The organism is Stutzerimonas sp. CXK-1 (genome assembly GCF_057738225.1).
Window position 1 is genome coordinate 2,235,172 of the sequence record NZ_CM173217.1, and the last position, 447,529, is coordinate 2,682,700.

At 65.0% G+C, this 447,529-nt stretch carries 417 protein-coding genes, 10 tRNA genes, 1 other RNA gene and 4 pseudogenes (2 of these 432 running past the window's edge); 185 read left to right on the forward strand and 247 right to left on the reverse strand.

All coding sequences use genetic code 11. The features are described 5' to 3' along the window. The 7 genes from AC0KXH_RS10440 to AC0KXH_RS10470 all read right to left on the reverse strand — a co-directional run. A protein-coding gene (locus tag AC0KXH_RS10440) for an APC family permease (protein ID WP_488223358.1) crosses the window boundary here: on the reverse strand, positions 1 to 167 show its beginning. 1,186 nt of this gene lie to the left of the window's left edge; 167 of the gene's 1,353 nt are visible here — the first part of the coding sequence; the start codon lies at positions 165 to 167; its stop codon lies beyond the left edge, outside the window. Positions 168 to 259: 92 nt separating this feature from the next. Beyond that, positions 260 to 2,212 (reverse strand): HAMP domain-containing methyl-accepting chemotaxis protein, encoded by a 1,953-nt coding sequence (locus tag AC0KXH_RS10445; RefSeq protein ID WP_488223359.1) that lies wholly within the window; start codon positions 2,210 to 2,212, stop codon positions 260 to 262. A gap of 117 nt (positions 2,213 to 2,329) precedes the next feature. Further along, a complete protein-coding gene (locus AC0KXH_RS10450) occupies positions 2,330 to 4,108 on the reverse strand; it encodes an ABC transporter ATP-binding protein (protein WP_043220476.1) in 1,779 nt (592 codons plus the stop codon). Next, a complete protein-coding gene (locus tag AC0KXH_RS10455; RefSeq protein WP_224109959.1) occupies positions 4,101 to 4,733 on the reverse strand; it encodes a DsbA family protein in 633 nt (210 codons plus the stop codon). Before AC0KXH_RS10455 ends, AC0KXH_RS10450 begins: the two co-directional genes overlap by 8 nt. 102 nt (positions 4,734 to 4,835) lie before the next feature. Continuing rightward, positions 4,836 to 5,771 (reverse strand): oxygen-dependent tRNA uridine(34) hydroxylase TrhO, encoded by a 936-nt coding sequence (trhO, locus tag AC0KXH_RS10460; RefSeq protein ID WP_043220477.1) that lies wholly within the window; start codon positions 5,769 to 5,771, stop codon positions 4,836 to 4,838. Between the two features lie 127 nt (positions 5,772 to 5,898). Next, positions 5,899 to 6,195, reverse strand: a complete 297-nt coding sequence (locus tag AC0KXH_RS10465; protein ID WP_041104699.1) for a BolA family protein — start codon at positions 6,193 to 6,195, stop codon at positions 5,899 to 5,901. Positions 6,196 to 6,205: 10 nt separating this feature from the next. Continuing rightward, entirely contained in the window at positions 6,206 to 6,712 is a 507-nt protein-coding gene (locus AC0KXH_RS10470) for a DUF2059 domain-containing protein (RefSeq protein WP_061338888.1), read from the reverse strand. A 141-nt stretch (positions 6,713 to 6,853) separates the two neighbouring features. Here AC0KXH_RS10470 and AC0KXH_RS10475 point away from each other — a divergent pair, with 141 nt between their 5' ends. Then, on the forward strand, positions 6,854 to 8,248 hold the full coding sequence (locus AC0KXH_RS10475; protein WP_488223360.1) for a class II fumarate hydratase: 1,395 nt from the start codon (positions 6,854 to 6,856) through the stop codon (positions 8,246 to 8,248). Positions 8,249 to 8,463: 215 nt separating this feature from the next. On the opposite strand, the gene AC0KXH_RS10480 is transcribed toward AC0KXH_RS10475, so the two are convergent. Continuing rightward, positions 8,464 to 9,648, reverse strand: coding sequence for a thiolase family protein (locus AC0KXH_RS10480; RefSeq protein WP_043220484.1), 1,185 nt, complete (start codon positions 9,646 to 9,648; stop codon positions 8,464 to 8,466). Positions 9,649 to 9,761: 113 nt separating this feature from the next. Continuing rightward, positions 9,762 to 11,255 (reverse strand): polyphosphate:AMP phosphotransferase, encoded by a 1,494-nt coding sequence (gene pap / locus AC0KXH_RS10485; RefSeq protein WP_041104695.1) that lies wholly within the window; start codon positions 11,253 to 11,255, stop codon positions 9,762 to 9,764. A gap of 140 nt (positions 11,256 to 11,395) precedes the next feature. On the opposite strand from pap, the gene AC0KXH_RS10490 reads away from it, so the two are divergent. Continuing rightward, positions 11,396 to 12,112, forward strand: coding sequence for a 4'-phosphopantetheinyl transferase family protein (locus AC0KXH_RS10490; RefSeq protein ID WP_488223361.1), 717 nt, complete (start codon positions 11,396 to 11,398; stop codon positions 12,110 to 12,112). Here AC0KXH_RS10490 and AC0KXH_RS10495 read toward each other — a convergent pair. Both AC0KXH_RS10495 and AC0KXH_RS10500 read right to left on the reverse strand, forming a co-directional pair. Then, a complete protein-coding gene (locus tag AC0KXH_RS10495; RefSeq protein ID WP_488223362.1) occupies positions 12,109 to 13,728 on the reverse strand; it encodes an ATP-binding protein in 1,620 nt (539 codons plus the stop codon). The two genes, AC0KXH_RS10490 and AC0KXH_RS10495, sit on opposite strands and share 4 nt — an antisense overlap. 10 nt (positions 13,729 to 13,738) lie before the next feature. After that, positions 13,739 to 14,461 (reverse strand): winged helix-turn-helix domain-containing protein, encoded by a 723-nt coding sequence (locus AC0KXH_RS10500; protein ID WP_041104690.1) that lies wholly within the window; start codon positions 14,459 to 14,461, stop codon positions 13,739 to 13,741. A gap of 705 nt (positions 14,462 to 15,166) precedes the next feature. Here AC0KXH_RS10500 and AC0KXH_RS10505 point away from each other — a divergent pair. From AC0KXH_RS10505 to AC0KXH_RS10525, 5 genes are all read left to right on the forward strand, one after another. Continuing rightward, positions 15,167 to 18,049 carry a ribonucleoside-diphosphate reductase subunit alpha gene (locus tag AC0KXH_RS10505; RefSeq protein ID WP_224109966.1) on the forward strand — a complete coding sequence of 961 codons (2,883 nt, stop codon included), beginning with the start codon at positions 15,167 to 15,169 and terminating at the stop codon, positions 18,047 to 18,049. A gap of 413 nt (positions 18,050 to 18,462) precedes the next feature. Further along, entirely contained in the window at positions 18,463 to 19,710 is a 1,248-nt protein-coding gene (locus tag AC0KXH_RS10510) for a ribonucleotide-diphosphate reductase subunit beta (protein ID WP_125850066.1), read from the forward strand. Positions 19,711 to 19,819: 109 nt separating this feature from the next. After that, a complete protein-coding gene (locus AC0KXH_RS10515; protein ID WP_488223363.1) occupies positions 19,820 to 21,136 on the forward strand; it encodes an STAS-like domain-containing protein in 1,317 nt (438 codons plus the stop codon). A gap of 293 nt (positions 21,137 to 21,429) precedes the next feature. After that, a complete protein-coding gene (locus tag AC0KXH_RS10520) occupies positions 21,430 to 21,960 on the forward strand; it encodes an REP-associated tyrosine transposase (RefSeq protein ID WP_488223364.1) in 531 nt (176 codons plus the stop codon). Positions 21,961 to 22,198: 238 nt separating this feature from the next. Next, a complete protein-coding gene (locus AC0KXH_RS10525; protein WP_213150026.1) occupies positions 22,199 to 22,765 on the forward strand; it encodes a hypothetical protein in 567 nt (188 codons plus the stop codon). A 13-nt stretch (positions 22,766 to 22,778) separates the two neighbouring features. On the opposite strand, the gene gcvA is transcribed toward AC0KXH_RS10525, so the two are convergent. Further along, positions 22,779 to 23,687 carry a transcriptional regulator GcvA gene (gene gcvA, locus AC0KXH_RS10530; RefSeq protein ID WP_488223365.1) on the reverse strand — a complete coding sequence of 303 codons (909 nt, stop codon included), beginning with the start codon at positions 23,685 to 23,687 and terminating at the stop codon, positions 22,779 to 22,781. Positions 23,688 to 23,804: 117 nt separating this feature from the next. On the opposite strand from gcvA, the gene AC0KXH_RS10535 reads away from it, so the two are divergent. From AC0KXH_RS10535 to AC0KXH_RS10545, 3 genes are all read left to right on the forward strand, one after another. Next, positions 23,805 to 24,527: an FMN-dependent NADH-azoreductase gene (locus AC0KXH_RS10535; protein WP_488223366.1), complete on the forward strand. Its 723-nt coding sequence runs from the start codon at positions 23,805 to 23,807 to the stop codon at positions 24,525 to 24,527. Positions 24,528 to 24,537: 10 nt separating this feature from the next. Next, the gene (locus tag AC0KXH_RS10540; RefSeq protein WP_488223367.1) at positions 24,538 to 24,954 is read left to right on the forward strand and encodes a TfoX/Sxy family protein; all 417 of its coding nucleotides are present in this window, start codon (positions 24,538 to 24,540) and stop codon (positions 24,952 to 24,954) included. Between the two features lie 144 nt (positions 24,955 to 25,098). Next, the gene (locus tag AC0KXH_RS10545; protein ID WP_488223368.1) at positions 25,099 to 25,794 is read left to right on the forward strand and encodes a GNAT family N-acetyltransferase; all 696 of its coding nucleotides are present in this window, start codon (positions 25,099 to 25,101) and stop codon (positions 25,792 to 25,794) included. Positions 25,795 to 25,810: 16 nt separating this feature from the next. On the opposite strand, the gene AC0KXH_RS10550 is transcribed toward AC0KXH_RS10545, so the two are convergent. Beyond that, positions 25,811 to 26,554, reverse strand: coding sequence for a class I SAM-dependent DNA methyltransferase (locus AC0KXH_RS10550; protein ID WP_043220510.1), 744 nt, complete (start codon positions 26,552 to 26,554; stop codon positions 25,811 to 25,813). A 577-nt stretch (positions 26,555 to 27,131) separates the two neighbouring features. On the opposite strand from AC0KXH_RS10550, the gene AC0KXH_RS10555 reads away from it, so the two are divergent. Then, entirely contained in the window at positions 27,132 to 29,099 is a 1,968-nt protein-coding gene (locus tag AC0KXH_RS10555; RefSeq protein ID WP_488223369.1) for a methyl-accepting chemotaxis protein, read from the forward strand. Between the two features lie 161 nt (positions 29,100 to 29,260). On the opposite strand, the gene katG is transcribed toward AC0KXH_RS10555, so the two are convergent. Together katG and AC0KXH_RS10565 are read right to left on the reverse strand one after the other, a co-directional pair. Further along, a complete protein-coding gene (gene katG / locus AC0KXH_RS10560; RefSeq protein ID WP_488223370.1) occupies positions 29,261 to 31,492 on the reverse strand; it encodes a catalase/peroxidase HPI in 2,232 nt (743 codons plus the stop codon). A gap of 223 nt (positions 31,493 to 31,715) precedes the next feature. Further along, complete coding sequence (locus AC0KXH_RS10565) at positions 31,716 to 32,162, reverse strand: SRPBCC family protein (protein WP_102847915.1); 447 nt, start codon at positions 32,160 to 32,162, stop codon at positions 31,716 to 31,718. Positions 32,163 to 32,432: 270 nt separating this feature from the next. Between AC0KXH_RS10565 and AC0KXH_RS10570 the strand changes: the two genes are divergently transcribed. Continuing rightward, positions 32,433 to 32,876 carry a DUF2846 domain-containing protein gene (locus AC0KXH_RS10570; RefSeq protein WP_488223371.1) on the forward strand — a complete coding sequence of 148 codons (444 nt, stop codon included), beginning with the start codon at positions 32,433 to 32,435 and terminating at the stop codon, positions 32,874 to 32,876. 86 nt (positions 32,877 to 32,962) lie between these two features. Here AC0KXH_RS10570 and AC0KXH_RS10575 read toward each other — a convergent pair whose 3' ends face one another. The 7 genes from AC0KXH_RS10575 to AC0KXH_RS10605 all read right to left on the reverse strand — a co-directional run bounded on the left by AC0KXH_RS10575 (position 32,963) and on the right by AC0KXH_RS10605 (position 39,037). Further along, positions 32,963 to 33,292 carry a DUF3325 domain-containing protein gene (locus AC0KXH_RS10575; RefSeq protein WP_234458526.1) on the reverse strand — a complete coding sequence of 110 codons (330 nt, stop codon included), beginning with the start codon at positions 33,290 to 33,292 and terminating at the stop codon, positions 32,963 to 32,965. Continuing rightward, positions 33,289 to 34,818, reverse strand: a complete 1,530-nt coding sequence (locus tag AC0KXH_RS10580) for a PepSY-associated TM helix domain-containing protein (RefSeq protein ID WP_488223372.1) — start codon at positions 34,816 to 34,818, stop codon at positions 33,289 to 33,291. The genes AC0KXH_RS10575 and AC0KXH_RS10580 overlap by 4 nt, the downstream gene beginning before the upstream one ends. Next, complete coding sequence (locus tag AC0KXH_RS10585; protein WP_043220525.1) at positions 34,815 to 35,111, reverse strand: iron uptake protein; 297 nt, start codon at positions 35,109 to 35,111, stop codon at positions 34,815 to 34,817. Before AC0KXH_RS10585 ends, AC0KXH_RS10580 begins: the two co-directional genes overlap by 4 nt. 29 nt (positions 35,112 to 35,140) lie before the next feature. Beyond that, positions 35,141 to 37,279 (reverse strand): TonB-dependent siderophore receptor, encoded by a 2,139-nt coding sequence (locus AC0KXH_RS10590; protein ID WP_488223373.1) that lies wholly within the window; start codon positions 37,277 to 37,279, stop codon positions 35,141 to 35,143. Between the two features lie 182 nt (positions 37,280 to 37,461). Continuing rightward, on the reverse strand, positions 37,462 to 37,710 hold the full coding sequence (locus tag AC0KXH_RS10595) for an FmdB family zinc ribbon protein (RefSeq protein ID WP_043220530.1): 249 nt from the start codon (positions 37,708 to 37,710) through the stop codon (positions 37,462 to 37,464). 253 nt (positions 37,711 to 37,963) lie between these two features. Continuing rightward, positions 37,964 to 38,278: an SCP2 sterol-binding domain-containing protein gene (locus AC0KXH_RS10600; RefSeq protein WP_041105107.1), complete on the reverse strand. Its 315-nt coding sequence runs from the start codon at positions 38,276 to 38,278 to the stop codon at positions 37,964 to 37,966. A 48-nt stretch (positions 38,279 to 38,326) separates the two neighbouring features. Continuing rightward, entirely contained in the window at positions 38,327 to 39,037 is a 711-nt protein-coding gene (locus tag AC0KXH_RS10605; protein ID WP_488223374.1) for a histidine phosphatase family protein, read from the reverse strand. A 181-nt stretch (positions 39,038 to 39,218) separates the two neighbouring features. Between AC0KXH_RS10605 and sohB the strand changes: the two genes are divergently transcribed. Together sohB and AC0KXH_RS10615 are read left to right on the forward strand one after the other, a co-directional pair. After that, positions 39,219 to 40,241, forward strand: a complete 1,023-nt coding sequence (gene sohB / locus AC0KXH_RS10610; protein WP_041105102.1) for a protease SohB — start codon at positions 39,219 to 39,221, stop codon at positions 40,239 to 40,241. A gap of 11 nt (positions 40,242 to 40,252) precedes the next feature. Then, positions 40,253 to 41,245, forward strand: coding sequence for a YhdH/YhfP family quinone oxidoreductase (locus AC0KXH_RS10615; protein ID WP_041105100.1), 993 nt, complete (start codon positions 40,253 to 40,255; stop codon positions 41,243 to 41,245). Between the two features lie 263 nt (positions 41,246 to 41,508). Here AC0KXH_RS10615 and AC0KXH_RS10620 read toward each other — a convergent pair whose 3' ends face one another. From AC0KXH_RS10620 to AC0KXH_RS10645, 6 genes are read right to left on the reverse strand one after another with little or no spacing between them, the layout of a single operon-like run. After that, a complete protein-coding gene (locus AC0KXH_RS10620) occupies positions 41,509 to 43,452 on the reverse strand; it encodes a response regulator (protein ID WP_488223375.1) in 1,944 nt (647 codons plus the stop codon). Continuing rightward, positions 43,442 to 44,296: a sensor histidine kinase gene (locus tag AC0KXH_RS10625; RefSeq protein ID WP_061338909.1), complete on the reverse strand. Its 855-nt coding sequence runs from the start codon at positions 44,294 to 44,296 to the stop codon at positions 43,442 to 43,444. The genes AC0KXH_RS10620 and AC0KXH_RS10625 overlap by 11 nt, the downstream gene beginning before the upstream one ends. Beyond that, positions 44,289 to 45,296 (reverse strand): ATP-binding protein, encoded by a 1,008-nt coding sequence (locus tag AC0KXH_RS10630; protein WP_041105155.1) that lies wholly within the window; start codon positions 45,294 to 45,296, stop codon positions 44,289 to 44,291. The genes AC0KXH_RS10625 and AC0KXH_RS10630 overlap by 8 nt, the downstream gene beginning before the upstream one ends. After that, complete coding sequence (locus tag AC0KXH_RS10635; protein WP_041105094.1) at positions 45,293 to 45,697, reverse strand: anti-sigma regulatory factor; 405 nt, start codon at positions 45,695 to 45,697, stop codon at positions 45,293 to 45,295. Before AC0KXH_RS10635 ends, AC0KXH_RS10630 begins: the two co-directional genes overlap by 4 nt. Further along, positions 45,694 to 46,056: an STAS domain-containing protein gene (locus AC0KXH_RS10640; RefSeq protein WP_041105093.1), complete on the reverse strand. Its 363-nt coding sequence runs from the start codon at positions 46,054 to 46,056 to the stop codon at positions 45,694 to 45,696. The genes AC0KXH_RS10635 and AC0KXH_RS10640 overlap by 4 nt, the downstream gene beginning before the upstream one ends. Next, a complete protein-coding gene (locus AC0KXH_RS10645; protein WP_061341446.1) occupies positions 46,056 to 46,904 on the reverse strand; it encodes an STAS domain-containing protein in 849 nt (282 codons plus the stop codon). The genes AC0KXH_RS10640 and AC0KXH_RS10645 overlap by 1 nt, the downstream gene beginning before the upstream one ends. A 280-nt stretch (positions 46,905 to 47,184) precedes the next feature. Between AC0KXH_RS10645 and AC0KXH_RS10650 the strand changes: the two genes are divergently transcribed. The 8 genes from AC0KXH_RS10650 to AC0KXH_RS10685 all read left to right on the forward strand — a co-directional run bounded on the left by AC0KXH_RS10650 (position 47,185) and on the right by AC0KXH_RS10685 (position 59,058). Next, the gene (locus AC0KXH_RS10650; RefSeq protein WP_488223376.1) at positions 47,185 to 47,535 is read left to right on the forward strand and encodes a hypothetical protein; all 351 of its coding nucleotides are present in this window, start codon (positions 47,185 to 47,187) and stop codon (positions 47,533 to 47,535) included. A 95-nt stretch (positions 47,536 to 47,630) separates the two neighbouring features. Then, the gene (locus AC0KXH_RS10655; RefSeq protein ID WP_488223377.1) at positions 47,631 to 48,884 is read left to right on the forward strand and encodes a TolC family protein; all 1,254 of its coding nucleotides are present in this window, start codon (positions 47,631 to 47,633) and stop codon (positions 48,882 to 48,884) included. Further along, entirely contained in the window at positions 48,881 to 50,314 is a 1,434-nt protein-coding gene (locus tag AC0KXH_RS10660) for an efflux RND transporter periplasmic adaptor subunit (protein WP_439931595.1), read from the forward strand. The genes AC0KXH_RS10655 and AC0KXH_RS10660 overlap by 4 nt, the downstream gene beginning before the upstream one ends. Then, a complete protein-coding gene (locus AC0KXH_RS10665) occupies positions 50,311 to 53,469 on the forward strand; it encodes an efflux RND transporter permease subunit (RefSeq protein WP_488223378.1) in 3,159 nt (1,052 codons plus the stop codon). The genes AC0KXH_RS10660 and AC0KXH_RS10665 overlap by 4 nt, the downstream gene beginning before the upstream one ends. After that, positions 53,466 to 53,789, forward strand: coding sequence for a copper-binding protein (locus AC0KXH_RS10670; protein WP_043220559.1), 324 nt, complete (start codon positions 53,466 to 53,468; stop codon positions 53,787 to 53,789). The genes AC0KXH_RS10665 and AC0KXH_RS10670 overlap by 4 nt, the downstream gene beginning before the upstream one ends. 172 nt (positions 53,790 to 53,961) lie before the next feature. After that, entirely contained in the window at positions 53,962 to 54,579 is a 618-nt protein-coding gene (gene imuA / locus AC0KXH_RS10675; RefSeq protein WP_488223379.1) for a translesion DNA synthesis-associated protein ImuA, read from the forward strand. 7 nt (positions 54,580 to 54,586) lie between these two features. Then, positions 54,587 to 55,993, forward strand: a complete 1,407-nt coding sequence (locus AC0KXH_RS10680) for a Y-family DNA polymerase (RefSeq protein ID WP_488223380.1) — start codon at positions 54,587 to 54,589, stop codon at positions 55,991 to 55,993. Then, a complete protein-coding gene (locus AC0KXH_RS10685) occupies positions 55,969 to 59,058 on the forward strand; it encodes an error-prone DNA polymerase (protein WP_488223381.1) in 3,090 nt (1,029 codons plus the stop codon). Before AC0KXH_RS10680 ends, AC0KXH_RS10685 begins: the two co-directional genes overlap by 25 nt. 22 nt (positions 59,059 to 59,080) lie before the next feature. Here the strand turns inward: AC0KXH_RS10685 and AC0KXH_RS10690 are convergent, their stop codons facing one another. Next, a complete protein-coding gene (locus tag AC0KXH_RS10690; protein ID WP_488223382.1) occupies positions 59,081 to 60,310 on the reverse strand; it encodes an MFS transporter in 1,230 nt (409 codons plus the stop codon). 231 nt (positions 60,311 to 60,541) lie between these two features. On the opposite strand from AC0KXH_RS10690, the gene AC0KXH_RS10695 reads away from it, so the two are divergent. The 15 genes and pseudogenes from AC0KXH_RS10695 to AC0KXH_RS10765 all read left to right on the forward strand — a co-directional run bounded on the left by AC0KXH_RS10695 (position 60,542) and on the right by AC0KXH_RS10765 (position 74,231). Beyond that, positions 60,542 to 61,543, forward strand: coding sequence for an alpha/beta fold hydrolase (locus tag AC0KXH_RS10695; RefSeq protein ID WP_488224603.1), 1,002 nt, complete (start codon positions 60,542 to 60,544; stop codon positions 61,541 to 61,543). Positions 61,544 to 61,622: 79 nt separating this feature from the next. Continuing rightward, entirely contained in the window at positions 61,623 to 61,949 is a 327-nt protein-coding gene (locus AC0KXH_RS10700) for an antibiotic biosynthesis monooxygenase family protein (RefSeq protein ID WP_041105074.1), read from the forward strand. 85 nt (positions 61,950 to 62,034) lie between these two features. Next, positions 62,035 to 62,648: pseudogene (locus tag AC0KXH_RS10705) on the forward strand (LysE family translocator). Between the two features lie 313 nt (positions 62,649 to 62,961). Continuing rightward, a complete protein-coding gene (locus AC0KXH_RS10710; RefSeq protein ID WP_488223383.1) occupies positions 62,962 to 63,816 on the forward strand; it encodes a DMT family transporter in 855 nt (284 codons plus the stop codon). Positions 63,817 to 63,887: 71 nt separating this feature from the next. Continuing rightward, the gene (locus tag AC0KXH_RS10715) at positions 63,888 to 64,367 is read left to right on the forward strand and encodes a 2-thiouracil desulfurase family protein (RefSeq protein WP_061341455.1); all 480 of its coding nucleotides are present in this window, start codon (positions 63,888 to 63,890) and stop codon (positions 64,365 to 64,367) included. 270 nt (positions 64,368 to 64,637) lie between these two features. After that, the gene (gene egtD / locus AC0KXH_RS10720; protein WP_488223384.1) at positions 64,638 to 65,603 is read left to right on the forward strand and encodes an L-histidine N(alpha)-methyltransferase; all 966 of its coding nucleotides are present in this window, start codon (positions 64,638 to 64,640) and stop codon (positions 65,601 to 65,603) included. A gap of 66 nt (positions 65,604 to 65,669) precedes the next feature. Continuing rightward, complete coding sequence (locus AC0KXH_RS10725; RefSeq protein WP_041105066.1) at positions 65,670 to 66,011, forward strand: NADH-quinone oxidoreductase subunit A; 342 nt, start codon at positions 65,670 to 65,672, stop codon at positions 66,009 to 66,011. Then, positions 66,002 to 67,297, forward strand: a complete 1,296-nt coding sequence (locus AC0KXH_RS10730; RefSeq protein ID WP_488223385.1) for a hypothetical protein — start codon at positions 66,002 to 66,004, stop codon at positions 67,295 to 67,297. The genes AC0KXH_RS10725 and AC0KXH_RS10730 overlap by 10 nt, the downstream gene beginning before the upstream one ends. Next, on the forward strand, positions 67,297 to 68,220 hold the full coding sequence (locus AC0KXH_RS10735; RefSeq protein WP_488223386.1) for a complex I subunit 1 family protein: 924 nt from the start codon (positions 67,297 to 67,299) through the stop codon (positions 68,218 to 68,220). The genes AC0KXH_RS10730 and AC0KXH_RS10735 overlap by 1 nt, the downstream gene beginning before the upstream one ends. Next, positions 68,220 to 68,831 (forward strand): NADH-quinone oxidoreductase subunit J, encoded by a 612-nt coding sequence (locus AC0KXH_RS10740; RefSeq protein ID WP_224109992.1) that lies wholly within the window; start codon positions 68,220 to 68,222, stop codon positions 68,829 to 68,831. The genes AC0KXH_RS10735 and AC0KXH_RS10740 overlap by 1 nt, the downstream gene beginning before the upstream one ends. Positions 68,832 to 68,849: 18 nt before the next feature. Next, positions 68,850 to 69,155, forward strand: coding sequence for an NADH-quinone oxidoreductase subunit NuoK (gene nuoK / locus AC0KXH_RS10745; protein WP_041105060.1), 306 nt, complete (start codon positions 68,850 to 68,852; stop codon positions 69,153 to 69,155). After that, a complete protein-coding gene (locus AC0KXH_RS10750) occupies positions 69,155 to 71,086 on the forward strand; it encodes an NADH-quinone oxidoreductase subunit 5 family protein (protein ID WP_488223387.1) in 1,932 nt (643 codons plus the stop codon). The genes nuoK (AC0KXH_RS10745) and AC0KXH_RS10750 overlap by 1 nt, the downstream gene beginning before the upstream one ends. Then, positions 71,083 to 72,570, forward strand: a complete 1,488-nt coding sequence (locus tag AC0KXH_RS10755) for a complex I subunit 4 family protein (protein ID WP_488223388.1) — start codon at positions 71,083 to 71,085, stop codon at positions 72,568 to 72,570. Before AC0KXH_RS10750 ends, AC0KXH_RS10755 begins: the two co-directional genes overlap by 4 nt. Continuing rightward, on the forward strand, positions 72,570 to 73,988 hold the full coding sequence (locus AC0KXH_RS10760) for an NADH-quinone oxidoreductase subunit N (RefSeq protein ID WP_488223389.1): 1,419 nt from the start codon (positions 72,570 to 72,572) through the stop codon (positions 73,986 to 73,988). Before AC0KXH_RS10755 ends, AC0KXH_RS10760 begins: the two co-directional genes overlap by 1 nt. Positions 73,989 to 74,154: 166 nt before the next feature. Next, positions 74,155 to 74,231 (forward strand) — tRNA-Pro (locus tag AC0KXH_RS10765). 93 nt (positions 74,232 to 74,324) lie between these two features. On the opposite strand, the gene AC0KXH_RS10770 is transcribed toward AC0KXH_RS10765, so the two are convergent. The 9 genes from AC0KXH_RS10770 to AC0KXH_RS10810 form a co-directional block, all read right to left on the reverse strand. Next, on the reverse strand, positions 74,325 to 74,681 hold the full coding sequence (locus AC0KXH_RS10770) for a MerR family transcriptional regulator (protein WP_041105054.1): 357 nt from the start codon (positions 74,679 to 74,681) through the stop codon (positions 74,325 to 74,327). Further along, positions 74,662 to 74,964 carry an integration host factor subunit alpha gene (gene ihfA / locus AC0KXH_RS10775; RefSeq protein ID WP_011913482.1) on the reverse strand — a complete coding sequence of 101 codons (303 nt, stop codon included), beginning with the start codon at positions 74,962 to 74,964 and terminating at the stop codon, positions 74,662 to 74,664. Before ihfA ends, AC0KXH_RS10770 begins: the two co-directional genes overlap by 20 nt. Positions 74,965 to 74,967: 3 nt before the next feature. Beyond that, complete coding sequence (pheT, locus tag AC0KXH_RS10780; RefSeq protein WP_488223390.1) at positions 74,968 to 77,346, reverse strand: phenylalanine--tRNA ligase subunit beta; 2,379 nt, start codon at positions 77,344 to 77,346, stop codon at positions 74,968 to 74,970. Positions 77,347 to 77,380: 34 nt separating this feature from the next. Beyond that, positions 77,381 to 78,397, reverse strand: coding sequence for a phenylalanine--tRNA ligase subunit alpha (gene pheS / locus AC0KXH_RS10785; RefSeq protein ID WP_488223391.1), 1,017 nt, complete (start codon positions 78,395 to 78,397; stop codon positions 77,381 to 77,383). A 162-nt stretch (positions 78,398 to 78,559) separates the two neighbouring features. After that, a complete protein-coding gene (gene rplT, locus AC0KXH_RS10790) occupies positions 78,560 to 78,916 on the reverse strand; it encodes a 50S ribosomal protein L20 (protein ID WP_041105045.1) in 357 nt (118 codons plus the stop codon). Between the two features lie 27 nt (positions 78,917 to 78,943). Next, on the reverse strand, positions 78,944 to 79,138 hold the full coding sequence (gene rpmI / locus AC0KXH_RS10795) for a 50S ribosomal protein L35 (protein ID WP_003289526.1): 195 nt from the start codon (positions 79,136 to 79,138) through the stop codon (positions 78,944 to 78,946). A gap of 59 nt (positions 79,139 to 79,197) precedes the next feature. Further along, on the reverse strand, positions 79,198 to 79,749 hold the full coding sequence (gene infC / locus AC0KXH_RS10800; protein ID WP_173425365.1) for a translation initiation factor IF-3: 552 nt from the start codon (positions 79,747 to 79,749) through the stop codon (positions 79,198 to 79,200). Further along, positions 79,749 to 81,671 carry a threonine--tRNA ligase gene (gene thrS / locus AC0KXH_RS10805; RefSeq protein WP_041105040.1) on the reverse strand — a complete coding sequence of 641 codons (1,923 nt, stop codon included), beginning with the start codon at positions 81,669 to 81,671 and terminating at the stop codon, positions 79,749 to 79,751. The genes infC and thrS overlap by 1 nt, the downstream gene beginning before the upstream one ends. Positions 81,672 to 81,890: 219 nt before the next feature. After that, positions 81,891 to 81,967, reverse strand: a tRNA-Val gene (locus tag AC0KXH_RS10810). Positions 81,968 to 82,137: 170 nt separating this feature from the next. On the opposite strand from AC0KXH_RS10810, the gene AC0KXH_RS10815 reads away from it, so the two are divergent. After that, positions 82,138 to 83,421, forward strand: a complete 1,284-nt coding sequence (locus tag AC0KXH_RS10815; protein WP_488223392.1) for an NAD(P)/FAD-dependent oxidoreductase — start codon at positions 82,138 to 82,140, stop codon at positions 83,419 to 83,421. An 8-nt stretch (positions 83,422 to 83,429) separates the two neighbouring features. Here the strand turns inward: AC0KXH_RS10815 and AC0KXH_RS10820 are convergent, their stop codons facing one another. Together AC0KXH_RS10820 and AC0KXH_RS10825 are read right to left on the reverse strand one after the other, a co-directional pair. After that, entirely contained in the window at positions 83,430 to 84,356 is a 927-nt protein-coding gene (locus tag AC0KXH_RS10820; protein ID WP_488224604.1) for a PA2778 family cysteine peptidase, read from the reverse strand. Beyond that, positions 84,356 to 84,757 (reverse strand): PA2779 family protein, encoded by a 402-nt coding sequence (locus AC0KXH_RS10825; protein WP_041105036.1) that lies wholly within the window; start codon positions 84,755 to 84,757, stop codon positions 84,356 to 84,358. The genes AC0KXH_RS10820 and AC0KXH_RS10825 overlap by 1 nt, the downstream gene beginning before the upstream one ends. Before the next feature lie 117 nt (positions 84,758 to 84,874). Between AC0KXH_RS10825 and AC0KXH_RS10830 the strand changes: the two genes are divergently transcribed. Continuing rightward, positions 84,875 to 85,174: an I78 family peptidase inhibitor gene (locus AC0KXH_RS10830; RefSeq protein ID WP_488223393.1), complete on the forward strand. Its 300-nt coding sequence runs from the start codon at positions 84,875 to 84,877 to the stop codon at positions 85,172 to 85,174. Between the two features lie 46 nt (positions 85,175 to 85,220). Here AC0KXH_RS10830 and AC0KXH_RS10835 read toward each other — a convergent pair whose 3' ends face one another. Continuing rightward, positions 85,221 to 86,252 carry an acyltransferase family protein gene (locus AC0KXH_RS10835; protein ID WP_488223394.1) on the reverse strand — a complete coding sequence of 344 codons (1,032 nt, stop codon included), beginning with the start codon at positions 86,250 to 86,252 and terminating at the stop codon, positions 85,221 to 85,223. A 171-nt stretch (positions 86,253 to 86,423) separates the two neighbouring features. On the opposite strand from AC0KXH_RS10835, the gene mobA reads away from it, so the two are divergent. From mobA to AC0KXH_RS10850, 3 genes are all read left to right on the forward strand, one after another. Then, positions 86,424 to 87,023: a molybdenum cofactor guanylyltransferase MobA gene (mobA, locus tag AC0KXH_RS10840; protein WP_488223395.1), complete on the forward strand. Its 600-nt coding sequence runs from the start codon at positions 86,424 to 86,426 to the stop codon at positions 87,021 to 87,023. Between the two features lie 55 nt (positions 87,024 to 87,078). Beyond that, a complete protein-coding gene (locus tag AC0KXH_RS10845; protein WP_041105032.1) occupies positions 87,079 to 87,297 on the forward strand; it encodes a YgdI/YgdR family lipoprotein in 219 nt (72 codons plus the stop codon). Positions 87,298 to 87,408: 111 nt separating this feature from the next. Beyond that, a tRNA-Pro gene (locus AC0KXH_RS10850) sits at positions 87,409 to 87,485 on the forward strand. Between the two features lie 87 nt (positions 87,486 to 87,572). Here AC0KXH_RS10850 and AC0KXH_RS10855 read toward each other — a convergent pair. Continuing rightward, positions 87,573 to 87,812 carry a glutaredoxin family protein gene (locus AC0KXH_RS10855; RefSeq protein WP_041105031.1) on the reverse strand — a complete coding sequence of 80 codons (240 nt, stop codon included), beginning with the start codon at positions 87,810 to 87,812 and terminating at the stop codon, positions 87,573 to 87,575. A 390-nt stretch (positions 87,813 to 88,202) separates the two neighbouring features. On the opposite strand from AC0KXH_RS10855, the gene AC0KXH_RS10860 reads away from it, so the two are divergent. The 6 genes from AC0KXH_RS10860 (at position 88,203) to AC0KXH_RS10885 (ending at position 93,351) form a co-directional block, all read left to right on the forward strand. Further along, positions 88,203 to 89,483 (forward strand): OprD family porin, encoded by a 1,281-nt coding sequence (locus tag AC0KXH_RS10860; protein WP_488223396.1) that lies wholly within the window; start codon positions 88,203 to 88,205, stop codon positions 89,481 to 89,483. A gap of 204 nt (positions 89,484 to 89,687) precedes the next feature. After that, positions 89,688 to 90,083: an ElaB/YgaM/YqjD family protein gene (locus tag AC0KXH_RS10865; protein ID WP_312570943.1), complete on the forward strand. Its 396-nt coding sequence runs from the start codon at positions 89,688 to 89,690 to the stop codon at positions 90,081 to 90,083. Between the two features lie 12 nt (positions 90,084 to 90,095). Next, on the forward strand, positions 90,096 to 90,476 hold the full coding sequence (locus tag AC0KXH_RS10870) for a phage holin family protein (RefSeq protein ID WP_061341464.1): 381 nt from the start codon (positions 90,096 to 90,098) through the stop codon (positions 90,474 to 90,476). Continuing rightward, a complete protein-coding gene (locus AC0KXH_RS10875; protein ID WP_041105025.1) occupies positions 90,473 to 90,802 on the forward strand; it encodes a hypothetical protein in 330 nt (109 codons plus the stop codon). Before AC0KXH_RS10870 ends, AC0KXH_RS10875 begins: the two co-directional genes overlap by 4 nt. Before the next feature lie 118 nt (positions 90,803 to 90,920). Beyond that, positions 90,921 to 92,252, forward strand: a complete 1,332-nt coding sequence (locus tag AC0KXH_RS10880; protein ID WP_041105024.1) for a deoxyguanosinetriphosphate triphosphohydrolase — start codon at positions 90,921 to 90,923, stop codon at positions 92,250 to 92,252. 4 nt (positions 92,253 to 92,256) lie between these two features. Continuing rightward, complete coding sequence (locus AC0KXH_RS10885; protein ID WP_061341466.1) at positions 92,257 to 93,351, forward strand: FUSC family protein; 1,095 nt, start codon at positions 92,257 to 92,259, stop codon at positions 93,349 to 93,351. Here AC0KXH_RS10885 and AC0KXH_RS10890 read toward each other — a convergent pair. After that, entirely contained in the window at positions 93,341 to 93,679 is a 339-nt protein-coding gene (locus tag AC0KXH_RS10890) for a YggL 50S ribosome-binding family protein (protein ID WP_041105020.1), read from the reverse strand. The two genes, AC0KXH_RS10885 and AC0KXH_RS10890, sit on opposite strands and share 11 nt — an antisense overlap. A 183-nt stretch (positions 93,680 to 93,862) precedes the next feature. Here AC0KXH_RS10890 and dacB point away from each other — a divergent pair, with 183 nt between their 5' ends. Then, a complete protein-coding gene (gene dacB, locus AC0KXH_RS10895) occupies positions 93,863 to 95,368 on the forward strand; it encodes a D-alanyl-D-alanine carboxypeptidase/D-alanyl-D-alanine endopeptidase (protein ID WP_052264557.1) in 1,506 nt (501 codons plus the stop codon). Between the two features lie 10 nt (positions 95,369 to 95,378). Here dacB and rlmKL read toward each other — a convergent pair whose 3' ends face one another. Continuing rightward, positions 95,379 to 97,550, reverse strand: coding sequence for a bifunctional 23S rRNA (guanine(2069)-N(7))-methyltransferase RlmK/23S rRNA (guanine(2445)-N(2))-methyltransferase RlmL (gene rlmKL / locus AC0KXH_RS10900; protein ID WP_488223397.1), 2,172 nt, complete (start codon positions 97,548 to 97,550; stop codon positions 95,379 to 95,381). A 321-nt stretch (positions 97,551 to 97,871) separates the two neighbouring features. On the opposite strand from rlmKL, the gene rmf reads away from it, so the two are divergent. Continuing rightward, positions 97,872 to 98,087 (forward strand): ribosome modulation factor, encoded by a 216-nt coding sequence (gene rmf / locus AC0KXH_RS10905; protein ID WP_488223398.1) that lies wholly within the window; start codon positions 97,872 to 97,874, stop codon positions 98,085 to 98,087. A 95-nt stretch (positions 98,088 to 98,182) separates the two neighbouring features. On the opposite strand, the gene AC0KXH_RS10910 is transcribed toward rmf, so the two are convergent. Both AC0KXH_RS10910 and AC0KXH_RS10915 read right to left on the reverse strand, forming a co-directional pair. Further along, positions 98,183 to 99,214 carry a quinone-dependent dihydroorotate dehydrogenase gene (locus tag AC0KXH_RS10910; RefSeq protein WP_200291976.1) on the reverse strand — a complete coding sequence of 344 codons (1,032 nt, stop codon included), beginning with the start codon at positions 99,212 to 99,214 and terminating at the stop codon, positions 98,183 to 98,185. Positions 99,215 to 99,305: 91 nt separating this feature from the next. Next, positions 99,306 to 99,527, reverse strand: a complete 222-nt coding sequence (locus AC0KXH_RS10915; RefSeq protein ID WP_041105010.1) for a DUF2835 domain-containing protein — start codon at positions 99,525 to 99,527, stop codon at positions 99,306 to 99,308. A gap of 167 nt (positions 99,528 to 99,694) precedes the next feature. On the opposite strand from AC0KXH_RS10915, the gene AC0KXH_RS10920 reads away from it, so the two are divergent. Next, the gene (locus AC0KXH_RS10920) at positions 99,695 to 100,618 is read left to right on the forward strand and encodes a DUF6685 family protein (protein WP_488223399.1); all 924 of its coding nucleotides are present in this window, start codon (positions 99,695 to 99,697) and stop codon (positions 100,616 to 100,618) included. Positions 100,619 to 100,660: 42 nt separating this feature from the next. Here AC0KXH_RS10920 and AC0KXH_RS10925 read toward each other — a convergent pair whose 3' ends face one another. After that, entirely contained in the window at positions 100,661 to 105,520 is a 4,860-nt protein-coding gene (locus tag AC0KXH_RS10925) for an NAD-glutamate dehydrogenase (RefSeq protein ID WP_488223400.1), read from the reverse strand. Between the two features lie 208 nt (positions 105,521 to 105,728). Between AC0KXH_RS10925 and AC0KXH_RS10930 the strand changes: the two genes are divergently transcribed. The 13 genes and pseudogenes from AC0KXH_RS10930 to cobA all read left to right on the forward strand — a co-directional run bounded on the left by AC0KXH_RS10930 (position 105,729) and on the right by cobA (position 122,541). Further along, the gene (locus tag AC0KXH_RS10930; RefSeq protein ID WP_041105004.1) at positions 105,729 to 106,688 is read left to right on the forward strand and encodes an AAA family ATPase; all 960 of its coding nucleotides are present in this window, start codon (positions 105,729 to 105,731) and stop codon (positions 106,686 to 106,688) included. Position 106,689: 1 nt separating this feature from the next. Then, complete coding sequence (locus tag AC0KXH_RS10935; protein ID WP_165563224.1) at positions 106,690 to 107,643, forward strand: DUF58 domain-containing protein; 954 nt, start codon at positions 106,690 to 106,692, stop codon at positions 107,641 to 107,643. Next, complete coding sequence (locus AC0KXH_RS10940; protein WP_041105000.1) at positions 107,640 to 108,134, forward strand: DUF4381 domain-containing protein; 495 nt, start codon at positions 107,640 to 107,642, stop codon at positions 108,132 to 108,134. The genes AC0KXH_RS10935 and AC0KXH_RS10940 overlap by 4 nt, the downstream gene beginning before the upstream one ends. Then, entirely contained in the window at positions 108,127 to 109,146 is a 1,020-nt protein-coding gene (locus AC0KXH_RS10945; protein ID WP_213149971.1) for a vWA domain-containing protein, read from the forward strand. The genes AC0KXH_RS10940 and AC0KXH_RS10945 overlap by 8 nt, the downstream gene beginning before the upstream one ends. Further along, positions 109,143 to 110,840 carry a VWA domain-containing protein gene (locus tag AC0KXH_RS10950; RefSeq protein ID WP_488223401.1) on the forward strand — a complete coding sequence of 566 codons (1,698 nt, stop codon included), beginning with the start codon at positions 109,143 to 109,145 and terminating at the stop codon, positions 110,838 to 110,840. Before AC0KXH_RS10945 ends, AC0KXH_RS10950 begins: the two co-directional genes overlap by 4 nt. Continuing rightward, the gene (locus tag AC0KXH_RS10955; RefSeq protein WP_488223402.1) at positions 110,837 to 112,468 is read left to right on the forward strand and encodes a BatD family protein; all 1,632 of its coding nucleotides are present in this window, start codon (positions 110,837 to 110,839) and stop codon (positions 112,466 to 112,468) included. The genes AC0KXH_RS10950 and AC0KXH_RS10955 overlap by 4 nt, the downstream gene beginning before the upstream one ends. A gap of 80 nt (positions 112,469 to 112,548) precedes the next feature. Continuing rightward, on the forward strand, positions 112,549 to 113,766 hold the full coding sequence (locus AC0KXH_RS10960) for a CmpA/NrtA family ABC transporter substrate-binding protein (protein WP_041105147.1): 1,218 nt from the start codon (positions 112,549 to 112,551) through the stop codon (positions 113,764 to 113,766). A gap of 10 nt (positions 113,767 to 113,776) precedes the next feature. Then, on the forward strand, positions 113,777 to 114,355 hold the full coding sequence (locus AC0KXH_RS10965; RefSeq protein WP_041104994.1) for an ANTAR domain-containing response regulator: 579 nt from the start codon (positions 113,777 to 113,779) through the stop codon (positions 114,353 to 114,355). Positions 114,356 to 114,563: 208 nt separating this feature from the next. Beyond that, on the forward strand, positions 114,564 to 115,775 hold the full coding sequence (locus AC0KXH_RS10970) for a nitrate/nitrite transporter (RefSeq protein ID WP_041104992.1): 1,212 nt from the start codon (positions 114,564 to 114,566) through the stop codon (positions 115,773 to 115,775). 67 nt (positions 115,776 to 115,842) lie between these two features. Next, a complete protein-coding gene (locus AC0KXH_RS10975) occupies positions 115,843 to 117,513 on the forward strand; it encodes a bifunctional protein-serine/threonine kinase/phosphatase (RefSeq protein WP_488223403.1) in 1,671 nt (556 codons plus the stop codon). 271 nt (positions 117,514 to 117,784) lie between these two features. Continuing rightward, positions 117,785 to 119,005: pseudogene (locus tag AC0KXH_RS10980) on the forward strand (NAD(P)/FAD-dependent oxidoreductase); the annotation flags it as partial. A gap of 32 nt (positions 119,006 to 119,037) precedes the next feature. After that, positions 119,038 to 121,749 (forward strand): nitrate reductase, encoded by a 2,712-nt coding sequence (locus tag AC0KXH_RS10985; RefSeq protein ID WP_488223404.1) that lies wholly within the window; start codon positions 119,038 to 119,040, stop codon positions 121,747 to 121,749. 39 nt (positions 121,750 to 121,788) lie between these two features. Beyond that, a complete protein-coding gene (cobA, locus tag AC0KXH_RS10990) occupies positions 121,789 to 122,541 on the forward strand; it encodes a uroporphyrinogen-III C-methyltransferase (RefSeq protein ID WP_488223405.1) in 753 nt (250 codons plus the stop codon). Between the two features lie 8 nt (positions 122,542 to 122,549). Here cobA and AC0KXH_RS10995 read toward each other — a convergent pair whose 3' ends face one another. Next, positions 122,550 to 123,476 (reverse strand): 1-phosphofructokinase family hexose kinase, encoded by a 927-nt coding sequence (locus AC0KXH_RS10995; protein ID WP_488223406.1) that lies wholly within the window; start codon positions 123,474 to 123,476, stop codon positions 122,550 to 122,552. Positions 123,477 to 123,540: 64 nt separating this feature from the next. Further along, complete coding sequence (locus AC0KXH_RS11000) at positions 123,541 to 123,849, reverse strand: hypothetical protein (RefSeq protein WP_061338949.1); 309 nt, start codon at positions 123,847 to 123,849, stop codon at positions 123,541 to 123,543. A 499-nt stretch (positions 123,850 to 124,348) separates the two neighbouring features. Here AC0KXH_RS11000 and AC0KXH_RS11005 point away from each other — a divergent pair, with 499 nt between their 5' ends. The 13 genes from AC0KXH_RS11005 to nuoN all read left to right on the forward strand — a co-directional run bounded on the left by AC0KXH_RS11005 (position 124,349) and on the right by nuoN (position 139,307). Beyond that, on the forward strand, positions 124,349 to 124,756 hold the full coding sequence (locus tag AC0KXH_RS11005) for an NADH-quinone oxidoreductase subunit A (RefSeq protein ID WP_041104981.1): 408 nt from the start codon (positions 124,349 to 124,351) through the stop codon (positions 124,754 to 124,756). A 10-nt stretch (positions 124,757 to 124,766) separates the two neighbouring features. Further along, positions 124,767 to 125,441: a NuoB/complex I 20 kDa subunit family protein gene (locus AC0KXH_RS11010; protein WP_041104979.1), complete on the forward strand. Its 675-nt coding sequence runs from the start codon at positions 124,767 to 124,769 to the stop codon at positions 125,439 to 125,441. Between the two features lie 68 nt (positions 125,442 to 125,509). Then, on the forward strand, positions 125,510 to 127,291 hold the full coding sequence (gene nuoC / locus AC0KXH_RS11015; RefSeq protein ID WP_061338950.1) for an NADH-quinone oxidoreductase subunit C/D: 1,782 nt from the start codon (positions 125,510 to 125,512) through the stop codon (positions 127,289 to 127,291). Between the two features lies 1 nt (position 127,292). Continuing rightward, complete coding sequence (nuoE, locus tag AC0KXH_RS11020) at positions 127,293 to 127,787, forward strand: NADH-quinone oxidoreductase subunit NuoE (RefSeq protein ID WP_041104975.1); 495 nt, start codon at positions 127,293 to 127,295, stop codon at positions 127,785 to 127,787. Beyond that, positions 127,784 to 129,133, forward strand: a complete 1,350-nt coding sequence (gene nuoF / locus AC0KXH_RS11025) for an NADH-quinone oxidoreductase subunit NuoF (protein WP_041104974.1) — start codon at positions 127,784 to 127,786, stop codon at positions 129,131 to 129,133. The genes nuoE and nuoF overlap by 4 nt, the downstream gene beginning before the upstream one ends. A 123-nt stretch (positions 129,134 to 129,256) precedes the next feature. Further along, positions 129,257 to 131,986: an NADH-quinone oxidoreductase subunit NuoG gene (gene nuoG / locus AC0KXH_RS11030; RefSeq protein ID WP_041104972.1), complete on the forward strand. Its 2,730-nt coding sequence runs from the start codon at positions 129,257 to 129,259 to the stop codon at positions 131,984 to 131,986. Beyond that, positions 131,983 to 132,975, forward strand: coding sequence for an NADH-quinone oxidoreductase subunit NuoH (gene nuoH / locus AC0KXH_RS11035; protein WP_043220650.1), 993 nt, complete (start codon positions 131,983 to 131,985; stop codon positions 132,973 to 132,975). Before nuoG ends, nuoH begins: the two co-directional genes overlap by 4 nt. 12 nt (positions 132,976 to 132,987) lie before the next feature. Next, positions 132,988 to 133,536 (forward strand): NADH-quinone oxidoreductase subunit NuoI, encoded by a 549-nt coding sequence (nuoI, locus tag AC0KXH_RS11040; RefSeq protein WP_041104969.1) that lies wholly within the window; start codon positions 132,988 to 132,990, stop codon positions 133,534 to 133,536. An 86-nt stretch (positions 133,537 to 133,622) separates the two neighbouring features. Next, positions 133,623 to 134,123 (forward strand): NADH-quinone oxidoreductase subunit J, encoded by a 501-nt coding sequence (gene nuoJ / locus AC0KXH_RS11045; RefSeq protein ID WP_061338953.1) that lies wholly within the window; start codon positions 133,623 to 133,625, stop codon positions 134,121 to 134,123. 3 nt (positions 134,124 to 134,126) lie between these two features. Continuing rightward, positions 134,127 to 134,435 carry an NADH-quinone oxidoreductase subunit NuoK gene (gene nuoK / locus AC0KXH_RS11050; protein WP_041104965.1) on the forward strand — a complete coding sequence of 103 codons (309 nt, stop codon included), beginning with the start codon at positions 134,127 to 134,129 and terminating at the stop codon, positions 134,433 to 134,435. After that, complete coding sequence (gene nuoL, locus AC0KXH_RS11055; protein ID WP_212543258.1) at positions 134,432 to 136,276, forward strand: NADH-quinone oxidoreductase subunit L; 1,845 nt, start codon at positions 134,432 to 134,434, stop codon at positions 136,274 to 136,276. The genes nuoK (AC0KXH_RS11050) and nuoL overlap by 4 nt, the downstream gene beginning before the upstream one ends. Before the next feature lie 21 nt (positions 136,277 to 136,297). Next, a complete protein-coding gene (nuoM, locus tag AC0KXH_RS11060; protein WP_312570930.1) occupies positions 136,298 to 137,830 on the forward strand; it encodes an NADH-quinone oxidoreductase subunit M in 1,533 nt (510 codons plus the stop codon). Between the two features lie 7 nt (positions 137,831 to 137,837). Further along, positions 137,838 to 139,307 carry an NADH-quinone oxidoreductase subunit NuoN gene (gene nuoN / locus AC0KXH_RS11065; RefSeq protein WP_165563210.1) on the forward strand — a complete coding sequence of 490 codons (1,470 nt, stop codon included), beginning with the start codon at positions 137,838 to 137,840 and terminating at the stop codon, positions 139,305 to 139,307. A 343-nt stretch (positions 139,308 to 139,650) separates the two neighbouring features. Here nuoN and AC0KXH_RS11070 read toward each other — a convergent pair whose 3' ends face one another. From AC0KXH_RS11070 to AC0KXH_RS11105, 8 genes are all read right to left on the reverse strand, one after another. Then, positions 139,651 to 142,026, reverse strand: coding sequence for an efflux RND transporter permease subunit (locus AC0KXH_RS11070; RefSeq protein ID WP_041104957.1), 2,376 nt, complete (start codon positions 142,024 to 142,026; stop codon positions 139,651 to 139,653). An 18-nt stretch (positions 142,027 to 142,044) separates the two neighbouring features. After that, entirely contained in the window at positions 142,045 to 143,139 is a 1,095-nt protein-coding gene (locus AC0KXH_RS11075) for a WD40/YVTN/BNR-like repeat-containing protein (RefSeq protein ID WP_052264558.1), read from the reverse strand. Positions 143,140 to 143,364: 225 nt separating this feature from the next. Continuing rightward, the gene (gene pepN, locus AC0KXH_RS11080; RefSeq protein WP_488223407.1) at positions 143,365 to 146,025 is read right to left on the reverse strand and encodes an aminopeptidase N; all 2,661 of its coding nucleotides are present in this window, start codon (positions 146,023 to 146,025) and stop codon (positions 143,365 to 143,367) included. A 285-nt stretch (positions 146,026 to 146,310) separates the two neighbouring features. Further along, complete coding sequence (locus tag AC0KXH_RS11085; protein ID WP_043220666.1) at positions 146,311 to 147,144, reverse strand: DUF2797 domain-containing protein; 834 nt, start codon at positions 147,142 to 147,144, stop codon at positions 146,311 to 146,313. Further along, a complete protein-coding gene (locus AC0KXH_RS11090) occupies positions 147,144 to 147,422 on the reverse strand; it encodes a YeaC family protein (protein ID WP_041104950.1) in 279 nt (92 codons plus the stop codon). The genes AC0KXH_RS11085 and AC0KXH_RS11090 overlap by 1 nt, the downstream gene beginning before the upstream one ends. A gap of 67 nt (positions 147,423 to 147,489) precedes the next feature. Beyond that, on the reverse strand, positions 147,490 to 148,356 hold the full coding sequence (locus tag AC0KXH_RS11095; protein ID WP_041104949.1) for a rhomboid family intramembrane serine protease: 867 nt from the start codon (positions 148,354 to 148,356) through the stop codon (positions 147,490 to 147,492). Between the two features lie 9 nt (positions 148,357 to 148,365). Beyond that, a complete protein-coding gene (locus tag AC0KXH_RS11100; RefSeq protein WP_041104948.1) occupies positions 148,366 to 149,325 on the reverse strand; it encodes a metallophosphoesterase in 960 nt (319 codons plus the stop codon). A gap of 18 nt (positions 149,326 to 149,343) precedes the next feature. Further along, on the reverse strand, positions 149,344 to 150,231 hold the full coding sequence (locus AC0KXH_RS11105) for an NAD(+) kinase (RefSeq protein ID WP_041104946.1): 888 nt from the start codon (positions 150,229 to 150,231) through the stop codon (positions 149,344 to 149,346). A gap of 189 nt (positions 150,232 to 150,420) precedes the next feature. Here AC0KXH_RS11105 and AC0KXH_RS11110 point away from each other — a divergent pair, with 189 nt between their 5' ends. Together AC0KXH_RS11110 and chrA are read left to right on the forward strand one after the other, a co-directional pair. Then, positions 150,421 to 151,338 carry a DUF1853 family protein gene (locus AC0KXH_RS11110; protein WP_488223408.1) on the forward strand — a complete coding sequence of 306 codons (918 nt, stop codon included), beginning with the start codon at positions 150,421 to 150,423 and terminating at the stop codon, positions 151,336 to 151,338. A gap of 70 nt (positions 151,339 to 151,408) precedes the next feature. After that, a complete protein-coding gene (gene chrA / locus AC0KXH_RS11115; RefSeq protein ID WP_488224605.1) occupies positions 151,409 to 152,614 on the forward strand; it encodes a chromate efflux transporter in 1,206 nt (401 codons plus the stop codon). 42 nt (positions 152,615 to 152,656) lie between these two features. Here the strand turns inward: chrA and AC0KXH_RS11120 are convergent, their stop codons facing one another. The 3 genes from AC0KXH_RS11120 to AC0KXH_RS11130 form a co-directional block, all read right to left on the reverse strand. After that, complete coding sequence (locus AC0KXH_RS11120) at positions 152,657 to 153,619, reverse strand: 1-aminocyclopropane-1-carboxylate deaminase/D-cysteine desulfhydrase (RefSeq protein ID WP_488223409.1); 963 nt, start codon at positions 153,617 to 153,619, stop codon at positions 152,657 to 152,659. After that, complete coding sequence (locus AC0KXH_RS11125) at positions 153,619 to 154,977, reverse strand: chromosome partitioning protein ParA (RefSeq protein ID WP_312761692.1); 1,359 nt, start codon at positions 154,975 to 154,977, stop codon at positions 153,619 to 153,621. Before AC0KXH_RS11125 ends, AC0KXH_RS11120 begins: the two co-directional genes overlap by 1 nt. A 350-nt stretch (positions 154,978 to 155,327) precedes the next feature. Continuing rightward, positions 155,328 to 157,358: an NADPH-dependent 2,4-dienoyl-CoA reductase gene (locus AC0KXH_RS11130; RefSeq protein ID WP_102860086.1), complete on the reverse strand. Its 2,031-nt coding sequence runs from the start codon at positions 157,356 to 157,358 to the stop codon at positions 155,328 to 155,330. Between the two features lie 185 nt (positions 157,359 to 157,543). On the opposite strand from AC0KXH_RS11130, the gene AC0KXH_RS11135 reads away from it, so the two are divergent. Next, positions 157,544 to 158,551: a carbon-nitrogen hydrolase family protein gene (locus AC0KXH_RS11135; RefSeq protein WP_313305791.1), complete on the forward strand. Its 1,008-nt coding sequence runs from the start codon at positions 157,544 to 157,546 to the stop codon at positions 158,549 to 158,551. Continuing rightward, complete coding sequence (locus AC0KXH_RS11140; protein ID WP_061338965.1) at positions 158,548 to 159,585, forward strand: AraC family transcriptional regulator; 1,038 nt, start codon at positions 158,548 to 158,550, stop codon at positions 159,583 to 159,585. Before AC0KXH_RS11135 ends, AC0KXH_RS11140 begins: the two co-directional genes overlap by 4 nt. Before the next feature lie 263 nt (positions 159,586 to 159,848). Here the strand turns inward: AC0KXH_RS11140 and AC0KXH_RS11145 are convergent, their stop codons facing one another. Genes AC0KXH_RS11145 through AC0KXH_RS11155 form a run of 3 tightly spaced genes read right to left on the reverse strand, consistent with a single transcriptional unit; the run spans position 159,849 to position 162,464 of the window. After that, positions 159,849 to 159,998, reverse strand: coding sequence for a DUF2474 domain-containing protein (locus AC0KXH_RS11145; protein WP_074519892.1), 150 nt, complete (start codon positions 159,996 to 159,998; stop codon positions 159,849 to 159,851). A gap of 16 nt (positions 159,999 to 160,014) precedes the next feature. After that, positions 160,015 to 161,022: a cytochrome d ubiquinol oxidase subunit II gene (cydB, locus tag AC0KXH_RS11150; protein ID WP_041104932.1), complete on the reverse strand. Its 1,008-nt coding sequence runs from the start codon at positions 161,020 to 161,022 to the stop codon at positions 160,015 to 160,017. Positions 161,023 to 161,024: 2 nt separating this feature from the next. Next, a complete protein-coding gene (locus AC0KXH_RS11155) occupies positions 161,025 to 162,464 on the reverse strand; it encodes a cytochrome ubiquinol oxidase subunit I (protein WP_488223410.1) in 1,440 nt (479 codons plus the stop codon). A 163-nt stretch (positions 162,465 to 162,627) separates the two neighbouring features. Between AC0KXH_RS11155 and AC0KXH_RS11160 the strand changes: the two genes are divergently transcribed. Then, a complete protein-coding gene (locus tag AC0KXH_RS11160; RefSeq protein WP_041104929.1) occupies positions 162,628 to 162,921 on the forward strand; it encodes a GNAT family N-acetyltransferase in 294 nt (97 codons plus the stop codon). Positions 162,922 to 162,946: 25 nt separating this feature from the next. Here AC0KXH_RS11160 and AC0KXH_RS11165 read toward each other — a convergent pair whose 3' ends face one another. The 5 genes from AC0KXH_RS11165 to AC0KXH_RS11185 form a co-directional block, all read right to left on the reverse strand. Continuing rightward, complete coding sequence (locus AC0KXH_RS11165; protein ID WP_041104927.1) at positions 162,947 to 163,591, reverse strand: hypothetical protein; 645 nt, start codon at positions 163,589 to 163,591, stop codon at positions 162,947 to 162,949. Positions 163,592 to 163,674: 83 nt separating this feature from the next. Then, on the reverse strand, positions 163,675 to 165,636 hold the full coding sequence (locus tag AC0KXH_RS11170) for a methyl-accepting chemotaxis protein (protein WP_488223411.1): 1,962 nt from the start codon (positions 165,634 to 165,636) through the stop codon (positions 163,675 to 163,677). A gap of 213 nt (positions 165,637 to 165,849) precedes the next feature. Then, the gene (locus AC0KXH_RS11175) at positions 165,850 to 166,458 is read right to left on the reverse strand and encodes a DUF1826 domain-containing protein (protein ID WP_269262267.1); all 609 of its coding nucleotides are present in this window, start codon (positions 166,456 to 166,458) and stop codon (positions 165,850 to 165,852) included. Beyond that, positions 166,458 to 167,660 (reverse strand): zinc metallochaperone GTPase ZigA, encoded by a 1,203-nt coding sequence (gene zigA / locus AC0KXH_RS11180; RefSeq protein WP_488223412.1) that lies wholly within the window; start codon positions 167,658 to 167,660, stop codon positions 166,458 to 166,460. The genes AC0KXH_RS11175 and zigA overlap by 1 nt, the downstream gene beginning before the upstream one ends. Before the next feature lie 266 nt (positions 167,661 to 167,926). After that, positions 167,927 to 170,062 (reverse strand): dihydrolipoyl dehydrogenase family protein, encoded by a 2,136-nt coding sequence (locus AC0KXH_RS11185; protein WP_488223413.1) that lies wholly within the window; start codon positions 170,060 to 170,062, stop codon positions 167,927 to 167,929. 284 nt (positions 170,063 to 170,346) lie between these two features. Between AC0KXH_RS11185 and AC0KXH_RS11190 the strand changes: the two genes are divergently transcribed. Then, a complete protein-coding gene (locus tag AC0KXH_RS11190; RefSeq protein ID WP_488223414.1) occupies positions 170,347 to 171,771 on the forward strand; it encodes an MBL fold metallo-hydrolase in 1,425 nt (474 codons plus the stop codon). A 207-nt stretch (positions 171,772 to 171,978) separates the two neighbouring features. On the opposite strand, the gene AC0KXH_RS11195 is transcribed toward AC0KXH_RS11190, so the two are convergent. From AC0KXH_RS11195 to AC0KXH_RS11205, 3 genes are all read right to left on the reverse strand, one after another. Further along, positions 171,979 to 173,034, reverse strand: a complete 1,056-nt coding sequence (locus AC0KXH_RS11195) for an asparaginase (protein WP_043220690.1) — start codon at positions 173,032 to 173,034, stop codon at positions 171,979 to 171,981. Between the two features lie 292 nt (positions 173,035 to 173,326). Beyond that, complete coding sequence (locus AC0KXH_RS11200) at positions 173,327 to 173,866, reverse strand: AAA family ATPase (protein WP_488223415.1); 540 nt, start codon at positions 173,864 to 173,866, stop codon at positions 173,327 to 173,329. A 148-nt stretch (positions 173,867 to 174,014) separates the two neighbouring features. Then, positions 174,015 to 175,883, reverse strand: coding sequence for a TonB-dependent receptor family protein (locus AC0KXH_RS11205; RefSeq protein ID WP_488223416.1), 1,869 nt, complete (start codon positions 175,881 to 175,883; stop codon positions 174,015 to 174,017). Between AC0KXH_RS11205 and AC0KXH_RS11210 the strand changes: the two genes are divergently transcribed. From AC0KXH_RS11210 to soxR, 4 genes are all read left to right on the forward strand, one after another. Next, positions 175,882 to 176,079, forward strand: coding sequence for a hypothetical protein (locus tag AC0KXH_RS11210; RefSeq protein ID WP_488223417.1), 198 nt, complete (start codon positions 175,882 to 175,884; stop codon positions 176,077 to 176,079). The two genes, AC0KXH_RS11205 and AC0KXH_RS11210, sit on opposite strands and share 2 nt — an antisense overlap. Positions 176,080 to 176,651: 572 nt before the next feature. Then, positions 176,652 to 177,260 carry a GNAT family N-acetyltransferase gene (locus AC0KXH_RS11215; RefSeq protein WP_488223418.1) on the forward strand — a complete coding sequence of 203 codons (609 nt, stop codon included), beginning with the start codon at positions 176,652 to 176,654 and terminating at the stop codon, positions 177,258 to 177,260. 67 nt (positions 177,261 to 177,327) lie between these two features. After that, entirely contained in the window at positions 177,328 to 177,924 is a 597-nt protein-coding gene (locus tag AC0KXH_RS11220) for a LysE family translocator (RefSeq protein WP_043220691.1), read from the forward strand. Between the two features lie 86 nt (positions 177,925 to 178,010). Beyond that, positions 178,011 to 178,487 carry a redox-sensitive transcriptional activator SoxR gene (gene soxR, locus AC0KXH_RS11225; protein ID WP_061338976.1) on the forward strand — a complete coding sequence of 159 codons (477 nt, stop codon included), beginning with the start codon at positions 178,011 to 178,013 and terminating at the stop codon, positions 178,485 to 178,487. Between the two features lie 506 nt (positions 178,488 to 178,993). On the opposite strand, the gene AC0KXH_RS11230 is transcribed toward soxR, so the two are convergent. Together AC0KXH_RS11230 and AC0KXH_RS11235 are read right to left on the reverse strand one after the other, a co-directional pair. Continuing rightward, positions 178,994 to 179,070: transfer RNA gene (locus tag AC0KXH_RS11230), tRNA-Asp, on the reverse strand. Positions 179,071 to 179,107: 37 nt separating this feature from the next. After that, positions 179,108 to 179,183 (reverse strand) — tRNA-Val (locus AC0KXH_RS11235). A 220-nt stretch (positions 179,184 to 179,403) separates the two neighbouring features. Between AC0KXH_RS11235 and AC0KXH_RS11240 the strand changes: the two genes are divergently transcribed. The 3 genes and pseudogenes from AC0KXH_RS11240 to AC0KXH_RS11250 all read left to right on the forward strand — a co-directional run bounded on the left by AC0KXH_RS11240 (position 179,404) and on the right by AC0KXH_RS11250 (position 182,271). Then, positions 179,404 to 180,027, forward strand: coding sequence for a type II secretion system protein N (locus AC0KXH_RS11240; protein WP_076342789.1), 624 nt, complete (start codon positions 179,404 to 179,406; stop codon positions 180,025 to 180,027). A 3-nt stretch (positions 180,028 to 180,030) separates the two neighbouring features. Next, positions 180,031 to 181,962, forward strand: a pseudogene (gspD, locus tag AC0KXH_RS11245) (type II secretion system secretin GspD); the annotation flags it as partial. 75 nt (positions 181,963 to 182,037) lie between these two features. Next, positions 182,038 to 182,271: an SPOR domain-containing protein gene (locus AC0KXH_RS11250; RefSeq protein WP_376746296.1), complete on the forward strand. Its 234-nt coding sequence runs from the start codon at positions 182,038 to 182,040 to the stop codon at positions 182,269 to 182,271. Positions 182,272 to 182,337: 66 nt separating this feature from the next. Here the strand turns inward: AC0KXH_RS11250 and AC0KXH_RS11255 are convergent, their stop codons facing one another. The 14 genes from AC0KXH_RS11255 to leuC all read right to left on the reverse strand — a co-directional run bounded on the left by AC0KXH_RS11255 (position 182,338) and on the right by leuC (position 198,745). Further along, the gene (locus AC0KXH_RS11255) at positions 182,338 to 183,549 is read right to left on the reverse strand and encodes an O-succinylhomoserine sulfhydrylase (RefSeq protein WP_488223419.1); all 1,212 of its coding nucleotides are present in this window, start codon (positions 183,547 to 183,549) and stop codon (positions 182,338 to 182,340) included. A gap of 33 nt (positions 183,550 to 183,582) precedes the next feature. Then, positions 183,583 to 185,091, reverse strand: a complete 1,509-nt coding sequence (purF, locus tag AC0KXH_RS11260) for an amidophosphoribosyltransferase (protein WP_041104905.1) — start codon at positions 185,089 to 185,091, stop codon at positions 183,583 to 183,585. Positions 185,092 to 185,158: 67 nt separating this feature from the next. Continuing rightward, positions 185,159 to 185,671 (reverse strand): CvpA family protein, encoded by a 513-nt coding sequence (locus tag AC0KXH_RS11265; RefSeq protein ID WP_165563195.1) that lies wholly within the window; start codon positions 185,669 to 185,671, stop codon positions 185,159 to 185,161. Between the two features lie 102 nt (positions 185,672 to 185,773). Further along, complete coding sequence (locus AC0KXH_RS11270) at positions 185,774 to 186,373, reverse strand: SPOR domain-containing protein (protein ID WP_212543236.1); 600 nt, start codon at positions 186,371 to 186,373, stop codon at positions 185,774 to 185,776. A 6-nt stretch (positions 186,374 to 186,379) separates the two neighbouring features. Then, the gene (gene folC, locus AC0KXH_RS11275) at positions 186,380 to 187,651 is read right to left on the reverse strand and encodes a bifunctional tetrahydrofolate synthase/dihydrofolate synthase (RefSeq protein WP_269262276.1); all 1,272 of its coding nucleotides are present in this window, start codon (positions 187,649 to 187,651) and stop codon (positions 186,380 to 186,382) included. After that, positions 187,648 to 188,541 carry an acetyl-CoA carboxylase, carboxyltransferase subunit beta gene (gene accD / locus AC0KXH_RS11280; RefSeq protein WP_041104899.1) on the reverse strand — a complete coding sequence of 298 codons (894 nt, stop codon included), beginning with the start codon at positions 188,539 to 188,541 and terminating at the stop codon, positions 187,648 to 187,650. Before accD ends, folC begins: the two co-directional genes overlap by 4 nt. 191 nt (positions 188,542 to 188,732) lie before the next feature. After that, positions 188,733 to 189,350 (reverse strand): phosphoribosylanthranilate isomerase, encoded by a 618-nt coding sequence (locus AC0KXH_RS11285; protein WP_043220702.1) that lies wholly within the window; start codon positions 189,348 to 189,350, stop codon positions 188,733 to 188,735. Between the two features lie 59 nt (positions 189,351 to 189,409). Continuing rightward, positions 189,410 to 190,246, reverse strand: a complete 837-nt coding sequence (gene truA / locus AC0KXH_RS11290; RefSeq protein WP_256431548.1) for a tRNA pseudouridine(38-40) synthase TruA — start codon at positions 190,244 to 190,246, stop codon at positions 189,410 to 189,412. A gap of 38 nt (positions 190,247 to 190,284) precedes the next feature. Continuing rightward, on the reverse strand, positions 190,285 to 192,954 hold the full coding sequence (locus AC0KXH_RS11295; RefSeq protein ID WP_488223420.1) for a motility hub landmark protein FimV: 2,670 nt from the start codon (positions 192,952 to 192,954) through the stop codon (positions 190,285 to 190,287). A 147-nt stretch (positions 192,955 to 193,101) separates the two neighbouring features. After that, positions 193,102 to 194,100, reverse strand: a complete 999-nt coding sequence (locus AC0KXH_RS11300) for an aspartate-semialdehyde dehydrogenase (RefSeq protein ID WP_061338984.1) — start codon at positions 194,098 to 194,100, stop codon at positions 193,102 to 193,104. Between the two features lie 206 nt (positions 194,101 to 194,306). Next, positions 194,307 to 195,419 carry an aspartate-semialdehyde dehydrogenase gene (gene asd, locus AC0KXH_RS11305; RefSeq protein WP_041104889.1) on the reverse strand — a complete coding sequence of 371 codons (1,113 nt, stop codon included), beginning with the start codon at positions 195,417 to 195,419 and terminating at the stop codon, positions 194,307 to 194,309. A 53-nt stretch (positions 195,420 to 195,472) separates the two neighbouring features. Next, on the reverse strand, positions 195,473 to 196,555 hold the full coding sequence (gene leuB, locus AC0KXH_RS11310; RefSeq protein WP_041104887.1) for a 3-isopropylmalate dehydrogenase: 1,083 nt from the start codon (positions 196,553 to 196,555) through the stop codon (positions 195,473 to 195,475). A 106-nt stretch (positions 196,556 to 196,661) separates the two neighbouring features. Continuing rightward, complete coding sequence (gene leuD, locus AC0KXH_RS11315) at positions 196,662 to 197,309, reverse strand: 3-isopropylmalate dehydratase small subunit (protein WP_488223421.1); 648 nt, start codon at positions 197,307 to 197,309, stop codon at positions 196,662 to 196,664. Positions 197,310 to 197,320: 11 nt separating this feature from the next. Then, positions 197,321 to 198,745 (reverse strand): 3-isopropylmalate dehydratase large subunit, encoded by a 1,425-nt coding sequence (gene leuC / locus AC0KXH_RS11320; RefSeq protein WP_313278337.1) that lies wholly within the window; start codon positions 198,743 to 198,745, stop codon positions 197,321 to 197,323. A 153-nt stretch (positions 198,746 to 198,898) separates the two neighbouring features. Here leuC and AC0KXH_RS11325 point away from each other — a divergent pair, with 153 nt between their 5' ends. Both AC0KXH_RS11325 and AC0KXH_RS11330 read left to right on the forward strand, forming a co-directional pair. Next, complete coding sequence (locus tag AC0KXH_RS11325; protein WP_041104883.1) at positions 198,899 to 199,798, forward strand: LysR family transcriptional regulator; 900 nt, start codon at positions 198,899 to 198,901, stop codon at positions 199,796 to 199,798. 32 nt (positions 199,799 to 199,830) lie between these two features. Then, entirely contained in the window at positions 199,831 to 202,776 is a 2,946-nt protein-coding gene (locus AC0KXH_RS11330) for a sensor domain-containing protein (RefSeq protein WP_488223422.1), read from the forward strand. 40 nt (positions 202,777 to 202,816) lie between these two features. Here AC0KXH_RS11330 and AC0KXH_RS11335 read toward each other — a convergent pair whose 3' ends face one another. After that, the gene (locus tag AC0KXH_RS11335) at positions 202,817 to 203,260 is read right to left on the reverse strand and encodes an Hsp20 family protein (protein ID WP_041104882.1); all 444 of its coding nucleotides are present in this window, start codon (positions 203,258 to 203,260) and stop codon (positions 202,817 to 202,819) included. Between the two features lie 126 nt (positions 203,261 to 203,386). Between AC0KXH_RS11335 and AC0KXH_RS11340 the strand changes: the two genes are divergently transcribed. Then, positions 203,387 to 204,133 carry an SDR family oxidoreductase gene (locus AC0KXH_RS11340; protein WP_488223423.1) on the forward strand — a complete coding sequence of 249 codons (747 nt, stop codon included), beginning with the start codon at positions 203,387 to 203,389 and terminating at the stop codon, positions 204,131 to 204,133. 9 nt (positions 204,134 to 204,142) lie between these two features. Here the strand turns inward: AC0KXH_RS11340 and AC0KXH_RS11345 are convergent, their stop codons facing one another. Next, a complete protein-coding gene (locus AC0KXH_RS11345) occupies positions 204,143 to 205,120 on the reverse strand; it encodes a tRNA dihydrouridine synthase (protein ID WP_488223424.1) in 978 nt (325 codons plus the stop codon). 68 nt (positions 205,121 to 205,188) lie between these two features. Continuing rightward, positions 205,189 to 205,515 carry a hypothetical protein gene (locus AC0KXH_RS11350; protein ID WP_052813398.1) on the reverse strand — a complete coding sequence of 109 codons (327 nt, stop codon included), beginning with the start codon at positions 205,513 to 205,515 and terminating at the stop codon, positions 205,189 to 205,191. Positions 205,516 to 205,906: 391 nt separating this feature from the next. Here AC0KXH_RS11350 and AC0KXH_RS11355 point away from each other — a divergent pair. From AC0KXH_RS11355 to AC0KXH_RS11440, 18 genes are all read left to right on the forward strand, one after another. Further along, positions 205,907 to 205,983, forward strand: a tRNA-Met gene (locus AC0KXH_RS11355). 127 nt (positions 205,984 to 206,110) lie between these two features. Further along, positions 206,111 to 206,187 (forward strand) — tRNA-Met (locus tag AC0KXH_RS11360). Between the two features lie 599 nt (positions 206,188 to 206,786). Then, positions 206,787 to 207,563: a hypothetical protein gene (locus tag AC0KXH_RS11365; RefSeq protein WP_043220725.1), complete on the forward strand. Its 777-nt coding sequence runs from the start codon at positions 206,787 to 206,789 to the stop codon at positions 207,561 to 207,563. A 57-nt stretch (positions 207,564 to 207,620) separates the two neighbouring features. After that, positions 207,621 to 208,790, forward strand: coding sequence for a DegT/DnrJ/EryC1/StrS family aminotransferase (locus AC0KXH_RS11370; protein WP_313305753.1), 1,170 nt, complete (start codon positions 207,621 to 207,623; stop codon positions 208,788 to 208,790). A 15-nt stretch (positions 208,791 to 208,805) separates the two neighbouring features. Further along, complete coding sequence (locus AC0KXH_RS11375) at positions 208,806 to 210,335, forward strand: lipopolysaccharide biosynthesis protein (protein WP_488223425.1); 1,530 nt, start codon at positions 208,806 to 208,808, stop codon at positions 210,333 to 210,335. A gap of 3 nt (positions 210,336 to 210,338) precedes the next feature. Next, positions 210,339 to 211,271 (forward strand): glycosyltransferase family 2 protein, encoded by a 933-nt coding sequence (locus tag AC0KXH_RS11380; protein ID WP_061338993.1) that lies wholly within the window; start codon positions 210,339 to 210,341, stop codon positions 211,269 to 211,271. Positions 211,272 to 211,319: 48 nt separating this feature from the next. Further along, entirely contained in the window at positions 211,320 to 213,521 is a 2,202-nt protein-coding gene (locus AC0KXH_RS11385) for a polysaccharide biosynthesis tyrosine autokinase (RefSeq protein ID WP_043220738.1), read from the forward strand. Between the two features lie 13 nt (positions 213,522 to 213,534). Beyond that, entirely contained in the window at positions 213,535 to 214,278 is a 744-nt protein-coding gene (locus tag AC0KXH_RS11390) for a WbqC family protein (RefSeq protein ID WP_488223426.1), read from the forward strand. A 51-nt stretch (positions 214,279 to 214,329) separates the two neighbouring features. Further along, positions 214,330 to 214,821, forward strand: a complete 492-nt coding sequence (gene rfaH / locus AC0KXH_RS11395) for a transcription/translation regulatory transformer protein RfaH (protein WP_043220748.1) — start codon at positions 214,330 to 214,332, stop codon at positions 214,819 to 214,821. Positions 214,822 to 214,870: 49 nt separating this feature from the next. After that, positions 214,871 to 216,175: a glycosyltransferase family 4 protein gene (locus AC0KXH_RS11400; RefSeq protein ID WP_488223427.1), complete on the forward strand. Its 1,305-nt coding sequence runs from the start codon at positions 214,871 to 214,873 to the stop codon at positions 216,173 to 216,175. Beyond that, positions 216,069 to 217,370 (forward strand): hypothetical protein, encoded by a 1,302-nt coding sequence (locus tag AC0KXH_RS11405; protein WP_488223428.1) that lies wholly within the window; start codon positions 216,069 to 216,071, stop codon positions 217,368 to 217,370. Before AC0KXH_RS11400 ends, AC0KXH_RS11405 begins: the two co-directional genes overlap by 107 nt. Then, positions 217,367 to 218,665 carry a hypothetical protein gene (locus AC0KXH_RS11410; RefSeq protein WP_488223429.1) on the forward strand — a complete coding sequence of 433 codons (1,299 nt, stop codon included), beginning with the start codon at positions 217,367 to 217,369 and terminating at the stop codon, positions 218,663 to 218,665. Before AC0KXH_RS11405 ends, AC0KXH_RS11410 begins: the two co-directional genes overlap by 4 nt. Positions 218,666 to 218,728: 63 nt before the next feature. After that, a complete protein-coding gene (locus AC0KXH_RS11415; RefSeq protein ID WP_488223430.1) occupies positions 218,729 to 219,832 on the forward strand; it encodes a glycosyltransferase family 4 protein in 1,104 nt (367 codons plus the stop codon). Between the two features lie 91 nt (positions 219,833 to 219,923). Next, on the forward strand, positions 219,924 to 221,114 hold the full coding sequence (locus tag AC0KXH_RS11420; protein ID WP_043220755.1) for a glycosyltransferase family 4 protein: 1,191 nt from the start codon (positions 219,924 to 219,926) through the stop codon (positions 221,112 to 221,114). Positions 221,115 to 221,145: 31 nt separating this feature from the next. Then, positions 221,146 to 221,427, forward strand: a complete 282-nt coding sequence (locus AC0KXH_RS11425; RefSeq protein ID WP_061340486.1) for a hypothetical protein — start codon at positions 221,146 to 221,148, stop codon at positions 221,425 to 221,427. Between the two features lie 16 nt (positions 221,428 to 221,443). Next, positions 221,444 to 221,641 (forward strand): hypothetical protein, encoded by a 198-nt coding sequence (locus AC0KXH_RS11430; RefSeq protein WP_200628810.1) that lies wholly within the window; start codon positions 221,444 to 221,446, stop codon positions 221,639 to 221,641. Positions 221,642 to 221,697: 56 nt separating this feature from the next. Continuing rightward, positions 221,698 to 222,696: a glycosyltransferase gene (locus AC0KXH_RS11435; RefSeq protein ID WP_278471465.1), complete on the forward strand. Its 999-nt coding sequence runs from the start codon at positions 221,698 to 221,700 to the stop codon at positions 222,694 to 222,696. A 14-nt stretch (positions 222,697 to 222,710) separates the two neighbouring features. After that, entirely contained in the window at positions 222,711 to 223,784 is a 1,074-nt protein-coding gene (locus AC0KXH_RS11440; RefSeq protein ID WP_488223431.1) for an acyltransferase family protein, read from the forward strand. Here the strand turns inward: AC0KXH_RS11440 and AC0KXH_RS11445 are convergent. Genes AC0KXH_RS11445 through AC0KXH_RS11510 form a run of 14 tightly spaced genes read right to left on the reverse strand, consistent with a single transcriptional unit; the run spans position 223,778 to position 236,367 of the window. Beyond that, positions 223,778 to 224,788, reverse strand: a complete 1,011-nt coding sequence (locus AC0KXH_RS11445; RefSeq protein ID WP_488223432.1) for a tetratricopeptide repeat protein — start codon at positions 224,786 to 224,788, stop codon at positions 223,778 to 223,780. The genes AC0KXH_RS11440 and AC0KXH_RS11445 overlap by 7 nt on opposite strands. A 1-nt stretch (position 224,789) precedes the next feature. Further along, positions 224,790 to 225,758, reverse strand: coding sequence for a type II secretion system F family protein (locus AC0KXH_RS11450; protein ID WP_488223433.1), 969 nt, complete (start codon positions 225,756 to 225,758; stop codon positions 224,790 to 224,792). Between the two features lie 19 nt (positions 225,759 to 225,777). Then, positions 225,778 to 226,764: a type II secretion system F family protein gene (locus tag AC0KXH_RS11455; RefSeq protein ID WP_224110050.1), complete on the reverse strand. Its 987-nt coding sequence runs from the start codon at positions 226,762 to 226,764 to the stop codon at positions 225,778 to 225,780. Then, positions 226,761 to 228,191: a TadA family conjugal transfer-associated ATPase gene (locus tag AC0KXH_RS11460; protein ID WP_041104842.1), complete on the reverse strand. Its 1,431-nt coding sequence runs from the start codon at positions 228,189 to 228,191 to the stop codon at positions 226,761 to 226,763. Before AC0KXH_RS11460 ends, AC0KXH_RS11455 begins: the two co-directional genes overlap by 4 nt. 3 nt (positions 228,192 to 228,194) lie before the next feature. Further along, on the reverse strand, positions 228,195 to 229,412 hold the full coding sequence (locus tag AC0KXH_RS11465; RefSeq protein ID WP_200291866.1) for an AAA family ATPase: 1,218 nt from the start codon (positions 229,410 to 229,412) through the stop codon (positions 228,195 to 228,197). Continuing rightward, a complete protein-coding gene (locus AC0KXH_RS11470; RefSeq protein WP_041104838.1) occupies positions 229,406 to 229,900 on the reverse strand; it encodes a TadE/TadG family type IV pilus assembly protein in 495 nt (164 codons plus the stop codon). The genes AC0KXH_RS11465 and AC0KXH_RS11470 overlap by 7 nt, the downstream gene beginning before the upstream one ends. Continuing rightward, positions 229,900 to 230,364 (reverse strand): TadE/TadG family type IV pilus assembly protein, encoded by a 465-nt coding sequence (locus AC0KXH_RS11475; protein ID WP_488223434.1) that lies wholly within the window; start codon positions 230,362 to 230,364, stop codon positions 229,900 to 229,902. Before AC0KXH_RS11475 ends, AC0KXH_RS11470 begins: the two co-directional genes overlap by 1 nt. Positions 230,365 to 230,373: 9 nt before the next feature. Next, positions 230,374 to 231,702, reverse strand: a complete 1,329-nt coding sequence (locus tag AC0KXH_RS11480; protein ID WP_488223435.1) for a pilus assembly protein TadG-related protein — start codon at positions 231,700 to 231,702, stop codon at positions 230,374 to 230,376. A gap of 10 nt (positions 231,703 to 231,712) precedes the next feature. Further along, positions 231,713 to 231,979 (reverse strand): hypothetical protein, encoded by a 267-nt coding sequence (locus tag AC0KXH_RS11485; RefSeq protein ID WP_313278381.1) that lies wholly within the window; start codon positions 231,977 to 231,979, stop codon positions 231,713 to 231,715. 13 nt (positions 231,980 to 231,992) lie between these two features. Continuing rightward, positions 231,993 to 233,498, reverse strand: coding sequence for a type II and III secretion system protein family protein (locus AC0KXH_RS11490; protein ID WP_200291862.1), 1,506 nt, complete (start codon positions 233,496 to 233,498; stop codon positions 231,993 to 231,995). A 49-nt stretch (positions 233,499 to 233,547) separates the two neighbouring features. Next, a complete protein-coding gene (cpaB, locus tag AC0KXH_RS11495; RefSeq protein WP_488223436.1) occupies positions 233,548 to 234,336 on the reverse strand; it encodes a Flp pilus assembly protein CpaB in 789 nt (262 codons plus the stop codon). Then, on the reverse strand, positions 234,243 to 235,667 hold the full coding sequence (locus tag AC0KXH_RS11500; protein ID WP_488223437.1) for an ATP-binding protein: 1,425 nt from the start codon (positions 235,665 to 235,667) through the stop codon (positions 234,243 to 234,245). The genes cpaB and AC0KXH_RS11500 overlap by 94 nt, the downstream gene beginning before the upstream one ends. A 10-nt stretch (positions 235,668 to 235,677) precedes the next feature. Beyond that, positions 235,678 to 236,172: an A24 family peptidase gene (locus AC0KXH_RS11505; protein ID WP_278471487.1), complete on the reverse strand. Its 495-nt coding sequence runs from the start codon at positions 236,170 to 236,172 to the stop codon at positions 235,678 to 235,680. A gap of 9 nt (positions 236,173 to 236,181) precedes the next feature. After that, entirely contained in the window at positions 236,182 to 236,367 is a 186-nt protein-coding gene (locus AC0KXH_RS11510; protein ID WP_200628819.1) for a Flp family type IVb pilin, read from the reverse strand. Positions 236,368 to 236,632: 265 nt separating this feature from the next. Here AC0KXH_RS11510 and AC0KXH_RS11515 point away from each other — a divergent pair, with 265 nt between their 5' ends. Then, a complete protein-coding gene (locus AC0KXH_RS11515; protein WP_488223438.1) occupies positions 236,633 to 237,499 on the forward strand; it encodes a helix-turn-helix domain-containing protein in 867 nt (288 codons plus the stop codon). 96 nt (positions 237,500 to 237,595) lie between these two features. Further along, positions 237,596 to 239,191, forward strand: a complete 1,596-nt coding sequence (locus AC0KXH_RS11520) for a sensor domain-containing diguanylate cyclase (RefSeq protein WP_052264563.1) — start codon at positions 237,596 to 237,598, stop codon at positions 239,189 to 239,191. On the opposite strand, the gene AC0KXH_RS11525 is transcribed toward AC0KXH_RS11520, so the two are convergent. Next, positions 239,183 to 240,466 (reverse strand): arsenic transporter, encoded by a 1,284-nt coding sequence (locus AC0KXH_RS11525; RefSeq protein ID WP_278471495.1) that lies wholly within the window; start codon positions 240,464 to 240,466, stop codon positions 239,183 to 239,185. The two genes, AC0KXH_RS11520 and AC0KXH_RS11525, sit on opposite strands and share 9 nt — an antisense overlap. A 267-nt stretch (positions 240,467 to 240,733) precedes the next feature. On the opposite strand from AC0KXH_RS11525, the gene rfbD reads away from it, so the two are divergent. Beyond that, positions 240,734 to 241,636, forward strand: coding sequence for a dTDP-4-dehydrorhamnose reductase (rfbD, locus tag AC0KXH_RS11530; protein WP_213149916.1), 903 nt, complete (start codon positions 240,734 to 240,736; stop codon positions 241,634 to 241,636). 534 nt (positions 241,637 to 242,170) lie between these two features. Further along, positions 242,171 to 242,830, forward strand: coding sequence for a hypothetical protein (locus AC0KXH_RS11535; protein WP_439931529.1), 660 nt, complete (start codon positions 242,171 to 242,173; stop codon positions 242,828 to 242,830). Between the two features lie 90 nt (positions 242,831 to 242,920). Here AC0KXH_RS11535 and AC0KXH_RS11540 read toward each other — a convergent pair whose 3' ends face one another. Beyond that, positions 242,921 to 243,118 carry a DUF4113 domain-containing protein gene (locus tag AC0KXH_RS11540; protein ID WP_439931528.1) on the reverse strand — a complete coding sequence of 66 codons (198 nt, stop codon included), beginning with the start codon at positions 243,116 to 243,118 and terminating at the stop codon, positions 242,921 to 242,923. Positions 243,119 to 243,227: 109 nt separating this feature from the next. On the opposite strand from AC0KXH_RS11540, the gene rimO reads away from it, so the two are divergent. Next, positions 243,228 to 244,553, forward strand: a complete 1,326-nt coding sequence (gene rimO / locus AC0KXH_RS11545) for a 30S ribosomal protein S12 methylthiotransferase RimO (protein WP_488223439.1) — start codon at positions 243,228 to 243,230, stop codon at positions 244,551 to 244,553. Positions 244,554 to 244,672: 119 nt separating this feature from the next. Here rimO and betA read toward each other — a convergent pair whose 3' ends face one another. From betA to AC0KXH_RS11560, 3 genes are all read right to left on the reverse strand, one after another. Beyond that, positions 244,673 to 246,346: a choline dehydrogenase gene (gene betA / locus AC0KXH_RS11550; protein ID WP_253749624.1), complete on the reverse strand. Its 1,674-nt coding sequence runs from the start codon at positions 246,344 to 246,346 to the stop codon at positions 244,673 to 244,675. Between the two features lie 14 nt (positions 246,347 to 246,360). Beyond that, complete coding sequence (betB, locus tag AC0KXH_RS11555; RefSeq protein ID WP_488223440.1) at positions 246,361 to 247,833, reverse strand: betaine-aldehyde dehydrogenase; 1,473 nt, start codon at positions 247,831 to 247,833, stop codon at positions 246,361 to 246,363. 93 nt (positions 247,834 to 247,926) lie between these two features. Continuing rightward, entirely contained in the window at positions 247,927 to 249,993 is a 2,067-nt protein-coding gene (locus AC0KXH_RS11560) for a choline transporter (RefSeq protein WP_488223441.1), read from the reverse strand. Positions 249,994 to 250,409: 416 nt separating this feature from the next. Here AC0KXH_RS11560 and trpB point away from each other — a divergent pair, with 416 nt between their 5' ends. Then, positions 250,410 to 251,618, forward strand: a complete 1,209-nt coding sequence (gene trpB / locus AC0KXH_RS11565; RefSeq protein ID WP_041104814.1) for a tryptophan synthase subunit beta — start codon at positions 250,410 to 250,412, stop codon at positions 251,616 to 251,618. 101 nt (positions 251,619 to 251,719) lie between these two features. Further along, on the forward strand, positions 251,720 to 252,412 hold the full coding sequence (gene tsaA, locus AC0KXH_RS11570; protein WP_043220799.1) for a tRNA (N6-threonylcarbamoyladenosine(37)-N6)-methyltransferase TrmO: 693 nt from the start codon (positions 251,720 to 251,722) through the stop codon (positions 252,410 to 252,412). A 6-nt stretch (positions 252,413 to 252,418) separates the two neighbouring features. On the opposite strand, the gene AC0KXH_RS11575 is transcribed toward tsaA, so the two are convergent. From AC0KXH_RS11575 to AC0KXH_RS11610, 8 genes are all read right to left on the reverse strand, one after another. Beyond that, on the reverse strand, positions 252,419 to 254,953 hold the full coding sequence (locus AC0KXH_RS11575) for a penicillin acylase family protein (RefSeq protein WP_488223442.1): 2,535 nt from the start codon (positions 254,951 to 254,953) through the stop codon (positions 252,419 to 252,421). Positions 254,954 to 255,014: 61 nt separating this feature from the next. Further along, a complete protein-coding gene (locus AC0KXH_RS11580) occupies positions 255,015 to 255,479 on the reverse strand; it encodes a DUF2489 domain-containing protein (protein ID WP_061339019.1) in 465 nt (154 codons plus the stop codon). A gap of 7 nt (positions 255,480 to 255,486) precedes the next feature. Beyond that, positions 255,487 to 255,672, reverse strand: coding sequence for an SEC-C metal-binding domain-containing protein (locus AC0KXH_RS11585; RefSeq protein WP_074519896.1), 186 nt, complete (start codon positions 255,670 to 255,672; stop codon positions 255,487 to 255,489). A gap of 9 nt (positions 255,673 to 255,681) precedes the next feature. Then, positions 255,682 to 256,179: an LEA/WHy family protein gene (locus AC0KXH_RS11590; RefSeq protein WP_041104808.1), complete on the reverse strand. Its 498-nt coding sequence runs from the start codon at positions 256,177 to 256,179 to the stop codon at positions 255,682 to 255,684. Positions 256,180 to 256,296: 117 nt separating this feature from the next. Next, a complete protein-coding gene (locus AC0KXH_RS11595; protein ID WP_061339020.1) occupies positions 256,297 to 257,031 on the reverse strand; it encodes an S-methyl-5'-thioinosine phosphorylase in 735 nt (244 codons plus the stop codon). A gap of 19 nt (positions 257,032 to 257,050) precedes the next feature. Next, positions 257,051 to 258,046 (reverse strand): beta-N-acetylhexosaminidase, encoded by a 996-nt coding sequence (gene nagZ, locus AC0KXH_RS11600; protein WP_224110064.1) that lies wholly within the window; start codon positions 258,044 to 258,046, stop codon positions 257,051 to 257,053. A gap of 14 nt (positions 258,047 to 258,060) precedes the next feature. Next, positions 258,061 to 258,585: a L,D-transpeptidase family protein gene (locus AC0KXH_RS11605; protein ID WP_312200281.1), complete on the reverse strand. Its 525-nt coding sequence runs from the start codon at positions 258,583 to 258,585 to the stop codon at positions 258,061 to 258,063. Between the two features lie 39 nt (positions 258,586 to 258,624). Continuing rightward, positions 258,625 to 259,332, reverse strand: coding sequence for a TetR/AcrR family transcriptional regulator (locus AC0KXH_RS11610; RefSeq protein ID WP_488223443.1), 708 nt, complete (start codon positions 259,330 to 259,332; stop codon positions 258,625 to 258,627). A 194-nt stretch (positions 259,333 to 259,526) separates the two neighbouring features. Here AC0KXH_RS11610 and lexA point away from each other — a divergent pair, with 194 nt between their 5' ends. Together lexA and sulA are read left to right on the forward strand one after the other, a co-directional pair. Continuing rightward, positions 259,527 to 260,135: a transcriptional repressor LexA gene (lexA, locus tag AC0KXH_RS11615; protein WP_041104799.1), complete on the forward strand. Its 609-nt coding sequence runs from the start codon at positions 259,527 to 259,529 to the stop codon at positions 260,133 to 260,135. A 14-nt stretch (positions 260,136 to 260,149) separates the two neighbouring features. Further along, a complete protein-coding gene (gene sulA / locus AC0KXH_RS11620; RefSeq protein WP_041104797.1) occupies positions 260,150 to 260,620 on the forward strand; it encodes an SOS-induced cell division inhibitor SulA in 471 nt (156 codons plus the stop codon). A 49-nt stretch (positions 260,621 to 260,669) separates the two neighbouring features. On the opposite strand, the gene AC0KXH_RS11625 is transcribed toward sulA, so the two are convergent. The 6 genes from AC0KXH_RS11625 to fadB form a co-directional block, all read right to left on the reverse strand. After that, positions 260,670 to 260,906 (reverse strand): hypothetical protein, encoded by a 237-nt coding sequence (locus AC0KXH_RS11625; protein WP_041104795.1) that lies wholly within the window; start codon positions 260,904 to 260,906, stop codon positions 260,670 to 260,672. A 223-nt stretch (positions 260,907 to 261,129) separates the two neighbouring features. Next, the gene (locus AC0KXH_RS11630; protein WP_043220815.1) at positions 261,130 to 261,651 is read right to left on the reverse strand and encodes a DUF6586 family protein; all 522 of its coding nucleotides are present in this window, start codon (positions 261,649 to 261,651) and stop codon (positions 261,130 to 261,132) included. A gap of 114 nt (positions 261,652 to 261,765) precedes the next feature. Further along, positions 261,766 to 264,363, reverse strand: coding sequence for a type I DNA topoisomerase (gene topA / locus AC0KXH_RS11635; protein WP_488223444.1), 2,598 nt, complete (start codon positions 264,361 to 264,363; stop codon positions 261,766 to 261,768). A 237-nt stretch (positions 264,364 to 264,600) separates the two neighbouring features. After that, a complete protein-coding gene (locus AC0KXH_RS11640) occupies positions 264,601 to 264,828 on the reverse strand; it encodes a DUF1653 domain-containing protein (RefSeq protein WP_041104789.1) in 228 nt (75 codons plus the stop codon). 123 nt (positions 264,829 to 264,951) lie between these two features. Then, positions 264,952 to 266,127 (reverse strand): acetyl-CoA C-acyltransferase FadA, encoded by a 1,176-nt coding sequence (gene fadA / locus AC0KXH_RS11645; RefSeq protein ID WP_041104787.1) that lies wholly within the window; start codon positions 266,125 to 266,127, stop codon positions 264,952 to 264,954. A gap of 18 nt (positions 266,128 to 266,145) precedes the next feature. Then, the gene (fadB, locus tag AC0KXH_RS11650) at positions 266,146 to 268,293 is read right to left on the reverse strand and encodes a fatty acid oxidation complex subunit alpha FadB (RefSeq protein WP_488223445.1); all 2,148 of its coding nucleotides are present in this window, start codon (positions 268,291 to 268,293) and stop codon (positions 266,146 to 266,148) included. A gap of 409 nt (positions 268,294 to 268,702) precedes the next feature. Here fadB and AC0KXH_RS11655 point away from each other — a divergent pair, with 409 nt between their 5' ends. Next, entirely contained in the window at positions 268,703 to 270,736 is a 2,034-nt protein-coding gene (locus AC0KXH_RS11655; RefSeq protein WP_488223446.1) for a S9 family peptidase, read from the forward strand. Positions 270,737 to 270,811: 75 nt separating this feature from the next. Then, on the forward strand, positions 270,812 to 271,174 hold the full coding sequence (locus AC0KXH_RS11660) for a YgaP-like transmembrane domain (RefSeq protein WP_061340533.1): 363 nt from the start codon (positions 270,812 to 270,814) through the stop codon (positions 271,172 to 271,174). Between the two features lie 10 nt (positions 271,175 to 271,184). Here AC0KXH_RS11660 and AC0KXH_RS11665 read toward each other — a convergent pair whose 3' ends face one another. The 3 genes from AC0KXH_RS11665 to AC0KXH_RS11675 all read right to left on the reverse strand — a co-directional run bounded on the left by AC0KXH_RS11665 (position 271,185) and on the right by AC0KXH_RS11675 (position 273,554). After that, entirely contained in the window at positions 271,185 to 271,466 is a 282-nt protein-coding gene (locus AC0KXH_RS11665) for a hypothetical protein (protein ID WP_041104781.1), read from the reverse strand. Positions 271,467 to 271,517: 51 nt separating this feature from the next. After that, positions 271,518 to 272,738 (reverse strand): aspartate aminotransferase family protein, encoded by a 1,221-nt coding sequence (locus AC0KXH_RS11670; protein WP_200628892.1) that lies wholly within the window; start codon positions 272,736 to 272,738, stop codon positions 271,518 to 271,520. A gap of 123 nt (positions 272,739 to 272,861) precedes the next feature. Continuing rightward, entirely contained in the window at positions 272,862 to 273,554 is a 693-nt protein-coding gene (locus AC0KXH_RS11675) for a crotonase/enoyl-CoA hydratase family protein (RefSeq protein WP_061339028.1), read from the reverse strand. Positions 273,555 to 273,840: 286 nt separating this feature from the next. Here AC0KXH_RS11675 and AC0KXH_RS11680 point away from each other — a divergent pair. Next, a tRNA-Ser gene (locus AC0KXH_RS11680) sits at positions 273,841 to 273,930 on the forward strand. Positions 273,931 to 273,988: 58 nt separating this feature from the next. Here AC0KXH_RS11680 and AC0KXH_RS11685 read toward each other — a convergent pair. The 3 genes from AC0KXH_RS11685 to AC0KXH_RS11695 all read right to left on the reverse strand — a co-directional run bounded on the left by AC0KXH_RS11685 (position 273,989) and on the right by AC0KXH_RS11695 (position 275,358). Further along, positions 273,989 to 274,204 (reverse strand): hypothetical protein, encoded by a 216-nt coding sequence (locus AC0KXH_RS11685; protein WP_488223447.1) that lies wholly within the window; start codon positions 274,202 to 274,204, stop codon positions 273,989 to 273,991. A gap of 93 nt (positions 274,205 to 274,297) precedes the next feature. Further along, positions 274,298 to 274,990 (reverse strand): LrgB family protein, encoded by a 693-nt coding sequence (locus tag AC0KXH_RS11690; protein WP_165563152.1) that lies wholly within the window; start codon positions 274,988 to 274,990, stop codon positions 274,298 to 274,300. Beyond that, the gene (locus AC0KXH_RS11695; protein ID WP_041104774.1) at positions 274,987 to 275,358 is read right to left on the reverse strand and encodes a CidA/LrgA family protein; all 372 of its coding nucleotides are present in this window, start codon (positions 275,356 to 275,358) and stop codon (positions 274,987 to 274,989) included. The genes AC0KXH_RS11690 and AC0KXH_RS11695 overlap by 4 nt, the downstream gene beginning before the upstream one ends. Before the next feature lie 225 nt (positions 275,359 to 275,583). On the opposite strand from AC0KXH_RS11695, the gene ccoG reads away from it, so the two are divergent. Both ccoG and mapR read left to right on the forward strand, forming a co-directional pair. After that, positions 275,584 to 276,993 carry a cytochrome c oxidase accessory protein CcoG gene (ccoG, locus tag AC0KXH_RS11700; protein WP_488223448.1) on the forward strand — a complete coding sequence of 470 codons (1,410 nt, stop codon included), beginning with the start codon at positions 275,584 to 275,586 and terminating at the stop codon, positions 276,991 to 276,993. Positions 276,994 to 277,054: 61 nt separating this feature from the next. Further along, on the forward strand, positions 277,055 to 278,485 hold the full coding sequence (gene mapR / locus AC0KXH_RS11705) for a GntR family transcriptional regulator MpaR (RefSeq protein WP_488223449.1): 1,431 nt from the start codon (positions 277,055 to 277,057) through the stop codon (positions 278,483 to 278,485). Here mapR and AC0KXH_RS11710 read toward each other — a convergent pair. Continuing rightward, positions 278,482 to 278,943, reverse strand: a complete 462-nt coding sequence (locus tag AC0KXH_RS11710; RefSeq protein WP_312381018.1) for a hypothetical protein — start codon at positions 278,941 to 278,943, stop codon at positions 278,482 to 278,484. The genes mapR and AC0KXH_RS11710 overlap by 4 nt on opposite strands. Positions 278,944 to 279,308: 365 nt before the next feature. On the opposite strand from AC0KXH_RS11710, the gene AC0KXH_RS11715 reads away from it, so the two are divergent. Together AC0KXH_RS11715 and AC0KXH_RS11720 are read left to right on the forward strand one after the other, a co-directional pair. Continuing rightward, positions 279,309 to 279,671, forward strand: a complete 363-nt coding sequence (locus AC0KXH_RS11715; protein WP_061339034.1) for a rhodanese-like domain-containing protein — start codon at positions 279,309 to 279,311, stop codon at positions 279,669 to 279,671. Between the two features lie 282 nt (positions 279,672 to 279,953). After that, complete coding sequence (locus AC0KXH_RS11720; RefSeq protein WP_041105724.1) at positions 279,954 to 281,048, forward strand: mechanosensitive ion channel family protein; 1,095 nt, start codon at positions 279,954 to 279,956, stop codon at positions 281,046 to 281,048. 31 nt (positions 281,049 to 281,079) lie between these two features. On the opposite strand, the gene acs is transcribed toward AC0KXH_RS11720, so the two are convergent. Then, entirely contained in the window at positions 281,080 to 283,029 is a 1,950-nt protein-coding gene (acs, locus tag AC0KXH_RS11725) for an acetate--CoA ligase (RefSeq protein ID WP_488223450.1), read from the reverse strand. 301 nt (positions 283,030 to 283,330) lie between these two features. On the opposite strand from acs, the gene AC0KXH_RS11730 reads away from it, so the two are divergent. Then, entirely contained in the window at positions 283,331 to 284,656 is a 1,326-nt protein-coding gene (locus AC0KXH_RS11730) for a DUF2254 domain-containing protein (RefSeq protein ID WP_313305698.1), read from the forward strand. A gap of 57 nt (positions 284,657 to 284,713) precedes the next feature. Here AC0KXH_RS11730 and AC0KXH_RS11735 read toward each other — a convergent pair whose 3' ends face one another. The 3 genes from AC0KXH_RS11735 to AC0KXH_RS11745 form a co-directional block, all read right to left on the reverse strand. Beyond that, a complete protein-coding gene (locus tag AC0KXH_RS11735; protein ID WP_041105730.1) occupies positions 284,714 to 286,390 on the reverse strand; it encodes a DEAD/DEAH box helicase in 1,677 nt (558 codons plus the stop codon). 338 nt (positions 286,391 to 286,728) lie between these two features. After that, entirely contained in the window at positions 286,729 to 288,891 is a 2,163-nt protein-coding gene (locus AC0KXH_RS11740; RefSeq protein WP_488224606.1) for a methyl-accepting chemotaxis protein, read from the reverse strand. Between the two features lie 205 nt (positions 288,892 to 289,096). Next, positions 289,097 to 289,846: a spermidine synthase gene (locus AC0KXH_RS11745; protein WP_043220844.1), complete on the reverse strand. Its 750-nt coding sequence runs from the start codon at positions 289,844 to 289,846 to the stop codon at positions 289,097 to 289,099. Positions 289,847 to 289,955: 109 nt separating this feature from the next. Here AC0KXH_RS11745 and AC0KXH_RS11750 point away from each other — a divergent pair, with 109 nt between their 5' ends. After that, positions 289,956 to 291,305 (forward strand): class II 3-deoxy-7-phosphoheptulonate synthase, encoded by a 1,350-nt coding sequence (locus tag AC0KXH_RS11750; RefSeq protein ID WP_041105734.1) that lies wholly within the window; start codon positions 289,956 to 289,958, stop codon positions 291,303 to 291,305. Between the two features lie 144 nt (positions 291,306 to 291,449). Beyond that, a complete protein-coding gene (locus AC0KXH_RS11755; protein WP_488223451.1) occupies positions 291,450 to 292,898 on the forward strand; it encodes an SLC13 family permease in 1,449 nt (482 codons plus the stop codon). 98 nt (positions 292,899 to 292,996) lie between these two features. Here AC0KXH_RS11755 and efp read toward each other — a convergent pair whose 3' ends face one another. The 3 genes from efp to ffs form a co-directional block, all read right to left on the reverse strand. Next, positions 292,997 to 293,563, reverse strand: a complete 567-nt coding sequence (efp, locus tag AC0KXH_RS11760) for an elongation factor P (protein ID WP_041105737.1) — start codon at positions 293,561 to 293,563, stop codon at positions 292,997 to 292,999. Between the two features lie 43 nt (positions 293,564 to 293,606). Next, the gene (gene earP / locus AC0KXH_RS11765) at positions 293,607 to 294,743 is read right to left on the reverse strand and encodes an elongation factor P maturation arginine rhamnosyltransferase EarP (protein ID WP_488223452.1); all 1,137 of its coding nucleotides are present in this window, start codon (positions 294,741 to 294,743) and stop codon (positions 293,607 to 293,609) included. Between the two features lie 132 nt (positions 294,744 to 294,875). Then, positions 294,876 to 294,972, reverse strand: an RNA gene (gene ffs / locus AC0KXH_RS11770) — signal recognition particle sRNA small type. Between the two features lie 260 nt (positions 294,973 to 295,232). Here ffs and AC0KXH_RS11775 point away from each other — a divergent pair. The 3 genes from AC0KXH_RS11775 to AC0KXH_RS11785 all read left to right on the forward strand — a co-directional run bounded on the left by AC0KXH_RS11775 (position 295,233) and on the right by AC0KXH_RS11785 (position 297,864). Beyond that, positions 295,233 to 296,219 (forward strand): NAD(P)/FAD-dependent oxidoreductase, encoded by a 987-nt coding sequence (locus AC0KXH_RS11775; RefSeq protein WP_041105741.1) that lies wholly within the window; start codon positions 295,233 to 295,235, stop codon positions 296,217 to 296,219. 114 nt (positions 296,220 to 296,333) lie between these two features. Then, on the forward strand, positions 296,334 to 297,146 hold the full coding sequence (locus AC0KXH_RS11780; protein ID WP_041105743.1) for a motility protein A: 813 nt from the start codon (positions 296,334 to 296,336) through the stop codon (positions 297,144 to 297,146). A gap of 1 nt (position 297,147) precedes the next feature. After that, complete coding sequence (locus tag AC0KXH_RS11785) at positions 297,148 to 297,864, forward strand: OmpA/MotB family protein (RefSeq protein ID WP_041105744.1); 717 nt, start codon at positions 297,148 to 297,150, stop codon at positions 297,862 to 297,864. A gap of 9 nt (positions 297,865 to 297,873) precedes the next feature. Here the strand turns inward: AC0KXH_RS11785 and AC0KXH_RS11790 are convergent, their stop codons facing one another. Then, the gene (locus AC0KXH_RS11790) at positions 297,874 to 298,803 is read right to left on the reverse strand and encodes a ZIP family metal transporter (RefSeq protein WP_041105746.1); all 930 of its coding nucleotides are present in this window, start codon (positions 298,801 to 298,803) and stop codon (positions 297,874 to 297,876) included. A gap of 226 nt (positions 298,804 to 299,029) precedes the next feature. Between AC0KXH_RS11790 and AC0KXH_RS11795 the strand changes: the two genes are divergently transcribed. From AC0KXH_RS11795 to AC0KXH_RS11825, 7 genes are all read left to right on the forward strand, one after another. Next, entirely contained in the window at positions 299,030 to 300,178 is a 1,149-nt protein-coding gene (locus AC0KXH_RS11795; RefSeq protein ID WP_376781799.1) for an efflux RND transporter periplasmic adaptor subunit, read from the forward strand. A 3-nt stretch (positions 300,179 to 300,181) separates the two neighbouring features. Continuing rightward, positions 300,182 to 301,402, forward strand: coding sequence for an ABC transporter permease (locus tag AC0KXH_RS11800; protein ID WP_165563141.1), 1,221 nt, complete (start codon positions 300,182 to 300,184; stop codon positions 301,400 to 301,402). Beyond that, entirely contained in the window at positions 301,395 to 302,129 is a 735-nt protein-coding gene (locus tag AC0KXH_RS11805) for an ABC transporter ATP-binding protein (RefSeq protein ID WP_488223453.1), read from the forward strand. Before AC0KXH_RS11800 ends, AC0KXH_RS11805 begins: the two co-directional genes overlap by 8 nt. Positions 302,130 to 302,265: 136 nt before the next feature. Beyond that, positions 302,266 to 303,129: an MBL fold metallo-hydrolase gene (locus tag AC0KXH_RS11810; RefSeq protein ID WP_313278483.1), complete on the forward strand. Its 864-nt coding sequence runs from the start codon at positions 302,266 to 302,268 to the stop codon at positions 303,127 to 303,129. A 30-nt stretch (positions 303,130 to 303,159) separates the two neighbouring features. Continuing rightward, entirely contained in the window at positions 303,160 to 304,956 is a 1,797-nt protein-coding gene (locus AC0KXH_RS11815) for a SulP family inorganic anion transporter (RefSeq protein ID WP_083679800.1), read from the forward strand. After that, on the forward strand, positions 304,940 to 305,320 hold the full coding sequence (locus tag AC0KXH_RS11820; protein WP_041105752.1) for a rhodanese-like domain-containing protein: 381 nt from the start codon (positions 304,940 to 304,942) through the stop codon (positions 305,318 to 305,320). The genes AC0KXH_RS11815 and AC0KXH_RS11820 overlap by 17 nt, the downstream gene beginning before the upstream one ends. A gap of 28 nt (positions 305,321 to 305,348) precedes the next feature. Beyond that, entirely contained in the window at positions 305,349 to 305,768 is a 420-nt protein-coding gene (locus tag AC0KXH_RS11825) for a DUF2141 domain-containing protein (protein ID WP_041105754.1), read from the forward strand. 41 nt (positions 305,769 to 305,809) lie between these two features. On the opposite strand, the gene AC0KXH_RS11830 is transcribed toward AC0KXH_RS11825, so the two are convergent. The 4 genes from AC0KXH_RS11830 to AC0KXH_RS11845 are packed head-to-tail and all read right to left on the reverse strand — an operon-like array spanning position 305,810 to position 307,199. Beyond that, positions 305,810 to 306,001 carry a YgaP family membrane protein gene (locus tag AC0KXH_RS11830; RefSeq protein WP_213149895.1) on the reverse strand — a complete coding sequence of 64 codons (192 nt, stop codon included), beginning with the start codon at positions 305,999 to 306,001 and terminating at the stop codon, positions 305,810 to 305,812. 15 nt (positions 306,002 to 306,016) lie between these two features. Further along, positions 306,017 to 306,436 carry a DUF6691 family protein gene (locus tag AC0KXH_RS11835; protein ID WP_488223454.1) on the reverse strand — a complete coding sequence of 140 codons (420 nt, stop codon included), beginning with the start codon at positions 306,434 to 306,436 and terminating at the stop codon, positions 306,017 to 306,019. Positions 306,437 to 306,438: 2 nt separating this feature from the next. Continuing rightward, positions 306,439 to 306,873 carry a YeeE/YedE family protein gene (locus tag AC0KXH_RS11840; protein WP_061339047.1) on the reverse strand — a complete coding sequence of 145 codons (435 nt, stop codon included), beginning with the start codon at positions 306,871 to 306,873 and terminating at the stop codon, positions 306,439 to 306,441. Next, on the reverse strand, positions 306,870 to 307,199 hold the full coding sequence (locus tag AC0KXH_RS11845; protein ID WP_043220862.1) for an ArsR/SmtB family transcription factor: 330 nt from the start codon (positions 307,197 to 307,199) through the stop codon (positions 306,870 to 306,872). The genes AC0KXH_RS11840 and AC0KXH_RS11845 overlap by 4 nt, the downstream gene beginning before the upstream one ends. Before the next feature lie 162 nt (positions 307,200 to 307,361). Here AC0KXH_RS11845 and AC0KXH_RS11850 point away from each other — a divergent pair, with 162 nt between their 5' ends. Continuing rightward, the gene (locus AC0KXH_RS11850; RefSeq protein WP_041105764.1) at positions 307,362 to 307,637 is read left to right on the forward strand and encodes a metal-sensing transcriptional repressor; all 276 of its coding nucleotides are present in this window, start codon (positions 307,362 to 307,364) and stop codon (positions 307,635 to 307,637) included. 105 nt (positions 307,638 to 307,742) lie between these two features. Here AC0KXH_RS11850 and AC0KXH_RS11855 read toward each other — a convergent pair. Beyond that, positions 307,743 to 307,818, reverse strand: a tRNA-Gly gene (locus AC0KXH_RS11855). A gap of 6 nt (positions 307,819 to 307,824) precedes the next feature. Beyond that, positions 307,825 to 307,900 (reverse strand) — tRNA-Glu (locus tag AC0KXH_RS11860). A gap of 222 nt (positions 307,901 to 308,122) precedes the next feature. Between AC0KXH_RS11860 and AC0KXH_RS11865 the strand changes: the two genes are divergently transcribed. Beyond that, a complete protein-coding gene (locus AC0KXH_RS11865; protein WP_061340638.1) occupies positions 308,123 to 308,890 on the forward strand; it encodes a hypothetical protein in 768 nt (255 codons plus the stop codon). Between the two features lie 36 nt (positions 308,891 to 308,926). Next, positions 308,927 to 309,601 carry a glutathione S-transferase family protein gene (locus AC0KXH_RS11870; RefSeq protein ID WP_043220867.1) on the forward strand — a complete coding sequence of 225 codons (675 nt, stop codon included), beginning with the start codon at positions 308,927 to 308,929 and terminating at the stop codon, positions 309,599 to 309,601. Positions 309,602 to 309,623: 22 nt separating this feature from the next. On the opposite strand, the gene AC0KXH_RS11875 is transcribed toward AC0KXH_RS11870, so the two are convergent. Genes AC0KXH_RS11875 through msrB form a run of 3 tightly spaced genes read right to left on the reverse strand, consistent with a single transcriptional unit; the run spans position 309,624 to position 311,458 of the window. Then, positions 309,624 to 310,514, reverse strand: a complete 891-nt coding sequence (locus AC0KXH_RS11875; RefSeq protein WP_488223455.1) for an ATP-binding protein — start codon at positions 310,512 to 310,514, stop codon at positions 309,624 to 309,626. Between the two features lie 46 nt (positions 310,515 to 310,560). Beyond that, positions 310,561 to 311,043, reverse strand: a complete 483-nt coding sequence (locus AC0KXH_RS11880; protein ID WP_043220873.1) for a glutathione peroxidase — start codon at positions 311,041 to 311,043, stop codon at positions 310,561 to 310,563. A gap of 16 nt (positions 311,044 to 311,059) precedes the next feature. Next, a complete protein-coding gene (msrB, locus tag AC0KXH_RS11885) occupies positions 311,060 to 311,458 on the reverse strand; it encodes a peptide-methionine (R)-S-oxide reductase MsrB (protein WP_043220877.1) in 399 nt (132 codons plus the stop codon). 186 nt (positions 311,459 to 311,644) lie between these two features. Between msrB and AC0KXH_RS11890 the strand changes: the two genes are divergently transcribed. The 4 genes from AC0KXH_RS11890 to AC0KXH_RS11905 all read left to right on the forward strand — a co-directional run bounded on the left by AC0KXH_RS11890 (position 311,645) and on the right by AC0KXH_RS11905 (position 315,013). After that, positions 311,645 to 312,856 (forward strand): pyridoxal phosphate-dependent aminotransferase, encoded by a 1,212-nt coding sequence (locus tag AC0KXH_RS11890; RefSeq protein ID WP_041106383.1) that lies wholly within the window; start codon positions 311,645 to 311,647, stop codon positions 312,854 to 312,856. 5 nt (positions 312,857 to 312,861) lie between these two features. Further along, positions 312,862 to 313,326 carry a hypothetical protein gene (locus AC0KXH_RS11895; protein ID WP_488223456.1) on the forward strand — a complete coding sequence of 155 codons (465 nt, stop codon included), beginning with the start codon at positions 312,862 to 312,864 and terminating at the stop codon, positions 313,324 to 313,326. An 80-nt stretch (positions 313,327 to 313,406) separates the two neighbouring features. Then, positions 313,407 to 314,279, forward strand: a complete 873-nt coding sequence (htpX, locus tag AC0KXH_RS11900; RefSeq protein WP_041106387.1) for a protease HtpX — start codon at positions 313,407 to 313,409, stop codon at positions 314,277 to 314,279. Between the two features lie 80 nt (positions 314,280 to 314,359). Then, entirely contained in the window at positions 314,360 to 315,013 is a 654-nt protein-coding gene (locus tag AC0KXH_RS11905) for a DUF2959 domain-containing protein (protein WP_269262329.1), read from the forward strand. Positions 315,014 to 315,027: 14 nt separating this feature from the next. Here AC0KXH_RS11905 and AC0KXH_RS11910 read toward each other — a convergent pair whose 3' ends face one another. The 15 genes from AC0KXH_RS11910 to ccmA form a co-directional block, all read right to left on the reverse strand. Further along, positions 315,028 to 315,684 (reverse strand): thiopurine S-methyltransferase, encoded by a 657-nt coding sequence (locus AC0KXH_RS11910; RefSeq protein WP_312940847.1) that lies wholly within the window; start codon positions 315,682 to 315,684, stop codon positions 315,028 to 315,030. A 53-nt stretch (positions 315,685 to 315,737) separates the two neighbouring features. Continuing rightward, the gene (locus tag AC0KXH_RS11915; protein WP_488223457.1) at positions 315,738 to 317,114 is read right to left on the reverse strand and encodes a sigma-54-dependent transcriptional regulator; all 1,377 of its coding nucleotides are present in this window, start codon (positions 317,112 to 317,114) and stop codon (positions 315,738 to 315,740) included. Then, on the reverse strand, positions 317,104 to 318,291 hold the full coding sequence (locus AC0KXH_RS11920; RefSeq protein ID WP_395763746.1) for a sensor histidine kinase: 1,188 nt from the start codon (positions 318,289 to 318,291) through the stop codon (positions 317,104 to 317,106). Before AC0KXH_RS11920 ends, AC0KXH_RS11915 begins: the two co-directional genes overlap by 11 nt. A gap of 110 nt (positions 318,292 to 318,401) precedes the next feature. Then, positions 318,402 to 319,868, reverse strand: a complete 1,467-nt coding sequence (locus AC0KXH_RS11925; RefSeq protein ID WP_041106391.1) for a sigma-54 dependent transcriptional regulator — start codon at positions 319,866 to 319,868, stop codon at positions 318,402 to 318,404. Positions 319,869 to 320,244: 376 nt separating this feature from the next. Then, positions 320,245 to 320,541 carry a flagellar protein FliT gene (gene fliT, locus AC0KXH_RS11930; RefSeq protein ID WP_312571171.1) on the reverse strand — a complete coding sequence of 99 codons (297 nt, stop codon included), beginning with the start codon at positions 320,539 to 320,541 and terminating at the stop codon, positions 320,245 to 320,247. 111 nt (positions 320,542 to 320,652) lie between these two features. Continuing rightward, positions 320,653 to 321,066, reverse strand: coding sequence for a hypothetical protein (locus tag AC0KXH_RS11935; RefSeq protein WP_488223458.1), 414 nt, complete (start codon positions 321,064 to 321,066; stop codon positions 320,653 to 320,655). A gap of 26 nt (positions 321,067 to 321,092) precedes the next feature. Beyond that, complete coding sequence (gene ccmI, locus AC0KXH_RS11940) at positions 321,093 to 322,298, reverse strand: c-type cytochrome biogenesis protein CcmI (protein ID WP_488223459.1); 1,206 nt, start codon at positions 322,296 to 322,298, stop codon at positions 321,093 to 321,095. Then, positions 322,295 to 322,768, reverse strand: coding sequence for a cytochrome c-type biogenesis protein (locus AC0KXH_RS11945; RefSeq protein ID WP_041106398.1), 474 nt, complete (start codon positions 322,766 to 322,768; stop codon positions 322,295 to 322,297). The genes ccmI and AC0KXH_RS11945 overlap by 4 nt, the downstream gene beginning before the upstream one ends. Continuing rightward, a complete protein-coding gene (locus AC0KXH_RS11950) occupies positions 322,765 to 323,298 on the reverse strand; it encodes a DsbE family thiol:disulfide interchange protein (protein ID WP_488223460.1) in 534 nt (177 codons plus the stop codon). Before AC0KXH_RS11950 ends, AC0KXH_RS11945 begins: the two co-directional genes overlap by 4 nt. A 1-nt stretch (position 323,299) precedes the next feature. Further along, the gene (locus AC0KXH_RS11955; protein WP_043220898.1) at positions 323,300 to 325,273 is read right to left on the reverse strand and encodes a heme lyase CcmF/NrfE family subunit; all 1,974 of its coding nucleotides are present in this window, start codon (positions 325,271 to 325,273) and stop codon (positions 323,300 to 323,302) included. Then, complete coding sequence (ccmE, locus tag AC0KXH_RS11960; protein ID WP_041106404.1) at positions 325,270 to 325,737, reverse strand: cytochrome c maturation protein CcmE; 468 nt, start codon at positions 325,735 to 325,737, stop codon at positions 325,270 to 325,272. Before ccmE ends, AC0KXH_RS11955 begins: the two co-directional genes overlap by 4 nt. Then, positions 325,734 to 325,910, reverse strand: a complete 177-nt coding sequence (gene ccmD, locus AC0KXH_RS11965; RefSeq protein WP_041106406.1) for a heme exporter protein CcmD — start codon at positions 325,908 to 325,910, stop codon at positions 325,734 to 325,736. The genes ccmE and ccmD overlap by 4 nt, the downstream gene beginning before the upstream one ends. Continuing rightward, positions 325,907 to 326,662, reverse strand: coding sequence for a heme ABC transporter permease (locus tag AC0KXH_RS11970; RefSeq protein ID WP_043220900.1), 756 nt, complete (start codon positions 326,660 to 326,662; stop codon positions 325,907 to 325,909). Before AC0KXH_RS11970 ends, ccmD begins: the two co-directional genes overlap by 4 nt. A gap of 53 nt (positions 326,663 to 326,715) precedes the next feature. Beyond that, a complete protein-coding gene (gene ccmB / locus AC0KXH_RS11975) occupies positions 326,716 to 327,387 on the reverse strand; it encodes a heme exporter protein CcmB (protein WP_041106409.1) in 672 nt (223 codons plus the stop codon). Further along, positions 327,384 to 328,019: a cytochrome c biogenesis heme-transporting ATPase CcmA gene (ccmA, locus tag AC0KXH_RS11980; RefSeq protein WP_061339058.1), complete on the reverse strand. Its 636-nt coding sequence runs from the start codon at positions 328,017 to 328,019 to the stop codon at positions 327,384 to 327,386. The genes ccmB and ccmA overlap by 4 nt, the downstream gene beginning before the upstream one ends. Positions 328,020 to 328,154: 135 nt before the next feature. On the opposite strand from ccmA, the gene fliK reads away from it, so the two are divergent. After that, the gene (fliK, locus tag AC0KXH_RS11985) at positions 328,155 to 329,684 is read left to right on the forward strand and encodes a flagellar hook-length control protein FliK (RefSeq protein WP_488223461.1); all 1,530 of its coding nucleotides are present in this window, start codon (positions 328,155 to 328,157) and stop codon (positions 329,682 to 329,684) included. Continuing rightward, entirely contained in the window at positions 329,681 to 330,013 is a 333-nt protein-coding gene (locus AC0KXH_RS11990; RefSeq protein WP_041106414.1) for an EscU/YscU/HrcU family type III secretion system export apparatus switch protein, read from the forward strand. The genes fliK and AC0KXH_RS11990 overlap by 4 nt, the downstream gene beginning before the upstream one ends. Here AC0KXH_RS11990 and AC0KXH_RS11995 read toward each other — a convergent pair. From AC0KXH_RS11995 to flhA, 15 genes are all read right to left on the reverse strand, one after another. Then, positions 329,994 to 330,431 carry a rhodanese-like domain-containing protein gene (locus AC0KXH_RS11995; protein WP_488223462.1) on the reverse strand — a complete coding sequence of 146 codons (438 nt, stop codon included), beginning with the start codon at positions 330,429 to 330,431 and terminating at the stop codon, positions 329,994 to 329,996. The two genes, AC0KXH_RS11990 and AC0KXH_RS11995, sit on opposite strands and share 20 nt — an antisense overlap. Positions 330,432 to 330,533: 102 nt before the next feature. After that, positions 330,534 to 330,947, reverse strand: a complete 414-nt coding sequence (locus AC0KXH_RS12000; protein ID WP_041106418.1) for a DUF2802 domain-containing protein — start codon at positions 330,945 to 330,947, stop codon at positions 330,534 to 330,536. A 3-nt stretch (positions 330,948 to 330,950) separates the two neighbouring features. After that, on the reverse strand, positions 330,951 to 331,430 hold the full coding sequence (locus tag AC0KXH_RS12005) for a chemotaxis protein CheW (protein WP_041106420.1): 480 nt from the start codon (positions 331,428 to 331,430) through the stop codon (positions 330,951 to 330,953). A gap of 74 nt (positions 331,431 to 331,504) precedes the next feature. After that, positions 331,505 to 332,314 (reverse strand): CheW domain-containing protein, encoded by an 810-nt coding sequence (locus AC0KXH_RS12010; protein WP_061340625.1) that lies wholly within the window; start codon positions 332,312 to 332,314, stop codon positions 331,505 to 331,507. 87 nt (positions 332,315 to 332,401) lie between these two features. Beyond that, entirely contained in the window at positions 332,402 to 333,190 is a 789-nt protein-coding gene (locus AC0KXH_RS12015; RefSeq protein WP_041106424.1) for a ParA family protein, read from the reverse strand. Between the two features lie 85 nt (positions 333,191 to 333,275). Beyond that, entirely contained in the window at positions 333,276 to 334,091 is an 816-nt protein-coding gene (gene motD / locus AC0KXH_RS12020) for a flagellar motor protein MotD (protein WP_224110088.1), read from the reverse strand. A 10-nt stretch (positions 334,092 to 334,101) separates the two neighbouring features. Continuing rightward, the gene (locus AC0KXH_RS12025) at positions 334,102 to 334,842 is read right to left on the reverse strand and encodes a flagellar motor protein (protein WP_041106428.1); all 741 of its coding nucleotides are present in this window, start codon (positions 334,840 to 334,842) and stop codon (positions 334,102 to 334,104) included. 18 nt (positions 334,843 to 334,860) lie between these two features. Further along, entirely contained in the window at positions 334,861 to 335,964 is a 1,104-nt protein-coding gene (locus tag AC0KXH_RS12030; protein ID WP_488223463.1) for a protein-glutamate methylesterase/protein-glutamine glutaminase, read from the reverse strand. 44 nt (positions 335,965 to 336,008) lie between these two features. Then, positions 336,009 to 338,240: a chemotaxis protein CheA gene (locus tag AC0KXH_RS12035; RefSeq protein ID WP_488223464.1), complete on the reverse strand. Its 2,232-nt coding sequence runs from the start codon at positions 338,238 to 338,240 to the stop codon at positions 336,009 to 336,011. Positions 338,241 to 338,252: 12 nt separating this feature from the next. Continuing rightward, a complete protein-coding gene (locus tag AC0KXH_RS12040; RefSeq protein WP_041106434.1) occupies positions 338,253 to 339,047 on the reverse strand; it encodes a protein phosphatase CheZ in 795 nt (264 codons plus the stop codon). Between the two features lie 23 nt (positions 339,048 to 339,070). Next, positions 339,071 to 339,445: a chemotaxis response regulator CheY gene (locus tag AC0KXH_RS12045; protein WP_173425371.1), complete on the reverse strand. Its 375-nt coding sequence runs from the start codon at positions 339,443 to 339,445 to the stop codon at positions 339,071 to 339,073. Between the two features lie 72 nt (positions 339,446 to 339,517). After that, positions 339,518 to 340,243 carry an RNA polymerase sigma factor FliA gene (fliA, locus tag AC0KXH_RS12050; RefSeq protein ID WP_043220912.1) on the reverse strand — a complete coding sequence of 242 codons (726 nt, stop codon included), beginning with the start codon at positions 340,241 to 340,243 and terminating at the stop codon, positions 339,518 to 339,520. A 17-nt stretch (positions 340,244 to 340,260) separates the two neighbouring features. After that, entirely contained in the window at positions 340,261 to 341,091 is an 831-nt protein-coding gene (gene fleN / locus AC0KXH_RS12055; protein ID WP_043220914.1) for a flagellar synthesis regulator FleN, read from the reverse strand. Positions 341,092 to 341,176: 85 nt separating this feature from the next. Continuing rightward, complete coding sequence (gene flhF, locus AC0KXH_RS12060) at positions 341,177 to 342,460, reverse strand: flagellar biosynthesis GTPase FlhF (RefSeq protein ID WP_237144996.1); 1,284 nt, start codon at positions 342,458 to 342,460, stop codon at positions 341,177 to 341,179. Positions 342,461 to 342,475: 15 nt separating this feature from the next. Further along, on the reverse strand, positions 342,476 to 344,596 hold the full coding sequence (gene flhA / locus AC0KXH_RS12065; RefSeq protein WP_041106444.1) for a flagellar biosynthesis protein FlhA: 2,121 nt from the start codon (positions 344,594 to 344,596) through the stop codon (positions 342,476 to 342,478). Positions 344,597 to 344,759: 163 nt separating this feature from the next. Between flhA and sodC the strand changes: the two genes are divergently transcribed. Further along, entirely contained in the window at positions 344,760 to 345,281 is a 522-nt protein-coding gene (gene sodC / locus AC0KXH_RS12070; protein WP_043220920.1) for a superoxide dismutase family protein, read from the forward strand. Positions 345,282 to 345,324: 43 nt separating this feature from the next. Here sodC and flhB read toward each other — a convergent pair whose 3' ends face one another. The 18 genes from flhB to fliE form a co-directional block, all read right to left on the reverse strand. Continuing rightward, positions 345,325 to 346,461 (reverse strand): flagellar biosynthesis protein FlhB, encoded by a 1,137-nt coding sequence (flhB, locus tag AC0KXH_RS12075; RefSeq protein ID WP_312763470.1) that lies wholly within the window; start codon positions 346,459 to 346,461, stop codon positions 345,325 to 345,327. Positions 346,462 to 346,494: 33 nt separating this feature from the next. Next, the gene (gene fliR / locus AC0KXH_RS12080; RefSeq protein WP_041106449.1) at positions 346,495 to 347,271 is read right to left on the reverse strand and encodes a flagellar biosynthetic protein FliR; all 777 of its coding nucleotides are present in this window, start codon (positions 347,269 to 347,271) and stop codon (positions 346,495 to 346,497) included. Beyond that, entirely contained in the window at positions 347,271 to 347,540 is a 270-nt protein-coding gene (gene fliQ, locus AC0KXH_RS12085) for a flagellar biosynthesis protein FliQ (RefSeq protein ID WP_043220922.1), read from the reverse strand. Before fliQ ends, fliR begins: the two co-directional genes overlap by 1 nt. Before the next feature lie 10 nt (positions 347,541 to 347,550). Then, positions 347,551 to 348,327: a flagellar type III secretion system pore protein FliP gene (fliP, locus tag AC0KXH_RS12090; protein ID WP_041106452.1), complete on the reverse strand. Its 777-nt coding sequence runs from the start codon at positions 348,325 to 348,327 to the stop codon at positions 347,551 to 347,553. Next, on the reverse strand, positions 348,327 to 348,746 hold the full coding sequence (gene fliO / locus AC0KXH_RS12095; RefSeq protein WP_043220925.1) for a flagellar biosynthetic protein FliO: 420 nt from the start codon (positions 348,744 to 348,746) through the stop codon (positions 348,327 to 348,329). Before fliO ends, fliP begins: the two co-directional genes overlap by 1 nt. 2 nt (positions 348,747 to 348,748) lie before the next feature. Further along, positions 348,749 to 349,228: a flagellar motor switch protein FliN gene (fliN, locus tag AC0KXH_RS12100; RefSeq protein WP_041106456.1), complete on the reverse strand. Its 480-nt coding sequence runs from the start codon at positions 349,226 to 349,228 to the stop codon at positions 348,749 to 348,751. Between the two features lie 33 nt (positions 349,229 to 349,261). Then, complete coding sequence (gene fliM, locus AC0KXH_RS12105) at positions 349,262 to 350,233, reverse strand: flagellar motor switch protein FliM (RefSeq protein WP_041106458.1); 972 nt, start codon at positions 350,231 to 350,233, stop codon at positions 349,262 to 349,264. 12 nt (positions 350,234 to 350,245) lie between these two features. Beyond that, on the reverse strand, positions 350,246 to 350,779 hold the full coding sequence (gene fliL, locus AC0KXH_RS12110; protein ID WP_488223465.1) for a flagellar basal body-associated protein FliL: 534 nt from the start codon (positions 350,777 to 350,779) through the stop codon (positions 350,246 to 350,248). Between the two features lie 317 nt (positions 350,780 to 351,096). Then, a complete protein-coding gene (locus tag AC0KXH_RS12115; RefSeq protein WP_488223466.1) occupies positions 351,097 to 352,356 on the reverse strand; it encodes a flagellar hook-length control protein FliK in 1,260 nt (419 codons plus the stop codon). Between the two features lie 61 nt (positions 352,357 to 352,417). Then, a complete protein-coding gene (locus AC0KXH_RS12120) occupies positions 352,418 to 352,768 on the reverse strand; it encodes an Hpt domain-containing protein (RefSeq protein WP_041106462.1) in 351 nt (116 codons plus the stop codon). A gap of 27 nt (positions 352,769 to 352,795) precedes the next feature. Beyond that, the gene (locus tag AC0KXH_RS12125) at positions 352,796 to 354,481 is read right to left on the reverse strand and encodes an ATP-binding SpoIIE family protein phosphatase (protein WP_043220929.1); all 1,686 of its coding nucleotides are present in this window, start codon (positions 354,479 to 354,481) and stop codon (positions 352,796 to 352,798) included. Positions 354,482 to 354,483: 2 nt separating this feature from the next. Next, positions 354,484 to 354,789, reverse strand: coding sequence for an STAS domain-containing protein (locus AC0KXH_RS12130; protein ID WP_041106464.1), 306 nt, complete (start codon positions 354,787 to 354,789; stop codon positions 354,484 to 354,486). Between the two features lie 218 nt (positions 354,790 to 355,007). Continuing rightward, entirely contained in the window at positions 355,008 to 355,457 is a 450-nt protein-coding gene (gene fliJ / locus AC0KXH_RS12135) for a flagellar export protein FliJ (protein WP_043220932.1), read from the reverse strand. A gap of 63 nt (positions 355,458 to 355,520) precedes the next feature. After that, on the reverse strand, positions 355,521 to 356,879 hold the full coding sequence (gene fliI / locus AC0KXH_RS12140) for a flagellar protein export ATPase FliI (RefSeq protein ID WP_041106466.1): 1,359 nt from the start codon (positions 356,877 to 356,879) through the stop codon (positions 355,521 to 355,523). Next, positions 356,869 to 357,642, reverse strand: a complete 774-nt coding sequence (gene fliH, locus AC0KXH_RS12145; RefSeq protein ID WP_313327605.1) for a flagellar assembly protein FliH — start codon at positions 357,640 to 357,642, stop codon at positions 356,869 to 356,871. Before fliH ends, fliI begins: the two co-directional genes overlap by 11 nt. A gap of 7 nt (positions 357,643 to 357,649) precedes the next feature. Continuing rightward, positions 357,650 to 358,666, reverse strand: coding sequence for a flagellar motor switch protein FliG (fliG, locus tag AC0KXH_RS12150; RefSeq protein ID WP_041106470.1), 1,017 nt, complete (start codon positions 358,664 to 358,666; stop codon positions 357,650 to 357,652). Beyond that, positions 358,659 to 360,443 (reverse strand): flagellar basal-body MS-ring/collar protein FliF, encoded by a 1,785-nt coding sequence (gene fliF / locus AC0KXH_RS12155; RefSeq protein WP_041106472.1) that lies wholly within the window; start codon positions 360,441 to 360,443, stop codon positions 358,659 to 358,661. The genes fliG and fliF overlap by 8 nt, the downstream gene beginning before the upstream one ends. 13 nt (positions 360,444 to 360,456) lie before the next feature. Next, positions 360,457 to 360,786 carry a flagellar hook-basal body complex protein FliE gene (gene fliE, locus AC0KXH_RS12160; RefSeq protein WP_041106474.1) on the reverse strand — a complete coding sequence of 110 codons (330 nt, stop codon included), beginning with the start codon at positions 360,784 to 360,786 and terminating at the stop codon, positions 360,457 to 360,459. Positions 360,787 to 361,010: 224 nt separating this feature from the next. On the opposite strand from fliE, the gene AC0KXH_RS12165 reads away from it, so the two are divergent. Continuing rightward, positions 361,011 to 362,198 (forward strand): benzoate/H(+) symporter BenE family transporter, encoded by a 1,188-nt coding sequence (locus AC0KXH_RS12165; RefSeq protein ID WP_041106476.1) that lies wholly within the window; start codon positions 361,011 to 361,013, stop codon positions 362,196 to 362,198. A gap of 477 nt (positions 362,199 to 362,675) precedes the next feature. On the opposite strand, the gene AC0KXH_RS12170 is transcribed toward AC0KXH_RS12165, so the two are convergent. Continuing rightward, positions 362,676 to 363,437 carry an SDR family oxidoreductase gene (locus tag AC0KXH_RS12170; RefSeq protein ID WP_041106601.1) on the reverse strand — a complete coding sequence of 254 codons (762 nt, stop codon included), beginning with the start codon at positions 363,435 to 363,437 and terminating at the stop codon, positions 362,676 to 362,678. A gap of 215 nt (positions 363,438 to 363,652) precedes the next feature. On the opposite strand from AC0KXH_RS12170, the gene AC0KXH_RS12175 reads away from it, so the two are divergent. Then, positions 363,653 to 364,657 carry an NADP-dependent oxidoreductase gene (locus AC0KXH_RS12175; RefSeq protein WP_165563113.1) on the forward strand — a complete coding sequence of 335 codons (1,005 nt, stop codon included), beginning with the start codon at positions 363,653 to 363,655 and terminating at the stop codon, positions 364,655 to 364,657. Between the two features lie 39 nt (positions 364,658 to 364,696). On the opposite strand, the gene pyrF is transcribed toward AC0KXH_RS12175, so the two are convergent. Next, a complete protein-coding gene (gene pyrF, locus AC0KXH_RS12180) occupies positions 364,697 to 365,392 on the reverse strand; it encodes an orotidine-5'-phosphate decarboxylase (protein WP_043220945.1) in 696 nt (231 codons plus the stop codon). A 136-nt stretch (positions 365,393 to 365,528) separates the two neighbouring features. Here pyrF and AC0KXH_RS12185 point away from each other — a divergent pair, with 136 nt between their 5' ends. Beyond that, positions 365,529 to 365,696 (forward strand): DUF2897 family protein, encoded by a 168-nt coding sequence (locus AC0KXH_RS12185; RefSeq protein WP_071222523.1) that lies wholly within the window; start codon positions 365,529 to 365,531, stop codon positions 365,694 to 365,696. Positions 365,697 to 365,817: 121 nt separating this feature from the next. Further along, on the forward strand, positions 365,818 to 368,403 hold the full coding sequence (locus tag AC0KXH_RS12190; protein WP_488223467.1) for a bifunctional diguanylate cyclase/phosphodiesterase: 2,586 nt from the start codon (positions 365,818 to 365,820) through the stop codon (positions 368,401 to 368,403). Between the two features lie 10 nt (positions 368,404 to 368,413). Here the strand turns inward: AC0KXH_RS12190 and AC0KXH_RS12195 are convergent, their stop codons facing one another. From AC0KXH_RS12195 to AC0KXH_RS12225, 7 genes are all read right to left on the reverse strand, one after another. Further along, complete coding sequence (locus tag AC0KXH_RS12195) at positions 368,414 to 368,902, reverse strand: hypothetical protein (RefSeq protein ID WP_488223468.1); 489 nt, start codon at positions 368,900 to 368,902, stop codon at positions 368,414 to 368,416. Further along, entirely contained in the window at positions 368,899 to 370,359 is a 1,461-nt protein-coding gene (locus tag AC0KXH_RS12200; RefSeq protein ID WP_043220949.1) for an aminotransferase-like domain-containing protein, read from the reverse strand. Before AC0KXH_RS12200 ends, AC0KXH_RS12195 begins: the two co-directional genes overlap by 4 nt. Positions 370,360 to 370,468: 109 nt before the next feature. Then, positions 370,469 to 371,272, reverse strand: a complete 804-nt coding sequence (locus tag AC0KXH_RS12205) for an OmpA family protein (protein ID WP_488223469.1) — start codon at positions 371,270 to 371,272, stop codon at positions 370,469 to 370,471. Further along, the gene (locus tag AC0KXH_RS12210; protein WP_041106606.1) at positions 371,269 to 371,625 is read right to left on the reverse strand and encodes a DUF4398 domain-containing protein; all 357 of its coding nucleotides are present in this window, start codon (positions 371,623 to 371,625) and stop codon (positions 371,269 to 371,271) included. The genes AC0KXH_RS12205 and AC0KXH_RS12210 overlap by 4 nt, the downstream gene beginning before the upstream one ends. Before the next feature lie 10 nt (positions 371,626 to 371,635). After that, a complete protein-coding gene (locus tag AC0KXH_RS12215; RefSeq protein WP_488223470.1) occupies positions 371,636 to 372,439 on the reverse strand; it encodes a substrate-binding periplasmic protein in 804 nt (267 codons plus the stop codon). 110 nt (positions 372,440 to 372,549) lie between these two features. Then, complete coding sequence (locus tag AC0KXH_RS12220; RefSeq protein ID WP_488223471.1) at positions 372,550 to 373,479, reverse strand: electron transfer flavoprotein subunit alpha/FixB family protein; 930 nt, start codon at positions 373,477 to 373,479, stop codon at positions 372,550 to 372,552. Then, positions 373,479 to 374,228 (reverse strand): electron transfer flavoprotein subunit beta/FixA family protein, encoded by a 750-nt coding sequence (locus tag AC0KXH_RS12225; RefSeq protein ID WP_041106491.1) that lies wholly within the window; start codon positions 374,226 to 374,228, stop codon positions 373,479 to 373,481. Before AC0KXH_RS12225 ends, AC0KXH_RS12220 begins: the two co-directional genes overlap by 1 nt. 325 nt (positions 374,229 to 374,553) lie before the next feature. Here AC0KXH_RS12225 and AC0KXH_RS12230 point away from each other — a divergent pair, with 325 nt between their 5' ends. Continuing rightward, positions 374,554 to 376,209 carry an electron transfer flavoprotein-ubiquinone oxidoreductase gene (locus AC0KXH_RS12230; RefSeq protein ID WP_488223472.1) on the forward strand — a complete coding sequence of 552 codons (1,656 nt, stop codon included), beginning with the start codon at positions 374,554 to 374,556 and terminating at the stop codon, positions 376,207 to 376,209. A 45-nt stretch (positions 376,210 to 376,254) separates the two neighbouring features. Here AC0KXH_RS12230 and AC0KXH_RS12235 read toward each other — a convergent pair whose 3' ends face one another. The 3 genes from AC0KXH_RS12235 to AC0KXH_RS12245 form a co-directional block, all read right to left on the reverse strand. Further along, positions 376,255 to 376,821, reverse strand: coding sequence for a DUF1285 domain-containing protein (locus AC0KXH_RS12235; RefSeq protein WP_043220959.1), 567 nt, complete (start codon positions 376,819 to 376,821; stop codon positions 376,255 to 376,257). A gap of 17 nt (positions 376,822 to 376,838) precedes the next feature. Continuing rightward, on the reverse strand, positions 376,839 to 377,444 hold the full coding sequence (locus tag AC0KXH_RS12240) for a DUF4823 domain-containing protein (RefSeq protein WP_041106497.1): 606 nt from the start codon (positions 377,442 to 377,444) through the stop codon (positions 376,839 to 376,841). Positions 377,445 to 377,628: 184 nt separating this feature from the next. Further along, complete coding sequence (locus AC0KXH_RS12245) at positions 377,629 to 378,249, reverse strand: TetR/AcrR family transcriptional regulator (RefSeq protein ID WP_041106499.1); 621 nt, start codon at positions 378,247 to 378,249, stop codon at positions 377,629 to 377,631. Between the two features lie 72 nt (positions 378,250 to 378,321). Here AC0KXH_RS12245 and AC0KXH_RS12250 point away from each other — a divergent pair, with 72 nt between their 5' ends. From AC0KXH_RS12250 to AC0KXH_RS12295, 10 genes are all read left to right on the forward strand, one after another. Beyond that, positions 378,322 to 379,452: an aminotransferase class V-fold PLP-dependent enzyme gene (locus tag AC0KXH_RS12250; protein ID WP_213149873.1), complete on the forward strand. Its 1,131-nt coding sequence runs from the start codon at positions 378,322 to 378,324 to the stop codon at positions 379,450 to 379,452. Positions 379,453 to 379,713: 261 nt separating this feature from the next. Then, a complete protein-coding gene (locus AC0KXH_RS12255; RefSeq protein ID WP_061338363.1) occupies positions 379,714 to 380,115 on the forward strand; it encodes a hypothetical protein in 402 nt (133 codons plus the stop codon). A gap of 72 nt (positions 380,116 to 380,187) precedes the next feature. After that, positions 380,188 to 380,889 (forward strand): response regulator transcription factor, encoded by a 702-nt coding sequence (locus AC0KXH_RS12260; protein WP_488223473.1) that lies wholly within the window; start codon positions 380,188 to 380,190, stop codon positions 380,887 to 380,889. Beyond that, on the forward strand, positions 380,889 to 382,226 hold the full coding sequence (locus AC0KXH_RS12265) for a sensor histidine kinase (protein ID WP_488223474.1): 1,338 nt from the start codon (positions 380,889 to 380,891) through the stop codon (positions 382,224 to 382,226). The genes AC0KXH_RS12260 and AC0KXH_RS12265 overlap by 1 nt, the downstream gene beginning before the upstream one ends. 125 nt (positions 382,227 to 382,351) lie before the next feature. After that, entirely contained in the window at positions 382,352 to 384,406 is a 2,055-nt protein-coding gene (locus AC0KXH_RS12270; RefSeq protein WP_488223475.1) for a TonB-dependent receptor domain-containing protein, read from the forward strand. A 112-nt stretch (positions 384,407 to 384,518) separates the two neighbouring features. Next, entirely contained in the window at positions 384,519 to 384,821 is a 303-nt protein-coding gene (locus AC0KXH_RS12275) for an iron transporter (RefSeq protein WP_488223476.1), read from the forward strand. Further along, entirely contained in the window at positions 384,818 to 386,359 is a 1,542-nt protein-coding gene (locus AC0KXH_RS12280) for a PepSY-associated TM helix domain-containing protein (protein WP_488223477.1), read from the forward strand. The genes AC0KXH_RS12275 and AC0KXH_RS12280 overlap by 4 nt, the downstream gene beginning before the upstream one ends. Then, positions 386,356 to 386,691, forward strand: a complete 336-nt coding sequence (locus AC0KXH_RS12285) for a DUF3325 domain-containing protein (protein WP_312942674.1) — start codon at positions 386,356 to 386,358, stop codon at positions 386,689 to 386,691. The genes AC0KXH_RS12280 and AC0KXH_RS12285 overlap by 4 nt, the downstream gene beginning before the upstream one ends. Positions 386,692 to 386,778: 87 nt before the next feature. After that, a complete protein-coding gene (locus AC0KXH_RS12290; RefSeq protein WP_061338345.1) occupies positions 386,779 to 388,092 on the forward strand; it encodes a methyl-accepting chemotaxis protein in 1,314 nt (437 codons plus the stop codon). Positions 388,093 to 388,191: 99 nt separating this feature from the next. Further along, a complete protein-coding gene (locus AC0KXH_RS12295) occupies positions 388,192 to 390,195 on the forward strand; it encodes a peptidase U32 family protein (RefSeq protein WP_488223478.1) in 2,004 nt (667 codons plus the stop codon). 80 nt (positions 390,196 to 390,275) lie between these two features. Here AC0KXH_RS12295 and AC0KXH_RS12300 read toward each other — a convergent pair whose 3' ends face one another. Continuing rightward, positions 390,276 to 391,703, reverse strand: coding sequence for a methyl-accepting chemotaxis protein (locus AC0KXH_RS12300; protein WP_488224607.1), 1,428 nt, complete (start codon positions 391,701 to 391,703; stop codon positions 390,276 to 390,278). Then, the gene (locus tag AC0KXH_RS12305; protein ID WP_313278584.1) at positions 391,703 to 391,900 is read right to left on the reverse strand and encodes a hypothetical protein; all 198 of its coding nucleotides are present in this window, start codon (positions 391,898 to 391,900) and stop codon (positions 391,703 to 391,705) included. Before AC0KXH_RS12305 ends, AC0KXH_RS12300 begins: the two co-directional genes overlap by 1 nt. A 378-nt stretch (positions 391,901 to 392,278) precedes the next feature. Here AC0KXH_RS12305 and AC0KXH_RS12310 point away from each other — a divergent pair, with 378 nt between their 5' ends. Then, a complete protein-coding gene (locus AC0KXH_RS12310; RefSeq protein WP_488223479.1) occupies positions 392,279 to 392,875 on the forward strand; it encodes a hypothetical protein in 597 nt (198 codons plus the stop codon). Here the strand turns inward: AC0KXH_RS12310 and AC0KXH_RS12315 are convergent. Continuing rightward, complete coding sequence (locus AC0KXH_RS12315) at positions 392,862 to 393,608, reverse strand: DUF72 domain-containing protein (RefSeq protein WP_488223480.1); 747 nt, start codon at positions 393,606 to 393,608, stop codon at positions 392,862 to 392,864. The two genes, AC0KXH_RS12310 and AC0KXH_RS12315, sit on opposite strands and share 14 nt — an antisense overlap. An 86-nt stretch (positions 393,609 to 393,694) precedes the next feature. Here AC0KXH_RS12315 and AC0KXH_RS12320 point away from each other — a divergent pair, with 86 nt between their 5' ends. The 7 genes from AC0KXH_RS12320 to glpD all read left to right on the forward strand — a co-directional run bounded on the left by AC0KXH_RS12320 (position 393,695) and on the right by glpD (position 402,957). After that, a complete protein-coding gene (locus AC0KXH_RS12320) occupies positions 393,695 to 394,492 on the forward strand; it encodes an ion transporter (RefSeq protein WP_488223481.1) in 798 nt (265 codons plus the stop codon). A 94-nt stretch (positions 394,493 to 394,586) separates the two neighbouring features. Beyond that, entirely contained in the window at positions 394,587 to 396,956 is a 2,370-nt protein-coding gene (locus AC0KXH_RS12325) for a DEAD/DEAH box helicase (protein WP_488223482.1), read from the forward strand. 50 nt (positions 396,957 to 397,006) lie between these two features. Continuing rightward, entirely contained in the window at positions 397,007 to 397,771 is a 765-nt protein-coding gene (locus AC0KXH_RS12330; RefSeq protein WP_041106522.1) for a YoaK family protein, read from the forward strand. A gap of 196 nt (positions 397,772 to 397,967) precedes the next feature. Further along, positions 397,968 to 398,849: an MIP/aquaporin family protein gene (locus tag AC0KXH_RS12335; RefSeq protein ID WP_488223483.1), complete on the forward strand. Its 882-nt coding sequence runs from the start codon at positions 397,968 to 397,970 to the stop codon at positions 398,847 to 398,849. 11 nt (positions 398,850 to 398,860) lie between these two features. Next, on the forward strand, positions 398,861 to 400,369 hold the full coding sequence (gene glpK, locus AC0KXH_RS12340) for a glycerol kinase GlpK (protein ID WP_043220993.1): 1,509 nt from the start codon (positions 398,861 to 398,863) through the stop codon (positions 400,367 to 400,369). Between the two features lie 132 nt (positions 400,370 to 400,501). After that, positions 400,502 to 401,260, forward strand: coding sequence for a DeoR family transcriptional regulator (locus tag AC0KXH_RS12345; protein ID WP_488223484.1), 759 nt, complete (start codon positions 400,502 to 400,504; stop codon positions 401,258 to 401,260). Positions 401,261 to 401,421: 161 nt separating this feature from the next. Then, positions 401,422 to 402,957 carry a glycerol-3-phosphate dehydrogenase gene (gene glpD, locus AC0KXH_RS12350; protein WP_488223485.1) on the forward strand — a complete coding sequence of 512 codons (1,536 nt, stop codon included), beginning with the start codon at positions 401,422 to 401,424 and terminating at the stop codon, positions 402,955 to 402,957. A 4-nt stretch (positions 402,958 to 402,961) separates the two neighbouring features. Here glpD and AC0KXH_RS12355 read toward each other — a convergent pair whose 3' ends face one another. Both AC0KXH_RS12355 and AC0KXH_RS12360 read right to left on the reverse strand, forming a co-directional pair. Continuing rightward, positions 402,962 to 403,252: a cell division protein ZapA gene (locus AC0KXH_RS12355; protein WP_061338352.1), complete on the reverse strand. Its 291-nt coding sequence runs from the start codon at positions 403,250 to 403,252 to the stop codon at positions 402,962 to 402,964. Next, positions 403,249 to 403,476 (reverse strand): hypothetical protein, encoded by a 228-nt coding sequence (locus AC0KXH_RS12360; protein ID WP_041106614.1) that lies wholly within the window; start codon positions 403,474 to 403,476, stop codon positions 403,249 to 403,251. Before AC0KXH_RS12360 ends, AC0KXH_RS12355 begins: the two co-directional genes overlap by 4 nt. Positions 403,477 to 403,635: 159 nt before the next feature. Between AC0KXH_RS12360 and AC0KXH_RS12365 the strand changes: the two genes are divergently transcribed. Next, complete coding sequence (locus AC0KXH_RS12365) at positions 403,636 to 403,917, forward strand: peptidylprolyl isomerase (protein WP_041106536.1); 282 nt, start codon at positions 403,636 to 403,638, stop codon at positions 403,915 to 403,917. A gap of 40 nt (positions 403,918 to 403,957) precedes the next feature. Here AC0KXH_RS12365 and AC0KXH_RS12370 read toward each other — a convergent pair whose 3' ends face one another. Together AC0KXH_RS12370 and AC0KXH_RS12375 are read right to left on the reverse strand one after the other, a co-directional pair. After that, entirely contained in the window at positions 403,958 to 404,218 is a 261-nt protein-coding gene (locus tag AC0KXH_RS12370; RefSeq protein ID WP_041106538.1) for a DUF2789 domain-containing protein, read from the reverse strand. A gap of 79 nt (positions 404,219 to 404,297) precedes the next feature. Next, complete coding sequence (locus tag AC0KXH_RS12375; protein WP_488223486.1) at positions 404,298 to 405,203, reverse strand: prenyltransferase; 906 nt, start codon at positions 405,201 to 405,203, stop codon at positions 404,298 to 404,300. A gap of 144 nt (positions 405,204 to 405,347) precedes the next feature. Here AC0KXH_RS12375 and AC0KXH_RS12380 point away from each other — a divergent pair, with 144 nt between their 5' ends. Next, the gene (locus AC0KXH_RS12380; protein WP_488223487.1) at positions 405,348 to 405,812 is read left to right on the forward strand and encodes a DUF3597 domain-containing protein; all 465 of its coding nucleotides are present in this window, start codon (positions 405,348 to 405,350) and stop codon (positions 405,810 to 405,812) included. Between the two features lie 53 nt (positions 405,813 to 405,865). Here the strand turns inward: AC0KXH_RS12380 and AC0KXH_RS12385 are convergent, their stop codons facing one another. From AC0KXH_RS12385 to dgt, 5 genes are all read right to left on the reverse strand, one after another. Then, the gene (locus tag AC0KXH_RS12385; RefSeq protein WP_041104546.1) at positions 405,866 to 406,276 is read right to left on the reverse strand and encodes an HPF/RaiA family ribosome-associated protein; all 411 of its coding nucleotides are present in this window, start codon (positions 406,274 to 406,276) and stop codon (positions 405,866 to 405,868) included. 265 nt (positions 406,277 to 406,541) lie between these two features. Further along, complete coding sequence (locus AC0KXH_RS12390; protein ID WP_488223488.1) at positions 406,542 to 406,802, reverse strand: hypothetical protein; 261 nt, start codon at positions 406,800 to 406,802, stop codon at positions 406,542 to 406,544. A gap of 131 nt (positions 406,803 to 406,933) precedes the next feature. After that, positions 406,934 to 407,749: an inositol monophosphatase family protein gene (locus tag AC0KXH_RS12395; protein WP_488223489.1), complete on the reverse strand. Its 816-nt coding sequence runs from the start codon at positions 407,747 to 407,749 to the stop codon at positions 406,934 to 406,936. Positions 407,750 to 407,983: 234 nt separating this feature from the next. Beyond that, the gene (locus AC0KXH_RS12400) at positions 407,984 to 409,192 is read right to left on the reverse strand and encodes an ammonium transporter (protein WP_061340004.1); all 1,209 of its coding nucleotides are present in this window, start codon (positions 409,190 to 409,192) and stop codon (positions 407,984 to 407,986) included. A gap of 350 nt (positions 409,193 to 409,542) precedes the next feature. Continuing rightward, the gene (gene dgt / locus AC0KXH_RS12405; protein WP_488223490.1) at positions 409,543 to 411,021 is read right to left on the reverse strand and encodes a dGTPase; all 1,479 of its coding nucleotides are present in this window, start codon (positions 411,019 to 411,021) and stop codon (positions 409,543 to 409,545) included. Positions 411,022 to 411,140: 119 nt separating this feature from the next. Here dgt and AC0KXH_RS12410 point away from each other — a divergent pair, with 119 nt between their 5' ends. The 3 genes from AC0KXH_RS12410 to AC0KXH_RS12420 all read left to right on the forward strand — a co-directional run bounded on the left by AC0KXH_RS12410 (position 411,141) and on the right by AC0KXH_RS12420 (position 412,489). Continuing rightward, positions 411,141 to 411,335 carry a hypothetical protein gene (locus tag AC0KXH_RS12410; RefSeq protein WP_313327297.1) on the forward strand — a complete coding sequence of 65 codons (195 nt, stop codon included), beginning with the start codon at positions 411,141 to 411,143 and terminating at the stop codon, positions 411,333 to 411,335. A 92-nt stretch (positions 411,336 to 411,427) separates the two neighbouring features. Beyond that, complete coding sequence (locus tag AC0KXH_RS12415) at positions 411,428 to 412,126, forward strand: YebC/PmpR family DNA-binding transcriptional regulator (RefSeq protein ID WP_041104540.1); 699 nt, start codon at positions 411,428 to 411,430, stop codon at positions 412,124 to 412,126. A gap of 21 nt (positions 412,127 to 412,147) precedes the next feature. Beyond that, entirely contained in the window at positions 412,148 to 412,489 is a 342-nt protein-coding gene (locus AC0KXH_RS12420) for a YajD family HNH nuclease (RefSeq protein ID WP_041104538.1), read from the forward strand. 33 nt (positions 412,490 to 412,522) lie between these two features. Here the strand turns inward: AC0KXH_RS12420 and AC0KXH_RS12425 are convergent, their stop codons facing one another. After that, the gene (locus AC0KXH_RS12425) at positions 412,523 to 412,954 is read right to left on the reverse strand and encodes a universal stress protein (protein ID WP_041104537.1); all 432 of its coding nucleotides are present in this window, start codon (positions 412,952 to 412,954) and stop codon (positions 412,523 to 412,525) included. 123 nt (positions 412,955 to 413,077) lie between these two features. Between AC0KXH_RS12425 and AC0KXH_RS12430 the strand changes: the two genes are divergently transcribed. Beyond that, entirely contained in the window at positions 413,078 to 413,518 is a 441-nt protein-coding gene (locus tag AC0KXH_RS12430; RefSeq protein WP_488223491.1) for a group II truncated hemoglobin, read from the forward strand. Here AC0KXH_RS12430 and AC0KXH_RS12435 read toward each other — a convergent pair whose 3' ends face one another. Further along, a complete protein-coding gene (locus tag AC0KXH_RS12435) occupies positions 413,519 to 415,441 on the reverse strand; it encodes a sodium:solute symporter family protein (RefSeq protein ID WP_312357860.1) in 1,923 nt (640 codons plus the stop codon). Positions 415,442 to 415,597: 156 nt separating this feature from the next. On the opposite strand from AC0KXH_RS12435, the gene AC0KXH_RS12440 reads away from it, so the two are divergent. Further along, positions 415,598 to 416,410, forward strand: coding sequence for a GNAT family N-acetyltransferase (locus tag AC0KXH_RS12440; protein ID WP_488223492.1), 813 nt, complete (start codon positions 415,598 to 415,600; stop codon positions 416,408 to 416,410). Positions 416,411 to 416,417: 7 nt separating this feature from the next. Here the strand turns inward: AC0KXH_RS12440 and AC0KXH_RS12445 are convergent, their stop codons facing one another. The 8 genes from AC0KXH_RS12445 to ispF form a co-directional block, all read right to left on the reverse strand. Beyond that, the gene (locus AC0KXH_RS12445; RefSeq protein ID WP_158002190.1) at positions 416,418 to 416,558 is read right to left on the reverse strand and encodes a hypothetical protein; all 141 of its coding nucleotides are present in this window, start codon (positions 416,556 to 416,558) and stop codon (positions 416,418 to 416,420) included. Positions 416,559 to 417,062: 504 nt separating this feature from the next. Beyond that, entirely contained in the window at positions 417,063 to 418,055 is a 993-nt protein-coding gene (gene rpoS, locus AC0KXH_RS12450) for an RNA polymerase sigma factor RpoS (RefSeq protein ID WP_488223493.1), read from the reverse strand. A gap of 96 nt (positions 418,056 to 418,151) precedes the next feature. Then, entirely contained in the window at positions 418,152 to 419,015 is an 864-nt protein-coding gene (locus AC0KXH_RS12455; RefSeq protein WP_488224608.1) for a peptidoglycan DD-metalloendopeptidase family protein, read from the reverse strand. A gap of 11 nt (positions 419,016 to 419,026) precedes the next feature. Beyond that, the gene (locus AC0KXH_RS12460) at positions 419,027 to 419,962 is read right to left on the reverse strand and encodes a polyprenyl-phosphate transporter (RefSeq protein WP_043221019.1); all 936 of its coding nucleotides are present in this window, start codon (positions 419,960 to 419,962) and stop codon (positions 419,027 to 419,029) included. An 18-nt stretch (positions 419,963 to 419,980) separates the two neighbouring features. Further along, entirely contained in the window at positions 419,981 to 420,616 is a 636-nt protein-coding gene (locus AC0KXH_RS12465; protein ID WP_041104615.1) for a protein-L-isoaspartate(D-aspartate) O-methyltransferase, read from the reverse strand. A 38-nt stretch (positions 420,617 to 420,654) separates the two neighbouring features. Continuing rightward, the gene (surE, locus tag AC0KXH_RS12470) at positions 420,655 to 421,404 is read right to left on the reverse strand and encodes a 5'/3'-nucleotidase SurE (protein ID WP_041104524.1); all 750 of its coding nucleotides are present in this window, start codon (positions 421,402 to 421,404) and stop codon (positions 420,655 to 420,657) included. Then, on the reverse strand, positions 421,404 to 422,444 hold the full coding sequence (gene truD, locus AC0KXH_RS12475) for a tRNA pseudouridine(13) synthase TruD (RefSeq protein ID WP_488223494.1): 1,041 nt from the start codon (positions 422,442 to 422,444) through the stop codon (positions 421,404 to 421,406). The genes surE and truD overlap by 1 nt, the downstream gene beginning before the upstream one ends. Then, positions 422,441 to 422,914 carry a 2-C-methyl-D-erythritol 2,4-cyclodiphosphate synthase gene (gene ispF / locus AC0KXH_RS12480; RefSeq protein WP_488223495.1) on the reverse strand — a complete coding sequence of 158 codons (474 nt, stop codon included), beginning with the start codon at positions 422,912 to 422,914 and terminating at the stop codon, positions 422,441 to 422,443. Before ispF ends, truD begins: the two co-directional genes overlap by 4 nt. Before the next feature lie 172 nt (positions 422,915 to 423,086). On the opposite strand from ispF, the gene AC0KXH_RS12485 reads away from it, so the two are divergent. Together AC0KXH_RS12485 and AC0KXH_RS12490 are read left to right on the forward strand one after the other, a co-directional pair. Next, positions 423,087 to 423,389 carry an ArsR/SmtB family transcription factor gene (locus AC0KXH_RS12485; RefSeq protein WP_041104518.1) on the forward strand — a complete coding sequence of 101 codons (303 nt, stop codon included), beginning with the start codon at positions 423,087 to 423,089 and terminating at the stop codon, positions 423,387 to 423,389. Between the two features lie 49 nt (positions 423,390 to 423,438). Next, positions 423,439 to 424,488: an alkene reductase gene (locus AC0KXH_RS12490; protein ID WP_041104516.1), complete on the forward strand. Its 1,050-nt coding sequence runs from the start codon at positions 423,439 to 423,441 to the stop codon at positions 424,486 to 424,488. 602 nt (positions 424,489 to 425,090) lie between these two features. Here AC0KXH_RS12490 and fghA read toward each other — a convergent pair. Then, positions 425,091 to 425,936 (reverse strand): S-formylglutathione hydrolase, encoded by an 846-nt coding sequence (gene fghA / locus AC0KXH_RS12495; RefSeq protein ID WP_488223496.1) that lies wholly within the window; start codon positions 425,934 to 425,936, stop codon positions 425,091 to 425,093. A gap of 86 nt (positions 425,937 to 426,022) precedes the next feature. Further along, on the reverse strand, positions 426,023 to 427,138 hold the full coding sequence (locus AC0KXH_RS12500) for an S-(hydroxymethyl)glutathione dehydrogenase/class III alcohol dehydrogenase (RefSeq protein ID WP_041104511.1): 1,116 nt from the start codon (positions 427,136 to 427,138) through the stop codon (positions 426,023 to 426,025). Between the two features lie 108 nt (positions 427,139 to 427,246). Between AC0KXH_RS12500 and AC0KXH_RS12505 the strand changes: the two genes are divergently transcribed. The 3 genes and pseudogenes from AC0KXH_RS12505 to AC0KXH_RS12515 all read left to right on the forward strand — a co-directional run bounded on the left by AC0KXH_RS12505 (position 427,247) and on the right by AC0KXH_RS12515 (position 429,789). Continuing rightward, entirely contained in the window at positions 427,247 to 428,140 is an 894-nt protein-coding gene (locus tag AC0KXH_RS12505; protein WP_165563081.1) for a LysR substrate-binding domain-containing protein, read from the forward strand. A gap of 136 nt (positions 428,141 to 428,276) precedes the next feature. Further along, a pseudogene (locus AC0KXH_RS12510) lies at positions 428,277 to 428,579 on the forward strand (HPF/RaiA family ribosome-associated protein); the annotation flags it as partial. A gap of 46 nt (positions 428,580 to 428,625) precedes the next feature. Continuing rightward, the gene (locus AC0KXH_RS12515) at positions 428,626 to 429,789 is read left to right on the forward strand and encodes a baeRF3 domain-containing protein (RefSeq protein WP_061337157.1); all 1,164 of its coding nucleotides are present in this window, start codon (positions 428,626 to 428,628) and stop codon (positions 429,787 to 429,789) included. 57 nt (positions 429,790 to 429,846) lie between these two features. Here the strand turns inward: AC0KXH_RS12515 and ispD are convergent, their stop codons facing one another. From ispD to bamA, 16 genes are all read right to left on the reverse strand, one after another. Further along, a complete protein-coding gene (gene ispD, locus AC0KXH_RS12520; protein ID WP_200291641.1) occupies positions 429,847 to 430,551 on the reverse strand; it encodes a 2-C-methyl-D-erythritol 4-phosphate cytidylyltransferase in 705 nt (234 codons plus the stop codon). Beyond that, on the reverse strand, positions 430,548 to 430,826 hold the full coding sequence (gene ftsB / locus AC0KXH_RS12525) for a cell division protein FtsB (RefSeq protein ID WP_041104612.1): 279 nt from the start codon (positions 430,824 to 430,826) through the stop codon (positions 430,548 to 430,550). Before ftsB ends, ispD begins: the two co-directional genes overlap by 4 nt. A 133-nt stretch (positions 430,827 to 430,959) precedes the next feature. Continuing rightward, positions 430,960 to 432,249 (reverse strand): phosphopyruvate hydratase, encoded by a 1,290-nt coding sequence (gene eno / locus AC0KXH_RS12530; RefSeq protein ID WP_041104501.1) that lies wholly within the window; start codon positions 432,247 to 432,249, stop codon positions 430,960 to 430,962. 33 nt (positions 432,250 to 432,282) lie between these two features. After that, the gene (gene kdsA / locus AC0KXH_RS12535; protein WP_200291638.1) at positions 432,283 to 433,128 is read right to left on the reverse strand and encodes a 3-deoxy-8-phosphooctulonate synthase; all 846 of its coding nucleotides are present in this window, start codon (positions 433,126 to 433,128) and stop codon (positions 432,283 to 432,285) included. Next, positions 433,125 to 434,756 carry a CTP synthase gene (gene pyrG / locus AC0KXH_RS12540; protein WP_041104499.1) on the reverse strand — a complete coding sequence of 544 codons (1,632 nt, stop codon included), beginning with the start codon at positions 434,754 to 434,756 and terminating at the stop codon, positions 433,125 to 433,127. The genes kdsA and pyrG overlap by 4 nt, the downstream gene beginning before the upstream one ends. 160 nt (positions 434,757 to 434,916) lie before the next feature. Further along, positions 434,917 to 436,230, reverse strand: coding sequence for a tRNA lysidine(34) synthetase TilS (gene tilS, locus AC0KXH_RS12545; protein ID WP_488224609.1), 1,314 nt, complete (start codon positions 436,228 to 436,230; stop codon positions 434,917 to 434,919). Between the two features lie 110 nt (positions 436,231 to 436,340). Further along, positions 436,341 to 437,288: an acetyl-CoA carboxylase carboxyltransferase subunit alpha gene (locus tag AC0KXH_RS12550; RefSeq protein ID WP_043221035.1), complete on the reverse strand. Its 948-nt coding sequence runs from the start codon at positions 437,286 to 437,288 to the stop codon at positions 436,341 to 436,343. A 185-nt stretch (positions 437,289 to 437,473) separates the two neighbouring features. Next, the gene (dnaE, locus tag AC0KXH_RS12555; RefSeq protein WP_488223497.1) at positions 437,474 to 441,004 is read right to left on the reverse strand and encodes a DNA polymerase III subunit alpha; all 3,531 of its coding nucleotides are present in this window, start codon (positions 441,002 to 441,004) and stop codon (positions 437,474 to 437,476) included. 93 nt (positions 441,005 to 441,097) lie between these two features. After that, positions 441,098 to 442,525, reverse strand: a complete 1,428-nt coding sequence (locus tag AC0KXH_RS12560) for an alanine/glycine:cation symporter family protein (protein WP_165563077.1) — start codon at positions 442,523 to 442,525, stop codon at positions 441,098 to 441,100. Between the two features lie 87 nt (positions 442,526 to 442,612). Further along, on the reverse strand, positions 442,613 to 443,251 hold the full coding sequence (rnhB, locus tag AC0KXH_RS12565; RefSeq protein ID WP_041104490.1) for a ribonuclease HII: 639 nt from the start codon (positions 443,249 to 443,251) through the stop codon (positions 442,613 to 442,615). Then, positions 443,251 to 444,384: a lipid-A-disaccharide synthase gene (gene lpxB / locus AC0KXH_RS12570; protein WP_488224610.1), complete on the reverse strand. Its 1,134-nt coding sequence runs from the start codon at positions 444,382 to 444,384 to the stop codon at positions 443,251 to 443,253. Before lpxB ends, rnhB begins: the two co-directional genes overlap by 1 nt. 1 nt (position 444,385) lies before the next feature. Beyond that, positions 444,386 to 445,162, reverse strand: coding sequence for an acyl-ACP--UDP-N-acetylglucosamine O-acyltransferase (gene lpxA / locus AC0KXH_RS12575; RefSeq protein ID WP_043221040.1), 777 nt, complete (start codon positions 445,160 to 445,162; stop codon positions 444,386 to 444,388). After that, positions 445,159 to 445,599, reverse strand: coding sequence for a 3-hydroxyacyl-ACP dehydratase FabZ (gene fabZ / locus AC0KXH_RS12580; protein WP_488223498.1), 441 nt, complete (start codon positions 445,597 to 445,599; stop codon positions 445,159 to 445,161). The genes lpxA and fabZ overlap by 4 nt, the downstream gene beginning before the upstream one ends. 93 nt (positions 445,600 to 445,692) lie before the next feature. After that, positions 445,693 to 446,751, reverse strand: a complete 1,059-nt coding sequence (lpxD, locus tag AC0KXH_RS12585) for a UDP-3-O-(3-hydroxymyristoyl)glucosamine N-acyltransferase (RefSeq protein ID WP_043221045.1) — start codon at positions 446,749 to 446,751, stop codon at positions 445,693 to 445,695. A 1-nt stretch (position 446,752) separates the two neighbouring features. After that, entirely contained in the window at positions 446,753 to 447,256 is a 504-nt protein-coding gene (locus tag AC0KXH_RS12590; protein WP_043221048.1) for an OmpH/Skp family outer membrane protein, read from the reverse strand. A gap of 50 nt (positions 447,257 to 447,306) precedes the next feature. After that, positions 447,307 to 447,529, reverse strand: partial view of an outer membrane protein assembly factor BamA gene (gene bamA / locus AC0KXH_RS12595; RefSeq protein ID WP_488223499.1) — the 3' portion only. It continues 2,129 nt past the right edge of the window; the window shows 223 of its 2,352 coding nt (coding positions 2,130-2,352); its start codon lies beyond the right edge, outside the window; its stop codon occupies positions 447,307 to 447,309.

Here is a 447,529-nt window from a genome sequence, read left to right on the forward strand (position 1 = left end):
ACCTCGCCGGCAATCTTGCCGACCAGCGCGTAAACGCCGGCACCGAGCACGTCCCCGAGGATGAAGAGAAACAGTGCCGGACCGGTGATGGCCCGGCGCAGGCGGGTCTGCTGCGCGTCGGAATCGGACGCGGCGTGGCTGTTCGCCTCGGAACCGGCCAGTGGCATGCGGTGCTCCCTGAGCAATGGCACCGGCGGTGCCCTTTGCACTAGATCGACGCCTGCCCCTGGAGTTCAGCCCCGGCTGCCGCGTACCGCGGTCAGGTACGGAACTGGCGGACCAGCTCCTGCAGCTCGATCCCCAGGCGAGCCAGTTCGGCGCTCGCACTGGCGGTCTGCTCGCTGCCGCTGGCGCTCTGCTCGCCGATGTCCCGTACGCGCGTCACGCTCTCGGAGATGTTTTCGGCCACACTGCTCTGCTGCTCGGCCGCGGCGGCGATCTGCTGGTTCATCTGCTCGATGGTCGATACCGAGTCGGTGATCCGGCCGAGCGCCGTGCCGGCCTCGTTGGCCAGCGCGACGGTACGCTGCGTCAGGTCGCGGCTGGTCTGCATCTGCTCGACCGCCTGCCCGGCGACCTGCTGCAGGCTGCCGATCAGGCCTTCGATCTCCTCGGTCGAATCATGGGTACGGCGCGCCAGGGCTCGCACCTCATCGGCAACCACGGCGAAGCCGCGGCCCTGCTCGCCGGCACGCGCGGCCTCGATCGCGGCGTTGAGCGCCAGCAGGTTGGTCTGCTCGGCGACGGCGCGGATCACTTCCAGTACGCTGCCGATCCGGCCGCTCTGCTCGTTCAGCGCCTCGATGGCCTGCGCCGAATGCTCGACCTCGGACGACAGCGTGCCGATCTGGCCGATCGCATCGCGCACCACCCGGTCGCCCTGGCGTGCCTGCTGGTCGGCCTGGCGTGCGGCGAGGGACGCCTGCTCGGCATTGCGCGCGACTTCCTGCACCGTGGCGGCCATCTCGTTCATGGCGGTGGCGACCTGGTCGGTTTCCTCGCGCTGGGTCTGTACACCGGCGCTGGTCTGCGCGGTCACCGCCGACAGCTGCTCGGCGGCCGCGGCGATCTGGCTGACGCCGCCGCCGATCCGTCCGATCAGGTTGCGCAGGCTTTCGTTCATCCGGTGCATCGCGTTCTGCAGCTGGCCGACCTCGTCACGCCGGGCACTGGCCTGGGAGTGGGACAGATCGCCCGCCGCCACGCGTTCGGCCTGGGCGACGGTATCGCGCAGCGGGCCAACGATCATGCGGGTGATGGTCAGCGCGGCAAGCGCACCGATGACAATCGCCAGGCCGCCAATCAGCGCCAGCAGCAGGTAGACGTTCGAGCGCTGCGAGCGCATCGTTTCGGTGGCCAGTTCGAGGGTCTGGCCCGCGGCGGCGATCACCTCGCCGGAGAGTTCGGCCATTCGCCGTTCGGCGGCCAGGCGATTGCTGCGGTTCTGGCGAAATTCATCGAACGCGGCGCGATACTGCTCGAGCGCTGCCAGGGCCGCGTCCATCGAGCTCTTCTGCTCGTCGTCGAGCCAGATCTTCAGGTTGCTGCCAATCGAGCTGACATCGCTGTACTTGGCCTGCCAATCGGTCACCGACTGCTGATCGCTGCTGGCGACGAAGGCATTTTCCAGGGTGCGCATGTCGAGCACCTGCTTGGTCAGGCCCGAGGTCGCCTCGGCGATGGTCAGCGGATCGCTGCCCTTCAGGCGGTCGCCTTCCAGCCGCAGGGCCCGCACCGCGTCGTACATGTCGAGCTCGATGAACTCGAACTCCTCCCGGCTGCGCTGCGCGGTTTCGCCCATCTGCGCACGCAGCTGCTGGCCACGGTTGATCAGCTCACGGTATTCATCGAATTGCGCCGCGTAGGCGTCGACTGCCTGGCGAATGCGCGTCAGGCCGGCCTGCTCCGCCTCGTGCGAGGAGGCGCCCAGCGCGTCCAGCTCGCTGTCGATCGACGCGAGCCCGCTACGCAGTTCGGCGGCAGCACGCTCCTCACGGGTCAGCGCAAAGTCGCGCTCGTCGCCGCGCGCATCGAGGATGCCGGCATTGATGCCGGCCAGCTTGTTGATGCGCTGCGAGCCGGCGACGGTGGCCTCGACGGCGTAGAAGCCGGTGGCGGTGACCGCCAGCGTCAGCGCCAGCACCGTGCCGAAACCAATGGCCAGCTTGCGGCCCACGGGCAGGTTGGTGAAAGGGTTGGTGGCAACGTGCATCGATTCAATCCCTTAAAAAGCAATCCAGCTTACAGTCGGCAGCCCTCATCAATAGTTGAGCGAAAAGGCAGGATTTTCCGGCGCCACTCATCCGGCGGCGCGCGGGGTACCGCCGTGCTAGTGCTGCAGGTGCCCGTACAGCCGGGCGTAGAGCCCGCCTTCGGCGATCAGCTGTTGGTGATCGCCCTGCTCGGCGATGCGCCCGCCATCGAATACCAGCACCCGGTCGGCCTGCTTAACCGCCGACAGGCGGTGGGCGATGATCAGCGTCGTGCGGCCCCGGAGGAAGTTCGCCAGCTGCTGGTGCAGCGCATATTCGGTCGCCGCATCGAGGGCCGAGGTGGCCTCGTCGAGGATCACCACCTTGGGTTCGGCCAGCACCATGCGCGCCACGGCCAGGCGCTGGCGCTGGCCACCGGACAAACGCACACCGGAACGCCCGACGATGCTGTCCAGGCCGTGCGGCAGCTGGCGCACGGTGTCGGCCAGCTGCGCGATCTCCAGCGCCTGCCAGCAGGCCGCGTCATCGCGCTCGCGGCCCATGCAGAGGTTGGCGCGCACCGTATCGTTGAACAGCGCCGGGTGCTGCAGCACCACCGCCACGTTGTCACGCACCAACGGCAGGCCGATGTCTTCCAGGCGCACGCCACCGAAGCGAATCTCGCCGGCCTGCGGCCGATACAGCCCGAGCAGGAGCTGCACCAGGGTACTCTTGCCACCGCCGCTGGCCCCGACGATGGCGACCTTCTCGCCGGCGGCGATGGAAAGGTCCAGCCCTTCGAGCACCGGCTCCTCCTGGTAGGAAAAGCGCAGGCCGCGGACCTCGATGTCGACGGTCTGGTGGCCGGCGAACGGATCGTGCGTCGTGCCGTACTGCGGCTCGTCGGCGCGCGCGAGCAGCTGGTTGATCCGGCTCAACGCGCCGCCGGCGGCGTAATAGGCGTATTGCAGGCTGAGCAGCTGCTCCACCGGGCCGATCATGAACCACAGGTAGCTGAACACGGCGAGCATCTGGCCAATGGTCAGGTCGGAGAACAGCACGGTGAGCATCGCCGCCGCGCGGAACACGTCGATGCCGAACTGGAACAGCAGGCCGCTGGCGCGGTTCGAGGCGTCGGTCTTCCATTGCGAGGCCACCGCGTAGTCACGCACTTCCCGAGCCTTGAGCCCGAGCCGACCGAGAAAGAAGCCCTGGCGGTTGCCCGCGCGCACTTCCTGGATGGCGTCGAGGGTTTCGGTCAGCGCCTGGGTGAAGCGCGACGTGCTGTCGTTCTCCAGCTTCTTCAGGTGCTTGACGCGCTTGCCCAGCTGCACCGTGGCGTAGATCACCAGCGGGTTGAACAGCAGGATCAGCAGCGCCAGCTGCCAGTGCATCCAGACCAGAATCGCCGCCGTGCCGACGATCGAGAGCAGCGCGACCAACAGCCGACTCAGGGTCTCGCCGAGAAACTTGTCGATGGTGTCCAGGTCGGTCACCAGATGCGCCGCCACGGTGCCGCCGCCAAGGCTCTCGTACTCGGCCAGCGATATGCGCTTGAGGCGCTCGATCAACCGCACCCGCAGGCGATAGACGACGTCCTTCGACAACCGGGCGAACAACCGCGCCTGCAGCACATTGAGCACCAGCGACGAGCCGCGCAGAAGCAGCGTGAGCGCCAGCATCAGGCCGATGTAGCCGACGGCGGTCTGCCAGCCCTGCGGCAGGAAGTTGTCCATCACCCGCAGCGCCGCATCGCCCTGCCCCAGCAGCACCTCGTCGACCAGCAGGGGCAGCAGCAAGGGGATCGGCACGCTGCACAGGGTGGCCAGCACCGCGACCAGGTTGGCCAGCAGCAGTGCCTTGCGGTGGCGCAAGGCGAGGCGGCGGATCTCCGCCCAGCTCAGCTGATCAGCCATGCGCACCACGCTCCAGCCAGCGCGCCAGCAACGGCGCCAACGCCGCCAGTGGCTGATAGCCATTGGTCAGCAAGGCCAGTTGGCCGTCACGCTCGGCCAGTACGGTAGGGAAGCCGGCGATGCCGAGGTTCCCGGCCCAGGCGAAATCGGCAGCAGTGGCTTCGCGTGTCGCGCCGGCATCGAAGCACTCGGCGAAGGCGTCGCGCGCAAGGCCCGTGCGCTCGGCCAGTTCGACCAGCCGTGCGGGCTGGGTGACGTCTTCGCTGCGGGTGTAAAACGCCTGCTGGATCAGCAGGGCCAGCGGCCAGGCGCATTCGGCCTCGAGCTGTCGCGCTGCGACCAGGGCCCGGCAGGCCGGCTCGGTGTCGTAAACCAGCCCCTCGGGCAGCCCGGCGGCGAAATCGAACGGCTGGCCGCTGGCCTCGTGCACGGCCTGCCAGTAAGCCAGCGTGCGGCGCCGCCCGGCTTCGTCCATCGGCGTGCGTTCGCGGCGCAGCCCACCGACCACCAGGTGCAGCCCCACGCCGCGGTTGGCGGCCTGTTCGGCCAGCGCCTGCATGACCGGTGCGAAGCCCCAGCACCAGGAGCACATCGGGTCCATCACATAGATCAGTCGGGCGCTCATGCTCACTCCGTGCCGATTACTGCATTGGGCACACGGCGCGCGCCCTTGGTTCGCCTGTTCTGCTCAGCCTGCCTCAATCGCCGCGGCCCTGTCGCGCTAGGCTCATGCGTCGTGGCGCCGCGGGTCGCGGCCGATCGGGTGCGGCTGGTGGCGCTCGCGCGCCAGTTCGATCTGCTTCTGTCGCTCGCGGGCGCTGGCACGGGTCTTCTCCGGCAGCTGGTCCCAGCAATGCGGGCAACTGACGCCGGCAACGAAATGCGCCGAGGCCCGGTCTTCGGCCGACACCGGCATGCGGCAAGCGTGGCAGAGCTCGAACTCACCCTCGGAGAGGTCGTGGCGCACGGTAACCCGGTTGTCGAAGACGAAGCAGTCGCCGCGCCAGCGGCTTTCGCCCTGCGGCACTTGCTCGAGGTACTTGAGGATGCCGCCCTTCAGATGAAAGACCTCCTCGAAGCCTTCGCCGAGCATGTAGCTGGAGGCCTTTTCGCAGCGAATGCCGCCGGTGCAGAACATCGCCACCTTCTTGTGCCGGGTCGGGTCGAAATGCGCCTTTATATAGTCGGGGAATTCACGGAACGAGCGGGTCTTGGGGTCGACCGCGCCCTCGAAGCTGCCGATCGCGACTTCGTAGTCGTTGCGCGTGTCGATGACCAGCACCTCGGGATCGTCGATCAGCGCGTTCCAGTCGCGCGGCTCGACATAGGTGCCGACCCGCCGGTTCGGGTCCACGCCCGGCACGCCGAGGGTGACGATCTCTTTCTTCAGCTTGACCTTCGTGCGGTAGAACGGCTGCTCGTCGCAGTACGACTCCTTGTGGTCGACGTCGGCCAGGCGCGGGTCGTTGCGCAGCCAGGCGAGCAGCCGGTCGATGCCCTGGCGCGTGCCGGAGACGGTGCCGTTGATGCCTTCCTCGGCGAGCAGCAGCGTGCCCCTGATATCGTTCGCCAGCAAGGTGTCGAGCAACGGCTGGCGCAGCTCGACGTAGTCCGGCAGGCCGACGAACTTGTACAGCGCCGCCACGACGATGGGTTCTTTCAAGAGGTCCTCCAGTGGCCGCCCGCGCAAAGGGCGTACCGGGGTGGTGAAACAGAAGCGCCGGCAACAGCCGGCGCGGGAGGCGGATTCTAGCAGAACGACCCTGGCCAGGCAGGCGCCGGGCGGCGCCTCACTTGTGCCCGCCGGCGCACACCGGCGACGCCGGCGCGCTACCCTGCTCGGCCCATTCGGCGGGCGTGTAGGTATGCAACGCCAGCGCATGGACCTGCTGCATCAGCTCGCCCATGGCGCCGTAGGCCTTCTGATGGCGCTTGACCGCATTCAGCCCGGCAAACGCCTCGCTGACGATCACGGCCTTGTAGTGGGTTTCCTGGCCACGGCTGTGCATGTGGCTCTCGTCGATGACCTGCAGGTATTCGGGTTGCAGCGTTTGCAGGGCGACCTTGATGTTGTCCAGTTTGCTCATGCGGGTTCCGTCAGTTCTTCTCGGGTTCGAGTTCGGCCGTCATGTCGGCCAGCAGCTTGTTCACTTCGGGCACTGCCGTCTGCAGGCGCGCCTGGGTCAGTTGCGCCGAACGCGCGTTGAGCTCCGGCAGCTTGCCGAGCATCTTGCGGCCCAGCGGTGAACGGTAGAAATCGATCAGCCCGGCCAGCTCCTGTTCGGTGAACTGTTCGGTGTAGAGCGCGACCAGTTCGGGCTCGAGCTTTTCCCAGCCGATGGCCTGATCCAGCGCAGCATTGGCCTTGGCCTGGTAGCGCTCGAGCATGGCGCGCTTGTCCTGCGGGGCCTTCGCTTCGGCGAAGCGCTGGGCGAACATCTGCTGCACCTGGGCGTAGACCGGTACAGCCAGACGGTCGGCCTTGGCCAGTTGCAGGAAAGCTTCGGCCTTGGCCGCATGGCTGGCCTGGTCGGCCGCGACAGAGCCGCTCGCCAGGGCGAGCAGCAGCGCGCCGCAGCAGCCGAGGGTGGAAATCTTGGGCATTGGTTTTTCCTTCGAAGGGCGATAGTCAGCCCTGAATGGACACATTCTGCGCCCGGAGTTCCAATGCCCACAAGGCACCGGCGGGGAACCGGCCCCGTCCGGGCGCGGCCTATACTGGACTCGTACGCAATGGAGCACGGCATGACTCGCATCGAAACCGACAGCCTGGGCGAAGTGCAGGTACCGGAGGCCGCCTACTGGGGCGCGCAGACACAGCGTTCACTGGGCAACTTCGCCATCGGCGATCAGCGCATGCCGCTGGCCGTGGTGCACGCGCTGGCTCTGATCAAGAAGGCCTCGGCACGGGTGAACAACCGGATCGGCGACCTGCCACCGGATGTGGCGCGCCTGATCGAACAGGCCGCCGACGAGATTCTCGACGGCCAGCATGACGACCAGTTTCCGCTGGTGGTCTGGCAGACCGGTAGCGGCACCCAATCGAACATGAACGTCAACGAGGTGATCGCCGGCCGCGCCAACGAGCTGGCCGGCGGCACACGCGGCGGCAAGAGCCCGGTGCACCCGAACGATCACGTCAACCGCGCGCAGAGTTCCAACGACTGCTTCCCGACCGCGATGCACATCGCCGCAGCCAAGGCGGTGCAACAGGACCTGCTGCCGGCGATCGCGGAACTCTCCGGCGGGCTCGCCGAACAGGCCGCCCGCCACGGCAAGCTGGTCAAGACCGGGCGCACCCACATGATGGATGCCACACCCATCACCTTCGGCCAGGAACTCTCGGCCTTCGTCGCGCAGCTAGACATCGCCGAGCAGGCGATCCGCAATGCGCTACCGGCGGTCTACGAACTGGCCCAGGGCGGCACCGCGGTCGGCACCGGGCTGAATGCGCCGCATGGTTTTGCCGAAGCGGTCGCCGCCGAGCTGGCAGCGCTGTCCGGCCTGCCGTTCGTCTCGGCACCGAACAAATTCGCGGCGCTGTCCGGTCACGAGCCGCTGGTCGCCCTGTCGGGTTCGCTGAAGACCCTGGCCGTGGCGCTGATGAAGCTCGCCAACGACCTGCGCCTGCTCGGTTCCGGCCCGCGCGGCGGCTTCGCCGAAGTCCGGCTGCCGGCCAACGAACCCGGCAGCTCGATCATGCCGGGCAAGGTCAACCCGACCCAGTGCGAAGCGTTGTCGATGCTCGCCTGCCAGGTCATGGGCAACGACATGACCATCGGCTTCGCCGCGAGCCAGGGCCATCTGCAGCTCAACGTGTTCAAGCCGGTGATCATCCACAACCTGCTGCAGTCGATCCGTCTGCTCGCCGACGGTTGTCGCAACTTCAACACCCATTGCGTGGCCGGTCTGGAGCCGGATGCCGGGCGTATGGGCGAGCATCTGGAGCGCGGGCTGATGCTGGTGACGGCGCTGAATCCGCACATCGGCTATGACAAGGCCGCGCAGATCGCCAAGAAGGCCTATGCGGAGAACAAGACCCTGCGCGAGGCCGCGCTGGAGCTGGGTTACCTCAGCGACGAAGAATTCGACCAGTGGGTACGCCCGGAAAGCATGCTCGAATCCGGCCAGCAGGGCTGAGCGGCGGCGTAGGGTGGATGGCCGCAGCCATCCACCGCCTGGCGGGGTCGCCTGCCCTTGCGCTCAGGAAAAAGGTGGGCTGAAGCCCACCCCACGAGGCTGCGATGAGCCGGACGGTGGATAACGCTTCGCGGTTATCCACCCTACGCATCCTCCGCCCGTAGGGTGGATGGCCGCAGCCATCCACCGCCTGGCAGGGCCGCCTGCCTGTCCTCTCAGCGCACCGCTTCGAACAGGCCCGACGCACCCATGCCGCCGCCCACGCACATGGTCACGACCCCGTAGCGCAGGTTGCGTCGCTGCAATTCGCGGATCAGGTGCCCGGTGGTACGCGAGCCGGTCATGCCGAACGGGTGGCCAATGGCGATCGAACCACCGTTGACGTTGTACTTTTCGTTGTCGATACCCAGCCGGTCGCGGCAGTACAGGCATTGCGAGGCGAAGGCCTCATTGAGTTCCCAGAGGTCGATATCCTCGACCGACAACCCCTTGGCCTTGAGCAGGCGCGGCACCGAAAACACCGGGCCGATGCCCATTTCGTCCGGCTCGCAGCCGGCGACGGTGAAGCCGCGGAAGAAGGCTCGTGGCTTGAGCCCCAGCGCGATGGCCTTTTCCAGGCTCATCACCAGCGTCATCGAGGCGCCGTCGGAGAGCTGCGAAGCGTTACCGGCGGTGACCGAACCGTCCTCGGCAAAGGCCGGCTTGAGCGAGGCCAGGCCTTCGAGCGTGGTATCCGGGCGGTTGCAGTCGTCGCGGTCGACCACACCCTCGTGCTCGGTCCGGGCGCCCGTCGCCTTGTCCTCGGTGAAATAGCGCACCGACATCGGCACGATCTCGTCGGCGAACAGCCCTTCGGCCTGCGCGCGCGCGGTGCGCTGCTGGCTTTGCAGGGCATAGAGATCCTGCTGCTCGCGGCTCACGTTGTAACGCCGCGCGACGGTCTCGGCGGTCTGCCCCATGCTGTGATAGATGCCCGGCACCTGCTGCTGGATGACCGGGTTGTAGAGGTGATCGGTGTTCTTGCTCTTGGCCGTCAGGGTGATCGATTCCACCCCGCCGGCGACGATCACGTCACTGCAGCCGGAGGCGATCTGGTTCGCCGCGATGGCGATCGCCTGCAGGCCGGACGAGCAGAAGCGGTTGAGCGTCATGCCGGCGCACTGCACGCCCAGGCGCGAAAGCACCGCCACGTTGCGGCCGATGTTGTAGCCCTGCGCGCCCTCGTTGGAACCGGCGCCAACGATGCAGTCGTCCACCAGTGCCGGGTCGAGGTCGTTGCGCGAGAGCAGCGCGTCGACGCAATGGGCCGCCATGTCATCGGGGCGGGTCATGTTGAACTTGCCGCGAAAGGACTTGGCCAGGCCGGTCCGGACGCTGTCGACGATTACCACTTCGCGCATGGTTCACCTCGGATCTTGTTGTTGGAGATGACCCGAGCATAGTGGCGCTCGCTTCGCACTGGCGACGACCATTCAGCGAGCGTATGCACGCCCATCGCCTGCCGCGGCGGGCGTCATTTCTCGGCGATCGCCGCCTCCAGCGCCTCGTTGAGCGTGCGCAATACCTTCACCCGGGCGAAGCGCTTGTCGTTGGCCTCGACCAGCGTCCACGGCGCGATCTCGGTACTGGTACGGTCGACCATGTCCGCCACCGCACTGGCGTAATCATCCCAGCGCTCGCGGTTGCGCCAGTCTTCCTCGGTGATCTTGAAGCGCTTGAACGGCGTGTCCTCGCGCTCCTTGAAGCGCTTGAGCTGGGTCTGCTTGTCGATCGACAGCCAGAACTTGACCAGCACGATGCCGGCGTCGGTCAGGTGCTCCTCGAAGTCGTTGATCTCGCTGTAGGCGCGCAGCCAGTCGTCCGGCGAGCAGAAGCCCTCGACCCGCTCGACCAGCACGCGGCCGTACCAGGAGCGATCGAAGATGGTGAACTTGCCGCGCTCGGGCACGTTGCGCCAGAAGCGCCACAGCCATGGCTGCGCGCGCTCCTCCTCGGTTGGCGCGGCGATCTGGATGGTGCGGTACAAGCGTGGATCGAGCGCGCCGGTGATGCGCCGGATGGCGCTGCCCTTGCCCGCCGCGTCATGGCCCTCGAACAGCGCCAGCACGCCGCGCTTGCGCAGGCGCCGGTCGCGCAGCAGACGCGACAGCCGGGCCTGCTCCTCGATCAGCTGCTGCTGGTAGCTGTCCTTGTCGAGCTTTTGCGTCAGGTCGAGGCTGTCGAGCAGGCTCAGTCGCTCGATGTCGGCGACCAGCGGCGCGGTGTGCGGCTGCGCCGGTGCCGGCGGCTGCTCGGTGGCATCCAGCGCGGCCTGCAGCCCGCGCAGCAGGATGCGCCCGACCGCCAGGCTGCGATAGCGCTCGTCGGCGCCCTCGATGATGTACCAGGGGGCGAAGTCACGGCTGCTGCGGCGCAGTATGGTTTCGGCGTAGCGCACGAAGCGGTCGTAGGTCTTGGACTGCTGCCAGTCCAGCGGGCTGATGCGCCAGCTGTGCAGCGGGTCGTTCTTCAGCGAGTCCAGGCGCGCCTTCATCTGCGCCTTGGACAGGTGGAACCAGAACTTGAAGATCAACACGCCCTCGTCGCAGAGCATGCGTTCCAGGCGCTGCGCCTTGAGCGTCTGCAAGGCCAGGTCCGCGCCCTTGATCCGTTTGTTGACCCGGTCCTGCAGCATCTTGCTGTACCAGTTGCCGAAGAAAATCCCGGTGGTGCCCTTGGGCGGCAGGCGGCGCCAGTAGCGCCACGCGGCCGGATGGGCCAGTTCCTCGTCGCTTGGGGTGTCGAAGCTCTCGACGCGGATCAGCCGCGGGTCCATCCACTCGCTGAGCAGCTTGATGGTTTCACCCTTGCCCGCGCCCTCGATGCCGTTGATGAGGATCAGCACCGGAAAGCGCGCTTCGCTGCGCAGCCGATACTGGGCCTGCAGCAACGCCTCGCGCAGTGCCGGCACTTCGGCATCGTAGGTGGCCTTGTCGACGGCATGGCCGATTTCCGCGGATTCGAACATCGGTGTCTCCAGCAATGGGCAATGAGCGCAACCCTAGCAGGCCGGCGCCGCGCGCGGCGAGAGGCCGGCCGGCAGCGGGCGAAGGCCCGTCTCGATGGCGTGCGCCTCGCGGAGGCGGCCAGGCAGGCTTTTGAGGCACAATGCCGCACATGAATTCCAGCGATCTGCCGCGCTGCTGCGCGCCTCTGCAAGACCATTGGCCATTGCCGCAACCGCTGGCCCGGGCCAGGCTGCTCAGCACCCGCTTCGATCCCAGCCGTTTCGATCCGGACGATTTCGCCCGCTGCCAGCTGCCGCCGGTGCGCGGCGTGGCCAAGCGGCAGAGCGAGTTTCTCGCCGGCCGGGCCTGTGCGCGCGAGGCGCTCAGGTGCCTGACCGGCACCGCGGGCGTGCCGCAGGTGGGCGAGGATCGCGCGCCGATCTGGCCGGCCGGCGTGGTCGGCTCGATCACCCATGGTGGTGGCTGGGCGTCGGCGGTGGTCGGGCCCGAAACGCACTGGCGCGGCCTCGGGCTCGATGTGGAAACGCTGATCCCGGCCGAGCGTGCCGACCGCCTGGCCGGTGAAATCCTCACGCCCGGCGAGTTCGACGGCTACGAAGCCCTCGACGAGGCCGCGCGCAGTGCGCGGGTCACCCAGACCTTCTCGCTCAAGGAGAGCCTGTTCAAGGCGCTCTACCCGCTGGTGCGCACGCGCTTCTATTTCCACGATGCCGAGCTGGTGCACAGCGACGAAGGGCTCGCTCGGCTGCGCCTGCTGATCGACCTGCCCGGCGGCTGGTCGCGCGGCAGCGAGCTGAACGGCCAGTTCTGCGAGTTTGACGGTTACCTGCTCAGCCTGGTCAGCGTGCCGGCCTAGCTGCGCGCCACCCGCTCGCTACCGGCAGTCCGCGGCCACACCAGGCTGAAGCGCGCACCGCCGAGTTCGCTGACGCCCAGCTGCGCCCGCCCGCCGTGCCAATAGAGAATGCGCCGCACGATCGACAAGCCCAGGCCATGCCCACCGGAAGCCCGCGTGCGGCTGTCGTCCAGCCGCAGGAAGGGCTCGAACACCCGCTCGCGGTCCGCCTCCGGCACGCCTGGCCCGTCATCCTGCACCTCGAGCCGGGCAAGCCCCTCATCAAGGGAAAACCCCACCAGCACGCGGCGCTCGGCGTAGCGCATGGCATTGCTGACCAGGTTGGTCAGCGCGCGGCGCAGGTAATGTGGCTCGGCCTCGGCCCAGACGCTGCCATCGGCTGCCGGGCGGCAGTCGACGCGGCGCATTTCGATCTCGGGACGCAGCGGCGCGAGCGCCTCGATCACCTGGTCGACCAGCAGCGCCAGGTCCACCGCCTGCATGCGCAGCATCGGCGCGCCCTGCTCGAGGCGTGAATACACGAGCATCTCGTCGACCAGCCGATCGAGGTCGTCGATGTCACGGTCCATGCCGGCCAGATACTTGCCGCGCGCGTCCGCCTCCTGGGCCTGCTCGGCCATCTCCAGGCCGAAGCGCAGGCGCGCCACCGGCGTGCGCAGCTCATGGGCCACGCCGCTGGTCATCTCGCGCTGCACCGCGAGCAGGCGCTGCAACTGGCACGCCATGCCGTTGAATGCCGCCGCCAGCCGCCCCACCGCATCGTGGCCGGCGTCCGGCACACGCGCCTGCAGGTCGCCGGCGGCGATCTGCGTCGCCGCGCCCTCCAGCGCACTGAGGCGAAATTCCAGACGCCGCACGAGCACGTACACGGTCAGCCCGATCAGCGTCAGCCCGAGCAAGCCGATGCCCAGCAGCAGGTGCGCCGGGTAGGGATTCATCGGAAACAGCGGCCCGAGATGCAGAATCCAGCGCGTGCCGGCCACCGCGGCGAAGACGTGGATGGTGTCGCCCCCCCGGCCGAGCGCCATCACCGTGTCGCCCTCGTCGAGGCGCCGGCGCTGGTCGTCGTCGAGATTGGCGCTGTCGCGAGTCACCAGCGTCAGGTCGTAGCCGAAGCCATGGCGCGACTTGAGCCGCGCCAGCTGCTGCGGCTGGAGATCCTCGGGGTAGCGGATCAGCTCGTCGATCAACAGATAAACGGTGGCGCGTGCGAGTTGCTCGCTGACCTGCTCGACCTCGCCGGTCAGCACCAGCCCGGCAGGCTCGCTGACCAGGCTGTAGACCGTGACGCGATTGGGCCGGGTCTGCTCGACCAGCACCTGGCCACGCAGCAGGCGTGTTTCCAGGCTGCGCTCGAGGCTGACGTCTTCAAGCGTGCGCACGCGCAGCGGAATGCCCAGCAGCCGCCCCCAGAGGTTGGCCGCCTGGCGGCGCTCGACCGGCGTCATGCTGCTCATGTTGTAGGCCATCAGGCGGAAGGTGCCGGCCGCCAGGCGCTCGCGATAACTGTCGGCACGCTGCTGGTTGAGCAACTGCAGGCCGCCCGCGCCCAGCACCGCCACCAGCACCAGCACGGCGAGCACGCCGCCGTAGATGCGCAGGAAGATGGCGTTCACGAAGGCGGACCTAGGCCATCGCAGCGGCGGCTTCGGCGACGAACAGATAGCCCTTGCCGCGCACGGTCTTGATCAGCCGCGGATGCTCGGGGTCGTCACCGATCTTCGGGCGGATGCGCGAAATGCGCACGTCGATGGAACGGTCCTGGCCGTCGTACTCGATACCGCGCAGCTCGGCGAAGATCTCCTCGCGCGAGAGGATGCGCCCAGCGTTGGCGGTCAGCAGCCAGAGCAGGTCGAACTCCGCCGCGGTCAGTTCGATCGGCCGCTCGCGCAGCCAGGCCTCGCGCAACGCGTTATCGATCAGCAGCGGGCCGAATGACAGGCGCTTGGCCGCGCCTACCGGCGGCTCGGTGCCTTCGCGCCGGCGCAGCAAGGCCCGGATGCGCGCCAGCAGCAGGCGTGGTCGCACGGGCTTGCAGACGTAGTCGTCGGCGCCGGTCTCCAGGCCGAGCACCTGGTCGAGCTCGTCCGAGCGCGCGGTGAGCATGAGGATCGGGCCGTCGTAGCGCTCGCGTGCGCGCCGACAGATGGCCATGCCGTCCTCACCCGGCAGCATCACGTCGAGCACGACCAGATCGGGCTGCTCGGCAACGATGCGTTCGACTGCCCGCGCGCCGTCGGTCTCGATGCCGACCTCGAAACCGCCCTGCCCCAGCAGGTATTCGCGGGTCAGTTCGGCCAACCGCTGATCGTCCTCGACGATCAGGATGCGCCACGCTTGTTGCTCCATCCTTGCCTCCTCACTGCCGGTCGGCGCCAGTCAACGCGTCGGGCATTGTACTCAACGCCACGCCGCGCAGCAGGGGGCGAAAAGCACTTGCAATAAACACAACATATAGTGTTTGCCTTTTTGCCGTTCGAGCGCTCCGGAAGGCACTGAAATGGCGCGCATTTCGTCGCCACGCACGCAACGCCAGACCCCGTCTGGCATTGCCGATGGCCTTCGCCAATCACCCACATACCACCCACACGTTATCCACAGCTTGTTCAGGCCGACCTGGCTTGCATCTGCCCGGCACCCCGATTATTGTGGCGCCCCTCGCGAGCGCCCCCCAGATGTTGGGTTCCTCGCACTCGAATAAAACGGCCACCCGTTGCACCGGAATCGCTCAGGCGAGTACTCCGGCGGCACCGTTCCGAAGCCGCGCTACGCCGCCACGCCGAGCCCGACGCGATCACGCCGCGGTCGCGGCCAGAGGAAGTAGCACTGGTGCACAGGGCCGACCAACAACACAACATATTGTGTTGACAGCCAGACAAGCCTGGCTATTCTTCCCCAGACTTTCGCCGCCGGCCGACTGCGCCGCGAGGGCCTTTTTTCGTTTCACCCGTGCCCGGCGTGCCAGGGCATGGTTAATGCAATACCGACCCGAGCCCGCGCGAGCGCGCGTGCCCAAACTCGAATACCGACGTTCAAGACAAAGCCGGAGACCCCATGCAGAACTCATCCACTCGCGAGAACCCGCTGTCGGCCGACGCTCCCGATCTGACCGCCACCGCACCGGGCCAGCTGCGCGTGATCAAGCGCAACGGCACCGTCGTCCCCTACACCGACGACAAGATCACCGTTGCCATCACCAAGGCCTTTCTCGCAGTGGAAGGCGGCAACGCTGCCGCTTCCTCGCGCATCCATGACACCGTTGCGCGCCTGACCGAGCAGGTCACCGCCACCTTCCGTCGTCGCATGCCCTCCGGTGGCACCATCCACATCGAGGAAATCCAGGACCAGGTCGAACTGGCCCTGATGCGCGCCGGCGAGCAAAAGGTCGCGCGTGACTACGTGATCTATCGCGAAGCCCAGGCCGCCAAGCGCAAGAGCGCCAGCGACAGCAGCGACATCGCCCAGCCGCACCCGAGCATCCGCGTCACCCGCGCCGATGGCAGCCAGCAGCCGCTGGACATGGGCCGCCTGCAGACCATCATCACGGAGGCCTGCGAAGGCCTGGCCGAAGTCGATGGCGCGCTGATCGAGCGCGAGACCCTGAAGAACCTCTACGACGGCGTGGCCGAGAAGGACGTCAACACTGCCCTGGTGATGACCGCCCGCACCCTGGTCGAGCGTGAGCCGAACTACAGCCAGGTCACCGCGCGCCTGCTGATGGACACCCTGCGTGCCGAAGCCCTGGGCTTCCTCGGCGTTGCCGAAAGCGCCACCCATCACGAGATGGCCGACCTCTACGCCAAGGCCCTGCCGGCGTACATCGAGAAAGGCGTCGAGTTCGAGCTGCTCGATTCCAAGCTCAAGAGCTACGACCTGGCCAAGCTGGGCGCCGCGCTGAACCACGAGCGCGACCAGCAGTTCACCTACCTCGGCCTGCAGACCCTGTACGACCGCTACTTCATCCACAAGAACGACATTCGCTTCGAACTGCCGCAGATCTTCTTCATGCGCGTGGCCATGGGCCTGGCCATCGAGGAAGAGCAGAAAGAAGCGCGCGCCATCGAGTTCTACAACCTGCTGTCCTCCTTCGACTACATGGCTTCGACGCCGACCCTGTTCAACGCCGGCACCCTGCGTCCGCAGCTGTCCTCCTGCTACCTGACCACCGTGCCGGACGACCTGGGCGGCATCTACGACGCCATCCGCGATAACGCCCTGCTATCCAAGTTCGCCGGCGGCCTGGGCAACGACTGGACCCCGGTGCGCGCGCTGGGTGCCTACATCAAGGGCACCAACGGCAAATCCCAGGGCGTCGTGCCCTTCCTGAAAGTGGTCAACGACACCGCCGTGGCGGTCAACCAGGGCGGCAAGCGCAAGGGCGCGGTCTGCGCGTATCTGGAAACCTGGCACCTGGACATCGAGGAATTCCTCGAGCTGCGCAAGAACACCGGTGACGACCGTCGCCGTACCCACGACATGAACACCGCCAACTGGATTCCGGACCTGTTCATGAAGCGCGTCTTCGACGACGGCCAGTGGACCCTGTTCTCCCCGTCCGACGTACCGGACCTGCACGACCTCACCGGCCGCGCCTTCGAGGAGCGTTACGAGTACTACGAGGAGCTGACCAAGTACGGCAAGATCAAGCTGTTCAAGACCCTGCCGGCCAAGGACCTGTGGCGCAAGATGCTCTCGATGCTGTTCGAGACCGGCCACCCGTGGCTGACCTTCAAGGACCCGTGCAACCTGCGCAGCCCGCAGCAGCACGTCGGCGTGGTGCACAGCTCGAACCTGTGCACCGAGATCACCCTGAACACCAACAAGGACGAGATCGCCGTCTGCAACCTGGGCTCGATCAACCTGGTCAACCACATCGTCGACGGCAAGCTGGATTCGGCCAAGCTGGAGCGCACCGTGCGCACCGCTGTGCGCATGCTCGATAACGTCATCGACATCAACTACTACAGCGTGCCGCAGGCGCAGAACGCCAACTTCAAGCACCGCCCGGTGGGCCTGGGCATCATGGGTTTCCAGGACGCCCTGTACCTGCAGCACATCGCCTACGGTTCCGATGCCGCCATCGACTTCGCCGACAAGTCCATGGAAGCCATCAGCTACTACGCCATCCAGGCCTCCTGTGACCTGGCCGACGAGCGTGGCGCCTATTCCAGCTTCGACGGCTCGCTGTGGTCCAAGGGCATCCTGCCGCTGGACTCCCAGCAGATCCTCATCGAGGCCCGTGGCCAGAAGTACATCGACGTCGACCTGTCCGAATCGCTGGACTGGGCCCCGATCCGCGAGCGCGTGAAGAAAGGCATCCGCAACTCGAACATCATGGCCATCGCCCCGACCGCGACCATCTCCAACATCGTTGGCGTGTCGCAGTCCATCGAGCCGACGTACCAGAACCTCTACGTCAAATCGAACCTGTCCGGCGAGTTCACCGTGATCAACCCCTACCTGGTCCACGATCTCAAGGCCCGCGGCCTGTGGGACCCGGTCATGGTCAACGACCTCAAGTACTACGACGGCTCCGTACAGCAGATCGAGCGCATCCCGCAGGACCTCAAGGACCTGTACGCCACCGCCTTCGAAGTGGAAACCCGCTGGATCGTCGATGCCGCCAGCCGCCGCCAGAAGTGGATCGACCAGGCTCAGTCGCTGAACCTCTACATCGCCGGCGCCTCGGGCAAGAAGCTCGACGTGACCTACCGCATGGCCTGGTACCGTGGCCTGAAGACCACCTACTACCTCCGTGCCCTGGCCGCGACCAGCACCGAGAAGTCCACCATCAACACCGGCAAGCTGAACGCCGTGTCCAGTGGTGGCAGCGAGGCGGCGAATTCCGCCAGCGCCGCGCCGGCTGCCGAGCCGAAGCCGGCTCCGGTGCCGCTGGCGTGCAGTATCGATAACCCCGACTGCGAAGCTTGCCAGTAACGTAAAAGTCGCGGCCCCCAGAGCGGTCCGCGCGTTGTTGCCCGCCAGCCCGGCCCCCATCACGTACATGCGTACGCTCCGGGGCTCCGGACTGTCGGGCGCCTAGCGCGACCTCGCTCTGGAACCCGCTCACACCGAGCGGTTTTTTAAGAGCGAAGCGAACGGCCTGTTCTCGCTTGCCTGGTGCCCACAGCCAACGCGGTGGCTACCGATCGAACAAGCCAGACGCCTACACCGAACCAGTCCCCTCGCCCCTCCGGGGAGAGGGTTAGGGTGAGGGGCAACCCCACCAGACGATACAAAAGGCCGGACCTACCTCGGCCAAACCAGACACCGCTTTTGCGTGCAAACCAAAAGCCACCCAAATACATCCGACCGGCCAAGCCCCGGTCCCCGATCAGGAGCAATCGCACATGCTGAGCTGGGACGAATTCGACGAAGAAGACACCACCACCGCCGCGCCGGCCACCGCTGCCGCGCAGCCGGCAAGCCAGACCGCCGCCAAGCTGGACAACGAAGCCGCCGGCTCCGTGGAAGAAGCCCGCGCCGTTGCCGCTGACGACTCCGACGCCATCGCCCGCGCCAAGCGCGCGCTGGATGAGCTGGACGTGCGCGAAGGCCTCAACGAACTGGAAGGCGAAGCCGCCCGCGTGCGCGTCGACGAGAAGCGCATGATCAACGCCCGCGCCGACCTCAACCAGCTCGTCCCCTTCAAGTACGACTGGGCCTGGCAGAAGTATCTGGATGGTTGCGCCAACCACTGGATGCCGCAGGAAGTGAACATGAACGCCGACATTGCCCTGTGGAAGAGCAAGGACGGCCTCAGCGAAGACGAGCGCCGCATCGTCAAGCGCAACCTCGGCTTCTTCTCCACCGCCGACAGCCTGGTCGCCAACAACCTCGTGCTGGCCACCTACCGCCTGATCACCAACCCCGAGTGCCGCCAGTACATCCTGCGCCAGGCCTTCGAAGAGGCGATCCACACCCACGCCTACCAGTACTGCATCGAATCGCTGGGCATGGACGAAGGCGAGATCTTCAACATGTACCACGAGATCCCGAGCGTCGCGAAAAAGGCCAGCTGGGGCCTCAAGTACACCCGTTCCATCTCCGACCCGACCTTCCAGACCGGCACCCCGGAGACCGACAAGCAGTTCCTGAAGAACCTCATCGCCTACTACTGCGTACTCGAAGGCATCTTTTTCTATTGCGGCTTCACCCAGATCCTCTCCATGGGCCGCCGCAACAAGATGACCGGCACCGCCGAGCAGTTCCAGTACATCCTGCGTGACGAGTCCATGCACCTGAACTTCGGCATCGACATGATCAACCAGATCAAGATCGAGAACCCGCACCTGTGGGACGCCGAGATGAAGGACGAAGCGACCCAGATGATCCTCCAGGGCACCCAGCTGGAAATCGAATACGCCCGCGACACCATGCCCCGTGGCGTCCTCGGCATGAACGCCGCAATGATGGAGGACTACCTCAAGTTCATCGCCAACCGCCGTCTGACGCAGATCGGGCTGAAGGAAGAGTATCCGGGCACTACCAACCCGTTCCCGTGGATGAGCGAGATCATGGACCTGAAGAAGGAGAAGAACTTCTTTGAGACGCGGGTGATTGAATATCAGACGGGGGGGGCGTTGAGCTGGGATTGAGAACGGCCGGCGACAGCCGAAACGAAAACCGCTTTACCTGAAATGGATATTTGGGCAGCGATCACAATGAAGCCCCGCCAATGCGGGGCTTTTTATTAGGGGAGGACCCATGGCAGAAAGCATTAAAGAACAACTACATAAAATAAAACGCCAAATCCAAAAAGAAAAAACGATAACCCTAAAGCTTCCAAATAGATTCACTTTTCGAGAGCACGGCGTTTTCGATTTCGATTATTTCCTTAGTTTTTTCGACTGGAATATTCACAACCGCCCGGTGAAAATTGATCTATCCGCCTGCTCTACCCCAAATTATCAAGCACTATCCTTGCTTGTTCTTTACGCATGGAAACTTAAGGCTCAGGGCTGTCGTGTTTCCTTCATAGAAAGCGACAGTGAAATCGGTGCAAGTGCCATGTGGAGGACGATCGGAGCAAGAGGATTCATGCCTGTACTCTTGAACAATTCGCAGAACTTCAGAAGCCACCACTACAAACCTCTCCTTGCCATCAGAACCACCGAGGACTTTAAAAAAGCAATTGAGTCCGCAGAAAAATTTTCAAATGGCTTTAATATTGAATACATCAATACTCTAAGATACGTCTTAAGCGAGCTGCTATACAACACACTAGAGCATGGATTTTGCTTCGAGGAAATAAACCGAAAGCAAACAAGGATTCCTTCAATAATTCAGTTTACCTACTACCAAAAGTCAAATGAGATACACTTTATCATTGCCGACAACGGAATAGGCATTAAAAAACACATTGAACAGGCTTATCCAGGCCAAGAATCCCACGAAGAAGCGATAAAACTAGCGATCAAACCTAAAGTTTCAGGAACATTTGGTAAATCCGACCCATACAAACAAAAAAATAATGCAGGCATCGGCCTTTATATTTCAACCGGCATCATCAGAAAGCTGAATGCCAACATGCACATAATTTCCGGAGATGGACTGCTTCATATCTCACCGAGAGACATAACAGGCCGAACTCTTAAGCACGCATGGCCCGGAACACTCGTACTCGTAACATTGCGACTCGATGAAAACCCGAATTTCATCCTGCATAAAATAATGCAGGAGTTTAGAGACGCCGCAGAAAATGAGCTAAAAGCCGGCGACACAAGCGAAGAAAAAACTCGGTACTACATAAGCATTCACAACTTCTTTGGATCATACGCGGAAGACAAAGAAGCCGCGATAAAATACAGGGACAGATACATATTTAAGGCCATCGAGGAAGGCAAGACAATAATATTAGATTTTGACAAAGTCACCAGTGCCCCACACAGCTTCCTTAGCGCACTTACAGCATCCCCTATAAAGACGCTCGGGATGAGTGCTTTTAAGAAAATCAAAATAACGAATGCGACAGCAGAGATCAGAGAAACTTTGGATTTCATCATGGACGAGAACACCGATTGACTCCTCCAACGAGGTAGTCTGGATACCGCTCGGTGGAAAATCGCTTTGCGAGTTTTCCACCCTACGCGGAGTTGCGGCCACGTAGATACTGTTATTTCAATCAAGCGCCATGAAGCGCCAAGCGAGGTAACCTGGAAGTGACGCGTGGAAAAGGCTTCGCCGTTTTCCACCCTATATCTGGCAACATCGATGCGTCGGCGGTGTGGGCGGTTGAGATGGCGTAGGGTGGATAACGCTTCGCTTATCCACCAATACGGACCTCCCGCCAACACAACGCTCAAGGATGAGCCGCCATGTCCCGTTACCGCCGCGCCCAAGTGCAGGGCGCCACATACTTCTTCACCGTCAATCTGCTCAACCGTCGCAGCGACCTGCTGGTCCGCCATGTCGACCTGCTCCGCGAGACGGTGCGTGCCACCCGCTCACCGCATCCTTTTCATATCGATGCCTGGGTCGTTCTGCCTGACCACATGCATTGCGTCTGGACGCTACCGGATGGCGACGCTGATTTCACCCTGCGCTGGAAAGTCATCAAATTTGCGTTTGCCCGGCGTCTGCCAAAGACCGAGGTGCTGACGGCAACTCAGCGCTCCCGCGGCGAACGCGGGGTCTGGCAACGGCGCTATTGGGAACACCTGGTCCAGGATGAACGGGATTACCGGCATCACGTCGACTATGTGCACCGAAATCCGTTAAAGCACGGCTTGGTGGAGCGCGTCGCCGACTGGCCCTATTCGAGTTTTCATCGAGCCGTTGGAGCTGGGGTCTACCCAGTTGATTGGTGCGGTGATGAGGCAGAGAGATTCGGGGGTGATGCGGACTGACGCGTGGAAAAGGCTTCGCCGTTTTCCACCCTACGGCTGCAAGCACGCCGGAAATGTCCCATCATTCATACAACCTGTCCGGCACAGCCATCGCAAACAAATGTCAATACCCAAGAATCCAAGCGAAGGACAACTCATGCTTAAAGACTGCGCATACGCCAACTCTCTATATAAGCAGATTAGAAAAGACGTTCGGAAGAGGCTATTTAGCCGCTCGTCTTATCCTGCGACTCGACCGATGATTATCATGGCATTTTTTACATTGTCGCTTATGGCAATGAGCGCCTACTCGGCATTTAATCCCCTACCCTGGTCTGCCATAACCTATATGCTTTTAATCCCTTGGGGAATTGGCCTTTACTGGAGCCGCCAATACGCCATCCGTCACTTATTCCGCCCTGTTTATCGATCAGAAAAAATCAACAAACAGCCGAGATTCAAAAGGGACGAATTATTTCAGTACGTTCTATTTCGCGACAAGTTGAATGAAGCCGGCTGGACTGCCCAGAGAGCCGCAAAAATAGCAGAATACTATTCATTAATGGAATCCGCCCCCAAACCATACAGCCTTTCGCAGAACTTCTTCTTCATCTTTCTAGTCGGGCTTATGGTTGCCTTGACCACCGAGGCCATTAAGATCAGCACATGGTTTTCAACCGGTTACGCAGGAGTTTCGCTCATCCTTTGCGTAGGCGCCCTTTATATAGCCTGGGTCTTCCTCGACGGGATACATGTTCCAGCGCAGCATCGAGCATATGTCAGGCGCGATCTCCAGCGGGCGGCAATGGAGCTACGCAGCGAGTAGGTGGGCATTGCCGCTATTGCTCCGCCAACTCACACAACCCACCCGGCACCTTCATCACCCACTCCCTCACCGCCCGAACCGTCGGGTCATCCCGGCGGCTCTCCGGGTATACGAGATGAAACGGCTTGCCCTCCATCTCCGGCCCGAATGGCTGCACCAGCCGCCCTTCCCTCAGTTCGTCCTCGATCAGCTGCCGACTCATCAACGCCACGCCCTGCGCGCCGATGGCGGCGGAGATGGCGTGGGTCTCGTCGGAGAAGACCAGACCGGCGCTCACATCCAGCCCCGGCACGTTGGCGAGCTTCTGCCACGACGCCCAATGAATCGGCGCGGACAAGGCGGCTTGCGCACGGAAGTGGATCAACGGGTGTTGGGGCAGCTCGGCTACATCACGCAAGCCGAGGTGCGGGCTGCAGACCGGGACGAAGGTATTGTCGAACAGCTTCTCCGCCACCAGTCCCGGCCAGCGGCCGTCGCCGTAGCGGATGGCGATATCCGCGGTGACGCCATCCAGCGCCACCGGTTCATGGGAAGTGTGAAAGCGCAGGTCGATATCCGGATGCGAATCGCGCAACAGGCAAACCCAGGGCACCAGCCAGCGCACCGCGATGGCCGGTGTGGTGCTGAGGGTGATCGCCTGGCGACAGGGCTTCGCGCTCAGGCGTTCGACCGTGGCGCTGATGCTGTCGAACGCGGCTTCCAGCGTCTGTTGCAGCTCCCGCCCCTGGTCGGTCAGCTCCAGCTTGCGCGGTTTGCGCAGAAACAGCGCTACGCCGAGCGACTCCTCCAGCGAACGAATCTGGTGGCTGATCGCCGTGGCCGTGACGGACAGCTCCTCCGCGGCCTGCTTGGCGCTCTCGTGCCGGGCGGCGGCTTCGAAGGCGCGTAAGGCGGAAAGCGAGGGTAACCAACGGTGCGCCATGGCTGAGTTTTCCTCATCTGTATCTGGAAGAAATCGTCGTTTGTCGCCCGTAGAGCCTAACCCTAGGCTGACTCTGCCGCGAATGACAGATGAATTCTTTTACAGAGGAGATTCGCCATGACGCACCTTCTGCACCTCAATGCCAGCGCCCGCCCCGGCCTCGCCGGCACGGACGAGCACGGCTCCCATAGTCGCAACCTCAGCCAGCGCTTCGTCAGCCAATGGCTGGCCCGTCGCCCGCAGGATGGCGTGACCTACCGGGACATCGGCCAGAACCCGCCCTCTTTCGTCAGCCATGACTGGATCGCCTCGGCCTTTACCCCGGAAGAGCGCCGGGAGACGTGGATGGAGGACGCGCTGGCCGAAAGCGATAGGCTGGTGGACGAACTGTTGGCCGCCGATGTGCTGGTCATCGGCACGCCGCTCTACAACTTCGGCATGCCGGCGGCACTCAAGGCCTGGATCGATCAGGTGGTAAGGCTGAACCGCACGGTCGGCATGGACGAGAGCAACCCGCTCGATCCCTACGTGCCCATGCTGGCGGATCGGGAACGCCACGCGGTCATCCTCACCGCCCGTGGCGGGGTAGGCTTCGGCCCCGGTGGGGCGATGGCGCACATGAACCATCTGGAGCCGAACCTGGCGACCGCGCTGGGCTTCATCGGCATCACCCGCATCCATCAGATCGCCATCGAAGGCCAGGAAATCGGTGGCGAGCTGCTGGCCAGTTCGGTGGCCGAGGCGCTGCGTCAGGTCGATGCGCTGGTCAGCAGACTCCAGGCAACGGTCGAGGCCCCCTGGCCTGACGCGCATCGGCAGGCCGAGTGCGCTGCGATGTAGCGGGCCCTGCGTGGAAAGCATTCCGTTTTCCACGCTACGCTCTACGGCCGACACGGGAGAAGACGGCGGAGCACGCATGGCAACCGATAACAGCTTCATGCAATACGTGGCCGAACAGATCGACCTTGGCGGCCGGCTGAGTTACCGGAAGATGTTCGGCGAGTACGCCGTCTACCTGGATGAAAAGGTCGTCGCGCTGGTCTGCGACAACAGCCTGTTCATCAAACCCACCCCGGCGGCCGCAGCGCTTGCGCCGCAGTTGCCGCAGCGGCCGCCCTACCCCGGCGCAAAGCTGTACCCGGTGGCAGACGAGCTATTGGACGATGCCGACGCGCTGCGCCGCCTGGTGATCGAGACGGCGCAGCACTTGCCGGTCCCCGCACCGCGCAAGCCGAGGAAGAAAAAGCCAGGCCCAGCGCCAGGCTGAGCCGCTCGCCAGCCGACACCAGCGCCCCAGCCCCGGCCGAGCCAGGCCCCTTCACGGCGGCTAGGCGCCGGTTCGCCCGCCAGCCCTCGCCTGGCCTCTGCCGGCCGGTACAATGCGCGCTCCTTGCCGCGCTCGGGAGCCGCCATGTTCACCCTCACCCATCTCGTCACATCGCCGCCAGAGGCTCTGAAAAGCCAGCTGCTGCAGATGGTGGTGGATTACTTCAGCGACATCAGCGTAGTCTCGCTGCAGCCCGACAACCCCCTGTACCCGCTCTATCAGTACGTCGTGGGCCTGGAGGTGCATCGCTATCTGGAGCGCATGGAGGGCGCGCAGCCTGGCCAGCCGGAGCTGATCCTGGCGCTGGATGCCGAAGACCCGGCCCTCCTGCTCGGCTTCGCACTCTACCTGCCCTCGGTGGATGACCCCGAGGCGTGCGCGCTGATCTATCTGGCGGTGCAGGCTACCCATCGGCGGCACGGCATCGGCCGGGCCATGGTCGGCGAAATGCTGACACGCTACGCCCATGCGGAAGTGGCCTGCGTCGCCGGCAAGGCGCCGTACTTCCAGGCGCTGGGCTTTCATCCGCTGGCGGTGCGCGGGCCGCAGGTGGTGCTCAATACGCAGAGCCAGGCGTCGCACGGCTTGTTCGCGGTGCAGGATCTGCAGCCGATCTTCCAGACCCTGGAGGTGCGGCAGATTCACAATTACCTGCTGCAGCAACACGGCACCAAGGCCATGCGCGATGCCGAAAGAAAGCGCGACCGGTTGCTCGATCAGCTGGCGCGAGAAGCCAGCCACCTGCTCGCCACGTCGGCGTCGACGGGGCGCCTGCACTGATTCGCGCCGGGCACGGCTAACGCTTCACGCAGGCGAATATCGCGTTACCGGAAGTGCCGTCCCAGGGCAGGATCTTCTGATAGTCGTGCTCGAGCACCTCTACGTCGAAGTACGGCTCCAGCAGTTCGCGCAACTCGCCGAAGCTCACCGCCACCATCGCGTGCTCATCCTGCCAGACCTGGCTGGCCCCGCCCGCCGTCCGCTCGATGCGCAACCGCAGCGATTGCCGCTCGCCATGGCCGCTGTAATACCAGCCCGAACTGAAGCCGAGCAGACCATCGGCATGGCAGGCGCTGTGCGACACGAACGAGGCGTTGTCGATCCGCTGCTTGTCCACCGCGTTGAAGCAGAACAGCCCCTGCTCGGCCAGGGCGTCATGCACGCGGGCGATGCAGGCCTCGAGCCGCTCGAGCCCGGCGCTGTAGTGGATGGAGTAAAGAAAGCAGGTGATCAGGTCGACCGGCCGCTGCACGCTGAAGCTGCACATATCCTGCAGCGAAAACTGCGCCTCGGGGCAGCGCAGGCTCGCCCGATCCAGCATTGGCTGGTTGATATCCAGGCCGGCGCTGTCGTAGCCCGCATCGATGAAGTGACGCACATGCGGCCCGGTACCACAGGCGAGATCCAGGTGCCGCCTGCCGCCGTTGCCGAACAGCTGCTGCAGGCGATGGACGCAGTGGCTTTGCGCGCCGTAATCGATATCGGCACACATGAGGTCGTAGTAACCCGACAAGTCGGTGTAGATGGCGGTGCCGGGCATGATGACCTGCTGTCTGGACGGGGCGCTGGGGGTGCGCATCATAGCCCGGCGCTCGGCGGCAAAGAATGGGCAGACCCGACGCCACGCATGGCGACGCGCACCGCATGGCTAGCGCGACGTACGGTCTGGCGGCGAACACCTGACCGGACGACGAAGACCATGGGCACCGCATAAGTTCGCCCAGATAACCGGCCGGCCCGCGGGCGGCCGCCAACTGGCCGCGAGACACCGCAGGGCTGAGCCGCGGCAGCCGCGAGATCAGGCCCCCACCTACCACTAAGGCGCGCAAGGGCAACAGAAACTGGTCGCCCCGTCCATTTCGGGCATCGTGAACGCTCCAGCGCGCCCTGCATTACAGCGTCCATACGCGGCCAACGTATCGGAAGAACGGCTTTGGTTGCACCTCAAGCCTCGGCAGGCCCATGCCGATAACCTCTTGCCGGCCGCGACTTGCCAGCGATCGATTCGGTCGGGCGCGCGCGGGCGCAAAGCATATTGGATTGCGCGAGCCCTCCCCTGAGAACGAAGCGCTAGTTGGCGTGGGTGTCTTGATGAAATGGCCAGAGGCCGTTGAACAATGAAAATCAAACACAAGTTGCTAGCAAGCTTTCTGATCGCGACGCTTTTTCCCGTCCTCGTCGTGGCGCTGTTCACCATTCGCAACGTTACCGAGGAAGCCAGGGTCCAGTTCGAGGAAAGCAGCAGCCTGGACGTCAAACTGGTCAACAACACCTTCGAGACCTTGTTCGATTCGGTTAATCACACCGTGTCGGCGATGGCCGACTATGCCGCCGTACGCGATACGGAGAGTGGCGAACTGACCACCTACTTCGGAGCGCCCCGCAAGCCCGGTGCAACCGCCACGGCCAACGGGGGCCGCGAGAAACAGATCTTCGATTACTTCTCCGGCATCGGTAACAACAACCCGAACTTCGGCTACGTCTACATGGGCGATGCTCAGGGTGGCTACGTGGAGTGGCCGGGCACCGCAGACTACGGCGACTGGGATCCGCGCGGGCGCCCCTGGTTCACGCTAGGCAAAGACGCCAATTTCCAGCTGACGCGCCTGGATGGCTATTACTGGGAGCCGGACGACGCCGTATACGTATCGGTGATCAAAGCCTTCAAGGACCAGGCGGGCCAGTTCGCCGGAGTCGTGGCGACTGATGTGTCGCTCAAGGCGCTGACCGACATGGTGCAGAAAATCCGCTTTGGCGAGACCGGCTTCTTGATGCTGGTGGAGAGCAGCGGCACCTTGCTGGTCGACGGTCACCAGCCCAAGAACAACTTCAAGAAGCTCAGCGAGCTTTCGGGCGACCATTTCTCGGCCATTGCGCAGAAGGACAATGGCGTGATCGAGGTGACCATCGATGGCGTCGACTACCTGGCCAACGTCTTCACCTCACCGACCCTGGGCTGGAAATTCATCGGCTTCATGCAAGTCGACGAAATCCTCGCCGGCGCCCACAGGCTGGCCTGGTTGACGCTGGTCGCCTGCGCCGTGCTGGTGGTGCTGTTCGGTGTCGCCGGGGTGATATTCGCCAACCGCATCGTCACCCCGATCAACCTGGTCAAGGACGGTCTGCGCACGATCGCCCAGGGCGAAGGTGACCTGACGCATCGGCTGCCCGTGCTGGCGCGCGACGAAACCGGCGAACTGGCCAAGTGGTTCAACCAGTTCATCGAGTCAACGCAGTCGATGATCACCGTCATCAAGGAAAACGCCATCAGCATCGACAGCGTTTCCAGCCAGACCAACGAGCGCACCACCGCCATGACGGACAGCTTGCAGCGGCAGTCGAGCGCGGTGGAGCAGATCGTCACCGCGGTGACCGAGATGGCCTCGGCGGCAAACGAGGTGGCGCACAACTGCGTCAGGACGGCGGAAGTCTCCGCGCAGGGGCTGGACGCAACGCGCAACGGTAAGGAAGTGATCGCCCGCAGTACCGCAGGGGTGAACGATCTGGGCGCCAGTATCCAGGGCTCGAGCGAGGTGATTCGGGAGCTCGAGCGCGAGACGGTGAGCATCAACACCATTCTGTCGACCATCCAGCAGATCGCCGAGCAGACCAATTTGCTGGCCCTCAACGCGGCCATCGAGGCGGCGCGTGCCGGAGAGCAGGGACGCGGCTTCGCCGTGGTGGCTGACGAGGTGCGCAATCTGGCCAAGCGCACCCAGGATTCCACCGGCGAAATCAACAAGATCCTCAACCTGCTGGTCAGCCGCATCAGCGAGGTGACGTCGAGCATGGATCACAGCCTTAGCGAATCCAGCAAGGCCATCGAGCTGGCCAGCGACGTCATGGGCGCGTTCGAAGAGATCGAGAATGCCGTTCAGACGATCCGCGACATGACGACACAAGTCGCCGCCGCCACCGAGGAACAACACTTGGTGACCGAGGACATCAACCGCAACGTGGTCGCCATCAGCGACGCGGTTGCCCAGGTGTCCACCCAGGCTGCGGAAGTCGAACGCTACTCGCAGGAACAGCGCAAACTCAGCAGCGCACTTCGGCAGCTGGTGGGCCGGTTCCGCACGCAGTAACCGTTAACGGCCAGCCCTTCGGGGCTGGCCCGCTCGGCTGAGCAAGGACCTTGCGCACGGGCCCAAGACAACTGCGTGCGCTTCCCCCGTGCTGATGGGCCCGGCGCCCAACCACGGCTATTCGCACAAGGCAGCGGCGCCCTGAGACGCCGCCGCCCTTCTTACGCCGAGAGCTTCTGGCTGAAGTTGTCGGCCGGCTTGCCGATGTCGAGCCGGTCGGCGTTCATCACCTTGTCCCAGGCCTTGACGAAGTCGTGGACGAACTTCTCGTTGCCATCGGCCATGCCGTACACCTCGGCCTGGGCACGCAGTTCCGACTGCGAGCCGAAGATGAGGTCGACGCGGGTGGCCGTCCAGGTGGGTTGGCGAGTCTTGCGGTCCAGGCCCTGGAAGCGGTTCTTGTGCTCGGTGGCGGTCCACTCGTTCTTCATGTCCAGCAGGTTGACGAAGAAGTCGTTGGACAGCACGCCGACGCGTTGGGTGAACACGCCTTCCTGGCTACCACCGGCGTTGGTGCCCAGCACGCGCATGCCGCCTACCAGCACGGTCATCTCCGGTGCGCTCAGGCGCAGCAGGTGCGCCTTGTCCACCAGCGCCTCCTCCGGCGCCATGAAGCTGGACTCGTGGTAGTAGTTGCGGAAGCCATCGGCCGCCGGGCGCAGCGCTTCGAAGGACTGCGCGTCGGTCCACTCCTCCTCGGCATCCATCCGACCTGGCGTGAACGGCACGCTGACGTCCACGCCGCCGTCCTTCGCCGCCTTCTCGACCGCTGCACAACCGGCTAGCACGATCAGGTCCGCCATGGAGACCTTCTTGCCACCGCTGGCCGAAGCGTCGAACGCGTTCTGGATCTCGCCGAGCTTCTCCAGCACCTTGGCCAGCAGTGGCGGGTTGTTGATTTCCCAGTCCTTCTGCGGGGCGAAGCGGATGCGTGCACCGTTGGCACCGCCGCGCTTGTCCGAACCCCGGTAGGTCGAGGCCGAAGCCCAGGCCAACGACACCAGTTCGGAGACGGAGAACCCCAGGCCGAGGATCTTCTGCTTGAGCGAGGCGATGTCGGCGTCGTCGATCAGCGGGTGGTCGCACTCGGGAATCGGGTCTTGCCAGATCAGCGGCTCCTTCGGCACCAGCGGGCCGAGGTAGCGGCCGATGGGGCCCATGTCGCGGTGGGTCAGCTTGAACCAGGCCTTGGCGAAGGCGTCGGCGAACTCCTCGGGGTTTTCCAGGAAGTGCCGGGAGATCTTCTCGTACTCAGGGTCGAAGCGCAGCGACAGGTCCGTGGTCAGCATGGTCGGCTTGCGCTTCTTGTTCGGGTCGAAGGGGTCCGGAATGATTTCCGGCGCGTCCTTGGCTTCCCACTGGTGTGCGCCGGCCGGGCTCTTGGTCAGCTCCCACTCGAAGTTGAACAGGTTCTCGAAAAAGTAGTTGGACCAGCGCGTCGGGGTCTGGCTCCAGATCACTTCCAGGCCGGAGGTGATCGCATCGGCGCCGATGCCGGTCTTGAAGCGGCTGCGCCAGCCCAGGCCCTGGTCCTCGATCACCGCGCCTTCCGGTTCCGGCCCCATCAGCGACGGGTCGCCCGCGCCGTGGGTCTTGCCGAAGGTGTGACCACCGGCGATCAGCGCCACGGTTTCGTAATCGTTCATGGCCATCCGCGCGAAGGTCTCGCGGATGTCGATGGCCGCCGCCTTGGGGTCCGGCTTGCCGTTCGGGCCTTCCGGATTCACGTAGATCAGGCCCATCTGCACGGCACCCAGGCCCGGGTGCAGTTGCCGCTCGCCGCTGTAGCGCTCATCGCCCAGCCAGGTGCCTTCCGGTCCCCAGAACAGCTCTTCCGGCTCCCAGGTGTCGGCACGGCCACCGCCGAAACCGAAGGTCTTGAAGCCCATGGACTCCAGCGCCACGTTGCCGGTGAGCACGAACAGGTCGGCCCAGGACAGCTTGCGTCCGTATTTCTGCTTGATCGGCCACAGCAGGCGCCGGGCCTTGTCCAGCGAGGCATTATCCGGCCAGCTGTTGAGCGGGGCGAAGCGTTGCTGGCCGCCGCCGGCGCCGCCGCGGCCGTCGGTGATCCGGTAGGTCCCCGCGCTGTGCCAGGCCATGCGGATGAACAGGCCGCCGTAGTGGCCGAAATCGGCTGGCCACCAGTCCTGCGAATCGGTCATCAGCGCGTGCAGGTCGGCGATCACCGCGTCGAGATCGAGCGAATTGAAGGCGGCGGCGTAGTCGAAATCGCCGCCATAGGGGTTCGAACGCGGCGAGTGCTGGTTCAGCGCCGTCAGGCTCAGCGCCTCGGGCCACCAGTCGCGGTTGGTGATGCGCTTGCGGGGCTGCCCGGCACCATGGCCGAAGGGGCAGCCGCCAGAGGTGTGTTCTCCGGATTCGGTAGTCATGTCATTTTCCTCCAGGGTGGTGATGCGCAGGCTCCGCTGAGAAAGACCCTAGCATCCACCGGCCGGCCCGCAGGGGCACCGCCCCTGGGCCGGCGCCTCCCAGCGATCCCGTAAAAACCCTGTAAACCTCTAGCTAGAGCGCCTGACAACCAGGCCCGGAGCCACGATGAAATCTCCCTATCGGCGCGATAGGCCGCCCCGTCAGCCCCCTGCGCGGCCACGCTCATTCGTCAGGGATGTCGGCCTCCACGAGCTTGCCGAGCAGGATCAGCGACTCCTGCCAGCCGAGGTAGCAGGCTTCGACCGGGATGGCATCGGGAATACCGTCCTGCACGACGTTCAGCTCGGTGCCGCAGGCCAGGGTGGCCAGGCTGACGGTGACCTGCATGTCCCCGGGCAGGTTCGGATCCTCGAAACGATCGACATAGCGAATGCGTTCGTACTCGACCAGCTCCAGATATTCGCCGCCAAAGCTGTGGGTCGTGCCGGTGGTGAAGTTGGTGAACGACATGCGGTAATGGCCGCCGACCCGGGCATCGCTCGCGTGCACCTTGGCGGTGAAGCCGTTGGGTGGCAGCCATTTGCACATGGCATCGGGATCGAGAAAGGCGCGATAGACACGCTCTGCCGGCGCTCGCAAGACGCGGTGCAGGCGAATGGTACTGGGCATGAACATTCCCTCGAGCAGGTTGCAGGGCTGGCACGGGCCAGACGCAGGTACATGCCTGAGCGTAGAAGCAGACGGCCGTGATCGCTGCGGCGCCGGTCGCCTCCCTAGACGCCCCGGCTCTCGCGTCGCCCAAGCTCGCTGTCTGCGAAAAGCGAGATGCAGCGCACAAGCCAGGCGAGCGGGCTTGCGCCTGAAGGGATTGGCGTTATCGTGCCGACGCTGGCCTTTTGATGGCACAGCACTCTGCCAAACACTCAGGAACGAGTAAGCATGTTCAAGCATTTGATGATGAGCGCCGCAGCACTGGGCTTCGCGGTCATGGCCGGCTGTGCGTCGGTACCGATGGAAGCGCCGGAAAAGGACCAGGCATTCAAGGCCTTCCCTACCCCGCCGCAGAATCAGGCCGGGGTGTATATCTTCCGCGATTCCATGCTCGGTGCAGCGCTGAAGAAGACCGTGAAGATCGATGGCCAGGTGATCGGCGAAACCGCACCGAATACCTACTTCTATCGCACCGTCAGCCCTGGCCCGCACCTGTTGGCGACCGAGTCGGAATTCAGCGACAACACGCTCGAACTGAACGCCAAGGCCGGCCACAACCACTACGTCCGCCAATCCATCAAGATGGGGCTGTTCGTCGGTGGCGCCAAGCTCACCGAAGTGTCGGACGAAGAAGGCCGCAAGGGCGTTCTGGACACCAAGCTCGCGCAGTAAGCCTGCGCCCGTCCGGCGCGCCGAGGTGCGCCGGACAACGCCCACCTACCGACCGCCCAACGCGCCCACCTCGATTCGCCCCGCTGCTAGAGCAACGCCTGCAGGCCTCCACCGGCCAACAGCACCGGCGCCAAGGGCAATGCCCAGCGCACCCGCCAGGCCATGACGATCGCCAGCAGCAGCCCGGCAAGCATGATCTGCCCGAGCCAGAGCACCGCGCCGATTTCGCTTCCCTGACGAACGACGCACGCCCACAGGGCCAAGCCCAGAAATACGGCGGCCTGCAGCTGCAGCGCGAGTCTGCCCGGTACGCGTCGCTCGGCCGACAGCAGTGCACCGCGGTGCCGAGAGAGCGTCAGCGACAGCAGCACCATTGCCACATAGGCCAGCCCGAATGCCAGAAGCCACATGCTCATGCCTCCCTTGTGCACGGGGTTCGGCGGGGCCTCGCCTCGGCCTCGTGGGCGTCACCCCGCAGACGCCAGGCGCCGGCCGCACAGGCCAGGCCGCTGGCGATGAAGAACACCTCCACCGAGGCCAACGCCCAATCACCTCGTTGCAAGCTGGCCAGCAGGTGTCCGCCGGGCGCGGCCACGGCATCGATGAGCGGCAACCCCAGCGCGAGCAAGGCGCCCAGCGCCAGTTGCTGGCGCAGCAGCCGACGGCTGTCGCGGCGCTGCAGCAGCGCCCAGACAGCGATCAGCAGCCAGGCAAGCGCAAAGGCCCAGCCCTCGGCCGCGGCTCGCTCGGCAATGCCCGAGGGAATCAGCCGATTGCTCCATAGCAGCGCCAGGCTGGCCAGGGGCAGGCCGGCGAAGACGGCGGCATTGAGCGCACGGACGGCGTCGAGACGGCCCGCGCGCGACTCGCGCTTGGCCAGCCAGACCTGGACGCCGGCCACGAGCATGGCGCAGCCGGACAGCCCCATCAGCAGATAAAGCAGGCGGACCAGGGAGCCTCCGAACTGCGCCATATGCAGTCCGGCCATCCAGATGTACGCGCGATATCCGGTCGACGCCTGCTGGCGGTGAAGGCGCTCGCCACTGGTCGCATCGAAGCTGAGCGTGTCCTGTGGCGAGCCGATGCGCGAACGATCCCGGCGGCGCACATCGACCACGGCAGAGGCGTCGCCCGGGTGATGGACGCTTACCCAGCCGACCTCTCCCGCCCCCCATTCCCGGCGCGACTCGGCGATCAATGCATCGAGCGACCAGGGCGCACCGGCGGGCTCGTCGAGTTCTTCGCGGTGATAGGTGCCCATGACCTCGCCGAAGTACTGGGTGGCGTTGCCGGCGTAACTGACCTGCGCCGCCGCGGGCATGTACGAGGCGACGAAGATGGCCACCCCCGTGTAGGCCAGCACCAGATGGAAGGGAAAACCCACCACGCCAAACAGATTGTGCGCATCGAGCCAGGCGCGTTGGCCGTTGGCATTGGGCCGCAGGGTAAAGAAGTCCTTGAAGATGCGCCGGTGGATGATCACGCCCGAGACGAGCGCGACAAGCATGAACATGCCGGCGATTCCGACGATGTACATGCCCACATCGCCGGCGTGGAGGTTGTAGTGCAGCGTGAAAAAGAAGTCGCCACCCACCGTTTCGCTCATCGGTACGGCACGGGCGCTGCGCGGATCGAAGGCCACCGCATGGCGCGCCTCGCTGCCATCGACCTCCCAGCCAAGGCGCCAGTAGGGCTGGCGCTCGGTCGGGCCGTGCATCCAGAACGCGTGCAATTTCTCGCTGACATTCTGCTCGAGCCAGCCGCGCACGGCATCGGCGCCAAGGCTCGTCACGGCGCCGCTGTGCAGTTCCGGTCGCATCCAGCGGTCGAGCTCCTTGTCGAAGCAGGCGACGGTGCCGGCAAACAGAATCACGAACAGCAGCCAGCTCGGCAGCAGCCCGCCCCAGGTATGCAGTTCGGCCATGCGTTGACGCAGCGTCATGGGCGCACGCTCCAGTCACCGGCGAGCCACGCCGCCAGGCCCAGCACCGCGCACAGCCCCACGAGCACCATCCACAGGCGCGCCTGATCGCGGGCGGCGAACACGTAGATGACCACGGCAGTCCACACGGCAAAGCTGGCCAGGCTCGAAAAGACCACGCGATCAGGGCGGGCAAGCGGCAGATAGATGGCCAGGAATGCCGTCGTCGCATAGGCCACGGCATAGCCACCGACCACCGCGGCAAGCACCCGCGAGGCAATGGACAGGGGGCTTACGGGAGCCGAACGACTCATCGGACGCTCCTTGCCGGGGGCCGAGCGCTTCAAAAGCTGTAGCTCGCGGTGGCGACCACGGTGCGTCGGTTGCCGGTAAAGCAGTCACCGCGGGACAGGCAGGTGGTGTAGTAGGTCTCGTCTTCGAGGTTGGTCGCAGTCAGGGTGAACGACCAGTCCTGGTAGGCGTAACCGAGCATGGCGTCGAACAGCGTGGTCGACGGTGTCTTCAGGCTGTCGGTGCCGTCCCAGCTGGCGCCGACGTAGCGCACGCCGGCACCGGCGCTGAAGCCGGAAATACCGGCAACGCTGAAGCGATGCTGCGACCACAGCGAGGCCATGTGTTCCGGCACGCTGGCGATGCGCTTGCCCTGCTGGGTCGGCGGCCCTTTGGCCACCTCGCTGTCGAGATAGCTGTAGGTCGCGATCAGGTCCCAGTTCGGGTCCACTTCCACCAGCCCTTCCAACTCCAGGCCTTTGACCCGCGCTTCGCCGGCCTGGATGGTACTGAGCGGATTGGCCGGGTCGGGCATCTGCCGGTTCTTCTCGCGCAGGTCGAAAACGGCTGCGGTCAACAGGGTGTTGCTGCCCACCGGCTGATATTTGACCCCCAGCTCCCACTGCTCGCCTTCGAGCGGCTTATAGGATTGCTGGGTGATGGTGTTCAAACCGATGATCGGGGTGAAGGATTCGCTGTAGCTGATGTACGGCGCCACGCCGTTGTCGAACAGGTAGGTCAGGCCCACCCGCCCGGTGACCGCGTCGTCCTTCTGGCGGTTGCCGTCCTCGACACGGGTGTCGGCCCAGTCCTTGCGCAGCCCGAGCGTCATCAGCCACTTGTCCAGGCGAACCTGGTCCTGCACATACAGGCCTTTCTGCACGGCGCGCTGCTGGGGCACATCGGACAGGGTGATGCCCGACGGATCGAAGGTGCCATATACCGGGTCATAGAGATCCAGCGGCGTAGCCACGCCACGGGCCGACCGGCTATCGGTGACCGCATGGCGGTAATCGACGCCCATCAGCAAGGTGTGCTGCAGCGCGCCGGTATCGAAGCGCGATTCGGCCTCGTGGTCAGCGGTCCAGATCGTCACTTCCGGCTTGGAGATGGACCAGACACGATTCACTGTCCTGTTGTCTGGATTAAGCACAGGCCGCCCTAAAAGACGATCCCAGCCATACATGGTCTGGTAGCTGACCTTGCTCTTCTGCCAGCGCAGGTTCTGCCGCAGTGTCCAGGTCTCGTCGAGTCGCCAGCTCATCTGCGAGGTCAGCGCCTTCTGCTCGGTGTCGTACTCGTCGAATCCGGGCTCGCTGACGAAGCGCTCGCTGCCGATCTCGCCATAGGGTGCGCTGAGCACGGTGCCGCGGTGCGGCAGGAACCCACTGGTAGTGCCACCGTCGTCCTTCTGCACGTTGGCCATCAGCGTCCACTCGAACTGCTCGTTCGGGCGCCAGGTCAATGACGGCATGAACACCAGACGATTGTCCTTGGTGTGATCGACCTGAGTCTGGCTGTCACGCCCGATCGCCACCACGCGATAGAGCAGCGTGCCGTCGTCATCGAGCGGGCCGGTGCTGTCAAAGGCGATCTGCTTGCGGTCGAAGCTGCCGTACTGCAGCTGCAGCTCGTTCCTGCGCTCGGCCTGCGGACGCTTGCTGACCAGATTGAGCAGGCCGCCCACCGAACTTTGACCGTAGAGCATCGACGACGGTCCCTTGATCACCTCGACCCGCTCGAGCGTGAAAGGATCGGTGCGCGTGTTGGTGTAGGAGCCGACGCTCTGCTGCAGGCCGTCGAGAAAGATCGTGGGCGACACCCCTCGCACCAGCGAGAAGTCGCCCCGGCTGTCGAAACCGTAGGCCTCGCCGCGCATGCCGGAAACGTAGCGCAGCGAGTCCTGGATGGTCAGCGAGCCCTGGTCGCGGATGCGGTCGGCGGTAATCACACTGATCGACTGTGGCGTCTCGATGATCGGCGTGTCGGTCTTGGTTGCGCTGACGCTGCGCTTGGCCACGTAGCCCTCGACCGGCCCATCGCCCCGCTCCACCTCACGCGGCGCGGTGATCTGCTGCGCTTCGAGCTCCAGTGCCTCCTGCGCCTGGGCGACCACAGCCGCCATCAGCAGCGGCAGGCCCAGCATCACCGGGCGCAACAGATAAGAGGGCGAAACGACAGCATGCTTCATGGCGTCCTACCTTGTAATTGGTTGAACGCGCATTGTATTGATTATGTTTCTCATTTGAAAAGCACAAAAAGATCAGTCCACCCCCCGTGACCTGCGAGCATCCATGCGCGCGGTCAGCCTTCAAGCGCGCCGGGAGGCGTGGGTACAGGGCATCTGCACTGGCCGCTTCTTACTGCTGATACCTACCGACAGTTGCCGGCGCAGCCGCCCCGCGCGCAGGCAGGGGCTTCAGGATTCCTGAGCACCCGGCTGTCGACCACGCCTGCGGCTGTCATCAGCCGGGTGACCGGTGCGTCGTCAGGGATATCGGCATCAGCGCTCAGCGAGCAGGCCGTGCGCAACTCGCCCCAGGTTTTCGGGCGCAGGGCCATGGGATGGCGAACTTCATAAACCTGGCCATTGGCTTCGCAGCGGTAATCGTAGGTCGGCATTGAGCAGTTCCTCTCTGCAAGGGATGCGGCGTCGGTGGGCCGGCCGCCTTGGCGGTGGCCAGTCCTCGCCATTCTGGCCGAGAAACCATATGAGTTGAACGGCTATAGCCGCTGGCATGTGGCCGAATCGCAACCAGCGATCGTCCTCCCGCAGCGCAGGAAGGCCGGCGGGCCCTCGCGCAGCCAATAAAAAACCCCGCCGCAGGCGGGGTTTCTTGTTAACCGATCACAACGGCGGCCGGGCCGCCTTCGATCAGTTAGGGAACAGTTCGCTGAGCTTCAGGGCCAGCATCATGTCGCCTTCGGCGCGCAGCTTGCCGGCCATGAAGGCCTGCATGCCATCGGTTTCACCGCTGGTGATGCCCTGCATCGTTTCGCTGTCCATGATCAGGGTGACGTTGGCGTCGGCCGACTCGCCCTGCTGGAAGTCACAGGTACCGTCCTTGACGACCAGGTAGTAGTTCTCGGCATCGGTGATGTTGAACTGGAAGACCAGGTCCAGACCGGCAGCGGCGCTCGGGTTGAACTTGGACTGCATGCGCTGGATGGTATCGGCGACGTTGCTCATGGTGATTTCCTTGTTAACGTTGTTGGGGTTGATACGTGCATGTCGAGCTCAGCGATGCGTGATGAGCTCGGGGTTCCTCAACAGCTGCAGGTGCGCATGGCTGTTGAACGAGGCCAGTGAGACTTCCCTGCCACGGAACTTCAGCAGGCTCAGCGAAGTGTTGACGATCTGCCAGTTCATCTCGAAGGCCTTGATCGGAGCTACGCCGATGACCAGCTGCAGCAGTGCGGTGATCGTGCCGCCGGAGGTGAACACGGCAATGCGGTCACGCGTGTCGGCCTGGGCCAGGATGCGCTCCAGGCCGCCTTCGACACGCTCGATGAAGCTCGCCCAGCTCTGGAGCCCGGGCTTCTCGTGCTCGCCCGAGACCCAGCGCCCGATCACGTAGCTGAACAGGCGCTGGAACTCGGCGCGGTGCGAGGCCGCGTTGCGCAGGATATGCAGCGCATTGGGTTCATAAGCCTGCAGATCCGGCAGATGGGCGCGCAACACGGCATCGGCCTCGAACTCGTCGAATGCCGGGTCGATCTCGAGATCCGGTTGTGGCTGACCGTGGCTGGCGAGGCGTGCCAGCGTGGCCCTGGCGGTATCCTGCTGGCGCTTGAGCTGGCCGCTCAGGCAGCGGTCGAAACGGGTGCCCAGCTGACCGAGGTGATCGCCAAGCGCTTCCGATTGCTGGTGGCCGAGCGGCGAGAGTACGTCGTAATTCTCCGCGCCAAACGAGGCCTGGCCGTGACGAATCAGGAAGATGCTGCCCATTTGCTGCTCCGGCTGGCGTGTCCGGGCGAGGTTAGGAGGATCGCCTGGAGGTGTCAACGACAATTCATACGTTTGTTTGAAACCTGGCGATTGGCCGTCTTCAAGGGCCTCGGTATGCTTGGCCGAATGATCGAACGGCCTCTGCCGCGGTCGAAACTCTTCGCCTCAAGAAGGAGCTAACGTGGAATTTCTGCTCGACTATGCCGGCTTTCTGGCCAAGACCGTGACCGTGGTGATCGCCATCGTGGCGGTGCTGATCACGATCGCCGCCCTGCGCCGCAGCCGCGGCAAGCCCAGCGTTGGTCATTTGCAGGTCGAAAAGCTCAACGACTTCTACAAGGGGCTGCGCGAGCGCCTCGAGCAAGCCGTGCTGGAAAAGGATGTCCTCAAGACCCAGCGCAAGCGCGAAGCCAAGGCCGAGAAGCAGGCGAAGAAGAGCGAGACCCGGGCGCGGGTGTTCGTGCTCGATTTCGATGGCGATATCCGTGCTTCGGCCGTCGACAATCTGCGCCACGAAGTCACCGCCCTGCTCTCGCTGGCGACGCCGCAGGATGAGGTGGTGCTGCGTCTGGAAAGCGGCGGCGGCATGGTCCACGGGTACGGCCTGGCAGCCTCGCAGCTGGTACGTATCCGCGATGCCGGCGTGCCGCTGACGGTCTGCGTCGACAAGGTCGCCGCCAGCGGCGGCTACATGATGGCCTGTATCGGCAACCGCATCCTCAGTGCACCGTTCGCCATTCTCGGCTCGATCGGCGTGGTCGCGCAGCTGCCCAACCTTCATCGGCTGCTGAAGAAACACGACGTCGATTACGAGGTACTCACCGCCGGCGAGTACAAGCGCACGCTCACGGTGTTCGGCGAAAACACCGAAAAGGGCCGGGAGAAATTCCAGGAAGACCTGGAAACCACGCACGAGCTGTTCAAGAACTTCGTGGCGCGCTACCGCCAGCAGGTCTGCATCGATGACGTCGCCACGGGCGAAATCTGGCTCGGCATCGCCGCGCTGGGCATGCATCTGGCGGACGAGCTCAAGACCAGCGACCAGTACCTGGCCGAGCGCGCCCGTGAAGCCGACCTCTTCCAGCTGCGCTACGCGCAGAAGAAAAGCCTGCCCGAGCGCTTTGGCGTTGCGGCCGCAAGCCTGCTCGACCAGGGCCTGACCAAAGGCCTCGGCCGGCTCAACGAAAACCGATTCTGGCAATAGGAGAAAGCAGCATGGGCAGCTTCAAGGCATTGCAAACCCGTGAAACGGAACAGGGCGGATTCGAGACCCGTGTGATCGAGCGCCAGCTAGACGAGCTGCCGGCCGGCGAAGTGCTGATCCGGGTGCACTACTCCTCGCTGAACTACAAGGATGCACTGTCGGCCAGCGGCAACCGCGGCGTGACGCGCACCTACCCGCACACGCCGGGCATCGATGCCGCTGGCGTGGTGGCCGAATCCAGCGTCGGCGAGTTCGCCGAAGGCGATGAGGTGATCGTCACCGGCTACGACCTGGGCATGAATACCGCCGGCGGCTACGGCCAGTACATTCGCGTGCCGGCGGCCTGGGTCATCAAGCGCCCGCACGGGCTGTCGCTACGCGACGCGATGATTCTCGGCACGGCGGGCCTGACTGCCGCCCTGTGCCTGGACAAGCTCGAACAGGCCGGGCTCGAACCTGGCGCCGGCCCAGTGCTGGTCAGCGGCGCGAGTGGCGGCGTCGGCAGCCTGGCAGTCGCCCTGCTCTCGAGCCTGGGCTATCAGGTGACCGCCGCCACCGGCAAGGCCGAGCAGGCCGACTTCCTGCGCCGACTTGGCGCGCAGGACATCGTCGACCGCACGGCACTGCAGGCCGGCACGGAAAAACCGCTGCTCAAGGAGCAGTGGGCCGGCGCCATCGATACGGTCGGCGGCGACATCCTGTTCAACATCGTCAAGTCGCTGCGTCGCGGGGCCAGCGTCGCCTGCTGCGGACTGACCGCCGGCGTTCAGTTCCAGGCCAGCGTGCTGCCGTTCATCCTGCGCGGGGTGAATCTCCTGGGCGTCGATTCGGTGGAGATTCCCCTGGTGGTCAAGGCCTCGATGTGGGACAAGCTCTCCGTGCAATGGCGCCTGCACAACCTCGACAAGCTGGCCGAGGAAGTCTCGCTGGATACGCTGCCCGGCGCGCTCGAGCGCATCCTGGCCGGCGGCCAGACCGGCCGCGTGCTGGTGCGCCTGGATTAATCGCTACGATAGCTAAACTACATTTCCCCGTGTGGATCGATTGCATGAAGCTATGCACATCGTTCGATCCACACAGGGACATCCACATGAAACGCCTTGCCCGCCTCCTTCGCCCTTTCACCGGCGCGCCTCGCCAGCCGCAGCCCGCGATGCAGGAGCCGCATCCGAACTTCTGGATGTACCAATGACGCCCGCAATGCCGCGGCAGCGGGTTGCACAGGCCTGACGGGGCTGGATAGCTGACGCAACGCGACGGCCGCCGCTCAGTCGGTCGCCTCGTCCAGCAGCTGCCTGACCCGCTCGAGCAGCGCAGCGGGCTCGAACGGCTTGGTCAACACGTCCATCCGCACTTGCAGCAGGTTGCTGCGATTGACCGTCTTCTCGGCATAACCGGTCATGAACAATACCGGCAATGCTGGCAGGAGGCGGCGCGCAGCTTCCGCCAGTTGAGTCCCGCCCATCTTGGGCAGGCCGACGTCGGTGAGCAGCAGGTCGACGGCGCCGCCCTGCTCGAGCAAGGCCAATGCCTCGCTGGCATCGGCGAGGGGCGTGCAGCGATAGCCGGCGTCGGTCAGCAGTTCGGTGACCAGCAAGCGGACGGCAGGCATGTCTTCGACGATGAGCACATGTTCGCTACCGCCTTTGTTGTGGCGCTGTGTCGCCCTGTCCACGCCGTTCACCGCCGCCTCGGCCGCGGCCGGCAGCAGAAGCGTGACTTCGGTGCCCTGCCCCAGCACGCTGCTGATGCGCACTTCACCGCCCGACTGGCGGGCAAAGCCGTAGATGGTCGACAGGCCCAGCCCGGTGCCCTGGCCGAGCGGCTTGGTCGTGAAGAACGGATCGAAGACCTTGTGCAGCAACTTGGGATCGATGCCGACGCCGTCATCTCGGACGCTCAGCGCGACGTAGTCGCCGTCGCGCAGCTCCGTGCTGCCCTGCGAGTGCGCGGCATAGGAGGTGACGTGGATGTGCCCACCTTCGGGCAGCGCATCGCGCGCATTGATCACCAGGTTGAGCAGCGCGTTGTCGAGCTGCACGGGATCGACCAGCGCAACCGCCGGATGCGAGGTCAGATGCAGCGAAAGCTGGATGCGCTCGCCGATCGTCCGACGCATGAAGTCTTCCAGCGAATGCACCCGCTCGTTGACGTCCACCGCCCGACTATCCAGCGGCTGCTGACGGGCGAAGGCCAGCAGCCGGTGGGTCAAGGCGGCAGCGTTGTTCGCCGAACCGAGAGCCATGTCGGCATAGCGCAGCACGTCCTCGATACGCCCCGAGGCGGCGCGCTGCTTGAGCAGGCCGATGCCGGTAATGATGCCGGTGAGCAAATTGTTGAAATCGTGCGCAATGCCGCCGGTGAGCTGGCCCAGGGCGTCCATCTTCTGGGCCTGCAGCAGCTGTGCCTCGGTGCGTGCGCGCTCGGCAACCTCCTGCGCGAGCTGCAGCTGCGCAGCGTCCAGCTGCTTGAGCTGCAGGCGCTCGCGGCGGCGCTGCTCGGTAACGTCCTCGACCAGCAGCAAGCCCTGGTCCGGCAGCCGGTAGGGCGACAGTAGCCATTCGGTTTCGTGCAGTTGGCCGTCGACCTGCACACGCAGCGAGCTGCGCCAGCGCTCGCGCGCCCGCAGTCTGGCGCGCATCTCTTCAATGACCGCCGCCTGTCCCGGTGCAAAGCAGCATTGCAGGTCCGCATCACCGCCCAACAGACGCTGGAAGGCCTGGTTGCTTTCATGAACCCTCAGGTTGGCGTCGATTACCGCAATGGGCGCGGTGATGTTGGCGAAGATCTCGCGAAAGCGCTTTTCACTGTCACGCAGTGCCTGCTCGGCATCGCGCACGCGCAACTGGGTGCGCAGGGTCGCCAGCAGTACACCGGGGTCGATGGGGTGGATCAGATAGGCATCGGCTCCGGCATCGAGGCCGCTGATGATGTCGCGCGTCTCCACCGAAGCTGCCGAGACCTGGATGATCGGCAATACCGCGGTCTGTGGGTCGGCGCGCAGCTGGCGGGCCACGTCGAAACCGCTCATGTCCGGCAGGTTGACATCGAGGATGACCACGCTCACCGGAGACTGCGCGATGTGCGCCAGCCCTTCGCCACCGGTCCCGGCCTCGAGCACGCGATAGCCCTGGCGCTCCAGCACGCGGCGCATCGCATAACGGGTCGCGGCGTTGTCATCGACGATCAGCAACCAGTCTTCACGCTTCATCGGCCGCTCCCGCCGCGATGGCATGGGGGATCACCACATAGAACAGCGACCCCTTGCCCGGTTCGCTCTCGACGCCGACATGGCCGCCGAGCAGTTCGGTAAAGCGCTTGCACAGAGCCAGGCCGAGCCCGGTACCACGCAAGCGCTTCTGCAGGGGGCTGTCGATCTGACTGAAGTCCTCGAACAGATTGCTCTGCAGGTCCGCAGGAATGCCGATACCGGTATCGCTGACGGCGAAACGCACTTCGCGCTCGTTCTCCATCCGCGCCGATACCCTGACTTCGCCCGATGGCGTGAATTTCAGCGCGTTGGAAATGTAGTTGCGCAGAATCTGCGCCAGCTTCTTGTCGTCGGTGTAGAGCCGCGGAATGCCCTCCGGCTCTTCGAAGATCAGATCGACCGAATCGCCTTCGACGATCGGTCGGAACATGCCACGCAAGGCGGAGAACAGGTCGAGCATGTCGAACCAGGCCGGCGAGATGCTGATGCGCCCGGCCTCGATCTTGGCCAGGTCGAGCAGGTCGCCGACCATGTCGCTCAGCTCGCCGGCCGCCGAGCGAATGAAGGCGATCTGCCTTTGCTGCTCCGCGTTCAGCGGGCCGTCCAGCTCGTCGCTGAGCAGCCGCGCGATACTCAGGATCGAGCCCAGCGGCGTGCGGAACTCATGGCTCATGTAGGAGAGAAAGCGACTCTTGAGGTCGGACGCCTCACGCAGCGCTTCGGCCTGGATGTCGAGCTCGGCGTAAAGCGCGAGGACGCCCTGGTTGGTTTCGTCCAGCTCCGCGCGCAGGGATTCGTTCTCCTGGCGCAGTCGCTCGATGAGCTGCTCGCTCGAATCAGTCACTCAGGCCCTCCAGGGCGATTGCCATCACGGTCACGTCGTCTCGGCCTCGGCGAAAGTCGCGGTGCAGGACCGCGGCGATGACGGCTGGATGCCGAAACCGCAGCCCCGGATAGTCGTCCAGACTCCAGCGCGAACGCAGACCATCGCTGAACAGCACCAGCAGCTGGCCCGCGATATCCGGGTAATCGAAGCTCTGCACCTTGCGGAACTGGGCGCCGACGATGCCCGGCAGCGATACCAGCCCACGCGCTTTGCCAGGCCCCAGCAGCGTGACGCCGATATTGCCGATACCGGCAAAGGTCAGGCGCCCCTGGCCGGCCTCGAATTGCGCGAGCGCCACGGCGCCTCCACGCGTCGAGGTCATGGCCTGGTTCATTTCGCTGAAGAGCATGGATGGAGAGTCGAAGGGCGCCTGGGCAAATGCCCGGGTACCGGCTCTGGCGGCGTGTTCGGCGTCCTCGCCATGGCCGAGCCCGTCGATCAGCACGACGCTCAGCCGTGCGCCATCGGCTACCAGATGCCAGCCATCACCACAGGCCGTCTCGCCCTCCAGTGCCTGGTGCATGACACCCAGCGGCAGATCACGCGCGCCGCCGCGCGGATACACCCGCGCCATCACCACCGAGCCACGCCCCTCGGAATAGGCGTCGAACACATCGGCCTGCCGCTGCAGCGCACCAAGCCCGGAGCCCTGGGTGCCACGGGTGGAATAGCCGTCGACCTGGCAGATGCCGAGATCGAAACCCGGCCCGCGATCGACGGCCAGTACTTCCACGCCCTGGCAGTCGCGCCCCGGCACGGCGCGCAGGTAGAGAACGCCCGCATCGGCATGCTTGAGCAGATTGGTGCCCAGTTCCATGGTGACCAGCGCCACGCGTCCGGCGGCGGTTTCATCCAGCCCGACCGACTCGGCCAGGCGCTGCGCCACGCGGCGGGCGTAGCCGAGCTGGCTGGCTTCCTCGATGGGTAGCACCTCGTTCACGGTGCCGGGCAGACTCAGTTCCATCGCACGATCGTGACGCGTGTGCCGGCACCCGGGGTGCTGGCGATATCGAACTCGTCCACCAGGCGCCGCGCGCCGGTCAGGCCGAGGCCCAGGCCACCCCCGGACGTCCAGCCATCGGTCAGCGCCAGCTTGAGGTCGGGAATGCCGGGGCCCTCGTCGCGAAAGACCAGGCGGATGCCCTTGCGCAGGCCGTCTTCGAGCACCTCCCAATCCATGTCGCCGCCACCACCGTAGACCACGGTGTTACGCGCCAGCTCGCTGACCGCAGTGACCAGCTTGGTCTGGTCGACCAGGCGCAGCCCGCACTCCTGAGCCAGCTTGCGCACCGCCTGGCGCGCCAACACCACGTCCTGCTCGATGCGAACCGGATGGGTGCCGCTGCTGAGCGTATTCATGCCTGGCCCATGCGCGAGCGCAGCAGGTTCATGCCGCGCTCGACGTCGAGCGCCGTACTCACGCCGGGCAGGGTCAGCCCCAGCTCCACCAGGGTGATCGCCACCGCCGGCTGCATGCCCACCACCACGGTCTCGGCATCCATGATCCGGGCGATGCCGGAAATCGTGCTGATCATCCGGCCGATGAAGGAATCGACCATGTCGAGGGCCGAAATGTCGATCAGCACGCCACGCGCCGAAGTCGCGCTGATCCGTTCGGACAGATCGTCCTGCAGGGTCATGGCCAGCTGATCGTGCATGTCGACCTGGATGGTCACGAGCAGGAACTCGCCCATCCGCAGGATTGGGATGCGCTCCATCAGGACACCTTGTTGACGGTCAGGCCGGTCCGGCTCAGCGCCAGCGCCAGCGCGTCGGCCAGGTTGGCCTTGGTGACGATGCCCTGCAGGTCGAGGCCCAGGTGGACGATGGTCTGCGCGATCTGCGGGCGCACGCCGCTGATGATGCAGTCGGCGCCCATCAGGCGGATCGCCGTCACGGTCTTGAGCAGGTGCTGCGCGACCAGCGTATCCACGGTCGGAACGCCCGTGATGTCAATGATGGCGATCTGCGAGCCGGTGTCGACGATGCGCTGCAGGAGCGACTCCATGACGACCTGGGTGCGCTGCGAATCGAGGGTGCCGATCATCGGCAGGGCGAGGATGCCGTCCCACAGCTTGACCACCGGCGTCGACAGTTCGAGCAACTCTTCCTGCTGCCGCTTGATCACCGCCTCGCGCGACTTCTGGAAGGTACGGATGGTGTGCATGGCCAGGGTGTCGATGAACTCGGACACGGCCCACAGCTGCTCGACGAAAAACATCGGCTCGTCGGTGAACTCGCGCTGCAGCAGCACCATCACAGGGCGCTTGAGCGAGAAGATGAAGCCGGCCGTCTGCTGCGAATCGACGCCCTTCACTGCCCACGCGTGGGAAAGCTTTTCGAGGAAATGGCGCATCTCGTCACGCTCGGACGAGGCCACGCTGCCGGGCGTGCCGGCCTCCAGGCCGCGAATGAACAGGCGCAGGAATTCGGTCATCTGCTGCTGCAGTTCGCCGGGCTTGAGTGCCGCCTGCGAGGCGGTCTCCAGGTCAGCGGCCCAGTTCTTGAGCAATTCGGCGTGATTACCCCGGAGAACGTCCACGGTGCGATGGTTGAGGCTGGTCATGAAATCCCTTCTCCCCTGGGGGCTGTGTGCCTGGATAAAAAGCTGAGAATAAGAAAGCGGCGCGTCGGAGACGTTCCGTGCAGCTGGCGGAGTATCGACGGACAAGACAGAAAGAGCGGCGCCGGAGGGCGCGCCGGGCAGAGAGTAAACAGCAGGCCATGCTTTTGCCAGCAAATCGGCCGTGATCGGCCAGGCGGTAAAATCGCCAAGCGCTTGATCGCGCGCAAGAAGCCAGCTGATCGAAATTGTCGTGAACGACCGCTGCGCCTAGACTCGCCGCATGAAGTCGCCCCTCCGCCTGTTTCTCGTACTGCTGTTCGCGCTTGCGCTGCCCATCAACGGGATGGCGCAACTGCTCATGCCGGCAGCCGCCCCGAAACAGCAGGCGATGCACCGGATGCATGCGATGCATGATCCGGGTGCGCCTCAGGCGGAGGCCCCCTGCCAGGACCACCAACAGGGCCACGCCACGCTGTGCAAGAGCGGGCAGGAATGCAAGACGGCCAGCATTCTGCAGGTCGTCGCGGTAAAAGCGCCACTGCTGTTCCCCGGCACGCCCCAGGCGACGGCCTACCCGGCACTGATCCCTTCCCATCTCAAGGATGCCGTCTGGCATCCACCCCGCGCCTGAATTCCGCTGTGTTCACCAAGGCTGCCCGCGTCTGACCGACCGGGCGGGTGACGCGTGCCCGTCGGCACGCATGGCTGATCAGGACTTCATCGCCAATGAAATACCCCCTTTATCGGGCGCGCCCCCTGCTGGCGGCCCTCGCCGTGGGCGCCCTTGCGTTCTCGGGCAGTGCGCACGCGCTGACGCTCGCGCAGACGCTGGGCATCGCCGAACAACAGGCCCCTTCGCTGCAGGCCCAGGCGGCCAGCGCACAGGCCGCGCGCAGCGCCCTCACCCCCGCCGGCGAACTGCCGGACCCCAAGTTCAAGCTCGGCATCCAGAGCCTGCCGATCGAGGGCGACAACCGCTGGCAGGTCGACCAGGACGGCATGACCATGCAGATGATCGGCCTCATGCAGGAGGTGCCCAACCGCGCCAAGCGCCAGGCGCGTGTCGAGGCGGCGCAGGCCGGCGTCGCACTGGCCGATGTCCAGCACAGCCTGGCGCGGCTGCAGGTCCGCCAGCGCGCCGCCGAAGCCTGGATCGCCGCCTTCTCGGTACAGCGCAAGCTGAAGCTGTTCGCCCAGCTCTATGACGAGAACCGCCTGTTCGCCCGCGCCATCGCCGCCCGCCTGGCCGGCGGCCGCGGGCAGACGGCCGAAGGCGTACTGGCGCGCCAGGAAGAGGCGCTGCTGGCCGAACAGGAGGACGCTCTGCGCCGCGACCAGCGCATCGCCCGCGCCGCGCTGGCCCGCTGGGTCGGTAGCGCGGCAGACGACCCGCTGGAGGGCGACTGGCCGCAGTGGCCCGCGGCGCCCGAGCACTATCGGCACGGCCTCGCGCAACACCCCGCCCTGCTCGCCTACGAGCCGATAAGCCGCCAGGCCGAGGCCCGCGTGCGCGAAGCCGTCGCCGAGAAGACGCCCGACTGGAGCTGGGGCGTGGACTACCTGCGCCGCGGCCGCGAGTACGGTGACATGGTCAACCTCACCCTGAGCTTCGACCTGCCGCTGTTCGTTGGCTCGCGCCAGGGGCCGAAGATCGCCGCCGAGCGCGCCCGCCTGGTCGCGGTGGAAGCCGAACGCGAAGCGCTGGAGCGCGAGCATCGCCAGGAACTGGCCGCCGATCTCGCCGAATACGAGCGCCTCGACAGGGCCCTGGCGCGCCTGGACGACACCCTGCTGCCGCTCGCCGAAGAAAAGGTTGCGCTGGCCATGGCCGACTACCGCGCCGGACGCGGCGAGCTGATGGCCGTGGTCGAGGCCCGCCGCCAGCGCGTCGAAACCCGCCTGCGTCGCATCGACCTCGCCCGTGACCGCGCCCTGAATAACGCCCGCCTGCACTTCGCCTTTGGGGAGACCCGACCATGACCTTCCGACTCACGCCGCTGGCGACCACGCTCGCCCTCGCGTTCGGCCTCTGCGCCAGCCCCTTCCTTGCCGCGACCGTCCAGGCGGGCGAGCAGAGCGAGCGCCAGGTGCTCTACTGGTACGACCCGATGAAGCCGCAGCAGCACTTCGACAAGCCCGGCAAGTCGCCCTTCATGGACATGGACCTGGTGCCGCGCTACGCCGACGAAGGCGGCCAGGCCGCGTCGCTGCGCATCGACGCCGGGGTCGTCCAGAATCTCGGCATGCGCCTGGCCAGCGTGCGCCGCGAGACGATCGGGCAGTCGCTGTCGGCATCCGGCGTGCTGGCTTTCGACGAGCGTGACGTCGCCATCGTGCAGACGCGCAGCGCCGGCTTCGTCGAGCGTGTCTACGGGTACGCCCCCGAGGACGTGCTGGCCGAGGGCGCGCCGCTGGCCGATCTGCTGATTCCCGAGTGGGCCGCCGCGCAGGAGGAGTACCTGGCGCTGCGCGGCATCGGCCAGCCCGACCTGCTCGCCGCCGCCCGCCAGCGGCTGCGTCTGGCCGGGATGCCGGCGGCACTGATCGCCGAACTGGAGCGCACGGGCAAGCCGCGAAGGGTATGGACGGTGGTCAGCCCCACGGCCGGCGTGTTGCGTGAACTCGAGGTGCGCGAAGGCATGAGCCTGCCGGCCGGCGCCTCGTTGGCGCGGATCAATGGGCTGGACAAGGTCTGGCTGGAGGTGGCGATCCCCGAGGCGCAGGCCGCGCAGCTCGCCCCGGAGCAATCGGTCATCGCGCGCCTGCCCGCCTTTGCCGGCGAACGCATCGAAGGCCGTATCCAGGCCGTGCTGCCCCAGGCCAACCTGGACAGCCGCACGGTGCGCGTGCGGGTCGAGCTGCCCAACCCGCAGCAGCGTCTGCGCCCGGGCATGAGCGCCGAGGTGACGCTCGAGCGCGAGGCGCAAGCGGCGCTGCTGGTGCCGACCGAGGCGGTGATCCGCACCGGCCGGCGCAGCCTGGTGATGCTCGCCGAGGGTGAGGGCCGCTACCGCCCGGTGGCGATCCGCACCGGCCGCGAATTCGACGACAGCACCGAGGTGCTCGAAGGCCTGCAGGCCGGCCAGCAGGTGGTCGCCTCCGGGCAGTTCCTGCTCGACTCCGAGGCCAACCTGCGCGGCTTGAGTGTCGGGGCCGCCCCCGCGGTGACGCCTGCCCTTGAGCTGCACGAGGCCGAAGGCACCGTAGTCGGCATCGAGGACGGCATGCTCGGGCTGGCCCACGGGCCGTTCCGTTCGCTGAACATGCCGGGCATGACCATGCCCTTTCCAGTCGCCAGCGAAGCCCTGCTCGACGGCCTGAAGAGCGGCGACCGCGTGCGTGTCGCGGCGCGGCAAAGTGACGAAGGCCTGATCATCGAACGCATCGAGAAGCTCGGAGGCCAGCCATGATCGCCGCGCTGATCCGCTGGTCGGTGGCCAACCGCTTCCTGGTGTTGCTGGCCACGCTGTTCGCCGTCGCCTGGGGCGTCTGGTCGGTCAGGCACACCCCCATCGACGCCCTGCCGGACCTCTCCGATGTGCAGGTCATCATCCGCACCTCCTACCCGGGGCAGGCGCCGCAGATCGTCGAGAACCAGGTCACCTACCCGCTGACCACCACCATGCTCTCGGTGCCCGGGGCCAAGACGGTGCGCGGCTATTCGTTCTTCGGCGACAGCTATGTCTACGTGCTGTTCGAGGACGGCACCGACCTCTACTGGGCACGCTCGCGGGTGCTCGAATACCTCAGCCAGGTGCAGAGCCGCCTGCCGGCCGCGGCCAGGCCGGCGCTGGGACCGGACGCCACCGGCGTCGGCTGGATCTACCAGTACGCGCTGGTCGACCGCAGCGGCCGCCACGACCTCTCGCAGCTGCGCTCGCTGCAGGACTGGTTCCTGCGCTACGAGCTCAAGACGCTGCCCAACGTCGCCGAGGTCGCGGCCATCGGCGGCATGGTCCGGCAGTACCAGGTGGTGCTCGACCCGGTGCGCATGGCCAGCCGCGGCATCACCCAGCAGCAGGTCGCCCAGGCCATCGACGAGGCCAACCGCGAGACCGGCGGCAGCGTGCTGGAGCTGGCCGAGACCGAGTTCATGGTGCGCGCCAGCGGCTACCTGAAGAGCCTCGCCGACTTTCGCGCGATCCCGCTGCGCCTGGACGGCAACGGCGTGCCGGTGACCCTCGGCGACGTCGCCCACGTCCAGCTCGGCCCGGAGATGCGCCGCGGCATCGCCGAACTCGATGGCGAAGGCGAGGTGGCCGGCGGCGTGGTGATCCTGCGCAGCGGCAAGAACGCCCGCGAGACCATCGCCGCGGTCGAGGCGAGGCTGGACGAGCTGAAAGCCAGCCTGCCGGCGGGCGTGGAGATCGTCACCACCTACGACCGCAGCCAGCTGATCGACCGCGCAGTGGAAAACCTCAGCCACAAGCTGATCGAGGAGTTCATCGTCGTCGCGCTGGTCTGTGCGCTGTTCCTCTGGCACCTGCGCTCGTCGCTGGTGGCGATCGTCTCGCTGCCGGTGGGCATCCTCATCGCCTTCATCGTCATGCAGCGCCAGGGCATCAACGCCAACATCATGTCCCTGGGCGGCATCGCCATCGCCATCGGTGCGATGGTCGACGCTGCCATCGTCATGATCGAGAACGCGCACAAGCACGTCGAAGCCTGGCATCGCCGGCACCCGGGCGCCACGCTCAAGGGCCAGGCGCACTGGCAGGTGATGACCGAGGCGGCCGCCGAGGTCGGCCCGGCGCTGTTCTTCAGCCTGCTGATCATCACCCTGTCGTTCATCCCGGTGTTCACCCTCGAGGCACAGGAAGGCCGGCTGTTCGGCCCGCTGGCGTTCACCAAGACCTATGCGATGGCCGCGGCAGCCGGGCTGTCGGTCACCCTGGTGCCGGTGCTGATGGGCTACTGGATCCGCGGACGCATCCCCGACGAACAGCGCAACCCGCTGAACCGCGGCCTGATCCGCCTCTACAGGCCGGCGCTGGATGTGGTGCTGCGCTGGCCGAAAATGACGCTGCTGCTGGCGCTGCTGGTATTCGCCTCCGGCTTCTGGCCGGCCAGCCGCCTGGGTGGCGAGTTTCTCCCGCCGCTGGATGAAGGTGACCTGCTCTACATGCCCACCGCCCTGCCCGGGCTCTCGGCGCAGAAGGCTTCGGCGCTGCTGCAGCAGACCGACCGGCTGATCCGCAGCGTGCCGGAAGTGGCGCGGGTGTTCGGCAAGGCCGGGCGCGCCGAGAGCGCCACCGACCCGGCGCCGCTGGAGATGTTCGAGACCACCATCCAGTTCAAGCCCAGAAGCGAGTGGCGCGCCGGCATGACGCCGGAAAAGCTGGTCGAGGAGCTCGACCGCACCGTGCAGGTGCCCGGGCTGGCCAACCTGTGGATCCCGCCGATCCGCAACCGCATCGACATGCTCGCCACCGGGATCAAGAGCCCCATCGGGGTCAAGGTCTACGGCACCGAGCTGGCGCAGATCGACCGTGCCACCCAGGCGGTGGAGCGGATCGCCCGCGAGGTGCCCGGCGTGACCTCGGCACTGGCCGAGCGGCTCACCGGCGGGCGCTACGTCGACGTCGACATCGACCGCGCCGCCGCCGCGCGCTACGGGCTGAACATCGCCGACGTGCAGGCCATCGTCGCCGGCGCCATCGGCGGGCAGAACGTCGGCGAGACCGTCGAGGGGCTGGCGCGCTACCCGATCAACCTGCGCTACGGGCGCGAATGGCGCGACTCGCTGAGCGACCTGCGCGAACTGCCGGTCCTCACACCCGGCGGCAGCCAGATCACCCTCGGCACGGTGGCGCGCATCGAGGTCAGCGACGGCCCGCCGATGCTCAAGAGCGAGAATGCGCGGCTCTCCGGCTGGGTCTATGTCGACGTGCGCGGCCGCGACATCGCCGCCGTGGTGCGCGACCTGCGCCAGGCGGTCGGCGACGGCGTGCAACTGGAGCCGGGCATGAGCATCAGCTATTCGGGCCAGTTCGAGTTCATGGAGCGCGCCAACGCCCGGCTGAAGCTGGTGGTGCCGGCCACCCTGCTGATCATCTTCGTGCTGCTCTACCTGACCTTCGGCCGCCTCGACGAGGCGCTGCTGATCATGGCCACGCTGCCCTTCGCTCTCACCGGCGGCGTCTGGTTCCTGCACCTGCTGGGCTACCACCTGTCGGTGGCCACCGGGGTCGGCTTCATCGCCCTGGCCGGGGTCTCGGCCGAGTTCGGCGTGATCATGCTGCTGTACCTGAAGAACGCCTGGCACGACCGTCTCGCTGCCGGCCGCCACGGCCAGGCGGCGCTGCTCGACGCCATCCGCGAGGGTGCGGTGCAGCGTGTGCGGCCCAAGGCGATGACCGTGGCGGTGATCATCGCCGGCCTGCTGCCGATCCTGCTGGCCAGCGGTACGGGCAGCGAGATCATGAGCCGCATCGCCGCGCCCATGGTCGGCGGCATGATCACCGCCCCGCTGCTGTCGCTCTTCGTCCTGCCGGCGGCGTACCTGCTGATGCGCCGCCGACAGGCCATCCCCTCCCTCGACAACCCCCTGGAGAAACGCCCATGAACCTCGCTCATTTCGCCCTGGCCACTGTCCTGCTGCTGCCGACTGCCCAGGCGGCGGAAACGGCAACGACCCCGGCCGTGAACCAGCAGCCCACGGTGCAGACGGCCAGCGTCACCGGCACGGTGCAAAAGCTCATGCCCGAAAAGAACAGGATCGTCATTGCCCACGGCCCGGTGCCTGCGCTGGGCTGGCCGGCAATGACGATGGGCTTCAAGGCGACGCCCGCGCAGATCGCCTCGCTCGCACCGGGTGACCGTATCGCCTTCGAGTTCCGCTCGACAGGCATGCGCTCGACGATCCTGCGCATCGAAAAGCGCTGAACAGGCCGGCCAGCGCCGGCCTTGGCATCCGGCGGTGACGACCACGGGCAAGGCTCGGCGCCTTTCCGGCGCCGCCTGCTGACACAGGTACAGCTCATCATCTGCACCTTGACCGAGCTGTGCCTGAGGCCAAATACTGTATCCATATACAGTATCAACAGGTCACTTCAGCATGTCGTCCGTGGTCGCCCTCGACCGCCTGCTCGATGCGCGCCGCGTCTGGCGCGGCCAGGCCATATCCGCTCCGGCGAGCCAGCACCCTACCGGCCATGCGGCGCTCGACGCCCTGCTGCCGGGGCGTGGCTGGCCGTCGGCGGCACTCAGCGAAATCCTGCTCGCCGCGCCCGGCATCGGCGAGCTGCGCCTGCTATGGCCGACCCTGGCGCGGCTGACCCGCGCCGGCGAACGCGTGGTGCTGGTCGGCCCACCGCACATTCCCTACCCGCGCGCCTGGCTGGCGGCTGGCGTCGACCTCACCCGGCTGGCCATCGTCCAGGCAACGGGACGCGAGGCCCTGTGGGCTGCCGAGCAGTGCCTGCGCTCGGGCAGCTGCGGCGCGGTGCTGTGCTGGCCGAAGCAGGCCGACGACCGCGCCCTGCGCCGCCTGCAGGTGGCGGCCGAAACCGGCCAGACGCTGGCATTCGCCTATCGCCCGTTGGAAGAGGCGCTCAACCCTTCGCCTGCCGCACTGCGCCTGGCCCTCGAGGCGCAGCCGCTGCAGCTGCGCGTACTCAAGTGTCGCGGTGGCCTGGCGCCGGAACGCCCGCTGGCCGCGGCGGCCTGGCAGTGAGGCCTGCATGCTCTGGGCCTGCATTCTGCTACCGCAACTGGCGATGGACGGCATCCTGCGCCAGCGCACCGATGCCGAGGCGCCGCTGGTACTGCTCGCCGGGCCGCCGCAGCGCCGCGTGTTGCAGGCAGTCAACCCAGCCGCCCGCGCGCTCGGCCTCAAACCGGGGCAATCGCTCACCGCGGCCCAGGCGCTGACCCGCGACTTCGCCGTGGCCGATTACGACCTCGCGCACGTGCAACACTGGCAGCAGTTCCTCGCGGCCTGGGCCTATGGCTACAGCGCCCAGGTCAGCCTGCACTATCCGCGTTGCCTGCTCCTGGAAGTGCAGTCGAGCCTCGGCCTGTTCGGCCCCTGGCCACGCTTCGAGGCGCGCCTGCGCGAGCAGCTGACGGCACTGGGCTTTCGCCATCGCATCACGCTCGCGCCCAACCCGGCAGCGGCACGCGTGCTGGCCAACGCCCATGACGGTCTGGCAGTGACCGACGACATCGCGCTGCAGCAGGCGCTCGGCCAGTTGCCGGTCGAGCGCCTCGGCCTGCCCCGCGAGGCGGCCACGGCCTTTGCCCGCATGGGCGTGCACCGCCTGCAGCAGCTGCTGGCATTGCCACGCGATGGCCTGGCCAAGCGCTTTGCCGCCGAGGTGCTGATCCAGCTCGATACCCTGTTCGGGCGCCGCCCGCTGGCCCTGGCGTTCTATCGCCCGCCGGACCTGTTCGAGGCGCGCATCGAGCTGAATTTCGAGGTCGAGTCCCACCAGGCGATGCTGTTCCCGCTGCGCCGCCTGACCGCCGACCTCGCCGCCTACCTGGCCGGCCGTGACAGCGGTGTGCAGCGCTTCGTGCTGTATCTGGAGCATCGTCACCACGCCGACAGCCAGGTCGTTGTCGGCCTGCTCGGTGCCGAGCGCGAAGCGGCCATGCTGTTCGAGCTGACCCGTGGCCGGCTCGAACAGCTGCAACTGCCGGCACCGGTGCTCGCGGTCCGCCTGGTTGCCCGTGACCTGCCGGCCTTCGCCCCGGAGCGCCGCCAGCTGTTCGACGAGCGCCCTCAGCAATCGCTGCCCTGGGAGCAGTTGCGCGAGCGGCTGCGAGCACGCCTGGGCGAAGACGCCGTGCAGGGCCTGGGTGCCTGCGCCGACCACCGTCCCGAGCACGCCTGGAGCCAGCAGCCGGGCCATGCGGCGCTGCCACCCTGTGGAGCACGCCCCGGCTGGCTGCTGCAGCAGCCGATTGCGCTACAGGAAGCCACGGTGCAAGTGCTCGCCGGCCCCGAGCGCATCGAAAGCGGCTGGTGGGACGGCGGCGACATACGCCGCGACTACTACCTCGTGCAGACCCGGGCTGGCCAGCGCGGCTGGGCATTCCGCCCGGTTGGCGGCGGCCCGCTGTGGCTGCAAGGCTGGTTCTCATGAGCGATTACGCCGAACTGCACTGCCTGTCCAACTTCAGCTTCCAGCGTGGTGCCAGCAGCGCCCACGAACTCTTCGAACGTGCCGCGCGCCTGGGCTACCGCGCGCTGGCCATCACCGACGAATGCACCCTCGCCGGCATCGTCCGCGCCTGGCAGGCCTCGAAGGCCGCCGGCGTGCCGCTGATCGTCGGCAGCGAGGTGCGTATCGAACAAGGTCCCAAGCTGGTCCTGCTGGCCGAGAACCTGGCCGGCTACCAGGCGCTGTGCCGGCTGATCACCAGGGCTCGCCGGCGCAGCGAAAAGGGCAGCTACCGCCTGCTGAGCAGCGACTTCAGCGAACCGCTGGACGGCCTGCTCGCCCTCTGGCTGGGCGAACACCAGCTCGCGCATGCCGACTGGCTGCAGGCGCACTTCCCGGGCCGCAGCTGGCTCGGCATCGCCTTGCACCGTGGTGCGGACGACGCCGAACGCCTGCATCAGGCACTTGCCCTGGCGGCCCGCTGCGGCCTGCCGCCGGTGGCCTGTGGTGACGTCCACATGCATGCCCGTGGTCGGCGCGCCCTGCAGGACTGCATGACCGCCATCCGTCACCATCTGCCGGTGGCCGAGGCCGGCGCGCATCTGTTCGCCAATGGCGAACGGCATCTGCGTCGTTGCCAGGAACTGGCCGAGCTCTACCCCGCCGAGCTGCTCGCTGAGACGCTGCGCATCAGCGAGCGCTGCCGCTTCGACCTCGCCCAGCTGCGCTACGAATACCCGCGCGAGCTGGTTCCCAACGGCCATGACGCCACCTCCTGGCTGCGCCGGCTGACCGAACAGGGTGCACGCTGGCGCTGGCCCGCCGGCGTCCCGGCCATCGCGCGCGAGCGGATCGAGCACGAACTCTCGTTGATCGCCGAGCTGCGTTACGAAAGCTATTTCTTGACCGTGCACGACATCGTCCGCTGGGCGCGCGAACAGGGCATCCTCTGCCAGGGACGCGGCTCGGCGGCCAACTCCACCGTGTGCTTCGCCCTCGGAATCACCGAACTCGACCCCTCGCGCAGCAAGCTGCTGTTCGAGCGTTTCCTTTCGCGCGAGCGCAACGAGCCACCGGACATCGATGTCGATTTCGAGCACGAACGCCGCGAGGCGGTCATCCAGTACGTGTTCGGCCGCTACGGCCGCGGGCGTGCCGCGCTGACCGCGGTGGTCAGCAGCTATCACGCTGCCGGCGCCGTGCGCGATGTGGCCAAGGCGCTCGGCCTGCCGCCGGATCAGGTCAATGCCCTGGCCGACTGCTGCGGCCGCTGGAGCGATGGCATCCCTTGCGCCGAGCGCCTGGCCGAAGCCGGCTTCGACGCCGACAACCCGCTGCTGCGCCGCGTGCTGGCCCTGAGCGCCGAGCTGATCGGCTTTCCGCGCCACCTGTCGCAGCACCCGGGCGGTTTCGTGATTTCCGAGCAGCCGCTGGAAACCCTGGTGCCCGTGGAAAACGCGAGCATGGCCGAACGCACCGTCATCCAGTGGGACAAGGACGACCTCGATCAGGTCGGCCTGCTCAAGGTCGATGTGCTCGCACTCGGCATGCTCAGCGCGCTGCGCCGCTGCTTTGCCCTGATCGAGGCCTATCGCGGCACGCGCTGGACGCTGGCCAGCCTGCCGCAGGAAGACCCGGCGACCTATGCCATGGTCAGCCGGGCCGACACCATCGGCGTGTTCCAGATCGAATCGCGGGCGCAGATGGCGATGCTCCCGCGCCTGCAACCCAGGACCTTCTACGACCTGGTGATCCAGGTCGCCATCGTCCGCCCCGGCCCGATCCAGGGCGACATGGTCCATCCCTACCTGCGCCGGCGAAACCGGGAGGAGCCGGTGGATTACCCTTCCGAGGAGTTGCGCCCGGTGCTCGAACGCACCCTGGGCGTGCCGCTGTTCCAGGAGCAGGTGATGGAACTGGCGATGGTAGCGGCCGACTACAGCCCCGGCGAAGCCGATGAACTGCGCCGCAGCATGGCCGCCTGGAAGCGCCACGGCGGGCTGGAGCCGCACCGCCAGCGCCTGGCCACGCGCATGCGCGACAAGCACTATTCCGAGGCCTTCATCGAACGCATCTTCAAGCAGATCCAGGGTTTTGGCAGCTACGGCTTTCCCGAGTCGCATGCCGCCAGCTTCGCCCTGCTCAGCTATGCCAGCAGCTGGCTGAAATGCCACGAGCCGGCGGCCTATGCCTGCGCGCTGGTGAACAGCTGGCCGATGGGCTTCTACAGCCCCGATCAGGTGCTGCAGGATGCACGCCGCCACGGCATCGAGGTGCGCCCGGTGGACGTGCGCTACAGCGACTGGGATTGCAGCCTGGAGCCGAGCACCGCGGCGCAGCCGGCGATTCGCCTCGGCCTGCGCCTGGTCCGGGGGTTTCGCCAGGAGGATGCCCAGCGGATCGAGGCGGCACGCCGGCAGCGCCCATTCGGCGATGTCGACGACCTCAGCCAGCGCGCCCGACTGGACGTTCGTGCCCGCGAACACCTGGCCGACGCCGGTGCCCTGCGCGGTTTGGCCGGTAATCGGCACCGGGCGCGCTGGGCGGTGGCCGGCGTCGAACCCCAGCTGCCCTTGTTCGCCGAGGTGGAACAGCCGGTCGAAGCCCCCGTGGCGCTGCCACCGCCGACGGTTGGCGAAGACCTGCTGACCGACTACGCCACGCTTGGCACCACCCTTGGCCCTCATCCGCTGACGCTGCTGCGGCCCCGGCTGCGGGCGCTGCGCTGTCGCAGTTCACGCGAGCTGGGTGCGGTCGAACATGGCCGGCCGGTGAGCGTCGCCGGGCTGGTGATCGGCCGCCAGCGCCCGCAAACCGCCAGCGGGGTGATTTTCGTCACCCTCGAAGACGAATACGGGCTGGTCAACGTGGTGGTCTGGCATGACCTGGCCGAGCGCCAGCGCCGCGTCCTGCTGCAATCGCAGCTGCTGCGCGTCGACGGACGCTTCGAAACGCAGAGCGGTGTGCGCCATGTGATTGCCGGGCGCCTGACCGACCTCTCGCCCTTGCTGACCGGGCTCGACGTACGCAGCCGCGATTTTCAGTGACCAGGCCCGCAGCGCGAGCGGCTCAGGCCTGGCGAACCGCCGCCTCGCGCGCGTGCCGCCGGGCCAGGATGACCGCTGCGAACGCCACGGCCAACGGCGCAAAGGAGACCCAGAGCACGGCATTCCAGCCATAGGCGCTCAACAGCCCGCCCGACGAAAACGAGCCGACGGCCATCATGCCGAAGACGATGAAATCGTTGAGCGACTGGACCCGCGTCTTCTCCTCCGGGCGATGGCATTCCAGCACCAGCGCCGAAGCGCCGAGAAAGCCGAAGTTCCAGCCCAGACCGAGCAGAATCAGCGCGAGCCAGAAGTGCCCGAGATCGACCCCGCCAAGGCCCACGATGGCCGACAGGCCGGTCAGCAGCAGGCCGGCGATGGCGACACGCGCCGCACCGAAGCGGCCGATCAGGGCGCCGGTAAAGAAACTCGGCCCGTACATGGCGATCACGTGCCATTGCAGGCCCAGGTTGGACGAGGCCTGCGAGTGGCCGTGCAGGTGCATCGCCAGCGGCGCTGCGGTCATCACGAAATTCATCAGCATGTAGGTGACCGCCCCGCAGGTCGCCGCCGCGATGAAGCGTGGCTGGCGCAGGATCAGCGCCAGCGGGCGGCCACCGGCCAGCTCCGCCGCCGTCGGCCGGGGCAGGCGCACGCCCAGCAGCACCAGTGCCGCCACCACCGCTACCAGCGCCTGCACCACGAAGGTGGCGGCAAAGGTGTGCGGCGGCCACAGGTGCATGGTCCAGGTCACGAGCTGCGGCCCGATCACACCGGCTGCCACCCCACCGCCCATCACCAGCGAAAGCGCACGTGCCCGGCGCGCCGGCGCCACACCATCGGCGGCGGCGAAACGAAACGACAGAACGACCGCGGCGTAACTGCCCCCGAAGAAGGTCGCCAGGCAGAACAGCCAGAAACTGCCGACGACCACGGCGAGCGCTGCCAGCAGACCGGTGAGCACCCCGGCCGACGTCCCGGCCAGGAACGCAGTTCGCCGCCCATGACGGCGCGCCACCGCACCGGCAGGAAGAATGCAGGCGGCCATGCCCACGACAAAGATCGAGACCGGCAAGGTTGCCAGGACCGGCGCCGGGGCCAGCTGGTTGCCGATGATTGCGCCGGTCGCATAGACCACCACGGCATTCGCCCCGGCCAGTGCCTGAGCCAGCGTCAGGCGCCAGACGTTGGCCCGCTGATCGCGCTCGGAAAGCTCGGCCTCGAGCACTGGCGGGGACTGGTCGGGCGACATGGCAAACTCTCGTCGTGGCGATGAAGGGACACGGATTATGCCAAGCCGCCCCCTTCTCTGCCGCGTCACGAAAGGCAGCGCCGCAACACGCGCACAAAATCTCGTGCGCGCCCCGGCGAACCCCGGCCGGCCTTGGCGGTACTACAAGGGAGCCCGCGTGAACCGCTGTTCGCGCCGGGCTTGGCTACCCCCCGCTGCCACTTGCCAGGAGAACGATGCGTGAACAAGCCCCTGCCTTCGCTGTGCTGCCTTCTCGGCCTGGCCGTCCTGTCCGCCGCCCACGCCAGCCCACGCCCGAGCTACGGGCCGCAGCTGGAGGGGTTCGATTATCCCTATCCGGTCACCCGCCACGCCCTTTCCTCCCAGGGGCAGAGCCTGTCGATGGCCTACATGGACGTGCCGCCGCAAGGCGAAGCGAACGGCCGCACGGCGCTGCTGCTGCATGGCAAGAACTTCTGCGCGGCCACCTGGGAACAGACCATCGCCGTGCTCTCAGAGCGCGGCTTTCGCGTCATTGCGCCAGATCAGATCGGCTTCTGCCGCTCCAGCAAGCCAGAGGGCTATCAGTTCAGCTTTGCCCAGCTGGCACACAACACGCGCCAGCTGCTGCAGGCGCTGAAGGTGGAACGGGCGACGGTCATCGGCCACTCGATGGGAGGCATGCTGGCCTCGCGCTTCGCGCTGAATTACCCCGAGCAGGTCGAACAGCTTGTGCTGGTCAATCCGATCGGCCTGGAAGATTGGCAGGCCGAAGGCGTGCCCTACGCGCCGATCGAACAGCTTTACCAGGCCGAGCTGAAGACCGATTTCGACTCGATCAAGGCCTACCAGCGCAAGTTCTACTACAACGGCCAATGGAAACCCGAATACGACCGCCCGGTAGAGATGCTGGCCGGCCTGTACGCCGGCGAGGGCCGGGAGATCGTCGCCTGGAATCAGGCGCAGACCTCCGACATGGTGTTCACCCAGCCGGTGATTCATGAGTTCGCCCGGCTCCAGGTGCCGACATTGCTGTTGATCGGCAATCAGGACCGCACCGCGCCGGGGGCCAACCGCGCCCCGCAGGCGGTTGCCGAACGCCTGGGCAACTATCCGGTGCTGGCGCGCGACGCCGCACAGCGGATACCGCAGGCAACCCTGGTGACCTTTGCCGAGCTGGGTCATTCGCCGCAGATCGAGGCACCCAAGCGGTTCCACAGGGCTCTGTTGCAAGGGCTCGAGGCGCGGCGCTGATCTACCACGCGCGCGTGCGCGGCGCCGGGTTGGGCTACCATCGGTCGGCCCCGAGTCCAGCCGCCATGAGGCGTCCGAAATGACCTTGCCGCCCCTTGCCGAAACGCCTGCCCCGCCCTACTACGCCGTGATTTTCACTTCGCATCGCCACGAGGTCGACGACGGCTACGCCCAGATGGCCGAGCGAATGCTCGAGCTGGCCCGTTGCCAGCCCGGCTTTCTTGGCGTGGAGTCAGCCAGGGACGGCCTGGGGATCACCGTGTCGTACTGGGCTGACCTGGACTCGATCCGGCAATGGCGGGCGCAGGTCGAGCATCGACAGGCGCAACGGCTGGGCCGCGAGCGCTGGTACTCGGCCTTCCGGGTGCGCATCGCCCGCGTCGAGCGCGAGTACGGCCTGCCCTAGCCAAGTGCCGTCGGCCCGTCTACCTTGCCAGGAGCCGGACGTTTCCCGGCTCCGCTAACCCGCCTGCGATAAGGAGTGCCTCGCCATGCTCAGCCTCGAGTACCTGCTCACCTCGCTGGTGGTGGTGCTGATCCCGGGCGCCGGGGTGATCTACACCGTCTCCACGGCACTGATCCACGGCCGCCGGGCAGGCGTGATCGCCGCGCTGGGCTGCACGGCCGGCATCGTGCCGCACTTGCTGGCGACCATCCTGGGCCTGGCTGCGGTGCTGCATGCCAGCGCCCTGGCCTTCCAGGGGCTGAAATACGCGGGCGTTGCCTACCTGTTCTATCTGGCCTATGCCACCTGGCGCGACCGCTCGGCCTTTGCGGTCGAGACGGGCGCGGTGCGGTGCAGCGCGGCAAGCCTGATCGCCAAGGCGTTCCTGCTCAATATCCTGAATCCCAAGCTGACGATCTTCTTTCTGGCCTTCCTGCCGCAGTTCATCCAGCCCGGCGCCAGCGACCCGCTGCGGCCGTTGCTGATCCTGAGCGCGACCTTCATGGGCATGACCTTTGCGGTCTTCGTGCTCTATGGCCTGCTGGCGCACCTGTTCCGCACCGCGGTGATCGAATCGACACGCGTGCAGACCTGGTTGCGTCGCGGCTTCGCGGCATCCTTCGCCGGCCTGGGCGCGAACTCGCCCTGGCGGATCGCTGAGCCACACAGACGCCACCTGCCCTCGGCATTGACGCTCCCGGCTCGCTCGGGTAGCGTCCCGATGGTCTACCCCACGGCTGCCCGCCATGCCTACGAACACGCACGACCTACCGTTCACCGGTCCCCGCTCAGGGGAAGCGTCGTTGCGTGTGCCTGGCGCCGCACCACCCCCTGTCTCGGTCGCCCTTGCGCCGCCCCCTGGGCTGGCGAACGCATCGTTCTGACGACCTTTACGCCACTTCCGCGCTGATTCGGCTCGCCTCTGCTGGCCATGCCGCGCACGGCTGTTGCGTCACGACCTGACAGGTGTTCAATGAAAACCATCAAGACTACGTGGGCCGCGTACGGCTCGACCGCGCTGTTCGTCCTGCTCTGGGGCAGCGGCGCAATCTCTTCACGCTGGGCGCTGGACCACAGTTCCGCCTTTGCCATCCTCACCCTGCGCTTCGCCCTGGCGCTGGTCGCCCTGCTGGCGATCGCCGCGCTGCGACGACAGTTCCTGCCGCAACCGGGTAGTCGCCGGCAGGTCCTGGTTTCCGGGCTGGCCCTGATCGGCGGTTATTCGATCTGTTACTTCCTTGCCCTGGAGAACGGCGTGACGCCCGGCGTGCTGGCCACGGTTCTCGGCGTGCAGCCGATCCTGACGCTGGTACTCGTCGAGCGACGCTTCAGTGCGGCGCGTCTCGCCGGCCTGTTGCTGGCGCTGGGTGGGCTGGCGCTGGTGGTGCAGCAAGGCCTGAGCAGCGCAGGCTTCTCTGCCCTGGGCATGCTGTTCGCGCTGCTCGCGCTGGGCTGCGTGACCTTTGGCGCCATCCTGCAGAAGCGCATCGGCCAGGCCCCGCAGCAGGTATTGCCGCTGCAGTACATGGCCAGCCTGCTGCTGTGCCTGCTGTTCGTCCCGTTCAGGCCGTTCGAGGTCGACTGGGTGGCAGGTTTCGTCCTGCCGTGGCTGTGGTTGGGCCTGGTGATCTCGGTTGGCGCGCAGCTGTTGCTGTACCGATTGATCCAGGCCGGCAATCTGGTCAACGTGACAGGTCTCTTCTACCTTGTGCCGGTCGTGACCGCACTGCTCGACCATCTATTGCTCGGCAACGCCTTGCCGCTGCCGGGCTGGATCGGCATGGCGATCATCTTCGCCGGGCTCGGCCTGGCCTTTCGGCAGCGCTAGGCAGCATGCGGCACGCTCTCGCGTGCCGCTCGCGGAGCACAGCAACCCCGCATACCGAACAGGAACGAAACATGAAAAAGGTGCTGGTCAGCTCATGTCTGCTGGGCTGCAAGGTTCGTTACAACGCGGGCGCCCTGAACCTGCCCGCCCCGGCGCTGGAGTGGCTCGAAACGCATGTCGAGCTGGTCGCCTTCTGCCCGGAAGTGGCTGCCGGGCTGCCGACCCCACGCCCACCCGCGGAAATTCGCTCGGCCAGTGGCCAGGACGTGCTCGCCGGACGCGACAGGGTGATGGACATCAGCGGCCAGGATGTCACCGACGCCTTTCTGGACGGTGCCCGCCAGGCCCTGGCCCGCTGCACGGCCGAAGGCATCCACCACGCCATCCTGACCGAGTCCAGCCCCTCCTGCGGCAGCTCCAGCATCTATGACGGCACCTTCAGCGGTATCCGCAAGGCCGGCATGGGGGTGACCGCGGCCCTGCTGAGCGCCAATGGCATTCGGGTATACAGCCAGCACGAGCTCGACCGATTGATCCGCGAGCTGGGGTGAAATCCCTGCGGTGGCTGGCGACGGGCCGAGCCCGACTTCGGCGGGCAAGCTTACGGCATTGTAATTTGGCGACCGGAACCCCCGAGGAAACAGGGCAGTCGTAACCCAGAGACACCGGACACGGCGAACGACGGGATATGGCCATCCGGGCGCGAAGAGGGAAGCAGGTAGCGGCGCATGGAACGGCGCGCGGATGGCTTTCGCCCACCAGTCTGTCGCCTCCAACGAGCGCTGACACCACAGTGCCTGCCCAGCCCAGGAGACACCCTGATGGCCCTCGCCATTCGCTTTCACGACCAGCTCGCCAGCTCCAGCCATTCCTGCCTGCGCGACGATGCCCTCGCCGGCTTCGCCGCCACACCCAAGTGGGCTTCGCCGAAATACTTCTACGACCGCCGCGGCTCGGAACTCTTCGAGCAGATCACCGAGCAGCCGGAGTACTACCCGACGCGCACCGAGGAACGCATTCTGCGCGAAGCGGCCGGCGAGATCGCCGCGATCGCCGGGCCCGAGGCGGACCTGATCGAATTCGGCAGCGGCGCCAGCCGCAAGGTGCGCCTGCTGCTCGAGGCCATGCGCCCGGCCAGCTACCTGGGCATCGACATCTCCGAGGACTTCCTGCGCAGCAGCACGCAGAAGCTCGCGGCCGACTATTCCTGGCTCGACGTGCATGCCCTGTGCGCTGATTTCAGCGATGAGCTGCACCTGCCGGAAGGCTTCGACAGCAGCTGCCCGCTGGCCTTCTTCCCCGGCTCGAGCATCGGCAACTTCACCCCGACCCAGGCGCAGCAGTTCCTCACCCGCCTGCACAGCCTGCTGCCGGTCGGCGGCGGCCTGCTGGTCGGCGTCGACCTGGTCAAGGACAAGGCCGTGCTGGAAGCGGCCTACAACGATGCCGCCGGCGTCACCGCGGCCTTTAACCTGAACCTGCTCGAGCGTATTCGCCGCGAGCTGGACAGCGATATCGACCCCGCGCTCTTCAGCCACAAGGCGATCTTCAACGAAGGCCAGTCGCGCATCGAGATGCACCTGGTCAGCCGCGAGGCGCAGCAGGTGACGATCGAGGGCCGGCGTTTCCGCTTCGCCAAGGGCGAAACGCTGCACACCGAGAATTCCTACAAGTACAGCCTGCAATCCTTCGCCGCCCTGGCCCGCAGCGCCGGCTACACCAGCCTCGCGCAGTGGACCGACGCCGACCGCCTGTTCAGCGTGCATTACCTGCAGCGCACCGCCTGAGCATCGCCCCGGCCGATGCGGCGCCTGTCGCCCTTCGGCCCGCCGCCCCACCGAACGGAGGCCCCCATGGAGCTGCTCGCGCTTTCGCTCATCGTGACCCTCATGTTCATCGCCGGGCTCGCCTTGCAGCGGCCGTGGCAACGGCGCCTACCGGCCTGGCCGCAGCGGGCGCCCTTCCTCGGTGGCGGCCTGCCCGACAGCCATGCGTGGAGCCGCTACCACGTGCGCTATTACCCGATGACGCTGCTGCTGATCGCCTTCGAGATGGAGATGATGTTCATGTACCCCTGGGCGGTGGTCTATGTCGCCGAGGGCATGAAGGCCCTGATGGAAATGGGCATGTTCCTCGCCATTCTCTCGGTGGGCATCGTCTACGCCTGGCGCGAGGGGGTGTTCCGGTGGCAATAGGGCTGCTCGCTCGGCTGGCGGCGGCGCGCCCGGCACCGGTGTTCGTCGCGCTCGGCATGCACGCCGGCCCGGTGCGCGAGACGTTGGCATTGGACCCGCGAGTGGAGCTGGTGGACTCGCCGCGCCACGCCAGTGTGCTGCTGGTCGCCGGCGGCGTTCCGCCCGACCAGCACGAGGCGCTACGCCGGCTGCATGACCAGCTGCCGCGGCCTTCGGCCTCGCTCTGGCTGAGCAGCGAGCCCCTCGCCGAGCTGCCCCATGCCGAGCGTATCGACCATCTGGACGCCGCGCCGGCGGCGATCGCCCATCTGCACCGCGAGTTGCTCGAGGGCTGCCGGCCGGGCGCAGCGCACCTGCTGCCCGATCAACCGCCGCACCCCTGGAAAGGCCTCGGCGCGCATGGCCAGGGTGGCGAGGGCATGATGGGCGGCTATCCCTACGGCCGACCGATGGCCATGGCGATGATGGAGGACCTGCGCGACGGCCTGACGCTCGACTCGCTGTCGTTCACCCTCGGCCCCTTCTACCCGGCGCTGCCGCCCGGCCTGCAACTGCAGCTGACACTGCAGGGCGACCTCGTGCAGATGGCAATGCTCGCCTCGCGCGCCTACCCGCTGCCTGCCGCACCCTGCTGGTTCCAGGCGCTGGAGCGGCCGGTGCCGATCGCCGAGCTGGAAATCGCACGGGCCCGCCATCACCTGCATCGCCTGGCGCACCTACTGCACCTGGCCGGGCTCGACGCGCTGGCCCTCCGCACACTGGCCGATGCCGCGCGACTGGCGCCCGGCCGATCGCTGCCCGCGCTGCGCCGACGTATCCTGCGCAGCGGCCTGCTGCAGGCGCTCGACCCGGGTATCGGCCGGCTCGATACCGGCCAGGCCTACTCGCTCGGCGGCCCGGCCTACCGCGCCGCGGGGCACGACGAGGATGCACGCAGCGAGGACCGGCACTACGCACAGCTGGGGTTTCGCCCGCTCAGCCACCCGGGCGGCGATCTTCGCGCACGGGTCCTGCAATGGCTGGGCGAAATCGAGCAGGCACTTGGCCTGGCTGCCGCGGCCGACGCCCAGGCCCTGGAAACGGCCAGCCAGGCGCAGGTGGAAACGCCTCGCGGCACGATGAGCAACGAGCAGCGACCGACCGACGGCTGCCACCTGTTGCCAGACCTGTTACCGGGGCTGGAATGGAGCCAGGCGCTGCTGCTGATCGCCAGCCTGGACCTGGCGGCCTTGTCGCCTTACCCACAGCCGTCCACGGATCAGGTACCGCAACGGGGGGCAGCCTGATGGTCGCCGATCTGCTGTCGCCGGTGCTCCTGGTACTCGTCACGCTGGTGCTCGGCCCTTACCTGCTGCAGGTGGTCGACGGCGCGATCGGCGCCGCAGTGGCCGGCCGCAGGCCGGGCCGCCTCTGGCTCGAGCCGCTGCAGCGCGGCGCCTGGCTGTGGCTGCAGCCGGCCAACCACACCGAACGCCCCGACAACCTCAACTGGCAGTTCGCCCCCGCGGCCTACCTGGCGCTGGCGGCGGCCGGCCTGGCGGTCGTGCCCTGGTCGGCGACGCTGATCGCCACCGACCTCAGCACCGGCATCGTGCTCTGGGGCTCGGTGGAGGCACTGGCCACGGTGGTGATCTTTCTGCACGGCTGGTCGGCCAACGCGCTGCTGCCGCTGATCGGCGCCTATCGCTACGTGGCGCTGGGCCTGTCCTACATCCTCATCAGCATGTTCGTGCTGATCGGCGTGGCGCTGCCGGCCGAGTCGCTGCAGGTCTCGGCCGTGGTGGAGTCGCAGCGCGAACTCTGGAACCTGATCCGCCAGCCGCTCGGCCTGCCGCTGTTTCTCATCGTCGGGCTTGGTGTGAGCTTCTGGGGCCCGCTGAATTTCGCCGCCCCGGCCGACCTGGCCGGCGGCACCCGCGCCGAGCTCAGCGGCCCCTCGCAGTTGGTCTGGGCCTGGGCGCGCGCGGCGATGCTGGTGGCGTTCAGCGCGATGGCGGCGACCGCCTTTCTCGGCGGCTGGCTCGGGCCCTGGCTGCCCGGCCCGCTGTGGTTGGCGCTCAAGACGCTGGCGGTGATGGCCGTGCTGCTCTGGCTCGGCCACTCCCTGGCGCGGGTCAGCCCCGAACGCTGCGTCACCCTCGCCTGGCTGCTGTTCCTGCCGCTGTCATTCGTCGACCTGATCTGGGCCGGGCTGGAGGCCATGCGCTGATGCTCACCGATGTCGCCTTCTTCGTTTGCGCCGCCGTCGCGCTGTTCACCGGCTGGCGGGTGTTCCGCACCGACTCGATGGTGCGGGCGTCCTTCCTGCTGCTGCTGTCGTTCATCGCCGTCGGGGTGATCATGCTGCTGCTCGCCGCCGAATACCTGGGGGTGGCGCTGTGGTTCATGATGGCCGTGGAGATGACCGTCATGGCGTTGTTCATGGTCATGTTCATGATGAACCCCGCCGGCCTCAACCCGATGAACATGGTGCACCAGCCGCGCCTGGCCCTCGGCGCCGGCCTCGCCATCTTCCTGCTGCTGGGCAGCGTTGCCCTCTTCGCCGACTTCCCCGAGCGCCCGGCGCCGGCCGACCTCGAGCCAGTGCGCTCGCTCGGCCGGGAAATGCTCGGCCCGTCGATGCTGGTGTTCGAGTCGGCCGGGCTGGTGCTGCTGGCCACGATGATCGGCGTGGTGGTGCTCTCCAGCCAGCGCGGCCGCTACGGCGATGCCAGCGAGGGCTCACTCCCGCCGGGGCTGACTCCGGGCGGCGCCCCGGCCGGCCAGCCCGAGAAAAAGGACGGCGAGTCTGGCGGCGAGCATGCGCACCATCACCACTGACGCAACGGAGGCCCGACGATGACCCTGACCACCCTGCTGCTGCTCGCCGCCGGCCTGATCGGCATCGGCGTCTACGGGGCGCTGTCCCAGCAATCGTTCGTCATGCTGATGATGGGCCTGGAGCTGATCCTCAACGGCGTGATGCTGGCGGCGGTGGCGTTTTGGGCCCTGACCGGCGCCGGCATGCCGCAGGGCCAGTTGCTGACCATCGTGGTGATGGCGGTAATGGCGATCGAAATGGCCATGGGCTTCGCCCTGGTGGTGGCGGTCTATCGCGCCAAGCAGGCCGACACCACCGAAGCGCTCGACGGGCTGAAACACTGATGCTCTGGCTGGTCCCGCTCGTGCCGCTGCTGGCGGCGCCGCTGCTCTATGGCCTGTGCCGTGACGGCAGCCGTATGCGCCTCGCCGGGCTGGCCACCGCGGTGGTCCTGACAACTTTCGCGCTCGCTGTGGCGGCACTGCTCGGCGACTGGTCGGGCAGCTACCGCTGGAGTTCGCAGATCCAGCTGACGCTGGCGCTGGCCCCGGCGAGCGCCGTGTTCGCCCTGACCGTGCCGCTGGTGGCGACGCCCATAGTGCTGTATGCCGCCCATCACGAGGCGCAGGCGCCGACACCCGCCGCGCTGGCCCGGCTGATGGCGCTGCTGCTGGCGTTCGTCGGGGCAATGGAGCTACTGGTGCTGGCCGCCGACCTGCTGACCTTGCTGATCGCCTGGGAGCTGGTCGGCGCGCTGTCCTGGTCCTTGATCGGCCATGACTGGCGCGAACGCGGCAACCTGCGCGATGCCGGCTGGGCCTTTCTGGTCACCCGCTTCGGCGACCTGGGGCTGTACATCGCGGCGGCCGCGGCCTTCACCGGCAGCGGCTCATTCGCCTTCACCGCCCTGCCCAGCTTGGAGGGCATGCCGTTGCAGGTCTTCGTCGCGGGCATCGTGCTCGCCTGTGCGGCGAAATCCGCGCAACTGCCGTTCGCGCCCTGGCTGTTTGCCGCGATGGCCGGCCCGACCTCGGTCTCGGCCCTGCTGCACGCTGCCACCATGGTGGCGGCGGGCGTGTACCTGACCATTCGCCTGCATCCGAGCCTGGACGCAGTCGCCTGGTTTGCGCCGCTGGCCATGGCGCTGGGGCTGGCGACGGCGCTGGCCGGTGGCGTGGTGGCCGGCCTGCAGGGGCACGCCAAGAAACTGCTCGCCGCCTCGACCTCCGCGCACTATGGCTTGATGTGGCTGGCGGTCGGCGCCGGCTACCCGGGGGCCGCGCTGCTGCACTTCGTGGTGCATGCGTTCTTCAAGGCCGGCCTGTTCCTGGCCAGCGGCATCGCCGAGCACCAGGTCGGCAGCTATGCGCTCGGCGCCATGCGCCTGGGCCGGCGCCTGCCGGGCATCGCCGTCGCAACGCTCATCGCCAGCCTGGCGTTGGCGGGCGTGCCGCCGCTCGGTGGCGCCTGGAGCAAGGAACAGATCGTCAGCGCAGCGGGCCATCACGGCGCCTGGCTGGCACTGGCGACGATGCTCGCCGGGGCATTCAGCGCGTACTACGCCACCCGCCTGCAGTGGCTGGGGTTCGGCCCGGGCCCCGGCATGCCGCGCACGCCGGGTAGTCGCCCCAGCGGCGCCGAACGCCTGGCCCTGTACCTGCTCAGCGCCGGTGCCCTGCTGCTCTCGCTGCTCTGGTGGCCGGGCCTCGCCGAGGCGATCGGCAGCCGGCTGGGCTTCGTCCTGCCGGCCGGCAAGCCTTGGGAAGTGCTGCTGTCGTGGTTGCTGGTCGGGCTGGGCGTGCTCGGCGGCGCGGTAGCCGTGCGCCAGCAATGGGGCAACGAGGACGAAGCCAACACGCGCCACCCGATGCTCAGCCGCTGGTTCGGCCTGCCCACTTTGGCCACGCGAGGAGCCAGCGCGCTGTTTGCCGCCAGTCATGCCCTGGCGCGTTTCGATGACCGGGTGGTCGACGGCGGCCTGCGCCTGGTGGCGCGCTACGGCTCGGCCGCTCATGCGCTGGCCCGCTTCGACGACCGTGCGGTGGACGGTGGCGTCCGCCTCACCGCACGGGTCGGCGAGGGGCTGGCGCGGCTCGGTGATCGGCGCGGCGAAGCGCTGTTCGACGGCTGGGTCAGCGGCCTGTCGGAGGCCACCGGCGCCCTCGGGCGGCACGTGCGCCGCCTGCAAAGCGGGCAGATGCACCACTACTACACCGGAATTGCCGCGGGCCTCGCCGTGGTGGTCCTGATTCTCGCGATAGGAGGCCTGCCGTGATCCTCACCGCTGCCGTCAGCCTGCCCTTGCTGGGTGCGCTGACCCTTGCACTGCTGCCGCGTTGGAGCGAGGCCGCTTCGCGCACCTTCGCCACCGCGCTGTCGCTCGTTTCGCTGGTTTGCCTGGGCATGGCCTGGCTGCGTTTCGATCCGGGCGGCGCGCTGTTCCAGCAAATAGAGGAAGTGCCCTGGGTGCCGGGCCTGGGCATGGCCTGGCGGCTCGGCGTGGACGGCATAGCCCTGGCGGTGGCGGGCATGAGCGCGCTGGTGTTGGTCGCCAGCATCGTCTATCCGGTCGATACGCGCGGGCGTGCGCCGGCCTACTACGCCTGGCTGCTGTTTCTGCTCGGCGTCTCGCTCGGGGTGTTTCTCGCCCTCGACCTGCTGCTGTTCTACGTATTCTTCGATCTGTCGCTGGTGGGCATGTTCTTTCTCATCGGCCGCTGGGGGCACGGTGAGCGCCAGGCGTCAGCGCTCAAGTTCTTTCTCTACACCTTCTGCGGCTCGCTGCTGATGCTGCTGGCGTTCATCGGCCTGTACCTGTCGGTGGCCCCGCACACCTTCGACATGCGTGTGCTGATCGCCGAACAACCGCTCGCCGGCGCGACGGTTCCGGCCGGGCTGGTGTTCCTCGGGCTGATGATCGGGCTCGGCATCAAGACGCCGCTGGTGCCGGTGCACACCTGGCTGCCGCAGGCACACGTGGACGCGCCGGCGCCGGCCTCGGCGATCCTCGCTGGCGTGCTGCTGAAGATGGGCACCTTCGGCATGCTGCGCATCCCCTTCGCGATGATGCGAGAAACCTTCGCCCACTACGCCTGGGTCATCGCGCTGGTAGCGGTGGTGTCGATTCTCTATGGCGCCTCGGTGGCGCTCGGCCAGCGCAACCTCAAGCGGCGGATCGCCTACACCTCGGTCAACCACATGGGCTATACCGTGCTCGGCCTCGCCGTGGCTGGCGCACTGCTCAGTGGCGATGAAGCGGCGCGGCAGCTGGCGCTGGTCGGCGCTACGGTGGAGATGGTCGCGCACGGCCTGATTACCGGCAGCCTGTTCCTCATCTGCGGCTCGTTCTGGCAGCGCACCGAGGACTACGAGCTCGCCCATTACGGCGGCCTGGCCCGGCGCGCACCGCTGCTGACCGGCTTTGCCGTGCTCGCCGCGTTCGCCAGCCTCGGGCTGCCCGGCCTGGCCGGCTTCGTGGCGGAATTCCATGTGTTCGCCGGGACCTTCGCGGTCTACCCCGGGCTCGCCGTGATCGGCATCTTCGGCATTCTGATCACCGCGGCGCTGTTCCTGCAGACGCTGACTCAGCTGTTCTTCGGCGAGCTGCCGCCGCGTTTGGACGGCTTCAGCAACCTTGGTCGGCGCGAAGGGTGGGTGCTCGGCGTACTGGCCGCGGCGTTCGTGCTTATCGGCGTGGCGCCGCAGTTCCTGGTGGGTGTCGTCGAGGCCAGCGCCGGCTGGCTGCTGGGCCTGCGCTGATGCCGATCGCCGACCTGCTACCGGAGCTCTGCCTGCTGTTCGGCGCGGTGGCCATCGTGCTGGCGTCGGCGTTCCTGCCGCAGCCGCGGCTCGGCGGGATGGCACTGCTGGCGCTCCTGGCGATCGCCTGCTCGGCCGGTTTCGCCGTGGCCCAGTGGGGTGAGCCGCCGCGCCTGACCTTTTCCGGCGTGTGGGCGCTGGACGGCCTGGCCGTGGCGGCGAAGCTCATCGTGCTTGGTGCCAGTGCCGTGGTGGTGCTGCTATCACCGGCCTGGTTCGCCAGCGACCGACGGCATGGCGAGTTCTATGCGCTGTTGCTGTTCGCCGTGCTCGGCGTGCTCATGCTCGCTTCGGCCAGCGACATCATGGAATTGGTAGTGGGGGTGTTGCTGTCCTCGGTGGCGAGCTACCCGTTGGCCGCCTTCCACCGCCGCTTCGCGCCGGCGCTGGAGGCAGGCATGAAGTACTTCCTGGTCGGCGCCCTGACCAACACGCTGCTGTGCATTGGCGCGGTCTGGCTGTTCGGCCTTACCGGCAGCACCGGTTATCCGGCCATCGCCATGGCACTGACGCAGGGTAACGACGGCCTGGCGTTACAGGTGGCGGTCGGTTGCGTGGTAGTCGGCCTGACCTTCAAGCTCGCGGCCTTTCCCGCCCATGCCTGGATGCCCGATGTGGCCCAGGCGTCGCCGGGTCCGGCCGCGGCCTTTCTCACGGTGGTGCCGAAGATCGGTGCCGCTGTTGCCCTGGCTCGGCTACTCGCCCTGTTGCCAGCCGAACTCGATGCGGCGCTATTGGTTGCCGTGCTGGCCGCGGTGACCATGACCCTCGGCAACCTCGTCGCCCTCTGGCAACAGGACCTGCGCCGGCTGCTTGGCTGGTCGGCGGTCGCCCAGTCCGGCTTTGCTCTGATGGCGGTCGCCGTGTTTGGTCGCAGCACCGATGCGGCGAGCACGCTGCTGGTGTTCCTGGCGGCCTACGCAGTGGCCAACCTGGCCGCCTTCGCCGTGGTGATCGCCCTGCGCGGGCGCACCGCATTCACCGACTACGCCGGGCTGGCACGGCGTACACCGGGCGCTGCGGTGGTGCTGATCCTCGCGCTGCTGTCGCTGGTTGGCATCCCGCCACTGGTGGGGTTCTTCGGCAAGTTCATGCTCTACCGCACGGTGCTCGACGGCGGCCTTGGCTGGCTGGCCCTCGTTGCTGCGCTCAATACGGCAATCTCGCTGTTCTACTACCTGAGGGTTGCCGGCACGATCGTCTTCGCCGAGCCTTGCGGCGTCCCAGTGCACTACCTGGAAGGCAATACGGCACGCTCAATGGTCTGGCTAAGCGGGACCCTGCTGGTCGTCGGCGGGATACTGATACAGTGGCTGATCGCGCCGCTGCTGGCCGGTCGGCTGTTGCTAACGCCGTAGTGAATGCATCCATACAGCGGCCAAGCCGCGGCTCATGCGCTAGAAGGCACGCAGCGTACCGGCATGGATAGTGGTGCCCATACATGTTATGGACAGCAAAAAAACTTTTCTCAATTCAGTCGGTTAGTGTATAGTTCACGCGCTTTCCAGCTAGGGAAAGCACTGTCGGGGCGTAGCGCAGCCTGGTAGCGCACTTGCATGGGGTGCAAGGGGTCGAGTGTTCGAATCACTCCGTCCCGACCAAACAAGATAACGGGATCAGTAGCCTTAGGCTCTGATCCCGTTTTCATTTCAGGCTTCATATAGTGACTGGCGATTCTTACATGTAGGGTCGCGCTACTTAAGCAGCACCTGCCTGACCTCCTCCAGCTCGACAATCATCTGCCGAATCAACTGCTTGTACTGGGTAAGGTCGTCACGCGCCTCGTCACTCGATAGGCGTTGCCGGGCACCACCGATGGTGAAGCCCTGCTCGTAGAGAAGCGCGCGAATTTGCCTGATCATGAGCACGTCCTGCCGTTGGTAATAGCGGCGATTACCTCGTCGCTTCACCGGGCTCAGCTGGGGAAATTCCTGTTCCCAGTAGCGCAACACGTGTGGCTTGACCGCACAAAGCTCGCTCACTTCACCGATGGTAAAGTAACGTTTGCCTGGAATTGGCGGTAATTCGTCGTTATGGCTTGGTTCCAGCATAGGCTTCGACTCTGGCTTTGAGTTTCTGGCCGGGGCGGAATGTGACGACTCGGCGAGCAGTGATGGGGATTTCCTCGCCGGTCTTCGGATTGCGGCCGGGACGCTGGCGCTTGTCTCGCAAGTCGAAATTGCCGAACCCCGACAATTTGACTTGCTCGTTATGCTCCAGCGCCTGGCGTATCTCTTCGAAAAAGAGTTCGACCAGCTCCTTGGCCTCGCGCTTGTTCAGGCCTAGCTCTTCATATAGACGTTCGGCCATTTCAGCTTTCGTCAGAGCCCCCATACGCTACTTCCTTAACGTGGCGTTGAACCTTTCTTCCAGAGTGATGATGATCCGCTCCATTGCAGCGGCCACCTCGTCGTCGTTTAGAGTGCGCGCGGAATGCTGCCAGGTCAAGCCGACTGCCATACTTTTGCTAAGCGGATCAATACCTTTACCTTGGTAAACGTCAAACAACCTGAGCTCGCGAAGCGTCTCGCCCGCACAATCCCGAACGCAAGAAAGGATCTCATCGGCCGCAATGTCTCTAGCTACGACAATCGCGAGATCCCGACGTACCTCAGGGAAACGCGAGAGCTCCTGAAACTTTGGCAACCTGCCTTCGCGAATCTCGGCGAGTGAAACTTCGAAAAGATACACGCGCTGCTCGATACCGAGTGCCCGAGCGACCTTTGGGTGCAGCGCCCCCAGGTATCCAACCAGACGACCATTCCGCTCGATCCGGGCAGTCTGACCTGGATGGAGCACAGCCTGCTCATCACGCACGAAGCGGAAATCACGCCCAGCGCCGGCTGCGCCGAGCAAGGCTTCGACGTCCGCCTTCACATCGAAGAAATCTACCTCGACCTGCTCGTTAGCCCATCCCTCAGGATGCCGACTGCCGCAGACGACTCCGGCGAGCATGTTTTCCTGACGCAGTTCGCCCAACTGTCCGACAAAGCGTAATCCTGCCTCAAAGAGGCGAACCCGAGCCTGCTGGCGGTTGAGGTTGTACTGCAACGCTTTGACCAGGCCCGGCCACAGCGACGCCCGCATTGCGGACATATCGGCAGATATCGGATTGGCCAGCTCGAGCGGAGCCACACCCGGTGTGAACAGCTCGAACAACTTGGGATCAATGAAGCTGTAGGTGATGGCCTCTTGATAGCCACGATCGACCAGCACCTGGCGCAAGGCCGCTAGGTCAGCCTGCGCTTCCTGGCTGGACTCTGGGGCCAGACGAGCCTGCGGATAACGAGTCGGAAGTTTGTCGTAGCCGTACAGTCGTCCCAGCTCCTCAATGAGATCGACCTCCAGCGTGACATCAAATCGATGACTGGGTACATCGACCTGCCAACTGTCCTCCGCGCATTCGGAAACGCCGAAACCCAAGGACGCCAACATCGACTCGACCTGAGCTCGATCCATCTCCAGCCCAAGCATCTGATCGATTCGCTCGCCACGCAGTGTAATCGGGGCAGGCTTGGGCAAATGGGCCTCGCTAGCCACCTCTACGACGGGGCCAGCAGCTCCGCCTACGACGTCCAGCAACAGCTCGGTTGCTCGCTCCATCGCCCGCCTGGCGAGCTCCGGATCCACGCCTCGCTCGTAACGATGCGAGGCATCAGTGTGCAACCCGTATGAGCGCGCCTTGCCGGCCAGGGCAATCGGATCGAAAAAAGCGCATTCGAGGAACAGGTCCTTCGTGTCCGCTGCGATACCGCTGTCTTCGCCGCCCATGATGCCAGCGATGGCCAACGGGCGCCGATGGTCCGCGATCACCAGCGTATCGGGCCGCAACGACACCTTCTGTCCGTCGAGCAATACCAGGGGCTCACCTTCGGTGGCCATGCGTACGCGGATTCCGCCTTCGATCTGCTTCAAATCAAAGGCGTGGAGGGGCTGCCCCAACTCGAGCATCACGTAGTTGGTAATGTCCACCACAGCATCGATGCTGCGAATACCGGACCGGCGCAGGCGCTCGACCATCCACAAAGGCGTCAGGCGGCTGACGTCGACGTCACGCAAAACTCGTCCCAGATACCGGGGGCACGCATGAGGCGCCGACACTTCAACTGGGCGGAGATCGTCTGTTGCAACAGGGTTTTGCCCGATCGCCGGCTCACAGACGGACGCGCCGTAAATGGCGCCGACCTCACGAGCAAGGCCGGCAATGGACAGGCAATCGCCGCGATTGGGCGTCAACCCGATTTCGATGCTTACATCATCGAGCCCGAGATAAGCACGCAGATCCTGCCCGGCAGGCGCGTTGTCGGCCAGCTCCATGAGCCCGCCATGAGCATCGCTGATCTTCAACTCGGCTTCCGAACAGAGCATGCCGTGCGACTCGACACCGCGCAGCTTCGCCTTCTTGATCTTGAAATCACCCGGCAACACGGCGCCGACTTGGGCGAAGGGGACTTTAAGTCCGGACCGCACGTTCGGAGCGCCACAAACCACCTGGAACGTCTCTCGACCATTGCTGACCTGACAAACACGCAGTTTGTCGGCATCAGGATGAGGTTCGGTAGAAACGACCTCACCGACCACAACCCCACTGAAGCTGCCGGCTACAGCCTCAACGGCATCGACTTCGAGACCGACCATCGATAGCCGAGCCACCAGCTCTTCACGAGAAACTTCAGGGTTGACCCAGGTACGCAACCACTGCTCACTGAACTTCATTCTGTTCTCCCAAAATTACGGACGTGACTCGGCACTAGCGAAATTGCGCAAGAAACCGCAGGTCGTTATCGAAGAACAGACGCAAGTCATTGACGCCATAGCGCAACATGGCGAGCCGTTCGGCCCCCATGCCAAAAGCAAAGCCTTGATATTTCTCCGGATCGATCCCTGACATGCGCAGCACGTTCGGATGGACCATGCCGCAGCCCATCACTTCGAGCCAACCGGTCTGTTTGCATACGCGACAGCCCTTCCCGCTGCACATCACGCACTGCATATCCACTTCGGCCGACGGCTCAGTAAAGGGAAAGAATGATGGCCGAAAGCGTACGCCCAGAGGTCTCTCGAAAAATACCCGAAGAAACTGCTCGATCGTCCCTTTCAGGTCGGCGAAGCTGATGCCCTCATCGACCAGCAAGCCCTCGACCTGATGGAACATCGGGGAATGCGTGATATCCGAATCGCAGCGATACACGCGGCCAGGACAAACGATGCGAATCGGCGGCTGCTGCGACTCCATCGTGCGCACCTGGACGGGCGAGGTATGGGTGCGCAGCAACATGCTTGCATTGAAGTAGAACGTATCGTGCATCGCCCTGGCCGGATGATGCCCCGGAATGTTCAGTGCCTCGAAGTTATGATAGTCGTCCTCGACTTCAGGCCCCTCCGCAACACAATATCCGATACGCGTGAAGAACTGCTCGATCCGCTCCAGCGTGCGGGTTACCGGGTGCAGGCCTCCTGATTGCTGCCCTCGACCCGGCAAGGTCACGTCGATACATTCGGCGGCCAGTTGCGCACTTAAGGCGGCCCGCTCAAGCTCAACCTTTCGCTCAGAAAGGGCATCTTGGACCTGGCCTTTGGCCGCATTGATCAATGCGCCAGCCTTCGGTCTCTCTTCGGCAGACAGTTTGCCAAGCGATTGCATCAGCTGAGTCAGTTCGCCTTTCTTGCCCAGGTATTGCACCCGGACTTGCTCCAGAGCATTGACGTCTACGCACTGCTGCACGGCATCGAGCGCTTGCGAGACCAGTGCCTCCAGGTTTTCCATGTACAACCTCCCGAGGTTCTTGCAGAACCGCACCGGCCCCACCGGGTTTCCCGTGCACTTTTGCAAAAGCCTCCTTAGATACGAAATAGGGGAAGAGCACAGGCTCTTCCCCTATCGAGTGACATCCGCGACGAATCCGTGGGGACTCGTGATCGTCGGAGCTTAGGCCAGAGAGGCTTTGGCTTTTTCGACAATCGCAGCGAATGCCGCTTTTTCGTTCACTGCCAGATCGGCCAGAACCTTACGGTCGATCTCGATGGCTGCTTTTTTCAGACCGGCGATGAAACGGCTGTAGGACAGACCGTTAACACGCGCACCAGCATTGATACGAGCAATCCACAGAGCACGGAACTGACGCTTGCGCTGACGGCGGTCACGGTAGGCGTACTGGCCAGCCTTGATCACCGCCTGCTTGGCAACGCGGAACACACGCGAGCGCGCACCGTAGTAGCCTTTGGCGAGTTTCAGAATTTTCTTGTGACGGCGACGAGCGATGACGCCACGCTTAACACGAGCCATGAGTTATTTCTCCAGGTCTTGACCGAATCAACGAACGCGCAGCATGCGCTCCACTTTTGCAACGTCAGACGGATGCACTTGCGAGCAACCGCGCAGCTGACGCTTACGCTTGGTGGACATTTTGGTCAGGATGTGGCTCTTGAAGGCGTGCTTGTGCTTGAAGCCGTTTGCAGTCTTCTTGAAGCGCTTTGCAGCACCACTTTTGGTTTTCATCTTTGGCATGTTCGTACTCCGCATTCAATAACAACAGTCAACCATCAGGCCTGCCAGTGCCCGGTAGGTTACTTACGCTTCTTGGGAGCGATGACCATCATCAGCTGGCGTCCTTCCAGCTTAGGATGCTGTTCGACGGTACCAAGCTCAGCGAGGTCTGCTTCGACCCGCTTGAGCAACTCCATCCCCAGCTCCTGGTGAGCCATCTCACGGCCGCGGAATCGCAAGGAAACCTTGGCCTTGTCCCCCTCTTCAAGGAAACGTACCAGGTTGCGTAGCTTTACCTGGTAATCCCCTTCTTCCGTCCCTGGACGAAACTTCACTTCTTTGATCTGAACCTGTTTCTGGTTCTTCTTTGCCGCTGCGGCCTGCTTCTTCTTTTCGAAAAGGTGCTTGCCGTAATCCATGATTCGGCAGACCGGAGGAGTCGCATCCGCGGAAATCTCCACCAGGTCAAGCTTGGCCTCTTCGGCGACACGCAACGCTTCATCAATCGAGACGATGCCAATTTGCTCCCCATCGGAGCCGATCAAACGCACTTCGCGTGCGGTAATGTTCTCGTTGATCGGGGCCTTGGGTTGAGCTCTTCTATCTTGTCTCATTTCACGCTTAATAGTGATTACTCCGATTCTTGGCGACCACGCCGGGAAACCGCCTGTGCCAGCAACTGGGCGAACTGCTCGAGAGGCATGGAGCCCATGTCGACGCCTTCGCGGGTGCGCACAGCAACGGATCGTGTTTCGACTTCCCGATCCCCAATAACCAAGAGATAGGGAGTCTTGAGCAAAGTATGCTCGCGGATTTTAAAGCCGATCTTCTCGTTTCTCAAGTCGGCCTTGACACGGAAGCCGCTCTGAGCGAGCACCCTCTCAGCCTCGAGCGCAAAATCAGCCTGCTTGTCGGTGATGTTCATGATCACCGCCTGGGTCGGCGCAAGCCAAGCCGGGAAGGCCCCAGCATAATGCTCGATCAGCATTCCGATGAAACGCTCGAAGGACCCCAGGATCGCGCGATGCAGCATCACTGGGCGCTTGCGCTGGTTATCTTCAGCAATGTAGCTGGCATCCAGTCGCTCAGGCAGGTTCGGATCGTATTGCAGCGTACCGCACTGCCAGTTCCGCCCCAGACAGTCGCGCAGGGTAAATTCGATTTTCGGCCCGTAGAAAGCGCCCTCACCCGGCTGGTAATCCCACGCCAGACCAGACTCATTCAGCGCATCGGCCAGCGCACCCTCAGCGCGATCCCAGAGCTCTTCCGAGCCAACGCGCTTGGCCGGCCGAGTGGAAAGCTTCATGGCGATGTCGCTGAAGCCGAAGTCTGCGTAGACCTTGAGAGTCAGCCTGATGAAATCGGCCGCCTCTTTCTTGACCTGCTCTTCGGTACAGAAGATGTGCGCGTCGTCTTGAGTGAACGCACGCACGCGCATAATGCCGTGCAGCGCACCGGAAGGCTCATTGCGATGGCAAGCGCCGAACTCCGCCATGCGCAAAGGCAGCTCACGGTACGACTTCAGACCCTGGTTGAAGATCTGCACATGACACGGGCAGTTCATCGGCTTCACCGCATAGTCGCGGCTTTCCGATTCCGTCGTGAACATGTTCTCGGCGTAATTGGACCAATGGCCTGACTTCTCCCACAGGATGCGATCAACGACCTGCGGGGTGCGAACCTCGACATAACCGTTCTCACGCTGCACTTGGCGCATGTACTGCTCGAGCACCTGATACAGGGTCCAGCCATTGGGATGCCAGAAAACCATACCCGGCGCTTCTTCCTGGGTATGAAACAGATCCAACTGCTTGCCGATGCGACGATGATCGCGCTTCTCAGCTTCTTCGATGCGCTGGATATACGCTGCCAGCTGCTTCTTGTCAGCCCAGGCGGTGCCATAGATGCGCTGCAACTGCTCGTTCTTGGCATCACCACGCCAGTAGGCACCGGACAGCTTGGTCAGCTTGAATGCCTTGAGGAAGCGCGTGTTGGGCACATGCGGACCACGACACATGTCGACATATTCTTCGTGGTAGTACAGCCCCATGGCCTTCTCGTCCGGCATATCCTCGACCAGCCGCAACTTGTAGTCTTCACCACGGGACTTGAATACTTCGATCACCTGAGCACGAGGCGTCATCTTTTTGATGACATCGTAATCCTTGTCGATCAGCTCTTTCATGCGCTGCTCGATAGCCGCCAGGTCTTCCGGCGTGAAGGGGCGCTCATAGGAGATATCGTAAAAGAAGCCCTCGTCGATAACCGGCCCAATGACCATCTTCGCCGACGGATAGAGCTGCTTGACAGCGTGCCCGACGAGGTGCGCGCAGGAATGACGGATGATCTCCAGCCCCTCTTCGTCCTTCGGCGTGATGATTTGCAACGTGGCGTCATGATCGATCACGTCACAGGCATCTACGAGACGGCCATCAACTTTGCCAGCGAGCGTCGCCTTGGCGAGCCCCGCCCCGATGGACTGCGCCACCTCGGCAACACTTACCGGATGATCGAATGCACGCTGACTGCCGTCAGGAAGAGTAATGATGGGCATGGCGCCTCCTTTCCTAGTGGTGACCCCTACCAAAGGCCACATGGGGTGGGATGAGCCAGGAAAGCGATCCACCGGGCCAATCCACCGCACACTGGTGGGAGCATTGAGAGCCTGGCGAACCGAAGTCACTGGAAAAAAGAGCCCGGCATGCTTTCAGAAAGCAGGCCACAGGGCAAGCAGACCAAAAAAAAGGGTCGCTTTCGCGACCCTTTTTCGATTTGGTAGGCACAATTGGACTCGAACCAACGACCCCCACCATGTCAAGGTGGTGCTCTAACCAACTGAGCTATGTGCCTTCGTTGGGTGCGCATTCTATAGATTCGAAGAATAGCGTCAAGCGTTTTTTCGCTAACCTACTGAAAATTTTTTGTTTTTCGTCTTTCGGCAAGCGGGTTCGGCCAGTGGCTGACAGCGCCCTTGGTGTCCAGCTAGTATCGCGTCAAATATTCACAACAGGTTGAGCGAAATGGCGCACATCGACTATCCAGCCTCGTATTATGCAGCCTCGGCCAACAAAGCCCCTGCCCGCCCGCGACTACAGGAGGCAGTAGAAACCGATGTTTGTATCATCGGCGCGGGTTATACGGGCCTTTCCACGGCTTTTTCCTTGCTTGAGCAGGGATACCGAGTGGTCGTATTGGAGGCTGCAGGCGTCGGATTCGGTGCGTCCGGGCGCAACGGTGGCCAGATCGTCAACAGCTATAGCCGGGACATCGACACGATCGAGCGAACCGCTGGCGCGCACGAAGCGGCGCTGATAGGAGCAATGGCATTTGAAGGGGCCCGGATCATCCGTGAACGCATCAGGCAGTACGACATCGACTGCGACCTCAAGGACGGCGGGATCTTTGCTGCCCTCAGCACGAAACAGATGCGACACCTGGAGGGCCAGAAAGCCCTCTGGGAGCGCTACGGTTACCAGCACCTCGAAATGCTGGATGGCCAGGACATTCGGAGCGAGGTTGCCAGCGACCGATACGTTGGCGGCATGCTGGATCGACAAGGCGGCCATATACATCCGCTCAACCTCGCACTGGGCGAGGCCCTGGCGGTCGAACGTCTAGGCGGCAGGATCTTCGAGCAATCCCCCGCGATCAAGATCGAGCGAGGGCAACGCCCAATGGTTCGAACCCCAGAAGGCCAGGTAAGCGCACGGTTCGTCGTGGTCGCCGGCAACGCATACCTGGGAAATCTGGTCCCGGAACTTGCCGCGAAGTCGATGCCCTGCGGCACCCAAGTCATCGCGACGGAGCCACTTGCTGCCGAAATCGCTAGCAGCCTCTTGCCGCACGATTACTGTGTCGAGGATTGCAATTACCTGCTGGACTATTACCGGCTATCTGCCGACCGCCGCCTGATCTATGGAGGAGGCGTCGTATACGGAGCTCGAGACCCGGCAGATGTAATATCCGTCATCCGACCGAAGATGCTGGCGACGTTTCCGCAGTTACGCGAGGCGAAGATCGAATTTGCCTGGACGGGCAATTTCCTCCTCACTCTCTCGCGCCTGCCGCAGGTCGGACGGCTGGGCGATAACATCTACTACTCACAGGGCTGCAGCGGGCACGGGGTGACCTATACGCATCTTGCCGGCCGGATCGTTGCCGAAGCCATCAAAGGCCAAGCCGAGCGCTTCGATGCTTTCGCCAGCCTGCGCCACTATCCGTTCCCCGGCGGGCAGCGGTTTGGCGCCCCTATCAGCGCACTGGGTGCACTCTACTACTCGCTGCGTGATCGCCTCGGCTTTTAACGTTACGACTATGGGCAGCGAGGCGGCGCGCGACAGGCATGAGCGGGCCGCGAGGAGGCCTCGACATCACCGGACTGCGCCCCCACCTGTGAGGCGCACCGACGAGCCACCGCTGCACCCGCTGTACACCCGCGCTCCGCTAACAGCTGGGCCAGGTTGTTCCAGGCGGGAGCGAAGTGACCGTCGGCGATGATCGCCTGGCGAAACGCTCGCTCCGCCTCTCCAAATTGCCTGCCCGCGTATTGACTATTGCCCAGCGCGAACCAGGACAGTGCACTGCCCCACCGTTCGACGGCCGTGCGGTAGGCCACACTGGCCTGCTGCACTCCTTGCGTTTGCTCCAAATCGCTGGCCGCCTGAAGCCAGCGCAGCTCTTGCGCCGTTGCTGGCAGGCGGCTGGGAGGCAACGTCAGGATCGCCCAGCGCTCCCCCTTGGCCCAGCTCCGCTCAAACTGCGCAAAGCTCCCAACCCATCGGCGCGTAGTACCCGAGCGCAGGATGATTTGCTGCTCTGCCAGGTCGTAACCCACGACGACCGCGAAGTGCCACTGCGGCCATCGATCAAACGCCAGATTCTGCAATACCAGCACGGGGTTTCCTGCCGCAACCTCGGCCAGAACCGTCTCCAGTCGAGGTTGCAACGGATAGACCAGCAAGCCCGCAGCCCGGGAGGCTGCCACCAGTTCGACCTGCAAGCTGCCTTTTCGGGATGGCAGATAGACCTGCCCGACCAGATCCTCCGGAGTCACAGCAATATTGCGCTGTGCAAGCATGGTCGCCAGGGCAGCAGGCCCACACTGATAGTCCTGCTGGGGAAAAAAGGGCACCTCGGTCAACTCGATCCTTGGCGGCAGCCCTTTCCCTTCGATGGCGACCCGATGCTGTGCGCAGCCGCCCAGCGCAAGCGCTACGCACAGCGCAACGAGCAGTCGGATCAACGGTTGATGCAATTGACGAAGTTGAAGATGTTGGTCGCACAGAGCATGTCAGTGATGATGAAAATCACCAGAAACAGGACGATGATGCCGACGACACCGGCGCCAGCGGGAGCGTTATCCAACTGCTGATTGAACTGCGCCAGTTCCGCTGGCGTCAGACTGTTGATGCGCTTTTCGACCTGCTGCCGCTCGACTCCCATTGACTCGAGCTTTTTCTGCACGTCCTGGTCGTCGAGCATGCCGAGCAATTGCTGGCGATCGACCTGCTGCTGATGTTCCGACAGGATTTCCGGCGTACCGATCATGGCCGCCTGAGCCTGAGGAACCTGAACAACAAGCAGCGCGTGCATCATCAACACCACTGCAGCGATACGCCGTAGAAAAGACGAAGTGAACATAGCGAAACCCCTTTTTGGTTGTTTTATCCACACCGCACAACTCACCGAACTGAGACGGCCCGGCGTCGTTTCGGTTCCTTTCCACAATCTCAAGCAAAGCATAAGGAATGAAGGTCTATGCATGTTTCAGCAAAGCACCTCTGGGCGATTCTTGCAGTGTCGTCTCTCGGCGCTTGCAGTTCGCCGCCTCCAGCCACCCACTCTCCGAGCATCCAGGGATGCAATGCCGAAGCCGTTCATTCAATGATCGGCAAGACAGCGACCCCGGCCCTGCTCGAAAAGGCCCGAGAGCTTGCGGACGCTCAGCGCGCACGCGTACTGCGTCCTAATGACGTGGTGACATTGGAATACGACTCACAGCGGCTGAACCTGCATACCGATGAAGAACTGACCATCGAGCGCATTCACTGCGGATAGAAATAACGGGCCGGCCTCGACGGAGCACCGGCCCGCCAGCTACCGACTACTGAGCCACCGCCTTGCGCATATGCAGATTGGTTGCCGAAACAGGCCTTGGAGGCGTCAACAGGAAGCTCAGATTGAAGCGCGTAATGACCCACTGCGCAGCCAGCGGCGCCAGCAAGCCAACCAACGTGCCGACGACCAGATGCAGAGGAATCGAGTCGATGCCCATGAACTTGCCGAGAATCACCCTCGCCCCGCTACCGGCCAGGATGTGCATCAGATAGATCGTCATGGACGACGCCCCGATGAACAACAGCCAGTCGACACGGAACTGCCCGAGCCACATCGATAGGGCCGTCATGAAAAAGATCGACACGGTCGCCAACGCAAGCACTGGCAGCCCGCCCACGGTGTAATTCAGGCCATAGGTCACATGGAACAGGTATTGGCCGACGACGAACAAGACACCGAAGAAAGCGCTCAACTGGGCGCAACGAGCCATGAAGAAAGCCTTCACTTCGTTGAACCAGACCCCGAGGGCAAAGAACACCGTGTTACCCAGAATGAAACGAAGCGGCCCCTCGGTGGCAATGTCCTTTTGAAAAACAAAAAGCAAACCGAACAGCACTACGAGTGGCAGAAAGTAGCGACGGTCCGCCCGGCTGTAGGTGAAAGCGCAAACCACGAACACCAGGAACAGGGCATACAGGAACCAGAACTGCGCCCGAGGCATCCATAACAGCGACAGCACCTCTGTCACGGTTACCTGGCCGTTGGTGTATCTGGACAGCACGACCTCGATGAAGCCCTGCAAAAGAGACCAGACGATAAACGGGTAGACGATCGTGTCGACCTTGTTGATGATCAGGCCACCCTTCCCGCGCTTGACCAGCGAATCGTAAAAGAACAGCCCCGACAGAAAGAAGAACAGCGGCATGTGGAAGCTGTAGATAATGCTGTCGACCAGCGCGTACCGGGCTTCATCCATCGGCAGCCCGGCATTGAAGACGCCGCGTGCTACATGCCCGTATACCACCAGAATGATCCCGATCGCTTTGGCGTAGTCGACCCAGACGTTTCTCTCCTTCATCGTTCTGTTCTCCTTGTTTTCGTGGGCGAAACGAAGACGGCCCCCGCCAGCGAGGCAGGTGGTGGAGATAGACAACCCAATGCCGGCTTTGTTTAACCTTGCACCTGCCGACCATCGGCTCAGCTCCCAACTGCGCCTCAGGCATGCCCTCCCAACCATCAAGGACCTACGATGGAAACAGATGCTCGCAGCGCAACGTCCGTACTGATTCTCGCCGGCGGTCGCGGCCAGCGTATGGGCGGCCGGGACAAGGGCCTGATCAGTTGGCGCGGCAAACCCCTGATTCAATGGCTATGTGACGCTGCGCGCCCGGTAACCGACGACTTGCTGATCTCCTGCAATCGCAATCACGACGCCTATGCCCGACACGCAGACCGGCTGGTATGCGATGACGACGACACATTTCCGGGCCCATTGGCAGGCATTCGCGCCGGATTGGCGGCTGCGCGCCACGCTCGCTTGCTCGTACTGCCATGCGATACCCCACTGATAGATAGCAGCCTGCTCTGGGCCATGCTCCACAAGGCGCTCGAAAGACCCGACCAGCCACTCATGCTGCGCCAGCGCGGCCAACTGGAGCCGCTGTTCTGCGTCATTCCAAAACGCCTGGCGGCGACATTTGAGCGATCCTGGCAACAGGGTTTGCGCAGCCCCCGCCAAGTACTCCTGGCTCAGTCCTGCGCGCTCCTGGACCTGGACGACACGGATCCACGTCTGGCCAACCTCAACGACCCCACTCTACTTCGACAAGCGCTCCCAGACGGAACTTGACCCGGCTTGGCGCCATCACAGGATGCAAAGAAGTCAATCCAAGAAGGAAATCCGTATGCGCCCAATTCTTCCGACCTGCGTGATTGCCGCCGGCTTTGCATTGTTGACCGGTTGCGCGAACCCGAGCGTCATAACGCTGAACGATGGCCGGGAAATCCAGACCATGGATACCCCCGAGTACGACGACGAGTCTGGCTTCTATGAATACGAGCAACTCGATGGCAAGCCAGGCAAAGTGAACAAGGACCGTGTCCGCACAGTACGTGAGCTGTAAGCGCTCCCTACACGCCAAGCCAGCCAATCGGCCTGGCTTGGCCCCCAAGCAAAAAATTTCGCTTAACCTCTTGTCGAGCAAAACTTTTTCTGTAGAATGCGCGCCATCTTTCGGAGCGTAGCGCAGCTTGGTAGCGCGTCTCGTTCGGGACGAGAAGGTCGCTGGTTCGAATCCAGTCGCTCCGACCATATCCCGCTCTCAGCACTGTTGAGAGGCAATAAAAAACCGGCCTTGCGCCGGTTTTTTATTGCCTAGAATTCGCCTCGCCTGCTTCGTCATCGCTGCAGAAACAGCACGACCTGCTCGAGTTCGAACGGCCAATCGAGCTCTTCGCCGCTGTCCGCCCTGCGCAGCACCGGGATCCGCAAGCCATACTCGTCCACCCAGCGCTCGTCATCGGCGATGTCCAGCAACTCGACGAGCAGGCCTCGCTCCACGAGCGGCATCAATAATCCTTCTGCCTGCTCGCACAGGTGACACCCCAGGGTTCCGAACAATTGGCATTCGGGCAGCATTCGCGCCTCCTGCAGAAGAAAATCACACGCTTTACAGCCCCCGCCAGCAAGGCGTTATCTTGCAAACACGCAAGCCTGTCGCTCGCAAAGCGTGACATTCGACTCAGTGTAATGTCAGCGCCACCGACACCTGTTCGACTCGCATGCCCCAAACCGCTACGATACGCGGCGTCCCAGGCAGCAGAGTTTGCCGGGAGAACCGATCGGGCAGACCCCACAAGGCGTACTGCCCAGTAGCCAGCGCCGCGCGAAGCATGATGCGACCGTCTAGCGCGTTGACTACAGCGCCTTGAAGACTAAAGTCTAAAGGTTGAAAGCGCTATGTAATGTTTTATTTCACGGCGCCGTACAGAGCGATTCAGAGCATCATCCAACGAGGAGAAATAAGAAATGCTCAAGACCCCCATCGCCCGGGGCGTGGCCCTGGCCACTCTGGGAGCAACACTGGTAATCCCAACCCTGGCCCAGGCTGCCTTTATCGAAGACACCAAAGCCAACCTTGAACTGCGTAACTTCTATTTCAACCGTGACTTCCGTCAGGAAGGCGCCGATCAGTCGAAACAGGAAGAGTGGGCACAGGGCTTCCTGCTGCGCGTTGAATCCGGCTATACCGAAGGTACCGTAGGCTTTGGCGTTGACGCACTTGGCTTGCTGGGTGTCAAGCTGGATTCTGGCGCTGGCCGCGCCGGTGATGGCAGCCAGCTTCTCCCGGGTGACGGCGATAGCGCTGCAGATGATTTCTCCGAAATTGGCCTGACTGCAAAAGCCAAACTTTCCAATAGCGTCCTGAAGGTAGGCACGCTTCAGCCGAAAAACATGGCGATCGCCACCAGCGACAGCCGCCTGCTGCCGGCCGTGACCCGCGGCGCCCAACTGGTTTCGAACGAAATCGATGGTTTGACGCTGGACTTCGGTTACCTCGACGAAATCAACAATCGTGCTTCGAGCGATTATGAAGACCTGAGCGTTAACACCTCTGGCAAAAGCATTACCGGCGCAGCCGAAGCTGACAGCTTCGTATTCCTTGGTGGCCAGTACAAGCTGACCAAGGATCTGACGGCTGGTTACTACTACAGCAATCTGGAAGATAACTACAAGCAGCACGCCGTGAACTTGATTCATGTGCTGCCGATCGCTGAAGGACAATCGCTGAAGACCGATCTGCGCTATCAGCGTTCGACCGATGACGGCAATACCAACGTCGACAACAAGGCGTTCGGCGCGATGGTCACCTACTCTCTGAGCGGCCACAGCTTTGGAGTCGGCTATCAGAAGATGAGCGGCGATACCGGCTTTGCCTATGTTGGCGGCAATATCGACCCGTATCTGGTTAACTTCGTACAGATCGGCGACTTCGCCCAAGCAGACGAGAAATCCTGGCAAGCTCGCTATGATTTCAATTTTGCAGCTGTTGGTATCCCAGGCCTGACTTTCATGACCCGCTATATCACCGGGGATGACTTTGATCGTAACATCGGGACCAGTGCAGCTCCGAATATCGTTTCCGGCAAAGAATGGGAACGCGATATGGATGTCGCCTATACTTTCCAAACTGGCGCTTTGAAAAACCTCAATGTCAAGTGGCGTAATGCGACGTTCCGCAGCAACGGAAACGGCAACGACCTGGACGAAAACCGCCTGATCGTCAGCTACACCATCCCGCTGATGTAATTCATCCGGCGTGAACAAGAAAACCCGCTTCGGCGGGTTTTCTTGTTTTGCGCATTTAAATTACCTGCCAAACGTAGCTGAACCATCTCCCTGCGACCTTTTGCCAGCCTTTAGCCGGCACGGCAGCGGAGCGGGAACCTTGCGCCATGACTATGCTCGAAGCTTACACACCCGCGGCACAGCCCAATCGTTCAGGAGCGGAAGATGACTATCGAATCAACCAATGGCAGCCCGATTGACCAAAGCCTGACCGACAATCCGTCCTCCCGCCCGGTAATCGATAAGGAAGCTCACCGGCGCAACCTACAGACAGCGCAGAATGCTCTGATCGAAGAGTTCCACACACTCATCGCCGACACAGAGCGCTTGCTCAAGCACACCCAGGAGTCGGCAGGAGGCCAGACCGAGGAGCTGCGCAGCAAGATCAACGCCAACCTTGCACGTGCCCGCCAGGCGCTGAAAGAGCGCGAGGGAGATCTGCGCGAGCAGGGACAGGCTGCCATGCAATGCACCGAAGAGTACGTTCAGACCCATCCCTGGCAATCAATCGGTATTGCGGCGGGTGTGGGCTTTCTCCTCGGCCTGGTGACTCGTCGGTAAACGGAGGCAGTAATGCAGCCGTCCTCTGACGCAGAAGCACCGAAGCCATCGATCAAAAAGCTCGGCGGCGCATTCGTCGACCTTTTGCATGGCCACCTCGAATTACTCGGCATCGAGTTTCAGGAAGAAAAGGCTCGGACGTTCCGCTTGTTCCTGCTCGCAGGAATCAGCCTGATATTTGGATTGCTGGTGCTGGTAGGTCTGTCCGCCGCGGTCGTCATCGCGTTCTGGGAAACGCATCGTATGGCCGCGATTCTCTCGCTATGCCTGATCTACGCAGTGCTCATGGCGCTGTGCATCGGGCGAGCGATCCGGCTGGCCAAAGAGTGCGCAACGCCATTCCAGGCAACCCTCGAAGAGATTGCCCGCGACCGGGAGCGACTTCTGCCATGAGTACACCACTGACCAGCTCTGCAGACCTCAAGATGAGAAAGGACCTTGTTCGTCTGCGCCTGGAAATGCACCGCCAGCAACTGCGCTACCATGCTCGCCCCCTGGCCTCTCCGCTGCATTACGCGCAGGGGCTGTTCGGGCGCCACAAACCAGCCGACGACGCTCAAGGTTCCGGCAAGAGTCCCGCGCTGACGATCGCTACCGTGGTGCTTTTTCTGTTCGGCCGCAGGCTTGGCCGGGTCGGCAAATGGGCTCGAATCGGCATCACGCTGTACCCCCTGTTCAAAGGCCAGCGCGCGATTCGGCGAAAGCTCGATTCACCGTGACTTCCATCGTTGCACTTCCCGCCGGAGATCGGCGCCTCGTCATATAGGCGCAGCCAGGAGGAAGAACACCTGGAGTGTGTTAGCGTTGCCGTACCGCCGGAGCGAATGGAGAGACTCCTTGGATTGGAATACCCTGCTGACCCGCGAACGGCTCGGAAAACCGACGCAAGGCACTGACGAGCTGGGCCGCAGCCCGTTTCACAAGGACCACGACCGGATCATCTTTTCAGGCGCCTTTCGCCGGCTCGGGCGCAAGACGCAGGTTCATCCGGTCTCCAGCAATGACCATATCCATACACGCCTGACGCATTCGCTAGAGGTCAGTTGTGTCGGTCGATCTCTTGGCATGCGCGTCGGTGAAGTGCTGCGCGATGCGCTCCCGGAATGGTGCAGCCCAGCCGACCTCGGCATGATCGTGCAGTCGGCGTGCCTCGCACACGACATCGGGAACCCGCCGTTCGGGCATTCGGGCGAAGATGCAATTCGCTATTGGTTCCAGCAGGCAGCGGCGCGCGGCTGGCTGGACGACATGAGCGACGCCGAGCGCTCCGACTTCCTGAACTTCGAAGGCAACGCGCAGGGCTTTCGTGTGCTGACACAGCTGGAATACCACCAGTTCGACGGCGGCATGCGCCTGACCTATGCCACGCTGGGCGCCTATCTGAAGTATCCCTGGACGTCGCGGCATGCCGAGGCGCTCGGCTACAAGAAGCATAAATTCGGCTGCTATCAGAACGAACAACAGCTTCTCGAGCAGATCACCACCAAACTCGGTCTGCCCTGCATAGACAACCAGCGCTGGGCCCGTCATCCGCTGGTCTACCTGATGGAGGCAGCGGACGACATCTGCTATGGCCTGATCGATCTCGAGGATGGCCTGGAGATGGAGCTGCTCGACTATGCGGAAGTCGAGGCGCTGCTGCTTGACCTGGTGGGCGATGATGTACCTGAGACCTACCGCCAGCTGGGCCCCCGCGATTCAAGGCGGCGCAAGCTCGCCATACTGCGTGGCAAGGCCATCGAACACCTGACCAACGCTGCTGCTGGTGCCTTCGTCGAGCAACAGCAGAGCCTGCTGGCCGGTACCTTGCCGGGCGATCTCGTCGAGCATATGCATGGCCCAGCCAAGCGTTGCGTCCTGCAGGCCAAGACGCTGGCGCGGCAGAAAATTTTCCAGGACAAGCGCAAGACGCTGCATGAGATCGGCGCGTACACGACGCTCGAGATCCTTCTCAACGCCTTCTGCGGAGCGGCTTTGGAACAGCATCGCGGTGGCAGTCTATCGTTCAAGAATCAGCGCATTCTGGACCTGTTGGGACGCGGCGCGCCGGATCCAGCGCTGTCGTTGTACCAGTCCTTCCTGCGCATGATCGATTTCATCGCCGGCATGACCGACAGCTATGCCACCGAAATGGCTGGAGAGATGACCGGCCGCTCCAGCCCGGTCTGAAACCATGAAGCGCCTGTTCAACCAGACAGTCCAGTGGACACCCGGCCGCCCCGCCTGGGGCGCGGCTGCGGTCGCCGGGTTTGGCTGCTCGTTGCCCTTGCTGCTGGGCTTGTTCAGTGGGCATCCGGGTTTTCTCTGGGCAACGGTGGGCGCCTTCCAGGCGGCCAAGGCTAATCCGCTGCATCGCTTCGGCATGCTAAGGATGCTCTTGTTGATCGCGCTGGGCGCGTGCTCGGCGGGCCTTGGCTTCTGGTCGGCTACACACCCGCTGATCAGCCTCGGCCTATTTGCCTTCTATGCCCTGCTCCTGGCCTGGCTGCAGCGATATGGCGCCGAAGCCGGCAAGCTCGGTATCGGCCTGGCGATCTGTCTCTGCCTGGGACAGGGCCAGCATGGCGTCGCCGACTTCAACAACCCGGCAGCGATCGCCATGCTGTTCGCCCTGGGTGGGCTCTGGGTCACGCTGTTGGCCTTCGGCCTGCGCGGCCTGCATGGTCTGCGCATGTGGCCGTACATGCCCCGACTCGGCCGTCTGTTCAAGGTCCTGCATCGCCACGCCAGGCGCACCCCCATTCGCCAATGGCGCGTCCACGCATTGTCGTATGTCATCGCCTGCGCGCTGGGCGGCTTGATCGTCAACCTAGCGCAACTACCGCGCGGGTACTGGCTGACGCTCGCGGTGTTCACCAGCTTGCAGATGGATGTCGAGCGCAGCGTCGTGCGCGCGGTGCAGGCGTGCCTGGCGATCCTGCTGGCCGCCGCGATCCTGATCTACATGGGCCACAGCCTGGCCGATCCGCCGATGATGGTGATGGTATTGCTGCCGCTGGTGGTGCTGGGACGGGCGTTCCAGGCTCACCATTATGGCCTGTTCGTGCTGCAGACCACGCTGGGCTTCCTGCTGCTTGCCGAGACATTGGCGCAGGATTGGAACCTGCCACAGGTGCGCCTGATCAACGCCTCCATCGGGGTAGGCCTGGCCTTGCTGGTGACCTTGACGATGCACGGTCTGCGGCGCTGGATGTTCAGTTCCCGCCGGTCCCAGGCACCGACAAACGTCGAGCCTGCGACCGACAAGGGATCGGATGTCACGCGTTGATCGGATTTTCCGGATACCAGACGTCCATCAGCGGGCTGACCTGGAACTCGGCGAGTTCGGTGCGCGCCTTGAGCCAGCTTTCCACCTGCTGACGCTGCTCTTCGGATACCGAGCCGCGCTTGGATAGACACACGAAACCGTAATCTTCCCCGCCGACATAACCCAGCCCATTGGCTTCGATGGCATCGCGCAGGAACGCTTCGAGAAAGGCGTCGACCGCCTTGGCATCGGCACCTTGCGCATAGGTGAGGTTCACTTCGAAGCCGAGCTCCTGGAACTCGTCGACACAGAGTTTCTTGCGCAGGCGGCGCGAACGATTGGTAGCCATGGTTGATCCCTTGCTTGAGTAGTGACGGCGCGCACTCTAGCAGCATCGCTCCGGCGACGCGATGACAGCTGCACGAGCCTTTGCAGATACCCCACAGGGCCAGCTACGCTTATCGGGGCGCCGCCTCTGGCAGCGCAGGCCATAGCATAATGCCCGCACCTTTCCCTTGGAGCAGTGGGAAACATGTCCCGAACAGTAGCTCATCGCGTGCGGCCGTCCGGCGCACGCCGCAAGAATCTCCTCAGCCGCACCCTTGCCGCCCTAGTGCTGGCGGTGCCGCTTGCCAGCACGTCGCTCGCCGCGCCGGTGAACCAGGCACTGCCACCGAGCGTTGCCAAGGCTCTGCAAGCGAACAAGATCGACAGCAACGCGCTCTCGGTCGTGATGCTGCCGCTCAACGGCAACGGCGTGCCGACCTATTTCAATGCCGACGTGTCGGTCAATCCGGCCTCGACCATGAAGCTGGTCACCACCTACGCGGCGCTGGAACTGCTCGGTCCGAACCATCAGTGGAAGACCGAGTTCTATTCAGATGGTCCGCTGGTAGACGGAACGCTCAAGGGCAACCTCTACCTGAAGGGCGGCGGCGACCCCAAGCTGAACATGGAGAAGCTCTGGCTGCTGATGCGTGACTTGCGCGCCAACGGCGTGCGTACGGTCACCGGCGACCTGGTGCTCGATCGCAGCCATTTCGTGCAGCCTGACCTTCCCGAGTTCGACGATGACGGCGGCGATGACAACAAGCCCTTCCTGGTCGAGCCCGACTCGCTGCTGGTCAACCTGAAGGCACTGCGCTTCGTGGTCCGCAACGATGGCGGCAAGGTCAACGTCACCGTCGAACCGCCGATTGCCAGCATCCAGATCGACAACCGGGTCAAGCCTTTGCCGGCCGCGAAGTGCCCCGGCTGGCCGGATGTGCTGTTCAATCCGGTCGAGCAGAACGGCAACATGACCGTCGTGGTCAGCGGCAAACTCGCTGCCGGCTGCAAGACGCAGACCTACCTCTCGCTGCTGGACCACCAGCGCTACGCCGCCGGTGCGGTAAGAGCCATCTGGCAGGAACTGGGAGGCAACATCCTCGGCCATGACCGCGTCGCCCAGGTACCAAAGGACGCCAAGCTGATTGCCCGCGCGTTCTCGCCCGATCTGGTGGAAGTGATTCGGGACGTGAACAAGTACAGCAACAACACCATGGCCAAACAGCTGTTCCTCAGCCTCGGCGCGGAGTTTCGCAACGAGGCCGATACGGACGACGCCAAGGCTGCGCAACGGGTGATACGCCAATGGCTGGCGAAGAAGAAGCTGATTTCGCCGCATCTGGTGATCGAGAACGGCTCCGGTCTATCGCGTGACGAGCGCGTCAGCGCGCGCGAGATGGCAGGCCTCCTGCAGGCAGCCTGGAACAGCCCCTACGCGCCCGAGTTCATTTCCTCGATGCCGCTGGCGGCCATCGACGGCACCATGCGCAAGCGCCTACGCGGCACTGCTGTAGCAGGCAAGGCCCACATCAAGACCGGCACGCTGAACACCGTACGCGCCATCGCCGGCTACAGCCGCGACAGCGACGGCCACACCTGGGCCGTCGTGGCCATTCTCAATCACCCCCGTCCATGGGGCGCGTCATCGATCCTCGACCAGGTCCTGGTCAGCCTCTACAACAATAACGGCAACCGTACCGCTCAGCGCTGAGCCGAGTCATTCACCGTGCCTGGAACTTCCAGGCACGGTGAATGCGCGGGTTGCGGCGAAAATCTTCGTCGATCGTGCTGGCGCTGATTTCCTCTACCCGATAACGCACCGCCAGCCCTTCGTCGAGAACGAACTTGCGGAAGTTGTTGGAAAAGTACAGTGTTCCGCCGCGCGCCAAGCGTGCCATTGCCAGATCGAGCAGCGCGACGTGGTCACGCTGCACATCGAACACACCCTCCATGCGCTTGGAGTTGGAGAACGTCGGCGGGTCGATGAAGATCAGGTCGTACTCGCCTCGATCCTCCGCGAGCCACGCCATCACATCGCCCTGCGCGAGACGCTGGCGCTCCGAGAAGCCGTTGAGCGCAAGATTGCGCCGCGCCCAATCGAGATAGGTCTTCGACAGATCGACGCTGGTCGTACTGCGCGCGCCGCCCTTGGCCGCATGGACGGTGGCGGTCGCCGTGTAGCAGAACAGGTTCAGGAAGCGCTTTCCGGCGGCCTCCCGCTGAATCTGCAGGCGCAACGGGCGATGGTCGAGAAACAACCCCGTATCCAGATAGTCGGTGAGGTTGACCAGCAGTTTCACGCCTCCCTCGGCCACCTCGAGAAACTGTCCTTGGCTAGCCTGACGTTCGTACTGGCGAGTGCCGCTCTGCCGCTCGCGGCGCTTGACCACGACCCGCTCGCGCGGCAGCTGCAGCGCCTGCGGAATCGCGGCCAGCGCATCGAGCAGCCTCTCCTGCGCCTTCTGCGGGTCGATCGAACGCGGCGGCGCGTATTCCTGCACGTGCACCCAATCACGATAGAGGTCGACGGCCAGCGCATATTCAGGCATGTCGGCATCATAGAGCCGGTAGCACTCTATTCCCTCGCGTCTGGCCCATTTGCCGAGCTGCTTGAGATTCTTCTGCAGGCGGTTGGCGAACATCTGCCCGCCTTCGCTCAGCCTGACCTGCTCCGTTCCCTCGCCAGACGCCGCGCTCGCCGCAGGCTGCTGCGCCACGACGAACTGGTCCGGTTGTACGTGCATCAGCAACAACTTGCACGGCAATGCGCCGTTCCACAGGGCGTACTGCTTGTAGCTACGGATGCCCATGCGCTTGCCGAGTTCGGGCGTCGCGGTGAAGATCCCCGCCTCCCAGCCCTCGCAACACTGGCGTAGGCGCTGCCCCAGGCTCTGATAGAGATACAGCAGGCTGGCCTCGTCGCCCAGCCGCTCTCCGTACGGCGGGTTGCAGATCACCAGGCCCTTCTGACTCTGGTCCGGGCGCGGGGCGAAGGTAGCGACCTCGCCCTGGTAGATCTTCACCCACTCGGCCAACCCGGCGCGCTCGATGTTGTTGCGTGCAGGCTGAATCAGCCGCGGGTCGGCCTCGTAGCCACGAATCCACAACGGCGGCCGCGCCAACCCGGCGGCGGCCCGCGCTCGGGCCTCGTCGAGCAGGCGGGTCCAGATCGCCGGCACATGGCCGAGCCAGGCGCTGAAGCCCCAGCGCTCACGGCGCAGGTTTGGCGCGATATCGGCGGCCATCAGCGCGCCTTCGACGAGAAAAGTGCCGACCCCGCACATCGGATCGGTCAGCGCCCCGCCCTCGGCAGCGATGCGCGGCCAGCCGGCGCGCATCAGAATGGCCGCGGCCAGGTTCTCCTTCAACGGCGCTGCGCCCTGCTGCAGGCGATAACCACGCTGGTGCAGGCTGTGCCCGGAGAGGTCCAGCGAAAGCACCGCCTGCCCCTTGTCCAGCCGCAAATGCACCCGTACGTCGGGGTTCAGCTTGTCGATCCCCGGGCGCGTGCCGTCCGGCCGGCGGAGCCGATCGACGATTGCATCCTTGACCTTCAAGGCGCCGAAGTGGGTGTTGTCGATCCCCGCGCCGCGGCCGGAGAACTCAACGGCCAGGGTGCCGTCAGCGGCCAGATGGTCGCTCCAGTCGACCGCCTTCACGCCGTCGTAGAGCGCCTGCGCGTCACTCACGGGGAATCTGGCCAGCACCAGCAACACGCGGTTGGCCAGGCGGGACCAGAGACAGAGGCGATAGGCGACTGCGAGGTCCCCCAGGCCACGCACGGCCGCGGTCTGTTCACGGGTCTCCTCCAACCCAAGGCCCTGCGCTTCTTCGCGCAGCAGGCTTTCGAGGCCCTTGGGGCACGTGAGGACGAGTTCGTGAGATGTAGTCATGAAGGTTCCAGTGAAATTAGCGACGGCACCCGCAGGGCAGGCAAACGCCCGTCGGGAAGCGATGGTGTTCCGGGCCTGCCAAGGAGCGCTGTATCGCTACGCTGATCAGGCTTATGGGCAGAACCATAGATTCGTTACCTACTTATGACAAAACGATCATTCCCGGCCCGTGGCCCTTGGGTTAGAACTCCCCTCAGGTCGGCTTCGCAACGGAGTCGACGAGGCTCGCCACGCCGGCAGCGGGCCTCACCGGCAGCCTGTCTGCCCGGTCTCGCCGAGAGACCACCAGGAACACCAGTCAACCACTGAGGGCAACACCCAATGAGAAGACTCAAGCGTGATCCGATGGAACGAGCTTTCTTGCGCGGTTATCAACACGGTATCCATGGTAAGTCCCGCGAGCTATGTCCCTTTACTCATCCGAATACTCGGCAAGCCTGGATCAACGGCTGGCGGGAGGGCCGTGGCGACAACTGGGATGGCATGATCGGCACGGCCGGTCTGCATCGTATGAATCAATTCCACGCGGTCGGCTGATCCGACCTGGTAAACACCTTTTTCAGGCACGCCCCACCCGGGCGGCGGGCTAGACGCCCAGGGGCTCCAGCAGGAGCCCCTTCCAGGGCCAGGCCTCACTCCTTCGACGAACGCAGCGCCGCGATGGCATCCACCGATTCGCGAATCAGCGCAGGCCCCTTGTAGATAAAGCCCGAATAGAGCTGAACCAGGCTGGCGCCGGCCTTGATCTTTTCCGCCGCATGCCGTCCTTCGGTGATGCCGCCCACCGCGATGATCGGCAAACGTCCTCCAAGCGTCTCGGCCAGGACCTTGACCGTATGGGTGCTCTTGTCACGAACCGGCGCGCCGGACAGCCCACCGGCCTCGTCGGCATGCGCCAACCCGGCGACACCTTCGCGCCCGAGTGTGGTGTTGGTGGCGATAACCGCGTCCATGCCAGCCTGGAAAACCGCCTCGCCGACCAATGCCGTTTCCTCGTCACTCATGTCCGGGGCGATCTTGATGGCCAACGGCACGCGCTTGCCATGCTCGATCTCCAGATCCTCGCGGCGCAACCGCAGCGCATCGAGCAGGTGCTTGAGCGAATCGCCGAACTGCAGGCTGCGCAGGCCCGGCGTGTTGGGCGAACTGACATTCACCGTGACATAGCTGGCATGGTGATAGACCTTATCCAGACAGAGCAGGTAGTCGTCCTCAGCTCGCTCGACCGGCGTGTCGAAATTCTTGCCGATGTTGATACCCAGGACGCCATCGAATCGGGCAGCGTCGATCCGGGCGAGCAAGGCGTCCACACCGTTGTTGTTGAAGCCCATCCGATTGATGATCGCCTCGGCCTCGGGCAGGCGAAAGATGCGTGGCTTCGGATTGCCCGGCTGAGGCCGGGGCGTGACCGTACCAACCTCGATGAAGCCGAACCCCAGCTGGGAAAGCCCGCAGATGGCCTCGCCGTTCTTGTCCAACCCGGCGGCCAGGCCGACCGGATTCGGAAAATCCAGTCCCATCACGCGAACCGGCAGGCTGGCTGGCGCCTTGCACAGCAGGCGGTTGACGCCCAACCGGCCGCCTGCTCCGATCAGATCGAGCGACAGTTCGTGGGACGTCTCGGGGGAAAGCTTGAACAGCAGCTGGCGGGCCAGGTTGTACATACGCAGCCTAATATCCTGGGAGAGGAACGATGGGCGCGAAGTATAGCAGCCGGCATCGGATTTAAGCCGATCGCCCCATCGCCAGCAGCGCTCAATCCAGCCGCCGCAGCCCCAGCAACTGGCCCTGCTCGGCGAAATGCAGCTCGAATGAACCAAACACGCCCTCGCGAGTCAGAAACGGGCGCAAATGCTGGGCCGGCAGGCTGACTCGCTTGCCCTCCCGGCTACGCACCAGGATTCGATTGGCTTGCCCCTGGTAGACGGCCAACAACCTCTCGGCGGGCAAGGCGATATCCAGCACAAGAGTCGGCATGGAGGCTCCTCAGTGTCAGTTGCGATCATATTGCCACAGCCCCGCCCGGTGGCCGGCGCCTTCAGCCGTGCGTCCGGCAGACGTAGCCCTTCCACGACGCGCAAAGCGGATGCAGATTACCGGCAGCTCTGCCACACTTCGAACGCGACCGTGCGAGCTCGCGCATCATGATCAGCCTGTCGGAAACCATGCCCTCACTGACCGCTCATATCGCTCGAATGGCCCAGCGTCTGGGATTCGGCCCCTCGTCCTCGCGTGGCGTACAAGAGCGTGCCGGTTCGCTGAGTCTGCCCTTTACCCCTCTTGCCGAACCCGAGCCGAGCATTTTCTGGGAGGACGGGCCCTGCCTGCATCGTCTGGTCGAACTTCCGCGCGGCGCGCTTTCCGGCCCGGTGCAAGAAGACAAGGCCCGCGCGCATGCAGCGCTGTGCCGCTTGATTCGCAAGGATAGCGAAGCGTTTTCAGCGTTGGATCTGCGCCAGGTCGACGGCGTATGCGCGAGATCAAGTGAGGGTGGCGAACGTTACCCCAGCTTCGAGGCTTTCGCTGCCAGCGGTGGCGCACGACGGATACGCATCATCAGCTACAAGGATTTCCTGCGGGTAATCGGCACTGCCATTCCCGGTTATCCGGCCGGCGCGCCCGTCGAGCTGCGCCAGGCGAGCTGGCTGGGCGAGCGCCTGTACTGGAGCAGTGATCATCACGCCGATGCCTTTGCCTGCGCAATCGCCTATGCCCGGCTGCGCGGTCTCGAAGTCTCCGCGCCCGTGATGCTGACCGATTATCGGCTGGAGCGTACTGGCGTCCGCGCCCTGGACGAGGAATACCACGCCCTCGCCATGCCGGCGCAGGCCTGGAGCGACAAGGCGTTCATGGCGATGTTGCTGGACAGCCAGGTGCCCTATGCGCGCCTCTCGCTGCTGCGCCAGGCCGGCAACTCCGAGCTGCTGCTGCTCGAACGTCGACAGCCGACCGCCAATGCGCTGGGTGAGGGCCTGAAGGCAGCCGGCGCACCCGACTTCATCCGCTACCTGAAAGGGCTGCCGCAGATCACCCGCTTCAAGCGCGGCGAACCGCTTCCAGAAGTCTGACCGGGCTGACCGACCGGGCGACGCCCGATCGGTCAGCGCCTCTCACAGTCGCTCGCGCATTGGTGCAGCCTGCGCCAGGTCCTGCAGTTCGCGGCTGGCCACGGCGTACATCGCGTAGTCGGTTGCCGCCCCACCGCGCAGCTCGCCGAGCATGCCGCGCCAGCGTTCGACTTGCCCCTGCCGCTGGGCCAACCAGCTGTCGAGGCGCTCATGCAGGCCGCCCTCGCCTACATCCGGCTGCAGCACCGAGACCGTCATCGCCCGCTGCTGGCTGTCGAGATCGTCGCGGAAGGCCTCGCGCGCGAGCGCCTGCCAGTTGTTCTCCACCGGCAGGGCCGACAGCTGCTGCCCATACCAGGGCAGCTCCAGCGCGTCGCCCACGGCGAAATAGGCGGCCGCGACATCGGCGGGTGCCTGCCCGGTCTCATCCGCCGCCTCGAGTACCGGCAACAAGGTGTAGAGGTGGCTGGTGCCGGCGACCAGGCGCGCGAGCAATTCCGGCACACCGGCTTCGACGTACTGCTGGTAACGCGCTTCCCAGAACTGCCGCGTCGAGCCCTGCAACAGCTCATTGAGCTTGAGCCCCAGCGCCGCCACGCGGGGTCCGAAATGCCCCACATCTCGCGCTGCGTCGAGCTCGCCGCGCCGGTTGCGCAGGAACCAGCGGGTGGCGCGCCGGCCGAGGCGGACGAGCTCTTCCATCAGTTTGAGCTGCAGCTCGGCGGGAATCCGATAGTCCAGTGCCTCGATCTGGCGGAACCAGTGCGGCAGGTGAAAGATGTCGCGCACGATCACATAGGCGCCGGCGACGTTCGCCGCGCTCATGCCGGTCGCCTCTTTCAGGCGCTGCACAAAGGCGATGCCCATGTTGTTGACCAGGTCGTTGGCGATCTGCGTGCTAACGATTTCACGCTGGAGCCGATGCTGGCGCATGGCATCGCGATAGCGCTCGCCAAGGAGGGTGGGAAACGCCGTTTCCATCTCCCGGGCCAGGTAGTCGTCGTCGGGCACGCGCGAGTGCAGCAGCGCGTCCTTGAGCTGGATCTTGCTGTAGGAAATCAGCACCGACAGCTCGGGGCGGGTCAGCCCCTTGCCGAGGTTGCTCCGCTCAGCCAGCGCTTCGTCGCTCGGCAGGTATTCCAGGCCGCGATCGAGCAGGCCATCGGCCTCCAGCGCGGCGATCAGGCGCACATACTCCCCGCCCCGCTCGCCGGCTCGGTACTGAGCCTGGGAAAGTGCCTGGGTCTGCTTGTAGTTGTTGTGCAGCACCAGCTCGGCAACCGCCTCGGTCATGTCGGCCAACAGCTGGTTGCGCTGTTTGCCAGTCATGTCGCCAGCACGCACCAGCTCGTTGAGCAGGATCTTGATATTGACCTCGTGGTCCGAACAGTCCACGCCGCCCGCGTTGTCGATGAAATCGGTATTGCTCGCCCCGCCGTGCAGGGCGTACTCGACGCGTCCGAGCTGAGTCATGCCGAGGTTGCCGCCCTCGCCCACGACGCGGGCGCGCAGCTCGTTGCCATTGACCCGCACCGCATCGTTGGCCTTGTCACCGACATCGGCATGGCTCTCGGCGCTGCTCTTGACATAGGTGCCGATGCCACCGTTCCACAACAGATCGACCGGAGCCTTGAGCAGCGCGTGAATGAGCTCGGCCGGGGTCAGCTGATCGGCGTCGATCGCGAAGCGCGCCTTCATCTGCGGGGTGATGAGGATACGTTTGGCCGAGCGCGGAAACACCCCGCCCCCGGCGGAGATCAGGCTGGCATCGTAGTCGGCCCATGACGAGCGCGGCATTTCGAACAGGCGCTGGCGCTCGGCGAAGCTCACCGCCGGATCGGGGTCCGGATCGATGAAGATATGCAGATGGTTGAACGCGGCCACCAGCTGCAGTGTGCGCGACATCAGCAGACCATTGCCGAACACGTCGCCCGCCATGTCGCCAATGCCGATGACGGTGATCGGATCGGTCTGTACGTTGATGCCACGCTCGCGGAAGTGTCGCTGCACCGATACCCAGGCGCCGCGCGCGGTGATGCCCATCTTCTTGTGGTCGTAACCGGCCGAGCCACCGGAGGCAAAGGCGTCGCCCAGCCAGAAGTCGTAGTCGGCCGCAATGCCGTTGGCGATGTCGGAGAAGGTCGCGGTGCCCTTGTCGGCGGCCACGACCAGATACGGATCGTCCTCGTCGTAGCGCACCACGCCGGCAGGCGGCACCACCTGCCCCTCTTTCAGGTTGTCGGTCAGGTCCAGCAGGCCGCTGATGAAGATGCGATAACAGGCGATGGCCTCGGCCTGAATCTCGTCGCGCGTGCCGCCAATTGGCAGCCGTCGCGGAACGAAGCCACCCTTGGCTCCGCCCGGCACGATAACGGCGTTCTTGACCTGCTGCGCCTTGACCAGCCCGAGCACCTCGGTGCGGTAGTCCTCCTCCCGGTCAGACCAGCGCAGCCCGCCGCGGGCGACCTTGCCGCCGCGCAGGTGCACGCCTTCGACGCGTGGCGAGTAGACGAAGATCTCGAACATCGGCGCCGGCCGCGGCATCTCCGGGATCGCGCGCGGGTCGAACTTGAAGCTGAAGTAGTCCTTGGCCTTGCCCCCGGCATCAGACTGATAGAAGTTGGTGCGCAGCGTCGCTTTGATCAGCGCGAGATAACGCCGCAGGATGCGGTCCTCGTTGAGCACCGCGACCTCGTCCAACGCACCAAGCACCGCCTGCTCGAGCCGCTGCTGCTTGTCGCTCAGGTCTTCCTCGCTCATCTTGCGCGCCAGGTAGAAGCGCATCTTGAACAAGCGCACCAGCTCGCGCGCGATCTCGGTGTGATTGAGCAGCGCGCTGGCGATGTAGCCCAGATCGAAGCCCATGCGAATCTGCTTGAGGTAGCGCGCGTAGGCACGCAGTAGCGCGACCTCCCGCCAGGTCAGCCCGGCAGCGAGCACCAGCCGGTTGAACCCATCATTCTCGGCATCGCCGCGGCTGATATGGATGAAGGCATCCTGCAGCGGCTCGTTGATTTCCAGCAGATCGATTTCCAGGCCTTCGGAGTAGGTAAAGGCGAAGTCGTGGATCCAGTATTCGCGGCCAGTGCGATCGAGCATGCGATAGGGAAACTCGCCGAGCACCCGCAGGCCTAGGTTTTCCATGATCGGCAGCACATCGGACAGCGGCAGCGGCGTGTCGATGTGGTAGAGCTTGCAATGCAGGGTGCGCTCGTCGGCACTGATCGGCTGATAGAAGCTCATTACCAGAGGCCGCTCGGCGCTCAGGCTCTCGATATGCTGCATGTCGACCACCGCCGACTGCGGCGTGAAGCGCTCGCGGTAGCCGGCCGGAAAGCCTTTGGGGAATTCGTCGAGCAGGGTCGTGCCCCGCGCCTCGCCGAACCGCTCCACCATCAGGCCGGCGTAGTCGGCCTGCCAGCTGCGACAGGCCTGAATCACCTCCTGCTCCAGACGCTGCGGGTCCACCGCTACCGGCCGGTTCGGGTCCAGGCGCAGGATGAACTGCACCCGGGTTAGCACCGACTCGGAAAAATAGGTGGAGAACTCGCAGCCGCTGGCATCGAGCCGGTCGACCAGTACCTGCTGGATCTTCAGGCGCGTTTCGGTCGAGTAGCTGTCGCGCGGTACATAGACCAGGCAGTAGCAGAAGCGCCGGTAGGGATCGAAACGCAGGAACAGGCGCAAGCGGTTGCGTTCCTGGATCTGCACGATGGCGACGGCGTTGTCGAACAGCTCGTCGGTCGAGGCCTGGAACAGCTCGTCGCGCGGTAGCACCTCGAGGACCTGCGCCAGCTCCTTGTTCAGATGGGTCGAACCGCCGAAATCGGCGCGGGCCAGCACCGCGTCCACCTTGCGCCGGATGAACGGAATACGTCGCACGCTTTGCGTATAGACCGACGAGGTGAACAGGCCCATGAAGCGGCATTCGCGCACGACCTGGCCGGACTCGTCGAACTCGCGCACCGACACGTAATCGGGATAGGCCGGGCGATGCACCCGGCTTTGCGTGGAGGCCTTGGCGAACGACAGCAGCAGCGGCTCGCGCAGGTAGGCGACCGATTGGGGCATCAGCCGCTGGTCGTCCTCGCTCAGGTTGGTTCGCAGCGTACGGGACAAGCCGAGCAGCGAGGCCTCGTCATACTGGATGTGGCCGACGCCATCCTGCTCGACGACGCTGAATTCCTCATAGCCGAGAAAGGTGAAATGGTCGTCGGCGAGCCAGCGCAGGAAATCGCGGATCTCCTGCAGCTCATCGGCATCCACCGGCAGATTGGCCAGTTCCAGCCGCGCCTGGGCTTCGTCCGCCCTCGCCTTCATCAAGGCGAAGTCGCCCACCACCTGGCGCACGTCGCCGAGTACCGCCTGCAGCGCCTGCTCCAGCTCGCGCAGTTCGGCGGTGCTGGCACAACGGTCGATCTCGACGAAGATCAGCGACTCCAGGCCACCGTCCGCCGGCGCGGCGTCGCGCGGCAGCAAGGCCTGCAGCACACCATCGGCATCGCGGCGCACGTTCAGCACGCTGTTCTGCAGGGTGTGGATGCTCAGCCCTCGCCGCGTCAGTTCCATGCGTACCGAATCGACCAGAAACGGCATGTCCGGGTGCAGCACCTCGACCACGGTGTGCGTCGATTGCCAGCCATGCTTCTCGAAATCCGGGTTGAACACGCGGACCTCCGGCTGGGCCGGATCGAAGCGCTCCAGCAGGCGCCAGCTGGCCAGGGTCGAGCCGACCAGGTCGGCCATGCGCCGTTCGGTCAGCTCGCTGAGAGAGACGATGCCGAAGAACTGCTCGGCGAACAGGCCCAGTTGGGCAAGGAGAGGATCATCGACATGCTGTGCCAGGGCCGCGCGCAATTGCTGCTGGAAATCGGCCTTGCTGGCGGCGGTGAAAAACGCCATGTAGGGCTCCGCTGCTGATGCAAGAAAAGGAAGGGTCGGCGTAGTGACTGACGCCACAGGGCCAAGGTTCAAGGTTAGTCTAGCCAGGCATAAATGCAGTAAAGTGACGCCCCCTGGCCCCCGACTCCTGCGTCACGACCGCCGCCTGCAATGCACGCGCGCGATCGAGCGCAGCCGTGCCGGCGCCGTTTGCGGAAGTATCGAAACGATGGATCACCGTGAAGCGATCGTCGCTCTGCGACAGTTTCTTTCCAGCCAGATTCTTGGTCAGGACCGCCTGATCGAACGCCTGCTGATCGCCCTGCTCGCCGATGGTCACATGCTCGTCGAGGGCGCGCCCGGCCTGGCCAAGACGCGTGCGATCAAGGAGCTGGCCGAAGGTCTGGAAGCCGAGTTCCACCGCATCCAGTTCACCCCCGACCTGCTGCCTGCCGACATCACCGGCACCGAAATCTATCGCCCGGAAACCGGCAGCTTCGTTTTCCAGCAGGGGCCGATCTTCCACAACCTGGTCCTGGCTGACGAAATCAACCGCGCCCCGGCGAAGGTTCAGTCGGCGCTGCTCGAGGCGATGGCCGAACGCCAGGTCAGCGTCGGCCGCAGCACCTATGACCTGCCGCCGCTGTTCCTGGTGATGGCCACGCAGAACCCGATCGAACAGGAAGGCACCTATCCGCTGCCCGAAGCGCAGCTCGACCGCTTCCTCCTGCACGTGAAGATCGGCTTTCCGGACGCCTCGGTCGAGCGGCGCATCCTTCAGCAGGCGCGCGGCGAAGCCATTCACGGCGAGGCCGCGCCCGAACAGCGGATCAGCCAGCAGGTGATCTTCGCCGCACGCAAGGAGATCCTCGGCCTGTACATGGCCGATGCGGTGGAGGAATACCTGGTCCAGCTGATCATGGCGACGCGCACCCCGGCCAAGTACGACGCCGAGCTCGCCGAGTGGATCGCCTACGGCGCCAGCCCGCGCGGCTCCATCGCGCTGGACCGCTGCGCCCGTGCGCACGCCTGGCTGGCGGGCCGCGACTTCGTCAGCCCCGAGGACATCCAGGCGATGCTCTTCGATACCCTGCGCCATCGCCTGATCCTGTCCTTCGAGGCCGAAGCCGCCGGCATCGACCAGGACCGCGTACTGCAGCGCATCCTCGACGTGGTGGCGGTTGCCTGACATGCACACCCCGGCCGCAGCAGCATCGCCGGCCGGCAGTGGCCTGCGCGTCGACCTTGCCGAACTCATCGAGTGGCGCCACCGCGTGCGCGAAGTCCCCTTGTTCTCCACGCCGCATCGCCGCAGCCCGCTGATCGGCCTGCACCACTCCAAGCTTCGCGGCCGCGGGGTCGACTTCGATCAGGTGCGCATCTACCAGGCCGGTGACGATGTGCGCACCATCGACTGGCGCGTCACGGCCCGCACCCAGGAGCCGCACACCAAGCTCTTCCACGAGGAGCGCGAGCGACCGATCTTTCTTGTCGTGGAGCAGAGCCGCCGCCTGTTCTTCGGCAGCGGCCGGGTGTTCAAGTCGGTGCTCGCCGCGCAGGCCGCCAGCCTGGTCGGTTGGGCCGCGCTGCACCACAACGACCGTGTCGGCGGCCTGGTCTTCGGTGCCAGCGAGCATCACGAAATCAAGCCGCGACGCAACAAGCAGAGCCTGCTGCAGTTGCTTGACCGCCTGGTGCGCGCGAACCGGGCGCTCGACTGCGACACGCCCGAACAGCCGGAAGCCTTCTCGCTTGCCCTGCGCCGCGCCCGCGAGGTGCTGCGCCCCGGCAGCCTGGCGGTGATCCTCTGCGACGAGCGCACCCTGGGCGACGCCGCCGAACAGCAGCTGAGCCTGCTGGCGCGCCACGTCGACCTTCTTTTACTGCCACTGTTCGACCCCCTCGACCACGCCCTGCCGGCCGCCGGCCTGTTGCGCTTCGCCCAGGGCGCGGCACGCCTGGAGCTCGATACGCTGGACGCCCCGTTGCGCCAGGCCTATCACCGCCAGGGCGAGGCGCGCCAGGCGCGTTGGCAGCGCCTGGCCGACCGCTTGCGCGTTCCGCTGATGCCGCTGGACACGCAGAGCGACCTGGTCGAACAGCTGCGCAGTCATCTGAGCCTTCGCCCGAGCGCCCTGGCATGAACCCGCTGGAGCAGCTGGCCCCGCCGATCCTGCCACCGGCCGTGAGCTGGTGGCCGCCTGCACCTGGCTGGTGGTTGCTCGCCTTGCTGCTGGTGGCTGCGCTGCTCGGCCTATGGCGTCTGCGCAGCCGGTTGCATCGACCGCGCCCGCAGACGGCCGCCCCGGCACCGCTCGAGCCGAGCCGTCAGGCGGCTCTGGACGAATTGGCCCGACTGAGCAAACCCTACGGCCAGCAACCCGCCAACGAATGGCTGCAACAGCTCAACGGCCTGCTCAAGCGCCTATGCCGGGCGCGCTATCCAGACGACCATCCGCACACGCTGAGCGGCCGTGCCTGGCTCGCCTTTCTCGACAGCCGCTGCCCGGCCGCCGGCCTGACCCGCTGGATGGTGCTGGTCGAAGGCGCCTACCGCCCGCAGTGCCGGCTCGACGATAAAGCCATCGATGGCCTCGAGCAGGCCGTCGACATCTGGATCCGCAAGCATGTTTGATCTCGCCTGGCCCTGGGCCTTTGCCCTACTGCCCTTGCCCTGGCTGCTGCGCTGGCTGCTGCCGGCGGCCGACAACGGCGAGGCCGCGCTGAAGATCAGCTTTCTGCCCGAGCTCGAGTCGCTATCCGGCCGCCGGGCGCGCATCGCCCTGCCCGGCTGGCGCCAGCAGTTGCCCTATCTCACCGTCTGGTTGCTGCTGCTGTTCGCTGCGGCTAGGCCGCAATGGCTCGGCGAACCCCTGCCGTTACCCACCAGCGGTCGCGACTTGCTGTTGGCCGTCGATGTGTCCGGCTCGATGGACTACCCCGACATGCGCTGGGAGGACGAGGACATCACCCGCCTGGAGCTGGTCAAGCGCCTGCTCGGCGACTTCATCGAAGCCCGCGAGGGCGATCGGGTCGGCCTGATCCTGTTCGGCAGCAAGGCCTACTTGCAGGCGCCGCTGACCTTTGACCGGCGAACGGTGCGCACCTGGCTCGACGAAGCGATCGTCGGCATTGCCGGCAGCAACACCGCACTCGGCGACGCCATCGGCCTGGCGGTCAAGCGCCTGCGCGAACGGCCGGCCAAGAGCCGCGTGCTGGTGCTGGTCACCGACGGCGCCAACAACGGCGGCGAGGTCGACCCGTTGGTCGCCGCTCGATTGGCCGCCGAACAGGGCGTGAAGATACACACCATCGGTATCGGTGCCGCACCGGAGGAAACCGGTGTACTGAGCCGCTTCGGTTTCAACCCGGGGCTGGAGCTCGACGAGCCGACGCTGCGTGCTATCGCCGAGGCCACCGGCGGTGCCTACTTCCGCGCCCGCAGTCGGGAAGAACTGCAGGCCATCGGTGAAACCCTGGACCACCTCGAACCCGCCGCCCAGGCGCCCACCCGCGCTCGCATAGCCGAGCCGCTGCATGCCTGGCCACTGGCTGCGGCGCTCGCCATCAGCGTGCTGCTGGCCGTGGCGCAGCTCTGGCAGGCGCCGCTGGCACGCTGGCTGGCGCGCCGGGAGCCCGGCGAATGAACGCGCTCATGCCATATCTGTTGCGCCCCTGGTGGCTGCTCGCCGTGCCCGTACTCGCCTGGCTACTCTGGCGACTGTGGCATCGGCAGCGCCAGGTCGGCCGCTGGCAACGCCTGATTCCTGCCGCGTTTCAAGCGGTCCTGCTGACTCAGGGCCGCCAACGCACCAGCCGTCTGCCCTGGGCCCTGCTGGCACTGGGCTGGGCGCTCGGCATGCTCGTGCTGCTTGGGCCGAGCTGGCAGCGGCTGGAGCAACCAAGCCTCAAACGCGCCGACCCGCTGGTGGTCCTGCTGGAAATGACGCCGGCCATGCTCGCCGGCGATGTCCCGCCGACCCGGCTGGAACAGGCGCGCCGCAAGCTGCTCGATCTGCTCCTCGCGCGCGCCGATGCGCACACTGCGGTGGTCGTCTACGCCGGCAGTGCGCACACGCTGGTGCCGCTATCCGACGACCTGGCGACCACCGCCAATCTACTGCAGGCGATCAAGCCCTCGCTGATGCCCGAGAGCGGCCAGCGGGTGGATCTGGCAGTCGAACAGGGGCTGGCCCTGCTCGAGCAGGGCGCGCAAGGGCGCGGCCGACTGCTGTTGATCGGCACCGGTATCCCCGCCGAACAGCAACAGGCGATTGGCCAGCAGTTGGGCGACGACGGCGAGCGGCTGCTGATTCTGGGTGTCGGCACGCCCGAAGGCGCCCCGATCGCGCGCGCCGAAGGCGGCTTCGTCAAGGATGCCGATGGCGCCATCCTGATTCCGCGCCTGGACGACAACGGCCTGCGCCGCTTCGCCACGCAACTGGGCAGTCGTTACCAGCAGGCGCGCCTCGACGCGGCCGACCTCGATAGCCTCGGCCTGCTCGACCGCACGGGCGCCATCGTCCGGCAGCCCGAACGTCTGCGCCTCGATGCCTGGCTCGACCAGGGCTACTGGCTGCTGTTACCGCTGCTGCTGGTTGCCGCCTGTGCAGCCCGTCGCGGCTGGCTGTTCGGTCTCGCCCTGCTGCTCGTGCAACCCGCTCCGGCCGACGCCTTCGAGCTGCGCGATCTATGGCTGCGCCCCGATCAGCAAGGCCAGCGCCTGCTCGACGAGGGGCGCCCGAGCGAGGCAGCCGAGCGCTTCGCCGACCGCCGCTGGCAAGGCATCGCCCGTTACCTGGCAGGTGACTACGCGGCGGCCATCAGTCGCTTCGCCGAAGGCGACAGCGCCGCCGATCACTACAACCGAGGCAACGCCCTGGCGCGCTCCGGCGACCTCGAGGCGGCGCGGGAAGCCTACGAACAGGCGCTGGACATGCAGCCGGGGCTCGAGCCCGCGCTGCAGAACAAGGCTCTGGTCGAAGAACTGCTGCGCCAGCGCGACGAAGCGGCCCAGGCCGCTGAAGCGCCGGAGCCGGGCGAGCAAGGCAGGCAGGCAGAGGACGGTGGCCAGCCTTCGGCTGCATCGCCGGAGCAGGGCAACACGCAAACCGCGCCGCGCCCGGCCGACCAGGCCAGCGCTTCGGACACCGAACAGATCGCCCAGGCGCCCGCCGAAACCGATAGCGCCGCGTCGGCCCGCAGCGATGCGCCGCGCCCGATCAGCGAGCAGTACCAGGCCGCCGAGCAGTGGCTTCGACAGATCCCGGACGATCCGGGCGAGCTGCTGCGCCGCAAATTTCTCTACGAACAGCGCAAGCGTCAGGAAGCGTCCCAATGATCCGCCTATTGTTTGCCCTGGTTCTCGCCTGCGCCGCGCTGAGTGCCCAAGCCGCAGGGCTCGCCGCCAGCGTCGACCGCACTCGCCTGAGCCTCGACGAAACCCTGGAACTGACGCTCGAGGCGCGCGACGCCGCGGTATTCGGGCGACCCGATCTGCAACCGCTGAACGAGCTGTTCGAGGTCTACGACACGCGTCAGCTCAACAGCCTGTCCAACGTCGGCGGCGAAGCGCAGGCGGTCACGCGCTGGCTGACCACGCTCCGCCCGCGCCGTACCGGCTACCTGATCATTCCGTCGCTGCAGCTGGGCGACTGGCACAGCGACCCCATCACCGTTTTCGTGCAGGAGGCGCGCGGCAATCATGACAGCGCCCTGCTGGCACCGGTGTTCATCGACGCCAGCGTTGACCGCGAGAGCGTCTACGTTCAGGCACAGATCATCCTGACGCTGCGTATCTATCACTCCGTGTCGCTGTACGACGACAGCACGCTCTCACCGCTGCAGATGCCCGATGCGCTGGTCAAGCGGCTGGGCGAGCCACGCACCTACGAAAAGGACATCAATGGCGTCCGCCACGGCGTGATCGAGGTGCGCTACGCGCTGTTTCCGCAGAAGAGCGGGCGGCTGCAGATTCCCAGCCAGCTGTTCAGCGCCACGACGGTGGCCAGCGGCAATGACTATTCGATCCTCGGCCCGCGCCCGGGGCGCTCGACCCAGGTCAAGTCACCGACCATCCCGGTCGAGGTAAAGCCCAAGCCGCGGGACTACCCGACCGACGCCCCCTGGCTGCCGGCCACGTCGCTGACGCTGGTCGAGGCCTGGAGCGGCGACCCGGGCAAGGCACAGGTTGGCGACTCGCTGACCCGCAGCCTGCTGATCAAGGCCGAAGGGCTTACCAGTGCGCAGTTGCCCCCGCTCGGCAGCGCGCCTGGCGACGGGCTGCGGCGCTACCCCGATCAGCCGGGGCTGGCTGACGAGACCGGGCCGAACGGCGTGGTCGGCAGCCGCGAGGATCGCGAAGCGCTGGTGCCGACTCGTGCCGGAGAGGTCGAGCTGCCGGCGCTGGAGGTCGTCTGGTGGAACGTCGAGCAGGATCGGCTCGAGCGCACCAACCTGGCCGCACGCCAGCTCAGCATCGCGGAAAACCCGCAGCTCGAAGAGGCGCCGCTGAGCGGCCCGGCCGAGCCCCGCCGCGCCGCTGCCAAGCCGCTCTGGCCCTGGCAGCTGAGCACCGCCCTGCTCGGCCTGACCACGCTGCTGGGTTTCGGGCTCTGGTGGCGGGCTCGTCGACAGCCGCCGGTGGTGCAGCGCAGCGCTGCCAGCGGGCCGACCCCGCGCAGCCTGCTCGACGATCTCCGGCGGGCCTGCCAGGCCAACGATACCCAGGCCACCCGCCAGGCGCTGGACGCCTGGGCGCGGCAGCAGCCGGAAACCCTCGCCGAGATGGCCGCTCGCTTCGTGCCGCTGTCCGAAGCACTGGACGGCCTCAATGGTGCGCTCTACAGCGAGACCGGGCAGCGCTGGCAGGGTGAAGCGCTGTGGCAGGCGATCCGCTCGCTGCCACCGCTGGAAACCCCCACTGCCGAACAGGACTCGGCCGCGCTGCCGCCGCTCTATCCGCGCTGAGTCCGGGCACCCTGGCATATCGCTTGCTACGCACCGGCAGGACCCGCCTGCCGCGCGCAGCAAACGACAAGGCCGCTTTCATGACCGATATTCCCTCTGCCCGCCCGGACGCCCTCGCCTGGGTCAACGGCAGCGACGCCCCCGAAAAGAACAGTCTCAACCTCGGGTTCATGGCGCTCACCGATGCAGCCTCGCTCATCGTCGCCGCCACCCAGGGCTTTGCCCAGCCCTACGGACTTACCCTCAACCTGCACCGCCAGCACTCCTGGTCGGCGCTGCGCGATCGCCTCATCGATGGCGAGCTCGATGCCGCCCAGGGGCTGTACGGCCTGATCTACGGCGTTCACCTCGGCATCGGCGGCAGCGCGCCGGTCGATATGGCGGTGCTGATGGGGCTGTCGCAGAACGGCCAGAGCATCAACCTGTCGTCCTCGCTGATGGAAGCCGGCGTGACCGACGCCGAGGCATTGCGCCACTGCGTGCGCCAAAGCGGTGCACGCCTGACCTTCGCGCAGACTTTTCCGACCGGCACCCACGCGTTGTGGCTGTATTACTGGCTGGCGGCCCACGGCATCCATCCGCTGGAGGATGTGCGCACGCTGGTCGTGCCGCCAGCGCAAATGGTCGGCCATCTGCGCAGCGGGCGTATCGATGGCTTCTGCGCCGGCGAGCCCTGGGGTGCGCAAGCGGTTGCCGAAGGCTCCGGTTTCACCCTGGCCACCAGCCAGTCGATCTGGCCGGATCATCCGGAAAAGGTGCTTGGCTGTACCCGTGCCTTCGTCGAGCAGTACCCGAACACCGCGCGCGCGCTGATCATGGCGGTCCTGGCCGCCAGCCGGTTCATCGACCAGAGCGACGAGAACCGCCGCAGCACCGCTCAGCTGCTCGCCGCAGCGGAATACGTCGGCGCCCCGCTCGAGGCGATCGCACCCCGATTCCTCGGCCAGTACGCCGACGGCCTCGGCCACACCTGGCAGGATGCGCACGCCCTGCGCTTCTTTGGCGAGGGCGAGGTGAACATGCCGTACCACTCCGATGGCCTCTGGTTCATGACCCAGCTGCGCCGCTGGGGGCTGCTGCGCCAGGACCCGGACTACCTCGCCGTGGCGCGCAGCGTCCAGCAGACCGCGCTCTACCGGGACGCCGCCAGCGCGCTGGGCATTGCCGTGCCCGAATCGCTGATGCGCACTAGCCGCCTGATGGACGGCAGCCACTGGGACGGCAGCGATCCGGCCGGCTATGCACGCGGCTTCGCGCTGCATGCCCTGAGCGATCTGCCGATCGCCAATCTGTCCTGAGGAGACCTGCATGTTGCGCATCCTCCTGATCGACGACACCCCGAAGAAGGTCGGCCGGCTGCGCTGCGCCCTGATCGACGCCGGCTTCGACGTCATCGACGACCACGGTTCGATCATCGACCTGCCCGAGCGCGTCGAGGCCATCCGCCCCGATGTGGTGCTGATCGATACCGATTCGCCCAGCCGCGACGTCATGGAGCAGGTGGTGATGGTCAGCCGTGATCGTCCGCGCCCGATCGTGCTGTTCACCGAGGACGACCGCCCCGATGTGATGCGCCAGGCGATCCGCGCCGGGGTCAGCGCCTATATCGTCGAGGGCATCCAGGCGCAGCGGCTCAAGCCGATCCTCGAGGTGGCGATGGCCCGCTTCGAAAGCGATCAGGCGATCCGCGCACAGCTGCAGGCGCGCGACCAGCAGCTGGCCGATCGCAAGCGCATCGAGCAGGCCAAGGGCCTGCTGATGAAGATGCGCCACTGCAACGAGGAAGAGGCCTACACCCTGATGCGTCGTCAGGCGATGAGCCGTCAGCAGAAGCTGATCCAGGTCGCCGAGCAGATCATCGCCATGCACGAGCTGCTCGGGCAGTAGGCCATCGCGAGCTGGCACGCTTTCTGCTGGAACCAAGCCATCGGCGGCCAACGGCGGCTACCGATCAAGACAAAGGCGTCGTACCACCCTGCTCCGGCAGGCGTGTTGCGGCGCCTTTTTCGTTTGCCCCGATGCCGGGGCCGCGTTGATCGATGTGCCACCCGCAGAGGCAGCGACTGGCTGCACTGCCCCAATCTGGAACTGAACGATGAACACGAGCTTCTGGAAAGCCGGCCATACGCCGACCCTGTTTTGCGCCTTTCTCTATTTCGACCTGAGCTTCATGGTCTGGTACGTCCTCGGTCCGCTAGGCGTGCAGATCGCCGCGGATCTGGGCCTGACCACCCAGGAGCGGGCCATGATGGTCGCCACGCCAATCCTCTCCGGGGCGGTCCTGCGCCTGGTGCTGGGGATGCTGGCCGACCGCACGTCGCCAAAGACCGCCGGGCTGTTCGGCCAGGCCGTGGTGATCGCCGCGCTATTCGTCGCCTGGTACGCCGGCGTGCACAGCTACGGCCAGGCGCTGCTGCTCGGTCTGTTCCTCGGCATGGCGGGGGCATCCTTCGCCGTGGCACTGCCGCTGGCCTCGCAGTGGTACCCGGCGGAACACCAGGGCAAGGCCATGGGCATCGCTGGCGCCGGCAACTCCGGCACGGTGCTGGCAGCGCTGTTCGCGCCGGTACTGGCCTCGGCCTTCGGCTGGAACAACGTCTTCGGCCTGGCGCTGATTCCGCTGACGCTGACCTTCGCGATCTTCGCCCTGGCGGCAAGAAACGCACCGAACCGGCCGGCGCCCAAGTCCGTGGCGGATTACCTGAAAGCGCTCGGCGACCGCGACAGCTGGTGGTTCATGTTCTTCTACAGCGTGACCTTCGGCGGCTTTCTCGGCCTGGCCAGCACCCTGCCCGGTTACTTCCACGATCAGTACGGGTTCGACCCGGTCAAGGCCGGCTACTACACGGCCGCATGTGTGTTCGCCGGCAGCCTGCTACGCCCGCTGGGCGGCGCGCTGGCCGATCGCATCGGCGGCATTCGTGCTCTGCTGGTGATGTACACCGTGGCGGCCATCTGCATCGCGGCGGTCGGCTTCAACCTGCCCAGCGCGACCGCTGCGCTGGCGCTGTTCGTGGTCGCCATGCTCAGCCTCGGCGCCGGTAACGGCGCGGTGTTCCAGCTCGTGCCGCAGCGCTTTTTCAAGGAGATCGGGGTGATGACCGGCCTGGTCGGCATGGCCGGCGGCATCGGCGGCTTCCTGCTTACCGCCGGGCTCGGCGCGGTCAAGCAGTCCACCGGCGATTACCAGCTCGGCCTCTGGCTGTTCGCGGCCCTCGGCGTGCTGGCCTGGTTCGGCCTGCATGGCGTCAAGCGTCGCTGGCGCACCACCTGGGGCTCGGCGGCCGTCACCGCGGCGCGGGTCTAGCCGCCTGCGCGAGCCGAGGGTGCGCACTGCGCACCCTCGATCCTTCCCGACCTGACGGAACCTTTCCATGCCCCTGCAGCTGAGCATTGGCGAAGCCACTGCCACCGGACCACGCCGCGAAAACCAGGACGCCATGCGCATCGTCACTCCGGCACCGCCCCAGGCGGTCGCCAAGGGGTGTCTGTTTGCCCTGGCCGACGGCGTCAGCCAGTGCCTTGATGGTGGTTTGGCGGCCCATGCGACGTTGCAGGCACTGGCTCAGGATTACTACGCCACGCCCGATACCTGGGCGGTGGCGCATTCGCTCGATCGTATCCTGGTCGCGCAGAACCGCTGGCTGCAAGCCAACGGTAACGGCGGGCCACTGCTCACCACACTCACGGCGCTGGTCCTGCGCGGCCGGCGCTTCACCCTCGCGCACGTCGGCGACTGCCGGGCCTATCGCTGGGATGGCCAACGGCTGGAGCGACTCAGCGAAGACCATGTCTGGGAACAACCAGACATGCAGCACGTGCTCAAACGCGCGCTGGGGCTCGACCAGCATCTGGTGGTCGACTACCGGGACGGCGACCTCGCCGCCGGCGATTGTTTCGTACTGCTCAGCGATGGCGTATGGGCCAGCCTGGCCGAGACCGACATCGCGCACCTGTTGCGTGACCAGCCGGATCTGTCGCGCGCCGCTGCGGCACTGGTCAACCTGGCGCACAGCCGGGGTAGCCAGGACAACGCCAGCGCCTTGCTGGTACGCATCGAGTCGCTGCCCGAGGCGGCACTCGCCGACGCCCTGGCGCGCCTCGTACAGTGGCCGTTACCGCCTTTACTGAAACCGGGGCAGCCGTTCGAGGGTTGGCGGGTCGAGCGGCTGCTCGCCGAGTCGCGCCAGTCGCTGCTGTACCGGGTTCGGGACGCGGCCGGGCAGCCGTGGCTGCTCAAGACGCTGCCACCCAGCCGCCACGACGAAGCGGAAGCCGGCCCGGCCCTGCTGCAGGAGGAATGGTTTCTGCGCCGCGTGGCCGGGCGTAGCGTGCCGGAGCTGCACAGCCTGCCCCAACGCCAGCACCTGTACTACGTGCAGCGCGAATATGCGGGTGCCACGCTGGAACAGCGGCTGCTCGAAGGCGCCTTGCCGCTGGCCGACTGGCTGGCTCTGGCGCCGCGTCTGATCAGCGCCGTCGGGCTGCTGCACCGGCGCAACATCCTGCATCGCGACATCAAGCCGGAGAATCTGCACCTGGGCGACGACGGCGAGCTGCGCCTGCTCGATTTCGGCCTGGCCTACAGCCCCGGATTGTCGACCGATCCGCCCAACGCTCTGCCCGGCACCCCGAGCTACCTGCCCCCGGAAGCCTTTGCCGGCGCAGCTCCGACCACCGCGCGCGATCTCTATGCCACGGGCGTCACCCTGTATCGCCTGCTGACCGGCCATTACCCCTATGGCGAGGTCGAGCCATTCCAGCGCCCGCGCTTCGGCCAACCCGTACCGGCCAGCCGCTACCGCCCCGACCTGCCCGGCTGGCTCGACGAATGGCTCGCCAGGTCGGTCGCAAGCGACCCGGGCGCACGCTTCGAAACCGCCGAGCAAGGGCTGCTGGAACTCGAGCAGGGGGAGCGCAAGGCGCTGAGCAACCGGCCACGACCGTTGCTCGAGCGGGAGCCGTTGAAGGTCTGGCGCACGCTGGCCCTGCTATCGCTGCTGGGTAACCTGGCACTGCTGATCCTTCTTGCCGGGCGCGTCTGAAGGCCACGCACCAGCTCGGCTCAACGGGCCTCAAAAGAGTGCGCGCCAGGCGTGAAAATATGCGCAGCGGTCGGCGCAAAGGCCTGATTTGCGGCGCTTTGGCCAACTGGCACAGGTTCTGCTTGGTCAGAGCAGACAGACATCGCGCCGCGCTTCAACGGTGAAGCATGGCGCCCCCTTCGACGGGGACGGACAAAGGCGTCCTACCGGGAAACCGGTGGGGCGCCTTTTTGTTTTTCGCCCTCGCAGGCACGGGCTTACGGAGAACGGCATGAACAGACCCAGACTCGTGGTGATCGGCAACGGCATGGCCGGGGTGCGCACCCTGGAAGAGCTGCTCGCCCTGGCACCGCAGCTGTACGACATCACCGTGTTCGGTGCCGAGCCGCACCCGAACTACAACCGCATCCTGCTCTCGCCGGTACTGGCCGGCGAGCAGGGCTTCAACGACATCGTGCTCAACGACCTGGACTGGTATCGCCATCACGGCATCGACCTGCGCCTGGGCCGGCGTGTCATCCGGATCGACCGCGCACGCCGCCGCGTCATCGCCGACGATGGCAGCGAAGCCGCTTACGACCGGCTGCTGATCGCCACCGGCTCGAGCCCCTTCATCCTGCCGATCCCGGGCAACACGCTGGCCGGGGTCATCGGTTACCGCGACATCGCCGACACCCAGGCGATGCTCGACGCCGCGCGCACCGGCCGCCACGCGGTCGTCATCGGCGGCGGCCTGCTGGGCTTGGAGGCGGCCAATGGCCTGGCGCTGCGCGGCATGCAGGTGACCGTGGTGCATCTGGGCGATTGGCTGCTGGAACGCCAGCTCGACCGCACCGCCGGCGAGCTGCTCCGGCAGTCGCTCGAGGCCCGCGGCCTGCGCTTTCGTCTCGCTGCACAGACCGAGGCGCTGCTGGACGATGGCAACGGCCAGGTCACCGCGGTACGCCTGGGCGATGGCGAGCAGCTGCCGGCCGATCTGGTGGTGATGGCCGCGGGCATCCGGCCGAACAGCGCGCTCGCCGAAAGCGCCGGCCTGCCCTGCTCGCGCGGAGTTCTGGTCGATGACACGCTGCAGACCTTCGATCCGCGCATCTATGCCGTCGGCGAGTGCGCCAGCCATCGCGGGGTGGCCTATGGCCTGGTGGCGCCGCTCTACGAGCAGGCGCGCGTCTGCGCCAACCACCTGGCACGCCTCGGCCATGTTCGCTACGCAGGCTCGGTGACGGCCACCCGGCTCAAGGTCACCGGCATCGAACTGTTCTCCGCAGGCGACTTCATGGGGGCGGAGGGTACCGAGACGATCAGCCTGAGCGACCCGTTCGAGGGCATCTACAAGAAGCTCGTGCTCAAGGATGACGTGCTGGTCGGCGCCTGCCTGTATGGCGACACCGCCGACAGCGCCTGGTACCTGGACCAGCTGCGCGAGGGCCGCCGCCTCGGCCAGTTGCGCGACGTGCTCGCATTCGGCGAGCAGGCGGTCGCGGCCCTCGGCGTGCCTTCCAACTGCCATGGCGAGGCCTGCGCATGAGTTCGAGCACCCAGACGACGGCCTCGACCTGCTGTTACTGCGGCGTCGGTTGCGGCGTGCTGATCGAGCACGACGGGCAGCGCATCCTCGGCGTCGCTGGCGACCCGGCGCACCCGGCCAACTTCGGTCGTTTGTGTAGCAAGGGTTCGACCCTGCACCTGACCGGCGACCGGGACGCCCGCGCGCTATACCCCGAGTTGCGCCTGGGCAAGGGCCTCGGGCGCAACCGCACCGGCTGGGACAACGCACTGGAGCACGCCGCCGCAGTCTTCGCCAGCACCCTGGCCGAGCATGGGCCGGACAGCGTGGCGTTCTACGTCTCCGGCCAGCTGCTGACCGAGGACTACTATGCGTTCAACAAGCTGGCCCGGGCATTGGTGGGCACCCACAACATCGACTCCAACTCACGGCTGTGCATGTCCTCGGCAGTGGTCGGCTACAAGCGCAGCCTCGGCGCCGACGCCCCACCCTGCTCTTACGAGGACATCGAGCAGGCCGACGTGCTGCTCATCGCCGGCAGCAACATGGCCTATGCCCACCCGGTGCTGTTCCGTCGCCTGGAGGCAGCGAAGGCTGCGCGGCCGGAGATGCGCGTCATCGTCATCGATCCACGCCGCACCGACACCGCCGAGCTGGCCGACCTGCACCTGAGCATTCGCCCGGGCTCCGACGTGGCCCTGTTTCATGGCCTGCTGTACCTGCTGCTGCGCGAAGGCTGGATCGACAGCGCCTTCATCGCGGCGCACACCGAGGGCTTCGGATCGCTTGCCGCCCTGGTGCACGACTACCCTCCGGCCCGCGTCGCCGAGCTGTGCGGTATCACGCCTGAGCAATTGTTCGATTGCGCCAGGATGATCGGCCTGGCACCGAGCTTTCTCTCGCTGTGGTGCATGGGGCTGAACCAGTCCACCGCCGGTAGCGCGAAGAACAGTGCGCTGATCAACCTGCACCTGGCCACCGGACAGATCGGTCGCCCCGGCTGCGGCCCGTTCTCGCTCACCGGCCAGCCGAACGCCATGGGCGGACGCGAGACCGGAACCCTGGCCAACCTGTTGCCCGGTCACCGCGACGCGGCCAACCCCAGTCACCGCGCCGAGGTTGCGGCGTACTGGGGAGTCGAGCGCCTGCCGGAGGTGCCCGGCCTGCCTGCCGTCGAGCTGTTCGATGCGGTCCGCAGCGGGCGGATCAAGGCCCTGTGGATCGTCTGTACCAACCCCGCGCAGTCGCTGCCGGACCAGCACGCCGTTCATCAGGCGCTGGCCACGTGCCCTTACGTCGTGGTGCAGGAAGCCTTCGCCACCACCGAAACCTGTCGCTATGCCGATCTGCTGCTGCCGGCGGCGAGCTGGGGCGAGAAGGAAGGCACCGTGACCAATTCCGAGCGCCGCATCAGCCCGGTGCGTGCGGCCGTCAGCGCACCCGGCGAAGCGCGCCCGGACTGGGCCATCGCCTGCGATTTCGCCCGTCGCCTGGAGCGCCACCTGCGCCCGGGTCGGCCGAGCCTGTTCGCCTTCGAACGTGCCGAGCAGCTCTACGACGAGTATCGCCAGCTGACCGCCGGGCGCGATCTGGACTACAGCGGCCTGTCGCGGGCCCAGCTCGAGCGCCTCGGCCCGCAGCAATGGCCGTTTCCCGCCGGTGCCGAACGCGGTACGCCACGCCTGTACGCCGACGGCCGCTTCCCCACCGAGTCGGGGCGCGCGCGCTTCGTGGCCGACCCCTTCGTATCGGCGGCCGAAGGCGCCGATTCGGCCTTTCCGCTGGTGCTCAATACCGGCCGACTGCGCGATCAATGGCACGGCATGAGCCGGACCGGCACCGCAGCGCAGCTGTTCGGCCATGTTGAACAGGCCTTGCTTGGCCTGCATCCCGACGATCTGGCCAGGGCGGGCCTGGCCGAGGGCGATCTGGTCCGCATACGCAGCCGACGCGCCAGCCTGGTGCTGCCAGTGCAGGTGGACGCCAGCCTGCAGCCAGGCCAGGCCTTTGTGCCGATGCACTGGGGCGATCGCTTTCTCGAGGGCCTGGGCGTCAATGCCTTGAGTTCGGCGGCCTGCGATCCGCTGTCGCGCCAGCCGGAACTCAAGCACGCCGCGGTCGCGGTCGAGCCGATCGCCCTGCCCTGGGCATTCTTCGCCTTGGTCGAGGGCGACGTGCAGCGGCGCCTGGAGGCGTTGCGCCCGCTGTTCAGAGGGCTGGCCTACGCCAGCTTCAGCCTGGCTGGCCGTGAACGCCCGGCGCTGGTGATCCGCGCCGCGGCCGAAGCGGCTCCAGCGGCAGCCCTGCTCGCCGCGATCGACCAGCAGTTGGGCCTGGTCGACGACCCGGTGCTCGTATACGAGGATCCGCAACGCGGCGTCGGCAAGCGTCTGCGTCTGAGCGACGGGCGTCTGGTGGCGCTGCGCCTGGCCGGCGAGACCGCTGCGCGCGACTGGCTCAAGGCGCTGTGGGCACGCGGCAGCATCGAGCCCGGTCTGCGTCCCTGGCTGCTCGCTCCGCTCAGCACTCCGCCCGGCGTACTGCCCGAGCGCGATCCGACGATCTGCAATTGCCTGAACATCGGACGACGCAGCATCTGCGACGGCATTGCCCGTGGCCTCGATCTGCCCGAGCTGCAGCGCAGCCTGGGCTGCGGCACCCGCTGCGGCTCCTGCGTACCGGAAATCAAGCGCCTGCTGGCGCAACTACCCCTGGCCGAGAGCGCCTGAACGACACAGTGCCCGGATGGCCGGGCAAGAGAGGCAGAAATGAACAGTGCAAAAGTCTGGCTGGTCGGCGCCGGCCCTGGCGATCCGGAACTGCTGACGCTCAAGGCGGTACGCGCGCTCGCCGAGGCGCAGGTGGTGCTGATCGACGATTTGGTCAACCCGGCGGTGCTGGCGCACTGCCCGCAGGCACGGGTGATTCCGGTCGGCAAGCGCGGCGGCTGTCGTTCGACGCCCCAGGCGTTCATCCACCGTCTGATGCTGCGCTACGCGCGCCAGGGTCGCTGCGTGGCACGCCTGAAGGGCGGCGACCCCTGCATTTTCGGGCGTGGCGGCGAGGAAGCCCAGTGGCTGGAAGCACGCGGCATCGAGGTCGAAGTGGTCAACGGCATTACCGCCGGACTGGCCGGCGCCACCCGTTGCGGCATTGCGCTGACCCACCGCGGCGTAGCCCGCGGCGTCACGCTGGTCACCGCGCATACCCAGGACGACAGCGAACTGCATTGGCAGGCGTTGGCGCAGAGCGGCAGCACCCTGGTCGTCTACATGGGCGTCGCGCGCCTGCAGCAGATCCGCAGCGGCCTGCTGGCCGGCGGCCTGGCGCCAGACACACCGGTGGCGATGATCGAGAATGCCTCGCTGCCGCAGCAGCGCGAGGTGCGCTCGACCCTGGTGCGGATGCACGAGGACGCCTTGGCATCGTCGCTCAAGAGCCCGGCCGTGCTGGTCATCGGCGAGGTCGCGGCCCTCAGCGACGCGACTGGCGCCTCGCTGGCGACGCGCGCGGCTTCCTGAGGTCGCGCTCAGCCACCACGGAACAGGCGCTCAACGTCTTCGCGCAAGCACAGCTGCGTGCCCGGTCGCATCACCGTGGCCGCGCCGGCCGCCACGCCGTAGCGCACTGCATCGCCCAGCTCGCGCCCCTGCGCCAGGGCGAGTACGACGGCGCCGAGCATGCTGTCGCCGGCGCCCACAGCGCTGACCATGGGCACCGAGGGAGCAGCGATCCGCTCCAGCCGGTCGCCCGAGGCATACAGCGCGCCAGCGGCGCCCAGAGAAAGCACGATGACCTCGGCGGCCCCGGCGGCGATCAGCTCGCGCAACGCCCCCTCCTGCTCGCGCTCATTCTCGGGCATTCGCCCGATGAGCGAGGCCAGTTCGTTCAGACTGGGCTTGATCAGATAGGCGCCACCCCGCCGCGCGGCATACGCCAGCGGCTCGCCGGAGAGATCGACGACCAGGCGGGCGCCGACCTGCCCGGCCAGGGCCAGTAACTCGTCGAAGAAAGAGGGCTCGATGCCCGGCGTGAAACTGCCGCTGACCACCAGATAGGCCGGCGCCGGATGCAGCCCACGCAAGGCGGCCAGACAACCGAGCCGTTCCTGCTCGCTCAGGCGCGGCCCGGGCAGCACGAAGCGGTACTGCAGCCCGCTCGCCTGCTCATCGACGGTAAAGCTCTCGCGCGTGTCGCCGCTGATCGCCACCGGAAGGTGCGCCAGGCCAATGGCGTCCAGCGCTCGGCGCAACATCTCCCCGAATGGGCCACCGGCCGGGTAAACGGCGAGCGCGTCGCCGCCCAGCGTGCTCACCACCCGCGCGACGTTGATCCCGCCACCGCCGGGATCGTGTCGGGGCGCGGAACAGCGCAGCTTCTCGGTCGCGACGACCCGCGGCGTACACACCGCCAGGTCCATGGCCGGGTTCAACGTCAAGGTTGCGATGCGCGTCATCGAGCGCTCCATTGGCTGACGGCGATAGGGCTCAAGCCTATCAGCTCGGTCAGCGCAGGGCCCCTCAGCGACGCGTGATCAGGCCTTGCCGTGCGATGCGGGTCAGGTCGCGCACGCACTGCTCCAGGCGCTCGGCCGAAGGCGCCTGGACCACCGCCAGGTCGAAACTGTCATCAGCAAAACGGGCGAGCGATTCGTCGGCACCGGCAAACTGGATGAGCAGCGCACGGGAGCGGCTGTTGCGCCGCGGCCAGCCATCCAGATAGCGCAGTAGCGAAGGCTGGTGCGAGCCGCCGAGAAGAACCTTGGGATTGCTGCGAACGAGCCCGCTGGTGATGGGGGCCAGACGAAGTTGTGCGTGTGATGCATTCATGCTGAAGGAATTCCGCCTCACCTGTTCCGCTGGACAGCGGTGGGAGGCTTCACCGGAACCAGCGCTTTAGCGGTATTTCGGAACCGGTCGGTCCCTGGCGCCCCGCAAGTAGCTGACTAAATCGGCGCAAGGCGGAACTGTAGGCAGCCGCCACGGCGGCTGTCAACGGCCAGGTGCCACCTGCCGAGCCTGGCCGACGCTCCGTTCGTCCGGAGGATAGGCGCTACTACTTTCGGGTTGCCATTGGCCGACTACGCTTGCCGCATCGGAGCGGGCAAACCCGCGCCCGGCCTGCTACCGGCGCGCTAAAGCGCCTCGAGAACCGTTTAGGCCTTATTGCTTAAATCAATCAGCCGATAAAAATAGTTCAATAAGATTCATACAGAAACATGTACTTACTTTTTGTCTGCGCATAGAATGCCCGCCCATCAAAGAGTTGCGACGCATAGCCGCAGTCGCGAACTGGACATACATAAGCCGTTCCTTTAAGGAGCCCGGCATGCCTGATGTATCCCTGGCCCATCATTGGGGCTTTGCAGTCTTTCTCCTCGGCGTCTTCGGTCTGTGCGCCTTCATGCTCGGCGTCTCCAGCCTGCTCGGCAGCAAGGCCTGGGGTCGCAGCAAGAACGAACCCTTCGAATCCGGCATCGTCCCCACGGGCGGTGCGCGCCTGCGCCTGTCGGCGAAGTTCTACCTGGTCGCCATGCTCTTCGTGATCTTCGACGTCGAAGCGCTCTACCTTTTTGCCTGGGCTGTCTCGGTACGCGAAAGCGGCTGGGCGGGCCTCATTGAAGCAACCGTATTCATAGCAATTCTGTTGGCGGGTCTTGTCTACCTGTGGCGGATCGGCGCGCTCGATTGGGCGCCGGCGAGCCGTCGTGCGCGGCAGGCGAAGCTAAAACAATGAGGCTCTTCACATGCAATACAAACTCACCCGGATCGATCCGGATGCGGTCGTCGACCGCTATCCGATCGGCCAGCAGGAGACTGTTGCCGACCCGCTAGAAGGACAAGTCCATCGCAACATCTACATGGGCAAGCTCGAGGACGTGCTGAGCGATGCGGTCAACTGGGGACGCAAGAACTCCCTGTGGCCGTACAACTTCGGCCTGTCGTGCTGCTACGTGGAGATGACGACTGCCTTCACTGCGCCCCATGACATCGCCCGCTTCGGCGCCGAAGTGATTCGTGCCTCGCCGCGTCAGGCCGACTTCATGGTCATTGCCGGTACCTGCTTCATCAAGATGGCGCCGATCATCCAGCGCCTCTACGAACAAATGCTCGAGCCCAAGTGGGTCATTTCCATGGGTTCGTGCGCCAACTCCGGTGGTATGTACGACATCTACTCGGTCGTTCAGGGGGTCGACAAGTTCCTCCCCGTGGACGTGTACATACCGGGCTGTCCGCCCCGTCCCGAGGCGTTCCTGCAAGGCTTGCAGCTCTTGCAGGAATCCATCGGCAAGGAGCGGCGACCGCTGTCCTGGGTCGTCGGCGATCAAGGCATCTATCGTGCCGAGATGCCCTCGCAGAAGGAACAGCGACGCGAACAGCGCATCCAGGTTACCAACCTGCGCAGCCCCGACGACGTGTGAACCCCACCGGCCTGCCCGCAGGGCAAGGCCGGCTCGCACCCCGACGTTGACCCATAGCGACCGAGACCATGACTGCAGACCGTGCTCTGTACATCCCGCCTTACAAGGCTGACGACCAGGATATCGTCGTCGAACTGAACGCGCGCTTCGGCGCCGAGACCTTCACTCTGCAGCCGTCGCTGACCGGCATGCCGGTGCTCTGGGTACCGCGCGAGCGCCTGCTCGAAGTGCTCGGTTTTCTGCGCCAGGTGGCCAAGCCCTATGTGATGCTCTACGACCTGCATGGCGTCGATGAGCGCCTGCGCACGCACCGCCAGGGCCTGCCCGACGCCGACTTCAGCGTGTTCTACCACCTGATGTCGCTGGAGCGTAACAGCGACGTGATGATCAAGGTGGCACTGAAGGAAAGCGACCTCAGCCTGCCGACTGCCACGTCCGTCTGGCCCAACGCCAACTGGTACGAGCGCGAAGTCTGGGACATGTACGGCATCGACTTCCGCGGCCATCCGCACCTGGCGCGCATGCTGATGCCGCCGACCTGGGAAGGCCACCCGCTGCGCAAGGATTACCCGGCGCGCGCCACCGAGTTCGACCCCTACGCGCTGAACGCCGCCAAGCAGGACCTGGAGCAGGAAGCCCTGCGCTTCAAGCCCGAGGACTGGGGCATGAAGCGCGGCAGCGAGCATGAGGACTACATGTTCCTCAACCTCGGCCCGAACCATCCCTCGGCGCACGGGGCCTTCCGCATCATCCTGCAGCTCGACGGCGAGGAAATCGTCGATTGCGTGCCGGAGATCGGCTACCACCACCGCGGCGCCGAGAAGATGGCCGAGCGGCAGAGCTGGCACAGCTTCATTCCCTATACCGACCGCATCGACTACCTCGGCGGGGTGATGAACAACCTGCCCTACGTGCTCGCGGTGGAAAAGCTCGCCGGTATCAAGGTGCCGGCGCGGGTCGATTTCATCCGCGTGATGATGGCCGAGTTCTTCCGCATCCAGAACCACCTGCTGTACCTGGGCACCTACATCCAGGACGTCGGCGCCATGACGCCGGTGTTCTTCACCTTTACCGACCGCCAGCGCGCCTACAAGGTGATCGAGGCGATTACCGGCTTTCGCATGCACCCGGCCTGGTATCGCATCGGCGGCGTCGCCCACGACCTGCCGCGTGGCTGGGACCGCCTGGTGCGCGAGTTCCTCGACTGGATGCCAAAGCGCCTGGCCGAGTACGAAAAGGCGGCGCTGAAGAACAGCATCCTGCGCGGGCGCACCATCGGCGTGGCCGCCTACAACACCAGGGAAGCGCTGGAATGGGGCGTCACCGGCGCCGGCCTGCGCGCCACCGGGCTGGATTTCGACCTGCGCAAGGCGCGGCCGTATTCGGGCTACGAGCACTTCGAGTTCGAGGTACCGCTGGCCGCCAATGGCGATGCCTACGACCGCTGCATGGTGAAGATGGGCGAGATGCGCGAAAGCCTCAGGATCATCGAGCAGTGCCTCAAGCACATGCCCGAGGGGCCGTACAAGGCGGACCATCCGCTGACCACGCCGCCGCCGAAGGAGCGCACGCTGCAGCACATCGAGACCATGATCACCCACTTCCTGCAGGTCTCCTGGGGCCCGGTAATGCCGGCCAACGAAAGCCTGCAGATGATCGAAGCGACCAAGGGCATCAACAGCTACTACCTGACCAGCGACGGCAGCACCATGAGCTACCGCACGCGCATCCGCACGCCCAGTTTCCCGCACCTGCAACAGATTCCCTCGGTGATCCGCGGCAGCATGGTCGCGGATCTGATCGCCTACCTGGGCAGCATCGATTTCGTCATGGCCGACGTGGACCGCTGATATGAGCACGCTTATCAAGACCGACCGTTTCGTTCTCAGCGACGCCGAGCGCACGGCCATCGAGCACGAGATGCACCACTACGAAGACCCGCGCGCGGCCAGCATCGAAGCGCTGAAGATCGTGCAGAAGCAGCGCGGCTGGGTGCCCGATGGCGCCGCCGATGCCATCGGCGAGCTGCTCGGCATTCCGGCGAGCGACGTCGAGGGCGTGGCCACCTTCTATAGCCAGATCTTCCGCGTGCCGGTCGGGCGCCACATCATCCGCGTCTGCGACAGCATGACCTGCTACATCGGCGGCCACGAATCGATCCTCGGCGCCATCGAGCAGCAGCTCGGCATCGCGCCGGGCCAGACCACCGCCGACAACCGCTTCACCCTCATCCCGGTGTGCTGCCTGGGCAACTGCGACAAGGCCCCGGCGCTGATGATCGACGACGACACCTACGGCGACGTCAGCGCCGCCGGCGTCGCCGCCCTGCTGGAGGCCTACCCATGACCCGAGCGCTCGCCTCCCTCGGCCCGGCCAACCGCGCCGCCCGCCACGAGGAAACCCATCCGCTGACCTGGCGTCTGCGCGACGACGGCCAGCCGGTCTGGCTCGAGGAATACCAGCAGAAGAACGGCTACGCCGCCGCACGCAAGGCGCTGGCGGAAATGGCTCAGGCCGACATCGTCCAGCAGGTCAAGGAATCCGGCCTCAAGGGTCGCGGCGGCGCGGGTTTCCCCACCGGCGTGAAGTGGGGCCTGATGCCCGCCGACGAATCGCTGAACATCCGCTACCTCTTGTGCAATGCCGACGAGATGGAGCCCAACACCTGGAAGGACCGGTTGCTCATGGAGCAGCTGCCGCACCTCCTGGTCGAGGGCATGCTGATCAGCGCCCGCGCGCTGAAGGCCTACCGCGGCTACATCTTCCTGCGTGGCGAGTACGTCGACGCGGCGCGCAACCTCAACCGCGCCATCGAGGAAGCCAAGGCCGCCGGCCTGCTCGGCAAAAACATCCTCGGCAGCGGCTTCGATTTCGAGCTGTTCGTGCACACCGGTGCCGGGCGCTACATCTGCGGTGAAGAAACCGCATTGATCAATTCGCTCGAAGGCCGCCGCGCCAACCCGCGCGCCAAGCCGCCCTTCCCCGCCGCCGTCGGCGTCTGGGGCAAGCCGACCTGCGTGAACAACGTCGAGACGCTATGCAACGTGCCGGCGATCATTGGCCACGGCGTCGACTGGTACAAATCGCTCGCCCGCCCCGGCAGCGAAGACATGGGCACCAAGCTCATGGGCTTCTCCGGCAAGGTGAAGACCCCCGGCATCTGGGAAGTACCGTTCGGCATCAGCGCCCGCGAGCTGTTCGAGGACTACGCCGGCGGCATGCGCGACGGCTATACGCTCAAGTGCTGGCAACCCGGCGGCGCCGGTACCGGCTTCCTGCTGCCCGAGCACCTCGAGGCGCAGATGTACGCCGGCGGTATCGGCAAGGTCGGCACGCGCATGGGCACCGGCCTGGCGCTGGCGGTCGACCAGACCGTGAACATGGTGTCGCTGCTGCGCAACATGGAAGAGTTCTTTGCCCGCGAGTCCTGCGGCTGGTGCACCCCTTGCCGCGACGGCCTGCCCTGGAGCGTGAAGATCCTGCGTGCGCTCGAGCGCGGCCAGGGCAGCGAACAGGACATCGCCACGCTCCTGCAGCTGGTCGACTTCCTCGGCCCGGGGCGCACCTTCTGCGCCCACGCACCGGGTGCCGTCGAGCCGCTGGGCAGCGCGGTGAAGTATTTCCGGGACGAGTTCGAGGCCGGCGTCGCCAGACAGGCGAGCGCCCGCCCCGAGCCGGCCCTCGGTAGCTGAGATCGATCCGGTGAGCGCACGCATCGGCGAGAAGTTGGCCCAGGCCATTGCCTCGCCTGCCGGCGCCACCGGCCAAGCCTTTCCCATTAGCCTGGCCCGCCTTGCGGGTAAGAAGAAGATCCAATGGCCACCATCCACGTAGACGGCAAAGCCTACGAGGTCGACGGGGCGGACAACCTGCTGCAGGCCTGTCTGTCGCTCGGTCTCGACATTCCCTATTTCTGCTGGCACCCGGCGCTCGGCAGCGTCGGCGCCTGCCGGCAGTGTGCGGTCAAGCAGTACCAGGACGAGAACGACACCCGCGGTCGCCTCGTCATGTCCTGCATGACCCCTGCGACCGACAAGACCTGGATCAGCATCGACGACGAGGAAGCCAAGGCCTTCCGCGCCAGCGTCGTCGAGTGGCTGATGATCAACCACCCGCACGACTGCCCGGTGTGCGAGGAAGGCGGCCACTGTCACCTGCAGGACATGACGGTGATGACCGGCCACAACAAGCGCCGCTACCGCTTCACCAAACGCACCCATCAGAACCAGGAGCTCGGCCCGTTCATCGCCCACGAGATGAACCGCTGCATCGCTTGCTACCGCTGCGTGCGCTACTACAAGGATTACGCCGGGGGCACCGATCTCGGCGTGTTCGGCGCGCATGACAACGTCTATTTCGGCCGCGTCGAGGACGGCGTGCTGGAAAGCGAATTCGCCGGCAACCTCACCGAGGTCTGCCCGACCGGCGTGTTTACCGACAAGACCCACTCCGAGCGCTACACCCGCAAGTGGGACATGCAGTTCGCGCCAAGCATCTGCCAGCAGTGCGCGGCCGGCTGCAACATCAGCCCCGGCGAGCGTTACGGCGAGATCCGCCGCATCGAAAACCGCTTCAACGGCGAGGTCAACCACTACTTCCTTTGCGACCGCGGCCGCTTCGGCTATGGCTACGTCAACCGCAAGGACCGTCCGCGCCAGCCGCTGCTGGTCAAGGAGAACCAGGTGCTGGGCGTAGACGCCGCCCTGGACAAGGCCGCCGACCTGCTGGCCCGCCACCGTCTGATCGGCATCGGCTCGCCACGCGCCAGCCTGGAGAGCAACCATGCCCTGCGCGAGCTGGTTGGCGCTGAGCATTTCTATTCCGGCATCGCCGCCGCCGAGCTGGAGAACCTGCTGCTGATCCGCGACATCCTGCGCGACGGCCCGCTGCCGACGCCGTCGATGCGCGAAATCGAGGAGCACGATGCCGTGTTCGTCCTCGGCGAAGACCTGACCCAGACCGCCGCGCGCCTGGCGCTGGCCCTGCGCCAGGCCGTCAAGGGCAAGGCCACCGAAATCGCCGCCCAGGCGAAGATCCCCGAGTGGCATCAGGCGGCGGTACAGAACGTCGCCCAGCACGCGCTGAGCCCGCTGTTCATCGCCAGCGTCAGCGAAACGCGGCTGGACGATGTGGCTTGCGAAACGGTCCAGGCCGCCCCCGACGATCTGGCCCGTCTGGGCTTCGCCGTTGCCCATGCCATCGACCCCAGCGCCCCGGCCGTCGCCGGGCTCGACGAGGAGGCACGGCAACTGGCCGGGCGCATCGCCGAAGCCCTGCTCGCGGCCAAGCGCCCGCTGGTGGTCTCCGGCGCTTCGCTCGGTTCGCGCGCATTGATCGAAGCCGCGGCGAACATCGCCCAGGCCCTGGCCAACCGCGCGAAGGCCGGCTCGCTCAGCCTGGTAGTGCCCGAGGCCAACAGCCTGGGCCTGGCGCTGATGCTCGAAGGCGACAGCACCGATCGCTCGCTCGACGCCGCGCTGCGCGCGCTCGTCGGCGGCCAGGCCGCCGCTGTACTGGTATTGGAAAACGACCTCTACCGCCGCGCGGATCGCGCCGCCGTCGATGCCGCGCTGGATGCGGCCCAGGTAGTCATCGTCGCCGACCACCAGCAGACCGAGACCGCCGCGCGCGCCGACCTGCTGCTGCCGGTGGCCAGCTTCGCCGAGGGCGACGGCACCCTGGTCAGCCAGGAGGGTCGCGCGCAGCGCTTCTTCCAGGTCTATGAGCCGAGCTACTACAACGCCGACATCCGCGTGCGCGAAGGCTGGCGCTGGCTGCATGCGCTGCACTCGACGCGCCAGCACCGCCCGGTGGACTGGACGCAGCTCGACCAGGTCACCGAGGCCTGCGCCGCCGCCCATCCGCAGCTGGCCGGCATCCGCAACGCCGCGCCAAAGGCGGACTTCCGCATCAAGGGCCTGAAGCTCGCCCGCGAGCCGCATCGCTACAGCGGCCGTACGGCGATGCGGGCCAACATCAGCGTGCACGAGCCGCGCCAGCCGCAGGACCCGGATTCGGCCTTCGCCTTTTCTATGGAAGGCTACGCCGGCAGCGCCGAGGACCGACAGCAGATTCCCTTCGCCTGGTCCCCGGGCTGGAATTCGCCGCAGGCCTGGAACAAGTTCCAGGACGAGGTCGGCGGCCACCTGCGCGCCGGTGATCCTGGCGTGCGCCTGATTCCCGCCGGCAGTGGCCGCCTGGGCTGGTTTGCGGTCAATGCACCCTTCGCCCCGGCTCGCGGCCAGTGGCAGGCGGTCGCCCTCCATCATCTGTTCGGCAGCGACGAAACCTCGGCCCTGGCCGCGCCGATCCAGGCGCGCATGCCCAAGCCCTATGTGGCCCTGAACGGCGCCGAGGCCGCACGCCTGGCCGTGAACGAGGGCGCGCTGCTCAGCTTCGAGTTGCGCGGCCAGCGCCTGCGTCTGCCGCTGCGCGTCCTCGACGACCTGCCGCTCGGCCTGGTCGGCCTGCCCGTCGGCCTGCCGGGCGTTCCCGCGGCCTTTGCCGGCGCGACCGTCACCGCACTCGAGGAGGCTGCCCAATGAGCTGGCTCACGCCCGAACTCATCGCCGTGATCGTCCAGGTGCTCAAGGCCATCGTCATCCTTCTGGTGGTGGTGGTCGCCGGCGCACTGCTCAGCTTCGTCGAGCGCCGCCTGCTGGGCCTCTGGCAGGACCGCTACGGCCCGAACCGGGTCGGCCCGTTCGGCCTGTTCCAGCTCGCTGCGGACATGCTGAAGATGTTCTTCAAGGAAGACTGGACGCCACCTTTCGTCGACAAGCCGATCTTCACCCTGGCGCCGGTGGTGGCGATGAGTTCGCTGCTGATCGCCTTCGCCGTGGTGCCGGTGACGCCGACCTGGGGCGTGGCGGACCTGAACATCGGCCTGCTGTTCTTCTTCGCCATGGCCGGGTTGACGGTGTATGCGGTGCTCTTCGCCGGCTGGTCGAGCAACAACAAGTTCGCCCTGCTCGGCAGCCTGCGCGCCTCGGCGCAGACGGTGTCCTACGAGGTGTTCCTCGGCCTGTCGCTGATGGGCATCGTCGCCCAGGTCGGCTCGTTCAACATGCGCGACATCGTCGAGTACCAGCAGCAGCACCTGTGGTTCATCATCCCGCAGTTCCTCGGCTTCGCGACCTTCTTCATCGCCGGTGTCGCGGTGACCCACCGCCACCCGTTCGACCAGCCCGAGGCCGAGCAGGAGCTCGCCGACGGCTACCACATCGAATACGCGGGCATGAAGTGGGGCATGTTCTTCGTCGGCGAGTACATCGGCATCGTGCTGGTCTCAGCGCTGTTGACCACGCTGTTCTTCGGCGGCTGGCACGGCCCGTTCCTTGAGGCGCTGCCCTGGCTGTCGTTCTTCTGGTTCGCGCTCAAGACCGGCTTCTTCATCATGGTCTTCATCCTCTTGCGCGCCTCGATCCCGCGGCCGCGCTACGACCAGGTGATGGCCTTCAGCTGGAAGTTCTGCCTGCCGCTGACCCTGATCAACCTGCTGGTGACCGGCGCGCTCGTGCTGGCCGCGCAGTAAGGAGAGGACGCAATGTTCAAGTACATCGGCGAGGTGCTGCACGGCACCTACACCCAATTGCGCAGCCTGGTGATGGTGTTCGGCCATGCCTTCCGCAAGCGCGACACCCTGCAATACCCCGAAGAACCGGTCTACCTGCCGCCACGCTACCGCGGTCGCATCGTGCTGACCCGCGACCCCGACGGCGAGGAGCGCTGCGTGGCCTGCAACCTCTGCGCGGTGGCCTGCCCGGTCGGCTGTATCTCGCTGCAGAAGGCCGAGACCGAGGACGGCCGCTGGTACCCGGAATTCTTCCGCATCAACTTCTCGCGCTGCATCTTCTGCGGGCTGTGCGAGGAGGCCTGCCCGACCACCGCGATCCAGCTGACCCCGGACTTCGAGATGGGCGAGTACAAGCGTCAGGACCTGGTCTACGAAAAGGAAGACCTGCTGATCTCCGGCCCCGGCAAGAACCCGGACTACAACTTCTACCGCGTCGCCGGCATGGCCATCGCCGGCAAGCCCAAGGGCGCCGCCCAGGCCGAGGCCGAGCCGATCAACGTCAAGGGGTTGCTGCCATGAGCCCGTGCCGTATCGCTTGCCTGCTCCGCTCCGTCAGGCGCTCCGCACCGGGTGCGCCTGTGGCCTTCGCGTCGAGGACCTGACCCATGGAATTCGCCTTCTACTTCGCCTCCGGCGCGGCGGTGGTGGCCACCCTTCGGGTGATCAGCGCCAGCAACCCGGTGCATGCCCTGCTCTACCTGGTCATCTCGCTGCTGGCGGTGGCCATGTGCTTCTTCTCCCTCGGCGCGCCCTTTGCCGGCGCGCTGGAGATCATCGTCTACGCCGGCGCCATCATGGTGCTGTTCGTCTTCGTCGTGATGATGCTCAACCTCGGCCCGGCGGTGGCGCAGCAGGAACGCGCCTGGCTGACGCCAAAGGTCTGGCTGGGACCTTCGTTGCTGTCCGCCGCTCTGCTCGCGCAACTGCTCTATGTGCTGTTCAGCGAGCCGAGCAACGCCACCCTGGCCGCAACCAGCGTCGGGCCCAAGCAGGTTGGCGTCGCCCTGTTCGGCCCCTACCTGCTGGCCGTCGAGCTGGCCTCGCTGCTGCTGCTCGGCGCGCTGGTCGCCGCCTATCACCTGGGCCGTCACGAGGCGAAGGAGTAACGCATGCAAGCCATACCGCTCGAACACGGCCTGGCCGTCGCCGCCGTGCTGTTCTGCCTGGGCCTGGTGGGCCTGATGGTGCGCCGCAACATCCTGTTCATGCTGATGAGCCTGGAAATCATGATGAACGCCGCGGGCCTGGCGTTCGTCGTGGCCGGTAGCCGTTGGGGCCAGCCGGATGGGCAGATCATGTTCATCCTGGTAATCACCCTGGCCGCGGCCGAGGCGGCCATCGGCCTGGCGATCCTGCTGCAGCTGTACCGCCGCTTCAACACCCTCGACGTCGACGCCGCAAGCGAGATGCACGGATGAACCTACTACCCCTGACCTTCGCGTTCCCGCTGCTGGGCTACTTTCTGCTCGCCTTCTCGCGCGGGCGGCTGTCGGAAAACCTGGCGGCGATCATCGGCGTCGGCTCGGTGGGCCTCTCGGCCCTGACCAGCGCCTGGATCATCTGGCAGTTCAATGTCGCGCCGCCCGCCGCGGGCGTGCATACCCAGCTGCTCTGGCAATGGCTCGATGTCGCGGGCTTTCGCGCCGATATCGGCCTGCACCTGGATGGCCTGTCGCTGACCATGCTCGGCGTGGTCACCGGCGTGGGCTTTCTGATCCATCTGTTCGCCAGCTGGTACATGCGCGGCGAGGAAGGCTACTCGCGCTTCTTCGCCTACACCAACCTGTTCATCTTCAGCATGTTGCTGCTGGTTCTCGGCGACAATCTGCTGCTGCTGTACTTCGGCTGGGAAGGCGTGGGCCTGTGCTCGTACCTGCTGATCGGCTTCTACTTCAAGGAACGCAAGAACGGCAACGCGGCGATGAAGGCCTTTATCGTCACCCGCGTCGGTGACGTGTTCATGGCCTTCGGCCTGTTCATCCTCTTCGTCCAGCTCGGCACGCTGAACATCCAGGAGTTGCTGACGCTGGCGCCGCAGCGCTTCGCCGAAGGCGATCTGTGGATCACCCTGGCGACCCTCGCGCTGCTCGGCGGTGCGGTGGGCAAGTCCGCCCAGCTGCCGCTGCAGACCTGGCTGGCCGACGCCATGGCCGGCCCGACGCCAGTCTCGGCGCTGATTCACGCGGCAACCATGGTGACTGCCGGCGTGTACCTGATTGCCCGCACCCACGGCCTGTTCCTGCTGGCACCCGAAGTGCTCGAACTGGTCGGCCTGGTCGGCGCGGTGACGCTGGTGCTGGCCGGCTTCGCCGCGCTGGTGCAGACCGACATCAAGCGCATCCTCGCCTACTCGACCATGAGCCAGCTGGGCTACATGTTCCTCGCCCTTGGCGTGCAGGCCTGGGACGCGGCGATCTTCCACCTGATGACCCACGCCTTCTTCAAGGCGCTGCTGTTCCTCGCCTCGGGTGCGGTGATCCACGCCTGCCACCACGAGCAGAACATCTTCAACATGGGCGGGCTGTGGAAGAAGCTGCCGCTGGCCTACGCCAGCTTTGTCGTCGGCGGCTGCGCACTGGCCGCGCTGCCGCTGGTCACCGCCGGCTTCTATTCGAAGGACGAGATTCTCTGGGAGGCCTTCGCCAGCGGCCACCAGGGCTTGCTGTATGCGGGCCTCGCCGGCGCCTTCCTGACTTCGCTGTATACCTTCCGGCTGATCTTCACCGCCTTCCACGGCGAGGCGAAGACCCAGGCGCATGCCGGCCATGGCCTGGCCCACAACCTGCCGCTGGCGGTGCTGATCGTGCTGTCGACCTTCGTCGGTGCCTGGATCGCGCCACCACTGGCCGGCGTATTGCCGGAGAGCATCGGCCACGCCGGTGGCGAGGCCAAGCACAGCCTGGAGATCGCCTCCGGCGCCATCGCCCTGGCCGGCATCGTCCTCGCGGCGCTGCTGTTCCTCGGCCGGCGCAGCCTGGTCAACGCCGTCGCGCAGAGTGCCCCCGGCCGTCTGCTGGGTGCCTGGTGGTATGCCGCCTGGGGCTTCGACTGGCTTTACGACAAGCTCTTCGTGCAGCCCTACCTGCTGCTCTGCCGGCTGCTGGCGCGCGACCCGATCGACGCCACCATCGGCCTGGTTCCGCGCACCGCGCAAGGCAGCCACACGCTGCTGAGCCGCAGCGAAACCGGCCGACTGCGCTGGTATGCGGTGTCCCTCGTCGGCGGAGCAGTGCTACTGCTCGGCATCGTTCTGCTCTGACTTGCCCAAGGACCATCAATCGTGATTCTGCCCTGGCTAATCCTGATTCCCTTCATCGGTGGCCTGCTCTGCTGGCTGGTCGAGCGCTTCGACCAGACCCTGCCGCGCTGGATCGCCCTGTTCACCATGGCCCTGCTGTTCGGCCTGGGCCTCTGGCTCTGGGGCTCGGGTGACTACAGCTTCGCCCCGCGCCCGGACGCCGCCGCTAGCTGGCCGCTGGAGTTCAAGCACGTCTGGATCGAGCGTTTCGGCATCAACCTGCACCTGGCGCTGGACGGCCTGTCGCTGTTGATGATCCTGCTCACCGGCGTGCTCGGCGTGCTCTCGGTGCTCTGCTCGTGGAACGAGATCCAGCGCCACGTCGGCTTCTTCCACCTCAACCTGATGTGGATTCTCGGCGGCGTGGTCGGCGTGTTCCTTGCGCTCGACCTGTTCCTGTTCTTCTTCTTCTGGGAAATGATGCTGGTGCCGATGTACTTCCTCATCGCGCTCTGGGGTCACAGCTCCAACGAGAACAAGCGTTCGCGGATCAACGCGGCGACCAAGTTCTTCATCTATACCCAGGCCAGCGGCCTGATCATGCTGGTCGCCATCCTCGGCCTGGTGCTGGTCAACTACAGCAACACCGGGGTACTGACCTTCGACTACGCCCTGCTGCTCAAGGCGCAGCTCGACCCGGCGATCGAGTACCTGCTGATGCTCGGCTTCTTCATCGCCTTTGCGGTGAAGTTTCCCATCGTCCCGCTGCACGCCTGGCTGCCCGACGCCCACGCCCAGGCGCCGACCGCAGGCTCCGTCGACCTGGCCGGCATCCTGCTCAAGACCGCCGCCTACGGCATGATCCGCTTCGCCCTGCCGCTGTTCCCCAATGCCTCGGTGGAGTTCGCCCCGATCGCCATGGCGCTGGGCCTGATCGGCATCTTCTATGGCGCCCTGCTGTCGTTCGCGCAAAGCGACATCAAGCGCCTGGTGGCCTACTCGAGCATTTCGCACATGGGCTTCGTGCTCATTGGCATCTACTCGGGCAGCGAGCTGGCGCTGCAGGGCGCGGTCGTACTGATGATCGCCCACGGTCTGTCGGCCGCCGCGCTGTTCATCCTCTGCGGCCAGCTCTACGAGCGCCTGCATACGCGCGACTTGCGCGAGATGGGCGGCCTCTGGTCTCGGCTGCCGTGGCTGCCGGCGCTGAGCCTGTTCTTCGCCGCCGCCTCGCTCGGCCTGCCGGGCACCGGCAACTTCGTCGGCGAGTTCGTCGTGCTGTTCGGTGCCTTCGCCCAGGCGCCCTGGGTGGTGGTAATGGCGACGTTCGGCGTGGTACTCGCCTCGATCTACTCGCTGGCGATGGTTCATCGCGCACATTTCGGCCCGGCCCGTAGCGACGCCGCACTGGCCGGCATGGACGCCCGCGAGGTCGGCATGATCCTGCTGCTCGCCGCGCTGCTGGTACTGCTCGGCGTCTATCCGCAGCCGGTCTTCGATACCTCGCTGGCGACCATGAACGGTGTGCAGCAGTGGATCGGATCCGCCCTCTCCCCTCTCGTTTCGGCCCGGTAGTCGCGCTATGGAATTCACTGCACAACACTTCATCGCCCTGCTGCCGTTGCTGGTCGTCAGCGCCACCCTGGTGGTGGTGATGCTGGCGATCGCCTGGCGGCGCAACCATGGCCTGAGCTTCGTGCTCAGTGCCGCTGGCCTGGTACTCGCGCTGCTCTCGATCCCCGTCGCTCATCAGCCGGTGGCGCTGCAGGTCACCAGCCTGTTGCAGTTCGACAGCTTCGCCTACTTCTACATGGCGCTGATCCTGCTGGCGACGCTTGCCTGCGTGACCCTGGCGCACGCCTACCTGGGCGAGAAGCCCGGTGCCGAGGGTTTTCCCGGCAACCGCGAGGAGCTCTATCTGCTGATGCTGCTGTCGGCGGCCGGCGGCCTGGTACTGGTCTGCGCACGGCACCTGGCGGGCCTGTTCATCGGCCTGGAGCTGCTTTCGGTGCCGGTCTACGGGCTCGTCGCCTATGCCTTCTTCAACAGGCGCTCGCTGGAGGCCGGCATCAAATACATGGTGCTGTCGGCCGCCGGCAGTGCGTTCCTGCTGTTCGGCATGGCGCTGCTGTATGCCGAATCCGGCAGTCTGGCGTTCGTCGAGATCGGCACCAGCCTTGCCGCGCAGGGCGCCTCGCCGCTGGTCCAGGCCGGCATTGGCCTGATGCTGATAGGCCTCGGTTTCAAGCTCTCGCTCGTGCCCTTCCACCTGTGGACGCCGGACGTCTACGAGGGCGCGCCGGCGCCGGTGTCGGCATTCCTGGCCACGGCCAGCAAGGTCGCGGTGTTCGCCGTGCTGCTGCGCCTGTATCAGCTCTCACCGGCCACCAGCGGCGGCTGGCTGAACGATGCCCTGAGCCTCATCGCCATTGCCTCGATCCTCGGCGGTAACCTGCTGGCGCTGAACCAGAGCAACCTCAAGCGTCTGCTCGGCTACTCCTCCATCGCCCACTTCGGTTATCTGCTGGTGGCACTGATCGCCAGCGATGGCCTGGCGGTGGAGGCCATCGGCGTCTACCTGGCCACCTATGTGCTCACCAGCCTCGGAGCCTTTGGTGTGATCACCCTGATGTCCAGCCCGTTCAAGGGCCGCGACGCCGATGCGCTGTACGAATACCGTGGGCTGTTCTGGCGCCGCCCTTACCTGACCGCAGTGCTCACGGTGATGATGCTGTCCTTGGCCGGTATCCCGCTGACGGCTGGCTTCATCGGCAAGTTCTACGTGGTGGCCACCGGTGTCGAGTCGCGCCAGTGGTGGCTGATCGGTGCGCTCATCGCCGGCAGCGCCATCGGCCTGTATTACTACCTGCGGGTGATGGTCACGCTGTTTCTCGTCGAGCCGGGGCTGCGCCGTCACGATGCGCCGTTCGACTGGGGCCAGCGTGCCGGTGGCGTGATGCTGCTGGCCATCGCACTGCTGGCGTTCTTCCTTGGTGTCTATCCCCAGCCGCTGCTGGAACTGGTGCAGCAGGCGGGTCTCGCGGCCCTCTGATTCACCCGCGCAGCAGCCAGAACGCCCCGCCCGTCGGGGCGTTCTGCTTTACGCATCAGCCCCGCTGCCGTTACCCCGTCATCCTGCCACCAGGTGAAGCGCAGGCGGCTCGCCCGGTGTCCCCTTGTTTCAACGAGGCAATGCCGTCACGCATTGGCCGCTTGGACCGACGCGCCACGCAGCCAGACAGCACTGTGCTGATCGGCCAGCACTCGACGCACAGCGCTTTGCCCCTCCTCCGTTCAGGTAGCAGCGTCGGACCGCGCCCTTTGACCCTCTTGTGCCTTACAAAGCAAAGAGGCCCGCATCTTCCGATGCGGGCCTCTGCGTGCAGCGGCTGCGATCAGCCCGCCAGTGCGGGGTCGCCCACCTTGCCGGCGAGCTTCTCCGGCTTGATCAGGAAGCGCGCCAGCGCCGGCAGCAGCCAGATGGCGCCGACCATGTTCCAGAGGAACATGAAGGTCAGCATCAGGCCCATGTCCGCCTGGAACTTGATCGCCGAGAACACCCAGGTGACCACGCCGATGGCCAGGCAGATGCCGGTGAACACCACCGCCTTGCCGGTCGACTTCAGCGTCTGATAGTAGGCCTCCTGCAGCGTCATGCCCTGGCGCAGGTAGCTCTCCAGGCGACTGTAGATGTAGATGCCGTAGTCGACGCCGATACCGACACCCAGGGCGATGACCGGCAGGGTCGCGACTTTCACGCCGATCCCCATGAAGGCCATCAGCGCATTACCGAGGATCGAGGTCAGCACCAGCGGCAGGATCACGCACAAGGTCGCCGCGACGGAACGGAACGTCAGCAGGCACATGAAGCTGACCGCCGCATACACCGCAATCAGCATGGTGATCTCGGACTCGGCGATCACCTCGTTGGTCGCCGCCTCGATCCCGGCATTACCGGCAGCCAGCACGAACTCCAGCCCTTCGCGGTTGTTTTCCTCGGCGAACTCCTTGGCCACCGCAACCACATGCTGCAGCGTCTCGGCCTTGTGATCATTGAGGAACACCAGCACCGGCGCCAGCGAGCAGTCGCTGTTGTACATGCCCTCGGCACGGGCAATGGAATTGTTCAGCACGAAGGGGTTGCGCGACAGGGTTTCCCACTTGAGGCTGCCCTCGTTCATGCCCTTGATGCCCTGCCGCGCGACCGTGACCATCGAGACCGCCGACTGCACGCCTTCGGTGTTCTCCATGCGCCACATCAGCTCATCCATCGCCGACAGCGTGTCGTAATGCGCGCAGCCTTCGGGCGCGGTCTTGACCATCACGACCAGGACGTCAGAGCTCGTCGAGTAGTTGCGGATGACGAAGTCGTTGTCCAGGTTGTAGCGCGAATCGGGATGCAGCTCCGGCGCGCCCTGATCGAGGTCGCCGATCTTCAGGTTCTGCCCGTACCAGAGTCCACCGGCCAGCGCGAGCACGGCGATGCAGATCGAAATCGGTGCGACCGTCGGATTGGCGAAGTTCGACAGCAGACGCCAGAACGGATGATCCTTGGCGGCTTCCTCGCGGCTCTGCTTGATCGCCTTCTGGCTGATGCCCAGGTAGGAAATGGTCACCGGCAGCAGGATCAGGTTGGTCAAGATGATCACCGCCACACCCAGCGAGGCGCCGATGGCCAGTTCGCGGATCACCCCGATATCGATCAGCAGCAGCGTCACGAAGCCCACCGCATCGGAGAGCAGCGCGACCATGCCCGGCACGAACAGCTGGCGGAACGCCATGCGAGCTGCCGCCAGCGGATCGGTGGTCTGCCCCGAGGCGATCGCGATGCCGTTGATCTTCTGCACGCCGTGGGAAATACCGATGGCAAATACCAGAAACGGCACCAGCATCGAATAGGGATCGAGCCCGAAGCCCAGGGTGTGCAGCAGGCCCAACTGCCAGACCACCGCGATCAGCGTGGTGACCAGTACGGCGACCGTGCTCTTCACGCAGCGGGTGAACCACAGCAAGAGGAAGAAGGTGACGCCGATGGCGACGATGAAGAACAGCGCCACGTCGACCAGGCCGTCGATCAGGTCACCCACCTTCTTGGCGAAACCGATGATGTGCACCTGCACATTCGGGTTCTGCGCCTGGTACTTGTCGCGGATCTTCTGCTCGAGTTCGTGGGAAAACTGCTGGTAGTCCAGCTTGATCTGCCGTGCGGGGTTCTCCGGGTCCGGGTAGGACTCCATCAGCGGCACATCGACAATGCTGGATTTGAAGTTGTTCGCCACCAGGCGACCGATCTGGCCCGAGCGCAACACGTTGTCGCGCAGATCGTCGAGGCTTTCCGGCGAACCGTCATAGGTCTGCGGTATCACCTCGCCACCGGCGAAGCCCTCTTCCGTCACCGCGGTCCAGCGGACGCTCGGGCTCCACAGTGATTTGAGGTTGGAGCGATCGACCCCGCGGATGTAAAACACCTCGTCATGGATCTGCCGCAGCGTCTCCATGTACTCCTTGGTAAAGATGTCACCATCGACCGCTTCGACGGAAATACGCACCGTGTTGCCGAGGTTGGCCAGGTCGTTGCGGTGTTCGAGCATCTTCTGGATGTACGGATGGCCCAGCGGAATCATCTTTTCGAAGCTGGTTTCCGGACGCACTTGAGCGGCCTGGTAGAACAGCACGATGCTGATCAGCAGGCAGATGAAGATGACCGCCGGTCGATTGTTGAACACCAGGCGCTCGAGAAAGGACGCCGGTCGTTGCTGATGTTGGCTCATGCGTAGATAACTCCCGGCTTACTTATTGTTTTGTGCCAGATCCGCGCCGGTTGGCGAGGCGAGATGGACGCCGCCTTGCCCGACGAGAACGAGGTTGCCGCCGTTGTCGGCCGCGACGCCGGCGAGCGACAGGCGATCGGGACGCGCGTGGTAGGAGAATGTCCGCCCCTGGTCGGCGCTGGTCAGTACGCTGCCGCCATGCCCGACGACCACGACACGCCCGTCCGGCAGCCGTGCGCCATCGGCCAGGCCGGCCTCCAGGACGTTGCCGCCGCCGTTCTGCAGGCGGATCTGCTGCCAGCTGTCACCGAAGTCGGTCGAGCGGAACAAGTGGCCGCGCAAGCCGTAAGCGAGGACGACCTCCGGGTCGTTGCCGCCGAGCACGCCAAAGAAGGAACCGTCATAGGGGGATTCGACACGTTCCCAGGACTGGCCGAGGTCACGCGAGCGGAAAATGCCGCCCATCTCGCCGACGATGAACAGGCCGCGGTCGCCGACCTGGGCAATGGCGTTCAGGTGATAGCCGTCTTCGTTGTCCAGCCGGTCGCTGACATCGTTCCAGTGCTGGCCACCGTCGGTGGTTTCCAGCAGGGCACCATAGGCACCAACCGCGATGCCGTGCTGCGCATCGCCAAACCAGACGTCCAGCAGGGGGGCCTCGCGCTCGCGCTCCTCGTACTGCACGGTCCAGGTCTGCCCCGCGTCGGCGGTAGCGAGGATCAGCGCATCGTGGCCAACCGCCCAGCCATGCTGCTCGTCGGCAAAATAGACGGCCGTGAGCATCTGCCGGGTCGGCACCTTGGCCTGGGTCCAGCTGCGACCTTCGTCATCGGAATAGAGGATGTGCCCGCGATCACCGGCGGCCACCAGGCGCTTGCCGGCACGCACGACGTCGAGCAACAGGCTGGAAACGGCCTTGGGCGATTCGATGGAATAGCGAACCTGCGGATCGGCAACCGCCTGCGCCTGGGCGATCGAGGCTGCCCCCAGCAGCGAGAACGAAATGACGCCACACAGCGATAGCACGCCTATCGCCGGGCCCCGAGGAACCGCATGGCGAGCGATAGCCAGAGCGCGGCCGGACAAAGCGCGCCGCGAAACGGGCTCACGCATACATACCCCCTTTATTCTTATTTAGGTAAGGCCCGGTTTTTACCAGGCAGCATCATCTAGCCAGCTTTCAGGAAGCCTTACAATTGGCGGGACGTTATGTTTTGTTAACTCTGACGTGGCGATTGGCGGGCCATCAGGGCCGGTTATGCAGGGCCCGCCATGCGGGGCTTTGCACGGGCCAGCGCGCCGGCCGGCCGCGTTGCACGACCGGCCGGTAACGGTGATTCAGGCCAGGCTCTTGCTGACCACTTCGTACACGTCGCTGGAGAGCTCGCCGGACGCGAGGATTCGCTCGAGCTGCCCCTTCATCAACAGCTGGCGAGCGGAATCGTACTTGCGCCAGCGGGTCAACGGCGCCAGCAGCCGGGAAGCGATCTGCGGATTCATCGCGTTGAGCGTGATCACCTGGTCGGCCAGGAAGGCGTACCCGGCGCCGTCGGCCCGGTGGAAATTGACAAGGTTCTGGTTGGCGAACGCACCGATCAGGGCGCGGACCTTGTTCGGGTTCTTCAAGGTGAAGGCCGGGTGGTTCATCAGCTGCTGAACGCGCTCCAGGCCGCCCGGCAACGGGCTGCCGGCCTGCACGCTGAACCACTGATCCATGACCAGCGGGTTGTCCTTGAAGTGCTCGGCGAATGCCTGCAGCGCCTTGTCGCGCTCGGCCTCGAACGGAGAGTTGACCAGCACGGCCAGCGCCGTGAGTCGCTCGGTCATGTTGTCGGCCTGCTCGAACTGCTCGAGGCAGGCCTCGAGTACCTCGGCTTTCTCGCTCAGCATGAGGTAGGACAACGCAATATTCTGCAGCGCGCGACGAGCGAAATGCTCGGCCGTGGCGACATAGGGCGTCTCCCGCGAAACCGCGCGATTGGCCTGATAACGCTGCCAGAGCGGCTCGAACAGGGCTTCGGCGATACGCTTGCGGGCGAACTCGCGGGCCGCATGGATGGCATCGACGTCGGCCACTTCGGCGATCTCGGTAAGGTAGGCCTCGCCGGGCAGCGAGAGCATCTCGGCAACCATCGCAGGATCGAGTCGTTCGTTGCCCAACAGGGTGCACAGCGCCTCGACCAAACGCTCGTCCATCGCCAGCGCCTCGCCACGCTGCTGCTGGCCGATCAGCTCCTGCAGCACCTGCACCGCCAGCTGTTGCCCGGCCTCCCAGCGGTTGAAACCATCGGAATCGTGCTGCATGAGGAACATCAGCTGGTCGCGGTCATAGGCGAATTCCAGCTTCACCGGTGCGGAAAACCCGCGCAGCAACGACGGCAGCGGACGCTCGGCGACATCGACGAAGGTAAAGCGCTGCTCGGCCTCGCTCACCGCGAGCACCCGGCTGGTGCCCCTGGCCGACGCCTCGCCCTCCAGGCGCAGCGGTATGTCGGCACCATCCGCGGCCAGCAGCCCCAGCTCCACCGGGATCACGAAGGGCTCCTTGGTCGCTTGGCCGGGCGTCGGCGGGCAGCTCTGGCGGAAGGTCAGGGTATAGGTCTGCGCAGCCGCGTCGTACTCCTCGCTGACGGCCAGACGCGGTGTGCCGGCCTGGCTATACCAGCGCTTGAACTGGCTGAGGTCGGCCGCGTTGGCATCCTCCATCGCCTTGACGAAGTCATCGACGGTCACCGCCTGGCCGTCGTGGCGCTCGAAGTACAGGTCGCTGCCCTTGCGAAAGCCCTCCTTGCCCAGCAGCGTCTGGATCATGCGTACCACTTCGGCACCCTTCTCGTAGACCGTCAGGGTGTAGAAGTTGGAGATTTCGATGAAGGATTCCGGGCGCACCGAATGGGCCATGGGACCGGCATCCTCGGCGAACTGATGGGTGCGCAGATAAGCCACGTCCTCGATGCGCTTGACCGTCGGCGAGTTCATGTCGGCGGAGAACTGCGAGTCGCGGAACACGGTGAAGCCTTCCTTGAGCGACAGCTGGAACCAGTCGCGGCAGGTCACGCGGTTGCCGGACCAGTTGTGGAAATACTCGTGGGCGACGATCGCCTCGACGCGCTGGTGCGCCGCGTCAGTGGCGGTTTCGGCACGTGCCAGCACCGCGCTGGAGTTGAAGATGTTGAGCCCCTTGTTCTCCATGGCGCCCATGTTGAAATCGTTCACCGCGACGATCATGAAGATGTCCAGATCGTATTCGCGGCCATAGGCCTCTTCGTCCCACTTCATCGAACGCTTGAGGCTGTCCATGGCGTGCTGGCACTTGTCGATGTTTTCCGGCTCGACATAGATGCGCAGCGCCACCTCGCGCCCGCTCATGGTGGTGAAGCTGTCCTCGACGCACCAGAGGTCGCCCGCGACAAGGGCGAACAGATAGGCCGGCTTCTTGAACGGGTCCTCCCAGGTCGCCCAGTGCCGGCCATCGTCCTCTTCGCCGCTGGCGATCGGGTTACCGTTGGAAAGCAGGATCGGATAGCGCTGCTTTTCCGCGCTGACCGTCGTGGTGAAACGGCTCATCACATCCGGCCGATCCAGGTAATAGGTGATCTTGCGGAAGCCTTCGGCCTCACACTGGGTGCAGAACATCTTGCCGGACTTGTACAGCCCCTCGAGTGCCGTGTTGCTCTCGGGATGGATCACCACCGTGCTGTCGATGACGAACTGTTCGGCCTGCGGCTGCAGCGTCAGGCTGTCGGCACTGACCTGGTAATCGCCCAGGCCGAGTTCCCGATCATCGAGCGCGAGCGACAACAGCTCCAGGTCCTGGCCGTGCAGCTCCAGCGGCGGCAGCGCGCCGGCCGCCTGCGCGGGGTTGCGCCGCATCACCAGCTGAGCGTGCACCAGGGTGCGGTCCTCATGCAGCTCGAAGGTCAGATGGGTCTCGTCGATCAGGTACTCGGGTGCCTGGTAATCCTTGAGATGAATGACTTTCGGTTGTTCGGTGCGCATGGAAACCTCGTCGGCTGAGCTTCAAGCGGCAAGCTTCAAGCAGGAAAGTGGCGATGGCGCCAGCCCTGGGGGCCGCGCCGCAATGCCTCGAGCTTAACGCCTGTCGCGGGGGACTTGTAGGGTGGAAAACGGCGAAGCCTTTTCCGCGCGGCTGCTCCGCCCCGCTCACCCTCGAGCCTGGCGCTGGCGCTGGCGACGGCTTGGCCCCGGCTGGCAGCGGCCTGGGCCTGGCGCTGGCAGCCGGCGTCAGGCCGTGGTGGAAAAGCGCTTCGCGCGTTTTCCACCCTACGCCACGCTGCTGGCAGCTACCTGGTAGGCGGTGAACTTGCGGATGTTGATCACGCCGGTATCGAGGATCAGGTATTGACCCTTGATGCCCTTGAGCGTGCCTTCCACCACCGGCGTCTTGTCCAGATCGAGGCTGACCACCTTGGTCGGATAGGCCTCGACCGGGTAGCGGATCTCTACCACCTCGGCGCTGGGCAAAAGCTGCAGGGCCTGCAGGCCGAAGCGCTGTTGCAGGTAATCGAGGCCCTCGGCACAGGCATCGAAGATGCGCTCGCGCACGGCGGGCAGGTCCAGCGGTTCCGCGTCGCCCTTGAGCAACGCGCGCCAGTTGGTGCGGTCGGCCACCTGGCTGCGCAGCAGGTCCTCGACCAGCCCGGACTGCTGCCGGGTGGCGACGCGCATGATCGGCAGGGCCTGGCTGGCCCCCTGATCGAGCCAGCGTGTGGGCAACTGGGTCGCGCGGGTGATACCGACCTTGATGCCGGACGAGTTGGCGAGATAGACCACGTGGTCGGTCATGCAGAACTGCGTGCCCCAGTCCGGATCGCGGCAGGTGCCGAGCTCGTGGTGGCATTTTTCCGGGCTGACGATGCAGGTGTCGCACTGGGGCAGCTTCTTGAAGCAGGGATAGCAGTAACCCTGGCTGAAACTCTTGTTGGTCTTGCGCCCGCAGTGCGTGCAGTGGATCGCGCCCAGATACTCGAGCTTCAGCCGCTTGCCGATCAGCGGATTCACCGGCACCCGGCTGTCGCCCAGGCGGAAGTGATACTGAGCCGTGGCGCCCAGTTCGACGGCCATCTTGTCCAGGGCGCCGCGTCCGAGCTCCTGCATCAGTGGCGGGTCCCCGATGCCGGGGCGAACAGGCTGGTGTCGACCGGGGCCTCGGCCTTCTTGCTCTTGGAGCCGCATTCCTGGCCGCCCATGAAGCCGGTGCGCTCTTCTTCGGGCAGGTTTTTCATTTCCCAGGCGATCATCGCCGCCAGGCAGGTTTCCTTCTGCTCCTGAGTGAGCTTGCGCCCATCGCCCCACTTGCCGAGTTCAACGGCCTGTTTGAGGTTCTCGTAGATTTCAGGGGTGATGTTTTCGATGGCTTCGATAAAGGACGACATGGCCGACTCCCGGAGAAACGAGCGGCCATTCTAGCGGAATTGCGTCGCAATGCTCGAAGCCGTTGCGCTACCGCTCCGACCGAACGCTTCGGCGCGCCAGCCAGCCGCCCAGCACCCCGGTCAGGCAGCCGCTGACGAGTCCGCCGACATGAGCGGCGTTGGCGATGGCCAGGGCTCCGAAGCTGAGCACTTCGACCACGCCGGTCAGGCAGATCACCAGCCAGACCAGCATCAGCACGACGACGCCCGGCGGCAAGCGGTAGGCGGCGTTCGGCGCGAGCTTCTGGAACAGCCAGCAATGCCCGAGCAGCCCGTAGAGCACGCCGGACAGCCCACCGAAGATGCCGGGACCACCAAACAGGTACTGCGCGAGATTGGAAACCAGTGCGAAGAGCAGGGTCAGCCCCAGCAGCATGAGCCCACCCTGCCGGCTTTCGATGCGCCGCCCCAGCTCCCAGTACCACATGCCGTTCATGGCCAGGTGCAGGATGCCGAAATGCACCAGCATGGGCGTCAGCAGGCGCCACCACTGACCGGCGTCGATCATCTGCGGCAAGGTGGCGAAATAGATGTAGTCGCCGTCGATTCGGAAATCGACGAAGTTCAGCCAGCGGATGACGGCAAAGTTCTCGCCGAGCTGGGTCAGCGCCGCGGCCATCAGCGTCAGCACCAGCACTGCAGCGGTCAGAGGACAGGCTCGCAGTGCCCGGAGGAAGCCGCCCTTGGCAGCCTGCCGCGGCTCGGGCGCGGCTTCGTCGCCCTGTGGATAGCGCTGGTAGAGATCGCGCACCTGCTCGACCAGATCGGCCGGCACACGCAGGACCTGCTCGCCGGCCTCTTCGCTCACCCGAAAGGGCACGCCGAGCCGGCGCAACAAGGCGACGAACCCGCTCAGATCCTGCGACAGCGGCAGGCGCAATGCTTCTACAGCCAACGGACTCTCCTAGCGCTCGACATCGACCCAGACGAACTTGCCCGGATCCAGGCGGTTTTCCGCATCCAGCCGGTAAGCCACGAGCTTGCCACTCTTAACCGCGCTGTAATCCAGGCAGGCAAGATTGTGCCGGATCGGCTTAGGCCGACCGCGCCGCCAGTAATGACCGATGAACAGCAGCGGCTCGTCGGGACCATAGAGGAACAACCGATTTTTCTGCTGCTCGGTAAGCAGGCGGCGAGCGGCCTCCTCCGGCAGCGCATCGGGCTGGAAGACCACATCGGCGTAGGTGCGCGGGTTCTCCTCCCAGAACTTGGTGCGGAAGAACGTGCGCACGAAGCCTTCCTCGCTGGTGAGCGTCAGCCCATCGGGCAGCGGCATGTTGGTACCGCGCAGCAGCCGGTCGATGGCGCGACCGGTAAAGCCCTTCTCGTTACCGGCCTCACGCAGCAGCTGCGGGTCGATGCAGCCCTCTTGCAGGCGCGGTCGCAGCTGTTCGATCACCTCCGTGTCCCAGCAGGCGTGGACGACACGGAAGCGCTCGCTCTCGAGGAACAGGGGCAACTCATAGAACCAGTCGCGGAAGGCTCGCCATTCATCCTGATGCTGCTCGAACTGGCGAAACGTCTCGCCGAGCAGCATCGCATAGCGCGGCGAGTGATCCCGCACGAACTGTCTGCCGCTCTCCGGCGGCGCCGGCATGTACCAGCCCAACGCGCTGAACTCGTGATTGCCCATGATGCACAGGGCCTGGTCGCGTTCGACCATGTCGTGCACCAGGTGCAGGGCCTCGCGGATGTGCGGGCCGCGATCGATGATGTCGCCGAGAAAGATCACCTGCCGCCATGGGTGTCGCCAAATCCCGCCCTGGCGCCGATAGCCCAACCCTTCGAGCAGACGAGCCAGCGCATGCGCACAGCCATGCACGTCGCCGATCAGGTCGTAACTTCGCCCGGGATCAATCTGCATGATGCTCGCCCATTGCGCTCAGTCCCCGCCGCCGAGGCGGCTGCCCCAGCCGAGTTTGGTGCGGCAGACCTCGTAATAGTTGTGGTCGAGCGGATGAATCAGGTGCAGCTTGTGCGGTTTCTTGCGCACCGTGACGATGTCGCCCGGCGCACAGGTGAAGTGGTTCTGACCGTCGCAGGAAACCTGCGGGTAGATCTGCATGTTCGGCGAAACCACGATCTTCAGCTCGCTGTTGCCATCGACCACGATCGGCCGACTCGACAGCGTATGTGGGTACATCGGCACGATCACGATCGCGTCCAGCCGCGGATGCATGATAGGTCCGCCGGCCGACAGCGCGTATGCGGTCGAGCCGGTGGGCGTTGCGACGATCAGGCCATCGGCCTTCTGCGAGCAGACGAACTGGCCGTCGATGTACAACTCGAACTCGATCATGCGGGTGGACTTGCCCGGGTGCAGCACCACGTCGTTCAGCGCGTCCCCTGCCCCGATCGGCTCTTCGTTGCGTCGCGCATGCGCTTCGAGGAGGAAGCGGTTCTCCAGCGTGTACTGGCCGTTGAGGACCTCGGCGACCTTTTCCTCCAGCTCGTCCGGCCGAATATCGGTCAGAAAGCCCAGGCTGCCGCGGTTGATCCCCAGCACCGGCACACGGTGCTTGGCCATGGCACGCGCCGCACCGAGCAGGCTGCCGTCGCCGCCGACCACGATGACCAGGTCGCAGGTTTCACCGAGACGCTGGCGTGACGACGTCTGCATGCCGTGGCCTGGCAACACCTCGGCAATGTTCTCTTCGAGGATGACGTGCAGGTGGCGCTCGACGAGGAACCGCTTCAGCCGGCGGATGGTGTCCAGCACCTGGGAGCTGCCCAGGCGACCGATGATGCCGATATTGCGGAATTGCTCCATTGAAATTCCCTGTTTACATGGCGGCGGCAGGGCCTGAGGTCAGTTCGGCGCGCAGCGCGCACAGGCAACGACGCTGGCAAGGGCTCTGGACGTTAGACGCGCCGATCGCGGCAGATTTCCGCAGGGTCCGGCGATTATGGGCGAAACGCCAAACCAGCGGCAAACGGCGCGGCCGGCTATGCTTCTGGCATGACTCTGAGCCTGGACGAAATCAACGCCGCGCTGACCCAGCAACCGGTCCGCGATCTGGCCTGGGTATTGCTCTCGCCGCCCTTGCTGGATGAGGGCTGGCAGCAGCGGCATCCCTTGAGCGCCAGCGCCTGGTGGGCCTCGCCAGATCTGCTGGCCGACTGGCTGCGCCAACTGGATCGTCAACCGGCACCTTTGCAGGACTGGCTGGCGCGGCACAGCATTCGCCGGCTGGGCCTGTACTACGAGCGGCTCTGGCAGTTCGCTCTGCTCAATGCACCGGGCGTCGAACTGCTGGCCGCCAATCTGCCCGTGCGCCAGGCAGGCCATACGCTTGGCGAACTCGATCTGCTGCTGCGCGATGCCGAGGGCGTGTTCCACCTGGAACTGGCGGTCAAGTTCTACCTCGGGCTGGCCGGAGATGGCCAGGCGCATGACCGTTGGCTCGGCCCCGACAGCCAGGATCGGCTCGATCTGAAGATTGCCCATCTGTGCCAGCACCAGTTGCCGCTGGGCAGTGCCGCACCGACCCGTGAACTGCTGGCCGAAATCACCCGCGAGGAGGTGCACAGCCGTTTCTGGCTCGGCGGCTACCTGTTTCGCCCCTGGCCCGACGGCGGGCCAGGCCCTCGGGGCGCACATCCCGGACACCTGGCCGGCCGCTGGCTTCACCGCAGCGCCTGGCCGCGCTTCTGCGAGCAGCAGCTGTCGTCGCTCTGGCGGCCGCTGCCGCGCGCCAATTGGCTCGCACCTGCGCGCCTGACCGCCGAGGAGCTGCTACCCGAGCGCGAAGCGGAAGCCTGGCTCCACGACCCCGAGTCGCACGCACGGATGCTCGTGCGTCTTGCGCCGGATAGCCAGGGTGCCTGGCGCGAACAGGAGCGCCTGTTCCTGGTCGCCGACGATTGGCCGGGTTGAGCTCGCGGTCTTTATCCTGTCATCGCTGCAGACTAACCTGACCCGCCACCGGCAAGACTATGGAAGAGGCATGTCGACGCAGCTCGGTGCCCGGGAAACGCCCTGGCAGGTATTCATCATCTTTCTGCGCCTCGGCCTGACCTCATTTGGCGGCCCGATCGCCCACCTGGGGTTCTTCCGGCAGGAATTCGTAGAACGACGGCGCTGGCTCGACGAACGCGCCTATGCCGACCTGGTTGCCCTCTGCCAGTTCCTGCCGGGCCCGGCAAGCAGTCAGGTGGGCCTGGCCATCGGCCTGCTACGCGCTGGCTATCGTGGTTCGCTCACGGCATGGCTGGGTTTCACCCTGCCCTCAGCGCTGCTGCTGGCTCTGCTCGCGATCGGCCTTGATGCCTGGCCGGGCGCGCTGCCACCAGGGCTGCTGCATGGCATGAAAATCGTCGCCTTGGCGGTGGTTACCCAGGCCGTCTGGGGGATGGGCCGCAGCCTTTGCGCCGACCTTCCGAAGGCGCTCATTGCGGTGGCCGCGGCCGGCCTGGTTCTGCTGTTGCCAGGCCCCGGCTATCAGGTCGCGGTCATCCTCGCCGGAGGCCTGCTGGGCCTGCTGCTGTTCCGCCCGGCCGAAGCTATCTCGCCATCTCCCCTGGCGCTCCAAACCGGGATACATACCGCACTCGCCTGCCTGGCGTTGTTCGGCGCTCTGCTGATCGTGCTTCCCTTGATCTCAGCCGGGACCGAGGCTTCCTGGCTCAAGGTGTTCAACGGCTTCTACCGAGCCGGAGCGCTGGTCTTCGGTGGGGGCCATGTCGTGCTGCCGCTGCTGGAGGCCGAGGTCGTCGGCAATGGCTGGCTCGATGCCGATCGTTTCCTTGCCGGTTACGGTGCCGCGCAGGCCGTGCCTGGCCCGCTGTTTACCTTTGCCGCCTTTCTCGGCGCCGCGCTTGACGTCGAGCCCAGTGGCTGGACGGGAGCCGCCGTCGCACTGGTGGCGATCTTTCTACCGTCGTTTCTCCTGGTCTATGCCGCGCTGCCCTTCTGGACCCGCCTGCGAGCCAGCCGCTGGGCCGCCGGCGCCCTCGCCGGCATCAACTGCGCAGTTGTCGGTCTGTTGCTCGCCGCACTCTACGATCCAGTCTTCACACGTGCAGTCGCGGGCCCCTGGGATGTGCTCGCTGCCCTGCTCGCGCTCATCGCACTGATGCGTTGGCAATTAGCCCCGTGGCTGGTGGTGGCGGTTGGCGCCGGCGTGGGCCTGTTACTGTCGGGGCTTGGCTAGCCCTGCCTGCGACTCGCCGCGGGCCGCTTCTCTTGCCCGGTTTCAGCGGCACACCGGGCCAGGCTCCGTTTGCAGAACGGCGTCCAGATTTGCGCCTCGTAGCCCCTGCAATCCTCCGGTATGAACGAATACCAGACGCGAACCAGGCGCAAAGAACCCCGCCCGGACTTGTTCGCGTAGCGCCATCAGGGCTTTTGCCGTGTAGACCGGTTCGAGCGGCATGCCGCCCTCGCGTTCCGCATCACGCATGAAGCGCACCAGCTCGGGGTCGAAGCGACCGAAGCCGCGGCGACTGGCGTCGAACAGTCGATACCCGGTGTCGTCCCGTCCCGCCTGCTGCAACAGCGTGGCGACTGTCGCCGCCACGGCATGCTCACCGGGGCCAGCTAGCGCACCATAGACCGGGTGCCGGCCAGCTTCGCCAAGCACCAGGCCAGCCAAGGTCGTGCCGGTGCCGGCGGCCAGCCAGCAGCCGTGGTAATCGCCCCAGCCAAATGCCTCGAGTGGCTGCCGAAGCTCTGCGACCAGTTCGGCACACCCGAGCGCGCCGAGCAGGCCGCCGCCACCTTCGGGAACACAGTGAAAGCCGGGGTAGCGGGCTTGCCAGGGTGCCCAGAACTCCGGCTGATAACGCTCCCGGTAGCCGCCATAGCCGAGCCAGTGCAGCGCCATGCCGCAGTCGAGCAAATCCTGCACGGTCGGTGTGTCTTGCGGGTGCCCGCGCAGCAAGCCGACCGTACGCAACCCGAAGCGGCGCCCGGCTGCGGCCAGCGCGTGCAGGTGGTTGGAATGAGGCCCGCCCAAACTGATCAGCCCCTCAGCCCCGGCCGCCGCAGCCGCCTCCAGGTGATGCAGTAGCTTGAACCACTTGTTGCCCGAGAGCTCCGGATCGACCTGGTCCAGGCGCAGCGCGGCGAGCTCGATCGCGTGCCCGTCCAGCCAGGTGAAAGACAGCGGCTGCAACTGGATGGGCGCGCCCGCCAAATACGGCGAAGGAGGCGCCATCAACTACCGGTTCGCTGAGCGGCCTGGCGATGCCGTGCACAGCAGTTGGACTGGCCGACGACGAAACGTGCCGGCGAGTCAACCTTGTCCAGCGGAATTGCGCAGCGCTCGCCACTGGGCAGCGTCGCTACGCACACTGGCGCCTGATAGTGCTGCAGCCACTGCCGGTACTGTTCCTCGGCGACGTTACAGCGCGCGGCGACAAAGGCGATCGGATTTTCGTGGTAACGCAGGATATCCGTCGGCGCGAGCGTCAGGTGCCCCACGCCCGGATGGTAGGCGGTGAAGGCGACGCCCTGCTGCGACAGCTTTTCGAGCAGCTGCAGGCCATCGATGCGGCTGGCCAGCTCATCGCGCTCGCGGGTCAGGCGAGCGATCTCCTCCTCGAGCTGGGCATCGAGCTCGTTGCGATAGGCCAGCTCCACATCACGGATGGCGACCTGCTCCTTGAGCTCGGCCACCGCCGCGGCGATTCGCGCCTCCGCCTCGCGCTCAAGACGCTCGCGCAGGGCTCCGGCCTCCTGCTGGCCGCTGGCCTCGAGTGCGCGCAGCTGCGCGCCCATCTCTTCACGGGCCTTCTGGAAGTGCTCGGCCTCGGCCGCCAGTTGGCCATGCAGGCTGGTATTGAGCGCCTCCTGTTCCTGCAGCTTGCGTTGCAGGTCGAGAACCTGCGCGCGCGCCTCGGCCTGCTGGGCCTCGGCCACCTGCCGCAGACGAGAGACCTCTTCCTCGCGCAGGCGCTCCAGATTGGCGATGCGCTGGCGCTGTTGCTTGATCAGCAACGCAGCCTTCTGCCGCTGCTCCTGATCGCTGAGCTTGGCACCTCCGGCCGGCTTCTGCCGCGACTGTTCGGCGTACCAGGCATCCTCGGCCACCACCTGCAAGCGCTCGGTCGGCACCGGCGGCACGATGTCTTCGTCGATCAACAGCCCGAGCGGATTGCCGGCAATTCGATCACGTAGCTGGATCAGTTCACTGTCTGCGCCGGTGAGCTTGGGGTCCCAGAGGTGCATCTGATGCCAGGACACCGGGCACTGGCTGCGGCAGGCCAGACGGATCGGCCCGGCGCCCAGGTCAGGCCCGCGGCCGGTACGTTCGGCCAGATGACGCAGGGGGATGTTCCAGCCGCGGTCGGCCGAGCCGTCTTCATCGAAATCGATGCAGAAGAACACGGCCGCACGGATCAACAGCCGTGGGCTGATCAGGACGTAGGCGGCACGGATCTGCTGATCGGCGAACTCCTGCAGGTTGACCACCCCATCGAGCACCGCCTCGAACTCGGGAAACAGCATTTCCTTGCAGATACCGGGGCCCCTGAAGAACACGACTGCCTCGACCATCTGCGGTTTGTTCTGCATGCTCGGCATCCTTGGCCACCCGCGGTAGGAGTGGCTTTCTCTGCGGCTGCCGTCAGGATTCGGGCAGCGACTGTTGGGAGCGCCAAGTTTAGGAGAAAAGCCGAAACGGGCAATGTGATTAGGTTGGCAGCGGTCCGCCGCATCTGCCGCGTTGGTCGGGCGGTCATCGGAAATGCGATCGGCTTGGCTAAAGCGCGCCAGCCAGCGCGGCAGACGGCGCCCCTCTGCAGCCGGAGGGAGACCAGTGAACGCAGCGCACCCGGACAAGAAGCGCAGCCAGCGGGGTCACTGCGCATTCCTGGCCGGGTTGTCAGGCCCCGTCCGCCCGCTCGTCAACGGCCGGCCGGAACTCAGAGCTGAGCGGCGAGCCGGCAGCCCTGATCGATCGCCCGCTTGGCATCGAGCTCGGCGGCGACATCGGCGCCACCGATCAGGTGCACCTGGGCACCGCCTTCGAGCAGGGCCGCCTGCAGCTCGCGCAGCGGCTCCTGCCCGGCACAGAGGATCACCGTGTCGACTGGCAGCACCTGTGGCGCGCCGTCGGCGATGCGGATGTGCAGCCCCTCGTCATCGACCTTCAGATACTCGACCGCGCTGACCATCTGCACATGCTTGTTCTTCAACCCGGTGCGGTGAATCCAGCCCGTGGTCTTGCCCAGACCGCTGCCCACCTTGGATTTCTTGCGCTGCAGCAGATAGACCTGCCGCTTGGCCGCATGCGGTGCCGGCTGAATGCCGGCGATCCCGCCACGCGCCTCGAGACCGAGGTCGATGCCCCACTCCTTCCAGAAGGCTTCGCGATCGAGGCTGGTCGACTCGCCGTCGTGGGTGATGTATTCCGAAACGTCGAAGCCGATCCCGCCAGCGCCGATAACCGCCACCCGCTGGCCGACCGGCTTGCGCTCGAGCAGCGCATCCAGGTAGCTGATGACCTTGGGATGATCGATACCCGGGATATCCGGCACGCGAGGCACGATCCCGGTGGCCAGGATGACCTCGTCGTAGCCGCCTTCGAGCAACTCGCGCGCGGTGATGCGCGTGTTCAGGCGCACCTGCACGCCGGTCTCCTCGATACGCTTGCGGAAATAGCGCAACGTTTCGTGGAACTCCTCTTTGCCGGGGATTCGCTTGGCCACGTTGAACTGGCCACCGACTTCGGCCGCCGCATCGAACAGCGTGACCTGGTGGCCCCGCTCGGCCGCCACGGTGGCGGCCGCCAGGCCGGCCGGCCCGGCACCGACCACCGCGATGCGCTTCACCTGGGTGGTCGGGATGTAATTCAACTCGGTTTCGTGGCAGGCGCGCGGGTTGACCAGGCAGCTGGTCAGCTTGCCGCTGAAGGTGTGGTCCAGGCACGCCTGGTTACAGGCGATGCAGGTATTGATCGCGTCGCTGCGACCGGCTGCGGCCTTGTTGACGAATTCCGGGTCGGCCAGGAAAGGCCGCGCCATCGAGACCATGTCCGCGTCACCCTCGGCCAGCACCTGCTCGGCCACCTCCGGCATGTTGATGCGATTGGTGGTGATCAGCGGCACCCCGACCTCGCCGCGCAGCTTGGCGGTGACCTTGGTGAAGGCCGCGCGCGGCACCTTGGTGGCGATGGTGGGGATGCGCGCCTCGTGCCAGCCGATGCCGGTATTGATCAACGTCGCCCCGGCCGCCTCGATCGCCTTGGCCAGCGTCACGACCTCCTCCCAGGTGCTGCCACCCTCGATCAGGTCGAGCATCGACAGGCGATAGATGATGATGAACTGCGCGCCGACCGCCTCGCGTACACGGCGCACGATCTCCACCGGCAGGCGCATGCGATTCTCGTAGCTGCCGCCCCAGCGATCGTTACGGTGGTTGGTGTGGGCGACGAGGAACTGGTTGATGAAATAGCCTTCGGACCCCATGATCTCGACGCCGTCATAGCCGGCACGCTGCGCCAGCGAGGCGCAATTGACGAAATCGTCGATCTGCTTCTGGATGCCCGCTTCGTCCAGCTCGCGCGGAGTGAAGGGGTTGATCGGCGCCTGAATGGCACTCGGTGCGACCAGCTTCGGACTGTAGGCATATCGCCCGGCATGCAGGATCTGCAGGCAGATCTTGCCGCCCGCTTCGTGCACCGCCTGGGTCACGACCTTGTGCTCCTCCGCTTCCTCGGGCGTGGACAGCTTGGCGGCACCCGCGCGCACCGAGCCTTCCTCGTTCGGCCCGACACCACCGGTAACGATCAGGCCGACCCCACCGCGCGCGCGCTCGGCGAAAAACGCGGCCATGCGCTCGAAGCCATTGGGCATTTCCTCCAGCCCGGTGTGCATGGACCCCATCAGCGTGCGGTTGCGTAGCGTGGTGAAACCCAGGTCCAGCGGGGCCAGCAGGTGCGGGAAGGCGGTCATGATCATTCCTCTTCGGCTAGGCGCGTCTCTGCGGACGCGATCGATAGAACGGGACGATAGCGGGGCCGCCGCACTCGCTCAATGATCCAAACACACAACTTTATGACTCTACTGCGCACAGCGCTTGGCAAGCCAGCAGCCATTGCCTAGGCTTGGGCCACCTATCGCTTCGCTGTCGGCCGCCGATGCAAACCCGTCTCAAACTGCTCCTGCTCGTACCGGTGGCGCTCGTTGCCCTAGTGATCTATCTGGACTGGACCGGCGACCGGCGCAGCGGCCCGCTGCTCTCCGACCTGCGCACCCTGCCCATCGAGAGCCTCGGTGTAGCAGGTGGCCGCGGAAACCTCATTGGTATCGAGACCCGCCTGCAGCCCGCCGATTACCAGAGCCGCGAACGACTCAAGCTCAAGTTCGCCACCTACCTGGCTCAGGCACGCGACGCCGGCCTGCTCACGGACAAGACCATTGTCGTCCTGCCCGAGCATGTCGGCACCGGCCTGTTTGCCCTGGGTGAAAAGCCCGAGGTGCAGCAGGCGCGCACGCTGCGCGATGCGATGCAGTGGATGGCACTGAGCAACCCCTGGCAGTACCTGCGCGCACTGAGCGGCGGCAATCCGCGCGACGACCGCCGAACCGAAGCCGTCCTGCTGCTCAAGGCCGGGCGCATGGCCGCCGATTACCAGGCGATCTTCGGCGAGTTGGCGCGCGAGTTCGGCGTGACGCTGGTAGCCGGCTCGATCGTACTGCCGGAGCCACGCCTCGAGGCGGGTCGCCTGCGCCTGGACGATGGTCCGCTGCGGCAGGTCAGCCTGACCTTCGACCCGCAGGGTCGCCCGCTCGCGCCACTGCAGTACAAGCAGCACCTGGGTCGCTACGAACGGCGCTACAGCGTCGCCCCGCAGAACTATCGCCCGACGCTACTGCCGACACCCGCCGGTGCACTCGCCGTCCTGCTCGGCTGCGATGCCTACCGCCAGCCAGTCCCACCGGGGGCCGACATGCTCGCCGTGCCGGGTGCGCCCGACGAACTCGCCGCCGGGTGCCCCGATGGCGTGCGCCCGGCGCTGCCACATGTCGCCGTTCGCACGCTCGGCATGCCCTGGAACCTGCTTGGTTCGCCGCGACGCCCGGCGAGCACAACGCACAGCGAGCCGGTACGCATCACCAATCACTGGCTGCCGGAGCGTCCATGAAACATCAGCCGGTGCGCCTGGGCGACCTGTCGGTCGGCTTCGTGCACAGCCTGGCGGAGGCGCTGGCCGAGCGCGCTATCGACCCACTGCCACTGCTTGCCGCCTATGGCCTGGATAGCGCGCGGTTGGCCGAGCCGCTCGGCCGGCTGTCGATCCCTCGCTACATGCGTCTCGGCCATGCGGCGATCCAATTGGCCGGCGACCCTGCGCTCGGCCTGGACATGGCGCGTCTGCGCAAGGCAGCCCATCTCGGGCTGGCCGGGCTTACCGCAATGCAGGCACCGAATGTGCGTGAAGCGGCGCGTGCGCTGATTCGCTTTGAACCGCTGTATGCGTCCAATTACCGCGGTCATTCCAGTTTCCACGAAGACACGACGGGCGCATGGCTGCGCTTCTATTCGATCAGCCCCTACAACGCCTACAACCGTTTCGTCGTCGATACCGTCCTGGCCGGCTGGGTGGCCCAGCTCCGTCGCCTGACCGGCACGGCGCTTTCACCCGGCGTCGTGCACATCGAATTCGCCGCGCCGGAATACGCCGAGCGCTACGAGCCGCTGCTGGGCCAGCACATCGGCTTCGCGGCCGAAGCCAACGAGCTGCATCTAGATCACGCGACGCTGGCGCTGCGCAACCCCGAGCACTGCCCGAGCACCTGGCGCCACCTGCTGCAACTCTGCGAGGGCGAACTCGAGCGGCTAACGCGCACCCGCAGCCTGCGCGAACGCGTCACCCAGCTGCTCGGCCCGATGCTCAAGGGGCAGGAGCCCGCCCTGGCGCAGATCGCCGCCCGCCTGCAGATGCCGGCCTGGACGCTGCGCCGCAAGCTGGACGAAGAAGGCACCAGCTATCGAGCCATTCTCAACGACACCCGCCGCGACCTGGCGATGGCCTATATCCGTGATACCGATTCGGCCTTTGGCGAAATCGCCTGGCTGCTCGGCTTCTCCTCTGCCGAGGCCTTCCAGCGCGCGTTTCGCCGCTGGAGCGGGCAGACGCCCGGGGACTACCGGCGCGCCCAGCGTCGCGCGGGCTGACCGGCCAGCCCTTCGACGGGCCTACAGTTCGAAGGCATCCTCGGCGGCATCGGTAAAGTCCTGCTCCGCGGCGTGCTGCTCGAGCAGTTCGTCCTGATAGTCTTCCATTGTTCTTTCCCCTCATGGTGGCGGCGCCGTCGCCGCTCGCTGGCTTCGTGTTCCAAGGTCCGTGCCAGCTTAAAGGGGATGTCTTACCGATAAATGACGAGGATCATGCTGCCTGCTGGTGCAGGCCGGCCTGCAGACGGGCGCGGGCGGTGCGCTCAGACCGTCAGGCCAGCCGCGGTCATGGCCTGGCGCAGCAGCCAGGCAACGACCGAGAGCGCCAGCACGCTGGCACTCCAGATCGCAACCAGCCAGGCCATGCGTTGCCAGAGCGGGCGTTGCTGCGGCCCCGGATCGCGATCATGCATAAGCGTGCTCCCTGATTCAGTGATAGCCATCCTCGGCGCTGACCTTGCCGCGGAACACCCAATAGCTCCAGGCCGAATACATCATGATCATCGGCAGGATCAGCAGCGCGCCGACCAGCGCGAAGCCCTGGCTCTGCGGGGGCGCGGCGGCGGCCCAGATATCCACCTGGTGCGGAATGATGTTCGGCCACAGGCTGATGCCCAGCCCGCTGTAGCCGAGAAAGATCAGCGCCAGCGTGAGCAGGAAGGGCTGGTAGTTGGCGTAGCGTTTGATCGCACGCAGCAGGCCCAGCGTGCAGAGCACCACCAGAATCGGCACCGGCATGAACCAGAACAGGTTCGGCAGGCTGAACCAGCGCTCGGCGATGTCCGGATGCGCCAGCGGCGTCCACAGGCTGACGATGCCGATCACCAGCAATGTCGCCCAGACCAGTGGCACGCCCAGGTCATGCATGCGTTTTTGCAACTCGCCGCCGGTACGCATCATCAGCCAGGTGCTGCCGAGCAAGGCGTAGCCGACTACCAGCGCCACGCCGCAGAACAGCGAGAACGGCGTCAGCCAGTCCAGCGGGCCGCCGGCGTAGGACCGTCCCTCGACCGGCAGGCCGTTGATGAAGGCGCCGAGTACCACGCCCTGAAAGAAGGTTGCAGCGAGCGAACCACCGATGAACGCCTTGTCCCAGATGTGCTGGCGCTGCTTGCTGGCCTTGAAGCGGAACTCGAAGGCCACGCCGCGAAAGATCAGCCCCATCAGCATGAAGATGATCGGCAGGTAGAGCGCCGACAACACCACCGAGTAGGCCAGCGGAAACGCCGCGAACAGCCCGGCGCCGCCAAGCACCAGCCAGGTCTCGTTGCCGTCCCAGACCGGCGCCACCGTGTTCATCATCACGTCGCGGTGAGAGCTGTCGTTGACGAACGGATAGAGGATGCCGATGCCGAGATCGAAGCCGTCCATGACCACGTACATCATGATCCCGAAGATGATGATGACGGCCCAGATCAGTGAAAGATCGATACCCATGCTCAGTTCCTCTCGCCCAGATGGTCGCCCTGCTCGTGTTCGAGGTTCTCGTCCGCCGCCGAGATCGGTCGCAGCGGGGTGCGCTGCTGGCCATAGCCGCCGACGCCGGTGGAACGCCCCTCGAAGGGCACCGGCCCCTTGGCCACCAGGCGCAACACGTAGAGCATGCCGACGCCGAACACCGCGAAGTACACCAGCACGAACATCGCCAGTGTCAGGCCGAGCTGCCCGGCGCCGTGATCGGAGACTGCGTCGGCGGTGCGCATGACGCCGTACACCACCCAAGGCTGACGGCCGATCTCGGTGGTGAACCAGCCGGCGAGGATGGCGAGCAGCCCGGAAGGCCCCATCAGTACGGCAAGGCGCAGGAAGGGCCGCGACTGATAGAGGCGGTCGCCACAGCGCAGCACCAGGCTCCACAACCCCGTAGCGATCATCAGCAGGCCGAGCCCGACCATGATGCGAAACGACCAGAACACGATGGTCGAGTTGGGCCGGTCCTCGGGCGGGAAGTCCTTCAGCGCCGGGATCGGCTCGCTCAGGCTGTGCTTGAGGATCAGGCTGCCCAGGTAGGGAATTTCGAGCTTGTAGCGCGTCTGCTCGGCTTCCATGTCCGGCCAGCCGAACAGCAGCAATGGCGTCGGCTCGCCCGACGAATTGTCCCAGTGCCCCTCGATGGCGGCGATCTTCGCCGGCTGGTGCTCCAGCGTGTTCAGCCCGTGGAAGTCGCCGATCACCGCCTGCACCGGCGCCACCAGCAGCGCCATCCACATCGCCATCGAGAGCATCTTGCGAATGCCGGGGTTGTCGTTGCCGCGCAGCAGGTGCCAGGCCGCCGAGGCGCCGACGAAGAAAGCCGTGGCAAGAAAGGCCGCGACCGCCATGTGCGCCAGGCGATAGGGAAACGAGGGATTGAAGATGATCGCCAGCCAGTCCACCGGCACCACCACGCCATCGATGATCTCGTGGCCCTGGGGTGTGTGCATCCAGCTGTTGGAGGCGAGGATCCAGAACGTCGAGATCAACGTGCCCAGCGCCACCATCAGCGTGGCGAAGAAGTGCAGGCCCGGCCCCACACGGTTCCAGCCGAACAGCATGACGCCGAGAAAACCCGCCTCGAGAAAGAAGGCGGTGAGCACCTCATAGGTCAGCAATGGCCCGGTGACGCTACCGGCGAACTCGGAATAGGCGCTCCAGTTGGTGCCGAACTGGTACGCCATGACAATGCCCGAGACCACCCCCATGCCGAAATTGACCGCAAAGATCTTCAGCCAGAAGTGATAGAGGTCGCGGTAGACCTCACGGCGGGTCTTGAGCCAGAGCCCTTCGAGCACCGCCAGGTAGCTGGCCAGGCCGATGGTGATGGCGGGAAAGATGATGTGAAAGGAAATCGTGAAGGCGAATTGGATTCGCGCGAGTTCCAAAGCTTCCAATCCGAACATGAAGCCAATCCTCGTCAGCTGCTCGCTCCCTGCGGTTAACCTGCGTTCCAGCACAACTGACAGCGCAGACGCGCGAGGGTGCAGTCGCCTGGCCCGCGAACCGCTGAACCCTTGCCCCAGCCCGTCACTCGTAAGAACAGGCAAATCACGCAGGAGACGCACGATGACGAGCGCCGATACCCAGGTCCGTCGCAACGACGAAGCCCAATGCTACGAACTCATCGTCAACGGGCAGCCTTGCGGCACAGCGCGCTATCAGGAGGAAGGCGACTGCACGATCTTCACGCATACCGACGTCGATCCGAGCCTGTCCGGGCAGGGGCTCGGCAGCCGCCTGGCCAGTGGCGCCCTGGAAGACGTCCGCGCCCGGAACCGGCGGGTGGTTGCCCGCTGCAGCTTCATCGCCGAGTACATCGCGCGGCACCCGCAATGGCAGGATCTGCTGCCCGACGCCTGAACCACCCGCGCCCGCACCGGGCCGGCTAATCCAGCGATGCCGTCAGCCAGCGGCGCACCTGACGGCGCTCCCTGCGCGAGGTCAGCTGGTGCGTGTAGGGGCTTTCCGGAACCAGGCGGCACTCGGGGTTGGCCATGTCCAGCAGACGAAAGCGGCGAATGACGCCCAGCGGATGGCGCTCCGGGCCATAGAACGCCACCGCGCGCACCTCCAGATGATGAAACGCGACGTCGCCGACGGGACGGTCGCCCTCGAGTTCGATGCCGTTGCATTCGGCCACCCGGCGCAACATCCCGCGGAAAGTGCCGATGTGGATGCAGTCACCGCTGCGCAGCGGGCCCTGGTGCGTGGTCTGGTGGACCGCCAGATCCGGCGTGGCGTCGTCGCCGACGCTCTGGCGAATGTCGGTGACATCGACATCCAGCGGGCCGCGCGAGCTGTCGATCGAGACCACCAGCTGATTGATGAACATGGGTTCGGCACTCATGTTCGAGATCAGGCAGAGCGCGCCGATACCCTTTCCCGCCCCGCGGTTGATGATCAGGCTCGGCTTGCGCTGGCGCTGGAAGCTGCGCAGCAGCAGCTGGGCGTAGAACACCCAGACCAGCAGGGTGCTGAGCGAAATGCCCAGAGAAATGAGCGGCTGGTGATCCTTGATCCAATCCAACATGAACGACCTCGACACACGGTTTGTCGCTGTGACAGCGCCGGTGTCGGGTCGTGCCGGGAATCGGACAGCCGCGCCTGGCAGCCTCAGGCCAGCGTGAAGCGCCCCACCAGTTGCTGTTGTTGCTCGGCCAGCCGTGCCAGTTCCAGGCTCGTTGCAGCCGTCTGCTCGGCGCCAGCGCTGACCTGGATCGCGACGTCGTTGATCTGCATGACGTTGCGATTGATGTCTTCGGCGACCAGGCTCTGCTCCTCGGTGGCCGAAGCGATCTGCATGTTGCGATCGCTGATGCCGGTCACGCCCTCGGCGATCCGTGCCAGCAGCTCGCCGGCGCGCACCACGTTGCTCGCGCCGGTCTGCACCGTCCCCAGGGTGTCCTGCATGGAGCGGGCAGCACGATCGGAGCCCGCCTGCAGGTTGGCGATCATCTGCTGGATGTCGCCGGTCGACTCCTGGGTCTTCTGCGCCAGCACCCTGACTTCCGACGCCACCACAGCGAAGCCGCGCCCGTGATCGCCGGCACGGGCCGCTTCGATCGCGGCGTTCAGCGCCAGCAGGTTGGTCTGCTCGGCAACACCGCGAATCACATCGAGCACCGAGGAGATCGAGTCGGTCTCGCTCTTCAGGTCGGCAATGATCCCGGCGGTCTGCTCCGCCTGCGTCGACAATCGACGGATGAGTTCGATGGTCCCGTCGATCTCGGCCTTGCCCTGCAAGGTGCTGGCGCTGACCTGCTGCGACAGCTCCGCCGCGTCGCTGGTGCTGCGCGCGACCTCGCGCACCGTGGCACTCATCTGGTTGATCGCGGTCACGACCTGCTCGGTGCCCTCGCGCTGTTGCTCGACGCTCTGGCTGGTCTGCGTGGTGACCGCCGAGCATTCCTCGGCAGCGGTAGCCAGCTGGCCGGTGGCGCTGCCGATCTGTTCGACGATCTGCGCGAGCTCGCCGGCCATGGCGTTGAGGTTGGCGGCGATCACACCGAACTCGTCGCTGCCCTGGTAGCGCGCCCGCGCCGTGAGGTTGCGCCCGGATAGCGCGAGCAGCGCTCGGTTCACCTCGCCCACGGCGAGGTTGATGTTGCGGATGATCAGGTAGGACAGCAGCGAGACCAGCGCCAGTGCGACGACGATAGCCGCCAGGGCCGTCCACAAGGCCAGGCGTGCACGATCGCGCGCCTGCGCGGCCAGCTCACCGACGTGCTGGCCCAACGCCTCCTCGACTTCGTTGAGCAGGTCGATCCGCTGGGTTGCCAGCTCGAACCAGGCCTCTGGCTTGACATCCAGCGCCTCGCCCAGCGGCACCTCGAAGGCCAGCCGCTGCAGCCGTGCCACTTCCTGCGCACTGGGGCGTTGCAGGCGCTCGTCGAGCTGACGGACGAAGTCATCCGATGCGGCACGCCGGAAGTTCTCCTGGTAGGCGGAAAACTCGCCAAGGTTGCGACTGAACGTCGACACCAGGCCGGCATCGAAATGGCCCTGGTTGAAAACCACTCCAAGTACGGCACGCTCGCGCCCTGCCCGCTCCTTCATCTCGATGAACTGGTTCAGCGAGTTGAGCGCCTGGAACAGGCGGACGTCGTCGACGCTGAGTTCCAGTTCATAGGTGAAACCGATGAGCGCCTGGATCAGCTCGGTGTAACGGGCGCCCGAATCGCGGCCGCTGATGGCCAGGGCGTCCACCTGACTGCGGGTGGCCTGCAAACCGCCCAGCGCCGCAATCGCCTTGCCGACCCGCGCGTCGCCAGCGGCGGCAAGCGCCTGCACGGCCCGCGTCGCCTCATCGGTGTCGGCGCGAAGACGTGGCAGACGGTCCTTCATCACGCGGCCCTGGCTGCCCAGGTAGACGCCACTGGCGCCGCGTTCGCGCTGCAGCGTGGTGATCAGCCGGCTGACCTGATGTGCAGCGGCGCTGGCCGAGACGGTCTTTTCCATCGCCCGCAGCGTCTCGTAGCTGCCCACGACGAGTTGCCCGGCCAACCAGAGAAAACCGAGCAGGGGAAGCAGGAGAATCATCGCCAGCTTCAGTCGCAGTGGCACATTCCTAAGCATTGATCTGACCTCGTTGTGCGGCTCCGGTCGGCATGTCCCGGAGCCCACTCATCCTCTGCCGCGGTCGTTCAGCGACCGGCAAAGGGCATACGCATGCCCGCCATGGCATGCGTATCGACGGTGACCGGGCTTTGTTGAAGCGACATGCGGCGCTGGCGACAAGCGGTAGAACCGGCACACGGAGCGCACCAAAAGAGGACAGGCCGAGGGCGTTCAGGCGAGCCAGTCGAGCGTCAGCAACAGCCGGCGCTCGCCGGCCGCAACGGGAGGCGAGCGATGCAGCAGCCCCCTGCCCTCGTTACCGGCCCATCGCTCGCCCTTGAGCAGCGCGACATCGCCACAGCTCAGCGCGTGTACCGACGTCCCCGTCGCCTCGGGCCGGCCATCGCACCACTGACTGCCTGGGCCGAAATAGGTGGTGACGAGCCGCAGCGGAACCTGGTCGACGTGAAAACGCGGGCACATGGCGCATTCGAGCAGGCGCAAACGCAGGCCGATACGCCTGGCACCCAGCAGGCAACCGTAGGCGCTCACCAGCCAGGCGACATCGGCGATGAAGTCGGCGTAACCCTCCCGCGCCGTATGGCCGGCGAGCAGGTGGCTCAAGTCGGGCGCGGCATCCTCTGCGCCACAGTGCAGCGCGATGCTCTCGGCCAGCGGGCCCGACTGAGCGGCCAGTTGCGCCACGAACGCCTGTACCGCGCCGGGCAGTTGCCGGCGCCAGACGGCAAGGTTCGTTTCCTCGCGCAGGGCCTCGGCGAGGACCTCGGGCGTCGAGCCCAGTACCTGCCGCGGCGAAGCCCGGTTCGGTTCTGCCGGCATCAGGCTTCGTTCTCCTGCCAGGGATCGAACGGGTCGTGCAGGTGCTGCCAGGCGTCCGCGCCGGCGGCCATCTCCCGATCATCCAGCAGGCAGGCATCGAGTTCGGCTCGCAACTGCGGAAAGTCGATGTTCTGGCCGATGAAAACCAGCTCCTGGCGGCAATCGCCGGTTGCCGGCGTCCACTGGCTGAGAATCCTCTGCAGGCTTTCGTCATCCTGCGGCCAATGCCGTCGATCCACGAAACGCCACCAGCGCCCGGCAAAGCCGTGACGCATCAGCCCGCCGGCCTGCGACCAGCTGCCGGCGTCGCGATAACGGCTGGCCAGCCAGAAATAGCCCTTCGAACGCAGCAGCCGGCCATTGCTCCACGGGCGGCTGAGAAACGCATGAAAGCGCTGCGGATGAAAGGGTCGCCGGGCCCGGTAGGCAGTCGACGCGATACCGTACTCCTCGCTCTCGGGCAGGTGTTCACCGCGCATTTCCTTCAGCCAGCCAGGTGCCTGGGCAGCACGCTCGAAGTCGAAACGGCCGGTGTCGAGTATGTCTGCAAGCGCCACCTGGCCCATGGTCATCGGCAGAATCCGCGCGTGCGTATTGAGCCCCCGCAGGATGGCCGTGAGTTCGTCGCGCTCGGCCCGGGCGATCAGGTCGATCTTGCTGATCAGAATGACGTCGGCGAATTCGACCTGCTCGATCAGCAAGTCGGTGATCGAGCGCTCGTCGTCCTCGTCTGCGCCAAGCTCTGCCAGCGTCTGCGCCTCATGGAAATCGCGCAGGAAGTTCACCCCGTCGACCACCGTGACCAGGGTGTCCAGGCGTGCGAGATCCGAAAGGCTGCGCCCGCCTTCGTCGCGAAAGGTAAAGGTCTCGGCGACCGGTAGCGGCTCGGAAATGCCGGTCGATTCGATCAGCAGGTAGTCGAAGCGGCCTTCGCGTGCCAGCTCGCTGACCACCTCGAGCAGGTCTTCGCGCAACGTGCAGCAGATACAGCCGTTGCTCATCTCCACCAGGCGCTCCTCGGCGCGGTTGAGGCTCACCTCGCGCTGCACTTCGCCGGCATCGATGTTGATCTCGCTCATGTCGTTGACGATGACGGCGACCTTGCGATGTTCACGGTTCTTCAGCACATGGTTGAGCAGCGTGCTCTTGCCAGCTCCGAGAAAGCCGGACAGCACGGTGACAGGCAGGCGTGACGCAGCCATTGGCAAATTCCTTGACGAGAAGAGGATATCGATCGGCCTGTTGCGGGGCCGGGCAACCGGGCCCATGCCTGCCGAGCCATGCAGCTCGGCCACTCGGCCCGATAACGAATGTTATGTTATAACTTGTTTGTCGTATTGGCCAGCCGCTCGAGTGGCAACGCTACGCGGCGCCACGGCAGGACGTGGCGGGACTCAGCGATGCGGTGGCATCGAACGGAAACGCCGAAAGCCGGCCCGGCCGGGCCGGCCGGCGTGGGAAAGACGTCTCAGCGCTGGCGGCCCAGCCGCCAACGATGCAGGCGCTGGGCCCACTTCAGCGTGCGGGCCGGGCGCCGCCGCTGTTGCCAGACTTCGGCCACCAGCCGACTGGCTTCACCCAGGGTGGCATCGAGTTGGACGATATCGGCCAGCTTGTTCATACCCAGCTTGTGCTTCATCGCCACCACGAAACCGGACAGGGTTTCACTGGCCTGCTCGCCAACGATGGTGACGCCGACGATGCGATCGCTGCCGTGCTCGGTCAGCACCTTGACGAACCCCGCATCGGCGCCGCCAAGCGCGCCCGGCAAGGTGGCGAGTTCGAGCCGCGATATATCCAGCTCGAAGCCCTGCGCCCTGGCCTCGGCTTCGGTCAGCCCCACCGTGGCGATCTCGGGAGCGGTGAACACCGCCCGCGGCAGCACGCGCTCACTCACCGCGAATCGCTTGAAGTCGCCGAACAAGGCATTCACCGCGGCGTACCAGGCCTGATGCTCGGCCACATGGGGCGCGCCCTGGGGGCCGGCAACGCTGCCCACCGCATAGATGTTCGGATAGCGGGTCGAGAGGTATTCGTCGACCTCCAGGCTGCCATCCTCCGCGCACTGCAGCCCAAGCGCCTCGAGGCCCAGACCGGCGACATCGGCGCTCTGCCCCAGCGCCAGCAGAATGCGCTCGAAGGGCAGCGCCTGCTCGGCCTCGTCACCGGCCCGGCAGATCAACCTGCGCTCGCCGTCAGCGACTTCGACACGTTGCGCGACCAGGCCAAGGCGCAGCTCGACACCATCTTCGCGCAGTGCCGCGGTCACCGCCTCGACGGCCTCCGGGTCTTCCTGTTCGAGCAACGCCTCCCGCTCGCTGACCAAGGTGACGCGGCAGCCCAGGCGCCGGAACGATTGCGCAAATTCGCAAGCACCCGCACCGCTGCCGTACACCAGCAGATGGGCGGGCCGTTCGCGAAGTTCGCAGAGGTTGTCGCACGTCAGCGGCTCGACCGACTCGAGACCGGGAATCGAGGGCAGTCGCGGGCGGCTTCCCACGGCGATGACGATGGCGCGCGCGGTCAGGATGCGCCCCTGCACCTCCACCGACCAGGGCGAACGCAGCCTGGCTTCGCCGCTGATCACCTCGACACCGAGCCGTTCGAGTTCCGCTACCGATACCCCCTTGCGCGCGCTGCTGGCCTGGCGCTGCACACGGCTCATCACCTCGGCAAAGTCGAGCGCGTCGGCCGCACGGTCGACGCCCGCCTGCCGCGCGGCCCTGGCGAAAGCCGCCGAGCGCGCCAACGCACGGGCCAACACACCCCCCTCATGCATCGTCGTGCCACCCAGGCGGCCACGCTCGACCAGACTGACCTGCGCCTTCAACGAGGCGGCGATACGCGCCGTCGCCAGGCCCCCGGTGCCACCGCCGATCACCACCAGGTTGCGCTCGAAGCGCTTGGGCCTGTCCCAGCCGCGGTAGGCCCGCCGCGCCTTGTAGGAAGTCAGCAGGCGCGTGGCCACCAGCGGGAATACCGCCAGCAGAACCAGCGTGCCGATCATGGCCGGGGAAAGAATACCGGACAGCGAGTCGATCCTGACCAGCTGCAGGCCGGCGTTCACGTAGATCGCATGCCCCGGCAGCATGCCCAGCTGCGTCGTCCACCAGAAGGTCCAGAAGCCGACCCGCGTCAACCCAAGCGCGGGATTCAACAGCACGAAAGGAATCAAGGGAATCAGCCGCAACGAGACGAGGTAAAGGCTGCCGTCGCGCGCCAGCCCCTTGTTGATCCCGGTGATCTGCCTCCCGAAACGGCGCTGGATCCAGCCACGCAGCATGAACCGGCTGATCAGCATCGCCACGACGGCGCCGACGTTCGAGGCGAACGACACCAGCACGGTGCCTTCGACCAGGCCGAACAGGGCACCGGCCAGCAGCGTCAGCACCACAGTACCGGGGAACGACAGCGCGGTGAGCAGCGCGTAGCCGGCAAAGAACAGGCCGCGCGCCCACCAGGGGTGCGCCTGAACCTGCGCATGCAGCGCGCCGCTGTTGGCCTTGATCGATTCCAGGGTGAGGTATTGGCCGAGGTCGAAGGCGAAGAAAGCGGCCACCGCCGCCGCCAGAATCGCCAGAAGCAGAAGCCGCGACGAGCTCATCGCGCGCACTCCCGGGCCATGGCAGCGCCGGCTCCGGCATTTGTGCGCCCGTCGTCGGGCGGGAGGTCGCGGGTACGGAACGGATGACGCGCGGCGGGAGGTCGGGACATCGGGCGCTGCTCTGTGGGCTTCTCGGCTTTGAGCCCCCCGCTTCGCCTACGTTCCCGGGCGCCTGGGATGGCGCAGGCGTGCCAGTGCGCTCGCACGAGCGGAAACTATGTCTCCCGTCACGGAGCCAAAGACCGTAGCCACATGACCTGCACTCGCCCTGACAAGGATTACCGATGAAGCAACCCAGGCTTATCCACCATGGTGCCCGCGAAGGCGTTACCGGCTCCTGCCATCAGCTGTGGATGGACGAAGACAGCAGCGTGCTCATCGACTGCGGACAGTTCCAGGGAGCGGATGCGCCGAACGACGACGAGCTGGCGCTGGACTTCGCCATCGATGGCATCAAGGCCCTGATCATCACCCACGTGCATATCGACCACGTCGGGCGCATTCCCAACCTGCTGGCCGCCGGTTTCGAAGGCCCGATTCTGTGCAGCGAGCCCTCGGCCCGGCTATTGCCGATCGTGCTCGAAGATGCGTTCCGCCTGACCATAAGCCGCGACCAGGCCTATCTCGAGCGGTACCAGAAGATCGTCGAGCAACGCATCATCGCGCTGCCCTATGACCACTGGTTCAGCCTCCACGACACCGACACGGCCGGGTGCAAGGTGCGCCTGCAGCCTGCCGGGCACGTGCTGGGCTCGGCGTACGTGGAGTTCGACTTGCAGACGCCGGCGCGGGACAGCAGACGAATCGTCTTCAGCGGCGATCTCGGCGCGCCCCATTCGCCCATCCTGCCGGACCTGGCGCCACCGGAGCGGGCCGACCTGCTGGTGCTGGAGAGCACCTATGGCGATCGCCGCCACGAAGATCGCACCCACCGGCGCGAGCGCCTGCAAGCCGCGATCGAACGTGCGCTGGCCGACCAGGGCAGCGTGCTCATTCCGTCTTTCAGCATCGGCCGAACCCAGGAACTGCTCTACGAACTGGAGGAGATCCTCTTCGAACATAGCCAGTCCGACGATGACTCCGGCTCGTCGAGCAATGACCCGGTCGACTGGCCCGAGCTGCCCATCATTCTCGACTCACCGCTGGCCAGCCGGTTCACCCGTACCTACAAGGACCTGCAGGTATTCTGGGATGACGACGCGCGACGTCGCCTGGAGGAAGGTCGCAAGCCGCTATCGTTCCGCCAGCTGGTGACCGTGGACAGTCATGACGAGCACCTGCGCGTCGTCGAACACCTGGCCGCCACGGCGCGCCCGGCGATCGTCATCGCAGGCAACGGCATGTGTTCCGGAGGGCGCATCGTCAACTATCTCAAGGCCATGCTGGGTGACCCACGTCACCATGTGCTGTTCGTGGGGTATCAGGGCAAGGGCACGCCGGGCCGGGACATTCAGACTTACGGCCCGGAAGGCGGGTACGTCGACCTCGACGGCGAGCGCATCGACATCCGCGCCAGCATCGATACGGTTGGTGGCTACTCGGCGCACGCGGACCAGGCCGACCTGGTCGGCTTCGTCACCCGGATGAAGCAGTGGCCAGGCGAGATTCGCCTGATTCACGGAGAGCCCCAGGCCAAGCAGCGCCTCGCCGAGCTGCTGCGGGCACGCTATCGCGAGGCCGGCCAGCCAGGCGAGGTAACGATTCCCTGAGCAACGGCCGGGCCGATGGATGTGCCCATAAGCAGCCAATGCGGGTCCACCCGCTCTGAGCCGACAGTTCCAGCTCGGCAGCCCGTGGATTTCGCACTTGCGTATGGAGCAGCTCGAGAGCACTGCGCTCGGTATCGGCCGCTGTCCCGCGGGGCGGCGTAGCGCTGGAGTGCCCCGTCCAGCGCTACGCCGCGATGCGCTGCCGTTTTATATCGCGTCGAATGCCGCCTGCAGCTCGTCCTGCTCCGTTTTCCCGTCTTGCAGAAGCAGCATGAGCAGAATGCGCGCCTTCTGTGGGCTGAGATCCCCTGCCATGACGGCGCCGGCATCTGCGGTGGTTTTGCCACCGCCTTCGAAGCCGTAGTTGGCCATGACCCGACCGTTATGGACGCGCGTCGAGATCACCACGGGGATCTGTTTGCCCAGCGCGTACTTGACGGCCTCGAACATCGGCTGGTTCATGTTGCCCATGCCCAGCGCCTGGACCACGATTCCTTTCGCCCCCTGGTCGACCGCGCTGCGCAGCAAGGCACCATCGGCACCGCCGTACATGGCAACGATCTCGACCTTTGGCATGGCGTCGCTTTTGATCGCGATATGCTGCCGACGCAGCGGCTCCCGCGCGAAGATCACGCGATCGGGATAGACCTCTCCGAGCAACCCGTAATCACCCGACTGAAAGGTCTCCACGTTCGCCGTATGGGTCTTGGTCACGTGACGTGCGGCGTTGATCTGGTTGTTCATGGCCAACAGGACGCCCTTGTCCTTCGCCTGCTCATCGACGGCAATACGCACCGCGTTGAGCAGGTTGCGCGGGCCATCGAAGTCCGACGAGGAGGCGTTGCGCTGTGCGCCGATGACCACGACCGGCTTTTCGGACTCGACAGTCAGGTCAAGCCAGAAAGCGGTTTCCTCCAGCGTATCGGTGCCGTGCGAGACGATGACGCCTGACACCTCCGGGCGCTGCAGCGCAGCGTTGACCGCCTTGGACAGTTCGATCCAGCGCGGCGGATCCATGTAGTCCGAAGGCACGTTCGAAAGGTTGTCGACCTCGATCTTCGCGTATTCGGCCACCTCCGGCACCGTGGCGAGCAGGTCATCACCGGAAATGGCAGGCACGGGCGCCTTCTTGATCGGGTCGATCTTCATGGCGATCGTGCCGCCCGTGGCAATGAACTGGACGGTCGGCTTCTCTTGCGCGTTGGCGCTGCCGATCAGGGCCGCACAAAGCCCGGCCAGCAAAAGTGTTTTTTTCTTCTTCATGTCAGTTCCTTGCCAATCAATTTTTATGGGGCAAGGGAACTGACAGCCGATCGGCCGTTTCGTTGAAGCTGCAGCCAGCAAGCCGAAAGTGGTCGGCGTCCGCTGGTTATGCTCACTGAGCCTCATCGAACAAGGCCATCGCAACCCCGGCTAGCGGAAGCTGCCTGCCATCGGCCTCAACGAGCAGCACGCGTGCCCGCTCGAGCGAGCCCGGTCCAATGCCGCGGAAGCAGCCGACGGCGTGCCCTTCGGGTGCGCAGCGCTAGGGCAGCTGTTGCCGGGCCGATCTGCTTCAGCCTCGGTGGAGTGCCTGCAGAACGAAGTCAGCGCGGTCGGCAACACTGGCCCTTGGGAGTATCCGAACGTCGTATCCGAGGGTTTTGTACGTGGCTTCCAGGTGAGTGTATTCGGCCACGGCCTCAGCGAAACCATGCCGTCGCTGCTCGTCGACACGATAGATGTCCGGCCAGGGCGGGGTCAGAAAGACGAGCCGCCCGTAAGGCTGGAGGTCGCCCAGGGTGTATGACATCGACAGTCCGCAGAGCCGCTGAAGGGCAGCCGCGGCATCTATGAGCCCGAGGTCGAAGAACACCGGCCCGGTGGCCGATGCCACGCGCTCGAGGTCCAGCCTGGCGACGCGCAGCGCCTCGTGGAGGAACGCGGCCATATCTACCCAAGGCAAGCCATCGCCAGCATTTCGACTCTGCTCGGCAATGACCCGCCGGCCGGGTTCCTCGACCACCGCATACCCGCGGCGGCGTAGCGCCTCGAGCAAGGTCGACTTGCCGCCGCCGGAGCACCCGGAGATGACCACCAATTGCTGCACTCGCATCAGCTCATCCTGCTGCGTAGCCCTACCCGACCGCACCGGACACCGCAATGGCCGGCCAGGTGCTCACTTACCATGGCGCGCCGGCCGCAAGCACGCGTTGCCCAGCGAGCCAGGGCGTGCGACCGGCTTCCGGCCCGCTGGCCGACCATCAATCAAACGTCAGCTTCGCCCCCGCATAGATCGTCCGCCCGGGCGCGGGCTCGTAGTAGCGGCCGAAGTTATCGTTGATGCGCAGGTTGTCGTAGTAGTCGCGGTCCAGCAGGTTGTCGATGCCGACATAGGGCTCCCACCGTTGATCACCCCACGCCATTCGCCAGCCCAGGCGGGCGTTGGTGACCGCGTAGCCGGCCACGCGGTCGAGGTTGGCGTTGTCCGCGTACTGGTGGCCGTAGGCGTTGACGTTGACCCGCGCATACCAGTCGTCCCGGTCATAGCTGACCTCGGCGAACAGACTCTGCCGCGGAATCCCCGGGATGCGGTTGCCGTCGTAGCCCTCGAACTGGTCGAAACGGTAGCGGTTGTAGCTCCAGGCCCCGGTCAGTCGCCAGAAACGCCCCACCAGCCAGTCCCCGCTGAGCTCGACGCCGTCGCGACTGGAACGGCCGGCGTTGGTGTAGAAGGTGCGTCCGTCGACTTCCGGGACCAGCTCGTCCTCGATGCGCATGCTGTAGAGCACCGCTTCGTAGCGCAATCCCGGGTGCTCGCCCTTGAAACCAATCTCGCGATTGACCGACTGCGCCGGGCCGAGCGAGGGATTGAAGCCGCCCCCGTTCGGGTTGGCCATTTCGTTGATCGTCGGCGTCTCGAACGAGGTCGCGTAACGCATGTACGCCACATGATGGGCGTCCAGTTGCCGGCTCAGGCCCAGGCTGTAGTTCCAGTCCTCAAGGTTGCGCTCGCCCGAGGCATCATTAGCGTCGCTCAGGTAACGGTCCTTCGCCTCGAGCCGCACGCTGTCATAACGCAACCCAGCGGTGAACAGCCAGGCATCGCCGAGGCTCAGCTGATCCTCGACGAACACACCCCGGCTGTCCGCCGTTTCGCGCTGGCGCTGAGTCAGGGCGCCGGTGATGCCGCCGGGCAGGTTGTCGTTGCGCGAGCGCTCGTCACGCTGGCTTTCCAGGTCCATGCCGACCGTTAACTGATGCGGCAGGCCCGCCAGTTCGCGGTGAAAGGTGCGCTGCGCGCCCAGCCCGGCGAACCAGCGGTCATAGGCGGTCTGGCCGTTGTTCTGCAACGGGAGGCGGTTGCTGAACTCGCGCTGGCCGTAATAGCTGCGCAGCTGGTAGGTATCGTCGCCTGCGGCCTGTCCATCCCAGACCAGCGAGACGCGCTGCTGCTCGACAGTCTCGTCGGAATCGTACTGCAGGCTCTGCGGCCGTGCCTGGGAACGGTCCGCCCGGACCTGATCCAGCGTCAGGCCACCGGGATCTTCGGCGCGGTTGTCGATTGCATGGAGGGTGAGCCCGAGCGTGCCGCCCTCCCCCTGCCAGCGCAGCTTGCCAGTGAGGTGGTTGGTTTCGGCGGTGCCGTGCGTGCGGTAGCCGTCGAGCTGTGTGGCGTTGACGGCGAGCAAGGCACCCAGCGAGCCGGCACTGCCACTGGTTTCCGCACGCATGCGGCGATAGCCCAGTTCGCCGCCGGTCACCTCGACCTGCGTGAACGGCGTGTCGCCCGGTTCTCGCGTCTGGATCGCCAGGACGCCCCCGGCGGCATTCCCGTAGATGGTGGACGACGGGCCGCGAATCACCTCGATGCGCTCGACCAACGCGGTATCCAGCCCATCCATCTCGGTCTGCCCGTCAGGCATGGTCAGCGGCACCCCGTCGACCAGCACCCGCACACCGCGCACGCCAAAACTGGAGCGGGAACCAAAGCCGCGAATGGACAAACGCATGCCCTGCGCCAGGTTGTAGCGACTCTGCGAAAGCGCGCCCGGCACAGGCCCGAGCAGGCTGTCGAGGGTGAGCAACTGCTCACCGGGCTGGTCCTGCGCCGACACGGCGGACACTGCCATGGGCAAGGTAAACCAGTCGGATTCCGCCCGTGGCGAGCTCACCAACAAGGGGTCGAGCGTGAGCGGTTCGCTCGTCTGCGCGAGCAAGGGTCCGGTCGCCAACGAGAGCGATCCGGCAAGAATGAGTCGATACATGGTTGAGCCTTGTTGTTATGGAGTCACGTTGCTGTCGCCGACCTCTGTGAAAAAAGCCTGACCAGAAGAACGCGATTGGGCCGCCTTGGAGCCCAGCGCTCCGGCACACCGGTTTCAAACTACCGAAACGACCTGAAGCGGGGAATCCTCCCTTAGCGTCATCAAGGCAACGCACATGCCAAGCCACTCTTGAGCCACCACCAACTGCGGTTCGCGTATTCGACATGGCCCAACGGCCACCGGTCCTGCTGACGTGGGCACGTCGTTCTTAATCGCTCGGTTCTGCAAGCAGCCTGCGGGAAGCGGGTCAGGAGTCGCCGCGTCCCCGTAGCGACGCGACAGCTGTCGCCGCCGTGAACGGTCAGGTTGCGACACGTCGCTTCAACCTCGACGCCCATGGACCGTGCAACGCCGCGCCATCGCGGGCGTAGCAACCCAATCGCAACGGCCCCACCCCGAATCGAGCCCGCCGTAGCCCTGCGATCGGTCCGCAGTTAGACCCGCGATTAGCGCTGAGCGAGCCATCGTGCCGGCCTATTGACCTCAAGTTCACTTGAAGTCCTAGAGTCGCTCGCGTCGGGCCTGGCAACCGTTGCCTGCCTTCCCTGCTTGTGGATCAGGATCAAAGCGCCGATGTGCGATTTAAATGAGATATTCCTGGATACCGGCGACCTGTCGCCCGCGCCCTCCATTGTCTCGCCGGCCTCCATGCCAGATGGCGGTATGAGGGTCCGCCGGGCGGCGTGTCGCGATCTGCTCGCCTTGTTCGCGATTCACCGGGCGCTGTTCTTGCCGCACATCGCCCGGCTCTGGGGCTGGGATGAACGTTGGCAGCGCGCCAATTTTCTAGAGCAGGTGGCCACGGCCAGCACCTGGGTCGTGGAGGGCGACTCGGGCATCGCCGGCTATCTGCAGTTCGAGGAACAGGCCCGGCGAATCTACCTGCGCAACATCGCACTGGTACCGGCGTACCAACGGCGGGGAGTCGGTACCCGGCTGGTGGAGGCCCTCAAGACGAAGGCGTCAGCACGCCGCATACCCCTGACGCTCAGCGTGTTCAGGACGAACCTGGCAGCCAGGCGGTTCTACGAGCGCCAGGGGTTCACCGCTACGCACGAGGCGCGCACCCATATCGACATGCGCTGGGTGCGCCCCGGCGCAAGCGATCAATGCCCGGGCAGCGGTACTGACCGGGTCGATTCGATGATGACTGTGCATGGATCGCAGTCAGTCGATGGCTGAGACTTCCTGGCTCATGGCTGTCAGTCGAAAGCCCGTCGTTTCCGGTCGACCGCACCCGGAGGAACCCATGCCCTCGGAAACCCTGCTTGCCTTTGTGACCTATGCCTTCGTGACCTCAATCACCCCCGGCCCGAACAACACTATGCTGCTGGCGTCCGGTTTGAACTACGGTTTCGTCCGCAGCTTGCCGCACGTCCTGGGCATCAGTATCGGCTTTGCGGTACTGGTGATGGGCGTGGGCGCGGGCCTGGGGCGCCTCTTCGAGGCCTTCCCTGCGCTGTACGCTCTGCTGCGGATCGTTGGCGCGGCCTACTTGCTATATCTGGCCTGGCAGATCGCGACGGCCGCACCGATGCAGGATGCTTCGGCGCCGGGGCGTCCTTTCGGCTTCTGGAAAGCGGCGGGCTTCCAATGGGTCAATCCCAAGGCCTGGATCATGGCTATCGGAGCCATCACGGCCTATCTGCCGGCCGGTGGCGGCGTGCAGGCGGTCGTGGTGCTCGCGCTGCTCTTTGCCCTCGTCAACGCGCCCAGCGTGGTGGTTTGGGTCACCTTTGGCACCACGCTACGCCGCTGGCTGACCGATACGCGCCATTTACGGCTCTTCAATATCGCGATGGCCTTGCTGCTCGTACTGTCGCTGCACCCACTGCTGCTCGGGTGAAGGCGTATCGGTCGGTTCATGCGGCTGCCTGCCCATGGCGGAACCACCAATCAGCGTCTTTGGATCCGACTCGGGAGGACCAAGCGATGGCCGGGAGAGCGTCCCACAAGGACCCTTTGCTACCGATTGGCGAAATCAGCAAACGCAGCGGAGTTGCCGCCTCGGCCCTGCGCTATTACGAATCGCTCGGCTTGATCAGCTCGTCCCGCCAGGGCACCAGCCGGCGCTATTTCCCGCGTTCGACGCTGCGCCGCGTGGCGTTCATCATCTTTGCCCAGAAGATCGGCTACTCGCTCGAGGCAATCGGTCAACAGCTGGCTTGCCTGCCCACCGACAAGCTGCCGACGAACAGGGATTGGCAGGCGCTATCTCGCGGCTGGAAGCAGCAGGTTGCCCAGCGCATCAGGGAATTGCAGCGACTCGATATGGATCTCGATCACTGCATCGGCTGCGGCTGTCTCTCGCTGCAGCGCTGCAAGCTGGCCAACCCCAACGACTTGGCCGGCAACTATGGGTCCGGCCCTCTGCGATGGCTCGCGGACGAGATGCCCGAGCACGAGTAAAAGCGCATCAATTTCAGTTCCCTATCCGGAGCTACTGATCGACGTCCATGCTGGGCGCGATTTGTTTTGCCCGTCAGAAAGCCACCACCCTCGCCTCGTAACCGTTTCCCTTGCCATTGCCCAGATCCGTTGGGAACTCTGGTGGTAGCCAGCCCCCGCACCCTGTCCCCACTATGGGCAGGACACAGGCTCCAGCGCGGCGTGGTTTCGAACATCCAGGCAAGGGTGGTCAGCGGAACAAGTAGGCACAAGCCGACGTCGAGGTGTAGTCCAGATCCAGCGCGCCCCCGTGACCTTGCCTCCGGCACAGCGCCAGTCCAGGTCCGGAACAGGTGGCGGCTCATGTCGCAGGCGAACCAGGGACCGGTCATCACGTTCTGAAGCGACGCAACCTCTGGCTTCAGCTGATGCGCCAAATCTTCCGCACGGGTTTTCGGCGGGCACAAAAAAAGCTGCCCTTGGCAGCTTCTCTCGTTCCACCCTTTTAAGAAAAGGAGGGACTTGTATGGCGCAGCGGACGGGACTCGAACCCGCGACCCCCGGCGTGACAGGCCGGTATTCTAACCGACTGAACTACCGCTGCGCGTCGGCCGGACTTTCGTCCGTAATTTCGCAAAGGTTGGTGGCTGATGACGGGATCGAACCGCCGACCCCCTGCGTGTGATGCAGGTGCTCTCCCAGCTGAGCTAATCAGCCGTTCGCCTTGCGAGGCGCGCAATTTACTGGCGAGCCACAGGCAAGTCAACACCAGCGTTGGATTTTTTTGCGGAACGCGTGGTCCACCGTCATCACCGTTCAGCCTGTCATCTTCGCCGGGCACTCTTGCCGCTTGCTGCTGTCACTGCTCAGACCGGCGGCGAAACCCGGCGACTCGATTCGATGGATATCAGAACCATAAAAGGCCAAGGAGCAACGCTTGTCTTTGCCTGACGTCTTGCGCAAATACCGGCCCTACTTACCGCTAGCCCTGAGCGCGCTGCTGGTCGCCCTGTTCGCCGTCTACCTGGTCGGCCGTGTGAACGAATGGCTGGCCTTGACCGATACCACCGCCGCCCCCGCTGGCACGCCGCAAGACACCCAGGCCCTGGCGCGCCCCGAGGTAGAACAGCTGCAGCGCGTGTTTGGCTCCCCTGCCCTGCCAGCGGAAGGTGCGTCGACCACCGCTGCGGCCAACCTGACACTGCACGGCAGCTTCGTCAGCGCCGACCCGGCGCGCTCGAGCGCGATCATTCAAATTGACGGGCAACCGCCGCGTCTGCTGTTCACTGGCGATGAGCTCGAGCAGGGCGTCACCCTGCAGCAGGTCAACGCAAACGGCGTGCAGATCATGCGCAACGGGCGAATCGAGCAGCTGATGTTTCCCAAGTCCCGCTCGCCCCTCTATGCGCCAGAGCCCTATTCCGAGCCGCCTGCAAACGCACCTGACCCGGCGGCTGAACAGATGCAGCAGCAGATGGAAGCGCTGCGCCAGCAGCTGGAGCAAGCGATCGACCAGCCGCAAGACACACCCACCAATGACCAGCCTATGGAAGAAGACTGAACGATGCCGCCGCTTCTCTCTCGCCCGCTAATCATGCTGGCCGCCGCCGGCCTGCTCGTCGGCGCTCCGGCGCTGGCCCAGGTTGCCGAGCCCGGCATCGAGCCAAGCCAGACCCAGATGAATGGCTGGACGATCAATCTGAAGGACGCCGACATCCGCGCCTACATCGACCAGATGAGCCAGCTCACCGGGCAGACATTCATCGTCGACCCGCGGGTCAAAGGCCAGGTCACCGTGGTGTCGAACGCGACGCTGGACACCGAAGAGGTGTACCAACTGTTCCTTTCGGTGATGGCCACCCATGGCTACAGCGTCCTGTCGCAGGGCGACGTGACACGCATCGTGCCCAACGCCGAGGCCAAGGCCGAGCCAGGGGGCGGGCCGACCGGCGGCGATCAGCTGGAGACGCAGGTCATCCAGGTGCAGCACACCTCAGCCACCGAGCTCATTCCACTGATCCGTCCTCTGGTGCCCCAGTACGGGCATCTGGCGGCGGTCGGCTCGGCCAACGCACTGATCATTAGCGATCGCAGCGCCAATATCGCACGCGTCCGCGACCTGGTGCGCCAGCTCGATCGCGCCGAGAGCGACGATTACACGGTGTTGAATTTGCGCCACGGCTGGGCAGTGGACATCGCCGAGGTGCTGCGCAACTCGCTGCTGCGCGGTGAAACGAAAACCAGCGCCGGCCTGCAGATCATCGCCGACTCGCGCACCAACCGACTGATCTTCATCGGCCCGGCGCAAGCACGCAGCAAGCTGGCGGCGCTCGCGCAATCGCTCGACTCCCCCGCCACGCGTTCGGCCAATACCCGTGTCATCCGCCTGCGCCACAACGACGCCAAGTCGCTGGCCGAGACCCTGGGCGACATTTCCGAAGGGCTGGCAGCACCCGCCGAGGGGGACAACACCACGACACGCAATCAGCAGATTCTCATTCGAGCCGACGAAAGCCTCAACGCGCTCGTTCTGCTGGCCGATCCGGAACTGGTGGGCACGCTGGAAAGCATCGTCCGGCAGCTCGATGTGCCACGCGCGCAGGTCATGGTCGAAGCCGCCATCGTCGAGGTGTCAGGCGATATCAGCGACGCGCTCGGCGTGCAGTGGGCGGTCGATGCCAGAGGCGGCACCGGTGGCGTCGGGGGGGTCAATTTCGGCAATACCGGTATTTCGATCGGGAGCGTACTCAACGCCATCAACGACAACGAGATCCCGAACAACCTGCCCGATGGCGCGATCATCGGTGTGGGCACGCGCAGCTTCGGCGCCCTCATCACCGCGTTGTCCTCCAACAGCAACAGCAACCTGCTGTCGACGCCGAGCCTGCTGACCCTGGACAACCAGGAGGCGGAGATACTGGTCGGCCAGAACGTGCCCTTCCAGACCGGCAGCTACACCACCGACTCGGCCGGGGCCAACAACCCGTTTACCACCATCGAGCGGCAGGACATCGGTGTGACGCTGAAGGTAACGCCGCACATCAACGAAGGCGCAACGCTACGCCTGCAGATCGAGCAGGAGATCTCCTCGATCGCCCCAAGCGCCACGCTTGCCGCGCAGGCCGTCGACCTGGTCACCAACAAGCGCTCGATCAAGAGCACCATCCTCGCCGAGGATGGCCAGGTCATCGTGCTTGGCGGCCTGATTCAGGACGACGTGACGCGCACGGCGTCGAAGGTTCCGTTGCTCGGCGATATACCGCTGCTTGGCGGGCTGTTCCGCTCGACCGAGGAAACGCGCATCAAGCGCAACCTCATGGTCTTTCTCCGGCCGACGGTGGTGCGCGACCGTGCCGGCCTGGCAGCGCTGTCGGGCAAGAAGTACAGCGACATCCGGGTGATCGAGACCGATGCGGGCTATCCGAGCATCCTGCCGGCCGATCCGACGCGGCTGTTCGACGGCCAGGGCGAACCGGCGCCGGCGATTGATCTGCGCGCCGCGCCGCAATCTTCCGTGCGCCCGGTGGCACCGACGAGCGCACCTGCGACCACCGAGGCGGCCAGTGCCCCGGTGCGTACTGGCTGGGTCGTCCAGGTGGCGCGCGTCAGCAACCGCAATACCGCCGAAGCCCTGCAGGAACGGCTGCGCGCCGAAGGCTATGACGCATTCATTGGGGACGCAGGTGCGATGACGCTGGTCTATGCCGGCCCGCTTGCCGACCGCGATGAGGCCAACCGGTTGCGTGATCGCCTCTCCGCCGAGCAGCGGCTGGATGGCATCGTGGTGCGTATCGGCGACGATTGACGGACCAGACGCACCTGCAACCTGCCGATTCGGCGGGCTGCAGGTGCGTAATGGCAACAGCGGGGCTCAGAGTGCAGCGAGCCCGCGCGCAAGATCCGCCTTGAGATCATCGAGCTCTTCCAGACCGACAGCGACGCGCACAAGGCTATCGCTGATGCCGGCCTTGGCGCGCTCTTCGGGCGCCAGGCGGCCATGGGTGGTCGAAGCCGGGTGGGTGATGGTGGTCTTGCTGTCGCCCAGGTTGGCAGTGATCGAAATCAGCCGGGTAGCGTCGATGAAGCGCCAGGCGCCCTCCTTGCCGCCGCTGACCTCGAAGCTGAGCACAGCGCCAAAGCCCTTCTGTTGGTGCCGCGCCAGCTCATGCTGCGGGTGGCTGGGCAGCCCAGCGTAGTAGACCCGCTGCACACCTGGCTGCTGCTCCAGCCATTCGGCCAGCGCCTGCGCGGAGGCGCAATGCGCCTGCATGCGCAGCCGCAGCGTCTCCAATCCCTTGAGGAACACCCAGGCATTGAACGGGCTGAGAGTCGGCCCGGCGGTGCGCAGAAAGCCGACGACCTCTTTCATCTGCTCGCTTCGCCCAGCGACGACACCACCCAGACAGCGCCCCTGCCCGTCGATGTACTTGGTCGCCGAGTGAATGACGATATCGGCGCCCAGCGCCAGCGGTCGCTGCAGCACCGGCGTGCAGAAGCAGTTGTCCACCGCCAGCAGCGCGCCCCGTTCGTGGCAGAGATCGGCCAGGGCGGCAATATCAACCAGCTCGGCGAGCGGATTGGACGGCGATTCGACGAATACCAGCTTGGTATTGGGCTTGAAGGCGGCTTGCCAAGCGCTGAAATCGGTCAGCGGGACGTAGTCGACCTCTACGCCGAAACGCTTGAAATATTTGTCGAACAGCGAGACGGTGGCGCCAAACACGCTGCGCGATACGAGGATGTGGTCGCCCGCCGAGCACAGACTCATCACCATGGCCAGGATCGCCGACATGCCCGACGCGGTGGCGACGGCCTGCTCGGCTCCCTCAAGCGCCGCCATACGCTCTTCGAAGGTGCGCACTGTCGGGTTGGTGTAACGGGAATAGACATTGCCGGGCAGCTCGCCGGCAAACCGCGCGGCTGCATCGGCCGCGCTGCGGAACACATAGCTGGAGGTCAGAAACAGCGGCTCGCCATGCTCGGCTTCAGGGGTACGGCGCTGACCGGCACGCACCGCCAGCGTATCCTGCCCGACATCCGCCAGGTCGCTGTCCAGGCGCCCGGCTTCCCATTCAATTGTCATGCTCGTTCCTCAGACCCATACGGCGTTCGCGGTTCAGTTGGTGTTGTACAGGTCGATGATGGCGCTGACCGCATTGGTCTTCGCCTTGCTCGCATCGTTTCGCGCCTGTTCGATCTTGTGCAGATAGGCCTCGTCCACGTCGCCCGTCACGTAGTGACCGTCGAAGACGGCGCAATCGAACTGCTCGATCTTGACCTTGCTGCCACCGACCGCATCGATCAGGTCGGGCAGGTCCTGATAGACCAGCCAATCCGCACCGATCAGCTCCGCGACCTCTTCCGTGCTGCGGTTGTGGGCAATCAGCTCATGCGCGCTCGGCATGTCGATGCCGTAAACGTTCGGGTAGCGCACTGCCGGCGCGGCGGAACAGAAGTAGACCTTCTTGGCGCCCGCTTCACGCGCCATCTGGATGATCTGCTTGCAGGTGGTGCCGCGGACGATGGAGTCATCGACCAGCATCACGTTCTTGCCACGGAACTCGAGATCGATGGCGTTGAGCTTCTGGCGCACCGACTTCTTGCGTGCCGCCTGACCCGGCATGATAAAGGTCCGGCCGATGTAGCGGTTCTTGACGAACCCTTCGCGGAATTTCACGCCGAGACGGTTGGCCAGCTCAAGCGCGGCGGTCCGACTGGTATCCGGGATCGGGATGACCACGTCGATGTCGTGCTCGGGACGCTCTCGGAGGATCTTGTCGGCCAGCTTCTCGCCCATGCGCAACCGCGCCTTGTAGACCGAAACACCGTCCATCAGCGAATCCGAACGCGCCAGGTACACGTATTCGAAGATGCACGGCGTGAGCTTCGGATTCTCGGCGCACTGACGGGTGAACAGCCGGCCGTCATTGGTGATGTACACCGCTTCGCCCGGGGCCAGGTCACGGATCAGCGTGAAGCCCAGCACATCGAGCGAAACGCTTTCCGAGGCGATCATGTACTCGACGCCCTCGTCGGTGTGCCGCTGGCCGAAGACGATCGGCCGGATGGCGTTCGGGTCACGGAAGCCGACAATTCCGTAGCCGGTGATCATGGCGACCACGGCATAGCCGCCCCGGCAGCGCTCGTGCACCTTGCTGACAGCGGCGAAAACGTCTTCTTCGGTGGGCTGCAGCTTGCCGCGCACGGCCAGCTCATGAGCGAAGACGTTGAGCAGCACCTCGGAATCGGAGTTGGTGTTCACATGGCGCAGATCCGACTCGTAGATTTCCTTGGTCAGCTGCTCGACATTGGTCAGATTGCCGTTGTGCGCCAGGGTGATCCCGTAAGGCGAGTTCACATAAAAAGGCTGGGCTTCGGCGGAGCTGGAGCTGCCAGCGGTGGGGTAGCGGATATGACCAATCCCCATGTTGCCCACCAACCGTTGCATGTGCCGTTGTTGGAACACGTCTCGAACCAGCCCGTTGTCCTTGCGCAGGAACAGGCGCCCATCGTGGCTGGTCACGATGCCGGCGGCATCCTGGCCGCGATGCTGCAGCACGGTAAGCGCGTCATAGAGCGCCTGATTGACGTTCGACTTACCGACGATGCCGACAATGCCACACATGCAAGGAACCTCTCAGTTTCTACAGGAACCGGAGACGACGTCCGCCGCCCTCTCCGTGATAACTCACTCAACCCGGCGGATTGAGCGACCCGGCCAGCCACTGGCCACTCATGCCAAGGATCAGATTCTTAGACCAGTCAGCGACCAGCAGGAAATGCGGCAGCAGAGTGGATTCGCGCCACCAGAGATCCTCATGGACAGGCGCCAGGCTCACCAGCCCCGCCACCACGACGATAAGCAGGGCTCCGCGTGCCGCACCAAAGACCATGCCGAGAAATCGGTCGGTACCGGACAGCCCGGTTACGCGAATCAGCTCACCGATGAGAAAGTTGACCAGCGCCCCGACCAGCAATGTCGCCACGAACAGAATGGCGCATGCCGCGATGACCCTTGCTGAGGGCGTTGCGATGAATTCCTCCAGATGATGCGAGAGCGCACCGCCGAACATCCAGGCAACGACACCGGCAACGATCCAGGTCAGAAGCGACAAGGCCTCCTTGACGAAGCCCCGCTTCAAGCTAATCAGGCTGGACACCGCAATGACAGCGATGATGCCCCAGTCAACCCAGGTAAGAGCCACGACGCCTTCGAACAGGAGAGATAAAGGCCGCGGAGTTTAGCAGACACCCTCGGAACGAGTAAGCGTCAGGCGACCTCCTGCAAGCCGCTGGCCTCGTTTGAATCAGCCGGCCTCAGGCTTGAAGCGCACCACGAAACCATCGAGCTTTTGCTGGCGATGCAGCTGATCACGCAGCTTGTTGGCCTCGTCGCGTTCGATGAGCGGCCCGACGAACACACGATTCATACCATCCACCGTCCGGACGTAGGCGTTGTAGCCCTGCGCACGCAGACGCGCTTGCAGTGCTTCGGCGCTCTGGCGGTTAGAGAGGCTGGCCAACTGGACAGACCAGCTGACGGGCAGGTTGGCCGCATCCAGCCGCTTCGGCTCTGGCTCAGGCTCTGGCTTCGCCTCGGGCGCAGTCGGTTCGGCGCTTGCCGTCGGTGGGGTAACGGGGCCAGGAGCAGTGATCGCCGGCGCCTCGCCGCTGGAGGATTCGAGAGCGTCGTCCTCGACGATTTCAAAGCCTTCGGGAACAGAGCCAGGCTGCGGTTCGGCGACATCGATCTGTGCAGTGGGGGCTGGCATCGGTGGTGCATCGACCTCGACGGGACGACGTTCGTCCTTGCTGCTTAGCAGCATCGGCAGGAAGATGACGGCCAGTGCAACGAGCACCAGCGCCCCGACCATACGTTGCTTCAGACCTCTGTCCAGCATGGGCATGCCACCTCAGCGTCGATTGAGCCAGTCCAGCGCTTCGGAAACGGTATAAAAGGATCCGAACAGCACGATTTCATCGCCCGGCAGGGCCCGTTCGCACTGCGCCTCAAGCGCCGCACAAACATCGGCATGTTCGCTTACCGCTGCGCCGTGCTCAAGCAGCGCGGTACGCAAATCGGCCACGCTTCTCGAGCGCCCGGTAGGCAGCGGCGCGACCGCCCAATGCGAGATCAGCGGCAGCAGTGGCTCGATGACACCCTCAAGGTCCTTGTCGGCCAGCAGCCCGAAGACGGCCAGCCGACGACCAGTCACGGGGCGTTCTGTCAGCTGCCCAGCCAGGTACTGCGCGGCGTGTGGGTTATGCCCCACATCCATCAGGAGAGCAAGTTCGCGGCCTCGCCAGCAGAGCGACCGCCGATCGATCCGGCCAAGCAGCCGGGCAGCTGAAAGCGCCTGCCTGATCGAACGCTCCTGCCATGGCAGGCCGAGTAATGCGAAGGCCTGCAGCGCCAGAGCGGCATTTTCCAGAGGCAATGAGGGTTGCGAGAGGCCGTGCAGCTCGAGAGTTCCCCCTTGCGCATCAATACCCCGCCAATCCCAGCCTTGGTCGGTGACGGCCAGGTCATAATCCCGCCCCCGCAGCGACAACGGCGCGCCAAGCTGTCGTGCGCGCTGCAGCAACGGCAACGGAGGCTGCAGGTCGCCACAAACCACGGGCCTGCCGGTGCGCATGATGCCCGCCTTTTCGGTAGCGACACTGTCCCGGGTAGTGCCGAGCCATTCCGCATGGTCGAGCCCGACATTCGTGATCACGGCGACATCGGCATCCACCAGATTCACTGCGTCGAGCCGACCACCCAGCCCCACCTCCAGGACAGCCGCATCCAGCTGCGCGCGCTCGAACAACCAGAATGCTGCAAGCGTGCCCATCTCGAAGTACGTAAGCGACACCTCGCCACGCGCTTGCTCGACAGCCTCGAACGCCTCGCATAGCTGGTCATCGCCGGCTTGCTCGCCAGCGATTCGCACACGCTCGTTATAGCGAAGCAGATGGGGCGAGCTGTAGACCCCGACCCGCAGGCCCTGCTCCGAGAGCAGAGCCGCCAGGAAGGTACAGGTCGAGCCCTTGCCGTTGGTACCGGTGACCGTGATGACCTTGGGTGCGGGACGGGTAAGCCCCAGCCGATCCGCCACCACCCTGACGCGCTCGAGCCCCATGTCGATCGCGGTCGGGTGCAACTGCTCCAGGTAGCTCAGCCAGTCGGCCAGACTTCGGCTCATGCGGTTGCGGCAACCGGGGCCGACTCCACCGGGCTAGGCAGACGCTGTAGTTGAGCGAGTAGGCGCGCCAGGCGCGAACGCAGTTCGGCACGCGGAACGATCAGATCGATCGCACCATGATCAAGCAGGAATTCGCTGCGCTGGAATCCTTCCGGTAGCTTCTCGCGCACGGTCTGCTCGATCACGCGAGGGCCAGCAAAACCGATGAGGGCCTTCGGTTCGGCGACAATCACATCGCCCAACATGGCCAGACTGGCCGACACACCACCATAAACCGGGTCGGTCAGTACCGACACGAACGGCAGGCCTTCTTCACGCATCCGAGCTAGAACTGCCGAAGTCTTGGCCATCTGCATCAGCGAGATGAGCGCTTCTTGCATGCGTGCACCGCCGGACGCGGAGAAACACACCAGTGGGCAGCGCAACTCCAAGGCCACATTGGCGGCCTGAACGAAACGCTCGCCCACGATCGCCCCCATCGAGCCCCCCATGAAGGAAAACTCGAAGGCACACGCGACAACTGGCAATTTGTGCAGCGTGCCCCGCATGGCAACCAGTGCATCCTTTTCACCGGTCTGCTTCTGAGCCGCCACCAGGCGATCCTTGTACTTCTTGCTATCGCGGAACTTCAGGCGGTCCACCGGCTCGAGATCGGCGCCGATCTCTTCGCGGCCTTCGGCGTCCAGGAAGATGTCGAGACGCGCACGCGCGCCGATACGCATGTGATGTTGGCACTTGGGGCAGACGTCGAGGGTCTTTTCCAGCTCCGGGCGATACAGAACGGCTTCGCAGGAAGGGCACTTGTGCCACAGACCTTCCGGCACCGAGCTCTTGCGGGTCTCGGAGCGCATGATGGAAGGGATCAGCTTGTCTACCAGCCAGTTGCTCATGCTTGTTGTTCTCCAGAACTTCAATTCGGCATGCTGTGATGCCAGGCAGATTCTTTCCGAGGCGGATCGAAGGCTCGATTCACCCCGCTTATGCGACGCGCTCGTGGGCATCGCCAACGGTCAGCTCGACCCGATAAATACCGTACCGATCTCCGGCAACTCGTAACTGGACGGCTGCGACCGCATCGGCGTCACACCGCGCGCACCCTGGCCACGAAATCACGAACCTTGGCCAGGTCCTTGACGCCTTTACTTTGTTCGACGCCTCCGCTCACATCGACCGCATAGGGTCGAGTCTGCTCGATTGCCTGGCGCACATTCTCCGGCGTCAAGCCACCGGCCAGGATCAGAGGCAGCGGAAGGTCTTGTGGAATACGCGTCCAGTCGAAACGCTCTCCGGTCCCACCTGGCACGCCTGGGACGTAGCTGTCGAGCAGGATCGCACAGCCATTTCCGTAGCGTTCGATCCGCCCGGCAAGATCGTCCTCCTGACCCACACGAAGCGCCTTGAACCAGGGACGGCCGTGCCCCTCGCACTGCTCAGGCGTCTCGTCACCATGAAACTGCAGCACATCGAGCGAGACGGCATCGAGCACCTCGCCAATCTCGCAGCGGCTCGCATTGACGAACAAGCCGACCTTGCTGACAAACGGCGGCAAAACCTCGACGATCTGGCGCGCCTGGGCCACGTTGACGGCCCGCGGGCTGGCGGCATAGAAGACAAGACCGATCGCATCGGCACCAGCCTCAGCCGCCGCCAGCGCATCTTCCACGCGGGTGATGCCACAGATTTTGCTGCGTACGTTCAAAGGGGGTCACCTTGAAATGATCGCCGATGGTAACAAAAGCGGCCCCTACTGCAACCGCACTAGCCGCTCAGCTGGAGGCAATCCGGCAAGCCCGAAAGAAAGTGCGGCCCGAGGTAGCGCTCGGGGACGTCGAACTGCGCTGGGTATTCGACGTGAACCAAATACAGACCGTACGGATGGGCGGTTACCCCACCCTGCTCCCGACGACGCGATTCGAGCACCTGGCGCGCCCAATCGACCGGCTGCTCTCCTGCCCCAATCGTCATCAGAACACCCGCAATATTCCGCACCATGTGATGGAGAAATGCATTGGCGCGGATATCGATGACAATCAACCGTCCGAACTCCAGCAATTCCAGATGATGAACCGTCTTAACCGGCGACTTGGCCTGGCACTGGCTCGCACGAAAGGCACTGAAATCGTGAGTACCGACGAGCATCGCCGCGGCTTCGCGCATTGCCACGATATCGAGTGGGCGGTGATTCCAAGTCACTTCCTGGGCAAGGTGCGCCGGACGTATAGGGTCGTTGTAGATGACATAACGGTAACGGCGCGATACCGCACTGAAACGTGCATCGAACCCCATCGGCATCTGCTGCGCCCAGGTGACGCTGATATCGGCGGGCAGGTTGGCGTTTGCCCCCATCACCCAGGCGTGCGGGCTGCGCTGCACCGTGGTATCGAAATGGACGACCTGGCCGCTCGCATGCACCAGCGCATCGGTCCTGCCGGCGCAAGTGAGGCTGACCGGCTGCCCGCCCGCCACGCGAGAAAGCGCGCGCTCAAGGGTTTCCTGGATAGAAGGCACGCCATCCACCTGGCGCTGGTAGCCACGGTATCGGGCGCCCTTGTACTCGACGCCCAGTGCAATCCTGGAAACGGCAACGGCAGCCATATCGGCTGCCGTTTCTGTGCTGACTGCGTGTTTCATCGTCAAGCTAGCTTGGCGAGCATTTCACGCGCCTCCTGCTGTTGGGCACTGTTACCCTCCGCCAGTACCTCATCGAGAATATCGCGAGCACCCTCGGCATCTCCCATGTCGATATAGGCGCGCGCCAGATCCAGCTTCGTTGTTGCCTCATCGGTGTCAGCGAAGAAGTCGAAGTCTTCTTCGTCCGAAGCGGCAGCTATCGGCTCTTCGGCCGCTGCTGGAGACTCATGTTTCTGTTCTTCGACAGGAGATAGCATCTCTTCGTCACCCGCTTCGGCGGTACTCGAGGCGCCAGCCACCTCGTCCCCGTCGAACGAGAGTTCATCGAGGGAAAGATCGAAGGCATCGGACAAAGGCTCTGGCGCTTTCTCTTCTTCGACCAGGCCGAAGTCGAAATCCTCTGTCTCCGATTCCGAGCTCAGCGTGAGGTCATCCAACGTCACAGGTTCGCTCACCTCTCCCAGATCACTGGCCGGTCGCTGGGTGTCATCCAGATCGAAAGAGAAGTCACCAAGCTCTTCGTCGAGGCTGGACGACGCCGCGCTTTCTTCCGGCAGCTCCAAAGAGAAGGCATCGAGCTCCTGCTCATCTGTACGACTGGAAGCGTCGGCCGAAGCACTCTCTTCAAGGAAGAGGTCGGAGCTGGTATCCAATTCTGCGGCACCAGCGCCCTGGGCACTGAGCTCAGCATCCAGATCATCAAGACTGAGATCGAAAGCGTCATCCAGGTCCTGGCCGGGTGCAGCGGGCAGATCATCCAGCTGCAGCTCATCCAGATCGAGGCTGTCCAGCTCAGTCTGCGAAGCCGCCGCGCCAGCGACCACCGCGCCGACCGCCATGGCCGGGTACTTGAACTTGAGCTGTTCCACCTGAGCGCTGCTGCCGACGGCGTCGATGTCCCGCAACTCTGCCTCTTGCCGAGCGAAACCATCACGGTCGCCAAGTTCGGCGTAGACCTCCATCAGCTTCAGCCGAAGGTCGGTTCGCTGGGGCTCGTCATTGAGTGCTGCCTGCAACAACTCAGCAGCCTGGTTGAAGCGCCCATAGGCGATGTAAATATCCGCTTCGGCAAGAGGGTCGGCAGTGGCCGGCGAAACGGGTTCGACGCTTTCCTGCGCAGCATCGGCGTCCGCAATCGGCGCGCCGAGATCGACGGGCTCGGCCGGATAATTGCCAGGCAGCCCGAGGTCATCCTCGCGCTGGCTCGCTAGCAGGCTCTCCTGCAGCTCCGCTTCCTTCATCGCGTTGCGACGCGACAAAGCCATCAGGCCGACCAGCAGGAGCAACAACGCACTCCCGCCTAACACGCCGAGCAGAATCGGGTTGTCCGTGTATTGATCCAGCAACCCCGGCTCCTCGGGCGCCTGCGCCGGAACCGCTGCGGCTGGCTTGGGCGCCTTGGCTGGCTGGGCAGGTTTGGCTGGGGCCGGCTGCTCGCCTGCAGATTGCTCGATCTTAGCTTCCGAGGGTTTGTCGGTACTTGCCGGGGTGGACTGCGAACTCTCCGGCGCACTTGTCGGCGCAACCGTGGGCTGTGACGCTTCGGCCGCCTGGCCATCGGTCGCCAGTTGAGCTTGCAGCTTGGCCAACTGGTCGTCCTTGAGCTGCATGAGCTTCTGCAGCTTGTCCAGCTGGCCTTGCAGATCGCTGAGACGATCATTGAGCTCTGCGTTCTCGCGCCGGCTGGAATCGAGGTTTTCCTGCGTCACCGCCAGCTTGTCACGGAGCGCCGCTGCATCGCTTGCCGCACCGCTATCGGAGCCGGCAGTCGCCTTGCCCGCTTCGCCAGCGACCAGACGCAGGCTGTCGCGGCTCTCGCTTCTCGCCGGCGCGTCACCTGCGCCAGTCCGCCGCGTGGCGTCGAGTTGACGAGCCGAAGCGCCCCCTGCTCTGCCTTGGCGCCAGACAGCATTTTGTCTGGCGACCTCGGCAATTGCATCGCCTTGACTGCGCTGGGCGATCTGCTCGGCGGTCGGCAAGCGCAACACCTGACCACTTTTCATCCGGTTGATGTTGCCGTCGATAAAGGCGCCCGGATTGAGTTCCTGGATCGCCAACATCGTTTGGTGAACCGTTCCGCCACGCCGAGCCCGCTCAGCTACCTGCCAAAGGGTGTCATCAGCCGTGGTGCGGTACTCCTCGCCGGTCTGCCCAACCGCGGCAGCCGAGGTGGTGCCAGCGGAAGCAGCGGGCCGTGGCGCCGGGACACGAGCAGGCTGCGGCGCCGCAATCGGCAACTGCGGGGCAACGGCCGCCACGGTTTCCGGTGAATAGAGCGGTGGATCCAGAAGCAGTGTGTATTCGCGCAGCAGTCGGCCGCTGGGCCAGACCACCTCGACGAGGAAATTCAGATAGGGTTCACGGACCGGCTTATTGGAGGAAACCTGAATCACGCTCTTGCCATCTGGGCGCATTACCGGCGTGAACTTCAAATCGGTGAGAAAGTACTGGCGATCGATTCCGGCACGATTGAACTCTTCCACCGAAGCCAGGCCCGGAATCACCTCACCAGGGCCAAGGTTCTTCGCATCCAGCAGTTCGATTTCTGCCACCAACGGTTGATTCAGCGACGACTGCAGCGTGACTTCGCCTAGCCCCACGGCGTGGGCCATTTCGGTGGTCAGCGCAGTAGCCGCTGCGATTGCCAGCACCAGATTTCGAACCCGAACCATTATCTACTTCCCTTGTTTATCCTTTTTCTCGAACTTCGAGAAGGGTCTCAAAGCCACTGCCCGCGCCGCGTTGGCGCCCCCAACCAGTGATAAGCCGCTCCAGCAATTCGAGCTAGAACAGTTCTTCGAATTTCGGGCAAGTATCTTTTACGGATAGTCTTTTATCAACAACTCGCCAGACAGCACGGCATTGAGCGCCGCGCCTTTTCGCACGTTATCAGACACAATCCACAAATTGACTTCGCTGGCGTCGCGCAGGCCTGAACGCAGCCTGCCCACGTACACCAGGTCCTGCCCAAGCGCGTCGCCAATGGCGGTCGGGTAGTCTGGCGAATCGACCATTTCAAGCCCTTCAACCATATCCAGCGCCGTATGAGCGCCGGCAATATCGAGCGGCGCGTCGAACAGCGCGCAAACGCTGAGGCTTTCACCGAAGAAAACGGGTGCCTGCACGAAGGTGGAAGAGACCTGAAGTTGTGGCAAGCCAAGCAAGTCCGTTAATTCCTCGGCAAAGGCACGCTCGGCGGCGCCGTGACCTAGCTGGTCCGGCTCGTCGGTCTGCGCCAGCAAGTTGAAGGCGACTTGCCGATCGAACAAGCGCGGCTCCAAGGGTCGCGCGTTGAGCAACTCAGCCGTCTGACGAGCCAACTCCTTGACCCCGGAGCGACCACGCACTGAAACCGGTCTGCAGACGGTGACAACCAAGCGCTTCAGTGTCTGCAGCCGCGCCAGCGGTGCCAGAACCGTGACCAGCGCAACCGACGTAGGCATCGGGCAACGCAGCCGCCGTGGCGGGCAGCGCTCGGCGAGGGTTGCGTCATTGATGCCGGGCAAGAGGCAGGACGTGGCCTGCTGCCCCAGCGCGCCGACCATATCGACTACGTCGCAGCTGGCGGCCAGTAGCGCCTCGCGAGCAGCCGGACCAAGCCCCGCACCGGCGATGAATACGAGAGCCACTCGCGAGAAGTCGAAGGACGCTGCAGCACGGATACGCAGATTTCGCGCCCCAAACGGAAGCGACTGACCTATCGAGTCGTCATCGGCCAGCAAATGCAACTCGCCGACCGGAAATGCCCGCTCCTGCATGAGCTCCAGCAGCGCTTCGCCTTCCAGCTCAGCCGCTCCCACGATGGCGACATCGATCACGCTTGCGCTCCTTCCCGAAAAAACGTTCGGCACTTTAACTGAATGACCGGATCTCGTGGCAGCCTCTCGCGCGGTAAGCGACAAAGGGCGCGCCGCTGCAGCCAAGCCTCTCTCCACGCACCGCCACCGAACAAACGAAAGGCCCGGGACGACGAACGCCGTCCCGGGCCTTGGCTGATCAAGCGCAGGCATGGCCCGCGCAGAACTCAGCGCTCGAGCAGGATGCGCAGCATGCGACGCAACGGCTCGGCGGCGCCCCACAGCAACTGATCGCCGACCGTGAAGGCCCCTAGATAATGCGAGCCCATGTTCAGTTTGCGCAGGCGCCCCACCGGCACCGTCAGCGTACCGGTCACGGCCGCCGGGCTGAGCTCACGCATGCTCGCGTCTCGATGGTTGGGCACCAGCTTCACCCAGGGGTTGTGCTGGCTGATCAGCCCTTCGATGTCCGAAATCGGTACATCCTTGTTCAGCTTGATGGTCAGCGCCTGGCTGTGACAACGCATGGCACCGACCCGAACACAGATGCCGTCAACCGGGATCGGACTCTTGAAGCGACCAAGGATCTTGTTCGTTTCAGCCTGCGCCTTCCACTCCTCACGGCTCTGACCGTTGGGCAGCTCCTTGTCGATATAAGGAATGAGGCTACCGGCCAGCGGCACGCCGAAATTATCGACCGGAAAGGCTTCGCTGCGCTGGGTTTCAGCCACCTGGCGATCGATATCCAGGATGGCGCTCGCCGGATTCGCCAGCTCCTCGGCCACCGAGGCATTGATCACTCCCATCTGGCGAATCAGCTCGCGCATGTTCTGCGCACCGGCACCGGAGGCCGCCTGGTAGGTCATGGCACTCATCCACTCGACCAGACCGGCTTCGAAAAGGCCGCCCAAGCCCATCAGCATCAGGCTGACGGTGCAGTTGCCACCGATGTAGTTCCTGGTCCCTGCGTCGAGCTGCTGGTCGATGACCTTGCGGTTGACCGGGTCGAGCACGATCACCGCATCGTCCTGCATGCGCAGCGCCGAGGCCGCATCGATCCAGTAGCCCTGCCAGCCTGCCTCGCGCAGCTTGGGGAACACTTCGTTGGTGTAGTCGCCGCCCTGGCAGGTGAGGATCACGTCGAGCGTTTTCAGCTCGTCGATGCTGTAAGCATCCTTCAGCGGAGCGGTTTCCTTGCCAATGCTGGGCCCCTGCCCGCCGACATTGGACGTGGTGAAGAACACCGGCTCGATCAGGTCGAAGTCACGCTCTTCCAGCATTCGCTGCATGAGCACGGAACCGACCATGCCGCGCCAACCGATCAGACCTACACGTTTCATCACTGACTACACCTATAAATAGAGTGGCCCGCCACGAGGACGGGCCAGAAAGATTACAACTTCGCGAGCGCCGCGACCACCGCATCACCCATGCCCTGGGTACCGACCTTGGTACAGCCTTCGGACCAGATGTCGCCGGTGCGCAGCCCCTGATCCAGCACATCGCTGACGGCCCGCTCGATGGCGTCAGCCGCAGCAACCTGGCCAAAGCTGTAGCGCAGCATCATCGACACGGAGAGGATGGTCGCCAGCGGATTGGCGATGCCCTGGCCAGCAATATCAGGCGCCGAGCCGTGGCAAGGCTCGTACATGCCCTTGTTGTTGGCGTCCAGCGAAGCGGACGGCAGCATGCCGATCGACCCGGTGAGCATGGAAGCCTCGTCCGAGAGGATGTCGCCAAACATGTTGTCGGTGACCATCACATCGAACTGCTTGGGCGCGCGGACCAGCTGCATGGCGGCATTATCCACGTACATGTGCGACAGCTCGACCTCCGGGTAGTCCTTGGCCACTTCCTCGACCACCGCGCGCCACAGCTGGCTGGAGGCCAGCACGTTGGCCTTGTCTACCGAACAGAGCTTCCTGTTACGCACCATGGCCATATCGAAACCAACCTTGGCGATGCGACGGATCTCGCTCTCGCTGTACGGCAGGGTGTCGTAGGCCATGCGCTCACCGTTGTCGAGCACCTTGCTTTCGCGCGGCTTGCCGAAATAGATGCCGCCAGTCAGCTCGCGCACGATCAGGATATCCAGCCCGGCGACGATCTCGGGCTTGAGCGAAGAGGCGTCGGCCAGCTGCGGATAGAGCAGTGCCGGGCGCAGATTACCGAACAGGCCGAGCTCGGAGCGAATCTTCAGCAGCCCGCGCTCGGGGCGGATCGCAGGATCGAGCTTGTCCCACTTAGGCCCGCCCACGGCGCCCAGCAGAATGGCGTCGGCCTCACGGGCACGCACCAGGGTCTCGTCGGCCAGCGGCACGCCGTACTTGTCGACAGCCGCACCGCCCAGCTCGTCGTAGCTCAGCTCGAAGCCGAGGTCGTACTTCTCATTGGCCAGCTCCAGAACCTTGACCGCTTCGGCCACGATTTCCGGGCCGATGCCGTCACCCGGGAGAACCAGAATCTGCTTGCTCATCACATTCCTCTATCTTTCGTAGGGTGGATAACGGCCCTCGGCCCTAACCACCGGAATCACCTGATGGAAAACACTGCGCAGCTTTCCATCCTGCCGACACGCTCGCTTACTTGATCGCGCCGAACAGCCAGGGGCTGCTCTGCTGATGCCGGCTTTCGAACGCCTTGATCGCGTCCGCGTCCTGCAGCGTCAGGCCGATGTCATCCAGGCCGTTGAGCAGGCAGTGTTTGCGGAACGCATCGATCTCGAAGCGATACTGCACGCTATCCGGGCGGGTCACGGTCTGCGCCGCGAGATCAACGGTCAGCTGGTAACCCTCGGCGGCCTCGGCCTGCTCGAACAGCGCGTCGACCTCCTCTTCCTTCAGCACGATCGGCAACAGGCCGTTCTTGAAGCTGTTGTTGAAGAAGATGTCGGCGAAGCTCGGGGCGATGATCGCGCGAAAGCCATACTCGTCCAGCGCCCAGGGCGCATGCTCGCGGGAGGAACCGCAGCCGAAGTTCTCGCGCGCCAGCAGCACGCTGGCGCCCTGGTAGCGTGGCTGGTTGAGCACGAAGTCCTTGTTCAGCGGGCGCTGCGAGCAGTCCTGGCCGGGCATGCCCTCGTCCAGGTAGCGCCATTCGTCGAACAGGTTCGGACCGAAGCCGGTGCGCTTGATGGACTTCAGAAACTGCTTGGGGATGATCTGGTCGGTGTCGACGTTGGCGCGATCGAGCGGGCAGACCAGGCCGGTGTGTTGGGTAAAGGCTTTCATGTCTCGTCTCCTCAGGCCTGGATCAGCTCGCGTACATCGATGAAGTGGCCGGTCACCGCAGCCGCCGCGGCCATCGCCGGGCTGACCAGATGGGTCCGCCCGCCAGCGCCCTGGCGGCCTTCAAAATTGCGGTTGGACGTGGACGCGCAGTGCTCGCCGTTACCCAGCTTGTCCGGGTTCATCGCCAGGCACATGGAGCAACCCGGCTCGCGCCATTCGAAGCCAGCCTCGATGAAGATGCGGTCCAGCCCTTCCTGCTCGGCCTGCTGCTTGACCAGGCCAGAGCCCGGCACCACCAGCGCCTGCTTGACGTTGGCCGCGACCTTGCGGCCCTTGGCGACTTCGGCGGCGGCACGCAGATCCTCGATACGCGAGTTGGTGCACGAGCCGATGAACACGCGGTCCAGCTTGATCTCGGTGATCGGCTGGTTGGCCTGCAGCCCCATGTACTTGAGCGCGCGCTCGATCGAGCCACGCTTGACCGGATCGACTTCGGCGGCCGGATCCGGCACGCGCTGGTCGACGGCCAGAACCATTTCCGGCGAGGTTCCCCAGGAAACCTGCGGCTTGATCTCTTCGGCCTTCAACTCGACCATCGCATCGAACTGCGCATCGGCATCGGACACCAGGTCGCGCCACTGCGCCACGGCCTGCTCCCACTGCGCACCCTTAGGCGCGTAGGGGCGCCCCTCGACGTAGGCGATGGTCTTCTCGTCGACCGCCACCATGCCGACCCGCGCACCGGCCTCGATCGACATGTTGCAGATCGTCATGCGGCCTTCCATGGACAGCTCGCGGATGGCACTGCCGGCGAATTCCATCGCGTAGCCGGTGCCGCCGGCGGTGCCGATCTTGCCGATCACCGCCAGCACGATGTCCTTGGCGGTCACGCCGAACGGCAGCTGGCCTTCGACACGCACCTGCATGTTCTTCATCTTCTTGGCGATCAGGCACTGGGTGGCCAGCACGTGCTCGACCTCCGAGGTGCCGATGCCGTGAGCCAGTGCACCAAAGGCGCCGTGGGTCGAGGTGTGCGAGTCGCCGCAGACCACCGTCATGCCCGGCAGCGTTGCGCCCTGCTCCGGGCCAATCACGTGGACGATGCCCTGACGAACATCGTTCATCTTGAATTCGAGGATGCCGAAGTCGTCGCAGTTCTCATCCAGCGTCTGCACCTGGATGCGCGAGGTTTCGTCGGCAATGGCATCGACGCCCGCCTTGCGATCCGGCGTGGTCGGCACGTTGTGGTCGACGGTGGCGATGTTGGCATCGATGCGCCAGGGCTTGCGCTCGGCCAGGCGCAGGCCTTCGAACGCCTGCGGCGAAGTCACTTCGTGCAGGATGTGGCGGTCGATGTAGATCAACGACGAACCATCATCGCGGCGCTTGACCTCATGCATTTCCCAGAGCTTGTCGTACAGCGTCTTGCCGGCCATCGGACTTTCCTCATCTAGGTGCTACGCGGGGCTGATGCCCTTGCTTTATGTGGGCAAATGCTAGGGGCTTGCATTCAATTACTCAAATTCATATTTTTCATCCAATGGATTCCATTCAGGAATCGAAACCAACCTCGACCTTTGGGCGCGCGCATGGATCTTGCCAACCTCAACGCTTTTATCGCCGTTGCCGAAACCGGTGGTTTCTCGCTGGCGGCCGACCGGCTGCACCTGACCCAACCGGCGATCAGCAAACGCATCGCCGCACTGGAACAACAGCTGGACGTGCGCCTGTTCGATCGTCTTGGTCGCGAGATCGGGCTGACCGAGGCCGGTCGCGCATTGCTGCCGCGTGCCTATCAGATCCTCAACGTACTGGACGATACCCGCCGCGCCTTGACCAACCTCAACGGCGAAGTCGGCGGTCGCCTTTGCCTGGCGACCAGCCACCACATCGGCCTGCATCGCCTGCCGCCGCTGCTGCGCGCGTTCACGCGCCAGTATCCGGACGTGACGCTGGACATACGCTTTCTCGATTCGGAGGTCGCCTACGAAGAAGTGCTGCACGGCCGCGCGGAGCTGGCCGTCATCACCCTGGCGCCGCATACCAGCGAGCCGATCCGCGCGACGCCGGTGTGGGACGACCCGCTCGAATTCGTCGTGGCCCCGGAGCACCCTCTGGCCAGCAAGATGGGCGTTTCGCTGGCGGACGTGGCCGGCTATCCGGCGGTCTTCCCGGGCGGCAACACCTTCACCCATCACATCGCCCAGCGGCTGTTCGAGCGCGAAGGCCTGGCGCCGAACATCGCCATGAGCACCAACTACATGGAAACGATCAAGATGATGGTCTCCATCGGTATCGCCTGGAGCGTGCTGCCGCGCACCATGCTCGACGCCCAGGTGGTGAGCCTGCCGCTGCCCGGCGTCAGGCTGTCACGCCAGCTCGGCTACATTCGGCACAGCGAGCGGACGCTATCCAATGCCGCGATGGCCTTCATGGCGCTGCTCGATGAAGATCGCCGCAGCTTGCACCCCAAAGCAGGCAAGCGCTAACGTCCGGGCATAACAAGAAAGCGAAGTACGCCATGAGCGAAGATTTCCCCGCCTCATCCGGTCTAGCAGGGCAAGCGAACGACACCCCTCCTCGCCCGCGCATTCACGCCTATATTCCCGCGCAGCACGAACAACCCTGGCATGACACCTCCTATCTGCTCTCGGTGCTCAGCGAGGCACATTTCGGCGTCTGGTCCTGGGAGTTGCGCAGTGGTCGTGTCCTCTGGTCGCGGCAGGCTCAGGCTTTGTTCGGCGTCGATCTCGATGCAATGGCCGACCAGCACGCGGACTACATCGACCTGGTACTGCGCGAAGACCGCAGAACGGTCGCCGCGGCGTTCGAGTCTGCGGTGCGCAACGCCGACGAGCATCTGCGCCTGGAGCACCGGGTGCAGGGCGCGGATGGCACGCCGCGCTGGCTGGAGATCACCGGCCAGCGGCATCAGACACCGCAAGGCCCCGTCTACATCGGCGTCATCCGGGACAACACCGAGCAGCACCGCCAGGCCGAGGCACTGCTGGAAAGCCAGGAGCGCCTGGAACTGGCCCTCGAATCGGTCCGGCTCGGCACCTGGGACTGGCACATCCCAAGCAACATGCTCTACGCCTCGGCGCGCGCTTCCGACCTGCAAGGGGTGGTGAGCGGTCCGTATCACGGGCCCTTTGGCGATTTTTTCGCCTGCGTTCCGGAAGAAGACCGGCACAAGATGCGCCGCGCCTACCACGACCTCGTCGCCGGGCTGCGGCAGGAGTACCAGGTGATCTACCGCGCCACCGGCGAGGACGGCCAGACGCGCCATCTGGAAAGCACCGCCAAGCTGTATCGCGACGAACAGGGCCAGCCGCTGCGCATGGCTGGCATCATCATGGACATCACCGAGCGGGTACAGCGCGAACAGCGCCTGACTGCCTCCGAGGAAAAGTTCGCCACGCTGTTCCAGGCCAGCCCCGATCCGATCTGCCTGACCCTGATCCGCGACGGCAACTTTCTCGAGATCAATCCGAGTTTCACCCGAACCTTCGGCTGGCAGGCAAGCGAGATCGTCGGTCGAAATGCGCCGGAGGTCGGTTTCTGGGTCGATGAAGGGCGGCGCGCCGAGCTCTATGACCAACTGCGCGAACAGCACGGCCTGGACAATGCCGAGGCGCAGTTCCATACCCGTGACGGCCGCATCGTGACCTGTGTCGTCTCCTCGCGCTTCATCCGGATCGATCGCCGGCTGAGCATCATCACCACCTTTCGCGACATCAGCAAACGGCAGCAAGCCGAGGCCGCGCTGCGCGCCAGCGAGGCCAAGTTCGCCAAGGCGTTTCGCTCGAGCCAGGACGCCATCACCATCAGCGAACGTGACAGCGGGCGTTTCATCGAGGTCAACGATGGCTTCTACCGCCTGACCGGCTACCGGCCGGAGGAAGTCATCGGGCGCACCGCGGCAGACTTGCGGCTCTGGCCCGGGCCGCAGCGTGAAATCCTGCTCGAACGCATACGTCAGGACGGCCGCGTGACCAACATGGAGCTGCTCGGTCTGGATCGCAGCGGGCAGAGCAAGAGCATCGCGGTGTCGGCCGAACCCATCGAACTCAACGGCCAGCAGTGCCTGCTGCTAACCGCGCGCGACGTCAGCCAGCTCAAGGCCGCGCAGGCGCAGGTGCTGCACATGGCCTACCACGATCCGCTGACGAACCTGCCCAACCGCACCCTGTTGATGGACCGCCTGAGCCAGCAGGGCGCGCTGCTCAAGCGTCACGACATGCGTGGCGCCCTGCTGTTCCTCGATCTCGACCACTTCAAGCACATCAACGATTCGCTCGGCCATCCGGTGGGTGACGCGGTGCTGAAGATGATCACGGCCCGTCTGGAGGCCAGCGTGCGCCAGGAGGACACCGTCGCGCGCCTGGGTGGCGACGAGTTCGTGGTGCTGCTCACCGGTCTCTCCGGCAAGCGTTCGGAGGTCACGCGCCAGGTCAGGATGGTCGCCGAGAAACTGCGCCAGGTTCTGGCCGAGCCGATGCTCTTCGACGGTCACCACCTGCGCGTGACGCCCAGCATCGGCATCGCCCTGATCCCGGATCATGGCGACTCGCCGGCCGACCTGTTCAAGCGCGCGGACATTGCTCTCTATCGGGCCAAGGATGCCGGCCGTAACGCGATCCAGATCTTTCGCAAGACGATGCAGGACGCCGCCAGCAACCGTTTGCGGCTCGAACAGGAGCTGCGTCAGGCGCTGCTGCGTGGCGAATTCGAGCTGCATCTGCAGCCACAGGTGGATGCGCAAAGCGGCGGCATCATCGGCGCCGAGGCACTGCTGCGCTGGCGCCACCCGCAGCTCGGCATGCAGTCGCCGCAGTCGTTCATCGCCGTGCTGGAGGAAAGCGGGCTGATCATCGAAGTGGGCGCCTGGGTCATCGAGGAGGCCTGCCGCATCGTCGCCGCCTTGCGCGACGAGCGGCTGGTCACCGCCGAGGCGTTCAGCCTGTGCATCAACATCAGCCCGCGGCAGTTCCGCCAGACCGATTTCGTCGAGCGCGTGGTGCGTGCGCTCGAGCACAGCGACCTGCCGAGGCAGATGATCACGCTGGAAATCACCGAGAGCATCGTCATCCAGAACCTGGACGACACCATCGCCAAGATGCGGCGGCTACGCCAGCTGGGGGTGGGCTTCGCCATGGACGACTTCGGCACGGGCTACTCTTCGCTCACCTACCTCAAGCGCCTGCCGGTGGACGTGCTGAAGATCGACCAGTCGTTCGTCAGAGACGCGCTAGCAGATGGCAACGATGCGGAGATCATTCGCGCAATCGTCAGCATGGCGGACAGCCTGGGGCTTTCGGTGGTGGCCGAAGGCGTGGAGCTTCCGGCCCAGCTGGAAATGCTGCAGCGCCAGGGCTGCAACCGCTACCAGGGCTACCTGTTCAGCCCGCCGGTACCGGTCGCGCAGTTCCAGCAGCTGCTCCTGGGTGACCGCCGGAACGAATAAGGGTGCCCGAGGCACCCTTATTCAGCTTCGCCTGGAGCGATCAGCCCTCCAGCGCGGGCCGGTCGGCATTGATCGGGATGCGCTTGGGCTTGGCTTCCTCCGGAACGACGCGCACCAGATCGATATTGAGCAGGCCGTTGCTCAGCGCGGCATTGCGCACTTCGATGTGGTCGGCCAGGCGGAACGACAGCTTGAAGGCACGCTGCGCGATGCCCTGATGCAGATAGGTGACGTTGTCGTCGTCCTTTTCACGCTTGCCGCCGGCAATGGTCAGCACGCTACGCTCGACCTGCAGCTCGAGGTCGGCCTCGTTGAAGCCGGCTGCCGCCACTACGATGCGATAGTGGTCGTCGCCGTGCTTTTCGACGTTGTAGGGCGGGTAGGAGCTGCCGGTCTCGTTGCGCAAGGCCGATTCGAACAGATCGTTGAAGCGGTCGAAGCCAACGGACTGACGGAACAACGGAGCCATGGAAAAGCTGGTCATGATCGTATCTCCTGAATTTCAGCGAGTGATTGGCGGGACCCGACTTCGGCATCCCACGCGACTCTAGATAGGAACCACCAGACAGATTTCAAGGGCGCAGCGAACAACCATTCATCGGAGGACGAAATGGACAAGGTCATGCTCATCACCGGTGCCAGCCGCGGGATCGGCGCCGCCACCGCCCAACTGGCAGCCCGTCGCGGCTATGCGGTGTGCCTGAACTATCGGCAACGCGCCGACGCGGCCGAACAGCTGGCGCAGCGGATTCGCCAGGCCGGTGGCCGAGCGATCACGCTCGCAGCCGATGTGGCCGACGAAAAACAGGTTGCCGCCCTGTTCGCGGCGATCGACCGCGAGTTCGGCCGCCTCGACGTGCTGGTCAACAACGCCGGCATGCTCGAGCGCCAGATGCGTCTCGAGGACATGGATGCCGCGCGCCTGCAACGCGTGTTCGCCACCAACGTCCTGGGCAGCTTTCTCTGTGCACGCGAGGCGATCAAGCGCATGTCGACCGCCCACGGCGGGCGCGGCGGCGCGATCGTCAACCTGTCATCGGTGGCGGCTCGCCTCGGTGCGCCGCACGAGTACATCGACTACGCCGCCGCCAAGGCCGCCATCGATGTCATGACCATCGGCCTGGCCAAGGAAGTGGCCGCCGAGGGCATTCGGGTCAATGCCGTGCGCCCCGGCGTCGTCTATACGGACATCCATGCCAGTGGCGGTGAGCCGGATCGGGTCGAGCGGGTGCGTGCCAGCGTGCCGATGGCACGGGGCGGCCAGCCCGAGGAAATTGCCGAAGCCGTGCTCTGGCTCGCCAGCGACCAGGCCAGCTACACCAGCGGCGCGCTGCTGGATGTCGCCGGTGGGCGCTAGCTCGCCCGGTCAGGCCAGCGCCTGCTCCGGCGCGTGCGCCATGGAGTCGGCACCGAGCAGCCGATCGATACGCTGGCAGTCGTTTTCGCGGCGGATCTCGGCGAACAGCGCCACGGCCTCCGGATAGCTGCGGGTCAACATCGCCAGCCACTGCTTGAGACGCCCCGGCGCATAGCGCGGCGCCAGCTTGCGCCGCGCCTGCTGCCAGAAATCGGCGACCAGCGGAAACAACGCCTGCCAGGTCATCTCGCTCACTGCCTCGCCGGCACGCATGGCGGCGATCTGCCGGGCCAGATCCGGGCGCGACACCAGCCCGCGGCCGAGCATGACGTCATCCACGCCACTGATCTCGCGACAACGCTGCCAGTCGGCCAGGGTCCAGATCTCGCCATTGGCCAGCACCGGCACCTGCACCACCTCGGCTACCCTGGCGACCCATTCCCAGTGCGCCGGCGGCTTGTAGCCATCGACCTTGGTTCGCGCATGCACTACCAACTGCGCAGCACCGCCGTCGACCAGCGCGCGCGCGCAATCCAGCGCACCGTCCGGGCTGTCGTAGCCCAGGCGCATCTTGGCGGTCACCGGGATCGAGGCCGGCACGGCGCGCCGCACCTCGCGGACGATCGCATGCAGCAGCTCCGGCTCACGAAGCAGGACCGCCCCGCCTCGCGACTTGTTGACGGTCTTGGCCGGGCAACCGAAGTTCAGGTCGATGACCGGCGCCCCCAGGGTGCAGGCCAGGGCAGCGTTATCGGCCAGGCATGCCGGGTCCGAGCCCAGCAACTGCAGGCGCATCGGCGTACCCGAGCGCGTCATCGAGCCGTCGGCCAGCTCCGGCGCAAGCTTGTGGAAGCTGCTCTCGGGTAGCAGACGGTCGCAGACACGGATGAATTCGGTGACGCACCAGTCCAGCCCACCGACGCGCGTCAGCACGTCGCGCATGATCTCGTCGACAAGACCTTCCATTGGCGCCAGGGCGATCTGCATGAAATCTCAAGCCAGCATCAGAAAAGGGCCGGCATTGTAAGGATTCGCCCGACGCTCGTGCACCCTGCTCAGGGGCGCCGATCGTCAACCAAGTGTGGCCGCCGGCGATGTTCCATGTCGGTCTCGTTGCCACCGTGCCCCGGATCATCGATCGAGGTCGACGCCGCTCGCCGTTTCTCGTCGTCGTCTCGCGCGTCGCGCTCATCGGGCATCGATTGGCGCTCCAGCCGCTCGATGCCTTCGCCCGTGCCCATCGAGCCGTTGCCGGCGGCCCGGTCTACTGGCGCTCCCCGCATGCTCTGCGCGAGCAAGCCATTGGCCGGAGCGGCCTGCGCATAGCCGATGGCGCCTGTTATCAGCGTGCAGACCAGCAGCCCGATTGGAGAAGTCTTCATGCGTGCCTCCTGTCGATACGCCCTGCCCTTTGGGCAATGGCGCCGCAATGAAAGTGGCACGGTGCGCGCCGCTTTGCGACCGATGGCAAGCTGAACCGTCTCGCTCGGCAGGGGTCCATTTCCCAGGGACGATGGAATGGCTCAATGGAGGCGAGAAGCATGACGCCCGCGGTGATGATTATCGTGATGGTATTCGGTTGGCTCTCAGTAGCGTCCGCCATGCTCTGGGGCATGCTGCGGATCACCCGACGGCGACACGCGCGCCTATCCGAGCCCGGCCCTCTCCTCGAGGACCGTTGCGAGCCCCTGACGCCACCCACCGCTACGCCGCGATTCGTGCCTCGTTGGATTCTTTGCGTGACAGCCAGGCTCAAAGCTGTACAATGGCCGCCGCGGGATGGAGCAGTCTGGTAGCTCGTCGGGCTCATAACCCGAAGGTCGTTGGTTCAAATCCAGCTCCCGCAACCAGTTTCACGAAGGGTCGCTCGAAACAGCGGCCCTTTTTCATTTCTGCCTAAGTGACTGAGGCAAAATGAGTTTTTCGCAAAGGATGGTTGACAGCAGCCTTCGAGGCTGTAGAATGCCGCCCCACAGACGCGGGATGGAGCAGTCTGGTAGCTCGTCGGGCTCATAACCCGAAGGTCGTTGGTTCAAATCCAGCTCCCGCAACCAAATACGAAAAAGGCCACTCGATCGAGTGGCCTTTTTTCGTTTCGGCTCGCTACGGCTCCCCCTCTCTCGCCGCTCCATCAGCCGGTTCGCCGGCAGGTGCGACATGCTGCCCTAGATCATTCGATCTATTACTTATCAATCAATACGTTACAAACGCTAAACGGCCTCTTTGCATTGCCGCGACAATTTTTTGCGCTTCATTGTTGACTTTCGTCACATTTTGCAAGATACCTATATCCGCAAAACGGAGTAACGACCTGCGCGACAGTTAAGACCAACGGGAGAGGTCAAGTTCCGCAGTAGTAACGATTCCAGCGAGGCATTCATGCTTTCGCCCCCTGCCGAATCGTGACGTTCCTGGTCAGCAGACAAGATCTCGACGAAGTAACGAGTGCGGTAGCTATGGCCTTTCGATTGGTCAGGCTCCCGAAACCCGTGGCTTGCAGGCGAGCCAGGCAGCAGTACCTGAAACTTCCTGAATCGCCCCGCTTGATGAATGGGGTGGCGGTAGCTTTGCGCCGATTAATTGGAAGTACAGATTTTTTACTTAATTAAAACTGTCCTGCCCTTCATCCATCTGCGAACCGCGGAGAGTCATCGTGCGCTCTTTAGAAAATCCAGAGTTATTCCGGAATGCAGCCAAATATGCGAGCGGAATAAACGATAACGGCTTTACGGTAATTCAGAATTTCATTAGCGAAGAACAACTTGCGCGTTTACGTGACTTCGTCGCGCGGGAAGCCGATACACATCCGGGCGGGTACTTCGCCTACCACGGCAGCAAGGCGGTCGCGATGGGCGACATCCGCGGCCTGAGCGAATCGGCGGAACTCCTCCGTCTGCTCGGCGCCCTGTATCAGCAGGGCGCCGGCCAGCCCGCCTTTACCGATGACATCCACCCGGTGCTGCGCTGCGTGCAAGGCGAATCAGGGCGCAGCGAATCCAATCGTTTCCACTTCGACGCAAGCTTCGTCACAGCGCTGCTGCCGATCGAGGTGCCGGATGCAACCACCCCCGGTGAACAGGGCAACCTCCTGGTGTTCGCCAACCGGCGCCGGATTCGCCGCACCGTCCTGGCCAACGTCATCGAGAAAACGCTTATCCAGAACGCCTTTACCAAACGCCTGATCACCCTCGGCATCCGCCTGCACCTGCTGCGGCCGCAGCGCATTCGCCTGGTGCCCGGCAACCTCTACCTGTTCTGGGGTTACCGCTCGTTGCATGCGAGCGAACCGTGCCCGCCTACCACCCGCCGCAGCACGCTGATCTTCCATTACGGCGACCCGCATGCCGGCAGCCTGGCCACGGCGCTGATTCTCGCGTTCAACCAGCATCGGGCACGCCGGGCGACGCAATCCAGCCAACAAGCCGCCTGATCTCACGCACCACACCCCATCGACCGTTCGGCACTCGCTGATGGAAAGGACTCTTCCATGATCAACGTGACCAAGGCGTACCTGGGCAACAAGAGCAAATTCCTGGCTTACGTCGACCGCATCTACCAGAGCGGCTGGCTGACCAACCACGGGCCGCTGTCGCTGGCGCTGGAGGAGCGCCTGAAGGACTACCTCGGCGTGCGCCACGTGATACTCACGAACAACGGCACCATCGCGCTGCAGATCGCCTACCGCGCGCTGGGTATCACGGGCAGCGCGATCACCACCCCCTTCAGCTTCGTGGCGACCACCAGTTCGCTGCAGTGGGAAGGCATTCGCCCGATCTTCGCAGACATCGACCCCGACACCTGGAACCTGAACCCCGGGGAGATCGAAGCGCGGATCGCCCCGGACACCAGCGCCATCGTCGCCACCCACGTCTTCGGCAACCCCTGCGACGTCGAGCGCATCGAGCAGATTGCCCGGCGCCACAATCTCAAGGTCGTCTACGACGGCGCCCATGCGTTCGGCGTGCGTTACAAGGACCGGTCGGTGTTCAACTGGGGCGACATCAGTACCCTGAGCTTTCATGCCACCAAGCTGTTTCACACCATCGAAGGCGGCGCCATCGTCACTGACGACGACGCGCTGGCGGCCAGGGTGCGGCTGCTGTGCAACTTCGGCATCGTCGACACCGACATCATCCAGGGCATCGGCATCAACGCGAAACTCAACGAGTTCGCCGCCGCCATGGGCCTGTGCATCCTCGATGACATCGAGTCGATTCTCGAGCGTCGCGCCGAGATCAGCCACCATTACGAGCGGCATCTGCAGGACCATTTTCAGCTACAGCGCATTCAGCCAGGCGTCTCACGCAACTTCAGCTACGCTCCGATCGCCCTCGGCGACGAGGCGCAGCTGCTGGCCAGCCGCAGCCAGCTGAACAAGCACGGCATCAATCCGCGACGCTACTTCTACCCCTCGCTCGATACGCTCGACTACCTGCAGCCGCAGGAGCCACAGCCGCATTCGCGCTCGCTGAGCCGGCGCGTGCTGTGCCTGCCGATCTATCCCGGCCTGCCGCGCAAGGTGCAGAACCGCGTGATGCAGGTCCTCATCGAGGAAGCCATCCAGCGCGAGCAGGCCAGCCGTGCCTACCTGCGGCCACTGGTCGACGCGGTCAGCCTGCTGGCCGCCACCCCGACAGCGGTCAAGCAGATTTCCTGAGCAGTGGGCGTGCCAATGAACGACTCGAAACACCTGTCGGTGTTGCGCAACAGCGGGCTGAACTACCTGGGGCAGGCCTATGCCGTGCTGGTGGGCATCCTGATCCTGCCGTTCTACCTGGGGCACCTGGGCGCCGAGGCCTACGGCCTGATCGGATTCTTCGCCGTTTTGCAGGCCTGGCTGCAGCTGCTCGACGCCGGAATGTCGCCCGCCCTGGTCCGGCAGGTGGCGCACTACCGGGGCCAGCAGGTACTGTCGCCGCCTGCCGACGAATCCGGCCGGCTGCTGCGCTCATTCGAGATCCTGTTCCTGCCGATCGCCCTGTCCACCTGGCTGGCCATCGGTCTGTCCAGCCGCTGGATTGCCGAACACTGGCTGCAGGCGCAGGAACTGGACACCGCGACCATCGCCCAATGCGTCGGGCTGATGGGCCTGATGGTTGCCCTGCGGCTCTACGCAACCCTGTACAAGAGCGGCCTGCAGGGCCTGGAGCAGCATGGCTGGATCAACGGTGCGAACATCCTCATCGCCACCCTGCGCTATTTCGGCGGCCTGCTGCTGGTCGCCGAGATCAGCCAGGACCCGCTGGATTTCTTCCGCTTCCAGGTTGCCGTCGCCGTTGTCGAGACGCTGCTCTTCGCCACTCGCGCCTATCGGCAACTGCTCGGCCGACGCTGGTTGACGGGCTTCGACTGGCGCGTGGTGCGCCCGGTACTGCCGTTCGCGGCCGGCATCTCGCTGACCTCGGTGCTCTGGGTCGTGCTGACCCAGCTGGACAAGGTGCTGCTGTCCAAAGAGCTGCTGCTCGAGGAGTACGGCTACTTCTCACTGGTGGCGCTGATCTGCAACGGCCTGCTGACGCTGATCAACCCGCTGGTGCAGGCGCTGCTGCCGCGCATGACCGTGATGCTGGCCGAACAGCGTGTCGACGAAATGCACGCGCTGTACCTCAACGCCACCCGCTTCGTCTGCAGCGTGCTGTTCCCGCTGGCCGCGGTGATCGCCTTCCATGCCCGCGAGCTGGTGCTGGCCTGGACCGGGGACGCCGCCGCCGCCGACTGGAGCCAGACCATTCTGGCCTGGTACGCGCTGGGCAGTGCCGTGATGGCGGTCGGCACCTTCCAGTTCTTCCTGCAGTACGCCTACGGGCAGCTGCGCATGCACGTCTGGTACAGCCTGGTCTCCACGGCGCTGAGCATTCCACTGGTGGTCTGGGCGGTGTTCGCCCATGGCGCACTGGGCGCCGCGCTCACCTGGTTCGCGCTGCGCCTGCTGGCGTTCTTCATCTGGCCGGCCGTGGTCCATCGGCGCTTCGCGCCAGGCCTGCACACCACCTGGATGAAGGATGTGCTGCGCATCAGCGCGATGACCGCACTGGGCCTGTTGCTGGGCGAGCCGCTGTTCGCACTGCTGGCCGATGACGACCGCCTGCACACGCTGCTGGCGCTGTCGGTCAGCGGCAGCCTCTGCCTGCTGCTGGTCGCGGCGAGCTTCGCTCCGCTGCGCCACCGCCTCTACCTGACATTCACCAGACCGAGCGTATGACGAATGGAATCGATCGACGAAAACACGCTGCTGGCACGCTGGAATGGCCAGACCGCCCCGCTGCTGAGCATCGTCTGCCTGACTTACAACCACGCGGCCTTCATCCGTCAGGCGCTGGATGGCTTCCTCATGCAGGAAACCCGCTTTCCGTTCGAGATCATCGTGCATGACGATGCGTCTACGGACGAAACGCCCACGATCATCGCCGAGTATGCCGCGCGCTTCCCGACGATCATCAAGCCCATCCTCCAGCAGCAGAACCAGTTTTCCCTTGGCGTGCCCTTCGCCACCGGCCTGTTCGCCCGCGCCGCGGGGCAATACATCGCCTACTGCGAAGGCGACGATTACTGGACCGACCCGCGCAAACTGCAGATCCAGGTGGACTTCCTCGAAGCCCACCGTGACTACGTGATGACCTATCACGATGCGTTCATGTTCAACAGCCAGGGCGTGCTCAAGACGCCCCAGCTCACCGGCCGCCTGCGCGGCGACGCCAGCGCCGGCGAGCTGATGCGTGCGCGACATGTATCGACCCTGACGACCTGCTTTCGCAACCTCATCCACGAACTGCCGGCCGAACTGCACGACGTGCATGTACTGGACATCTGCTGGTGGTCGCTGCTCGGCGCGCACGGCAAGGGCAAGTTCATCGCCGAGATCGCCCCGGCGGCCTATCGCGTCCACGAGGGCGGCATCTTCTCGATGCGCAGCAGCAAACAGCGCATCCGCATGTCGCTGCATGCGTACTACAGCCTGGCCCGCTACTACCAGCGCATCGGCAACCAGGAGCTCCACGAATATTTCCTCACCCAGGTCATCACCCATTCGCTCGCCCTCCTCTCGCCTGCGCGAAAGGCCCGCGCGCTGCTCGACGCGGCGCGCAACACCGCCACCAACCTGCTGCGCCGGCTCAGCCCTGGCACGGCACAAGGCTGACACCCCAAGGACTGCCGCCCCCGGCCCAACCCCTGCAAGGACGAATCCATGACAGCTCTGACTCGCTCTCCGCTGGATTACGAAACCGACAATCGGATCGATCTGGCGCAAATCGCGCGTACCGCCTTTGACCACAAGCTGCTGATCGGCAGCATCACCGGTCTGTTCACCGCACTCGGCATCGTCTACGCCATCCTGGCCACGCCGGTGTACGAAGCCAGCGGCATGATCCAGATCGAAACGAAAAAGGTCGGCATCACCGCCCAGCCGGAGATCATCCCGCGGCCCGATTCGGTCTCGCAGGCGATGACCGAGATCTCGCTGCTCAAGTCGCGGGCCGTACTCGGCAAGGCGGTGGAAAACCTCAAGTTGTACATCACCGCCGAACCCAGGCAGGTGCCGCTGATCGGCGGCTACCTGTCGCGCCATCACGACCCGCTCGAAGACGGCCCGCTGGCCAAGGCACCGCTGGGCCTGGACGCCTTCGCCTGGGGTGGCGAGAAGATCGACGTGTTCCAGCTCGACGTGCCCGACGCTTACTACGGCGAAGAGCTGACGCTCGTCGCCGGCCGCGACGGGGCCTTCAGCCTGTACGACGAGGACGACGAGTTCCTGCTGCGCGGCAATGTCGGCCAGAGCGTGCACAACGCCGGCTTCACGGTGCAGGTCGCCGCGCTCGAGGCCCGCCCGGGCACCGAGTTCGACCTCATGCGCGAACGCCCGCAAACCACCGCGTTGAAATACCAGAAGCGCCTGAAGGTCAGCGAAGCCGGCAAGGACTCGGGAATCATGCAACTCAGCCTGCGCGACCCGGACCCGGATCGCGCCAACCGCATCCTCGATGAAATCAGCCGCCTCTACGTGCGCCAGAACGTCGAGCGCAGCTCGGCCGAAGCCGCACAGCGCCTGGACTTCCTGCGCTCGCAGCTGCCGGTGGTGCGCGCCGAGCTGGAAAAGGCCGAGGCGGCGCTGAACGACTACCAGACCAGCTCCAAGTCGGTGGACATCAGCATCGAGACCAAGGCCGTGCTCGACCAGATCGTCGCGCTCGACGCGGTGCTGTCGGAGCACAACCTCAAGCGGGTCGAATACAACCGCCTGTACACGCCCGAACACCCCATCTTCCAGACCCTGATGAAGCAGATCGCCCAGCTGCAGGCGCAGAAGGCCCAGCTGCTGAAGAAGGTCGACGCCCTGCCGGAAACACAGCAGGAGCTGCTGCGCCTCAAGCGCGACGTCGAAGTGACGACCCAGACCTATACGCTGCTGATGAACCAGGCCCAGGAGCAGGACGTGCTGCGCGCCGGCACCATCGGCAACGTGCGGGTCATCGACACGGCCTACGCGCCCGTGGAAAAACCGGCGCGACCGATCCGCCCGCTGGTCGTGGCCATCGCCCTGCTGCTCGGCCTGTTCGTCTCGGCGCTGGTGGTTCTGGTACGCCAGGCGTTCTACCGCGGCGTGGAAAGCCCGGACGCCATCGAAAAGCTCGGCCTGCCGGTGTACGCCGCCACGCCCTTCTCCGTGCAGCAGCAACAGGCGCGCCGGCAGCGCAAAGGGCGGGCGCAACTGCTCGGCATCGGCAGCCCCGACGACCTGGCCATCGAATCCATGCGCAGCCTGCGCACCAGCCTCAAGTTCGCCATGCTCGAAGCGCGCAACCCTGTGCTGACCATCACCAGCCCGACCCCGGGCGTGGGCAAGTCCTTTGTCTCGGCGAACCTCGCCTGCGTCGTCGCGCAGGCCGGGCAGCGCGTCCTGTTGATCGACGCCGACATGCGCCGCGGCTTCCTGCACCGGGCGTTCGGCCTGGAGCCCACGCGCGGGCTGTCCGAGGCGCTGGCCTCCGGGCTGGCGCTGTCGCAGGTGGTCAGCCAGACCGAACAGCCCAACCTGCACCTGCTCGGCTGCGGCTTCGCCGCACCCAACCCATCGGAACTGTTGATGCACCAGAACTTCGCCCGCCTGCTGAAGGAGGCCGAAGCCTTCTATGACCTGATCATCGTCGATACGCCGCCGGTACTGGCGGTCACCGACGCGGTCCTGGTCGCGCAACTGGCCGGCACCACGCTGCTGGTGACCCGTTTCGGCCTGAGCACGGCCGCCCAGATCGAGGCGGCCAAGCGGCGGCTCAGCCAGAACGGCGTACTGGTCAAGGGGGCCATCCTCAACGGGGTCAAGCGGCGCGCGTCGAACTCGGCGTTCGATACCGGCGCTTACGGTTACTACAGCTATGCTCAGAAAGCCTGACCAAGGAGCGGACATGTTCAGAACCATCGGAATGATGCAGCCGTACCTGTTCCCTTACCTCGGCTACTTTCAGTTGATCGCCGCCTCCGACGCCTTCGTGCTCGGCGACAACCTGCAGTATTCCAAGGGCTCGTGGGTCAATCGCAACCGGGTGCTCTGCCAGGGCCAACCCAAGCTGTTCAGCTTCGGCCTGCAGAAGGCCAGCATCGAAACGCCGATCAACGAGCGTTATCTGAGCGAGCACTTCGCGCATGAAGCGGCGAGCTTTCTGCGCCTGCTGCGCAATGCCTACGCGCGCGCGCCGCACCGCGATGCGGTGGTCGAACAGGTCGAGCGGATACTGGCCTTCACCGAACCCAACCTGGCGCTGTTCGCGGAAAACTCGATCCGCGAGATCTGCCGCTACCTGGACATCCGCACGCCGATCCATCGCGCATCGGAATTCGACCTGCCGCCACCGACCGACAAGCAGGACCGCGTCGTGCAGCTCATGCATCGCCTTCGCGGCGACCTCTACCTGAACCCGATCGGCGGGATGGAGCTGTACAGCCCCGCCCATTTTCGCCGGCACGGCCTGCTGCTGCGCTTTCTGAAGATGGACGACATCACCTACCCGCAGCTGGGCCATCCGTTCGTGCCGGCGCTGTCGATCATCGATGTGCTGATGTTCAACAGCCGCCAGGAGATCCAGCGGCTGTTACCCCGCTTTACCGCGCTCGAAGGGCGCGAGACCGAACCGGAGGGCCGCGTGGCCTGAATGTTGCCAACGTCAAGGCAAGGACGCCGTATCACACGGAGAAGGACGACCATGACCGCCACCGCACAACCCCGCTGGTATCTGGTGCAGACCAGGCCGCGACAGGAGGCTCGCGCCGAGGAAAACCTCCAGCGCCAGGCATTCGAGTGCTACCGACCGCTCATCGAGCGTGGCCAGGGCAGCAGCGAGCCGCTGTTTCCCGGCTATCTGTTCATCCGTCTCGATCACCTGCAGGACAACTGGTATCCGATCCGCTCCACGCGCGGCGTTGCGCGGATCGTCGCGTTCGGCGGCCAGCCGACCCCGGTGCAGGATGCGCTGATCGGCGAGCTGCGCGAGCGCGTCGAGCGGCATGCACGGCAACGCACCCCGGCGGCGTTCAAGGCCGGCGATCGCGTACAGGTCAGCGGCGACAGCTTTCACGACCTCGAAGCGATCTTCGTCGCCCCCGACGGTGAGCAGCGTTCGGTGATCCTGCTGAATCTGCTGCAACGACAACAGAAAGTCCGCGTGCCCAACCATTTCCTGCATTCGAGCGCCTAGCCCGGCTGCCCTCGCACGCCGGCCCCTGGCGCACCATGAGTAGCGCGACATGAAAATCCTCATTCTCAATACGCTTTATGCCCCGCACATCGGCGGCGGCGCCGAAATCGTGGTGCGCCAGCTGGCCGAGGGCCTGCAGCGCCGGGGCTGCGGTGTCTGCGTGCTGGCGACCTGCCCGACACCGGGGTTGCACGCGGGCACCGAGGGCGACGTGCGCGTCTACCGCGCCGGCCTGGAGAACCTCTACTGGCACTACACGCAGAAGCGCCCCAACCGTCTTGCCCGGCTGCGCTGGCACTACCTGGACCGCTACAACTCGCGCATGCGCCAGCACCTGCGCCAGGTGCTCGAACTGGAGCGGCCGGACATCGTGCTCAGCAACAACCTCACCGGCTGGTCGGTGTCGGCCTGGGACGAGATCAGCGCCGCGGGCCTGCCGATCGTCCAGGTGCTGCACGATCACTACCTGCTCTGCCCGAAGGACACCATGTTCGCCAACGGCCACTCCTGTGCCCGCCAGTGCCTGACCTGCAGGGCGCTGCGCCTGGGCCACATGCAGGCCTCGGCCCAGGTGGCCGCGGTGATCGCGGTCAGCCAGGCGCTGCTCGAGCGGGTCTGCGCGCACGGCTATTTCGAGAACGCGCAGCGCCACGTGGTGCACAACCGCGCCCGGCCGCCGGCCGTCGTGGCCAGCGAACCGCGCGCCGACGGCCCGTTGCGTTTCGGCTACATCGGCACCCTGTCGCCGAACAAGGGTGTCGGCTGGCTGCTGCAACAGTTCAACGAGCTGGGTATCGACGCGCGCCTGGTGATCGCCGGGCGCGGCAAGCTCGACTACGAAGCCGAGCTCAAGGCGCTCGCCGATCCGGCCAAGGTGAGCTTCGTCGGCTATCGCGACAGCGCCAGCTTCCTGCAGGGCATCGACGTGCTGGTGGTGCCTTCGCTGTGGGAAGAACCCTTCGGGCTGGTCGCCGTGGAGGCCTGCGCCAGTGGCGTGCCGGTGATCGCCACGCGGCGCGGCGGCCTGCCGGAGATCGTCGTCGATCAGCTCAACGGGCTGCTCTGCGACCCGGACGAACCCAACTCGCTGGCCATCGCCATGCTCTGGCTGTACCTCGACGCCGACTTGCGGGCGCGGCTGGCCAGCCAGGCGCGCGAGAGCGTGCTGCCGCTGCTGGACACCGAACGCATGCTCGACGAGTACCAAGACATCCTGCTGCGCACACTTCAAGGAACGAGTGCCCGCCATGAATCAGAGCCCTCCACTGAGCCACAGCCCAGCCCAGCCGAACCCGCTGGCGTTCGACAAGTCGAGCCTGTACACCTTGATCGCTGCGTCGTTGCTGCTGACTGAAACCTTTTCCGGCGCGCTGCGTTACTACCTGGACATGGCCGGGGTGTCCTGGCTGTTGTACCTGCCCAAGCTCGCCTGCCTGGCGGCCATCGCCGTCGAGCTGCCGAGCTACCGGGCCAACCCGTTGCTGTGGCTGGCGCTGCTTGGCCTGCTGCTCTCGACGCAGCTGGCCATGCTGCACGGGGCGGACATCCGCAACCTGGGTTTCGCCCTGTTCATGTACCTGCCGCTGCTGTTCGGCCTGTTCTGCGGGCGCCACCTCGAGACACGCCTGAAGCTGCTGGTGCGGGTGATCGGCTTCTGCCTGCTGGCCTCGTTCGTCGGCATCGCGCTCGATCTGTTCACCAGCGTGCCCTGGAAGGGCTACAGCTACCTGCTGGGTAATGTCGAGCTGAGCGGCAACCGTTCCTGGGGCATGGAGGACATCGACCGGATCGGCGGTTTCGCCAGGATGTCCACCAGCCTGTCGGTCATGATCGCCATGTACAGCCTGTTCCTCGCCGCCTTCACCCGCTCACGGCTGGCGCGGCTGCTGCTTTATGCGGCTTCGCTGGCGGCAATCGTGCTGAGCACCAACAAATCGACCATGGCGGCCTATGTGCTGACCCTGCTGATGCTGGTGATCGCCGCCTATCGCTTCGCCAGCGCCTCGGCCTTTCTGTTCGCCGTGCTCGGCGGTATCGCCCTGCCGTTCGCCAGCCTGGTGCTGAACCTTGAACCCCATACGGCCGCCAGTCGCAGCATGCTGGCTTCCTTTGCCGATCGGCTGGTCAACAGCTGGCCGAACTTCATCGCCGAGCTGGTCGGCTCGGGCTGGGGCTGGCTGGGCGCAGGCTTCGGCGCGGTCGGCAGTGGCGCGGCGACCTTTCCCATTCCCGGCATCGAGCTGCTGGCAATCGCCGACAATACCGCGCTCTACCTCTGGGGCATGCTCGGGGTGTTCGGCATCGGCCTGTACCTGCTGCAGTTCGGCCTGCTGCTACGCCTGCAGGCGCGCGATACACGGCTGCGCAATGCGCTGCTTGGCTGCGCCTATTGCGTATGCCTGATCGGCTGGGCCACCGACATCCCTGAAGTCACGGTCGCCACCCTGTTCCTCGGGCTCGCCGCCGCGCATGCCTTGGCCCCCACCCGCACAGGGCTGCGCCTGGGGACGCTGCCGGCCGCGGCGCAGTGGCAGGGAGAGCGCTCATGAGCACCCGGTTCAACCCGCTGTTGCTGGCAGCCGCGCTGAGCCTGGCGCCGATGGCGCTGGCGCAGGACGCCTTCATCGTCGGCGTCTGTTCGCACGAGTTGCACCGTGGCCAGCCGGACAGCCCGGCCAACCGCCTGATGCAGCGCGCCGGCATCGAGTCGGTGCGCACCGATGCGCACTGGGCGTTCGTCGAGCGCCAGCGCGACCAACTGGAAATCGAGCGCCACTGGTATCGCTACCTCGAAGACACCCAGGCCAGCGGGCTGCAGAGCCTGTTCATCCTCGGCTATGGCAATTCCTTTCATGCCGAGGGCCAGAAGCCACGCAGCGAACCGGTGCGCGCCGCGTTCAATCGTTACGTGGGCTTCGTCGGCGAGGCGCTCAAGGGGCAGGTGAGCTTCTACGAGGTGTGGAACGAATGGGACGTCGAAGACCCGGTCAGCCCCGCCTTCACCGAGGACTATGCGCGGCTCGTCGCCGATGCTGCCGGCATCATCCGCGAGCGTGATCCACAGGCCAGAGTGCTGGCCGGCGCGGTCACCAGCCAGGGCATCGAAAGCGGCTTTGCCCGCCGCCTGATCGACAACGGTGTGCTCAACAGCGTGGACGGGCTGTCGCTGCATCCCTACGTGCACTGCCGCGGCCGTGGGCGCAACACGCCAGAGGCCTGGATCGACTGGCTCGACGACGTCGACCGCGAGCTGACCCTCGCCGCCGGCCGGCCGGTGCCGCTGTACCTCACCGAGATGGCCTGGCCGTCGCACCAGGGTGCCTGCGGCGTTGACGAACAGACCCAGGCAGCCTACCTGGCGCGCAGCTTCTTCCTCGCGCGCACGCTGCCGAGCATCCGCGGCATGTGGTGGTACGACCTGCGCAACGACGGCACCGACCGCCGCGAGCGCGAGCACAACTTCGGCCTGTTGCGCCACGACTACCAGCCCAAGCCGGCCTACCGCGTGCTCACCGCCATCAGCCCCATCGTGCGCGACTACGAATACCTCGGCCAGGAGCGGCGCCGCAGCCGGGACGTGTTTCTGCTGCGCTTCCGCCACGAGGGTGACGAGGTGCTGGTCGGCTGGAGCGCCGGTGAGCCTACCAGCCTGTTGCTCGAAGCGCCGGCGGCACGCCGCGGACGGTTGCAACTGATCGACACCGCGCAGCCGCTGCTCGGCCGCCACAGCGGGCAGGCGCAATGGAACTGCCCAGCGGACGGCGGCGCCTGCTCGGTCAAGGTCGAGCTCGGCGCCTTTCCGAAGGTGTTCAGCCTGAATCCGCTAGCGGAAGGCGGCGAATAGGACCGGTATGGAGGTGGCACAGGGACGTGCCGCCACCATAAAAAACGACAGGGAGTAGACGAGATGATCGTCATCAACGCGCGTTTTCTCACCCAGCAGACCCGCGGGGTGCAACGCTTCGCCGAACAGATCAGCCTGGAGCTCGCCAGCCTGCGTGACGACCTGGTATTCGTCACGCCGGCCAACATCACCCGGCACGAGACCGCCGAGCGGCTCAACGCCCGCGTCATCGGCCACAACCGCGGCCACCTCTGGGAACAGCTCGACCTGCCGTTGTGGCTGTTGCGCAACGGCCGCCCGCCCCTGGTCTCGCTGTGCAACACCGCGCCGCTGGCCTATGCCAACCAGATCGTCACGCACCACGACATCACCTACGTGCGCTACCCGGAGAGCTACTCGCGCGCCTTTCGCCTGCTCTACTGCAACATCATGCCGCTGCTGCTGCGGCGCACCCGCGCGCTGATGACCGTCAGCGAGTTCTCCCGCGAGGAGATCAGCGCCCACTACGGCTACCCGTTCGACAAGATCAGCATCGTGCCCAACGCCGTGGCCGAGGCCTTCCGGCCGTTCTGTGCCAGTGGCTGCCACGAACCCACGCCCTACCTGCTGGCCGTGTCCTCGCACAACGCGCACAAGAACTTCGCACGCATGGTCAACGCGTTTCTCAGCCTGCAGGGCTTCGACGATGTGCAATTGCACATCGTCGGCGACGCCCATGGCGTGTTTGCCGGCCTGAACGCCGACCTGACGCAGCATCCACGCATCCGCCTGCTCGGCCGGCTGACCGATGAGGAGCTGGTCGAGCAGTACCAGGGCGCGACCGCATTCGTCTTCCCTTCGCTGTACGAGGGTTTCGGCATACCGCCGCTCGAAGCACAGGCCTGCGACTGCCCGGTGATCGCCGCCAACAGCGCGTCGATCCCCGAAGTGCTTGGCCGCAGCGCGCTGTATTTCGACCCGCTGAACCTGAGCTCGATGGCCCTGGCCATGCGTCGCATCCTGGAGAACGCCGAGCTGCGCAACGACCTGCGCGTACTGGGGCGTGCCAACGTTGCCCGCTTCGCCTGGAAGAGCTCGGCGCTGAAGGTTTCCGACCTGATCGACCAGGTGCTGACCGGCAAGCGCAGCCCCCGCCAGCTGGTAGGCCTGAGCGCCACCCGCCACTGACCGTCCGCGCCCGGCAGCGTGGTGCGGCGAGCGCAAGCACGCCGCACCGCCCCTTGCCGTGCGTCCAACAGCCACCCACCAGGACCTGCCCATGAAAATAGCGATCATCCACGACTGGCTGGTGACCTTTGCCGGTGCCGAGCGGGTACTGCAAGCGCTGCTCGAAGTGTTTCCCGAGGCCGATCTGTTCGCCGTGATCGACTTTCTCTCCGACGAGGACCGCGCGCGCCTGGGCGGCAAGCGCGCCACCACCAGCTTCATCCAGCAGTTGCCGAAGGCGCGCACGCATTACCAGAAGTACCTGCCGCTGATGCCGCTGGCCATCGAACAGCTGGACATGTCGCCCTACGACCTGGTGATCTCCAGCAGCCATGCCGTGGCCAAGGGCGTGCTCACCGGGCCGAACCAGCTGCACATCAGCTACGTGCATTCGCCGATCCGCTACGCCTGGGACCTGCAGCACCAGTACCTGCACGAGGCCCACCTGGAGCGCGGCCTGAAGGCCAAGCTGGCGCGCACCCTGCTGCACTACATGCGCCTGTGGGACCAGCGCACCGCCAGTGGTGTCGACGAATTCATCGCCAACTCGCATTTCATCGCCCGGCGCATCAACAAGAGCTACCGGCGCAGCTCCACGGTGATCTACCCGCCGGTCGATACCAGCGCCTTCGCACTGCATGAAGCCAAGGAAGACTTCTACCTGACCGCCTCGCGCATGGTGCCCTACAAGAAGATTCCGCTGATCGTCGAAGCCTTCGCGGCGATGCCCGACAAACGCCTGGTGGTGATCGGTGCCGGCCCGGAGCTGGAGCGGGCCCGCGCGGCAGCCGGGCCCAACGTGACGTTGCTGGGCTACCAGCCGTTCGAGGTGTTGCTCGACCACATGCAGCGTGCGCGCGCCTTTGTCTTCGCCGCCGAAGAGGACTTCGGCATCGCCCCCATCGAGGCACAGGCCTGCGGCACCCCGGTGATCGCCTTTGCCCGCGGGGGCGTGCTGGAAACCGTGCGCGGGCTCGAGCACGAGCAGCCGACCGGGGTGTTCTACGCCGAGCAGAGCCAGGCCTCGATCATCGCCGGGGTCGAGCTGTTCGAGCGCGAGCAGGGCCGGATCACGCCGCAGGCCTGCCGACGCAGTGCCGAGCGTTTCGCCGCCGAGCGCTTCAAGGAAGAAATCCGCCTGTTCGTCGAGATGCGTCTGCGCGAGGCATCTCTGCAGGATGTTCAAACGGGGAGCGCCAGCCGCCTGGTCTCCCCGATCTATAGCGCTGCCAGACACGCCTGACGGATCGGGCACAGCATGGGAGGACTCAAGGATGAACCGCATATCGCAACGAACCCGGCCCGTCGGGCTGATCGCCATCGGACTTCTGTTCGGCCAGTTCGCCCTGGCCGATCCGCCACCGCCCACCGCACCCTGCCTGCAGGCAGCGCCGGCCACGGCGCGCTACCTGGGCGCCCCGCCGCCCAGTTGCCAGCCCGCGGCCGGGCAACCAAGAACCGTTCAGCCGCCACAGCCGACGCAGCGGGTGATCGCCGAACCGACCGCCGAGCAGGTACTGCCCAGGCCGGTGGATACGCGCCGGTATTCGTTCTGATCCGCGAGACCAAACCATGAGCAACGATCGCGCGCCCAAAGCCTCGACGATCCTGGCCGACGGCTACTCCTATGTCGAAATATTCCACGAACCGGCCGACGCCGACGGCCACCCCCCCGTCGTGCCACGCATGGTGTTCCACGCGTTGCTCAGCCCCGCCCGCCCCGACGACGACCCGTCGCCACAGGCCACGCGCGAGTCCGCGCCGTCATGAGCGGCGCGGCGGCCCTGGCACAGCGGTCAACGGCGTCACCCGCCATCGAGGATGTCATGCAAGGCACCACCACCATTGTCACGGTCACCTACGGCGACCGCCTGCGTTATCTGGAACAACTGGTCGAGCGCGCGCTGGGTTTCGCCGCCATCGACCGGGTGCTGATCGTCAGCAACGCCTCGACCGCGCCGCTGGCGCGCCTCGTCGAGCGCGCGCCCGGGCGCGTCGAACTGCTCGAACTGGGGCGCAACACCGGCTCGGCCAACGGCTACGCCGAAGGCATCGAGGCCGCGCTGGCCAGCGGCGCCGAGTACATCTGGCTGATGGATGACGACAACGCGCCAACCGCCGCCGCGGTCGACATCCTCCACCGCGAACTCGCGCGCCTGGGCCAGGCGCAGGGGCTGGACAAGGTCGCGGTGCTCGGCTTCCGGCCCACGCAGCAGGCCGACATCGCCCAGGGCGTACCGGCGCGCTTCGTCCGCCAGCCGCGCTCGAGCGCCTTCGGCTTCCATATCGCGCAGGTGCCCTACAAGTTCTGGCGCCGGCTGCCGTGGGGCCGGCCGACCGGGCACGCGCCACAGGCAATCGCCCTGCCGTTCGCCCCCTATGGCGGCATGCTCGCCCACCGCAGCCTCTACCAGCGCATCGGCGTACCGCTGCGCGAACTGGTGCTGTATGCCGACGACACCGAGTACACCCGGCGCATCAGTGCCAACGGCGGCTCGCTGTACCTGTTCAGCGAGGCGCTGATCGACGAGCTGGAGCTGTCGTGGAACATCAAGGCGCGCACCCGCAACATCTTCGAGGCCTTCCTGCTCGGCGACTCGGACTTCCGTGCCTACTACAGCGCGCGCAACCAGGCCTGGTTCGACGCCCACGTCTGGGCCGAATCGCCCTGGCTCTACCGCCTCAACCGCGCCGTCTTCCTGCTGCTGTTGCGCTGGGTCGCCCATCGCCACCACGCCGGCGAGCGGCTGCAACTGATCGAGCGGGCGATTCGTGACGGCGAAGGGCGCCAGCTGGGCGTCAGCACCACCTTTCCGCTGCGCTGAGGGAGGCCTGCGCCATGAGTGAGAAAAGCCTGCAACGCGGCGGCAACAACTTCGACTGCCTGCGCCTGCTCGCCGCCTCGATGGTGGTGATCGGGCACAGCTACTGGCTGACCGGCCAGGCCGAGCGCGAGCCGATCCGACGCTTTTCCGGCGGCTACGACATGGCCGACGTGGCGGTGCATGTGTTCTTCGTGATGAGCGGCTACCTGATTGCCGCGTCCTGGCTGCACAGCCGCAGCCTGATCGAGTTCGCCGGCAAACGCGCGCTGCGGATCTTTCCTGCCCTGCTGGTTTCCACACTGTTCGCCCTGCTGGTGGTCGGCCCGCTGGCCACCGAGCTGCCACTGCGCGACTACCTGCGGCACGAGCTCACCACCGGCTACCTGGCCAACATGCTGCTGGTGACGCGCTTTCACCTGCCTGGCGTGTTCGCCGCCAACCCCTTTCCCGATACGGTCAACGGTTCGCTCTGGACCTTGCCATTCGAGGTCGGCATGTACGCGACCCTACTGACGCTCGGCCTGTTCGGCCTGCTGCGCCGGCGCGTAGTCCTGCCGCTGCTGGGGCTGCTGTTCGTCGTGCATTTCCTCGCCATCGATCGGCTGGGCCTGACGAGCGAGGTGCTGTTCAAGTTCACCCGCCTGGGGCTGTTCTTTCTCGCCGGGGCCGCGCTCTACCTCTATCGCGCGCAAGTCCCCTGGACCTGGAAGCTGGCGCTGCCCCTGCTCGTCCTGAGCCTGGTCACCGGCGGCAGTACGCTGTGGAACCCGGTGCAGGTGCTGACCCTGCCCTACCTCACGCTCTACCTCGCCCAGCGCCCGCTGCCGGTGCTGTCGAACATCGGCCGGCACGGCGACTTCTCCTATGGCCTGTACATCTTCAGCTTTCCGACGCAGCAGCTGATCGTGCACTGGACGCAGGGGCAGATCGGCCTGGGCAGCATGATCGCCGTGAGCCTCCTGGCCAGCCTGGCGCTGGCCTGGCTGTCCTGGCACCTGGTCGAAGCGCCCGCCCTGGCGCTCAAGCGCTACCTGCCCCGCCCGCCCAGCTCACCGCTGCCGGCCGGCAGCGATCGGGCGGTTCAGTGAACCGTGGAGGCGGCCAGCCCGTCGCGCTGCAGTTCCATTTCACGCAGCAGGCGCAGCTGGCGGACCCGCTCGAGGTTTTCCGCCGCCGTGGCGTAGTGCGAAGGCGATAGCTCCAGCGCGCTGCGAAAGAACTGCTCGGCCTGGTCCAGCCGGCCCTCGACCAGGCAGATGTAGCCCACGTCATTGCTCGCCTGGGCCCGGCTGCCGCCACGCTCGAAAACTGCGATCGCTTCCTCGTAGCGCCCGCTGCGCGCCAGCAGCAGGCCGAAGTTGCGTAGCAGCGGCGAATACCCGGGCGACAGGTCGATGGCGCGGCGGTAGAGCCGCTCGGCCGCGTCCCACTGGCCGGCGAGGTAGTACGAATAGGCCTGGCTGTTGTTCACCAGCGGCGAGCGCGGGTCGATCCGCAGGGCCAGGCGGTAATAGCCCTCGGCCTCGGCGAACGACGACCCCAGGTCCGCCAGCACCCCCATCGCGTTGTACAGGCGCACCGGCGAAGCGCGGTCCACGCTCAGCTCGCCCGGCTGCAGCGCGCCTGCGCCCAGCGCTTTGCCCAGGCGCTGCTGATCCAGCGTCACCGCCCGCTCGAGCGCGGTGCGGGCCTGGCCCAGGTCGCGCTGTTCGAGGCGCAGCAAACCCAGTTCGGCCAGCGCCTCGATGTCATCCGGGGTCGCGGCGAGCACCTCGTTCAAGGCCATCTCGGCCAGCTGCAGGTTGCCCCGCTCGCGGTGGATCCGGCCGATCGCCACCAGTGCGGCGTAATGCTTGGGCTCGAGCTCGAGCGTACGCAGGTAGAGGTACAGCGCCTGGTCGAGATCACCCGCGCGGTAGGCGGCGTCGGCCATCAGCATCGCCTGGTTGGCGCTGCCGGCCTGCTTTCTCACCTGATAGAGCACCGAATTGTCACCCGAGTAGACCGAGCGCACGCCCTGCTGCGTCGGCTCGAAACTCTGACAACCGGCGAGCACGCCGGTCGCCGCCACCAGTAATGCGAGCTTGTTCATGTCACAGCCTCCCGAAGGCCTTGAGTACACCCACGATGGCCGGCCCGATGGCCACCAGGAAAAAACTCGGCCAGAGACAGAAGATCAGCGGGAAGACCAGCTTGGTGCCGATCTTCGCCGCCTGCTCTTCGGCCGCCTGGGTACGACGATCACGAAACTCCTCGGCATAGATGCGCAGCGTGTCCGCCACGCTGCTGCCGAAGCGGATGCTCTGCGCCAGCAGGCTGATCAGCCCGCCGATGTCCTCCAGCCCGGTCCGTTCGGCGAGTTTGCGCAGCGCATCGGCACTGCTGATGCCGGCGCGGATCTCGGCATTGACCAGCGCCAGCTCCTCGGCCAGTTCGCCATGGCTGACCGAGAGTTCCTCGGCCACGCGCTCGATGGCATGCGGCAAGGCCAGCCCTGACTCGACGCAGACGACCATCAGGTCCAGCGCATCGGGAAATGCCCTGCGCAGCCGGGCGATCCGCGCGGCCCGGCGCTTCTCCACCACCAGCGCCGGCAACAGCCAGCCGACGCCCGCCAGCACCGCCGCCAGCAACGCGACGTGCTTGAGGGCCAGACCGCTGAGCAGCGGCAGCAACAGCACCGCGGCGCTGCCCAGGCCGAGCGGCAGCAGCAGGCGCAAGGCCCAGTAGAGCTGCGGCGCGGACACCGAACGGTAGCCGGCCTGGATCAGCTGCAGCCGCGTCGCACTCGGCGCCGCCTGGTCACCACTGACGAAGCGCTGGCCGAGCCGCGCCAGCAGCAGTTGCACCCCGCCCGGCGGCTGGCTGGCGACGGCCGCACCGGCCTGGCCGCGGCCGATGGCGTGCAGGCGCCGGCGCACCGGGTCCTGCAAGCCGATGACCACCAGCCCCAGGGCGATCATGACCAGCACCAGGCTGACGCCCACCGCGGCGCTGAAGATCAGGCGCACCAGGCGCTCGTCCTTGACGGTTTCGCCGATCAGGCTCAGCAGATAGTCCATGATCCGTCTCCTCGAGGCGCTACACTTGGATGCGCACGATCCGGCGTATCCAGAAGATCCCCAGCAGCATGCCGACGAAGGCCGCCAGGGCCAGCTTGCGCCCCAGGGGTTCGTTGATCAGCATCGGCAGGTAGCCGGGCGTGGTCAGCATGATTCCGGCGGCGAGCACGAAGGGCACCGAGACCAGCACCCAGGCCGACATGCGCCCCTCGGCCGACAGCGTGCGCACCTTGCGCTGGAAGCGGAAGCGCTCGCGCACCAGCCGGCTCAGGCGCTCGAGCACCTCGGTGAGGTTGCCGCCGGTGTCGCGGTGAATCAGGATCGAGGTCACCAGCAGCATGACCGTCATGCTTGGCATGCGCTCGAGCAGCCCGAGCATCGCGCGGCGCACGTCATTGCCGTAGGCGATGTCGGCAAAGGCCAGATCGAACTCCTCGGCCACCGGCCCCTTCTGCTCCTCGGCGACCAGGCGCAGGGTCTCGTTGAACGGGTGGCCGGCGCGCATGGCCCGGCACATGGCGTCCAGCGCATCGGGCAGGCCCTCCTCGAACTGCGCGAAGCGACGCGCACGCGCACTGACGATGCGCAGGATCGGCAGCCCGCTCGCCAGCAGGCCGAGGCCCAGCGCCAGCCATGCCAGCTTCGTCACCACCCACACCAGCATTGCCGTGACCAGCCCCAGGAGCAGGCCGAGCAGGACCACCCGGTACGCCAGGTGACGGCGCCCGGCCTGTTCGATGGTCCGCCCGAGGCGCTCCATGCCCGGCAGCTGCTCGAGCCAGGCCTCCAGCGGCGAGAGGCGCTTGAGGTACTTCTGCCGCAACAGCACCTGCATGCTCTGCCCGTCACCGCTCTGCTCGAGCAGACGCAGGCGCTGGCGAATCCGCTTGCGCACCTGCCCCGCTTCACCGAACACCGGGATCGTCAGGCCCTGGCTGAGCAGGAATACCGCCAGAAACACCATGCCGAGAAAGATCAGCAGAAAGTCGCCGGATAGCGCGTTCATGACTGCAAGGCCTCCATCCAGTCCGGCCGGAACAGGCCCAGCGGCAGCTCGATGCCGCGCTTGCTCAGCCCGTCGCGGAACACCGGCACCATGCCGCTCGGGCGATAGTCGCCGAGCACCTCGCCGGCCTCGCCGATGCCGCGGCGCTCGAAACTGAAGATCTCGGTCATGGTGATGATGTCGCCTTCCATGCCGTTGATTTCCTGCACGCTGACCAGCCGCCGGCGGCCGTCCTCCTGCCGCTCGAGCTGCACCACCACGTCGATGGCCGAGGCGATCTGCTGGCGCAGCGCCTTCATCGGAAAGGTCGCGCCGGTCATCGACACCATGTTCTCGATGCGGCCCAGCGCATCGCGCGGGCTGTTGGCATGCACCGTGGTCAGCGAGCCATCGTGGCCGGTGTTCATCGCGGCCAGCATGTCCAGCGCCTCGCCGCCGCGCACCTCGCCGATGACGATGCGGTCCGGGCGCATGCGCAGCGCGTTGCGCACCAGCTCGCGCTGGTTGATCTCGCCACGCCCCTCGATGTTCGCCGGGCGCGTTTCCAGCCGCACCACATGCGGCTGCTGCAACTGCAGCTCGGCCGAGTCCTCGATGGTGACGATCCGCTCGTTGTGCCCGATGAAGCTCGACAACACGTTGAGCAGGGTCGTCTTGCCGGTGCCGGTGCCGCCGGAGACCAGCACGTTGAGCCGGCCGCGCACGATGGCCTTGAGTACCAGCGCGATGGCCGGCGTCAGCGTCCCCATCTGCACCAGCGCATCGGCGTTGAGCAGGTCGACGGCGAAGCGGCGGATCGACAGGCTCGGCCCGTCGATGGCCAGTGGTGGAATGATCGCGTTGACCCGCGAACCGTCCTTCAGCCGGGCGTCGACCAGCGGCGAGGACTCGTCGATGCGCCGGCCCAGCGAGGACACGATGCGGTCGATGATGTTGAGCAGATGCCGGTCGTCGCGAAAGCGCACATCGGTGCGCTGCAGTTTGCCGTGGCGCTCGACGTATACCGAGGCGTGGCCGTTGACCAGGATGTCCGACACGCTCGGGTCGGCCAGCAGCGGCTCGAGCGGGCCGAGGCCGAGCACCTCGTCGGTGATCTGGCGAATGATCGCCTGGCGCACCGCCACGCTGACCGGCGCGTTCTGCTCGTCGAGCAGCCGCTGGCAGATGTCGCGGATCTGCCGGCTCGCCTCGTCCGGCTCCAGCGAGTCGAGCAGCGACAGGTCCATGACCTTCAGCAGCAGCTGGTAGATGCGCTCGCGCCACTCGCACTCCAGCCCGCCGAGCTGGCTGCGCGTCTCGTAACGGTCCTCGGGGGCCTCGGCTTCCCAGGGCATGCCAAGCGTGGCGACAAGCGCCTCGGGCGGCGTCGCCGCGGCTTCGGTCGTGGGTCGTGCGCGCTGCAGGCGGCTGCGAAATTCGCTCAACATGGTCTATCCCCCGAACAGTCGGCCAATGGTGCGTTTGAACAGGCCCGGATCGCGCCGCTGCTCGCCGACCAGTTGCTGGCCGAGCTGGCGCAGCCCGCGCGTGATGCCGGCGCGCGGCGCCTGCAACTCCAGCGGAATGCCGGCGTTCTGGCATTCGCTGACGGTGGCGTAGTCGTTGGGCAGGGTCAGCACGCGTTCGCAGCGCAGGGCCTCGACGATGTCGCGCGTGCTGACCGGCGCGGATTTCTCGTAGCGGTTGACCACCACCTCGATGCGCCCGGCCTGCACCCCGAGGTCATCGCGCAGGATGCGCCACAGGCGCGCGGCGTCCTTCAGATGGCCGACGCTCTGCTGCAGCACCAGGTAGATGCGATCGGCCTTTTCCAGGGTGACGCCGGTCAGGTGGTCGATGTGCCGCGGCAGGTCGACCACTGTCCAGTCATAGCTGGTGCGCGCCAGGTCGAGCAGCGCTTCGAGCTGCTCCAGGCGCACGTCCTGGCTCAGGCACAGCTCGCCGGTGCGCACGCCGAGCACATCCAGCGTCGCGCTGAAATGGTTGCAGAAGCCGTGCAGCGCCACGCCGTCGAGGCTGTCGACGCGCTGCAGGACCTCCACCGGGCCGTGCGCGGGGTTGACGTCGAACGCGTGGGCGACGCTGCCGAATTGCAGGTCCATGTCCAGCAGCAGGGTTTTGCCACCCTGCACGCTGAGCTGGTGCGCCAGGTTGCAGGCGATCAGCGTCGCGCCGGCACCGCCCTTGGCGTTGATCACCGCCACCAGCCGTCCGCCTTCAGTCGCGCTGCTGCGTGCCTCGGCCACCTGCCGCAGCAGCGCCGCGCGCAGCTCGCCCGGCGCGACCGGCTCGGGGAGAAAATCCCTTGCCCCGGCCTGCATCGCCAGGCGCACCGCCTCACGGTTGTCCAGCGGCCCGCAGATCAACAGTGCGGGGCGCTGGCCACGCTCGCGTTGCAGCAGCGCGCCCAGCTCGTCGCGCCACAGCTGGCTGAGATGCAGCACCAGCACGTCCGGCAGCGGGTCGACGTTGTACAGCGGATCGGTATGACCGTTGCTGACCAGGCGGGTCGCCACACGGTAGTCGGGCAGGCCCTGCACCATGCTCCTGAAACCGGCGAGCGCATCGGCGTCGCGCCCGCAGAACAGCAGTTGCAGGGCCTGCGTCTCGGCCCGGGTCGGGGCGTCGCTGTCGACGAGTTTCAGCATGGCGTTATCTCCGGTACTTCATTGGGATCGGGTTGGCGGCCCAGGCTTTCCCGGGGCAGGATCGACTCGAACACCGGCAGGGTGAGCCCCGTCTGCATGCCTGGAATCAACAGGTCGAAGACGAAGCCCTCGATGCGCAGGCGCACATAGCGGATCTGCGCAAAGCCGCTTGCCAGCCCCGGGCCGGCGATCTCCGCACCATTGCCGTCGAGGTAGGCCAGGCTCAGCTGCGAGCCGTCCAGGCCGCCGATCAGACGGCTGGCACCGTCATCGTCGGCCTCGTTGAACATCGCCCGACGCAGTACGCGTGCATCCTGGATGTCGCACACCGCAGCCAGTCGCGCACCGCGGCGGACCGACTCGTTCAGCGCATTGACGGTAAAGGCCAGGCGCCCCAGTTCGAGCACGCCGAACAGGGTGACGAACAGCAGCAGGCCGACGATGGCGAACTCCACGACGTAGGCGCCGCGCATCCGTTTGGCGTTCATCACAGAGCCCTCATCACGGTGCTCGCCTGCAGCGTCAACTGCAGCGGAATGGCCTCGCCGATCAGTGCCGGCAGCTCGGTGCCGATAACCGGCTGGTAGAGGTAGCGCAGGGTCACGCGCACGTGCTGGCTGCCCACCGCGGCAATCTCGACCGCGCTGTCGTCGAGCCCCTCGAGCCGGGGCTGGCCGCCGGCCGCGGGCGAGCCATAGAGGGCGAGGTTGCGCGTTTGCCCGGTCAGCTCGGCGTTGAGGTCCAGCTGGCCGAGGGTGCGGTTCCAGGCGTGCGCCGAGAGGTAGCGGCTCGAGTCGCGGCTGGCCTGCACCAGGGTGTTGTACTGCAAGAGCAGGCGGCCCAGCTCACCGACGGTCAGCAGCAACAGCAGCAACAGCGGCAGGGCAATGGCGAACTCCACCATGGCCAGGCCTTGCTGGCTTTTGCGCGAGCGATAAAGAGGCGCTCTCATGCTCCCTCCTCACGAATCGTCACTGGGGGTACGGGCGTTATCGATGTAGGTCTTGTAGAGCTGGATGATCTGCGGGCCGCTGTCGTCGCTCGGGTCGATGTCCGGCTGGTTGTCGCCGGCACATTCGCGCAGGAACTGGCCGAATATCTGCGCGTCCTTGCCGCCGGCGGGCAGCGGCTGGACGAGAAAGAAGCAGCCGAACCCCAGCACCGGCACGGAGGTCTGGCCGTTCTGCTTGCCGGTGCAGTCGCCCACCACGATGCGCAACACGCGCCGCTCCGCCACACCGCCGGCGGTGCAGCCTGACGGGCAGGCCGCCGTTGCCCGACGCCAGTCGTTGTAATCGAGCAGCGCGCCCTGCCCGGTGAACAGGTTGCCATCGCGCGCTTGCACCGGCTGGCCGTCATAGGTGGCCTGCTCGGCGCCTTCGTCCCATTCGATCAGCGGCGTCGTGTGGCTGATGATCTGGTCCGGCGGGTAGCTCGCCGCCGAGCCGGCCAGCGAGCCCTTGTACTCACCGAAACGGGTGTTCAGCCCCTGCGCGACGGGGCCGACGGTATTGCCCGGCTCGGTCTCCACCGCCTCGCCGACCTGGTTGCATTGCTCGATGTCGCCGGCCAGCGCGGCGCGGACGTCCGCCGCCCCGCTGTTGCTGCCCAGGCGAATCAGCTGGAAATTGCCGGGGCCGATCGGCGAGGTGTTGCCCGCCCCGCTCTTGAGCACTTCCAGATCGCCGAAACGGTAGCCCCAGAACTGCCCGGCCGTCGGGTCGTTGCCATTGGGGTCGCCGCAGATCATCAGCGGTGCCACCTGGCACGGGGTGGTCGGGCTCGGGCCGGCGGTGGCGATGGCCGAGACGGCCTTGTCCCGCGCGTCGTCGGCGAGCAGGGAGAGGATCGGCCAGAAGAACCCCTGCAGCGGCTCGTTGGCGACCGAGACACGGACATAGCGCGCGGCCACCGGCCCCGGATAGGAGAACGGCCCGTAGACGCTCGTGGCGAGTTCGACCTGCACGAAGCCCGTGCCGCCCTCGGCCAGCGCGGTGGCCAACTCGTCGTTGCCATCGGCCTGCGCATTCAAGGTGAAGGTGCCGACGGCCGCGTCACGGGTCAGGCTGGCGGCGTTGCCGGTGCCGGACACCTGCAGCAGCGTGCGCGCGCCGCTGAGCGCGGCAGCATCGACCGCGTTCTGCAGGCGCGCCTTGTTCAGCAGCATGTGGCCGCCGTCCAGGGCCAGCGCCGCCATCGCCAGGATCGCGAGCATGGCGACCGTCACCAGCACCATGACAGCGCCCCGCTGGTGGGCCGGCCCCCGGTAAATGGCGCGTGGACTGTTCATGGCATTTGCCTCAGCGCTCGAAGCGGATCCGGATCGGTTCGGCCACGCGTTCGGCGTCACCGTGCGCCTCGCGGTAGCCCTTGAGCACCCGCTCGGTACGCGGCCCGTCAGCGCCCGGTGGCAGCGCCGTTCCGGGTTCGGCGGCCGTCGTCTTGTCGGCGATCTGCTGGTAGTGCACGGCCTGGACGGTCGAGCCCAGCGGGCCGACGCGAGCCTCTTCATAGGTGGTGCAGGCGGCGACCAGCGCCGCGCAACCCAGTACGAACACGGTTTTCATGGCGTTTCTCCGTCTAGTGCAGATCGTGGCCGAAGCGGCCTTCGCTGACGCCCAGGCTGACCGGCACGGTGCGGCCCGGCTGGCTGCCCTTGGTCTTGCCGAGCAGGTAGAACTCCAGGTCGCTCGGCGGCACGAAGTCGTCGGTCGGCAGGCGCACCGCCTTGGCATCGACCGGCGTGGCCAGATGCGGGGTAACCAGGATCACCAGTTCGGTTTCGCCATTGATGAACTGCTGGCTGCGAAACAGCATGCCGAGCACCGGCAGGTCGCCCAGCCCGGGGAAGCGGCTGACGAAGTCGCGGCTGTTCTCGCTGATCAGGCCGGCGATGGCGATGGTCTGGCCATCGCGCAGCTCCACGGTCGACTGCGCGCTGCGCTTGGTCAGCGAGGGAATGACCTGGGCGACGCCATCGCCGAGCACGCTCTCCAGGCCGGTATCGAGCACCAGCGCGTTGGTGTTCGAAAGCTCGCTGACCGAGACGTTGAGGTTGAGGTTGATGCGCCCGCTGTCGAGCACTACCGGGAGAAACTTCACGCCGACGCCGAATTCCTTGTATTCGATGGTGATGCCGTCGTCTTCGGTGATCGGCACCGGGAATTCGCCGCCAGAGATGAACTCGGCCTGCTGTCCGGTCAACGTGGTGAGCGTGGGCTCGGCGAGCACCTTTGCGGTGCCGTTGTCCTTCGAGGCCTCGAGCACCACGTTGAAGAGGAATTCGTCGGAGAGGAACTGGCCGAAGATGCCCTTGCCATCACCGAACAGGGTGGTCGGGTCGAGGTTGCCATCCTCATTGAAGCCGAGCCCGGCGCCGTTGTTGAAACCACCGCTGGACCAGCGCGAGGATGAGCCGAAGTCCAGCGCGTTGAAGCGCACGTTGAGGTTCTTGAACAGGTTGCGCTGCATTTCCGCGACCTTCACCTCGAGCATCACCTGCTGGCTGCCGCCGACCGACATCAGGTTGATGACTTCCGGGCCCTTGCTCTTGCTGCGGCCGGCCGCGCTACTGCCCTCCTCGACCTGCGGCGCACTGGCCGCCGCGTAGCTGGTCGCCAGCTTCAGCGCGGTGTCCATCACTGCCGCACTGCTGACCTGGCCACGCAGAACCAGCGCGCCCTGGGCGCTGGCCACTTCGATGGTTTCCTTCGGCAGCACCTCGTGCAGCCGTGCCTTGAGCCCGCCCAGGTCATGCACGACCTGCAACTCGAGGCTGTCGATCAGGCGGTCGCGCGCGTCCCAGAGCAGCACATTGGTGCTGCCCAGCGAGCGGCCCAGCAGATACAGCTGGGTCGGCGTGGTGATGAGAATGTCGGCAATCCCCGGGTTGCCGACCGAGATGCGCTTGACCGGCGCCCGCGTGGTCAGCACCCGCGATTGATAGATCGGCACCTTGACCGCATCGGTGTTGGCCGCTGGCAGCGCGCGGACGGCCGCTTGCGGCTCGGCGGCCACGACCAGGGACGGCAGGATCGCGCCTGCAAGCAGTACGGCGACTACGGCGGCGTTTCGCACAGGTTTCATGTGAATTCTCCTTGTCGATTCCGGCCCGCCGCGGCGGGCGCCGAGCGAGCTACAACCTGACTCTGTTCACATCGGTGCCACGGATGACCGTCACTCCGGCCGGCTGGGCCGGACGCGGACGCGCCGGCGCCTTGACCGGCACGGCGACCGGCTGGGCCACGGCGACCGGCTGGACGGCCTTGCGCGAGTTGTCCAGCGGGTTGCGCAGCGCCAGTTGCAGCTGGCCTTCGCTCATCGCCTTGACCAGCTTTTCCGCTTCCTCGGGCGCCATTTCCAGGGTGACGGCACGCACCACGACCGGCTGCGTCTTGTCGGTGCTGGCGGTCTGGTCGACGGCGAGCACCCGCAGATCCTCGAGAATGGTCCGCGCCTGCGATTCCTCGCCGTTGCCAACGCGCCTTGTCGCGAGCACGTCGACGCGATTGCCCGGCAGCAGGAAGCCACCGACCCCGACCACATCGTCGACCCGTACCGACACCGCGCGCTTGCTCTTGTCGATCAGCGAGGCCAGCGTGCTGCCGCCCAGGTGCTCGGCGACGCGCGGCTGGCGGACCATGTCGCCGCGCAGCATGCCAAAGGTGGCGATCTTGCCGGCGACCTGCTCGATCGACTCGAAGGCGTCATCGGGCACGGTGTCGCGCGGCATGCGCACCAGGGCGAGCTGACGCGCCTCGATCATCTGGCCGAAGGGGATCTCCATGGTGGCGACCACCACATTGCGTTGGGCATCGTCGGGCGCGGCGTTCAGACGGCTGTTGAGCCAATCGTTGGCGAGCCAGGCTGCGCCGAGTCCGAACAACAACGAAAGTGCGACGAGGCTGAAGCTGCGCGAGCCCATGGCCGTTCTCCTTGTTCCGTTTCGTGTTGGATGAAGTAGTTCTGCCAGGCCCAGGCGAGGTCCTCGCAACGAGGCCCGCCAGCTCCATGGAAGTAGCGCCTGCGGTCGCAGGCCATGTTCAGCAGGTCACGCGGGTGGCACGGCGACAGCGGCATGCCGCTGGGTGCGTAAAGCTCGTTCAGGACATAGGCCAGCAACGCCGGGTCGAAGTCGATGTGAAGGCGCGTCGACTCCATGCGCCAGATGCGCTCGAAGGCCTGCGCATCGGGGTGGCCGAAGTGCAGCTTGTGGCCGATCCGGCGCAAGAAGGCGCCGTCGGCCAGATCCAGCGGGTCGAAGTTGGTCGAAAACACCAGCAGCACGTCGAACGGCAGGCTGCAATGACGCCCGCCGCCCAGGTTGAGGAAGTCCTCGCGCTCCTCGAGCGGCACGATCCAGCGATTGAACAGCTGCTCGGGCGGCATGCGCTGGCGACCTAAGTCGTCGATCACGAACAGGCCGTTGGCCGCCTTGAGCTGCAGCGGCGCATGGAACAGCCGGGCCACCGGGTCGTGGCGAATGTCCAGCTGATCCATGCCCAGCTCGCCGCCCACCCGCAGCTGCGGACGCAGGCAGCAGGCCAGACGCCGGTCGATGCCTTCGCCGAGCAGCAGGTTGTTGCGCGTGGCATCGTCTTCCAGACGCCGGTGGATCTGTGCGTCGTAGATGGGCACGATCGCATCGTCGATGGCGATCGCGTGGGGCACCCAGATCGCCTCTTCGAAAAGCCTGATCAGGCGGCTGGCAATAAAGGTCTTGCCGGTACCGGGCGGCCCGTAGAGCATCAGCGCCCGGTTGGAATTGAGCGCGACTCCGAGCCGGTCGAGCATGTCGTCGCTCAGCACCACGTCACGCATCGCCTCGCGGATGGCCTGGCGGTCGACGCGCGAGGCGTGCACCGTCTGCAGCCGCAGCAGCGATCGATAGGCGTCCACGGCAAAGGGCGCCGGGCCCAGGTAGCCGCTGCGCTGCAGGGCATCGCGCGTGGCCTCGCGGCCTCGCTCGGTAAGCCCGTAGCGCAGCGTCTGACCCTGTCCCTGGCCCAGCACTTCAATGCGACCGTCCTGGCGCAGCCCGTTGAGCACCTCGTCCAGCACTATCCCTGGCAGGCGTAGACGAGACGCCATCCTTGGCAGGTCCAGCGCACCGGCGTCCAGCAGGTGTTTGCACAAGAGCTCGGCCAGCAGCGTCTCGCCGAGCCCTGTATCGGCAATGCAGCGGGGTGAGGGCGCCAGGCGTTGCACGCGTTCGCGCAACGTCGCTCCATCGGCCTGTTCGTTCGCGTCCTGCATATCGCCCTCCTCATCCCGCCCAGTGCCAGATTCCGCTCGCCGCGGTGCCCAGGCAGATCGCCAGCGCGTAGGGAAATGGCTTGGCGGCCACCTCCCCGGCTTGCGGCGCCAGATAGCTTCGGGTCCGCAACATCAGCCAGTAACGCGCCGCCAACTGCCACGCCTGCCCCTGCACCGCAATCAGCACCAACGCACAGAGCAGCCCCGCGATCAGGCTGGCGAGCGCCGCCTGCAGGGCCAGCGTCGGTGTGAGAAAGGCCCCGACCATGGCCATCAGCTTGACGTCTCCTGCCGCCATGCCACCCAGGGCGTAGAACGGCAGGAACAGCGCGAAGCCGATGAGCATGCCCAGCCCACCGCTGCCCAGCCCGGCCAGGCCGGTGGTCAGGTACTGACTGCCCAGCGCGATCGCGATGCCGACCACTACCAGCGCATTGGGAATCCGCCGCTGCCACAGGTCGGTGACCAATGCAGTCGCAAGCAGCGGTAGCAGCAGCCAGGCCATGGTCTGGGCTCAGTTGTCGCTGATCGCATCGGTCAGGCGTTCGATTTCCGCCTGCACGGCACCACCCAGCGCCGTGAACGCCAGGACCACCGCTCCCGTGATCAAGCCTCCGGCCACGGCGTACTCGACGATGGTCAGGCCATCCTCGTCCCGGGCGAACTTCCTGACTGCTTCCTTGATTGACTGAATATTCATGTCGCTCACCTTTCGTGTGATTTCCCGAGTGGAACGCATCGCTGCGTTGCCTGGTTTCGAGACTAGTGAGCGGGTACTGGTGGGGGTTAGGAGTCAGTTGCGTATCGCTAGGACTTTTCTGCGCTAAGCGTGCGAACCCGGTGCAGGCGGCGCTGGCGGCAGTGCGGCAGGCCCGGTAAAGAACTTTTGATCTTTAATCAGGCTTAATACCTGGCATGCGATGGCACTTCGCCAATACTGACCGAGTGGTCACAACGAGCGAAGCATGATGTCCAACGCCACGATGTATCCGGTGCTGCGCTGGGTCGATCTGACCCATGACGGTTCGACGACCGAACTGATGGCCCACTTCAGCGACTGCCACTGCAGCCTCACGACCTTCGAAGCGCTCGGCGATGCCGGCACCTTCGCCGACATGGTCTGCCTGCATTACGACCGCCCGGACTCGCGCGGGCTGAACCTGGCACTCGAACTCAAGCGTGCCCGGCCCGCCCTGCCGATCACCATGTTCACGGTGCAGCATTCCGAAGAGCTCGCCGTCTGGGCGATGCGCGCGCGGATCTGGGAGTACGTGGTGCTGCCGCTGGATGCCGACGAGCTGCGCCGTTATCGCAGCTGCCTGGCACAGCTCTGCCAGGTGCGGCAGCAGGGCCGGCACCAGGGCATCGACCACCTGCCGACGCTGCCTGACAGCATCCGCCTGACCGCCGACTCGCATCGTCATCAACGGCTGGCGCCGGCGCTGCGCCATATCGAGGCGCAGTACCGCTCGAACATCGAGCAGAAGGAACTGGCCGAGCTGTGCAAGATGACGCCCTCGAGCTTCAGCCGCCTGTTCAAGGAAGCCTTTGGCATGAGCTACCAGGACTACATCCAGCACAAGCGCATGACCTTCGCCCAGCAGCGCCTGGCCAACAGCCAGATGCCGATCACCAGCATCGGTTACGCCGCCGGCTTTCGCGACCCCTCCTATTTCGCCCGCGCCTTCAAGCAGTTCACCGGCTGCACACCGAGCGAGTACCGCGATGCCTGCCAGCCGGCCGCACGCGGCGCGGTGCTGGAGCTGGAAGAAGCCTCGCGGCTGGAGCTGCTGCGCCCGCCGCTGCGCAGCGGGCTGCCGCGCGCCGGCTAGCCTGGCCTGACCTGCGCCGAGTGCGGCCGGCGGGCTGGAGCCTGATCCTCGAAGCGCCTACCATGCTGGTTCGACGTGCTCAGATGTCAGGTAGTCATGCCCCTCACCCGGATGTTCCGCATCGATCTGCGGCGGTCGGTGGTGCTGCTCACGGTAGCCGCGACCCTCGTCACGCTGGTGATCGGCTTCTATGCCAGTTCGCAGGTCCAGCGGCAGATGCTGATCGACAACACGCTGGAGGCCAACCGCGTCTATGCGGCCAAGCTGGCGGACATCACCGAGCAGTCCTTTGCCGGCGCCCGGCAGCAGCTCGGCTTCGCCTCGGCGCAGTTCTCGACGCGTTTCGACGATGACGCCTACCTGCAGCAAGAGTTGCGGCACCTGCGCATGCAAACCAACCGATACGACACGGTGATGGTGGTGGATGCCGGCGGGATCGTGCGCGGCGTGTCGCCGCTTTCGCGGCATCTGAAGGGCGAGCAACTGGACAACCCCGGCAGCCAGCAGGCGCTACGGCTGCGCCGCGCGGCGGTGAGCGAGCCCTACATGTCGCCACGCGGCAATCTGGTGGTGCTGGTATCACAGCCGATCTTCGGCCCCGACGGCCAGTACCTGGGCTATGTGGCAGGCGCCATTCACCTCAAGCAGAGCGGGCCACTGGCGGCGCTGCTCGGTGAGCATTTCTATCAGGATGGCTCCTACATCTACGTGGTGGACCGTACCCGGCGGCTGCTTTATCACCCGCAGCCCGAGCGGCTCGGCACGGTGGTCGGCACCAACCCGGTGATCGATGCGGTGCTGCTCGGCGAGAGCGGTAGCCAGCGCCTGATCAACAGCCAGGGCGTGGACATGCTGGCCGGCTATGCTCAGGTGCCCAGCGTCGGCTGGGGCATCGTCGCGCAGCGCCCTACCGAGGTCACGCTCAGCGCGCTTGAGGGGCTGATGATGGAGGTGCTGCGCGAGACGGCGCCGATGGCCGTGCTTACGCTGCTGCTGGTCGGCATGCTGGCCAGCCTGATCGCCCGTCCGCTCTGGCAGCTGGCCCAGGCCGCCAGCGAGATGGACGCCCCGGAAACGCCCGAGCGGATCCATCGCATCCGTTCCTGGTATTTCGAAGCGGCGCAGCTCAAGCGCGCGCTGCTGTTGGGCATCAGCCTGCTGCACCAGAAGATCGGCAAGCTCAACCTGGATGCGCAGACCGACCCACTCACCGGGCTGCGCAATCGCCGCGGGCTGACCACCGCGGTGGAAATGCTCCGCGCCGAGCAGCGCCATTTCGCGGTGATCACCCTCGACATCGATCACTTCAAGCGCATCAACGACACTTTTGGCCATGACGTCGGCGATCAGGTGATCCGCCAGGTCGCCGACCTGATGCGCAGCTGCTCGCGTGACAGCGACGTGCTCTGCCGGTTCGGTGGCGAAGAGTTCCTGGTCCTGCTGCCGAATGCCGACTGCCATTCCGCGGCGCAGGTCGGTGAGCGGCTGCGCCACTGCGTGGAGCAGGCAAAGATCGACACCGTCGGCGCCGTCACCATTTCGCTTGGCGTAGCCGAATGGCCAACCCACGGCGAGACCGCCGAACAGGTCTTCAAGCGCGCCGACGAGGCGCTCTACCGGGCCAAGCAGGCCGGGCGCAACCGCCTGCTGGTCGCCCCCTCGGGCAACGCGGAACCGCCCGCGTCACAGTGACAGGCGCAGCACCAGGGCCGCGAGCGTGGCCAGCAGCACCGGCAAGGTCAGCACGATGCCGACGCGAAAGTAATAGCCCCAGCCGATGCGCACGCCCTTGCTCGCCAGCACGTGCAGCCAGAGCAGCGTGGCCAGGCTGCCGATGGGCGTGATCTTCGGCCCGAGATCGCAGCCGATGACGTTGGCGTAGATCATTGCCTCGCGCACCACGCCCTCGGCCTGGCTGGCATCGATGGCGAGCGCGCCGACCAGTACGCTCGGCAGGTTGTTCATCACCGACGACAGCAGCGCCGTGAGCAGGCCGGTGCCGAGCGCGGCGCCCCAGACGCCGTACTCGGCGAAGGCATCGAGCAGCGCGGTGAGATGGCGCGTCAGGCCCGCGTTGTTCAGCCCGTAGACCACCAGGTACATGCCCAGCGAGAACACCACGATCTGCCAGGGCGCACCGCGCAATACCCGGCGCGTACCGATCACCCGCCCACGCGCGGCGACCGCCAGCAGCGCGCCGGCGCATAGCGCTGCCACCAGGCTGATCGGTACACCGAGCGGCTCGAGCGCGAACAAGGCGAGCAGCAGTACCACGAGCACCACCCAACCCGCCCTGAAGGTCGCGCGGTCGCGGATCGCCAGGGCGGGCATCTTCAGCGTGTCGACATCGAAGTGCCGCGGGATGTCGCGGCCGAAGCAGACGAACAGCACCGCCAGCGAGGCCGCGACGCTCACCAGGTTCACCGGCAGCATGACCGATGCGTACTCGGCAAACCCGAGCCCGAAGAAGTCGGCCGAAACGATGTTGACCAGGTTCGAGACGACCAGCGGCACGCTGGCGGTGTCGGCGATGAAGCCCGCGGCCATGACGAAGGCCAGCGTGGCCGGCGGCGAGAAGCGCAACGCCAGCAGCATCGAGATGACGATGGGCGTGAGGATCAGCGCCGCGCCATCGTTGGCGAACAGCGCCGACACCGCGGCGCCGAGCAGCACGCAGAGTACGAACAGCCGGCGCCCGCTGCCCTGGGCCAGACGCGCCATATGCAGCGCCGCCCATTCGAAGAAGCCGGCCTCATCGAGCAACAGGCTGATGATGATGATCGCGATAAAGGCGCCCGTGGCGTTCCAGACGATCGCCCAGACCAGGGGAATGTCGTCGAACTGGACCACACCGGTGCCGAGCGCCAGCAGCGCACCGAAGCTGGCGCTCCAGCCGACGCCCAGCCCGCGCGGTTGCCAGATGACCAGCACGATAGTGACGACGAAGATGGCCAGGGCGGCGAACATGGGCCTCGAAGCCTCCGGAAATTGGCGAAACGAAAGCGGCTGGCGTACGCCGTCATCGTCGGGCTTCGACGCCTGCCGCGGGCGGGGAACCGGGGCGGAGCCCGGTGCGGCGGCACTATACGCCATCGCCCTGCAGCGGGGTACTGCTCTACCCGGCGCGTTCCAGACGCGCTGCCCGCTTCGTCTAATTGCCCGCAGCCGAGGAACATTCGAGCACGATCGCACTCATAGGGAATCGTGAGAAGTTGTAAGGTCGAGGACCCCCCATTGAAAATTCTCGTTTGTGGTGCCACGGGACAAATTGGCCGGAGTCTGGTCATGCAAGGATCAGCGTACGGCCTGGAGGTAGTCGGCCTGTCACACGCTCAGCTGGACCTCACCGACGCCTGGCGGGTCAGGCGGACGCTGGAACAGCTTCGCCCCGCGCTCGTCATCAACGCTGCCGCCTATACCCAGGTCGACGCCGCCGAAGAGCACTCCAGACTCGCCTATGCAGTCAACCGGGACGGTGCAGCCGTGCTGGCCGAGGTGGCCGAACGTCTCGGCGCGCCACTGTTCCATCTTTCCACCGACTACGTGTTCGACGGTCAGGCGCGCCGGCCGTACAAGGAGAACGACACCACCTCACCGCTGGGCATTTACGGCGCGAGCAAGCTGGCCGGCGAGCGCGCCATCGCCGAGCAGCTCGACCGTCACCTCATCCTGCGGACCAGCTGGGTCTACGGCGAGCATGGCGGCAACTTCGTCAAATCCATGTTGCGTCTGGCCGCTCGGCCGGAGCTACGTATCGTCGACGATCAGATCGGCTGCCCGACCAGCGCCGAGCGAATCGCCTCGGTCCTCCTCGAATTGGCCCGCCGTTATGCCACGACCGGCGAGCTGGCGTGGGGCCTTTACCACTACAGCGGTCGCTCGGCCTGCTCCTGGTATGCGTTCGCCTGCGAAATCTTCCGCCAGGCCAAGGAAGTTGGCCTGATTCACCGCTTGCCGAACCTGTCGCCCATTCCGACCAGCGAGTACCCGACGCCGGCCCGCCGCCCCGCATGGTCGGTGCTCGATTGCAGCCGCTTCGAGAGTGCCTTCGAACTCGACACGATCGATTGGCAGGCCGACCTCAGGGCGCTGCTGGATGTACTCGGCGAGCAGGCGCCCAGCCGCATGGCGGTCTGAGCCACCTGCCGCCAGCCCCCGCACTCCGCTGTCGCGCCTGGCGCGGCCGCGCTTGCCATCCTTGCTCCCCTCGCATCGGCTGACGGCCGGCATCCCGCCGAGCGACTGCCCGGCGTGAATCGCTGTATACTCTCGCGCCATTTTTCCCCGCCGCATCACCCGAGGTCCGGCCCGTCATGTCGAAAAACGCCCCTACCGTAATTTGTCTAGCCCGGCTGCCCTTAGGCGACGTCCTCTAACCTCGATCTGACATATTTGCTTGCTGGGGTTCTACAACTTAAGAAATATTCACTGCGGGCGATACAGTACCCGTTCGCGAAGCACAGCAGCGCTCACTTCCTCATTGGAAGAGGCTATTTTTTCTTAAGGACAATCATGACTCCCGCAAAAGCCACTCGAAATCTATTTTGCTCACTAGGCTTCGGCATGCTCGTTGCGTGGAGCCCTGTTTACGCCGCACTTCCACCGGCTCCATTGAATACAGAGTCAGCCGCTAAAGTTAGCGCCTTGTGGACCCCCGACGTTGAGCGTCGGATGATGTCTGAGCTACAGGCCACCGGATACGGCAATCCAGCCGCGGCTCGCGTGATTGGCAGGTATTTGAAAGAAGGCTTTGAAAAGGCTGGATACAGCCTCGACGAGACTATCTATCAGTTTTTTACCGACCCCAATGCCCACCCCGTAGAGAAAAACCTCCTTGCGAAGGAAACAGGCTTCCGCAACATCATCGCTCAGATATCGAGCAATGCCCCTGGCTTCACCGAGGCCTATCTGGAAACAGGTGCTGTAAGCCGTCGTACAGTGGAGGAGATACGAAGACAGAACCTTCCGCCATCCACGGACGGCCGCGTTCTGGTTGTCCCTCTATATCGGGATTGGATGCTTCCTTCAGCTCCTACAGAGCGCAGCAAGATCAGGATGGAGCTGTCCTTTAAAGACGGATACGACTCTCTCCAGGACTACGTACTGGCTTGGAACGGCTCTATCACATACGTCCTCGGCAAAAGAGATGAGTTTGACGACGCAACGCTCGCGGTCCTCGACGCAGCGAAGCGAGAGTCCGCGCGCGTGCTTGTTGAAGCGAACGTGACGAGACACTCCATCGAAGGCGGAAACAGCATCTGGTTTGCTGATCGGAGTCAAATGTTTACGGTCACTTTGCCAAAACCACTTAGCCACTACGAACCCCAATAACACTCCCAACTTCCACGTACGGCTCACAGCCAGTGAGCCGCTACATTCGCGGCTTTATCTAACCACCATCACCTCATCCCACCGCGTCGTTTACCGCTGGCTCACCATCTCTCGCTTCATCGACCACTCCGCCGCGGCAGGGATGCGTCCGAGTCGCACCGTTCCCCTGCCCAGCGCGCCCTGCTTCACGTGCCGCTGGTGATACGCCGAAAGCCCCTCGTCGCGCAGCGAAAGCCACTCATCGAGCACGAGCCCCTGCTCGACGGCCCCGCGCTGCGCATACTGCAACTGACGATCGGCACTATGTCCCGCCGCTTGCCTACCGTCAGAGCAGTGCAAATAGCTGTATACTCTCGCGCCATTTTTCCCCGCCGCATCACCCGAGGTCCGGCCCGTCATGTCGAAAAACGCCCCTACCGTAGGATTTGTCTCGCTCGGCTGCCCGAAGGCCACGGTCGACTCCGAACGCATCCTCACCCAGCTGCGCATGGAGGGTTACCAGATCGTGCCGTCCTACGAGGATGCCGATGTGGTGGTGGTCAATACCTGCGGCTTCATCGACAGCGCCAAGGCCGAATCGCTGGATGCCATTGGCGAGGCGATCGCCGAGAACGGCAAGGTGATCGTCACCGGCTGCATGGGCGTGGACGAGAACAACATCCGTGGCGTGCACCCCAGCGTGCTGGCAGTTACCGGCCCGCAGCAGTACGAGCAGGTGGTCAATGCGGTGCACGAAGTGGTGCCGCCGAGCATCGAGCACGATCCCTTCGTCGATCTGGTACCGCCACAGGGCATCAAGCTCACCCCGCGTCACTACGCCTATCTGAAGATTTCCGAAGGCTGCAACCATACCTGCAGCTTCTGCATCATCCCGTCCATGCGCGGCAAACTGGTCAGCCGCCCGGTGGGCGATGTGCTCAGCGAGGCCGAGCGCCTGGTCAAGGCCGGCGTGAAGGAAGTCCTGGTGATCAGCCAGGACACCAGCGCCTATGGCGTGGACCTCAAGTACAAGCTGGATTTCTGGAACGGCCAGCCGGTCAAGACGCGCATGCTCGAGCTGTGCGAGGAGCTGGGCAGGATGGGCGTCTGGGTGCGCCTGCACTACGTCTACCCCTACCCCAACGTCGACGACGTGATCCCGCTGATGGCCGCCGGCAAGATCCTGCCGTACCTGGACATCCCCTTCCAGCACGCCAGCCCGAAGGTGCTCAAGGCGATGAAGCGTCCGGCCTTCGAGGACAAGACCCTGGCGCGCATCAAGCAGTGGCGCGAGATCTGCCCCGAGCTGACCATTCGCTCGACCTTCATCGTCGGCTTCCCCGGCGAGACCGAGGAAGACTTCCAGTACCTGCTCGACTGGCTCACCGAAGCCCAGCTCGACCGCGTCGGCTGCTTCCAGTATTCGCCGGTCGAAGGCGCACCGGCCGAGACCATGGGCCTGGAACCGGTACCGGACGAGATCAAGCAGGACCGTTGGGACCGCTTCATGGCGCACCAGCAGGCCATCAGCGCCGCGCGCCTGCAGCTGAAGGTCGGCAAGGAACTGGATGTGCTGATCGACGAAGTGGACGAGGACGGCGCCATCGGCCGCTCCTGGGCCGACGCCCCGGAGATCGACGGCATGGTCTACATCGACAGCGAACAGCCGCTGCAGCCGGGCGACAAGGTGCGCGTGCGCGTCACCAACGCCGACGAGTACGACCTCTGGGCCGAAGTGATCTGAGCTGAACCGCTACATGAAACGCCCCGCTTCTGCGGGGCGTTTTCATTTCGGCGTGAGGAGTCCTCGACGCGTAGGGTGGAAAACGGCGAAGCCTTTTCCACCACCGGGCTGCGGGTTCGTCAACGCCGCGGCGGTTGCCGCACCGGCGCATTGCCGGCCACGTAGTACTTCGCCGTGCTGCGCGGCAGCGGCTCATGACCACGAATCCGGTCGGCGATCTTCTCGGCGATCATGATGGTGGTCGCGTTGAGGTTGCCGGTGATGATCTGCGGCATGATCGAGGCATCCACCACGCGCAACCCTTCCAGCCCATGCACCCGGCCCTGGCCGTCGACCACGGCCATGTCGTCGCTGCCCATCTTGCAGGAGCAGGACGGGTGATAGGCCGTCTCGGCGTGCTCGCGGACGAAGGCGTCCAGCTCGGCATCGCTCTGCGCATCGATACCCGGGCTCAGCTCGCGACCGCGGTAAGGGTCGAGCGCCGGCTGGGCGATGATCTCGCGGGTGATGCGGATGGCATCGCGGAATTCGCGCCAGTCCTGCTCGTGGGCCATGTAGTTGAACAGGATGCTCGGATCCTCGACCGGGTCGGTCGAGCGGATCTCGATACGCCCGCGGCTGGGCGAGCGCATCGAACCGACGTGGGCCTGGAAACTGTGACCGTCATGGGCGTTGCTGCCGTTATAACTGACTGCCACCGGCAGGAAGTGGAACTGGATGTTCGGCCATTCGAACTCGTCGCTGCTGCGGATGAAGCCGCCCGCCTCGAACTGGTTGCTGGCACCGATGCCGCTGCCGAGGAACAGCCATTCGGCGCCGATAGCCGGCTGGTTCCACCACTTCAGCGCCGGATACAGCGAAACCGGCTTCAGACACTCGAACTGCAGGTACATCTCCAGATGGTCCTGCAGGTTCTGGCCAACGCCGGGCAGCTCGTGGACAAGTTTCACGCCGACCCGGCGCAGCAGCTCGCCCGGCCCGACGCCCGAGCGCTGCAGGATCTGCGGCGAGGCGATCGCTCCACCGCACAGCAGCACCTCGCGACGCGCCCGCACGATGTACGGGTCCTTGCGATCGCGCAGGTAGCGCACGCCCACCGCGCGCTTGCCTTCGAAAAGGACGCGATCGGTCACCGCGTGCGTTTCGATGGTCAGGTTCGGCCGCTCCCTGGCCTGATCCAGATAGCCGCGCGCCGTGCTGGCGCGCCGGCCCTGGGGCGTCACGGTACGGTCCATCGGGCCGAAGCCTTCCTGCTGATAGCCGTTGAGGTCGTCGGTACGCGGATAGCCGGCCTGCACACCGGCTTCGACCATGGCGTGGAACAGCTCGTTGTTGTCGGCCTTCGGCGTGGTCACGCTGACCGGGCCGACAGCGCCGTGGTAGTCGTTGGGGCCGATGTCGCGCGATTCGGCCTTGCGGAAGTACGGCAGGCAGTCGAGGTAGGTCCAGTCTTCCAGGCCGGGTGCCTTGGCCCAGTTGTCGTAGTCCAGGGCGTTGCCGCGGATGTAGCACATGCCGTTGATCAGCGACGAGCCGCCCAGGCCCTTGCCGCGGCCGCAGTCCATGCGGCGGTTGTTCATGTGCGGCTCGGGGTCGGTCTTGTAGGCCCAGTTGTAGCGCGTGCCCTGCAGCGGATAGGCGAGCGCGGCGGGCATCTGGGTGCGGAAGTCCAGCCGGTAGTCCGGGCCGCCGGCTTCCAGCAGCAGCACGCTGACGTCGGCATCCTCGGTCAGGCGTGCGGCGAGCACGTTACCGGCCGAGCCGGCGCCGATGATGATGTAGTCATATTCCATGGTTCAAACCTCCTTCAGAACACCGAGGCGAACTCGCCCAGCTCTACCTGTACCGATTTGACCCGCGTGTAGTGCGCCAGCGAGGCGATGCCGTTTTCGCGACCGATACCGGACTGCTTGTAGCCACCGACCGGCATCTGCGCCGGCGATTCGCCCCAGGTGTTGATCCAGCAGATGCCAGCCTCGAGGCGATGGATGATGCGGTGCGCCCGCGCCAGATCGGCCGTGACCACGCCGGCGGCGAGGCCATATTCGGTGTCGTTGGCGCGACGGATGACTTCGTCCTCATCCTGATACTCGAGCAGGCTCAGCACCGGGCCGAAGATCTCTTCGCGCACGATGCTCATGTCGTCGCTGCAGTCGCTGAAGACGGTGGGTGCGACGAAGGCGCCCCTGGCGTAGTCGCCCTCGGTCACCCGCTCTCCGCCACAGAGCAGCCGCGCGCCAGCGGCCTTGCCCTGGGCGATGTAGTCGAGCACCTTGTTCATCTGCGCGAAGCTGACCAGTGGGCCGAAGTTGGTCTCATCCTGCTGCGGATCACCCAGGCGGATGCGCTGCACGCGCTCCAGCAGCTTGGCCTCGAAGGCCGCTTTCAGGCCCGTGGGGACGAACACCCGGGTGCCGTTGGTGCACACCTGGCCGGAGCTGAAGAAGTTGGCCATGACCGCGATATCGGCCGCGCGATCCAGATCGGCGTCCTCACAGACGATCAGCGGCGACTTGCCGCCCAGTTCCATGGTTACGTCCTTGAGCGACGACGACGCCGCGCTGGCCATGACCTTCTTGCCGGTCGCCACACCGCCGGTGAAGGACACCTTGGCGATGCGCGGGTGCTCGGTGATCAGCGCCCCGATGCCGGCGCCACTGCCGGTCAGCACGTTGAACACGCCATCGGGCAGCCCGGCCTCGCTGAAGATTTCCGCCAGCTTGAGCGCGCTCAGGGGCGTGACTTCGCTGGGTTTGAAGATCATCGCGTTGCCGGCCGCCAGCGCCGGGGCCGCCTTCCACAGGGCGATCTGGATCGGGTAGTTCCAGGCACCGATGCCGGCCACCACGCCCAGCGGTTCGCGCCGGGTGTAGACGAAACTGCTGTCGCGCAGTGGAATCTGCTCGCCCTCGATGGCCGGAGCCAGGCCCGCGTAGTACTCCAGCACGTCGGCACCGGTGACGATGTCAACGCTGCGGGTCTCGCTCAGCGGCTTGCCGGTGTCCAGGGTTTCCAGCAGGGCCAACTCGTCGTTGCGCTCGCGCAAGAGATCGACCGCGCGCCGCATGATGCGCGCCCGCTCGATACCGGTCAGCGCCGCCCAGATGCGCTGGCCCTGCTCGGCACTTTCAACCGCGCGTTCCAGATCGGCCGCGCCGGCCTCGGGCACTTCGGCCAGGACTTCGCCGTTCGCCGGGTTGATGCTCTCGAAGGTCTGGTTGCTGCTGGCGTCGACATAACCGCCATGGATATAGAGTTGCTGCCGTGGGAAACGGGCCATGTTCTACCTCGTTCGTACTGTCTGTGGCGGCAGCGGATCGACGCTGCCGCGACATGGATGGAACGCCTCGGGGATCGCCCGAGGCGTGCAGGGTCAGGGTGTCGGCGCCGCGCCCGGATTGGGCATGCCGCTTTCACCACCGCCGTTTTCGCGCTGCAGATGCAGGAAATGCATGTGGTGCTCGTAGTGGTCGAGGATGTCCTCGATCAGCTGGCGTCGGGAGTACCCCATCAGGTCGTAACCCAGGCTGCCCTGGCGCAGATGCACTTCGAGCCGGTAGTAGTCTGCCTTGCTGCTTTGGGTACGCACGGCGAAGGACGGCATGGTGCTGCGCACTGGCCAGATCTGATAGGTGAAATCCTGCTCGCTGCCGAGGTTGACGTTGAGGATCAGGTGCTCGTTGCCCGACTCGCCTTCGAGGATTTCCACCGGAACGCCCTTCTCGCCGAGCGCCTGCTGGATCTCCTGCATGGCCGGCTTGCCGACCTCCTTCAGGTAACGGCGGATCTGCGACAGACTGGGGAAGCTCATCGCCCGCGACAGCCGCTGGCTCCAGTTCATCTGGGTGTGCTCCAGGGTGGCGCGCCCGGACAGGTAGCCGGCGAGGCTCTTCTGGTAGCTGTCGGCCATCACGCCTTCGACATGCAGCGCCTTGAACAGCCCCACCATCATGAACAGCAGGACGATGGAGAACGGCAGCCCCATGATCACCACGGTGCCCTGTAGCGCGGTCAGGCCGCCGGCAATCAGCAGCGCCAGGGTGAGAATGCCGATGATCGCGGCCCAGAGGATGCGCATCCACACCGGCGCATCGCTGTTCACATCCTTGAGGATCGAAGTGAAGTTCGACAGCACCAGCGAACCGGAGTCGCCGGAGGTGACGAAGAAGACAATGGCCAGGATCGTCACCACGATGGTAGTGAGGCCCGGCCACGGCAAGCTCTGCAGGAACAGATAGATCGACGAGCCCGGGTTGCTTACCGCCTGCTGGCCGAACTCCAGGGCGCCGCCCATGACCATCTCGATGGCGCTGTTACCCATGATCGACATCCAGGCCATCATGAACGCCAGCGGCAGCAGCAGCGTACCGACGACGAACTCGCGGATGGTCCGCCCCCGGGAGATGCGTGCCAGGAACAGGCCGACGAAGGGGCCCCAGGCAATCCACCAGGCCCAGAAGAACACCGTCCAGGCGTTCAGCCAGTCGGTCGGCCGGCGGTAGGCGTAGGTGTCCAGCGACAGGCTGATGAAGTTGGAGAAGTAGTCGCCGACGTTCATCACCAGCGCGTTGAGCAGGAACACCGTATCGCCGACCACCAGCACGAACAGCAGCAGCAATACCGCCAACAGCATGTTGAATTCGGAAAGCCGGCGGATGCCGCGCTCGACGCCGGTGGCTGCCGACACAGCCGAGAAAGCCACGATGAGCACCACCAGCACCGCCTGGGTGAGGGTGCCATCCGGGATGCCGAAGATGTAGTTCAGGCCGAAGTTGAGCTGGATGATGCCGATGCCCAGGCTCGTGGCGATGCCGAACACGGTGCCGAGCACGGCCGCCGAGTCGACGGTGTGACCGATCGGCCCATGGATGCGCTTGCCGAAGATCGGATACAGCGCCGAGCGGATCGACAACGGCAGGCCCTGGCGAAAGCTGAAATACGCCAGCGACATCCCGACCAGCGTATAGACGCCCCAACCGGACAGCCCCCAGTGCAGGAAGGTCAGTTCCAGCGCGTGGCGTGCGGCCTGGGTCGTGCCGCCCTCGCCTACCGGCGGCTCGAGAAACTGGGTGATGGGTTCGGCAATGCAGAAGAACAACAGGTCGATGCCGATGCCGGCGGAGAACAGCATCGCCGCCCAGGTCAGGACATTGAATTCGGGCTTGGAATGATCGGGGCCGAGGCGAATCTTGCCGTAGCGACTGGATGCGACCAGCACGACGAACACCAGGTAGAGCAATACGGCGAGAAAGTAGAACCAGCCGAAGGTGTCGGAAATCCAGCCGAGTACCGTGTTGATGACCGCCAGCGAGCGGTCGGTGAAGAACATCGTCCACACGGCGAACACGACGATCGCAATGGCGGAACCGTAGAAGACCACGGGGTTGATCCGGTCGCGCGGCGCGTCGGAATCATGGGGCGAGAGCTCAGCCTCGTTCATAAGTTCTATCTCCTGAACTTGTTCTGGCTTTATGACATCGCTAGGCGACGAATTGCGGCAGGTCGAGAGCGGTTCGCAGGGGAACGCAGCGACCCGATGGCGGGACGGGCCTGCAGACGACTGTGCTGATGACAGCCAGGCCCCGGTCGGCAGATCATACCGACGTTCAAATAAGAGGTGATTTGCTCCAATAAACTCGAATTGGGCGCGTATCCTACACGATCAACGTCTATTTCGCCAATTCGCGCCCTTCCACCGCCAAACGTGACCACCTGCCGCGCCACCGTTGCTACGACGCAACGGCCCCGGTGATGCGGCCTTGGCGCACATCGCCGTGCGTTTTCAGCGGCGCCGACGCTGGCTATGATCGGCAACCCCGCCAGCCAGGCGCTGCCTTTTCATGGAGAGAAGCATTCATGTCGTCCGAACCTGTTTTTGCCTCGATGCCCGATGCCAACGGTTACTTCGGCCCCTATGGCGGGCAGCTGGTGCCGCCGCACCTGAAGCAGGCGATGGACGACATCAACCTCGCCTATGAAGAAATCCGCCAGCGCGAGGATTTCCAGGCGGAGCTGGCAAGCCTGTTCGCCGATTACGTGGGCCGGCCAAGCCCGATCTTCCACGCCAGGCGGCTATCGGAAAAACTCGGCGGTGCGCAGATCCACCTCAAGCGTGAAGACCTCAATCACACCGGTGCGCACAAGATCAACCACTGCCTGGGCGAGGCGCTGCTGGCCAAGTTCATGGGCAAGAAGAAAGTCATCGCCGAGACCGGCGCCGGGCAGCACGGCGTGGCCCTCGCCACCGCCTGTGCGCTGGTGGGCATCCCCTGCGAGATCCACATGGGCCAGGTGGATATCGAGAAAGAACACCCCAACGTCACCAAGATGAAGATCCTCGGCTGCAAGCTGGTGCCGGTTACCCGCGGCGCGGCGACGCTCAAGGAAGCGGTAGACAGCGCCTTCGAGGAATACCTCAAGGACCCACAGAGCTTCATCTATGCCATCGGTTCGGTCGTCGGGCCGCATCCGTTCCCGAAAATGGTCCGCGACTTCCAGTCGATCATCGGCCGCGAGGCCCGCGAACAGTTTCTCGCCCGGCATGGGCGGCTGCCCGACCATGTCGCTGCCTGCGTCGGCGGCGGCTCGAACGCCATGGGCATCTTCAGCGCCTTCCTCAATGACGGCGCAGTCCGGCTGGTCGGCATCGAGCCGGCCGGCGAAGGCGTTGACCGGCCCGGCCGCCACGCGGCGACCCTGTCGCAGGGCAAGCCGGGCGAACTCCACGGCATGGCGTGCTACGTACTGGAGGATGCCGAAGGCAACCCGGCCGCCGTGCACTCCATCGCCTCCGGGCTCGACTACCCCGGGGTCGGCCCGCAGCACAGTTACCTGAAGGATATCGGCCGGGTGGATTACCAGTCGGTCACCGATCAGGAATGCCTCGAGGCCTTCATGACCCTGTCGCGCACCGAGGGCATCATTCCGGCGCTGGAAAGCGCCCATGCGGTGGCCTGGGCCATGCGTGCCGCACCAGCGCTGGGTCGTGAGCAACATATCCTGGTAAATCTGTCCGGTCGTGGCGACAAGGACGCCGACTACGTCGCCCGCTTGCTCGGCCTCTGACGGTTCGGCCCGGCAACCAGGCGCTCCCCGCCCGCGCCGCTGAGCAACGCGAGCGCGGGCGGCGTATCATCGCGCTCCCCTGCCCTCTGCCGGTCACCCGTATGCCTCACAGTGTCAGCCCCGTCGGCATCCTGCACTCCTGCTTCAAGGAGAAATTCGCCATCCCGCGCCAGCCCAGCCTGGCGCCGGCGGCGCGCGGCGTGCTCGAGCTGATGCCACCCTACGATTGCGCCGAGGCGGTCGCCGGGCTGGAACAGGTCAGCCACGTCTGGCTGCTTTTTCTCTTTCACCAGGCCCTGGAAAGCAAACCACGCCTGCGTGTACGCCCGCCCCGACTGGGCGGCAACCGCCTGCTGGGCGTGTTCGCGACTCGCTCCACACATCGGCCGAACGGCATTGGTCAGTCGGTCGTACGGCTCGACAGGGTCGAGCCCGGCCGCCTCTTCGTCTCCGGTATCGACCTGCTGGACGGCACGCCGGTGCTCGACATCAAGCCTTACGTGCCCTATGCCGATGCCCTGCCCGAGGCGCGCAACGACATCGCCGATGCCGCCCCCGAGCCGATCAGGGTGCGGTGGCTACCCGCTGCGCTGCAGCAGGCACAGGCCCACGCCGAGCGCCTCGGCGAGCCCCTGGTGCAGTTGATCGAACAGTGCCTGGCGCAGGACCCGCGGCCGGCCTACCAGCAGCCGCGGCCGGAGCGCCGCTACGGCACCCGGCTGTGGGACGTGCAGGTACGCTGGCATTACCCCGAGCCCGACACGATTTGCGTGCTCGAGGTCGTACCCGCCTGACGCGGCTCAGCGAGCCGGGGTCAGCAGCAGGCGCTGCGTGCCGTACACCTTGTCCAGATTGGCAGGCTTCAGCGGGAAGCTCTGATACGCCCCCTTGAGCCAGGCGTCGATGCCATCGGCATAGTGTTCACTGGCCGGGTTGCCGGACTGTCCGGAGCTGTTCAGCCCGATCATCGGTTCGTCGCGCCCGAAATCGACGATGATGCGCATTGCCGGAATCAGCCAAGTGTCGAAATCCGCGCCCCAGTGGTAAGCCGATACGTTGAGCGTGGAGTGATCGCCGCCGGCCGGGTAAGGCCCGCGATTGAGGTAGCCGTCCAGCGCTTCGATGGCGCGGCGCTGACCGGCCGGCATATGAGGCGCGAGCTGGGTGGCTCCGCTGACCCACTCGTAGCGATGCAGCTTGCCCCACTGCCAGGCCTGACGATCGGGGCCGAGGCGGGTTTCCAGCGAGCTCACCGCCGCTGCCAGGCTGCGCGCAATGATGGTGGGCTTGTCCTCGACGGTGGCGGTGCGCTGGTCGTCCCAGAACGGGCTGTCGTCGCGGCCGAGCAAGTGATCGGCCTGCGCCGAGTAGGACAAGGTGGAGGCCTGAATCAGCGCCTGCCAGGCCGGTCGATCTTCCGGGCCGAGCTCATCGAGGAAGATCTGCCGCGCGCTCTCCTGCAGGAAAGCGCCATAGAGTGCCGCGTCCGCCGAGTCGGCGGCCAGCTCGCCATCGAACGCCAGCAGACGGCGCAATGCTTCTTCGGCGCGCACCCGCTGCTCGGCTGGCAACGCTGCGACAGCCGCCTTCAGCGGCTGCGCCATGCCCGGCCCCTGCAGCATCGCCTGGAGCTTGGCGGCGAACGGCGTGCGCTGATCGTATTGCATGGCCATCATGCTGCGCGTGTCATGCCGGCCGCTGCCGGCGAGCTCGGCAAGCCGCTCGTAGCGTTCAGGGTAATACCAGGAGCTCGACAGCTGCATGCCATAGCCGCGAGGCACGGTACGGTGGTTCGCGGTGCCCAGCCAGCCTTGAGCCGGGTCCTGGTCGTAGGGATGCAGCATCGAATCGGCGAAACCATCCCAGTCATAGCGCCCGTCCCAGCCGGGCGACGGCACCAGGCCCAGCCCCTCACGGCGGTTCGGGTAACGCCCGGTGACCTGCCAGCCAATGCTGCGTTCGTCGGCGAACAGCATGTTCAACGGCATGGCACCGATGCGCCCGCTGGCCTCGAAAGCCTGCTCGACGGAGCCGGCACGGGACAGGTCGAAGAACGCATCGAGCGAGCGATCGGCCTCGCGCAGCGTGCTCTTCAGTGCCAGGCCGTAGCCGCTCTTGAGTTCCAGCGGTTGCAGCGGGTGCTTACGCGGGCCCAGCACAGTGTTCAGCAGGGGGCCGTTACGCGTCTCGTAGAGGGTTTCGCGAACAGGCCGCGCGCCCTTGATGAAGTAGGTTTCGTGGCGCACCTGGGCCGGCACCCAGCGCCCGTCGGCCAGGTACAGCATGCGTTCGCCATCTCGGCGGACCTTTTCGAGAAACAGGTCCTGATTGTCGCCCATGACCATCGTCATGCCCCAAGCGAGCTTGCCGTTGAAGCCGGCGACCACGGCCGGCACCCCGGCGACCGTTACGCCGGCAGCCTGGAACTTCGGCGAACGGATTTGCATGAAATTCCAGTACGAGGGCATCGACAACGGCAAGTGCGTGTCGTTGGCGAACAAGGGTTTGCCGGTGCGGCTGCGGCTCGCCGCGACAGCCCAGTTGTTCGAGGCGGCGACGCCCAGCATGTTGAAAGCGGCAACGCGACGGGTCGTCTCGGCGACGCTGTCCAGCCCCGGAATCTGCCCGCCGAGCGAAAGCCCGTCCAGCTTGGCGGCTTCATCGAACGGCAGCGGTTCGTCGGGATAGGTCGGCAGCAGCCAGGCCAGCTTGTCGCTGCCCACCTGCTGGGCCAGCGCCAGTGCGGCGATCTCTTCCTGCAGGTTCACCGAAAGGCCGAAATTGAGCAGGCAGAAGATCAGCACGGAGTCTTCCGGCTTCCAGTACTCGGGTCGATAGCCCGACTCGGCGAGCTCCATCGGCAGCCGGTCGCGATAGCGATACAGATAGGCGTTCACGCCGCGCGCGTAGACCTCGAAGATCTTCTTCATGCGCGGCGATGCCTCGCGGTAGAAGAGTTCGGCGCTCTGGCGCAGATTCACCGCACGCATGAAGCGGTCGATGTCCAGCACGCCGGGGCCGACCATTTCAGCCAGCCGCCCCTGGGCCGTCAGGCGCAGGCTGATCATCTGCCCGAGCCGGTCACTGGCATGCACGTAGCCCATGGCAAAGATCGCATCGTGCAATGACTGACTTTCGATCAGCGGCATGCCCAGTGCATTGCGCCGCACACTGACACTGCCTGCCAGCCCCTTCAGCGGCTGGACACCGTGCGCCGGTGCCACACTGTCGGCGTAACGGCTATCCAGATAGGCCTGACACCCGGCCAGGCCGAACAACCCAAGCGCTGCGCCAATGGCAATGCGAGACAAGGAGACAGGCAAACGCGTCGACATGGATAACTCCTCGCGGGGCGAGCCGACAGACAGGTGATAGACAGTTAGGGAGCTTTGCTGATCAAGCCGCTCGGCCGGATGCTGGTAGCGCTTCGTCGAGCAGCCAGCGTGCACAGCGCCGAGCCTCGGCCTTGTGCTTGAGTTCCAGCGCACTGAAGGCCGCCTCGTAGCGACGCCGCTCACTGCGCTCCAGCGCTTTCCAGGCGCCGTGGGTCGGCACCTGCTCGGTCGCCTCGTAGAGCTGATGGAACACCTGGCAGCGAGGGTCTTGCCCCAGAACAGGATCGTAGTGATCGAGCAGAACCTTGATGCGAATCGCACCTTCGATCAGTGGCAGCTGCTCGTCGAGCAGGCTGCCAGCCAGGATCCGCAAATCCTCAGCCAGCGCAATCTGCCGCTTGGTCTGCTGCGCCTGCTGTTCGCGTTCAACGCGCCAGACGCGGCGCCAGAGATACAAGGCATAACCGCCCAGCGCGGCAATCACCAACGCACCCAGACTCAGCAGCACGAGCACGACGGGCGACATGGAACAATCAGGCCCCGTGACACTTCTTGAATTTCTTCTGGCTGCCGCATGGGCATGGGTCGTTGCGACCGACGTCCTTCAGCGGGTTGCGAACCGGCTCCGACGCATGATTGCAGTGCGGACCATGGACATGGTGATGATGCTCGTGGTCGTGATTGCAGTCGGGGCCGTGTACGTGAGGTTCTTGAGTCATGTTGCTGCGTCACTCCGGGATAAAGTTGCCGGGGATTATCTCTCCTTTGGTGGAGATCTGCACAGCACGTCCAAGCATCAGGCCGGTCTTGAGCTCACCATCGAGACTGTAGCGGATGGCCCGATCAGGCTTTTCCAGCAGCCGCACGATGTACTTCATGTGCTTCCACAAGTTGGTGTGCACGGTGACTTCGTAGTACTCGAACCCGTGCGCGGGCACCGTCAGCCAGCCACTCGATTCGCCGTCGGCCAGCTCCACCTCGTTGAGATGTACCTTGTAGCGCAGGCCGCGGACCGGCAGGCTGTGATCGTTGGGGTTATCGATGCGAAAACGCAGCATGAACTGCTGCTCCAGCAAGCGGGCCTTGACCACCTCGACCTTCGTCAACTGAACCTTGGGATCGACGAAATTGTTACTGAACCAGGTTGAACAGGCAGTTAGCGAACCGAGCAGACTCAGCAATAGCACCGTTCTGAGTATTGTTATTGTGCGCCGCTGATCGAACATTCCAAGTACTCCAAAGGACGGCTCAGTGTAGCAAGCGGTCCGGCAGCCGCAATGGGGGCAAGTTGCAAATTGCCAGTGTCACGCGCCGGCATGACAGCCCTGTTGCAGCCAGGTGCTTCAGCCCAGAATGCGAGCCAGCACCGCACGTGCCTTGCCGATACCCTCGGCCAGCGCGGCCTCGATCTGCGCCATGGTGATGATCCCGCCGGACTTTCCTGCTGCCGGATTGACCACCAGTGCCAGGCAGGCGTAGGGAAGCTCCAGCTCGCGCGCCAACACGGCCTCCGGCATACCGGTCATGCCGACGATGTCGCAGCCGTCACGCTCCATCCGCGCGATCTCCGCCACCGTCTCCAGGCGCGGGCCCTGGGTACAGCCGTATACGCCATGGCTGCTGAAGGCAAAGCCCTCGGCGGCGAGGGCGGTGACCAGGCGCTGACGCAACGACTCGTCGTAGGGATAGCTGAAGTCGACATGCGTCACCTGTTCGAGCTCACCTTCGAAAAACGTATGCGCTCGACCATAGGTGTAATCGATGATCTGGTGCGGTACGCAGAAGTGCCCCGCGCCCATCGCAGCGTGGATGCCGCCCACCGCGTTGACCGCCACGACGCTCTCAGCCCCCGCCTCCTTAAGCGCCCAGAGATTTGCTCGATAGTTGACCTCGTGCGGCGGGATGCGATGGGGGTGGCCATGGCGCGCCAGGAACAGCACTTCACCGCCGGCGTAACGGCCATGGAGGATGTCTGCCGACGGCAGGCCATACGGGGTTTCAATGCGTTTGGCATCGCGCAGCACCAGGCCATCCAGCTGGGTCAGCCCGGTTCCGCCGATGATGGCGTGTACAGTCATGCTTGGTTCTCTGAGGGGGTCATACCAGACCTGCGCCGCGCAACGCACCGAGCGCGGAAAGCCAACGCGGGCTCTGCTTGTAGTCCTGCGCAATCACGGAACGGGCGCGCATCCGGGCCAGCCTCGGCGAGGGCTTTACAGCCAGCCGCTGCAATGCCGAAACGGCCAGCTCGGCGGCTGCCCGGTCGTTGCACACCAGCCCCATGTCACAGCCGGCGCTCAGCGCGGCCTCGATGCGCGCCGCAGCATCGCCCGCTACATGGGCGCCGGCCATGGAAAGATCGTCGCTGAAGATCACGCCGGAGAAACCCAGCTCGCCGCGTAACACCTCTTGCAGCCAGCGCTGGGAGAAGCCCGCCGGCTGAGAATCTACCTGTGGATAGATCACGTGCGCGGGCATCACTGCGTCCAGCGTAGACGCCAGCCGCCGGAACGGCAGCAGATCGCACTGACGAATCTCCTCGAGGCTACGCTCGTCACGCGGTATCGCCACGTGCGAATCGGCTTCGGCCCAGCCGTGGCCGGGGAAGTGCTTTCCGGTCGCCGGCATGCCCGCCGCATGCATCCCGCCGATAAAGGCGCCGGCCAGTTCGGCCGCACGCTCGGGTGCCGCCTCGAACGCCCGCGCACCGATTACCGCACTGCGCTGATGGTCGAGATCGAGCACCGGAGCAAAGCTGAAATCGAGGCCGGCCGCGAGTACCTCCGTGGCCATCAACCAGCCGCAGGCCCGGGCAAGCTCGACGGCATCCGGGTGGTGGGCGAACTCGCGCATTGCCGGCAATCTGACGAAGCCCTGCCGCAAGCGCTGGACACGACCGCCTTCCTGATCGACGGCAATCAGCAAGTCCGGGCGCTCGGCGCGCACGGCCCGGCAGAGATCCAGCACCTGGCGAGGATGGTCGATGTTGCGCGCGAACAGGATCAAGCCGCCGACCTGCGGCTGGCGCAGCAACTGGCGATCCTCGGCAGTCAGCCAGGTGCCGCCGATATCCAGCATCAATGAACCTTGCATGAGGCAAAGAATCCTTAATCGAGTTTGGCGTGAGCCCACTGAGGATAAGAGGCTTCGTCGATGCGAACGGCGCAGTGCAACGGCACCCGTGCGAACAGCGCTATCAGCTCTTCGTTGCGCATGCGCACACAGCCGTGGGATAGCGGCACACCCATTGGCTCGGTGTCGGGTGTGCCGTGTATATAGATGTAGCGTCGGAACGTATCGACGCTTCCGAGTCGGTTGACGCCCTGTTCGCAGCCGCTCAGCCAGAGAATCCGACTGAGGATCCAGTCGCGCGCCGGAAACTGCGCGTGCAACTGCGGCGTCCAGACCTCTCCGGTCCAGCGTCGGCCGCGCAATACTGCCCCGGCCGGCAGACCCGCACCGACCTTCGCACGCACCTGGTGCAAGCCGCGCGGCGTACAGCCCGAGCCATTGTGTTCGCCCGGCCCGTTCACGGCAGTGGAAACAGAGGCACGAAAACAGAGCCTGTCGCGGGTGAACCCGTACAGGCACTGGTCAGCGAGGGAAACGAGGAGCAAATCGAGGTCAGCCATGGGCCGCTAGCTTAGCCCAAGCAGCCACAGGCTTGAACCTCAAGCCTTGGCAGGAACCGCCACCGCATTGCGCCGGGCCAACGGCTGAGCCTCGGCCAGTGGCGTATCGGCGATGGCACTGTCGGCGCGCATACCGGCAGCCAGGAACGGCACCATCATCCGCATGACCTGCTCGATCGATGTACGCGCGCCAAAATCGTTCTCGGCGATGGCCCTGAGCGCCTTGATGCCGGACATGCTGAAGGCTGCTGCACCCAGCATGAAATGCACTCGCCAGAACAGCTCGATCGGCGGCAGCGACGGAGCCGCCTCGTGTACCCGCAGCATGTAGCGGCGAAACACCTTGCCGTACATGTCTTCGAGATAATGCCGCAGGTGTCCCTGGCTCTGGCTGAACGACAGACCGAGCAAGCGCATGAAGATGGACAGGTCGTCACCGCTGCGCGGCTTCACAGCCAGCGCCTGCTCGACCAGGATACCGAGTAGCTCCTCAAGGGTGTCCGGCTTTCCGGCAAGCGCCTCTCGGCGGTCGAGTTCGCGTTCGAGGCTCGCGCAGAACGGACCGAGAAACCGTGAGAACACGGCCTGAATCAGCGCCTTCTTCGAGCCAAAGTGATAGTTCACCGCCGCCAGGTTCACCCCGGCCTTGCTGGTGATCAGACGAAGCGAAGTCTCGGCGAAGCCCTTTTCCGCGAACAGCTGTTCCGCAGCATCGAGAATGCGCTCAACTGTTTCCGACTGCGCCATGCCCCCTCCAGAAGACAAACAAGTGTTTGAAACTTACGTTTCAGTGTCTACCAAGTCAACCTGCATCCGCTTCGGCGGTTGTGCCGCTTTGTCGCAACCGGCCTTTTAAGAGGAAAAGGCGCGACGCGAGGCGATTGCCAACCCGCATGCACTGTATATAATCCCAGGCACTGTATAAAAGAACAGAGACCGCCATGATCAAGCTCACGCCCCGCCAGTCTCAGATCCTCGACTTCATCAAACGCTGCCTCGAAGACAACGGTTACCCGCCAACACGAGCGGAGATCGCGCAGGAGCTCGGCTTCAAATCCCCCAACGCAGCCGAAGAGCATCTCAAGGCCCTGGCGCGCAAAGGCGCCATCGAAATGACACCGGGCGCCTCACGCGGCATCCGCATCCCCGATTTCGAGCCAGCCACGCACGAGAGCGGGCTACCTATCATTGGCCGGGTCGCGGCCGGTGCGCCCATCCTGGCGCAACAGCATGTCGAAGAATCCTGCCAGATCAACCCCGCCTTTTTCCATCCGAAAGCCGATTATCTGCTACGGGTGCGCGGCATGAGCATGAAGGACATCGGCATCTTCGATGGCGATCTGCTTGCCGTCCATACCACGCGCGAAGCACGCAACGGGCAAGTGATAGTCGCTCGAGTCGGCGATGAAGTCACAGTCAAGCGCTTCAAGCGTGAGGGCAACAAGGTGTGGCTTCTGGCCGAAAACGAGGACTTCGCGCCGATCGAGGTAGACCTCGAAGAGCAGGAGCTGGTCATCGAAGGGTTGAGCGTCGGTGTCATTCGCCGCTAAACAGGAGAAGGATCATGCAGTACCGTTCCGAAACCATGCGACCACAGCTGTCACTGTTCGAAGGCATGATGGCCCAGCGCGCCATGCCATTCTGTGCAGCCCCTGCCTCTGTCGAGCCTCGCCCCGAGTACCTTAGCGAGCTTAGCCTGAGCGGCAACAGCGAACACTGCCACCTGTTGTTGACGCCTATCCTGAGGGATCTCAGCGAGGCGGACGACAAACGCTGGCTGACGCTGATTGCGCCCCCCGGCTCACTGAGCGGCAACTGGCTGCGTGACAGCGGCCTGAACCGCCAACGTGTGATCGTTCTGCACCCTCGTAATGACCAAAGCGCGCTCGAACTGGCCTGCAAGGCACTCGGCTCGGGCTGCAGTCACACCGTGATCACCTGGCAGGAAAAGCTCAGCAACGCTGAGCGTAACAAGCTTCGTGCGGCGGCCAGCCTGGGCCAGGCCAAAGGGCTGAATATCCGCCTGGGCTGCTAGGCCCTTCCCTCTCGGCGGCACAGGGATCGTGCCGGCAAGCCGCTTCGTATCAATGCAAGACGCGCGGCGACTCATCCTCGTATTCGAAATCGCCTTCGGCCATTTTCCCCGCCATCTGCACGCCGACGTTGAACATCGCCTTAGCCACCTCGACGTGCTGTCCCTGCAGGAACAGCCTGGCCTCCTCGGAGAAATCCAGCGTGACCAGCACCTCCTCGTCTTCGGCGCGGCGGAGCACGATGCGCCCATCGGGCATCTCGACAATCTCTAGAAAAGACGTAGGCATTCGGTTGGCTCTCGTTGAAAGGCGCGCATTGTACCAGTGGAGTGCCATGAGAAAAGGCTTGTACCCCGCGCTCAGCCATGAGGCCGATGAACGCGGCCATAGGCATCTCAGCTCGCCACCTGCCGCGCCGGCATAGCGAGCCCTGGCCTGATGCCTTGCCGCCGGCCACCCGTGAGGCACGAACGACACGACAGAAACGACGCGAATCAATTCAAGCCGGACGTCACCACTCAGTCATGGTCTCGCGGAAGCGCAGCACCAGCTCCTTGATGTTCGTGCGCCAGAGCTCCAGCTCGGTTCGCGACAAGGCTTCTGGCTGGTCCTCCTCGAGCGTCACCGCCTCGATAAGCGGCTGCCGTGGATCGACTTTGGCCTTCGTTGGCGCCTGAGGCGGCTGGAACAACGCGGCATGAGCCGACAGCAACCGGGCTAACCAAGTGTCCGGCTGTTCGGCGAGTTCGACCAGCTCGGCGAGCTCCTGGCTCGGCGCCTGCTCCAGCGCCTGGCGATTCAGAAACGCCTCGGCGCGAGGCGCATCAGCACCTGGCGACCGGTAGAAACCAGCGATTTCATGGCACAGGCCGAGCACGGCCCCGTATAGGTGAAACAGGCTCGCCTCACGCTCGGCCTGGACCTGCCCCTGAGCATTCAGGGTGCCGAGTGCGTCAGCCTTGCGCCAGTTTTCCAGCGAAAGGCCGGCAAAGAACAGTTTCTGGTTGGTACGGGTGTAGCGTTCGTGAGCCATGGTGCTCTCCGCAAAGCAGGATTGCCGCAAGAATGGACCGCCTGCGGCGACAAAACCAGCACATGCCCGACGGGCGCCCCGCTCATTCGAACCGGGCGCCGTCGCAGCGGCGCATCAGCGCTTGTCTTCCACCTTCCACTTACCGCCGTCGTAGAACGCCTTCCAGCCGCTGGGCTTGCCATTGACCTCGGACTGCACGTACTGCTCCTTGGTCTTGCGACTGAAGCGAATGACCGCTGGGCGTCCTTCGGGATCCTGCTGCGGCGCTTGGAGCAGGAAGTGGTACTTGGGATCGATCTCATCCCTGTGCGGGATCAGCTCGCTGACCAACGGCGCGCGCGTTTCGCGATTTTTCGGGAACTGGCTGGCGGCCAGGAACAGCCCCGACGCCCCGTCGCGCAGCACGTAGGTATCGTCGACTTTTTCGCATTTGAGTTCCGGCATCTTCACCGCATCCATCTTCGGCGGCGCCGGCTCACCATTCTTCAGGAGCTTGCGGGTGTTCTTGCATTCCGCATTGGTGCAGCCAAAGAACTTGCCGAACCGGCCGGTCTTGAGCTGCATCTCGCTGCCGCATTTGTCGCACTCCAGACTAGGGCCCTCGTAGCCCTTGATGCGGAACTGCCCCTCCTCCACTTCGTAGCCCGCGCAGTCGGGGTTGTTACCGCAAATATGCAGCTTGTGCTTTTCGTCGAGCAGGTAGGCATCCATCGCATTGCTGCAGATGGGGCAGCGGCGCTTGCCCAAGAGCACCAGGGATTCGGACTCGCCCTCGTCATCGGCTGCGATTTCGTCGCCCGGAATCAGATTGATAGTCGATTTGCAGCGCTCCTTCGGCGGCAGGCTGTAGCCGGAGCAACCGAGGAACACGCCGGTCGAGGCGGTGCGGATCATCATTGGCCGCCCGCAGACCTTGCACGGAATATCGGTCAGGGTCGGCTGGTTGGCACGCATGCCGCTATCCGGCGACTCTGCGATCTCGAGCTTGCGGCGGAAGTCACCGTAGAACTCGTCAAGCACGTGCTTCCACTCCCGCTCGCCCTGCGCGACATCGTCCAGATGCTCTTCCATGCCGGCGGTGAACCCGTAGTCCATCAGGTTCTCGAAGCTCTCGGAGAGGCGCTCGGTAACGATCTCGCCCATTTTCTCGGCGTAGAAGCGGCGGTTATGCAGCGAGACATAGCCGCGATCCTGAATGGTCGAAATGATCGCCGCGTAGGTGGACGGCCGGCCGATGCCGCGCTTTTCCATTTCCTTGACCAGGCTCGCCTCGGAATAACGCGCCGGTGGCTTGGTGAAGTGCTGGCTGGGGTCGAGCGCGAGCAAATCCATCGCCTCGCCCTGCTTCATTTCCGGCAAGACGTCATCTTCGCCCGTCTTGCTCTGCTGCGGCAGCACGCGGGTGTAGCCGTCAAACTTGAGGATGCGACCCTTGGCACGCAGTTCGAAATCACCGGCCGTCACGGTCACGCTAGTCGACAGGTACTGCGCAGGCAGCATCTGGCAGGCGACGAACTGGCGCCAGATCAGCTCATAGAGGCGCTCGGCGTCGCGCTCCATGCCCGACAGCTGGTTGGGCCGCAGGTTGACGTCCGATGGACGAATCGCCTCGTGGGCCTCCTGGGCGCCTTCCTTGCTGGAATAGACGTTGGGCTTCTCCGGCAGGTACTGGCTGCCGAATTCGCTTTCAATGAACCCACGGGCCATGACCAGCGCATCGGCCGAAAGATTGGTCGAGTCGGTACGCATGTAGGTGATGTAGCCAGCTTCGTACAGGCGCTGAGCCATCATCATGGTCTTCTTTACGCCGAAGCCCAGGCGATTGCTCGCCGCCTGCTGCAGCGTCGAGGTAATGAAGGGGGCCGACGGCTTGCTCGAGGTCGGCTTGTCCTCGCGCTTGCTGACGCTGTACGTCGCGCTTTTGAGCTTTTCCAGCGCGGCCTTGGCCTGCGCCTCGTTCAGCGGCTTGAACGCCTCACCCTTCTCGCGGGCGACTTCGAAGCGCACCTTGGCCTGCTGCGCCGTCGCCAGATCGGCGTGCACTTCCCAGTACTCTTCAGGCACGAAAGCGCGAATCTCGCGCTCGCGCTCGACCACCAGCTTGACCGCTACCGACTGTACGCGACCGGCCGAAAGCCCACGCGCGATTTTCTGCCAGAGCAGCGGCGAGACCATGTAGCCCACCACCCGGTCGAGGAAGCGCCGCGCTTGCTGGGCGTTTACCCGGTTGATGTCCAGCTCGCCGGGCTGGGCGAAGGCTTCCTGAATGGCCTTTTTGGTGATCTCGTTGAACACCACGCGCTTGTAGCGCTCGTCGTCGCCGCCGATGGATTCGCGCAGGTGCCAGGCGATGGCCTCCCCTTCTCTGTCCAAGTCGGTTGCGAGATAGATGGTGTCGGCTTCCTTGGCCAGGCGTCGCAGTTCCTCGATCACCTTCTCCTTGCCCGGCAGGATCTCGTACTTGGCTTTCCAGCCGTGCTCCGGGTCCACTCCCATTCGAGCAAACAGCTGGCGCTTGGCCTTTTCCTTCGGCGACAGCGACGAGGCTTCGGCAGCCTTGCCGCGCTTGGCCGGCTCCTTGCTCGCAGAGCCGCTGGTAGGAAGGTCGCGGATATGGCCGATACTCGACTTCACCACGTACTGGTTACCCAGGTACTTGTTGATGGTCTTGGCCTTGGCCGGTGATTCCACGATGACCAGCGATTTACCCATGGAGTGGAGATTTCCTGAATCGAGAAGTGAACGAAGGAGAGCTTGCGGAGCTCGGAAGTGCGCTTGCCGGATACGCCAGGCGAGCTGGAGTCAGGACCTCGGCACCGATCCGAGCGGCCCACGGCGAAGGGTCGCGACGAGGCTGCATGATCGCTCTGCCTGAAAAGCACCGCTATATATAGTGGTGACGGATGACAGGTCAAGCCGGCAGTCGACAGAGCTGCCAACCGGGCAACGTCAGAAACGGCTTGGCTCGGCCTCCACCAGTGCGAAGCGCGGTACACGCTCGCCGTCGACTTCCACCGACTCGACGAACATCGACAACGGGCGCACCCACAGCCCTCGCTCGCCGTAAAGCGCCTGGTAGAACACCAGTGGCTCCTCCGTCTCGGAGTGGCGAACCACAGCAAACACCCGGTATTCCGGCCCCTTGTAATGGCGATAACGCCCCGGCTGGACCTGCATGAGAGCCTCCATAAAAAGGAAAACCGGGGCTTGCGGCCCCGGCTTTCATTGACACCAATCTGCAGCATCGGACGACAGGCCACAGCCTAGCCCAGTCGCCCGTCACTGTCAGTCAGGCCGACTTCAGACGCGCTCGAACACCGTACTGATGCCCTGGCCCAGGCCAATGCACATGGTGGCGATACCCAGCGTACCGTTGTTCTGCTTCATCACATTCAGCAGGGTGCCGGAGATACGCGCACCGGAGCAGCCGAACGGATGGCCCAGCGCGATGGCGCCACCGTGCAGGTTGACCTTCTGCTCCATCTTGTCGAGCAGCTTGAGGTCCTTGAGCACCGGCAGTGCCTGGGCGGCGAAGGCTTCGTTGAGCTCGACGAAGTCGATGTCGTCCATGGTCAGACCGGCGCGCTTGAGCACCTTCTGGGTCGACGGCACCGGCCCGTAGCCCATGATCGCCGGATCAACACCAGCCAGCGCCATGGCGCGAACCACGGCCATCGGCTGGATGCCGAGATCCTTGGCGCGCTGGGCCGACATGACGATCATGCAGGACGCACCGTCAGTGATCTGCGAAGACGTACCGGCGGTCACGGTGCCGCCCTTCGGGTTGAACGCCGGCTTGAGCTCGGCCAGACCCTCGAGGGTGGTTTCCGGGCGGATGGTTTCGTCGTAGTCGAAGACCTTGAGGAAGCCGTTCTCGTCGTGACCTTCCATCGGGATGATCTCGTCCTTGAACTTGCCTTCCTGAGTCGCTTTCCAGGCCAGCTGGTGCGAGCGGTAGCCGAACTGATCCTGGGCTTCACGGGTAATGCCGTGCATCTTGCCGAGCATCTCGGCGGTCAGGCCCATCATGCCCGAGGCCTTGGCCGCATGCAGCGACAGCTGCGGGTTCGGGTCGACACCGTGCATCATGCTGACGTGGCCCATGTGCTCCACGCCACCAATGACGAACACGTCGCCGTTGTTGGTCTGGATGGCCTGCACGGCGGTGTGCAGGGCGCTCATGGACGAACCGCACAGACGGCTCACGGTCTGGCCGGCGCTGGTGTGCGGAATGCGGGTCAGCAGCGAGGCCATACGGGCGATGTTCCAGCCCTGCTCGAGGGTCTGGTTGACGCAGCCCCAGATCACGTCCTCGACCTCGGCCGGGTCGATCTTCGGATTGCGCGCCAGCAGGCCGTCGATCAGCAGTGCGGACATGGTCTCGGCGCGGGTATTACGGTGCATGCCGCCCTTGGAGCGCCCCATCGGGGTGCGACCGAAGTCGACGATGACTGCATCTCTTGGATTCAGGCTCATGAATTCTCTCTCCCTCGATTAACCGTAGAAGCGCTGGCCGTTGGCAGCCATCTCACGCAGCTTCGCGGTCGGGTGGTACAGCGGGCCCAGGTCGGCGTACTTGTCGGCCATCGCGACGAACTCGGCGACGCCGATCGAATCGATGTAGCGCAGCGCACCACCACGGAAGGGTGGGAAGCCAATGCCATAGATCAGGCCCATGTCGGCTTCGGCAGCGGTTTCGACGATGCCGTCTTCCAGGCAGCGCACGGTTTCCAGGCACAGCGGGATCATCATGTAGTTGATGATGTCCTCGTCGGACAGCTCGCGCGTCTCGCTGACGATCGGCTTGAGCAGCTCGTAAGACTGCGGATCGACGACCTTCTTCGGCTTGCCCCGCTTGTCCATCTCGTAGGCATAGAAGCCCTTGCCGTTCTTCTGGCCGAGGCGATTGGCCTCATACATGACATCGACGGCGGTCTTGCTGTCATCCTTCATGCGATCCGGGAAGCCTTCGGCCATCACGTCACGGCCGTGGTGGCCGGTGTCCATGCCGACGACGTCCATCAGGTAGGCCGGGCCCATGGGCCAGCCGAACTTCTCCATCACCTTGTCGGCACGAACGAAGTCGACACCATGAGCGATGGCGCGGGCGAAGCCGCCGAAGTACGGGAACAGCACGCGGTTGACCAGGAAGCCCGGGCAATCGTTGACCACGACCGGGCTCTTGCCCATCTTCTTGGCGTAGGCGACGGTGGTAGCAATGGCGGTTTCGCTGGTCTTCTCGCCACGGATGACTTCCACCAACGGCATCATGTGCACAGGGTTGAAGAAGTGCATGCCGCAGAAGTTTTCCGGACGCTTGAGGGCCTGGGCCAGGTAGCTGATGGAGATGGTCGAGGTGTTGGAAGCGATGATCGCGTCTTCACGGACGTGGCCTTCCACCTCGGCCAGCACGGCGTGCTTGACCTTCGGGTTCTCGACCACGGCTTCGACGACGATGTCGACGTTGCCGAAATCGCCATAGGACATGGTCGGGCGGATGGCGTTGAGCGCCTGAGCCATCTTCTCCGGCGTCAGACGGCCTTTCTCGACACGCTTGCCGAGCAGCTTGGAGGCCTCGTCCAGACCCATCTGAATACCCTCTTCACGGATATCCTTCATCAGGATCGGCGTGCCCTTGACAGCCGACTGGTAGGCGATGCCGCCACCCATGATGCCGGCGCCCAGTACGGCAGCGAGCCTCACGTCGCGCGCCTGCTTGTCGTAGGCCTTGGCCTTCTTTTTCAGCTCCTGATCATTGAGGAACAGGCCGATCAGGCTCTCGGCGACCGAAGTCTTGGCCAGCTTGACGAAGCCGGCAGCTTCGACTTCCAGCGCTTTGTCACGGCCGAAGTTGGCCGCTTTCTGGATGCTCTTGATGGCTTCGACCGGAGCCGGATAGTTCGGGCCGGCCTGGCCTGCGACGAACGCCTTGGTGGTCTCGAACGCCATCATCTGCTCGATGGCATTGAGCTTGAGCTTGTCCAGTTTCGGCTGGCGCTTGGCCTTGTAGTCCAGTTCGCCGGAGATGGCGCGCTTGACCAGATCCAGTGCAGCTTCCTGCAGCTTCTCCGGAGCGACGACGGCATCGACCGCGTGCACCTTGAGGGCGTCTTCGGCGCGGTTCTCCTTGCCGGAGGCGATCCACTCGACGGCGTTGTCCACACCGATCAGGCGCGGCAGACGCACGGTGCCGCCAAAGCCCGGGTAGATGCCCAACTTGACTTCCGGCAGACCGACCTTGGCGGCGGTGGACATGACGCGATAGTCAGCGGCCATGCACATCTCGAAACCGCCACCCAGAGCGATGCCGTTGATGGCGACCACGGTGGGCACGCCCAGGTCTTCGAAATCGTTGAAGATCTTGTTTGCTTCGAGGTTGCCGGCAACCAGCTCTTCATCGGGCAACTTGAAGTTGTCGACGAACTCGGTGATGTCGGCGCCGACGATGAACACATCCTTGCCGCTGGTGACGACGACACCCTTGACCGAAGCGTCGGCCTTGATGGCATCGACTGCCTGGCGCAGATCGTTGAGAGTGAGGCGATTGAATTTATTGACGGACTCACCCTTGAGGTCGAAATTCAATTCGACGATGCCGCTCTCAAGAGCCTTAACCGTGATGGCTTTACCTTCGTAAATCATCAACTGATCTCCAGGAATGGAAGCTGAACGTTACGCGTCGCACGTCTTCGGCCTTCCTCGACCGCGCCTTGCGGCGACGACACCCACCGACACGATACATCGGGCACTCGAGGTTCGCTGGCAAACGCTCGATTCATACGCCCGTTTGATTTGGGTCGGCACACCTTCGAGGAAAAGCGTCGCCTTGTCAATCGGTCGCACGCGCTCTTCGCTGCGCGGGGCACCAGCGCAGCGATGGCGCACGACTGGCCTTCCCAGGGACAATGCCTGACCATTCAGTACATCGATCATTCGCGCCTGGGGCGCGCAAACAAAGCCGGCAGGCGCAGGTCAATCGGGGGACCAGCAGGTACACTGCAGCCACAATGCGCCGACCTCTGGCGCCCGCCCTCTTTGCTCGGAGCCCAGCATGTCCCGTCCCCCCATCGCTCGCGCCGACGCCGGTACCGATCCCTATCGCTGGCTGGAAAAACGCGACGCCCCGGAAGTGCTCGCTTATCTCAAGGCGGAGAACGCCTACCTCGAAGAGCAGCTCGCCGATCAGGCCGAACTGCGTGAAGCGCTGTTTCAGGAGATCAAGAGCCGCATCCGCGAAACCGATCTATCGCTGCCCTCCCCCTGGGGGCCGTGGCTGTACTACCAGCGCACCACCGCAGGCGACGAGTACCCGCGGCACTACCGCTGCCCGCGCCCGCTGGATGGTTCGCTGACCGTCGATGAAAGCGCCGAACAGCTGCTGCTCGACCCCAACGAGCTGGCCGGTGGCGGCTTTCTTTCGCTGGGCGCCTTCAGCATCAGCCAGGACCACAGCAAGCTCGCCTACAGCCTCGACCGCGAAGGCGACGAGATCTACCGGCTGTACGTCAAGGACCTGGCCAGCGGCGCGGTCACCGAGCTGCCCTTCGACAACTGCGACGGCAGCATGACCTGGGCCAACGACAGCCAGACCCTGTTCTATGGCGAACTGGACGAGACCCACCGACCACACAGGATCTACCGCCATCGCCTGGGCGAAACCGGCAGCCACGCGGTATTCCATGACCCGGACGGGCGCTTCTTCGTGCATTGCTACCGCGCCAGCTCCGACCGCCAGCTGGTCATCCTCTCCCACAGCAAGACCACCAGCGAAGCCTGGGTGCTGTCGGCGGACCAGCCGGAGGGCAGCTGGACCTGTCTGGCAGCGCGCCAGGAGGATCACGAATACTTCCCCGATCATGGCCTGTACGAGGGCCAGTGGCGCTGGCTGATCCGCAGCAACCAGGCGGGCATCAACTTCGCCCTTTATCACGCCAGCGAGGCCGAGCCAGGCCGCAAGCACTGGCAGGAGCTGGTCCCGCATGACGACGCGGTGATGCTCGAGGATGTCAGCCTGAACGCCGAGGCGATCACCCTGACCCTGCGCGAAGGCGGCCTGCCGGTGATCGAGGTGCGGCCGCAGGGCGTCCAGCCCTATCGCCTGCAGTTGCCCGATGCGGCCTACAGCCTGCACGTGCAGAACTCGCTGGAATTCACCAGCACGGTGATCCGCCTGCGCTACGAGGCGCTGAATCGCCCGGCGCAGATCCGCCAGCTGACCCTGGCCGACGGCACGCAGGAAGTGCTCAAGGAGACCCCGGTGGAAGGTCCCTTTGATGCGGACGCCTATGAAAGTCGGCGCATCTGGGCCACTGCCCAGGACGGTACGCAGATTCCCATCAGCCTGGTCGGCCGCCGCGACAGCTTTGGCGAGCCTGCACCGCTCTACCTCTACGGTTACGGCGCCTACGGCCATAGCCTGGACCCCTGGTTCTCACACGCGCGGCTGTCGCTGCTCGACCGCGGTTTCGTCTTCGCCATCGCGCATGTGCGTGGCGGCGGCGATCTCGGCGAAGCCTGGTACCGCGCCGGCAAGCTGGAGCACAAGCCGAACACCTTCAACGACTTCATCGCCTGCGCCGAGCAGCTGTTGGCCGACGGTTACACCACATCGCCACGCCTGGCCATCAGCGGCGGCAGTGCCGGCGGCCTGCTGATCGGTGCCGTGCTCAACCTGCGTCCCGAGCTGTTCGGTGCGGCGATCGCCGAGGTGCCCTTCGTCGACGTGCTCAACACCATGCTCAATGCCGACCTGCCGCTGACCGTGACCGAGTACGACGAATGGGGCGACCCGAATCAGCCCGAGGTGCACGAGCGCATCAAGGCCTATGCGCCCTATGAAAATGTCCGGGCCCAGGCCTATCCGCCACTGCTGGCCGTGGCCGGCTACAACGACAGCCGCGTGCAGTACTGGGAGGCCGCCAAGTGGGTTGCCAAGCTGCGCGCCACCCGCACCGACGACAACCTGCTGCTGCTCAAGACCGAGTTCGGCGCAGGTCACGGTGGCATGAGCGGTCGCTACCAGGCGCTCAAGGATGTGGCGCTGGAGTACGCCTTCGTGCTCAAGGTGTTCGGCATGGCCGGCTGACGCAGCCGACCTGCGGCGGCGAACCGGGATCGCCGCCAGCAGTCACTCATTGAGGACACCTCAGGAGCTGATGCGATGAACCGAACCTCTTCCGACCGACCCGCGCAGAACGTCCATGGCTGGGAGCGCGCCGCCTCGCTGGCCGGCGGCCTGTATCTTCTGGGTAAAGGTCTGCGCCACGGGGGGCTTGGAGGCCTGTTCCAGGTGGGAATCGGCGCCCTGGCGCTGGCGCGCGGTATCAGCGGCCGCTGCGAGGCCAAGCGCGTGCTGCAGGAAGTCGGCGAACAGGCGCAGAACGCGGTGATTGATTCCAGCCACATGCCGCTGGAGCAGACGCCGGCCGAACGCGAGCGCTTGCGCAGCAGTGCGCAAGCAGCCACGTCGACCGTCACGGTGACGGGCAATCAGGGGCTGGACAGTCCGCCGACCAACCCCTGAACGCAGCGCTTCAGTGGTTGCAATCGGGGCCGTGGACGTGTTCGTCGTCCTCGCCCTCGACTGGCTCCATCTCCAGCTGCAGGCTGACCAGATTGGTCGCCAAGGGGCGCAGCAGCAGGTTGGCGTATTCGGTGTCGCCCTCCTCGACATCAACTCCGATCATCAGCTGGCCATTACCGACCTGCTGGATCCAGACCTCACGCCCCTGCCACATCACGGCAAAACGGGTGCAGGAGGTCACCAACTGGGTACCGTCGACGTCTTCGAGAATCAGTTGCAGGCTATCGCTCATGGACATTCGCTCTTCTGGAAATGAGGGGCGGCAAGCCGCCCCCGGGACGAGTCAGGCCTGCACCAGCGCGGCAACGGCACGCTCGAGGCGGTCGAGGCCTTCGTCGATGTCGGCCTGCTCGATGATCAGGCTTGGCGCCAGGCGCAGTACGTCGGGGCCGGCCTGCAGGATCATCAGCGCTTCCCGTTCCGCCGCCGCGCAAAAGGCGGCCGCCTTGCCTTTCCAGGCGTCGCTGAGGACGCAGCCGATCAGCAGGCCGCGGCCACGCACCAGGCGGAACACGCCGTAACGCTCGCCGATCGCCTCGAGGCGCGTGCGGAACAGCGCATGACGCTGCTTCACGCCTTCCAGCACCTCGGGCGTATTGACGATGTCCACCACCGTCTCGGCCACCGCGCAGGCCAGCGGGTTGCCCCCGTAGGTGGTGCCGTGGGTGCCCACGCTCAGGTGCGCGGCGATCTCGTGGGTGGTCAGCATCGCGCCGATCGGGAAACCGCCGCCGAGGCTCTTGGCATTGGTCAGGATGTCCGGAACCACTCCCGAATGCATGTAGGCAAACAGGTCGCCGGTACGGCCCATGCCGGTCTGTACTTCGTCGAAGATCAGCAAGGCGCCATGCTCGTTGCACAGCTCGCGCACACCCTCGAGGTAGGCCTGATCGGCCGGCAGCACCCCGCTTTCGCCCTGGATCGGCTCGAGCACCACCGCACAGGTGCGCTCGGACATCTTCGCTCTCAGCGCCTCGAGATCGTTGTAGGGCACGTGGGTGATGCCCTCGATCTTCGGCCCGAAACCATCGGAGTACTTCGGTTGCCCACCTACCGTGACGGTGAACAGCGTACGGCCATGAAAGCTGTTGATCGCCGAGATGATCTCGTACTTCTGCGGCCCGTAGACGTCATGTGCATAGCGGCGGGCCAGCTTGAAGGCGGCCTCGTTGGCCTCCGCTCCGGAGTTGCAGAAGAACGCGCGGTCAGCGAAGGTCGCTGCCACCAGCTTCTTGGCCAGACGCAGGGCCGGCTCATTGGTGAAGATGTTGGAGATGTGCCAGAGCTTGCCGGCCTGCTCGGTCAGCGCAGCAACCAACGCCGGGTGTGCATGCCCCAGGGCATTGACCGCGATGCCACCAGCGAAGTCCACCAGCTCTCGCCCGCTCTGGTCCCAGACTCGCGACCCCTGGCCTCGCACCGGAATGAAGGCGGCGGGGGCGAAGCTCGGAACAATGACCTGATCGAAATCGGCACGTTCAACCGGGATATGCGGGGCGGACATCGGGCTCTCCTGCGATGCGTCGGAATTAGGAAAGAAAACGCCCCGCCAGCGGCGGGGCGTCACAAGGCGCAGTGTAAACGCAGGACCGCCCCGTTTGAGCGGTCGCGAGAAAAAAACTCGCTGTCAGGCGCCGAAATGCTGCTTGTCCAGCTCGATGGCCTGATCGAGCGTCTCGAGCAGCGCTTTGCGCACCTTCAGCTTGGTATTCCTGTGCGCCACCATGTTGATGCGTTTCAGCTGGGCGGCCACCGCCAGTGCCGTTTCCATCAAGGCCTCGGCGGAAACGACGCGATCGAGGAACCCGGCCAGCACGGCCCCCTGCGGATCGAACAGCTCGCCGTTGATGACCGAGCGCTGGAACGCGGCCTTGCCCAGGCGATCACGGGCCAGTTCGATACCGGCATGGTGCATGGTCATGCCGATCTGCACCTCGTTCAGGCCGATGTTGAATGGCCCCTCAACACCGATGCGGTAGTCTGCAGCCAGCAGCAGAAAGGCCCCTTTGGCGATGGCGTGGCCCGGGCAGGCCACGATGATCGGATAAGGGTGGGCCAGCATGCGCCGGGTGAACGCCGAGCCGGTCGCCACCAGGTTCATCGCGTTTTCGGCGCTGGAGGTCATTACCTTCAGGTCGTAGCCACCGGAGAGGATGCCCGGCTGGCCAGTCAGGATCACCACGGCGCGATCCTGCTCGGCGCGATCGAACGCCGCGTTCAGCGCTTCGAACATCTGCGGTGACAACGCATTGACCTTGCCGTTGGCCAGCGTCAGCGTGGCAACGCCATCGTCGAATTGGTACGAAATCAGCTCACTCATGCCCCATCCCTTTGTTTGTCTTTTACGCAAGTGCGCCGACGTTACTCACCGGAACTCGCTCGGTAAAGCGCCTTGACTGACCGTTCGGTCACCGATTGCCGCATTTCGCCGCTGTTCCAGCGCTACCGCTGCGAACTCCCGCAGAGTTGCCGCGCCTGGCGCTCGGTCAAGCCCTGCGCGAAGACGGCCGGCTTAAATGCATGAAAAAACTCAAAAAGTTTTTGCCATTCGAAAAGCCTTCGGCTAAATTAGCGCGCCTCGACGGACAGCACGCCCGTTGAGATCCGGTGAGGTGTCCGAGTGGTTGAAGGAGCACGCCTGGAAAGTGTGTATACGGGAAACCGTATCAAGGGTTCGAATCCCTTCCTCACCGCCAGTTAAAAAAGCCCCTGAGTCTTGCGACTCAGGGGCTTTTTCGTTGCGCCTTCATTTATTCAGCGCGGGTTGATGACGCCATCGCGCTCGGCGTTGTCCGGGTCGGTATCGGGGAGTTGCTCGTTCCGCCGCCGCCCGTGCGGGAGCGCGCCGTCGTTGTCCGGAAGCTCGTCTATCCCGGCTTCGTCGCTCGGCTCGAGATCGGTACGCGCACGCCCCGGCAGCTCGGGGCGGCCGGGAATGATCGGGTCTTGCTTGCTGTCTTCGCTGGCCATCGTTCTTCCTCGCTCGCTGTTTCAGCTTTCGAGAGCGCCGCCGGGCCGCCGTTCCGGCCGCCCGTCCGGCTCATGAACGGCCCGCTGCACCTGTCAGCTCAACAGCCAGGGCATCAAAAGCGCCGTAGCGACACCCAGCAGACTCATCGCCAGGGCGGCGAAAGCACCGCATTCCCGGCTCTCCTGCAGCGCATGGGCGGTGCCGATCGCGTGGGCGTTGATGCCATAGCTGAAGCCGCGCGCGGCAGGATGGTCGACCCGCGCCAGGCGTAGCAGCGGCGGCCCGAGCACCGTACCGATGACGCCGGTGAGCATGACCATCACTGCCGCCAGCGCCGCGACGCCGCCCAGCTGGTCGGCGACCAGCATGGCGATGGGCATGGTCACCGACTTTGGCGCCAGGCTCATGGACAGTGCATCGCTGGCGCCGAGCAACCAGCACACCAGCAACGTGATCAGCACCGTGAGCACCCCGGCGACCGCCAGCGTGATGACGATGGGCCAGAACAGCTGGCGAATGCGCGCGAGGTTCTCGCGCAGCGGCACGGCCAGGGCGACTGTCGCCGGGCCGAGCAGCCAGGCGATGGGCTCGGCGTCGCGGCGATAGTCGCGGTAGTCGATGCCACACAGCGCCAACACCGCGACGATCAACAACATGCCGACCAGCACCGGCTGCAGGAGCAGCCACCCCGAGCGACGATAGAGCGCGACGGCCAGCTGGAATGCCAGCAGCGTCAGGCCCACGGAAAACAGCGGATGACCGATGAAGCTGTGCCAGGCCGTCATGGCTGCTCACCTCCCATCCGCCGCGCGAGAAACTGCAGCAGCCAGCCGCAGACCGGAATGGTCACCAGCAGCGAAGCCAGCAGCGCGACAATCACCACGGCAAACTCGTCGAACAACAGTTCGTAGCTGGTCATGATGCCCGCGGCATGGATCATCAGCATCAGCGGAAGGTACTGCAGCAGCAAGGAAGCCGCCTTCTGCAGGGACTCGGGCACTGCACCGAGAAACGCCAGCCCCAGCAGCAACAGGACCAGCCCGACGATCGGGCCCGGCAGCATCGGCAGCCACAGGCTGCTCAGCGTCGTCCCCGCAATTTGTAACAGCACCAGCACGAAAAGCCCTTTCAGCACATCTGTTCTCCTCTTCATCGAGCCGACATCAAGAGCCGGCCCGGAATGCGCGACCCGCGACTATGCCGCATGCATGCGCGACGGAGACAGGATCAGTTGCGTTCGAAGAGACCGTATCAGGCTCTTCGATCAGCCAGTCGCCCTCTATCTGATCTGCTTTTTGCACACGGAGCTGAGTCTGTTATGCACACCACGGCTACCGGAAGATGCGGCGCATCCGAACCGGCCTGTTGGACCTGCCCCATGAACGACCGCATTCCCATCCGCGCGATTGAAACGCTCGATCACCGTCCCTTGCGCCTGACCCCGGCTCAGGCCGGTGGGCCGATCCACACGCGCCGCTTTCGCGGCCGCTTCCGGAACCTGCGCCTGCTCGGCGCGGGTTCGCTGATGGCGCTGTTCTTCGGCACCGCCTGGCTGAACTGGGAGGGACGCCAGGCGGTGCTCTGGGATCTGGCGGAACGCAAGTTCCACATCTTCGGCGCGACATTCTGGCCGCAGGATTTCGTTCTGCTGTCCGCGCTGCTGATCATCTGCGCCTTCGGCCTGTTCGCCGTTACCGTATTTGCCGGTCGCGTGTGGTGCGGTTACGCCTGCCCGCAAAGCGTCTGGACCTGGCTGTTCATGTGGGCCGAACGTATCACCGAAGGCGACCGCGGCCAGCGGCTGAAGCTCGATGCCGCGCCCTGGTCGTTCCAGAAGCTGGGCCGACGCACCGCACGGCATGCGTTATGGCTGGCCATCTCGCTCGTCACCGCGGTGGCCTTCGTCGGCTACTTCACGCCGATCCACGCGTTGGTCGCGGACCTGGCCAGGCTGCAGCTGGACGGCTCCACGGCATTCTGGGTGCTGTTCTTCACGGCAGCGACCTACCTCAATGCCGGTTGGCTGCGCGAGAAGGTCTGCCGGGACATGTGCCCCTACTCGCGCTTCCAGAGCGTGATGTTCGACCGCGACACCCTGACGATCGCCTACGATGCCGCGCGCGGCGAACCGCGTGGTGCGCGGCGCAAGGACAGCGACGCCCGCGCCCAGGGTCTGGGCGACTGCATCGACTGCACCCTGTGTGTCCAGGTATGCCCCACCGGGATCGACATCCGCGACGGCCTGCAGCTCGAGTGCATCGGCTGCGCTGCCTGCATCGACGCCTGCGATGAGGTGATGGACAAGCTGGGCTATGCCCGAGGCCTGGTGCGCTACGGCTCGGAGCGCGAGCTGGCGGGTGGCCGGACGCGCTGGCTGCGGCCACGCCTGCTCGGCTACGTGGCTGCCCTGGCAGTGATGATCGGCGCCTTCGCCTGGGCGCTGGCCGACCGGCCGCTGGTATCGCTCGATGTCACCCGTGACCGCGGTCTGTTCCGCGAAAACGCCGCCGGCCAGATCGAGAACGTCTACAGCCTGAAGATCATCAACAAGTCGCAGCTCCCCCAGCGCTACCGACTCGCCCTGCGCGGAGCCGACGGCCTGGCGCTGCAGGGGCCCGACGAACTCGCGCTGGCCGGGGGCGAAATCCGCGATCTGGCCGTCAGCGTCGTCCAGCTCAGTGAGCCTGCGCCACGCAGTACGCGCACCCTGTACTTCGAGGTTGCCGCCACCGGCGCGGCGGAGCAGCGCGCCGTTACCGACAGCACCTTTATCGCGCCGCCGCGCTGAGGCCATGCACAAGGGCAGGCGGCCGACGTAGAGTGTGCCTGCCTTGCCCGAGAGACCGTCGATGAAGCGCTACGAGAAACTTGCCGAGGAAATAGCCGAACTGATCCGCAGCGGTGTGCTCGCCGCGGGCGAACGAGTGCCCTCGGTACGCCAGGCCAGTCGCTCGCACGGCGTGAGCCCGTCGACGGTGTTCCAGGCCTACTACCTGCTGGAGGATCGCGGGCTCATTCAGGCCCGGGCACGCTCGGGCTACTTCGTTCGCGAGCATGCCCAGCGCCCCCTCCCCGAACCGGAGCCGCGCAGCCTGTCCGCGCAGGCCACCGAAGTGGATGTCAGCGAACTGGTGTTCTCGGTACTCGGTTCGCTGAAAGACCCGCAGACGGTGCCCTTCGGCTCGGCCTTTCCCAGCCCCGATCTGTTTCCCCTGGCACGCCTGGCGCGCTCCATGGCGCATGGCCTGCGCACGCTTTCGCCGCACGAAGTCATTGCCGACATGACCGCCGGCAATCCCGACCTGCGCCGGCAGATCGCCCTGCGCTACATGACCAGCGGCGTGCTGCTGCCAATGGACGAGCTGGTGATCACCAACGGCGCGATGGAGGCGCTCAACCTGTGCCTGCAGAGCGTCACCCGGCCCGGCGATCTGGTGGCGATCGAGTCACCGGCGTTCTATGCCTGCCTGCAGGTGCTCGAACGCCTCGAGCTTCGTGCAGTGGAGATTCCGGTGCAGCCGCGCGAGGGCATCGACCTTGCGGTATTGGCTGACAGCCTCGAGCGGCTGCCGATTCGCGCCTGCTGGTTCATGAGCAGCCTGCAGAATCCGCTCGGCGCGAGCATGAGCGAAGCGAACAAGGAAGCGCTGTACGCTCTGCTTCAGCGGCATCAGGTACCGCTGATCGAGGACGACGTCTATGCAGAGCTGTACTACGGCAAGCAGCCGCCCCGGCCGGTGAAGAGCCATGACCGCGAGGGACTGGTGATGCACTGCGGCTCGTTTTCCAAGAGCCTGGCGCCCGGCTATCGGGTCGGCTGGGTCGCCGGGGGGCGATTCGCCGAATCGATCAGCCGGCTGAAGCTGATGACCATCCTGTCACCCTCGGTACCAGCCCAGGCAGCCATCGCCGACTACCTGCAGCACGGCGGTTACGACCGCCACCTGCGACGCCTGCGCCACACGCTGGAGATGCAGCAAAGCGCCATGCTCGCCTCGGCCGCCCGGCATTTCCCGCAGCAGACGCGTGTCACCCGGCCGGCCGGCGGCTATTTCCTGTGGTTCGAGTTCCCCGAGCAGGTGGATTCGCTACAGCTCTTCCGCCTCGCCCTGGCGCAAGGCATCAGCCTGGCGCCAGGGCCGATCTTTTCGGCGAGCCGCCGTTTCGGCCACTGCGCGCGGCTCAACCATGGCCACCCATGGACGGCGCAGAGCGAGGAAGCCATGGCCGTGCTGGGGCGCATCCTGCGCACCCTGGGGCCGGCGCAGCGCGGCAGCTAGCGATCGGCGCCGCCACCCATGGCCCCGCCCGTGCTGGCACCACCGGCGCCGGACGCCGCACCGCCATTGCCCGAAGGCATGCCCGTGCCGGCGTCAGGCGTGCCGGGAATCGTCGTGCCGTCGCCAGCGGGGCGAGGTTGAGGCGTGGTCAGCGGTCGCCCGGGTTCGCTGCGCGTGGCCGGCGCTACTGGCCGGTCGGGCTGGCGCACTGTGCTGCCGCTGCCACGCCCGGGCTGCCCGGGCTGCCCGGGAAGCGTCGAACGGGCCCCGTCATCGAGTCGGTTGGTCCGGTCCAGCGCATCCTCGCGGATGCGGTTGATGTCGCGATCGGTCTGCTCACGGCTTTGCGTCAGTTCCTCACCGATGCGGTCGCGTTCCTGTTCCAGCGATTGCTGGGCGATGGCCTGGCCGGCGACCGCCGCCACAAGCAGTAACGGGAGATGGATGGGTCTGATCATGCTGGCGCCTCCGAGGGGTTGCTGGTAGGCGGTGGACCACAGCAAGCGGCGGGGAGTGCGACACTCATGCGCCATTCGGCGGTACGGAACTTGCCTGACCTGAAGACAACAACCTCCGGCAGACGGCCCAGCTCGACCACTTCGTGCTTTGGCGAGAGCGGACCTACGGCCCCCGTCGAATCGGACGCCGCGCGCTCAAAACCGCCCCATAGCGGCCGGCAGCGTCGAAAACAACAAAGGGTTGAGCCATGTTCAAACACAAGAAATTCAGGCAGGCGACGCTTATACTTCTGGCTACTGCGGTCGTGCTGATTCTGCCCAACCTCAGCCGCCTGTTCGGCTGAGCGTTCCATAAGGTAACCACCATGCGCCAAGTGCTACTTGCCGTCCTGCTCGCCAGCCTGCTGAACCTGTCGGCAATGGCCGGCGACGTCGATCGGGAAGCCGCCATGCAGGCCCTGACGCAGCCCAATGCGACGCTGATCGACGTTCGCACGCCCGAAGAGTTCGCCGAGGGCGCCCTGCCTGGCGCAGTCAACCTCGAAACCTCCGAATTCTCCGCGCACATCGCCGAGGTCGCACCGGACAAGGACGCCCCGGTGGTGCTCTACTGCCGCAGCGGCCGGCGCGCCGGCGAGGCGCAGCAGGTGCTGGAATCGATGGGCTATCGCCAGGTGATCAACGCCGGCGGCTACAGCGACCTGCTACCGGCCTTCGACGCCGACTGAAGCACCTGCGCCACCGTTCCCAGGCGCCCCGCCGATGGAACTTATCGCCCCCGACGGACCCGAAAACCCAGGGCGCGTTTCTCCCTTGCCAGGGCTTGCGCCGCATCAGCGCAGGCCCTGACGTTCGACTGACCTCACCTGCCATGGGCTAACCTGAGCCTGGGCCGGCCCCGCTCGGGGTCGTCCCAGCCTTGCGCATGACCTGAACGGGCTTCGGGCAGGCGCGCTCCCGACAAATCCTTCCGTGCCTAGGCACATTTGCCGCCCTGGAGGTTCGAGGCAATGAATTGGGAAGTTCTGCTGGACAATACCCTGTGGATCGACGTCGCCATCGTGGCGGCCGTTACCTTCGTCAGTTTCTGGGTGCTGCGCAGCGCGCTGGCCCTGATCAAGAAGCGCCTGCGCAAGCTGGCCCATGGTTCAACCAGCGGATTCAGCGGCATCGCCGCAGAAATGCTCGAGCACACCAGCAACCTGCTGCTGTTCGCCTTTTCCCTGCTGATCGGCCTCAAGGTGGTCGAGCTACCCCCGCGCTGGGAGCTGACCATGGCGCATGGCTGGTTCATCGCGCTGGCCTTTCAGATCGCCCTGTGGATGGACACCGCCGTTCGCCTGTGGATGGAAAGCCTGACCCGCGACGGCAAGGCGCGCAACCCGGTCACCACCACCATCATCGGCATCATGCTGCGTATCGTGGTGTGGACCATGATGCTGCTGTCGATCCTGGCCAACCTCGGAGTGAACATCACGGCGATGGTCGCCAGCCTCGGTGTCGGCGGTATCGCCATCGCCCTGGCCGTGCAGACGCTGCTCAGCGACGTGTTCGCCTCGCTGTCGATCGGCATCGACAAGCCGTTCGAGATCGGCGATTTCGTCGTTTTCGGCGACGTCGCCGGCAACATCGAGCACATCGGTCTGAAGAGCACGCGCATCCGCTCGCTGAGCGGCGAGCAGATCGTCTGCTCCAACGCCGACCTGCTCCAGCAGACCGTGCACAACTACAAGCGCATGAACACGCGGCGCATCGTCTTCAAGTTCGGCGTCACCTATGACACGCCGAGCGACAAGGTTCGGGAGATCGGCCAGTTGGTCAAGCGCATCATCGATGGGGTCGAACAGGCCAAGTTCGACCGCGCCCACTTCCTTGCCTTCGATGACAGCCAGCTGACCTTCGAGGTCGTCTACATCATGCAGACTTCCGACTACAACCAGTACATGGATGCCCAGCAGGAGATCAACCTGGGTCTGCTCGACGGCCTGCGCGAGATGGGCGTCAGCTTCGCCTTCCCGACCCGCAGCGTCGAATTCGTCGGCGGCCGCCTGCCGGAGCTCAGCGTCGCCGGCGTGGCCGAAGCCAAGCCGGCGGCCAATGGCTGAGCCAGCGCGACGCCGTCGCGGCGGCGTCGCCTCACCCCATGGCCTTGCGATCGGCGATCAGCTGTTGCACCACGCCCGGCTCTGAGAGGGTCGAAATGTCGCCCAGCGCCTCGTAGTCGTCAGTGGCGATCTTGCGCAGGATGCGGCGCATGATCTTGCCCGAACGGGTCTTCGGCAGCCCTGGCGCCCACTGGATGACATCCGGCATGGCGATCGGGCCGATCTCCTGGCGCACCCAGTGGCACAGCTCGTCACGCAGCGCTTCGCTGGGCTCGATGCCCGCCAGTAGCGTCACGAACACGTAGATGGCCTGCCCCTTGACTGCATGCGGCACGCCGACGACAGCCGCTTCGGCCACCTTCGGGTGCGCGACCATCGCGCTCTCGATCTCCGCGGTGCCCAGCCGGTGGCCGGAGACGTTCAGCACGTCGTCGACCCGCCCGGTGATCCAGTAATAGCCGTCCTCGTCGCGCCGGGCGCCGTCGCCGGTGAAGCACATGCCGCGAAAGGTCTTGAAGTAGGTATCGACGAAGCGGTCGTGGTCGCGGTACAGCGTGCGCGCCTGGCCCGGCCAGGAATCGAGGATCACCAGATTGCCTTCGGTCGCCCCTTCGAGAAGATTGCCCAGGTTGTCCACCAGCCCGGGCACCACGCCGAAGAACGGCCGGGTCGCCGAACCCGGCTTCAGCGCAGTGGCGCCCGGCAACGGGCTGATGAGGATGCCGCCGGTCTCGGTCTGCCACCAGGTGTCGACGATCGGGCAGCGCGATTGGCCGACGGTCTCGTGGTACCAGTGCCAGGCCTCCGGATTGATCGGCTCGCCGACCGTGCCGAGCAGACGCAGGCTCGAACCGTCGGCGCCTTCGACCGCGGCAGCGCCCTCGGCCATCATCGCGCGAATCGCCGTGGGCGCCGTGTACAGGATGTTGACCCGGTGCTTGTCGATGATCTGCGCCACGCGCCTGACGTCCGGATGATTGGGCACCCCCTCGTACATCAGCGTCGTCGCGCCGTTGGCCAGTGGGCCGTAGATCAGGTAGCTGTGGCCGGTGATCCAGCCGATGTCGGCGGTGCACCAGTAGATTTCGCCGGGCCGATAGTCGAATACCCGCTCGTGTGTCAGGGCGGCGTATAGCAGGTAGCCGCCGCAGGTGTGCAATACGCCCTTGGGCCGACCGGTCGAACCGGAGGTGTAGAGGATGAACAGCGGTTCCTCGGCGCCCATTTCCTTCGGCGCGCAGGTTTCCCCGGCCACCCGCATCAGATCGTCGTAGCAGACGTCGCGATGCGGGTGCCAGCGGATCCGCTCCCCCGTGCGCCGCACCACGATGATCTTCTGCACGCAATGGGTGCGCGGATTGGTCAACGCCTCGTCGACGTTGTCCTTGAGCGGGACCTTCTTGCCGCCGCGTATGCCTTCGTCGGCGGTGATCACCACCTTCGACTGCCCGTCGATGATGCGCCCGGCCAATGCCTCCGGCGAGAAACCGCCGAACACCACCGAGTGGATGGCACCGATGCGGGCGCAGGCCAGCATCGCGATGGCCGCCTCCGGGATCATCGGCATGTAGAGCGTCACTACATCGCCGCGATGCACGTCCTGGCCACGCAGGGCATTGGCGAACTTGCAGACCTCCTGATGGAGCTCACGGTAGGTGATCTCGCGGTGCTCCGAGGGATCGTCGCCTTCCCAGATGATCGCCACCTGATCGCCACGTTCGGCCAGGTGGCGATCCAGGCAATTGGCCGAGACGTTCAGCGTGCCGTCGGCAAACCATTTGATCGAGACATGGTGGTCGTCGAACGAGGTTCGCTTGACCTCGCTGAACGGACGGATCCAGTCCAGACGCGCCGCCTGCTCGCGCCAGAACCCTTCCGGGTTGACCACCGACTGCTGATACAAGGCCTTGTAAGTGGCTTCATCGGTCAACGACCGGGCAGCCACCTCCGGTTGCACGGGATACACGGATGCAGCACTCATGGCATCACCTCTGTCTGCTTGCAGCTGGAACCCCCGCGTCCTTCAGGCGTACCCATATCAACCCGAGCGCTTGCCACAGGCCTGTGCGGCAAGCGCCAACCGGATAGCTGCGGCGTCGCTGCAGATAACGGCGCTGGTCGCCGCACCGCAACGGAGGCCGAAGGCCACCGGCGCCCGACAGACAGCTCGCCAAAGCGAGCCGGGGTGTCATCTCTCCTTTAGTTCGAAATCGCCGAGATTGCGTATTTGACCCTGCATCGCGGTCAGATATCCGGCAGACCACGCGCCTCCGGAGCCCGGCATGCCTCCTGCCACGAACCGCCTGTTTCGCCTGCTCGACCGCATCCATCAGAGCATCGCGTTCTACCCGGCGCTGATCGCCTCGGCGCATCTGCTCTTCGGCATCGCGCTGCTGGCGTTCGAGGGCAGTTCGCTCGCCGACCGCTTGCGCCCTGCGCTGCCGGCGGGCCTGGGCGACCCGGACAATGTGCGCGAGATCCTCGGCACGCTGATCACCGCGGTCGTCTCGCTGATGGTGTTTTCCTTCTCCATGGTCATGGTCGTGCTCAACGGCGCCGCCGCGCGCCTGTCGCCGCGGGTGCTGCCGCAGCTGATCAGCGACAGGCGCAACAGCGTCATCCTTGGCGCCTACCTGGGCAACATCCTCTACCTGCTGCTGATGATCAGCCAGGTGAACACCAGCCAGCCGAGCAGCGTCCCGAGCTTCGGCGCCCTGCTCGCCCTGCTGGCCGGCCTCAACAGCATGGTGCTGTTCGTGGTGTTCATCCGCTCGGTGTCGCAGTCGATCCAGCCGGACTGGGTCGTGCGCCAGCTTTATCGCGAGGCGACCGACGCGCTCGACACGCGTGTCGCGCGGCTGGGCGAACTCCAGCTGCCGCCGGACGACAGCGACTGGTGGTGCGTGCGAGCCCGGCAGCCGGGTTACCTGCGCCGGGTGAATGAGCGGCAACTCGGGCAACTGCTGCGAAAGCACGACCTGTTGGCGGTCATCCAGGTCGAACCCGGCTTCTTTCTCGTCGAGGGGCATCCACTGATCAAGCTGAGCAGGCCGCTGCAGGCGGAGCAGTGCAATGCCCTGCTCAGCTGCTTCGATTTCCATGACGACGAATTCGCCCGGTCCAACGTCTCGTTCGCCATGCGCCAGATGACCGAAGTAGCCGTCAAGGCGATCAGCCCCTCGATCAACGACCCGGGCACGGCGATTCGCGTGTGCAACCTGCTCGGCGTGATTCTGGGTCGACTCGGCGGTGTGCCCGCCTTTGACGTCGGCTGCCTGGAAGACGGCCGGCCGCGGCTGTTCTACCCACAGCTGGGCACCGAACGCCTGCTGGTGGAAATGCTCGGCCCGCTGCGCACCTACGGCAACCACGACCCCCTGGTGATCGTTGCCCTGCTGCGCTGCCTGAAGAACGCTGCCCATGGCGAGCAGAGCGCCGCGCAGCTGCAGGCGCTGCACGCGGAAATCAGCGCGCTGCGCAGCGATGCCGACAGCAACCTGCGCAACCCCCGCGACCGCCGAGTGGTGAACGAATCGCTGCAGCGCCTCAACGAGCTCGGCCCGCGCCTGCCGCCGGTCCGCCTGCTGTCACCGGAGCCCGAACACTGAACCGCGGAAACGAAAAAGGCGAGCCGAAGCTCGCCTTTTCCCGATGCGCGACGCCGATCAGTCTTCGCGATAACGACGCAGCTTGAGCTGCTTGCCGCCAACGCGGGTGTCCTTCAGCTTGCCGAGCAGACGCTCGAGGCCGTCCTCCGGCAGCTCGACCAGGCTGAAGCTGTCGCGCACCTGGATACGGCCGATGGCATCGCGTGCCAGGCCACCTTCGTTGAGGATGGCACCCAGCAGATTGCGCGCCGCGATACCGTCGCGCGCGCCCAGCGGCGTGCGGCAGCGCACGCGACCTTCGGCCAGCGGCATCGGCGCACGACGCTCGCGGTCGCCACGCTCGGAGCGCTCGCCACGATCACTGCGCTCGGAGCGCTCGCGCGGGCCGCCGACCGGCACCAATGGCTGCTCTTTCTGCACCTCGGCGAGCGTCAGCGCCTGGCCGTTGGTGGCCTTGCGCAGCAGCGCCGCGGCCAACGCGCGCGGCGTGCAGCCGATGTCGGCGATCAAGCGGTCGAGCAATTCACCGTGGCTGGCCTCGGCGTCAGCGACCAGCGGCGTCAGGCTCTCGGTCAGCCGGCGGATGCGGGCGTCGAGCACCTGCTGCGGATCGGGCAGACGCGCCTCGGCAACCTTCTGCCCGGTGACGCGCTCGATGACCTGCAGCATGCGCCGTTCGCGCGGAGTGACCAGCAGCAGCGCGCGGCCTTCGCGACCGGCGCGGCCGGTACGACCGATGCGGTGTACGTAGGATTCCGGATCGTACGGCATGTCGACGTTGAACACGTGGGTGATGCGCGGTACGTCGATGCCGCGGGCGGCGACGTCGGTGGCCACGACGATGTCCAGACGGCCATCCTTGAGCGACTCGATCACCCGCTCACGCTGGTTCTGCGCGATGTCGCCGTTGAGTGCAGCGGCCTTGTAGCCCTTGGCTTCCAGCGCAGCGGCCAGGTCCAGCGTGGCCTGCTTGGTGCGCACGAAGGCGATCAGTGCGTCGAAATCCTCGACCTCCAGCAGACGCAGCACCGCCGGGATCTTCTGGTCGGCGTGGACCATCAGGTGCGCCTGCTCGATGCGCGCGACGGTCTGGGTCTTGGCGGCGATCTTGATGTGCTTCGGCTCGCGCAAGTGCTTTTCGGCGATCGCGCGGATCGAATGCGGCAAGGTCGCGGAAAACAGCACGCTCTGACGGCTTTCCGGCATCGCCTCGAAGATCACTTCGAGGTCGTCCATGAAGCCGAGCTTGAGCATTTCGTCCGCTTCGTCGAGGACCATGAAGCGGATGGTCGACAGCAGCTCGCTGTTGCGGCTCAGGTGGTCGACCAGACGGCCCGGGGTGGCGACGATGATCTGCGCGCCCTGGCGGATCGCCTTGAGCTGCGGGCCCATGGGCGCGCCGCCGTAGATGGCGACGACACCGACGCCCGGCAGCTGCTTGGAATAGGTTTCGAAGGCGGTGGCCACCTGCAGCGCCAGCTCGCGGGTCGGCGCGAGGATCAGCGCCTGCGGCTCACGCTTGGCCGGGTCGATCTTCGACAGGATCGGCAGCGCGAAGGCCGCGGTCTTGCCGGTGCCGGTCTGGGCCTGGCCGATCATGTCGTGGCCATCGAGGATCACCGGGATCGCCTGGGCCTGAATGGGGGATGGTTCTTCGTAGCCGACTGCGCTGATCGCAGCCAGAACAGCGGAATGAATACCGAGTGCGGCAAAGCCGCCGATTTCCTGGGTCATGGGTCTTGTCTCTGATGCTCCGCAAGACCCATGTTCCGAAGCTGCGCATGCCGTGCAAAACCCGAAGGTCACCCTGGCAGCCTGGTCGGCGGGGTTGCGAAAACGTATGGATGATGAATCGTCAAGGATAGTCCGCGCGGGGCGGACAGCAGCCGAAGCAGCGCTTCGTGTGTTGCAGTACCTGAACGCAGGCTGGGTTTCAGCCGGCGCGTACTATACCGGATTAACGCGAAGCTGTGCGCGTATTTTGCTTGAACGGTCACGCCGCTCCCCGGAGGCAGCGGCCGCGCCCTGGCGACCCGCACGCCCCCGGCGCCGGCCCTTATCTGCCGGCGCGATTAGCAGCCAAACGAGTCGCGGCGAGGCTCGTCTGGCGCCTCGTTGGCGGCGCTGACCCGGAAGCGGCCGACCAGCTGCTGCAGCTTGCCCGCGGTATGCCGAACCCGCTCGGCGCTGTCCTGCAGCACGCCGAGGGTCTGGCCCATCTCGCCCGAGGCCTGGTCGACACCGCGAATGGTCTGGCCGTAGTGCAGGCTGCGCTCGTTGAGCTGCTTGATGATCTCGAACATGCGCTCGACCGTCTGGTGCAGGTGCAGGTTTTCCGAGGAGGCTTCCTCAGTCAGCCTCAGGCTGCTGTCGACGTCCTGCACACCGCCTTCCATGAAGGACACCGCCTGGCGGGTCTCGGCCTGCAGGCTCTCGACCTTGTGGCGAATGTCTTCGGCGGCGCCAGCGGTACGCTGGGCCAGCGAACGCACCTCGCCGGCCACCACCGCGAAGCCGCGTCCGTGTTCGCCCGCACGAGCCGCCTCGATGGCCGCATTGAGCGCCAGCAGGTTGGTCTGGGTGGTGATGTCGCTGATCAGCCCGACGATCTCGTCGATCTCCGACATGCGGCTGTCGAGTTGCTTGACGCTGCGCGCCGAGCGCGACACCACGTCGCGAATCGACTCGGTGCCCTGCCGCACCGTCTCGAAGCGCTCGCGAGCGCGCGCAACCACATCGTCCATGGCCGCCTTCATCTCTTCGGCGGTCATCGACGCCTGCTGGATCTCACCGAGCTGCTGCTCGACCAGCACCAGGAGCTGGTGAACGGAGTCGGCCACCTCACGCGTGGTCTGCCCCGCTTCACCGCTGCGCCGGAGCATCTGCTCGTTGTCGTGACGCACATGCTGCGAGACGTGGATCACCTGGCCGACCACGGTGTCCAGGCTGTCGACGAAGCTGTTCAGCCAGCGCCCCAGCTCGCCGCTTTCATCGTGCGCCAGGTGCTGCACGTCGACGCGCTGGCGCAGATTGCCCTCGCCCTCTGCAAGCGTGCGGATGACGTCGGTCAGCGCCTGCATGCGTGCTGCCAGCCGGCGCGGGCCGAAGGCGGCGAACACCGAGGCGCCGGTGAGCAGCAGTACCGCTTCGAGGAGCGTCAGCACCAGCTCCGGCAGGCCGCTGAAGGTGCGCAGCAGCGTACCCAGGCAGAACAGCGTGGTAACGGTGACCAGGTAGGTGCGCATCAGCCCGACCGACAGCGAGCGGCGTCGATAGACTTCCTCCAGGTCCGCCTCGCACATCATGCCCCAACGATCGGGCGAACCCGCCAGTTGAAAGGTCACGCCCTTGCCGACCACGGGAATATGGCGGTAGTCCGAGTAGCCCGGATAGCTGACGAAAAGATTCTCGCCCTGGGCGATGGTTTCGCGGACACCCGGATGCAGCTGGCCGGTGGCCGGGTCGGTGAAACGCAACTCCAGTTCGGTATGCGCCTGCACGCGCACCGTGCCCCAGCGCGTATGCACGCCGCTCTTGAGGTTCTCGCCATGGCTGAAGGTGGAATCCTCGAAGCGCGAGCGCGACAGTGCCGTGCCCGGCTGGATCGCACGGTCGAAGCGCGACTCGACCATGAACAGGTAGTTGTCGCCGGACTCCGGGTAGATGTGTCCGGCCTCGCGCTGGATGAGGTCGCCGAGTACGTCGTTCGGCACCCGCGCGCACAGGCACCCAAGCGTCTGCCCGCCCGCCTGCAGTGGCTGGTAGAACATCAGCGTCACGGCATCATGGAAACGCGAGGTGGACGGCCCCATCGCCAGGGTTGCGGAGTCAAGGTACGGTCCATGCAGAAACGGCGCGCGCAGCCCGGCAGCCAGGGCCCGCGCATCGACCCGGGTGCCGACCTGCGCAGTACGGGTCGAGGCCATCACGCAGCCATTCGTGTCGACCACGAACAACTCGGTGATGTCCGGCAGCTGTGCGCGCTTGCTCTCGAGCGAGGCGCCATCGGCGCGTATGGCCTCCTCTCCGAAGCTGGCAACGGTGTCGGCAAGATGCTCCCAATGCGCCGCCACCCATTGCTGGAGCAAGCGTACCCGGGTCTCGGCGATTCCCTCGAAGATCTGCTCGACGCCGGCGTAGCGACCACGATTGAGCCAGCAGGACCACCCCATCGCCAGCTTTCCGCTGCGCCCGAACCAGGGCAGCCAGCCGCGTTCGGCGGGCGAGAGATGCATACGGTGGCTTTTGAGGTCGGGCACTGGCGAGCTCCTGGTTGCGCGGAAAACAGAGCTGGCACTTTGCAATTAGTCGGCCAGCTCCTCCGGCTACCGGCTCGTCGCGACGATTCCGCTTCGCGTCCGCTGGCCTGGCGCAGACGCCGCACTGAAAATGTGCAGCTGTCGCACGCGCTCAGCGAAGCGCGCCCCGGGCTGGTGCAGCTCAGCTGGCCGGCCGCAGCACCTCAAGCAGCGGCTGCAGCGAATAGCCGAGCCGCGGCGCCAGGGCCTCGACACGCGCCTGCAGGCGCGCCCGATCGAGGGATTGCTCCAGCTCGGCTGGCACCAGCAGCACCACGTTGCCTTCGGCGACCGGGCATTCCCAGTAGTGGCGATGGAACAGGCCACGCAGCAAGGCCGCACCAAGCGGCTTGTTCTCCGAGGTGCCCCACTGATTGATCACCAGCCAGCCGCCGGGATTGAGCTTGCCCTGGCAGCGACGCAGGAAATCCCAGGCCAGGTGCGCGGCGGCAGGTCCCGTATCGGTGTAGAGATCGAGAAAGATCAGGTCCGCCGTTTCCGCGCTGTCGAGCAGCTGCAGCGCATCGCCGACGCGGATGTACAGTCGCGGATCATCGGCCAGGCCCAGATGGCTGCGTGCCAGCTCCACCACGGCCGGACGCAGCTCGATGGCCTCGACATCCTCGAGCGGCAGGTATTTCAGGCAGGCCTGGGTCAGGCTGCCGGCACCGAGCCCGAGAAACAGCGCGGTCTCCGGTGCCTCGTGAGCCAGCGCGCCAAGCAGCATGGCCCGCGTGTAGTCGTATTCGAGCCAGGCGGGATCGGCGCTGAATACACAGCTCTGCTCGACCTCGGCGCCGAATTCGAGAAAGCGGTAGTCGCCCACCTCGAGCACGCGGATCAGGCCGTATTCATCGGTTACCTCGGCCAGCAGCCGCTCTTCTCTGTGCATCAGGTTCTCCTCGAGACCGCGCAATGTTAGCAAGCGGCAGGCGTGGACTATCAGCGGGCGCCGGTTTGTTGCGCTAACATCGCCCCACCCTTCTGACCCCGGAACGACCATGACCACTTCCTGGAGCCCGTCTAGCTGGCGCGAAAAGCCCATCGAGCAGCAACCCGAATACCCGGACGCCGCCGCGCTGGCACGCGTCGAAAATAATCTTGCGGCGCTGCCGCCGCTGGTGTTCGCCGGCGAGGCCCGTGAGCTGCGTCGGCAGTTCGCCGAAGTCACCCAGGGCCGGGCGTTCCTGCTACAGGGCGGCGACTGCGCCGAGAGCTTCGCCGAATTCTCCGCGACGAAGATTCGCGACACCTTCAAGGTGCTGTTGCAGATGGCCATCGTCATGACCTTTGCCGCCGGCTGCCCGGTGGTGAAGGTCGGGCGCATGGCCGGCCAGTTCGCCAAGCCACGCTCGTCCGGCAGCGAGACCATTGGCGAGGTGTCTCTGCCGGCCTACCGCGGCGACATCGTCAACGGCATCGGTTTCGACAGCACCAGCCGCGTGCCGGACCCCGAGCGCCTGCTGCAGGCCTACCACCAGTCCACCGCCACGCTGAACCTTTTGCGTGCCTTCGCCCAGGGCGGCTTCGCCGATCTTCATCAGGTCCATCAGTGGAACCTCGACTTCATCGCCAACTCGCTGATGGCCGAGAAGTACCACCAGCTCGGCGCGCGCATCGACGAAACCCTGCGCTTCATGCGCGCCTGTGGTCTGGACGATGCGCCGCAGCTGCGCGAGACGAGCTTCTTCACCGCCCACGAGGCGCTTCTGCTGAACTACGAGCAAGCCTTCGTGCGCCAGGACAGCCTCACCGGCCATTGGTACGACTGCTCCGCGCACATGCTCTGGATCGGTGACCGCACCCGCCAGGTCGACGGCGCACACGTCGAATTCCTGCGCGGCGTAGGCAACCCGATCGGGGTCAAGGTCGGGCCGAGCATCGCCACCGATGATCTCTTGCGCCTGATCGACCTGCTCAACCCGGACAACGATCCGGGCCGCCTGAACCTCATCGTGCGCATGGGGGCCGACAAGGTCGAGGATCATCTGCCACGGCTGATCCGCGCCGTGCAGAACGAGGGTCGCCAGGTGCTCTGGAGCTCGGACCCGATGCACGGCAATACCATGAAGGCGTCCAGCGGTTACAAGACGCGTGACTTCGAGCGCATCCTCGCCGAGGTGCGGCAGTTCTTCGAGGTACACCGAGCCGAAGGCAGCTACCCGGGCGGCATTCATATCGAAATGACCGGGCAGAACGTCACCGAGTGCATCGGCGGCTCGCGCCCGGTCACCGAGGCCGGCCTGTGCGACCGCTACCACACGCACTGCGATCCGCGGCTGAATGCCGACCAGTCGCTCGAGCTGGCGTTCATGATCGCCGAGACGCTCAAGCAGCTGCGCGTCGGCTGACGCGCCCTTCGCGGCTGCCGGAGCGCATCCGGCAGCCGACCATGCTCCCCCTGCGGAGCCTTCCGAGCGAACCAATCCCGCCCCCGGGTGTTTACACCACGGGTGGCACGCTTTTGTTCATCGCTGTAGAGGTTGTCCTTTCAAATGTCTGATGCATCGCAACACCGGGCCGCGGTCCTCGCCGCCTGGATCGGCCTGTTCCTCGGGCCACTGCTGCTGGTCGCCTGCCTGCTGACCGACCCGCCGGCGGGCCTATCGGAAACGGCCTGGCGCACCGTCGGCATGGCCGCCATGATGGCCGTCTGGTGGTCGACCGAAGCGATCCCGATTCCGGCCACCTCGCTGTTGCCGGTCCTGCTGATTCCGCTGCTGGGCATCGACAGCCTCGCCAAGGCCACCGCCCCCTATGCCAACCCGACGATCTTCCTGTTCCTCGGTGGCTTCCTGCTCGGTCTGGCGATGCAGCGCTGGAACCTGCACAAGCGCATCGCGCTGGCCACGCTGCTGGCAGTCGGCAACCAGCCGAGCCGGCAGATTGCCGGCTTCATGATCGCCACTGCCTTTATCAGCATGTGGGTGAGCAATACCGCCACCAGCATCATGATGCTGCCCATCGGCCTGTCGGTGATCGGCCTGCTGACCGAGGGCAGCGCGCGGGAGCAGAGCGAACGCTTCGCCACCGCCCTGCTGCTGGGCATCGCCTATGCCGCCAGCGTCGGCGGCATCGCCACGCTGATCGGCACGCCGCCCAACGCGCTGCTCGCGGCGTTTCTGCGCGAGAACCATGACGTACACATCGGCTTCGGCCAGTGGATGCTGCTCGGCGTGCCGGTAACGGCCGGCATGCTGCTCTTTACCTGGTGGTGGCTCACACGCGGCGGCTTCCGCCTGTCCGGTGGCGACAGTCGCAGCATGCTGCAACAGGAGATGGCCGCCCTCGGGCCCATGTCGCGCCAGGAAAAGCTGGTCGCCCTGATCTTCACCCTGGCGGCACTCGCCTGGATCTTCCAGTCGCTGCTGGCCGAGCATCTCCCGGGGCTGAACGACACCAGCATCGCCATCGGCGCCGCCCTGCTGCTGTTTCTGATTCCGGCCAACGTCCAGGAGCGTACCTTCCTGCTCGACTGGCAGACCGCCAACAAGCTGCCCTGGGGCGTGCTGCTGCTGTTCGGTGGTGGCCTGTCGCTGGCTGGCGTCATCGGCGCCTCCGGGCTGGCCGAATGGATCGCGCAGAGCCTCGGCGGCCTCGACATGCTGCCGCTGATCCTGATGATTGGCCTGGTCGCGCTGGTGATCACCTTTCTGACCGAAATCACCTCGAACACGGCAACCGCCGCGGCATTCCTGCCGCTGCTCGGCGCGCTCGCCGTGGCACAGGGCCTGCCGCCGCAGATGCTGGCAATCCCGGCCGCAATCGCTGCCAGCTGCGCCTTCATGATGCCGGTGGCGACTCCGCCGAACGCTATCGTCTTCGGCACCGGCGAGATGCGTATCCAGTCGATGATCAAGGCCGGCTTCGCCCTGAACCTGTTCGGCGTGTTCTTCGTCACCCTGCTCTGCTATGGCCTGATCGGCCTGATCTGGGCCTCCTGACCGTTGGCGGCCGTGCTCCGCCGCGGCCGCCCGGAAGGCAGGCAAGAAAAAGCCCGGCACATGGCCGGGCTTTTTCGATCGTTCAGTCGCCGCCGGTCTCAGACCTTGGCGCGGGACTTGTACTCACCGGTGCGGGTGTCGATCTCGATGTAGTCGCCGATATCGCAGAACTCGGCCACTTTCAGCTCGTAGCCATTGTTCAGCTTGGCAGTCTTCATCACCTTGCCCGAGGTGTCGCCGCGTACGGCCGGCTCGGTGTAGGCGATCTGGCGCACGATGCTGGTCGGCATTTCGACGGAGATCACGCGATCGTTGTAGAACACGGCCTCGCAGACGTCCTGCATGCCGTCTTCGACGAAGTTCAGCGCGTCGCCGAGGTCTTCCTTCTCGATCTCGTACTGATTGAACTCGGTGTCCATGAACACGTACATCGGATCGGCGAAGTAGGAGTAGGTCACTTCCTTGCGCTCGAGGATGACCGGCTCGAACTTGTCGTCAGCCTTGTACACGGTTTCGGTAGCCTGGCCGTTGAGCAGGTTCTTCAGCTTCATCTTGACCACGGCAGCGTTGCGGCCGGACTTGTTGAATTCGGCTTTCTGGATGACCCAGGGCTCGCCGTTGATCAGGGCCACTTGGCCGGCACGAAACTCTTGTGCGGTTTTCATACGAATATCCGGAGAAAATGGGAGACAAAAAACAGGCCGCACATCATAGCCAATCGGTATGGAAGAACACCAGTTTTCCCGCCAGATCGCCATTGGCCACCTGCTTGCCGGTCCACTGCTCGGCGTGTGCGAGCAGCTCGTCGTACTGGCCCAGCAAGGCACGCCACGCCGCGGCGCTGCCCTCGCCACTGTTCCAGGCGCGCCAGAACCCGCGCAGAGCCGCTTCGGCCGGCGCGCTCAGGCCGTGACAGTAGAGGTCTAGAAACGCCCCGAGCTTGACCCAGTGGGCGTCGTCCTCCTGCGGGTAGATGTGCCAGACCAGCGGACGACCCGCCCACTGCGCGCGAATGAACGACTCCTCGCCACGCACCGCGTTGAAATCGCAGCTCCACAGCAGTTGGTCGTATTCCTCCTGGGTCATGAAGCGCACCACATCGAGCGTCAGTGTGCCGCGAACGAAGCGCTGGCCGGCCGCGGCGGCGGGCTCGCCCAGCCAGCCTGCGACATCGCCCAACACGCGCCCTTCGGGCACGAGCAGCTGGTTGGGCCGCGAATCGCAGGCCAGGGCATCCAGCCACCCGGCCACCGCGCCGTTTTCATAGGCGAACAGCGACAGCAGCCGCGCCTCGGGCTCCAGCCCCACGCCGAGACTCGCCAGGAAAGCCGCCGCACGACCTTCGCGACGGAAATCGTCGCGCCGCCCGAGCAGATCGGCCTCACGAATCAGCCCGCCGGTGGCGGCCTCGAAGCCCGGAAAAAAGAAGTACTTCTGCAGCCCGCCGGATTGCAGCGAAGGCAGCGCGTGGCAGCCGACGATCCAGTCCTCGGCACTGAGGTACTCGAGGTTCAGCCAGAGAATCCGTCTGCCACTGGCGGTCATCGCATTGATGTAGGACGGTGGCAGATCACAGGCGAACGCCTCGATAACGACATCGGCCGGCTCGGCATCGCACCAGGGCTGCGGCCAGAGGCGAATCTCGACGCCCTGCTGCCATTGTTGTGCCGCCTCGGCGCTGGCGCCGGGACAGAGGCGCGCAAAGGTTTCCAGGTCATCGACCCACAACCGGACCTGCTGGTCGTATTCGGCGACCAACTGCCGCGCCAGACGCCAGGTCACGCCGATGTCGCCGTAGTTGTCCACCACGACGCAGAAAATGTCCCAGCTGGCCTTTACCGACACGAATCGCTCCTGATGCCACGCCGCCGGCGTGCGCTCTGAAAAGGGGCGTAAGGATATGCGAACACGTCACCGACCGACAAAGACCGACGAACGCGAAGAGAAAGGGATTTCGAGAAGGCGTTATGGAGGTGACCCCACCAGCCACACCCCGGCACACAATGTCACCGCTGCGGCTGCTCCCTTCCGGGCCTGACCGGGTTCACGGCTGATCGTTGCGGGGGGACCGGCAGGGCCACCATAACGAACCCGCCTTGCGGCGAGCGGCGCCATTGTACCGGCTTGCTCCCAACTTACAACCTCTGCTTGCGGCCTCCAGCTGGGCGCGGGCTTCGCCAAAGTCGTCCATTGAGCCAATTGGAGCAAATGCCCCCTAGGCAAGGACGGGTGGTCTGTTCGAGGATGAGCAACAGGTTCGAATGCCTGTCATACATTGATGTTAGTGCCGCGCTTTTCTTCCTGGGCGCGGTGCCACCCGCGAAGAGGTAATTCATGAGCAAGGCTCCCATCGCCATCATCGGCACCGGTATCGCCGGGTTGTCGGCCGCCCGGCTTCTGCACGACTCAGGCCAGGCGGTGCATCTGTTCGACAAGAGCCGTGGCAGTGGCGGACGCATGGGCAGCAAGAGCGCCGAGGGCGCCACCTTCGAACTCGGCGCCCAGTATTTCACCGCCCGTGATCGTCGCTTCACCGACGTCGTCCAGCTGTGGCAGGCCGAAGGCTGGGCCGCGCCCTGGACGCCGCATCTGCACCAGGCCCGTGAGGGCCAGCTCGCCCCGTCTGCCGACGAGCAGCTGCGCTGGGTCGGCGTACCACGGATGAGCGCCATCACCCGCGGCCTGCTGGCCGACCTGCCGGTGACCTTCAGCTGTCGCATCACCGAGGCGTTTCGCGGCGAGGAGAACTGGACCCTGGTCGACGCCAGCGGGGCGAGCCACGGCCCCTTCAGCCAGGTCATCGTCGCCACGCCGGCGCCGCAGGCCAGTGCCTTGCTCGCGGGCGCGCCGAAACTCGCCGCAGTGGCCGCGAGCGTGGCGATGGAGCCGACCTGGGCCGTCGCGCTGGGCTTCGCCACGCCGCTGGCCACCGAGGTCGACGGCTGCTTCGTGCGCGACGACGCGCTCGACTGGTTCGCCCGCAACAGCAGCAAACCCGGCCGTGATGGGCAGCCTGATACCTGGGTGTTGCATGCCACCAGCAATTGGAGTCGCCAGCACCTGGATCACTCGCGCGAGGCGATCATCGAGCATCTGCATGGCGCCTTCGCCGAGCTGATCGACTGCGTGGTGCCCGCCCCTACCTTCACCCTGGCGCACCGCTGGCTCTACGCGCGACCGGCACAGAGCCATGAATGGGGAGCGCTGGCCGACGCCGGGCTCGGCATCTATGCCTGCGGCGACTGGTGCCTGTCCGGACGCGTCGAGGGTGCCTGGCTCAGCGGGCAGGAGGCCGCTCGCCGGCTGCTCGAACACCTCTGACCCGCCGCGAGGGCTCTGCCACGCCGCGCCAGGCCAAGCCGGGCTAAAGTTGCCCGGCTCCCGGCCGAATCTCCGGAAGACTGCTTGCGCCTGCGCGCCCGCCCCGGAGCCCTGATGAATCCCTCTACCCTTATCGGCATCGTCGCCAGCGTTGCGCTGCTCAGCGTGGTGATGCTTTTCGCCGCGCGCGAGCCCGCGCTGTTCGTCGACTTGCCCAGCCTCGGCATCGTGGTGGTCGGCACCCTGGCGGCCACCTTCATCAGCTACCCCCTGCGCGAAGTGATGCGCGTCTTCGGCCTGATCTGGACGGTGCTGCGCAACGAGCGCCTGTATACCCGCCAGGACCTGGAAGAACTGGTGCAGATCTCGCGGCTGTGGATCGGCGGCGACCTGCCAGCGGTCGAACGCGCGCTGGAAAAGGTCGGCAACCCCTTCCTGCGCACGGGTGTGCAGCTGGTGATCGACAACACGCCCGAGGAAGACATCATCGACCTGATGCAGTGGCGTATCGCACGCCTCCGCGCGCGGGAAGCCGCCGAGGCACAGCTGTTCCGCGCCATGGCCAGCTATGCGCCGGCGTTCGGCATGATCGGCACACTGGTCGGGCTGATCAACCTGATGTTCCTGCTCGGCAGCGGCGACATGGCCGAGATCGGCCGCAGCCTCGCCGTTGCCCTGATGACCACCTTCTATGGCGTGCTGTTGGCCAACCTGATCCTCAAGCCGGTCGCGGTGAAGCTCGAACGACGTACCGAGCAGCGCGTCGCGCTGATGAACCTGGTGATGCAGGGCATCTCGATGATGTGCAACAAGCGCAGCCCGGCGTACATGCGCGAGACGCTCAAGTCGTTCATCGCCCACCATGACGACGAGATTCGCGACGGCAAGGCGCCGCCCCCGCGCGCCCGCAGCGTCGAGGGCGCCTGAGGTGAGCCCCTCGGCCGGCGGAGGTCGCTTCGGCAAGTGGCATGTCGAAGCCCCGCGCGAAGAAGAACAGGAGGGTTGGCTGCTGACCTACCTGGACACCATCACCCTGCTCTTGGTGATGCTGGTGGTGCTGCTTGCCCTGGCTGGCAAGGGCGACGGGCATGCCGAGCAGCCGCCTGCAGCCGACGCGGCGGCGCTCGGCACGCCATTGGCCGCGCAACCGTTGCCCGGTGCAGCGATCGCTCCGATCGTCGTCGCCACGCCCCCTGCGCCGGAACCGGTCGCGCCGCCCCAGGAGCACGCGCTCGCGTCCGATCTCGGCGAGGGTATCGAGGTCATCGTCAACGAGGGCAGCATCAGCTTTCGCATCAGCAGTGAGCTGCTGTTCGCCTCCGCCGAGGCCGAGCTGGCAGAGGCCGGCCTGGATGTGCTTGACCGCCTGGTGCCAACACTGGCCGGCAACGCGTATCGCATCCTCGTCGAAGGCCATACCGACAACCTGCCGATCAGCACGGCACGCTTTCCGTCGAACTGGGAGCTGTCTTCGGCGCGTGCCAGCAGCGTCGTGCGCTATCTGCAGCTCAACGGCATCGCGGCCACGCGCATGAGCGCCACCGGCTTTGCCGATACCCGGCCGTTGGCCGACAACGCCAGCGCTGCCGGCCGAGCCGGCAACCGGCGAGTGGAACTGGTGATGCAGACCGCGCCCGGCAACTGAGCCGCCCGCTCAGCCCAGCGCGGTGTCGAGGAACATCATCACGCCGAAGCCGATCATCAGGCCGATGGTTGCCGGGGTCTGGTGCCCGTTGCGATGGGTCTCCGGGATGACTTCGTGGGAGACGACGAAGATCATCGCACCGGCCGCCAGCCCGAGGCTGACCGGATAGGCAATGGCAAAACCGGTCGAGATGCCCATGCCGACGAGCGCGCCGAGCGGCTCCATCAGCCCAGAAGCGGCGGCGACCAGCGCCGAGACCAGAGCCGAAAGGCCGACGGCTCGCAGCGCCAGCGCGACCGCCAGCCCCTCGGGGATATCCTGGATCGAAATCGCCGTGGTCAGCGGCAGGCCGACGCTCATGTCGCCGTTGGCGAAACTGACGCCGATCGCCATGCCCTCGGGCAGGTTGTGCAGGGCGATGGCGAAAACGAACAGCCAGACGCGGTTGAGCCGCTCGCAATCCGGCCCGCACGGCCCGGTACTGGCGTGCTCGTGCGGGGTGAAGCGATCCAGGCCGAGCATCAGCAAGGCCCCCAGGCCCAGGCCGAGTACCACGGTGACCGCAGCGAGGCTGCTGTTGCCCAGGATCTCCTCGCCGGCGGCCAGCCCCGGGAGGATCAAGGAGAACGAGGCTGCCGCGAGCATCATGCCGGCCGCAAAGCCAAGCAGGCTGTCCTGGGTGCGCTGCGAGACGGTGCGCAACCCGATGGCAAGCAGCGCGCCGAACGCCGTCGCGGCGAACCCCGCCGATCCTCCGGCCAAGGCATAGCGCAGGTTGCCCTGGTCGCCGTTGTCGAGCGCGTTGTAGCCGCTGGCCAGGAGCAGCACGAGCACGGCGAGCAGCGAGCCACCGAGGCCGGCGGTGACCCAGGGGCTGGCCTGTGCCTGGGCGATCCAGGCTGCACGCAGTGTCGAAGCGGGGCTTTGGGTGTTTGCCATGGTGAACTGCCTTACCGGAGAGAGTGGCGCCATTGTAGCGACGAAGGTCCGCGGCAAACCGCCTATGGCCGTGATAGACGCCGCCTTCACATAGCCTCGGACATCATCTGGCCAGCGCCCTGTGTACCGTCGGGCGGTTTTGCTCTTAAGCTTGCCCAAATCCAACCGGCGCATCCGTCAGGAGTCGTCTACCTTGCCGCTCAGCAAATCCCTTCGCCCCGCCTATCTGGTCGTCCTGCTGCTCGCGCTGCTGGCCGCCTGGTTCTTCTGGCTGCAGTGGCGCGGCCCGCTGTTGACCGCCTACCGCGTGGAAATGCGCCCGCTGGTCCAGCGCGTGGTGGCCAGTGGCGAGGTCGACAACCAGTCCGTCGCCCAGGTCGGCAGCGAGATTACCGGGGTGGTCACCGCGCGACATGTGCGCGAGGGCGACCGCGTGCGCAAGGGCGACCTGCTGCTCGAATTGCGCGACGAGGAACAGACTGCTCGCCTGCGCGAGGCCGAGGCTGCGCTGCGCCAGTTGGTCGACTCCAGCCGGCCGCAGGCCGAGGCAACCCTGGAGGACGCGCAAAGCAACCTGCTGCAGGCGCAGCGCGAGCTCGCGCGTCGCGAAAAATTGCAGGCGCGCAAGCTGCTATCGGCCGAGGCGCTGGAGCAGGCACGCCGCGCCGAGCTGGCTGCGCGCGTGATCCGCGATCGCGCCCGGCTGGCCGCCGCTGCGCTGGCCGCCGATGGCAGCGAAGAACGCATCCTGCGTGAGCGGCTCGAGGCCGCCCGCACGGCCCTGGCGCGTACACGCATCCTGGCCGGCTTCGACGGCATCGTGCAGCGACGCAACGTCGAGCCCGGCGACCTGGTACAGCCGGGCCGCACGCTGCTGGAAATCGCCCGCGCCGATAGCCGCGAGATCCTCCTGCCGCTGGATGAGAAGAATCTGGCACCGGTTGCCATCGGCCAGCAGGCATTGGTCATCGCCGATGCCTATCCCGACCGACCGTACCGCGCCGAGGTCAGCTTCATCGCACCGAGCGTCGACACCGCTCGCGGCACCATCGACGTCCACCTGCAACTGCTCGAGCCTGCCGACGCGCTGCGCCAGGGCATGACGGTGTCGGTGAACATCGAGACCGGGCGTCGCGAGCAGGCTCTCGTGCTGCCCAACGATGCACTGCGCCAGCGCAGCGGCTCAACCGCTGAAGTGTTGCGCGTGCGCGACGGCCACGCCGAGCCTGTCACGGTTCGCCTTGGCCTGCTCGGTACCGCCATGAGCGAGATCGCCGAAGGCCTCGAAGAGGGCCAGCTGGTGCTCGTCGGCGAGGCCGAGCCAGGGCAGCGGGTGCGCATCCGCGAGCAGCCGATCCCTGGCGCCGGTAGCTGACACATGCGCCTGGCCGACTCGCTCTGGACCGAATGGCGCATCGCGCTGCGCTTTCTCTTCGACAATCGCATGCAGACACTGCTGATCGTTTTCGGCATCGCCGTCGGATCGGCGGTCATCGTGTTCATCACCGCTTTGATCACCGGCCTGCAGGCGAACGTGATCGAACGCACCCTCGGCACCCAGGCGCACATCCGCATCCTCCCGCCCGATGAAGCCAACCGCGTGCTGCCTGGGACGCCAGGCAGCTATGACCTGGTGCTGGAGAGCCCGCGCGCGCAGCGCCTGCGCTCGATCCTCAACTGGCAGCAAGTACGCGACGTGCTCGACCGCGACCGCGACGTACTCGCCGTGTCCCCGGTCATCAGCGGCCCGGCCATCGCCCGCCGCGGCGTGGCGCGCGCCTCGGTCGCGCTGATCGGCATCGACCCGGAGCGTTATCAGCGCATCATCCCGCTGAGTGACGACCTGATCGCCGGCGAGCTGCGCGTCGGCGCCGGCCACGCGGTGATCGGCGCCGAGCTGGCCGAAGACCTGGGCCTCGCGCTTGGCGACAAGCTGCGCCTGGACGCTGGCGATGGACGCGAAGCTGTGGTGGACATCGCCGGCGTGTTTCGTCTCGGCGTGCGCGAGCTGGACGAGCGCTACGTCTATCTCGATCTGAAACAGGCGCAGACCCTGCTCGACCTGCCCGGCGGCGTCACCGTGATCGATACGCGCATCGGCGAGCTGTTCGAGGCCGAGCGCATCGCCGCCCGCCTCGCCCGGCTGACCGGGTTGAAGGCCGAAAGCTGGATGGCGACCAATGGCCAACTGCTCAATGCCCTCGCCTCGCAGAGCATGACCACGGAGATGATCCGCATCTTCGTCGGCATCTCGGTGGCCTTCGGCATTGCCAGCGTACTGGCGGTCAGTGTGGTGCAACGCACCCGCGAGATCGGCATCCTGCGCGCCATGGGCAGCCCGCGCGGGCAGATTCTCAGGGTGTTCCTGCTGCAAGGCGGGCTGCTCGGGCTGGTCGGCTCGGCCTGTGGCGGCGCGGTCGGCTGGTCGCTGGTGCAGGTGTTCAACCTCTTCGGGCCTCGGCTGTTCGAAATTCCGGTAGACCCGACGCTGGTACCACTGGCGATGCTGGTGGCCACCCTCACTGGCGTACTCGCGGCCGCGGCACCTGCGAGACGCGCCGCGCATTACGATCCGGCCGTGGCAATCCGTTATGTCTGAACAACCCTTCGCGCCCAGGCCATCCGCTCCGGTGCTGCGCCTGGCCGGCGTGCGCAAGTCGTTCAATATCGGCACAACGCTGGAAACCGAAGTGCTGCATGGGATCGACCTGCAGCTGGAGCGCGGCGAGCTGGCCGCGCTGATCGGCCCGTCCGGTTCGGGCAAGAGCACGCTGCTCAATATCATCGGCCTGCTCGACACGCCGACCGAGGGCGAGCTCTACCTGCTCGGCCAGCCGACCGCCACCGCGGACGACACCACCCGCACGCACATGCGCAACCAGGCGATCGGCTTCGTGTTCCAGTTCCATCACCTGATCTCGGCTTTCAGCGTGCTCGACAACGTGCTCATGCCGCTGATGATCCGCCAGGGCAAACCGGGGCCCGAGCAGACCGAGCTCGCGCGTGAACTGCTCGACCAGGTCGGCCTCGGGCGCTTCGCCGAGCAGAAACCCACGCAGCTGTCGGGCGGCCAGCAACAACGGGTGGCGATCGCTCGGGCGCTGGTCACCCGCCCGCCTCTGCTGCTGGCCGACGAACCGACAGGCAACCTCGACAGCCGCACCGCGCAGAGCGTGTTCGAGCTCTTTCACCGGATCAATGACGAGTTTGGCTGCGCCATTCTCGTCGTCACGCACGATCCGCGCCTGGCCGAGGCGTGCCCGAGAACAGTCGAGCTGGTCGATGGCCAGATCATTCGAGACGGCACAAGCGGCCCTTTACGCTGACCCTCGCCGCAAATATCCGCACGCTAGCCCCGTCCGGCTGCTAATGAAAAATCGAGCTAAGCATATAACCAAACTGCGAGTTATCATTCGGAGCACTCAGATACCCCCTTGGGTATTAAGCACGCGAGGCCGCCAGATGACCGCTCAGATCGAAGCCTTCTTCGACACCGCCACCTTCACCTACAGCTACGTGGTCAGCGACCCGCAGACAGGCGCCTGCGCCGTGATCGACCCGGTGCTGGACTACGATCCGGCAGCCGGTCGCACCTCGCACGCAAGCGCCGACCGCCTGATCGGCTACATCCGCGAGCACGGGCTGAGCCTGCAGTGGCTGCTGGAGACGCATGTGCATGCCGACCACCTGAGTTCGGCGGCTTATATCCGCGAGCAGCTGGGCGGCCGCATCGCCATCGGCAATCACATCACCCAAGTGCAGGAAACCTTCGGCAAGTTGTTCAATGCCGGGGCCGATTTCTGCACGGACGGCCGCCAGTTCGATCACTTGTTCGACGACGGCGAGCGCTTTCAGATCGGCGAGATCGCCGCGCGCGCCATTCATACGCCTGGTCACACCCCCGCCTGCATGAGCTACCTGATCGGCGATGCCGTGTTCGTCGGCGATACGCTGTTCATGCCCGACTATGGCACGGCCCGCTGCGACTTCCCCGGCGGCGATGCTCGGACGCTCTATCGTTCGATCCAGCGTCTGTTCCAGCTGCCGGACTTCACCCGCGTATTCATGTGCCACGACTACAAGGCTCCGGGGCGCGAGCAGTTTCTCTTCGAAACCACCATCGGCGAAGAGCGCCAGCGCAACGTGCACGTGCGTGATGGCATCAGCGAAGAAGCCTTCGTCGCCATGCGCAACGAGCGCGACGCCACGCTGGACATGCCGACGCTGATCCTGCCATCGGTGCAGATCAACATGCGCGCCGGGCAGCTACCAGCGCCGGAAAGCAACGGCACGCGCTACCTGAAAATCCCTCTGGACGCACTCTAGGCCCGCACTGATCACCATGGGAGTGTGTTCATGAACGTCAGAGCCAGCCGCCTGCTGCCCTGCCTGAGCTGGCTGCGCCACTACGACCGTCAGGCGGCGGGCAAGGACCTGACGGCCGCGCTGATCGTTACGCTGATGCTGATTCCGCAGAGCCTCGCCTATGCCTTGCTCGCCGGGTTGCCGCCGGTCTCCGGCCTCTACGCGAGCATTCTGCCGCTGCTGGCCTACACCCTGTTCGGCACCAGCCGTACGCTAGCTGTCGGCCCGGTGGCGGTGGTGTCGCTGATGACCGCTACCGCTATCGCTCCCTGGTATCCCGTCGGCAGCGCCGAATACATCGGTGCCGCACTGTTGCTGGCGGCACTATCCGGCGCCTTCCTGCTGCTGATGGCGCTGCTGCGCCTGGGCTTTCTCGCCAGTTTTCTGAGCCACCCGGTGATCTCCGGCTTCATCAGCGCATCGGCCCTGCTGATCGCGCTGGGTCAGCTCAAGCACCTGCTCGGCGTCTCGCTGCAGGGCGATAACGCGCCGGCGCTGCTCGCCGAACTGGTGACGGCATTGCCGCAGGCGCACGCGCCCACCCTGGCCATCGGCGGCACCACGCTGCTGTTCCTGTTCCTGGCCCGCACGCGGGCCGGGCGTCTGCTGCAAGCGCTTGGTCTGCGAGCAGGGCTGGCTGCGACCCTGACGCGCATCGCCCCGGTATTCGCGCTACTGGTTGCCATCGCGGTCGTCACCCTGCTGGATCTGGACGAAAGAGGGGTAAAGGTCGTCGGCGCGATCCCCCAGGGCCTGCCGACGTTCACCCTGCCGCCGCTGGATCTGCAGCTGGCCGAGGCACTGCTGCCGGCGGCCGTGCTGATCAGCCTGATCGGCTTCGTCGAATCGGTATCGGTCGCACAGACGCTGGCTGCCAAACGCCGCGAGCGCATCGAGCCGAACCAGGAGCTGATCGCGCTGGGGAGCGCCAACTTCGCCGCCGCATTGAGCGGCGGCTTTCCGGTGACCGGCGGATTCGCCCGCTCGGTAGTCAACTTCGATGCCGGAGCTCAGACGCCGCTAGCCGGCGCCCTCACGGCCATCGGCATTGGCATCGCCGTACTGTTCTTCACGCCCCTGTTTCGCAACCTGCCACACGCCGTGCTGGCCGCGACGATAATCGTGGCGGTGCTCAGCCTGGTCGACCTGACGGCATTGAAACGAACCTGGCAGTACTCCCGTCAGGATGCCAGCGCGATGATCGCCACCATGCTCGGCGTACTGGTGATCGGGGTCGAGGTGGGCATAGTGCTCGGCGTCGGGCTCTCACTGCTGCTGTTCCTCTGGCGCACCAGCCAGCCTCATATGGCGGTGGTCGGCCTGCTGCCGGGCACCGAACACTTTCGCAACGTCGAGCGCTTCCCGGTCAGACAGAGCCCAACGGTCCTGAGCCTGCGCGTCGACGAGAGCCTGTATTTCCCCAATGCCCGCTATCTCGAGGATCGTGTCGCCGCGTTGATCGAGGCGCGACCGGGCACACGGCATCTGGTGCTGATGTGCCCTGGGGTGAACCTGATCGACGCCAGCGCGCTGGAGAGCCTCGAAGCCATCGCCCAGCGCCTGCACGCTGCCGGCGTGCAGCTGCACCTTTCGGAGGTCAAGGGACCGGTGATGGATCGCCTGCGTCAGGCGCCGTTCCTGCACCATTTCGGTGGTCAGGTCTTCATCAGCCAGTACGAAGCGCTGAAAGCACTCGATCCCGCTTTCATCGCCTCCGTGCATACCGCCAACGGCGAGCGAACCGCCGGAATAGCTCAACGAGGAGTCAACGATGCGCACAGCTCATGATCTGGTCGAATTGGCCAGGCCGCAGATCCACGAGGTACAGCTCAGCGAGGCACAAGCAGCGATCAATGCCGCCGACGTGCTGATCGATGTTCGCGAGCCGGACGAGTACGCCAACGGCCATATCCCGGGCGCCATCAACATTCCGCGCGGCGTCCTTGAGTTCAAGCTCACGGCGACGCCGGAGCTGGCCGCACGCGACCTCCAGTTGTTCATCTATTGCAAGACCAGCGGCCGCGCTGCGCTTGCGGCGCTGTCGCTCAAGGAGATGGGCTATCTGAAGGTCAGTTCGCTCGCAGGCGGCTTCGATGCCTGGTCGGCCGCCGAAATGCCGATTGCCAAACCGGCCAGCATCGATTTCGATTGAGCGCTCAGACCACCGTAACGGAGCGATCATGAAGTCCACGCTAATCCTCGGCGCGCTCGCCATGCTGGCCGCCTCGCCCAGCTATGCCGAGCAACTGGAAGTCGTCCTCAAAGGCGTTCAGCACGACAAGGGGCAGCTGCGCGTCGGGCTGTATGCCGAACCCAAGACCTTCCGCAAGGAGCGCCTGGCGTTCGCCACGCAGCAGGCTGCGGCCAAGCAGGGTGAGGTCAGCGTCGTGTTCGACGATGTACCCCCTGGGCGTTACGCCATCATGGCGTATCACGACGAGAATTCGAATGGAGAGCTGGACAGGCGCTTCGGGATGTTTCCCACCGAGGGCTATGCCCTTTCGAACAACCCGAAAGTCATGGGGCCGCCAGCCTTCGACGACAGCGCCTTCGACGTCGGCAAGCAGCCGGCTCGCCTCGAGCTACAGATGCGTTATTGAGCCATGCAGGCTGCCGGCGGGATGGCCGGCAGCCCGAACGGTCAGGCCTTGCGCCCGCAAGTATTGATGCCAAGCAGCGAATAGGCCGGGCAGACTCGGAACACGCCGGTGGCCAGCGGCAGCAGGCCGATCCAGCCCCAGGCACCGATGATGCCCGTCAAGGCAAGCACGATCAGCACCAGGCCGATAACGATCCGCGCGGCACGATCGATGGTTCCCACGTTGGTTTTCATGATGACCTCCCGAGGTCAGTGATTGCGCCGGTGCTCCAGCGCAGAGAACAGCGCCATGCCAGCCAGCATGGCTGCGACGAACAGCACGACCTGCCAGTAGCCGGTCAGCAACAGGACCAGGGCCGGCCCCGGGCAAATGCCGGCTAGCCCCCAGCCCACACCGAACAACAGGCTGCCACCGATTAGCCGGCCATCCAGCTCACGCTTGCTCGGCAAGGCCATCGGAGCCCCCAGCAGGCTGCGCGATCGGCGCTTGGCCCAGGCAAGGGGGACTATCGCAATGCCGATAGCGCCGAGCATGACCAGCGCGAGCGACGGGTCCCAGCGCCCGGCCAGATCGAGAAATCCCACGACCTTGGCCGGATCCGCCATGCCGGACAGCAGCAGCCCGAAGCCGAAAATCAGCCCGGCAGCGAATGCCATGAGTCTGCGCATGCTCAGCCTCCGAAAAGATGACGTAGAACAAAGACGGTGACGAATCCGGCCAGCATGAAGGCGAGTGTGGCCACGATCGAGCGCGGCGACAGGCGGGAGATGCCGCAAACCCCGTGACCACTCGTGCAGCCAGAGCCGAAGCGCGTGCCCACGCCGACCAGCAGTCCAGCGATCAGAGTCCCCAGCCAGCCGACCTGAAACTCCGGTGCTGGCTGTTGCGCAAAAAGCCCCCAGATCAGCGGAGCCACGAGCAAGCCGAGCAAGAACAGCGCCTTTTCATCGCGTCCTTCCGTCTGCCGCTCCAGCAGCCCACCCAGCAACCCACTGATACCGGCGATACGTCCGTTGAACAGTACGAAGATCGCCGCCGCCAGGCCGATCAGTAGACCGCCCGACAAGGCCGTCACCGGCGTGAAGCCTGCCCAATCGAGTGTCATGACTCTTTGCCCTCGCAGAACTGTTGATAGAGCGTTTCGATGACAGCCAGCGCCGGCGCGCTGCTGATCCGGTAATAGATCTGCTTGCCCTCGCGCCGCGTGGCAACGAGTTTTTCCCGGCGCAGCACACCGAGCTGCTGCGACAACGTGGGCTGCTGAATGCCGAGCAAGGCCTCGAGTTCGCTTACGTTGCGCTCGCCCTGGCAGAGCTGACACAGCAGCAGCAAGCGATCGGGGTTGGCTAGCGCCTTGAGCAGTTGGCCGGCCATCGCCGCATTGGCCCGCAGCTGCGCCATGTCGAGACTCGGCGAAGAATGGTCACTCATACATTCACTATAAATAATATATTTATTTATATATCGATAGACGCGTCGCGTGTCAACTTGGCCGTAGCCACAGCTCGACACTGCCGCTAGGATGCGCGAACGCCGACGATCGCCAGGCGACCTGGCGCCTGCTCTTCCGCCACCCTGACAAGGTATATCCAGATGAACGACCAGCCTTCCAAGCTACCCGAGCAACAACAGGCGATGCTCAAGCGCCTGGCCAGGGTCGAAGGCCAGATTCGCGGCATTCAGGCGATGATCCGACGTGGAGAGGACTGCGAAGCGATCGCACAGCAGTTCTCTGCCGCTCGTAGTGCGCTGGACAAGAGTTATCGGCTGATGCTGACCTGCCTGCTGGAAGAGGCGCTGACCGACGGCAGCCAGGCGACCGGCGAAGCCCTGGAGCGGGTACGCACCATTTTCACCAAGTACACCTGAACGAACCGAGGCCCTCACGGCGAGCGCCTCTGGCAGGGCCAGAAACGAAAAAAGCGACCGTCTGGTCGCTTTTTTCTTGCCCTCATCAACTGCGAAGGCCATGTTTGGAGCGGGAAACGAGACTCGAACTCGCGACCCCGACCTTGGCAAGGTCGTGCTCTACCAACTGAGCTATTCCCGCAAAACTTGGCGTCCCCTAGGGGACTCGAACCCCTGTTACCGCCGTGAAAGGGCGGTGTCCTAGGCCACTAGACGAAGGGGACATTGCCCGGAACCTCTTGTTTTACAAGGGATTCCTCTAACTTGCCGCTTCCGCTTCGCGGTAATCGCTGCAAGTGGCGCGCATTCTATGGACGCCTCCCAGGACCGTCAACCCTCATGAGAAATTTTTTTTGCCCGTTCTTCTCCAGGCGGTGTGGAGGTATCAGCTTGCCATCTCAGCCTATACACTCGAACGCAAAAAACGGCCCGAGAAGGAGCCACGCATGTCCCCAGTCTTGATTGCAGCTTTGGTCATTGGCGGCGTCCTGCTTCTGATCGCCATCGGCTATATCAACCAGGTCGTCGAGCGTCACAAGCTGGAGAAGGCGAGGCTCAAAGCCGAACTGAACGATCGTCGTCGGCGCTGCCAACAGCTATCCGACAGCTTCCCTGGCCAGCTGATGACGCCAGCCCTCAAGCAACTCCTGACGCGCCTCGAGCTGGACGCCGGTGAAAAGCTGTTGCCACTGGACAAGACCGACGACGCCCTGCAGAGCAGGCTGCAAACCCTGCGCGCCGAGCGGGAAAAAGGCGAATCGGTCGAAGTGCGCAATGCGCCCTGCCAGATCGTTACCGAGGCGCAGGCCAAGGAAATTCGCTTCATGCTCGAGGACCTGCACGCTCAGGTCGTCCGAGGCGCCAAGGATGGCGTCCTGAAGCAGGACGAAGCCAAGCAGTGGCTGCGCGAAATCCAACGCCTGCTGGTCAGGCTGCACATCGACTACTTCAACAACCTGGGCAAGCAGGCGCTGCAGCAGAACCTGCCGCAGCGCGCGCGGCTGGCCTTTGAACGCGCGGTCAACTACATCCGCAAGCAGCCCAAGCCTGTCGAATACCAGAGCCAGCTGCGCCAGCTGGAGGCCGCCCTGGCACATGCCGAGGCGCTGGTACTGCGCCAGGGCACGCCACAGCCCACCGAGCCAAGCATCCTCGCCGAAGGCATGAAGAGCTTTGACGACGATGATCTCTGGAAGAAGAACAATGTCTATTAAGCCTCGTGCCTGACGATAATAAAGAGGGAGAACATCATGTCACTGACGCTCTTCGGTGCGCCGCTTTCACCTTTCGTGCGCAAAGCCCGCCTCTGCCTTCAGGAGAAGGGCCTGGACTACACGCTTGAAGTGGTCATGCCCTTCACACCACCGGAGTGGTACCTGGCGCTCAACCCGCTGGGACGCATTCCCGCTCTCAAGGATGGCGACCTGAGCCTCGCCGACTCCAGCGTCATCTGCCAGTACATCGAAGAAGCCTATCCGCAGACCACTCCTCTTTATGGTGCCAGCGCGGCTGATCGGGCCCGTGTGCGCTGGCTGGAAAAGTACGCCGACTACGAGTTGGCGCCCCTGTGCACCTTCACCGTCTTCCGCAACCGCATTCTCAAGCCCAGCGCGGGGCAGGCCTGTAACGAGCAGGCGGTACAGGAGACGCTGCACGACAAGTTGCCGCGCCATTTCGATTACTTGGAACAGCAGCTCGGGGCGGGGCCGTATTTCCTCGACGAGCTATCGATGGCCGACATCGCAGTCGCCTGCCAGCTGGTCAATATGGAGCACGGCGGCGAGCAACTCGATGCCTCACGCTGGCCGCGGCTGGCCGCGCACTATGCACGCATGAAGGCGACCGAGTCCCTGGCAAGCGTGTTGCCGGGCGAACAGCGGATGAATACCAAGCTCATCGAGATGGGCAAAGCCGCCAAAGCCTGAAACCGCATCGGTATCGCCCACCTTAGCGGGCGGTACCGAGCAGCTGCCTACCGACCCACTGGCGCGCGAACTGATAGGCACAACGTCCGTTGCGGTTGCCTCGCCCGGTCGCCCAGCGAACCGCCTCCTTCTCCAGTTCGTCGTCCCACGCCCAGCGCAGCGAAGCCTCGCCTGCCAGCGCACCGACCCAGTGGCGCACGACGTCCAGATAGTGCGGTTGACTGAATGGGTAGAACGACAGCCAGAGACCAAATCGATCCGACAGGGCAATCTTGTCCTCGACGGCCTCGTTGGGGTGCAGTTCGCCGTCGACCATTTGCCAGTTCTCGTTATCGCTCTGTCGCTCGGGCACCAGGTGGCGACGGTTGGAGGTCGCATACAGCAACACGTTTTCAGGCGCCCGCTCCAGAGAGCCATCGAGCACGCTCTTGAGCACTCGATAGTCGCCCTCCCCCGACTCGAACGAGAGATCGTCGCAGAACAGCACGAAAGAAAACGCCTGCCCCGAGAGCGCTTCGACCACGCGCGGCAGATCGGCGAGATGATCCCGCTCGATCTCCACCAGCCGCAGCCCTTCCTCGGCATGCCTGGCCAGCAACGCACGAACCAGCGACGATTTGCCGGTGCCGCGTGCGCCCCACAGCAACGCATGGTTGGCCGGCATGCCGGCGATGAACTGGCGTGTATTGGCCTCGAGCAAATCACGCTGCCGGTCTACCCCGATCAGGTCATCCAGCGAAAGATCGAGACTGACTTTCAGCGGCGCAAGAAAGCCGCTAGCCCCATTGCGCTGCCAGCGCGCGGCCAAGGTCTTCGACCAGTCGATCTCCGGGCAAGGCTCGGGCAGCAGGGGTTCGACACGCGCCAGCACCGCTTCAGCGCGCCGCAGAAAAGCGCTCAACTCGGCATCCATTCGATACCACTCCGATCATGAGATTGAGGGCCCGCGTTGGTGCGGGCTAAAGATACTGTTCGATCACAGCGCCCAGCGTCTCCGGCGGGGTTCGCGAGGAATAGCGCCGCACCGTGCGCCCCCCGTCAGCCACCAGAAACTTGGTGAAGTTCCACTTGATCGCCTTGCTTCCCAACAGGCCGGGCGCCCGCTTCTTCAACTCGACGAACAGCGGATGAGCCTCACCGCCGTTGACCTCCACCTTGGCGAACAGCGGGAAGCTGACGCCGAAACGGCGCTCGCAGAATGCGGCGATTTCGGACTCGCTGTCCGGCTCCTGGCCGCCGAATTGGTCGCAGGGAAAGCCAAGCACCACCAGACCGCGGTCGCGATAGGTGCGCCAGAGCTGCTCGAGACCTTTGTACTGCGGAGTAAAGCCGCACTGGCTGGCGGTATTGACGATCAGCAACACCTTGGCCGGGTAGTCCGCCAGCGTGCGGAGCTGCCCATCGATGGTAGTGCAAGGCAGGTCGAAAAGCGCGTCGTGCATACGTTGCCCTGAGGGTTCAGGCCTCGCGTGGCTGTAGTTCGAGCGAAGCGGAATTGATGCAGTAGCGCAGCCCTGTCGGCGGCGGCCCATCGGGAAAAACGTGCCCCAGGTGCGCCTCGCAACGGGCGCAGCGCACCTCGATGCGATGCATGCCATGGCTGAAATCATCCAGCTCGGTAATGGCCGCCTCGTTGATGGGCGCCGAATAGCTCGGCCAGCCACAGCCGGAATCGAACTTGCTGGACGAATCGAACAGCGGCTCGCCGCAGCAGACGCATTTATAGGTCCCCGGTGTCTTGGTGTCGTTGTAACGCCCCGTGAAGGGACGCTCGGTGGCGCCGAGTCGGCAGATGCGGAACTGCTCGTCGGATAGCTCCGCGCGCCAGGCTTCGAGCGGCTTGTCCAGCTTGTCCATCGATACACCTCGTCTGTGGAAAAAAGCCCGATCTGTACCTTTTCCGTCCATCGGGCCGCACGTATGATGCGTTCCTTCTTCGACGCCTAGTCTGGCAGCGGGGTTTCTCGCTGCCAAGGCGCCCGGGTTCAACCAGCGCAGCCCAGCTCGGGACGGGTGCGCTTCACTTCGGGACACTCTGGAATCATGCAGGTCAGCAAATCGAACAAGCTTGCCAATGTCTGCTACGACATTCGCGGGCCGGTGCTCAAGCACGCCAAACGCCTGGAAGAGGAAGGCCATCGTATCCTCAAGCTGAACATCGGCAACCCGGCACCGTTCGGTTTCGAGGCCCCGGAGGAAATCCTCCAGGACGTCATCCGCAACCTGCCGACCGCCCAGGGCTACAGCGACTCGAAAGGTCTGTTCAGCGCCCGCAAGGCGATCATGCAGTACTACCAGCAGAAGCAGGTCGAAGGCATCGGCATCGAGGACATCTACCTGGGCAACGGCGTGTCCGAGCTCATCGTGATGTCCATGCAAGCGTTGCTGAACAACGGCGATGAGGTGCTCATCCCGGCGCCGGACTACCCGCTGTGGACCGCAGCCGTGAGCCTGGCCGGCGGCAAGCCGGTGCACTATCTGTGCGACGAGCAGGCCAACTGGTGGCCGGACCTTCAGGACATGAAGGCCAAGATCACCCCCAACACCAAGGCTCTGGTGCTGATCAACCCGAACAATCCGACCGGCGCGGTCTACCCGAAGGAAGTGCTCGAGGGCATGGTGGAGCTGGCCCGCCAGCATCGCCTGGTGATCTTTTCGGACGAAATCTACGACAAGATCCTGTATGACGATGCGGTACACATCTCGACCGCCTCGCTGGCGCCGGACGTGCTCTGCCTGACCTTCAACGGGTTGTCCAAGTCCTATCGCGTCGCCGGATTCCGCTCCGGCTGGGTCGCGATTTCCGGGCCGAAACAGAGGGCACAGAGCTACATCGAAGGCCTCGACATCCTGGCCAACATGCGGCTGTGCGCCAACGTTCCTTCGCAGCACGCGATCCAGACCGCGCTGGGCGGCTACCAGAGCATCAACGACCTGGTGCTGCCTCCGGGCCGCCTGCTCGAGCAGCGCAACCGCACCTGGGAGTTGCTCAACGACATCCCCGGCATCAGCTGTGTGAAGCCGATGGGTGCGTTGTATGCCTTTCCGCGCATCGACCCGAAAATCTGCCCGATTCACAACGACGAAAAATTTGTGCTCGATCTGTTGCTCTCGGAAAAGCTCCTGATCGTCCAGGGCACCGCGTTCAACTGGCCCTGGCCGGATCACTTCCGCGTCGTCACGCTGCCGCGCGTCGATGACCTCGAGCAAGCGATCGGACGCATCGGCAACTTCCTCAGGACCTATCAGCAGTAGGCACGATGGACCTGCACATCGACGACTTCTACCGAGACGCCGCGTCCGGCCTGCTCATGCTGTATCAGGCCTTTCCGCGCAAGACGGCGCTCTATGTCGAAGATCTGATCGGCCGCGAAGAACCCGATGACTTCGGCCTGCCGAGCAAACGCCACCAGAGCTGCCTTGGCGCACTGCTCTGGCTGGCCGAAGAAGGCTATCTGCGCTTCGAGACGACCATTCGTTTCGAGGCGCTGGATCAGGCCGTCCTCAGCGAAAAGGGTTTCCTGCGACTGAGCGCTGCGGCGCCCGACGCCGACGAGCAGCTCGCTGCCCTGCCCGCCGCGATCCGTCGCATCCGCGGCAATCTGGCCAACCAGCTACGCGAGGCCCTGGCCCGTGGCGACAGCGAACGGATAGCGCAGCTCTCGCATCAGCTGCTGCACGGCACCGCGGCATCATCATCGCGCCGGCCAAGCGACATAGCTTGAAATAGTCGCTCGGTTGAATAGCCCGGGACCGGGCCTTATATAGCCTATCGTTCTCTCTATCCGCTGGAGTCAGCCGCAACATGATGCGCATTTTCCTGTTCCTGGCCACCAACCTTGCGGTGCTGCTGATCGCCAGCATCACCCTGAAGGTCCTGGGGGTCGATCGCTACACTGGCCAGAATTACGGCAGCCTGTTGGTGTTCTGTGCGGTATTCGGCTTCGCCGGCTCGCTCGTGTCGCTGTTCCTGTCCAAGTGGATGGCGAAGATGAGCACTCGCACCGAGATCATCAGCCAGCCGCGCACGCGTCACGAGCAGTGGCTGCTACAGACGGTCGAACAACTGTCGCGCGAGGCAGGAATCAAGATGCCGGAAGTCGGTATCTTCCCGGCGTACGAAGCCAACGCCTTCGCCACCGGCTGGAATCGCAACGATGCGCTGGTTGCCGTGAGCCAGGGTCTGCTGGAGCGCTTCTCTCCGGACGAGGTCCGCGCCGTGCTGGCGCACGAGATCGGCCACGTGGCCAATGGCGACATGGTCACCCTTGCCCTCATCCAGGGCGTGGTGAACACCTTTGTCATGTTCTTCGCGCGCATCTTCGGCAACTTCGTCGACAAGGCCATCCTCAAGAACGAGGAAGGTCAGGGGATCGGTTATTTCGTCGCGACCATCTTCGCCGAACTGGTCCTGGGTATTCTCGCCAGCATCATCGTCATGTGGTTCTCGCGCAAACGCGAGTACCGTGCCGACGAAGCGGGCGCCGACCTGGCCGGCACTCAGGCGATGATCGGTGCCCTGCGCCGCCTGCAGGTAGAACAAGGCGTACCGGTGCAGATGCCGGACAGCCTGAAGGCATTCGGCATCAACGGCGCCCTCAAACACGGCCTGGCCGGCCTGTTCATGACCCACCCATCGCTGGACGACCGCATCGAGGCGCTACGCCAGCGCGGGTAAGCCTTGCAGAGCGGAAAAGGGCGACGCAAGTCGCCCTTTTCTTTTGTCTATAGCGCACCTGTCGGATAAGGAACCTGCCCATGCGCCGCTTGCTGATCACCTGCCTCGCCCTGCTCACCCTGGGCGGCTGCCAGAACGCCTATTACGCGGCGATGGAAAAGGTCGGCATCCACAAGCGCGACATCCTCGTCGATCGCGTCGAAGATGCGCGTGACTCGCAACTCGAAGCCAAGCAGCAATTCAAGGATGCGCTCGAACAATATCGCAGCGTGGTCATCGTCAAGGGCGGCGAACTGGAGCAACGCTACGACGCCCTGAGCCGCGAATACGAAGCCAGCGCAGCCAGTGCACGAGAAGTGCGCGAGCGAATCACCGCAGTGGAAGATGTCGCTCAGGCGCTGTTCGACGAGTGGGCTGACGAGCTCGAGCAATATTCCGATCGTAACCTGAAGCAAGCCAGTGCACGCCAGTTGAGCCGCACACGGGCCGAGTATCGCACTCTGATCGAACGCATGAAGGCCGCCGAGAAGCGCATCGACCCTGTACTCAATGTGCTGCACGACCAGGTGCTTTACCTCAAGCACAACCTGAACGCACGCGCCATCGGTGCCTTGCACGGGGAATACCGCAACCTGCAGAGCAACGTCGACCGACTGCTGCAGGACATGCAGCGTTCGATCGATGAGGCCGACGGTTTCGTCAAACGGTTGCAGTCGTCCCGTTCGCCCAGCTGAGCCATTCGACCGATTCAGAGGCGGCGCACGCGATAGACGCACTCCTCCAGTCGGCTGAGGCCCCGCTGGAGAAACTTCCAGTTCTGCTGCAGCACGTCGTGCCTGGCGAGCAATTCGAGCTGCCAGCGTCCTGCGTAAAGCTGCACAACTTCCTGCTGGGGCACCGAGAATGGCGGACCGCTCATCTCGGCCTGATCGTATTCCACGGTCACCAGCAACAACTCGGCCCCCGCAGGCATCAGCGAAGTGAGGTGGTCAACGTATCGCTGCCGGAGCGCCGGTGGTAGCGCGATGAGCGCCGCTCGATCATAGATCGCAACGCAACCTTCGAGCTCTGCGGCGCCCAAGGCGAACACATCACCGCAGAGTATTTCCAGCCGGCCGGCGACGAAGCGCTGGAAAGCCCCGCGCCGCTCCACCTGCGGCACCAGCCGTTGCTCGTCAAAAAACGCACGCACGGCCTTTTCGCTCAGCTCGACCCCCACCACGGTGAAGCCCTGCTCCACCAACCAGGCCATGTCCAGCGACTTGCCACACAACGGAACCAGCACGCGAGCGCCATTCGGCAGCGCAAGCGACGGCCAGTGCCGCAGCAGATAGGGATTGACTTCGCCCAGGTGGAAACCGATTTCGTTACGCGCCCAGCGCTCGTGCCAGAAAGCCTCGTTCACAGCCGCCTCTCCAGTGAATGACTGACGCAGCCTACACCGGCCCAGCGTTGAATTCAGCCGAACAGCGAGCCGTCGATATCAAGCCCGGCCTCGCGCATCTGTGCGAGCTTGTAGCGCAGCGTCCGCGGACTGATGCCCAGGCGCTCGGCGGTTTCCTTGCGCCGGCCGCGTTCGGCACGCAGGGTGTCGAGAATGAGCCGATATTCGCGGTGGCGCAGATCGTCATTCAGTGCGCCGGATGGCTCGTCAGTCTCGCCCCCCACGGCAGGCATGGCAGGCCTGCCGTGCGCCTCTCCCGGCCGGTCGAAAAACAGATCCGCCGCCTCGATCACGCCGCCCTGCTGCAAGATCAGCGCACGCTGAATGGCATTGTCCAGTTCCCGCACGTTGCCGGGCCAGTCGTGCTCGAGCAGGCTGCGCCGCGCCTGCTCGGATAAACGCGCCGACCCCAGGCCCTGACGCTGCGCATGCCTGACCAGCAAGCGCTCGGCCAGGGGCAGGATATCCGCGGGCCGCTCACGCAGCGGGGCCCAGCGCAGGGGAAATACCGACAGCCGGTAATAGAGGTCCTCGCGAAAGCGCCCAGCGGCCACTTCGCCCTGAATGTCCCGGTTGGTCGTGGCCAGCACGCGGATATCCAAGGTGATCGGCCTCCGACCACCGACCCGCTCCACCTCACGCTCCTGCAGAACACGTAGAAGCTTCGCCTGTAGCGCGAGCGGCATCTCGGAAATCTCGTCCAGCAGCAAGGTGCCACCGTTAGCCTGTTCGAACTTGCCAGGCTGAGAATGCAAGGCCCCCGTGAAGGCGCCCTTTTCGTGCCCGAACAAGGTGGCCTCGAGCATCGAATCCGGTATCGCGGCACAGTTGATCGCCACGAACGGCTGCTCAGCGCGCGCCGAGCAGACGTGGATATAGCGCGCCAGCACTTCCTTGCCGGTACCGGACTCGCCGGAGATCAACACCGTGGAATCGCTGCGTGCCACGCGGGCGGCCAAAGCCAGCAACTGCCGACTGGCAGGCTCGCAGGCGATAGGGCCCGAGTCCTGTGCCGGCCGACACGCCGTATCGAGGTAGCGCGCCAGCAGATCGAGCAGCCTGGAGGGCTCGAAGGGTTTGACCAGGTAGTCCAACGCCCCTTCGCGCATCGCGTCGACCGCCCTCTCCACCTGGGCGAAGGCGGTCATCAGCACCATCGGCACGCCGGGGTGCCGCTCGCGCAAAGTACGCAACAGTCCGTGGCCGTCCATTCCCGGCATGTTCACGTCGCTGATCACCAGGGCAAAGTGTTCCGACCGCAGCGCCGCCAGTGCCTCCTCGGCGTTCGCGACTGCGGTGTACGCGTAGCCGGCCAGCTCGAGCGTGTCGCCCAGCGCCTCGCGCAATGCGGGATCGTCTTCGACCAGCAACAACCGATCATCAGCGGTCATCGGCAAGGTCCTGCACCGCTATCAGCGGCAGGGATAACCGCACGCAGGTCCCGCGCCCGAGCCGTGAGCGCACCTGAAGTTCGCCGTGATGCGCACGTGCGACAGCCATGGCGACAGCCAGACCAAGCCCGGTCCCGCTCGCCTTGGTGGTAAAGAACGGTTCGCCCAGACGGGCCAGCACGGCGGGCGCGATGCCCATCCCGTTGTCGCTCACACACAGGCGCACGACACTTCGGCGACGGAAGACATGCACTTTCAATCGCGCCGGCTCGCCGGCCGCCTGCCTGGCATTGTCCAGCAAGTTGCACAGGGCACCGACAAGGGTGTCTCGATTGCACAACAGCTCGCCCGCCGCGACGTCGCACTGCCAGCGCACCTCGATGCCCTGAAGCAAAGGCTCGGCCGCTGAACGCAGTGCGGCGAGCAATGCTGTGGGGGTCAGCCGGTCAGTCAGCGGCAGGTCGCCACGGGCAAACACCAGCATGTCGCGCACCTGCCGCTCCATGTCTTCGAGACGGGCCTTCAGTCGGCCGGCGAAACGGCTTTGCTGGTCGGGGTTCAGCGCGCCCTGCTGCAGGTGGCTGGCATAGATGAGTGCGGCCGACAGAGGCGTCCGCACCTGATGGGCGAGCGAAGCGACCATGCGCCCCAGCGACGAGAGGCGCTGGTGCCGAGCAAGCTGCTCCTGCAGCCGGCGGGTTTCCGTGAGGTCGGTCAGCAGCACCAGCTGCCCTGGCTCGCTCTCCAGCGAGCGCGTGGCAATGGCAACACGCCGTCCGTCGCGCAGCGATACCTCATGGCCATCGTCGCCGCGAGGGGCGAAGCGCTGGGCGATAACGTCACGCCAGAGGCGGCCGACCAGATCGGCACCCAACAGGTCCAGCGCAGCCGGATTGGCCTCGTCGACAATGCCGCGTCCGTCGATCACCACTACCCCACCGGGCAGCAGATCCAAAAGGCTCTGGTGCCTTCGCACAAGGCTTTCTTTCTCGGCGATCTCCTGCTGGCGCAGCAAGCTGGCAGCCTCGAGCTGGCCGGTCAGCTCAGCGACACGCGCTTCGACTTGGCCATAGGAGACATCCAGCTGCCTGGCCAGGCGCGCCAGATCGTCAAGCGCCCGCTCTTTCGGCGTGGCAACGGGTGGACTGGTTGTGGCGTGGTGGGCGGTTGTACTCACGGCTCCGCTCGACTCCGTCAAGGATTGGACGTCTGCGGAGCCGGAGCAATGTTCGTGCCTTGACGGGATTGACTGGGCGTCGGCGCCTTCGCGTCAACGCCCGCGGGAGATCACTCGGCGATGTCGTCGTCGCGGCGATTCATCCCGTACTTGCGCATCTTTTCGACCAGGGTGGTCCGCCGGATGCGCAGACGCTCGGCAGCACGCGCAACCACGCCACCGGCATCCTCGAGCGCCTGGTGAATCAGGCCCTGTTCGAGGTTGCCCAGGTATTCCTTGAGGTCGAGGCCTTCGGCCGGCAGCATCGCGTGGGCATCAGCGACGGCGATGGGCGCGTTGATCGCTGCCCGCTCCTCCATTTCGTCCTGCAAGGCGCTGGCGTATTGCTCGTCGTCGTCATCGACATGGCGGAATTTCTTCGGCAGTTCCATGACGCCGATGACACCGTACGGATGCATGATCGCCATGCGCTCGACGAGGTTGGCCAGCTCGCGGATGTTGCCCGGCCAGTCGTGACGGCACAGCGACATGATTGCGGCTGAGTTGAATCGAATGGAGCCGCGCTTCTCGTGCTCCATCCTTGAAATGAGTTCGTTGAGCAGCAGCGGTATGTCTTCGACCCGCTCGCGCAAGGGCGCCATTTCGATAGGGAACACATTCAATCGATAGTAGAGGTCCTCGCGGAACGTCCCCTCTTCGATCATCTTCTCCAGGTCCTTGTGGGTCGCCGCGATAATGCGAACGTCCGCCTGCTGGGTACGGTTGCTGCCGACGCGCTCGAACGTCCGCTCCTGCAGTACGCGCAACAGCTTGACCTGCATCGGCAACGGCATGTCGCCGATCTCATCGAGAAACAGCGTGCCGCCTTCGGCCAATTCGAAACGCCCGGCTCGCGCAGTGATCGCCCCGGTGAAGGCGCCTTTCTCATGACCGAACAGTTCGCTTTCGAGCAGCTCGGCCGGGATCGCACCGCAATTGACCGGCACGAAAGGCGCCTGCCGGCGCTTGGAGTGATAGTGCAGATTGCGCGCGACGACTTCTTTGCCAGTGCCGGATTCACCAAGGATCAGTACGCTGGCCTCGGTGTCGGCGACCTGCTGCATCATCTGTCGCACATGCTGGACGGCACGACTGGTCCCGACCAGGCTGCGGAACAGATTGGTTTCACGCTGGCGTCCGCGCCCCTTCGCCTGGGTCATCTCCCGATAGATCTGGGCGCGGTGCAGGGAGTCGAGTAGCTTGTTGTAGCTCGGTGGCATTTCCAGGCTGGTAAGAACACGACGTCGCGCATCCTCTGGCCAATCGGCCGGGGCCGGCTCGCCAAGCAGGATCAACGGCAGTTGTTCGTCCCACTGCCCCAGCTGCTTGAGCAACTCGGCCGCCCCCCCCTTCGAGTCGATCTGGCCGACCAGCACGCCGAGAATGCTGCCGCTCGACTCCAGCCCTTCGACGGCCCGACGCCAGTCGTCGCTTGCGCAAGCCAGGTGATCCTCGCTGAGGAAGTTCAGGATGACGGTCATATCCCGCCGACGATCGCAGTCATCGTCTATCAACAAAATCTTGGTATCACGCCACATCTTGTCTATAGGGCCCTGATTTCTAGAGGATGCCTGCGCTCGAATCCTTGAGAAACGACCACCAACGGCAGCGAGCCGCTAGTTAATTAGAAAAAGGGAACTGAGTCAAATTAATGACGTGCCAATGCGCCTAAAGGCGTAACGGTCTCCGCCCCTTATGTGTCGACTGTCAGCTTGGCCGGGATCTGAGCGCGTGAAATCCAGCGCCTCAAAAAGTCAAAATAACAGCGATTAAAAGCACAAAATGCAGGGATATAGCGCCAACTCTCTGCCCTGATAAATCTATGAGCTGCGAGAGTGATAGAAAAGTTCCGTTACGTTTGCCGAAGACAGACGGAAGGACATGCGGCATTGCGTCGCGAGGGGAAATACCGGTTCAACCGAAGAGCTGGTACACCTTGGCGCCCTGTTTGGACTGATTCAGTTGAAGCAGTTCCGAAGCGATCCGGTGCCGCTCGGCCTGGCAGGTTGAAACCAGATCACGGTAGAGCTCGAGCAGAGCCTGCATGCTTTGACGCACCAGCGCCTCATCGCGCTGCGGCTCGTGCATGGCTTCTTCGACCGCCAGCCGGCATTCCCGATCGAGCATACTGATGGCCGCCCAGTCCTGTTCCGCCAGTGCATTGCGCAAGGCGCTGCCGGTTTCCTCGAGACGTTTGACGGAAGCATTCATGGAGTCGACTCCGGTTGGGCGATCAGTGACTGAGTCATGGGCAGTTGCCCGGGACACTTCTCTTATCGGCAACGGCAAACGAGGCTTTAGTGCGATCGGTCGATGCGAGGCTCAGCGGTAACTACGCAACCCTGGCGGAACACTTGGAGGCGCGACCGGCTCCCAGGGGCCATCCGGACGACCGGCACAAAACCAGTCGCCATCCCACCGATAGTAGAGGCGATCGCGGTAGAACAGCTCGGTCCCTTCAACCACATAGACACCCAGGCGGTTGTCCCAATGCGCCTGTCCGTAAGGCGGCGGGGCATAGCGCGGGTGGCTACGCTGAACGCTCGGCGCGCGCGGCGCCTCCGGAGACGGCATGGGCGGCGGCGTGATCACCGGCCCGCTCGGCGGCTCGCTCGGCTCAACAGGCGCCTTCTCACTCCGATAAGGCGACCCGGCGCAAGCGCCAAGAAGCAGCGCAATGCCGACTACACCGGCCAGTCTGGCAACTCGGTCGATTCCGGATTCCCTGTTGTTCATGCTCGCTCGCCTTGCATTTCTCGCATTTACTGTCCGTCGGGGCTGTCGATCACCAGGCTCACGCCAGGCGCATCCGCAGCCGGCTCAAGCACCTCGCTCTGACCGATCCATTGCCCTTTGGTTGCATTCCCCTCGCGTGAAATACGCGCGGTGAGCTGAACCTGGGAGTAATTCGACATCTTGAGTTGCGGCATCATCGCATCGGCGTCACCAAGGCTGACCTTCGCGGGCAAGTCAGCCACGCTGAGCCGCTTGACGGCCAAGGGTATCTTCGGCCCGGACACGGCGCGGGCGAACACGAACACGCTGTCTTGCTGATCGACCTTGGTCTTGAGCTCCGGCGCAAGGTCTACCTGCACCTGCAATGTGACCGCTTGCTGGGCAACCGCCGGTGGCACAGCTGGCGCCGCGTCCCCCAGCTCCTGTCGCGCACGAGCGATCCCGCCCTGTATGGCCTCGCGCGATGGGTCCTGCTCAGGCAGCGTCGCCACCAGGCGCTCCCAGTAGCCGATGGCGTCGGCGTAGCGCTTCTCCTCGAATGCGGCGATACCGAGCAAGCCGAGGGTCGTAACCTCCTGCGGATCGCCTTTAAGCGCCTCGTCGGTCAAAGCCTGGAGTTCCTCGCTCCACTGACGGTCATTGGCGAAGTAGCGCGCCTGAGCCAACTGTCCAAGCAGCTCAGGCTGCCGCCCCGCCAGTGCGATCACCCGATCGAATGCCTTGGCCGAGTCGGCAGGGCGCTCCTGACTCATGTAGGCGCGCCCGAGGAAGTACCACCCCTCGGCCGAATCCGGCTGGGCTTCGACGGCCTGCTCGAGACGCACGACCATCTCCTCCATCGAACGAGGTTGCTCGGAGAACTGGCGAGCCAGCAGCACCTTGTCACTGGCGCCCCAATGCAGATACAGACCAAAGCCCAGCAAGGGCACCAGAAACGCCAGAATCAGCGGCACCGCGCGTCCAAGGCGACCGCTACGCTGTGGCTCAGCCCCTTCGGTATCGCTCAGCAACTCGCGCGCAGCATCGGCCTTGCCTGCCTCGTACTGCGCCTCGGTAAGCGTACCTGCCGCGAACTGCGCGGACAGTTCGTCCAGGCGCTCCTGATAGAGCGCGACGTTCAGTGCAGTACGGTCTTCTTCGGCCTGCGCCTTGCGGCCACGCATGATCGGCAGCAACAGAATGGCAAGGGCCGCCAGCAGCAACAGGCCGGCAGCGATCCAGAAATCGGTCATGGCTCTTTCTTGTCCAGCAGGGAGGCCAGGCGCTGGCGCTCGGCTTCGGTGAGAGTTTGGGCCGCAGGCGTGCTGTCCACGCGACGGCGGCGCACGATGATGAACGCCAGCACGCCAAGCCCGAGGATCAGCAGCGCGGCGGGCCCGTACCAGAGCAGCAGCGTGGTTTTGGTTACCGGCGGCCGATAGCGAACGAAGTCACCGTAGCGGGCAACCAGATAATCAATGATCTGGTCGTTGCTCTGGCCCTCCTCCAGCATGCGAAAGATCTCCTTGCGAAGATCCATTGCAATCGGCGCGTTTGAGTCGGCGATGTTCTGGTTCTGGCACTTGGGGCAGCGCAGCTCTTCGGTGAGCGTCCGGTAGCGCTCACGTTCGGCTTCATCACGAAACTCGTAAGTATCGATTGCACCATAGGCCACGAGACTGATGAGCAAGCCGACGAACACGGCGAGGAGCGAGCGCATCATTTTTCTTCCACCAGCGCCTGGTAAAGCGGCGCAAGCTGCTCACGCCAGACGCGCTCGTCAATCACGCCAACGAACTTGTGGCGAATGACGCCCTGCTTGTCGATCAGGAACGTCTCGGGCGCGCCGTAGACCCCCAGATCGAGCCCGAGCGAGCCCTGCTCATCACGGATGTCGAGCTGGTACGGATTGTGAAACTCGCGCAGCCACTTGCGCGCAGCGGCATTGTCGTCCTTGTAATTGACGCCGTAGATCACCACGCCCTGCTCTGCCAGCGCGTTCAGCACAGGGTGCTCGACCTTGCACGACACGCACCAGGTCGCCCATACGTTGAGCAGCGCCGGCTTGCCCTTGAGATCATCCTGCGTGAGCAGCTGTTGCTCGTCGGTCACAGAAGGCAGCGAGAAAGCAGGCACCGGCTTGCCGATGAGGGCCGACGGCAATTCGGACGGATCGAGGAACAGCCCCCGGTAGAGGAACACCGCTACCACCAGGAATATCACCAGTGGTAGCAACAACAGCAGTCTTCTCACATCAGGCTCCTTGTCCTGCCAGCCCCAGCGCTTCACGCACCCGGGTCTTGACCTTCACTCGATAACGCCGGTCACTCGCCGCCAGCACGCCGCCGAATGCCATCATCAGACCGCCGAGCCAGATCCAGCGTACGAAGGGCTTGATGTGCACGCGCACCGCCCAGGCACCGTCGCCCAGTGGCTCACCGAGCGCCACGTAGAGATCGCGGGTGAATCCAGGGTCGATACCTGCTTCGGTCATCGGCATCTGCTGCACCGTGTAAAGCCGTTTTTCCGGATGCAACGTCGCGATCTGGCGCTCGCCATCGAACACGCGGACCGTAGCCCGATCAGAAGTGAAGTTCGGCCCTTCGTGGTGCTCGGCACCGTCGAAGACGAAATGGTAGCCACCCAGCTCGAGCGACTCGCCAGGCGCCAGACGCAGGTCCCGCTCGGCGCTCTGATGGCTGGTCAGCACCACGCCAATCGCGCAGACCGCAAGGCCCAGGTGCGCCAGGTGCATGCCCCAGTAGCTCGGGCTCAGGCCGCGTGCGCCTTTGACCAGTCCCTTGTGACGAGTCTTGTCGAGCAGGTCGCGCACTGCAGCCAGGACGACCCAGGCCGCCAGCAGACAGACCGCCAGCACAGCGAAATTGAAGTCACCGAAGACCAACGAACCGAGGCCTCCAAGCACCACGGCTGCGATCAGCACCGGACCGAGCATGCCCAGCAGCCATTTCAGCGGCGTATCCTTCCAGCGCACCAGCACGCCAACACCGAGCGTCAGCATCAGTGCCGCCATCAAGGGCACGAACATGGCATTGAAATAGGGTGGCCCGACCGACAGCTTGGCACCGGAAATGGCGTCCAGCAGCAGCGGGTAAAGCGTGCCGAGCAGAATCATCGCAGTGGCCACGACCAGCAGCAGGTTGTTCACCAGCAACAGGGTTTCTCGCGACCAGAGCCCGAAGCCAACCTGACTCTTGACCACCGGCGCGCGCAGCGCGAACAGGGTCAGCGAGCTGCCGACCACGAGCAGCAGGAATACCAGGACGAACACACCGCGTTCCGGATCGGTGGCGAACGCGTGCACCGAGGTCAGCACGCCGGAACGGACCAGGAAGGTGCCCAGCAGGCTGAGGGAGAACGCGGCGATGGCGAGCAGGACCGTCCAGCTCTTGAACACTCCGCGCTTCTCGGTCACTGCCAGCGAGTGGATCAGCGCGGTACCAACCAGCCAGGGCATGAAGGAGGCATTTTCCACCGGATCCCAGAACCACCAGCCGCCCCAGCCGAGTTCATAGTAGGCCCACCAGGAACCGAGCGAGATGCCGACACCGAGGAAGGCCCAGGCCACCAGCGTCCAGGGACGCGACCAGCGCGCCCAGGCGGCATCGAGGCGGCCGCCCAGCAAAGCGGCGATGGCAAAGGCAAAGGCCACCGAAAAGCCGACGTAACCCATGTAGAGCATCGGCGGGTGCACGATCAGGCCGAAATCCTGCAGCAGCGGATTGAGATCGCGCCCATCGCCCGGCGCCTGCGGCAACAGGCGGGTAAACGGGTTGGAGGTGACGATGAGAAACAGCAGGAAGCCGACGCTGATCAACCCCATTACGCCGAGCACGCGCGCCAGCATGTCCTCCGGCAATTGCCGCGAAAAGACCGCCACGGCAAAGGTCCAGCCGGACAGAATGAACGCCCAGAGCAGCAGCGAACCCTCGTGCGCCCCCCACACCGCACTGAACTTGTAATACCAGGGCAATGCGCTGTTGGAGTTCTGCGCCACGTAGGCGACCGAGAAATCGTCGACCATGAACGCATAGCTCAGGCAAACGAAGGCGAAGGCGAGGAAAACGAACTGGCCATAGGCCGCCGGCTGCCCCAGCCCCATCCACATACGGTCGCCACGCCAAGCACCGATCAGCGGCAGAGTCGCCTGCACGGCCGCCAGGCACAAGGCAAGGATCATGGCCAGATGGCCGAGCTCCGGAATCATTTCTGATACTCCTGCTTGCCGCCTTCGTAGTGTTTCATCATGCCGCTCTTTTCCAGGGCCTGACTGACCTCCGGCGGCATGTAGTTTTCATCGTGCTTGGCTAACACCTCATCGGCGACCAACACGCCCTCCTCGTTCACCCGTCCGAGCGCGACGATGCCCTGACCTTCACGGAACAGGTCAGGAAGGATGCCCTGATAGCGGATGGTCACCGTGGCGGCGCCATCGGTTACGCGAAAGGCCACGCTCAACGAATCATTGCTGCGCTGTACCGACCCGTTCTCGACCAGGCCGCCTGCTCGAATGCGAGTTCCCTGCGGCGCCTCGCCGGCCGCGATCTGGCTTGGCGTGTAGAACAGGTTGATGTTCTGCTGCAGCGCCGACAAGGCCAGGGCCACCGCGATGCCCACCCCCGCCAGGATCGCCAGGACGATGAACAACCGCTTTTTGCGCACCGGATTCACTTCACTTCCTCCCGGCGCAAACGGCGCGCCTCTTCTTGCAGGTGACGCCGACGCGCCAGCAGCGGCAGCGCGACGTTGAGCAGCAGGACCGCCAGGCTGATGCCGTAGGATGTCCAGACATAGACGCCATGGTTGCCCATGGCGACGAATTCGGCGAAGGATGAAAAATTCACGCGTCTTTCCCCACCAGCGTTCTGATCTCGGACTTCACCCAGCTGCTGCGCGACTCGCGTCGCAGCACTTCCAGACGCATGCGCATCAACAGCACCGTGGCGAAGAAGCAGTAGAAGCCGATCACCATGATCAGCAGCGGCAGCCACATTTCCACGGGCATCGCCGGCTTTTCGGTGATCTTGAACGTCGCCGGCTGGTGCAGTGTGTTCCACCACTCGACCGAATACTTGATGATCGGGATATTCACCACGCCGACGATCGCCAGGACCGCGCAGGCCTTCGCCGCACTGTCACGGTTGCTGATCGCCTGACCGAGCGCAATGACACCGAAGTACAGGAACAGAAGGATTAGCATGGAGGTCAGCCGAGCATCCCAGACCCACCAGGCGCCCCAGGTCGGCTTGCCCCACACCGCGCCGGTGAGCAAGGCGATGAAGGTCATCCAGGCGCCGATCGGCGCAGCCTGCTGCAGGGCGACATCGGCGAGTTTCATTTTCCAGATCAGCCCGACCGCCCCCGCCACGGCGAGCATTACATAGACCGACTGGGCGAGAAACGCGGCGGGCACATGGATGTAGATGATCCGAAAGCTGTTGCCCTGCTGGTAGTCCTGCGGCGCGAAGGCCAAGGCCCAAACGGTACCAACGACGATCAGAACCCCGGCTGCCCAGGCGAACCAGGGCAACCAGCGGCCACTGATTTCGTAGAACCATTTGGGCGAACCCAGCTTGTGAAACCACGTCCAATTCATCGCAAGACTCATCGCTAGGGGAGGCTCTCAGGGCCTCCGACTGTCGGAAAACCTCATTCGCCGACGCTGATTCTCAGGCCAGCGGCGATTGCAAAGGGGGTCAGAGTAACCGCCAGGGCGGTCAGGCTGGCCAGCCACAACAGATGACCGGCCGCCGGCAATCCCTGCAGCGCCGCCTGGAGTGCCCCGCTGCCAAGAATCAGTACCGGGATATACAGCGGCAGAATCAGCAAGGCCAGCAACAGGCCGCCCCGCTTGAGACCGACGGTCAGTGCCGCACCAACTGCGCCGAGCAGGCTGAGAATGGGCGTTCCCAGCAGCAACGACAGCAGGAGCACCGGCAGGGTGCGAAGCGGCAGGCCCAGCATCATGCCGAGCAGCGGCGCCAGTAAAACCAGCGCCAGACCGGAAAAGACCCAGTGTGCCAGCACCTTGGCAAGCACCAGAAGCGGCAGAGGGTGCGGCGAAACGACCCACTGTTCCAGAGAGCCATCCTCGAAATCGCTACGGAACAGCCCGTCCAGCGAGAGCAGCACGGCCAGCAACGCCGCTACCCAGACCAGGCCCGGCGAAATGCTCTGCAACAGTTGCGACTCCGGGCCGACAGCCAGAGGGAACAGCGCGATGACGATGGCGAAGAACACCAGGGGGTTGGCCAGCTCTGCCGGCCGACGGAACAACAGGCGGCTTTCGCGTGCCAGCAGTAGCGTGAAGACGTTACTCATGCCGCGCGCTGCCCCAGGTCGAGTTCACGGTAGCCGGAGGGCGTCTGCGCCAGGCTGTGATGGGTGGTCAGCACCACCAGTCCGCCCGCCTCGCAGTGCTGGGCCAGGTGCGCCTCGAGCTGGGCGACCCCGAGCTTGTCCAGCGCGGTAAAGGGCTCGTCGAGGACCCACAAGGGCGGCGGCGCGAGATAGAGTCGGGCCAGCGCAACTCGACGCTGCTGGCCGGCCGACAAGGTATGACAGGGTACATCTTCGAAACCGCGCAGTCCGACACTGGCCAGCGCCTGCCAGATGGCCTCTCGCTCGGCGGGCTGATGCAGCGCACAGAGCCAGCTGAGGTTTTCTTCGGCGGTGAGGAGCCCCTTGATACCGGCCGCGTGCCCGATCCACAGGAGGTTGCGCGCCAGCTCGCCCCGTTGGGCCTGTAACGGCGCGCCCTTGAGCAGCACCTCGCCGGCGGTCGGTTGCATCAGACCGCAGAGCAAGCGCAACAGGCTGGTCTTGCCACTGCCATTGGGCCCGGCAATCTGCAGCATGTCGCCACGATCCAGGCGGAGATCCAGCCGCTCGAACAACAGACGCCAGTCCCGCTCGCAGGCGAGCGCCACGGCTTCGAGAAAGGGTGTTGTCACGCTGGCGGCACCTCAAGATGGAAAAAGCTCAGCCGCTATACTCTGGCGGCTGGCCGGGCGGTCGCGATTATACATGCCAGGCTCTCGTGCCGAAGGCAGCGAACGCGAAAGGTTGTAAGCGCATTTGAGGGGAAGATGACCGAGATCAAGAGCGTCCAGGCCATGCCGCCGGCAGCTGCCGTGCGCAACAGCACGGCAGCCGTGGATCTCGCCTTGCGCCTGCTACAGCCCATGCAAGGTCTGCTCGGTCCTGGCGAGACCGCTGAGGCCGAGGTCGTATCGATCAAGGAAGCGCTGCAGAGCTTTCAGCTGGTACTGCGCCTGACACAGGAGAACGGTCGGCAGACCACGCTTGAGGCTACCAGCACCAGGCCCGTCCTGCCCGGCGCGACCTATGCAGTCGCGGCGCTCTCCGACAGCCGACTCATGGCACAACTGCAACCTGGGCGCAGCCAGACGCTGCAGAGTATCGACCTCTCGCTGCTGCCGGTCGGCACGGTCATTCAGGGCAAGGTCGTCGGCAGCGCCCAGTTGACCGATGCCAGCGGTCGTCCCAGCTTTCAGATTGCGTTCAAGCTGCTCGACACCCCGCTATCCGGGCAGACAATGCTGATCGAGTCCAGCCGCCCGCTGGCGCTGGGCAGCCTGATGACCGCTCAGGTTCAGGGCGGGCAGGCGCTGAACTTCATTCCGCTTGGCGGGCTGCTTGACCAGTTGCAGCTATCCCAGCACCTTGCGGCGCAGCAAGGTCGACAGGCTTCGCTCGAAGGGGTTTTCCATGCCCTGCAGGGCATGGGCAACAACCTGCCGGAAAATTTGCGCAGCACGGTGTCGCAGTTGCTCGGGCTCGTGCCGGATGTCGAACAGCTCGGCGACCCGAAAACCCTCGCCGAGACATTGAGCGCGAGCGGCGTCTTCCTCGAGGCGCGCCTGCTCGCCGGACTCACGGGTAGCGCTCCGGCCGATGTCAAGGCACTGCTGCTCCGGCTGCTGGCGCAGCTGCCAACCCAGCCAACCAGCACGCCGCAGCTGGCGGCGCAATCAGGCGCCGGCTTCGGTCAGGCGCTGCCCGCCTTCGCGCGTCAGGCGCTAGGCGCACTCGGCCAGGCCAACGCGCAGCAACTGGCCCTCAATTTCCCCTTGGGCGCCAGGCTGCCGGCCGGCATGGAAGAAGAAGTCGACCTGGAAATGCTCCTCAAACTGGCCGCCGCCGCCGTTTCGCGTCTGCAGACCCACCAGCTCTCGAGCCTGGCGCAAACGCACGTCACCCCGGACGGCAGCCAGTTGACCACCTGGCAACTGGAGTTGCCCATGCGCGATCGCCAGGACATCGTGCCGCTGCAGATCAAGCTGCAACGTGAGGCGCCCGCGCGCGAAAACAGCAAGGAGCAGCCTGAGCCCTTGTGGCGCGTGGAGCTGGCATTCGATCTCGCGCCGCTGGGCCCGCTGCAGGTCCAGGCTCAGCTCCAGCGCGGCTGCCTGTCCAGCCAGCTCTGGGCGGAACGGGCGAGCACCGCAAGCCTGGTCAGCGCCGAGCTCGAACACTTGCGCGAACGCCTGCTGTCAGCGGGCCTGCAAGTCGGCCAGCTCGACTGCCGCCAAGGTACGCCGCCCCAGGGCCCACGCACTTCGCTGGAGCAACGCTTCGTGGACGAAACCGCATGACCACCTCCCCACCCCGCCAGGCCATCGCCCTTAACTACGATGGCCAGAACACCCCGACGCTAACCGCCAAGGGTGACGATGAGTTGGCCGAGGCCATTCTCGCGCTGGCGCGCGAACATGAGGTTCCCATCTACGAAAATGCTGACCTGGTGCGCCTGCTGGCGCGCATGGAACTGGGGGACGCGATCCCCGAGTCGCTTTATCGCACCATCGCCGAAATCATCGCGTTCGCCTGGTACCTCAAGGGCAAGTGCCCTGCTGGGTTCGAACCCAATCCCGGCGAGCCGGCAGCGCCTCAGCATCCTATGCTCACGGGCCCAAAGCACTGAAGTAGGTCAGTTCCTCTGCCCCACTGGCCTGCGGCAGGTCGGCCAGTTGCCAGGCGAAATAGCCTTCGCGGAAGTAGAAGACCTGCTCGTAGCCCCAGGCGACCGCCATCTGCGCTGCCAGCGCACCGCTGGGGCAGACTGCGCTGTCGCAATAGACAACGAGCGGCGCATGGCGCGGCAGGTCTGCCGAGGCAAGGCTTTGGAAACGGGTCGCCAGATCCAGATGCAGGGCCCCCCGAATGTGTCCCCAGGCCCACTCACGCTCCGGCCGCACGTCGACGAAGATTGCGCCCAGCTCGTGCAGCTGCCTGGCCTGGGCGATATTCACGGTCAGCGCACCATCCACCGAATCCGGCGCCTCGCCGGCCTGGAGGCCAGCCGGTACCAGCACGAAGAACAGCATCAGAATACGCAGCATCGCTCCTCCTCCCTGTTGATCAGGGGGCAGCGGACCAAGGGTCGATATGCGTTGGAGGGTGACGCAGCAGCCACGGTTCCGCACTACGGGGAATCCGATGGCTCAGGGCTTTTGCCGGGCCTTGTGCAGCTTGCTCATGAGCTCGGCTTCGGACTGCGACAGCCCGCAGGATTGCGTCAGATCATCGACGCTGGCGCCCATGCCAACCAGCTTGGCGGCCTGGGAGAAGGAAAAGTTGTTCGGGTCACGCTGCTCGAGCTGGACCATCCGCTCGGGCAGCGGCGACACCACACGATTGAGTTCATCGAGCCGCTCGCCCATGCGCATGCTACCTTCGGCGAATACCTCCAGCTGCTGGGCGAGCTCCTTGATCCGTCGATCGCGGATCGCGTCGCGCTTGGCCTGCTCCTCCGCCTGGCGCCGCTGCTGCTTGAGCAGCCACAGGCAGAAGCCGAGCAAGCCCAGGCACCCCACCGCCAAGGCTACGACCGACGCGACCAGCGACAGGATCAGCATGTATCAGATGCTCTCAAGTTCCGCCCATTCTTCTTCGCTCATCATCTTGTCGAGTTCGACCAGAATCAGCAGTTCGCCGTTCTTGTTGCACACGCCCTGGATGAACTTGGCCGACTCGTCGTTACCGACGTTCGGCGCCGTCTCGATCTCCGACTGCCGCAGGTAGACCACCTCGGCCACGCTATCGACCATGATGCCGATCACCTGGCGGTCGGCCTCGATGATGACGATACGAGTATTGTCGCTGACCGGGGCCGGCGCCAGGCCGAAGCGCTGACGGGTGTCGATCACGGTCACCACGTTGCCACGCAGGTTGATGATGCCCAGCACATAGCTCGGCGCACCGGGGACCGGCGCGATTTCGCTGTAGCGCAGCACTTCCTGGACCTGCATCACGTTGATGCCATAGGTCTCGTTATCCAGACGGAACGTAACCCACTGCAGTACGGGATCTTCGGCACCCTGCGCGGAAGTCATCTTCATAGTCTCACCTTCTCCAGAACCGCAACGGCGGTCGTCTTATCGGGGGCGGGCAATGCCCGCGGCAAATGGGTTACTCAGTGCCTTGCAACTGAGGGACGCAACTGACGAATCGCGCCACTGGCGATCAGCTCGGCCAGCGCCGTCACGTCCATCAGCGCACACATGTGTTCGATCACCGTCCCGGCCAGCCACGGTCTTTGCGTACGCTGCGTGCGCCACTTGACCTCGCTCGGGTCGAGGCGAATGGAGCGACTGACCTGATGCACTGCCAAGCCCCACTCGTAGCCCTGCACGGAAATGACGTACTGCAACCCTTCGCGGAAATCGTCTCGGTAGCGGTCGGGCATCACCCAGCGCGCCGTGTCGAGTACCTTGAGGTTGCCGGCCTGCGAGGGCAGGATGCCGAGGAACCAGTCGGGCTGGCCAAACAAGGGCGTCAGCTCCTGCCCTTCAAGCGGATAGATCGAGCCCAGGCAGACCAACGGTACGGCCAGGGTCAGTCCGGCGACGTCGAACAGCAGGCACTCGAAGGGCTCCCGCGCCCAGTCTGGCTGACCATCGAGCGCTGGCCCGGCGGGCTCCGCGGGTTCTGGTTCGGGCTGCACCAGTGGCACCACCGGTGCGACGACAACCTCCTCCACCACCCGCAAATGCACCGGCTCGACGGGCGCCGGGGCTACAGGCGGCTGCGCAGCGGGCGGCACGGTCTGCTGACGCTGGTGATCGCGCTGCTGCTCTTCGAGTACCGCCGCCTGGAACTCGTCAAGGGTGACCGAGGCCAGCGGAGCCTGCTCGAGTTCCTGCGTCGCATCCTGCAACAGCGCGTCGAGATAGGACTGCAGGGCCAACTGGGAGCGCGTTTCGGCTATGACGGGGCGACTCATCGAATCAGTCCGCTATGGAATTCGTTACAGGCTATCGGCCGCTGGCGCGGCGAACTTGAGCGAGGCGCAAGGCAGTTCGTCGACACGTCAGGCCACCTGCGGCGACGCCTGGCGCGCCAGCAGATGCTTGAGCAGCGCCTTGTAGGCGAGTACGGCCCGGCTGCCGGGATCGAACTGCGAAGGCGTGACGCCGGCACGGCTGGCATCACGCAGGCGGGTATCGACCGGAATGAATGCCGGCCACAGATTCTCTTCGTAGCCCGCTCGCAGCACCTTGAGCGTATTCATCGACGCCTGCGTCCGGCGATCGAAGAGTGTCGGAACGATGACGTAGGGCAGCGGCTGGCGTCGCGAACGATTGATCATCGCCAGCGTGCCGACCATCCGCTCCAGGCCCTTCATGGCAAGAAATTCGGTCTGTACCGGAATGATCAGCTGCTGGCTCGCGGCGAGCGCGTTGACCATCAGCACGCCAAGCAACGGCGGGCTGTCGATGATCGCGTAATCGAAGTCCTGCCACATCTGCGACAGACTCTTGGCGATGACCAGGCCCAGGCCGTTCTGGCCTGGCGACTGACGTTCCAGGGTGGCCAACACCGTGCTCGACGGCAGCAGCGATATGCGTTCATGGCTGGTGGATAGCAGCAACTGCCACGGTAATCCTTCGGGCACCGTGCCCTGATGCTGGAACAGATCGAAGACGCTGTGCTCCAGGTTGTCCGGATCGTGGCCGAAATAGCTGGTCATCGAGCCATGCGGATCCAGGTCGAGCACGACGACCCGCTTGCCGGAATCGGCGAGCAGACCAGCAAGGGCCACGGAAGTCGTGGTCTTGCCGACTCCGCCTTTCTGATTGGCTACTGCCCAGACTCTCATTTCAGTGTTCCACCCGGTTCAGACCAGACCGACGTTCACGGTCTGCAAGCAACGACGATGAATTGACGAACGCGCCATCGGGCGCCTACCTGCCTGCCGCAGGTGCAGTTTGCATGCCACTTCGGCCATTGCTGCCCATGCCCGCCACGCTGCGACGCACGTCCAGATTGCGCGAAACCACCAGCACGACCCGTCGATTGCGCGCTCGCCCTTCGACCGTATCGTTCGATACCGCGGGCTGGAACTCCCCATAGCCAACCGCGGCAAGCCGTTGCGGCGCCACACCGTCGGCCGCCAGCATGCGCACGATGCTGCTCGCGCGCGCAGCCGACAGCTCCCAGTTGGTCGGATACTTGGCGGTCGCGATCGGCAGGTTGTCGGTGAAGCCTTCGACGTGCACCGGGTTTTCGTAGGGGGCCAGGATGGCGGCGACCTTCTCGATCAAGGCAAAGGCTGCGTTGTTGGGAATCGCATCGCCACTGGGAAACAGCAGGCTCGAATTGAGCTCGATTTCCACCCATAGCTCGTTGCCACGAACGGTCAATTGCTCCTTGGCGATCAGGTCGCCAAAGGCCTCGCGCATGCTTCGAGCAATGTTCTGCAGCGGATCGGAAGCAGTCTGGTCGAGCAGCGAATCACCCGAGGGCTGATCGACCTGCGAGCGTGCCGGGTCGGTGGTACGCGGGCGCTCTTCGCCGATCGGAATCGGCTTGACCGCGCGATCCGGCTGATTGAACACGCCAACCAGCGACTCGGAAAGGATCTTGTACTTGCCCTCGTTGACCGACGAGATCGCGTACATGACCACGAAGAAGGCGAACAGCAGGGTGATGAAGTCCGCGTAGGACACCAGCCAGCGTTCGTGGTTTTCGTGTTCCTCGGCAGCGCGACGGCGTGGCATGGTGATCGCCTCAGTCGATGAAGCCTTGCAGCTTCATCTCGATGGAACGCGGGTTTTCGCCTTCGGCGATGGACAGCACGCCTTCGAGCAGCATTTCACGGTAGGTCGTCTGGCGCTGCACAAGGCTCTTGAGCTTGTTGCCGATAGGCAGCAGCAACAGGTTGGCCATGCCCACCCCATAGATCGTGGCGACAAAGGCGACCGCAATGCCATTACCCAGCTGGCTCGGGTCTGCCAGGTTGCCCATGACATGGATCAGGCCCATGACCGCGCCAATGATGCCGATGGTCGGCGCATAGCCGCCCATGCTCTCGTAGACCTTCGCGGCACGCAGGTCACGTGCCTCCTGCGTGTACAGATCGACCTCCAACACGCCGCGGATGACTTCCGGTTCCGCGCCGTCGACCAGCAGCTGCAGTCCCTTGCGCGCAAAGGGATCGGCTTCGGTTTCCGCCACCGGCTCGAGGCCGAGCAATCCTTCCTTGCGCGCGGTATTGCTCCAGCCGGTCACCTGGGAAATGCCGCCGATCATGTCGATCCGCGGCGGAAAGAAGATCCAGCCGACCATGCTCACCGCGCGCATGAACACCGCCACCGGGGTTTGCAGCAGGACCGCGCCGAGCGTGCCGCCGATCACGATCAGTGCCGCTGGCCCGTTGAGCAACGCCGAGACATGCCCCCCTTCGAGAAAATTGCCACCGACGATGGCAACAAACGCGAGGGTCAGCCCGATAAGGCTGAGCACATCCATCTAGAGAACCGCCTTCATCTAGATGCAGGCCTCGGACAGATGGCGCCCGATGTCGTCGAGGCCGTACACGGCATCGCTGAGGTTCGCCTTGACGATGGCCATCGGCATGCCATAGATCACGCAGCTTGCCTCATCCTGCGCCCAGACCTGGCTGCCGCTCTGCTTGAGCAGGCGCGCTCCCTCACGACCATCGGCGCCCATGCCGGTCAGCACCACGGCCAGAACCTTGTCGTGATAGGCCTTGGCGGCCGAGCCGAAGGTCACGTCCACGCAGGGTTTGTAATTCAGCCGCTCGTCGCCGGGCAGGATGCGCACACAGCCACGCCCATCGACCATCATCTGCTTGCCGCCTGGCGCCAGCAACGCGAGCCCCGGACGCAGCAGGTCACCGTCTTCGGCTTCCTTGACGCGAATCTTGCAGAGCTTGTCGAGGCGATCGGCGAACGCCTTGGTGAAGGCCGCCGGCATATGCTGGATCAGCACGATCGGGGCCGGGAAGCTGGACGGCAACTGAGTCAACACGCGCTGCAGCGCCACCGGCCCACCCGTCGAAGTTCCAATGGCAACCAGCTTGTAGGCCTTGCGCTTCGGGCTCGCGGCAGTCGCGCCCGGCGCAGCGCTGGCGCTGCGCGCCGGGCTTGCGGCAGACGTAGAAAAACTCGAGCTGCGCGCAGCCGGCATCGGCGCAGCATGGCTGGAGTGGGCCAGGCCGCTGTAGCGCCGATTGCTGCGCGAGACGGTGTGCACCTTCTCGCAGAGCAGCTGCTTGACCTTTTCCGGGTTGCGCGAGATGTCCTCGAAGTTCTTCGGCAGGTAGTCGACGGCGCCGGCATCCAGCGCATCGAGCGTGACGCGCGCGCCCTCGTGCGTCAGCGAGGAGAACATCAGGACCGGCGTCGGACAACGCTGCATGATCTGACGTACCGCGGTGATGCCGTCCATCATCGGCATCTCGTAATCCATGGTGATGACGTCGGGCTTGAGTGCCATCGTCTGGTCGATGGCTTCACGGCCGTTGTTCGCGGTGCCGACGACCTGAATTGCGGGGTCCGATGAGAGGATTTCGGTGACGCGCCGGCGAAAGAAGCCGGAGTCGTCCACCACCAGGACCTTGACTGCCATAAACACTCCTAGCGGCGGTGGTCCGCAGACCCCCGCCCTACTGATCAGGCCCTACGCGCGTAGCGCTTGAGCATGCTGGGAACATCGAGGATGAGCGCAATGCGTCCGTCGCCGGTAATCGTGGCGCCGGACATGCCAGGCGTGCCCTGCAGCATCTTGCCCAGCGGCTTGATCACCACCTCCTCCTGCCCGACGAGCTGGTCGACGACAAAACCGATGCTCTGGTTGCCGACGCTGAGAATGACGACATGCCCCTCGCCCTGCTCCTCGTCCGCCGCCCCGTGCACCAGCCAACGCTTGAGGTAGAACAGCGGCAGCGCCTTGTCCCGGACGATGATGACTTCCTGGCCATCGACCACGTTGGTACGCGACAGGTCGAGGTGGAAGATCTCGTTGACGTTGACCAGCGGGAAGGCGAATGCCTGGTTGCCAAGCATGACCATCAGCGTGGGCATGATCGCCAGCGTCAGCGGCACCTTGATCACGACCTTCGAGCCCTGCCCCTTGGTCGAGAAGACGTTCACCGTGCCATTGAGCTGGGAAATCTTGGTCTTCACCACGTCCATGCCGACCCCGCGGCCGGACACATCGGAAATCTCGGTCTTGGTCGAGAAGCCCGGGGCGAAGATCAGGTTGTAGCATTCCAGATCGCTCAGGCGATCGGCGGCATCCTTGTCCAGCATGCCCTTTTCGACAGCTTTGGCGCGCAGGACATTGGCGTCCATTCCCTTGCCGTCGTCGGTGATCATCAGCAGGATGTGGTCACCCTCCTGCTCGGCGGACAACACTACCCGGCCGGTGCGCGGCTTGCCTGCGGCTTCGCGATCCTCGGGAGTCTCGATGCCGTGGTCGACCGCGTTGCGCACCAGGTGCACGAGCGGATCGGCCAGCGCTTCGACCAGGTTCTTGTCGAGGTCGGTCTCTTCACCGACCAGCTCGAGGTTGATCTCTTTCTTCAGGCTGCGCGCCAGGTCGCGGACCAGGCGCGGGAAGCGACCGAATACCTTCTTGATCGGCTGCATGCGCGTCTTCATCACCGCGCTCTGCAGATCGGCCGTCACCACGTCGAGATTGGACACGGCCTTGGCCATGGCTTCGTCGCCACTGCTGGCACCCAGGCGTACCAGGCGGTTACGCACCAGCACCAGCTCGCCGACCATGTTCATGATTTCGTCCAGGCGTGCGGTATCGACCCGCACGGTGGTTTCCGCTTCGCTGGCCGGTTTCTCCGCCGTGGCGCTCGCCGCGGCAGGCGTGCCACGGGCTGGTGCCTCGGCGCGTGTCGGAGCAGCCGCCGGCGCCTTGGCCGCCGCCGGCTTGGTGGCTTTTTCCGCGGGCTTGGCCGGTGCCGCTGGCGGCGTCGCCTCGGCGGCGCTGGAACTCGCGCTGGCAGGCTCGAACTTGCCCTTGCCGTGCAGCTGATCGAGCAGCGCCTCGAATTCGTCGTCGGTGATGTGCTCGCCGCCGGTGGCTTCGCTCGCGGCTGCAACCGGTTGTTCGACCGGCTTGCCTGGCTGCGCGGCCGGCTTTTCAGCGTCCGGGGCGAACTGCCCCTTGCCATGCAGCTGGTCGAGCAACGCTTCGAATTCGTCGTCGGTGATCTCGTCGGATGCCGGCTCGGGGGCTGCGGCAGCGGGCGCCGTGCCAGCCGGCGCGGCCTCGGAAGCGCCACTGAAGCTGCCCTTGCCGTGCAGCTGGTCGAGCAGCGCTTCGAATTCGTCGTCAGTGATCTCATCAGGAGCTGCGCCCGACTCGGCCGTCGGCTCGGCCGCCGGCGCCTGGATCGCATCGAGCAGCTGCTCGTACTCGTTATCTACCGAGTCCTCGGCAGCCGCTACGACCGGCTCGGGAGCAGGTTCGGCCGCCGGTGCGGCCTCTTCGGCGCCTGCCGGCTCGGCCAGCCGCGACAGCGCGGCCAGCAGCTCGGGCGATGCCGGGGTCGGCTCGACGCGCTCGCGGACCTGATTGAACATGGCGTTGACCGAGTCCAGGGCCTGCAGCACTACGTCCATCAGCTCGGAATCTACGCGGCGCTCGCCCTTGCGTAGCGTATCGAAGACGTTTTCGGCAACGTGGCAGCACTCGACCAGCTCGTGCAGCTGCAGAAAGCCTGCGCCGCCCTTGACGGTGTGGAACCCGCGAAAGATCGCATTGAGCAGGGCCATGTCATCGGGGCTGCTTTCCAGCTCCACCAGCTGCTCAGACAATAATTCGAGAATCTCGCCGGCCTCTACCAGGAAGTCCTGGAGAATTTCTTCATCGGCGTCGAAGCTCATATTCCTGTTCCCCTAAAAACCCAGGCTCGAAAGCAGATCATCCACGTCGTCCTGTCCCGACACGACGTCCTCACGCTTATCGGCATGCATCTGCGGACCTTCACCGTTGGACGGTGATTTTTCTTGTTTTTTCTTCTCTTGCTCGGCGCGCATGGCATCGCGGTCATGCTGGATGCCTGCAACACGGTCCACCTGGCCCGCCATCAAGACGAGATTGAGCAGGTTGCTTTCGAGCTCGGTGATCAGTCGGGTGACGCGCTTGATGACCTGTCCGGTCAGATCCTGGAAGTCCTGGGCAAGCATGATTTCGCTCAGGTTCTGCGACAACAGGCTGCCGTCGTTCATGCTGCGCTTGAGGTACTGGTCGATGCGCTTGACCAGGCTGCGGAACTGGTCGGCGTCCATTTCGCGGCGCATGAAGCGCTGCCAGTCCGCCGTCAGGCTCTGGGCCTCGTAGCTCACGTAGTTGACCAGCGGCGCGGACTCCTCCACCAGGTCCATGGTGCGATTGGCGGCCTTCTCGGTCATTTCCACGACATAGGAGAGCCGGTCGGTGGCATCGGTGATCGGTGACGGATCGCCGCCAGTGGCACAGGTATCCATCTCGAGCTTGACGATGGCGTTGTGCAGCTCGCGGGTGAGCTTGCCGACTTCCTGATAAAGGCTGTGGTTGCGCGCCTGGCTGAGCTCATTGAACATCTGCGTCGCTTCGTCGAAACGACCCTGCTGCAGGCTTTCAATCAACTTGGGGGCGTTGGCCTTCAGAGTCGCTTCGAACTCTGCCAGGCTTTGATCTGCTTGCGTCATAGTGCCCTCGCGGCGTTGCTGCTTCAGCCGTTGACGCGCTCGAAGATCTTCTCGATCTTTTCCTTGAGCACCTGGGCGGTGAAGGGCTTGACCACATAGCCGTTGACCCCGGCCTGGGCCGCTTCGATGATCTGATCGCGCTTGGCTTCAGCGGTGACCATCAGTACCGGCAGATGCTTGAGGCGCTCATCGGCACGCACCTGGCGCAGCAGGTCGATGCCGCTCATGCCGGGCATGTTCCAGTCAGTCACCAGAAAATCGAAACTGCCGCTCTTGAGCATCGGCAAGGCCGTGGTGCCGTCGTCGGCCTCGGCCGTATTGGTGAACCCCAGATCACGCAAGAGGTTCTTGATGATGCGTCTCATCGTCGAGAAGTCATCGACGATGAGGATTTTCATGTTCTTGTCCAAGTCGACCTCCGTAATTCCAAAATCTCGGCAACCGAGCACGTCTCGCAGCAATACAGTCGATCAGGCGGCACGCCACTCGCCAAGGCGCGCCCGCAGACGCGCGGCACACTGGCTATGCAGCTGGCTTACGCGCGATTCGCTGACGCCCAGCACTTGACCGATTTCTTTCAAATTCAGCTCTTCGTCGTAATACAGCGACAGCACCAGCTTTTCCCGCTCGGGCAGATTGGCGATGGCATCGGCCAGGGCCTGCTGAAAACGCTCGTCTTCGAGGTCGCGGAAGGGTTCCGGGTGCGCGCTGCCGGCATCCTCGTTCAGTTCGCCGTGCTCGCCTTCCTGCAGCAGATCGTCGAAGCTGAAAAGCCGGCTGCCAAGCGTATCGCCCAGAATCCCGTAGTACTCGTCGAGGCTCAACTTAAGTTCGGCCGCAACCTCGTGATCTTTAGCGTCACGCCCGGTTCTGGCTTCGATGCCGCGGATCGCCTCGCTGACCATGCGCGAGTTGCGGTGCACCGAACGGGGCGCCCAGTCGCCCTTGCGCACCTCGTCGAGCATGGTGCCGCGGATGCGGATGCCGGCGTAGGTTTCAAAGCTGGCGCCCTTGCCCGAGTCGTATTTCTTTGCCGCTTCCAGCAGCCCGATCATCCCTGCCTGGATGAGGTCGTCGACCTGCACGCTCGCCGGAAGGCGGGCCAGCAGGTGGTAGGCGATGCGCTTGACCAGCGGGGCGTACTGATCGATCAGGCGATATTGCGCATCCTTTTCGTGTGCCTTGCTGTAATACATAGCGGATCCGGCAGTTTTCATTCGTGGTTCCCGGCAGTGCCTGGATTGATCAGTCGCTCGACGAAGAACTCCAGGTGCCCACGCGGGGTGGCAGGCAATGGCCAGGTATCGACCTTCTGCGCAATGGCCTTGAACGCCAGCGAGGACTTCGCCCGAGGATAGGCATCGTAGACGGCGCGCTGCTTCTGCACGGCCTTGCGCACCGACTCATCGTAGGGAATCGCGCCGACATATTGCAGCGCGACATCGAGAAATCGCTCGGTGACCTTGGTCAGCTTGGCGAACAGGTTGCGGCCTTCCTGCGGCGCGTGGGCCATGTTGGCCAGCACACGGAAGCGGCTGATGCCGTAGTCGCGATTGAGCAGCTTGATCAGCGCATAGGCGTCGGTGATGGACGTCGGCTCATCGGTGACCACCAACAAGACTTCCTGGGCGGCACGCACGAAGCTCACCACGGCATCGCCGATACCGGCGGCGGTGTCGATGATCAGCACATCGAGCTCATCGCCCAGCTCGCTGAAGGCCTGGATCAGACCGGCATGCTGCAGGGTCGAGAGCTGGACCATGCTCTGGGTACCGGAGGCGGCCGGCACGATGCGGATGCCGCCTGGCCCCTGGATGAGCACGTCACGCAGGTCGCACTCACCGGCGATCACATCGGCCAGCGTGCGTTTGCTGGTCAAACCCAGCAGCACATCGACGTTGGCCAGGCCGAGGTCGGCGTCGAGCAATACGACGCGGCGACCGAGATCGGCCAGGGCCAGTGCCAGATTGACCGACACATTGGTCTTGCCGACGCCACCTTTGCCGCCGGTCACCGCAATCACCTGTACGGGATGCATACCCATCTTCAAACGCCCATATGTAGCAGGCCCAAGGGGCCGACGATGCGCCTTGCGGACGCATCAGGTTTATTCGATTGCCAGCGCGCGCTCAACCCGCCCGCCGCGACGATTCGTTGTACAAGCCGGCGAACATGTCCGCCATGGTTTCCTCGCTCGGCTCTTCGTCCGACTGCAAACTGACAGCGCGACTGACCAGTTGGTGGCTGCGCGGCAGATGCAGGTCGTCCGGAATACGCGGCCCGTCGGCCAGGTAGGCTATCGGCAAATGCTGGCTGATCGTGAGCCCCAGCACATCACCGAGCGAACCAGCCTCGTCCAGCTTGGTCAGGATGCAGCCACTCAGGCCGCAGCGACGATAGTTGTGCCACGCCGCCTTGAGCACCTGGCTCTGGCTGGTCGCGGCCAGTACCAGATAATTGCGTGACTTCACGCCTCGGTCCGACAGCGCGGCCAGCTGCTGACGCAGGGTCGGATCGCTGGCCGGAAGGCCGGCGGTATCGATAAGGATGACCCGCTTGCGTGCCAGCGACGCCAGCGAGCTGGCCAACGGCTTGGCGGGATCGATCTGCACCACCGGCACGTCGAGGATTCGCCCCAGCGTCTTGAGCTGCTCCTGTGCGCCGATGCGATAGTTGTCCATGCTCGCCAGGGCAATGCTCTGCGCGCCGTGCTTGAGCACGTAGCGCGCGGCCAGCTTGGCCAGGGTGGTGGTTTTGCCGACGCCTGCCGGGCCGACCAGGGCAATCACGCCACCCTCTTCCAGCGGCTCGTTCTTGCTGACCTTGATCGACTGCGCCAGGTGCGCCAGCAGCATGCGCCAGGCCTGCCGCGGATCACTGACGGTGGAGACTTTTTCCAGCAGGCTGCGCGACAGCTCGGCCGGCAGGCCGACGCGCTGCAGGCGGCGCCAGAGGCTGGCCTGCTGCGGGCGACGGCTCTGCTCCTGGCCCCAGGCGATGGAGCCGAGCTGTACTTCGATCAGCTCACGCAGCCCCTGCAGCTCGCTGTACATGCTCTCGATGGCCCGGCTGTCGAGCGCCGGCGCCGCGCCGTTCGACACCGGCTCGGGTGCCGGCGCCGGTTTGGGCTCGTCAAGCAGTTGACGATTCTGCGCCGGCTGCGGCCGGGCGCCGGAGAGCTCTGCGTGCGCGGTGGCGATGCGCGTCTGCGTCTTGCGCAGCTCGGCTTCGAGCGCGGGATTGGGCTTCTTCGCTTCGGGCGCGGCCTGCACCGGATAATCGAGCACAGCCGTCAGCTCCACGCCGCCGGCCACGCGCCGGTTGCCGATGATCACGGCATCGGCGCCCAGCTCGTCGCGAACCATCTTCATGGCGATGCGCATATCGGCGGCGAAGAAACGTTTGACCTGCATGGCCTGCACCCTCGATTAATTCTGTCCCACCGTCGAAACGATGGTGACCTGCTTGTTGTCCGGAATTTCCTGGTAGGCCAACACATGCATGTTCGGCACCGCGAGCCGCGCGAAGCGCGAGAGCATCGCACGAACCGGACCCGCCACCAGGAGAATCGCCGGCTTGCCGAGCATTTCTTGACGCTGCGCGGCCTCCACAAGGGAGCGTTGCAACTTTTCGGCCATTCCCGGCTCCAGCAGGATGCCATCTTCGGCACCCTGTCCGGCCTTCTGCAGACTGTTGAGCAATATCTGTTCCAACCGGGGCTCGAGCGTGATGACAGGCAGCTCCGGCTCTAGTCCCACCACGTTCTGCACGATTGCACGCGACAGCGCGACACGCACTGCCGCGACCATCGCGGCGGGATCTTGACTCTTGCCGGCGACATTGGCGATGGCCTCGGCAATGGTGCGAATGTCACGAACCGGCACCTGCTCCTGCAGCAGCGTCTGCAGCACCTTGAGCAGCGTAGACAACGACACCATGCCCGGCACCAGCTCCTCGGCGAGCTTGGGCGAACTCTTGGCCAGCAGCTGCAGCAACTGCTGGACCTCTTCATGCCCCAGCAGTTCGTGAGCATGCTTGTAGAGCACCTGGTTCAGGTGCGTAGCAATCACCGTGCTGGCATCGACCACCGTGTAGCCAAGCGATTGAGCCTGGTCGCGCTGACTGCCCTCGATCCAGACCGCCTCCAGGCCGAAGGCCGGATCCTTGGCGGCGATACCATTGAGCGGACCGAACACCTGCCCGGGGTTGATTGCCAGCTCCCGGTCCGGATAGACCTCGGCTTCGGCCAGGCTGACCCCCATCAGGGTCAGCCGGTAAGCGTTGGGCATCAGGTCGAGGTTGTCACGGATGTGCACCGACGGCATGAGAAAGCCCAGATCCTGCGACAGCTTCTTGCGTACGCCCTTGATGCGCCCGAGCAACTGCCCACCCTGGTTGCGATCGACCAGCGGGATCAGGCGGTAGCCCACCTCCAGCCCGACCATGTCGACGGGCGTGACGTCATCCCAGCCAAGCTCCTTGGCTTCGGTGGCGCGCTGGGCCGGCAACATCTCCTGCTGCTTCTGCACCTCCTGCTCGGCTTGCTTCTCCGTGCGCTTCTGGCGATACCAGATCCAGTACGCACCGGCCGCAGCCAGGGCACCGAGCCCGACGAAGGAAAAATGCGGCATGCCCGGCACCAGACCCATGGCGATCAGAATTGCCGCCGACACCGCCAGCGCCTTGGGCGAAGAGAACATCTGCCGATTGACCTGCTGGCCCATGTCCTCGGAGCTGGTGACCCGCGTCACCATGATCGCCGCTGCGGTGGACAGCAGCAGCGACGGAATCTGCGCCACCAGGCCGTCACCAATGGTCAGCAGCGCGTAGACCTGGCCGGCCTCGGCAAAGCTCATGCCGTGCTGGGCCATACCGATGCCCATGCCACCGAGCAGGTTGATGAAGAGAATCAGCAGGCCGGCGATGGCATCACCGCGGACGAACTTGCTGGCACCATCCATCGATCCGTAGAAGTCCGCCTCCGAAGAGACCTCGGCGCGCCGCTTCTTGGCTTCGGCCTGGTCGATCAACCCGGCGTTGAGGTCGGCGTCGATCGCCATCTGCTTGCCCGGCATGGCATCGAGGGTGAAGCGCGCGCTGACCTCGGAGATACGCCCGGCACCCTTGGTGACCACCACGAAGTTGATGATCATCAGGATCGCGAACACCACGATACCGACGACGTAGTTACCGCCGATCACCACGTTGCCGAAGGCCTCGATCACATGGCCTGCGGCACTGCCGCCGTCGTGTCCGTGGATCAGCACCACCCGCGTCGAGGCGACGTTCAAGGCCAGGCGCAGCAGGGTGGCGACCAGCAGCACCGTCGGGAAGACCGCGAAATCCAGCGGCCGCAACGCATAGACGCTGACCAGCAGCACGACGATGGACAATGCGATGTTGAAGGTGAACAGCACGTCCAGCAGGAACGGCGGCACCGGCAGCATCATCATGCCCAGCATCACCAGCAGCAGCAGCGGCACCCCCAGGTTGCCGCGGCCGACACCGGTCAGGCTGTTGCGCATATTGATCAGTTGCGTGCGATCCAACGTGGCCCCCAGCGAAACAGAGAAAAATTGACGCGACGAAACGCTCTGCCCCGGCTATAGCAAGAAGGGGTCCAACTCAGGTGCAGCGGGCGAACCCGTCGCCCAAACGGCAGTCACACGCTGACTTGCATCCACACAACCCGAACCGAAGAAGGAGACCGCCATGAACAAGTGGATCATCGCCGCTCTGGCCAGCTGCGTGGCCGCAGCGGCGCAGGCTGAAACGCTCAACGTGCAGATGAACGCCGTCGGCGCCGATGGCGTCGGCAAGTCGGTCGGCCAGGTCAGCATCGAAACCAGCGACTACGGCCTGGTGTTCCGCCCGCAGCTGTCGGACCTGCAACCCGGCGTGCACGGCTTCCACATCCACGCCAAGGGCAGTTGCGAAACGGCCGAGATCGACGGCAAGACCACGCCGGCCGGCGCGGCAGGCGGCCACTGGGATCCGAAGAACACGGGCAAGCACGGCGAGCCCTGGGGCGACGGCCATATGGGCGACCTGCCGGCGCTCTACGTCGAGAGCGGCGGCACAGCCAAGCAGCCGGTGCTCGCACCGCGACTCAAGAGCCTCGGCGACATCAAGGGCCTGGCTCTGATGGTGCACCAGGGCGGCGACAACCATGCCGACCATCCGCAACCGCTGGGCGGCGGCGGTGCCCGCGTTGCCTGCGGTTTGATCAAATAAGCCCCGCCAGAGGCCGGCGAACGCCGGCCTCGCCTAGCTGCGATCAGGCGTCGCGGCGCAGATCCGGCGGAATCGGCAGATCGTTCAGCGGCGCCGGGCGCCGCGCCCTGCCCGCCTGGTACTGACGCAGCTGATAGACGTAGGCCAGCACTTGCGCCACTGCCAGGTAGAGTCCGGCCGGGATTTCCTGGTCGACCTCGGTCGAGTAGAACACGGCACGCGCCAGGGCCGGCGACTCCAGCACCGTCACCCGGTGTTCCTGCGCGATCTCGCGGATCTTCAGCGCCAGGAAGTCGCCACCCTTGGCTACCAGCATCGGTGCGCCGCTCTTGTCGGCGTCGTACTTCAGCGCCACGGCGAAGTGGGTCGGGTTGGTGATCACCACGTCGGCCTCAGGTACTGCCTGCATCATGCGCCGCTGCGCCGCGTCACGCTGCAACTGGCGAATGCGTGACTTCACCTCGGGCTTGCCTTCGGAATCCTTGTATTCGTCCTTGACCTCCTGCTTGGTCATCATCAGCTTCTGCTTGTGATCCCAGAGCTGGAACGGCACATCCACTGCAGCGATGAGAATCAGCCCGCAAGCCATCCACAAGGCGCTCCAGCCGACCACCTCCACGCTGTGCATGATCGCCAGATCGAGCGGCTGCTTGGCGATCGACAAGAGATCCTCCTCGTAGGCGGACAGCACCGCCAGCGCGACGAGCAACACCACGGAAAACTTGGCCAATGCCTTGAGCAGCTCCACCAGGGCCTTGGTGGAGAACATCCGCTTCAGGCCCGATGCAGGATTCATCCGGCTGAACTGCGGCGCCATGGCCTTGGCCGAGAACAGCCAGCCGCCCAGGGCGATGGGGCCGGCAATGGATGCGATCAGCAGGACCAGCAGCAGCGGCAGCACCGCCTTGAGCGCGAGCGAGCCGCCCGAGAGCAGCAGCAAGACCATGCTGCCCTGGTCGAACAGCGTTTCGCGGTTCAGCTCGAAACTGCCACGCATCAGCGTCATCAACGCCTGCGCCAGACCGCCGCCGGAGGCCAGCAGCCCACCGATGCCACCGACAGTCACCGCCACGGTGCTCAGCTCGCGGGAGCGGGCGATCTGCCCTTTCTCGCGTGACTCGCGCAGGCGTTTCTCTGTTGGCTCTTCGCTCTTGTCCGCGCCGTTTTCATTCTCGGCCATCAGCGACCTCCACCCTGCTCGGCGCGCGCCTCATCAGCGCAGCCCTACCAGTTCGCGCAGCATCTGCAGCGCCTCGCCCACGAAAGTCTGGTACTGCGCCAGGATATCGGCCATGCCGATCCAGACGACGATCAGACCGAGCACCAGGGTCAGCGGGAAACCGATGGAAAAGATGTTGAGCTGCGGCGCTGCCCGGGTCATCAGGCCGAATGCCAGGTTGATCACCAGCAGCGCGGTGATGGCCGGCAAGACCAGCAACAATCCCGCGCCCAGCACCCAGCCGAGCTTGCTGGCGACCTCCCAGTAGTGATTGGTCGACAACCCCGTCCCGACCGGCAAGGTGACAAAGCTCTCCGTGAGAATCTCGAACACCACCAGGTGCCCGTTCATCGCCAGGAACAGCAGGATCACCAGCATGTTGAAGAACTGGCCAAGCACCGGCACCGAGATGCCATTGGCCGGATCGACCATGGATGCGAAACCGAGCCCCATCTGCATCGCCAAGAGCTGGCCGGCAACGATGAACAGGTGAAAGAACAGCTGCAGGACGAAGCCGAGCATGACCCCGATGAGAATCTGCTCGGCGATCAGCAGCATCGCGCGCAGGCTCAGCGCCTCCACCTCGGGCATCGGCCCCAGGCTCGGTGCGATCACCAGGGTGATCGCCATTGCCAGATACAGGCGGATACGTACCGGGACCAGCTGCGTTCCGATGATCGGCATACTCATCAGCAACGCGCCGACGCGAAAGAGCGGCAGCATGAACTGCGCCACCCAGGCGCCGATCTGCGCGTCGGACAGTTCGAGCATCAGCCGATGATCAGCGGGATGTTGGTGATCAGGTTCTGCGTGTACTCCATCAGCTCACGCACCAGCCAGGGCCCGGCCCAGATCAGCGTCAGCAACATCACCAACAACCTCGGCAGGAAGCTCAGGGTCTGCTCGTTGATCTGCGTGGCAGCCTGAAACATCGCCACCACCAGCCCGACCACAAGGCTCGGCACCACCAGCACGCCCACGATCACGGCGGTCATCCAGAGGCCTTCACGAAATATGTCCACTGCGACTTCTGGGGTCATCGGAGGGCTCCTACAGGGTGCCGAAGCTGCCGGCCAGGGTGCCGATAATCAGCCCCCAGCCATCGACCAAGACGAACAACATGATCTTGAACGGCAGCGAAATGATCAGCGGCGACAGCATCATCATGCCCATCGCCATCAGCACGCTGGCGACGACCATGTCGATGATCAGGAAGGGAATGAAGATCATGAAGCCGATCTGAAAGGCGGTCTTCAGCTCCGAGGTGACGAACGCCGGCACCAGGATGGTCAATGGCGCCGCCTCGGGGCTCGGGATATCGGTGCGCTTGGACAGGCGCATGAACAGGTCCAGGTCGCTCTCGCGCGTCTGCGCCAGCATGAAGGCCTTGATCGGCACTTCGGCGCGCGCGATCGCGTCCTGCGCCGGCAGCTGTTCGGCCAGATAGGGCTGCAGCGCCTCGCGATTGATGCGGTCGAACACCGGCGCCATGACGAACAGCGTCAGAAACAGCGTCAGCCCGATGAGAATCTGGTTCGACGGTGTCTGCTGCAGGCCCAGCGCCTGCCGCAGGATCGAGAAGACGATGATGATCCGCGTGAAGCTCGTCATCAGCATGACGAACGCCGGAATGAAGCTCAGCGCCGTCATGATCAGCAGGATCTGCAGGCTGACCGAGTATTCCTGCTGGCCCTGCGCGTCGGTGCTCAGGGTAATGGCGGGAATCGACAAGGGATTGTCGCCGCGACCGATCAGCCCTCCGGCATCCTGCGCCAGCGTCAGGGGTGCGACGGTCAACAGCAGCACCGTCAGCAATATGCGCAGCATCAGCTCTTGTCCTTGTTGTCCTTGCCCAGCAAGTCCATCAGCCGCTGGGCGAATTCGGGATTGGCCGGCTCGGCATCCGGCATCAGCACCGGCTCCTTGAGCACGTGCAGCGGGGTGATGCGTCCACCGGCGAGGCCGATCAGCACCTGCTCGCCGCCAACCTGCACCAGCACCAGCCGCTCGCGTGGCCCCAGCGCCTGGCTGGAGATCAGCTTGATCGCCTGCGGCCCGCGCGGATTGAGTTGCTGCACCCGGCGCAGCAGCCAGGCAAGCAGGAAGATCAGGCCGATGACGAGCAACAATCCGAGCAGCAGCTTGCCCAGTTGGGCGCCCATGTCGGTACTGGTCATGCCGCTCGCCGGCTCGGCCGCGGCGGCCGACAGGCTGAACAACAGCGCGAGAACGCCAAACGCACGCATGGTCAGCGCAGCTTCTTGATGCGTTCGGTGGGGCTGATCACGTCCGTCAGGCGAATGCCGAACTTCTCGTTCACAACCACCACCTCGCCGTGCGCGATGAGCGTGCCGTTGACCAGCACATCCAGCGGCTCGCCCGCCAGGCGGTCGAGCTCGACCACCGAGCCCTGGTTGAGCTGCAGCAGGTTGCGGATGCTGATTTCGGTGCTGCCCACTTCCATGGAAATGGAGACCGGAATGTCGAGGATCACATCCAGGTTCGGCCCTTCGAGACCGAGCTGCGGGCCGTTGGACTTCGGCGGATTGTCGAAATCCTCCAGCGGCGCGCGCGGCGCAGCCGGGGCCGCCGCCGCGGGCGCCCCACCCTGGTTGAGCAGGGCATCGATGTCATCCTGGCTGGCGTCGCCGGCTTCAGCCAGGGCTGCGGCCCATTCGTCGGCCAGCGCCTGTTCCTCGGGGGAAGTGTTGTCGTGTTCGTCTGCCATCGCGGTTCCTCGAGGCTACAAATGGTTTGACCGTCAGCGCGGACGCTGCACGGGTTCGAGCACCTGCAGAGCCAGGTTGCCCTTGTGTGCGCCCAGCTTGACCTTGAAGGCCGGCATGCCATTGGCGCGCATGATCATCTCCTCCGGCATATCGACCGGAATGACGTCGCCGGGCTGCATGTTCAGGATGTCGCGCAGCTTGAGCTGACGCCGCACCACGGTCGCGCCGAGCGGCACGTTGACATCCAGGATGTCCTCGCGCAGCGCCTTGACCCAGCGCTCGTCCTGGTCGCTGACATCGGACTGGAAGCCGGCGTCGAGCATCTCGCGGATCGGCTCGATCATCGAATATGGCATGGTCACGTGCAGGTCACCGCCACCGCTGTCCAGTTCGATGTGGAAGGTCGAGACCACCACCACCTCACTGGGACTGACGATGTTCGCCAACGCCGGGTTCACCTCCGAGTTGATGTACTCGAAATTGACATCCAGCACCGCGTGCCAGGCTTCCTTGAGGTCGTTGAAGGCCTGATCGAGCACCATGCGCACCACGCGCAGCTCGGTCGGGGTGAACTCGCGGCCCTCGATCTTGGCGTGACGACCGTCGCCGCCGAAGAAGTTGTCCACCAGCTTGAACACCAGCTTGGCGTCCAGGATGAACAGCGCCGTGCCGCGCAGCGGCTTCATCTTCACCAGATTGAGGCTGGTCGGCACATACAGCGAATGCACGTACTCGCCGAATTTCATGACCTGCACACCGCCGACCGACACGTCGGCCGAGCGCCGTAACAGGTTGAACATGCTGATGCGGGTGTAACGGGCGAAGCGCTCGTTGATCATTTCCAGCGTCGGCATCCGGCCGCGGACGATACGGTCCTGGCTGGTGAGGTCGTAGCTCTTGATCGAACCCGGTTCAGCGTCGCTCTCGGTATCCACCAGACCGTCGTCGACGCCATGCAGCAGTGCATCGATCTCGTCTTGCGAAAGCAGGTCTTGAACAGCCATGCGCCGGGCCTTCTATTGCAGTACGAAGTTGGTGAACAGCACTTGCTCGACGGCAAGCTTGCCGATTTCCTTCTGTGCCAGTTCCTGCACGGTACTGGTTGCCTGCTGCCGCAGCATCTCCTTGCCGACGGGCGTCATCAGCGTGGCGAAATCCTGGCCGGAGAAGAGCATCACCAGGCGATTGCGCAGCAGCGGCATATGTTGTTTGAGTGCATCGAGCGCCACTTGATCGCGTGACATCAGTGCGACGCTCACCTGCATGTAGCGCTGGCGCCCGTTGTGATTGAAGTTGACCACGAATGCCGGCATCAGCGATTCATAGATCGCTGGCGCCTTGCCCGCCGGCGTGGTAGTGGCCTGCTCGGCCTCCGCCTTCGGCTCGTCGGCGTCGCGACCGAGGAAGAACAGCGTTCCGCCGATCGACAGGCCGATGGCCAGCAGAAACGCCACGGCGATGGCGATGATCAGTTTGAGCTTGCCCTTGCCGCCGCCTGCCTCTTCGGCGCCGGGAATCGGCGGTCCTGGGGGTACCGGTTTCTTTGCCATGCCAAAATTCCGTCATCTTGCTCGTGTGAGCTCGGTTGCCAACGCAAGGAGCAACTGCTGTGCCAAGTGACCAGAGCCACCTGCCAGTCGCGCCTCGCCGAGGTGTCAGGCCATGAGGCCGTTGGAGCGGGACAAGGCTCGCGCCGCTCGACGCCGGAGGCAAGCGGAAAAGCGCGGAGTTCGGGCCGGGCACGCGCCCTGGAGTGGCGAAGGCCCCGATGCGGGCCGCGATGGGCGCTCAGGCAGGCGCGTGGCGCGACGGCACAGCGGCGGCGCAAGCGAGCGGGCACGCCACGCGCTGCGCCGGGCGCGGGAGATCAGGCGTAGTAGTCGACCAGCCCGCGATTGCCAGCCGCCCGATTGGCGGAAACTTCGCTGCTGCCGAGCACAACCTCGCTGTCGTCCGCCGCCGCTCCGCCAGCGCCGCCGCGCCCCGCGGTCGCCTCGCCCTGTTCACGGCCCTGCCAGCCGCGCGACAGTGACTGGTCGGAGACGTTGACGTTCATCAGCCCGAGGCCCTGCTGGTCGAACATGTCGCGTAGCCGCTGCATCTGGCCTTCCAGCGCATCGCGCACACCGGCATGCGGGCTGAGGAAGGTGATCTGCGCCTGGTCACGATTCATGTCGATGCGCACTTCCATGCGCCCGAGCTCAGCCGGGTCCAGCTGGATTTCCGCGGACTGCAGGTTCTGGCTCGACAGCCACATCACCCGGTCGGCCACGGCCTCGCTCCAACCGGCCTGATGCATCTGTACCGGCTGCCCGGGGACCAGCATTGGCCGCGCGGCCTGCGCCACGGGCTGGGGGTTGGCGACCTGGGCCGCGGCGGCCGAGAAACGCGGTGCGTTCGGCTCGCCAGCGCTCTGGCGCGATTCTTTCGGGCCTTCGGCGCTTTCGAGCAGCTCGGCGAAGCTGCCCGCCTGCTCTTCCGGTGTTGTCTCACCCTTCAGGGCCGCCTCTTCGAGCACGCTTTCGGCCTCGACCGCCTCACCCGTGCCAGCGCTCAGGTCGGCGGGCTGCACGCCGCCAGGCACCATCGCTTTCTTGCCTTGGGCGTCGACCTGCAGGCCGACGTTCAGCGCCGCCTCGCCTTCGGGCGCGCCGGCATCGGTGAGCACCGGCGCCTGCAAGGTCGGGCTGGCAAAGAGCCCCTCGGGCTCTGTCAGGACGTCCGAGGCAGCGTCCTCGGCTGTTTCTGACGCCGCGTCCTCGACTGGCAGCTGCCCGCCGCCAAGCCCGAACAACAGCAGCGGATCGAGCTCACCTTCGGCCACCGGCTCATCCGGCGACGGCTGTTCGTCGGCAGGCAAGGGTTTGCCGCTCTCGGCAACCGTCGGCTTTTCGACGCTTTCGCCTTTTGCCGCTTCACGCGTCTCGGCGGGCTTGTCCGCTTCGCGGCGCGCCGGCGCAGCCGGGCGCTCGGCCGGCTTGGCCTGACGTTCACGGGCATACACGTCGGAAAAGCTGGAACGCCCGTTATCCGCGGGCTCGCGGGAAGCTTCCGAGGTACGTGCAGGTGCCTTCGGTCGCGCATCGAGGGTCGAGGTTTGCAGCAGGAAATCCGGGGAAACGGCCATGGCGGGTTACGCTCGCAGAGTATTACAGCCGAGTCAGAGCAAGTTTCGCGCCAGCTGCCAATCAGGCGAATCGCTGACGCTCGGCACGAAAGAGAATGCCGACGATCGCAAACTCACGCTCGATTCGCTCGACGCAGACCGCCGCCTGTTCGAGCGCGCCTTGCCGGGCGATTTCCTCGAGTTCGAAGCAGAGCTCGGCCAGGCGCAGCGCACCCAGGTTGCTGCAACTGCCCTTGAAGCTGTGCGCGGCGCGCCGCAAGGCTTCGCCCTCACCCTGAGCCAGGGCATCCTGGATGGTGCGCAGGCGATCCTGCGAGTCGATGAGAAAGGTATCCAGCAATACCGGATACTCGGCCTCCATCACGTCCTGCAGGGTGGCCAGGACAGCGCTGTCCAGATGCTCGTCTGCCACTGGCACCTCCTTCAGGCAAAGGCGCGATTATGCATGAGCGCCCCAGCGAAACTCCACGTTCAAGGCACCGTCGGCGGTCGCGTAGAGCGCGTCGCTCAGTTGCCGAACCAGGCGCAGGCCGCGGCCGCCCAACCCCGCCGGGCTATGGCTGTCGTCCAGCACCCGCGCGACGTCGAAGCCGCTGCCACTGTCGCGCACGCCAATGCGCAACCGCCCACCCTGCTCATCGCTGCACACTGCCAGGCTCAGCTGGATGCAGCCGCTGGCCAGTTCGGCAAGGCGCTGGCGGCGCAGCTCGTAATAGCGCGCGAAGCCTTCGGCGTCGCGCTTGATCGCCGAATCCAGGGCCAGCACACCATGCTCCAACGCGTTGGAGTAGAGCTCGGCCAGCACCGAGTAGACCTCGCCGGCGCGCGGTCGCAGCTGTGGCGTTTGCAGCAGCACCTGCAACAGCAACGGCAATGGGTTGGACGTGCGCAGGCTGTCGGCACGCAATTCGAATTGCGCCGACCAATCGATCGCACGAGGGGCCGTGGCGGCCAGCGTCGAGAACGCGCCGCCACGCAGGGGAACCTCACCCAGGCTGACTTCGACCAGGCTCACGTCGTCCTGGGCCTGGCCGTGAAACGCGGCCAGCGCCTGCTCGATGTGATCGAACAGCCGATCCGGCGCGGCGCTGTCGAGCAGCTCGAGCAGCCGCGCTTCGCCAAAGAGTTCGTCGCGGGCGTTGCGACTTTCCACCACGCCATCGGACAGCAGCAGCAGCCGATCCCCATCCAGCAGCGGCAACGTCTCGCAATGACTGTCGAACTTCGCCGCCGGGAGCACGCCAAGCGGCAGATGACGCGAGCGCAGCGCGGTGCGCGAGCCGTCGGCGTGAACCAGGTAGCCGTCCGGTAACCCGCCATTCCAGACGCGCAGGACGCGACGATCGAAGTCGATGTCCAGCAGCGCCGCACAGCAGAACATCTCAACCGGCAGAATGAGCTTCAGCTTGGCGTTCAGCTCGCGCAGGATGTCGCCGCTAGAGTGCCCCTTGGCAGTCATGCCGTAGAAGGTTTCGGCCAGGGGCATCGCACCGATCGCGGCCGGCAGGCCGTGCCCGGTGAAGTCGCCGAGCAGGACGAACATGTGCCCGGCCGGCGCCTGCGCCGCCAGCAGCAGATCGCCGTTGAACAGTGCCCGCGGTGACTGCCGATAGCGGATGTTCGGAATCCCCAGACAGCCGGCATGCGCGACCTTGTCGAAGATCGCCTTGGCGGCGCGCTGTTCGTCGAGCAACTGCTGGTTACGCCGGGCGATCAGGTCGCGCTGCTCCAGCACCGTGGCCTGCAGGCGACGCAGACGATGCAGCGCCTTGATCTTGGCTTCGAGAATGATCGGGTTGTAGGGCTTGGCGATGAAGTCGTCGCCGCCCGCCTCGAGGCAGCGCACCAGCGCCTCGTTCTCGCTCAGCGAGGTGAGAAAGATGATCGGCACCAGCTCGTCGCCGGCCAGCGTCTTGATCGTGCGGGCCGCATCGAAGCCGTCCATCACCGGCATCAACGCATCCATCAAGACCAGCTGCGGGCGCTCCTGCTCGAATAGCGCGACCGCCTCCAGGCCATTGGCTGCCGTCAGTACGCGATGGCCCTGTCGCGAGACGATGGTCGACAGCAGCATGCGATCGACCGGGCTGTCCTCGGCAACCAGAATGGTCAGCCCGCTGCTCATGCTCAGGCGATCACGAAGAGCTTTTCGAAATTGGAAACCTGCAGAATGCGCCTGACATCCGGGTTGCAGTTGAGCAGCCGGATATCGGCCTCGTCGCCGCCGGCGTGGTCGCGCAGCAACAGCAGCATGCCAAGCGCCGAACTGTCGAGATAGTTGGCACCCTGCAGGTCGAGCACATAGCGTTGCGGCTGGACGTCGGAGCGCAGGTAGGCCTCGCGAAAGGCCTGGTGCGCGTTGAAGTCGAAGCGACCGTTAATGACGATCGTCAGCTCGCGGCCATCCGCCGATGGCTGGGAAGTTATGGTCATGTAGCATCCTTCTGATGCGGTACGAGGTTTGGCAGGTCGGCACGGTCCGACGGGCTTCGCTCACTCTGTCATTCGAAAACAGCGGGCGACCTGCGCCGCGCAGGCGGCAGGCTCACTGCTCAGCGGATGGGCTCGCTCTGTTCTCTTCAACGACCTGTCGCGGGCTGCTGCAATGAAGCGGGACACATTTATCACTCCGTGCCCGGCAGCGGCAAGCGTCATTCCTGCTTGCGCGACGCCAGCCGCTGGGCGAATTCGTCGAGCAGCTTCTGCTCGCGCTTGTCGGCCGCGACGCGCGCTTCGCGCAGATAGCTCTCGACCAGCTTGCCCAGCCCCTCCAGACGAGCATGGCGCTGCTGCCACTGGGCGCGCAGCTTGCCCAGGTTATCGCGGTGCCAGGCGACACTGCGGCGCTGCTGGGCGATTGCCGATTCGAGCTGCGAAAGAAAGCGCTGGTAATTCATCAGCCACTGCCCGGACACACCCTGGCTCCCCTGGCGCTGCCATTGCTGCTGATAGTCGCTGAAATACTGTTCGAGCTCGGCGAGCTTGCCTTCGGCCTGATTGAGCTGGGCCTGCCCTTGGCCGAGCATCCGCGCCGCCTCGCGCTCGGCCTTCTCGGCCATCTCGACGACCGGCGCCATGCGGTCGGCCCGACTAGGCGCCACGACTCAACTCCGCTAGCGCGTCTGGCCGAGTGCCGGCTGCAAGCATGATGCGCCCTCGCTCCATCAACCGGCCGGCCGCGGTCCGAACACCGCCGACAGCTGCGCCACGCTGGTCGCCAGCGGTTCACTCTCGTCCAACCCCTGGCGCAGGTAGCGCACCATGTCGGCCTGGCGGGCGATTGCCAGATCGGTCTCCGGATCGCCGCCGGCCACGTAAGCGCCGACGCTGATCAGGTCGCGGCTCTGCTGATAGCGCGACCAGAGCTGCTTGAAGCGTTGCGCGCTGCGCAGGTGCTCGACGCCGACCACCGCCGGCATCACGCGGCTGATCGAGGCCTCGATGTCGATCGCCGGATAGTGCCCCTCCTCGGCCAGGCGCCGGGACAGCACGATGTGCCCGTCGAGTACGCCGCGCGCGGCATCGGCGATGGGGTCCTGCTGATCGTCGCCCTCGGAAAGCACGGTGTAGAAGGCGGTGATCGAGCCGCCACCCTTTTCCGCGTTGCCGGCGCGCTCGACCAGGCTCGGCAGCTTGGCGAACACCGAAGGCGGATAACCCTTGGTCGCCGGCGGCTCGCCGATGGCCAGGGCGATCTCGCGCTGGGCCTGTGCATAGCGGGTCAGCGAATCCATGAGCAGCAGGACGTTCTTGCCCTTGTCGCGAAAATATTCGGCGATGCGCGTGCAGTACTGCGCCGCGCGCAGACGCATCAGCGGCGCGTCGTCGGCTGGCGAGGCCACCACCACCGAACGCTTGATGCTCTCCTCGCCAAGAATGTGCTCGATGAATTCCTTCACCTCGCGGCCCCGCTCGCCGATCAGCCCGACGACGATGATGTCGGCCTCGGTGAACTTGGTCATCATGCCCAGCAACACCGACTTACCGACACCGGTACCGGCGAACAGGCCCAGCCGCTGGCCACGCCCGACCGTCAGCAGGCCGTTGATGCTGCGAATGCCGACGTCCAGCGGCTCGCTGATCGGGTGGCGCTTGAGCGGGTTGATCACCGGGCCATCCATCGGCACCCAGTCTTCGGCACGCATGCCGCCCTTGCCATCCAGCGCGCGGCCGGCGCCATCGAGCACGCGGCCGAGCATCGACATACCCATCGGCAGGCGGCCCGTGTTCGGCAGCGGTACCACGCGCGCTCCCGGAGCGATTCCGGCCAGGCTGCCAACCGGCATGAGGTACAGCTTGCCGGCCGAGAAGCCCATGACTTCGGCCTCGACCTGGGTCGGGTGATAGCTGTCGTCGTTGATCACCAGGCAGCGGCTGCCGACCGCCGCCCGCAAGCCCTCGGCCTCCAGCGTCAGGCCGACCATGCGCAGCAGCCGCCCCTCGAGAATCGGCTGACTTGGCAGCGCGATCGCCTCGCCATAGGTCGACAGACGCTTGGCGAAGCTGACCCGTTCAAGACGCATCGTGGCTACCCATGTCCAGCTGCAGATCCGCTTCCGGTGGGTGCGTGGCGTTCTCGCGCTGCTGCTCGAACAACTGCTTGATCGCCTGCGACAGGCGCGTCTCGATGCTGGCATCGATACGGCTATGCTCGGTCTCGATGTGGCAGCCGCCGGGCAGCAGGCTGGCGTCCTCGAGAATCCGCCAGCTCTCCTCGTGCCGCTCGCGCAGCGCCTTGACCGATTCGAAATCCTGCGGATTGACGTGGATACGCACATTGGAGGCGCCCATCGGCAGCAGCTTGAGCGCCTCGCGCAGGACCTGGCGGATCTGACTGGAATCGATCAGCAGGTCGCGCTGGATCACTTCGCGCGCCATATGACTGACGAGCGTGACCAGCGAATGCTCGAGGTTGCGATCCTGCTCGGCGATCGGCTCGAGCAGCTGCGCCATGAGTTTTTCCAGGCTTTCCAGGCGGCTGGCCAGGGTCGCCTCGGCCTCCTGCCGGGCCTTGAGCTGTCCGGCATGAAAGCCGTCCCGCTCGCCCGTGCTGAACCCTTCGTTGTAGGCCTCCTGGCGGATGGCCTCGAGTTCATCGAGCGTCAGCGGTTTGACTTCCTCGACCGGGACCTCTTCGCTGTGAGCGGTCTCTTCGGGCGGCGGCTCCGGAGCCTCGCTCGGCTGTTCGTCGGGCTCGCGTTCCGGATCGAAGCTCGGCAGCGCCCAGCGATCAAAGACGCTGACGTCGCGCGCGCGGATCAGCTCGCTCGGATTGTCTTTAGCCATCGGCGCCTCAGATCATCTCTTCGCCGCCCTTGCCGCCCAGGACGATTTCCCCGGCTTCGGCCATGCGGCGGGCAATGGTGAGGATTTCCTTCTGTGCGTTCTCCACGTCGCTGACGCGGACCGGCCCCTTGGCCTCCAGGTCGTCGCGCAGCAGCTCGCCGGCGCGCTTGGACATGTTCTTGAAGATCTTTTCCTTGATCGCCTCGTCGGCTCCCTTGAGGGCCATGACCAGCACGTCCGAGGACACCTCGCGCAGCAGTACCTGGATGCCACGGTCGTCGATGTCGGCCAGGTTGTCGAAGACGAACATCAGATCCTCGATCTGCCCGGACAGGTCCTCGTCCACCTCGCGGATCGAGTCCATCAGCTGGCCTTCGATGGAGCTGTCGAGGTAGTTCATGATGTCCGCGGCGCGCTTGACGCCGCCCAGGCTGGCGCGGCTGGTGCTGGTATTGCCGGAGAACTGCTTCTCGAGAATCAGGTTCAGTTCCTTGAGCGCGGCCGGCTGCACGGTATTGAGCGAGGACACGCGCAGGATGATGTCCAGGCGGACCTTGTGATCGAAGTGGCTCAGGACTTCGCCGGCCTGGTCCGGGTCGAGGTAGGCCACGACGATGGCCTGGATCTGCGGGTGCTCGTAACGGATCACATCGGCCACGGCGCGCGGCTCCATCCATTTCAGGCTGTCCAGGCCGCTGGTGTTGCCACCGAGCAGGATGCGGTCGATCAGGCCGCCGGCCTTGTCCTCGCCGAGCGCCTGGGTGAGCATCTTGCGGATGTAGCTGTCCGAGCCCACGCCAAGGCTGGTCTGGTCGCCGACGATCTCGACGAACTCGCCCATCACCTGCTCGATCTGCGCCTTCTGCACATTGCGCATCTGCGCCATCGCGGTGCCGACGCGCTGCACTTCCTTCGGCCCGAGGTGACGCAGCACCTGGGCGGCGTCGGTCTCCCCCAGCGACAGCAGGAGAATGGCGGCCTTGTCGACCTTGTTGAGCTTGGTCGGTATGCGATTGTCACTCATCGGCGTTGATCCACTCTTTGACCACCTGCGCCACCCGTCCGGGGTCTTCGGCTACCAGGTTCTTGATCGCGTTGAGCTGGGCTTCGTATCCCTCGCTCGGGCTTGGCAACATGATGTTCTGCGGGCCGCTAAGGCTGACCCGGTCGCTGGACAGGGCCGAATCGACATCATCGCCCTCACCCAGCTCGGCGCCGCCCTCGGCCGCTTGCAGCTGCTTGCTCTGCGCGGTCGTGGTCAGGTTCTTCAGCACCGGACGCAGCACACCGAACACCAGCACCAGGATGAACAGTACGCCCAGCACCTGCTTGACCACATCCCAGAACCACGGCTGCGAGTAGAAGGGTATCTCCAGCGCACTCTCGTCGAAGGTATCCGGGACGAACGGTGTGTTGATCACGCTGACGCTGTCGCCGCGACTGGCATCGAAGCCTACGGCGTCCTGCACCAGCCGTGTGAAGCGCGCCAGATCGTCGGCGCTCCAGGGCTTGCGCACCGTTTCGCCGGCGTCGTTGAGGCTGACCTGGTCGTCCACCACCACGGCGACGGACAACCGACGCAGCCGCCCCTGCTGCTGCTTGGTGTAGCTGATCGAACGGTCCAGCTCGTAGTTGCGGGTCGACTGCTTGCGCTTGTCCGCCGGGTAGGGGGCGAGCATCGGCTGCCCGGTAGCCGGGTCGATGACCTGCTGGCCATTGGCGTCGAGCAGCGGTTGCCCCGGGGCGACCGCACCGGCGGCTGCCGCGGCCTGATTGGCCTTTTCGGGCGCCGAAGCAGGGCCGGGCGGCTGATTGCTCAGGGCACCGGGCACGCCCTGCGGCGGCAGGCTGCTCTGGCGCTGCTCGTCAACGCTCTGCTCGCTGCGCAGCGCCGGCTGATCCGGATTGAAGGTCTCGGAGGTGGACTCCACGGCACTGAAGTCGACGTCCGCCGACACCTCGGCCTTGTAGCGGCCACTGCCGAGCACCGGCTGCAGGATGTTGTGCACGCGCTGGGTGTAGAGACCTTCCATGCGACGGCTGTAGTCGAACTGCTTGCCGGCCATGGTCAGCTCGGAGAGTTCCTGCTGGTCGGAGAGCAGGTTGCCCTTCTGGTCGACCACGGTGACCTGCGATTTGCCCAGCTCGGGCACGCTGGTCGCAACCAGGTTGATGATCGCCATCACCTGGCTCGGCTCCAGCGTCCGACCCGGATAGAGTTCGACCAGCACCGAGGCCGTCGGCTTGCGCTCGTCGCGCACGAACACCGAACTCTTCGGGATCGCCAGGTGCACGCGGGCGCCCTTGACGTTGTTCAGGCTGGAAATGGTGCGAGCCAGCTCGCCTTCCAGGCCGCGACGGTAACGCGTCGCCTCCATGAACTGGCTGGTGCCGAGCCCCTGATCCTTGTCGAGAATCTCGAAGCCGACATTGCTGTCGGTCGGCGCGATGCCGGCACTGGCAAGCTTCAGGCGAGCGCGAGCCAGGTCATCGGCCTTGACCAGCAGAGCGCCGGAATTGGGTTCGACGGTATAGGCGATATCGGCAGCGGCGAGGGTCTCCATGACCTGATTGGCGTCCATCCCGGCCAGGCTGCCGAGCAGCGGACGATAGTCGGGCTGCTGCGACCAGAGCACCACGGCAAAGCCGATGGCCACGCTGGCGGCCAGGCCGACCAACAGGCCGATCTGCCGCAGCATCGACATCTCGGAGAGATTTTCCAGAAACGACAAGCCCAGCAGCGGCTTCTTCTCTTCGCCGCCGCCTGCCGGTACCGGAACGTTGCTCACTGCGTCAGCCATAATTCAAACCGCCTCACACCGGCATCTGCATGATGTCTTGATAGGCCTGGACCAGCTTGTTGCGAACCTGGGTCAGGGCCTGAAAGGAAACGCTGGCCTTCTGCGAGGCGATCATCACTTCGGTCAGGTCGACGCCGCCCTGCCCCATCTCGAACGCCGAAGCGATCTGGCTGGCGGACTGCTGGGTCTCGTGTACCTTGTTCACCGCGGCGCCGAGCATCTCCGAGAAGCTCGGCGCACCGACCTCCTGCGGCTCGGGCGTGGGCCGGGTACGCGCCATGGCATCGGTCTGCATGGCCCGCATTTCCAGCATCAAGCGATTGAATTGAACACCCTGACTCATCGATCTCCTCCACAGCCGCGGTTTTTTTGACGCATCGCGGCAGGCACAGGGTAGATAGCAACAAGGGTGCCAGAAGAGCAGACAGGACAGCTCGGCCGCCCGCCTTTTGTCGCCGAGCGTGACACTGTTACGGCCATTGCCCCGCCGGCTGTACCGGGACGAGGCAACACTTCGGCACTTAGGCTAACGCCGCAACCCATCGACCACCCAGCAGACGACACCTCATGCCCGAAGCCACCCAGACTGCCCTGCGCCCCCTGTCCGACAGCTCAGCCTCAAGCGTGGTGGCCGGATTCATCGCCATGCTGACCGGCTATACCAGTTCGCTCGTGCTCATGTTCCAGGCCGGGCAGGCCGCCGGACTGAGCGAGGCGCAGATCTCGTCCTGGATCTGGGCGCTGTCGATTGGCATGGCGATCTGCAGCATCGGCCTGTCACTGCGCTACCGCACGCCCGTCGTCGTGGCCTGGTCGACACCCGGCGCAGCCCTGCTGATCAGCAGCCTGCCGGGCGTGCCCTACCCGGAAGCCATCGGTGCATTCATCTTCGCCTCGGCGCTGATCGTGCTGTGCGGCCTGACCGGCAGCTTCGAGCGCCTGATGCGCCGGGTCCCCGCCTCGCTGGCCGCGGCATTGCTCGCCGGGGTGCTGTTCAATATCGGCATCGAGATCTTTCGCGCAGTGGAGGTTCAGCCAGCACTGGTGCTCGGCATGTTCTTCACCTACCTGCTGAGCAAGCGCCTGCTGCCGCGCTACGCCGTGCTCGCCGCGCTGCTGGTCGGCTGCCTCATCGCCGGCCTGGCGGGCCTGCTCGATTTCCAGCGCTTCAGCCTGCAAGTTGCGGTCCCGGTCTGGACCACCCCGTCGCTGTCCTTCGCGGCCGTGTTCAGCATCGGCATTCCGCTGTTCGTCATCGCCATGGCTTCGCAGAACATGCCGGGGCTCGCGGTGTTGCGCGCCGAGGGCTATGACGCACCGGCCTCGCCGTTGATCTCGGTCACCGGCATCGCCTCGCTGCTGCTGGCACCGTTCGGCTCGCATGGCATCCATCTGGCAGCGATCACCATGGCCATCTGCGCCGGCCCCGAGGCCCACGCCGATCGTAGCAAGCGCTATACGGCGGCCGTCTGGTGCGGGGTGTTCTACGGCATCGCCGGTATTTTCGGCGCCACCTTGGCGGCGCTGTTCGCAGCCTTTCCTGCGGCGCTGGTGCTGTCCATTGCCGCACTGGCGCTATTCGGCTCGATCGGTTCGGGGCTGACCCAGGCGATGCAGCAGCCTCAGGAGCGCGAGGCGGCGCTGATCACCTTCATGGTCACCGCGTCCGGACTGACGCTGTTCGGTATCGGGGCGGCGCTATGGGGATTGATTGCAGGGGTGCTGACCTTGGTGATTCTTAGCAAGCGGGGCTGAGGCGGGGTAGGCAATCGAGCTGGCCACTTAGTGTGTCGAATGAAAGCTCTGCTTCACTGGCTGCTGGCGATCTGCCTGTAAGCTTGGTTTCGCCCTGCTGGGCGACTCACTTTTTTCAGTCGCGAAAAAAGTAAGCAAAAACGCTTGCCCCTGCATCCGGCCCTGCGCTTTGCGCAGGGTTCGTTCGCTCCATCGCCGCTCCGAGGGTCGTCGTACAAGGGCCATCCTTGGCCCTTTACGACTCTCGCCGCGTCCCTGCGGCTCGCCCCTCTACGCAACGACTGCGCTCACCCTCCTGATGGGGCATTTGGAGCCGCCTGACGGGTCGTGCAATCGACTGAAAAGCCGAAGAAAAGATGCTGATTTTCCAGGCAACTCAGTTGCCTTAGGAGATCGGTTCAACATCAGGAACTGAACCGAACAGCATCCTCATCCATTCTTGCCAGCCCAGTATCAGCCCACCCCAAAGACCTTCACCTAAATGGCCGTCGCCCCGCCATCGACCGCCAGCGCATGCCCCGTGGTAAAGGCCGCCCCGTCGCTGCACAGATAAAGCACCGCCGCAGCGATCTCCTCGACCTTGCCGACCCGTCCGACTGGATGCATCGCCGCAGCGAACTCGGCCTTGCGCGGGTCCGCCTCGTAGGCGCGGCGAAACATGTCGGTATCGATCACTGCCGGACATACCGCATTGACCCGAATGCCCTTCTTGGCGTACTCGATCGCCGCCGATTTGGTCAGGCCGATCACCGCGTGCTTGGAAGCCGAATAGATGCTCATCTTCGGCGCAGCGCCCAGCCCGGCCACCGAAGCGGTATTGACGATCACCCCGCCACCCTGGGCGAGCATCAGTGGCAGCTGGTGTTTCATGCACAGCCAGACGCCCTTGACGTTGACGCCCATGATGGCGTCGAACTCGGCCTCGCTGCCTTCGGCCAGCTTGCCCTTCTCGATTTCGATGCCCGCATTGTTGAACGCATAGTCGACGCGCCCGAAACGTTCCCTGGCCGCATCGAGCATGGCCTGGACCTCGGCGTCACGGGTGACGTCGCAGCGCACGCAGAATGCCTGGCCCCCAGCGTCGACAATGGTCTTTGCCACCGCCTCGGCCGCCGCCAGGTCGATGTCGGCGACCACCACCTTCAGCCCCTGCTCGGCAAATGCCAGGGCAGTCGCCCGCCCGATACCGGCGCCAGCGCCGGTGACCAGCGCAACCTGGCCGGAGAATTTCATGCTCATGCTGTCATCCTTATGAAAGCCCAACCTGCGCCGCGTCTCGAACGTGACCGGGCGCGGCGAATCGGTCATGTTTATACGCCCGCCGCCGCGCCTCGATAAGGACCACGGTGTCGATATAACCGCTCTGGATGCCAACGCATACGCACCGACGCGATCAGCTTGCAGCGTTCCGTCCGGCGGGCTAAACCACCCACTTTCGAACCCGCGAGGCAGCCATGAACGACAAGAATCAGCAATACCTGCTCGCCACCCGCCCGGTTGGCGCGCCCACCCGCGACACCTTCGAGCTGGTCGAGACGGACCTGCGCGAGCCTGGCCCCGGGGAGGTCCTGGTCAAGGTCAAATATCTGTCCATCGACCCGGCAATGCGTGGCTGGATGAACGATGCGAAGTCCTACATTCCCCCCGTCGGAATCGGCGAGGTGATGCGCGCGCTCGGCGTGGGCGAGGTCGTGGCCTCGCAGCATCCCGGCTTTGCCGTCGGCGACCACGTCAATGGCGCGCTGGGCGTGCAGCGCTATTTCCTCGGTGAGCCGAAGGGTTTCTACAAGGTTGATCCGCAGCAGGCGCCGCTGCCGCGCTACCTCTCGGCGCTGGGCATGACCGGCATGACCGCCTACTTCGCCCTGCTCGCCGTTGGCCAACCAAAGGCCGGCGAGACCGTGGTGCTGTCCGGCGCTGCAGGTGCGGTCGGCAGCGTCGCCGGCCAGATCGCCAAGCTCAAGGGCTGCCGCGTGATCGGCATCGCCGGTGGGGCCGACAAGTGCCGCTTTCTGATCGACGAGCTCGGCTTTGACGGCGCGATCGACTACAAGCACGAGGACGTGGCGGCAGGCCTCAAGCGTGAATGCCCCAAGGGCGTGGACGTCTACTTCGACAATGTCGGTGGCGACATTCTCGATGCCGTGCTCGGCCGGATCAGCGTAGGCGCGCGCGTAGTGATCTGCGGCGCGATCAGCCAGTACAACAACAAGGAAGCGATCAAGGGCCCGTCGAACTATCTGTCGCTACTGGTCAACCGCGCGCGGATGGAGGGCATGGTGGTGACCGACTACGTACAGCGCTACCCCGAAGCGCTGCGCGAGATGGCCGGCTGGCTGGCGAGCGGCCAGCTCAAGAGCCGCGAGGACATCGTAGAGGGCCTGGAGACGTTCCCGGACACCCTGATGAAGCTCTTCACCGGCGAAAACTTCGGCAAGCTGATTCTCAAGGTGAGCTGATGCTCAGCGGGGCCGGCGCTGCTGCCGGCCCCGGTCGGCTCAGGCCAGTTCCGCGGCGACCGCGGCAAGCGCCCCAGCAGGATCGGCCGCCTGGCTGATCGGCCGGCCGATTACCAGGTAGTCCGAGCCGGCCGCCATCGCCTGGGCCGGCGTGAGAATGCGGCGCTGATCGTCCTGCGCGCTGCCGGCCGGCCGAATGCCAGGCGTGACCAGCTTCAGCTGGGCGAACTGCTGCTTGAGCGCCGGCGCCTCCTGCGCCGAACAGACCAGGCCGTCGAGCCCTGCGCGAGCTGCCAGCCCGGCCAGTCTGAGCACCTGCTGCTGCGGCTCGACATCCAGTCCGATATCGGCCAGATCCGCCTGTTCCATGCTCGTCAGCACGGTCACGCCGATCAGCAGAGGCGCCGGCCCACTCACCCCGGCCAGGGTTTCCCGGCAGGCGGCCATCATCCGCAACCCGCCCGAGCAATGCACGTTGACCATCCAGACACCGAGCTCGGCAGCCGCCTTGACCGCCATCGCCGTGGTGTTGGGGATATCGTGAAACTTCAGGTCGAGGAATACCTCGAAACCCTTGTGACGCAGCGCTTCGACGATCGCCGGTCCACAGCGGGTGAACAGCTCCTTGCCGACCTTGACGCGGCAGAGCGCCGGATCGAGGCGGTCGGCCAGCGCCAGAGCCGTCTCGCGGGAAGGGAAGTCGAGCGCAACGATGATGGGAGTCTTGCAGGTCATGGCAGAGCCTTGTGAAGAGTTCGCCACGCATTGTCGCAGAAAACGACTCCAGCGACGCTTCGGGCAGCCGACGATGGCCGGATTTCCGCGCTCACGTTAGAGTGCGGAAAGAACCGAACTGGCAGAGGGTGAGTGCATGTCCTGGTATTTCTGGCTGATTCTGGCGGTCGCGCTCGGCTCAATCGTTGGTAGCCTGCTGCTGCTGCGCGATGGCGCACGCAAGATTCCCCTGACCGAAGAGCAGAAGAAGCGTATCGCCGAGCGTAATGCCAAGGCCGATGCCGAAGACGCACGCGACCGCTGAGCCCTGGCGGCAGTCGCCTGTACACGAGCCGCCGGTCAGGCCAAGGCCGAACGACGGCATCGAATGATGGCAAAAGGCCTTCATTGGCGCGATCATATACGCCACTTCGTTGGAACTCTTCATGTCAGTACCCGCCCATACCGACGGCAGCGATCTGCCTCCCGATCTACACGCCACCTTCGCTCGCCGCATCCTTCCCGCCATGGTCAGCCTGCTCGCTTTCACGCTCCTGGCTGCGGCATTCGCCATCGTGCATATCGCGCTGCGCATCGACCACGACGCCGACGCCCAGACGCGCTTCCTCGCGGACAAGGCCATTGCCACCGAGCGCGACTGGCTGCTGCGCTCGATTGTCGACTATGCCTTCTGGGGCGACGCCTACCTGCACCTCAAGGGCCCCAGCCCCGACCTCGACTGGGCCTATCAGCAAGCCAACTTCGGGCCGTCGCTCTATGCCGATTTCGGCTATGAAGCGCTGCTGATCGTGCAGCCCTCCGGAAAGGTCAGCTATGCGGTCATACGCGGAGAGCTGCAGCAGATCGAACTCAAGGCGTGGCTCGGCGCCGGGGTCGACGCCCTGCTCGAGAATGCCCACGCGGCGGCGGCGGACGATAGCGCTGCCGCTGGCCTGCTCTCGGCCGAAGGACTGCCGGCCATGGTGGTCGCCGCCGAGCTCACACCGGGCGACAGCGGGATCGAGGCCGACCCCGGCCCTGCGCCGGTGGTGCTGTTCGTCGACCTGCTCGATGCCGAGCGCCTCGACGAACTTGGGCATCACTACGGCATCGAAGGCCTGCGCCTGCTCTCGCCGGCCGATGCGCGCGCACAACCGAGCCAGCGCATCGACTTCGCCAACGGCGCGCCGTTGCTGTTGACCTGGACACCCGAGCGCCCGGGAAGGCTGTTGTTGTGGGGCGCCCTGCCGATCCTGCTGCTTGTCGCCCTTGGCCTTGGGCTGTTGGCCTGGCTGCTGTCACGCCAGGCCATGCGCACCATCGAGCTGATGAACGAGAGCTATGCGAACCTGGCGAACAGCCGTCGCGCCTTGGCGGCAAGCGAGGCGCGCTTTCGCGACGTTGCCGAAGCGGCGTCGGACTGGATCTGGGAAACCGATGCCCAGACGCAGCTCAGCTACCTCTCCGACCGCTTCAAGGAGATCACCGGGCACCCGACCGGAGAGTGGCTCGGTCGCCCACTGATCGACCTGTTGATCACCGACAACGCCGCCATCGAGCAATGGCTGGCCGCCCCCCGCCATCCCCTGCGCTGCAGCTACCGGGCGGCCGACGGTTGCGAACGCATTTGCCGGCTGGTCGCACGGCCGATTCGGCACGGCGGGCAGCTGGCCGGCTACCGCGGCACGGCCAGTGACATCACCGAAGAGACCCGCGCCCAGGCACGCATTGCCTACCTTTCCCAGCATGACGCGCTGACCGGGCTGCCGAACCGCTCGCGCATGCGCGAGTACCTTGAGTCGCGCCTGGCCGCACAGAAGCGCGGCGAGTCCCAGCTGGCGGTGTTCTACATCGACCTGGATCGTTTCAAGCCAGTGAACGACATGCTCGGCCACGCTGCCGGAGACGAAGTGCTCAACGGCATCGCACACCGTCTCAAGCGCTGCACGCGCGAGGAGGACCTGGTCGCGCGGGTCGGTGGCGACGAGTTCGTCATGATCCTTGGCCGACTGGTCGAACGCCAGGCCATCGACCAGCTCTGCGCGCGCATTATCAAGACCGTTGCCAGCCCTTTCCAGATCGACGGCAACCAGGTCTTTGTCGGCGCCAGCATCGGTATCGCCATCGCGCCGAACGATGCGACCAGCGCCAGCGAGTTGCTGCGCTGCGCCGACGTAGCCCTGTACAAGGCCAAGGCCGACGGCCGCGGTACCTGGCGCTTCTACGGCCATGAACTGGACAAGAGCCTGCAGCAACGCCTCGAACGCGAAGAGGAGCTGCGCAACGCGATTGCCGAACAGCAGTTCGAAATTCACTACCAGCCAAGGTTTCGCAGTCACAACCTGCGGATCGCCGGCGCCGAGGCGTTGGTCCGCTGGAAGCATCCCGAACGCGGCCTGCTGCTGCCTGAGCAGTTCATTCCCCTGGCCGAACACAGTGGGCAGATCGTCGCGCTGGGCCGCTGGGTGCTGCGCCAGGCTTGCCACGATGCACGCCAATGGCCCGGCGATGCGGTGGTCTCGGTGAACCTGTCGCCGCAGCAGCTGCACGATCGGCTTCTCGACGACCTCCGCAGCGCACTGGCCGACAGTGGTTTGCCGGCGCAGCGGCTGGAGCTGGAGATCACCGAAACCGCCCTGTTGCAGAACAGTGATGACATCCTCTCGCTGCTCAACGAGATCAAGGCCCTCGGCGTGCGCCTGGCCATGGACGATTTCGGTACGGGCTATTCGTCGATCCGCAGTCTGCGCCACTACCCTTTCGACGTGATCAAGATCGACGACAGCTTCGTCGGCACCATCGAGCACAACCCGCAGGACCACTCCATCGTCCGCGCGCTGATCGAGATCGGCCGCGGTTTGCAGCTGGGCGTCACGGCTGAAGGCGTAGAGACTGAAGAGCAGCTGCAGCTGCTGCTCGACGACGGTTGCACCGAGGTACAGGGGTTTCACATGAGCGAGCCGCTGAGCACCGGGGCATTGGCCGCGATGCTCCTCGACCACGGCGAACCGGGCGCGAGCCCACAGGCGTAGCGCCGCGGGATCAGCGTCGAAATTCGAACTGGATTTCGGCGCCGTCGATAGCCTGCTCGCTCTCCTGCTCTCCCGGGATCAACCGCCCGCTCATGTGCACGGCAGGCCCCTCCGGGGGCCCGAACATCGGTGGCAGAAGCGTGGCCGGAGGCTCGCCACTGGGCTCTTCCAGGGCCTCGGGCCAGGCCTCGGGCAAGCTCAGATCCAGCTTTGGCGCCGCCAGCTCGACCTCCTCCACGCTGCGTTTGGGCGGCGAGGGTTCCGCTGCAGGCGACGGCTCGGGCGTACTCTCGGCCGGTTCCGGCAGACTGATCTCGACCGGCGGCTTCGCTTTGCCTGCGGGCTCGATCGGCGGCACGCTGATACGCAGGCTCGGCGGCGCACCTTCCTCGGCCGCAGGCCGAGGCGGACGCTCCACCGCAGCGGGCGCGTCATCCCGAGCCTGCTCGTCACAGGCGGCCAGCAGCACCAGGCCGAACCCGAGAACCGCTCGCCTCATGCCAGCGCTCGCTCATCCTGGCGGGAAACCTGAGCCCTCTCGCACAGCTGGCGGGCGAGCTGTCCAAGGGTTCGCAGGGCGCGCTCGGTCTCGGCATTCCAGGGCAGGCCACAATTGAGCCGGATACAGTGGTTGAACTGTTCGGTGTTGCTGAAGATCAGGCCAGGCGCAATGCTGATCCCCTGCTCCAACGCGTGGCCGTGCAGTTCCTTGGTGTTGACCGGTGCCGGCAGACTGACCCAGAGAATGAAATTGCCCTTGGGCCGAGTCATCTGCGTGCCTTCGGGAAAGTAGCGCTGCACGGCGAGCTGAAAGGCCGACAGGTTCTTGCGGTACTCCTGGCGAATGAAGCGCAGGTGGCGGTCGTAACCGCCGTTCTCCAGATAGGCGGCAACGCCCATCTGCGTCACGCTGCAGGCGGAGTGGGTACTGAACGTCTGCAGGCGCTCGATTTCGGGCTGATGCCGCCCAGCGACGATCCAGCCGATGCGCACGCCGGGGGATAGCGTCTTGGAAAAACTCGAGCAATAGATAACCCGACCGTCGCGGTCATTGGATTTCAGCGCCTTGTAGGTGCCCTGTTCGAACAGCAGCTCGCCATAGATGTCATCCTCGACGATCTGGATATCGAAGCGAGCCGCCAGGCTCAGCAGCTGCTTTTGTCGACCGTCGGGAATGCTCACACCTAGCGGATTGCTCAGACGCGCGGTCAGCACGAGCGCCTTGATCGGCCACTGGCTCGCCGCCAGCTGGAGCGCCTCCAGGCTCATGCCCGTTTCCGGGTCGCTGGGTATTTCGATGACCTTCAAGCCCAGCAGGTCCGCCAATTGCAGCAGGCCGTAGTAGGTCGGCGATTCGGCGGCGATGAGATCACCCGGGCGCGTCAGGACGCGCAGTGACATCTGCAACGCATCGACACAGCCATGGGTGATGACGATTTCGGAGGGATCGACCACCACGCCTGCATCGCGCATGCGAATGGCCACCTGCCTGCGCAGCGGCTCGTAACCGGGGCTGAACATGTAACTGAAGGCGCGCGGGCTGTGAAAGCGGGTGACCTTGGCCAATTGCTGATGCAGCGCGCGTACCGGCAGGTAGTCGACGTGAGGCACCGCCGCCCCGAAGGGCACCAGACCTTCACGACGGCATTCGCTGAGCACCTGGTTGATGATGCTGCTGCGCGTGACCAGGCTGGGCCGCTCGACACGCGCAATATCGGGCGTGGGGGCCGTCAGCATCGGAGTCTGATGGACATAGAACCCCGACTGCGGGCGCGCCTTGATCATCCCCTGGTCTTCGAGATTGGCGTAGGCCTGCAACACCGTGGCGTGGCTGACGTTGAGCTGCATGCTCAGTTTGCGCACCGAGGGCACACGCTCGCCGGGCCGATAGACGCCCCGACGTATATCTTCGGCCAGTTGTTGCGCGATGCGCTGATACAGCAACAGATTGGTCATGGTCCCTGCCTCCGCCAACTGAACCGTAACAGTAGCTCAGGCAGACGACCTTACACCAATACAGTTGCGCCGAATCTGGCCGAAACAGTGCGTTAGACGCGTCCGTGGCCTAGCGATCCGGCGCAAAGCGCCCTTGCGGATCGGAGAACAGGATCTCGACGCGCCGGTTCTGAGCGCGTCCACGCGCCGAGGCATTCTCCGCAACTGGGAACTGCTCACCGTAGCCGCGCACATCGATCCGCTGCGCGTCGATACCCAGATCGGTGAGGATCGAGGCCACTGCCTGGGCCCGCGCTCGAGACAGTTCCAGGTTCTCCTGAGCATCGCCGCGGCTGTCGGTATAGCCTTCGATGCGCACCTTGCGTTGCGGATTGAGCTGGAGGAAATGTGCCAGCTTGAGCAGCGTGCGGTTGGCCTCCGGGCCCAGACGATCGCTGCCGGCGCGAAAAAGCACATCGCCGAGGGTCATCACCAGCCCACGATCGGTTTCAGTAGCCGCCAGGCTGATCAGCTGATCTTCCATCCACTGCCCCTGCTGCAGATTCAGCAGGCGGGCGTCCTGCAGCATCCGCCGCAAGCGCTCGCGATCCATCTGCAGGCGTACCGCCTCCTGCTGATTGGCCAGCAACGCGCCGTGCTGCCGGGCGATCTCGCTGTAACTCAGGCTCAGGTAGGCGTAGTGACGGGCGTCCTCGGCACCCCCGATGTAATGAGAAAAGCGCTGGGCGCGCTCGAGCGTCTCACCGGCGCGAGCCACATCCTTGGGCGCAGTACGCACCAGATCGGCGTCGTGGCTGACTTGTTCGTAAGCGGCTGACGCCTGGTCGAGCTGCTCGCGCAGCGCTTTATCGGCACAGCCGGCGAGCGACACCGACAGGGCGAGCAGGCCGATGGCGGAACGAGTGACCTTCATTGCAGGCTCCCCAATTGCTCGCGAACGCGCTCGATGCTGCGTTTGAGTTCGGCGAGCTGCGCCGTGCTCTTCTGATTCAGCACGCGAGCTTCGGCCAGCCGCGCATCGAGCTCGGCCTGCTCGGCAAGCAGCCGAGCCTGCCGATGATCGCCCTCCTTCATCGCCTGGTGGGCTTCGCGCAGCTTGGCCTGTGCCAGGGCCAGTTCAGCGACCTCATCGGTGGCACCGACCGCCTGGGCCTGCTGGACCGCCTCGCTGGTCAGGCGCAGCTGCTCATTGGGTGCCGGGTCGCTGGCGCAAGCCGACAAAAGGCCAGCCAGCAGTAACAGTGTCGGAGAAAAAAACTTGTTCAACGGAGGCAACCTATTTCTGTGTTGACGCTTCGCGTGCCAGGCGCTGCTGCTTCCAGAGCGCCAGGTTATCGACCAGCAGTCGCTCAGGCACGCCGGCCGCTTGCAGCTCGGTCATCTGCAAAGCCAGCTGGCCGCGCAGCCACGGGTCGTTGCACGCCGAATCATGCGAGATGGCCAGATGCATGCCGCGCTGCGCGACGGCGGGCGTCAGGCGCTGGACCTGCTCGAGCGCGGCTCGATCGAGCCTGGCCAGCGCACTGTAGCGCTCGTGCAGCACGAAATCGACCTCGCCCTTGCGCAGCTGCTTGAGCGCCTGCCGCATCGTTTTGGCGAGCGGCAGCCCCTCGGCGACAGGCTCCTCGACCGGGCCATCGGCGGTGCGGATGCCACGGCGGTCTGCGAGATCGGCAGGCGAGCTATAGAGAAAGCCCGGCTCGTTGCGCACCCAGGCGAAGGTCTCCAGCTGCGTGATCGCCGGATGGACGAAATCCAGTTCGCCGAGCCGCTCGGCCTGCAACGGCGTATCGAGGAGAATGTCGACCCGACCGCTGCGAACCTCTTCGAGCGCCTTCTTGGCGTCGCCGGTATGCAGCACTTCGACCTTTACGCCTAGTTTGGCGGCCAACTGCTCGAGCAGGTCGACGTTGGCACCTATCAGCCGCTTGCCGTTCTGCGCGTCACGCCAGATGAACGGCGGATTGTTTGCCGAGCCGGTTGCGATCAGCCGATCGCACTTGCCCGCCGCCAGGGTAGCCGCCGACGAAACGAGGGCCAGCACGGCCAGCCCCCAGTTGAGCGGTTTGGCAAGACGCATCGAGAACACCTTCTGCTGAGTGGGAAGCCGGGCGATCTTATCATCGCCCCGCCTGACAGGCGCCCATGAAAAAACCCGCACATGGCGGGTTCTTTCACGAGCGAAAAGGCTCAGACGAGCTTTTCCAGCTCCGGCAGGATCTCGAACAGATCCCCGACCAGGCCGTAGTCGGCGACCTGGAAGATCGGCGCTTCCTCGTCCTTGTTGATCGCGACGATCACCTTGGAGTCCTTCATGCCCGCCAGGTGCTGGATCGCACCGGAGATGCCGACGGCGATGTACAGCTGCGGCGCGACGATCTTGCCGGTCTGGCCGACCTGCATGTCGTTCGGCACGAAGCCGGCGTCGACCGCGGCACGCGAGGCACCGACCGCGGCGCCGAGCTTGTCGGCCAGCGAGTACAGGTGCTTGAAGTTGTCGCCGTTCTGCATGCCGCGGCCGCCGGAAACGACGATCTTGGCCGCGGTCAGCTCGGGACGGTCGGACTTGGCCAGCTCTTCGCCGACGAAGGCGGACTTGCCGGCGTCACCGCTGCCGGAGACCTGCTCGACGGTCGCCGAGCCGCCCTCGGCGTTCACCGCGTCGAAGCCGGTGGCACGCACGGTGATGACCTTGATCGGGGCGCTGGACTGCACGGTGGCGATGGCGTTGCCGGCGTAGATCGGGCGCTTGAAGGTGTCGGCGCTCTCGACGGCGATGATCTCGGAGATCTGGTCGACATCCAGCAGCGCCGCCACGCGCGGCAGGAAGTTCTTGCCGTTGGTGGTGGCCGGAGCCAGCACGTGGCTGTAATTTTTTGCCAGGTCGGCGATCAGCGGCGCGACGTTTTCCGGCAGCTGATTGGCGTAGGCCGCGTCGTCGGCGACCAGCACCTTGGACACGCCCTCGATCTTGGCCGCCGCTTCACCGATGGCGCCGCAGCCGCTGCCGGCGACCAGCACGTGGATGTCGCCGCCGATCTTGGTGGCCGCCGCCACGGTGTTCAGGGTTGCAGCCGCCAGGACCGCGTTGTTGTGTTCAGCGATAACCAGGATAGCCATCAGATCACCTTCGCCTCGTTCTTCAGTTTCTCGACCAGTTCAGCCACGGACTTGACCTTGATACCGGCGCTGCGGGCAGCCGGCGCTTCGACCTTGAGGGTCTTCACGGTCGAGGTGGTGGTCACGCCCAGCGCCTCGGGCGTCAGGGTTTCCAGCGGCTTCTTCTTGGCCTTCATGATGTTCGGCAGCGACGCGTAGCGCGGCTCGTTCAGGCGCAGGTCGGTGGTGACGATCGCCGGCAGGTTCAGCGCGACGGTCTGCAGGCCGCCGTCGATCTCGCGGGTGACGTTGACCTTGTCGCCAGCCACTTCCACCTTGGAGGCGAAGGTGCCCTGGGCATAGCCGGTCAGCGCGCCGAGCATCTGCCCGGTCTGGTTGTTGTCGCTGTCGATCGCCTGCTTGCCGAGGATGATCAGCTGCGGCTGCTCCTTGTCGACCACGGCCTTGAGCAGCTTGGCGATCGCCAGGGAATTGAGTTCATCAGCGGACTCGACCAGCACGGCGCGGTCGGCGCCCAGCGCCAGGGCGGTACGCAGCTGCTCCTGGGCAGCGCTCGGGCCGACGGAGACGACCACGATTTCGCTGGCCACGCCTTTCTCTTTCAGGCGCACGGCTTCTTCCACGGCGATTTCGCAGAAGGGGTTCATCGACATCTTGACGTTGGCCAGGTCAACGCCGGAGTTGTCCGCCTTGACGCGGACCTTGACGTTGTAGTCAACCACTCGTTTGACAGCTACAAGAACCTTCATGGATTCCTCGTTCTCTCCGGAGATTAGATTTATTCGCCGAGGCGAACCGGCCACAGGCCTGGGTTCCTTTGCCCTTCTGGCTGTTCGGCGAGCGCAAACTGTCCCGTATCTTGACTGCAGGCCTGTAGCGGGTCAACAACGCATATGGCCCGCCATAAGCCCTCAGGCTCTCGATTCTAGCAGGCTTGCAGAAAATTCAAACAAACGTTTGTATTGGACCGTTTTCGGCAGCTATATATAATGCGCCCCGCCCGGCTCGGTCAGGGAACGATCACAGCCTTCTCTCACTTCTATAAAAAACCCAGCCTTGATTAGGAGAACGCCTATGGAACGCGAATACATGGAATTCGACGTGGTGGTCGTCGGCGCCGGCCCCGCAGGCCTATCCGCTGCCTGCCGCCTGAAGCAGAAAGCCGCCGACGCCGGTCAGGAGATCAGTGTCTGCGTCGTCGAGAAGGGTTCCGAGGTGGGCGCCCACATCCTCTCCGGGGCGGTCTTCGAGCCGCGCGCGCTGAACGAGCTGTTCCCTGACTGGAAAGCGCTCGGCGCCCCGCTGAACACGCCGGTCACGCGTGACGACATCTACCTGCTGAAGAACGAGCAGGCCGCCAGCAAGCTGCCGAACATGCTGGTCCCCAAGACCATGCACAACGAAGGCAACTACATCATTTCCTTGGGCAACCTGTGCCGCTGGCTGGCCCAGCAGGCCGAGAACCTGGGGGTCGAGATCTACCCGGGCTTCGCCGCTCAGGAAGCGCTGATCGATGAAGACGGTATCGTGCGCGGCATCGTCACCGGTGATCTGGGCGTCGACCGCGAAGGCAATCCGAAGGAAGGCATGTACACCCCGGGCATGGAACTGCGCGCCAAGTACACGCTGTTCGCCGAAGGCTGCCGCGGCCACATTGGCAAGCATCTGATCAACCGCTTCCAGCTCAACGCCAACGTCGACCCGCAGCACTACGGCATCGGCATCAAGGAGCTCTGGGACATCGATCCGGCCAAGCACGAACAGGGCCTGGTGGTGCACACCGCCGGCTGGCCGCTGGACGACGAGAACACCGGCGGCTCGTTCCTCTATCACCTGGAGAACAACCAGGTGGTCGTCGGCCTGATCGTCGACCTGTCGTACAGCAACCCGTATCTGTCGCCGTTCGATGAGTTCCAGCGCTACAAGCATCATCCGGTCATCAAGCAGTATCTCGAAGGCGGCAAGCGTGTTTCCTACGGTGCCCGCGCCATCGCCAAGGGCGGCCTGAACTGCCTGCCGAAGATGGTGTTCAAGGGCGGCGCCCTGATCGGCTGCGACGCCGGCACCCTGAACTTCGCCAAGATCAAGGGCAGCCACACGGCGATGAAGTCCGGCATGCTCGCCGCCGAGGCGATTGCCGAAGCGCTGGCCGCCGGCCGTGAGGGCGGCGACGAACTGACCGCCTACGAAGAGAACTTCAAGAACAGCTGGGTCTACGACGAACTCTACAAGAGCCGCAACTTCGGCGCCGCCATCCACAAGTGGGGCGCGGTCAAGGGCGGTGCGTTCAACTTCATCGACCAGAACATCTTCGGCGGCAAGATCCCCTTCACGCTGCACGACACCAAGCCGGACTACGCCTGCCTGAAGCATGCCGACCAGGCGCGCAAGATCGACTACCCAAAGCCGGACGGCAAGCTCAGCTTCGACAAGCTCAGCTCGGTGTTTCTCTCCAACACCAACCACGAGGAAGACCAGCCGGTCCACCTCAAGCTGATCGATCCGAGCATCCCGATCGAGAAGAACCTGCCGCTGTACGACGAACCGGCGCAGCGCTACTGCCCGGCCGGCGTCTACGAGGTCGTGAGCAACGACGATGGCAGCCAGCGCTTCCAGATCAACGCGCAGAACTGCGTGCACTGCAAGACCTGCGACATCAAGGATCCGTCACAGAACATCACCTGGGTGGCGCCGGAAGGTACCGGCGGGCCGAACTACCCCAACATGTAAGAAACAGAAAAGGCTCCCTCGGGAGCCTTTCTCGTCTCAGCGCCGTTATTCGTCACGTCCGATCGGAAAGAACCGACCGCCACTCCAGACGCCGAGCCATTCACCGTCATCGGCTTCACCCGGCACGGCCAACTCGACCAGCTGATAGAAGACATTACGGTGGATGAGCGCCTCCAGATTGGCACGAACGTGCACGTAAGGCGCGGGCTCGCCAGTGACCGGATCGAACTCGACACGTATCGGGTGCTCGACACCGGCATCGACCTCGTCATCGACGTTGGTGAAGAAGCGCAACACCTGGGACTCCCCCTCACCGAGCACGTCGAGCCGGTTGGCAACGAACGGCGCATCCTCGACCTGGATACCGACCTTCTCGACGGGCGTCACCAGAAAGTAGCGGTCGTCGTCACGTCGCAACACACTGGAAAACAGCCGGACCATCGCCGGACGGCCGATAGGTGTACCCAGGTAGTACCACGTACCATCGCGCGCGATACGCATGTCGAGATCGCCGCAAAAAGGCGGGTTCCACAGATGCACCGGCGGCAGGCCGCGCTTTTCGCCGGCCGGGATCTGCGCCAGCAGATCCGCTGCCTTTCCCGTATCGCTCATATACCCTCCCGTCGCCGCTATCGTTCGGCCAGCCCCAGCAGACGACGTGCGTAGTCGTGCATCGCCGGCCCCAGAAGTTGGTCTGGTTTGGCATCGTACAGGTTCAACAGGCCGCCGCGACTGCGGATGCGCGCGGTGTCCACGAGGTAGCGCGTCCCCGTCTCGATCAGCATCAGCTGGACGACGCCACTGTCGACACCCAGCCGGTCGAGCGCACGCTGTTCGTTGAGCTCGTCGAAACTGCCGATACGGTCGTCGGCGGCGGCAAAGCGGGTATAGAGCAGATAGTGCGCTCCAGCGCCGCGCGCCTGCGCCATGGCCTCTTCCAGCCCCAGCGGCTGCGGCGCCCGGCGCACAACCGGAAAATACTCGACGAAAGCCTCGAAGGCCTCTTCGGCCACGACATTCGGACGCGGATAGCCATTACCCGGCGGCACGAAATGCCCTTGCGCGATATAGATGAAGGAGTCGGGCTGCAGGCGCCAACCACTGGAGCGCTGGGTCTGGCTGTGGTCGAGTATTCCGGCGTCGCTCAGGTGCTCGCGCGCGCCTTCAGCCATATCACTTACCCGCATGCAGCCGCCCAGGGCCAAGATCGCCACAAGCATGCTCAACCAACGCATAAAGAGATCCCCACTGTTGCCGGAAATCCGGCGGTCGCGGCCGCCGATGCAGCAACCAAGCCAATCACTCCGACGCGACTGAACAGCGAAGACGAGCAGGCGCCTTCTCGGCTCGCCCCCAGCACTTTACAGGCGTCGAGCCGGCGACCGCAGGCCTCCCGGCCGCATCGGGCAAGCAGCCGGCTCAGTCGCGCTTGCGCTTGTTACCCATACGCACGCCGATATCCATGAGGAACTGGAAGAACCCTTCCTGATCCTCGAGCACGTTGCTCCAGAACGGCGAGTGATAGAGCGCCACCGCCCCGTGTACCAGAGCCCAGGCTGCGCAATAGTGGAAATACGGCGGTACGTCCTCCAACTTGCCTTCGGCGATCCGGCCTTCGATCAGCTGGGTGAGCCGCTGGAAATTGGACGCGCGGATACGGTGCAATTCCTCAACCATCTCGGGCACCTGGTTGCCCTTGACCACCTTTTCTTCGAGGCGATCGAACAGGCGATAACGCTGCGGGTCGCGCATGCGGAACTCGAAGTACGCACGCGACAGGGCCTCCTTGTCGCGGTCCACATCCTCAGAGTGGAACAGCGCATTGAGATCGCGCTCGTAGTCGAGCATCAGGCGCAGATAGATCTCGGCCTTCGACTTGAAGTGCTTGTAGATGGTGCCTTTGCCGATGCCCACGGTATCGGCGATCATCTCGACGGTGACACTGTCCTCGCCCTGGTCGAGAAACAGTTGCAATGCGGTATCGAGGATTTCCTGTTCGCGGCGACGAAACTCGCGAACCTTCCGGGGTTCATTCTGCATATCTGGCGACGGGCGAAAAAAGAAGGCACTCATTATGCCTATTCGGTCATGAATTGCACGGGGACATCGTTAATGTTCGAACTTGAGAACGAATTCCCGCAGGCGCCCGGCTTGCGATACCTGAATCATGCGGCCGTCGCACCTTGGCCTCGACGTGCGAGCAGCGCCGTCAGCCAGTTCGCCGAACAGAACGCCACCCTCGGCGCCCGCGATTATCCGCAGTGGCTGAAGATCGAAAACCGTCTGCGCGAGCGCCTGGCACGGCTGCTCAACGCGCCGACCAGCGCGGATGTGGCGCTGGTCAAGAACACCTCCGAGGCGCTGTCCTTCGTCGCTTTCGGCCTCGACTGGCGCGCCGGCGACCAGATCGTCATCAGCGACGAGGAATTCCCCTCCAACCGCGTGGTATGGGAAGCGTTGCAGCCGCAGGGGGTTGAGGTCATCCAGGTCAGCCTGGCAGGTGCCGACCCGGAAGCCGATCTGCTGGCCGCCTGCACACCCCGCACACGCTTGCTGGCGATCAGCGCGGTGCAATACGCCAGCGGCATCCGTCTGGATCTGGACCGCCTGGGGCACGGCTGCGAGCAGCGCGGTGTACTGCTGTGCATCGATGCGATACAGCAGCTTGGAGCCCTGCCCTTCGACGTCCAGCAGAGCCGCTGCGCCTTCGCCATGGCCGACGGGCACAAGTGGATGCTCGGCCCGGAAGGCCTGGGCGTGTTCTATTGCCGCAGCGATCTGCGACCGCAGCTGAAGCTGCACGAGTATGGCTGGCACATGCTCGAGCATGCCGGCGACTATGACCGCAGCGACTGGCAACCAGCCCGCAGCGCACGGCGCTTCGAATGTGGCAGCCCGAACATGCTCGGCGCCGTAGCGCTGGAGGCCAGCCTGTCGCTGCTCGAAGAGGTCGGCATGCATCAGGTCGCAGCGAGCCTCAACGAGCGTATGGAGTGGCTGCGTGCCGGCCTGCGCCAGTTGCCCGGCATCGAACTGCTGAGCCCGGCGCAACCGGAGCGCAGTGCAGGCATCGTGACGTTTCGTCTGGCCGGGAGCGCAAACCAGGCCCTGTTCGAACAGCTCAAGGCCGAGCAGGTCGTATGCGCCCTGCGCGGCGGCGGGATTCGTCTTTCGCCGCACTTCTATACACCGGCCGAGGTGATCGAAGACACGCTTGCGTTGCTGCGAAGCCTCGCCGGCTGAGGAATCAGCTAACGGAAAAGTATTCCAATTCGGTTTAACGGCCCGGCAGATCCGGTCGGCAGAATCCGAAAAACGGACTAATACTTGAAATCACTGGCGAGACATTCCCCCCACTGTCTGGCCAGTCGAGACCGTGAGGACCGCGTTCTCGAAACTCCTAATGGTCTTGACCCGGCTCCCTCAGGCCGGGTTTTTTTTGCCATCGGTGCCGGTCCACCGCACGATGGCCATTGCGTCAGAAAGCTGGCTATGATCCGGGCCATGCGTAGCACACCCACCCTTCGCCAGCCCTGCCCGCCCGGCACTTGCACCTGTCGGCGAGACGACCTGCTCGCGACGCCCGGCGCCGATCTACGCATCCTGCGCCTCACCCAGCATGAAGAGAAACGGCTGCTGCAGCGGCTGGAAAGCATCGCCAGCCTGGCCGAACTCGAGCACCTGCAGCGGCGAATGGACGAACAGCTCGGCATTCGCCTGTCGATCAAGCCCGGCGCAAGCGAAGTGCGGAGCATGCGCGGCATTGCCATCGAGTTCGCCGAGCAACCTGGGCTGTGCCGCAAAACCCGCCGTAATCTGCCGATCGCGATCCGCCGTGCGCTCGAACGTCACCCGGAAATTGCCTGGCGTCTGCTCGATGCACACGACCTGCTGCGCGACGCCTGAACGGTGGGACAGGCTTGCCGTTGCACCCGGCTATCAAATTACAATAATTCCTATTTGTAACGAGCCCTCGGCATGCCACCCTTTACCCCGCGGCAGATTCTCGCCATCGAAGACGATCCGATTCTCGGCGCCCACCTGAAGACCTCGCTCGAAGAACGCGGCTTTCGCGTCACCCTTGCCGAGCAGGGCCCCAGCGGCCTGGCTTTGGCGGCCGGAGCCGAGTTCGACCTGATCCTGCTCGATGTGCTGTTGCCGGGAATGAACGGCATGGATTTGCTCACCCGGCTGCGCGCCAGCCGCAGCACGCCGGTGCTGATGATCTCGGCACTGGGCGATGAAGCCCACCGCATCCAGGGCTTCGACAACGGCGCCGACGACTACCTGCCCAAACCCTTCAGCATCGAGGAACTGCAGGTGCGGATCGCCGCGATCCTGCGCCGGGTCGCCTACGAACGTGCGCCCGCGGCCAATCAGTCCGATGATCGGCTGCTGTACGACGACCAGCGCAACGACGTGCGCTACGAGCAGCGCTGGCTCGGGCTGACGGCTACGGAGTACCGCCTGTTGAAGGTGCTGCAGGATGCCTGCGGCGAGGTACTGAGCAAGCCGTTTCTCTATCAGCAGGTGCTCCACCGCGGCTATTCACAGCACGACCGCAGCCTGGACATGCATATCAGCAACATTCGCCGCAAGCTCGCCCGGCACCAGGTGGAAGCGCTGCGGCTCGAATCGGTATGGGGCAAGGGTTATGTGCTGGAAAGGCTGCCCGACTGATGCCCGGCCGCCACTCGCTGTTCTGGCGTCTGGCCCTGCTGGTCGCCGGGTTCTGTCTGGCGATGATCTGGGTCAGCGACCATATCGGCCGCCAGGTCAGCTATCGCAACTCCTTTCTCTCGCAGGCGGCGATCGAGGCGCTCGATGCGCATGCCAGGCAGGCCAGCGAGGCCGTCGCACAGGGCCCTGCCGCGCTGGAACGCTGGCTCACCGAGCGACAGCACGATGATTCGGGCGTCCTGCTGGTGGTGAACGGCCATCTGCAACCGCTGTTCGAACAGGCACCAAGCGATGAAATCCGCCGCCAGTTGCGCTTCGCCCGTCTTTACGACGCCCCGATGAGCAGGCGCTCGGGGCCGCGGCCGACCGTACTCGTACCGCTGGAGGGCAGCGACAACCAGCTGGTGGTGGAGCTGCCCGAGCAGTTCAGCCCCTGGCGCCATCACCTGTTGCTGGTGCTGGCGACCGTCTACGTGCCGCCCGTGCTGTTTTCCCTGTTGTTCTGCTGGCTGCTGTACCGCCAGCTCATTTCACCGCTCGACCGCCTGCGCAGCCAGGCCAACGCCTTGCGCGGCGATCGCCTCGACCCGCCTGCACCGCTGCTGCTGACCGATCGCAACGACGAGCTGGGCGAGCTGGGCCGCTCGATCGAATACCTTACCCGCCGCCTGCGCGACTCCATCGCCCAGCAACAGCAACTGCTGCGCGACCTGTCGCACGAGCTGCGCACGCCACTGAGCCGGCTGCGGGTCGCCTGCGAAAGCGAGCTGCCACCCGCCGAGCTGCGCGAGCGGGTCGAGCGCGAGGTCGCCGGCATGGGACGCCTGGTCGACGACACGCTCGCGCTGGCCTGGCTGGACAGCAAGCAGACCCGCCTCGACTGCGAGCCGGTCGATGTGCAGACCCTTTGGAACCTGCTGTGCGAGGACGCCTGCTTCGAGTCGGGCTGGCCGCGCGAGCGCCTGCGCAGTGAACTGCCCGACGCCTGCCTGGTGCAGGGCAATCTGAACGCACTGGCGCAGGCGATGGAGAACATCCTGCGCAACGCCATCCGCCATTCGCCGCCCGACGGCACGGTCTGCCTGGGCGCCTATCGCGAAGGCGAACACTGGCGCCTGTGCATCGACGACCAGGGCCCCGGCGTTGCGGAGGATCAGTTGCAGGCGATGTTTCGTCCGTTCACCCGGCTCAGTGCCGCGCGCCCGGGCGGGGACGGCTTCGGCCTCGGCCTGGCGATCGCCGCGGGTATGGTCACGTTGCAGGGCGGGCGGATCTGGGCGGAGAACCGCGCTCCAGGGCTGCGGGTCAACCTGCTGCTGAGAATGTATAGATTGTAAATGCGCTTTACTGTTAGTTGCGAATGACTAGCATTCGTCTCGCTGTAAGCGATCGCTCGACGCTCACAGGCGAGTGGCCGCCTCGGCCCCGCAACGACTGATGCTTTTCACGGAGACGGCAGTAAATGGCTATTTACACACGGCATCGCCTGGCGGGTGCAATCGCCCTGGCGACCCTCACCGCCACACAGGCCCGGGCTGAACAGGCGCTGGAGTTGCAGCCCACCACGGTAGTGAGCGCCGCAGGCTACGAGCAGAATATCGCCCAGGCGCCGGCCAGTATCTCGGTCATTACCCGTGAGCAGCTGGAGAAGCAGTCGTACAGCAATATCGTCGATGCGGTGAAGAACATTCCCGGCGTCTACGTCACCGGGGGCGGCCAGATGCAGGACATCAGCATCCGCGGCATGACGTCTTCCTACACCCTGTACCTGGTCGATGGCCGCCCGATCTCCGCCGGCCGCTCGGTCAATACCAACGGCAGCGATGGCGGCAAGCAGATCGGCCTGCCTCCGCTGTCGATGATCGAGCGCATCGAGGTCATCCGCGGCCCGATGTCCTCGCTGTACGGCTCCGAAGCGATGGGCGGGGTCATCAACATCATCACCCGCAAGGGCGCCAACGAGTGGGGCGGGACTCTTTCCACCGAATACACGCATTCACTCAACGATCTGCAGGAAGACGAGAGCTATACCAGCCTCTATCTCGCCGGCGCACTGGTTCCCGACCTGCTCGGCCTGCGCCTGAATGGCGGCTTTACCCGCACCCAGGAGGCCGAGTACATCGGCGGGGACGACAGCGCCGCGAGCACGCCGGACGGCAAGCGCAAGCAGGGTGGCGCCGAACTCTTCCTCACCCCCGATGCCAGCAACCGTTTCGCCCTGAGCTACGAGGCGGCGCGGCTGGACGAGAGCGCACATCCGGGCAAGAGCGTCGCCTACAGCCCGACGGCCGTGGCCAGCTCCACCGAGTACGACAAGGACATCTTCGTGCTCAGCCACGAGGGCCATTACGAGAACCTGCAGATCAATACCTACCTGCAGAAGGACATCTCCGAGCGCGTGCAGGAGCTGACGAAGAAGGAAGAAGTCACCACGTTCAACACCCAGGCCAGTTACTTCTGGGGCGAGCACGTCATCACGCTTGGCGGTCGCTACAAGGAAGAGGAACTGACCCGCAAGGACAACGGCCTGCTGAGTTTCCTGCCCGACGCGGTCGGCGAGATGGACCGCTGGATCGCGGCCGTCTACAGCGAGATCGATTGGGGCGTCAGCGATGACCTGCGGGTGACCACCGGGGTCCGCTACGACGATGACGAGTTCTTTGGCGGTCAGGTCTCGCCGCGCGTCTACGGCGTCTATACCTTCACTCCCGAACTGACCCTCAAGGGTGGCATCTCTACCGGCTACAAGCAGCCCTCGCTGACCGATGCCACCGAAGGCTTCGGCGGCACCACCGGTGGCGGCGGCTGGCAGGCGATCGCGCCGCACTCGCGGGCGATCAGCATCGGCAACCCCGACCTGCAGCCTGAAACCAGCACCAACTACGAAGTCGGCTTCAACTACACCGACCGGGCGTCCGGCCTGAGCACCAGCGTCATGGCCTTCCATACCCAATACAAGGACAAGATCGCCGAGGATCGCTTCTGCTCGACCGATGCCAGCGGTAACGCCAACCGCAACAACTACGCGGCCTGGTCGTGCAATTACGGTGGCGAGCGCTGGTACTTCCTCAGCACGCGCAAGAACATCTCCGAAGCCATCATCCAGGGCATCGAGTGGACGCTCGACTACGACATCCTGCCGTCGCTGCGCCTGACCTCCAGCTACACCTACACCGAATCCGAGCAGAAGTCCGGCGAGTTCAAGGGCGAGCCGCTGAACAAGCAGCCCAAGCACATGGCCAATGCCCTGCTCGACTGGCAGATCAACAATCGGCTGTCGGCCTGGGTCCAGGGGAACTATCGCAGCGAGACATCGGACTACATCAGCCGCACCAGCATGTCCGCAGGCACGCCCGGCTACGGCTTCGTCGATATCGGCGGCGTCTATCGGCTCACCGAGAGCGTCGACCTGAAGGCCGGGCTGTACAACATCGCCAACAAGGAAATCACCAACGAGGACTACGAAGTGGTACTCGACGGTCGCCGGCTGGTGGTAGGCGTCAGCGTCGATTTCTGAAGCCCGCAGGCGGCCGCGTCCCTGGCCGTCTGAGCACCGCGTTACCCGTCGCCCGGTCGGCCGCATGCCCGCCGGGCGACGCTCGTGAAGACCAACTGACGGAAGACCACCCGTGTCTCGATCGACGCTTCTCAGCCGGCCCTGGCTCGACATCGCACTGCGCAGCGCCCTGGCGATCCTCGGCGGCTATGCCTTCACCTATGCCTTCACCGCCGCGCTGGCGAGGCTGCTGCCGCTGCCGCGCTTCGACGCGGTGATGTTCGCCACCGAGATCGCCTTCATCGTCTATCTGGCGTACCTGCTATGGAGCTTTGCCGGCGTCAGCCTGCGTCGGCTGGCCCTCGTCACCGCGACAGGTACGCTGGGTCTGGCCCTGATCGGCTTCTGGCCACAGCTACTGGAGCGTCTCGGATGAAAGGCCGGACATTCACCCAGTCGATGTCCTGGCTGCATACCTGGTGCGGGCTGCTGCTCGGCTGGGTGCTCTTCGCCATCTTCCTGACCGGCACGCTGGCAGTGTTCGACAAGGAACTCAATGGCTGGATGCAGCCGGAGCTGCCGAGCCGCGCCGTCGACCCGAGCCTGGCGGCCAATACGGCGCAGCAATGGCTGCAGGCCCGCCACCCCGAAGCCCAGGCGTGGAACATAGGCCTGCCCACCGAGCGTACGCCGACGCTGACCGTAGCGGCCGGCGAACAGCGGCGCGGTGGCGGTACCCCGATCGACCCGGTCAGCGGCGAAACGCTCGAGCCAAGACAGACGGTCGGCGGCAACTTCTTCTTCCGCTTCCACTTCACCCTGCACATGCCGCGTACGCTGGGCGTGTGGTTGGTGGGGTTCGCCGCCATGGCGATGCTCGTCGCGTTGATCAGCGGCATCGTCATCCACAAGAAGCTCTTCAAGGAGTTCTTCACCTTTCGCCCCGCCAAGGGCCAGCGCTCCTGGCTCGACGGCCACAATGCCAGCGCCGTCCTGCTGCTGCCGTTTCACCTGATGATCACCTACACCGGGCTGGTGATCTTCTTTCTGATCTACATGCCGGCCGCGCTCCAGGCGCTGTATGACGGCGATCGCAACGCCATGCTGCGCGAGGCCGGCGGCTCGCCTCAGCGCATCGAGGCCGGCGCCCGTGGTGAGCGCCCCGCCGCCAGCCGCGCGGCGCCGGCCACCCTGCTGCCGCTGGCCGACTTCGTGGCAAAGGGTGAGGCGCACTATGGTCCGGGCATGCTGGCCGGGCTGCAGGTCAGCCATCCGGGGCGGGCCGACGCGCGGGTCACGGTCAGGCCGATGTTGGGCAGCCGGATCGAGCTGACCAAGGGCGAAGCGCTGGTGTTCGACGGGGTCAGCGGCGCGCTGCTGCAGTCCCCGGCCGCCTCGCGCGCCAGCCACCTCACCCAGCGGGTGATGGCCGGCCTGCATTTCGCCCAGTTCGGCGGCTACCCGATGCGCTGGCTGTACTTTCTGTGCGGCCTGGCGAGCTGCGCGATGATCGCCACCGGCCTGGTGCTCTACACGGTCAAACAGCGCAAGCAGGCCAAGGGCTCGCGGCGCTTCCTGGAACTCGTCGAGCGGCTGAACGTGATGACCGTCGCCGGGCTTGGCCTGGCCTGCATCGCGCTGCTCTGGGCCAACCGGCTGCTGCCAGCCGACATGGTCGGGCGCAGCGGCTGGGAGACGCGGGTGTTCTTCGCCGTCGGGCTGGCCAGCCTGCTGCACGCCGCCTTGCGCCCGCCGCTCAAGGCATGGCGCGAGCAACTGTTCACCGCGGCGCTGCTCTGCGCGGGCCTGCCGCTGCTGGACTTCGCCACGACCGGCGAACTCGATGGCCGCCGGCTCGGCGTCGACCTGGCCGCCGTCGTGATCGGTGCGCTGCTCGCCTGGGTCGGCTGGAAAACCGTCTCGCGCGCGCCGGCGGCCCAACGGCGGCCACGCTGCGCAGGAGCCCTGACATGAATGCGCCCCACCTGCTGATCGCGCTGAGCCTCGCCTACGCCGGCATGCTGGGCTTGTGCCTGGGCACGCAGCGGCACTGGAAACAGCTCGCCAGCCCCCGCCTGCCAGCCGCGGCAAGGCGTGCCTGCATGCCATTGGGCCTGCTTCTGCTGGCCGCCTCGGTCTGGTTCGCCGGTCGGCTGTGGCCGGGCGGCATGGCTGTCGTCGCCTGGCTCGCCATGCTCTCGCTAACCGGGCTGGGCCTGCTGCTGTTGCTACCCTACCGGCCACGCCTTGCACTGGCGATGCCGCTGCTCGGTGCTCTTCTGGCCGGCATCAGTGCCATCGGCTGAATACCGTTCTTTTGCCCGACCACAACACTCAAGAACCTTTCTGGCGAGCCGAAAACGCTTTACCGACTCGCCATGGAGTGCTTGTGCATGTTCAACGGACGCCTCAAACAACAACTCGAACAACAGAATGGCGAACTGGCCCTGCTGCGCCAGCTCGGCGACCAGCTCGAGCGCCAGATGCTCTCCCTGCGCCTGGACGCCGACGCGCGCATCTGCGCCTGCAACAACCGCTTCGCCGAGACACTCGGCTATCGCGAAGCACAGCTCATCGGCCGCCCGCTGGCCGAGATCGTGCCGCCCTATGTGAAGCACCTGCCCTGCTTTCATAACTTCCAGGCCGCCATCGCCCGTTTCGAACCGGTCAGCGACGACTACCGCTACCTGCGGGCCGACGGCAGCCTTGCCTGGCTGCGCGTGCACTGGCTGCCGATCCGCGCGGCGTCCGGCGCGCTGGCCTACATCCAGGGGTACGCTACCGACGTCACGGCGCAGATCGAAAAAGCCCGTGAGAGCGAAGCCTTCATCGATGCGCTGATCCGCTCCACGGCGGTCATCCAGTTCAACCTGGACGGCACCGTGATCACCGCCAACGAACAGTTCCTGCAGGCGATGGGCTACCGCCTCGAGCAGATCGTCGGCAAGCACCATCGCCAGTTCTGCACGCCCGACGAAGCCGCCTCGCCGCAATACGAGGCCTTCTGGCAAACGCTCAATCGCGGCGAGTACGTGGCCGACCGCTTCAAGCGCGTGGACAGCCGCGGCCAGGAAGTCTGGCTGGAGGCGACCTACAACCCGGTGCATGACGCCGAGGGCAAGCTGTGCAAGGTCGTCAAGTTCGCCAGCGTGGTGACCGACCAGGTTCATCGCGAAAGCGAGGTGCGCGAGGCGGCGGCGATTGCCTTCGAGGTGTCGCAGCAGACCGACGTCAGCGCCGAGCGCGGCGCCGCCGTGGTGCAGCAGACCATGCACACCATGCACAGGATCGCCGAACGGATGCAGGGCGCCACGGCCAGCATCGACGCGGTCGGCCAGCAATCGCAGTTGATCAGCTCGATCGTGCAGACCATTGGCGGCATCGCCGCGCAGACCAACCTGCTCGCCCTCAACGCCGCAATCGAGGCGGCCCGTGCCGGCGAGCAAGGCCGCGGCTTCGCGGTGGTCGCCGACGAGGTGCGCCAGCTCGCCGGTCGGACCAGCGCGGCCACCGAGGAAATCGTCGAAGTGGTTCAGCAGAACCAGAAGCTCGCCGAGCAGGCCACCGCGCAGATGGCCGCCAGCCGGGAACAGGCCGAGCAGGGTCTGGCGCTGGCCAATCAGGCCGGCGCCGTGATCGTCGAGATCCAGGACGGCGCCAAGCAGGTGGTCAGCGCCGTCGGCCGCTTCGCCAACGAACTGCACTGACAGCCTTCGCACGTGCCCGCCGCAGCGGGCACGAACGGTCGCTGCAAAAAACCGCCGAGTCATTACAATGCGCGGTTTCGTTCCAACCGGTCCTCGCCCATGTCACTGCCCAAGCATCACCTCGAACTGCTCGCCCCGGCCCGCGATGTCAACATCGCCCGCGAGGCCATTCTGCACGGGGCCGATGCGGTGTACATCGGCGGGCCGAGCTTCGGCGCCCGGCACAACGCCGAGAACAGCGTGGCGGAGATCGCCGAGCTGGTGGCCTTCGCCCATCGCTTTCATGTGCGGGTATTCGTCACCCTCAACACCATCCTTCACGACGACGAACTCGAAGCGGCACGCGCACTGATCCAGCAGCTGTACGACGCCGGCGTCGATGCGCTGATCGTGCAGGACATGGGCATCCTCGAACTGGACATCCCGCCGATCGAGCTGCACGCCAGCACCCAGACCGACATTCGCACGCTGGAGCGCGCGCGCTTTCTCGACCAGGCCGGCTTCTCCCAGCTGGTGCTGGCGCGCGAGCTGAACCTCGCCGAGATCCGCGGCATCGCCGATGCCACCGATGCGGCCATCGAGTTCTTCATCCACGGCGCGCTCTGCGTGGCCTTCTCCGGGCAGTGCTACATCAGCCACGCGCAGACCGGGCGCAGCGCCAACCGCGGCGACTGCTCGCAGGCCTGCCGCCTGCCCTACACGCTCAAGGACGACCAGGGCCGCGTGGTCGCCTTCGAGAAGCATCTCCTGTCGATGAAGGACAACAACCAGAGCGCCAACCTGCGCCAGCTGGTCGAGGCCGGCGTGCGTTCGTTCAAGATCGAGGGGCGCTACAAGGACGTCAGCTACGTCAAGAACATCACCGCCTACTACCGGCAGCGCCTGGATGAGATCCTTGCCGACCGCCCGGACCTGGCCCGCGCCTCCAGCGGCCGCACCGAGCACTTCTTCGTGCCGGACCCGGAGCGCACCTTCCACCGCGGCAGCACCGACTACTTCGTCACCGAGCGCAAGGTCGACATCGGCGCGTTCGACTCGCCGACCTTCACCGGGCTGGCGGTCGGCGAGGTGCTCAAGGTCGGCAAGCGTGACATCCAGGTACGCACGCGCGAACCGCTGTCCAACGGCGACGGCCTGAACGTGCTGGTCAAGCGTGAGGTGCTCGGCTTTCGCGCCAGCGTGGTGGAACCGCGCGGCGAGCAGGAAGAAGACGGCGAGCGCTGGCTGCACTACCGCGTCGAGCCGAACGACGGGCTGCCTGAAGGCCTGCATCGCCTGCGCCCGCATCACCCGCTGAACCGCAACCTGGACCACAACTGGCAGCAGGCGCTGCTCAGGCCCTCCGCCGAGCGCCGCATCGGCCTCGCCTGGCAGGCCAGCCTGCGCCGCGACGGCCTGCAGCTGACCGCCACCAGTGAGGAAGGCGCCGTGGCCTCGGTGCGTCTGGATGGCCCCTTCGCCCCGGCGAACAAGCCCGAACAGGCGCGCGCCGGCCTCGAAGACCTGCTCGGCCAGCTGGGCACCACGCTCTACCATGCCGAGTCCGTCGAACTGGACGCGCCGGAGCTGTTCTTCATCCCCAACTCCCAGCTCAAGGCGCTGCGCCGCGAAGCCATCGAAGCGCTCGACGAAGCCCGCGCCGCCCTGCGCCCGCGCGCCGCGCGCAAGGCCGAGAGCGTGCCGCCGCCGGTGTATCCCGAGGCGCACCTGTCGTTCCTGGCCAACGTCTACAACCACAAGGCGCGTGCGTTCTACCACCGCCACGGCGTGCAGCTGATCGATGCGGCCTACGAGGCCCACGAAGAGACCGGCGAGGTGCCGGTGATGATCACCAAGCACTGCCTGCGCTTCTCCTTCAACCTCTGCCCGAAACAGGCCAAGGGCGTGACCGGCGTGCGCACCAAGGTGGCGCCGATGCAGCTGGTCCACGGTGACGAGGTGCTGACCCTGAAGTTCGACTGCAAGCCCTGCGAGATGCACGTGGTCGGCAAGATCAAGGGCCATATTCTCGGCCTGCCGCAACCCGGCTCGGCCGCCAGCGTGGTCGGCCAGATCACGCCGGAAGACCTGCTCAAGACCATCCGCAGCAAGCCGGCGCACTGACCCGCGGCCCCGCCGCAGGCCCGATGCCAGAGGACCGAGCGCCTGCAGGCTCGGTCCTGGCTCATCGCAGCCGGCTCGCTTCAGGTCCTGAAGCGCAGCGCCATCTGGTTGAGATCGGTTGCCAGCCTGGCCAGCTCATCGCTGGCAACCGCCGTCTGGTCGGCCCCCGCCGCCGACTGAATCGACAGGTCCCGAATGGTCATCAGGCTGCGATCCACCTCGCGGGCCACTTGCGCCTGCTGTTCCGCCGCAGCCGCGATCATGACGGTGCGCTCGTTGATGATCGCCACCGAGGCCGCGATGTTGTCGAGCATGGCCCCGGCTTCGCGGGCCACGTCGAGCGTTCTGTCGGCCTCCTGCGTGCTCAGCGCCGTCGCTTTCACAACGCTGTCGGTACCCGACTGGATCGCGGCAATCATCTGCTCGATTTCCTGGGTCGATTGCCCGGTACGGTGCGCCAGCGCCCGCACCTCGTCGGCGACCACGGCAAAACCACGCCCCTGATCGCCGGCACGGGCTGCCTCGATAGCGGCGTTCAGCGCCAGCAGATTGGTCTGTTCGGCGATGGTGCGTATCACGTCGAGCACCTTGCTGATGTCGCGCGCCTGGCCGGCGAGCCCCTGGACGAACCCGCCCGTCTCGCCGATGCGCGCCGACAGGCTATCGATTGCGTTGACCGTGTCGTTGACGTGGCGGCGCCCGGCCTCGGCGGCGGCCGTCGAGTCCCGCACGCTGTCCGACGTCGAGGCCGAATTGTTGGCGACCTCTTCGATGGCCGCGGTCATCTGATTGACCGCCGTCGCGGCGAGCTCGACCTGCTCGTTCTGCCGCTGTAACCCGCGTTTGCCTTCGTGGGCCACGCTGGTCATCTCTTCGGTGGCCGTGGCCAGCTGCGTCGAGGAGTCGCCGATGTGCTTGAGCGTCGCGCGAAGGGTCGCCTGCATCGTGGCCAGCGCCGACAACAGGCGGGCCGGCTCGTCTCTACCGTCAACCTTGACCGATTGGCTCAGGTCCGATCCGGCGATGCGTTCGGCCACCCGCAGCGCCTGCCCAAGCGGCTGGGTGATGCTGCGCGTGAAGCCGACCGCCAGGCCCACCGTAGCGACGACGGCAACCGCCATTACCCCGAGCAGCACCCAGAGGCTGCGCGAATAGACTGAGCCGGCAGACAGGCTGGAGGCCTTGGCGCCCTCGTCGTTATAGGCCGTCAGGGCCGCCAGTGCCTCGTTGATATCGCTGCCCTGCTGGCGCATGCCGCCGTTGAACAACGCGATCGCCGCGGGCGCATCACCACCCGAAAGAAACGTGAGCAGCTGTTCGAGCGACTGTTCGTAGCCATGAACGGCGGTTTGGACTTGGCCCACGAGCTGCCGCTCCTGTTCATCGATCAGCGGCGATGCCAGGTAGCTGCTGACCCGCTGTTCGATCTGCGAACGACGCTCGCCGATATCGCGCCGGGCGTCGGCGGCTGACTCATCGGCCGAGGGGATGAGCGATCGCGCCACCATCAGGCGCAACTCCAGTACATCGCTCCGAAGCCCACCGGAATCGCGGACGCCGGCAGCCAGTTGGTTTCCATGACCTGCTCCGTTTTCCGCAGAGCCTGCACCTGGACCAGCGAAAAACACCCAACAAACAGCAACAGCAAGGCGATGGCCGAGAAGCTGAGCGCTGCTCGGGCAGACACGTTCATTGAGCGAAACATGGGAGGCACCCTGAGGGTAGGCTTCGGACAGGATTGTTCCGAAACTAATACAGAGTGTTTCACCAAGCGGCGAGGCTGTACAAGATTCGTCCAGTGATATCAGCGCAATATCAGACCAAAGCAGTAGGCCGTTTTCCCGGGCCGAAAGCGGGAGCCGAGTTCGTCCGGATTGCCCCGGCGAGCAGCTGGAGCAGGCATGCGGACATCTTGCGGTCCGTTGCGTACCGGTCTCGAGGCGAGGCACGCAGGCGCACCCTGCGAGGAACCATCGGCAGGCTCGCCGCCACCAACACTCAGCACAGACGATCGGAGGCGTGCCGGCTCGCCGGGCTTCTGGCCCGCTCGCCTGCAGCACGCGCAATTCAACAAGGTGAAACCATGCCCCAGATACTCATAGCGGCGTTCGACCGGTACACCGAAGCAGAGCAAGTCAAAGCCGAGCTGGTGAGCCAGGGCATTTCGCCGGACGACATCCAGCTCTCGGCATCCTTCAACCCCGAGAACATCGCCAGCAGCCGCGTCGAGGTCGTCGGTGAGGAGCCGGATGCCGATGCTGGTGTCGTCGACAGGATTGGCAGTTTCTTTCGCCGGGTATTCGGCGACGACGCACCTGCCCATGCCGGGCGTTACCCGGAAGCTGCGCGGCGGGGGTCGACGGTGGTGACGGTGTCGCTGAGCGATGAGGGACCGGTCTCCATGGTCGAGCAGGTCATGGAGCGTCACGGCGCCATCGACATAGACGAGCGCAGCGCCAGCTGGGCGAATGGCGATGCGACGCCGGTGACGGCCAGCACCGAAACGCTGACCAGCGGTTACCCGGATGCCACGTCCATCGGAGTGGACGCGCGCGAACTGGACGGCAGCAGCACGCCGGAGCGCGGCCAGGCGCAGGGCAGCATTCCCGGCCGCGCCGAGAACGCCCGGGCAGCGCGGCGCGACAACACGGCCGGCCGGGTGCGCATCATTCCGCGCTGACTCGAGCAGACAGCAGCACCTGCAGGGTCAAGGCATTGGCCACGGCGGCGCCGCTGGCGGTGTTATCGAAGATGCACCAGCAGGGGATACCCGCCTGCCGGCACTGGCGCAGCTCGCCCGCCAGCCGTGCGAGCCAGTCAGGCGAATAGGCAGAGTGATAAATGCGTGGCGAGCCGTGCAGGCGGTAGTAGCGCAAGCCCGGCCAGCCAGCAGGCCGGTCGCCGCCAGGAATCGGCGATGGGTCAGCAGCCACCCGCGCCAGCTGCCAGTGTCGCAACAAGGGCTCGGCGTCCAGCCAGCTGGCATGCCGCGCTTCCAGCGCCAGAGCCCCGTCGTAGCGCGCCCGCAACTGGCCGAGGAAATCGTCGGCCAAGGCCTGCTCGAACGCCAGCGAAGGCGGCAACTGCAGCAACAGGCAACCCAGCCGCCCTCCCAGCTCGGCGATTTCGTCGAGAAAGCGCTGCAGTTCGCCTTCACAGCTGCGCAGACGCTGCTCATGGCTGATCAGCCGAGGCAACTTGACGCTGAACGTGAAGCCTTCCGGTACGGCTGCCGCCCACCTACGGTAGGTCGTCGGACGATGCGGGCGGTAGAACGACGAATTGATCTCCACCGCTGAAAACCGCCCGGCGTAGCGTTGCAGGTGTGTTCCTTCGCTCGGAAACTCGGGCCACGCTGCCCGTGGCAGGCTCCAGCCGGCGCAACCGAGGCGGATGCCCTCATTCGCGCTCATCGCCCCTCCGGTTCGACTGTGCCAGCGCGAGGCCGGCCAGGTGTTTTAGACTTGCGCGCTGTCTGACGTCCTCAGCGGCCATTGTCATGAAGCAGCAACCCGTTACGCCCTTCCAGATCCTGATCCTGGTGCTTTCCGTCTATGTGATCGGCGCACTGGTGGCCGACCTTCTGTTCGAACTGCCCGAGGACGTCTCGACGCTGCTTGGTTATCTGGACAACATCGTCTGCTTCTTTTTCTTTCTCGACTTCTGGATGCGCCTGCAACAGACCGAGGACAAATTGCGTTTCATGCGCTGGGGCTGGATCGACCTGCTGGCCAGCGTACCGGCCGCGGGCCTGCAGGCGGCCAAGCTGTTCCGCGTCCTGCAGATTCTGCGCGTGCTGCGGGCGATCAAGTCGATGCGCCTGATCTGGCGGATCCTGTTCCGCAACCGCGCCGAAGGCATCGTCGCCTCGGCCGCTACCGCAACCATGCTGCTGGTCGCATTCGGTGCACTGACCATGCTGCTGGTGGAGGCGCCCAATCCGCAGAGCTCGATCAACACGCCGGAGGAAGCTCTGTGGTGGGCCTTTGTCACGGTGACCACGGTCGGCTACGGCGACTTCTACCCGGTCACGACCCTGGGGAGGATCGTTGCGGTGCTGCTGATGATTTCGGGCGTCGGGTTGTTCGGCAGCTTCGCGGCCTACATCGGCTCGCTGTTCGTCGCCGACAAGAACGAGCAGGACGACCGCGACCAACAGGCCGATCGCGAAACGCTGCAACGGCTGCTGCTGCAAATGGAAAGCCTGACCGAGGAAGTGCGCAGCCTGAAACGGCAGCTACAGGGCCAGGGTCACGGCGCCGCCGATGAGGCAGAGCCACCGCGCTCGGTACCTTAGCGCCCGGCCGGTGCGGACAGGCGCGACCGCGCGCACTGAGCGATCTGCTGCGCTGCGGGTCGAAACACAACACTGATCAGTAAAGGTGTCGATCATGGCCAAGGCCGGGGGCAAGCCGTACAAATCCGTCAGGCTCGAGCGTCTTGCGCGCTTCATCGAGTGGGCCAGCGCGCGCCATCCGGATTTCGTCGCGAAGAAGCACCATCAGGAAAAGTGGTACATGCCCTACATCGGCTACCCGATGCCGGGCCTGGGGCGCGCGGCAAAAGCCTTCTGGCTGGGCCTGCACGCCGAGGCAGTGGACGCGCTGATGGCCGAACCCGATGCGAACGAACTGCTCGACCGCGTCGTCGCTCGCGACCTCGGCGAAATCGCCTGCGACGTCGACGTGTTCGGGACCACCAAGACCTTCACCCTGGGCTCGCCGGCACACCTGCTGGAGCCCGAATGGGCCCTGCGCCTGGAAGACAGCCCCCGGCGCGGTGACTTCCCCGGCACGCTGCAGCAGGCCGTGCAGAGCCATGTGCGGAGCCGCCTGCAACTGCTCGAAAGGCCCTTCGCCGAGATGGACGAGGACAGCCGCCAGCGCTGCCTGGCGCGGGTCCGCCCGGAAGTCGAGCGGCTCGACGAATTCCTCGCGCGGGCCATCGAGATCGTCAACGAGACCCGTCATGAGCTGCGCTATGTCGTCGAGTTGCGCCAGGGCGATCTGCGCCTGGAAATCCAGCGGCGTGTGCCCCGCCACGATCAGCTCCTGAGCGACGCCGAAGTGGCCCGCTACAAGGCCGACGACCGCCAGATGCTGGAGGAAAAGTTCGCCCTGATGCGCGAGCACGCCGGCGACTTCGACCTCCTGCAACTGGGCCACAAGCGGCTGATCGAACTGCTCCAGCTGGAGCCGCGCAAGCTGCGCCGCGCCATTACCCTCGCCCACCGTGAGCACGCCGAGCGCATGGCCTTTGCCGTGCTGCTGGAGAACGACCCGCGCTTCGCCCACTACCACGAGCTGTACCCGGCGCGCCGGCTGACCCGCCAGTGGGTCGCCTACCTGGGGCCGACCAACAGCGGCAAAACCCATCGCTCGATCGAGGCGATGACGGCAGTCAAGCACGGCATCTACCTCTCGCCGCTGCGGCTGATGGCGCTGGAGAATCAGGAGCGCCTGGAAGCCATGGGCGTGCCCTGCTCGCTGGTCACCGGCGAGGAGCAGATCATCCGCGAAGGTGCGACGCACTTCTGCTGCACGGTGGAGGAGTTCGCCCGCTTTCGCGGCCAGCACTGGGACGTGGTGGTGGTCGACGAAGTGCAGATGCTTGCCGACGGCCAGCGCGGCTGGGCCTGGGTCGATGCGCTGGTCAGTGCCTACACGCCACGCCTGCTGATGACCGGCCCGGCGTTGATCGAACCCTCGCTGCGTACGCTCTGCGAGCTGTGTGGCGATCAGCTGAAGATCGAGCGCACCCGGCGCCTGTCGCCGGTGGAGGTCGCACGCCGGGCCACCACACTCAACGGCCTCGAGCCGGGCTCGATGCTGGTGGCCTTCAGCCGCAAGACCGTGCTCGAACTCAAGGGCATGCTCGAAACCACCGGCAAGCGCGTCTCGGTGGTATACGGCGCGCTGTCGCCGGAAGTGCGCCGCGAGCAGGCACGGCGCTTCCGCGAGGGCGAGGCGGACCTGATGGTCGCCACCGACGCGGTGGGCATGGGCCTGAATCTCCCGGCGCACACCCTGTGCTTCTATACCGACGAGAAGTTCGACGGCATCCAGAACCGCCAGCTCAACGTTCAGGAGGTCAAGCAGATCGGCGGGCGTGCCGGTCGTTTCGGCCATCACGACGAAGGCACCATCACCGCGCTCGACCCGCAGACGCTGCGCGCGATCCGCCAGCTGTTTCACAGCCCGGACCGCCCGGTGAGCCTCGCGCAGTTTCAGGTTCGTCCGTCCATCGAACACCTCTTGGCAATTTCCGAGCAGATGAACGAGCCGTCGCTGCTGCGTGCCTGGCTGACGTTCAACCGCAACATCAACTACGGCGCCGAGTTCGTCTCGGTGCTGCCCGACGAGCTGGCCGAGTGGATCGGCCTGATCGACGATCCGAAAATCCCCCTCTGGCTGCGCTGGATCTTCGCCTGCACGCCGATTCGCGGCGGGCTCGAGGGGCCGGCCGCGCATGCCGCGCAGCAGTGGCTCAAGCGGGTCGCCGCTGGCCGCTCGGTCGAGTTGCCGCGCCTGCTGCTGCGCAACGACCTGAGCTCCCTGGAGACTTCGCTGCACGTGGTCGAAACCTACCTGCACCTGGCGCGCACGCTGCCAGACCGGTTTGCGCAGGTCGAGCAGGCCGAAGAACAGCGCACCCTGCTCAACCAGGCGATCACACGCGAACTGTCGCGCCAGCGGCGGCCGCGCCACGCCAAGCAGCGCACGGGCGGCCCACTGCGGCGCGAGCGCCAGGCCCGACGCTGACGAGAGGCGTATACTGCTGGCCCTCTGCAGTTTCCTGTCGCGGAGGTTTCGTGCCCATCCACTATGTGCGCCGCCTTACCGATCGCCGTCGCTCCCGGCGGAGCAATCGCCAGCTCGGCCTGTACCTGGCATTCGTCGCCGGTGCCGCCAACGCCGGCGGGTTCATGGCGGTGCAGCAATACACGTCGCACATGACCGGCATCGTTTCGACGATGGCCGACGCCCTGGCGCTCGGGCGCTACCAGCTGGTGCTGGCCGGCCTGGGCGCGCTGCTGTCCTTTGTGCTCGGGGCGATGTGCTCGACGCTGATGATCAACTTCGCCCGTCGGCGCCGGCTGCACAGCGTCTATGCCGCGCCGCTGGCTGTCGAGGCCTGGCTGCTGCTGGCCTTTGGCGTGCTTGGCGCGCGCCTGATGGAGGTGCCGGGCTTCTTCGTGCCGCTGACCGTGATGCTGCTGAGTTTCATGATGGGCCTGCAGAACGCCATGGTGACCAAGCTTTCCAACGCCGAGGTACGTACCACCCATGTCACCGGCATGATCACCGACATCGGTATCGAGCTGGGCAAGCTGCTCTATGTCAACCGCTCGCGGCGCGAAGACCTGCCTCGGGTGCGCGCCAACCGGGAGCGCCTGCTGATCAACAGCCTGCTGGTGGGCTGCTTCTTCGGGGGCGGTGTCGTCGGTGCGCAGGGCTTCAAGCTGATCGGCTTCCTCTTCACCGTTCCGCTGGCGGCCGTGCTGCTGGCGCTGGCGACGGTGCCATTGTCCGACGACCTGCTGCTCGGCTGGCGGCTGTGGCGGCGTCGGCACTGAGCCGGGCAAGAACGCTCGCCGCACACCTCGGCGCCGGACAACCGCTCAGCCATTTGGTTCCGACGGATGGCGGGAAAATGTTCGATTTTTTACTTTGACAGCGCCTTTCTTTGCCTCTAAGTTTTCGTTTCCGAACAATTCCGAACGAACCGCAGTGCTCGGAATAAAACAAAAACAACTGAACGAGGCCTCGCGCATGAGTACGCCCATCGTCCCTACGCTCAAGGGACAATGCATCGCCGAATTTCTCGGCACTGCCCTTCTCATCTTCTTCGGTACCGGCTGCGTCGCCGCGCTCAAGCTCGGCGGTGCCGATCTGGGCCTGTGGGAGATCAGCATCATCTGGGGTATCGGTGTATCGATGGCAGTCTATCTGGCTGCCGGCGTCTCCGGTGCCCATCTGAACCCGGCAGTGACCATCGCCCTGTGGCTGTTCGGCACTTTCGAGCGCCACCGGGTGCCGGCCTACATCCTGGCGCAGCTGGCCGGCGCCTTCTGCGCCGCGGCGCTTGTCTACGGGCTGTACAGCAGCCTGTTTTTCGATTTCGAACAGAGCCATCAGATGATCCGCGGCAGCACGGAGAGCCTGGCGCTGGCCTCGATCTTCTCCACCTATCCGCACGCTTCGCTGTCGTTCGGCCAGGCGTTTCTCGTGGAAACGGTGATCACCGCGATTCTGCTGGCGATGATCATGGCCATAACCGACGACGGCAACGGTCTGCCACGGGGGCCGTTGGCACCGCTGCTGATCGGCTTGCTGATTGCCGTCATCGGCGGCTCGATGGGACCACTGACCGGCTTCGCGATGAATCCGGCGCGTGACCTGGGACCCAAGCTGATGACCTTTCTGGCCGGCTGGGGCGAGGTCGCCCTCACCGGCGGGCGCAGCGTGCCGTATTTTCTGGTGCCGGTGTTCGCCCCGATTCTTGGTGCCTGCCTCGGCGCCGCCGGCTACAAGGCACTGATCTGCCGGCACCTGCCCGGAGTCGGCTCAGCCGCCTGCGCAGTGCCGGCCGCCCGAGAAAACACCCCGACCGAAATCAATTCCGCGCAACCCGAAGTCAGCAAAGCCCGCTGAGGAACGTCGCCATGAGCAACTCGAACAAGCAATACGTCGTAGCCCTCGACCAGGGCACCACCAGCTCCCGCGCCATCGTGCTGGACCGCAACGCCAACGTGGTGACCATCGCCCAGCGCGAGTTCGCGCAGATCTACCCGCAGCCGAGCTGGGTCGAGCACGACCCGATGGAAATCTGGGCGACCCAGAGCGGCGTGTTCGTCGAAGCCCTGGCCCAGGCCGGCATCAGCAACGAGCAGGTGGCGGCCATCGGCATCACCAACCAGCGTGAGACCGCCATCGTCTGGGACAAGGTCAGCGGCCGGCCGATCTACAACGCCATCGTCTGGCAGAGCCGCCAGAGCACGCCGATCTGCGACCAGCTCAAGCGCGACGGCATGAACGATCACATCCGCAAGACCACCGGCCTGGTGATCGACCCCTATTTCTCCGGCACCAAGATCAAGTGGATTCTCGACCACGTCGAGGGCAGCCGTGAGCGCGCCCGCCGCGGCGAACTGCTGTTCGGCACCGTCGACTGCTGGCTGATCTGGAAGATGACCCAGGGCAAGGCCCACGTCACCGACTACACCAACGCCTCGCGCACCATGCTGTTCGACATCCACAAGCTGGACTGGGATCCGGTGATGCTCGAAGCGCTGGATATCCCGCGCGAGATGCTGCCGGAGGTGCGTTCCTCGTCGGAAATTTACGGCCACGCCTACATCGGTTCCGGCCAGAGCACCGGCATTCCCATCGCCGGTATCGCCGGGGATCAGCAGGCCGCGCTGTTCGGCCAGATGTGCGTCGAGCCCGGGCAGGCCAAGAACACCTACGGCACCGGCTGCTTCCTGCTGATGAACACCGGGACCAAGGCAGTGCAGTCCGAACATGGCCTGTTGACCACCATCGCCTGCGGGCCGCGTGGCGAAGTGAACTACGCCCTGGAAGGCGCCATCTTCAATGGCGGCTCCACCGTGCAGTGGCTGCGTGACGAACTGAAGGTGCTCAACGAATCGCTGGACTCGGAGTACTTCGCCACCAAGGTGCCGGACAGCAACGGTATCTACCTGGTGCCGGCGTTCACCGGCCTTGGCGCGCCCTACTGGGATCCGCGCGCCCGCGGCGCACTGTTCGGCCTGACCCGTGGGGTCAAGGTTGACCATCTGATCCGTGCGGCGCTGGAGTCCATCGCCTACCAGACCCGCGACGTGCTCGATGCCATGCAGCAGGACGCCGGCGAGCGGCTGCGCGCCCTGCGCGTGGACGGCGGCGCGGTGGCCAACAACTTCCTCATGCAGTTCCAGGCCGACCTGCTCGGCACCCAGGTCGAGCGCCCGCAAATGAAGGAAACCACCGCCCTCGGCGCAGCCTACCTGGCCGGACTGGCGACAGGCTTCTGGAGCGATCTCGACGAGCTGCGCAGCAAGAGCAGCATCGAGCGGGTGTTCGAACCGGCGTGTGGCAGCGAACAGCGCGAAGCGCTCTATCGCGGCTGGCAGAAGGCGGTCGAGCGCACCCGCAACTGGGCCGAGGACTGAGCGGACGCGCCCACGCCTGCCGGCGACCGGCTCGCTGGCAGGCGCGGTCATGCGCGAATCCGAACAGGCTACGCTTTAACCGAACGCCAGACTCCGGCATGCTTCCCGCCAAACAGCGAACAAGGAAGCCCCATGAGCCTGGCGCCCCGGCAGCAGAACATCCTCGAACTCGTGCGCGAACGCGGCTATGTGAGCATCGACGAACTGGCCCGGCACTTCACCGTGACCCCGCAGACCATCCGCCGCGACATCAACCAGCTCGGCGAAGCCGGCCTGCTGCGGCGCTACCACGGCGGCGCGGCCTACGACTCCAGCGTGCAGAACACCGCCTACAGCCAGCGCGCGCACCAGATGCGCGATGAAAAGCAGCGCATCGCCGCCGCCATGGCCGCGCGCATCCCCGATCAGGCTTCGCTGTTCATCAATATCGGCACCACTACCGAGGCCATCGCCCGCGCCCTGCTCAACCATCGCAACCTGAAGATCATCACCAACGACCTTCACGTGGCGAGCATCCTCAGCACCAAGGAGGATTTCGATGTGCTGATCGCCGGCGGCAACGTGCGCAGCGACGGCGGCGTGGTGGGCCAGGCCACCGCCGACTTCATCAGCCAGTTCAAGGTCGACTTTGCACTGATCGGCATCAGCGGCATCGACGAGGACGGCACCCTGCTCGACTTCGACTACCAGGAAGTCCGCGTCTCCCAGGCGATCATCCATAACGCACGCAAGGTCTTCCTCGCCGCGGACTCCAGCAAGTTCGGCCGCAGCGCCATGACCCGCCTGGGCTCGCTGGAGCAGATCGACTGCCTGTTCACCGACACGCCGCCATCCGATGTATTCGTCGAGCTGCTTGCACGCCACAAGGTGCAGGTGGAAATCGCCGGATAGCGAGCTTTCGCGCCCGTCCCGCTCAGTGCGGAAGGCAGCAAACGCCATTTTCGGAAATGTTCCCTTTTATCTGATTTCGAACATTTTTGCTTTCACATGGATTCTCTCGCGAATAACATGTTCAAAACCGAACATGATCTTTCGTTTTCGAGGAGAAGCCCGTGCCCCATTCCGTCCAGCCCGTCTCCGAGCTCTATGACCTTGCCGTGATCGGCGGCGGTATCAACGGCGTCGGCATCGCGGCCGATGCCGCCGGCCGCGGACTGTCAGTGTTCCTTTGCGAACGCGACGACCTCGCCAGCCACACCTCGTCGGCCAGCAGCAAGCTGATCCATGGCGGGCTGCGGTATCTGGAACACTACGAATTCCGCCTGGTTCGCGAGGCGCTGGCCGAACGCGAGGTGCTGCTGGCGAAGGCACCGCACATCGTCAAACCGATGCGTTTCGTGTTGCCTCACCGCCCGCATCTGCGTCCGGCGTGGATGATCCGCGCCGGGCTGTTCCTCTACGACCACCTCGGCAAGCGTGAGAAGCTGCCGGGATCGCGGGGCTTGCGCTTTTCCGCCGAGAGTCCGCTCAAACCGCATATCCGCCGTGGCTTCGAGTACTCCGATTGCTGGGTGGACGACGCGCGTCTGGTAGTGCTCAACGCCATGGCGGCGCGCGAGAAAGGTGCGCATATCCACACCCGCACCCAATGCCTGAGCGCCAAGCGCGCCGGTAGCATCTGGCATGTCGAGCTACAGCGCGCCGACGGCAGCCGTTTCGCCCTACGCGCCAAGGCGCTGGTCAATGCGGCCGGCCCATGGGTCGCACAGTTCATCGGCGAAAACCTGAAGCAGCGCTCGCCCTATGGCATACGCCTGATCCAGGGCAGCCACATCATCTTTCCGCGCCTGTTCGAAGGTGAACAGTCCTACATTCTGCAGAACGAAGATCGTCGCATCGTGTTCGCGATTCCCTATCTGGATCGCTACACCATGATCGGCACCACCGACCGCGAATACCGGGGCGACCCGGCGCAGGTCAGCATCAGCGAAGAGGAGATCGCCTACCTGCTGGCCATTTCCAACGCGCATTTCCGCAAGCAGCTGGCACCGCAGGACATCCTGCACACCTTTGCCGGCGTCAGGCCGCTATGCGATGACGAATCGGACAACCCTTCGGCGGTAACTCGCGACTACACCCTGTCGCTCTCGGCTGACCCAGGCCAGGCTCCCTTGCTTTCGGTGTTCGGCGGCAAGCTGACCACCTACCGCAAGCTGGCCGAGTCCGCGCTCGCTCAGCTCAAGCCGTTCTTTACGCAGATGGGCGACAGCTGGACTGCATCGTCGCCATTGCCCGGCGCGGAGAGCTTCGGCTCGATCAGCGAGCTGGCTGCGCGGCTCACCGAGCGAGTCGTCGACATCACGCCAGAGCTGGCCCACCGCTGGGCCACGACCTATGGCAGTCGCGTCTGGCACATGCTGGGCGACGCGCGTTCACGCAGCGAGCTGGGTGAAGAACTTGGCCACGGCTTGTACCGGGCCGAAGTGGATTACCTGCTCGCCGAGGAATGGGCCACCCAGGCCGAGGACATTCTCTGGCGGCGCACCAAGCTCGGCCTGGTCTGCAGCCCCGAGCAGGTCGCACAGCTGCAGCGTTACCTGGCCGATCATCCGCTGCTGCAACCCGGACGCAGCAGCGACGCCGCCTGAGCGGTCAATCGCGGGTTGCATCGAGTTGCCGGTTGATCCGCGCCAGGCTGGCCGCGATGCGCTGCTCGACGCTCTGTAACTGCTCGTCCTGTTTCAGCAAGGGTACGCAGAGGTTCAGCGCCGTCAGCACCAGCAGCTTGTCGCCAGTGGCGTTGGGGAACTGCCGCTGGCTCTCGGCCAGATGCTGCTGCAGGAGCGCGGCAGCATCCTGCAGCAGCGCTTCCTGGCTGGGCGGGGCGCGGAAGGAGTACTCGCGGCCGAATACCTTCAGCACCTGCACCCCATCGGCACTCATGCCGCTGAGCTACTGGCGGCACGGTCCAGTAGGGCCTGCAGGCGTGCCAGGGTGGCGCCCTGGCGGTCTTCCTGCTCCAGCGCGGCGAGCTGCAGGTTGTCGTTCTCCTCACGGGCCTGCTGCAGCTGCTGTTCGAGCAACGTGCAATGTTCGCTGAGCTGCTGGTTGCGCTGCAGCAGGTCATCGATAACGGTTTCGAGTTGCGCCAGGGTGGCTTCGAGCATGGGAAAGGTTTCCAGGTCGGCTTGAAAAAGCGCGCGAGAGTACCCGAAACGATGATTGCCAGGGGCCTTCATTACGCCTTCAACGCTCACGGCGGCGGCCATCGCCAAGGGAAGACGTTTGCGGTAGCCTCGGCGGCCTATTCGCAGAGGAGTGTTCCCATGGCACGCGCTACCGCCCGCCACATCCTGGTTTCCACCGAAGCCAAGTGCAATGAACTGAAAACCGCCATCGAAGGCGGTGCCGACTTCGCCGAGCTGGCCCGTCAGCACTCCACCTGTCCGTCCGGCCGTGACGGCGGCAATCTAGGTTCCTTTGGCCCGGGGCAGATGGTCCGCGAGTTCGATACCGTGGTCTTCAGCGCGCCGCTCAACCAGGTGCAAGGCCCGGTGAAGACGCAGTTCGGCTATCACCTGCTGGAAGTCACCAGCCGCCAGGACTGAACGCGAAAAGGCCCGGTTTCCCGGGCCTTTCTATTAGCGCTCAGCGCGGTTCGCCGGCTCTGTCGCGGTTCTCGTGCAGGAGCACATTGAGTTCATCGACCACCGGCTCCCAGGCGTCATCGCTCGCCAGCGCCTCACGCAGCATCTGCGCCTGGCCGGGGCTCCAGAACGATGCCTCGGTGAGCTTGACGTCGTCGGGCAGTGGGTAGTGTTCGGCGATGAACGCGTCGATTCCCGCCTGATCGGAAGGCAGGCCGAGCTGCTCGAAAAGCAGTTCGAGGGTTTTGCTTACCGGTTCCATAGAAGTCTCCTTTCGAATCGAAGCGGCATTACCGTGGCGTTGCACAATAGAGAGCCGCCAACCCGCCGCGGTTCCACGATCAACCGAGCGACAGCCCGATCGCGACCAGCAATGGCGTCGTCACGCTGATCGCCACGTTCAAGCCCATCGCCGGCAGCAAAGCACGCTCGCGGCAGGGCTCGCCGCGGAGCAGCCAGCCAGCGCGCACAGCCAGCGGCAGGGTCGCACAACCCAGCAGCACCGCCATGGGTGCGACGCCTGCCATTACCACCGCCACCAGCAGCAGATAGGTGGCGAACCACTGCAGCCAGAGCAGTCGCACACAGCGGGCGCAACCGAGGACCATGGGCAATGTGCGCCGGCCAACCCGCCGGTCCGCCTCGATGTCTGGAAACTGGTTGAGCAACAGCAGGTTGTTGCACAGCGCAAAAGGCACCAGCGAAAGCGCCAACCCGGTGCCATCGACCCTGCCTGCCAGCGCCAACTGCGTTCCGAGCACCATCAGCGGTCCGAAGCCCAGGGCAGGCGCCACCAGGCACAACCAAGGCTGTCTCGTTACCCAAGGAGTATAGGCAACGACCAGCAACAGCCCGAGCAATCCTAGCGGCCCCAGGCGCAGGGCCAGGGTCGGATCGCGCCAGAGAAGCCAGGCGCCGCTGGCAGCGCAAAGCGCCAGGCTGCCGATGCCCAGCCAGAGCGCCACGGGTGCGAGCCCCGGCTGTGCAGGAAGTGTCCCGCTGCCGCCGCTGAACGCCGTGCGTCGAGTCTGTTGATCCAGCCCGCTACGAAAATCGGCATATTCGTTCAGCGCATTCACCGCCGCATGCGCGGCGATTGCGCCGATCAGTACCGCCAGCACGTCCCACAACGCGATCTGGCTGCCGACCTGCCGTATGGCCAGCGCGACGCCCAACGCCACACAGGTGACGGCTTGCAGCAGAAAGCGAAACCGGATCACGCCCAGTCCGGCCAGAAATTCCGGCATTTGCCTGGCTCCCACGAAGATGGCCCCGCCATGGTGGAACGGTCCGTCGCCAGGCCCGTTGACTCAGGTCAGCACGGCGCAGCCGAGCGCTTTGACTGATTCGGCGGTCCAACGCGAAGCCATTCACCGCAAGAGGGTCTTGCCATGGGACTGTTCGACCGCATCAAAGAGAAACTGGGCCTTGGTGGCGTTTCCAACGAAGCACACAAGCCGACCAGCACCGCGCCCACCAGCGCCTCGACCAGCAATGAACAAGGCGCGACGCTGACTACCAATCGGCCATCCGCCACCGATAATGCGACCCTGGCACCGGGCCAGGACCTCAACGCGGCCCCCGCCCACCTGTCCCAGGTGGACGTAGCAGCCAAGCTCGATTCGATGGCTGCCAGTCATCCCGAAAAGCTCAACTGGCGGACATCGATCGTCGACCTGATGAAGCTGCTCGGCCTGGACAGCAGCCTGGAATCGCGCCGCGAGCTGGCCGTCGAGCTGGACTGCCCGGCCGAGAAGATGAGCGACTCGGCGCAGATGAACATGTGGTTGCACCGTGAAGTACTCAAGCGGGTCGCCGATCACGGCGGTAGCGTTCCGCCCGAACTGCTGCACTAGAAATGCAAAGGGCCGCCTCACGGCGGCCCTCATTACCGGCTACTTGCTAGCGCTCAGGCCAGGCGGGCCTGCTCATCGGCGAGGAAGTCCTCCTCCAGCAGGGCATCGCTCGCCGCGCTGGAACCCAGCGGCTGCGCGGCGACTGCATTGCGCTTCGCACGCGCCTTGCCGAACTGATGGCCGAGGGCCTTGTCGAGCTTTTCCATGGCGCCGTCGATGGCCAGTTCCAGCGACTCGGCCTTGTGGGTCACCGAAACCGGCTGCAGCCCCTTGGGCCGCGCCTCCATCTGGCAGCGCTTGTCCTGGGCGCCAGCCTTGTCTCCGTTCTCATCACTCAGATGCACGACGATCCGCGTCAGATCGTCGTCGTAGCGCTCCAGTCTGCTGGCGACACTGGCACTCACCCAGTCTGCAAGCCGGGCACTGCCGTCGATATGGTTATCGCTGTGAACCTGGATTTGCATAAGTCGTCCTTACCTTGGCTTGTGGACACGGCCACCGTTGTCGAGTGGCCTGGCACCAGCTATGCCACCGTCCGGCCCGATGCGCAATGGGCAAAATCGCGCAGCGGCTGCCGGAGCACGAACAGGTTCGACGCAGGGTGCAGCCCGCTAGCAGCGGTTCGTAGCCATTGCGATGCCGTTCGCAACCCCAACGCTCGAGACAACAAACTGTAAGAAAATGCGGGCCGCGCGATCGGCGGCCCGGGAAGGTCGTTTGCAGACGGTCTCAGGCCGCCTGCGAAAACAGCGCATGCCCGTGATCGAGTGCCTGATCGACCAGCCAGCGCCCGTGTGCCAGCGACAGCCGCTGGGCGATCTGCAGTTCGCTGACGAAGCCGTGACCACCCGAAACCGGCAAGCGCCGAGTGGTATGTCCGGCGGGATCGGTGATCCGACAGCCCAGGGCCCAGGGAGTAGGAGCCCCCGGGTACTCCATGACGTCGGCGACGATGGTGTGGTCGCGGTAGGTGCATTGCATGGTGCTCATGGTCGTTACCTCGCAATCAGCCTTGGCTTTGCCCCCGGCGACCGCTCGGCGGCTGCCGCACCGGGGTCTGTCCAAGGCTGCGCGCAGAGCTCGGCCGACGCAAGCCGTACCGACGAACGCGCCGACTCGGCTCAGGCGTCCAGCGAGGGCCCGATCATGCGCGACAGTTGCGCATACACACCGGGGGCTGCCACGAGATAGGGGTTGCCCTCGAGCAGCCCATCGCCGCGCAGAAAGTCGTTCGCCAGCGCGCCGGCCTCCTTCACCAGGACCAACCCGGCGAGGCAATCCCAGCTCTTGAGCTGGGTCTCGTAGTAACCGATCAGGCGTCCGGCGGCGACATAGGCCGTCATCAGCGCGCCAGAGCCGTTGCGCAGGAACATTCCGCCCTCGGCAAGCAACTGCACGAGGAAGGGAATGAAGTGCTCCTTGCCGCGCGGATGGAAGGTACCCGCCCCGGTGAGCCCCTCACTGACGTGGGTCGCCGCACTGGCCTTTAGCGGCTCTTCATTGACATAGGCGCCGCGTCCCAGGCAGCCATGAAAGAGTTCGTCGTGGTTGGGGTCGGCGATGGCGCCAACACAGGGTTGGCCATCGACCAAGAGGCCAACCGATACGCACCAGTTGTGCAGCCCATGCAGGAAGCAGGCGGTTCCGTCGATCGGATCAATCACCCACACGCAACGGGCCTTGAGGTCGGCGGCGCCGCTTTCCTCGCCGAGAAAACCGTCTGCGGGAAACCGTTCGGCCAGCTGCGAGCGCAGGAACTGCTCGATCCGCTGGTCCGCGACGCTGACGACATCCTGCCGGTCGCCGCCCTTGTGTTCGACCGTCAGCGTCGCGCGCGAGCGATACAGTGCCATGCCCATCTGCGCCGCCTCGCGCGCCAGGGAGCAGGCAAAGGCGTAACGGGCGTCGATATCGAGGGGCTGGTCGGCAGGCGTCATGGCGGGCTTCCTGTAGGCGGAGGCGCGATTCTAGACAAGCTGCCGAACAAGAGACACCGCCGCCAGGCCGGTTTTCCTGACACGAGGGAGCAGAGCGTCGCACCGGCTAAGCTCGCTGCCCCCTTCATCGCGCTGCACCCACCTGCCCCGCTTGCGGCATTCCTGCTCCAGTAACCGGGCGCTGCTCACAACGGGCCGACTGCGGGCGAACGACTGGCGTTCGCCCGCGCCGCGTCAGTCCTGATTCAGCGCACCGATGCGGTGAATCGATAGATCCGCGCCGTTGAATTCCTCTTCCTGCGACAAACGGATACCGAGCGTGGCGCGCAGCAGACCATAAACCGCAAAACCGCCGACCAGCGCCACACCAACGCCCAGTAGCGAGCCAATCAACTGGCTGGCCAGGCTGACGCCGCCCAGGCCGCCAAGCCAGTGCTGGCCGAACAGGCCGCAAGCGACTCCGCCCCAGACACCGCACAGGCCGTGCAGCGGCCAGACGCCGAGCACGTCGTCGATCTTCCACTTGTTCTGGGTGGCGGTGAACGCCCAGACGAACAGTGCCCCGGCGATCGCTCCGGTGGCCAGCGCACCCACCGGGTGCATCAGGTCGGAACCGGCGCAAACGGCTACCAGTCCGGCCAGCGGCCCGTTGTGCAGAAAGCCCGGGTCGTTGCGGCCAACCAGCCAGGCCGAGGCCGTACCACCGACCATCGCCATCAGCGAGTTGACGGCGACCAGGCCGCTGATGCCCTCGAGTGACTGCGCACTCATCACGTTGAAGCCGAACCAGCCGACGATGAGGATCCACGAGCCCAGCGCCAGGAACGGGATGTTCGAGGGCGCAAAGGCAACCAGGCGGCCGTCACGGTAGCGACCGTTGCGCCGGCCGAGCAGGATCACCGCGCCGAAGGCCAGCCAGCCCCCCATGGCATGCACCACCACGGAGCCGGCGAAATCATGGAAGGCCGCACCAAAGGTCGCCTCCAGCCAGGCCTGCAGGCCCAGGTTGCCGTTCCAGATCAGGCCTTCGAAGAAGGGATAGACGAAGGCAACGATCAGCAGCGTGGCGCATAGCTGCGGGCCGAACTTGGCGCGCTCGGCGATACCACCGGAAATGATCGCCGGGATGGCTGCGGCAAAGGTAAGCAGGAAGAAGAACTTCACCAGCGCGTAGCCGTGATCGGCCACCAGCTGATCGGCCGGGGTCATGAAGGTGACGCCGTAGGCGATCCAGTAGCCGATGAAGAAGTAGGCCAGGGTCGAGACGGCGAAATCGGTGATGATCTTCGACAGTGCGTTGACCTGGTTCTTCAGGCGCACCGTGCCCACCTCCAGAAAGGCGAAGCCGGCGTGCATCGCCAACACCATCACGGCACCGATCAGGATGAAAAGCGTGTTGGAGCCGTGCACCAGGGACTGCACGGCACTATCGAGGTTTTCCATGGTTCGCTACTGCCTCAGGAGAAATCGCACCAAAACGGCAACCTCGAAAACCCCGCCGCACCAAGATGCGTCGCTGCCATCTTTTCCAAGACCGCATCCCCGGCCCGCCGTAGCGAGGGCTCGCTGATGGAAATCAGGCAAGTATTTGATTTTTAACAGGTTGCTGCCAATTCTGGAAAACCGGATCGCGCCAAGTTGGAGCTGATCAGGTATTTCCTGCACCGAAGCAATGCAACGCGCGTACCAAGCGAGCCGGTATTGCCTCGGCTCGATGCTGCACATCGGGGCAGGCGCCGTCCCGCGGCACTGCGTTGGCGCAAAGCACATTCGGACGTTGGCGCTGCGAAGACTCAGATTACCTGCAACGTGCGGTATTCGTCCCAGGCGTGCTGGTCGGTCATCCCGCTGACGAAGTCCTGCAGCATGCGGGTGCGATGGTAGAACTCCCACAGCGGCCAATCGGGCGCATCCGGGTCTGCGCCGCGCAGGGCTTCGTGATAGGCCTTGATCAGCAGGCTCGGCAGACGGCGCGCCAGCATTTGCAGATAAGGCTCCTCGCGGCAGCTGCCTACGGTCAACTGCTCGAAGAGCGCTGGGCTTACTCGCAGCAACGGCGCGTAGTGATCGAGCAAGCCCTGCAGGATCCGGTGGCCCTGCAGCTGTAGCGTCTCGACTTCCGGATGGCAGAACACCCGGGCCATGGCCACATCCTTGAAGGTGGCGACTATCGCGTTGGGCAGGCTCCGATCCTCCAGGAGCGCACGGTCCAGCGTGCCGTGGAAGATCGCCTCGATGTTGTCGATGAACTGCCGCGCGGCATGCTGCACCAACGGATGCACCAGATTGACGCGCAGCCAGATGAAGAACTCGCCGTTCCTGTTGATCGGTTCCCTGTGCGCGCGCTCAAGTGCGTAACCGACCATGCTGGCGAAACTGCGATTGCTGCCCGGGACCGGTGCATCCGGCGAGGCATGCGTGGCGAAGCGCTCGACCAGCAGCTGCGCCAGCTGCTCGATGCTGAAGATGCCCTTCTCGACCGAGTCCTCGATATCGGCCAGGCAGTAGGCTATGTCGTCCGCCGCCTCCATGATGTAGGCGACCGGGTGGCGAGTGCCCGGTGCCATGCCGAGCGCCTCGTGCAGTTCAGCGACGAAACCTTCCTCGGAAAGATAGAAGCCCGGCTTCTTGCGCAGGTAGGCGCCCGGCGTACCTTTATCCGGTTTGGGTGCATAGGCCGCACGCACGTACTTGAGCAGCCCGGCCGTCTGGGTATAGGTGAGGTTCAGGCGTAACAGGGTCACCACCAGGCGAACCGCCTGGGCATTGCCTTCGAACTGCTTGAGATCGCAAAGCATGCGATGACGCAGCGCCGGGTCGCCCCGCTGGCCGAGCGCCTGGTCGAAGAGCGCGTCCAGATGCTGGTCGAACCACTGGCCGATGGCGTACTCGCCAAAGTGTCCGAATGGCGGATTGCCGATGTCATGCATCAGGCAGGTCATCTCGACGAGCGTCTCCAGTGCGCCCTCCAGCCCATCGAGCCCGACCTCGCCGGCCCGCTCACCGAGCTGCTTGTACAAGGTGCGCACGATGAAACGCCCGGCCTGCTGCACTTCCAGCGAATGTGTCAGCCGGCTGCGTACCGCCGCATTGCGCTCGAGCGGGAACACCTGGGTTTTCTGCTGCAGCCGACGGACGGCGGCGGAATTGATGATGCGGCCACGATCGCTTTCCAGCTGATCGACGATCGCCGGCAGGCCACCGGCCGCTCCCTGCTCCGCGCGCCCGTATGGCCGCTGACGAGTCACCCTGCACTTGAAATCGATAGCCAAGAGATGCAATCCGAAAGACCTCCGAAGCTGCCGAGCCTAACCTGTCGCACCACTATTACCAAGGCAGCGCACCTGGCGTAGGCTGGCCGCTTCAACCCTCGCGAGCGAAGAGCACTGCCATGTCCCGAGCCGATTTTCACCGCGCGCATGCCGAGCGTGCCACGGCCGAAGCACAGCGCCTGCTGGATGAGCGCGCCCGCCTGGAATCTCGCTGGCTGGCCTGGGTCGCAACCGAACTCTATCGGCTCAGCCCGCCGGCCTATGCCGCCATGGTGCGCCGCGAACTGCAGCGCCTGACCCAGGCAAGCGCTTGAGCGGGCGTCGCGTGAATCGCTCGCCGGCAGGTGCCGGCGCCTCGCCAAGGGGCTAGAATCCGCGCGACATCGACCATCACATGAGATGAACCATGGGCGCACAGTGGAAAGCCAAACCCAAGGAAGCCGCCGCCAATGCCAAGGGCAAGATCTTCGGCAAGCTGGTGAAGGAAATCATGATCGCCGCGCGTAACGGCGCCGATCCGGAGACCAACGCCAAGCTGCGCCTGGCCGTGCACCAGGCCAAGAAGGCCTCGATGCCCAAGGACACGCTCGAGCGCGCAATCAAGAAGGGTGCCGGCCTCACCGGCGAGGTGGTCCATTACGAGCGCACCCTTTACGAGGGTTTCGCCCCGCATCAGGTGCCGGTGATCGTCGAGTGCCTGACTGACAACCTCAACCGCACGGTCGCGGAAATTCGCGTGCTGTTCCGCAAGGGCCAGCTCGGCTCGTCCGGCTCGGTAAGCTGGGACTTCGACCACGTCGGCATGATCGAGGCGACGCCCGAAGCCGGCGCGGACGCCGAGTTGGCCGCCATCGAGGCCGGCGCCCAGGATTTCGAGGCCGCCGACGAAGGCGCAACACTGTTCATTACCGAGCCCACTGACCTGGACGCGGTATGCAAGGCCCTGCCCGACTTCGGCTTTACCGTGCAATCCGCCACGCTCGGCTACCGCCCGAAGAACCCGGTGTCACTCAGCGGTGCGGAGCTGGAAGAAGTGGAAGCCTTTCTCGAGGCGATCGACTCGCACGACGATGTGCAGAACGTCTATGTCGGCCTTGCCGGCTGAGAGCATTAGGAGGCAGGCAGCATGACAGCGAAGAAGCCGGACATTCCTTATAGCCAGCGCGAGCAAGGGTACCGGGAGAAGGCCCTGAAGATGTTCCCCTGGGTGTGCGGTCGTTGCGCACGGGAGTTTTCGGGCAAGCGTTTGAGCGAGTTGACGGTCCATCACAAGGACCACAACCACGACAACAATCCCGAGGACGGATCGAACTGGGAGCTGCTCTGCCTGTATTGCCACGACAACGAGCATGCTCGCTATACCGACGCGCAATACCAGACTGCGCCGCGCGCCGGTGCCGATTTGGGGCGCAAGGAAACCTTCAAGGCCCTCGCCGGCCTGGCAGAGCTGCTCAAGGACAAGGGCTGAGGCCCTTGCCTCGCCCCTGTTCTCAGTTGCCGGTCATTTGACCAGCACGACCGGGATAGCCGACTCGTGCACGACCCGGTTGGTCACCGAGCCCATCACCAGGCCGGTGAAGTTGCCAAGCCCGCGGGTGCCCATCACCAGCGTGTCGCAACCGAGGCGGCTGACCGCTGCACTGATCTGGTCGGCCGCATTGCCCATGACGGTGTGCGTCTCGGCCTGGATGCCGGCCGCGTTCAGGGTCTTCGAGGCTTCGTCGAGCAGGCCGCGCGACTGGGCCATCAAGCCGTTGTTGATCTCCTCGATCATGCTGGCACTGACGTACTCGCCATAGAGCACCGGCTCCTGCTGGACGTTGATCACGTGCACCTGCGGCACGCTTTTGAGCTCGCCTGCCAGATCGACCACGTACTGCAGGGCCCGCCGGGCATTGTCCGAACCATCGAAAGCCACAAGAAGCTTGCGCATAGTCACCTCCCTTGATGTGAGGTTTAGAGCATAGCGCAGGCCAACGCGACGCAGGGCGCACCGCCGCGCTTGTGTTGATCTGGCACAAGCCGCGATCATCGGCGCCCGCAATGGAGGACGAAAATGATCGGTCAACAGCAGGAGCCGGTGTTCGGCGTGAGCGATGCCTCGTTCCAGGCGGCCGGCGGCGAGGCCGGGCTCAAGCGCCTGGTAGCGGATTTCTACCGGGCGATGGACAGCCTGCCGGAGGCGGCGACGATACGCGCCATGTATCCGGATGACCTGGGCCTGGCGCAGGAGAAACTGACCAGTTTTCTTTGCGGCTGGCTGGGCGGCCCGCGGCGTTATGCAGAGCGCTTCGGCCCGATCAGCATTCCGCAGTTCCATACGCGCTGGAACGTCGGTGAGGCGGAGCGCGATGCCTGGCTGAGCTGCATGGCCTGGGCCATCGAGCGCCAGCCCTACTCGGCCGCGTTCGCCCAGTACCTCTTGACCCAGCTGCGCGTGCCGGCCGAGCGCATCCGCCAGGTCCAGCAACCGCCTGGCTGCCCGCGGAGCCGATAGTCAACGGTGCTCGGCTTCGGCCACGCCGAGCGCCGGATCGGGACGTTGCTCGAACCTGTCGCTCAGCGCCATCCGCAGCCACACGGGTGAGAGCACCAGACCCACGCCCAGGCTCAGCCAACTGAGCCACTCGCCGCCCTCGGGGGGCGGGAATGCCAGGCGACCGATTCCGACCAACAGGCTGTAGAGCGACACCGCGGTGACCACTACCGCCAGAACGCGACTTCCAAAGGCCCCACGCGCACGACCTTGATCGCCACAAAGCGCCGCCGTGCGCCCCCAGAAGCCGAACGGGCGAACCTTGCGATAGAAATGCTGCAGCGTCGCATCGTCGGTGCGTGGCGTGACGAAGGTGATCAGTACCGCCGCCGCGCAAGTAATCAACGACATCAGGCCCAGCCGGATCCACTCCTCACCGGGGTCGGTACCGAAGTAGTACAGCAGGACGGGCGCCAGGATCAGCGAGACGAGCATCGCGGCCAATTCGGAATAGAGGTTGATCCGCTCCCACAACCAACGCAGCACCAGCACGGCGCCCATTCCGGCCCCGAACAGCAGCGAGATGAACCAGGCCGTCTGGATCGAACCGAGGTTGGCCATGATGACCATGGCGATGAGCAGAATCACCACGTTGGATATCCGCGCTACCAACACCAGCTCCTTATCCTTGGCCTCCCGCTTGAGCAGCTTCGGCGCCACCACCGCGCGATAGACGTCATTGCTCCAGTACGAGGCGCCCCAGTTGAGATGCGTGTCGACGGTAGAGGCCAGCGCCGCCAGCAAGCCCACCAGCATCAGGCCGCGCAGGCCGGGCGGCATGAGCTCATCGATGCCGGTCACGAAGAGCGCCTCGCGGGCTGCGGTGAAGCCATCGGCGCCGGCCTCCGCCGGGGAAAACGGATAGAGCACCAGCAGGCCGATCGAGATTGCCAGCCAAAACAGGCTGCGCACGAGAATCTGCAACCAGGTGAACACCAGGCCTGCGATCCTCGCCTCACGGTCGGTCGGACAGGCCATGCTGCGCTGTGCCAGATACCCGGTGCCATCGGAGTTCATCTGGAACAGCCACTGCATGCCAACGATCACCAGAAACGGCAGCACAGCCTCCCCTACATTCGAGGGCGGCGAGAAAGAGAGCAGCTTGCTTGCCTGCTCCATGCCATACAGCTCGACGACCCGGTCGGTCAGCCCCCCGAGCCCACCCGCCGCATCGACCACGAACCAGGCATAGGCGACCGTGCCCAGCATCGCCACGGCGAACTGCATGACGTCCGTCTGCACCACCGCGCGCAGCCCGCCGGTGATCGAATAGGTCGCCGTGAATACCAGGATGAGCAGGATGGAGATGAGGTTGTTGGCACTGGTGGTGATCGGGTCGAGGCCCGTAATGCTTTCGCCCAGGCGTATGCCGCTGGCCTCGATAAAGCTAGCGACGACCTGATAAAGCCCCGCTGGCAGCCATTCATGCCAGGGTAGAAAGACCTCCGCGATGCGGATGGCTGCAACCAGCACCATCGCCAGCACCACACAATTGATCACCGTGCCGTAATAAACCGCCTTGAACAGCCGCAGCGGCGCGACGGCCCTGCCGCTATAGCGCACGCGAGTGACCTCGGCATCGGTCAGAACGCCGGCACGCCGCCAGTTGCTGGCGAACAACCAGGCCAGCAGCAGAAACGCCAGACCGTAGATCCACAACCGCCACACTGCGAACACACCGGCAGTGGCGACCAGGCCTGCCACCAGCAGCGGCGTGTCGGCGGCAAACTGTGTCGCCGCCATCGATACCCCCGCCCGCCAACCCTTGATGGTCCGGCCAGCGAGAAAATACTCATCCAGACTCTGGGACGCCTTGCTTCGCGCACGCAGGCCCGACATCAACCCGTAAACGATGAAGGCCACGACGATCAGTAGGTCCAACATATTGTTTTTCCTGTCGTTGGAATCTGCTTAAGGTTGAGAGCACCTCCTGGCGATAAAAATGCCGCCGGCCGGATGAACGGCAGCGATCCGGCCCGGCTGCTTCGCATGGCCGGCACGCGCTAGAATCGCCGGGCCTAGGGCCAATCGAATCCTCCTGTGCTCGAAATTCAACGCCTCGCCAGCCCCCTTCATCCGTTGCTCAAACAGTTCTATCGCAGCCATGGCAGTCGCGCGCGCATCGCGCCGCTCGCAGAATGTTGGGTAGTCCGCCAGGGCGAAATCGTAGCGGGGTTGTGCCTGACGCCCGTCGCCGAGGGCTACTGGCTGACCAATCTCCTGGTCGCGCCGGAACACCGCGGTACCGGTGTGGCGTCCGCCCTGCTCACTCAAGTGCAGATGCAGACCGCTGCGCCGATCTGGCTGTTCTGCCGCCCTTCGCTGGTTGGCTTCTACGAGCAGCGAGGGTTTGGAGCGACGGAGGAGCTGCCGAGAGAGCTTTGCGCTCGTCTGGAGCGCTACCGGCAGACCAAGGCACTGGTCGCCATGCGACGCAAGGAGAGAGAGATGGACACGCCAACGATCGATATTGTCGCGGCCGCCCTGTTCGATGCAGAGGGGCGCCTGCTCGTGGTGCGCAAACGCGGCAGCCGCTTCTTCATGCTGCCCGGTGGCAAACGCGAAGCAGGCGAGACCTCTTTGCAGACCCTTTGCCGGGAACTCGAGGAGGAACTGGGTCTTGCACTGCCAGCGGAAGACGTCGAACCGCTCGGGCGGTTCCAGGCGGCCGCCGCCAACGAGCCAGGCCACCGCGTCAATGCAAAGGTCTTTCTGGGCAAACTGCATGAAGCGGTTGAGACGCGCGCCGAAATCGAGGAGGCGTGCTGGCTCGAGCTGCCAGCCGTTACCCGAATTGAGCTGGCGCCGTTACTCGCGGAACAGATTCTCCCGGCACTGGCAGTTCGAAGGTAAAGCGAACTCAGGGCGAAATGGGGTCGCTGGCGGGAAAGGTTTCCTCGATGGCCTCGTCCAGCTGCTCTTCATCAGCCTCATCGGGCTTGCGCTCCACTTCACCTTCATCGGGAATGGGATCTTTGTCTGAAGGGTTCTGACCAATCATGTTTCCAACCTCTGGGGCGTCGTCAGAACATTAGTGTGCGTCGGCCAGCAACAGTTCGGGCTACTCGGTCGGCCGCACTTTTCTACGGACAAAAAAAGGGGCGGGGTATACCCCGCCCGGCTTCTTCCATGCTCCCTGTATTCCTGATCATCATCCTGATGAAACCGCATCCTGCGGCTGTCCTGGCCCCATCCTTGTGGCCTTGTGCTTGTCCGTCAGCACAGGGGCGATATTAATGATCACCCGCCCCGGAGCAACTGGCCCGGCACCGGGCAACAGCGACAAATCACCGCAGCCCTTCGACTAAAATACCTTATAAATCAATGTTTTATTTATAGTCCACGAAACCATTCGACAGGCTCAACCAGGCTTTACCTACAGCAAATGTAAGCAAATGCTTACATCTTGCTGAGCAATTGGCCCGCGTGGATTAGTCCGTTCGGTTTAGTGAGGCCAAAAACGAAACGGGCCTGAAATCAGGCCCGTTTCGGCGACCGGGACGCCTCAGTGGAACAGCGCTTCGCTCGACAGTCCGTTGCGCTCGAAGATCTCACGCATACGGCGCAACGCTTCGACCTGAATTTGCCGCACCCGCTCGCGAGTGAGACCTATCTCCTGTCCCACCTCTTCGAGCGTGCTGCTTTCGTGCCCACGCAGGCCGAATCGGCGCACGACGACCTCGCGCTGCTTTTCGGTCAGGTCGGACAGCCATTGATCGATGCTTGACGACAGATCATCGTCCAGCAACAAGTCGCAGGGATCGTTGGGCTTTTCGTCGGTCAGGGTGTCGAGCAGCGTCTTGTCGGTGTCCGGCCCGAGCGACACGTCGACCGAAGTGACCCGCTCGTTCAACCCAAGCATGCGCTTGACCTCGGCAACCGGCTTTTCGAGCAGGTTGGCGATTTCCTCAGGGCTCGGTTCGTGATCCAGCTTCTGGGTCAACTCGCGAGCCGCGCGCAGATAGACGTTCAGCTTCTTGACCACATGAATCGGCAGGCGGATGGTCCGCGTCTGGTTCATGATCGCGCGCTCGATGGTCTGGCGAATCCACCAGGTGGCGTAGGTCGAAAAGCGGAACCCCCGCTCCGGGTCGAATTTCTCCACGGCGCGAATCAACCCGAGATTGCCCTCTTCGACCAGATCGAGCAACGACAGGCCTCGATTGACGTAGCGACGCGCAATCTTCACCACCAGGCGCAGGTTGCTCTCGATCATGCGCTTGCGCCCGGCGGGATCCCCCTTGCGAGCCAGACGTGCGAAGTGCACTTCTTCCTCGGGCGTCAGCAGGGGGGAGAAGCCGATCTCGTTGAGATACAACTGGGTCGCGTCGAGCGCCCGGTTGTAGTCGATGAACTTGTGTTGCTTGGCGACAGGCTTGGTCTTGGGAGCCTTGGTCGCATGCTGCACTGTGCTGACACGGTCGAAGTCTATGCCCGGCTCCATGAGCAAAACCGCATCCTCGACGTCAAACTCCAGCGCTTCTTTTTTGAGTGCCATTATTCTTGTCCCGTTCCGAGTTCGACAACGGGCTCAAGACACGCGCGTCCATGCACGAAACCCGAGCCCATTAGTGGCGGCACGGGTGGCTTGGAGTCAACGCTTTGGCAGGTATTGCAGTGGGTCGACGGGCTTACCCTGGCGACGAATCTCGAAGTGCAGCTTCACCCGGTCGGTACCTGTAGATCCCATCTCGGCAATGCTCTGCCCAGCCTTGACTCGTTGGCCCTCCCGTACCAGCAGCCTGCGGTTATGACCGTAGGCGCTTACATAGGTATCGCTGTGCTTGATGATTACAAGTTCGCCGTAACCCCTCAAACCACTACCGGCGTACACCACAGTCCCATCAGAAGCAGCGAGAACAGGCTGTCCTAATTCACCGGCGATATCAATGCCTTTATTCAAACTGCCGTTTGAGGAAAAACGGCCTATTACCTGACCATTCGAGGGCCATGCCCAGCCGCTTGCCGAACGGGTTACAGGCGTCACCTTGACGGGGGCGGACGCCACTGGCTCCTTGCTGATCGCCGGCGGCCGAGGTATCGGATTGGCAACCACCACAGGCGTGCTCGGCCGAGGCGCCGGCTGCGCCGGGCGCTGTCCAGGGGACGGCGCAGCCGGCCGTGCCGCGGTCGTCGAACCTGCGCCAGAGAAGCGGATGCGTTGCCCCGGATGAATCACATAGGGCGCAGAAATCCCGTTCAGCCGCGCCAGGCTGCGCCAGTCCCAGCCATGCCGGCCTGCGATAGACGAAAGCGTGTCGCCGCGCCGAACCGTGTAGGCGCCGCTGGTCACTGGCGGCCGGCTGTTTCGATCGACCACCTGCACACCGCCTGGCGGCGACGAGGCACACCCGGCGAGAAAGATGGCGGCACATGCCACCGGATACAGCGCGTACGACGAAAAGAGGCGAAACCACCGCCGATAGCCCATGAGCCTCAATGCTCGCTCCCTAGGGATGTAATCGGTGTTCAGGCGCCTTGGGTGGCGGGCTGGCGTCGGCCGGCAACCCACTCCAGGCTGAGAACCAGCAGGATACCAGCGATTGCCAGGCCGACCGCCAGCAGCAATTGCGGGTCTTGCCCGGTCAGATCGCCAAAGGCGCCCGGCAGCAGGTTCTGCTCCAGCAGCGGGGTCTTTTGCCCATGCGAATCGAGACGCCAGGTCAGGGTCTGCTTCCACGGCCAGACCTTGTTCAGCGAACCGAGCATCAGGCCGGTCAGAAAACCGAGCGTGAGGTCACGCCAGCGACGCAGCGTCCAGCTCAGCAGCCTGGCAAAGCTCAGCAGGCCCACCAGGCAACCCAACGCGAACACCGCCAGCACGGCGACATCGAGGCTTTTCACCGCACCGAGCACCACCGGATAAAGGCCCAGCAGCACCAGTATGAAGCTGCCGGAAATACCCGGCAGGATCATCGCGCAGATGGCGATCGCGCCCGCCAGAAACAGGCTGAGCATGTCGCTGCCCCATTGCACCGGCGCGGCCACGGTAATCCAGAACGCGAAAACGATGCCGGCGGCGAAAGCCAGCAGCAGCGGCAGGTTGCGCTGCTTGATCTCGCGCCCGACCAGATAGACCGACACGAGAATCAGACCGAAGAAAAAAGACCAGACCGGGATCGGGTGTCGCTCCAGCAGGTAGGTGATCACCTTGGCGAGCGTGAAGACGCTGGTGAGAATGCCGGCGAACAGAACGAGCAGAAAGGATGCATTGGCGCGCGCCCAGGCCTCGGCAACACGCCCGCGCAACAGCGGACCTACCGCGGAGGGAAGCGATGCGATCGAGCGCAGCAGCTCGTCATAGATCCCCGTAATGAACGCGACCGTACCGCCCGAAACGCCAGGCACAACGTCGGCCGCGCCCATGGCCATGCCCTTGGCGTACAACAACAAAGCGTTTTTCATGCTTCCTTCCGCTGATGATCAGATCACAGGTCCATTGAGCAGCGGCACGAAGCGAACGGTATCCAACAATTGACGGGAGAATCCGTTTTCCTCTCGGATGATCAGCATCAGTTGCTGAACGTCGCCGGCCCCGACCGGAATCACCAGCCGCCCTCCGGGAGCCAGTTGATCGAGCAGGGCCTGCGGCACATCGGCTGCCGCTGCGGTGACGATGATGCCGTTGTAAGGTGCCAGTGCCGGCCAGCCTTCCCAGCCATCGCCCCAGCGAAAGACCACATTGCGCAACTTGAGTTCGCCGAGACGCTCCTTGGCTCGCTCCTGCAGCGCCTGGATTCGTTCGACGGAGAACACCCGCTCGACCAACTGCGCCAGCACGGCAGTCTGGTAGCCGGAGCCGGTACCGATCTCCAGCACCTTGTCCAGAGGGCCGTCAGCCAGCAGCAGCTCGCTCATCCTGGCTACCATGAAGGGCTGCGAGATCGTCTGGTTGTGGCCGATGGGCAGCGCCGTATCCTCGTAGGCACGATGCGCCAGCGCTTCGTCGACGAACAGGTGGCGTGGCGTACGCCTGATCACCTCGAGCACGTGCGGATTGGACAGGCCTTCCTCGTACAGGCGCTGGATCAGGCGATCGCGCGTACGCTGCGACGTCATCCCGGTGCCATGCAGCAGATCGGTCGGTACGCGGTGGTTCACAAGATGTCCTCCATCCAGCGATCCAGCCCCTGGAAGGCCTCATGGAAGGTACGATCCAGCTGCAACGGCGTGATCGAAACGTAGCCCTGCATGATGGCGTGGAAGTCAGTGCCCGGGCCGCCATCCTCGACGTCGCCCGCGACGGAAATCCAGTATCCCTCCTTGCCTCGAGGATTGGCCTGGCGCACCGGCGGCTTGGCACGGCTTCGATGCCCGAGACGGGTCAGGCGGATACCACGGATATGGTCCAGCGGCAGGTTCGGCACGTTGACGCTCAGCACGGTGCGCGGAGGCAGTTCGAGCTGCTCGTGCTTCTCCACCAGCACACGGGCGATATGCGCCGCGGTTGCCAGGTTGTCCGGAGAGCGCGAAACGAGCGAGAAGGCAAAGGCCGGACGACCGGTGAAGCGCCCCTCGATCGCCGCCGCGACGGTCCCTGAATAGAGCACGTCGTCGCCCAGATTGGCACCGAGGTTGATCCCGGAGACCACCATGTCGGGCGTCTCTTCCAGCAGACCGTTGAGCCCCAGATGGACGCAATCGGTCGGCGAGCCGTTCAGCCCGATGAAGCCGTTGGGCATGGTCACCGGGTGCAGTGGCCGGTCGAGTGTCAGCGCACTGCTGGCACCGCTCATGTCCTGGATGGGGGCGACTACTCGGCACTCGGCATAGTCGGCCAGCGCGTCATAGAGCGCGGCGAGCCCAGGTGCATACACCCCGTCGTCGTTGGCGATCAGAATACGCATCAGATTTCCGTCTGCCCTGCCAGGCTGACCAGTTCACGCACCACGGCTGTGGCGAAGCACCCGGTCGGCAGGACGAATTCCAGTTGCAGAATGTCAGGCTCGGGATAATGCCACGACAAGTTGCCAATGGGGAGGCGCAGCACCCGCCGTTCATGCTTCATTCCAGCATCCGCAAGCCACTTGGCGATGGCCGGCTGAGTTGCCGCCACCCGCTGCTCGAGCGCCTGGACGCGGCCGGTCGTCGGCGCGTCGCCCGCGCCCCAGAGTGGCCCCGTGGGATGCAGGTCGAGAATCGCCAGGCGAGGATCCTGACACTCGTCCTCACCAGCCGCGAAAAAGCTGCGACTGTCAGTGAAGGCCAGCAGGTCCCCGACCAGCGCCTGGTTCCAGGTACCGTCGGCGACACGCTCGGCCAGCACGCGGTTGAACAGATAGCTGCGCCCGGCCGAGAGCAACCGCGAGCGCAGGTTGCGCTGCTCCGGTAGCTCGCCCCTGCCGGCGAAGTCGCGGGCACCCTGCACGTTGTTGCCCTGGTGACCGAAACGCTGCAGGCCGAAGTAATTCGGCACACCCTGCACCTGGAGCTGGCGCAACCTTGCCTCGAGCAGCGCACGGTCAGCGTCGAGTTCGGTCAGGCGCAGCGTGAAGCCGTTCGCCGAGTGCGCACCGCGTTGCAGCTTGCGCTGATGGCGTACCGATCGGAGCACCCGCAGGCTCTCGTCCTCGGCCCGTTTCAAGTCCGGGTCAGGACGGCCCGGCAGGTGCAGGCTGAACCACTGGCGGGTCAGCGCCTGACGATCCTTGAGGCCGGCATAACTGACCTGACGTAGCGGGACACCTGCGGCTCTGGCGATACGTCGTGCCGCCTCCTCGGTATTCAGCTGACGCTTTTCGACCCACAGCCAGAGGTGCTCGCCTTCGCCGGATAGCGGAATGTCCAGCACCTCATCGACCTGGAAGTCTTCGGCCACGGCCTTCAGCAACGCGCGACCGCAGGGCTCACCGTGCGCATGTGGTCCAAGCAGCTGCTCTTCGGTCATGCCGCGACCAGCAGAGCGACCGCATGCACGGCAATGCCCTCCTCCCGCCCGGTGAAGCCGAGCTTCTCGGTCGTGGTGGCCTTGATGTTGACCTGATCCAGGTCGACCTGCAGGTCCTCGGCAATCAATGCACGCATCGTCTCGATATGCGGCGCCATCTTGGGCGCCTGGGCGACGATGGTGGCGTCGACATTGCCCACCTTCCAGCCCTTGGACCGGACCTGTTCGAGCACGTGGCGCAGCAGCACGCGACTGTCGGCGCCCTTGAAGCGCGGATCGGTGTCCGGGAAATGCTTGCCGATGTCGCCCAGTGCCGCGGCACCGAGCAGCGCATCGGCCAGGGCATGCAGCAGTACATCGCCATCGGAATGCGCCAGCAGGCCGAATCTGTGAGGAATCCGCACGCCACCGAGCGTGATGAAGTCGCCCTCGCCGAAGCGGTGGACGTCGTAACCATGGCCGATACGCATGCGCACAACCCTTTCGAGAAATTGAAAGTGGCGATTCTACAGGAGCGCAGGGCTGTGGTGATTCCGGCGCCCAGGATCGACCACGGCGATGAGCACTATCGACCGAATCGATCCCATATCGCCTTTTGACGATATAGAGTTCGCCACATCCCGATATGCAACGAGCAGCGCCATGCAACCTACCCTGGACGATGCCATCAAGGCCCTGGCCCACCCGTTGCGCCGCGAAATCCTGTGCTGGTTGCGAGAGCCCGAGCGGTATTTCCCCGAGCAACAGTACCCGCTGGACCTGGGTGTCTGTGCCGGCCAGATCGACAAGCGTGCCGGCCTGTCGCAGTCCACTGTCTCGGCGCACCTGGCCACGCTCCAGCGTGCCGGGTTGGTCAGCAGTCGCAAGGTGGGGCAATGGCACTTCTTCAGGCGCAACGATGCGGCCATCGAGCGCTTTCTCACGCAACTGCGGCAATCCCTGTGATTGAGCCGCGCTTCAACCGATGAATCATCCACGTTCAAGGAGCACTCTGATGCCCACACTCTTCGACCCGATCAAGATCGGCGACCTGGAACTGTCCAACCGCATCATCATGGCGCCGCTGACGCGCTGCCGTGCCGAACCGGGACGTGTACCGGGCGACCTGATGGTGGAGTACTACAGCCAGCGCGCGGATGCCGGGCTGATCATCAGTGAAGCCACATCGGTCACGCCCATGGGCGTCGGCTACCCGGACACCCCCGGCATCTGGTCGGCCGAGCAGGTTCAGGGCTGGAAGAAGATCACCGAAGCCGTACATGCCAAGGGCGGCAAGATCGTCCTGCAGCTATGGCACGTCGGGCGCATCTCCGACCCGATCTACCTGGACGGCCAGCTGCCGGTCGCGCCGAGCGCCATCAAGCCTGCCGGGCATGTCAGCCTGGTCCGTCCGATGAAGGACTACGAGACCCCGCGCGCGCTGGAGACAGCCGAGATCCCGGGGATCATCGAGGCCTACCGCAAAGGCGCGGAAAATGCCAAGGAAGCCGGTTTCGACGGCGTGGAGATCCATGGCGCCAATGGCTACCTGCTCGACCAGTTCCTGCAGGACAGCACCAACCAGCGCACCGACCAGTACGGTGGCTCGTTGGAAAACCGCGCACGCCTGATGCTGGAGGTGACCGACGCCGCGATCTCGGTCTGGGGCGCCGGACGCGTCGGCGTACATCTGGCGCCGCGTGCCGATTCCCACGACATGGGTGATTCCAACCGCGCCGAAACCTTTGGCTACGTTGCCCGCGAACTGGGCAAACGCGGCGTCGCCTTTATCTGCACCCGCGAGAAGGCCGGCGAAGACAGCCTTGGCCCGCAGCTCAAGCAACTGTTCGGGGGTGTCTACATCGCCAACGAGCGCTTTACCAAGGAGCAGGCCGGCACCTGGCTCGCGGAAGGCAAGGCCGACGCCGTGGCCTTTGGTATTCCCTACATCGCCAACCCGGATCTGGTCGAACGCCTGCGCCGGGATGCGCCGCTCAACGAGCCGCGGCCCGAGCTCTTCTATGCCAAGGGCGCCGAAGGCTATACCGATTACCCGTCGCTCTAGCTCCTTGCGACGGAAAGGCCCGTCCGGGAAACCGGCCGGGCCTTTTTTGTGCGTTCGATTCAATAGCGCCGCCGGGTCGTCGCATCGCCGCGAAGCCCGGTTGGCCCGGCACCTACCGGAACAGACGCGTGGATGAGGCTGCGCCGTCATCCACCCTACGCGCCCTGCAAAGCACCGCTTCCGTAGGGTGGGAAACCGCCAGCGTTTTCCACGCCGTAGCACCACGCAAACGCCGCAGCACCGGCACCGGACCGGAACAGACGCGTGGATGAGGCTGCGCCGTCACTCACCCTTCGCGCCCTGTAAGGCACCGCTTCCGTAGGGTGGAAAACCGCCAGCGTTTTCCACGCCGCAGCACCACGCAAACGCCGCAGCACCAGTACCAGCACCAGCACCGAACCGAACCGAACCGAACCGAACCGAACCGGAGCATACGCGTGGATGAGGCTGCGCCGTCATCCACCCTACGCGCCTGCAAAGCAAACGCCTCCGCCGGATGGAAAACCGCCCGGCGTTTTCCACGCCGCCAGCGCAGCATGCAAACCCGGTGGCAAAAGCGCTGCGCCGGGGCAGATCCGTGCATCAGGCTGGGCCGCTCTCCCCTACGCCTTCAGCGCCTCGGCGTGGTGGCGCAGGTGGTCATCGATGAAGCTGGCGATGAAGTAGTAGCTATGGTCATAGCCCGGCTGGATGCGCAACCGTAGCGGATGGCCGGCCGCGTCGGCGGCTGCCTGGAGCGCGTCGGGCTTTAGCTGGCCGTGCATGAAGTCGTCACGGTCGCCCTGATCGACCAGTAGCGGCAGGCGCTCCTTCGCCTCGACGAGCAACGCGCAGGCGTCCCATGCGCGCCAGCGGGAACGATCCGGCCCCAGATAGCGGGAGAATGCCTTTTCGCCCCAGGGACAGGCCATCGGATTGCTGATGGGCGCAAAAGCCGATAGTGAGCGATAACGCCCGGGGTTCTTCAGGGCGCAGACGAGCGCGCCATGCCCGCCCATGGAATGTCCGCTGATACCACGCCGGTCGGATACCGGAAAGTTGGCCTCGATCAACGCCGGCAGCTCGTCCACCACGTAGTCGTACATCCGGTAATGCTGTGCCCAGGGCTCCTCGGTGGCGTTCAGATAGAACCCCGCGCCCAAGCCGAAATCCCAGGCACCGTCCGGGTCATCCGGCACGCCGTCGCCGCGCGGGCTGGTATCCGGCGCCACGATGACCAGACCGAGTTCGGCCGCCAGTCGCTGGGCGCCCGCCTTCTGCATGAAGTTCTCATCGGTACAGGTCAGGCCGGAGAGCCAGTAGAGTACCGGCAGCTTCTCTCCCTGCTCAGCCTGCGGCGGCAGGTATACGGCAAACACCATGTCGCATCCCAGGCTGCTGGAGCGGTGTCGGTAGCGCTTGTGCCAGCCACCAAAGCTCTTGTTGCTGGAAACGATCTCAAGGGCCATGCGAACCTCCGTAGAATGCGCCTTGCGCACCGGTATCCAGGGTGCGCAAGAAGCCGGTGAGCGCCCGTGCAGCTCACCGAGCTGGCTCAGAAGTGGATGACGGTACGAATGCTCTTGCCTTCGTGCATCAGATCGAAGGCCTTGTTGATGTCGTCCAGCCCCATGGTGTGGGTGATAAACGTATCCAGCGGAATTTCACCCTTCTGCGATTTCTCGACGTAGCCGGGCAGTTCCGTGCGCCCCTTGACGCCGCCGAACGCGCTGCCGCGCCAGACCCGGCCGGTGACCAACTGGAACGGCCGCGTGCTGATCTCGGCGCCAGCAGGGGCCACGCCGATGATGGTCGACTCGCCCCAGCCCTTGTGGCAGCACTCCAGTGCGGCGCGCATCAGCTGCACATTGCCGACACACTCGAAGCTGTAATCCACGCCGCCATCGGTCATTTCGACGATGACCTCCTGGATCGGTCGCGCATGGTCCTTGGGATTGACGAAATCGGTGGCGCCCAGCTCGCGCGCTACAGCGAACTTCTCCGGATTGATATCGATGGCGATGATGCGGCTGGCCTTGGCCATCTTGGCGCCGATGATGGCCGCCAGGCCGATGCCACCCAGACCGAAGATCGCGACGGTGGAGCCCTCTTCGACCTTGGCGGTGTTGAGCACCGCACCGATTCCGGTGGTCACGCCGCAGCCGAGCAGGCAGACCTTCTCCAGCGGCGCTTCCTTGGGAATCACCGCTACGGATACTTCCGGCAGCACGGTGTATTCGGAGAAGGTCGAGCAGCCCATGTAGTGGTAAACCGGCTGGCCGTTGTAGGAAAAGCGCGTGCTTCCATCCGGCATCAGGCCCTTGCCCTGGGTCGCACGCACCGAGCTGCACAGGTTGGTCTTGCCCGACTTGCAGAATTTGCACTCTCGACATTCAGCCGTGTACAGCGGAATCACATGATCGCCGACCTTCACCGAGGTCACGCCCTCGCCCACGGCCTCGACGATGCCGCCACCCTCGTGGCCGAGAATGCAGGGAAACACGCCTTCGCTGTCCTGGCCGGACAGCGTGTAGGCATCGGTATGACAAACGCCGCTGGCGACGATACGCACCAGCACTTCACCTGCCTTGGGCGGCTCGACGTCCACCTCGACGATCTTCAGCGGCTCGTTAGGGGCAAAGGCGACGGCAGCACGGGACTTGATGGTCATGGCTCACTCTCGATGGGTTGCAGTCGGGTGAGTGTAATTTCTCTTCAAGCAGGGATAATCTCGTTTTTCTCAAAACATTAGTGCTGCAAAGCAATAATCGAGGGCCGCATGAGCCGCTGGGAAGGTCTGGACGAGTTCGTTGCCGTTGCCGAACAGGGCAGCTTCATGGCCGCCGCGCAGAAGCTGCGCGTGTCGTCGTCGCATGTCAGCCGCCAGGTCGCACGCCTGGAGGAACGCCTGCAGACGCGCCTGCTGTATCGCACCACCCGTCGCGTTTCACTGACCGATGCCGGTCATCACTTCTTCGCCCGTTGCCAGCGCCTGATCGAGGAACGCGACGATGCCTTCAGCGCCGTCAGCGATCAGAACAGCGTGCCCAGCGGCCTGCTGCGCATGACCGCTGCCGTCGCCTATGGAGAGCGGTTCATCGTGCCACTGGTGAACGACTTCATGGCGCGTCATCCGCAGCTGCGGGTGGAGATCGAGCTGTCCAATCGCACGCTCGACCTGGTCCAGGAAGGCTTCGATCTCGCGATCCGCCTAGGTCGGCTGGGCGAATCGCGGCTGGTCGCAACACGAATCGCACCTCGCGTCATGTATCTGTGTGCCGCACCGGCGTATCTGGAACGTTACGGCCGCCCGCACACGCTCTCCGAGCTGGCACGGCACAACTGCCTGATCGGCACCAGCGACACCTGGATGCTGCAGGTCGACGGCCGCGAGCAGCATTTCAAGCCTTCGGGCAACTGGCGCTGCAACAGTGGCCATGCCGTGCTCGATGCAGCGCTGCGCGGCTTCGGCATCTGCCAACTGCCTGATTACTACGTTCAGGAACCGCTACGCCGAGGCGAACTGGTTGCGCTGCTTTCGGCGCACCAGCCGCCGGACACCGCCGTCTGGGCCGTTTATCCGCAGCGCCGGCTGCTGTCCGCGAAGGTCGGTGGCCTGATCGACGCATTGAAATCGGGACTGGCCGCCGCGCCGGAATACGCCCGTCGCTGAGCGCCGTTTCGCCTGTTCGGTCGTCTGTCCGGCGTCCGGACGGGCGTTGGAACCCTGCCCTGCTGGCCCCGTCGTAACTGGAAAGCCAGAGCGTCGGCGTCTGGTTTTTGCCAAGCCATGCCATCAGGAGAATTCCATGCTCATCCAGGTAAACAGCAATCACAGCATCGAAATGTCCCAGGGCCTGGAGGACCGCGTCCGCGCCACCCTGGAAGACGAGCTGGAGCGATTCGACGAATACCTGACGCGTCTGGAGGTTCACCTCAACGACGAGAACGGCAGCAAGAGCGGCCCGCAGGACAAGCGCTGCCAGATCGAGGCCCGTCTCAAGCACCACGAACCGCTATCGGTAACGCACAAGGCCGAGTCGCTGGACCTGGCCATCGACGGCGCAGCGGAGAAGATGCTGCACGCGCTCGACCACCTCACCGGCAAGCTAAGCCGCTGACCCCACCCTTTCACCGGCCCCTGTTGCGAGGTACCCCATGCCAAGCGATCTGAACCGAGACACCTTGAAGGAGCTGCTGGCGGTGCGCCAGCGTCCATGTCTGTCGCTGTATCAGCCGACCCACAGGAGTTTTCCCGAGCGAGAGCAGGACCCCATTCGTTTCAAACAACTGGTACGTCAGTTGGAGGACGCCCTGAAACAGCAGCACTGCGACCAGCCCGAGACGCTGCTCGCGCCTTTCCGAGCGCTGATCGACGACGCCGATTTCTGGAATAACAGCCGCGACGGCCTGGCCATCTTCGCCGCACCGGGCTATTTCAAGATCTTTCGCCTGCAGCGTCGGGTCGCCGAACTGGCCGTGGCGAACGAGCGCATGCACGTCAAGCCACTACTGCGTATCGCCCAGTCCGCCGACCGTTACCAGATTCTGGCGCTGACGATGGATTCGGTACGGCTCTACGAGGGTAACCGGGACGGCATCGATCAGGTTCGACTGGCCGACGGCGTCCCCGCCACGCTCGAGCAGGCGCTGGGCCGCGAGTTGACCGAAAAGGGCCAGAGCGGTTTCCCGCAGGGCTACAGCCGCGCCGGTGAGCGGGGCGACCCGATGCAGGTGGAGGCCGGTGGTGCCGGGCGTCAAGCCGAGATGGACCGTGACCGTGAGCGTTTCTTCCGCGAAGTGGACCGGGCCATCCTCGAACATCACTCCAAGCGTTCGGGCCTGCCGCTGATACTGGCGGCGCTGCCGGATCACCAGGCGCATTTCCGCAAGCTCAGCCATAACCCCCACCTGCTCGCCGAGGGCATCGACAACGATCCGTCCCTGCTTAGCCAGAACGAGCTGCGCGAGAAGAGCTGGTTGGTGATGCAGCCGCGCTACATCAAGCGCCTGGAAGGCTTCATCGATCGCTTCGGGGAATCGCTCGGTCAGGGACTGGCCAGCGAGGCCATCGAGGAAATCGGTCGCGCGACCCGTGAGGGGCGCGTCGCTACGCTGCTGGTCGAGGCGGACCGTCGCATTCCGGGCCAGGTCGACAAGGATGAGGCCAAGGCCCTGCCTGCCGAAGAGGCCGACGCCTCGACACCCGATCTGCTCGACGAACTGACCGTCTGGACGCTGGAACAGGGCGGTGAAGTCATCGCGGTGCCGGCCGAGCGCATGCCCACGCAGAGCGGAGCGGCGGCGCTGTATCGGTTCTAGGTCAGAACCCAGCCCCGCGGACCGGCTCAGGCCGGACTGCGGGGCACGCCTGTCACCTCAGCGCGAACCCCACTGCAACTGCAACCACTGGAGGTCATCCGGACGGGTGACCTTGATGTTGTCCGCGCGCCCCTCCACCACCCGCGGACGATGGCCGAGCCACTCGATCGCCGAGGCCTCGTCCGTGATTTCCGCACCCGCCTGGGCCGCCCCGGTCAGAGCCTGGCGCAACAAGCCCAGGCGAAACATCTGCGGGGTATAGGCCAGCCAGATCGGGCGGCGGTCGACCGTCTGCTCAACGCGACCGTCGGCCGCGACGCGCTTGAGCGTGTCCTTCGCCGGAACGGCCAGCAGGCCGCCGACCGGATCCTCGCCGAGCTGGTCGAGTAACCGCTGCAGGTCTTCATCCGCAAGATTGGGGCGTGCCGCATCGTGCACCAATACCCAGTCCCCATCGAGGGCACCGAGGTCTTTCAGCCGCTCGAGACCGGCCATTACCGAGTCGGCACGTTCTCTCCCGCCTGCTGCGCGACTGATCCGCGGGTCAGCCGCGCAGCCCAGCATCGGCCACCAGGGATCGTCCGGTGCAAGGGCGACCACCACACCACGAACGCCGGTACGGCCCAGAAAACAGCCAAGGGTATGTTCAAGAATCGTGCGATCACCAAGCTGCAGGTATTGCTTGGGGCGGTCAGCAGCCATGCGACTGCCAATGCCGGCAGCAGGAATCACCACCCAGAAAGAGGTCGGTCGGTTGTTCATTCGGTGAGCTGGTAGAGGGTTTCGCCTTCCTTGACCATGCCCAGCTCATGGCGGGCACGCTCCTCGACCGTTTCCATGCCCTGTTTGAGCTCCATCACCTCGGCCTCGAGGATGCGATTGCGCTCGAGCAGGCGCTTGTTCTCGCCTTGCTGCTCCTCGATCTGCTTGTTGAGGCTGCTGATCTGCGCCAGGCTCCCTTCGCCCACCCACAAGCGGTACTGCAGACCGCCCAGCAGCAGGATCAGCACGACGAACAGCCAGTATGGGCTACGCAATGAAGGCATGAACGGTATCGGTCGCGGTTCGAAAAAGAAGGATGCACTACGGGAGCGGCAAGTCTCGCCATTGTCGCCGCAACGATTGAAACAAAAAAGGGCGACTTACGCCGCCCTTTTCCCGATCTTCCGATCAGCCGCGGAATTCGGCGCGGCCGTTGTACGGCGCCTTGCCGGCCAGCTGCTCTTCGATGCGCAGCAGCTGGTTGTACTTCGACACGCGGTCGGAGCGGCACAGCGAACCGGTCTTGATCTGACCAGCGGCAGTACCCACCGCCAGGTCGGCGATGGTGCTGTCTTCGGTCTCGCCGGAACGGTGCGAGATCACTGCCGTGTAACCCGCCGCCTTGGCCATCTGGATGGCTTCGAGGGTCTCGGTCAGCGAGCCGATCTGGTTGAACTTGATCAGGATCGAGTTGGCGATGCCCTTGTCGATGCCTTCCTTGAGGATCTTGGTGTTGGTCACGAACAGATCGTCACCGACCAGCTGAACCTTCTCGCCGATCTTGTCGGTCAGCGCCTTCCAGCCTGCCCAGTCGGACTCGTCCATGCCGTCTTCGATGGAGATGATCGGGTAGCGCTGGGTCAGGCCGGCAAGGTAATCGGCGAAGCCTTCGGCGTCGAACACCTTGCCTTCACCGGCCAGGTCGTACTTGCCGTCCTTGTAGAACTCGCTGGAAGCGCAGTCCAGGGCCAGGGTCACGTCGCTGCCCAGCTTGTAGCCAGCCTTCTCGACCGCCTCGGCGATGGCGCCCAGCGCATCCTCGTTGGAGGCCAGGTTCGGCGCAAAGCCGCCCTCGTCGCCCACTGCGGTATTCAGGCCACGAGCCTTGAGCACGGCCTTCAGGTGGTGGAAGATCTCGGCGCCCATGCGCAGCGCGTCGGCGAACGTCTTGGCGCCGACCGGCTGGACCATGAACTCCTGGATGTCGACATTGTTGTCGGCGTGCTCGCCGCCATTGATGATGTTCATCATCGGCACCGGCATCGAATACTGGCCGGGGGTGCCATTCAGGTCGGCGATGTGCGCATACAGCGGTACGCCCTTGGCCTGTGCAGCTGCCTTGGCGGCTGCCAGGGACACGGCGAGGATGGCATTGGCGCCCAGCTTGGCCTTGTTCTCGGTACCGTCCAGCTCGATCATCGCCTGGTCCAGCGCCTTCTGGTCGACCGGGTCCTTGCCCAGCAGCAGGTCACGGATCGGACCGTTGACGTTGGCTACGGCGTTCAGCACGCCCTTGCCCAGGTAACGACTCTTGTCGCCGTCGCGCAGCTCAAGCGCCTCGCGCGAACCCGTGGAGGCGCCGGACGGTGCACAAGCACTGCCAACAATGCCGTTGTCCAGGATCACGTCGGCTTCCACTGTCGGGTTGCCGCGGGAATCGAGCACCTCACGTCCCTTGATATCGACGATCTTTGCCATTGTTATTAACACTCCGTAGATAGCTGCAAGGCTTCAAGCAGTTTCGATTGGCGGGAAATTCTTGATCAGGTCATCCAGCTGCTTGAGCTGGGTGAGGAAGGGCTCGAGCTTGTCCAGGCGTAGGGCACAGGGGCCGTCGCACTTGGCCTGGTCGGGGTTCGGATGCGCCTCGAGGAAGAGTCCGGCCAAGCCCTGGGAAAGACCGGCCTTGGCCAGGTCGGTGACCTGGGCACGACGACCGCCAGCCGAATCGGCGCGACCGCCCGGCATCTGCAGCGCATGGGTGACGTCGAAGAACACCGGGTACTCGAACTGCTTCATGATGCCGAAGCCAAGCATGTCGACGACCAGGTTGTTGTAGCCGAAGGACGAGCCACGTTCGCAGAGGATCAGCTGGTCGTTACCGGCCTCCTCGCACTTCTTCAGGATGTGCTTCATCTCCTGCGGCGCGAGGAACTGCGCCTTCTTGATGTTGATCACCGCACCGGTCTTGGCCATGGCCACCACCAGGTCGGTCTGCCGCGAGAGGAAGGCCGGCAGCTGGATGATGTCACATACATCGGCGACCGGCTGGGCCTGCCATGGCTCGTGTACGTCGGTGATGACCGGCACGCCAAAGGTCTTCTTCACTTCCTCGAAGATTTTCATGCCCTCTTCCAGGCCCGGGCCGCGGAAGGAGGTGATCGAGGAGCGGTTGGCCTTGTCGAAGCTCGCCTTGAACACGTAGGGAATGCCGAGCTTCTCGGTCACCCGCACATATTCTTCACAGGCCTGCATGGCCAGATCCCGCGATTCGAGGACATTGATGCCGCCGAACAGCACGAACGGCTTGTCGTTGGCGATCTCGATGTTGCCTACGCGAATGGTCTTCTGGCTCATGCCTTCTTCGCCTTGTATTCCAGCGCTGCATTGACGAAGCCGCTGAACAGCGGATGTCCGTCACGCGGGGTGGACGTGAATTCGGGGTGGAACTGACAGGCAACGAACCAGGGATGCTCCGGCGCCTCGACCACTTCGACCAATGCGCCGTCGCCGGAACGGCCAGTGATCTTCAAGCCAGCCGCCTGCAGTTGCGGCAGCAGATTGTTGTTCACTTCGTAGCGATGGCGATGGCGCTCGATGATGCGCTCCTGCCCGTAGCATTCGAATACCTTCGAACCAGGCTCGAGCGTGCATTCCTGTGCCCCCAGACGCATGGTGCCGCCCAGGTCCGAGGCTTCGGTGCGCACTTCGGTGTTACCGGAGGCATCGGCCCACTCGGTGATCAGGCCCACTACCGGATGACCGCTGTCCTTGTCGAACTCGGTCGAATTGGCATCGCTCCAGCCGAGCACATCGCGGGCGTATTCGATGACCGCGACCTGCATGCCCAGGCAGATACCCAGATAGGGAATGTTGTTCTCGCGAGCGTATTTCACCGTGGCGATCTTGCCCTCGACGCCGCGCAGCCCGAAACCACCGGGAACGAGGATTGCGTCGACACCTTCGAGCAGGCTGGTGCCCTGGTTTTCGATGTCTTCGGAGTCGATGTAGCGCAGGTTCACTTTCGTGCGGCTCTGGATGCCAGCGTGGCTCATGGCCTCGATCAGAGACTTGTAGGCATCCAGAAGTTCCATGTACTTGCCGACCATGGCGATGGTGACTTCCTTCTCCGGATGCAGCTTGGCATCGACCACACGATCCCACTCGGAGAGGTCCGCTCCACCGCACTTGAGGTCGAAGCGCTCGACGACGTAATCATCCAGTCCCTGTGCATGCAGAATGCCGGGGATCCGGTAAATGGTGTCGGCGTCCGGCAGGCTGATCACCGCACGCTCTTCGACGTTGGTGAACAGGGCGATCTTGCGCCGCGAGGAGACATCGATCGGATGATCGGAACGGCAGACCAGCACGTCCGGCTGCAGGCCGATGGAGCGCAGCTCCTTGACCGAATGCTGGGTCGGCTTGGTCTTGGTCTCGCCGGCAGTGGCGATGTAGGGCACCAGCGTCAGGTGCATCAGCATCGCACGCTTGGCACCGACTTCCACGCGCAACTGGCGGATCGCCTCGAGAAAGGGTTGCGATTCGATATCGCCGACAGTACCGCCGACTTCCACCAGGGCCACGTCGGCATCGCCGGCGCCCTTGATGATGCGGCGCTTGATCTCGTCGGTGATGTGCGGGATGACCTGAATGGTCGCACCCAGGTAGTCGCCGCGACGCTCGCGACGCAGCACGTCCTCATAGACGCGACCGGTGGTGAAGTTGTTGTTCTGGGTCATGCGGGTGCGGATGAACCGCTCGTAGTGGCCCAGGTCGAGGTCGGTCTCGGCGCCGTCGTGGGTGACGAACACTTCGCCGTGCTGGAACGGGCTCATGGTGCCCGGATCGACGTTGATGTAAGGGTCCAGCTTCAGCATCGTGACCTTCAGGCCCCGCGCCTCCAGGATGGCCGCCAATGAAGCCGAGGCGATGCCTTTCCCCAATGAAGAAACAACACCACCCGTGACGAAGATGTAGCGCGTCATAAGAACCCTAGAAGTCTGCGTTAAGCGGCCGGCGCCGCCGGGGGAAGCGAAGATGCCATTGGCCGCAAGGCGGCAATAGCGTAACCACCACGGCTTTCGAGGAAGGCCGCAGAAGCTGTATTAAGACGGGAGCGTAGTCTACCCGAAACCCCCAATCAGCTCAAACCGCCGTCACCGCTGGGGGCTGCCAACGCACCTCCCATCCCGGCGGGCAGAGCCCGGGCAGATTGGCAACGGCGAGCAGCTCGCCATCGCGATAAACGAGCGGCAGCCGCTGGCGGACGAACCAGGGAACATCCGCCTCGTTGAGCAGGCGCTTCAGGTCGCGCCTGCCCCGCGAGCCCGCGTGCATAAGCTCTCCGCCCTGGCGATAACGCAGGGTGAGCGCCCCGAGTTCAACGCCGGACGGTGCCTTGCCGCCGATGGTTAGGGTCAGCTCACCATTGTTCGGCAATGGCGTTTCCGGCGCTCGAATCGCCAAGGCTTCGGCTGGCAAAGGCGCCAACCATTGGCCAGAAAGCCACCAGACGCGGCCATTGGCCCGGCGCAGTTCACCGCCCGTCAGACGCCAGATGGGGCAGGCATCCTCGCTCGCATCGAGCAAGTTTCGCCAACCCGCCCAGTGCTCGCTGTCGGGTAGCAGCGTCCAGGCTCTCAGCCAATGGCGCAGCGCGTTGCGCTGGCGCGCCGGACTGAGACGGCCCAATGCCGCGAGGTCGAGACTAGGCAAGGGCAGCCACCCAGGCAGCCCCTGCCCGGCCGCATTGCGCAGATCGTCCTCGGCCAGCTCACCGAGCAAGGCATCGGCCTCCGCAAGATGGGCCGCGGCACGTCCGATCACGCGCTTGGCCTGCGGCCAGCGCCGCTCTAGAACCGGGAACACTTCATGGCGCAGATAGTTGCGCGCAAAATTCACCTGACGGTTGCTCGGGTCTTCCACCCAGGTCAAGCCGAACTGCTGCGCATAACCTTCCAGCACTTCTCGGGACACGCTCAGCCAGGGCCTGACCAACCAGCCACGCCCAAGTCGACGCGCCGGCGCCATCGCCCCCAGGCCGCGCACCCCGGAACCACGCAACAATCGAAACAGCAAGGTTTCCGCCTGGTCGTCGCGATGATGGGCGCAGAGCAGCACATCTTCCGGCTCGAGCAACGCTTCAAAGGCGGCGTAGCGGGCCTGCCGTGCCGCGCGCTCGAGACTGGCTCCCGACTCGACCTCGACCCGCCTGACCTCGAGCGGCACCACCAACTCGCCACAACGGGAACGGCAATGCCTGACCCAGTCACCCGCGGCAGCCTGTAAACCATGATCGACATGCACCGCGACCAGGGGCGGCAGATCCTGCGTCTGGCGCAGACGGCTCAGCAGGTGCAACAGCACGCTGGAATCCAGCCCGCCGGAAAAGGCGACGAACCAGCGCGGCGCGTCACGCCACGGCGCCAGTGCGCTCAGCAATTCCCGCTCAAGCGACATGCCCCGCCTCCCGACAAGACCGAGCCGCCCCGCCAAGTGCTATCCGCCGAAAACGAAACAGGGTGCCGGAAGGCACCCTGTCATACCGCAGCTGGATCACCTGAGCCGGCTCAGACGCCGTAGCTCATCAGCCGCTCGTAGCGACGCGCGAGCAGCTTGTCGGTATCCAGCGACTTGAGCATGTCCAGCTGACGAGTCAGTTCCTCGCGCACGGACTCGGCCATCGCCGCCGGATTGCGGTGCGCGCCGCCCAGCGGCTCGTTGATCACCTTGTCAACGATGCCCAAGTCCTTCAGGCGCTCGGCGGTGACGCCCATGGCCTCGGCGGCTTCCGGCGCCTTCTCGGCGGTGCGCCAGAGGATCGAGGCGCAGCCTTCCGGAGAAATCACTGCATAGGTCGAATACTGCAGCATATTCAGCTGATCGCAGACACCGATGGCCAGCGCACCGCCCGATCCACCCTCACCGATCACCGTGGCGATGATCGGCGTCTTCAGGCGCGCCATCACGCGCAGGTTCCAGGCGATGGCTTCGCTCTGGTTGCGCTCCTCGGCATCGATGCCGGGGTAGGCACCAGGCGTATCGATGAAGGTGAGGATCGGCATCTTGAAGCGCTCGGCCATTTCCATCAGGCGGCAGGCCTTGCGATAGCCCTCCGGGCGCGGCATGCCGAAGTTGCGGCGGACCTTCTCGCGCACCTCGCGGCCCTTCTGGTGGCCGATTACCATGACCGGCTGGCCATTCAGGCGTGCGGTCCCACCGACGATCGCTGCGTCGTCGGAGAAATGACGATCGCCATGCAGCTCTTCAAATTCAGTGAACAGGTGGCTGATGTAGTCCAGCGTGTAGGGGCGCTGCGGGTGGCGGGCCAGGCGGGCGATCTGCCAGCTGCTGAGGTTGCCGAAGATGCTTGCAGTGAGCGACTCGCTCTTTTCCTGCAAGCGGGCAATCTCGTCGCCGATATTCAGGTCATTGTCATTGCCTACCAGGCGCAGCTCTTCGATCTTGGCTTGCAGGTCGGCAATCGGCTGTTCGAAATCCAGAAAATTCGGGTTCATAGGCATCCGTCATGCGTCGACGGCCAGGCGGCCGGGAGGCTGTTCCGTTTTTTGCGCCATACCTTACGGGACGGGCGCATTCAGGTCGAACGAAATCGTTCAGCACCAACAACCCGGTCGGCGACCGGGCCGATCGAGCGCCGCCGGGGCGACGCCTCTTGCGTCCGGGCGCAAGTACCGCCCGGTCATCGGTATTGGAGAAAGACGTTGTCGCGCCCGAACTGGTCACGCAATGCCTGAATCAAGTTATCGGCCGGGTCGATTCGCCAGCTTTCGCCGAACTGCAGCACCGCACGCGCGTCGCTGCCGGTGTATTCGACGGTGATCGGGCAGGCACCGCGATGGCGACCGAACACATCGGCCAGCCAGCGCATGCGGTCGCCCTTGAGCGCATCGGCCGCGACCCGCACGCGCAGGCTTTCGGCCAGGCCGGTGCGCGCCTCCTCGAGACTCATCACCCGCTTGGCGCGCAGACGCAGCCCGCCGGAGAAGTCGTCATTGCTGACCTCGCCCTCGACCACCACCAGCGCATCGGTCTGCAGCAGCGCCTGGGCGCTGGCGAAGGCATCGGCGAACAGCGAGGCCTCGATCCGCCCCGACCGGTCATCGAGGGTGATGAAGCCCATCTTGTCGCCCTTCTTGTTCTTCATCACCCGCAGGTTGACGATAAGGCCGGCGATGGTCTGGGTATCTCGCGCCGGGCGCAGGTCGATGATGCGCTGACGGGCGAAGCGGCGGACCTCGCCTTCGTACTCGTCGATCGGGTGACCGGTGAGGTAGAGGCCGAGGGTGTCCTTTTCGCCCTTGAGACGCTCCTTGAGCGAGAGTTCGCGCGCTTTGCGGTGATTGATGTAGACATCGGCCTCCGGCTCGGCGAACAGCCCCCCGAACAGGTCCATGTGGCCGCTCTCTTCACTGCGCGCGGTCTGCTCGGCGGCCTGCACGGCCTCTTCCATGGACGCCAGCAGCACGGCGCGGTTGAGGTCGACGCTGGCCTGGTAGGCCTTGAGTTCGTCCTGGTAGTAGGGCCCCAGGCGATCCAGCGCACCCGAGCGGATCAGCGCTTCCAGGGTGCGCTTGTTGATGCGCTTGAGGTCGACGCGGTTGCAGAAATCGAACAGGTCCTTGAACGGCCCCCCCGCCTTCCGGCATTCGACGATGGCCTCGACCGGCGCCTCGCCGACGCCCTTGATCGCGCCCAGGCCGTAGACGATGCGCCCGTCGTCGTTGACGGTGAACTTGAACTCGGAGACGTTTACATCCGGCGGGTCGATGCGCAGCTTCATGCTGCGGCACTCTTCGACCAGGATCACCACCTTGTCGGTGTTGTGCATATCCGCCGACAGTACCGCCGCCATGAACGGCGCCGGGTAGTGCGCCTTGAGCCAGGCAGTCTGGTAGGAGACCAGGCCGTAGGCTGCCGAGTGCGACTTGTTGAAGCCGTAGCCGGCGAACTTTTCCACCAGGTCGAAGATGTTGCCCGCCAGGTTGCCGTCGATGCCGTTGTTGGCGCAGCCCTCGATGAAGCCGCCGCGCTGCTTGGCCATTTCCTCGGGCTTCTTCTTGCCCATCGCGCGGCGCAGCATGTCGGCGCCGCCCAGCGTATAACCGGCCATCACCTGGGCGATCTGCATCACCTGTTCCTGGTAGAGGATGATGCCGTAGGTGGGCTTGAGCACCGGCTCGAGACCGGCGTACTGGTAGTCCGGGTGCGGATAGGAGATCGGCTCGCGACCGTGCTTGCGGTTGATGAAGTCGTCCACCATGCCCGACTGCAGCGGGCCGGGGCGAAACAGCGCCACCAGTGCGATCATGTCTTCCAGGCAGTCGGGCTTGAGCTTCTTGATCAGCTCCTTCATGCCGCGCGATTCGAGCTGGAAGACCGCGGTGGTCTCGGCCTTCTGCAGCATGTCGTAGGTTTTCTTGTCATCCAGCGGGATGAAGTCGATGTTGACCAGGTCCTTCTCGTCGACGCCCTTGCGCCGCTGCTCGCGGTGGATGGTCTCCATCGCCCACTTGATGATCGTCAGGGTGCGCAGGCCGAGGAAGTCGAACTTCACCAGGCCGGCCTGCTCGACGTCGTCCTTGTCGAACTGGGTAACCAGGCCGCCGCCCTCCTCGTCGCAGGCGATCGGCGCGAAGTCGGTCAGCTTGGTCGGCGCGATCACCACACCACCGGCGTGCTTGCCGGTGCCGCGGGTGATGCCCTCGAGCTTGAGCGACATTTCCCAGATTTCCGCGGCCTCTTCGTCGGTCTTGAGGAAGTCGCGCAGCGGCTCCTCCATCTCGTAGGCTTTTTCCAGGGTCATGCCGACTTCGAAGGGGATCATCTTCGACAGGCGGTCAGCGAGTCCGTAGGACTTGCCCTGCACCCGCGCCACGTCGCGCACCACGGCCTTGGCCGCCATCGAGCCGAAGGTGATGATCTGGCTCACGGCGTTGCGCCCGTACTTTTCGGCCACGTAGTCGATCACGCGGTCGCGGCCATCCATGCAGAAGTCGACGTCGAAGTCGGGCATGGAGATCCGTTCGGGGTTGAGGAAACGTTCGAACAGCAGGTCGTAGGCCAGCGGGTCGAGGTCGGTAATCTTCAGCACGTACGCGACCAGCGAGCCGGCACCCGAACCACGCCCGGGGCCTACCGGCACATCGTTGTTCTTGGCCCACTGGATGAAGTCGGCAACGATGAGGAAGTAGCCGGGAAAGCCCATCTGGATGATGGTGCCGAGCTCGAACTCCAGGCGGTCGACATAGAGCTGCCTCTTCGCCTCGTAATCCGGGGTGTCCGCCGGCAACGTTACCTTCAGACGCTCTTCCAAGCCTTCGTACGAGGCATGCCGCAGGTAGTCGTCGATACCCATGCCATTGGGCGTGGGGAAATCCGGCAGGAAGTACTTGCCCAGCTGCACCTCGATGTTGCAGCGCTTGGCGATCTCCACGGAATTCTCCAGCGCCTCCGGCAGATCGCTGAACAGTTCGGCCATCTCCTCGGGCGTCTTGAGGTATTGCTGGTCCGAATAGTTGCGCGGACGCCGTGGGTCATCGAGCGTACGGCCTTCGCCGATGCATACACGCGTTTCGTGGGCTTCGAAGTCTTCCTGCTTGAGAAAGCGCACGTCGTTGGTCGCCACCAGCGGCGCACCGCAGCGCCCGGCCAGAGCCACCGCGGCGTGCAGGTATTCCTCGTCGTTGACCCGATGGGTGCGCTGTACTTCCAGATAGAAGCGCCCCGGGAAAACGGCGCTCCATTCCTGCCAGAGCGCCTCGGCACCGCTCTCGTCGCCCTCGAGCAGGGCCAGGCCGATCTCGCCCTCTTTCGCGCCGGAAAGTGCGATCAGGCCCTCGGCTGCTGCCTTCACCCAATCGCGCTCGATGATCACCAGCTCGTTGCGCTGGCCTTCGGTCCAGCCCCGCGAGACCAGCTCGGTGAGATTGCGATAGCCCTTGGCATCCATCGCCAGCAGCGTCAGACGGCTCAGCGGGCCGTCCTCGTCGCGGCTGGCCAGCCAGATGTCGGCGCCGCAGATGGGCTTGATGCCACCGCCCAGCGCCGTCTTGTAGAACTTCACCAACGAGCACATGTTGCTCATGTCGGTAACGGCAACCGCCGGCATACCGGCTCCCGCAACGGCCTTGACCAACGGCTTTACCCTGACCAGCCCATCCACCAGCGAGTACTCGGTATGCAGACGGAGGTGAACGAAGGAAACGGACATGGACAAACCTGCGCGGGCAAAACGACAAGCGCGCGATTGTACCGAAAAGCGGCCGAGGCAGGTCCGCCGTTCGCCCTGCCTGCGGCACGATACTCAGGGCTTGATGCCGCCGTTGCCGTCGTCCCAGATGCCGGGCTCGAGCTTCGCGCGGATTTCCGGATAGTCGCGCGCGTCGAACTGCGGAACCTTGCCGGCACTCAGCTGCTGCCGGTAGTCGCGCGAGAGTTTCACCGCAGTCTTCGACAGCAGGACGATGGCGATCAGGTTGGTGATCGCCATCAGCCCCATGGAGACGTCGGCCAGGCTCCAGACGAAGGGTAGCGAGGCCAGCGCGCCAAACATCACCATCGCCAGCACCAATAGACGAAAGACCAGCAGGCCGGCCGAATGGTTACGCTCGAGAAAGACCAGGCAGTTCTCTGCGTAGAAGTAGTTCGCGACGATGGAGGTGAACGCGAAGAACAGCACGATGATCGCCAGGAAATACTGCCCCCAGCCGCCGACATGGTCGACCAGCGCATTCTGCACCAGCTCGATCCCCTCGCCTTCCTGGGGGCCGGCCAGCAGGATGATCGCCGCCGACGCCGTACAGATCATCAGCGTATCGATGAACACGCCGGCCATTTGCACATAGCCCTGCGAAGCAGGATGGGGCGGATAGGGCACAGCCGCCGCAGCGGCGTTCGGCGCCGAGCCCATGCCCGCCTCGTTGGAAAACAGGCCGCGCTTGAAGCCGTTCAACAGCGCAGCGCCGAGCCCACCGGCGGCGGCTTCCTCGAAACCAAACGCGCTCTTGAAGATGAGTGCGAAGACGCCGGGCAGCTCGGTGATATTGATCAGGATGAGCGCCAGCGCAACGAGCATGTAGGCCGCAGCCATGAAGGGCACCGCCAGCTGCGAGAAGCGCGCGATGGAGCGCAGGCCGCCAAAGATGATCGGCGCGGTCAGCAGCACGATGCCGACGCCACAAAGCCAGGCAGGCACGCCAAAGGCGCCTTGCATCGCCCCGGTAATGGTGTTGGCCTGAACCGAGTTGAAGACGAAGCCGAAGGCAAGGATGAGAAACACCGAGAACAGGGAACCCATCCAGCGGGCGCCCAGCCCCTTCTCCATGTAATAGGCAGGCCCGCCGCGGTACTGCCCGCGGTCGTCACGAATCTTGAACAGCTGCGCGAGTGTCGCTTCGACAAAACCGGTCGCCATACCGACCAGGGCGATTACCCACATCCAGAACACCGCGCCCGGGCCACCGAGCGTGATGGCGACCGCCACCCCGGCGACGTTGCCGGTGCCCACCCGCGCGGCGAGTGACGTGCAGAGCGCCTGGAACGGCGAGATACCCGAGTCGTCGCTCTTGCCGCTGCCCTTGAGGATGCCGAACGCATGGCCGAAGTGGCGGAACTGGATGAAGCCCAGGCGGAACGTGAACAACAGGCCGCAACCGACCAGCATCCAGATGAGGATCTTGCCCCATATGAGCCCGTTGAGCAGATCGACGATTTGGGTGGCAAACTCTGGCATCAGCGCTCTCCATCGGCAGTGACGTACCGCCGCGCGCGACGCGGCGGCTCCGTCAGCTATGGACAGCTCAGCTGAATCAGGGTGCCGCTAGACCAACGCTGCGGGCGCCAGCGCCGTTACGCTGAGCTCGGCGCGCTCGATCAGTGTACGCACCGGCGCGAAGGAGCGCCGATGGATGGGGGTGGGGCCGAGTCGCTGCAATGCCTCGAGGTGCAGCGGTGTCGGATAGCCCTTGTGACCGGCCAGGCCGTAGCCGGGATAAACCAGATCGAGCGCCTGCATCTCGCGATCACGACTGACCTTGGCCAGGATCGACGCCGCGGCAATCGCCGGGACCTGTGCATCACCCTGTACCACCGGTGCGCTCGGCACCGCCAGTTGCGGGCAGCGGTTGCCGTCGATCAGCGCCAGCCGCGGCACCACGCTGAGCCCTTCCACCGCGCGCTGCATCGCCAGCATGGTGGCATGCAGAATGTTCAGCTGGTCGATCTCCTCGACCTCAGCGCGCGCCACGCACCAGGCCAGCGCCTTTTCGCAAATCTCGTCGAACAGCGCTTCGCGGCGGGCTTCACTGAGTTTTTTCGAGTCGTTGAGCCCCTCGATCGGGCGAGCCGGATCGAGGATCACCGCCGCGGTCACAACCGGACCACAGAGCGGCCCTCGGCCGACCTCGTCGACGCCGGCGACCAGCTCTTCGACCAAACCGAAATCCAGTCCGAACTGCATCAGGGCCTCTCTACCAACGTCAATATTGCTTCGGCGGCCTTCACCGAGGCGTCTTGGCGCAGCGCCCGGTGAATGGCATCGAACCCCTTCACCTGAGATTCGCCATCGTCCAGCAGTGGCAGCAATGCCGCCGCCAACGCGTCGGGTGTGGCGGCATCCTGCAACAACTCCGGCACCAGCAAGCGTTGAGCGAGCAGATTCGGCAGCGCCACGTAAGGGCTCTTCACCAGACGCCGGAGGATGCGATAGGTCATCGGAGCCACCCGGTAGCCAACTACCATTGGCCGTTTGAACAACAGCGCTTCGAGCGTTGCCGTGCCCGACGCAATCAGCACCGCGTCACAGGCGGCCAGCGCCTCGTGCGAGCGGCCATCGACGAGCCGCAACGGCAGTGCCCGCCCGACAAGCATCTGCTCGATCTGCGCGCGCCGCTCCGGGCTGGCGCATGGCAGTACGAAGCTCACATCCGGTCGTTTTGCGTGGATCCGCTGAGCCGCCTCGAGAAACAGCTCACCCAGACGGGCCACCTCGCCGCCGCGGCTTCCAGGCAGCAGCGCCACGACAGCACCTTGCTCGGGCAAACCCAGCTCGGCACGCGCTAGGGCCCGGTCGGCCTGGAACGGAATGGCATCGGCCAGTGGGTGGCCAACGAAACGCACCGGCACGCCCTGCTCTTCATAGAAGCGCGCCTCGAATGGAAACAGCGTCAGCATCAGATCGCAGGCTTCGCGGATCTTCAGCACGCGCTTCTGCCGCCACGCCCAGACGGACGGGCTGACATAGTGCACGGTGCGAATGCCGGCGCGCCGCAGGCGAAGCTCGAGGCCCAGGTTGAAATCCGGCGCATCGATGCCAATGAACACGTCCGGCCTGGCCGCGATCAGCTCGGCAGTCAGCCGGCGGCGGCGTGCCAGCAGCTCCGGCAGACGGCCAAGCACTTCCACCAAGCCCATCACTGCAAGACGCTCGAGCGGGAAGCTCGACTGCAGCCCCTCGGCCTCCATGCGCTTGCCGCCGACACCGATGAACCTGACATCGGGACAGCGCTTGCGCAATGCCTGCATAAGCCCGGCGCCGAGGATATCGCCCGATGCCTCCCCGGCTACCAAAGCAACTCGAAGCGGCCTGTTCATCTCAGCGTGTAATGCCGCGCGTCGAGGCCTTGATGGAGTCGCGGAATACCGCAACCTCGGGGAACTGCTCAGCCGCTTCGGCAAGCTCACCAAGCGCAGCCTCCACCGTCAGGCCTTTGCGATAGACGACCTTGTAGGCCTGCCGCAGAGCATGGATCGCCGCGTCGCTGAAGCCCCGCCGGCGCATGCCCTCGAAATTCATGCTGCGCGCCTCGGCCGGATTGCCGAAAACGGTAACGAAAGCGGGTACGTCCTTGCCGATCGCCGTGCCCATACCGGAAAAACTGTGCGCACCGATCCGGCAGAACTGATGGACCAGGGTGTAACCGGAGAGAATGGCCCAGTCACCCACATGTACATGCCCGGCCAGCGCGGTGTTGTTTACCAGGATGCAGTGGTCACCAATGACGCTGTCATGACCGATATGAGCGTAGGCCATGATCAGGTTGTGATTGCCGATCGTAGTCTCGTGACGGTCCTGAATGGTCCCGCGATGGATCGTTACCCCTTCGCGCACGACGTTGTGATCGCCGATCACCAGCCGGGTTGGCTCCCCCTTGTACTTCAGGTCAGGAGTGTCCTCGCCGACCGAGGAAAACTGAAAAATACGATTGTGTCGGCCGATACGGGTCGGCCCCTTGATGACCACGTGCGACGCGATCACCGTTCCCTCGCCTATCTCGACATTCGGCCCGATGATCGACCAAGGACCGACCTGCACGTCATCTGCAAGACGGGCCGATGGATCGACGATGGCACGAGGGTCGATCAAACTCATAGTTTGCGTTCCGCACAGATGATTTCGGCCGAGCAGACCGCCTTACCGTCGACACTGGCTTCGCACTCGAACTTCCAGATACCGCGCTTAACGCTGAGGTATTTGGCTTCCAGGATCAGCTGATCGCCCGGCAGGACTGGCTGGCGGAAGCGCAGCTTGTCCGAACCGACAAAATAGTAGAGCGTGCCGTCGGAGGGCTTCACATCCATCATCTTGAAGCCGAGGATACCCGCTGCCTGCGCCATCGCCTCGATGATCAGTACACCGGGCATGATCGGATGCTGGGGGAAATGCCCAGTGAAGAACGGCTCGTTGATGGTCACGTTCTTGTATGCGCGAATGCGCTTGGCCCCCGTGTCCAGCTCGACCACCCGGTCCACCAGCAGGAAGGGGTAGCGGTGCGGCAGGTATTCGCGAATCTCGTTGATATCCATCATGTCAGCAAGGAGCCTGTAGAAATATGAAGGGGCAACCAATGCCCCGCCTCGTCGACGCGCGCGCAGCGCCAGTCAGCGACTCAGCAGAAAGGGTCAGGCATCAGAAGACGAATCGCCGCCCGAGGTCACGGCTGCGAGCTGTTTTTCCAGCTGTTGCAGGCGTCGCGCCATATCGTCGAGCTGCCTGATCCGTGCCGCGCTCTTTCTCCATTCAGCCGCCGGCTGCATCGCCGTGCCGGACGAATAGCTGCCTGGCTCGGAGATCGAGCGGGTCACCATGGTCATCCCGGTAACGAACACGTTGTCGCACACTTCGATGTGACCGACCATGCCAACGCCGCCTGCGATCATGCAGTTACGCCCGATCTTGGTACTGCCCGAGATGCCCACGCAACCGGCCATGGCGGTGTTGTCACCGATCTGTACGTTGTGCGCGATCATGATCTGGTTATCGAGCTTGACGCCATTGCCGATGAGCGTGTCTGCCAACGCTCCTCGGTCGATGGTGGTATTCGAGCCGATCTCAACGTCGTCGCCGATAAGGACTCCACCGATCTGCGCGATCTTTTGCCAACTGCCCTTTTCGTTGGCAAAGCCGAAGCCTTCGCCACCGATTACTGCACCGGATTGAATCACCACGCGCTTGCCGATGACGACGTCGTGATACAGCGTGACCCGTGGCGCGAGCCGTCCGCCTTCGCCGATCCGACTACGTGCACCGATAAAACACTGCGCCCCGATTTCGACATCCGCCTCGATGCAGGCGCCGGCCTCGATGACCACGTAAGCGCCGATGCGCGCCGAGGGGTGAACCTGCGCGCTGGCGGCGATCACCGCGGAGGGGTGGACGCCCGGGACGCTGGCAGGACGGGTTTCGAACAGATGCGAAAGCTGTGCGTAGGCCAGGTAGGGGTTGCTGACTATAAGCGCAGCTCCCTGATACCGCTCGGCCTCTTCCGACGTGAGCAGCACGGCGGCCGCCCGCGTCTCGGCGAGGTACTTGCGGTATTGGCTGTTCGCGAGAAAGCTCAGCTGGCCCGGCCCGGCATCCTGAAGTGTCGCAAGGCCGGTGATGACTCGCTGGGCATCGCCGCGCACCGAGCCGCCCAGCAACTCGGCCAGTTGGCCGAGCGAGTATTCGTGGCAGGACATGTCAACGCAGCTGGTTCATACGTTCGATGACCTGACGCGTGATGTCGTACGTTGGCTTCACGTCGACCACGGCACCACGCTCCAGAACGATGTCGTAGTCACCCTTCTTGAGGACCTCCTCGACAGCCTTGTCCAGCTTCGGCTTGAGCTGCTTGAGCATGTCGCGGTCAGCAACGGCCTTGGCTTCGTTGAGCTCCTTGGACTGGAACTGGAAGTCACGCGCCTTCTGCTTGAATTCCAGTTCGAGGCGCTCGCGCTCGGCCTGTTGCATCTTGTCGCCATCCTTGACCAGGCGGTCCTGAATGCGCTTCGCCTCGCTTTCCAAGCTCTTCAGCTTGCTCAACTGAGGGCCGAACTTCTTCTCGGCATCGACGGCGTAACGCTTCGCGGCATCGGACTCGAGCAGCGCCATCTGGTAGTTCAGAACCGCAATTTTCATCTCGGCGAACGCGGGCGTCGCCACCAGAGCGGCGAGAACGAGAAACATCTGGGTCAACTTACGCACGGTGAATACCACTCCTGCAAAGGTTACCGAAGCAAGATGCTCGGCTAGTGTTAGAACGTCTGCCCCAGGGAGAACTGGAACACCTGGGTATCGGCGTCATCCGGCTCCACGACGGGCATCGCCAGACTGAAGCTCAACGGGCCCATCGCGGTAATCCATGTCAGGCCCACACCTACCGAACTGGCCATGTCACCGATATCGATGTCGCTGCAATTGTTCGAACCCGACGGGCAGTTGGTATCGAACACATTACCCACATCCCAGAACAGGGAG

What these genes read in the sequence shown, in the direction of transcription:
- nuoL (WP_212543258.1), top strand. Translation starts at nt 134,432, where the DNA reads ATGAACCTACTACCCCTGACCTTCGCGTTCCCGCTGCTGGGCTACTTT.
- AC0KXH_RS10815 (WP_488223392.1), top strand. Translation starts at nt 82,138, where the DNA reads ATGGCGCACATCGACTATCCAGCCTCGTATTATGCAGCCTCGGCCAAC.
- AC0KXH_RS12370 (WP_041106538.1), bottom strand. Translation starts at nt 404,218, where the DNA reads ATGGAACCGGTAAGCAAAACCCTCGAACTGCTTTTCGAGCAGCTCGGC.
- AC0KXH_RS11505 (WP_278471487.1), bottom strand. Translation starts at nt 236,172, where the DNA reads ATGGCCTGGCTGCTGCTACCGCTGCTTGCGACTGCATTGGTCACCGAC.
- AC0KXH_RS11435 (WP_278471465.1), top strand. Translation starts at nt 221,698, where the DNA reads ATGCAAGGCACCACCACCATTGTCACGGTCACCTACGGCGACCGCCTG.
- fliK (WP_488223461.1), top strand. Translation starts at nt 328,155, where the DNA reads ATGACCGAGATCAAGAGCGTCCAGGCCATGCCGCCGGCAGCTGCCGTG.
- AC0KXH_RS10510 (WP_125850066.1), top strand. Translation starts at nt 18,463, where the DNA reads ATGCTGAGCTGGGACGAATTCGACGAAGAAGACACCACCACCGCCGCG.
- AC0KXH_RS11470 (WP_041104838.1), bottom strand. Translation starts at nt 229,900, where the DNA reads ATGAACGCCAAACGGATGCGCGGCGCCTACGTCGTGGAGTTCGCCATC.
- ispF (WP_488223495.1), bottom strand. Translation starts at nt 422,914, where the DNA reads ATGCGTATCGGCCATGGTTACGACGTCCACCGCTTCGGCGAGGGCGAC.
- AC0KXH_RS12255 (WP_061338363.1), top strand. Translation starts at nt 379,714, where the DNA reads ATGCGTAGCACACCCACCCTTCGCCAGCCCTGCCCGCCCGGCACTTGC.
- AC0KXH_RS11410 (WP_488223429.1), top strand. Translation starts at nt 217,367, where the DNA reads ATGAGCACCCGGTTCAACCCGCTGTTGCTGGCAGCCGCGCTGAGCCTG.
- AC0KXH_RS11450 (WP_488223433.1), bottom strand. Translation starts at nt 225,758, where the DNA reads ATGGACTATCTGCTGAGCCTGATCGGCGAAACCGTCAAGGACGAGCGC.
- AC0KXH_RS10830 (WP_488223393.1), top strand. Translation starts at nt 84,875, where the DNA reads ATGCATGTTTCAGCAAAGCACCTCTGGGCGATTCTTGCAGTGTCGTCT.
- msrB (WP_043220877.1), bottom strand. Translation starts at nt 311,458, where the DNA reads ATGGACAAGCTGGACAAGCCGCTCGAAGCCTGGCGCGCGGAGCTATCC.
- rnhB (WP_041104490.1), bottom strand. Translation starts at nt 443,251, where the DNA reads ATGCAGTTCGGACTGGATTTCGGTTTGGTCGAAGAGCTGGTCGCCGGC.
- AC0KXH_RS10835 (WP_488223394.1), bottom strand. Translation starts at nt 86,252, where the DNA reads ATGAAGGAGAGAAACGTCTGGGTCGACTACGCCAAAGCGATCGGGATC.
- AC0KXH_RS11890 (WP_041106383.1), top strand. Translation starts at nt 311,645, where the DNA reads ATGCAGGTCAGCAAATCGAACAAGCTTGCCAATGTCTGCTACGACATT.
- pyrG (WP_041104499.1), bottom strand. Translation starts at nt 434,756, where the DNA reads ATGACGCGCTACATCTTCGTCACGGGTGGTGTTGTTTCTTCATTGGGG.
- AC0KXH_RS10665 (WP_488223378.1), top strand. Translation starts at nt 50,311, where the DNA reads ATGATCGCCGCGCTGATCCGCTGGTCGGTGGCCAACCGCTTCCTGGTG.
- AC0KXH_RS12305 (WP_313278584.1), bottom strand. Translation starts at nt 391,900, where the DNA reads ATGTTTCGCTCAATGAACGTGTCTGCCCGAGCAGCGCTCAGCTTCTCG.
- AC0KXH_RS10875 (WP_041105025.1), top strand. Translation starts at nt 90,473, where the DNA reads ATGAGTACACCACTGACCAGCTCTGCAGACCTCAAGATGAGAAAGGAC.
- AC0KXH_RS11135 (WP_313305791.1), top strand. Translation starts at nt 157,544, where the DNA reads ATGCAAACCCGTCTCAAACTGCTCCTGCTCGTACCGGTGGCGCTCGTT.
- AC0KXH_RS11665 (WP_041104781.1), bottom strand. Translation starts at nt 271,466, where the DNA reads ATGAGCGATAGCCTGCAACTGATTCTCGAAGACGTCGACGGTACCCAG.
- AC0KXH_RS11405 (WP_488223428.1), top strand. Translation starts at nt 216,069, where the DNA reads ATGAATCAGAGCCCTCCACTGAGCCACAGCCCAGCCCAGCCGAACCCG.
- AC0KXH_RS11580 (WP_061339019.1), bottom strand. Translation starts at nt 255,479, where the DNA reads ATGTCGCCCGTCGTGCTCGTGCTGCTGAGTCTGGGTGCGTTGGTGATT.
- AC0KXH_RS12500 (WP_041104511.1), bottom strand. Translation starts at nt 427,138, where the DNA reads ATGACCATCAAGTCCCGTGCTGCCGTCGCCTTTGCCCCTAACGAGCCG.
- AC0KXH_RS11845 (WP_043220862.1), bottom strand. Translation starts at nt 307,199, where the DNA reads ATGAGTGACCATTCTTCGCCGAGTCTCGACATGGCGCAGCTGCGGGCC.
- AC0KXH_RS11575 (WP_488223442.1), bottom strand. Translation starts at nt 254,953, where the DNA reads ATGTCGACGCGTTTGCCTGTCTCCTTGTCTCGCATTGCCATTGGCGCA.
- AC0KXH_RS10480 (WP_043220484.1), bottom strand. Translation starts at nt 9,648, where the DNA reads ATGCGCGAAGTGGTAATCGTCGACAGCGTCCGGACCGGCCTGGCCAAG.
- AC0KXH_RS11660 (WP_061340533.1), top strand. Translation starts at nt 270,812, where the DNA reads ATGAACCGAACCTCTTCCGACCGACCCGCGCAGAACGTCCATGGCTGG.
- AC0KXH_RS11125 (WP_312761692.1), bottom strand. Translation starts at nt 154,977, where the DNA reads ATGCAGAACAAACCGCAGATGGTCGAGGCAGTCGTGTTCTTCAGGGGC.
- AC0KXH_RS10885 (WP_061341466.1), top strand. Translation starts at nt 92,257, where the DNA reads ATGAAGCGCCTGTTCAACCAGACAGTCCAGTGGACACCCGGCCGCCCC.
- AC0KXH_RS12365 (WP_041106536.1), top strand. Translation starts at nt 403,636, where the DNA reads ATGGCACGCGCTACCGCCCGCCACATCCTGGTTTCCACCGAAGCCAAG.
- AC0KXH_RS11585 (WP_074519896.1), bottom strand. Translation starts at nt 255,672, where the DNA reads ATGACTCAAGAACCTCACGTACACGGCCCCGACTGCAATCACGACCAC.
- AC0KXH_RS11655 (WP_488223446.1), top strand. Translation starts at nt 268,703, where the DNA reads ATGTCCCGTCCCCCCATCGCTCGCGCCGACGCCGGTACCGATCCCTAT.
- fadB (WP_488223445.1), bottom strand. Translation starts at nt 268,293, where the DNA reads ATGATTTACGAAGGTAAAGCCATCACGGTTAAGGCTCTTGAGAGCGGC.
- AC0KXH_RS10635 (WP_041105094.1), bottom strand. Translation starts at nt 45,697, where the DNA reads ATGAATACGCTCAGCAGCGGCACCCATCCGGTTCGCATCGAGCAGGAC.
- AC0KXH_RS10825 (WP_041105036.1), bottom strand. Translation starts at nt 84,757, where the DNA reads ATGTTCACTTCGTCTTTTCTACGGCGTATCGCTGCAGTGGTGTTGATG.
- AC0KXH_RS11730 (WP_313305698.1), top strand. Translation starts at nt 283,331, where the DNA reads ATGCCTCCTGCCACGAACCGCCTGTTTCGCCTGCTCGACCGCATCCAT.
- AC0KXH_RS11775 (WP_041105741.1), top strand. Translation starts at nt 295,233, where the DNA reads ATGAGCAAGGCTCCCATCGCCATCATCGGCACCGGTATCGCCGGGTTG.
- rimO (WP_488223439.1), top strand. Translation starts at nt 243,228, where the DNA reads ATGTCGAAAAACGCCCCTACCGTAGGATTTGTCTCGCTCGGCTGCCCG.
- AC0KXH_RS12490 (WP_041104516.1), top strand. Translation starts at nt 423,439, where the DNA reads ATGCCCACACTCTTCGACCCGATCAAGATCGGCGACCTGGAACTGTCC.
- AC0KXH_RS11070 (WP_041104957.1), bottom strand. Translation starts at nt 142,026, where the DNA reads ATGAGCCAACATCAGCAACGACCGGCGTCCTTTCTCGAGCGCCTGGTG.
- topA (WP_488223444.1), bottom strand. Translation starts at nt 264,363, where the DNA reads ATGGGTAAATCGCTGGTCATCGTGGAATCACCGGCCAAGGCCAAGACC.
- fliM (WP_041106458.1), bottom strand. Translation starts at nt 350,233, where the DNA reads ATGGCTGTTCAAGACCTGCTTTCGCAAGACGAGATCGATGCACTGCTG.
- AC0KXH_RS11165 (WP_041104927.1), bottom strand. Translation starts at nt 163,591, where the DNA reads ATGTTGGATTGGATCAAGGATCACCAGCCGCTCATTTCTCTGGGCATT.
- accD (WP_041104899.1), bottom strand. Translation starts at nt 188,541, where the DNA reads ATGAGCAACTGGCTGGTAGACAAGCTGATCCCTTCCATCATGCGCTCC.
- katG (WP_488223370.1), bottom strand. Translation starts at nt 31,492, where the DNA reads ATGACTACCGAATCCGGAGAACACACCTCTGGCGGCTGCCCCTTCGGC.
- AC0KXH_RS11970 (WP_043220900.1), bottom strand. Translation starts at nt 326,662, where the DNA reads ATGAATTGGACGTGGTTTCACAAGCTGGGTTCGCCCAAATGGTTCTAC.
- AC0KXH_RS11380 (WP_061338993.1), top strand. Translation starts at nt 210,339, where the DNA reads ATGGAATCGATCGACGAAAACACGCTGCTGGCACGCTGGAATGGCCAG.
- AC0KXH_RS10770 (WP_041105054.1), bottom strand. Translation starts at nt 74,681, where the DNA reads ATGCTGGAACCAAGCCATAACGACGAATTACCGCCAATTCCAGGCAAA.
- AC0KXH_RS10475 (WP_488223360.1), top strand. Translation starts at nt 6,854, where the DNA reads ATGACTCGCATCGAAACCGACAGCCTGGGCGAAGTGCAGGTACCGGAG.
- AC0KXH_RS11995 (WP_488223462.1), bottom strand. Translation starts at nt 330,431, where the DNA reads ATGCTGCGTATTCTGATGCTGTTCTTCGTGCTGGTACCGGCTGGCCTC.
- eno (WP_041104501.1), bottom strand. Translation starts at nt 432,249, where the DNA reads ATGGCAAAGATCGTCGATATCAAGGGACGTGAGGTGCTCGATTCCCGC.
- pheS (WP_488223391.1), bottom strand. Translation starts at nt 78,397, where the DNA reads ATGGAAAACCTGGAGGCACTGGTCTCGCAAGCGCTCGATGCCGTGCAG.
- AC0KXH_RS10650 (WP_488223376.1), top strand. Translation starts at nt 47,185, where the DNA reads ATGAAGTCGCCCCTCCGCCTGTTTCTCGTACTGCTGTTCGCGCTTGCG.
- AC0KXH_RS11805 (WP_488223453.1), top strand. Translation starts at nt 301,395, where the DNA reads ATGTCTGAACAACCCTTCGCGCCCAGGCCATCCGCTCCGGTGCTGCGC.
- AC0KXH_RS11370 (WP_313305753.1), top strand. Translation starts at nt 207,621, where the DNA reads ATGATCAACGTGACCAAGGCGTACCTGGGCAACAAGAGCAAATTCCTG.
- AC0KXH_RS11110 (WP_488223408.1), top strand. Translation starts at nt 150,421, where the DNA reads ATGACTCTGAGCCTGGACGAAATCAACGCCGCGCTGACCCAGCAACCG.
- nuoG (WP_041104972.1), top strand. Translation starts at nt 129,257, where the DNA reads ATGGCCACCATCCACGTAGACGGCAAAGCCTACGAGGTCGACGGGGCG.
- leuD (WP_488223421.1), bottom strand. Translation starts at nt 197,309, where the DNA reads ATGAAAGCCTTTACCCAACACACCGGCCTGGTCTGCCCGCTCGATCGC.
- fliN (WP_041106456.1), bottom strand. Translation starts at nt 349,228, where the DNA reads ATGGCAGACGAACACGACAACACTTCCCCCGAGGAACAGGCGCTGGCC.
- AC0KXH_RS10660 (WP_439931595.1), top strand. Translation starts at nt 48,881, where the DNA reads ATGACCTTCCGACTCACGCCGCTGGCGACCACGCTCGCCCTCGCGTTC.
- AC0KXH_RS11735 (WP_041105730.1), bottom strand. Translation starts at nt 286,390, where the DNA reads ATGACCCAGGAAATCGGCGGCTTTGCCGCACTCGGTATTCATTCCGCT.
- AC0KXH_RS10455 (WP_224109959.1), bottom strand. Translation starts at nt 4,733, where the DNA reads ATGAGCGCCCGACTGATCTATGTGATGGACCCGATGTGCTCCTGGTGC.
- AC0KXH_RS11640 (WP_041104789.1), bottom strand. Translation starts at nt 264,828, where the DNA reads ATGCAGGTCCAGCCGGGGCGTTATCGCCATTACAAGGGGCCGGAATAC.
- AC0KXH_RS11500 (WP_488223437.1), bottom strand. Translation starts at nt 235,667, where the DNA reads ATGCAGGACGCGAACGAACAGGCCGATGGAGCGACGTTGCGCGAACGC.
- trpB (WP_041104814.1), top strand. Translation starts at nt 250,410, where the DNA reads ATGTCGTCCGAACCTGTTTTTGCCTCGATGCCCGATGCCAACGGTTAC.
- AC0KXH_RS10760 (WP_488223389.1), top strand. Translation starts at nt 72,570, where the DNA reads ATGCCGATCGCCGACCTGCTACCGGAGCTCTGCCTGCTGTTCGGCGCG.
- AC0KXH_RS11895 (WP_488223456.1), top strand. Translation starts at nt 312,862, where the DNA reads ATGGACCTGCACATCGACGACTTCTACCGAGACGCCGCGTCCGGCCTG.
- egtD (WP_488223384.1), top strand. Translation starts at nt 64,638, where the DNA reads ATGGCCCTCGCCATTCGCTTTCACGACCAGCTCGCCAGCTCCAGCCAT.
- kdsA (WP_200291638.1), bottom strand. Translation starts at nt 433,128, where the DNA reads ATGAGCCAGAAGACCATTCGCGTAGGCAACATCGAGATCGCCAACGAC.
- AC0KXH_RS12220 (WP_488223471.1), bottom strand. Translation starts at nt 373,479, where the DNA reads ATGGCTATCCTGGTTATCGCTGAACACAACAACGCGGTCCTGGCGGCT.
- AC0KXH_RS10590 (WP_488223373.1), bottom strand. Translation starts at nt 37,279, where the DNA reads ATGAAGCATGCTGTCGTTTCGCCCTCTTATCTGTTGCGCCCGGTGATG.
- cydB (WP_041104932.1), bottom strand. Translation starts at nt 161,022, where the DNA reads ATGGGTATCGATCTTTCACTGATCTGGGCCGTCATCATCATCTTCGGG.
- purF (WP_041104905.1), bottom strand. Translation starts at nt 185,091, where the DNA reads ATGTGTGGCATTGTCGGCATCGTCGGTAAGTCGAACGTCAATCAGGCG.
- AC0KXH_RS12420 (WP_041104538.1), top strand. Translation starts at nt 412,148, where the DNA reads ATGACAGCGAAGAAGCCGGACATTCCTTATAGCCAGCGCGAGCAAGGG.
- AC0KXH_RS11480 (WP_488223435.1), bottom strand. Translation starts at nt 231,702, where the DNA reads ATGAACAGTCCACGCGCCATTTACCGGGGGCCGGCCCACCAGCGGGGC.
- AC0KXH_RS11835 (WP_488223454.1), bottom strand. Translation starts at nt 306,436, where the DNA reads ATGCGCAGACTCATGGCATTCGCTGCCGGGCTGATTTTCGGCTTCGGG.
- pepN (WP_488223407.1), bottom strand. Translation starts at nt 146,025, where the DNA reads ATGCGCACCGAACAACCGAAAGTCATTCATCTCAAGGATTACCAGGCA.
- pap (WP_041104695.1), bottom strand. Translation starts at nt 11,255, where the DNA reads ATGTTCGAATCCGCGGAAATCGGCCATGCCGTCGACAAGGCCACCTAC.
- AC0KXH_RS11990 (WP_041106414.1), top strand. Translation starts at nt 329,681, where the DNA reads ATGACCACCTCCCCACCCCGCCAGGCCATCGCCCTTAACTACGATGGC.
- leuB (WP_041104887.1), bottom strand. Translation starts at nt 196,555, where the DNA reads ATGAGCAAGCAGATTCTGGTTCTCCCGGGTGACGGCATCGGCCCGGAA.
- AC0KXH_RS11710 (WP_312381018.1), bottom strand. Translation starts at nt 278,943, where the DNA reads ATGATCAGACCCATCCATCTCCCGTTACTGCTTGTGGCGGCGGTCGCC.
- AC0KXH_RS11005 (WP_041104981.1), top strand. Translation starts at nt 124,349, where the DNA reads ATGCCTGATGTATCCCTGGCCCATCATTGGGGCTTTGCAGTCTTTCTC.
- fliH (WP_313327605.1), bottom strand. Translation starts at nt 357,642, where the DNA reads ATGGCTAAAGACAATCCGAGCGAGCTGATCCGCGCGCGCGACGTCAGC.
- AC0KXH_RS12250 (WP_213149873.1), top strand. Translation starts at nt 378,322, where the DNA reads ATGTTCGAACTTGAGAACGAATTCCCGCAGGCGCCCGGCTTGCGATAC.
- AC0KXH_RS10940 (WP_041105000.1), top strand. Translation starts at nt 107,640, where the DNA reads ATGAACCCGCTGGAGCAGCTGGCCCCGCCGATCCTGCCACCGGCCGTG.
- AC0KXH_RS10545 (WP_488223368.1), top strand. Translation starts at nt 25,099, where the DNA reads ATGTTCACCCTCACCCATCTCGTCACATCGCCGCCAGAGGCTCTGAAA.
- AC0KXH_RS11915 (WP_488223457.1), bottom strand. Translation starts at nt 317,114, where the DNA reads ATGACCGCTGATGATCGGTTGTTGCTGGTCGAAGACGATCCCGCATTG.
- AC0KXH_RS12380 (WP_488223487.1), top strand. Translation starts at nt 405,348, where the DNA reads ATGGGACTGTTCGACCGCATCAAAGAGAAACTGGGCCTTGGTGGCGTT.
- AC0KXH_RS11865 (WP_061340638.1), top strand. Translation starts at nt 308,123, where the DNA reads ATGTCCCCAGTCTTGATTGCAGCTTTGGTCATTGGCGGCGTCCTGCTT.
- AC0KXH_RS11345 (WP_488223424.1), bottom strand. Translation starts at nt 205,120, where the DNA reads ATGCAGATCGCCCTGGCGCCAATGGAAGGTCTTGTCGACGAGATCATG.
- AC0KXH_RS12225 (WP_041106491.1), bottom strand. Translation starts at nt 374,228, where the DNA reads ATGAAGGTTCTTGTAGCTGTCAAACGAGTGGTTGACTACAACGTCAAG.
- AC0KXH_RS10955 (WP_488223402.1), top strand. Translation starts at nt 110,837, where the DNA reads ATGATCCGCCTATTGTTTGCCCTGGTTCTCGCCTGCGCCGCGCTGAGT.
- AC0KXH_RS10465 (WP_041104699.1), bottom strand. Translation starts at nt 6,195, where the DNA reads ATGAGCAAACTGGACAACATCAAGGTCGCCCTGCAAACGCTGCAACCC.
- AC0KXH_RS11560 (WP_488223441.1), bottom strand. Translation starts at nt 249,993, where the DNA reads ATGAACGAGGCTGAGCTCTCGCCCCATGATTCCGACGCGCCGCGCGAC.
- AC0KXH_RS10605 (WP_488223374.1), bottom strand. Translation starts at nt 39,037, where the DNA reads ATGGGCAGCATCTTCCTGATTCGTCACGGCCAGGCCTCGTTTGGCGCG.
- AC0KXH_RS10710 (WP_488223383.1), top strand. Translation starts at nt 62,962, where the DNA reads ATGAAAACCATCAAGACTACGTGGGCCGCGTACGGCTCGACCGCGCTG.
- AC0KXH_RS10525 (WP_213150026.1), top strand. Translation starts at nt 22,199, where the DNA reads ATGATTATCATGGCATTTTTTACATTGTCGCTTATGGCAATGAGCGCC.
- AC0KXH_RS11340 (WP_488223423.1), top strand. Translation starts at nt 203,387, where the DNA reads ATGGACAAGGTCATGCTCATCACCGGTGCCAGCCGCGGGATCGGCGCC.
- AC0KXH_RS10920 (WP_488223399.1), top strand. Translation starts at nt 99,695, where the DNA reads ATGATCAGCCTGTCGGAAACCATGCCCTCACTGACCGCTCATATCGCT.
- AC0KXH_RS11630 (WP_043220815.1), bottom strand. Translation starts at nt 261,651, where the DNA reads ATGGCTCACGAACGCTACACCCGTACCAACCAGAAACTGTTCTTTGCC.
- AC0KXH_RS11385 (WP_043220738.1), top strand. Translation starts at nt 211,320, where the DNA reads ATGACAGCTCTGACTCGCTCTCCGCTGGATTACGAAACCGACAATCGG.
- AC0KXH_RS12560 (WP_165563077.1), bottom strand. Translation starts at nt 442,525, where the DNA reads ATGCCAGAGTTTGCCACCCAAATCGTCGATCTGCTCAACGGGCTCATA.
- AC0KXH_RS11210 (WP_488223417.1), top strand. Translation starts at nt 175,882, where the DNA reads ATGGGCAAGGTAAACCAGTCGGATTCCGCCCGTGGCGAGCTCACCAAC.
- nuoJ (WP_061338953.1), top strand. Translation starts at nt 133,623, where the DNA reads ATGGAATTCGCCTTCTACTTCGCCTCCGGCGCGGCGGTGGTGGCCACC.
- AC0KXH_RS12200 (WP_043220949.1), bottom strand. Translation starts at nt 370,359, where the DNA reads ATGACCAATCTGTTGCTGTATCAGCGCATCGCGCAACAACTGGCCGAA.
- fadA (WP_041104787.1), bottom strand. Translation starts at nt 266,127, where the DNA reads ATGAGCCTGAATCCAAGAGATGCAGTCATCGTCGACTTCGGTCGCACC.
- AC0KXH_RS11420 (WP_043220755.1), top strand. Translation starts at nt 219,924, where the DNA reads ATGAAAATAGCGATCATCCACGACTGGCTGGTGACCTTTGCCGGTGCC.
- gcvA (WP_488223365.1), bottom strand. Translation starts at nt 23,687, where the DNA reads ATGGCGCACCGTTGGTTACCCTCGCTTTCCGCCTTACGCGCCTTCGAA.
- AC0KXH_RS10580 (WP_488223372.1), bottom strand. Translation starts at nt 34,818, where the DNA reads ATGACGCTGCGTCAACGCATGGCCGAACTGCATACCTGGGGCGGGCTG.
- motD (WP_224110088.1), bottom strand. Translation starts at nt 334,091, where the DNA reads ATGCCACGCCGTCGCGCTGCCGAGGAACACGAAAACCACGAACGCTGG.
- AC0KXH_RS11810 (WP_313278483.1), top strand. Translation starts at nt 302,266, where the DNA reads ATGACCGCTCAGATCGAAGCCTTCTTCGACACCGCCACCTTCACCTAC.
- dnaE (WP_488223497.1), bottom strand. Translation starts at nt 441,004, where the DNA reads ATGTCCGTTTCCTTCGTTCACCTCCGTCTGCATACCGAGTACTCGCTG.
- AC0KXH_RS12015 (WP_041106424.1), bottom strand. Translation starts at nt 333,190, where the DNA reads ATGAGAGTCTGGGCAGTAGCCAATCAGAAAGGCGGAGTCGGCAAGACC.
- glpK (WP_043220993.1), top strand. Translation starts at nt 398,861, where the DNA reads ATGAGCAACTCGAACAAGCAATACGTCGTAGCCCTCGACCAGGGCACC.
- AC0KXH_RS11625 (WP_041104795.1), bottom strand. Translation starts at nt 260,906, where the DNA reads ATGCCTACGTCTTTTCTAGAGATTGTCGAGATGCCCGATGGGCGCATC.
- AC0KXH_RS11215 (WP_488223418.1), top strand. Translation starts at nt 176,652, where the DNA reads ATGTGCGATTTAAATGAGATATTCCTGGATACCGGCGACCTGTCGCCC.
- AC0KXH_RS10735 (WP_488223386.1), top strand. Translation starts at nt 67,297, where the DNA reads ATGGTCGCCGATCTGCTGTCGCCGGTGCTCCTGGTACTCGTCACGCTG.
- rmf (WP_488223398.1), top strand. Translation starts at nt 97,872, where the DNA reads ATGAGAAGACTCAAGCGTGATCCGATGGAACGAGCTTTCTTGCGCGGT.
- ccoG (WP_488223448.1), top strand. Translation starts at nt 275,584, where the DNA reads ATGAACGACCGCATTCCCATCCGCGCGATTGAAACGCTCGATCACCGT.
- AC0KXH_RS11185 (WP_488223413.1), bottom strand. Translation starts at nt 170,062, where the DNA reads ATGAGCTCGTCGCGGCTTCTGCTTCTGGCGATTCTGGCGGCGGCGGTG.
- fliR (WP_041106449.1), bottom strand. Translation starts at nt 347,271, where the DNA reads ATGCTCGAACTGTCCGACGCGCAGATCGGCGCCTGGGTGGCGCAGTTC.
- AC0KXH_RS11830 (WP_213149895.1), bottom strand. Translation starts at nt 306,001, where the DNA reads ATGAAAACCAACGTGGGAACCATCGATCGTGCCGCGCGGATCGTTATC.
- AC0KXH_RS11850 (WP_041105764.1), top strand. Translation starts at nt 307,362, where the DNA reads ATGAACGACCAGCCTTCCAAGCTACCCGAGCAACAACAGGCGATGCTC.
- AC0KXH_RS11870 (WP_043220867.1), top strand. Translation starts at nt 308,927, where the DNA reads ATGTCACTGACGCTCTTCGGTGCGCCGCTTTCACCTTTCGTGCGCAAA.
- efp (WP_041105737.1), bottom strand. Translation starts at nt 293,563, where the DNA reads ATGAAAACCGCACAAGAGTTTCGTGCCGGCCAAGTGGCCCTGATCAAC.
- AC0KXH_RS11140 (WP_061338965.1), top strand. Translation starts at nt 158,548, where the DNA reads ATGAAACATCAGCCGGTGCGCCTGGGCGACCTGTCGGTCGGCTTCGTG.
- AC0KXH_RS10535 (WP_488223366.1), top strand. Translation starts at nt 23,805, where the DNA reads ATGACGCACCTTCTGCACCTCAATGCCAGCGCCCGCCCCGGCCTCGCC.
- truD (WP_488223494.1), bottom strand. Translation starts at nt 422,444, where the DNA reads ATGACCGAAGAGCAGCTGCTTGGACCACATGCGCACGGTGAGCCCTGC.
- folC (WP_269262276.1), bottom strand. Translation starts at nt 187,651, where the DNA reads ATGAGCCGAAGTCTGGCCGACTGGCTGAGCTACCTGGAGCAGTTGCAC.
- AC0KXH_RS11610 (WP_488223443.1), bottom strand. Translation starts at nt 259,332, where the DNA reads ATGGCGCAGTCGGAAACAGTTGAGCGCATTCTCGATGCTGCGGAACAG.
- AC0KXH_RS11880 (WP_043220873.1), bottom strand. Translation starts at nt 311,043, where the DNA reads ATGCACGACGCGCTTTTCGACCTGCCTTGCACTACCATCGATGGGCAG.
- AC0KXH_RS11130 (WP_102860086.1), bottom strand. Translation starts at nt 157,358, where the DNA reads ATGACCGCCTTCCCGCACCTGCTGGCCCCGCTGGACCTGGGTTTCACC.
- tsaA (WP_043220799.1), top strand. Translation starts at nt 251,720, where the DNA reads ATGCCTCACAGTGTCAGCCCCGTCGGCATCCTGCACTCCTGCTTCAAG.
- AC0KXH_RS10500 (WP_041104690.1), bottom strand. Translation starts at nt 14,461, where the DNA reads ATGGAGCAACAAGCGTGGCGCATCCTGATCGTCGAGGACGATCAGCGG.
- rplT (WP_041105045.1), bottom strand. Translation starts at nt 78,916, where the DNA reads ATGGCTCGTGTTAAGCGTGGCGTCATCGCTCGTCGCCGTCACAAGAAA.
- pheT (WP_488223390.1), bottom strand. Translation starts at nt 77,346, where the DNA reads ATGAAGTTCAGTGAGCAGTGGTTGCGTACCTGGGTCAACCCTGAAGTT.
- AC0KXH_RS10985 (WP_488223404.1), top strand. Translation starts at nt 119,038, where the DNA reads ATGAGTTCGAGCACCCAGACGACGGCCTCGACCTGCTGTTACTGCGGC.
- fliQ (WP_043220922.1), bottom strand. Translation starts at nt 347,540, where the DNA reads ATGACCCCAGAAGTCGCAGTGGACATATTTCGTGAAGGCCTCTGGATG.
- AC0KXH_RS12410 (WP_313327297.1), top strand. Translation starts at nt 411,141, where the DNA reads ATGTCCCGAGCCGATTTTCACCGCGCGCATGCCGAGCGTGCCACGGCC.
- AC0KXH_RS12460 (WP_043221019.1), bottom strand. Translation starts at nt 419,962, where the DNA reads ATGAAAAACGCTTTGTTGTTGTACGCCAAGGGCATGGCCATGGGCGCG.
- AC0KXH_RS12360 (WP_041106614.1), bottom strand. Translation starts at nt 403,476, where the DNA reads ATGCTCGAAGCCACCCTGGCGCAACTCGAAACCGTTATCGATGACCTG.
- AC0KXH_RS11205 (WP_488223416.1), bottom strand. Translation starts at nt 175,883, where the DNA reads ATGGCAGTGTCCGCCGTGTCGGCGCAGGACCAGCCCGGTGAGCAGTTG.
- AC0KXH_RS12485 (WP_041104518.1), top strand. Translation starts at nt 423,087, where the DNA reads ATGCAACCTACCCTGGACGATGCCATCAAGGCCCTGGCCCACCCGTTG.
- ihfA (WP_011913482.1), bottom strand. Translation starts at nt 74,964, where the DNA reads ATGGGGGCTCTGACGAAAGCTGAAATGGCCGAACGTCTATATGAAGAG.
- AC0KXH_RS12310 (WP_488223479.1), top strand. Translation starts at nt 392,279, where the DNA reads ATGCCCCAGATACTCATAGCGGCGTTCGACCGGTACACCGAAGCAGAG.
- AC0KXH_RS11820 (WP_041105752.1), top strand. Translation starts at nt 304,940, where the DNA reads ATGCGCACAGCTCATGATCTGGTCGAATTGGCCAGGCCGCAGATCCAC.
- imuA (WP_488223379.1), top strand. Translation starts at nt 53,962, where the DNA reads ATGTCGTCCGTGGTCGCCCTCGACCGCCTGCTCGATGCGCGCCGCGTC.
- AC0KXH_RS10450 (WP_043220476.1), bottom strand. Translation starts at nt 4,108, where the DNA reads ATGGCTGATCAGCTGAGCTGGGCGGAGATCCGCCGCCTCGCCTTGCGC.
- AC0KXH_RS12165 (WP_041106476.1), top strand. Translation starts at nt 361,011, where the DNA reads ATGCCCGAAGCCACCCAGACTGCCCTGCGCCCCCTGTCCGACAGCTCA.
- AC0KXH_RS11905 (WP_269262329.1), top strand. Translation starts at nt 314,360, where the DNA reads ATGCGCCGCTTGCTGATCACCTGCCTCGCCCTGCTCACCCTGGGCGGC.
- betA (WP_253749624.1), bottom strand. Translation starts at nt 246,346, where the DNA reads ATGGAATATGACTACATCATCATCGGCGCCGGCTCGGCCGGTAACGTG.
- AC0KXH_RS11815 (WP_083679800.1), top strand. Translation starts at nt 303,160, where the DNA reads ATGAACGTCAGAGCCAGCCGCCTGCTGCCCTGCCTGAGCTGGCTGCGC.
- AC0KXH_RS11745 (WP_043220844.1), bottom strand. Translation starts at nt 289,846, where the DNA reads ATGCACAGAGAAGAGCGGCTGCTGGCCGAGGTAACCGATGAATACGGC.
- betB (WP_488223440.1), bottom strand. Translation starts at nt 247,833, where the DNA reads ATGGCCCGTTTCCCACGGCAGCAACTCTATATCCATGGCGGTTATGTC.
- AC0KXH_RS11295 (WP_488223420.1), bottom strand. Translation starts at nt 192,954, where the DNA reads ATGGTTCGGGTTCGAAATCTGGTGCTGGCAATCGCAGCGGCTACTGCG.
- AC0KXH_RS11790 (WP_041105746.1), bottom strand. Translation starts at nt 298,803, where the DNA reads ATGGCAAACACCCAAAGCCCCGCTTCGACACTGCGTGCAGCCTGGATC.
- AC0KXH_RS11400 (WP_488223427.1), top strand. Translation starts at nt 214,871, where the DNA reads ATGAAAATCCTCATTCTCAATACGCTTTATGCCCCGCACATCGGCGGC.
- AC0KXH_RS11220 (WP_043220691.1), top strand. Translation starts at nt 177,328, where the DNA reads ATGCCCTCGGAAACCCTGCTTGCCTTTGTGACCTATGCCTTCGTGACC.
- AC0KXH_RS11825 (WP_041105754.1), top strand. Translation starts at nt 305,349, where the DNA reads ATGAAGTCCACGCTAATCCTCGGCGCGCTCGCCATGCTGGCCGCCTCG.
- rpoS (WP_488223493.1), bottom strand. Translation starts at nt 418,055, where the DNA reads ATGGCACTCAAAAAAGAAGCGCTGGAGTTTGACGTCGAGGATGCGGTT.
- AC0KXH_RS11455 (WP_224110050.1), bottom strand. Translation starts at nt 226,764, where the DNA reads ATGAACGCGCTATCCGGCGACTTTCTGCTGATCTTTCTCGGCATGGTG.
- AC0KXH_RS12265 (WP_488223474.1), top strand. Translation starts at nt 380,889, where the DNA reads ATGCCCGGCCGCCACTCGCTGTTCTGGCGTCTGGCCCTGCTGGTCGCC.
- AC0KXH_RS11840 (WP_061339047.1), bottom strand. Translation starts at nt 306,873, where the DNA reads ATGACACTCGATTGGGCAGGCTTCACGCCGGTGACGGCCTTGTCGGGC.
- AC0KXH_RS12295 (WP_488223478.1), top strand. Translation starts at nt 388,192, where the DNA reads ATGTCACTGCCCAAGCATCACCTCGAACTGCTCGCCCCGGCCCGCGAT.
- AC0KXH_RS12355 (WP_061338352.1), bottom strand. Translation starts at nt 403,252, where the DNA reads ATGAGTGCCGATGGGGTGCAGGTGCTGAAGGTATTCGGCCGCGAGTAC.
- AC0KXH_RS11175 (WP_269262267.1), bottom strand. Translation starts at nt 166,458, where the DNA reads ATGCCGGCAGAACCGAACCGGGCTTCGCCGCGGCAGGTACTGGGCTCG.
- AC0KXH_RS11670 (WP_200628892.1), bottom strand. Translation starts at nt 272,738, where the DNA reads ATGTCCGCCCCGCATATCCCGGTTGAACGTGCCGATTTCGATCAGGTC.
- AC0KXH_RS12320 (WP_488223481.1), top strand. Translation starts at nt 393,695, where the DNA reads ATGAAGCAGCAACCCGTTACGCCCTTCCAGATCCTGATCCTGGTGCTT.
- AC0KXH_RS12125 (WP_043220929.1), bottom strand. Translation starts at nt 354,481, where the DNA reads ATGAGCAGCGGGCTGACCATTCTGGTTGCCGAGGACAGCCCGGTCGAT.
- AC0KXH_RS12375 (WP_488223486.1), bottom strand. Translation starts at nt 405,203, where the DNA reads ATGCCGGAATTTCTGGCCGGACTGGGCGTGATCCGGTTTCGCTTTCTG.
- AC0KXH_RS12290 (WP_061338345.1), top strand. Translation starts at nt 386,779, where the DNA reads ATGTTCAACGGACGCCTCAAACAACAACTCGAACAACAGAATGGCGAA.
- cobA (WP_488223405.1), top strand. Translation starts at nt 121,789, where the DNA reads ATGAACAGTGCAAAAGTCTGGCTGGTCGGCGCCGGCCCTGGCGATCCG.
- AC0KXH_RS11695 (WP_041104774.1), bottom strand. Translation starts at nt 275,358, where the DNA reads ATGAAGAGGAGAACAGATGTGCTGAAAGGGCTTTTCGTGCTGGTGCTG.
- dacB (WP_052264557.1), top strand. Translation starts at nt 93,863, where the DNA reads ATGTCCCGAACAGTAGCTCATCGCGTGCGGCCGTCCGGCGCACGCCGC.
- AC0KXH_RS12445 (WP_158002190.1), bottom strand. Translation starts at nt 416,558, where the DNA reads ATGATTGGTCAGAACCCTTCAGACAAAGATCCCATTCCCGATGAAGGT.
- AC0KXH_RS11595 (WP_061339020.1), bottom strand. Translation starts at nt 257,031, where the DNA reads ATGACTGTACACGCCATCATCGGCGGAACCGGGCTGACCCAGCTGGAT.
- AC0KXH_RS11925 (WP_041106391.1), bottom strand. Translation starts at nt 319,868, where the DNA reads ATGTGGCGTGATACCAAGATTTTGTTGATAGACGATGACTGCGATCGT.
- lpxA (WP_043221040.1), bottom strand. Translation starts at nt 445,162, where the DNA reads ATGAGTTTGATCGACCCTCGTGCCATCGTCGATCCATCGGCCCGTCTT.
- AC0KXH_RS10575 (WP_234458526.1), bottom strand. Translation starts at nt 33,292, where the DNA reads ATGAGCATGTGGCTTCTGGCATTCGGGCTGGCCTATGTGGCAATGGTG.
- AC0KXH_RS10645 (WP_061341446.1), bottom strand. Translation starts at nt 46,904, where the DNA reads ATGACCAGCCTCAACCATCGCACCGTGGACGTTCTCCGGGGTAATCAC.
- AC0KXH_RS11430 (WP_200628810.1), top strand. Translation starts at nt 221,444, where the DNA reads ATGAGCAACGATCGCGCGCCCAAAGCCTCGACGATCCTGGCCGACGGC.
- truA (WP_256431548.1), bottom strand. Translation starts at nt 190,246, where the DNA reads ATGGCTGCCGTTGCCGTTTCCAGGATTGCACTGGGCGTCGAGTACAAG.
- AC0KXH_RS10690 (WP_488223382.1), bottom strand. Translation starts at nt 60,310, where the DNA reads ATGTCGCCCGACCAGTCCCCGCCAGTGCTCGAGGCCGAGCTTTCCGAG.
- AC0KXH_RS12505 (WP_165563081.1), top strand. Translation starts at nt 427,247, where the DNA reads ATGAGCCGCTGGGAAGGTCTGGACGAGTTCGTTGCCGTTGCCGAACAG.
- AC0KXH_RS10655 (WP_488223377.1), top strand. Translation starts at nt 47,631, where the DNA reads ATGAAATACCCCCTTTATCGGGCGCGCCCCCTGCTGGCGGCCCTCGCC.
- zigA (WP_488223412.1), bottom strand. Translation starts at nt 167,660, where the DNA reads ATGGCTGCGTCACGCCTGCCTGTCACCGTGCTGTCCGGCTTTCTCGGA.
- AC0KXH_RS10950 (WP_488223401.1), top strand. Translation starts at nt 109,143, where the DNA reads ATGAACGCGCTCATGCCATATCTGTTGCGCCCCTGGTGGCTGCTCGCC.
- AC0KXH_RS12030 (WP_488223463.1), bottom strand. Translation starts at nt 335,964, where the DNA reads ATGGCAGTCAAGGTCCTGGTGGTGGACGACTCCGGCTTCTTTCGCCGG.
- AC0KXH_RS11325 (WP_041104883.1), top strand. Translation starts at nt 198,899, where the DNA reads ATGGATCTTGCCAACCTCAACGCTTTTATCGCCGTTGCCGAAACCGGT.
- AC0KXH_RS10715 (WP_061341455.1), top strand. Translation starts at nt 63,888, where the DNA reads ATGAAAAAGGTGCTGGTCAGCTCATGTCTGCTGGGCTGCAAGGTTCGT.
- AC0KXH_RS11750 (WP_041105734.1), top strand. Translation starts at nt 289,956, where the DNA reads ATGACCACTTCCTGGAGCCCGTCTAGCTGGCGCGAAAAGCCCATCGAG.
- AC0KXH_RS10925 (WP_488223400.1), bottom strand. Translation starts at nt 105,520, where the DNA reads ATGGCGTTTTTCACCGCCGCCAGCAAGGCCGATTTCCAGCAGCAATTG.
- AC0KXH_RS11510 (WP_200628819.1), bottom strand. Translation starts at nt 236,367, where the DNA reads ATGAATATTCAGTCAATCAAGGAAGCAGTCAGGAAGTTCGCCCGGGAC.
- fliO (WP_043220925.1), bottom strand. Translation starts at nt 348,746, where the DNA reads ATGCGTGCGTTTGGCGTTCTCGCGCTGTTGTTCAGCCTGTCGGCCGCC.
- AC0KXH_RS11740 (WP_488224606.1), bottom strand. Translation starts at nt 288,891, where the DNA reads ATGCATCTCTCGCCCGCCGAACGCGGCTGGCTGCCCTGGTTCGGGCGC.
- AC0KXH_RS10725 (WP_041105066.1), top strand. Translation starts at nt 65,670, where the DNA reads ATGGAGCTGCTCGCGCTTTCGCTCATCGTGACCCTCATGTTCATCGCC.
- fghA (WP_488223496.1), bottom strand. Translation starts at nt 425,936, where the DNA reads ATGGCCCTTGAGATCGTTTCCAGCAACAAGAGCTTTGGTGGCTGGCAC.
- AC0KXH_RS11195 (WP_043220690.1), bottom strand. Translation starts at nt 173,034, where the DNA reads ATGAAGAAGAAAAAAACACTTTTGCTGGCCGGGCTTTGTGCGGCCCTG.
- AC0KXH_RS11390 (WP_488223426.1), top strand. Translation starts at nt 213,535, where the DNA reads ATGTTCAGAACCATCGGAATGATGCAGCCGTACCTGTTCCCTTACCTC.
- AC0KXH_RS10965 (WP_041104994.1), top strand. Translation starts at nt 113,777, where the DNA reads ATGTTGCGCATCCTCCTGATCGACGACACCCCGAAGAAGGTCGGCCGG.
- AC0KXH_RS12045 (WP_173425371.1), bottom strand. Translation starts at nt 339,445, where the DNA reads ATGAAAATCCTCATCGTCGATGACTTCTCGACGATGAGACGCATCATC.
- nuoN (WP_165563210.1), top strand. Translation starts at nt 137,838, where the DNA reads ATGGAATTCACTGCACAACACTTCATCGCCCTGCTGCCGTTGCTGGTC.
- surE (WP_041104524.1), bottom strand. Translation starts at nt 421,404, where the DNA reads ATGCGTATTCTGATCGCCAACGACGACGGGGTGTATGCACCTGGGCTC.
- AC0KXH_RS11685 (WP_488223447.1), bottom strand. Translation starts at nt 274,204, where the DNA reads ATGGCCAGCGAAGACAGCAAGCAAGACCCGATCATTCCCGGCCGCCCC.
- AC0KXH_RS10995 (WP_488223406.1), bottom strand. Translation starts at nt 123,476, where the DNA reads ATGACGCGCATCGCAACCTTGACGTTGAACCCGGCCATGGACCTGGCG.
- AC0KXH_RS11440 (WP_488223431.1), top strand. Translation starts at nt 222,711, where the DNA reads ATGAGTGAGAAAAGCCTGCAACGCGGCGGCAACAACTTCGACTGCCTG.
- AC0KXH_RS12235 (WP_043220959.1), bottom strand. Translation starts at nt 376,821, where the DNA reads ATGAGCGATACGGGAAAGGCAGCGGATCTGCTGGCGCAGATCCCGGCC.
- AC0KXH_RS10855 (WP_041105031.1), bottom strand. Translation starts at nt 87,812, where the DNA reads ATGCTGCCCGAATGCCAATTGTTCGGAACCCTGGGGTGTCACCTGTGC.
- AC0KXH_RS11335 (WP_041104882.1), bottom strand. Translation starts at nt 203,260, where the DNA reads ATGACCAGCTTTTCCATGGCTCCGTTGTTCCGTCAGTCCGTTGGCTTC.
- AC0KXH_RS11935 (WP_488223458.1), bottom strand. Translation starts at nt 321,066, where the DNA reads ATGAACAACAGGGAATCCGGAATCGACCGAGTTGCCAGACTGGCCGGT.
- AC0KXH_RS10960 (WP_041105147.1), top strand. Translation starts at nt 112,549, where the DNA reads ATGACCGATATTCCCTCTGCCCGCCCGGACGCCCTCGCCTGGGTCAAC.
- tilS (WP_488224609.1), bottom strand. Translation starts at nt 436,230, where the DNA reads ATGTCGCTTGAGCGGGAATTGCTGAGCGCACTGGCGCCGTGGCGTGAC.
- AC0KXH_RS12130 (WP_041106464.1), bottom strand. Translation starts at nt 354,789, where the DNA reads ATGACCATAACTTCCCAGCCATCGGCGGATGGCCGCGAGCTGACGATC.
- AC0KXH_RS10620 (WP_488223375.1), bottom strand. Translation starts at nt 43,452, where the DNA reads ATGAAGCGTGAAGACTGGTTGCTGATCGTCGATGACAACGCCGCGACC.
- mapR (WP_488223449.1), top strand. Translation starts at nt 277,055, where the DNA reads ATGAAGCGCTACGAGAAACTTGCCGAGGAAATAGCCGAACTGATCCGC.
- AC0KXH_RS11525 (WP_278471495.1), bottom strand. Translation starts at nt 240,466, where the DNA reads ATGTTCGCCGCCCTGGCCATCTTCGTCGTCACTATCGTGCTGGTCATC.
- pyrF (WP_043220945.1), bottom strand. Translation starts at nt 365,392, where the DNA reads ATGACCTGCAAGACTCCCATCATCGTTGCGCTCGACTTCCCTTCCCGC.
- AC0KXH_RS11800 (WP_165563141.1), top strand. Translation starts at nt 300,182, where the DNA reads ATGCGCCTGGCCGACTCGCTCTGGACCGAATGGCGCATCGCGCTGCGC.
- AC0KXH_RS11690 (WP_165563152.1), bottom strand. Translation starts at nt 274,990, where the DNA reads ATGACGGCCTGGCACAGCTTCATCGGTCATCCGCTGTTTTCCGTGGGC.
- AC0KXH_RS10860 (WP_488223396.1), top strand. Translation starts at nt 88,203, where the DNA reads ATGCTCAAGACCCCCATCGCCCGGGGCGTGGCCCTGGCCACTCTGGGA.
- AC0KXH_RS11255 (WP_488223419.1), bottom strand. Translation starts at nt 183,549, where the DNA reads ATGACAATTGAATGGGAAGCCGGGCGCCTGGACAGCGACCTGGCGGAT.
- fabZ (WP_488223498.1), bottom strand. Translation starts at nt 445,599, where the DNA reads ATGATGGATATCAACGAGATTCGCGAATACCTGCCGCACCGCTACCCC.
- fliG (WP_041106470.1), bottom strand. Translation starts at nt 358,666, where the DNA reads ATGAGTGACAATCGCATACCGACCAAGCTCAACAAGGTCGACAAGGCC.
- AC0KXH_RS12175 (WP_165563113.1), top strand. Translation starts at nt 363,653, where the DNA reads ATGAACGACAAGAATCAGCAATACCTGCTCGCCACCCGCCCGGTTGGC.
- AC0KXH_RS10845 (WP_041105032.1), top strand. Translation starts at nt 87,079, where the DNA reads ATGCGCCCAATTCTTCCGACCTGCGTGATTGCCGCCGGCTTTGCATTG.
- AC0KXH_RS11520 (WP_052264563.1), top strand. Translation starts at nt 237,596, where the DNA reads ATGCCCCTCACCCGGATGTTCCGCATCGATCTGCGGCGGTCGGTGGTG.
- nuoK (WP_041104965.1), top strand. Translation starts at nt 134,127, where the DNA reads ATGCAAGCCATACCGCTCGAACACGGCCTGGCCGTCGCCGCCGTGCTG.
- AC0KXH_RS12280 (WP_488223477.1), top strand. Translation starts at nt 384,818, where the DNA reads ATGAAAGGCCGGACATTCACCCAGTCGATGTCCTGGCTGCATACCTGG.
- fliT (WP_312571171.1), bottom strand. Translation starts at nt 320,541, where the DNA reads ATGAATGCTTCCGTCAAACGTCTCGAGGAAACCGGCAGCGCCTTGCGC.
- AC0KXH_RS10975 (WP_488223403.1), top strand. Translation starts at nt 115,843, where the DNA reads ATGCCCCTGCAGCTGAGCATTGGCGAAGCCACTGCCACCGGACCACGC.
- lpxB (WP_488224610.1), bottom strand. Translation starts at nt 444,384, where the DNA reads ATGAACAGGCCGCTTCGAGTTGCTTTGGTAGCCGGGGAGGCATCGGGC.
- AC0KXH_RS12315 (WP_488223480.1), bottom strand. Translation starts at nt 393,608, where the DNA reads ATGAGCGCGAATGAGGGCATCCGCCTCGGTTGCGCCGGCTGGAGCCTG.
- AC0KXH_RS10445 (WP_488223359.1), bottom strand. Translation starts at nt 2,212, where the DNA reads ATGCACGTTGCCACCAACCCTTTCACCAACCTGCCCGTGGGCCGCAAG.
- AC0KXH_RS11000 (WP_061338949.1), bottom strand. Translation starts at nt 123,849, where the DNA reads ATGAATGCATCACACGCACAACTTCGTCTGGCCCCCATCACCAGCGGG.
- AC0KXH_RS11875 (WP_488223455.1), bottom strand. Translation starts at nt 310,514, where the DNA reads ATGGATGCCGAGTTGAGCGCTTTTCTGCGGCGCGCTGAAGCGGTGCTG.
- AC0KXH_RS11720 (WP_041105724.1), top strand. Translation starts at nt 279,954, where the DNA reads ATGAATTGGGAAGTTCTGCTGGACAATACCCTGTGGATCGACGTCGCC.
- AC0KXH_RS11590 (WP_041104808.1), bottom strand. Translation starts at nt 256,179, where the DNA reads ATGTTCGATCAGCGGCGCACAATAACAATACTCAGAACGGTGCTATTG.
- AC0KXH_RS11190 (WP_488223414.1), top strand. Translation starts at nt 170,347, where the DNA reads ATGAAGCAACCCAGGCTTATCCACCATGGTGCCCGCGAAGGCGTTACC.
- fliF (WP_041106472.1), bottom strand. Translation starts at nt 360,443, where the DNA reads ATGGCTGACGCAGTGAGCAACGTTCCGGTACCGGCAGGCGGCGGCGAA.
- AC0KXH_RS12435 (WP_312357860.1), bottom strand. Translation starts at nt 415,441, where the DNA reads ATGTTGGACCTACTGATCGTCGTGGCCTTCATCGTTTACGGGTTGATG.
- AC0KXH_RS10555 (WP_488223369.1), top strand. Translation starts at nt 27,132, where the DNA reads ATGAAAATCAAACACAAGTTGCTAGCAAGCTTTCTGATCGCGACGCTT.
- AC0KXH_RS10505 (WP_224109966.1), top strand. Translation starts at nt 15,167, where the DNA reads ATGCAGAACTCATCCACTCGCGAGAACCCGCTGTCGGCCGACGCTCCC.
- sulA (WP_041104797.1), top strand. Translation starts at nt 260,150, where the DNA reads ATGCAGTACCGTTCCGAAACCATGCGACCACAGCTGTCACTGTTCGAA.
- AC0KXH_RS11485 (WP_313278381.1), bottom strand. Translation starts at nt 231,979, where the DNA reads ATGAAAACCGTGTTCGTACTGGGTTGCGCGGCGCTGGTCGCCGCCTGC.
- nuoF (WP_041104974.1), top strand. Translation starts at nt 127,784, where the DNA reads ATGACCCGAGCGCTCGCCTCCCTCGGCCCGGCCAACCGCGCCGCCCGC.
- AC0KXH_RS10865 (WP_312570943.1), top strand. Translation starts at nt 89,688, where the DNA reads ATGACTATCGAATCAACCAATGGCAGCCCGATTGACCAAAGCCTGACC.
- AC0KXH_RS12260 (WP_488223473.1), top strand. Translation starts at nt 380,188, where the DNA reads ATGCCACCCTTTACCCCGCGGCAGATTCTCGCCATCGAAGACGATCCG.
- AC0KXH_RS11490 (WP_200291862.1), bottom strand. Translation starts at nt 233,498, where the DNA reads ATGAAACCTGTGCGAAACGCCGCCGTAGTCGCCGTACTGCTTGCAGGC.
- AC0KXH_RS12285 (WP_312942674.1), top strand. Translation starts at nt 386,356, where the DNA reads ATGAATGCGCCCCACCTGCTGATCGCGCTGAGCCTCGCCTACGCCGGC.
- AC0KXH_RS12230 (WP_488223472.1), top strand. Translation starts at nt 374,554, where the DNA reads ATGGAACGCGAATACATGGAATTCGACGTGGTGGTCGTCGGCGCCGGC.
- AC0KXH_RS12245 (WP_041106499.1), bottom strand. Translation starts at nt 378,249, where the DNA reads ATGCAGAATGAACCCCGGAAGGTTCGCGAGTTTCGTCGCCGCGAACAG.
- AC0KXH_RS12000 (WP_041106418.1), bottom strand. Translation starts at nt 330,947, where the DNA reads ATGCTGATCCTGTCGCTGGTCGCGTCGGTCGTAGCCTTGGCGGTGGGG.
- AC0KXH_RS10550 (WP_043220510.1), bottom strand. Translation starts at nt 26,554, where the DNA reads ATGCCCGGCACCGCCATCTACACCGACTTGTCGGGTTACTACGACCTC.
- AC0KXH_RS12025 (WP_041106428.1), bottom strand. Translation starts at nt 334,842, where the DNA reads ATGGATGTGCTCAGCCTTATCGGGCTGACCCTCGCGTTTGTTGCCATC.
- AC0KXH_RS10740 (WP_224109992.1), top strand. Translation starts at nt 68,220, where the DNA reads ATGCTCACCGATGTCGCCTTCTTCGTTTGCGCCGCCGTCGCGCTGTTC.
- AC0KXH_RS12040 (WP_041106434.1), bottom strand. Translation starts at nt 339,047, where the DNA reads ATGACGCAAGCAGATCAAAGCCTGGCAGAGTTCGAAGCGACTCTGAAG.
- AC0KXH_RS11120 (WP_488223409.1), bottom strand. Translation starts at nt 153,619, where the DNA reads ATGGCGCCTCCTTCGCCGTATTTGGCGGGCGCGCCCATCCAGTTGCAG.
- AC0KXH_RS11200 (WP_488223415.1), bottom strand. Translation starts at nt 173,866, where the DNA reads ATGCGAGTGCAGCAATTGGTGGTCATCTCCGGGTGCTCCGGCGGCGGC.
- AC0KXH_RS11425 (WP_061340486.1), top strand. Translation starts at nt 221,146, where the DNA reads ATGAACCGCATATCGCAACGAACCCGGCCCGTCGGGCTGATCGCCATC.
- flhB (WP_312763470.1), bottom strand. Translation starts at nt 346,461, where the DNA reads ATGGCCGAGAATGAAAACGGCGCGGACAAGAGCGAAGAGCCAACAGAG.
- AC0KXH_RS12425 (WP_041104537.1), bottom strand. Translation starts at nt 412,954, where the DNA reads ATGCGCAAGCTTCTTGTGGCTTTCGATGGTTCGGACAATGCCCGGCGG.
- AC0KXH_RS11755 (WP_488223451.1), top strand. Translation starts at nt 291,450, where the DNA reads ATGTCTGATGCATCGCAACACCGGGCCGCGGTCCTCGCCGCCTGGATC.
- AC0KXH_RS12205 (WP_488223469.1), bottom strand. Translation starts at nt 371,272, where the DNA reads ATGAAGGTCACTCGTTCCGCCATCGGCCTGCTCGCCCTGTCGGTGTCG.
- AC0KXH_RS12270 (WP_488223475.1), top strand. Translation starts at nt 382,352, where the DNA reads ATGGCTATTTACACACGGCATCGCCTGGCGGGTGCAATCGCCCTGGCG.
- AC0KXH_RS11715 (WP_061339034.1), top strand. Translation starts at nt 279,309, where the DNA reads ATGCGCCAAGTGCTACTTGCCGTCCTGCTCGCCAGCCTGCTGAACCTG.
- AC0KXH_RS11090 (WP_041104950.1), bottom strand. Translation starts at nt 147,422, where the DNA reads ATGTCGTCCTTTATCGAAGCCATCGAAAACATCACCCCTGAAATCTAC.
- asd (WP_041104889.1), bottom strand. Translation starts at nt 195,419, where the DNA reads ATGAAACGTGTAGGTCTGATCGGTTGGCGCGGCATGGTCGGTTCCGTG.
- AC0KXH_RS10870 (WP_061341464.1), top strand. Translation starts at nt 90,096, where the DNA reads ATGCAGCCGTCCTCTGACGCAGAAGCACCGAAGCCATCGATCAAAAAG.
- AC0KXH_RS12190 (WP_488223467.1), top strand. Translation starts at nt 365,818, where the DNA reads ATGTCAGTACCCGCCCATACCGACGGCAGCGATCTGCCTCCCGATCTA.
- nuoE (WP_041104975.1), top strand. Translation starts at nt 127,293, where the DNA reads ATGAGCACGCTTATCAAGACCGACCGTTTCGTTCTCAGCGACGCCGAG.
- AC0KXH_RS10520 (WP_488223364.1), top strand. Translation starts at nt 21,430, where the DNA reads ATGTCCCGTTACCGCCGCGCCCAAGTGCAGGGCGCCACATACTTCTTC.
- AC0KXH_RS12415 (WP_041104540.1), top strand. Translation starts at nt 411,428, where the DNA reads ATGGGCGCACAGTGGAAAGCCAAACCCAAGGAAGCCGCCGCCAATGCC.
- AC0KXH_RS11160 (WP_041104929.1), top strand. Translation starts at nt 162,628, where the DNA reads ATGACGAGCGCCGATACCCAGGTCCGTCGCAACGACGAAGCCCAATGC.
- AC0KXH_RS12215 (WP_488223470.1), bottom strand. Translation starts at nt 372,439, where the DNA reads ATGCGTCTTGCCAAACCGCTCAACTGGGGGCTGGCCGTGCTGGCCCTC.
- AC0KXH_RS12335 (WP_488223483.1), top strand. Translation starts at nt 397,968, where the DNA reads ATGAGTACGCCCATCGTCCCTACGCTCAAGGGACAATGCATCGCCGAA.
- AC0KXH_RS12390 (WP_488223488.1), bottom strand. Translation starts at nt 406,802, where the DNA reads ATGAGCACCATGCAATGCACCTACCGCGACCACACCATCGTCGCCGAC.
- AC0KXH_RS11475 (WP_488223434.1), bottom strand. Translation starts at nt 230,364, where the DNA reads ATGAGAGCGCCTCTTTATCGCTCGCGCAAAAGCCAGCAAGGCCTGGCC.
- sodC (WP_043220920.1), top strand. Translation starts at nt 344,760, where the DNA reads ATGAACAAGTGGATCATCGCCGCTCTGGCCAGCTGCGTGGCCGCAGCG.
- AC0KXH_RS10930 (WP_041105004.1), top strand. Translation starts at nt 105,729, where the DNA reads ATGGATCACCGTGAAGCGATCGTCGCTCTGCGACAGTTTCTTTCCAGC.
- rlmKL (WP_488223397.1), bottom strand. Translation starts at nt 97,550, where the DNA reads ATGACTACATCTCACGAACTCGTCCTCACGTGCCCCAAGGGCCTCGAA.
- AC0KXH_RS12240 (WP_041106497.1), bottom strand. Translation starts at nt 377,444, where the DNA reads ATGCGTTGGTTGAGCATGCTTGTGGCGATCTTGGCCCTGGGCGGCTGC.
- nuoC (WP_061338950.1), top strand. Translation starts at nt 125,510, where the DNA reads ATGACTGCAGACCGTGCTCTGTACATCCCGCCTTACAAGGCTGACGAC.
- AC0KXH_RS12195 (WP_488223468.1), bottom strand. Translation starts at nt 368,902, where the DNA reads ATGAGGCGAGCGGTTCTCGGGTTCGGCCTGGTGCTGCTGGCCGCCTGT.
- nagZ (WP_224110064.1), bottom strand. Translation starts at nt 258,046, where the DNA reads ATGCAAGGTTCATTGATGCTGGATATCGGCGGCACCTGGCTGACTGCC.
- AC0KXH_RS11010 (WP_041104979.1), top strand. Translation starts at nt 124,767, where the DNA reads ATGCAATACAAACTCACCCGGATCGATCCGGATGCGGTCGTCGACCGC.
- fliI (WP_041106466.1), bottom strand. Translation starts at nt 356,879, where the DNA reads ATGCGTCTTGAACGGGTCAGCTTCGCCAAGCGTCTGTCGACCTATGGC.
- AC0KXH_RS10915 (WP_041105010.1), bottom strand. Translation starts at nt 99,527, where the DNA reads ATGCCGACTCTTGTGCTGGATATCGCCTTGCCCGCCGAGAGGTTGTTG.
- AC0KXH_RS11075 (WP_052264558.1), bottom strand. Translation starts at nt 143,139, where the DNA reads ATGCGTGAGCCCGTTTCGCGGCGCGCTTTGTCCGGCCGCGCTCTGGCT.
- AC0KXH_RS12185 (WP_071222523.1), top strand. Translation starts at nt 365,529, where the DNA reads ATGTCCTGGTATTTCTGGCTGATTCTGGCGGTCGCGCTCGGCTCAATC.
- ccmI (WP_488223459.1), bottom strand. Translation starts at nt 322,298, where the DNA reads ATGACCGATTTCTGGATCGCTGCCGGCCTGTTGCTGCTGGCGGCCCTT.
- AC0KXH_RS10490 (WP_488223361.1), top strand. Translation starts at nt 11,396, where the DNA reads ATGCCGCACATGAATTCCAGCGATCTGCCGCGCTGCTGCGCGCCTCTG.
- rfaH (WP_043220748.1), top strand. Translation starts at nt 214,330, where the DNA reads ATGACCGCCACCGCACAACCCCGCTGGTATCTGGTGCAGACCAGGCCG.
- AC0KXH_RS11155 (WP_488223410.1), bottom strand. Translation starts at nt 162,464, where the DNA reads ATGTTCGGATTGGAAGCTTTGGAACTCGCGCGAATCCAATTCGCCTTC.
- AC0KXH_RS10585 (WP_043220525.1), bottom strand. Translation starts at nt 35,111, where the DNA reads ATGAGTCGTTCGGCTCCCGTAAGCCCCCTGTCCATTGCCTCGCGGGTG.
- AC0KXH_RS10565 (WP_102847915.1), bottom strand. Translation starts at nt 32,162, where the DNA reads ATGCCCAGTACCATTCGCCTGCACCGCGTCTTGCGAGCGCCGGCAGAG.
- AC0KXH_RS11105 (WP_041104946.1), bottom strand. Translation starts at nt 150,231, where the DNA reads ATGGAGCAATTCCGCAATATCGGCATCATCGGTCGCCTGGGCAGCTCC.
- mobA (WP_488223395.1), top strand. Translation starts at nt 86,424, where the DNA reads ATGGAAACAGATGCTCGCAGCGCAACGTCCGTACTGATTCTCGCCGGC.
- ccmB (WP_041106409.1), bottom strand. Translation starts at nt 327,387, where the DNA reads ATGAGTAACGTCTTCACGCTACTGCTGGCACGCGAAAGCCGCCTGTTG.
- AC0KXH_RS11375 (WP_488223425.1), top strand. Translation starts at nt 208,806, where the DNA reads ATGAACGACTCGAAACACCTGTCGGTGTTGCGCAACAGCGGGCTGAAC.
- AC0KXH_RS10750 (WP_488223387.1), top strand. Translation starts at nt 69,155, where the DNA reads ATGCTCTGGCTGGTCCCGCTCGTGCCGCTGCTGGCGGCGCCGCTGCTC.
- AC0KXH_RS12005 (WP_041106420.1), bottom strand. Translation starts at nt 331,430, where the DNA reads ATGAAGATGACTTCCGCGCAGGGTGCCGAAGATCCCGTACTGCAGTGG.
- acs (WP_488223450.1), bottom strand. Translation starts at nt 283,029, where the DNA reads ATGAGTGCTGCATCCGTGTATCCCGTGCAACCGGAGGTGGCTGCCCGG.
- chrA (WP_488224605.1), top strand. Translation starts at nt 151,409, where the DNA reads ATGTCGACGCAGCTCGGTGCCCGGGAAACGCCCTGGCAGGTATTCATC.
- AC0KXH_RS11535 (WP_439931529.1), top strand. Translation starts at nt 242,171, where the DNA reads ATGATGTCTGAGCTACAGGCCACCGGATACGGCAATCCAGCCGCGGCT.
- AC0KXH_RS11460 (WP_041104842.1), bottom strand. Translation starts at nt 228,191, where the DNA reads ATGTTGAGCGAATTTCGCAGCCGCCTGCAGCGCGCACGACCCACGACC.
- AC0KXH_RS11145 (WP_074519892.1), bottom strand. Translation starts at nt 159,998, where the DNA reads ATGCATGATCGCGATCCGGGGCCGCAGCAACGCCCGCTCTGGCAACGC.
- nuoK (WP_041105060.1), top strand. Translation starts at nt 68,850, where the DNA reads ATGACCCTGACCACCCTGCTGCTGCTCGCCGCCGGCCTGATCGGCATC.
- AC0KXH_RS12515 (WP_061337157.1), top strand. Translation starts at nt 428,626, where the DNA reads ATGCCAAGCGATCTGAACCGAGACACCTTGAAGGAGCTGCTGGCGGTG.
- AC0KXH_RS12170 (WP_041106601.1), bottom strand. Translation starts at nt 363,437, where the DNA reads ATGAGCATGAAATTCTCCGGCCAGGTTGCGCTGGTCACCGGCGCTGGC.
- AC0KXH_RS10945 (WP_213149971.1), top strand. Translation starts at nt 108,127, where the DNA reads ATGTTTGATCTCGCCTGGCCCTGGGCCTTTGCCCTACTGCCCTTGCCC.
- AC0KXH_RS11085 (WP_043220666.1), bottom strand. Translation starts at nt 147,144, where the DNA reads ATGCAGGAGCTCGGACGCGGCGCCCTGGACAAGATGGCCGTCGAACTG.
- AC0KXH_RS11780 (WP_041105743.1), top strand. Translation starts at nt 296,334, where the DNA reads ATGAATCCCTCTACCCTTATCGGCATCGTCGCCAGCGTTGCGCTGCTC.
- AC0KXH_RS11415 (WP_488223430.1), top strand. Translation starts at nt 218,729, where the DNA reads ATGATCGTCATCAACGCGCGTTTTCTCACCCAGCAGACCCGCGGGGTG.
- AC0KXH_RS11515 (WP_488223438.1), top strand. Translation starts at nt 236,633, where the DNA reads ATGATGTCCAACGCCACGATGTATCCGGTGCTGCGCTGGGTCGATCTG.
- AC0KXH_RS10600 (WP_041105107.1), bottom strand. Translation starts at nt 38,278, where the DNA reads ATGAGCAACGTCGCCGATACCATCCAGCGCATGCAGTCCAAGTTCAAC.
- AC0KXH_RS10890 (WP_041105020.1), bottom strand. Translation starts at nt 93,679, where the DNA reads ATGGCTACCAATCGTTCGCGCCGCCTGCGCAAGAAACTCTGTGTCGAC.
- AC0KXH_RS10615 (WP_041105100.1), top strand. Translation starts at nt 40,253, where the DNA reads ATGGGCAGCTTCAAGGCATTGCAAACCCGTGAAACGGAACAGGGCGGA.
- AC0KXH_RS12325 (WP_488223482.1), top strand. Translation starts at nt 394,587, where the DNA reads ATGGCCAAGGCCGGGGGCAAGCCGTACAAATCCGTCAGGCTCGAGCGT.
- AC0KXH_RS12395 (WP_488223489.1), bottom strand. Translation starts at nt 407,749, where the DNA reads ATGACGCCTGCCGACCAGCCCCTCGATATCGACGCCCGTTACGCCTTT.
- AC0KXH_RS12345 (WP_488223484.1), top strand. Translation starts at nt 400,502, where the DNA reads ATGAGCCTGGCGCCCCGGCAGCAGAACATCCTCGAACTCGTGCGCGAA.
- AC0KXH_RS11945 (WP_041106398.1), bottom strand. Translation starts at nt 322,768, where the DNA reads ATGATGCGCTCGCTCCTCGCCGTGTTCGTCGGCTTGCTCATCAGTCTC.
- AC0KXH_RS10515 (WP_488223363.1), top strand. Translation starts at nt 19,820, where the DNA reads ATGGCAGAAAGCATTAAAGAACAACTACATAAAATAAAACGCCAAATC.
- AC0KXH_RS10595 (WP_043220530.1), bottom strand. Translation starts at nt 37,710, where the DNA reads ATGCCGACCTACGATTACCGCTGCGAAGCCAATGGCCAGGTTTATGAA.
- AC0KXH_RS11445 (WP_488223432.1), bottom strand. Translation starts at nt 224,788, where the DNA reads ATGAACAAGCTCGCATTACTGGTGGCGGCGACCGGCGTGCTCGCCGGT.
- fliP (WP_041106452.1), bottom strand. Translation starts at nt 348,327, where the DNA reads ATGCTGCGCATATTGCTGACGGTGCTGCTGTTGACCGTCGCACCCCTG.
- AC0KXH_RS10700 (WP_041105074.1), top strand. Translation starts at nt 61,623, where the DNA reads ATGACCTTGCCGCCCCTTGCCGAAACGCCTGCCCCGCCCTACTACGCC.
- AC0KXH_RS10910 (WP_200291976.1), bottom strand. Translation starts at nt 99,214, where the DNA reads ATGTACAACCTGGCCCGCCAGCTGCTGTTCAAGCTTTCCCCCGAGACG.
- AC0KXH_RS11170 (WP_488223411.1), bottom strand. Translation starts at nt 165,636, where the DNA reads ATGCTTAGGAATGTGCCACTGCGACTGAAGCTGGCGATGATTCTCCTG.
- AC0KXH_RS10640 (WP_041105093.1), bottom strand. Translation starts at nt 46,056, where the DNA reads ATGGAGCGCATCCCAATCCTGCGGATGGGCGAGTTCCTGCTCGTGACC.
- fleN (WP_043220914.1), bottom strand. Translation starts at nt 341,091, where the DNA reads ATGGGTATGCATCCCGTACAGGTGATTGCGGTGACCGGCGGCAAAGGT.
- AC0KXH_RS12115 (WP_488223466.1), bottom strand. Translation starts at nt 352,356, where the DNA reads ATGGCCGTTTCCCCGGATTTCCTGCTGCAAACCTCGACCCTCGATGCG.
- leuC (WP_313278337.1), bottom strand. Translation starts at nt 198,745, where the DNA reads ATGGCCGGCAAGACGCTGTACGACAAGCTCTGGGAAATGCATGAGGTC.
- AC0KXH_RS12385 (WP_041104546.1), bottom strand. Translation starts at nt 406,276, where the DNA reads ATGCAAATCCAGGTTCACAGCGATAACCATATCGACGGCAGTGCCCGG.
- AC0KXH_RS11330 (WP_488223422.1), top strand. Translation starts at nt 199,831, where the DNA reads ATGAGCGAAGATTTCCCCGCCTCATCCGGTCTAGCAGGGCAAGCGAAC.
- AC0KXH_RS11955 (WP_043220898.1), bottom strand. Translation starts at nt 325,273, where the DNA reads ATGATTCCGGAGCTCGGCCATCTGGCCATGATCCTTGCCTTGTGCCTG.
- AC0KXH_RS12550 (WP_043221035.1), bottom strand. Translation starts at nt 437,288, where the DNA reads ATGAACCCGAATTTTCTGGATTTCGAACAGCCGATTGCCGACCTGCAA.
- fliE (WP_041106474.1), bottom strand. Translation starts at nt 360,786, where the DNA reads ATGAGTCAGGGTGTTCAATTCAATCGCTTGATGCTGGAAATGCGGGCC.
- thrS (WP_041105040.1), bottom strand. Translation starts at nt 81,671, where the DNA reads ATGCCCATCATTACTCTTCCTGACGGCAGTCAGCGTGCATTCGATCAT.
- AC0KXH_RS10680 (WP_488223380.1), top strand. Translation starts at nt 54,587, where the DNA reads ATGCTCTGGGCCTGCATTCTGCTACCGCAACTGGCGATGGACGGCATC.
- AC0KXH_RS11350 (WP_052813398.1), bottom strand. Translation starts at nt 205,515, where the DNA reads ATGAAGACTTCTCCAATCGGGCTGCTGGTCTGCACGCTGATAACAGGC.
- AC0KXH_RS12300 (WP_488224607.1), bottom strand. Translation starts at nt 391,703, where the DNA reads ATGGTGGCGCGATCGCTCATCCCCTCGGCCGATGAGTCAGCCGCCGAC.
- AC0KXH_RS12400 (WP_061340004.1), bottom strand. Translation starts at nt 409,192, where the DNA reads ATGGAAAACCTCGATAGTGCCGTGCAGTCCCTGGTGCACGGCTCCAAC.
- AC0KXH_RS12430 (WP_488223491.1), top strand. Translation starts at nt 413,078, where the DNA reads ATGATCGGTCAACAGCAGGAGCCGGTGTTCGGCGTGAGCGATGCCTCG.
- lexA (WP_041104799.1), top strand. Translation starts at nt 259,527, where the DNA reads ATGATCAAGCTCACGCCCCGCCAGTCTCAGATCCTCGACTTCATCAAA.
- AC0KXH_RS10670 (WP_043220559.1), top strand. Translation starts at nt 53,466, where the DNA reads ATGAACCTCGCTCATTTCGCCCTGGCCACTGTCCTGCTGCTGCCGACT.
- soxR (WP_061338976.1), top strand. Translation starts at nt 178,011, where the DNA reads ATGGCCGGGAGAGCGTCCCACAAGGACCCTTTGCTACCGATTGGCGAA.
- fliA (WP_043220912.1), bottom strand. Translation starts at nt 340,243, where the DNA reads ATGTATTACAGCAAGGCACACGAAAAGGATGCGCAATATCGCCTGATC.
- cpaB (WP_488223436.1), bottom strand. Translation starts at nt 234,336, where the DNA reads ATGGGCTCGCGCAGCTTCAGCCTCGTCGCACTTTCGTTGTTGTTCGGA.
- AC0KXH_RS11605 (WP_312200281.1), bottom strand. Translation starts at nt 258,585, where the DNA reads ATGGCTGACCTCGATTTGCTCCTCGTTTCCCTCGCTGACCAGTGCCTG.
- AC0KXH_RS10970 (WP_041104992.1), top strand. Translation starts at nt 114,564, where the DNA reads ATGAACACGAGCTTCTGGAAAGCCGGCCATACGCCGACCCTGTTTTGC.
- fliL (WP_488223465.1), bottom strand. Translation starts at nt 350,779, where the DNA reads ATGGCAAAGAAACCGGTACCCCCAGGACCGCCGATTCCCGGCGCCGAA.
- AC0KXH_RS12035 (WP_488223464.1), bottom strand. Translation starts at nt 338,240, where the DNA reads ATGAGCTTCGACGCCGATGAAGAAATTCTCCAGGACTTCCTGGTAGAG.
- AC0KXH_RS11100 (WP_041104948.1), bottom strand. Translation starts at nt 149,325, where the DNA reads ATGCAGATTGATCCCGGGCGAAGTTACGACCTGATCGGCGACGTGCAT.
- AC0KXH_RS11465 (WP_200291866.1), bottom strand. Translation starts at nt 229,412, where the DNA reads ATGCTGAAACTCGTCGACAGCGACGCCCCGACCCGGGCCGAGACGCAG.
- rpmI (WP_003289526.1), bottom strand. Translation starts at nt 79,138, where the DNA reads ATGCCAAAGATGAAAACCAAAAGTGGTGCTGCAAAGCGCTTCAAGAAG.
- nuoI (WP_041104969.1), top strand. Translation starts at nt 132,988, where the DNA reads ATGTTCAAGTACATCGGCGAGGTGCTGCACGGCACCTACACCCAATTG.
- AC0KXH_RS10570 (WP_488223371.1), top strand. Translation starts at nt 32,433, where the DNA reads ATGTTCAAGCATTTGATGATGAGCGCCGCAGCACTGGGCTTCGCGGTC.
- AC0KXH_RS10935 (WP_165563224.1), top strand. Translation starts at nt 106,690, where the DNA reads ATGCACACCCCGGCCGCAGCAGCATCGCCGGCCGGCAGTGGCCTGCGC.
- AC0KXH_RS10470 (WP_061338888.1), bottom strand. Translation starts at nt 6,712, where the DNA reads ATGCCCAAGATTTCCACCCTCGGCTGCTGCGGCGCGCTGCTGCTCGCC.
- AC0KXH_RS11675 (WP_061339028.1), bottom strand. Translation starts at nt 273,554, where the DNA reads ATGAGTGAGCTGATTTCGTACCAATTCGACGATGGCGTTGCCACGCTG.
- htpX (WP_041106387.1), top strand. Translation starts at nt 313,407, where the DNA reads ATGATGCGCATTTTCCTGTTCCTGGCCACCAACCTTGCGGTGCTGCTG.
- AC0KXH_RS12010 (WP_061340625.1), bottom strand. Translation starts at nt 332,314, where the DNA reads ATGAGTCGCCCCGTCATAGCCGAAACGCGCTCCCAGTTGGCCCTGCAG.
- nuoH (WP_043220650.1), top strand. Translation starts at nt 131,983, where the DNA reads ATGAGCTGGCTCACGCCCGAACTCATCGCCGTGATCGTCCAGGTGCTC.
- ispD (WP_200291641.1), bottom strand. Translation starts at nt 430,551, where the DNA reads ATGAACAACCGACCGACCTCTTTCTGGGTGGTGATTCCTGCTGCCGGC.
- flhF (WP_237144996.1), bottom strand. Translation starts at nt 342,460, where the DNA reads ATGCAGGTCAAACGTTTCTTCGCCGCCGATATGCGCATCGCCATGAAG.
- AC0KXH_RS12465 (WP_041104615.1), bottom strand. Translation starts at nt 420,616, where the DNA reads ATGACGTCGCAGCGTACGCGCGATCGCCTGATCCAGCGCCTGTACGAG.
- lpxD (WP_043221045.1), bottom strand. Translation starts at nt 446,751, where the DNA reads ATGTCCTGCCACGAATACTCGCTCGGCCAACTGGCCGAGTTGCTGGGC.
- AC0KXH_RS11270 (WP_212543236.1), bottom strand. Translation starts at nt 186,373, where the DNA reads ATGCCCATGCTGGACAGAGGTCTGAAGCAACGTATGGTCGGGGCGCTG.